This window comes from Mesorhizobium sp. LNHC232B00 (genome assembly GCF_000502435.1).
Classification (GTDB): domain Bacteria; phylum Pseudomonadota; class Alphaproteobacteria; order Rhizobiales; family Rhizobiaceae; genus Mesorhizobium; species Mesorhizobium opportunistum.
Window position 1 is genome coordinate 274,373 of the sequence record NZ_AYWP01000003.1, and the last position, 368,814, is coordinate 643,186.

Annotated in this window: 332 protein-coding genes, 3 tRNA genes, 13 pseudogenes and 1 riboswitch; of the genes and pseudogenes, 167 read left to right on the plus strand and 181 right to left on the minus strand. The window is 63.1% G+C overall.

The annotated features are described in order from the left end of the window. Positions 1-27 precede the first annotated feature (27 nt). The 3 genes from X743_RS162900 (at position 28) to X743_RS162890 (ending at position 2,775) form a co-directional block, all read left to right on the plus strand. Positions 28-642 carry a TetR/AcrR family transcriptional regulator gene (locus X743_RS162900; protein ID WP_023764327.1) on the plus strand — a complete coding sequence of 205 codons (615 nt, stop codon included), beginning with the start codon at positions 28-30 and terminating at the stop codon, positions 640-642. A 115-nt stretch (positions 643-757) separates the two neighbouring features. Continuing rightward, positions 758-1,327, plus strand: a complete 570-nt coding sequence (locus X743_RS162895) for a DUF2569 family protein (protein WP_023764328.1) — start codon at positions 758-760, stop codon at positions 1,325-1,327. A 284-nt stretch (positions 1,328-1,611) separates the two neighbouring features. Beyond that, positions 1,612-2,775: an IS481 family transposase gene (locus X743_RS162890; RefSeq protein ID WP_031257489.1), complete on the plus strand. Its 1,164-nt coding sequence runs from the start codon at positions 1,612-1,614 to the stop codon at positions 2,773-2,775. 114 nt (positions 2,776-2,889) lie between these two features. On the opposite strand, the gene X743_RS162885 is transcribed toward X743_RS162890, so the two are convergent. Further along, positions 2,890-2,980, minus strand: a tRNA-Ser gene (locus tag X743_RS162885). 261 nt (positions 2,981-3,241) lie between these two features. On the opposite strand from X743_RS162885, the pseudogene X743_RS1000000170380 reads away from it, so the two are divergent. Next, a pseudogene (locus X743_RS1000000170380) lies at positions 3,242-3,445 on the plus strand (porin); the annotation flags it as partial. Between the two features lie 329 nt (positions 3,446-3,774). Beyond that, positions 3,775-4,887 carry a pyridoxal phosphate-dependent aminotransferase gene (locus tag X743_RS162880; protein ID WP_023764332.1) on the plus strand — a complete coding sequence of 371 codons (1,113 nt, stop codon included), beginning with the start codon at positions 3,775-3,777 and terminating at the stop codon, positions 4,885-4,887. A gap of 4 nt (positions 4,888-4,891) precedes the next feature. Here X743_RS162880 and X743_RS162875 read toward each other — a convergent pair whose 3' ends face one another. Continuing rightward, positions 4,892-5,377: a MarR family winged helix-turn-helix transcriptional regulator gene (locus X743_RS162875; protein ID WP_245264164.1), complete on the minus strand. Its 486-nt coding sequence runs from the start codon at positions 5,375-5,377 to the stop codon at positions 4,892-4,894. A 253-nt stretch (positions 5,378-5,630) separates the two neighbouring features. Here X743_RS162875 and X743_RS162870 point away from each other — a divergent pair, with 253 nt between their 5' ends. The 6 genes from X743_RS162870 (at position 5,631) to X743_RS162845 (ending at position 11,901) form a co-directional block, all read left to right on the plus strand. Continuing rightward, the gene (locus X743_RS162870) at positions 5,631-5,915 is read left to right on the plus strand and encodes an acylphosphatase (RefSeq protein WP_023764334.1); all 285 of its coding nucleotides are present in this window, start codon (positions 5,631-5,633) and stop codon (positions 5,913-5,915) included. Between the two features lie 83 nt (positions 5,916-5,998). Then, positions 5,999-6,640 (plus strand): TetR/AcrR family transcriptional regulator, encoded by a 642-nt coding sequence (locus X743_RS162865; RefSeq protein ID WP_023764335.1) that lies wholly within the window; start codon positions 5,999-6,001, stop codon positions 6,638-6,640. Beyond that, a complete protein-coding gene (locus X743_RS162860; RefSeq protein ID WP_023764336.1) occupies positions 6,609-7,772 on the plus strand; it encodes an isovaleryl-CoA dehydrogenase in 1,164 nt (387 codons plus the stop codon). Before X743_RS162865 ends, X743_RS162860 begins: the two co-directional genes overlap by 32 nt. Position 7,773: 1 nt before the next feature. Then, complete coding sequence (locus tag X743_RS162855; RefSeq protein WP_023764337.1) at positions 7,774-9,381, plus strand: carboxyl transferase domain-containing protein; 1,608 nt, start codon at positions 7,774-7,776, stop codon at positions 9,379-9,381. 131 nt (positions 9,382-9,512) lie between these two features. Beyond that, positions 9,513-9,887 carry a hypothetical protein gene (locus X743_RS162850; RefSeq protein WP_023764338.1) on the plus strand — a complete coding sequence of 125 codons (375 nt, stop codon included), beginning with the start codon at positions 9,513-9,515 and terminating at the stop codon, positions 9,885-9,887. Between the two features lie 49 nt (positions 9,888-9,936). Then, positions 9,937-11,901: an acetyl/propionyl/methylcrotonyl-CoA carboxylase subunit alpha gene (locus tag X743_RS162845; protein WP_023764339.1), complete on the plus strand. Its 1,965-nt coding sequence runs from the start codon at positions 9,937-9,939 to the stop codon at positions 11,899-11,901. A gap of 118 nt (positions 11,902-12,019) precedes the next feature. Here X743_RS162845 and X743_RS162840 read toward each other — a convergent pair whose 3' ends face one another. Continuing rightward, on the minus strand, positions 12,020-13,141 hold the full coding sequence (locus tag X743_RS162840; protein ID WP_023764340.1) for a branched-chain amino acid ABC transporter substrate-binding protein: 1,122 nt from the start codon (positions 13,139-13,141) through the stop codon (positions 12,020-12,022). 435 nt (positions 13,142-13,576) lie between these two features. Then, positions 13,577-13,843: a sel1 repeat family protein gene (locus X743_RS162835; protein WP_010915070.1), complete on the minus strand. Its 267-nt coding sequence runs from the start codon at positions 13,841-13,843 to the stop codon at positions 13,577-13,579. 438 nt (positions 13,844-14,281) lie between these two features. Between X743_RS162835 and X743_RS162830 the strand changes: the two genes are divergently transcribed. From X743_RS162830 to X743_RS162815, 5 genes are all read left to right on the plus strand, one after another. Further along, a complete protein-coding gene (locus X743_RS162830) occupies positions 14,282-14,623 on the plus strand; it encodes a DUF2147 domain-containing protein (RefSeq protein ID WP_023764341.1) in 342 nt (113 codons plus the stop codon). Positions 14,624-14,839: 216 nt separating this feature from the next. After that, positions 14,840-14,995 (plus strand): hypothetical protein, encoded by a 156-nt coding sequence (locus X743_RS1000000172725; RefSeq protein WP_013896407.1) that lies wholly within the window; start codon positions 14,840-14,842, stop codon positions 14,993-14,995. A gap of 35 nt (positions 14,996-15,030) precedes the next feature. Continuing rightward, positions 15,031-15,225: a hypothetical protein gene (locus X743_RS162825; RefSeq protein WP_023764342.1), complete on the plus strand. Its 195-nt coding sequence runs from the start codon at positions 15,031-15,033 to the stop codon at positions 15,223-15,225. A 117-nt stretch (positions 15,226-15,342) separates the two neighbouring features. Further along, entirely contained in the window at positions 15,343-16,803 is a 1,461-nt protein-coding gene (locus X743_RS162820) for an AMP nucleosidase (RefSeq protein WP_245264165.1), read from the plus strand. A 135-nt stretch (positions 16,804-16,938) separates the two neighbouring features. After that, positions 16,939-17,949, plus strand: coding sequence for an endonuclease/exonuclease/phosphatase family protein (locus X743_RS162815; protein WP_023764344.1), 1,011 nt, complete (start codon positions 16,939-16,941; stop codon positions 17,947-17,949). Between the two features lie 29 nt (positions 17,950-17,978). Here X743_RS162815 and X743_RS162810 read toward each other — a convergent pair whose 3' ends face one another. Both X743_RS162810 and X743_RS162805 read right to left on the minus strand, forming a co-directional pair. Then, entirely contained in the window at positions 17,979-18,575 is a 597-nt protein-coding gene (locus tag X743_RS162810; RefSeq protein ID WP_023764345.1) for a DUF922 domain-containing protein, read from the minus strand. Between the two features lie 140 nt (positions 18,576-18,715). Further along, positions 18,716-20,395 (minus strand): electron transfer flavoprotein-ubiquinone oxidoreductase, encoded by a 1,680-nt coding sequence (locus tag X743_RS162805; protein WP_023764346.1) that lies wholly within the window; start codon positions 20,393-20,395, stop codon positions 18,716-18,718. Between the two features lie 242 nt (positions 20,396-20,637). Between X743_RS162805 and X743_RS162800 the strand changes: the two genes are divergently transcribed. From X743_RS162800 to X743_RS162790, 3 genes are all read left to right on the plus strand, one after another. Next, complete coding sequence (locus X743_RS162800; RefSeq protein WP_023764347.1) at positions 20,638-21,282, plus strand: hypothetical protein; 645 nt, start codon at positions 20,638-20,640, stop codon at positions 21,280-21,282. Positions 21,283-21,359: 77 nt separating this feature from the next. Next, the gene (locus X743_RS162795) at positions 21,360-22,241 is read left to right on the plus strand and encodes a uracil-DNA glycosylase family protein (protein ID WP_023764348.1); all 882 of its coding nucleotides are present in this window, start codon (positions 21,360-21,362) and stop codon (positions 22,239-22,241) included. Between the two features lie 214 nt (positions 22,242-22,455). Next, positions 22,456-23,268 carry a helix-turn-helix transcriptional regulator gene (locus tag X743_RS162790; protein WP_023764349.1) on the plus strand — a complete coding sequence of 271 codons (813 nt, stop codon included), beginning with the start codon at positions 22,456-22,458 and terminating at the stop codon, positions 23,266-23,268. On the opposite strand, the gene X743_RS162785 is transcribed toward X743_RS162790, so the two are convergent. Both X743_RS162785 and X743_RS162780 read right to left on the minus strand, forming a co-directional pair. After that, positions 23,269-24,234 (minus strand): DMT family transporter, encoded by a 966-nt coding sequence (locus X743_RS162785; RefSeq protein ID WP_023764350.1) that lies wholly within the window; start codon positions 24,232-24,234, stop codon positions 23,269-23,271. Then, positions 24,231-26,537, minus strand: a complete 2,307-nt coding sequence (locus X743_RS162780; RefSeq protein ID WP_023764351.1) for a xanthine dehydrogenase family protein molybdopterin-binding subunit — start codon at positions 26,535-26,537, stop codon at positions 24,231-24,233. The genes X743_RS162785 and X743_RS162780 overlap by 4 nt, the downstream gene beginning before the upstream one ends. A gap of 151 nt (positions 26,538-26,688) precedes the next feature. On the opposite strand from X743_RS162780, the gene pepN reads away from it, so the two are divergent. After that, a complete protein-coding gene (gene pepN / locus X743_RS162775) occupies positions 26,689-29,334 on the plus strand; it encodes an aminopeptidase N (protein WP_023764352.1) in 2,646 nt (881 codons plus the stop codon). A 46-nt stretch (positions 29,335-29,380) separates the two neighbouring features. Here pepN and X743_RS162770 read toward each other — a convergent pair whose 3' ends face one another. Together X743_RS162770 and X743_RS1000000170390 are read right to left on the minus strand one after the other, a co-directional pair. Continuing rightward, positions 29,381-29,680, minus strand: a complete 300-nt coding sequence (locus X743_RS162770) for an addiction module antidote protein (RefSeq protein WP_023764353.1) — start codon at positions 29,678-29,680, stop codon at positions 29,381-29,383. Between the two features lie 46 nt (positions 29,681-29,726). Next, positions 29,727-29,978 carry a type II toxin-antitoxin system RelE/ParE family toxin gene (locus X743_RS1000000170390; RefSeq protein ID WP_084555438.1) on the minus strand — a complete coding sequence of 84 codons (252 nt, stop codon included), beginning with the start codon at positions 29,976-29,978 and terminating at the stop codon, positions 29,727-29,729. 208 nt (positions 29,979-30,186) lie between these two features. Between X743_RS1000000170390 and X743_RS01000000168670 the strand changes: the two are divergent. Continuing rightward, positions 30,187-32,488: pseudogene (locus tag X743_RS01000000168670) on the plus strand (ATP-binding protein). 12 nt (positions 32,489-32,500) lie between these two features. On the opposite strand, the gene X743_RS162765 reads toward X743_RS01000000168670, so the two are convergent. From X743_RS162765 to X743_RS1000000171935, 14 genes are all read right to left on the minus strand, one after another. Continuing rightward, positions 32,501-35,461, minus strand: a complete 2,961-nt coding sequence (locus X743_RS162765) for a bifunctional [glutamine synthetase] adenylyltransferase/[glutamine synthetase]-adenylyl-L-tyrosine phosphorylase (RefSeq protein WP_023764354.1) — start codon at positions 35,459-35,461, stop codon at positions 32,501-32,503. Further along, positions 35,461-36,939: a HAMP domain-containing sensor histidine kinase gene (locus X743_RS162760; protein WP_023764355.1), complete on the minus strand. Its 1,479-nt coding sequence runs from the start codon at positions 36,937-36,939 to the stop codon at positions 35,461-35,463. The genes X743_RS162765 and X743_RS162760 overlap by 1 nt, the downstream gene beginning before the upstream one ends. 131 nt (positions 36,940-37,070) lie before the next feature. Then, positions 37,071-37,745 (minus strand): response regulator transcription factor, encoded by a 675-nt coding sequence (locus X743_RS162755; RefSeq protein ID WP_023764356.1) that lies wholly within the window; start codon positions 37,743-37,745, stop codon positions 37,071-37,073. Positions 37,746-38,100: 355 nt separating this feature from the next. Beyond that, complete coding sequence (locus X743_RS162750) at positions 38,101-39,651, minus strand: Do family serine endopeptidase (protein ID WP_023764357.1); 1,551 nt, start codon at positions 39,649-39,651, stop codon at positions 38,101-38,103. A 166-nt stretch (positions 39,652-39,817) separates the two neighbouring features. Continuing rightward, a complete protein-coding gene (locus X743_RS162745; protein ID WP_013896427.1) occupies positions 39,818-40,285 on the minus strand; it encodes a cytochrome c-type biogenesis protein in 468 nt (155 codons plus the stop codon). Further along, positions 40,282-42,267 (minus strand): heme lyase CcmF/NrfE family subunit, encoded by a 1,986-nt coding sequence (locus tag X743_RS162740; protein ID WP_023764358.1) that lies wholly within the window; start codon positions 42,265-42,267, stop codon positions 40,282-40,284. The genes X743_RS162745 and X743_RS162740 overlap by 4 nt, the downstream gene beginning before the upstream one ends. Before the next feature lie 38 nt (positions 42,268-42,305). Next, entirely contained in the window at positions 42,306-42,749 is a 444-nt protein-coding gene (gene ccmE / locus X743_RS162735; RefSeq protein WP_013896429.1) for a cytochrome c maturation protein CcmE, read from the minus strand. Positions 42,750-42,752: 3 nt separating this feature from the next. Further along, positions 42,753-43,892, minus strand: coding sequence for a c-type cytochrome biogenesis protein CcmI (gene ccmI / locus X743_RS162730; RefSeq protein ID WP_023764359.1), 1,140 nt, complete (start codon positions 43,890-43,892; stop codon positions 42,753-42,755). A 118-nt stretch (positions 43,893-44,010) separates the two neighbouring features. Continuing rightward, a complete protein-coding gene (locus X743_RS162725) occupies positions 44,011-44,448 on the minus strand; it encodes a hypothetical protein (protein ID WP_023764360.1) in 438 nt (145 codons plus the stop codon). Positions 44,449-44,635: 187 nt separating this feature from the next. Next, positions 44,636-46,063, minus strand: coding sequence for an ATP-binding protein (locus X743_RS162720; RefSeq protein ID WP_023764361.1), 1,428 nt, complete (start codon positions 46,061-46,063; stop codon positions 44,636-44,638). Continuing rightward, complete coding sequence (locus X743_RS162715) at positions 46,047-46,712, minus strand: response regulator transcription factor (RefSeq protein ID WP_013896433.1); 666 nt, start codon at positions 46,710-46,712, stop codon at positions 46,047-46,049. Before X743_RS162715 ends, X743_RS162720 begins: the two co-directional genes overlap by 17 nt. A gap of 135 nt (positions 46,713-46,847) precedes the next feature. After that, positions 46,848-47,147: a hypothetical protein gene (locus tag X743_RS162710; RefSeq protein ID WP_023764362.1), complete on the minus strand. Its 300-nt coding sequence runs from the start codon at positions 47,145-47,147 to the stop codon at positions 46,848-46,850. Between the two features lie 173 nt (positions 47,148-47,320). After that, a complete protein-coding gene (locus X743_RS162705) occupies positions 47,321-47,728 on the minus strand; it encodes a DUF3168 domain-containing protein (protein ID WP_023764363.1) in 408 nt (135 codons plus the stop codon). Between the two features lie 132 nt (positions 47,729-47,860). Beyond that, positions 47,861-48,196, minus strand: a complete 336-nt coding sequence (locus X743_RS1000000171935) for a hypothetical protein (protein WP_156934393.1) — start codon at positions 48,194-48,196, stop codon at positions 47,861-47,863. A gap of 45 nt (positions 48,197-48,241) precedes the next feature. Between X743_RS1000000171935 and X743_RS162700 the strand changes: the two genes are divergently transcribed. Further along, positions 48,242-49,309 carry a glycosyltransferase gene (locus tag X743_RS162700; protein ID WP_023764366.1) on the plus strand — a complete coding sequence of 356 codons (1,068 nt, stop codon included), beginning with the start codon at positions 48,242-48,244 and terminating at the stop codon, positions 49,307-49,309. Between the two features lie 33 nt (positions 49,310-49,342). Here the strand turns inward: X743_RS162700 and X743_RS162695 are convergent, their stop codons facing one another. The 5 genes and pseudogenes from X743_RS162695 to X743_RS01000000168675 form a co-directional block, all read right to left on the minus strand. Continuing rightward, positions 49,343-50,149, minus strand: coding sequence for an ABC transporter permease (locus X743_RS162695; RefSeq protein WP_023764367.1), 807 nt, complete (start codon positions 50,147-50,149; stop codon positions 49,343-49,345). Continuing rightward, positions 50,149-50,982 carry an ABC transporter permease gene (locus X743_RS162690; RefSeq protein WP_023764368.1) on the minus strand — a complete coding sequence of 278 codons (834 nt, stop codon included), beginning with the start codon at positions 50,980-50,982 and terminating at the stop codon, positions 50,149-50,151. Before X743_RS162690 ends, X743_RS162695 begins: the two co-directional genes overlap by 1 nt. A gap of 25 nt (positions 50,983-51,007) precedes the next feature. Further along, entirely contained in the window at positions 51,008-52,123 is a 1,116-nt protein-coding gene (locus X743_RS162685; RefSeq protein WP_023764369.1) for an ABC transporter substrate-binding protein, read from the minus strand. Between the two features lie 68 nt (positions 52,124-52,191). Beyond that, the gene (locus X743_RS162680; protein WP_023764370.1) at positions 52,192-53,286 is read right to left on the minus strand and encodes an ABC transporter ATP-binding protein; all 1,095 of its coding nucleotides are present in this window, start codon (positions 53,284-53,286) and stop codon (positions 52,192-52,194) included. 105 nt (positions 53,287-53,391) lie between these two features. Beyond that, positions 53,392-54,299: pseudogene (locus tag X743_RS01000000168675) on the minus strand (LysR substrate-binding domain-containing protein). A gap of 75 nt (positions 54,300-54,374) precedes the next feature. Between X743_RS01000000168675 and X743_RS162675 the strand changes: the two are divergent. The 14 genes from X743_RS162675 to X743_RS162610 all read left to right on the plus strand — a co-directional run bounded on the left by X743_RS162675 (position 54,375) and on the right by X743_RS162610 (position 69,316). After that, the gene (locus X743_RS162675; protein WP_031257494.1) at positions 54,375-55,976 is read left to right on the plus strand and encodes a peptidase M20; all 1,602 of its coding nucleotides are present in this window, start codon (positions 54,375-54,377) and stop codon (positions 55,974-55,976) included. A gap of 21 nt (positions 55,977-55,997) precedes the next feature. After that, entirely contained in the window at positions 55,998-56,930 is a 933-nt protein-coding gene (locus tag X743_RS162670) for a dimethylarginine dimethylaminohydrolase family protein (RefSeq protein ID WP_023764372.1), read from the plus strand. Positions 56,931-57,087: 157 nt separating this feature from the next. Continuing rightward, positions 57,088-57,705 (plus strand): cupin domain-containing protein, encoded by a 618-nt coding sequence (locus X743_RS162665; RefSeq protein WP_023764373.1) that lies wholly within the window; start codon positions 57,088-57,090, stop codon positions 57,703-57,705. Between the two features lie 133 nt (positions 57,706-57,838). Further along, positions 57,839-58,780 (plus strand): substrate-binding domain-containing protein, encoded by a 942-nt coding sequence (locus tag X743_RS162660; RefSeq protein WP_013896446.1) that lies wholly within the window; start codon positions 57,839-57,841, stop codon positions 58,778-58,780. 99 nt (positions 58,781-58,879) lie between these two features. Next, entirely contained in the window at positions 58,880-59,677 is a 798-nt protein-coding gene (locus X743_RS162655; RefSeq protein WP_023764374.1) for an ATP-binding cassette domain-containing protein, read from the plus strand. Next, entirely contained in the window at positions 59,674-60,693 is a 1,020-nt protein-coding gene (locus X743_RS162650; RefSeq protein WP_023764375.1) for an ABC transporter permease, read from the plus strand. Before X743_RS162655 ends, X743_RS162650 begins: the two co-directional genes overlap by 4 nt. A 1-nt stretch (position 60,694) precedes the next feature. After that, the gene (locus X743_RS162645; protein ID WP_023764376.1) at positions 60,695-61,783 is read left to right on the plus strand and encodes a phosphotriesterase; all 1,089 of its coding nucleotides are present in this window, start codon (positions 60,695-60,697) and stop codon (positions 61,781-61,783) included. 30 nt (positions 61,784-61,813) lie between these two features. Further along, the gene (locus X743_RS162640) at positions 61,814-62,584 is read left to right on the plus strand and encodes a glutamine amidotransferase (protein ID WP_023764377.1); all 771 of its coding nucleotides are present in this window, start codon (positions 61,814-61,816) and stop codon (positions 62,582-62,584) included. A gap of 13 nt (positions 62,585-62,597) precedes the next feature. Next, complete coding sequence (locus tag X743_RS162635) at positions 62,598-63,509, plus strand: ribokinase (protein ID WP_023764378.1); 912 nt, start codon at positions 62,598-62,600, stop codon at positions 63,507-63,509. After that, on the plus strand, positions 63,506-64,354 hold the full coding sequence (locus X743_RS162630) for a BtpA/SgcQ family protein (RefSeq protein WP_023764379.1): 849 nt from the start codon (positions 63,506-63,508) through the stop codon (positions 64,352-64,354). The genes X743_RS162635 and X743_RS162630 overlap by 4 nt, the downstream gene beginning before the upstream one ends. Then, complete coding sequence (locus tag X743_RS162625; protein ID WP_023764380.1) at positions 64,351-65,607, plus strand: Zn-dependent hydrolase; 1,257 nt, start codon at positions 64,351-64,353, stop codon at positions 65,605-65,607. Before X743_RS162630 ends, X743_RS162625 begins: the two co-directional genes overlap by 4 nt. A gap of 146 nt (positions 65,608-65,753) precedes the next feature. After that, complete coding sequence (locus X743_RS162620; RefSeq protein WP_023764381.1) at positions 65,754-67,907, plus strand: penicillin-binding protein 1A; 2,154 nt, start codon at positions 65,754-65,756, stop codon at positions 67,905-67,907. Between the two features lie 262 nt (positions 67,908-68,169). Beyond that, positions 68,170-68,754, plus strand: coding sequence for a DUF1214 domain-containing protein (locus X743_RS162615; RefSeq protein ID WP_023764382.1), 585 nt, complete (start codon positions 68,170-68,172; stop codon positions 68,752-68,754). Next, the gene (locus X743_RS162610; RefSeq protein ID WP_023764383.1) at positions 68,747-69,316 is read left to right on the plus strand and encodes a DUF1254 domain-containing protein; all 570 of its coding nucleotides are present in this window, start codon (positions 68,747-68,749) and stop codon (positions 69,314-69,316) included. The genes X743_RS162615 and X743_RS162610 overlap by 8 nt, the downstream gene beginning before the upstream one ends. A gap of 30 nt (positions 69,317-69,346) precedes the next feature. Here X743_RS162610 and X743_RS0135535 read toward each other — a convergent pair whose 3' ends face one another. Then, positions 69,347-69,529 (minus strand): hypothetical protein, encoded by a 183-nt coding sequence (locus X743_RS0135535; protein WP_245264166.1) that lies wholly within the window; start codon positions 69,527-69,529, stop codon positions 69,347-69,349. 211 nt (positions 69,530-69,740) lie between these two features. Here X743_RS0135535 and X743_RS162605 point away from each other — a divergent pair, with 211 nt between their 5' ends. Continuing rightward, complete coding sequence (locus tag X743_RS162605) at positions 69,741-70,787, plus strand: hypothetical protein (protein ID WP_023764385.1); 1,047 nt, start codon at positions 69,741-69,743, stop codon at positions 70,785-70,787. On the opposite strand, the gene X743_RS162600 is transcribed toward X743_RS162605, so the two are convergent. The 3 genes from X743_RS162600 to X743_RS162590 form a co-directional block, all read right to left on the minus strand. Continuing rightward, complete coding sequence (locus X743_RS162600) at positions 70,765-71,112, minus strand: DUF1491 family protein (RefSeq protein ID WP_023764386.1); 348 nt, start codon at positions 71,110-71,112, stop codon at positions 70,765-70,767. The genes X743_RS162605 and X743_RS162600 overlap by 23 nt on opposite strands. A gap of 68 nt (positions 71,113-71,180) precedes the next feature. After that, positions 71,181-71,987 (minus strand): peptidoglycan-binding protein, encoded by an 807-nt coding sequence (locus X743_RS162595; RefSeq protein ID WP_023764387.1) that lies wholly within the window; start codon positions 71,985-71,987, stop codon positions 71,181-71,183. Further along, positions 71,962-73,710 (minus strand): HAMP domain-containing sensor histidine kinase, encoded by a 1,749-nt coding sequence (locus X743_RS162590; protein WP_031257499.1) that lies wholly within the window; start codon positions 73,708-73,710, stop codon positions 71,962-71,964. The genes X743_RS162595 and X743_RS162590 overlap by 26 nt, the downstream gene beginning before the upstream one ends. Positions 73,711-74,242: 532 nt before the next feature. Here X743_RS162590 and X743_RS162585 point away from each other — a divergent pair. Together X743_RS162585 and X743_RS162580 are read left to right on the plus strand one after the other, a co-directional pair. Further along, positions 74,243-74,593 (plus strand): DUF5330 domain-containing protein, encoded by a 351-nt coding sequence (locus tag X743_RS162585; RefSeq protein ID WP_023764389.1) that lies wholly within the window; start codon positions 74,243-74,245, stop codon positions 74,591-74,593. A 156-nt stretch (positions 74,594-74,749) separates the two neighbouring features. Beyond that, a complete protein-coding gene (locus X743_RS162580; RefSeq protein ID WP_023764390.1) occupies positions 74,750-75,178 on the plus strand; it encodes a SufE family protein in 429 nt (142 codons plus the stop codon). A 98-nt stretch (positions 75,179-75,276) separates the two neighbouring features. Here X743_RS162580 and X743_RS162575 read toward each other — a convergent pair whose 3' ends face one another. After that, complete coding sequence (locus X743_RS162575; protein ID WP_013896464.1) at positions 75,277-75,702, minus strand: MucR family transcriptional regulator; 426 nt, start codon at positions 75,700-75,702, stop codon at positions 75,277-75,279. 156 nt (positions 75,703-75,858) lie between these two features. Next, positions 75,859-76,167 carry a hypothetical protein gene (locus X743_RS1000000171940; RefSeq protein ID WP_198028415.1) on the minus strand — a complete coding sequence of 103 codons (309 nt, stop codon included), beginning with the start codon at positions 76,165-76,167 and terminating at the stop codon, positions 75,859-75,861. A gap of 45 nt (positions 76,168-76,212) precedes the next feature. On the opposite strand from X743_RS1000000171940, the gene X743_RS162570 reads away from it, so the two are divergent. The 3 genes from X743_RS162570 (at position 76,213) to X743_RS162560 (ending at position 79,499) form a co-directional block, all read left to right on the plus strand. Continuing rightward, on the plus strand, positions 76,213-78,321 hold the full coding sequence (locus tag X743_RS162570; RefSeq protein ID WP_023764391.1) for a S9 family peptidase: 2,109 nt from the start codon (positions 76,213-76,215) through the stop codon (positions 78,319-78,321). Between the two features lie 11 nt (positions 78,322-78,332). Continuing rightward, complete coding sequence (locus tag X743_RS162565) at positions 78,333-78,959, plus strand: LysE family translocator (RefSeq protein ID WP_023764392.1); 627 nt, start codon at positions 78,333-78,335, stop codon at positions 78,957-78,959. A 150-nt stretch (positions 78,960-79,109) separates the two neighbouring features. Continuing rightward, the gene (locus X743_RS162560) at positions 79,110-79,499 is read left to right on the plus strand and encodes an SET domain-containing protein-lysine N-methyltransferase (protein ID WP_023764393.1); all 390 of its coding nucleotides are present in this window, start codon (positions 79,110-79,112) and stop codon (positions 79,497-79,499) included. Between the two features lie 7 nt (positions 79,500-79,506). On the opposite strand, the gene X743_RS162555 is transcribed toward X743_RS162560, so the two are convergent. The 4 genes and pseudogenes from X743_RS162555 to X743_RS01000000168680 all read right to left on the minus strand — a co-directional run bounded on the left by X743_RS162555 (position 79,507) and on the right by X743_RS01000000168680 (position 82,718). After that, a complete protein-coding gene (locus tag X743_RS162555; RefSeq protein WP_023764394.1) occupies positions 79,507-80,454 on the minus strand; it encodes a cytochrome c in 948 nt (315 codons plus the stop codon). 9 nt (positions 80,455-80,463) lie between these two features. Beyond that, positions 80,464-80,901, minus strand: coding sequence for a cytochrome c (locus X743_RS162550; protein WP_023764395.1), 438 nt, complete (start codon positions 80,899-80,901; stop codon positions 80,464-80,466). A gap of 163 nt (positions 80,902-81,064) precedes the next feature. Further along, positions 81,065-81,664 carry a superoxide dismutase gene (locus tag X743_RS162545; protein ID WP_013532667.1) on the minus strand — a complete coding sequence of 200 codons (600 nt, stop codon included), beginning with the start codon at positions 81,662-81,664 and terminating at the stop codon, positions 81,065-81,067. Between the two features lie 176 nt (positions 81,665-81,840). Then, positions 81,841-82,718, minus strand: a pseudogene (locus X743_RS01000000168680) (branched-chain amino acid aminotransferase). 154 nt (positions 82,719-82,872) lie between these two features. Here X743_RS01000000168680 and X743_RS162540 point away from each other — a divergent pair. Both X743_RS162540 and X743_RS162535 read left to right on the plus strand, forming a co-directional pair. After that, the gene (locus tag X743_RS162540) at positions 82,873-83,535 is read left to right on the plus strand and encodes a haloacid dehalogenase type II (protein WP_023764396.1); all 663 of its coding nucleotides are present in this window, start codon (positions 82,873-82,875) and stop codon (positions 83,533-83,535) included. Between the two features lie 191 nt (positions 83,536-83,726). Next, on the plus strand, positions 83,727-84,557 hold the full coding sequence (locus tag X743_RS162535) for a L,D-transpeptidase (RefSeq protein ID WP_023764397.1): 831 nt from the start codon (positions 83,727-83,729) through the stop codon (positions 84,555-84,557). A 96-nt stretch (positions 84,558-84,653) separates the two neighbouring features. Here X743_RS162535 and X743_RS162530 read toward each other — a convergent pair whose 3' ends face one another. After that, on the minus strand, positions 84,654-86,198 hold the full coding sequence (locus X743_RS162530; RefSeq protein ID WP_023764398.1) for a helicase HerA-like C-terminal domain-containing protein: 1,545 nt from the start codon (positions 86,196-86,198) through the stop codon (positions 84,654-84,656). 337 nt (positions 86,199-86,535) lie between these two features. Between X743_RS162530 and X743_RS162525 the strand changes: the two genes are divergently transcribed. Beyond that, positions 86,536-87,978, plus strand: coding sequence for a methylmalonyl-CoA mutase subunit beta (locus tag X743_RS162525; RefSeq protein WP_023764399.1), 1,443 nt, complete (start codon positions 86,536-86,538; stop codon positions 87,976-87,978). Next, positions 87,975-90,095, plus strand: coding sequence for a methylmalonyl-CoA mutase (gene scpA / locus X743_RS162520; protein ID WP_023764400.1), 2,121 nt, complete (start codon positions 87,975-87,977; stop codon positions 90,093-90,095). Before X743_RS162525 ends, scpA begins: the two co-directional genes overlap by 4 nt. A 36-nt stretch (positions 90,096-90,131) precedes the next feature. Here scpA and greA read toward each other — a convergent pair whose 3' ends face one another. After that, positions 90,132-90,605, minus strand: a complete 474-nt coding sequence (gene greA, locus X743_RS162515; protein ID WP_023764401.1) for a transcription elongation factor GreA — start codon at positions 90,603-90,605, stop codon at positions 90,132-90,134. A gap of 119 nt (positions 90,606-90,724) precedes the next feature. Between greA and X743_RS162510 the strand changes: the two genes are divergently transcribed. Next, positions 90,725-92,101 (plus strand): TIGR03808 family TAT-translocated repetitive protein, encoded by a 1,377-nt coding sequence (locus tag X743_RS162510; RefSeq protein ID WP_023764402.1) that lies wholly within the window; start codon positions 90,725-90,727, stop codon positions 92,099-92,101. Positions 92,102-92,110: 9 nt separating this feature from the next. On the opposite strand, the gene X743_RS162505 is transcribed toward X743_RS162510, so the two are convergent. Both X743_RS162505 and X743_RS162500 read right to left on the minus strand, forming a co-directional pair. Then, positions 92,111-93,115, minus strand: a complete 1,005-nt coding sequence (locus X743_RS162505; RefSeq protein ID WP_023764403.1) for an asparaginase — start codon at positions 93,113-93,115, stop codon at positions 92,111-92,113. A 25-nt stretch (positions 93,116-93,140) separates the two neighbouring features. Further along, entirely contained in the window at positions 93,141-94,307 is a 1,167-nt protein-coding gene (locus X743_RS162500; protein ID WP_023764404.1) for an acetyl-CoA acetyltransferase, read from the minus strand. Positions 94,308-94,505: 198 nt separating this feature from the next. On the opposite strand from X743_RS162500, the gene betI reads away from it, so the two are divergent. The 5 genes from betI to betB are packed head-to-tail and all read left to right on the plus strand — an operon-like array spanning position 94,506 to position 100,781. Then, a complete protein-coding gene (gene betI / locus X743_RS162495) occupies positions 94,506-95,096 on the plus strand; it encodes a transcriptional regulator BetI (protein WP_023764405.1) in 591 nt (196 codons plus the stop codon). Beyond that, on the plus strand, positions 95,093-96,622 hold the full coding sequence (gene betC, locus X743_RS162490; protein ID WP_023764406.1) for a choline-sulfatase: 1,530 nt from the start codon (positions 95,093-95,095) through the stop codon (positions 96,620-96,622). The genes betI and betC overlap by 4 nt, the downstream gene beginning before the upstream one ends. Then, a complete protein-coding gene (locus tag X743_RS162485; RefSeq protein WP_023764407.1) occupies positions 96,619-97,620 on the plus strand; it encodes a threonine/serine dehydratase in 1,002 nt (333 codons plus the stop codon). The genes betC and X743_RS162485 overlap by 4 nt, the downstream gene beginning before the upstream one ends. Continuing rightward, entirely contained in the window at positions 97,613-99,265 is a 1,653-nt protein-coding gene (gene betA / locus X743_RS162480) for a choline dehydrogenase (protein ID WP_023764408.1), read from the plus strand. Before X743_RS162485 ends, betA begins: the two co-directional genes overlap by 8 nt. Positions 99,266-99,317: 52 nt before the next feature. Further along, positions 99,318-100,781 (plus strand): betaine-aldehyde dehydrogenase, encoded by a 1,464-nt coding sequence (betB, locus tag X743_RS162475; protein ID WP_023764409.1) that lies wholly within the window; start codon positions 99,318-99,320, stop codon positions 100,779-100,781. A 140-nt stretch (positions 100,782-100,921) separates the two neighbouring features. On the opposite strand, the gene X743_RS162470 is transcribed toward betB, so the two are convergent. The 4 genes and pseudogenes from X743_RS162470 to X743_RS162465 all read right to left on the minus strand — a co-directional run bounded on the left by X743_RS162470 (position 100,922) and on the right by X743_RS162465 (position 105,397). Continuing rightward, a complete protein-coding gene (locus tag X743_RS162470) occupies positions 100,922-103,159 on the minus strand; it encodes a mannose-1-phosphate guanylyltransferase/mannose-6-phosphate isomerase (RefSeq protein ID WP_023764410.1) in 2,238 nt (745 codons plus the stop codon). 192 nt (positions 103,160-103,351) lie between these two features. Continuing rightward, a pseudogene (locus X743_RS01000000168685) lies at positions 103,352-104,430 on the minus strand (phosphomannomutase/phosphoglucomutase); the annotation flags it as partial. Between the two features lie 2 nt (positions 104,431-104,432). Beyond that, positions 104,433-105,146: pseudogene (locus X743_RS0135550) on the minus strand (phosphomannomutase/phosphoglucomutase); the annotation flags it as partial. Positions 105,147-105,320: 174 nt separating this feature from the next. Next, positions 105,321-105,397, minus strand: a tRNA-Pro gene (locus tag X743_RS162465). 271 nt (positions 105,398-105,668) lie between these two features. On the opposite strand from X743_RS162465, the gene X743_RS162460 reads away from it, so the two are divergent. From X743_RS162460 to X743_RS162445, 4 genes are all read left to right on the plus strand, one after another. Then, positions 105,669-105,956, plus strand: coding sequence for a hypothetical protein (locus tag X743_RS162460; protein WP_013896490.1), 288 nt, complete (start codon positions 105,669-105,671; stop codon positions 105,954-105,956). A 655-nt stretch (positions 105,957-106,611) separates the two neighbouring features. Beyond that, entirely contained in the window at positions 106,612-106,827 is a 216-nt protein-coding gene (locus X743_RS162455; RefSeq protein WP_023764411.1) for a hypothetical protein, read from the plus strand. Positions 106,828-106,962: 135 nt separating this feature from the next. Next, positions 106,963-107,274 carry a hypothetical protein gene (locus X743_RS162450; RefSeq protein WP_245264167.1) on the plus strand — a complete coding sequence of 104 codons (312 nt, stop codon included), beginning with the start codon at positions 106,963-106,965 and terminating at the stop codon, positions 107,272-107,274. A 101-nt stretch (positions 107,275-107,375) separates the two neighbouring features. Continuing rightward, a complete protein-coding gene (locus tag X743_RS162445; protein ID WP_023764413.1) occupies positions 107,376-107,735 on the plus strand; it encodes a hypothetical protein in 360 nt (119 codons plus the stop codon). A 40-nt stretch (positions 107,736-107,775) separates the two neighbouring features. On the opposite strand, the gene X743_RS162440 is transcribed toward X743_RS162445, so the two are convergent. The 4 genes from X743_RS162440 to X743_RS162425 form a co-directional block, all read right to left on the minus strand. Further along, positions 107,776-109,395, minus strand: coding sequence for an ABC transporter ATP-binding protein (locus X743_RS162440; protein WP_023764414.1), 1,620 nt, complete (start codon positions 109,393-109,395; stop codon positions 107,776-107,778). Between the two features lie 55 nt (positions 109,396-109,450). Beyond that, entirely contained in the window at positions 109,451-110,572 is a 1,122-nt protein-coding gene (locus tag X743_RS162435) for an ABC transporter permease subunit (protein WP_023764415.1), read from the minus strand. Next, complete coding sequence (locus tag X743_RS162430) at positions 110,565-111,488, minus strand: ABC transporter permease subunit (RefSeq protein ID WP_013896497.1); 924 nt, start codon at positions 111,486-111,488, stop codon at positions 110,565-110,567. The genes X743_RS162435 and X743_RS162430 overlap by 8 nt, the downstream gene beginning before the upstream one ends. Before the next feature lie 164 nt (positions 111,489-111,652). Beyond that, complete coding sequence (locus tag X743_RS162425; RefSeq protein WP_023764416.1) at positions 111,653-113,245, minus strand: peptide ABC transporter substrate-binding protein; 1,593 nt, start codon at positions 113,243-113,245, stop codon at positions 111,653-111,655. 283 nt (positions 113,246-113,528) lie between these two features. Here X743_RS162425 and X743_RS01000000168690 point away from each other — a divergent pair, with 283 nt between their 5' ends. After that, complete coding sequence (locus tag X743_RS01000000168690; RefSeq protein ID WP_023764417.1) at positions 113,529-113,975, plus strand: TadE/TadG family type IV pilus assembly protein; 447 nt, start codon at positions 113,529-113,531, stop codon at positions 113,973-113,975. Between the two features lie 2 nt (positions 113,976-113,977). Continuing rightward, positions 113,978-115,747: a TadG family pilus assembly protein gene (locus tag X743_RS162420; RefSeq protein WP_023764418.1), complete on the plus strand. Its 1,770-nt coding sequence runs from the start codon at positions 113,978-113,980 to the stop codon at positions 115,745-115,747. A 41-nt stretch (positions 115,748-115,788) separates the two neighbouring features. Here X743_RS162420 and X743_RS162415 read toward each other — a convergent pair whose 3' ends face one another. From X743_RS162415 to X743_RS162370, 10 genes are all read right to left on the minus strand, one after another. Then, the gene (locus tag X743_RS162415) at positions 115,789-117,423 is read right to left on the minus strand and encodes an alpha-glucosidase family protein (RefSeq protein ID WP_023764419.1); all 1,635 of its coding nucleotides are present in this window, start codon (positions 117,421-117,423) and stop codon (positions 115,789-115,791) included. Continuing rightward, positions 117,423-119,483, minus strand: coding sequence for a glycogen debranching protein GlgX (glgX, locus tag X743_RS162410; RefSeq protein WP_023764420.1), 2,061 nt, complete (start codon positions 119,481-119,483; stop codon positions 117,423-117,425). Before glgX ends, X743_RS162415 begins: the two co-directional genes overlap by 1 nt. Positions 119,484-119,535: 52 nt before the next feature. Continuing rightward, positions 119,536-121,164: an alpha-D-glucose phosphate-specific phosphoglucomutase gene (locus X743_RS162405; RefSeq protein WP_023764421.1), complete on the minus strand. Its 1,629-nt coding sequence runs from the start codon at positions 121,162-121,164 to the stop codon at positions 119,536-119,538. Positions 121,165-121,167: 3 nt separating this feature from the next. After that, positions 121,168-122,613: a glycogen synthase GlgA gene (glgA, locus tag X743_RS162400; protein WP_023764422.1), complete on the minus strand. Its 1,446-nt coding sequence runs from the start codon at positions 122,611-122,613 to the stop codon at positions 121,168-121,170. An 83-nt stretch (positions 122,614-122,696) separates the two neighbouring features. Next, entirely contained in the window at positions 122,697-123,962 is a 1,266-nt protein-coding gene (gene glgC, locus X743_RS162395; protein ID WP_013896505.1) for a glucose-1-phosphate adenylyltransferase, read from the minus strand. Between the two features lie 52 nt (positions 123,963-124,014). Next, positions 124,015-126,228 carry a 1,4-alpha-glucan branching protein GlgB gene (gene glgB, locus X743_RS162390; protein ID WP_023764423.1) on the minus strand — a complete coding sequence of 738 codons (2,214 nt, stop codon included), beginning with the start codon at positions 126,226-126,228 and terminating at the stop codon, positions 124,015-124,017. Positions 126,229-126,335: 107 nt separating this feature from the next. Next, the gene (locus tag X743_RS162385) at positions 126,336-128,804 is read right to left on the minus strand and encodes a glycogen/starch/alpha-glucan phosphorylase (protein WP_023764424.1); all 2,469 of its coding nucleotides are present in this window, start codon (positions 128,802-128,804) and stop codon (positions 126,336-126,338) included. Between the two features lie 131 nt (positions 128,805-128,935). After that, positions 128,936-129,718 (minus strand): ATP-binding cassette domain-containing protein, encoded by a 783-nt coding sequence (locus X743_RS162380; RefSeq protein ID WP_023764425.1) that lies wholly within the window; start codon positions 129,716-129,718, stop codon positions 128,936-128,938. A gap of 2 nt (positions 129,719-129,720) precedes the next feature. After that, a complete protein-coding gene (locus X743_RS162375) occupies positions 129,721-130,782 on the minus strand; it encodes an ABC transporter permease (RefSeq protein ID WP_023764426.1) in 1,062 nt (353 codons plus the stop codon). A 160-nt stretch (positions 130,783-130,942) separates the two neighbouring features. Then, positions 130,943-131,959, minus strand: coding sequence for a sugar ABC transporter substrate-binding protein (locus X743_RS162370; protein ID WP_031257501.1), 1,017 nt, complete (start codon positions 131,957-131,959; stop codon positions 130,943-130,945). Positions 131,960-132,188: 229 nt separating this feature from the next. Here X743_RS162370 and X743_RS162365 point away from each other — a divergent pair, with 229 nt between their 5' ends. From X743_RS162365 to X743_RS162350, 4 genes are all read left to right on the plus strand, one after another. Continuing rightward, a complete protein-coding gene (locus X743_RS162365; RefSeq protein WP_023764428.1) occupies positions 132,189-133,415 on the plus strand; it encodes an ROK family transcriptional regulator in 1,227 nt (408 codons plus the stop codon). Then, positions 133,416-133,862: an RbsD/FucU domain-containing protein gene (locus X743_RS162360; RefSeq protein WP_023764429.1), complete on the plus strand. Its 447-nt coding sequence runs from the start codon at positions 133,416-133,418 to the stop codon at positions 133,860-133,862. Beyond that, entirely contained in the window at positions 133,859-134,782 is a 924-nt protein-coding gene (locus tag X743_RS162355) for a carbohydrate kinase (protein WP_023764430.1), read from the plus strand. The genes X743_RS162360 and X743_RS162355 overlap by 4 nt, the downstream gene beginning before the upstream one ends. 255 nt (positions 134,783-135,037) lie before the next feature. After that, on the plus strand, positions 135,038-136,180 hold the full coding sequence (locus X743_RS162350; protein WP_023764431.1) for a DegT/DnrJ/EryC1/StrS aminotransferase family protein: 1,143 nt from the start codon (positions 135,038-135,040) through the stop codon (positions 136,178-136,180). A 28-nt stretch (positions 136,181-136,208) separates the two neighbouring features. Here the strand turns inward: X743_RS162350 and cysQ are convergent, their stop codons facing one another. Genes cysQ through cysD form a run of 3 tightly spaced genes read right to left on the minus strand, consistent with a single transcriptional unit; the run spans position 136,209 to position 139,856 of the window. Continuing rightward, positions 136,209-137,000: a 3'(2'),5'-bisphosphate nucleotidase CysQ gene (gene cysQ, locus X743_RS162345; RefSeq protein ID WP_023764432.1), complete on the minus strand. Its 792-nt coding sequence runs from the start codon at positions 136,998-137,000 to the stop codon at positions 136,209-136,211. 10 nt (positions 137,001-137,010) lie between these two features. Next, the gene (gene cysN / locus X743_RS162340; protein ID WP_023764433.1) at positions 137,011-138,948 is read right to left on the minus strand and encodes a sulfate adenylyltransferase subunit CysN; all 1,938 of its coding nucleotides are present in this window, start codon (positions 138,946-138,948) and stop codon (positions 137,011-137,013) included. A 2-nt stretch (positions 138,949-138,950) separates the two neighbouring features. After that, positions 138,951-139,856 (minus strand): sulfate adenylyltransferase subunit CysD, encoded by a 906-nt coding sequence (gene cysD, locus X743_RS162335; protein ID WP_023764434.1) that lies wholly within the window; start codon positions 139,854-139,856, stop codon positions 138,951-138,953. Between the two features lie 482 nt (positions 139,857-140,338). Between cysD and X743_RS162330 the strand changes: the two genes are divergently transcribed. Then, complete coding sequence (locus X743_RS162330) at positions 140,339-141,718, plus strand: O-antigen ligase (protein WP_023764435.1); 1,380 nt, start codon at positions 140,339-140,341, stop codon at positions 141,716-141,718. Between the two features lie 17 nt (positions 141,719-141,735). Further along, complete coding sequence (locus tag X743_RS0135555; protein WP_031257503.1) at positions 141,736-142,671, plus strand: NAD-dependent epimerase/dehydratase family protein; 936 nt, start codon at positions 141,736-141,738, stop codon at positions 142,669-142,671. Here X743_RS0135555 and X743_RS162325 read toward each other — a convergent pair. The 3 genes from X743_RS162325 to X743_RS162315 all read right to left on the minus strand — a co-directional run bounded on the left by X743_RS162325 (position 142,668) and on the right by X743_RS162315 (position 146,215). Then, entirely contained in the window at positions 142,668-143,216 is a 549-nt protein-coding gene (locus tag X743_RS162325) for a sugar transferase (RefSeq protein WP_023764436.1), read from the minus strand. The genes X743_RS0135555 and X743_RS162325 overlap by 4 nt on opposite strands. Before the next feature lie 120 nt (positions 143,217-143,336). After that, positions 143,337-144,269 carry a glycosyltransferase family 2 protein gene (locus X743_RS162320; protein WP_023764437.1) on the minus strand — a complete coding sequence of 311 codons (933 nt, stop codon included), beginning with the start codon at positions 144,267-144,269 and terminating at the stop codon, positions 143,337-143,339. After that, on the minus strand, positions 144,269-146,215 hold the full coding sequence (locus X743_RS162315) for a nucleoside-diphosphate sugar epimerase/dehydratase (protein WP_023764438.1): 1,947 nt from the start codon (positions 146,213-146,215) through the stop codon (positions 144,269-144,271). Before X743_RS162315 ends, X743_RS162320 begins: the two co-directional genes overlap by 1 nt. A gap of 358 nt (positions 146,216-146,573) precedes the next feature. Between X743_RS162315 and X743_RS162310 the strand changes: the two genes are divergently transcribed. Together X743_RS162310 and X743_RS162305 are read left to right on the plus strand one after the other, a co-directional pair. Further along, positions 146,574-147,461 (plus strand): ABC transporter permease, encoded by an 888-nt coding sequence (locus X743_RS162310; RefSeq protein WP_224687107.1) that lies wholly within the window; start codon positions 146,574-146,576, stop codon positions 147,459-147,461. Further along, positions 147,424-148,197: an ABC transporter ATP-binding protein gene (locus tag X743_RS162305; RefSeq protein WP_245264168.1), complete on the plus strand. Its 774-nt coding sequence runs from the start codon at positions 147,424-147,426 to the stop codon at positions 148,195-148,197. Before X743_RS162310 ends, X743_RS162305 begins: the two co-directional genes overlap by 38 nt. A 34-nt stretch (positions 148,198-148,231) precedes the next feature. Here X743_RS162305 and X743_RS162300 read toward each other — a convergent pair whose 3' ends face one another. The 13 genes from X743_RS162300 to X743_RS162250 all read right to left on the minus strand — a co-directional run bounded on the left by X743_RS162300 (position 148,232) and on the right by X743_RS162250 (position 162,692). Continuing rightward, entirely contained in the window at positions 148,232-149,146 is a 915-nt protein-coding gene (locus tag X743_RS162300; protein WP_023764441.1) for a YbhN family protein, read from the minus strand. Continuing rightward, entirely contained in the window at positions 149,133-150,122 is a 990-nt protein-coding gene (locus X743_RS162295) for a glycosyltransferase family 2 protein (protein ID WP_023764442.1), read from the minus strand. The genes X743_RS162300 and X743_RS162295 overlap by 14 nt, the downstream gene beginning before the upstream one ends. Position 150,123: 1 nt before the next feature. Then, positions 150,124-150,633, minus strand: a complete 510-nt coding sequence (locus X743_RS0135560) for a class I SAM-dependent methyltransferase (RefSeq protein ID WP_245264169.1) — start codon at positions 150,631-150,633, stop codon at positions 150,124-150,126. A gap of 185 nt (positions 150,634-150,818) precedes the next feature. Beyond that, the gene (locus X743_RS162290) at positions 150,819-152,555 is read right to left on the minus strand and encodes a hypothetical protein (RefSeq protein ID WP_023764444.1); all 1,737 of its coding nucleotides are present in this window, start codon (positions 152,553-152,555) and stop codon (positions 150,819-150,821) included. A 44-nt stretch (positions 152,556-152,599) separates the two neighbouring features. Beyond that, positions 152,600-153,385, minus strand: a complete 786-nt coding sequence (locus X743_RS162285; RefSeq protein WP_023764445.1) for a class I SAM-dependent methyltransferase — start codon at positions 153,383-153,385, stop codon at positions 152,600-152,602. Between the two features lie 4 nt (positions 153,386-153,389). Beyond that, complete coding sequence (locus X743_RS162280; RefSeq protein WP_023764446.1) at positions 153,390-154,073, minus strand: class I SAM-dependent methyltransferase; 684 nt, start codon at positions 154,071-154,073, stop codon at positions 153,390-153,392. 17 nt (positions 154,074-154,090) lie between these two features. Then, positions 154,091-157,354: a glycosyltransferase gene (locus X743_RS1000000169790; RefSeq protein ID WP_198028417.1), complete on the minus strand. Its 3,264-nt coding sequence runs from the start codon at positions 157,352-157,354 to the stop codon at positions 154,091-154,093. A gap of 98 nt (positions 157,355-157,452) precedes the next feature. Beyond that, the gene (gene rfbD / locus X743_RS162275; RefSeq protein ID WP_023764448.1) at positions 157,453-158,355 is read right to left on the minus strand and encodes a dTDP-4-dehydrorhamnose reductase; all 903 of its coding nucleotides are present in this window, start codon (positions 158,353-158,355) and stop codon (positions 157,453-157,455) included. Continuing rightward, on the minus strand, positions 158,352-159,422 hold the full coding sequence (rfbB, locus tag X743_RS162270; RefSeq protein ID WP_023764449.1) for a dTDP-glucose 4,6-dehydratase: 1,071 nt from the start codon (positions 159,420-159,422) through the stop codon (positions 158,352-158,354). The genes rfbD and rfbB overlap by 4 nt, the downstream gene beginning before the upstream one ends. Positions 159,423-159,451: 29 nt before the next feature. After that, positions 159,452-160,006, minus strand: a complete 555-nt coding sequence (gene rfbC / locus X743_RS162265) for a dTDP-4-dehydrorhamnose 3,5-epimerase (RefSeq protein ID WP_023764450.1) — start codon at positions 160,004-160,006, stop codon at positions 159,452-159,454. Continuing rightward, positions 160,007-160,888: a glucose-1-phosphate thymidylyltransferase RfbA gene (gene rfbA, locus X743_RS162260; RefSeq protein ID WP_023764451.1), complete on the minus strand. Its 882-nt coding sequence runs from the start codon at positions 160,886-160,888 to the stop codon at positions 160,007-160,009. A 123-nt stretch (positions 160,889-161,011) separates the two neighbouring features. Next, positions 161,012-162,037 (minus strand): NAD-dependent epimerase, encoded by a 1,026-nt coding sequence (locus X743_RS162255; RefSeq protein ID WP_023764452.1) that lies wholly within the window; start codon positions 162,035-162,037, stop codon positions 161,012-161,014. Between the two features lie 64 nt (positions 162,038-162,101). Beyond that, a complete protein-coding gene (locus tag X743_RS162250; RefSeq protein ID WP_023764453.1) occupies positions 162,102-162,692 on the minus strand; it encodes a biotin transporter BioY in 591 nt (196 codons plus the stop codon). Positions 162,693-162,863: 171 nt separating this feature from the next. On the opposite strand from X743_RS162250, the gene X743_RS162245 reads away from it, so the two are divergent. Then, the gene (locus X743_RS162245) at positions 162,864-163,769 is read left to right on the plus strand and encodes an MBL fold metallo-hydrolase (protein ID WP_023764454.1); all 906 of its coding nucleotides are present in this window, start codon (positions 162,864-162,866) and stop codon (positions 163,767-163,769) included. A 41-nt stretch (positions 163,770-163,810) separates the two neighbouring features. Here X743_RS162245 and X743_RS162240 read toward each other — a convergent pair whose 3' ends face one another. Together X743_RS162240 and X743_RS162235 are read right to left on the minus strand one after the other, a co-directional pair. Next, positions 163,811-164,596, minus strand: a complete 786-nt coding sequence (locus tag X743_RS162240) for a DUF1499 domain-containing protein (RefSeq protein ID WP_023764455.1) — start codon at positions 164,594-164,596, stop codon at positions 163,811-163,813. A gap of 81 nt (positions 164,597-164,677) precedes the next feature. Beyond that, the gene (locus X743_RS162235) at positions 164,678-166,306 is read right to left on the minus strand and encodes a fatty-acid--CoA ligase (protein ID WP_023764456.1); all 1,629 of its coding nucleotides are present in this window, start codon (positions 166,304-166,306) and stop codon (positions 164,678-164,680) included. A 322-nt stretch (positions 166,307-166,628) separates the two neighbouring features. On the opposite strand from X743_RS162235, the gene X743_RS162230 reads away from it, so the two are divergent. After that, on the plus strand, positions 166,629-166,985 hold the full coding sequence (locus X743_RS162230; RefSeq protein ID WP_013896531.1) for a hypothetical protein: 357 nt from the start codon (positions 166,629-166,631) through the stop codon (positions 166,983-166,985). Positions 166,986-167,116: 131 nt separating this feature from the next. Then, the gene (locus X743_RS162225) at positions 167,117-167,506 is read left to right on the plus strand and encodes a DUF427 domain-containing protein (RefSeq protein ID WP_023764457.1); all 390 of its coding nucleotides are present in this window, start codon (positions 167,117-167,119) and stop codon (positions 167,504-167,506) included. Between the two features lie 77 nt (positions 167,507-167,583). On the opposite strand, the gene X743_RS162220 is transcribed toward X743_RS162225, so the two are convergent. The 3 genes from X743_RS162220 to ppdK form a co-directional block, all read right to left on the minus strand. Further along, positions 167,584-168,324, minus strand: a complete 741-nt coding sequence (locus X743_RS162220) for a polysaccharide deacetylase family protein (protein WP_023764458.1) — start codon at positions 168,322-168,324, stop codon at positions 167,584-167,586. Between the two features lie 244 nt (positions 168,325-168,568). Continuing rightward, positions 168,569-169,669: a glycosyltransferase family 9 protein gene (locus tag X743_RS162215; RefSeq protein WP_023764460.1), complete on the minus strand. Its 1,101-nt coding sequence runs from the start codon at positions 169,667-169,669 to the stop codon at positions 168,569-168,571. Positions 169,670-169,800: 131 nt separating this feature from the next. Further along, entirely contained in the window at positions 169,801-172,479 is a 2,679-nt protein-coding gene (gene ppdK, locus X743_RS162210; protein ID WP_023764461.1) for a pyruvate, phosphate dikinase, read from the minus strand. Between the two features lie 225 nt (positions 172,480-172,704). Here ppdK and X743_RS162205 point away from each other — a divergent pair, with 225 nt between their 5' ends. Both X743_RS162205 and X743_RS162200 read left to right on the plus strand, forming a co-directional pair. Further along, positions 172,705-173,049, plus strand: coding sequence for a VOC family protein (locus tag X743_RS162205; protein ID WP_023764462.1), 345 nt, complete (start codon positions 172,705-172,707; stop codon positions 173,047-173,049). Between the two features lie 117 nt (positions 173,050-173,166). Next, positions 173,167-173,241, plus strand: a tRNA-Gln gene (locus X743_RS162200). Between the two features lie 84 nt (positions 173,242-173,325). Here the strand turns inward: X743_RS162200 and X743_RS162195 are convergent. The 7 genes and pseudogenes from X743_RS162195 to X743_RS162175 form a co-directional block, all read right to left on the minus strand. Then, complete coding sequence (locus tag X743_RS162195; protein WP_023764463.1) at positions 173,326-173,643, minus strand: hypothetical protein; 318 nt, start codon at positions 173,641-173,643, stop codon at positions 173,326-173,328. Positions 173,644-173,668: 25 nt separating this feature from the next. After that, a complete protein-coding gene (locus X743_RS162190) occupies positions 173,669-174,328 on the minus strand; it encodes a hypothetical protein (protein ID WP_023764464.1) in 660 nt (219 codons plus the stop codon). Continuing rightward, positions 174,318-174,452, minus strand: a complete 135-nt coding sequence (locus X743_RS1000000173890; protein ID WP_023764465.1) for a hypothetical protein — start codon at positions 174,450-174,452, stop codon at positions 174,318-174,320. Before X743_RS1000000173890 ends, X743_RS162190 begins: the two co-directional genes overlap by 11 nt. 14 nt (positions 174,453-174,466) lie before the next feature. Beyond that, positions 174,467-174,871 carry a DUF6650 family protein gene (locus X743_RS162185; RefSeq protein ID WP_156934395.1) on the minus strand — a complete coding sequence of 135 codons (405 nt, stop codon included), beginning with the start codon at positions 174,869-174,871 and terminating at the stop codon, positions 174,467-174,469. Between the two features lie 252 nt (positions 174,872-175,123). Beyond that, positions 175,124-178,607: pseudogene (smc, locus tag X743_RS01000000168700) on the minus strand (chromosome segregation protein SMC). 117 nt (positions 178,608-178,724) lie between these two features. After that, on the minus strand, positions 178,725-179,468 hold the full coding sequence (locus X743_RS162180; RefSeq protein WP_023764467.1) for a DsbA family protein: 744 nt from the start codon (positions 179,466-179,468) through the stop codon (positions 178,725-178,727). Between the two features lie 154 nt (positions 179,469-179,622). Further along, positions 179,623-180,132 (minus strand): DUF721 domain-containing protein, encoded by a 510-nt coding sequence (locus X743_RS162175; RefSeq protein ID WP_023764468.1) that lies wholly within the window; start codon positions 180,130-180,132, stop codon positions 179,623-179,625. A gap of 53 nt (positions 180,133-180,185) precedes the next feature. Here X743_RS162175 and mutY point away from each other — a divergent pair, with 53 nt between their 5' ends. Together mutY and X743_RS162165 are read left to right on the plus strand one after the other, a co-directional pair. Continuing rightward, positions 180,186-181,289, plus strand: coding sequence for an A/G-specific adenine glycosylase (gene mutY / locus X743_RS162170; RefSeq protein ID WP_023764469.1), 1,104 nt, complete (start codon positions 180,186-180,188; stop codon positions 181,287-181,289). 10 nt (positions 181,290-181,299) lie between these two features. Beyond that, entirely contained in the window at positions 181,300-181,911 is a 612-nt protein-coding gene (locus X743_RS162165; RefSeq protein ID WP_023764470.1) for an HAD family phosphatase, read from the plus strand. Positions 181,912-181,977: 66 nt separating this feature from the next. Here the strand turns inward: X743_RS162165 and X743_RS162160 are convergent, their stop codons facing one another. Continuing rightward, positions 181,978-183,111 (minus strand): site-specific DNA-methyltransferase, encoded by a 1,134-nt coding sequence (locus tag X743_RS162160; RefSeq protein ID WP_023764471.1) that lies wholly within the window; start codon positions 183,109-183,111, stop codon positions 181,978-181,980. A 177-nt stretch (positions 183,112-183,288) separates the two neighbouring features. Between X743_RS162160 and X743_RS162155 the strand changes: the two genes are divergently transcribed. Then, positions 183,289-183,978 (plus strand): HAD family phosphatase, encoded by a 690-nt coding sequence (locus X743_RS162155; RefSeq protein ID WP_023764472.1) that lies wholly within the window; start codon positions 183,289-183,291, stop codon positions 183,976-183,978. A gap of 163 nt (positions 183,979-184,141) precedes the next feature. Here the strand turns inward: X743_RS162155 and X743_RS162150 are convergent, their stop codons facing one another. Then, the gene (locus X743_RS162150; protein ID WP_023764473.1) at positions 184,142-184,870 is read right to left on the minus strand and encodes a hypothetical protein; all 729 of its coding nucleotides are present in this window, start codon (positions 184,868-184,870) and stop codon (positions 184,142-184,144) included. Between the two features lie 129 nt (positions 184,871-184,999). Between X743_RS162150 and thrC the strand changes: the two genes are divergently transcribed. Genes thrC through X743_RS162130 form a run of 4 tightly spaced genes read left to right on the plus strand, consistent with a single transcriptional unit; the run spans position 185,000 to position 191,206 of the window. Further along, the gene (gene thrC / locus X743_RS162145; protein ID WP_023764474.1) at positions 185,000-186,397 is read left to right on the plus strand and encodes a threonine synthase; all 1,398 of its coding nucleotides are present in this window, start codon (positions 185,000-185,002) and stop codon (positions 186,395-186,397) included. A gap of 14 nt (positions 186,398-186,411) precedes the next feature. Beyond that, entirely contained in the window at positions 186,412-187,704 is a 1,293-nt protein-coding gene (locus X743_RS162140) for a pitrilysin family protein (RefSeq protein ID WP_013896639.1), read from the plus strand. 14 nt (positions 187,705-187,718) lie between these two features. Further along, positions 187,719-188,315 (plus strand): GNAT family protein, encoded by a 597-nt coding sequence (locus X743_RS162135; protein WP_023764475.1) that lies wholly within the window; start codon positions 187,719-187,721, stop codon positions 188,313-188,315. Positions 188,316-188,317: 2 nt separating this feature from the next. Then, on the plus strand, positions 188,318-191,206 hold the full coding sequence (locus X743_RS162130) for an EAL domain-containing protein (protein ID WP_013896641.1): 2,889 nt from the start codon (positions 188,318-188,320) through the stop codon (positions 191,204-191,206). Positions 191,207-191,283: 77 nt separating this feature from the next. Here the strand turns inward: X743_RS162130 and X743_RS162125 are convergent, their stop codons facing one another. Next, on the minus strand, positions 191,284-191,892 hold the full coding sequence (locus X743_RS162125) for a YqgE/AlgH family protein (RefSeq protein ID WP_013896642.1): 609 nt from the start codon (positions 191,890-191,892) through the stop codon (positions 191,284-191,286). Positions 191,893-192,062: 170 nt separating this feature from the next. Between X743_RS162125 and X743_RS162120 the strand changes: the two genes are divergently transcribed. The 3 genes from X743_RS162120 to X743_RS162110 all read left to right on the plus strand — a co-directional run bounded on the left by X743_RS162120 (position 192,063) and on the right by X743_RS162110 (position 194,006). Next, positions 192,063-192,869, plus strand: coding sequence for a protein-disulfide reductase DsbD domain-containing protein (locus tag X743_RS162120; protein WP_023764476.1), 807 nt, complete (start codon positions 192,063-192,065; stop codon positions 192,867-192,869). Positions 192,870-192,948: 79 nt separating this feature from the next. Further along, a complete protein-coding gene (locus X743_RS162115; protein ID WP_023764477.1) occupies positions 192,949-193,431 on the plus strand; it encodes a peroxiredoxin in 483 nt (160 codons plus the stop codon). A gap of 98 nt (positions 193,432-193,529) precedes the next feature. Beyond that, on the plus strand, positions 193,530-194,006 hold the full coding sequence (locus tag X743_RS162110) for a DUF2938 domain-containing protein (RefSeq protein ID WP_023764478.1): 477 nt from the start codon (positions 193,530-193,532) through the stop codon (positions 194,004-194,006). 3 nt (positions 194,007-194,009) lie between these two features. On the opposite strand, the gene X743_RS162105 is transcribed toward X743_RS162110, so the two are convergent. The 13 genes from X743_RS162105 to coxB all read right to left on the minus strand — a co-directional run bounded on the left by X743_RS162105 (position 194,010) and on the right by coxB (position 204,430). After that, a complete protein-coding gene (locus tag X743_RS162105) occupies positions 194,010-194,594 on the minus strand; it encodes a histidine phosphatase family protein (RefSeq protein ID WP_023764479.1) in 585 nt (194 codons plus the stop codon). Between the two features lie 37 nt (positions 194,595-194,631). Next, positions 194,632-195,162 carry a ribonuclease HI gene (gene rnhA, locus X743_RS162100; protein ID WP_023764480.1) on the minus strand — a complete coding sequence of 177 codons (531 nt, stop codon included), beginning with the start codon at positions 195,160-195,162 and terminating at the stop codon, positions 194,632-194,634. Further along, entirely contained in the window at positions 195,159-196,121 is a 963-nt protein-coding gene (locus tag X743_RS162095; protein WP_023764481.1) for a homoserine kinase, read from the minus strand. The genes rnhA and X743_RS162095 overlap by 4 nt, the downstream gene beginning before the upstream one ends. A gap of 5 nt (positions 196,122-196,126) precedes the next feature. Beyond that, positions 196,127-197,137 (minus strand): 4-hydroxy-3-methylbut-2-enyl diphosphate reductase, encoded by a 1,011-nt coding sequence (gene ispH, locus X743_RS162090; RefSeq protein ID WP_023764482.1) that lies wholly within the window; start codon positions 197,135-197,137, stop codon positions 196,127-196,129. 120 nt (positions 197,138-197,257) lie between these two features. Then, positions 197,258-198,013, minus strand: a complete 756-nt coding sequence (locus X743_RS162085; protein ID WP_023764483.1) for an SURF1 family protein — start codon at positions 198,011-198,013, stop codon at positions 197,258-197,260. Further along, positions 198,010-198,396 (minus strand): DUF983 domain-containing protein, encoded by a 387-nt coding sequence (locus X743_RS162080; RefSeq protein ID WP_023764484.1) that lies wholly within the window; start codon positions 198,394-198,396, stop codon positions 198,010-198,012. Before X743_RS162080 ends, X743_RS162085 begins: the two co-directional genes overlap by 4 nt. Before the next feature lie 20 nt (positions 198,397-198,416). After that, entirely contained in the window at positions 198,417-198,929 is a 513-nt protein-coding gene (locus tag X743_RS162075) for a L,D-transpeptidase family protein (RefSeq protein WP_031257508.1), read from the minus strand. Positions 198,930-199,016: 87 nt separating this feature from the next. Beyond that, positions 199,017-199,895 (minus strand): cytochrome c oxidase subunit 3, encoded by an 879-nt coding sequence (locus X743_RS162070; RefSeq protein ID WP_023764486.1) that lies wholly within the window; start codon positions 199,893-199,895, stop codon positions 199,017-199,019. Position 199,896: 1 nt separating this feature from the next. Then, the gene (locus X743_RS162065) at positions 199,897-200,526 is read right to left on the minus strand and encodes a cytochrome c oxidase assembly protein (RefSeq protein ID WP_023764487.1); all 630 of its coding nucleotides are present in this window, start codon (positions 200,524-200,526) and stop codon (positions 199,897-199,899) included. Continuing rightward, complete coding sequence (locus X743_RS162060) at positions 200,526-200,690, minus strand: hypothetical protein (protein WP_013896657.1); 165 nt, start codon at positions 200,688-200,690, stop codon at positions 200,526-200,528. The genes X743_RS162065 and X743_RS162060 overlap by 1 nt, the downstream gene beginning before the upstream one ends. Continuing rightward, on the minus strand, positions 200,687-201,631 hold the full coding sequence (locus tag X743_RS162055) for a heme o synthase (protein ID WP_023764489.1): 945 nt from the start codon (positions 201,629-201,631) through the stop codon (positions 200,687-200,689). The genes X743_RS162060 and X743_RS162055 overlap by 4 nt, the downstream gene beginning before the upstream one ends. Before the next feature lie 76 nt (positions 201,632-201,707). After that, positions 201,708-203,360 (minus strand): cytochrome c oxidase subunit I, encoded by a 1,653-nt coding sequence (gene ctaD / locus X743_RS162050; protein ID WP_023764490.1) that lies wholly within the window; start codon positions 203,358-203,360, stop codon positions 201,708-201,710. Between the two features lie 38 nt (positions 203,361-203,398). After that, positions 203,399-204,430: a cytochrome c oxidase subunit II gene (gene coxB / locus X743_RS162045; RefSeq protein ID WP_031250203.1), complete on the minus strand. Its 1,032-nt coding sequence runs from the start codon at positions 204,428-204,430 to the stop codon at positions 203,399-203,401. A 259-nt stretch (positions 204,431-204,689) separates the two neighbouring features. Between coxB and X743_RS162040 the strand changes: the two genes are divergently transcribed. The 5 genes from X743_RS162040 (at position 204,690) to X743_RS162020 (ending at position 208,373) form a co-directional block, all read left to right on the plus strand. Further along, a complete protein-coding gene (locus X743_RS162040) occupies positions 204,690-205,250 on the plus strand; it encodes an invasion associated locus B family protein (protein WP_031257509.1) in 561 nt (186 codons plus the stop codon). 175 nt (positions 205,251-205,425) lie between these two features. Beyond that, on the plus strand, positions 205,426-206,838 hold the full coding sequence (gene tldD, locus X743_RS162035) for a metalloprotease TldD (RefSeq protein ID WP_023764493.1): 1,413 nt from the start codon (positions 205,426-205,428) through the stop codon (positions 206,836-206,838). Positions 206,839-206,933: 95 nt separating this feature from the next. Continuing rightward, positions 206,934-207,209 (plus strand): AbrB/MazE/SpoVT family DNA-binding domain-containing protein, encoded by a 276-nt coding sequence (locus X743_RS162030; protein WP_023764494.1) that lies wholly within the window; start codon positions 206,934-206,936, stop codon positions 207,207-207,209. Further along, positions 207,196-207,585, plus strand: a complete 390-nt coding sequence (locus tag X743_RS162025) for a type II toxin-antitoxin system VapC family toxin (protein WP_023764495.1) — start codon at positions 207,196-207,198, stop codon at positions 207,583-207,585. The genes X743_RS162030 and X743_RS162025 overlap by 14 nt, the downstream gene beginning before the upstream one ends. 107 nt (positions 207,586-207,692) lie before the next feature. Continuing rightward, the gene (locus X743_RS162020) at positions 207,693-208,373 is read left to right on the plus strand and encodes a transglutaminase-like cysteine peptidase (RefSeq protein WP_031257510.1); all 681 of its coding nucleotides are present in this window, start codon (positions 207,693-207,695) and stop codon (positions 208,371-208,373) included. 73 nt (positions 208,374-208,446) lie between these two features. Here X743_RS162020 and X743_RS162015 read toward each other — a convergent pair whose 3' ends face one another. The 3 genes from X743_RS162015 to X743_RS162005 form a co-directional block, all read right to left on the minus strand. Next, on the minus strand, positions 208,447-211,134 hold the full coding sequence (locus X743_RS162015) for a caspase domain-containing protein (protein ID WP_023764497.1): 2,688 nt from the start codon (positions 211,132-211,134) through the stop codon (positions 208,447-208,449). A gap of 162 nt (positions 211,135-211,296) precedes the next feature. Further along, positions 211,297-212,532, minus strand: coding sequence for a class I SAM-dependent RNA methyltransferase (locus X743_RS162010; RefSeq protein ID WP_023764498.1), 1,236 nt, complete (start codon positions 212,530-212,532; stop codon positions 211,297-211,299). Then, the gene (locus X743_RS162005) at positions 212,529-213,293 is read right to left on the minus strand and encodes a TlyA family RNA methyltransferase (protein WP_023764499.1); all 765 of its coding nucleotides are present in this window, start codon (positions 213,291-213,293) and stop codon (positions 212,529-212,531) included. Before X743_RS162005 ends, X743_RS162010 begins: the two co-directional genes overlap by 4 nt. Positions 213,294-213,455: 162 nt before the next feature. Here X743_RS162005 and X743_RS01000000168705 point away from each other — a divergent pair. Beyond that, positions 213,456-213,858, plus strand: a pseudogene (locus X743_RS01000000168705) (GFA family protein). Here the strand turns inward: X743_RS01000000168705 and X743_RS162000 are convergent. The 6 genes from X743_RS162000 to X743_RS161975 all read right to left on the minus strand — a co-directional run bounded on the left by X743_RS162000 (position 213,855) and on the right by X743_RS161975 (position 218,815). Next, on the minus strand, positions 213,855-214,142 hold the full coding sequence (locus tag X743_RS162000; protein WP_023764501.1) for a hypothetical protein: 288 nt from the start codon (positions 214,140-214,142) through the stop codon (positions 213,855-213,857). The pseudogene X743_RS01000000168705 and the gene X743_RS162000 overlap by 4 nt on opposite strands. Positions 214,143-214,290: 148 nt before the next feature. Further along, positions 214,291-216,204, minus strand: coding sequence for a 1-deoxy-D-xylulose-5-phosphate synthase (dxs, locus tag X743_RS161995; RefSeq protein WP_023764502.1), 1,914 nt, complete (start codon positions 216,202-216,204; stop codon positions 214,291-214,293). A 102-nt stretch (positions 216,205-216,306) separates the two neighbouring features. Next, positions 216,307-217,227, minus strand: a complete 921-nt coding sequence (locus X743_RS161990) for a pirin family protein (RefSeq protein WP_023764503.1) — start codon at positions 217,225-217,227, stop codon at positions 216,307-216,309. A gap of 40 nt (positions 217,228-217,267) precedes the next feature. Continuing rightward, positions 217,268-217,534: a DUF2277 domain-containing protein gene (locus X743_RS161985; RefSeq protein WP_023764504.1), complete on the minus strand. Its 267-nt coding sequence runs from the start codon at positions 217,532-217,534 to the stop codon at positions 217,268-217,270. Positions 217,535-217,633: 99 nt separating this feature from the next. Next, entirely contained in the window at positions 217,634-217,885 is a 252-nt protein-coding gene (locus X743_RS161980; protein ID WP_023764505.1) for an exodeoxyribonuclease VII small subunit, read from the minus strand. Between the two features lie 3 nt (positions 217,886-217,888). Further along, positions 217,889-218,815, minus strand: coding sequence for a histone deacetylase family protein (locus X743_RS161975; protein WP_023764506.1), 927 nt, complete (start codon positions 218,813-218,815; stop codon positions 217,889-217,891). Between the two features lie 121 nt (positions 218,816-218,936). Beyond that, positions 218,937-219,117, plus strand: a riboswitch (cobalamin riboswitch). A gap of 92 nt (positions 219,118-219,209) precedes the next feature. Between X743_RS161975 and bluB the strand changes: the two are divergent. After that, a pseudogene (bluB, locus tag X743_RS1000000173240) lies at positions 219,210-219,794 on the plus strand (5,6-dimethylbenzimidazole synthase); the annotation flags it as partial. A 116-nt stretch (positions 219,795-219,910) separates the two neighbouring features. On the opposite strand, the gene X743_RS1000000171945 reads toward bluB, so the two are convergent. Then, on the minus strand, positions 219,911-220,894 hold the full coding sequence (locus X743_RS1000000171945) for a hypothetical protein (RefSeq protein WP_023764508.1): 984 nt from the start codon (positions 220,892-220,894) through the stop codon (positions 219,911-219,913). Positions 220,895-220,986: 92 nt separating this feature from the next. Further along, positions 220,987-221,595, minus strand: coding sequence for a TetR/AcrR family transcriptional regulator (locus X743_RS161965; RefSeq protein ID WP_023764509.1), 609 nt, complete (start codon positions 221,593-221,595; stop codon positions 220,987-220,989). 121 nt (positions 221,596-221,716) lie between these two features. On the opposite strand from X743_RS161965, the gene X743_RS161960 reads away from it, so the two are divergent. Next, complete coding sequence (locus X743_RS161960; RefSeq protein WP_023764510.1) at positions 221,717-222,940, plus strand: MFS transporter; 1,224 nt, start codon at positions 221,717-221,719, stop codon at positions 222,938-222,940. A 50-nt stretch (positions 222,941-222,990) separates the two neighbouring features. Here X743_RS161960 and ribB read toward each other — a convergent pair whose 3' ends face one another. Together ribB and aroC are read right to left on the minus strand one after the other, a co-directional pair. Then, positions 222,991-224,091, minus strand: a complete 1,101-nt coding sequence (gene ribB, locus X743_RS161955) for a 3,4-dihydroxy-2-butanone-4-phosphate synthase (RefSeq protein ID WP_023764511.1) — start codon at positions 224,089-224,091, stop codon at positions 222,991-222,993. A gap of 74 nt (positions 224,092-224,165) precedes the next feature. Next, a complete protein-coding gene (gene aroC, locus X743_RS161950) occupies positions 224,166-225,263 on the minus strand; it encodes a chorismate synthase (RefSeq protein ID WP_023764512.1) in 1,098 nt (365 codons plus the stop codon). 183 nt (positions 225,264-225,446) lie between these two features. On the opposite strand from aroC, the gene X743_RS161945 reads away from it, so the two are divergent. Further along, positions 225,447-225,707: a DUF1344 domain-containing protein gene (locus X743_RS161945; RefSeq protein WP_013896681.1), complete on the plus strand. Its 261-nt coding sequence runs from the start codon at positions 225,447-225,449 to the stop codon at positions 225,705-225,707. A 30-nt stretch (positions 225,708-225,737) separates the two neighbouring features. On the opposite strand, the gene X743_RS161940 is transcribed toward X743_RS161945, so the two are convergent. From X743_RS161940 to X743_RS161925, 4 genes are all read right to left on the minus strand, one after another. Then, positions 225,738-226,325 (minus strand): histidine phosphatase family protein, encoded by a 588-nt coding sequence (locus X743_RS161940; RefSeq protein WP_023764513.1) that lies wholly within the window; start codon positions 226,323-226,325, stop codon positions 225,738-225,740. 41 nt (positions 226,326-226,366) lie between these two features. Continuing rightward, positions 226,367-227,188, minus strand: a complete 822-nt coding sequence (gene fabI / locus X743_RS161935; RefSeq protein ID WP_013896683.1) for an enoyl-ACP reductase FabI — start codon at positions 227,186-227,188, stop codon at positions 226,367-226,369. Between the two features lie 106 nt (positions 227,189-227,294). Then, positions 227,295-228,221: a J domain-containing protein gene (locus X743_RS161930; RefSeq protein WP_023764514.1), complete on the minus strand. Its 927-nt coding sequence runs from the start codon at positions 228,219-228,221 to the stop codon at positions 227,295-227,297. Positions 228,222-228,333: 112 nt separating this feature from the next. Continuing rightward, entirely contained in the window at positions 228,334-228,795 is a 462-nt protein-coding gene (locus X743_RS161925) for an RT0821/Lpp0805 family surface protein (RefSeq protein ID WP_023764515.1), read from the minus strand. A gap of 41 nt (positions 228,796-228,836) precedes the next feature. Here X743_RS161925 and pdxH point away from each other — a divergent pair, with 41 nt between their 5' ends. After that, complete coding sequence (pdxH, locus tag X743_RS161920) at positions 228,837-229,454, plus strand: pyridoxamine 5'-phosphate oxidase (protein ID WP_023764516.1); 618 nt, start codon at positions 228,837-228,839, stop codon at positions 229,452-229,454. Positions 229,455-229,529: 75 nt separating this feature from the next. Here pdxH and X743_RS161915 read toward each other — a convergent pair whose 3' ends face one another. Together X743_RS161915 and X743_RS01000000168710 are read right to left on the minus strand one after the other, a co-directional pair. Further along, positions 229,530-230,279 carry a crotonase/enoyl-CoA hydratase family protein gene (locus tag X743_RS161915; RefSeq protein ID WP_023764517.1) on the minus strand — a complete coding sequence of 250 codons (750 nt, stop codon included), beginning with the start codon at positions 230,277-230,279 and terminating at the stop codon, positions 229,530-229,532. Positions 230,280-230,307: 28 nt separating this feature from the next. Next, a pseudogene (locus X743_RS01000000168710) lies at positions 230,308-232,084 on the minus strand (acyl-CoA dehydrogenase). A 212-nt stretch (positions 232,085-232,296) separates the two neighbouring features. Here X743_RS01000000168710 and X743_RS161910 point away from each other — a divergent pair. From X743_RS161910 to X743_RS161905, 3 genes are all read left to right on the plus strand, one after another. After that, complete coding sequence (locus X743_RS161910; protein ID WP_023764518.1) at positions 232,297-232,533, plus strand: hypothetical protein; 237 nt, start codon at positions 232,297-232,299, stop codon at positions 232,531-232,533. A 14-nt stretch (positions 232,534-232,547) separates the two neighbouring features. Then, entirely contained in the window at positions 232,548-232,760 is a 213-nt protein-coding gene (locus tag X743_RS1000000170410) for a DUF1778 domain-containing protein (protein WP_084555455.1), read from the plus strand. A 116-nt stretch (positions 232,761-232,876) separates the two neighbouring features. Then, on the plus strand, positions 232,877-234,031 hold the full coding sequence (locus X743_RS161905) for a glycoside hydrolase family 25 protein (protein WP_245264170.1): 1,155 nt from the start codon (positions 232,877-232,879) through the stop codon (positions 234,029-234,031). Between the two features lie 19 nt (positions 234,032-234,050). On the opposite strand, the gene purD is transcribed toward X743_RS161905, so the two are convergent. Next, positions 234,051-235,328, minus strand: a complete 1,278-nt coding sequence (gene purD / locus X743_RS161900; protein ID WP_023764520.1) for a phosphoribosylamine--glycine ligase — start codon at positions 235,326-235,328, stop codon at positions 234,051-234,053. A 282-nt stretch (positions 235,329-235,610) separates the two neighbouring features. Continuing rightward, a complete protein-coding gene (locus X743_RS161895) occupies positions 235,611-236,432 on the minus strand; it encodes a phytanoyl-CoA dioxygenase family protein (RefSeq protein ID WP_023764521.1) in 822 nt (273 codons plus the stop codon). A gap of 89 nt (positions 236,433-236,521) precedes the next feature. Here X743_RS161895 and X743_RS161890 point away from each other — a divergent pair, with 89 nt between their 5' ends. Next, on the plus strand, positions 236,522-237,433 hold the full coding sequence (locus tag X743_RS161890; protein ID WP_023764522.1) for a LysR family transcriptional regulator: 912 nt from the start codon (positions 236,522-236,524) through the stop codon (positions 237,431-237,433). A gap of 68 nt (positions 237,434-237,501) precedes the next feature. Further along, positions 237,502-238,485 carry a 4-hydroxybenzoate octaprenyltransferase gene (gene ubiA, locus X743_RS161885; RefSeq protein WP_023764523.1) on the plus strand — a complete coding sequence of 328 codons (984 nt, stop codon included), beginning with the start codon at positions 237,502-237,504 and terminating at the stop codon, positions 238,483-238,485. Between the two features lie 205 nt (positions 238,486-238,690). Here ubiA and X743_RS161880 read toward each other — a convergent pair whose 3' ends face one another. From X743_RS161880 to X743_RS161870, 3 genes are all read right to left on the minus strand, one after another. Then, complete coding sequence (locus tag X743_RS161880) at positions 238,691-239,257, minus strand: DUF6101 family protein (RefSeq protein WP_013896695.1); 567 nt, start codon at positions 239,255-239,257, stop codon at positions 238,691-238,693. A gap of 184 nt (positions 239,258-239,441) precedes the next feature. Then, positions 239,442-240,872 carry an FAD-binding oxidoreductase gene (locus X743_RS161875; RefSeq protein ID WP_023764524.1) on the minus strand — a complete coding sequence of 477 codons (1,431 nt, stop codon included), beginning with the start codon at positions 240,870-240,872 and terminating at the stop codon, positions 239,442-239,444. 9 nt (positions 240,873-240,881) lie between these two features. After that, positions 240,882-241,856, minus strand: coding sequence for an L-threonylcarbamoyladenylate synthase (locus X743_RS161870; protein ID WP_023764525.1), 975 nt, complete (start codon positions 241,854-241,856; stop codon positions 240,882-240,884). 171 nt (positions 241,857-242,027) lie between these two features. Between X743_RS161870 and X743_RS161865 the strand changes: the two genes are divergently transcribed. After that, on the plus strand, positions 242,028-242,465 hold the full coding sequence (locus X743_RS161865) for a hypothetical protein (RefSeq protein WP_023764526.1): 438 nt from the start codon (positions 242,028-242,030) through the stop codon (positions 242,463-242,465). A 149-nt stretch (positions 242,466-242,614) separates the two neighbouring features. After that, positions 242,615-243,004 carry a hypothetical protein gene (locus X743_RS161860; RefSeq protein WP_013896699.1) on the plus strand — a complete coding sequence of 130 codons (390 nt, stop codon included), beginning with the start codon at positions 242,615-242,617 and terminating at the stop codon, positions 243,002-243,004. A 77-nt stretch (positions 243,005-243,081) separates the two neighbouring features. On the opposite strand, the gene X743_RS161855 is transcribed toward X743_RS161860, so the two are convergent. The 3 genes from X743_RS161855 to X743_RS0135585 form a co-directional block, all read right to left on the minus strand. Further along, positions 243,082-243,414, minus strand: a complete 333-nt coding sequence (locus X743_RS161855) for a hypothetical protein (RefSeq protein WP_023764527.1) — start codon at positions 243,412-243,414, stop codon at positions 243,082-243,084. Positions 243,415-243,524: 110 nt separating this feature from the next. Next, positions 243,525-245,903: a glycine--tRNA ligase subunit beta gene (gene glyS / locus X743_RS161850; RefSeq protein ID WP_023764528.1), complete on the minus strand. Its 2,379-nt coding sequence runs from the start codon at positions 245,901-245,903 to the stop codon at positions 243,525-243,527. Positions 245,904-246,151: 248 nt separating this feature from the next. Beyond that, on the minus strand, positions 246,152-246,607 hold the full coding sequence (locus tag X743_RS0135585; RefSeq protein WP_023764530.1) for a DUF559 domain-containing protein: 456 nt from the start codon (positions 246,605-246,607) through the stop codon (positions 246,152-246,154). Positions 246,608-246,859: 252 nt separating this feature from the next. On the opposite strand from X743_RS0135585, the gene X743_RS1000000172730 reads away from it, so the two are divergent. After that, positions 246,860-247,024 (plus strand): hypothetical protein, encoded by a 165-nt coding sequence (locus X743_RS1000000172730; RefSeq protein WP_023764531.1) that lies wholly within the window; start codon positions 246,860-246,862, stop codon positions 247,022-247,024. Between the two features lie 26 nt (positions 247,025-247,050). Here X743_RS1000000172730 and X743_RS161845 read toward each other — a convergent pair whose 3' ends face one another. Then, positions 247,051-247,983 (minus strand): glycine--tRNA ligase subunit alpha, encoded by a 933-nt coding sequence (locus X743_RS161845; RefSeq protein ID WP_031250199.1) that lies wholly within the window; start codon positions 247,981-247,983, stop codon positions 247,051-247,053. 209 nt (positions 247,984-248,192) lie between these two features. On the opposite strand from X743_RS161845, the gene X743_RS161840 reads away from it, so the two are divergent. Then, positions 248,193-248,654, plus strand: coding sequence for a GNAT family N-acetyltransferase (locus X743_RS161840; protein ID WP_023764533.1), 462 nt, complete (start codon positions 248,193-248,195; stop codon positions 248,652-248,654). 65 nt (positions 248,655-248,719) lie between these two features. Here the strand turns inward: X743_RS161840 and X743_RS161835 are convergent, their stop codons facing one another. The 5 genes from X743_RS161835 to X743_RS161815 form a co-directional block, all read right to left on the minus strand. Next, the gene (locus X743_RS161835; protein WP_023764534.1) at positions 248,720-250,495 is read right to left on the minus strand and encodes a tetratricopeptide repeat protein; all 1,776 of its coding nucleotides are present in this window, start codon (positions 250,493-250,495) and stop codon (positions 248,720-248,722) included. A gap of 143 nt (positions 250,496-250,638) precedes the next feature. Next, positions 250,639-251,088, minus strand: coding sequence for a DUF1284 domain-containing protein (locus tag X743_RS161830; RefSeq protein WP_023764535.1), 450 nt, complete (start codon positions 251,086-251,088; stop codon positions 250,639-250,641). A 32-nt stretch (positions 251,089-251,120) separates the two neighbouring features. Next, the gene (locus X743_RS161825) at positions 251,121-251,714 is read right to left on the minus strand and encodes a biotin transporter BioY (protein ID WP_023764536.1); all 594 of its coding nucleotides are present in this window, start codon (positions 251,712-251,714) and stop codon (positions 251,121-251,123) included. A gap of 162 nt (positions 251,715-251,876) precedes the next feature. After that, a complete protein-coding gene (locus X743_RS161820) occupies positions 251,877-252,545 on the minus strand; it encodes a GntR family transcriptional regulator (protein ID WP_023764537.1) in 669 nt (222 codons plus the stop codon). Between the two features lie 109 nt (positions 252,546-252,654). Then, entirely contained in the window at positions 252,655-253,671 is a 1,017-nt protein-coding gene (locus X743_RS161815; RefSeq protein WP_023764538.1) for a polyprenyl synthetase family protein, read from the minus strand. A gap of 231 nt (positions 253,672-253,902) precedes the next feature. Between X743_RS161815 and X743_RS161810 the strand changes: the two genes are divergently transcribed. The 7 genes from X743_RS161810 (at position 253,903) to X743_RS24325 (ending at position 258,256) form a co-directional block, all read left to right on the plus strand. Beyond that, positions 253,903-254,127, plus strand: coding sequence for a DUF2007 domain-containing protein (locus X743_RS161810; protein ID WP_013896710.1), 225 nt, complete (start codon positions 253,903-253,905; stop codon positions 254,125-254,127). Then, positions 254,127-254,942, plus strand: a complete 816-nt coding sequence (locus X743_RS161805; protein ID WP_023764539.1) for a methyltransferase — start codon at positions 254,127-254,129, stop codon at positions 254,940-254,942. Before X743_RS161810 ends, X743_RS161805 begins: the two co-directional genes overlap by 1 nt. Before the next feature lie 79 nt (positions 254,943-255,021). Further along, positions 255,022-255,885, plus strand: coding sequence for a S49 family peptidase (locus tag X743_RS161800; protein WP_013896712.1), 864 nt, complete (start codon positions 255,022-255,024; stop codon positions 255,883-255,885). A 141-nt stretch (positions 255,886-256,026) separates the two neighbouring features. Next, complete coding sequence (locus X743_RS161795) at positions 256,027-256,212, plus strand: membrane protein (protein ID WP_013896713.1); 186 nt, start codon at positions 256,027-256,029, stop codon at positions 256,210-256,212. 26 nt (positions 256,213-256,238) lie between these two features. Continuing rightward, complete coding sequence (locus tag X743_RS161790) at positions 256,239-257,138, plus strand: 4-(cytidine 5'-diphospho)-2-C-methyl-D-erythritol kinase (RefSeq protein WP_023764540.1); 900 nt, start codon at positions 256,239-256,241, stop codon at positions 257,136-257,138. Then, positions 257,125-257,679, plus strand: a complete 555-nt coding sequence (gene moaB / locus X743_RS161785; protein WP_023764541.1) for a molybdenum cofactor biosynthesis protein B — start codon at positions 257,125-257,127, stop codon at positions 257,677-257,679. The genes X743_RS161790 and moaB overlap by 14 nt, the downstream gene beginning before the upstream one ends. A gap of 103 nt (positions 257,680-257,782) precedes the next feature. Continuing rightward, complete coding sequence (locus X743_RS24325; RefSeq protein WP_156934396.1) at positions 257,783-258,256, plus strand: aldehyde-activating protein; 474 nt, start codon at positions 257,783-257,785, stop codon at positions 258,254-258,256. Here X743_RS24325 and X743_RS161780 read toward each other — a convergent pair. Continuing rightward, positions 258,246-258,515: pseudogene (locus X743_RS161780) on the minus strand (hypothetical protein); the annotation flags it as partial. The gene X743_RS24325 and the pseudogene X743_RS161780 sit on opposite strands and share 11 nt — an antisense overlap. Before the next feature lie 14 nt (positions 258,516-258,529). Further along, on the minus strand, positions 258,530-259,051 hold the full coding sequence (locus X743_RS161775; RefSeq protein ID WP_023764544.1) for a glycosyltransferase: 522 nt from the start codon (positions 259,049-259,051) through the stop codon (positions 258,530-258,532). Between the two features lie 150 nt (positions 259,052-259,201). Between X743_RS161775 and X743_RS161770 the strand changes: the two genes are divergently transcribed. Then, the gene (locus X743_RS161770) at positions 259,202-260,356 is read left to right on the plus strand and encodes a PA0069 family radical SAM protein (RefSeq protein WP_023764545.1); all 1,155 of its coding nucleotides are present in this window, start codon (positions 259,202-259,204) and stop codon (positions 260,354-260,356) included. Positions 260,357-260,486: 130 nt separating this feature from the next. Next, positions 260,487-261,182, plus strand: coding sequence for a ribonuclease HII (locus X743_RS161765; protein ID WP_023764546.1), 696 nt, complete (start codon positions 260,487-260,489; stop codon positions 261,180-261,182). Positions 261,183-261,468: 286 nt separating this feature from the next. On the opposite strand, the gene X743_RS161760 is transcribed toward X743_RS161765, so the two are convergent. The 7 genes from X743_RS161760 to X743_RS161730 all read right to left on the minus strand — a co-directional run bounded on the left by X743_RS161760 (position 261,469) and on the right by X743_RS161730 (position 267,052). Then, a complete protein-coding gene (locus tag X743_RS161760) occupies positions 261,469-261,960 on the minus strand; it encodes a F0F1 ATP synthase subunit B (RefSeq protein ID WP_023764547.1) in 492 nt (163 codons plus the stop codon). A 10-nt stretch (positions 261,961-261,970) separates the two neighbouring features. Continuing rightward, entirely contained in the window at positions 261,971-262,570 is a 600-nt protein-coding gene (locus tag X743_RS161755) for a F0F1 ATP synthase subunit B (protein ID WP_013896721.1), read from the minus strand. 62 nt (positions 262,571-262,632) lie between these two features. Beyond that, positions 262,633-262,857 (minus strand): F0F1 ATP synthase subunit C, encoded by a 225-nt coding sequence (locus X743_RS161750; RefSeq protein ID WP_013896722.1) that lies wholly within the window; start codon positions 262,855-262,857, stop codon positions 262,633-262,635. An 87-nt stretch (positions 262,858-262,944) separates the two neighbouring features. Beyond that, complete coding sequence (locus X743_RS161745; RefSeq protein WP_023764548.1) at positions 262,945-263,703, minus strand: F0F1 ATP synthase subunit A; 759 nt, start codon at positions 263,701-263,703, stop codon at positions 262,945-262,947. 56 nt (positions 263,704-263,759) lie between these two features. After that, positions 263,760-264,167, minus strand: coding sequence for an AtpZ/AtpI family protein (locus X743_RS161740; protein ID WP_023764549.1), 408 nt, complete (start codon positions 264,165-264,167; stop codon positions 263,760-263,762). Positions 264,168-264,423: 256 nt separating this feature from the next. Next, a complete protein-coding gene (locus tag X743_RS161735) occupies positions 264,424-265,608 on the minus strand; it encodes a cell wall hydrolase (RefSeq protein ID WP_023764550.1) in 1,185 nt (394 codons plus the stop codon). 145 nt (positions 265,609-265,753) lie between these two features. Then, positions 265,754-267,052, minus strand: a complete 1,299-nt coding sequence (locus X743_RS161730) for an MFS transporter (protein ID WP_023764551.1) — start codon at positions 267,050-267,052, stop codon at positions 265,754-265,756. Positions 267,053-267,168: 116 nt separating this feature from the next. Between X743_RS161730 and X743_RS161725 the strand changes: the two genes are divergently transcribed. Next, positions 267,169-268,092 (plus strand): LysR substrate-binding domain-containing protein, encoded by a 924-nt coding sequence (locus X743_RS161725; protein WP_023764552.1) that lies wholly within the window; start codon positions 267,169-267,171, stop codon positions 268,090-268,092. Positions 268,093-268,108: 16 nt separating this feature from the next. On the opposite strand, the gene der is transcribed toward X743_RS161725, so the two are convergent. Together der and X743_RS161715 are read right to left on the minus strand one after the other, a co-directional pair. Further along, entirely contained in the window at positions 268,109-269,539 is a 1,431-nt protein-coding gene (der, locus tag X743_RS161720) for a ribosome biogenesis GTPase Der (RefSeq protein ID WP_023764553.1), read from the minus strand. 63 nt (positions 269,540-269,602) lie between these two features. Next, positions 269,603-270,268, minus strand: a complete 666-nt coding sequence (locus tag X743_RS161715) for a tetratricopeptide repeat protein (RefSeq protein WP_013896729.1) — start codon at positions 270,266-270,268, stop codon at positions 269,603-269,605. Positions 270,269-270,543: 275 nt separating this feature from the next. On the opposite strand from X743_RS161715, the gene X743_RS161710 reads away from it, so the two are divergent. Continuing rightward, a complete protein-coding gene (locus X743_RS161710) occupies positions 270,544-271,551 on the plus strand; it encodes a polysaccharide deacetylase (protein WP_023764554.1) in 1,008 nt (335 codons plus the stop codon). A 24-nt stretch (positions 271,552-271,575) separates the two neighbouring features. Here X743_RS161710 and sbmA read toward each other — a convergent pair whose 3' ends face one another. From sbmA to X743_RS161695, 3 genes are all read right to left on the minus strand, one after another. After that, a complete protein-coding gene (sbmA, locus tag X743_RS161705; RefSeq protein ID WP_013896731.1) occupies positions 271,576-272,838 on the minus strand; it encodes a peptide antibiotic transporter SbmA in 1,263 nt (420 codons plus the stop codon). 114 nt (positions 272,839-272,952) lie between these two features. Beyond that, positions 272,953-274,113, minus strand: coding sequence for a YbfB/YjiJ family MFS transporter (locus X743_RS161700; protein WP_023764555.1), 1,161 nt, complete (start codon positions 274,111-274,113; stop codon positions 272,953-272,955). A gap of 120 nt (positions 274,114-274,233) precedes the next feature. After that, a complete protein-coding gene (locus tag X743_RS161695) occupies positions 274,234-274,437 on the minus strand; it encodes a hypothetical protein (RefSeq protein ID WP_245264172.1) in 204 nt (67 codons plus the stop codon). 118 nt (positions 274,438-274,555) lie between these two features. Between X743_RS161695 and X743_RS0135600 the strand changes: the two genes are divergently transcribed. From X743_RS0135600 to X743_RS161685, 3 genes are read left to right on the plus strand one after another with little or no spacing between them, the layout of a single operon-like run. After that, the gene (locus X743_RS0135600) at positions 274,556-275,518 is read left to right on the plus strand and encodes a LysR substrate-binding domain-containing protein (RefSeq protein ID WP_031257514.1); all 963 of its coding nucleotides are present in this window, start codon (positions 274,556-274,558) and stop codon (positions 275,516-275,518) included. A gap of 29 nt (positions 275,519-275,547) precedes the next feature. Beyond that, positions 275,548-276,804, plus strand: coding sequence for an aminopeptidase (locus X743_RS161690; RefSeq protein ID WP_023764557.1), 1,257 nt, complete (start codon positions 275,548-275,550; stop codon positions 276,802-276,804). 16 nt (positions 276,805-276,820) lie between these two features. Continuing rightward, complete coding sequence (locus tag X743_RS161685; RefSeq protein ID WP_023764558.1) at positions 276,821-277,174, plus strand: DUF488 domain-containing protein; 354 nt, start codon at positions 276,821-276,823, stop codon at positions 277,172-277,174. Positions 277,175-277,335: 161 nt separating this feature from the next. Here the strand turns inward: X743_RS161685 and X743_RS161680 are convergent, their stop codons facing one another. Together X743_RS161680 and X743_RS161675 are read right to left on the minus strand one after the other, a co-directional pair. After that, positions 277,336-277,683 carry an ArsC family reductase gene (locus X743_RS161680; protein WP_023764559.1) on the minus strand — a complete coding sequence of 116 codons (348 nt, stop codon included), beginning with the start codon at positions 277,681-277,683 and terminating at the stop codon, positions 277,336-277,338. Between the two features lie 208 nt (positions 277,684-277,891). After that, on the minus strand, positions 277,892-278,245 hold the full coding sequence (locus tag X743_RS161675; protein WP_023764560.1) for a SnoaL-like domain-containing protein: 354 nt from the start codon (positions 278,243-278,245) through the stop codon (positions 277,892-277,894). Positions 278,246-278,409: 164 nt separating this feature from the next. Between X743_RS161675 and X743_RS161670 the strand changes: the two genes are divergently transcribed. Together X743_RS161670 and X743_RS1000000172735 are read left to right on the plus strand one after the other, a co-directional pair. Then, positions 278,410-279,114 (plus strand): SOS response-associated peptidase, encoded by a 705-nt coding sequence (locus tag X743_RS161670; RefSeq protein ID WP_023764561.1) that lies wholly within the window; start codon positions 278,410-278,412, stop codon positions 279,112-279,114. 15 nt (positions 279,115-279,129) lie between these two features. Beyond that, on the plus strand, positions 279,130-279,345 hold the full coding sequence (locus X743_RS1000000172735) for a hypothetical protein (protein WP_023764562.1): 216 nt from the start codon (positions 279,130-279,132) through the stop codon (positions 279,343-279,345). Positions 279,346-279,579: 234 nt separating this feature from the next. Here X743_RS1000000172735 and X743_RS161660 read toward each other — a convergent pair whose 3' ends face one another. The 5 genes from X743_RS161660 to X743_RS161640 form a co-directional block, all read right to left on the minus strand. Next, positions 279,580-280,665 carry an ABC transporter ATP-binding protein gene (locus X743_RS161660; RefSeq protein WP_023764563.1) on the minus strand — a complete coding sequence of 362 codons (1,086 nt, stop codon included), beginning with the start codon at positions 280,663-280,665 and terminating at the stop codon, positions 279,580-279,582. Continuing rightward, positions 280,655-281,263, minus strand: coding sequence for a cupin domain-containing protein (locus X743_RS161655; protein ID WP_023764564.1), 609 nt, complete (start codon positions 281,261-281,263; stop codon positions 280,655-280,657). Before X743_RS161655 ends, X743_RS161660 begins: the two co-directional genes overlap by 11 nt. A gap of 220 nt (positions 281,264-281,483) precedes the next feature. Beyond that, positions 281,484-282,563 carry an ABC transporter substrate-binding protein gene (locus tag X743_RS161650; protein WP_023764565.1) on the minus strand — a complete coding sequence of 360 codons (1,080 nt, stop codon included), beginning with the start codon at positions 282,561-282,563 and terminating at the stop codon, positions 281,484-281,486. After that, positions 282,548-283,414: an ABC transporter permease gene (locus X743_RS161645; RefSeq protein ID WP_023764566.1), complete on the minus strand. Its 867-nt coding sequence runs from the start codon at positions 283,412-283,414 to the stop codon at positions 282,548-282,550. Before X743_RS161645 ends, X743_RS161650 begins: the two co-directional genes overlap by 16 nt. Next, on the minus strand, positions 283,411-284,295 hold the full coding sequence (locus tag X743_RS161640) for an ABC transporter permease (protein ID WP_023764567.1): 885 nt from the start codon (positions 284,293-284,295) through the stop codon (positions 283,411-283,413). The genes X743_RS161645 and X743_RS161640 overlap by 4 nt, the downstream gene beginning before the upstream one ends. Positions 284,296-284,595: 300 nt before the next feature. On the opposite strand from X743_RS161640, the gene X743_RS161635 reads away from it, so the two are divergent. The 5 genes from X743_RS161635 to X743_RS161615 all read left to right on the plus strand — a co-directional run bounded on the left by X743_RS161635 (position 284,596) and on the right by X743_RS161615 (position 290,063). Further along, positions 284,596-285,753, plus strand: a complete 1,158-nt coding sequence (locus X743_RS161635) for a fumarylacetoacetate hydrolase family protein (RefSeq protein ID WP_023764568.1) — start codon at positions 284,596-284,598, stop codon at positions 285,751-285,753. Between the two features lie 315 nt (positions 285,754-286,068). Further along, entirely contained in the window at positions 286,069-287,004 is a 936-nt protein-coding gene (locus X743_RS161630; protein ID WP_023764569.1) for a substrate-binding domain-containing protein, read from the plus strand. A 117-nt stretch (positions 287,005-287,121) separates the two neighbouring features. Further along, complete coding sequence (locus tag X743_RS161625) at positions 287,122-288,108, plus strand: ABC transporter permease (protein WP_023764570.1); 987 nt, start codon at positions 287,122-287,124, stop codon at positions 288,106-288,108. Between the two features lie 3 nt (positions 288,109-288,111). Then, the gene (locus X743_RS161620) at positions 288,112-288,903 is read left to right on the plus strand and encodes an ATP-binding cassette domain-containing protein (protein ID WP_023764571.1); all 792 of its coding nucleotides are present in this window, start codon (positions 288,112-288,114) and stop codon (positions 288,901-288,903) included. 137 nt (positions 288,904-289,040) lie between these two features. Next, on the plus strand, positions 289,041-290,063 hold the full coding sequence (locus tag X743_RS161615; protein WP_023764572.1) for a LacI family DNA-binding transcriptional regulator: 1,023 nt from the start codon (positions 289,041-289,043) through the stop codon (positions 290,061-290,063). A 350-nt stretch (positions 290,064-290,413) separates the two neighbouring features. Here X743_RS161615 and X743_RS161610 read toward each other — a convergent pair whose 3' ends face one another. After that, positions 290,414-291,004, minus strand: a complete 591-nt coding sequence (locus X743_RS161610) for a TetR/AcrR family transcriptional regulator (protein ID WP_023764573.1) — start codon at positions 291,002-291,004, stop codon at positions 290,414-290,416. A gap of 244 nt (positions 291,005-291,248) precedes the next feature. On the opposite strand from X743_RS161610, the gene X743_RS161605 reads away from it, so the two are divergent. The 10 genes from X743_RS161605 to X743_RS161560 all read left to right on the plus strand — a co-directional run bounded on the left by X743_RS161605 (position 291,249) and on the right by X743_RS161560 (position 305,039). After that, positions 291,249-291,503: a hypothetical protein gene (locus tag X743_RS161605; protein WP_013896751.1), complete on the plus strand. Its 255-nt coding sequence runs from the start codon at positions 291,249-291,251 to the stop codon at positions 291,501-291,503. Continuing rightward, positions 291,488-294,673: a multidrug efflux RND transporter permease subunit gene (locus tag X743_RS161600; RefSeq protein ID WP_031257515.1), complete on the plus strand. Its 3,186-nt coding sequence runs from the start codon at positions 291,488-291,490 to the stop codon at positions 294,671-294,673. Before X743_RS161605 ends, X743_RS161600 begins: the two co-directional genes overlap by 16 nt. 15 nt (positions 294,674-294,688) lie before the next feature. Further along, a complete protein-coding gene (locus tag X743_RS161595) occupies positions 294,689-295,840 on the plus strand; it encodes an efflux RND transporter periplasmic adaptor subunit (protein WP_023764576.1) in 1,152 nt (383 codons plus the stop codon). Between the two features lie 313 nt (positions 295,841-296,153). Next, positions 296,154-296,840: a GntR family transcriptional regulator gene (locus X743_RS161590; protein WP_023764577.1), complete on the plus strand. Its 687-nt coding sequence runs from the start codon at positions 296,154-296,156 to the stop codon at positions 296,838-296,840. A gap of 29 nt (positions 296,841-296,869) precedes the next feature. Then, positions 296,870-297,976 carry a mandelate racemase/muconate lactonizing enzyme family protein gene (locus X743_RS161585; protein ID WP_023764578.1) on the plus strand — a complete coding sequence of 369 codons (1,107 nt, stop codon included), beginning with the start codon at positions 296,870-296,872 and terminating at the stop codon, positions 297,974-297,976. Position 297,977: 1 nt separating this feature from the next. After that, positions 297,978-299,162, plus strand: a complete 1,185-nt coding sequence (locus X743_RS161580; RefSeq protein ID WP_023764579.1) for a mandelate racemase/muconate lactonizing enzyme family protein — start codon at positions 297,978-297,980, stop codon at positions 299,160-299,162. A gap of 262 nt (positions 299,163-299,424) precedes the next feature. After that, positions 299,425-301,089: an ABC transporter substrate-binding protein gene (locus tag X743_RS161575; protein WP_023764580.1), complete on the plus strand. Its 1,665-nt coding sequence runs from the start codon at positions 299,425-299,427 to the stop codon at positions 301,087-301,089. Positions 301,090-301,160: 71 nt separating this feature from the next. Next, the gene (locus tag X743_RS161570; RefSeq protein ID WP_023764581.1) at positions 301,161-302,114 is read left to right on the plus strand and encodes an ABC transporter permease; all 954 of its coding nucleotides are present in this window, start codon (positions 301,161-301,163) and stop codon (positions 302,112-302,114) included. Beyond that, the gene (locus X743_RS161565) at positions 302,111-302,989 is read left to right on the plus strand and encodes an ABC transporter permease (protein ID WP_023764582.1); all 879 of its coding nucleotides are present in this window, start codon (positions 302,111-302,113) and stop codon (positions 302,987-302,989) included. Before X743_RS161570 ends, X743_RS161565 begins: the two co-directional genes overlap by 4 nt. Then, positions 302,982-305,039, plus strand: coding sequence for an ABC transporter ATP-binding protein (locus X743_RS161560; RefSeq protein WP_023764583.1), 2,058 nt, complete (start codon positions 302,982-302,984; stop codon positions 305,037-305,039). Before X743_RS161565 ends, X743_RS161560 begins: the two co-directional genes overlap by 8 nt. Positions 305,040-305,076: 37 nt before the next feature. On the opposite strand, the gene X743_RS161555 is transcribed toward X743_RS161560, so the two are convergent. Then, entirely contained in the window at positions 305,077-305,979 is a 903-nt protein-coding gene (locus X743_RS161555; RefSeq protein ID WP_023764584.1) for a LysR family transcriptional regulator, read from the minus strand. A 116-nt stretch (positions 305,980-306,095) separates the two neighbouring features. Between X743_RS161555 and X743_RS161550 the strand changes: the two genes are divergently transcribed. The 7 genes and pseudogenes from X743_RS161550 to X743_RS01000000168715 all read left to right on the plus strand — a co-directional run bounded on the left by X743_RS161550 (position 306,096) and on the right by X743_RS01000000168715 (position 314,461). After that, a complete protein-coding gene (locus X743_RS161550; protein WP_023764585.1) occupies positions 306,096-307,751 on the plus strand; it encodes an ABC transporter substrate-binding protein in 1,656 nt (551 codons plus the stop codon). 92 nt (positions 307,752-307,843) lie between these two features. Beyond that, a complete protein-coding gene (locus tag X743_RS161545; RefSeq protein ID WP_245264173.1) occupies positions 307,844-308,641 on the plus strand; it encodes a DUF427 domain-containing protein in 798 nt (265 codons plus the stop codon). 90 nt (positions 308,642-308,731) lie between these two features. Next, the gene (locus tag X743_RS161540; RefSeq protein WP_023764587.1) at positions 308,732-309,496 is read left to right on the plus strand and encodes an SDR family oxidoreductase; all 765 of its coding nucleotides are present in this window, start codon (positions 308,732-308,734) and stop codon (positions 309,494-309,496) included. Between the two features lie 447 nt (positions 309,497-309,943). Next, positions 309,944-310,918 (plus strand): ABC transporter substrate-binding protein, encoded by a 975-nt coding sequence (locus tag X743_RS161535; RefSeq protein WP_023764588.1) that lies wholly within the window; start codon positions 309,944-309,946, stop codon positions 310,916-310,918. A gap of 75 nt (positions 310,919-310,993) precedes the next feature. Beyond that, entirely contained in the window at positions 310,994-312,073 is a 1,080-nt protein-coding gene (locus X743_RS161530; protein WP_023764589.1) for a glycine betaine/L-proline ABC transporter ATP-binding protein, read from the plus strand. Beyond that, positions 312,070-314,049, plus strand: a complete 1,980-nt coding sequence (locus tag X743_RS161525; protein WP_023764590.1) for an ABC transporter permease subunit — start codon at positions 312,070-312,072, stop codon at positions 314,047-314,049. Before X743_RS161530 ends, X743_RS161525 begins: the two co-directional genes overlap by 4 nt. A 38-nt stretch (positions 314,050-314,087) precedes the next feature. Then, positions 314,088-314,461: pseudogene (locus X743_RS01000000168715) on the plus strand (GFA family protein). 24 nt (positions 314,462-314,485) lie between these two features. Here the strand turns inward: X743_RS01000000168715 and X743_RS161520 are convergent. Together X743_RS161520 and X743_RS1000000171950 are read right to left on the minus strand one after the other, a co-directional pair. Then, complete coding sequence (locus tag X743_RS161520) at positions 314,486-315,844, minus strand: NAD(P)/FAD-dependent oxidoreductase (protein ID WP_023764591.1); 1,359 nt, start codon at positions 315,842-315,844, stop codon at positions 314,486-314,488. Continuing rightward, on the minus strand, positions 315,841-316,053 hold the full coding sequence (locus X743_RS1000000171950; RefSeq protein WP_156934397.1) for a hypothetical protein: 213 nt from the start codon (positions 316,051-316,053) through the stop codon (positions 315,841-315,843). The genes X743_RS161520 and X743_RS1000000171950 overlap by 4 nt, the downstream gene beginning before the upstream one ends. A gap of 49 nt (positions 316,054-316,102) precedes the next feature. Between X743_RS1000000171950 and X743_RS161515 the strand changes: the two genes are divergently transcribed. Further along, on the plus strand, positions 316,103-316,822 hold the full coding sequence (locus tag X743_RS161515; RefSeq protein WP_023764592.1) for an XRE family transcriptional regulator: 720 nt from the start codon (positions 316,103-316,105) through the stop codon (positions 316,820-316,822). 149 nt (positions 316,823-316,971) lie between these two features. Next, positions 316,972-317,343, plus strand: coding sequence for an endonuclease domain-containing protein (locus X743_RS161510; RefSeq protein WP_023764593.1), 372 nt, complete (start codon positions 316,972-316,974; stop codon positions 317,341-317,343). Between the two features lie 122 nt (positions 317,344-317,465). Here X743_RS161510 and X743_RS161505 read toward each other — a convergent pair whose 3' ends face one another. From X743_RS161505 to X743_RS161490, 4 genes are read right to left on the minus strand one after another with little or no spacing between them, the layout of a single operon-like run. Continuing rightward, positions 317,466-318,506, minus strand: coding sequence for a DUF3445 domain-containing protein (locus X743_RS161505; RefSeq protein WP_023764594.1), 1,041 nt, complete (start codon positions 318,504-318,506; stop codon positions 317,466-317,468). Positions 318,507-318,515: 9 nt separating this feature from the next. Continuing rightward, the gene (locus tag X743_RS161500; RefSeq protein WP_023764595.1) at positions 318,516-319,481 is read right to left on the minus strand and encodes a PDR/VanB family oxidoreductase; all 966 of its coding nucleotides are present in this window, start codon (positions 319,479-319,481) and stop codon (positions 318,516-318,518) included. After that, positions 319,478-320,074, minus strand: a complete 597-nt coding sequence (locus X743_RS161495; RefSeq protein WP_023764596.1) for a dimethylamine monooxygenase subunit DmmA family protein — start codon at positions 320,072-320,074, stop codon at positions 319,478-319,480. The genes X743_RS161500 and X743_RS161495 overlap by 4 nt, the downstream gene beginning before the upstream one ends. A gap of 40 nt (positions 320,075-320,114) precedes the next feature. After that, positions 320,115-321,248: an aminomethyltransferase family protein gene (locus tag X743_RS161490; protein WP_023764597.1), complete on the minus strand. Its 1,134-nt coding sequence runs from the start codon at positions 321,246-321,248 to the stop codon at positions 320,115-320,117. A 285-nt stretch (positions 321,249-321,533) separates the two neighbouring features. Between X743_RS161490 and X743_RS161485 the strand changes: the two genes are divergently transcribed. The 16 genes from X743_RS161485 to X743_RS161420 all read left to right on the plus strand — a co-directional run bounded on the left by X743_RS161485 (position 321,534) and on the right by X743_RS161420 (position 339,481). After that, positions 321,534-321,821, plus strand: coding sequence for a hypothetical protein (locus X743_RS161485; protein ID WP_023764598.1), 288 nt, complete (start codon positions 321,534-321,536; stop codon positions 321,819-321,821). An 11-nt stretch (positions 321,822-321,832) separates the two neighbouring features. After that, positions 321,833-322,210, plus strand: coding sequence for a hypothetical protein (locus X743_RS161480; RefSeq protein WP_023764599.1), 378 nt, complete (start codon positions 321,833-321,835; stop codon positions 322,208-322,210). Positions 322,211-322,243: 33 nt separating this feature from the next. Continuing rightward, positions 322,244-322,405, plus strand: coding sequence for a hypothetical protein (locus X743_RS1000000170420; protein WP_023764600.1), 162 nt, complete (start codon positions 322,244-322,246; stop codon positions 322,403-322,405). Between the two features lie 14 nt (positions 322,406-322,419). Continuing rightward, a complete protein-coding gene (locus X743_RS161470) occupies positions 322,420-323,826 on the plus strand; it encodes an APC family permease (protein ID WP_023764601.1) in 1,407 nt (468 codons plus the stop codon). A 45-nt stretch (positions 323,827-323,871) separates the two neighbouring features. Next, positions 323,872-324,561, plus strand: coding sequence for a hypothetical protein (locus tag X743_RS161465; RefSeq protein ID WP_023764602.1), 690 nt, complete (start codon positions 323,872-323,874; stop codon positions 324,559-324,561). Further along, the gene (locus X743_RS01000000168720) at positions 324,558-324,887 is read left to right on the plus strand and encodes a hypothetical protein (protein ID WP_023764603.1); all 330 of its coding nucleotides are present in this window, start codon (positions 324,558-324,560) and stop codon (positions 324,885-324,887) included. Before X743_RS161465 ends, X743_RS01000000168720 begins: the two co-directional genes overlap by 4 nt. Positions 324,888-324,972: 85 nt before the next feature. Further along, entirely contained in the window at positions 324,973-325,869 is an 897-nt protein-coding gene (locus X743_RS161460) for a glutamine amidotransferase family protein (RefSeq protein ID WP_013896781.1), read from the plus strand. A gap of 4 nt (positions 325,870-325,873) precedes the next feature. Continuing rightward, positions 325,874-326,605 carry a GXGXG domain-containing protein gene (locus X743_RS161455; RefSeq protein ID WP_023764604.1) on the plus strand — a complete coding sequence of 244 codons (732 nt, stop codon included), beginning with the start codon at positions 325,874-325,876 and terminating at the stop codon, positions 326,603-326,605. A gap of 6 nt (positions 326,606-326,611) precedes the next feature. After that, complete coding sequence (locus tag X743_RS161450; protein WP_023764605.1) at positions 326,612-327,940, plus strand: FMN-binding glutamate synthase family protein; 1,329 nt, start codon at positions 326,612-326,614, stop codon at positions 327,938-327,940. 61 nt (positions 327,941-328,001) lie between these two features. After that, positions 328,002-329,309: a type III glutamate--ammonia ligase gene (gene glnT / locus X743_RS161445; protein ID WP_023764606.1), complete on the plus strand. Its 1,308-nt coding sequence runs from the start codon at positions 328,002-328,004 to the stop codon at positions 329,307-329,309. A 94-nt stretch (positions 329,310-329,403) separates the two neighbouring features. Continuing rightward, complete coding sequence (locus X743_RS161440) at positions 329,404-330,657, plus strand: sarcosine oxidase subunit beta family protein (protein WP_023764607.1); 1,254 nt, start codon at positions 329,404-329,406, stop codon at positions 330,655-330,657. Positions 330,658-330,667: 10 nt separating this feature from the next. After that, positions 330,668-330,943 (plus strand): sarcosine oxidase subunit delta, encoded by a 276-nt coding sequence (locus X743_RS161435; RefSeq protein ID WP_023764608.1) that lies wholly within the window; start codon positions 330,668-330,670, stop codon positions 330,941-330,943. Between the two features lie 274 nt (positions 330,944-331,217). Then, the gene (locus X743_RS161430) at positions 331,218-334,199 is read left to right on the plus strand and encodes a sarcosine oxidase subunit alpha (RefSeq protein ID WP_023764609.1); all 2,982 of its coding nucleotides are present in this window, start codon (positions 331,218-331,220) and stop codon (positions 334,197-334,199) included. Between the two features lie 194 nt (positions 334,200-334,393). Beyond that, positions 334,394-334,903: a sarcosine oxidase subunit gamma family protein gene (locus tag X743_RS01000000168725; RefSeq protein ID WP_023764611.1), complete on the plus strand. Its 510-nt coding sequence runs from the start codon at positions 334,394-334,396 to the stop codon at positions 334,901-334,903. A gap of 262 nt (positions 334,904-335,165) precedes the next feature. Beyond that, complete coding sequence (locus X743_RS161425) at positions 335,166-337,529, plus strand: aminomethyltransferase family protein (RefSeq protein ID WP_023764612.1); 2,364 nt, start codon at positions 335,166-335,168, stop codon at positions 337,527-337,529. A 242-nt stretch (positions 337,530-337,771) separates the two neighbouring features. Further along, entirely contained in the window at positions 337,772-339,481 is a 1,710-nt protein-coding gene (locus X743_RS161420; RefSeq protein WP_023764613.1) for an APC family permease, read from the plus strand. A gap of 60 nt (positions 339,482-339,541) precedes the next feature. Here X743_RS161420 and X743_RS161415 read toward each other — a convergent pair whose 3' ends face one another. From X743_RS161415 to X743_RS161395, 5 genes are all read right to left on the minus strand, one after another. Further along, positions 339,542-340,897 carry an LLM class flavin-dependent oxidoreductase gene (locus X743_RS161415; protein ID WP_023764614.1) on the minus strand — a complete coding sequence of 452 codons (1,356 nt, stop codon included), beginning with the start codon at positions 340,895-340,897 and terminating at the stop codon, positions 339,542-339,544. A 195-nt stretch (positions 340,898-341,092) separates the two neighbouring features. Then, positions 341,093-344,233 carry an efflux RND transporter permease subunit gene (locus tag X743_RS161410; RefSeq protein ID WP_023764615.1) on the minus strand — a complete coding sequence of 1,047 codons (3,141 nt, stop codon included), beginning with the start codon at positions 344,231-344,233 and terminating at the stop codon, positions 341,093-341,095. A gap of 237 nt (positions 344,234-344,470) precedes the next feature. Beyond that, positions 344,471-345,613: an efflux RND transporter periplasmic adaptor subunit gene (locus X743_RS161405; protein WP_023764616.1), complete on the minus strand. Its 1,143-nt coding sequence runs from the start codon at positions 345,611-345,613 to the stop codon at positions 344,471-344,473. Positions 345,614-345,667: 54 nt separating this feature from the next. Continuing rightward, positions 345,668-346,276: a TetR family transcriptional regulator gene (locus tag X743_RS161400; protein WP_023764617.1), complete on the minus strand. Its 609-nt coding sequence runs from the start codon at positions 346,274-346,276 to the stop codon at positions 345,668-345,670. Positions 346,277-346,465: 189 nt separating this feature from the next. Then, the gene (locus X743_RS161395; protein ID WP_023764618.1) at positions 346,466-348,106 is read right to left on the minus strand and encodes an acyl-CoA synthetase; all 1,641 of its coding nucleotides are present in this window, start codon (positions 348,104-348,106) and stop codon (positions 346,466-346,468) included. A 186-nt stretch (positions 348,107-348,292) separates the two neighbouring features. On the opposite strand from X743_RS161395, the gene X743_RS161390 reads away from it, so the two are divergent. The 4 genes from X743_RS161390 to X743_RS161375 all read left to right on the plus strand — a co-directional run bounded on the left by X743_RS161390 (position 348,293) and on the right by X743_RS161375 (position 352,013). Continuing rightward, complete coding sequence (locus tag X743_RS161390; protein ID WP_023764619.1) at positions 348,293-349,258, plus strand: sugar-binding transcriptional regulator; 966 nt, start codon at positions 348,293-348,295, stop codon at positions 349,256-349,258. Positions 349,259-349,341: 83 nt separating this feature from the next. Then, entirely contained in the window at positions 349,342-351,396 is a 2,055-nt protein-coding gene (locus tag X743_RS161385; RefSeq protein WP_023764620.1) for a bifunctional aldolase/short-chain dehydrogenase, read from the plus strand. A gap of 85 nt (positions 351,397-351,481) precedes the next feature. After that, positions 351,482-351,739 carry a type II toxin-antitoxin system RelB/DinJ family antitoxin gene (locus X743_RS161380; RefSeq protein WP_023764621.1) on the plus strand — a complete coding sequence of 86 codons (258 nt, stop codon included), beginning with the start codon at positions 351,482-351,484 and terminating at the stop codon, positions 351,737-351,739. A gap of 1 nt (position 351,740) precedes the next feature. Further along, positions 351,741-352,013: a type II toxin-antitoxin system mRNA interferase toxin, RelE/StbE family gene (locus X743_RS161375; protein WP_023764622.1), complete on the plus strand. Its 273-nt coding sequence runs from the start codon at positions 351,741-351,743 to the stop codon at positions 352,011-352,013. An 83-nt stretch (positions 352,014-352,096) separates the two neighbouring features. Here the strand turns inward: X743_RS161375 and X743_RS161370 are convergent, their stop codons facing one another. From X743_RS161370 to X743_RS161365, 3 genes and pseudogenes are all read right to left on the minus strand, one after another. Beyond that, the gene (locus X743_RS161370; RefSeq protein ID WP_023764623.1) at positions 352,097-353,149 is read right to left on the minus strand and encodes a substrate-binding domain-containing protein; all 1,053 of its coding nucleotides are present in this window, start codon (positions 353,147-353,149) and stop codon (positions 352,097-352,099) included. Positions 353,150-353,197: 48 nt separating this feature from the next. Further along, positions 353,198-354,201 (minus strand): annotated as a pseudogene (locus X743_RS01000000168730) (ABC transporter permease). An 82-nt stretch (positions 354,202-354,283) separates the two neighbouring features. Then, complete coding sequence (locus tag X743_RS161365) at positions 354,284-355,795, minus strand: sugar ABC transporter ATP-binding protein (RefSeq protein ID WP_023764624.1); 1,512 nt, start codon at positions 355,793-355,795, stop codon at positions 354,284-354,286. A gap of 137 nt (positions 355,796-355,932) precedes the next feature. On the opposite strand from X743_RS161365, the gene mtnK reads away from it, so the two are divergent. Both mtnK and mtnA read left to right on the plus strand, forming a co-directional pair. Beyond that, positions 355,933-357,207, plus strand: a complete 1,275-nt coding sequence (gene mtnK / locus X743_RS161360; RefSeq protein ID WP_023764625.1) for an S-methyl-5-thioribose kinase — start codon at positions 355,933-355,935, stop codon at positions 357,205-357,207. Continuing rightward, positions 357,204-358,298 carry an S-methyl-5-thioribose-1-phosphate isomerase gene (mtnA, locus tag X743_RS161355; RefSeq protein ID WP_023764626.1) on the plus strand — a complete coding sequence of 365 codons (1,095 nt, stop codon included), beginning with the start codon at positions 357,204-357,206 and terminating at the stop codon, positions 358,296-358,298. Before mtnK ends, mtnA begins: the two co-directional genes overlap by 4 nt. A 28-nt stretch (positions 358,299-358,326) precedes the next feature. On the opposite strand, the gene X743_RS161350 is transcribed toward mtnA, so the two are convergent. The 3 genes from X743_RS161350 to nanR all read right to left on the minus strand — a co-directional run bounded on the left by X743_RS161350 (position 358,327) and on the right by nanR (position 361,067). Beyond that, complete coding sequence (locus X743_RS161350; protein ID WP_023764627.1) at positions 358,327-359,127, minus strand: TIM barrel protein; 801 nt, start codon at positions 359,125-359,127, stop codon at positions 358,327-358,329. A 60-nt stretch (positions 359,128-359,187) separates the two neighbouring features. Then, positions 359,188-360,108 carry a phosphogluconate dehydrogenase C-terminal domain-containing protein gene (locus tag X743_RS161345; RefSeq protein ID WP_023764628.1) on the minus strand — a complete coding sequence of 307 codons (921 nt, stop codon included), beginning with the start codon at positions 360,106-360,108 and terminating at the stop codon, positions 359,188-359,190. A 245-nt stretch (positions 360,109-360,353) separates the two neighbouring features. After that, complete coding sequence (nanR, locus tag X743_RS161340; protein WP_023764629.1) at positions 360,354-361,067, minus strand: transcriptional regulator NanR; 714 nt, start codon at positions 361,065-361,067, stop codon at positions 360,354-360,356. Between the two features lie 360 nt (positions 361,068-361,427). Here nanR and X743_RS161335 point away from each other — a divergent pair, with 360 nt between their 5' ends. From X743_RS161335 to X743_RS161315, 5 genes are all read left to right on the plus strand, one after another. Continuing rightward, positions 361,428-362,450, plus strand: a complete 1,023-nt coding sequence (locus X743_RS161335; RefSeq protein ID WP_023764630.1) for an ABC transporter substrate-binding protein — start codon at positions 361,428-361,430, stop codon at positions 362,448-362,450. A 68-nt stretch (positions 362,451-362,518) separates the two neighbouring features. Beyond that, positions 362,519-364,993, plus strand: coding sequence for an ATP-binding cassette domain-containing protein (locus X743_RS161330; protein ID WP_023764631.1), 2,475 nt, complete (start codon positions 362,519-362,521; stop codon positions 364,991-364,993). Then, complete coding sequence (locus tag X743_RS161325) at positions 364,990-366,021, plus strand: ABC transporter permease (protein WP_023764632.1); 1,032 nt, start codon at positions 364,990-364,992, stop codon at positions 366,019-366,021. Before X743_RS161330 ends, X743_RS161325 begins: the two co-directional genes overlap by 4 nt. A 110-nt stretch (positions 366,022-366,131) precedes the next feature. Beyond that, entirely contained in the window at positions 366,132-366,959 is an 828-nt protein-coding gene (locus X743_RS161320; RefSeq protein WP_023764633.1) for a phosphogluconate dehydrogenase C-terminal domain-containing protein, read from the plus strand. A gap of 425 nt (positions 366,960-367,384) precedes the next feature. Beyond that, positions 367,385-368,814 (plus strand): IS4 family transposase (locus tag X743_RS161315; protein WP_198028418.1); only part of this gene is annotated, 1,430 nt, incomplete at its 3' end.

Genomic DNA, 368,814 nt, shown 5'->3' on the forward strand with positions numbered 1-368,814 from the left:
ATTCTATTTTTGTGGCAAGAGGCTGATATGAGCGGATTGCGGGCAAGGCAAAAGGCGGATCGGCACAGGCGCATCATCGAGGCGGCGGCCGCACTTTTCCGCGACGCCGGCTATGAGGGCGCCAAGATCGAGGCGATCGCCATGCAGGCCGAGGTGTCGGTCGGCACCATCTACAATTACTATGAGAATAAGGGCGACATCCTCGGCGCCATCGTCTCGCTCGAGGTCAACGAGGTGCTCAACGCCGGCCGCGGCGTGGTCGCAAGGCCGCCGGCCAATGTCGGCGACGCGCTGGACACGCTGGTCGGCATCTATATCGAGCACTCGCTGCATTACCTCAGCAAGGAGATGTGGCGGCAGGCGATGGCGATCTCGACGCAACTGCCCGACAGTCCGTTCGGCCAGGCCTATACGGCGCTGGACCGCTCGCTGACGGAGCAGATCCGCGCCCTGATCACCCGGCTGCAGGAGATTGGGCTGGTACGGCAGGACATCGACGGGGCAGCGCTCGGCGAACTGATCTTCAACAACATGAACATGATGTTCATCGAGTTCGTGAAGCGCGACGAGGCCAGGATACCGGAGCTGCGCGCGGCCATACGTCGGCAGAACCGCATATTGGTGGCGGCGATTGGAGTGTGAGCGAGTCAGGAGCAGGCAGGAGAAACCGTCGCTTCGTCGTTCCGCATCAGTTTCACGTCTTGAGTTGAGGTTGAAATCTGATACAACTTAGGAGGGCATAAAAAGGGGGAGTGAAATGGGGACGTTTTCCATCTGGCATTGGGCGATTGTACTGCTGTTGATCGGCGTACCTGTTTTCTTCGCTGTTCGGTCAGCTGCGAAGCCGTCACAGAATCCTGAGCCACTTGTGGGATTCGGCGGCTGGCTGATGCTGCTGGCGATCGGTCAGGCGTTGTCACCACTGCGCACACTCGCCGATTTGGCCAACTCGGCCGACGGCTACCAGCAACTCATGACCCTCTCAAATGGGCCACTAGCGGTCTATGGCGAGGTTACACTCAATCTGGCCTTTCTGGCTCTTCAGTTGGTTGTGCTCGTTTCAATGCTGCGGAAAAGCCGCCGGTTCCCGCAATTGTTTCTGCTCCAGTGGCTTGCGATCCCTGTCGTTTTTGTCCTGGACACGATCTGGATTTCTTCATTGCTGGGCGTTCCGGTGAACCAGGTGCTCGCAGGAGATGCGCTGGCGGCACCGATAGCCTCGTTTGTCGCGGCTGGCATCTGGGTCGCCTATGTCTGCAGGTCCGTCAGGGTGAGGAACACGTTCACCAGGACGAATGCATCTGAGCAAGTCGCCAGCGCCTCATAGAATATCGGCGCTGCGATCGCCCTTGGAAGGCTTTCGGTTCTCGACGATCGTACAGATTGCCCTTCCCGAGAGATGGGTGACAGTTCATTCCGGATAGATGGGTTACACTTTCGGCCCTTTGCAAGGAGAGCNAGTCTCGTCTTCGCCGGCCAGACCGTCGGCATCAAACAGGTCGAGGACCATTGCCCTTCCCGAGAGATGGGTGACAGTTCATTCCGGATAGATGGGTTACACTTTCGGCCCTTTGCAAGGAGAGCAAGGTGCCTTGGAAGGAGTGTAACGTCATGGAAGAGCGGCTGAAGTTCGTCGCCCGGTTGCTGGACGGCGAGAAGATGGCGGTGCTTTGCCGGGAGTTCGATATCTCGCGCAAGACCGGCTACAAGATCCTCACGCGCTACAATGACAGCGGCCTTGAAGGGCTGACGGATCGATCGCGCCGGCCCTATCGCCACGCCAATCAGCTTCCGTTTCAAATCGAGAAGCTGATTGTGCGCCTGAAGCAAGATAAGCCGACATGGGGGGCGCCGAAGATACGCGAGCGGCTGGCCCGGCTGTATCCCGATGTGCACCGGCCCGCGATCTCGACAGTGCATGCGGTGCTCGACCGGCACGGCATGGTCGAGCACCGCAAGCGAAGGCGCAACAGGGCGACGGGGACACCGCTTTCAAACGGCTATCGACCCAACGATCTTTGGTGTGCCGACTACAAGGGCGAGTTCATGCTCGCCGACCGACGTTATTGCTATCCCCTGACCATCACCGACTTCGCCAGCCGCTATCTCATCGCCTGCGAGGCGCTGTCGACCACCAAGGAAGCCTTTGCCTTCACCGTGTTCGAAAGCGTTTTCAAAGAGTTCGGCCTGCCCAGCGCGATCAGGACCGACAATGGCGTTCCCTTCGCCAGCCCCAACGCGCTGTTCAACCTCAGCAAGCTGTCGGTCTGGTGGCTGCGCCTGGGCATCGACATCGAGCGCATCAAGCCGGGCTGCCCGCAGCAGAACGGGCGCCATGAACGCATGCACCTCACCCTGAAGAGGGAAGCCACCAAACCGGCAGGCGCCAATTTCCTTCAGCAGCAGGCCAGGTTCGATGACTTCATCGACGAGTTCAACTCAGAACGCCCGCATCAGGCACTCGGCATGGACTGTCCGGCAGAGCGCTACACGCCCTCAACGCGCCCCTACACCGGCCTGCCGGACCTCGACTATCCGTTTCACGACAAGGCTGTCACCGTCACCACCTGCGGCCGCATCTGCTACAATCGCAAGAAGATCAATCTCAGTCTCGTCTTCGCCGGCCAGACCGTCGGCATCAAACAGGTCGAGGACCATATCTGGCTGGCTACCTTCATGGACTATGATTTGGGATATTTCGACGATGAGACATGCAGGCTCGAACCACTCCAAAACCCTTTCGGGCCAAAAGTGTTACCCATGTCTCCGGTATAAACCGTAACCTATGTGTCCGGAACGGACCCGANAAAACCCTTTCGGGCCAAAAGTGTTACCCATGTCTCCGGTATAAACCGTAACCTATGTGTCCGGAACGGACCCGAAGCAGGATGGCGGAGAGGATGGGATTCGAACCCACGAGAAGCTTTTGACCTCTACTCCCTTAGCAGGGGAGCGCCTTCGACCACTCGGCCACCTCTCCGTTGCGCCGCAGATAAAGAAAAGCGCCGCCACAATCAACAAGCCCGCACCATTATATGGAAAAATAAGATGGCGCCGGAAATCGCGGTTTCCCCAACTGCGGCGGTTCTGCGGCAAATCCCAGGCCGGCGAGTCCAGGCTTTGCCATGATTCCGTCGGCCGATTGCCGGATTCGGCTGGAAACAAGCGGTTGCGGCGGGCCTGAAGGTTAACGAGAGCTTTCTGAGTGAGGTGACGGCTGGCAGGGGCACAACAAGGGCGTTCGCTGAACTTCGCCTGGACCCAGCTCGGTGGCCTGCGCGTCGGTAAAGACGAATCTGCTTTCGATACGTTCATCGGCTATGCCGGCAACGTCATGGAGGATACGATTGTCCCCTACGGCAATATCGACACCAACGTCGTGCAGTACTACTTCGATGCCGGCAATGGCTTCTCGGCCGTGGTCTCGCTCGAAGAAGGCTCGGGCGGGTTGTGGGCCAGGACGCGCTGACACAGGTGCCTCGGCCTCAAGCAACCGGTTTGCTTGATGAAGCTCTACCGCCTGCCGAGCAACGCGTCGTCGGCCTGTGCCCGCGATAGCTGGTTCGCCTTTGGCTGTGCGATTTTCGGGTGCGGGATTTTCGAGCCGGACGGAGCTTTCAGATGTTTGGACCAGGCAGGCGGCAGTCGGTTGTTCATTTGCCTCGCTAGCAAAAACAGTCGCAGGAATCCAGCACGACAAACCGAGGCCACCACAGCTTGCGCCAATCATGCGGTCAAGCTAGCAAGAAAGCCCCTTCCATGCGAGCTTCCGTCATGCGCCAGCGCCCTCCCCTCACACCGCTCATCGCAGCGCTTCCTTCGACTGTGCCGTTTGTCGGTCCCGAAGCGCAGGAGCGCGAGCGCGGGCGGGCTTTCCGTGCCCGCATCGGCGCCAACGAGAGCAGTTTTGGGCCGTCTCCGCGTGTCATAGCCCGCATGGCCGAAATCGCCCGCGACATGTGGATGTATTGCGACCCGGACAATCACGATCTCAAGGTTGCAGTAGCCGCGCATCACGACGTGGCGGTCGAGAATGTCGTCGTCGGCGAAGGCATAGACGGCCTGCTCAGCCTGGTGGCGCGCATGTATGTGGCGCCAGGCGATGCGGTGGTCACCTCGCTCGGCGCCTATCCGACCTTCAACTTCCATGTCGCCGGCGTTGGCGGACGGCTGGTGACCGTTCCTTACGAGAACGACCACGAAAGCCTGGACGGCCTGCTTTCGGCGGTCGTCAAGGAAAAGGCGCCGCTGGTCTATCTGTCCAACCCGGACAATCCGATGGGCACCTGGTGGGAGGCGGGCGAAATCATCCGCTTCATCGAGGCGTTGCCTGAAACAACCATGCTGGTGCTCGACGAGGCCTATGGCGAATTAGGGCCAGCCTCGGCCCTGCCGCCGATCGATATTTCCCGGCCGAACGTCATCCGCATGCGCACCTTTTCAAAGGCTTACGGGCTCGCCGGGATACGTTGCGGCTATGCGGTGGCGGAGACGCAAGTGATCCGTGACTTCGAAAAGATCCGCAACCACTACGGTGTCAGCCGCATGGCGCAAATCGCCGGTGTCGAGGCGCTTGCCGACCAGGCCTATCTCGAGACAGTGGTGGCGCTGGTGGCTGCCGGGCGCCGACGCATCACGGCGGTCGCCGAACAGAACGGGCTGAAGCCGCTGGGCTCGGCGACCAATTTCGTCACCATCGACTGTGGCCATGACGGTAATTTCGCGCTGAAAGTGCTGCAGGGGTTGTTGTCGCGCGACGTGTTCATCCGCAAGCCGATGGCGCCACGGCTGGACCGCTGCATCCGCGTCAGCGTCGGGCTCGACCACGAGCTCGACATTTTCGCCGAGGAGCTGCCCGGCGCATTGGCCGCGGCACGGGGAAACTAGACCACTAGGATGCCGGCGCTCCGCCTAGCATGTGGCTGACGCGCATCAGCATATCCGACAACTCGGCGGCTTCCTTATCGCCAAGCCTCTCGGTCAAGGGGGCGAGATCGCGATCGGCGGCCGCCTGAAGTCCGGCCAGCGCGGCCATGCCCCGTGCCGTGAGCGAGAGAAGACGCGGTACGTCGGGGTCCGTGCGCATTTCGACCAGGCCGGCAGCGGAGAATTTTCGAAGGATTCTCGTGACGTAGGCAGGATCCAAATGGAGTTCCCGGGCGATTTCGGATGCTGCTGGTCCGATATCGAGTCGAAGCGCCCGCGCAAGAAAGCCTGCCTTGCCGCCAAGATTTCCGACGATGTGGCCCGGTCGCTGAGCGAGTTCAAACAGGATGCGCGCCTCGGTCAGCGTATAGGCGCTTTGCGTCAGGGTTTCGTCGAGCAGCCCGATCAAGCCGGTGTAGAACCGGTTGAAGCGACGGATGTCGCCGATCAAGGTATTCCGCCCGGCTGGCATGTCGGCGCTTCCCCCTGAGATTTCCACGTCGTCCCATCATTACATGAAAGTTGACCAAGTCAACTATTCAGAGGATCAAGTCACCCATCTTCCGCCCTTTAAATGACATCAATCCCTTCGGGCCAATTGCCTTCGTCCAATCCTGCGCCAGACTCTATGTAAGGGAGCCTCTATGCAGAGACCCTCTGCAAGGGAGCGAGCCATGGATGACCGGAACATGGATGGCCGAAACATGGATGACCGGAAAAGGGCGGTGCAAGCGCGCGTGCATGGTACAGTGCAAGGCGTCGGCTACAGGATCTGGGCGCAAGGCCAGGCGACGGCGCTTGGCCTGGCAGGCTGGGTGCGCAACGAGAGAGACGGCTCGGTAACGGCATGGCTTGGCGGTCACGATGCCGCGGTTTCAACGATGGTCGAACGGCTTTGGCAAGGCCCGGCGGGTGCATCGGTTTCACGGATCGATGTCGACGAACTCGAGACATGGACCGCGCCTGGAGACTTCAGGATCGTCGCATAGGCGGATTTTGCCCACTTGATTTAGCCCGGCCACTTGAATTAATTGAACGTTCGTTTTATTAATTCCGCTTCGATGAGGCGACTATGGCGCGCACCACAGGATCCGATGGCGAAAAGACCGAGGCGGCTGTCCGCCAGGCAGCGGTCAGCCTGATTGCGCGCTACGGCTACGAGGCGATGTCGATGCGCCAGTTGGCGGCGGAAGTCGGCGTGCAGGCCGCCGCGCTCTACCGCTATTTCCCGACCAAGGAAGACCTGCTGTTCACGCTGATGCGCGAGCACATGGAAGGGCTTCGCGGGGCCTGGGAACAGGCCAGGCCAGTCGGCGCCGATCCAGCGGAGCAGCTTGCGGCCTATGTGCGCAACCACATCGCTTTCCATATCGAGCGACGGCACGCCACGCATGTATCGAACATGGAACTGCGCAGCCTTTCGCCCGACAGGCTGACGCAGATTCTGCGCATGCGCACGGCCTATGAAAAGGAACTGCGCTCGATCCTGCGCGATGGCGCGGAGGCAGGCGCCTTCAGCATCGATGACACCGGACTGACGGCGATGGCGCTGATCCAGATGATGACCGGCGTCATCGTCTGGTTTCGCCCGGGCGAGCGGCTGTCGATCGCTGAAGTGACGGCGACATATCTTTCGATGACAATGCGGCTGGTTGGCGCGACAACTACCGGGGAGGAACGGAATGTATACGAACACGCTCAGCTTCGGGCATGACGAAGACATCGAGGCGTTGCGCGACCTGGTGCGGCGCTTCGCCCAGGACAAGATCGCGCCGATCGCCAGAGACATCGATCGCCAGAACGAATTTCCGGCGCATCTGTGGCGCGAGTTCGGCGCGCTCGGCCTGCTCGGCATAACGGCCGATCCGGATTTCGGCGGCAGCGGCATGGGTTATCTGGCCCACGTCATCGCGGTGGAGGAGATTTCTCGCGCTTCGGCGTCGGTCGGCCTCTCCTACGGCGCTCATTCCAATCTTTGCGTCAACCAGATCAACCGCTGGGCAACACAGGCGCAGAAGGAAAGATTCCTGCCGCCGCTGTGCTCGGGCGAGCGTGTCGGCGCGCTCGCCATGTCGGAATCCGGCGCAGGCTCCGACGTCGTCTCGCTCAAGCTGCGCGCCGAAAAGCGCAACGACCGCTATGTGCTCAACGGCACCAAGATGTGGATCACCAACGGGCCGGATGCCGAAACGCTGGTCGTCTATGCCAAGACCGATCCGGAGCGGAAATCGCGCGGCATCACCGCCTTCATCGTCGAGAAGGCGATGGCCGGGTTCTCCGTGGCGCAAAAGCTCGACAAGCTCGGCATGCGCGGCTCCAACACCGGCGAGCTCGTGTTCGAGGATGTCGAAGTGCCCTTCGACAATGTGCTGCATGAGGAAGGACGCGGCGTCGAGGTGCTGATGTCGGGCCTCGACTATGAGCGCACCGTGCTTGCCGGCGGTCCGATAGGCCTGATGGCCGCATGCCTCGACGTGGCGATCCCCTACGTGCACGAGCGCAAGCAGTTCGGCCAGGCGATCGGCGAATTCCAGCTGGTGCAAGGCAAGTTGGCCGACATGTACACGACGATGAATGCCGCGCGCGCCTACGTCTATGCCGTCGCCGCCGCTTGCGATCGCGGCCAGACGACGCGCAAGGATGCCGCCGGCTGCGTGCTGTTCGCCGCCGAGAAGGCGACGCTGATGGCGCTCGATGCGCTGCAGCTGCTTGGCGGCAACGGCTATATCAACGACTATCCGACCGGGCGTCTCCTGCGCGATGCCAAGCTCTACGAGATCGGCGCCGGCACCAGCGAAATCCGCCGCTGGCTGATCGGCCGCGAGATCATGGCGGAGGGGGTGTAGAATGGCCGTGCTCCAGACCCAGATTTCGCCTTCTTCCGACACTTTCCGCGCCAATGCCGAGCGCATGCGGGCGCTGGTCGCCGACATCGCGGAGAAGGCGGCAGGCGTCGAGCGCGGCGGCTCCGAGGAGGCGCGTGAACGCCACGTCTCCCGTGGCAAGCTGTTGCCACGCGAGCGCCTCGCGCAATTGCTGGATTTTGGCTCGCCCTTCCTCGAGATCGGCCAGTTCGCGGCGTGGTCGATGTATGGCGAGGAGATTTCGGCGGCCGGCTTGATCGCCGGCGTCGGCCGCGTCGAAGGCACCGAGGTCATGGTCGTCGTCAACGATGCCACCGTGAAAGGCGGCACCTACTATCCGCTGACGGTGAAGAAGCATCTGCGCGCGCAGGAGATCGCGCTGCAGAACAATCTGCCTTGCGTCTATCTGGTCGACAGCGGCGGCGCCAACCTGCCCAACCAGGACGAGGTGTTTCCCGACCGTGAGCATTTCGGCCGCATCTTCTACAACCAGGCCAACATGTCGGCGGCCGGCATTCCGCAGATCGCCTGCGTCATGGGTTCCTGCACGGCCGGCGGCGCCTATGTGCCGGCGATGTCGGACGAGACGATCATGGTGCGCAACCAGGCGACCATCTTCCTCGGCGGCCCGCCGCTGGTGAAGGCGGCCACCGGCGAGGATGTCAGCGCCGAGGATCTGGGCGGCGCGGACGTGCACACGCGGCTTTCCGGCGTCGCCGACCATTATGCGATGGACGACGAGCATGCCTTGGCCATTTGCCGGCGCATCATCAAGAACCTGAATCGAAACAAGACCGTAAGCCTGACCTCCAGGAAAGCTCATCCGCCGCTTCATCCTGCGGATGAACTCTACGGCATCGTGCCGACCGATCTGCGCCAGCCATACGATGTGCGCGAGGTGATCGCGCGCATCGTCGACGGCTCCGAATTCGATGAGTTCAAGCAGAATTACGGCACCACGCTTGTCACCGGTTTCGCCCATCTCCACGGCATGCCGGTCGGCATCATCGCCAACAACGGCGTGCTGTTTTCCGAAAGCGCGCTGAAGGGCGCGCACTTCATCGAGTTGTGCTGCCAGCGCGGGATACCGCTGGTTTTCCTGCAGAACATCACCGGCTTCATGGTCGGGCGAAAATACGAGGCAGGCGGCATCGCCAAGGACGGCGCCAAGCTGGTGATGGCGGTGGCCACCGCCAAGGTGCCGAAGGTGACCATGATCATCGGCGGCTCGTTCGGCGCCGGCAATTACGGCATGTGCGGTCGAGCCTATTCGCCACGCTTCCTGTGGATGTGGCCGAATGCCCGCATCTCGGTGATGGGCGGCGAACAGGCGGCAACGGTGCTTGCCATGGTCAAGCGCGAAGGCATCGAGCGCAAGGGCGGCGAGTGGAGCGCGGAAGAAGAGGCGAAGTTCAAGAAGCCGATCCTGATGAAATACGAGCATGAGGGGCACCCGCTCTACTCGTCCGCGCGGCTCTGGGATGACGGCATCATCGACCCGGCAAAGACGCGCGAGGTGCTGGCGCTCAGCCTGTCGGCAGCACTCAATGCGGAGATCGAGGAAACCCGCTTCGGCGTGTTCAGGATGTGAGATGAACGACATCGGCGTGGCCATCCATCCCATCACGAAATTGCGAGCCCTCACCGCAGAGCTAGTGGTGGTTGGAAATATTCGCTATTGCTTGTGCTTGCACTGCACTACGCAATGGGGATGGGCTAAAAATGAAACCGAAATACCTACAGAATGCATCCGCCTCAATACTTTCAGTAATTCTTTTGCTCGCGGCATCCAGCGTGAGTATCGCCGTGTCGCTTGCGGGAAGCGAAGGAGACAAGCGTTTTCCGCCAACTCTGCCCTACACGCAGAAGGCACCGTGCACCAAGGCTTACAAGGCCTATATTGCGGCGGGCGGCCATTCGGCCTACGCCACGACGCCTTATACACGGGTGAGATCGCTGTATATCATCTGCGGTGCAAAGCTGAACGCTCCCTCTCAGAAGGTGGCCGAAGATCTGGCGATGAAATCCTGCGAGGGTACGGTCGCCCGCCACAGGGTGACGACGGGCGGCGCCTGCGAGATCGCTGCTTCGAAATAGCCGGGCATCTGCCGAACCAGCGCCGCCCGAGGCAAAACCGGGAGGCTCCATGTTCGCCAAGATCCTGATCGCCAATCGGGGCGAGATCGCCTGCCGCGTCATCCGCACGGCGCGCAAGCTTGGCGTGCACACTGTTGCCGTCTATTCGGACGTCGACGCGAAATCGCTGCATGTCGAAATGGCCGACGAGGCGGTGCATATCGGCTCCTCGCCGGTCGGCGAGAGCTATCTGCGCGGCGACCGGATCGTCGCGGCGGCCTTGGCCGCGGGGGCGCAAGCCATCCATCCCGGCTATGGTTTCCTGTCGGAAAACCCTGATTTCGTCGATCAAGTGGTGGCGGCAGGGCTTATCTTCATCGGCCCCTCGGCCGCCTCGATCCGTGCCATGGGGCTGAAGGACGCCGCCAAGCGGCTGATGGAGAAGGCCGGCGTTCCGGTCGTTCCGGGCTATCATGGCGAGGCACAGGAGATCGTGCTGCTCGCCTCCAAGGCACGCGAAATCGGCTATCCCGTGCTGATCAAGGCGCGGGCTGGCGGTGGCGGCAAGGGCATGCGGCGGGTCGAACATCCCGACGATTTCTCCGAGGCTCTATCCAGCGCCCGGCGCGAGGCAAAGGCCGCTTTCGGCGACGACCGCGTGCTGGTCGAGAAATATGTCGACAAGCCACGGCACATCGAAGTGCAGGTGTTCGGCGACAATTTTGGCAACGCCGTGCATCTTTACGAACGCGACTGCTCGGCGCAGCGCCGCCACCAGAAAGTGATCGAGGAAGCCCCTGCCCCCGGCATGACGCCGGCATTGCGCAAGGCCATGACCGACGCCGCTGTAAAAGCCGCCAAGGCGATCAGCTATTCCGGCGCCGGCACCATCGAATTCATCGTCGACGCCTCGCAAGGCCTGCAAGCCGACCGCTTCTGGTTCATGGAAATGAACACGCGCCTGCAGGTCGAGCATCCGGTCACCGAGATGGTCACCGGCACCGATCTGGTCGAGTGGCAGCTGCGCGTCGCCAGCGGCGAAAAGCTACCGAAGACGCAGAGCGAGATCGCGCTTGCCGGCCATGCTTTCGAAGCGCGCATCTATGCGGAGGATGCGGCCAAGGGATTCCTGCCGGCAACCGGCACGCTGCATCATCTGAAATTTCCTGAAGCAGCCGCCCAAGGGACTACGATGCGCATCGAGACCGGCGTGCGGGCCGGCGATGCCATCTCGCCCTATTACGATCCGATGATCGCCAAGCTTGTCGTCGGTGCGAAGGACAGGCAGGCAGCGCTGGAGGCGCTCCGCACGGCGTTGTCGCAAACCGAAATTGCCGGTTCCACCGTCAACACCGCTTTTCTTGCAGCTCTCGCGGCCGATCCGGATTTTTGCGCCGGAGACGTCGACACCGGCTTGATCGGCAGACATCAGGTCGTGCTGACCGAGGTCGCGCCGCCAAGCGGCGAAATCATCTCCGCAGCCGCCCTCGCCGCCTCCGGCGCGGAAGCATCGCCGCGTTCGGATGACCCATGGTCGTCGCTTGCCGGCTATGCGCATTTCCACGGCGTGGCGCGGCGTACGCGGCTGAAGTTCGCCGAGGACGACATTGTGGCAAAGGTTTCGGTGCGGCCGGACGGGCGCTTCCAGGTCGCGCTCGATGCACCCTATGACGGCACCAATGTGCATGATTTCCGCGCCGTTCCGCGCCTCGCCCGCTGGCCTGGCCACGTCACGGTGTTCGAAGGCGCCGTCGGCTATACATTCGCGGTGCCGGACCCCTTGGCCAGGAGCGATGACGCCGCTGCCGCCTCCGGCAGCCTGCGCGCGCCGATGCCGGGGCTGGTCAAGCTTGTGCGCGTGGCGAAGGGCGATGCGGTGATCAAGGGCCAGCCGCTGCTGATCCTCGAAGCGATGAAGATGGAGCACACCATCGCCGCGCCGCATGACGGGCTGATCGCCGAGATCGCCACCGAAGGATCGCAGGTCACCGACGGGACCGTGCTGGTGCGGTTCGTGGAGGATGGTCGGGGCTAAGGCCCGGTTGCTGGATGACCGAAATAGCTATGTCGGGACAGAGAGGGCGCCGTAGACTGCCGACCAAACGAAAATGGCCGGGCAAGCCCGGCCATTTCCAACAGCGAAATGATAGCGATTACTGCGCGATTGGCGCGTACTTGCCGTCATGCCACTGGTTGATGTCATAGCTGGCATTCTTGAGGTCGCCCTTCTCGTCGAAGGTGACATCGCCGACAACGGTGCTGATCGGCGTGCCGTTCTTCAGGGCTTCGGCAACCTTGGCCGGATCGTCGCTGCCGGCGCGCTTGATGCCTTCGGCGAACGCCTGGACCACGGCGTATGAGAACAGCGTGAAGCCCTCGGGCACGAAACCGCCGGCCTTGATCTTCTCGACCGCCGCCTTGGCTTCCGGCTTTGCCTGCGGATCCGACGGGAACACGAACATGGTGCCCTCGCCCGCCGGGCCGGCAACCTGCCAGAATTCCGGCGAGGCAATGGAGTCCGGCATGATCAGCTGGAACTTCAGGTTCTGTTCGGCCGACTGACGCAGGATCAGGCCGGCTTCAGGATGATAGCCGCCGAAATAGACGACGTCGGCCTTCAGATCCTTGAGCTTGGTGACAAGCGCCGAATAGTCCTTCTCGCCGGGATTGATGGCGTCATAGTAGACTTCCTTCAGGCCACCGGTGTTCATGGTTGCCCTGACCGCGTCGGCCACGCCCTGGCCATAGGCACTCTTGTCGTGCAGGATGACGACGTTCTTTCCCGCGAACTTCTTGGCGATCCACGGCCCGATGAAGGCGCCCTGCGCGTCGTCACGCGTATAGAGACGCATGATCGTCGGCCAGCCGGCCTTGGCCGCGGCGTCGGTCAGTACCGGGTTCGAGGACGCCGGGCTCATCATCAGCGCACCGGCTTCGGCATAGACGGCCGAGGCCGGAATGCTCGAGCCCGAACAGGCATGGCCATCGATGAACTTGACGCCATTGGCCACGATGCGGTTGGCGACCGACACGGCCTGCTTGGGATCGCATTGGTCGTCCTCGATGTCGAGCTTGATCATCGAGCCGTTGACACCGCCCGCGGCGTTGATGGCATCGGCGGCGGCCTGTGCGCCCTGCTTGAACTGATCGCCGATGGTGGCGAGCTGACCGGTCATCGGGCCGACCACCGAAACGGTGATGTCGTCGGCGAACGCGACCGGTGCGCTCATCATCAGGCCAAAAATGGCCGCGCTCAAAATACTCATTTTTTTCATGGTGATAGAACTCCTCCACTCACGCACGGCCGCCCGGCCGCGCTTCTTCCAGAGAGGCCGGACAATTTCATCCTTCATTGGGCCTGTCTAGGCGCATTGGCGCCGCTCGATTGGGCCTGGGATCCCTCATCCGCGCAAAAAAACCACGCCAGCCTTGTTTCGGCTGGTCGTGGCTTTTCGCTCGTCGAGCTGTTCCGCAAGTGCCCCCGCACCCCGAGCCCAACGCGCCTTCCCTGTCTTTCCAAGCCCATGATCTCGGTCTGAAAACCGGATTCCCCATTTCGGGATCATGGTCGTTCGCACGGCTTGGACCTGCCCGGCCTGCCGCATTCTTGTCGTTGATGGCCTGTTGCCTGGCTGTCTGCGCAGCCTTGTCCCTGTTTGTGGCCCGACCGTCTTCGCAGTCTTGGCCGGAGCGTCCCCGTCTGATGGAACTCAGTGCATGGTCATCCATTCGCGGGCTTCGCGCAGCGCCTTGGCGATCTCGACCTTCGACATCGCCGCCGACAGTTCCGAGCGCAATTCCGCGGCGCGGGCCGAGCCCTTGATGGCGGCGATGTTGAACCATTTGTGGGCGGCGACGACGTCGGTCTCGCAATCGCGACCGGTCGCATACATCATCCCCAGTTCGAAAAGAATGTCGGCCTGGGCAGTTGCCCCCATGGCGCCGAAACCTGCTTCAAGCATTTCAAAACGTGCCATTTTAGTCCCCTGTCTGGCTCCTGAGAGCTGCCTCCGTTTGTCTCGTCCGGGCCGCTCTTTCGATGCTTTCGAGAATGCCGCGCAGGCTTGAATCCGTCGTTAAATGGCGTGCTTAATTTGAGGAAAACAAAGCTAAAACAAGAGGTAAACACGAAAATTCGTTAAGGATACGAAGCCAGCAATTCGGCTGGTTTTCGCAAAATTTGACGAAAATTTTGAGAGTGGGAATCAACACTCCGCTAACCACGGCGGACAAAGCCAATTCCGTGATCGTTTCATTTCCTCACCGAGGAAGCACATTCAGACGCCTTTAAAATCCGAAACGCTTCCGCAACGGCACCGCTTTTGTTTTGATGGGAGCTGGATTAGCTTACGTTTGCGTAAGCGGCAGACCGGCGAGGCGGAACATCCGGCCGGCTATCCTAAGGGAGGAAGAACATGTTTCGAAAAGTGAGCCTGGCCCTTGCAGCCACATTGATCATGGCGGGCGCGGCGTGGGCCGATCCGATCGAGGGCAACTGGAAGACGCAGGCCGGCGACACCGCGGCCATTGGAGGCGGCGGCTCGTTCTCCATCACGCTCAAATCCGGCAAATACGCCGGCAAGACCATTGGCTCCCTCAAGGCGGCCGGCGACAACAAGTACACCGGCAACATCACCGATCCGGCGAACGACAAGACCTATTCTGGCAAGGCGACATTGTCGGGCACCTCGCTCAAGATGAGCGGCTGCGTGCTCGGCGGACTGATCTGCAAGAGCCAGACCTGGCATAAGCTCTGATCGGCTGCAGCCTTGCGACATGACCACGGGGCCTTGACGGGCCCCGTTTTCGTTTCATCGAGACGCCGGGCTTCGGCGCTCGATGCCTTGCCGCTGTTGGCCGTCCTCAGCCCAGTCAGATCCCGTCAATCAATTTGAACCGCAGATGAACGCCGGTCTCAGAGCCGGTTCACAGGCGTCAGGGCATTCTCCGGCGTGTTGAAGGAGACACCACCGATGCTTGCTCGCCGCTTCACCATCGTCTGCCTGCTGATGAGCCTGTTTGGAATGTTCTTCGCCATTCTCGTCGCCGAAGCAGGCCGTCCGGCCCGCTCCTGGGACGAAGCCACCAGACTTTGCGGTCTCGCCTGCCCGACCAACCTTCGCCACTGAAACCAGAAAACCTCGAAAAGAAAAGCACAGACATCATGAACCGCATCGCCGCCAACGCCCTCAAAACCCTCCGGCTTCTGCCGCGGGCGGCGCTTATCCTGGTGCTCCTGGCCGCCCCGGTCCTGGCCGTGCCGATGATGCGCGCCGATGCCGGCTCGACCATCGAGGCTCCGGCGCTGAGAAAGTCAGGTGTCGGCTTCGTGCTGCTGGTCAGCCTGCAGCGTGGGTGAAGAAAAAACGGCGCTTTGGGCGCCTTCGACAGCGACACCCCTCCCAACCGCCTATCCAAGTCTCTATATTGAGCTATGGAAAAGCGAATCTACCCCCAGGCCATAGAATCAGTCGTCATGCCGGAGCCTTTTGGCCGGCAAAGCTTTGACCGGGCCGAAAAAGCCGTCGCGACGCTGCAGGCGCTTTACGACCGCAACACCAAGTTCCTGCGCGACTCCTTCACGGCTCTGGCCGCCGGCGCCGACGGCAGCAAGCGCTACCGGGCCTTCTATCCCGAGATCGGCGTCACTACCAATTCGTTTACCCAGGTCGATTCGCGGCAGGCCTACGGTCATATGCCGACACCTGGCCATTTCGCCACGACGATTACCCAGCCGCAACTGTTCGAGAATTACCTCATCGAGCAGCTTCGCCTGATCATGCGTAACCATGGCGTGTCGGTGACGGTCTCGGAATCGACCACGCCGATCCCGCTGCATTTCGCCTTCCTGGAAGGCACCTATGTCGACGGCGCCGCCGCCGAACGCATCAAGCGGCCGATCCGCGACCTGTTCGACGTTCCGGACCTGGACGGCACCGACGACCAGATCGCCAACGGCACGTTCGAGGTCGCCTTCGGCGAACCGCGGCCGCTGGCACCGTTCACGGCGCAACGCATCGATTATTCGCTGCACCGTATGACCCATTATACGGCCACCAGCCCGCAGCATTTCCAGAACTTCGTGCTGTTCACCAACTACCAGTTCTACATCGACGAGTTCGTCGCCCGTGCGCGTGGCCTAATGGAGAATGGCGGTGGTGGTTATGTGGAATTCGTCGAGCCGGGCAATGTCGTGACCCGCGCCGGCGCCAGCGCGGCAAGCGAGGGCACCCCGCCGGCCCGCCTGCCGCAAATGCCGGCCTACCACCTGAAGAAACCGAACCATGGCGGCATCACCATGGTCAATATCGGGGTTGGGCCTTCCAACGCCAAGACGATCACCGACCATATCGCGGTGCTGAGGCCGCATGCCTGGGTAATGCTTGGCCACTGCGCCGGTCTGCGCAACACGCAGGCGCTGGGCGACTATGTGCTGGCGCACGCCTATGTGCGCGAGGACCACGTCCTCGACGACGATCTTCCGGTCTGGGTACCGATCCCGCCGCTGGCCGAGATCCAGGTCGCATTGCAGGAAGCGGTTGCCGAAGTCACGGGCCTGTCGGGCTACGATCTGAAGCGCATCATGCGCACCGGCACGGTCGCCACTATCGACAACCGCAACTGGGAACTGCGCGACCAGCGCGGACCGGTGCAGCGCCTGTCGCAATCGCGCGCCATCGCGCTCGACATGGAATCGGCGACCATCGCGGCCAATGGTTTCCGCTTCCGCGTGCCGTACGGCACGCTGCTATGCGTTTCCGACAAGCCGCTGCACGGCGAGTTGAAGCTGCCCGGCATGGCGACCGAGTTCTACAAGCGCCAGGTGGCGCAGCACCTGACCATCGGCATCAGGGCAATGGAAAAGCTGGCGGAAATGCCGATGGAGCGGCTGCATTCCCGCAAGCTCAGAAGTTTTTCGGAGACCGCGTTCCAGTAGGCGGTCTCGAAGTCCTGGCGAGGCAATTCGTCGTCTTGCTCAGGCCGCAATTTGATCGATAAGCAGATCGAACGGATCGTCAGGCGACACTCGACAGACACGGCCTCAATGACAACAGGCGGCGCGCGCTCGAATATGATAGCTGGGGTGGCATTCCTGGCGATGACGGCATTGTCGCTCGCCTTGTTGGCCGGATTCCTCGGCACGCTGCATCCGGCCTTCGATTCCTTCTCGCATTTTCGCCTTCACCTGTGCCTGCTGATCGCGCTTCTGGCGTTGCCGCTGCTTGCCAGTTCGTTTCGGCTGCAAGCGGCCGTGGCACTGCTCTTTGCGATCGCCAGCGTCGCCACGACGATGAGTACGCTGCCGCGCCTGTGGCCCGTGCAAGCGGTCGCCAAGCCCGTGGACCAGATCGTCTACCACCTGCTGCAGATGAATTTGCGCTACGACAATCCGACGCCGAAAAAGGTTCTTTCGCTGATTGGCCGGACCAACCCAGACGTGATCACCCTCGACGAGGTGTCGGCGATGTGGGAAACCGAGCTCGGTTACATCACCAGCGCCTACCCATACCGGATCCTCTGCCCCTACCCCAACGGCGTGTTCGGCGTGGCGCTGCTGTCGCGGCGGCCCTTTGCCGCCGACAGCGCGCCGCATTGCGAGCCGCGAGGCGCGATGGCGATCGCGGCGGTCGATTTCGGCGGCACCGCCGTCAACGTCGCTGCCATCCATCTCAGTTGGCCATGGCCGCGCGAGCAGAACTGGCAGATCGGCGAACTCTCGAATTCGATTTCCTCGCTCGGCGAAACCGCCATCATGGCCGGCGATTGCAACGCCGTGCCGTGGAGTGCGGCGGTGCGGCGGGTCGCCTCCCTCGGCGGGCTGACCGTCATGCCGTCAGCGGGACCGACGTGGCTCTACATCAAGCTGCCCGATGTGCTGCGGCGCTTTGCTGGACTGCCGATCGACCAGGTGTTCAGCAAGGGCGGTGTGACCGTTCATTCCGCGACCCGGCTGGAAGACACCGGTTCAGACCATCTGCCGGTGCTGGTCGAGTTCTCGGTTCGCTCCGATGAGAAGCAGCCTGAGGATGGGCACGCCACGGCGCTCGCGGCGAGCGCCTTGCCAGCCAAGCCGCAAGGCTGACGCATCAGTCGAGCCAAGCACTCGCTCGTTCATGGGTTTCGGATCAAGGCCGCGATCAGATGCTCGACGTGGCCGCCGCGGCTATGCTCGCGCCGATCGAAGGCGTTTTGTCTGGCCTCATATTCGGCATAGACGGCCTGGATGCGACGCCGGGCCTCGCGGCGCGTCTTGTAGCAAGACGGGTCGTTGGCGACCCGCAGGCCGGTGATCGACCTCTCAGTGGTGCGCATCATCTGCCTGGCGATGCGCCCATGCGTTTCCTCATGGCCGCGAACGCCGGCGAAAAACCGGCTCCAGCGCCGCTTCAGCGCCGGCGTCATGGGCGAGGCAATGCGAGGGAAGGTGTAGAACAGATTAAGCGTGCCGTTGACCCGCCGCAGCCGGCAGAAGCCGTTCTCCTGACCTCCGCCGAGATCCCAGTCGACGGTATAAGCAGTCGTGGCGATGGCATGCGTCATGAAACCGTGCCTGGGGCCTTTGCTGTCCATCGCGTCGATGAAGGCCGCGCCCGAGCTTCCGGTAACGTCGTAGGTCCGCGTCTGGATAACTGCCCTTGTGCCGGCAAAGGCTTCTGAAGCGCATAGCGTCCCGATAGCAATGAGGCATGTCAGAACGGTCCGGCGCATCGGCCTTTCTCCTTATCCCTGGAGAAAGAACCATAGACCGGTGGCCGTTTCAACGTCCCTGCTGGCCTGGACACCCCTTGCGGCCAGCCCCGACCCACGTTTTTTGCTGCCGCCGCTCCAAGCGATCCGGCGGCGCGAGGTCACATACCCTGGTAGACAGGGCCTTCGCCGCCCTGGGGCGGTACCCAGTTGATGTTCTGGTTCGGGTCCTTGATATCGCAGGTCTTGCAGTGGACGCAGTTCTGCGCGTTGATGACGAAGCGCACATCCTTCGCCGATGGGTCGGCCGCGGCATTGCCATCCTTGTCGACCCATTCGTAGACGCCCGCCGGACAGTAGCGTGTCGAGGGTCCGGCAAAGACATCGTGTTCGGAACGCTTCTGCAGGTCCATGTCGCCGACCAGCAGGTGGACCGGTTCGTTTTCCTCGTGATTTGTGTTGGACAGGAACACGGAGGACAGGCGGTCGAAGGTCAGCACGCCATCGGGCTTCGGATAGGTGATCTTCTTGTGCTGGGCGGCAGGCTCTAGCGTCGCATAGTCGGCCTTGCCATGCTTCAGCGTGCCGAAGGGCGAGATACCGAACAGCGTGTTCAGCCACATATCGAGGCCGCCGAGGCCGACGCCGACGATGGTGCCGAAGCGCGACCAGAGCGGCTTGACGTTACGCACCTTCTTCAAATCCTTGCCGATGTCGGTCGCGCGCCAGGCTTCCTCGTAGGAGGCGAGCTCGTCATTGGCGCGGCCAGCGGCAATTGCTTCACTGACATGCTCGGCCGCCAGCATGCCGGAGAGCACCGCATTGTGGGAGCCCTTGATGCGCGGCACGTTGACGAAGCCCGCGGCGCAGCCCATCAGCGCACCGCCGGGGAAGGACAGTTTCGGCACCGACTGCCAGCCGCCCTCGGTGATGGCGCGCGCGCCATAGCCCAGCCGCTTGCCGCCTTCGAACGTAGCCGCGATCGCCGGATGCGTCTTGAAGCGCTGGAATTCCTCGAAGGGCGACAAATAGGGGTTCTTGTAGTTGAGGTGGAGAACGAAGCCCACCGCCACCTGGTTGTCCTCCAGATGATAGAGGAACGAGCCGCCGCCGGTCTTCATGTCGAGTGGCCAGCCGAAGGAATGCTGGACGAGACCCGGCCGGTGGTTCTCCGGCTTGACCTGCCAGAGTTCCTTGAGGCCGATGCCATATTTGCCGGGCTCGCGGCCGTCGGAAAGCTTGTATCTGGCGATCAGCTGCTTGGCGAGCGAGCCGCGCGCGCCTTCGCCGATCAGCACATACTTGCCCATCAACGCCATGCCCGGCGCAAAGCCCGGACCGTGCGTGCCGTCTTTCTCGACGCCCATGTCGCCGGTGACGACGCCGGTGACGGCGCCTTCGTCATTGTAGATGAGGCCGGTGGCGGCAAAGCCCGGATAGATCTCGACGCCAAGCGCCTCGGCCTTGCCGGCCAGCCAGCGGCAGACATTGCCGAGCGAGACGATGTAGTTGCCGTGATTGTTCATCAGCGGCGGCATCAGGATGTTGGGCAGGCGGAAGGAGCCGGCGGGCCCGAGCACCAGGAAATGGTCCGCCGTGACCGGCGTCTTGAAAGGATGGCCGTCCTCCTCGCGCCAGCCCGGCAGCAGCCGGTCGATGCCGATCGGATCGACCACGGCGCCCGAAAGGATATGGGCGCCGACCTCGCCGCCCTTTTCCAGCACGACGACGGAAAGCTCGGGATTGACCTGCTTGAGGCGGATGGCCGCGGCAAGGCCGGCCGGTCCGGCACCGACGATGACCACGTCGAATTCCATGCTTTCTCGTTCGATATCGCTCATCAACCCCTCCGCACTGGCTTGCCGCAGTTGCCTATCTTGCTGGCTCTTGCGCTGCATAGCGCATCAATTGACGACAGGAAACCGGCGCATACGTGACAATGCGGATTTGGGCGGATTTGGGCGGATTCGGCCAAAAAGTCGCGCATCTTGCGGCCTGGCCGCCGTTGCTGGCCGATGAGATCCGCCGCGCCCCGCGTTTTTTTGTTTGTTCGACGGCTTGCTTATCGGCCATACTTCCCGGCATGCGCATTCCTGGCCCAGCCGGCTTTTCTTCAACGCGCTTTCTTTTCCCGCCCCGCCGGGCCTGCCGGGCGGTTCTTCTGGTACTTCTGATGTTGGCACCTGGTTACGCCGCCGCGGACGAGGTGAAGGTCTGGGCGACAGGCGCCTACTCCTTCTCTGACGAACTTGGCGGCTTCCGCATCACCGGGGCCTCCGGCATCGGAACCAAGGACGATCCGCTGGTCATCACCGAAGAGCTGAATTCGGCGACACCGGTGACATTGACCATTCGCACCACGAAGCCGATCCAGACATTCGGCAAGGCGGGCGAGTTCGCCAATGGCATCATGTATATGCGCATCGACGTGCTCAACAACAGCGGCCAGGCCTGGATCGAATTCCAGTTCGAGCTTCAGGAGACGCTGGACCAGCCGAGCGTGTTCGGCGACGGGCTTTCCTTCGACCAACGCAACAAGACGCCTGACAATATCTGGTCGAGCAATTTCGCCGATTTCGACCGCGACTTCGAACCCTATGACCGACTGCTGTTCAAGAACGGCAAGGTCGACCCGCTGAAGACCGCCAGTTTCGAATTCCTGGTGACCGACTACACGCCGCGATGGACCTTCTATCTGGTGCAAGATCCGCGCATACCGACGGGATAAGGTGCGCTGATACACCTTGGTGCGGAAAAGGATTGTCTTGCTTGCAAATTGGCGCTCTGCGGACGAATGTGCGCGCCATGACTGCCGCCCCCAATAGCCCGACCGAAATCGCCGACATCCTGGCTTTTTATGCCAGCGCCGGCGTCGATGAGGCGCTGGAAGACGCTCCGGTGAACCGCTTCGCCGAGGCGGCGCCGAGGCCTGTCGAGCGCGCGCCGGCGCCCTTGCCGTCGCCTCGCGAAGACAACACGCCGGAGCGGCCAGCAGCATCGCCCGGGTTGGATGCAAGCAGGGTGCCGGATGCGCCGGTGCGCACCGTGTCCGCCACCGCCGCCGTCCCTGACGAGGCGCAGGCCGCCCTCGCCCGGCAAATGGCGACAAGCGCCTCTACACTCGAAGAGCTTCGCCAGCACATGGCTGCCTTTGAGGGCTGCAATCTCAAGGCCACCGCCAAGAGCCTCGTCTTCGCCGATGGAAACCCTCAAGCCGCGGTCATGCTGGTCGGCGAGGCGCCCGGCCGCGACGAGGACATAGAGGGCCTGCCCTTCGTCGGCCGCTCCGGCCGGCTGCTCGACCGCATGCTGGCCGCAATCGGGCTTGACCGTTCTTCGGTCTACATCGCCAATGTCATTCCATGGCGGCCGCCGGGCAACCGCACGCCGACGCCGCACGAGACCGAGATCTGCCGGCCGTTCATCGAGCGGCAGATCGAACTGGTCAATCCCAAGGTGCTGGTCAATCTCGGCGGGCCTTCCGCCAAGACGCTGCTCAACACGACTGAGGGTATTCTGCGCCTGCGCGGCAACTGGCGCGTGCACACGACGGCGTCGGGCACCGCCATTCCAGCGATGCCGACGCTGCACCCGGCCTATCTCTTGCGGACGCCGGCGCACAAGAAACTGGCGTGGCGAGATTTTCTCGAAGTGAAGGCGAAACTGAAGGCGCTGAAAGTTGGCTGATCTCCCCCCTCGTGGGGGAGATGTCCGGCAGGACAGAGGGGGGCGCGAAGGAACGNTGTCGGCGGGACAGCGCCCCCCTCTGCCTTGCCAGGCATCTCCCCCACACGGGGGGAGATTGGCCGTCATCTCCGCTTTCGCCAATCTCGGAATAGATACTGTACCGATAACCTCCAAAGTAATTGAAGCCCCTCTCCCACTGACCTAGTCATCTCCCATGACAACAGCCCAAACCTCCGCCGGCAGCCTGATCCGCGAGTGGCGCACGCGGCGCCGCATGAGCCAGCTCGACCTCGCCATGGAAGCCGAGATCTCGCAGCGTCATCTCTCCTTTGTCGAAAGCGGGCGTGCCGCGCCCTCGCGCGACATGGTGCTGCATCTGGCCGAGCAGCTTTCGATCCCGCTCAGGCAGCGCAACCAGCTGCTGCTGGCCGCGGGCTTTGCGCCGAGCTTCGGCGAACGGCCGCTCACCGATGCCACGCTCGCGCCGGCGCTTGCCACCGTCGAGACCGTGCTCAAGGGGCATGAGCCGTTTCCGGCGCTGGCCGTCGACCGCCACTGGAACCTGGTTTCGGCGAACGCGGCGATTAGTCCGTTCCTCGCCGATGTCAGCGAGGCTTCCTTGCTGGCGGCGCCGGTCAACGTGCTTCGCCTCAGCCTGCACCCGGGCGGCATCGCGCCGCGCATCGTCAACCTCCAGGAATGGCGCACGCACCTGCTCGATCGCCTCAAGCACCAGAATGACGCCACCGGCGACCCCGTACTGATCGACCTGGAGCGCGAGCTGCGCGGCTACCCATCCGGCTTGAAGGGCAGCCGGCCGGCGCCTGTCGAGCCGAATGCCATCGTGCATCCGCTCAGGCTTGCGCATGGCGACCAGGTTCTGTCGTTCATCAGCACCATCACCGTATTCGGCACGCCGCTCGACGTAACGCTCTCTGAACTGGCGATCGAATCGTTCTTCCCGGCGGATGAGCAGACACGGACGGTGCTGGTGCGGCTGGCGAGGGAAGGGTCCGAACGGTCCTGACTACCCCTGTGGCAGTGCCGCCTTGCGGGTGCGGGTGCGCTCCAGCCCCAGCTGCCGCTCGCGCCAGATGATGAAGATGCCGGCGGCTACCACGATCACACCGCCGACCAGCGTGCTCAGCGACGTCACGTCGCCGAAGACAAAGTAGCCGACGACCACGCCGAGGATCATCGAGGTGTATTCGAACGGCGCCACCACCGAGGCTTCTGCATGGCGATAGGCCGAGGTCATCAGGATCTGGCCGAGGCCACCGCAAAAGCCAGCCATGATGAGCAGCGCGGCTTGCACCGGCGTCAGCGATTGCCAGCCGAAAGGCAGCGTCAGCAGCGAGAGCACACTCGCTGTCGACGAGAACCATAACACGATGGTCGCCGTCCTCTCCGTCTGCACGAGGTTGCGCACAAGCAGCATGGCGACGGCCGAGATCGCCGCCGCCACCAGCGCCGCCATGACGCCGAGGACCTCCTGGTCGTCGAGCGCTTCATCCGAATTGAGCAGAGTGAGTTCCGGCCAGGAAATAATGAGCACGCCGACCAGACCGACTGCCACCGCGCTCCAGCGGTAGACGCGGATCGTCTCGCCAAGGAAAACGGAGGAGAACACCACGACCAGCAGCGGCTGTGCATAGTTCAGGGTGATTGCCTCCGGCAGCGGCAGCCTGGTGAGCGCGAAGAAGCCAAGCCCCATGGCGCCGACGCCGACAATACCGCGCGCGATGTGGTTGAAGGGACGTTTGGTGACGAATGCCGTCGGCAACTGTCCCTTAAATGCCAGAAAGGCAATGATCGGGAAGATGGCAAAAAACGAGCGGAAGAACACGATCTGCCCGGCCGGCACCTCGCCGGCCGCCTTGATGCAGGTTTGCATTCCGACGAAAACGGCGACGGACACGATCTTCAGGGCAATGCCCCTCAGCGTGTCGTGACCGCCCGCCGTTTCTGGTGCTGCCCCCGCCCTTGATGTCACCTTGGCGCCGCTTCCTGGATGGTCGCCCAGATGCGCGCTGGTGTCGCCGGCATCTCGATATGCCTGACACCATAGGCGCGCCACAGCGCATCGGTGACCGCGTTGAGTGCCGCCGGTGTCGAGCCGATCGTGCCGGCCTCGCCCGCGCCCTTGATGCCCAGCGCATTGGTGGTCGACGGCACGTTGCGGGTTTCAAAATGGAAGAACGGGAAATTGTCTGCGCGCGGCATGGCGTAGTCCATGAAGCTCGCCGTCAGCAATTGCCCATCCTCGCCATGGACGGTGTTTTCGGTCAGCGCCTGGCCGACGCCTTGCACGACGCCGCCATGAACCTGGCCGGCGAGCAGGATCGGGTTCACCGTGACACCGAAATCGTCGACGATGGTGTAGCGCACGATCTCGGTGGTGCCGGTGTCGGGATCGATCTCGACCTCGCAGATGTGGGTGCCGTTCGGATAGGTGCATTCGTCCTGGACGAACTCGCCGAACCCCTTGAGATCATCGGGGTTTTTCGCGGCCTTGGCGATGGTGGAAAAATCGATCGTGCGGTCGGTGCCGACGATGCGGGCAACACCATCGGACAGCTCGATGTCGCCGGCGGAAGCCTCCAGCTCGTCAGCGGCGATGCGCTTGATCTTGTCGGCCAGATCCTCGCCCGCACGGGAAGCGGATACACCCCCGAGCGGAATCGAGCGCGAGCCGCCGGTGCCGCCGCCGGCCTTCAATTCGTCGGTATCGCCCTGGCGGACATGGATCTTGTCGATGTCGAGATTGAGCTTTTCCGACAGGAACTGCGCATAGGCGGTGGCATGACCTTGTCCGTTGGTCTGGGTGCCGATCTTGAGCGTCACCGTGCCGTCGCCATTGAGCTCGACGAATGCCGGCTCGGAGCCCGGAAAGGCGCAAGCCTCGATGTAAGTCGCCATGCCGATGCCGCGGATCTTGCCGTCGGCCTTCGACTGTTCGAGCCGTTGCGGAAACGCCTTCCACTCAGACCGTTCGATGGCACGCTCCATATGGCCCTCGAATTCGCCATTGTCGTAGAGACGACCGGTCTGCGTGCGATAGGGAAACTGCTCCGGCCGGATGAAATTGCGGCGGCGGATCTCTTCGACGGGCAGGCCGAGATCATGGGCGCAGGCATCGACCAGCTTTTCCAGCAGGAAGGCTGCCTCCGGCCGGCCGGCGCCACGATAGGCATCGACGGGACAGGTGTTGGTGTAAAGCCCGGTCACCGTGACATCGAGCGCCCTGATGTCATAGACGCCGGTCGACATGGTGACGCCGATATAGGGAATGAACGGACCGTATTGCGAGACATAGGCGCCCATATTGGCCAGCAGATCGACCCGCATGCCGAGGAAGCGGCCATCCTTGTCCAAAGCCATCTCGGCCGTCACGGCGTTGTCGCGGCCTTGCGCGTCGGTCAAAAAATGTTCCGTGCGGTCGCCGGCCCATTTCACCGGACGGCCAAGCCGCTTCGCTGCCTCCAGCACCAGCGGATATTCGCGATAGACGAAGCTCTTCGGCCCGAAACCGCCGCCGACATCCGGCGTGATGACACGCAGCTGGTTCTTCTTGATCTTGAACACGCTGGCCAGGATGTACTGCATGGAATGCACGCCTTGCGACCCGGTGGTCAGCACGAAACGGTTCTCGCCGGCGTTCCACTCGCCGATCGCCGAGCGCGGCTCCATGTAATTGCAGACCAGCCGGTTGTTGACGAACTCGATGCGGGTGACATGAGCCGCCCTGGCGAAAGCCGCCGCCGTCTTGGCCTTGTCGCCCATGTGGTAGGTGAAGGCGCGGTTGGAGCCGAGCTCGGGCCACACCAGCGGCGTGCCTTCGGCAAGCGCGGTCGCCGTGCCGGACGCAGCATCCTCGCTGTCATAATCGACATCGATCAGTTCGGCGGCATCCTGCGCCAGGGCACGGCTGTCGGCGACAACAAAGGCAACGGCATCGCCGACATAATTGACGCGATCACGGCACAGGACCGGAATGTCGCGGGTCGGCGCCTTGGTGCCGTCGGGTTGTTCCTGCATGACGCCGGATTTGAGATCGCCGAGATGGGCAATATCCTTGGCCGTCAGCACCAGATGGACGCCTGGAGCCGCCTTGGCTGCATCGGTCGAGCCGACGGTGAAGCTGGCCTTGGCCACCGGCGAGCGCAGGACATAGCCGTGCAGCACGCCGGCCGGCTGGATGTCATCGGTATAGCGGCCCTGCCCCTGGATGAAAGCGGCATCCTCGCGCCGCAACACGGAAGCGCCCATCCCGAACTTCGGTGTGACGATGGTCATGACTGCCTCGCGATGCTGGAAAGGAAGGCCTGAAATAGGCCCTGTCGCAGTTTTGTCGAGGGGCTGTTTCGTGTAAAGAGCGCGGACTTCAAATTTCTTGGATCAGCGGAAACAATCCGCCTCCAACGCAATCGACAGGAAAAAACCCGGAATGCGCACCGACACAGGCCAGGTCTTCAAACTCGAAGACTATCGCCCCAGCGACTACCTCATTCCGGAAACGAACCTTGAATTCCGTCTCTCGCCACAGGCAACGATCGTCACCGCAACAGTGACGATCGAGCGTCGCGACGGCGTTTCGGTGTCGGCTCCGCTGGTGCTCGATGGCGATGGGCTGGTGCTCAAGCGCATCGAGATCGACGGCAAGAAAGTGAAACCCGCCGACCTGCTGGCCAGCCCTGACCAACTCACCATTCTCAAGCCGCCGGCAGCGCGCCGTTTCCAGCTGCGCATCGAAACCGAGCTGGCACCGGCGGGCAATGAAGCGCTGATGGGTCTCTATCGCTCGAGCAATGTCTATTGCACGCAGTGCGAGGCCGAGGGCTTCCGCCGCATCACCTATTTCCTCGATCGCCCCGATATCCTGTCGGTCTACACCGTGCGGATCGAGGCCTTGCGTGACGAAGCGCCGCTGCTTCTGTCCAACGGAAATCCGGTCGGCAAGGGCGACCTCGGCGATGGCCGGCACTATGCCGTCTGGCACGATCCCTTCCCCAAGCCGTCCTATCTGTTCGCGCTGGTGGCTGGCAATCTCGGCCAGCTCGCCGACAGTTTCGTCACGATGTCGGGCCGCACGGTCGAGCTCGGCATCTATGTCGAGCCCGGCAAGGAGAAGCTCGCCGGCTACGCCATGGATGCGCTGAAGCGATCGATGCAATGGGACGAGGAGGCGTTTGGCCGGGAATACGACCTCGACGTCTTCAACATCGTCGCCGTGTCCGACTTCAACATGGGCGCTATGGAGAACAAGGGCCTCAACATCTTCAACGACAAATACGTGCTGGCCGACCAGGAGATCGCGACGGATGCCGATTTCGCCAATATCGAGGCGATCATCGCGCATGAATATTTCCACAATTGGACAGGCAACAGAATCACTTGCCGCGACTGGTTCCAGCTTTGCCTGAAGGAAGGGCTGACGGTCTTCCGCGATCACGAATTCTCCGCCGACCAGCGCTCGCGCGCGGTCAAGCGCATCGCCGAGGTGCGCACGCTGCGCGCTCACCAGTTCCCCGAGGACCAGGGTCCGCTGGCGCATCCGGTGCGGCCGCGCCGCTACCGCGAGATCAACAATTTCTACACGGCGACAGTTTACGAGAAGGGCTCCGAAGTGGTGCGCATGATCCGCACCATTCTCGGCCCGGATGTCTTTCGTGCCGGCATGGACCTCTATTTCGAGCGGCATGACGGTGAAGCGGCGACGATCGAGGATTTCATCAAGGTGTTCGAGGATGCATCCGGCCGCGACCTGTCGCAGTTCGCGCTCTGGTATCATCAGGCCGGCACGCCCAATCTGACGGTCAGTTCGACGCACAATCCGGCTTTGCAGGAATTCACGCTCGAGATCGAACAGTCGGTGCCGCCGACACCCTCCGAAAGCCGCAAGCGGCTGATGCACATCCCGCTCGCCTTCGGCCTGATCGGCGCCGGCGGCAAGCCGGTGTCGTACAGCGGCGTCGAGGGAGCCAGTGTCGACGATGGCGTCATCCATGTCCGCAAGCGCCGGCACATGGTGCGTTTCTCTGGCGTGGCGGAACGCCCGGCGGTGTCGCTCAACCGCGGCTTCTCGGCACCGGTGACGCTGTCGGTCGAGCAGAAGGCTGACGACCAGTTCTTCCTTGCCCGCCATGACAGCGACGCCTTCTCGCGCTGGCAGGCATTCAACACGCTGCTCACCGATACGCTGATTTCAGCCTTCCGCGAGATCCTCGGCGGCAAGCAACCGGTCTTCGCGAAACGGCTGACCGAGCTCGCTGGCAGCATTGCCGCCGACGAGACGCTGGAGCCGGCCTACCGGGCGCTGGCACTGGCGCTGCCCGGCGATGCCGACATCGCCCGCGACATCGGCAGGAACATCGATCCCGACGCCATCCACACGGCCCGGCAGGCTCTTGCGCTCGCCATCGGCACCGCCAATGGCGCGGCGTTTTCCGGCCTCTACGACAGCCTTGCAGACATGACCGCGTTCAGCCCCGACGCAGCGAGCGCTGGACGACGCGCCCTGCGCAACACTTTGCTGGATTATCTCTCGCTGCTGCCTGGCGGCGCGGCATTGGCCGCCGGGCATTTCCAGTCGGCGACCAACATGACCGACCGCGCGGCAGCCCTTGGCGTGCTTGCGCATCGACACCATGGTTCGCCGGAGGCAAAAAAGGCGCTGGCGGCATTCGAAACGAAGTATGCGTCCGACCCGCTGATCATGGACAAATGGTTCCAGATCCAGGCCAGCGTGCCGGGGCCGCAGGCGGTGGACACGGTCCGGGCGCTAACCGCTCATCCAGCCTTCTCGATGGGCAATCCAAACCGGGTGCGCTCGCTGATCGGCACATTCTCCAGCGCCAACCAGACCGGCTTCCATCGCCCCGACGGCGAAGGCTACCGGTTTTTCGCGCAGACGGTGCTCGAGGTCGAGAAGCGCAACCCGCAAGTGGCGGCAAGGCTGGCAACGGCGCTCAGGTCATGGCGTTCGCTCGAGCCGGGCCGCCAGGCCAAGGCCCGGGAAGCGCTGCTTTCGATCGCCAATGCCGAAAACCTGTCGGCGGACTTAAGGGACATTGTCGAGCGTACGCTGGCTTAGATGAGGGCTCTGCTTCCTATCGAAAGGCTTCCGTGCCCAGAGTCTGTCAAACCGACTGATGAGGCTGTGCCTTAGCGGTCAACTCGATTCCAAGGGCCTTCATCACAGCGATCGTCGTTTTCAGGGTCGGATTGCCGTTCTCACTGAACGAACGGTAAAGCTGTTCACGCGAAAGCCCTGTCTGGCTTGCTATTTGGGCCATGCCCTTGGCGCGGGCAACAACACCCAGAGCATGCGCGATATAGCCGGAATCTTCGGAAGCAAACGCTTCCGCCATGAATGCCGCAATCGCTTCATCGGAGGTCAGGCCTTCAGCCGTATCAAAGCTTGTCAGTTTTTCAGCCATCTCATTCGCTCCATTCTTGTGCCAGACGTTTCGCCGTCTTGACGTCCTATTTCTGGGTGCCTTTGTCGCCGCCGCACAGAAGGACAATGATCGTGTTGCCCCGCTTCTGGAAATAGACGCGGTAGCCGGGACCATGGTGGATACGCAACTCACTTATCCCCTCTCCCACGGGCTCAACGTCTCCCGGATGGCCATAGGCAAGACGGTCAAGCCGGGCAAAGATCGCGCCACGAGCGCGCTCATCCTTTAGTCGCGTCCACCATTTTCGGAACGTTTCGGTCTGCTTCAGATCGATCATACGGTGATGTAGTTTATAAACTACATTTTGTCAAGAAAGCCTGGGTCGAGCCGCTTCGGCATTATTTTAGTCGATTTTTAATCTTTTTTCGCCGGAGCACTGGACAAGGCGAATCACCTTTGATTCTTTAATGGCGATTCGGAAGTGCGGCGTTGCCGGATCGTCAAGCCTGTAGAGTCGGGCATACTGAAATCGGGGAGTGCCATTTATGGCGAAGGCGGACGCGTGGGGCGCGCCCGGAGGGATGGCTTTTGCGCGTCGCGAGACGCGAAGCGATGGCCTTGCCGGGAATACGCGGCTCATCGCCGAACCAGCCTACAAGCGGCTTCTGGCTGCCGAACCGTTGCTGCGTCGGTCGATACCGGCCCTCATCGTCATCTTCCTGATCGTCATCGCGGCGCTGCGCGTGCTGTCGCTGATGAACGAACGCGACGATGTGGAGCGCGACGCCAAGGCGATCCTCACACTGGCGGCCGGCCAACTGGCCAGTTCGCTCGCCACCGTCACCGATACGCCGCCAGGCGCCATCCAGGACCTGCTGGAGACCACCAGCCGCCAGGGCGCGATGGGCCGCAGCCATGTGCTCGTCATCACCGACGGCGCCTTCAAGATCACTGCGGTAACGCCACGCTCGACGCCCTGGCAGGGCCACTCGCTCGATGGCCTCGTCGAGGGCGGCCAGCCGCTGTTCATGTTCGGTGACCGCGCCGGGGTCATGGAGGTCAGCATCGGCGGGCAAGACTGGTACGCGGCGGTAAGCGTGGCCAAGGACGGGAAAGGAGCCGCGGCGGCATTGGTGCCGCAGGAAGCCGTCTTCGACACCTGGCGCAAGACCGTCNGTGCTGACCGCCGGCGTGCTGATCATCATCCTCTATGCCTATTTCGGGCAGGCGGCGCGCGCTCAGGCAGCTGACCGCATCTACCTCGAAGCGCATCAGCGCATCGACATGGCGCTGGTGCGCGGCCGCTGCGGCCTGTGGGACTGGGACATGGTGCGCGGCAAGATGTACTGGTCGCGTTCGATGTACGACATGCTCGGCTACGAGCCTTGCGAGACGATGCTGTCCTTCGGCGAGGTCGACGAGATCATTCATCCCGAGGACGGAGACCTGTTCGAGCTCGCCAACAGAATTGTCGCGCGCGAAATCGACCACATCGACCAGGTGTTCCGGATGCGGCACGCCGACGGCCAATGGGTGTGGATGCGCGCCCGCGCACAAGTCATGGATCCGGAGGCGCCGGAGATCCAGCTGATCGGTATCGCCGTCGACGTCACCGAGCAGCGCCATCTGGCGCTGCGTTCGGAGGCGGCCGATCTTCGCCTGAGGACCGCGATCGAGAACATCAATGAGTCCTTCGTGCTGTGGGATTCCGCGCAGCGCCTGATCATGTGCAACTCCAAATACCAGCAGGACAACGGGCTCTCGGATCGCGACGTGATGCCAGGTGTGACGCGGGTGTCGCTGGAAGAGCGGATGCTGGCCTTTGCTTCAGAGCGCCGGCTCGCCAACACCAATGGTCCGCAAGGCGGCGCCACTTTCGAGCGGCAGCTGTCCGACGGCCGCTGGCTGCAGGTCAACGAGCTGAAGACCAGGGATGGCGGCATCGTCTCGGTCGGCTCGGACATCACTCAGATCAAGCTGCACCAGGAGAAGCTGGTCGACAGCGAGCGCCGGCTGATGGCGACCATCCATGATTTGAGCCTCGCCCGCCGGGCCGAAGAGGAACGGTCGCGCGAACTGGTCGACCTCAACCGCAAATACATGAAGGAAACCGAGCGCGCCGAGGCGGCGAACCGGGCCAAATCCGAGTTCCTGGCCAACATGTCGCACGAACTGCGCACGCCGCTGAACGCCATCATCGGCTTCTCCGAACTGATGGAACAAGGACTGTTCGGCCCGCTGGGTTCGTCGCGCTATGAGGAATATGCCACCGACATCAACAGCAGCGGCAAATACCTGCTCGGCGTCATCAACGACATTCTCGACATGTCCAAGATCGAGGCCGGCCAGTTCTCGCTGGACCAGGAGCAGATCGACCTTGGCCCGCTGATCAGCGAGACGGTGCGCGTCGTCTCGCTGCAAGCCGCGCAAAAGGCGATCACCGTGGAAACGCGCATCGCCGACGCGCTGACACTGTTCGCCGATCGCCGGGCGATCAAGCAGATCGTCATCAACCTCCTGTCCAACGCGGTGAAATTCACCGGCCAGGGCGGTCACATATCGGTCAGGGCCCGCAACACATCGGGCGCGCTGGTGCTGACGATCGAGGACAATGGCTGCGGCATCCCGAAGGAGGCGCTCGGCAAGCTCGGGCGGCCCTTCGAACAGGTGCAGAACCAGTTCTCCAAGAACCATGCCGGATCCGGCCTCGGCCTCGCCATCTCGCGTTCGCTGGCCGAGCTCCAGGGCGGCGCGCTGAAAATCCGTTCGACCGAAGGTGTCGGCACGATCGTGTCGGTGCGCATACCGGTGAAGAAGGCGCCTGCGGTGGTCAAGGTGGCCGCCTGAGAACCAGGCCGGCTATGGTCGCCCGGCACGAAGCAAAAGGTCAAAGTCCTGCCTGACCTTCTGCGACGTCTCCTTGAGATGTGCTTCCAGCACACCGAAATCCGGCAGGTCGGTGACCGCCAGAAGCAGATCCGAAAGCCCCGGCGGAACATCGTCGCGCTCAAAGGCTCCGGTGAGGCACAGCCGCGTCATCTGGGTCAGCGCCAGATAGAGGCCGTAGGCTTCGCAAAGCTCCTGCCTCACCCCGGAATCGGCAAAGCGAGGGGCTAGGCGGGACAGTATCTCGGCCGTCCCAGTCACACGCGGTCCGGTCTCGACCTGCCTGGCGATGACGGCCACCTGGGCGATGAATTCGAGATCGATCAGTCCTCCGGGAACAAGCTTGATGTCCCACAGGTCGCGCGGCGGCTTTTCCTTCTCGATCATGGCCCGCATGTCCGAGGCCTCGGCCCTCACCTTTGCCGCATCGCGCGGCTGGCCCAGCACCGCCGCGACTTCCGCCTCGACCTCGGCGCAGAGCCCGATATCGCCGGCGATGGCACGGGCCCGTGCCAGTGCCATGTGCTCCCAGGTCCAGGCCTCCTGGCGCTGGTACTTCTTGAAGGCGTCGATATGGGTGGCCACCGGCCCCTTGTTGCCGGACGGGCGCAAGCGCAGGTCGAGTTCGTAGAGCACGCCTTCCGCCGTCGGCGCCGATACGGCCGAAATCAGCCGCTGCGTCATGCGGGTGTAGTAATGCGAGGGCGCAAGCGGCTTTTCCCCGTCGGAGTCCTCGGCGTCCGCATCGTGGTCGTAGAGCAGGATGAGGTCGACGTCCGACCCCGCGGTCAATTCGCGGCTGCCAAGCTTGCCCATGCCAAGCAGCGAAACCACGCCGCCGGCGATCGTGCCGTGACGCGCCGCGAATTCGGCCATCACCGCTCGTAACGCTGCCTCGATGGTCAGATCGGCCAGGTCGGAAAAGGCGCGGCCGGCGCGGGCCGGATCGATCGAGCCGGCGAGCAGGCGCACACCGATCAGGAATTTCTGCTCCGAGGCGAAGATGCGCAAGCGGTCGAGCACGTCCTCGTAGGCCCTGTCGCCTTCGATAAAGGCCGACAGCCGGCCTGAGAGATAGGCACGGTCCGGCAATTCGTTGAGAAGGGCTGGATCGAGCAGGCCGTCGAAGACATGGGGCCGACGCGTGATGATCGCGGCCAGCCGGGGTGCGGCGCCCATGATCGTCGCCATCAGCTTGAGCAGCGCCGGGTTCGAATGCAACAGCGAGAACAGCTGGATGCCAGCCGGCAGTCCGGCAAGGAATTCATCGAAACGGATCAAGGCTTCGTCCGCCCGCCGCGTCTGGCCGAACGCCTTGAGCAAGGCCGGCGTCAACTCCGTCAGTCGCTCGCGCGCCTCCGCCGACTGGGTGACGCGATAGCGGCCGAAATGCCAGCCACGAATGACGCGGCAGATGTCGCTCGGCCGCTGGAAGCCGAGACTGTGCAAGGTCTGCAATGTGTCGGGATCGTCGACGTCGCCGGTGAAGACCAGATTGCCGATGCCCGCCGAAAGCTCGGGTGCTGTTTCAAAGAGCGCCGCATAGTGGCGCTCGACCTGTTGCAGCGAGGCACGAAACGCCCCGGCGAAGATTGCCGCATCGGCAAGGCCCAGCATGCGGGCAATGCGCTCCAGCCCCTCATCGTCTTCCGGCAACGTGTGCGTCTGTTCGTCGGCCACCATCTGGATGGCATGTTCGACACGGCGCAGGAACCAATACTGGCGGGCAAGCGCGTCGCGCGCCTCGGTGGTGATCCAGCCGCGCGCCGCGAGCTGGCCGAGCATCGGCACGGTCTCGCGGCCGCGCAGCTCCGGGAAGCGGCCGCCTGCGATGAGCTGCTGTGTCTGGACGAAGAACTCGATCTCGCGGATGCCGCCGCGGCCGAGCTTGACGTTGTGGCCCTTCACGGCGATCTCGCCATGGCCCTTGTGGGCGTGGATCTGGCGCTTGATGGAATGGACATCGGCAATCGCGGCGTAGTCCATGTATTTGCGCCAGATATAGGGTTGGAGCTCCTTGAGGAAGGCGGCGCCCGCGGCCAGATCGCCGGCCACCGGACGCGCCTTGATCATGGCGGCACGCTCCCAGTTCTGGCCGCGCGCCTCGTAGTAGCGCAGTGCGGCTTCGACCGGGATCGCCAGCGGCGTCGAGCCGGGATCGGGACGCAACCTCAGATCGGTTCGGAAGACATAACCGTGCTCGGTGCGGTCCTGCAGGATGCGCACCAGCCGGCGCGTGAGACGCGAAAACAGCTCGGTGGCGTCGAGGGGATCGACGACGGCAGGGACTTCCGGATCGAAGAACACGACGAGGTCGATGTCGGAAGAGAAATTCAACTCGTGCGCGCCAAGCTTGCCCATGCCGAGCAGGATCCAGCCCGACTGCCGCGACGGGTTGTCAAGATCCGGCAACCTGAGCTTACCTTGGCCATGGGCGTCACGCAGCAGGAAGGCGACCGCCGCGCGGGTGCAGGCATCGGCAAGGTCGCTCAGCCGCCTCACCGTCAGCGACGTTTCGGCCTCGCCGGCGAGATCGGCGAGCGCGATCAGGAAATGCGCCTCGGCCTTGCATTGGCGCAACTCCATCATCAGGCCGGATTCCGAGACCGGCTCCGCCAGCGGCGCCTTGTCGATCGCTGCGGTAATCGCTTTCAGACGAGCCTCCACCGGCTGGTCGAAAAGACTGTCCAGGATCCGGGGCCGGCGCCGCGCCGTATCGCGCAGGAATGGTGAGAGGTCGAAGACGGCGGCCAGGAAATCCTGACCCCTCCCCTTGCCGGCCAGGAACTTGGCCAGCCGTGTCAGGCCTTCCTCGCGTGCCGCTGCCGCGATCTCGGCCAGTTCCTGCCGCGCCCGGCTTGCGTCAAGAGGAACAAGCGCGACCTCGGGCCTCAGCAGCCAGTCGGTCTTGCTGCGCTTGGCAACGGCCGCCATCAGTGATCCTCGCGAGTGGGGAAACTCATGACCACGGATAGTCCCGGATTGCCGGGCAACAGGTCAAGCCGACCGTAGTGGAAAGTCATGACCGCCTTGGCGAGGCTGAGGCCAAGGCCGGAACCCGGTTGTGAACGGCTCTTCTCCAGCCGCACGAAACGTTCGGTCGCCCGGGCACGATCGGCATCGTCTGGGATGCCCTGGCCGTTGTCGGCGACGGTGAGCCTGATCTCGCCATGCGTGCGCGCGAGCGTCACACGGACCGCCGGTTTGGACGTGGAATCCGTCGAATACTTGATCGCATTGTCGACGATGTTGGACAGCGCCTGGCCGATGAGCTCGCGGTTGCCGTCGACGATAAAAGCGCCGTTGACCTTGGCTTCCAGCGAGACGCCAGCCTCTTCCGCCACTGGCTCGTAGAGTTCGACCACGTCGCGCACGGCTGCCGCCAGATCGACCCGATTGGTATGCTCCGACGAATATCCGGCCTCCAGCCGCGAGATCATCAGTATGGCATTGAAGGTTTTTATGAGCTGGTCGGATTCGGCAATGGTGCCTTCGAGCGCCTGGCGGTAGTCGGCGGGCTTGTGCTTGCCGGAAAGTGTCGCCTCGGCTCGGTTGCGCAGCCGGGTCAGCGGCGTCTTCAGATCATGCGCGATGTTGTCGGAAACCTGCTTCAGGCCTTCGTTGAGCGTTGCGATCCTGGCCAGCATGGCGTTGAGGTTTTCCGAAAGCCGGTCGAACTCGTCACCGGCGCCGGTCACCGGCAGCCGGCCGGAAAGATCACCGCCCATGATGCGACGGCTCGCTTCCGAAACGCCGTCGATGCGCTTCAGTGCGGCGCGGCCGACAAAGAACCAGATCAGGATGCCGCCCAGACCCATCATGCCGAGCGCCAGCGTCAGGGCACGGCGGATGACGGCGCGAAAGCGCTCCGGCTCGCCAAGATCGCGGCCGACCAGCATGATCATCTGGTTCGGCAGCCGCAGCACCAGCGCGATGGCGTTGTGGCCCTTCTCGCCCTCGGCCTGCACCGCGTTCTCGCCGGTTGAAGGTGATGGCGTCTGGTCGGACGTTCCGCTGCGCAGGCGATCAAGCTCGCCTTCTCCGAAACGCTTGTAGGAGAACGGCTCGGTCGTCCAACCCTCGGCCTCGATCACGCCCGGCTCCAGGCTCTGCACATTGCCGGTCAGGATCTGGCCGTTGGCATCGGCGATCAAATAGAGGTTGGCGCCAGGCTGGCGCGAGCGCGCCTCGACCACACGGACCAGCACCGGCAGACCACCACGCTGATAGGCACGGGCGAGACCGAGCACTTCGTCGTTGATGGTTTCCTGCGTCTGCGCGGTCAGCATGCGTGCCGACAGCGAGGTCATGTAGAAGACGAGCGACACGGCGCAGATCGCGAACAAAAGAAGGTAGAGCGCCGAAAGCCGCGCTGCCGTCGTCTTCATGATGGCTGGCACGGATAAGGCCATGCCGTCGTCTAGATCAGCATGATGTTTGGTAGAGCCGTCATGCTGATCCAGCTCTTTGTTGGAGCATGATCTCTAGACAAACGGAAATCGTTTGTCCGAGAAAACCGGTACCCACTTTTCGGGATCATTCTCTAGCCGCTCTTCAGCATGTAGCCTGCGCCGCGAACCGTATGCAGGATGGGCTTGTCGAAGCCCTTCTCGATCTTGCCGCGCAGCCGCGAGACGTGGACGTCGATGACATTTGTCTGCGGATCGAAATGATAATCCCAGACGTTTTCGAGCAGCATGGTGCGCGTCACCACCTGGCCGGCATGGCGCATCAGATATTCGAGCAGCCGGAATTCGCGTGGCTGCAGCGTGATCTCGCGCGCCGCCCGGCGGACCGAATGCGACAGCCTGTCGAGCTCGAGGTCGCCTACCCGGTAGACGGTTTCGGCCTCCTTGGCGCTGGCCCGGCGGTTCAGCACCTCGACGCGGGCCAGAAGTTCGGAGAATGCATAGGGCTTGGTCAGATAATCGTCGCCGCCGGCGCGCAGACCGGTGACCCGGTCGTCGACCTCACCCAGCGCCGACAGGATCAGCACCGGCGTGGTGTTGCCCCTCGAGCGAAGGCCGGCAATCACCGACAGGCCGTCACGGCGCGGCATCATCCGGTCGATCACCATCACGTCATAGTCGCCGGCATCTGCAAGCGCGAAGCCGGTCTCGCCGTCACCAGCGACATGCGCGGTATGACCAGCCTCGTTGAAGGCTTTCTGCAGATAATCCGCAGCCTCGCGATCATCTTCTATGACGAGAATCTTCATAGGCCCATTATACGCGATTTCGCTGGAAGGTTGAGTAGCAGGCATCTGCATTCTAGCCTTTGCCAAAGCGCATCGCGATCAAGATGATCCCGAGCGTGCGCAATTAAATCTTGTTCTCTGGTGTCTTCATCGTGACATGCCTGTTTTAGCGCATGTCGCTATCCGCAATCGCGGCATCTCCTCGCACCAGGCCGGAGGGAGCGCTTCTGGACAGCCTATAAGATGTGCGGCAGCGGGCGATGGGAGGCCCGCTGCCGCCGGAGGAGAGCACGATGACTGACTAACGTACCCGGCTCCAAGCTTTCCCATGCGGCGGTTCGGGGGTGTTTGATACCGCCGCATCGGAAAAGTCGTTTCAGCCCTTGGCGACCGGCAAGGCGACGAAGCGGTTGTTGTCGTCATGCGTGATCTGCATCAGCACGGCCTTACGTCCGGACTTCACCGCTTCGGTCATCGCCTTGGTGACGTCCTCGGTGCCGTTGACTTCGGTCGAGTTGACCGCGGTGATGACGTCGCCCGGCTGGATGCCGCGATCGGCGGCATCGCTGTCGGGATCGACGTCGGTCACCACGAGACCCTTGCCGTTTTCGGACTTGGTGACGGTGAGGCCGAGATCGGCAAGCGTATCGGGCTTTGCCGGAGCGGCGGGCTGCTGTTGCTGGTCGTTCGAGGCCTGCTTGTCGCTGGCGGGCAGCTTGCCGAGATCGACCTTGACCGTCTGGCTCTTGCCGTCACGCCAGACGGTGACGTCGACCGGCTTGCCCGGCGAATAGGCGCCGATCAGGCGGGCAAGCTCTTTCGGCGAAGCGACGTCCTTGCCATCGACCTGGGTGATCACATCGCCAGCGGTGATGCCGGCCTTCTTGCCGGGGCCATCGTCCTGGGCGCTGGACACCAACGCGCCATTGTTGGACTTCAGGCCGAGCGATTCGGCGATGTCCGAGGTGACCGGCTGGATTTCGACACCGAGCCAGCCGCGCTGCACGGCACCGTTCTTCATCAGGTCGCCAACAACTTGCCTGGCGGTCGAGGCCGGGATGTCGAAGGCGATGCCGACGCTGCCGCCCGACGGCGAGAAGATCGCCGTGTTGATGCCGACCACCTGGCCGTTGAGGTTGAAGGTCGGGCCACCCGAGTTGCCGCGGTTGACGGAGGCATCGATCTGAAGGAAATCGTCATAGGGGCCAGCGCCGATGTCACGGCCGCGCGCCGACACGATGCCGGCGGTGACGGTGCCACCGAGACCGAACGGATTGCCGACAGCCACGACCCAGTCACCGACACGAACCTTCGAATCATCGGCGAAATCGACATAGGTGAACTTGCCGCCACCGTCGACCTTGAGCACGGCGAGATCGGTGCGCGGATCGGTGCCGACCAGCTTGGCGTCGAGCTCCTTGCCGTCATTGGTCACAACGGTGAAGGCGGTGCCCTCTTCGACGACGTGGTTGTTGGTGACGAGGTAGCCGTCCTCGGAAATGAAGAAGCCGGATCCCTGCGCCACCGGACGCGGCTGGCCGTTGTTGCGGTCGCGGTGACCGAAGCGGCGGTGACCTTCGTCGTTTTGACCGCCCTGGTCGCCAAAGCCTCGGAATTCCTTGAAGAAGCGGCGCAGCTGCGGATTGTTGGGAAGATTGTCGAGACCGTCCTGATCGTCGGAGCCGTCATCGGCGGTCGGCTGTATCTTGGCCTTGACCTTGACGCTGACCACGGCCGGGGAAACGCGCTCGACGACGTCGGCGAAGCTTGGAACCTGCGGCGCCTCGACACGCACCGCGTCGGCCAGGACGGGGCTGGTCCCGCTGGTCAGCGCGCCAACGCCGATCGCACCGGCAACCGCGACGGACGCGACGGCAGCCAGGAGACGCTTGCGGGTGCGGGAATATGAATTGGGGGCAATATTCATGGGTCTCTGATCCTCTTTTCGAAGGGACACGCCTTGATAGGCATCCTCAGGAAAGGAGAATTAGAATGGCGCACATTACAACGCCATTTCCGACGCATGAAACTTTGGTAATGTTGGCGGTCGACCCTGTCTGTCGGAAGACCTCACCCTTCACGCCATTTCGCAGTCAGTCCCGGCGCAGGATCGCGTCCAGCGCCGCCTGTTCATCGGCAGAGAGGGATTTTGTCGCCAGTTGCCGGCGAGAACGGGCGTTGAAGGCGATAAAGATGCCGCCTGCCAGAAGCAGAATGACGGGCGTGCCCCAAAGCAGCGCGTTGCGCAGGTCGAAGCGCGGCTTCAAAAGCACGAACTCGCCGTAGCGCGAAACCACATAGTCCATCACCTGCTGGTCGGTATCGCCGGCGACGAGGCGCTGGCGCACCAGGATGCGCAGGTCGCGGGCCAGATCGGCATCGGATTCGTCGATAGACTGGTTCTGGCAGACCATGCAGCGCAGGCCTTCCGACAGCGCCCGGGCTCGCGCCTCCAGCGCCGGATCGGCCAGCATCTCGTCAGGCTTCACCGCTTGCGCCGCACCGGCGAAGAGCAGCGCCAGCAGCAGGACAATCGACGTCAGCGAGAACCTTGTCTTCATGGCAGGCCCGCTGGCGCCACCGCCGTCTTGCGGCGCCGCGAGGGTGCGCCGACCCGCAAGCGCCTGTCCATCAGCGACATGGCCGCGCCCGCCATCATCATCAGGCCGCCGCCCCAGATCAGCGTCACCAGCGGCTTCCACCACAAGCGCACCACGACGGAGCCGTCCTTGCCTTCGTCACCGAGCGAAATGTAGAGCTGGGAAAGACCGAGGGTCTTGATGCCGGATTCCGTCGTCGTCGTCTGCCGCACCGGAAAGAAGCGCTTGGCCGAGCTGATTTCGCCGATGGGACTGCCGCTGACGCCGATCAGTTCGAAGCGGCCGCGATCCTCGCTGTAGTTGGGGCCCTGGGCCGGATAGAGCCCGACGAAACGCAGCGTGTTGCCGGACAATTCCACCGTCTCGCCGGCATGCATCGACAGGATCCTCTCGGTGCCGAAGCAAAGCGTGCCGACAATGCCCAGCGTGGTCAGGCCAAGGCCGAGATGGGCGAAAGCCGTGCCGAAGACCGAGCGCGGCAAGCCAAGCAGGCGCCGGACCATGTTCCCCGTCGTGACATTGCCGAACCCCGCCTTGACGGCGATGTCGGTGAACGCACCGAGGATCAGCCAGACGGCAAGTCCGACGCCAATGGCCGCCAATACGGAAGCGCCGTCGATGAACAGGGCGGTGACCAGTGCAGCCAGGAGGGCGCCGCCGAATGCCATCATCAGGCGCTGCGCGACCGCGAAGACATCGCCGCGTTTCCAGGCCAGCAGCGGCCCAAAGGGAACCATCACCAGCAGGGGCACCATCAGTGGCGCGAAGGTCAGGTTGAAGAATGGCGCTCCGACCGAAATCTTGTCCGAGGAAAGGGCCTCGACCACCAGCGGATAAAGCGTGCCGACGAGCACGGTGGCGGTCGCCGTCGTCAGGAACAGATTGTTGAGGACGAGCGCGCCTTCACGCGAAATCGGATGGAACAGGCCGCCGGCTGTCAGCTTCGAGGCGCGCAGCGCAAACAGCGACAGCGAGCCGCCGATGAACAGCGTCAATATGCACAGGATGAAAATGCCGCGTGTCGGATCGGTGGCGAAGGCATGGACGGAGGTCAGGACGCCCGAGCGCACCAGGAAGGTGCCGAGCAGCGACAGCGAGAAGGTGAGGATGGCAAGCAGCAGCGTCCAGATCTTCAAGGCCGAGCGCTTTTCCATGACGATGGCCGAATGGAGCAGCGCGGTGCCTGCCAGCCACGGCATGAAGGAGGCGTTCTCGACCGGATCCCAGAACCAGAAGCCGCCCCAGCCGAGTTCGTAATAGGCCCAGTACGATCCCATGGCGATGCCGCCGGTCAGGAACATCCAGGCGACCAGCGTCCATGGCCGCACCCAGCGCGCCCAGGAGGCATCGATGCGGCCTTCGATGAGGGCCGCGACCGAGAAGGAGAAGCAGATCGAGAAACCGACGTAGCCGAGATAGAGCAGCGGCGGGTGAATGGCGAGGCCGAGATCCTGCAGGACCGGGTTGAGATCGCGGCCCTCGATCGGCGCCGGATTGAGCCGGATGAACGGATTGGACGTCGCCAGGATGAACAGGAAGAAGGTAGCGCCGATGGCGCCCTGCACGGCCAGAACATTAGCCCGCAGCGTTGCCGGCAGGTTGGAGCCGAAAGCGGCGACAAGCGCGCCGAAAAAGGTCAGGATCAGCACCCAGAGCAGCATCGAGCCTTCGTGGTTGCCCCAGGTCCCGGTGATCTTGTAGATCAGCGGCTGCAACGAATGCGAGTTTTCCCAGACGCTCGCCACCGAGAAGTCGGAATTCGCATAAGCGCTGGCCAGCGCGACGAAAGACAGCGCCGTCAACGCAAAACCGGTCACCGCGACCGGGCCACCGACAGCCATCAGGCGCTGGTTGTTCAGGCGCGCGCCAAACAGCGGCACGATCGTCTGCACCAGCGAAAGCGCGAATGCCAGGACCAGGGCGAAATGTCCGGTTTCAACCATGACTGTACCTGTAATTCACCGTTGCTCTCCTGCCAGAGCTATTCACTCTTGCTCTCCTGCCAGACGCCCTTGGCCTTCAGGCCATCGGCCACTTCCTTGGGCATGTAGCGCTCGTCGTGCTTGGCCAGCACGCTGTCGGCGACAAAGACGCCGTCCGGGCCGAAGGTGCCCTCGGTGATGACGCCCTGTTCTTCGCGGAAAAGGTCCGGCAGGATGCCAGTGTAAGTGACCTTGACCGATTTATGTGTATCGGTGACCGAAAAGGCGACGGTCGCGCCCTGCCCGCGCTCGATGGTGCCCTTCTCGACCAGCCCTCCCAGCCTGATGCGCTGTCCCGGCTGGACGCTGGCTGTGGCGAGATCGGCCGGCATGTAGAAATAGGATGCCTTCTGGCCGAGCGCGTAGAAGGTCAGTCCGGTGGCGGCGCCCAGGAAAGCCAGTCCGCCCACGATGACCGACAATCGTTTCTGCTTGCGCGTCATGCTCTACTCCGTCGCCGCCAGGCCGAGCGAGGCGGCAAAGGTGGTGAATTTCTTCGCTTCGTCACTGTCGGCCCCAAAAACGGCAATGGCGCGATGGAGAGCATCGCGCGCCTCATCGGCCTTGCCCAGCACGACGTAGGAACGAACGAGCCGCATCCATCCTTCCGCGTCACGCGGATTTTGCCGCAGTTTGTCGTCGAGACCCGCGACCATGGTGTTGATCATGGCTTCGCGGTCCTGCGGCGACATGGAGGACGCGGCGTCGACATTGGCGGCATCGGGCCCTTTCGCGGCCGCGCCGGAAGCGACTTCGGGATTGCCGGATTTGGCCAATGCCTGCTCGATGGCGCCGCGCCACGGTGAATCCGGCGGCAGCGTGCCGAGCATCGCCTGCCAGGAGGCAACCGCTTCCTTGGTTCGCCCCTCCTGCGCCAAGGCCACCGTCAGATAGAAACTGGCTTTCGCATTGGCCGGATCGAGTTTCAGCGCCGCCTCGAAAGCATCCTGGGCATCGGCCGAAACAATGCCGCCCGCCGCACCGGCGATCGCTTCGCCAAGGCCGGCCTGACGGACAGCACTGTCGCCGTCGAGACGAATGGCGTTGCGGTAGGCGGCGGCCGCGTCGGAAAAGCGCTGCATGCGCAGATAGACCGGGGCCAGCACATCCCACCCCCGGCCGTCGGAAGGATTGGCGGCAAGGTGAGCCTCCGCCCGCGCGACCAACTCGTCGACCGAGCTGTCGGCCGGGTTCTTGGCCAACCGCTCGCTGAGCGGCTGTGACGGCAGGTCGGGCGAACCGAGCTGGCTGTAAAGACCCCAGCTGACCAACGGCACCGCCAGCACCGCGACGGTCGCGACAAGTCTTGACGTGGCCGACGCCGGCCTGGCCGATGCCTTGCCGGCTGGATCCGCATTGTCGAGGCGCAGGATGCGGCGGGCGATCTCGGCGCGTGCCTCGGCCGCTTCCGCCGACTGGATCAGGCCCCGCGCGGCGTCGCGGTCAAGCTCGGACAATTGATCGCGATAGACTTCCAGATCGTGGTCGCCGCTCGACGCGCCGCCTTTCGAGCCGGCAGCCAACGGCAACAGCACCGCCAGGCTCGCGCCCAGCGTCAGGATTGCGGCTATGACCCAAAACAGCATGGCTCTTCCAATAAAGGCAGAGACTTGCCCTGCCAACATGTCCATCCTGCGACGCTTTGACGGCGGACGCGCCTGACGTCCTTGATCGACGTCAAGCGACCAGCTCCCAACCGGGATATCAGGTCAGCGGCGTCCAGCTGCCGTCGGTGTTGCGGCAAGCGGTTCCGCGGGCGGTGACGCCGGCTCCGCCGGTGAACACCGTCTGCGTGTACTGGCGGCAGTCCTGTGAACCGACGCGATAGGGCTGGGCCGGCACCACCTCGCCATAGCGCGAGGCCTGGTCGCCTTTCCACGTCACCTTCTGGCCGCTTGTCGTATATTCGAGCGCCTTGTATTCGGCTTCGAGCGCGCTGCGCTTCTCCGTTGCGCTGAGGCTGCTGCCGATCGAACCGCCAATTAGGCCACCGCCCATCGCGGATATGATCGAAGTGGTGACCTTGCCGCCCGAAGGAGGCGTCGAGGCCGGTGTCGGGGTCAGGGTCGGGCCCTTGCCGCTCAAGGTGGTGCAGCCGGAGACGGCCAGCAATGCGGAAACAAGCGCGACGCGAATCTTCATGCCAACAACCGGTTTTCTTGAGTTGGAGCCTGCCATGGATGCGCCTGGGGCCGCGTCATCGGAGAAGTGGGCGTCGCCATAGTATTGATATTTGTCGGAAATTTGGCCATTGCCGGCCGCTCCGGGACCAATCGATATGCCGCCATAACATGTGCCGTCCATCGGTGTCGATTGGCCCTGGGAAACGTCACTGAAGGCTCCGCAACCGCACCACCGCCTTCAATCCACCCATGCCGGACCGTTCGAGCGCGAGAACGCCTCCATACTCGTTGACGAGGTCGGCGACAATGGCAAGCCCCAGACCTGTGCCCGGTTTCGTCTCGTCCAGGCGTCTTCCGCGCTTTAGCGCGTCGCGCGCTCTGTCCTCGGGAATGCCAGGGCCGTCATCGTCGATGCTGATCTCGAACAGATGGTCATCCTTGCCGACCAAGGGGACGACCGAGACCGACACCGCGCTCCTTGCCCATTTCATCGCATTTTCAAGAAGATTGCCGAGCAGTTCCTCAAGATCCTCGCGCTCGCCGGCAAAGACGATCTCGGATGCCGGCAGCGTCAGCGACAGGCTTGTCTGTGGATTGAGCTTCTGCAGGACTCGCACCATGCGCTGCACCAGCGGGGCCACCGGCGTACGGTAGACGACGCTGTCGCGCTGCGCCGCGACGCGGGCGCGCTGCAGGTAATGATCGACCTGCTTCTGCATGGAGGCGGCCTGTTCGGCGATCAACTGCCCCTTGGCGCCGCCGAGCGCGCGGCCCTCGTTGAGCAGCACCGCGAGCGGCGTCTTCAGCGAATGGGCGAGATTGCCGACCTGGGTTCGCGACCGCTCGACGATGCGTTTGTTGTTTTCGATCAATGCGTTGGTTTCGTTGGCTAACGGTTCGATCTCGGCTGGAAAGCGGCCGTCGAGCCGCTGCGCGGTGCCCTCGCGCACCATGGCGAGCGCGTTCCTGACCCGGCGCAGCGGCTGCAGACCGAGCAGGATGGCGATAGCGTTGATGGCGATCATGCCGATGCCGAACAGGCCGAGATAGGTCAGCAGGCGGCGCTGGAAGGTTCCGATTTCCTGTTCGAGTTCGCTCTGGTTGCCCATGACACGGAAACGCGCGGCACGGTTCTTGGCGTCGAGGACGAATTCGCTCTCGAACACTTCGAGTTGCTCGCCGTCGATACCCTCGGCCGAATAGCTGCGCTGGAAGCTGGCATTGAAAGGCACTTCGGCGACGCTTGGCGACGGGATGGCCCTGGTCATCGAAGAAGAATGGAGATCGCCATGCACGCCTTCCGAGGCCGGTTCCACCGACCAGTACCAGCCCGAATTGGGCTCGGAGAAGCGGAGGTCGCCGAGATCGGGGGCGCCGGTGAGCGCTCCGGTATCGGAAATGCCGATGGAGCCGATCAGATTGAACAGATGCGCCGAGAGCAGGCTGTCGAAACCGCGTTCGCTGGCCTGACGGTACAGCGTGGTGATCAGGGTGAAGATGACGACCAGGGTCAGGATCGCCCAGACCGTGGAGAAGGCGATGACGCGGAACGTCAGCGAGCGCGGCCACAAACGCAGCGAAAGCGGCGTCCTTGCGATTGGTTTGAGCGGTTCCGAGTTACGCCTCCGGCTCACGCATGCGGTAGCCCATGCCGCGCACGGTTTCGATCATGTCGATGCCCATCTTCTTGCGCAGCCGCCCGACAAAGACCTCGATGGTGTTGGAATCGCGGTCGAAATCCTGGTCGTAGAGATGCTCGACCAGTTCGGTCCGCGAGACCACATCGCCCATATGGTGCATCAGATAAGCGAGCAGGCGGAATTCGTGCGAGGTCAGCTTCAGCGGCACACCGTCGACATCGGCCTTCGACGCCTTGGTGTCGAGACGCAGCGGCCCGCAGGTGAGCTCGGACGAAGCGTGGCCGGCGGCCCGGCGGATAAGCGCCCTGACCCTGGCCAGCACTTCCTCGATATGGAACGGCTTGGTGACATAGTCGTCGGCGCCGGCATCGATGCCGGAAACCTTGTCGCTCCAGCGGTCGCGCGCCGTCAGGATCAGCACCGGCATCTTGCGGCCGCCGCGGCGCCAGCGCTCGACCACGCTGATGCCGTCCATCTGCGGCAAGCCGATGTCGAGCACGACTGCGTCGTAAGGCTCGGTGTCGCCGAGGAAATGGCCTTCCTCGCCGTCGAAGGCACGGTCGACGACATAGCCGGCATCGACCAGCGCGTCGGCTATCTGGCGGTTGAGATCCTTGTCATCCTCGACGACGAGTACGCGCATGCGGAGATCGATACCTGTTGAAGAGCTTTTTTGGACTGAAGACTTGGTCAGGTTGGGGTCGGATTGAAGATTGGGGTCAGATATAGGCCGATTCCGGCGTCCTGGGAAACGCGGCCTCTAAGGTGAAAGATCGGGTCAGTTCTGCGGCACGACGATCTCGGAACGGCGCGGACGCTGCCCGTCCTTGCCGGGCACCAGCACGACGATGACGCAGACCGGCTGGCCGCCGCGCGTCGACTGCGAGGCCTTGGCCAGCGTTCCGCCATTCTGCTGGGCAACCTGCTGGCCGATCGCATAGCAGTCGGACGCGGCCAGAACGATCGGGCTGGCCTGGTCGGGGGCAATGACCGGCATCGCCACCGCCTGCGACGCAAACAGCCCGGCAGCACATAGCGCCAGTGTCGCGGTTCGGAAATGGGAGCGGAGCGTTTTCATGACCAGCGTTGTAACGCATCGGTGCTGAACGTGAAATGAACGGTGATCGAAGCACAAAACATGTCCGCTACACCCCTGAAAACACAGATGACCAACCGTGATTTCGACGCCCCAACCCGACGAAATCCGGGAAATGGCAGTCTAGACTCTGTTTCGGTCATATTGAAAGCGCGTCAGGCATTTTCCTGCGTCAGGGCGCGAAACCGCAGCAGCCCGTGATGCACCAGGAGCTCCTCGTCGTAGCGGGCTTCGGTGAATTCGAGCGACAGCCGCGTCTGGCCGCGAGGACCGATGACCAGCACCGCGTCGTCAAGGCGTGCCTTGATGGCGTCCATGATGGTAAGCGTTTCGGCTTCGCCCTGGGCTTTCGACCAGACATGCAGCGTGATCAGCTGATCGTCGTTGTTTTCGACGCCGGTATCCCAGTCGAAGGCACTGGTCTGACCGCAGGTCACATAGGGAAAAGCGGCATTGTCGGCCGCCCGTTCCAGCAGCCCGGCACCGCCGAGCAATGCCGACAGGGACGCGTCGCCTTTCAGTCTCAGAAAAAGTGCCTGCTGCAAATCGCCGGGCGCGGTCATCGTCCTTTTCCTCAAGCCTTGCGCCACCGACATCGGCTTTCGCAAGCCTGTCCGTCTGCATGTTCCGCCAGATATAAACGTTCGCGACGCGAAGACGATGGCGATTCGTCTCAGAACCTGCCGATACCCCGTTCAGCCGATGTCGCGCAAACTAACGATGAAATCGCCAAGCGCAAACATCCACATGCCAGTTTTCAGACGGCGGGCTTGTTCCAGCCGCATTTGAAGGCCAGCATCGACCGTGCCTTCAAGGCGTCCGCTTCGGTCCCACTGTGATCGAACGCGACGCCATTTTCGTCGAGCTTGGTCTATGGCCGGAGCGTCGGCGCTTTGCTGGCCGGCCACACACTTGACCCAGTCGGCCACCGCGATCCTCGAAGGCGATGGCGGCTTTGCATGAAGTCGCAAAAGAGAGATGTGGTCCGTCTCCCGACGGATCGGCGCGAGCTTGAAGAGGAGCCAGCCCACGGGCGGGTTTTGCCAAAATCAACGTAAGACGCGAGGTCGAATGCGATGCAGTCCACCGCCCACAAAATCCCGGTATCCATCATTATCCCGAACTACAATTACGCGCGTTTCCTTGAACGCAGCATCGACAGCGCCTTGGAGCAGGACCACGACGACGTCGAAGTCATCGTCGTCGACGATGCATCGCAGGACAATTCCACGGCCATCATGGAATCCTACGGCGACAGGATCCTTGCTTGTCCGAGACGAAAGAATGGCGGGCATGCGGCTGCCTTCAATACCGGCTTTGCCGCCAGTTCGGGCAGAATCATCCTCTTCCTCGACGCCGATGATTATCTTTATCCGGGGGCCGTCTCCAGGATCGTCGACACCTGGGACGCGGCAACTGCCCAGGTGCAATCCAGACTGCACATTGTCGACGAGCGGCAACACATCAAGGACGTCTTTCCACCGCCGGAACTGCCCTTCGACAGCGGTGATGTCGTGCCGAAACTGCTGCACAAGGGGCGCTACCAGACGACCGTGACCAGCGGGCTTGCCTTCGACCGGACGACCCTGGAATCGATCATGCCGATTCCGGAACCGGATTTCCGTCAGGGCGCCGACGGCTACCTTGCGACGCTGGCTCCACTCCATGGCCACGTCCAGTCCATCGATGAATGTGTCGGGGCTTACCGTATCCACGGCGCCAACCATTCGGTTTTCGGTGAAAGGCTCGCCGAGCGGGCGCGCTGGCGGGTGGAGCACGATTTCCACCGCATGGAGGCGCTGTCGGGCCAGGCATCGCAGGTAGGCCTGACCGTCGTGCCGGCAGACGTTGTTCGCCATGATCCGGTCCACCTGGAAGAACGGCTGGCGTCGCTCTGCGCGGACAGGCACCGGCACCCCGTGGCCGATGATTCCCGGCTGGCGCTCGCCGCGGCGGGCGCTGTCGCCAGCCTCGAAATGTCGGCGTCCCTGCGCCGCCGCGCCGTGCTTGCCGGCTGGTTCCTGTCGGTCGGCATGCTGCCGCGGCAAATGGCCATGGCGGTGCTGTCGTGGAAGCTCGACGCATCGTCCCGGCCGAGATTCCTTGCCAGCCTGTCCAGCACGATCCGCCGCGCGATGGGGTAGCCGAAGCCCTTGGAGGATGATCACCGACCGTGGTCAGGGCCTGCCGCGCAACCGGACCACGAAGCTGCGCACCGCCAGCACCAGCACGGTGATGATGATCAGGATCACCGAGAGGGCGGCGATGGCTGGATCGATGTTGTCGCGCAGGCCCATCCACATCAGCCTTGGCAGGGTGATGGCGTTGACCGAGGTGATGAACAGCGTGACGCCGATCTCTTCCCAGGACAGCACGAAGGACAGCAGTGCCGCGGTGACGACGCCGAACTTGATGTTTGGCATGATGACGCGGGTGGCGCGCTCCCACACCGAGGCGCCGAGGCCGCGCGCGGCAAGATCGATGCGCCGGTCGAGCTGGCTGAGCGAGACCAGGATCAGCACCGTGGCGAAAGGCACCGTCATCACCGAATGCGCCATGGCGACGCCAAGCCAGGTGTCATATCCGAAGAAGGAGCTGACGCCGGAGATCGAGGTGAGCAGGAAATAGAGCGTCACCGCCGAGACCACCGGCGGCACCACCATCGGCAGCAGCACGAAGCCGACGAGGGCTGCGGTGAAACGCGGCTGGAACATCCACACGCCAAGGCTGAAGCAGAGCGCCAGCACGGTTGAGATGGCGCTGCTGACGATGCCGATCCTGATCGACAGCAGGATCGACTGAAGCCAGCGCGGATCCTCGATCAGCGAACGATAGTGGCGCAGCGACAGTTCGCCCGACGGCATCGCCAGCATGCGGCTCGGCGTCAGCGACACCGGGATGACGGCGAGCAGCGGCAAAAGCAGGAACAGCGCCACCAGCACGGCGAGGATCAGCGAGACGGGTCCGGGGCGATAGGTCGGCATCAGATCAGCTGCTTCGGTCTGACATAACGGAACAGAAGCGCCATCAGCGCACCGACGAACAGCACCAGTACGACGCTGATCGCCGCACCCAGCCCCCAATCCGGGCTCTGGAAGATGCGGAGATAGATCAGTTCGGCGATCATCACGCTGCGGCCGCCACCGAGGATCGCCGGCGTGACGAAGAAGCCAAGCGAGAAGACGAACACGATCATCGCCGAGCCGATGATGCCGGAGCGGGTCATCGGCACGAACACGGTCCAGAAAGTGCGCATGCGGCTGGAGCCGAGCCCGCGTGCCGCCAGCAGCACCCGGTCGTCGAGGCTGCGCATGGCCGATGCGAGCGGAAAGACGGCGAACGGAATGAGGAAATGCGTCATGCCGACGATGACGCCGAACTCGTTGCGCACCAGGGTCAGTGGTTCGGAGATGAAGCCGATCGCCTGCAGCCAGGTGTTGATCAGGCCGCGATTGGACAAAAGCGCCACCCAGCCGAAGGCGCGCGTCAAAACCGAGATCCAGAACGGCACCAGAATGCAGAATTCGGCGACAAGGCGCTGCGCCGGCGTGCCGCGCACCCAGACGACAGTTATCGCATAGGCGGCGGCAACCGAGACGACCGTGACGATGGCCGCGATGCGCAATGTGCGGATGAACACCGACTGCACCAGATCGTCGGTGAGCAGTGCCTCGTACTGGCCGAGCCCCGGCGTCGGCAGCGTGAAGCTCCACTTCACGACACCGAGGAACGGCCATGCATAGGCGAGGACAAGAAACAGGAGCAGCGGCGCCATCAACAGCGCCGCGCCCATCCTGTCGGAGAGATATGCTCTCATCTGGACCCGATGATCCCGGCCTTGGTCAGGCCGAGATGATCTTGGTGTATTCGTCGAGCGCCGGCCCGTAGTTCTTGGCGTACCAGTCCATGTCGAGCGCGATCTGCTTTTTCATATTCTCGGGATCGACCGGGTTGATGCGCTTCTTGTCGGCGGGGATCAGCGCGTCGGCGGCTGGATTGGCCGGGCCCTGCCCCAGCTTGTCGAACATGACGAGCTGCTTTTGCGGATCCTGCGCGCTGGCGATGAACTTCATCGCCGCGTCCTTGCCGCCGGGGTTGTTCTTGAGCACGGCAAGGGCACCGGGCGAGATCAGGCCCTGGTCCCAGATGAACTTGATCTTGCCGCCCGAGTCCTGCTCAATCAGCGAGGCGCGGGTCGACCAGACAATAGCCATCGACGCCTCGCCGTTAAGCAGCACGCTCTGGCTCTCGGCGCCGCCGCCCCAATAGGCGACGACGTTCTCCTTGAAGGCGGCGATCTTGTCATGCGCGCGCTTGAGGTCGAGCGGATAGAGCGAGGCCGGGGCGATGCCGTCCGCCAGCAGTGCGGCTTCCCAGCTCGAAACGCCCCATTTGTAGAGCGAGCGCTTGCCGGGGAATTTCTTCACATCGAAGAAATCGGCCATGCCGGTCGGTGCGTCCTTGCCGTATTTCTCGGAATCATAGGCGATGACGTAGGAGAAGAAATAGGTCGAGGCGGCATACTCCCAGCCGAAGCCCGGCCGCATCTTCGTCTTATCGACGATCTTGTAGTCGATCGGCTCCAGCGCGCCTTGGGCGCCGAGCGTGATGGCCGAGAATGGATCGACGTCGACGAGGTCCCAGGTCGGGGCGCCGCTCTTGGACTGCGCGGCGATCGCGCCTTCGGTCGGGCCGGAGCCGTCCATCTTGACGGTGATGCCGGTGTCCTTGGTGAAAGCCTGGCCGTAGGCGGCGTCGTAAGCCGTGATGGCGTCGCCACCCCAGTTCACCAGAACCAGTTCCTTGGCCTGTGCAAAGGCACCGGTCGAGCGCAAAAGCATCGGCGTGCCGGCGAGCACGAGTGCTGCCAGTTGCGTGAACTGGCGGCGCGAGATCTCGCCGCGACCGGCCCTGGCGGACAGCGTCTCGATGGCTTGTTTCTTGGTATCGTTTGTCATGTCAGTTCCCCTTTTTTGTCGTTGATCATTCCCGGAAGCCTGCGTGTCCCATCGGTCCACGCCGGCGGTCATTGTCCTCCTTCCGGAAGGAGGAAACCCTTTTCCGCCGGCCAGGTCAGCCAGACGGAATTGCCTTTGCTCAGCGCCGCGGCCGCGACCTCGTTGGGCACCGAGACGGTCACCCTGGCGCCCTGCCGCGTTGTAAGGTCGAGCTTGGTCGCCGCCCCCAGATAGGTCGAGGCGGTGGCGGTGGCGGCAATGCCGTTCTCGCCGGCGGCGGCCTCACCTGCGATCGACATATATTCGGGGCGGATTGCCAGGATTGCGTCGCCACGGACTTTCTCGGCCTTGCAATGCATGCTGACCGCGCGGTCCTCGCAGACGCCCGTCGAACCACTGCCGGTGGGCTTGACCCCTTTCAGCGGCAGCATGTTGATCTCGCCGAGGAACTCGGCGACGAAGCGGTTGTCGGGCCGGTCGTAGACCTCATCAGGCGCGCCGACCTGCAGCAATTTGCCGTGGTTGAAGATGGCGACGCGCGACGACAGCGCCAGCGCCTCGCTCTGGTCGTGGGTGACAAAGACGAAAGTGGTGCCGGTTTCCTGATGCAGGCGCTTCATCTCGGCCTGCATCTGTCCGCGCAGGCTCTTGTCCAGCGCCGAGAACGGCTCGTCGAGCAAAAGCACGCCCGGCTCGAACACCAGCGCGCGAGCCAGAGCCACGCGCTGCTGCTGGCCGCCGGAGAGCTGCGACGGCAATTTCTTCTCATGGCCAACCAGCCCGACGCGCTCGATCATCTCGCCGACGCGCTTCTTGATCTCGGAGGCCGATTTCTTGCGGACCTTAAGCGGGAAAGCGATGTTGGCCTCGACGCTCATATGCGGGAACAACGCATAGCCCTGGAACACCATGCCGGCGGCGCGCTGCTCGGCCGGACGGTTAGTAATGTCGGTGCCGTCGCTCAGGAGGCGGCCCTCGGTCGGCTGCACGAAGCCGGCGAGGATCATCAGGAAGGTGGTCTTGCCCGAACCGGAGGGGCCAAGCAGGGTCAGGAACTCGCCGCGGCCGATATTGAGCGTCAGATCGTCCAACGCACGGAACGAGCCGAAGCTCTTGCCGATCCCGATTGCCTTGATCTCTGCGGCCCGGCCGGGTTGCTGCATCCTGCCTTCTTCCTCAGTCCCAAGAGGAAATCGTAGGCAGGCCGGCGTCTCACCGCAACCGAATAGTTTTCGCCTGATCGGCAAATTTGATTCATCTATGGTCGGTCAATATGGCCTGACCGGGTTCTCCGAGAGCTTCGATCTCAGCCAGCCCCCGAACGCCTCCAGCACCGGATGGCTTGCTTTCGCGTGCTCGGAGACTAGGTAATAAGAACGCGGCGACTTGATCGCGATGTCGAACGGCCTGACCAGCCGGCCTTCGCTCAAGGCCCGTCGGCTGGTCAGTTCGTCGCCCATGGCAATTCCCTGGCCGGCGATCGCCGCCGAGAAGACGAGGTTCATGTCCGAAAAGAAGATGCCGCCCTCGGTGTCGGGGTTTTCCACCTTGGACAGCGCCAGCCAGCGCGCCCAATCCTCGGTGTCGTCGAGGTGAAGCAGATTGGCGCGCAGCACATCGGCCGGCCTGGAGAAGCCGCCGACCTTGTTTAGCAGCGTCGGACTGCAGAGCGGCGTGAACGAGATTTCACAGAGCGGCTCGACGGCGCGGTTCGGCCAGTTGCCGACACCGAAAGCGATGAAGGCATCGGCGTCGGCATTNCGTCGGCATTGCTGACATCGTCGAGCCGCCTGGGGGTCAGGATGCGCAGCGCCACGTCAGGGTACATCTGCCGGAACTCGCCGATATGGGTGCATAAAAACAACGAGGCGAAGCCCGGCGTGCAGGAGATGGCGAACGAGCCGCCGACGCCGGTGCCAGCATCGCGCGTCACCGCATCGCCAAGCACCGTCAGCGCCTTGCGCACGTCGCTGGCATAGCGCTGGCCGCGCGGCGTCAGTGCCACGCCCTTGCCGATGCGCTCAAGCAGGTCGAAGCCGAGGTCGCGTTCGAGCAGGCGCAGTTGATGGCTCACCGCGCTGCGGGTGAGGTGCAGCTCATCGGCGGCGCGCCAGACGCTGCCATGACGGGCGAAGCTGTCGAGGGCGCGCAGCGCCTGTGTGGAGGGAATTCTCAAGAGGTGAACCGAATTTGCACGAACCGGGAAAACATATCACTTTTTGGCGAGCCGCTTCACTGCTTTCTTTGCCGCATGGACAAACCGGTGACGACATCAGCGCAGGAGACCGCGCTTGCCTGCCTCGACGGCATCCAGCCGTCGCTGTCGCAGTGGACGCGCACCATCTTCGATTTCGGCGAGACCGCATGGCGCGAATACCAGTCGGCCGCCTGGTATGTCGCGCGGCTGAAGCATGAGGGCTTTTCCGTCGAGGAAGGCTCGGGCGGCATGCCGACCGCGTTCTGCGCCCACTGGACGAATGGCGCCGGGCCGACGATCGGCCTTTATGCCGAATATGACGCGGTGCCCGGCAACTGCCAGGACGCAGTGACCGTGAAGCAGCCGCGGCCCGGCCTTGGCTTGGAGGCCGGGGGCCACACCGATCCGCATTCAGGGCTCGGCATGGCGAGCCTCGGCGGCCTGCTTGCCGTCAAGGCTGCCATGCAGCGGCATGGCATTGCGGGCACGTTGCGCTTCACCGGCGAACCTGCAGAAAAGGTGCGCGGCTCGAAGCCGATCCACGCGGCCAAGGGCTATTATGACGGCCTTGCCGGCATGATTTCGTTCCATCCCTTCTACATGCTGCCGCTCTGCAACACGGCGCGCTGGGACACGCATTGCGGCGCGGCCTATTCGATGATCTACCGCTTCGTCTGCGACGAACCCGAAAATTGGGTTCGCACAGGCGATGGTGCACCGATCCCGCAGGCGCATTCGGCGGTGCGGGCGCCCGGCGCCAACGACGCGCTGATGACGATGTACATGACATCCAAGGCGCTGCGCGATTCCATGCTGCCGCACCAGGGCGGCTGGTCGATCAGCGAGGCGATCCTGACCGCCGGCCAGGCCACCGCCGACAATCTGCCGGCGGGGCTGGCCGAGATCCAATACATGATCCGCGCGCCGACCATTGCCATGGCCGAACAGGTCACTGCCGTGCTCGATCGCAATGCCACGGCCGCCGCCGCGATCAGCGGCTGTCGATTCGAGCGTCACTGGGTATCGAAGTCGCGGCCGGGGCTTGCCAACCATGCCATGGCCGAGATCGCCTATGCAGCGCTGTCGACGGTCGGGCCGCCGCGCTGGGACGAGGCCGCCAGGGCGGTCGGGCGCGAAATCCAGGTCAATGCCGGGGGTACCGCGACCGAGAACCCGTTCATAGACGAGCTGGAACGGCTGATTTCGCCACAGGAGGCCGAGGAAATCCTGCGCCGTGACCTGCCGCCGTCACAGTTGAATTCGACCTCCGACGACTACACCGACATGAGCTGGCATGCGCCCACGGCAAGGGTCTATGTCGCCCGTCCGGCGCTGCGTTCGGCAAGCGGCCAGCCCTACCCGGCCTGGGTGATGAACGCGCTTGGCGGCATTGCCGCGACGATTGATCCGATGGTCATCTGCGCGGCCAAGACGGTCGCGCTGGCGGCGCTGCGCCTGCTCGAGGACAAAACCGCACGCGATGCGGCGATGGACGAGTTCGTCACCCGTACCGGCGGCGGCATCGGCGGTACGAACTGGATCGCGCCGCTCTGCGACTACGAACCGCCGATCCATTTCCGCTGGCCCGAATATGTCACCACCGCGCGCGGCCGCGACTGGTGGATACCGAGCGGTCAACCCAATCAAACCGCATGATCAGAGCACGAGGAGAGCCCCATGACCGTCCATGATCGCATCGTCGCCGAACCGTTCTCGCTGCAACGCCGCAACCCGGCCGGCGGCACCAAGCCGCTGACCGTCTGGGGCTTCGCCAACGAAACCGACGTCTTGACCGACGTGCTGCTCGGCTCGCCCAATTTCCTGCGCCATCTGTCGACCAGTTCGCTGTCGCGAAAGCATCTGCGCGAGGCGCCCTGCAACGTCCAGATCGCGCAGGCGCAGCATAAGGACCTGGTCGCCGCCTATGAGCATTTCGGCGTCAACATCCATTGGCACGAGCCGACGCCGGAACTGCCGATGCAGGTTTACTCGCGCGATTCCAGCGTGATGACGCCTTATGGCGCCATCATCACCGCCATGGCCAACTGGTGGCGGCGCGGCGAGAACTACGCCGCCATCCGCACCTACGAGAAACTCGGCATCCCGATCTACGACATGGTCACGGCGGGCACCTTCGAGGGCGGCGACTTCAACGTCATCGAGGACGGCGTGGTGCTGATCGGCTGCGGTGGCGCCCGCACGCAGGAGGAAGGCGCCCGCCAGGTGCAAGCCTGGTTCGAAAAGGAAGGCTGGGAGACGCGCATCGCCTTCATCGACGAATATTACGTCCATATCGACCTGATGGTGGTGCCAATCGCCGAGAAGCTCACCGCCGTCTGCCTCGCCTGCACCGAGCCCGGCATCGTCGACTGGCTGAAGGGCAAGGGGCACGAGATCATCGACGTGCCGTTCCAGGACACGATGGCACTCGGCTGCAATTTCATGTCGCTCGGCAAGGATCGGGTCATCGCGCCGACCTCCAGCCAAACGCTGATCGGCCAGCTCAAGGCGCGCGGCTTCGAGGTCGCGGCGGTCGACATGAGCGAGATCTCCAAGACCGGCGGCGGCATCCACTGCATGGCGCAGGCGCTGAAACGCGAAGCGGCCTGAGACCGCGCGCTCGCCAGTATCGGGAAGGCGTGCGCGACGTTTGACCTGGACGGGTCCGTGATGCCGATCCGACGCGTTGTCCATGATCACAGGATGGACAACGCGTCGGATCAGTTTTACGAGTCGGCCCAACCAGCGGAGATGTTCGCCTCCCCCAATGAACAAGATCGATACCCACAACAGCAAGGGCAGTGACGAGCGCTCGACCGCCACCAGCCTCTTGCGGCTTGGCACGAGGCTGAAGCTCTCCCGGCAGACACGGGGCCTGACCCTGAAGGCGCTCGCCACCGCCGCCAACTGCTCCGAGAGCCTGCTTTCCAAGGTCGAGAACGGCAAGGTCTCGCCCTCGCTTCCCATGCTCCACCGGCTTGTCGAGGTGCTCGGCACGAACATTGGCTGGATGTTCGAGGAGTCCGATGGCGAGGAAGGCATCGTCTTTCGAGCCGGAGCGCGGCCGTTGATCGCGCTCGATCCGCTCCGGCGCGGCGAAGGCATTTCGCTCGAGCGTGTCATCCCCTATTCGCCGGGCCATCTCCTGCAGTGCAACATCCATCATATCGAGGCGGGCGGTGAAAGCGCCGGCCCGATCCAGCATGCCGGCGAGGAAGTCGGCTATCTCCTGGAAGGCGCCATCGAACTGATGGTCGGTGAGAAGACATTTCGCCTGTCCGCCGGCGATTCCTTCGTCTTCAATTCGGAACTGCCCCATTGGTACCGCAATGTCGGCGACGAACGCGCCAGCATTTTCTGGGTGAACACGCCCGCGACATTCTGACAGGCGGTCTCCCTTCGCCGACGCTAATTCAAGTCACTTGACAAGAAATCACGTATCTTGAATTATGCCCATGCGCTCAGGCGCCATGTGAGCCCGATCAAGGGCCTTTTTCGCAAAACCAAGGGGAACCGGAATGCGTCTTACAAAGATCCTTTCAGGCTGCGCCGCGGCCATCGCCATGACCTTCGCGCTTGGTTCTGGCTCCGCCATGGCCGAGACTTATGCACTCGTCACCATCAACCAGCAGGCTCTTTTCTTCAACCAGATCAATGACGGAGCAACAGCCGCTGCGAAGGCTGCCGGCGTCGACCTCGTCATCTTCAACGCCAATAACGTGCCGAGCGCGCAGAACGACGCGATCGAGAACTACATCACCCAGAAGGTCGACGGCATCATTCTCGTCGCCATCGATGTCAACGGTGTGAAACCGGCGATCACCGCGGCCAAGGCCGCCGGCATTCCGGTCATTGCCATCGACGCGCAGATCCCGAATGGCGACAATGTCGCCTTCGTCGGCGTCGACAACACCAAGGCGGGTGAGGATATCGGCAAATTCTACGCCGACTATGTCAAGACCAAGATGAATGGAACCGCGAAGATCGGCGTTGTCGGCGCGCTCAATTCCTTCATCCAGAACCAGCGCCTCGACGGTTTCAAGAAGGCCGTCGCCGACAGCGGCCAGAAGGTCACCTTCCTCGATACGGTCGACGGCCAGAACGTGCAGGACGTGGCCCTTTCCGCCTCGGAAAACCTGATGACCGCTAATGCCGACATGACGACGCTCTATGCGACCGGCGAGCCGGCGCTGCTCGGTGCGGTTTCCGCCGTCACCAGCCAGGGCCGCACCGGCGACGTCAAGGTGTTCGGATGGGATCTGACCAAATCGGCGGTGCAAGGTCTCGAGGAAGGCTGGGTGGTCGCCGTCGTCCAGCAGGATCCGGCTGGCGAAGGCAAGGCCGCCATCGAGGCCTTCGGCAAGCTCAAGAAGGGCGAGAAGATCGATCCGATCATCAATGTTCCGATCACCATCGTGACCAAGGAAAATGTCGGCCAGTTCAAGGACATGTTCAAGTAGTATCCTCCCCGGACCGCCGGGCCGCGCATCGACCTGATTGGTTGGCCGCGCGGCCCGACGACCGATTGAACATGTCGTCCTTCGAGAACTGGAACCGTGATGAGCGATGGCGAGACCTACCGCGTCAGGATGACCGGTATTTCCAAACGATACGGCCCCATCCAGACGCTGGATGATGTTTCGCTGACATTGAAGCCCGGCGAGGTGCTCGGCCTGGTCGGCGACAACGGCGCCGGCAAATCCACTCTGAGCAAAGTTTTGTCCGGCGCGGTCATTCCGGATGCCGGCAGCATCGAGATCGATGGCAAGGCCGTGTCCTTTTCCTCGCCGGCCGATGCCCGCGCCGCTCGGGTGGAGATGGTCTACCAAGACCTTTCGCTCTGCGACACGGTGGATGTGGCGGGCAATCTCTTTCTCGGCCGCGAACCGCGCCGCCACGTTCTTGGCGTCCCCTTTCTCGACAACAGGCGCATGCATGGCGAGACGCGCGAGATGCTCGACCGCCTCGGCATCGTCATCGCCGATACCAGGCTCAAGGTCGAAAACCTCTCCGGCGGCCAGCGGCAGTCGATCGCCATCGGCCGTGCCGCCTCCTTCGACCCGTCGGTGCTGATCATGGACGAACCGACGGCGGCCCTTGCAGTGGCGGAAGTCGAGGCGGTCCTGGAGCTCATCCGTGCCGTCAGCGCCCGTGGCGTCAGCGTCATCCTCATCACCCATCGGCTGCAGGATCTGTTCCTGGTCTGCGACCGCATCCAGGTCATGTACGAGGGCCGCAATGTCGCAGAACGCAAGATCGGCGACACCAGCATCGAGGAGGTCGTCAACCTGATCGTCGGCCGGAAATTCAATGCGCGGTCGGCGCGTGCCAGCCGCGATGAGGGGGTACAGCCATGAACGCCACCTCGCCGTCCGCCGAGATTGGCGTTTCGCCGCCCAAATGCGCCCACAAGGGAACGTGGAAGGATGTGGCGATAGCCAATGGCAGCGTCGTCTCCATCGCGCTGTTCTTCATCGTCGTCTGCGTGATCTTCTCGCTGGTCACCGGTTCCTTCCTGACGACGCCCAATCTGCTCAACATCGTGCGCCAGTCGGCACCGCTGCTGATCGTCGCGGCGGCGATGACCTTCGTCATAACCACCGGCGGCATCGATCTCTCGGTCGGTTCGGTGCTGGCGCTGACGGCGACGCTCTCGGCCGTTGCCCTCCAAGCTGGCCTGCCGTGGCCGCTGGTGGTCGTCGCCATGCTGGCGCTTGGAGCGGCGATCGGCGCCCTGCAGGGCTTCTTCATCGCCTATGAGCGCATACCGGCCTTCATCGTCACGCTTGCCGGGCTTTCCGTCATCCGTGGCGTTGCGCTGCTGATCACCGGTGGCTATTCGATCCCGGTCGAGCCGACCAGCTTCTTCGTCAACATCGGCAGGGCCTGGTTCCTCGGTGTGCCGGTGCCGGCACTGCTCGCTCTTCTCGTCCTGATCGTCGCCTATCTCGCCTTCAACCAGACGCCGTTCGGCCGCTATGTCACCGGCATCGGGGCCAATGCCGAAGCCGTGCGCCGCGCCGGTGTCGACACACGCTTCATGACGCTCTTCGTCTACATCCTGTCGGGCATGGCGGCGGCGGTCGCCGGTGTCATTCTGGCGGCCCGGCTCGGCTCCGGCTCATCGAATTCCGGCCAGGGTTTCGAGCTCGATGTCATCGCCGCCGTGGTGCTTGGCGGCACCAGCCTGTTCGGCGGGCGCGGCACGATCATCGGCACCATACTCGGCGCGCTGACCGTCGCGGTCATCGGCAACGGCCTGATCCTGGCACATATGTCGCCCTTCCTGACGCCGATCGTTACCGGCACAATCATTCTCGTTGCCATCTGGCTGAATTTCCGGCTGTTCAAGGGCGCAACGCGGAGCCGCTGACATGGATCATCTGTTCGACGATACGCCAAGGCAAAGGGCGCCGATCGGTGTTCGCTCCGGCACCGTGATGACGGTTGCCGGCCCGGTCGCGATCGCCGACATGGGCGTGACCCTGATGCATGAGCATATCTTGCTCGATGGTTCGACATCGTGGAAATGCCCCTGTCATCCCGACGAGAAGAAGATCGCCGAGCAGCCGGTCAGCATGGAGATCATCGGCGAGCTGCGGATGAACCCCTACATGAACCGCGACAACGTCTCGCTCGACGACAGCGACCTGGCGCTTTCGGAGCTGGCGAAGTACAGGGCGCTCGGCGGCCACACCGTCGTCGATGCGACCAATATCGGCATCGGCCGCGATCCGGTGAAGCTGGCGCGCATCGCCCGCAGTTCCGGATTGCGGATCGTCATGGGCACGGGCTTCTACCTGCAGCACACCCACCCCGACTGGCTGAAGGCGATGGACGTCGACGATGTCACCGAATTCCTCGTCAACGATGTCGGCGGCGGGGCGGTGCAGCCCGAGATCATGGCCGGCATCATCGGCGAGGTCGGTGTCAGCAAGGATTTCACCGACGAGGAACGCAAGTCGCTCCGAGCTTCGGCGCGCGCCTCCAGGATAACCGGCGTGCCGCTGACCATCCACCTGCCCGGCTGGGAACGGCTGGCGCATGACGTGCTCGACGTCGTCGAGGCGGAAGGCGCCGATCTCAGGCACACGGTGCTTTGCCATATGAACCCGAGCCACGACGATCTCGCCTACCAGAGAAGCCTTGCCGCGCGCGGCGCCTTCCTGGAATACGACATGATCGGCATGGATTTCTATTATGCGGACCAGGATGCGCAGTCGCCTTCGGATGAGCAGAATGCGCAGGCAATCCGCTCGCTGATCGACATGGGCCTGGTCGATCGGCTTCTTCTGTCGCAGGACGTGTTTTTGAAGATCATGCTGACGCGCTTTGGCGGCTTCGGCTACGGCTTCCTGCTCAAGCATTTCGTGCCGAGACTGAAACGCCATGGCGTCGAGCAGTCGGCCATCGACCGCATGCTCATCGACAATCCAAAGACCGTGTTCGCCGAAGGCCCCTGAGCCGCGGCCCAAAGCAATCAAGGAGTATATATGTCCAGGAAGAAAGTTCTTCTCGCAGGCGAGTCCTGGGTCTCGACCGCGACCCATATCAAGGGCTTCGACCAGTTTCCGACCGTGACCTATCACACCGGCGCCGATGAACTGCTGGCCGCGCTGAAGGACGGTCCGTTCGACGTCACCTTCATGCCGGCGCATGAGGCGCAGCGGAATTTCCCGCAGACCATGGACGCGCTTTCGGCCTATGACGCGGTCGTGCTTTCCGATCTCGGCGCCAACACGCTGTTGCTTCACCCCGACACCTGGATCCATTCCAAGCCGACGCCGAACCGGCTGCGCCTGCTGCGCGAGTATGTCGGCAATGGCGGCGGCCTGCTGATGTTCGGCGGCTATTACAGCTTCCAGGGCATCAACGGCGGCGCGCGCTATCACAAGACGCCGGTCGAGGATGTTCTGCCGGTGACGTGCCTGCCCATCGACGACCGTGTCGAGGTTCCGGAGGGCTATGCGCCGGCCGTCGTCGGTCCGCAGGATCATCCAATTCTCAGGGGCTTGGGCAAGGATTGGCCGATCCTGCTCGGCTTCAACGAGGTCACGGTCAAGGATGGTGCGGAGGTTCTGGCCACCGTATCTTCCGACTACCGTTCGCTGCCGCTGCTGGTAACCGGCAAATATGGCAAGGGCCGGACCGTCGCCTGGACCTCGGACGTCGGCCCGCACTGGCTGCCTCCGGGCTTCATCGCCTGGGGCGGCTACAAGACCCTGTTCGAACAGATGCTGGGCTGGGCAACGGCCAAGGACTAGCAAGGGATTAGCCATGCGCGTCCATGTCATCGGCAATGTCTGCGTCGATACGACGTTTCGGCTGGACCGGTTCCCGCGGCCCGGCGAGACGCTGAACGCATCGGAGCACGCCGACGGACTTGGCGGCAAGGGCGCGAACCAGGCGGTGGCCGCCGCGCGCACCGGAACCGAAGTCCGGTTCTGGACGGCGATCGGCAATGATGTCGCCGGGGCATGGATAAGGGAACAACTGCGCCGCGACCTCGACACCAGCCATCTGACGATGCTGCCCAAGGAGAGCGACCGCTCGACGATCATCGTCGATGCGCGGGGCGAGAACCTCATCGTCACCGGTGCCAGTTGCGCCACTGCCTTCGATCCCCTGGCAGAGAGTGGTTTCGCGGCCTCGATCGAACGCGGCGACATCGTCGTGATGCAGGGCAATCTCCATCCGGATGCAACGACAGCCTGTCTGAGGACGGCGCATGAAGCGGGTGCCGTGACCATCTTCAATCCAAGCCCGCTTGCAACTGGTGCGACGCCGCATTTGAGCGACGTCAGCCTCGTCATCGCCAATGCGGGCGAAGCGGCGCAACTGACCGGAACAGGCGATCCTGACGCGGCAGCCCGCGAGCTGATCCGTCGAGGCGCAGGCACCGCTGTCGTGACGCTTGGGGCGCTTGGCTGCCTCGTCGCCGACGGTGAAGGACGGATCGAGCGGATCATGGCGCCCAAGGTGGCTGTGACGGACACCAGCGGCGCGGGTGACGTGTTTTGCGGTTGCCTCGCCGGCTGCCTTGCCGCCGGCATGGATCTCGCTGCAGCGGCCAGGATTGCGGTTCGCGCCGCGGCCATCTCGGTCGGACGCGCCGGAACGCTCGGCTCCTGCCCCGACAGGCAGGAGATGAAAACGCTCATGGAAACGACGGAAGCGGAAACCGCATGACAAAACCCCCCAAATCCATCGGCTCCAAGCAGGGCGAGAACGACGCTCTGCGATCGATCTTCGGCAGAAGCAAGGTGGTGATCGGCGTCGTCCATCTCGCACCCCTGCCGGGCGCGCCGCGCTATGAGGGCGAGGCGGTCGAGGCGATCTACCAGCGCGGCCTCAACGATGCCAAGGCGTATCTCGATGGCGGTTGCGACGGCGTGATCGTCGAGAACCACGGCGACGTGCCGTTCGCCAAGCCGGATGACATCGGCCCAGAAACCTCCGCCTACATGTCGGTCGTCGCCGACCGTATCCGCCGCGAGCTTGGCCGGCCGGTCGGCATCAACGTGCTCGCCAATGCCGCCATTCCCGCGCTGTCGATCGCCAGTGCCTCCGGTTCTTCCTTCGTGCGCGTCAATCAATGGGCCAACGCCTACGTCGCCAATGAGGGCTTTATCGAAGGCGAAGCGGCGCGCGCCATGCGCTTCCGTGCCAGGCTTCGGGCCAACGGCATCCGCATCTTCGCCGACGCGCATGTCAAGCATGGCGCCCATGCGATCGTCGGCGACCGGCCGGTCGAGGAACAGGTCAAGGACCTGGTGTTCTTCGATGCCGATGCGGTCATCGCCACCGGACAGCGCACCGGCCATGCCGCCGACCTCGGCTATATCAGGATGATCAAGGACGCGGCCGGATTGCCGACGCTTGTCGGCAGCGGCGTGACGCCCGACAACGCCAACGACATCCTCGACATCGTCGACGGCGTCATTGTCGCGAGTTCCCTGAAGCATGACGGGGTCTGGTGGAACCAGGTCGACCCGCAACGGGTGAGCGCCTTCATCCGTGGCCTCAAGCGATGAGGCTTGCGCCGCAGATCGACGGCGAAAGACTGCTGCGACGGCTCGACGCGTTTGCCCGGATCGGCGCGACGCCGGCCGGGGGCGTCAACCGGCAGGCGTTCAGCGTCGAGGATCGAGGCGCCCGGCGCCTGCTGGCGGAATTGGCGCTGGACCGCGGATTCACCGTTTTCCAGGACGGGATCGCGAACCTCTTCATCCGTCGCGAGGGCGCGGACGCAGCACTGCCGCCGCTCCTGATCGGCAGCCATCTCGACAGCCAGCCAACGGGCGGCCGCTTCGATGGGGCGCTCGGCACGCTTTCCGCCTTCGAGGTTCTCGAAGCCCTCGAGGACGCGAGGGCTGAGACCCATATGCCGATCGAGGTCGTCGCCTGGGCCAATGAAGAGGGCAGCCGCTTCGCCCCGGGCGTGATGGGCTCCATGGCGTTCACCGGCGCCGACACCGCCGCATGGAAATCGATCGTCGGCAGCGACGGTGCCTCCCTCGCAAAGGAACTCGACGCGACGATCGCAGCCTTGCCGGAGGCTGCCCTGCGTCCGATCGGCGTGCCGATATCAGGTTACATCGAGCTGCATATCGAACAGGGGCCTTCCCTGGAAAAGGAGCAGTTGCCGATCGGTGTCGTGACCGCCGTCCAGGGCACGCGCTGGCTGGAGGTTTCCATCGAGGGCACCGCCGGTCACGCCGGCACCACCGGCCTTGCCTACCGCAGGGATCCGATGGTCGCCGCGATTGCCGCGATACACAGGCTGCAGACGACGATCATGCCGCTCGACAGCAGCGCGCGGCTGACCGTAGGCCGGATCGCCGCCCAACCAGGATCGATCAACGCCATACCGCAGTCGGTGACCTTCACCGTTGACCTCAGGCATCCGCGGCCTGAGCGGCTTGATGCCATCGAGGCCGAGGCGCGCCAGGCCTGCACGGCCGAGGCGGAGGCACAGGGCTGCATGGCAACGATCAAACGATCCTTCGACATGCCCGGCGCTGCTTTCTCCGCCGATATGATCAAGATCGTCGAAGACGCTGTCAGGTCGCTGGGGCTGTCGCACAAGCAAATGATATCAGGCGCATTCCACGACGCGCTGTTCATCGCCCGCGTGGCGCCCGCCGCGATGATTTTCGTGCCGTGCCGCGATGGGCTCAGCCACAACGAGGCGGAGTATGTGGAGCCCGCGGACGCGATCACCGGAACGCGGGTCCTGCTGCAGGCGGCCATCGCGGCGGCTTCGTCGCTTGGATTGCGGCGATAGTCATTCGAGACCAACAAACCTTGCGGCTGTGTCCTCGCCGCCCTTGTGAGCGCCGGCAAAATGGATGAATAGTCAGGACAGGGCGCGGCCCTGAAATTGCCTGCTTGCGGCTTTCAGGTTGCGTCACAGCCGAGCCGGGTTTTTGAATGGTCGATCCTGAGCCACGCAAGAGAAGAGGTCCGCTCGCCGCCCGGCTGCTGGCGCTGGACGCTTGGCTCGATTCCTCGCTCTACGAGATCGGGTTCAAGGCGCGCCAGTTCTGGGAAGCCGCGACGATCTTCTCACGGCGTTTCCGGCTCAAGGGCTGGCGCCGCGGCATCGTCGAACTTTTGAGCGAAGGCTTTACGCTTGGCGCCGGCGGCATCGTCGTCATGCTGGCGCTGGCCATTCCGGCCTTCCAGGACACCTCGGGCGACTGGCGGGCGCAGGGCGACTTCGCCGTCACCTTCCTCGACCGTTACGGCAACGAGATCGGCCAGCGCGGCATCATCCAGCGCGATTCCGTGCCGGTCGACGAGATGCCCGATCATGTCATCAAGGCGGTGCTCGCCACCGAGGATCGCCGCTTTTTCGACCATTACGGCATCGACGTGCTCGGCCTTTCCAGGGCCATCTTCGAGAATGTGCGGGCGAATTCGGTCGTCCAGGGCGGCTCCAGCATCACCCAGCAGTTGGCCAAGAACCTGTTCCTGACCAATGAGCGGACCTTCGAGCGCAAGATCAAGGAAGCCTTCCTGTCGCTGTGGCTCGAGGCCAACCTGTCGAAGAAGGAAATCCTGCAGCTCTATCTCGACCGCGCCTATATGGGCGGCGGCACGTTCGGCATCGAGGCGGCGGCGGATTTCTATTTCGGCAAGAGCGTCAAGGACCTGAACCTTGCCGAGGCCGCCATGCTGGCCGGCCTGTTCAAGGCGCCGACCAAATATGCACCGCACATCAACCTGCCGGCGGCGCGTGCGCGCGCCAATGTGGTGCTGTCCAACCTTGTCGATTCCGGCTTCATGACCGAGGGCCAGGTGCTGCAGGCCAGGCTGCATCCCGCCGACGTCGTCGATCGCGGCGAACAGAAGAGCCCGGATTACTATCTCGACTGGGCCTTCGATGAGGTCAAGAAGATCGCCAAGCCTGGCCAGCATTCGCTGGTTGCCCACACCACCTTCGACGCCAACATCCAGAAGGCGGCGGAGGAGTCCGTCGAGTTCCACCTGCGCCAGTTCGGCAAGGAGTACAACGTCACCGAGGGTGCCGTGGTGGTCATCGAGACCAACGGCGCGGTGCGGGCGATCGTCGGCGGCCGCGACTACGGCGCCAGCCAGTTCAACCGCGCCACCAAGGCGCTGCGCCAAACCGGCTCATCGTTCAAGCCCTATGTCTACGCCACGGCGATGGAACACGGTTTTACGCCGAACTCGATCATCTCGGGCGGGCCGATCAGCTGGGGCAACTGGTCGCCGCACAATTACAGCGGCGGGTCGGCTGGCAACGTCACGTTGCTGATGGCGATGGCGAAGTCGATCAACACGGTGCCGGTGCGACTGGCCAAGGACCATCTCGGCATCGCTCCCATCAAGGCGATGGCGGAAGCGTTTGGCGTGGAATCGCCTCTCGAGGGACACAAGACGATGGTGCTCGGCACTTCGGGCATGACCGTGATGGACCAGGCGACCGGCTACAGCGTGTTTGCCCAGAACGGCTTCGTCGGCTCCAGGCATGGCATCACGCAGCTCGTCACCCGTACTGGCGACGTGGTGTATGACTGGACCAAGGACGCGCCGCCGCCGCATCGTGTGCTCTCCGAGCAGGCGTTGAAATCCATGAACACCATGCTGACGGCCGTACCGGTGATAGGCACGGCACGGCGCGCCCAGATCCCCAACATCGTCGTCGCCGGTAAGACTGGCACGACGCAATCCTACCGCGATGCCTGGTTTGTCGGCTTCACCGGCAACTACACGGCGGCCGTGTGGCTAGGCAACGATGACTTCACCCCAACCAAGAACATGACCGGCGGCTCGCTGCCGGCGATGGTGTGGCAGCGGCTGATGGTCTACGCGCATCAGAACATCGACTTGAAGCCGATCCCCGGCATCGACAAGCCGTTCGTCGACGAGGAGATCGCGGCCAAGGCCGCGGAAGCCCAGAAGAAGAGCGAGGACCAGGCGGCAGCCGAAGCCGCCGCCGAACGCCCGCCGGTGCTGTCCAGCCGAACCACGCAGACGCTGAGGGACATGACCCAACTGTTCCAGACGGCCCCCAGGCTCGACACCTCCACCACGCCCGAAACGCTTTCGGCGTTGTGATTGCGTCTTCCCTCTCCCCCTGCGGGAGAAGGTGGATCGGCGCTCAGCGCCGAGACGGTTGAGGGGTGCGCGACGGAGTCATTGCCAAGCTGGAACACCCCTCATCCGACCGAGCTTCGCTCGGCCACCTTCTCCCACAGGGGGAGAAGGAAGAGGCGCCCCCTAAACACGCCTCTTACCTCCAAATCGGAAGCCTCCGCTTGCCACGAGGCCCCGCGCCGCGATATCCCCGAGCGGCAATCCTCTGTGAACCCGGCCCTTCATGCTCAAAAATGCCTTCCTGATGCTGCTTTCGCTTGCCATAGCCATCGGCGGCGGCAGCGCCAGCGTCTGGTATGCACTGAAGATCCAGGACGGTGTCGGCGCGATCAGGATCGGCCAATGGACCGCTTTTCCCGACATTGGCACGCCGGCCGCGGACCCCTATTCCAAGGCGCGCGTGGCACGCGAGGGTGTGCTAACGCTCGGCCGTGCGGAAGGCCTGTCCTTCGTCGCGGAAAATGACGCTGCCGGCGATCAACTCAAGCGGCAATGCACCTACACGATAGAGGGAGGGTTTCCGACCGCCCGCTTCTGGACGCTTTATGCCGCCGATCAATCGCTCGGCGTCATCGAAACCGGCAAACCGCGACTTGCGGCACTTCAGTCCTACGAGGTGGTTCGCCAGCCCGACAATTCGGTGATCATTTCCGCCGGCCACCACCCAATGTCCGGCAACTGGCTTCTGACCGACGGTTCTGGGCGGATGTATTTCGTCTTGACCTTCTACGACACGCCGATCGCCAGCAGCACCGGCCTGTCGGACGTTTCGTTGCCCAAGATCGTGAAGGTGGGCTGCGATGCGTAGCGTCCATGCCGCGATGCGGAGGCTCTTTCACGCCGTCCTGCTCGGCCTCGTCGGCGCCGGCATCGTCCACATCGTCGTCTTGCTTCTGGTGCCGGAATTCTCGGAACGTGACGCCTGGTCGCGTCTTTCCATGGCCTCGGATCTCTACAGGATGAACCGGCTCGATGCCGAGGCGGGCGGCGCGCCGGTGGTGAAATCGGTCGATCCGCTGTTTTATGCCACGGCCTGCCGCTTCGACCTTGACGAGGGAATTGTCCGGATCAGGGCGCCGGGAAACGTGCCCTTCTGGTCGGTGTCGGTCTATGACCGCAGCGGCCACAACATCTATTCCTTCAACGACCATACCGCGACAGGCGGCAAACTGGATGCCGTGGTGCTGACGCCGGCGCAGATGATCGACGTGCGCAAGGACCTTCCCGAGGATATGCAGGGAGCGATCTTCGTCGAGGCGCCGATCAACGAGGGCATTTTCGTCATCCGCAGCTTCGTGCCGGACGACAGCTGGAAGCCGATCGTGTCGCGCTTTCTCGATCAGAGTTCCTGCGAGCTGCAGGACTTCTAGCGCCGCCTAGATCCGTTTAAGCACCACGCTTCAATGGTGCGGAACAGGCTTCGTCCGCGATGATCCCGGCGTGTCCGGATCGACAGGCCGCACCTCGCCGGCCTGGGACCGCTCGTAGCGGATGCCAGGAAAGATGATCACCGCCGCCGGTATTTCGGTGGCTTGCTTTACTCGATTGGTCGGTGCCGTTCGCGGCACGAAAGACAGTACCATGCCCATGATCCGCGCATTCCTCTCGGTTTCCCCGGAGCACAACGCAACGCCTCCAAATGTTATTAAGGCCGGCAGAGGGTTAACGGAGCGCTAACGGATCATCGCTAACTTGATCTTTGTTCTAAGGTCAGCTCTGACCGAGGCAATCGCGAAACCGGCACAGCCTGGTTGAGCGTGGCAAAGTGTGTATCGAGTATCGGGCGTATCCTTCGTGTCATCTTCGGACTTCAGGCAAATCGCTGTTCGGACGGAATCGGGAAGGGCCGAAAGGCTTTTCCGCGCTGCGGTATCGGCATTCTGCTCGCTGACCCGCCCCTCACGCCGCGAGATCGGCCAGCTCGAGGACCTGACGCTGCCGCTGTTCGACGATGTGTCCCTTGAATCGCGACGCTACGTGGCAGCCGCCCTTTCCGAATGCGAATATGCGCCCGCCGCGCTGGTGCGCCGCCTGTGCGAGGAACCGGTCGACGTCGCCGCGCCGCTGCTCATCCGCTCGCGCGCGGTCAGTGACATCGACCTCATCGCGCTGATCGGCCGGCATGGGCTGCCGCACGCACGCGCCATCGCGCGGCGCAAGGATCTGAACCCGACCATCGCCGACCTGATCAGGGCGCTTGAAAGACCCACCCTGGTGCGCGTGCGCGATCCAGAGGCGCAAGCTCCAACGGTGCCGACGGCGCCGATCGTGGCCGCCGTCACCACGGACGTGGCGCAAGACAGTGCGGCAGCACAACAGGCCTCCGGCATTGCCGCCGAGAATGCACGGCGCAGGCTGCGCTCCATGATGCGCACCGGCGACGAGGCCCTGGCGGCGCAGGTCGATGCGTTCCCTGGCTCGGATACCTATGTCAAACTGCGCGAGACGGCGCTGACGGGAAACGCCGCGTTCTTCCAGACGGCGCTTGCGGATGCCCTCGACATCGATTTCTCGACCGCGCAATCACTGACCGCTAACCAGAATTATGCCCCGCTGCTTGCGGCGCTGCGCTCGCTCGATTTCAGCGAGGACCGGGCGTTCCTGATCACGGTCGCCGTCTATCCCGGCCTGTTCCCGCATCCGCAGGCGATCCGCACCTACCTCGACCGGTACCGGCTGCTGCATCGCGACGTGGCTCTGGAGAGGGTGCGGGGCTGGAAGGCCGAAACGCTGCATAAAGTGGTTCGCGAGGCCGCGCCTGCAAACGGCGACAGCCGCACGGCATCGAACAGCGACGATGCCGTGACGTCCTCCGGCCTCAGGGCATCTTCACGGAAATAAGCTCCTCGACGGGGACGGCGCCGGCCTCGATTTCGACCACCCAAATGTCGGGATCGAACTTCTTTTCCCTTTCGAGGCGCGCGTCGAGCGCGGCGGCATCGTTGCTGGCGGCAAGCAGGGTGAAGAAGCGGTCGTCGGGCCTGGCCGAATCGTAACTTGTCTGCGGCGCCGGTCCATAGAGGGCCATTTCACCCATCCTGTCCCGGGCCAGCACGAAAACAGCGCCTGCCTCGGTCGCGCCGCGCTTGACCACCGCGGCAAATCCGCCGGCGCTGAAAATCCGGCGCAACAGGGCCGAAACCCACAGATCCGATGTGACGCGCATGAAAACTCCGCAAAGCGTGCGGGCTATGTATCGCTGTTTCCGCGGCGAGGCGATCCGTCATTTTGCCGTTAGTTGGTAAGGCCGATCTCGCGCATCTTGACGTAGACGATCTCATCGGGTTCGCCGGTCTGCGGCAACCCGAACAGCGACTGGAATTCCTTGATCGCCGCCTTGGTGCGGGCACCGACGACCCCGTCCAGTTGCATGTCGTCATTGCCGAACGCCTTCAGTCCGGCCTGGATCTTGACGATGCGAGGATCAGGCCCCTGCAACGCTGCATTCGTCTCCAAGTCATTCTGCCCAGAACTTGTCTGCCCAGAACCTGTCTGCAAAGACACCGGAACGGCGGCCGGCGTGTCCGGACGCGGCTGCGGTTTCGGCACGGCGGCGGTCTTCGGCGTCGCGCCCAGTTGATCCAGCAGCAGCGCGTCGATCTCGCCGGAGGCGTTGAGCCCGACCTTCTGCTGGTAGGCTTCTATGGCCTTGCGCGTATTGGGGCCCGAAATGCCATCGACCGTGCCGGAATAGAAGTCGAGGTCCTTCAATATGCCCTGCACCTGCTCGACCACCGGATCGCCCTTGATCGGAGCGGGCGCCGCATTAGGCCGCACGATGTTGATCGTGGTCTCGGGCTCGTCGGTGGCCGTATGTGGAAATCCCTGAAAGCTGCGGGTGGCGAAAAACGCCCCGGCGTGCGGGAAAGGCTGATACCACAGCGCATTCGCCGAGACATAGAACAGCGTCACCAGGAATGCCGTCGATCCGCCCACCAGGACAGGATTTCGCGAAATCATGCCGCCGACGGCAATGGCGCCGTCCTGGAAGGCATTGCTGCGGCGTTTGACCGCCTTAGGCCGTCTTGCGGAGCGAGCCATCCCTGTCCCCTTTCGCCCTCATCACCGGCATCGTCAGCACTCCGGTCTGATTGACTGGGCGCCCCTTCGGCCCGTTGACCGGCAGGCTGATGGTCACCGTGGTGCCCTCGCCCGGCATGCTTTCGATCGACATCGTGCCTTCGTGCAGCGCCACCAGGCCCTTCACCAGGGAAAGACCAAGACCGGTGCCCTCGAAACGGCGGGTGTAGTCGTTCTGGATCTGCATGAAGGGCTTGCCGAGATTTGCGAAATCCTCCTCGGCGATGCCGATGCCGGTGTCCCTGACCCAGAAATGCAGACGCGAGCCGATCCGCTTGGCGCCGACGACGACATCGCCGCCGTCAGGCGTGAACTTGACCGCGTTGGAAACGAGATTGATGAGGATCTGCTGCACGGCCCGGCGATCGGCGTTGATGTCGCCGGCGTCCGGCGCGATCTGCGTCTGCAGGTCGATGTTCTTGGCTTGCGCCTGCAGCCGCATCATCGACTGGCACATTTCCACGGCTTCCATGAACCGGAACGGCTCCGGTTCCGTTGCGTAGGCGCCCGATTCGATCCTCGATACGTCGAGTATGGATGTCACGACGGCCAGCAGATGTTGGCCGGAATCGCGCACCAGGCCGACATATTCCTTCTGGCGCGGGTCCTTGAAGGCGCCGAACATCTCGTGCAGCAGCATGTCCGAGAAGCCGATGATGGCATTCAACGGCGTGCGCAGTTCATGGCTCACCACCGCCAGGAACCGGCCCTTGGCCACTTCGGCGGCGGCCGCCGCCTCATTGGCCCGCGCCAGTTCTTCGCGCAGCCGGGCGGTCTCGTCATTCTCGCGCAGGACCAGCGTGAAGACATCGCCCTGCTCTTCGCCGCGCACCAGTTCGAGCGCGAACGGCCGATAATTGTCAGCCATCAGGCGATTGTCACCTTGGCCATTGCCGTTCTGGGGCAACCTGATGCGCAGTTCGAGGCGGCGCGACAGGGCGCCATCGCGCATGTCGGCCAAGGCGCTGAGATAGGCGACACGGTCGGACAGATGGACGCGGTCGAAGAAGCCGGTTCCCGAAAGCAACTCCGGCGGCAATTTCAAAAGCGTCCGTGCTCTGGCCGAGGCGTCCAGGACTTCGCCATGGCGAGCGACGCGCAGGACCACCGCATCGATGATATCTTCCAGCCGATCCCCCGTATCGGCTCTATCGGCCGCACCGGCGGTGTCGCGAAACGCCGATATGCGCGGCACGACCGTGAGCGCCCAGGCCAGCGGCACCAGCCAATGCCAGGCGGCGATCTGCGCGCCCGCGAATGGAAGGAAGGCCGCGGACAGCGGCTGAAGGGCAATCGCGACGACGGCCGAGGCAGCCCCCCACAGCGCCGCACGGCGCGAGGCGCCGATCCACCAGGCTTCGAACGGCAGCGCCACGACGAGCATGGCGACAGGAGAGCTCAAGCCGCCGGCGGCACTGATAAGGCCACCAAGCGCGACGGCCGCCATCGCCAGTGCGATCCGTGCCGCCACGGCCATCCTGCCGGTCGCCGCCGCCAGCAGGGCGATGAACCAGCACAGACCGAAGGCCGCGAAGATGGCGGCCATGGTCACCGCGGCGCCCATGCCCGATGTAACCAGCGTGACCGCGGCACCGGCTGCGAAGAACGGCGCCGCCAGCATGACGCCGATGAAGCGGCGCTGGCGCTCGCGGTCGCCCTGACCGAGAATGGAGGGATGGACCATACGTTCGCAACCGGCGGCAATCGCGCCAGGCAATTCAGCGTATCTGGCCTTGATCGGCATCAACTCAACGCACTCGCACTCGTCGTGAACAGCTCTGCTTCCGCAGATTGTTTTGATTGGCTCTGAAACTCTCATCCAGCGTTTAAGGAATGGATAAGGGCAGGCCCGACCAAAGCCCGGCCCGTGTCAAATATCGGGATGCTTGCCCTCGAAAACCCGGTCAAATGCCGCCATAGTAAATGGAGGGTTATCCGGGAATGCCTGCCCACAGTGGACCAGGGGTGGGCACGAAAACGCTCGAGTTTTATAAAAGCGCAATGGAAACAGCCAGATAAATGGTTATTGGTCGGTAACGAAAATCGCCCCGATATGAGACAAATCAATCGCAAAATGCTTCGTTTCGAATTTGCCTAAAATTTGAGGAAAATTGTCGGATGACCCGCAAGCCGTCCTTCGTGCCTGTGTGCCAACATCCTGCCATAAAGAGGTCATGCCATGTGATGCATGATCCGGTCACGACGAGAGGCAAGGCATGTTCTTCCTGATAAGAATGGCTTTCTGGTTTTCCCTGGTGCTGCTGGCGCTGCCCCTGACTGCCGGTTCGGACGAACCAGGGCAGGAAAGCGTCGGGCCGATCCAGGCCTTGTTCGCGGCACGCGACGCAGTCGGTGACATTGCCGGCATTTGCGAGCGCAAGCCCGATGTCTGCGAAACCGGCAAGTCCGCCATGCACACCATCACGGCACGCGCCAAGGAGACCGCCAAGATCGCAGCGGCGATGCTGGACGACAAGTCCGCCGGCCCCGACACTTCGACAATGACCGGCAGCGTGGCCGAGAACATCGTGCTGCCTGAGACAGTCAACCTGCCGGTAAAGAATTAAGCCGTCTCGACGGCGCACCGCGGGCCGTCTGCCCTCTCGACGCCCGCGGTGTCCTTGTTTTTTCCGTGACGCGGCGCCGCTGGGGTTTTTTCCGTGACGCGGCGCCGCTGGGGTTTTTTCCGTGACGCGGCGCCGCCGGATCACTATATCCGGGTCATGACGGCCTCGATCCAGACGATCCGCGATGACTTCTCCTTCCTTGACGAATGGGAGGACCGCTATCGCTATGTCATCGAACTCGGCGAAGCATTGCCTCCATTTCCCGAGGAGGAACGCAACGCCGCCAACAAGGTGCCCGGCTGCGTCAGCCAGGTTTGGCTGACCACCGAACGGGGACCGGGCCCCGATCCGGTCATTGCGTTCAGGGGCGATTCCGATGCCCATATCGTGCGCGGACTGGTCGCGATCGTGCTGGCGCTGTTTTCGGGACGGACCGCCAGCGAAATCCAGAAGACCGATGCCGAAGCGACGCTGAAGGCGCTCGGCCTGGACGAACACCTGTCGCCCCAGCGCGCCAATGGCCTCCGCTCGATGGTCAAGCGCATCAAGCGCGATGCCGAGATGGCGCTCGAACAGACCGCCTGAGTTCCCTGTCCGTCTACATCCCTGCCCGTCTACCAAGCCGCAAAATCAAACGGCGCCCGAAGGCGCCGTTGATGTCGGTTAAGCCTGACGAGGAGCGATTACCGCGCCTTGCGCTTGCGGCCGAGGCCCATCTTCTTGGCGAGCTGTGAACGAGCCGCCGCGTAGTTCGGGGCAACCATCGGATAGCTCGGGTCGAGGTTCCACTTTTCGCGATACTGCTCCGGCGTCAGGTCATAATGGGTCATCAGGTGACGCTTGAGCGACTTGAACTTCTTGCCGTCCTCGAGACAGACGATGTAGTCGTCATGGACGGAGCGCTTCGGGTTTACAGCCGGCTTCTGCTTGTCGGCAGGGGGCTGCTCGGCGGTTCCGCCCACACGCCCGAGGGCAGCGTGGACATCGGATATCAGGTTCGGCAGTTCGCCGACCGGCACCGGATTGTTGCTGACATAGGCAGCCACCACATCGGCGGTGAGCTCGATCAGCGCTTCATTGTTTCGGGAAGGTGATTCGACAATATCCATGGTCTTCAGGCCCCAACAAGAGTGACGTCGATTGTGCCCATTTTTGCAGGCAGGGCATTGCACGAATTTTGTGCAGGTAGAGCTTCTGCGATTCGTGTCGCGGGCACATCAATGCGGCCATCGATCAAGTAAGTCAATTCACTCACTGCATTATATTTACGAATGTTGATCAACTATTCGTCGTTCAGCTTCAATCTTTCGTGCATCATGTAATTTTTCGATATTTTTCGGCCAAACGGGCAAAGGCTGACGTGGCGTCAGCTCGCCGTTACATTCGAGATAACTCACGAAACGGGTTTGAATGCTCGGATTTGCTTGGCCATCGCGCTTGCAACCTTGGTTGTTCACATCTGTCCACAAAACCACAGGTTGCTGATCGTCTTTTTCGCGCAAGGCAACCAGGCGAGATGTCCGCCGGCCGGCCGCCTCGATTGGCCACTTGCCAAGCCGCGAATACGGTCGCATGAGACGGGCCGGCAAAGACCAAAGAAACGGGCACAGCGAGACGCAATGACCAAGACTTCCGCATTTCCATCCGTCAGCCCGCCGGTGCCCGAGAAGCGGCCGGTTACCGACACGCATCACGGCATCACGCGAACAGATGAGTATGCCTGGCTGCGTGCCGACAATTGGCAGGAGATGTTCCGGGATCCTTCCCTGCTCGATGCGGGGATACGCGCCGAACTCGAAGCCGAGAACGCCTACCAGTCGAAGCTGATGGCCGATACTTCAGACCTGCGGAAGCAGCTTTTCAAAGAAATGAAGGGCCGCATCAAGGAGGATGATTCTTCGGTTCCCATGAAGGACGGGCCATATGCCTATGGTTCCTCCTTCAAGCTTGGCGGCGAGCAGCCGCGCTATTTCCGCACGCCGCGCGACGGCGGCACCGAGCGGATCCTGCTCGACGGCGACGCAGAGGCGGAGGGCAAGGCCTATTTCCGGCTCGGCGGTGTCGATCATTCGTCCGACCACGCCAAGCTGCTGTGGGCCTTCGACGACAAGGGCTCCGAATTCTACACGCTGCGCGTGCGCGACCTTGCCGACGGCAAGGATCTGGCGGACCAGATACAGGCCACGGGCGGGTCGGGCGTGTGGGACGCCGGCAATGACGGATTCTTCTACACCCGTCTCGACCCCAACCACCGGCCATCAAAGGTGCTGTTCCATGCATTGGGACAGAACCCTGAGGACGACCACCTGATCTATGAGGAGACCGACCCCGGTTTCTTCATGAATGTCGACGGCACCCGCAACAGCGAATGGATCATGATCGGCATCAACGATCACGAGACCTCGGAATACCGGCTGTTGAGCGCAAGCGATCCGTTTGCCGAACCCAAGCTCGTTTCGGCGCGCGAGACTGGCCTTCAATATGAGCTGGAGGAAGGCGGCGACATCTTCTTCATCCTGACCAACGCGGACGGGGCGAAGGACTTCAAGATCATGACGGCGCCGGCAAGCGATCCGGTGCGTGCCAACTGGCAGGAGCTGGTGCCGCACGAGCCGGGCCGGCTGATCCTGTCGGTGATCGGCTTCAAGGACCATATGGTCCGACTCGAGCGCAAGGAGGGCCTGCCGCGCATCGTCGTGCGCGACCGTACGAATGGCGAAGAACACCTGATTTCTTTCGATGAGGAGGCGTTCTCGCTCGGTCTTTCGGGCTCGTATGAATACGACACCGAAACCATGCGCTTTTCCTATTCGTCGATGACGACGCCGTCGCAGGTGTTCGACTACAACATGCGCACGCGCGAGCGGGTACTGCTCAAGACCCAGGAAGTGCCGTCCGGCCACGACCCGGACCACTATGTCACGAGGCGCTTGATGGCGCCCGCCGCCGATGGCGAACTGGTGCCGATCTCGCTTCTGCACCACCGCGACACGCCGCTGGACGGATCCGCACCTTGTCTGCTCTATGGCTACGGTTCCTACGGCATCACCGTGCCGGCCGCCTTCAACACCAACTGGTTCTCGCTGGTCGACCGCGGCATTGTCTTTGCCATCGCTCATGTCCGTGGCGGCAAGGACAAGGGCTATGGCTGGTACGATGACGGCAAGCGTGAGCACAAGATGAACACGTTCACCGACTTCATCGCCTGTGCGCGTCACCTCGTTGCCGAGCGCTATACGGCGCATGACCGCATCGTCGCGCAAGGTGGCTCGGCCGGCGGCATGCTGATGGGCGCCATAGCCAACATGGCGCCGGACTGTTTCGGCGGCATCGTCGCAGAGGTTCCGTTCGTCGACGTGCTCACCACCATGCTCGACGCGACCCTGCCGCTGACCCCGCCTGAATGGCCGGAATGGGGCAATCCGATCGCGTCAGCCGACGACTACCGCACGATCGCCGCCTACTCGCCCTACGACAACGTCGCGGCGCTCGACTACCCGCCGATCCTGGCGCTCGCCGGCCTCACCGATCCGCGCGTCACCTATTGGGAGCCGGCCAAATGGGTGGCGCGGCTGCGCGACCGCAAGAGCGGCGACAATCCGGTGCTGTTCAAGATCAATATGGATTCCGGCCACGCCGGTGCTTCGGGCCGGTTTTCACGCCTGGAAGAGATAGCCTATACCTATGCCTTCACACTGAAGGTGACGGGCAAGGCCCAGCTTGCCTAGGAGACCCGTCGATGATCGATCTGTCCACATTGATCGCCTACGTCGCCGTTGTGTTCGGCTTTGTCTTTGTTCCGGGTCCGGCCACCCTGCTGACGATCGCCCGCGCAACGAGTTCGGGCACGAAGGTCGGGATCGCAACGGGTGCAGGGATCGCGGCCGGCGACATGTTTCACACAGCCATGGCGATGGTAGGCATCTCGGCCGTCATCGCCACCTCCGCGACGCTGTTCAGCGTCGTGAAGTATATCGGCGCGGCCTACCTCGTTTATCTCGGCATCCGCGCGATCATCGAAAAGACGCCCGCCGATCCGACTGCCGGCAAGCTTGCGATCTCCGCCGGCAAGGCATTCGGGCAAGCTGTCCTTACCGAAGTGCTCAATCCCAAGACCGCGCTTTTCTTTCTCGCCTTCCTGCCTCAGTTCGTGCGGCCTGAAAACGGGTTGGTGATGCTCCAGTTGATGACGCTCGGGGTGATCTTCGTTCTGCTGGGCCTTTTCAGCACGGTCGTTTTTGCGGTGAGCGCCGGGCGGCTCGGTACCTTCCTGCGCCGAAACCCGACGGTGCTGAAATGGCAGGGCAAGGTTGTCGGCGGCATCTACTGCGCCTTGGGTGTTCGCCTGGCTTTGCAACAGCGCTGACGGCGGGCGGGTCGCATCTTCCGCCAGGCACGACGATCATGATTTTTTGAATTCCGAGCTGCTGATTTCCGCTCGCAATTGCGACGGTCGCGCGCTACCCAAAGCACGATTTTCCCGGGCGATGAGCCCATACTCGCATAAGGGTCCACTATGCTGCTCGTCGACGTCTATCTCGACAAATCGCCGATCCAGGGCATCGGCGTCTTTGCCAAGAACCACATCCCCAAGGGCACGCTGGTCTGGAAGCTCGACCCCAGGTTCGACCGGATCATCGACGTGGAAACCTATGAGGGCGAGACGGGGCCGGTGAAGAACTATCTCGACCGCTATTCCTACCCCGACAGGCGCGACCCGGCCTATATCGTCTTCGAAGCGGACGATGCCCGCTACATGAACCATGACGACGAGCCGAATTGCGACGTCTCCTCGCCTGAGGAAACCTATGCCTTGCGCGACATCGCAGCGGGCGAGGAGTTGACCTGCAACTACAATCTTTTCTTCGAAACGGGTTTCGATTTCCTCGGCGACCGGCACCTGTAGTCGATAGTCAGCTCGCCGGCTTGCGCGCCGGATAGCCGTTTGGATGTGGCGGTACAGCCTTGAGGTAAGCGGCGATGGCCGCCCGATCCTGCGGCGTCAGCTCGGCCATATTGCGCTGCACGTCGACCATGGCGCCGCCGACAGAATCGAAATCCGGCGTGAAGCCGGTCTCGAGATAGTTGGCGATGTCGGATTCCGACCAGTTGCCGATGCCGCCCTCGCCCGACGTGATGTTCGGCACGACGCCCTTGCCTTCGGCGGCGACGGCGCCGGCCAGCCATTCACTTTTCCTGCTGCCTCCGGCAAGGTCACGCGGCGTATGGCATTCGCCGCAATGGCCGGGTCCCTCGACCAGATAGCGGCCAGCCATCACCGGTTCAGGCGTGCCACCGGGTAGAGGAATGACCGGCTGATCGCTGAGATAGAGGCGCTTCCACAGGCCGATGCCACGTCGGATGTTGAATGGGAATGCCAGCGAGTTGTCCGGCGCCTTGCCAGCGACCGCGGGCAGGGTCTTCAGGAAAGCATAGAGGTCGGCAATGTCGGCCGGATTCATGCGCGCGTAGGAAGCGTAGGGGAATGCCGGATAAAAATGCTGACCCGAGGGCGACACGCCCTTCAGCATGGCGTTGGCGAGATCATCGAGCGACCATGCGCCGATGCCGTCCTTGGGATCTTGCGAAATGTTGGGGGGAACGAAGGTGCCGAACGGCGTCTTGAGTTCGAGGCCGCCCACCAACTGAAGCCGGGCATCGCCTTGCGAGCCCGGTTTTGCATGGCAGGAGGTGCAGCCGCCCGCGTAGAAAATGCGCTTGCCCTTGGCTGCGTCACCTGGCCCAAGCTTGGCCAGGGCCTGCGTGTCCAGCGTCGCCGGCGCCGACAGGACCCAGCCTGCAACCGCGCCGACGCCACCCAGGATGATGAGGGCGCCGACGAGTTTTTTCAGCCGGGACATTGCCCGCTATCAGCCCTTCTTCACGCGATAGGTCTGGTGGCAGGTGCCGCAATCCGAGCCGATGGCGCCGACTTGCGCTTTCAGCGCGTCGACGTTGGCGGGAGCCGCCGCGACCGCCGCCTTGACGTCGGCAAGATACTTGTCTTCGGTGGCCTTGAAGCCGGCCATGTCTTCCCAGATTTTTGGCGCCGCCGTCGTGTCGCCGGTATCGCTGCCTTTCGGGAACAAGGCGTCGGCGTCGAACGTCTCGGCATTCGCCTGCAGCGCCTGCAGTTGCGTCAGCACGGCCGCGGCATCGAAGGGCTCCTCGCCCTTGGCCACTTTCGCCAAGCCGCCGACGATCTTTCCGCGCTCCTTCATCAGAGCCTGCCTATCGAGGATCGGATCGGCAGAGGCGGCCGAACCGGCGAAGGCGAGCATTGAGATGGCGATGACAAGCTTTCTCATTCATTTGGCTCCATGATGAAGGCATTTCGGGACGGAACGTTAACGGATGCGACGGGTGGAATATTCCCCTTCGCCTGAATGATTTCTGCCGGACCTTTGCTATTGCGTGACTTCGACGCGGAAAAGAAAAGCCCCGGAGTGCCGGGGCTTTTCTGACGATCGATCACTTCGCCTTTTCGTATAGTTCCAGGACGTGGTCCCAGTTGATGAGGCTGTCGACGAACGCCTCGAGATATTTCGGCCGGGCGTTGCGATAGTCGATGTAATAGGAATGTTCCCAGACGTCGACGCCGAGGATCGGCGATGCGCCGTGGACGAGCGGATTTTCACCGTTCGGCGTCTTCGAGATCGCCAGCTTGCCGTCCTTGACCGAGACCCAGGCCCAGCCAGAACCGAACTGCGTCGTGCCGGCGGCGATGAAGTCGGCCTTGAACTTGTCGTAACCGCCGAGGTCGCTGTCGACCGCCTTCTGCAGTGCGCCGGGGAGCTTGTTGCCGCCGCCGCCCTTCTTCATCCACTTCCAGAAATGGATGTGGTTGTAGTGCTGCGCGGCATTGTTGAAGAGACCGGCGTTCTTGCCGAACGACTGCTTGACCACCTCTTCGACCGACAGATCCCCAAGACCGGCTTCGGCGGCCAGCTTGTTGCCGTTGTCGACATAGGCCTTGTGGTGCTTGTCGTGGTGATACTCCAGCGTCTCTTTCGACATATAGGGCTGTAGGGCCTCGTAGTCGTAGGGCAGAGCGGGCAATTCGAAAGCCATGGATGGTACTCCCTCGTGGAAAAATCCGGTGTTGATACCGGATTAACATAGGTCTGGATTGAGCTGGAACAACTCCGGAAATGAAACGCCGGTCCCTTTCTAGGCGGGTTGCGGAAAACTGTCACACGGTTTTGCGGCAACAAACCGGGCAGCGACAAAACGACCGGGCCGGCGCCTCAGCCGGTTGTCGTCGAATGCGCCCAGTCCAATAGAGCTCGCGCGCCTTCTTGGCCACCGGCCCGGGTTGCAGGTCGCGGTCCTCGATGCGGGTGATCGGCACCACCTTGGAATGGTTTCCGGTGGAGAATATCTCGTCCGCCTCAAGGAACTCGCGCACGGACAACGTCTTTTCGGTGGTTTTGAAGCCATATTCGCCAAGCAAATTTATCGTGCGCGAGCGGGTTATACCGGACAGGAAGGTGCCGTTCGGCGCCGGCGTAAAGACATGACCGTCCTTGACCAGGAAGACGTTCGAGGTGCCCGTCTCGGCGACGTTGCCAAGCATGTCGAGCACCATCGCGTTGTCGAAGCCGCGCATCTTGGCCTCGAGAATGGCACGGCCGTTGTTGGGATAAAGGCAACCGGCCTTGGCGTTGGTAGGCATGGTTTCGATGGTCGGGCGCCGGAACGGCGACACCGTCACCGAAAAGCCGGACGGCGGGATCATCGGCGATTCGTAGAGGCAAAGGCAGAAACGGGTCGAGGCAGGATCGGCCGGCACGCCCATGTAGCCGCCATGCTCGGCCCAGTACATCGGCCTGATGTAGACAGCCGTCTTGCCGTCGAACTTCTTCAATCCGTCCCAGGTCAGCCCGACGATCTGCTCCGGCGTCATGTTCGGCTTGAGGCCGAGCGCGATCGCCGAGGCGTTCACTCTCTTGGCATGAAGATCGAGGTCGGGCGCCACGCCTTCGAACCAGCGGCCGCCGTCGAACACGCTGGTGCCAAGCCACATGGCGTGGCTGCGCGGCCCCAGGATGGCGACGTTGCCCTCGTACCAGTCGCCATCGACGAAAGTCCATGTCGCGGATTGCGCTGCGGCCGCCAGTGTCATCGCGTTTTTCCCGTTCCGATCAATCGTATGGCAGCATTGGATGACGCTTTGGCCGGCGCCGTCAACCGGCATAGGGGAGTTTTGTTGAGGCCAGAGGCAGGCGCGATGCAATCGGGGCTTGCACCTTGCCCCGCCTCGCCCCAAAACTGTCGCTATGCAATACGCGGCCTATGTTTTCGACGCCTACGGCACGCTGTTCGACGTGCATGCCGCAGTGCGTCGCCATGCCGACCAGATCGGGCCGGACGGCCAGTTGCTGTCCGAAATCTGGCGCGCCAAGCAGCTCGAATATTCCTGGGTGCGAACGTTGATGGGCGGCTATGCCGATTTCTGGCAGTTAACCGAGCAAGCGCTCGATTTCGCCCTGCGCAAGGTGCCCTCGGCCGATCCAGGGCTCAAGGCGAACCTGCTGGAAGCCTACTGGCGGCTGGATTGCTATCCCGAAGTACCGGCGGTGCTGAAAGCGCTCAAGGCTTCGGGCGCCCGGCTGGCGATCCTCTCCAACGGCTCGCCCGAAATGCTGCAGGCCGCGGTCAAGTCCGCCGCGCTCGAGCAGGTTCTGGACGACGTCTATTCCGTCGATGCGGTGCGGCGCTTCAAGACCGATCCAGCGGTCTACGACATGGTCGCCACCGGCTGGCGCCTCTATCCCGGCGCGGTTTCCTTCCAGTCCTCCAATCGCTGGGACATCGCAGGCGCCACCAAATTCGGCTTCCGCACGGTGTGGATCAACCGTTCCAACCAGCCAGAGGAATACCGGGACTTTCCGCCGGCCTTGATCTTGCCGAGCCTCGAAGCCCTGGTATCCGGCGGCTAGGCCACAGGCTGTGGCCGGTCACAGGCTGTGGCCATGGCGCCACAGTGGCGGGACGGTCACAGCTTCGCCTTTGTTTGTCCACGTTCGGGCCAGAATCGGAACCGCCTATCGCGCCAGGTGTTGTCAGGCACCCGCAACAGCGGTCGGTGTATTCACGCTTTGTTGGAATTTGAGTCCTAAAGAAGGCAACTATGTCCATAACCGAAATCGAATCCTTTCGCCTCAGCCGTCGCGGCTTCCTCAACGCCGCCGCGCTGGGCGCCGCCTCGATCGCGGTTTCCGCATGCGCCACCACCGGGCCAGGCCCGGTGGAACCGCCGCCGCCAACCTATGTCGAGCCGCCGCTTGCCGACTATGCCACGATGTACGCGGCCGTCAGCGATGGCGGCTTCGATCTGCCGGCCATCCCGGTCGACAGGATCGATCCGCAGTTCCTGCGCCAGATCGTTCCCGACCCGACCGGACAGAAGCCGGGAACCATCGTCGTCGATACGACAGGCCATTTCCTCTATCTGGTCCGCCCGGGCGGCCAGGCCATCCGCTATGGCGTCGGTCTCGGCCGTGCCGGCTTCGAATGGTCGGGCGACGCCGTCGTCCAGTGGAAGCAGAAATGGCCGAAATGGACACCGCCGGATGAAATGATCGCCCGGCAGCCGGAGTTGAAGCAATACAGCGCAGACAATGGCGGCATGCCCGGCGGGCTGAAAAACCCGCTCGGCGCGCGCGCGCTCTATCTCTTCCAAGGCAACGTCGACACGCTCTACCGCTTGCACGGCTCGCCGGAGTGGCGCTCGATCGGCAAATCGGTTTCGTCGGGCTGCGTGCGCCTGATGAACCAGGACATCATTGATCTCTACGACCGCGTGCCATCGAAATCACCGGTCATCGTGACCAGCGATGCCAGGCAGCCGATGGTTGCGGCGGCGACGGCAAACCACAAGGCCATTCCGATCGACGCCGGCGTGCCGGACGGATCGGTACTGCTCGGGCCGGTCAAGGCGATCACGGATTCGATTTTCTGAGCCGACAACATCTATGGACGGGCTCCGGCGCCATGTGTCCAGCGGACGCGCGGCGCTGTAGGGAGTGGGGCCTTGGCTCCCTCCCCGGCCGGAAGTTCAGCGTCCCCTCGACAGGCTCCCCAAGATCCCGCGCACGATCGCGCGTCCGACAGATGAGCCGACCGAACGCACCACCGACTTGATCGCGGCCTCGGCCACGGTCTGGCGATTGGAGGGGCGCGGCGCGGGTGCCCGCCTGCCGCCGGATTGCGGCGGATCGTCATTGCCGAAGCCCGGGATGGTCCAGCGCGAGCCGCCTGTGCCGGCCTGCTGCGCCTGCTGTTCGGCGTCCTGCGCCTCCTTGGCTTTCTTCTGCAGCATCTCGAAAGCCGATTCGCGATCGATGACCTCATCATACTGGCCGATGACCGGACTTTCAGCGATCAGCTTTTGCCGCTCGGCGGGGGTTATGGGTCCAAGCCGCGACGAGGGTGGGCGAATCAAAGTGCGTTGCACCATGGACGGCACGCCCTTGGCCTCCAGTGTCGAGACCAGCGCCTCGCCGGTGGCGAGTTGGGTGATGGTTGTGGCGCAGTCGAAATCGGGGTTCGGCCGGAACGTCTCGGCCGCCGTCCTCACCGCCTGCTGCTCACGCGGCGTATAGGCGCGCAGCGCGTGCTGGACGCGATTGCCGAGCTGGGCCAGGACCTTTTCGGGAATATCCAGGGGATTCTGCGTGACGAAATAGACGCCTACCCCTTTCGAACGGATCAGGCGGACAACCTGTTCGACGCGGTCGATCAGCACCTTCGGCGCTTCGTCGAACAGCAGATGCGCCTCGTCGAAGAAGAACACCAGCTTCGGCTTGTCGGGGTCGCCGACTTCGGGCAGCACCTCGAACAGTTCCGACATCAGCCACAACAGGAAGGTGGCGTAGAGCCGCGGGTTCATCATCAGCTTATCGGCGGCAAGCACGCTGATGGCGCCGCGCCCGTCGCGGGTGGTGCGCATGATGTCGGAGATCCGCAAGGCCGGCTCGCCGAAGAAGTTTGCCGCGCCTTGCTGCTCCAGGACCAGCAGCGTGCGCTGGATGGCCCCCACGGAAGGCTTCGTCACATTGCCATAGCGCGATCCGATCTCGTCGGCGCGCTCGGCGATGTTGGCGAGCAGCGCCTGCAGGTCCTTCATGTCGAGCAGCAGCAGGCCTTCCTCGTCGGCCAGGCGGAAAGCGATGTTCATAATGCCTTCCTGTGCCTCGGTGAGGTTCATCAGGCGCGACAGAAGCAGCGGCCCCATTTCCGAGACGGTGGCGCGGATCGGATGACCCTGCTCGCCGAACAGGTCCCAGAAAATGACCGGAAATTCCTGGAAGTCATAGGGGTCGAGCTTGACCTGTTCGGCCCGCTTGACCAGGAAATCCTGGGCCGTGCCGATCATGGCGATGCCGGACAGGTCGCCCTTGATGTCGGCGCAGAACACCGGCACGCCGGCATTGGAAAAACCTTCGGCCAATATCTGCAAGGTGACGGTCTTGCCGGTGCCGGTGGCGCCGGTGACCAGGCCATGGCGGTTTCCATATTGCAGCAGCAATTGCTCGGGACGCTGATAGCTGTCGTCCGGCTTGCGGCTGGCGCCGATGAAAATACTGGTGTCGTCAGCCATGTATCCGGTCTCCGCAAACGGGTGTGTCTAAAGCCAATGGCCAAGCCGCAGGTATAGTCAGGCTGCTGCGCAGCGACAATGCCAAATGTCCGGGCCAAATGTCCGGGCCAAACGTCCGGGCCAATCGTCCAAATCGGACCAATCGACAAAATCGGATTTTTGGAACTTGCGGATTTTGCTGGTGTTTGGCAATCGTTCATGGTCCGTCCACGCAGGCGAACCTATATCTGAAGGGATCGTATTCGGGACCTCGAAGCACATTGCATTGCGATAACCGACCGGGGACCGTAGACTGATGTGACCGGGCTGGTGCGGCCACGTAAAGCGAGGAAAATGGATGGGCGCCGGAGCCTTGACCAGGAATGCAGAACCAGCGGATGCCGAGCGCCAGCGATGGTTGACCTTGGCGGAAAAGGCGCTGGCCGGTGCGTCCTTCGAGGAAAAGCTGGTCTCGCACACCGACGACAACATCCGCATCGAGCCGCTCTACGACCGCGCGACCGGAACCGAGCCGATCGTGCGTACCAATCCCCGATCGCCCTGGATCGTCAGCCAGCGCGTCGACGACCCCGATATCGATCGCGCCAAGGCCCAGGCCCTGGAAGACATCGCACAGGGCGCGACCGGACTGTCGCTGGTCTTCGAAGGGGCTCCGAACGCGTTCGGCTATGGCCTGCCGAGGACGGCGCAGGCGCTGGAGACGGTGCTGGACGGCGTGCCCCTGAACCGCGTCCAGATCCGCATCGACACCCATCCCTGGAGCCGCCCGATGGCCGACTGGCTGGTGGCGTTCCTAAGCAAGCGCCGCTCCGATCCGGCAAAGCTCAATTTGTCGTTCGGCATCGACCCGGCGGCAATCCTTGCCGGAACCGGCCGGCTGCGCATGTCGATCGAGGCGCTGCAGGAATCGATGCCGCAATCGCTGGCGCATTTCTTCTCGATGGGTGTTCCCGGCGTGCTGCTCGAGGCGGATGGACGCGTCTTCCACAATGCCGGCGCAACGGAAGCGCAGGAGCTCGGCATCATGCTGGCTTCGGCGGTCTCGTATCTGAGAATGTTCGAGAAGGCGCGGCAGCCGCTCGTCTATGCCGCACCCCATATCGGCTTCGCGCTCAGCGTCGACCAGGACCAGTTTCTCTCGATGGCCAAGGTCCGGGCGCTGCGCAGGCTGTGGGCACGGGTGCAGGAGGCCTGCTCGATCCCCAATTCCACGGCCAACATCCATGCCGAGACATCGTTTCGCATGATGACTGCGCTGGACCCGGAAACCAACATACTGCGCACGACGATCGGCTGCTTCGCCGCGGCCGCGGGCGGCGCCGATTCGATCTCCATCCTGCCACATACGATCGCGCACGGCCTGCCGGCACCTTTTGCCCGCCGCGTCGCGCGCAACACGCAGCTGATCATGGCCAATGAAAGCCATGTCGATCATGTCGCCGATCCTGCCTTTGGTTCCGGCGCGGTCGAAGCCTTGACCACCGATCTCTGCGAGGCAGCGTGGGCGGAGTTGCAGGCAATCGAGGCTGAAGGAGGTGTGCTGTCCAGCCTTCAGGGCGGGCACATCCAGCAGCGCGTCCGTGCTGCCGCCGCACGGCGCGACGCCGCCTTCAAGACAGGCGAGCGGGCCCTGATCGGCACCACGCTCTATCCGCAGCAGGGCGAACGTCCGGTCGAGACGCTGGACGCGCAGCATCGGCCAGCCTTCACCGAAGGCATCGTCCTGTGCGAACCGCTGTTTCCCGTGCGCATCGACCAATCCATCGGGGCCGCTTCTTGATTCCGGATTTCAGTCAGATCGGCTGGACGCCGCCACGGCGGACACCCGTCGAGGTCAAGGGGCAGCGGACGACGCCGGAAGGTCTTGCCGTCAAGCATCTGTACAGTCAGGCCGATCTCAAGGGCCTGCCATTTCTCGATACCTATCCGGGCCTGCCGCCATTCGTGCGGGGCCCTTACCCGACCATGTATGTCCAGCAGCCGTGGACGATCCGGCAATATGCCGGCTTCTCGACGGCTGAGGAGTCCAACGCCTTCTACCGGCGCAATCTTGCCGCTGGCCAGAAAGGCCTGTCGGTCGCTTTCGATCTCGCCACCCATCGCGGCTATGACAGCGACCATCCGCGCGTCGCCGGCGATGTCGGCATGGCGGGCGTCGCCATCGATTCCATGCTCGACATGCGGCAACTCTTCGACGGGATTCCGCTCGGCGAGATGACGGTGTCGATGACGATGAACGGCGCGGTGCTGCCTATCATGGCGCTTTACATCGTCGCGGCGGAAGAACAGGGCGTCGCGCAGAAGGATCTGGCGGGCACCATTCAGAACGACATCCTGAAGGAGTTCATGGTCCGCAACACCTACATCTACCCGCCAAAACCATCGATGCGGATCGTTTCGGACATCTTCTCCTACACGTCGAAGAACATGCCGAAGTTCAATTCGATATCGATCTCCGGCTACCACATGCAGGAAGCGGGTGCGACGGCCGACCTGGAGCTTGCCTATACGATCGCCGACGGCATCGAATATGCCCGTGCCGGTGTCACGGCGGGCCTCGATATCGACCGCTTCGCGCCGCGCCTGTCCTTCTTCTGGGCGATCGGCATGAACTTCTTCATGGAAGTCGCCAAGCTCAGAGCCGCGCGCCTGCTGTGGGCGACCTTGATGAAGAAGAATTTTGCGCCAAAGGACGAGCGCTCGCTGTCGCTGCGCACCCATTGCCAGACGTCCGGCTGGTCGCTGACGGCGCAGGACCCCTACAACAACATCATCCGCACCATGATCGAGGCGATGGCGGCCACGCAGGGCCACACCCAGTCGCTGCACACCAACTCCTTCGACGAGGCGATGGCGCTGCCGACCGACCATTCGGCGCGCATCGCCCGCAACACGCAGTTGATCCTGCAAAAGGAATCCGGCACCACGCGCATCATAGATCCGTGGGGCGGGTCGGCCTACCTCGAACGGCTGACGCATGATCTGGCGGCACGCGCGCTGAGCCATATCGAGGAGGTCGAGGCGCTTGGCGGCATGGCCGCCGCGACCGAACAGGGCATTCCGAAGCTGCGCATCGAGGAAGCGGCGGCGCGCACGCAGGCACGCATCGATTCCGGCGAGCAGATGCTGGTCGGGGTCAATGCGCATCGGCCGGAGAACGACATCGCGGTCGACGTGCTCAAGATCGACAATGCCGAGGTCAGGGCCCGGCAATTGTCGAAGCTGCAGCGGCTGAAAGGCACGCGCGACGTCGCCGCCGTCGAAAGCGCGCTCGACGCGCTGACCCATGCCGCGCAGGGCAATGAAAACCTGCTGGAATTCGCCATCCGCGCCGCGCGCGCCAATGCCACGGTCGGCGAAATCTCGTTTGCCCTGGAGAAAGTCTTCGGCCGGCACATTGCTACGGTGCAGACCATTTCCGGCGTCTATCGCAAGGCGCTTGGCGACAGCCCGGTGGTCGACGGGCTGCAGGACAAGCTCGATGCTTTCGGGAAGAAATTTGGCGGCAAGCCGCGCATCCTGGTGGCCAAGATGGGACAGGACGGGCACGACCGCGGGCAGAAGGTGATCGCCACGGCCTTCGCCGATCTCGGCTTCGACGTCACGGTCGGCCCGATGTTCCAGACACCGGAAGAGATCGCGAAACTGGCGGTCGAGCATGACATCCATATTATCGGCGCCTCATCGCTGGCGGCGGGGCACCTGACGCTGATCCCCGAGTTGCGCGACGCGCTGAAAAAGCTCGGCCGAGGCGACATGCTAATCGTGGCAGGCGGCGTCATCCCGCCCCAGGACTATGACGCGGTGCTGCGGGCTGGCGCTGCCGAGATCTTCCCGCCGGGTACGGTTATTCCGGAAGCGGCGGATCGTCTGATGGATCGGCTGCTGGCGGGGTGAGCGAAACATTGGCCAAGTAGACAAAGCCGACTGGCGTCAGCCATCCGAGAGCTTAGCGATCTCCCATTCCTTGCCGTTGACCACGGCCAAGTCGCCGACCTTCTTGCCGAACAGAGCGACGGCCATCGGCGACACATGGGAAATTGAGCCCTTGGTCGGATCGGCTTCATCCTCGCCGACGATCTTCCAGTGCACCTTCCTGCCGTCATCGCCCTCGAGCGTGACGCCCATGCCGAAGCGAACGAGGTCGCTGCCCGGCTCGGGCACGGACAGTTCAGCGCTCTCGCGCCGGGCGGTCCAGTAGCGCAGGTCGCGCGATACCACCGCTATGCGCTCGCGGTCGCCTTTCCGTTCGGCTTTCGCCAGAATGTCGCGCAAATCGCCCAGATTGTCCTCGATCTGCGCCAAGCCACGCTGCGTCACCAGATTGCGGTGCGTGCTGATCGGTCGCTCTCCGACGCCGGCGATGGCGTTTTCGCTGTCTTCCTCGCGAGTAAAAGCTCTGCTCATCAATTGAATTTAGGCTCCGAGTGGCTGTTCGACAAGCCATTGCCGGCCCCGCGAAAGACAGCCCAGTCGTCTGGCACGATTCCTGCGATGCCGGGGTTGAACACCAGGACCCTGTGCCGATGTTGAACAGACGAACGCTGCTGATGCAGACCGCCGGCTTTGCCGTCATCGGCCTCTCGCTTGGCAAGGCGGCGGCTGCCACCCTTGCCGGCATCGAGAAAGCCTCGATGCGCGGCTCGATCAACGCCACCGAACTCGGCGTGCAGCCCGGCACTTTCGACGACCAGAGCAAAGCCTTTGCCAAGCTGCTGCGCGACGCAAACAGCCGCGATTTGCCGGTTTTCCTGCCAGCCGGCACCTATGTGGTGTCCAATCTTTCGCTGCCCAGCCGCGTGCGTCTTTCGGGCGTGCCTGGGGCAACGCGGATCGTCTACGGCGGCGACGGCCATCTGTTCATGGCCGAACAGGCCGACCACATCGAACTGAGCGGGCTGGTTTTCGATGGTTCGAACCGGTCGATGGGCGATTATGCGCAAGGACTGCTCGATCTGCGCCGGGTCGCGCATCTGGTCGTCGACAATTGCCAGGTAACCGGCAGCGGCAAGAACGGACTTGCGCTGGAACACGCCGCGGGCCGCATCGAACGCTCGGACATATCGGGCGCCGCCGATGCCGGCATCTATTCGGTCGAAGCCGCCGGCCTGTCGATAACTGATAACACCGTCTCCGACTGTGCCAATGGCGGCATCCTCGTACACCGCTGGCAGGCGGCGGAAGACGGCACCATGGTCACCGGCAACCGCGTCGAACGCATCGGCGCGCGCAGCGGCGGAACCGGCCAGAACGGCAACGGCATCAACGCCTTCCGGGCCGGAAATGTCATCATCTCGGGAAATGTCGTCTCCGACTGCGCTTTTTCGGCGATCCGCGCCAACAGTTCCAGCAACCTGCAGGTGTCAGGCAACACCTGCTCGCGCTCGGGCGAAACGGCTGTCTATTCCGAATTCTCCTTCGAGGGCGCCGACATCAGCAACAACATCGTCGACAGCGCGGCCAACGGCATCTCGATCGTCAACTTCAACGAAGGCGGCCGCATGGGTGTCTGCTCGGGCAACATCGTGCGCAATCTGTCGACCAGCGGCCCCTACCCCGCCGACGCGCCCGGGTTCGGCGTCGGCATCGGCGTCGAGGCCGACACCACCGTTTCCAACAACGTCATCGAGAACGCACCGCTCTACGGCATGCAGATCGGCTGGGGGCCGTACCTGCGCAATGTCGTTGCCACCGGCAACATCATCCGCAAGGCTGGAACTGGCATCGTCGTCAGCGTGGTCGAGGGCGCCGGTACGGCCGTCATCTCCGATAACGTCATCGACGGCGCGCTGAAGGGCGCCATCGTTGGCCAGCGTTGGGCCGATCCCGCGACAGGCGACCTGACGTCATCCGACAATACCGGCTATGCCCATCTGACGGTCGAGCGCAATCACGTCAGCTGAAGACCGTCCTCAATCGAGGGCTGCGGTCGGCCTCAGCGCTCCGACTTTGGCGCCGATCCGGCTTTCGATCGGGGCGTTTGCCATTGCGGCCAGCTTCGCCGACAGGGCCTCGTCCGCATGCAGCAGCTTGGCAAGGACGGCAGCAGCCATGGCCTCGCCGGCGCGGCCGGCGCCATCGTCGCATTTGATCGCTATGCCGAGGCCAAGCTCGGGTATCGCGCTACAGTGGACACCTTCGGCGCCGCCTTTTGCAAAAATCCGTCCGGGCGCGGCTTCCATCAAAGCGACATCGGCACGGCCGGTGCCGGCGACAAAGAACGGTTCCGCCATGCAGGCCGAGAGCAGGCGTTTCGCGGCCTTGGCTCGCTCAGGGCCAAAGCCATTCGTCGTGGCCATGCGGGCAAAGCCGAGCGCGAAACTCTTGAGCGGCACGGCATAGGTCGGGATCGAACAGCCATCGGTCGCCCGCTCGTCCGCGCCGTGCACAGCGCCGGTCACTGCCTGCATGGCGTCGCGCACCATCTCCTGCAGAGCGTGTCCCGCCTTGACGTAGCCGCCATGCTCGATGCCGGAGTGCACGCAGGTGCAGAGAAAGCCGGAGTGCTTGCCGGAGCAGTTGTTGTGCAGCGCGTTGGGCGAGCCGCCGGCCCGGGCGAGCGCAATCTCCGCGTCGTGGTTCGAGGGCCAATGCGCACCGCATTCGAGCGCTGAGCCATCCAGCCCGGCCCTGGCCAACATCGAACGTGCCAACTCGACATGAGCCGGCTCGCCCGAATGGGACGCACAGGCGAGTGCCAGCTCGCGGTCACCGAAGCCGTAGGCATCGGCAGCACCCGTTTCGACCAGCGGCAAGGCCTGGATCGCCTTGACCGCCGAGCGTGGAAACACCGGTTTCGAGGTGTCGCCCATCTCCAGCAACGGCTTGCCGTCGGCATCGAAGACCGCGACGGCCCCGCGATGCACGCTCTCGACGATGGCGCCGCGCAAGACTTCGATCAGAACCGGATTTGTCATGCCACCTCCCGTAGATGCGGGCGGTTTACCTGATCCGGTCGAGAATAGAAACGTAGTTGGCGACCGCCGCACCGCCCATGTTGAAGATGCCGCCGAGCTTTGCGCCGGGCACCTGGATGCCGCCGGCCTCACCGACAAGCTGCATGGCGGTCAGCACGTGCATGGAGACACCGGTGGCGCCGATCGGGTGGCCCTTGGCCTTCAATCCACCGGAGGGGTTGACCGGCAGGCGGCCGTCCTTGGCCGTGGTGCCGTCCAGCGCCAGCTTCGCGCCCTCGCCCGGCCTGGCGAGGCCCATCGCTTCATACTCGATCAGTTCGGCAATGGTGAAGCAGTCATGCGTCTCGACGAAAGAGAGATCGTCGAGCGTCACGCCGGCACTCTTCAGTGCCCGGGTCCAGGCCTGCTCGCAGCCCTCGAAGGTCAGGATGTCGCGCTTCGACATCGGCAGGAAATCCTGGACATGCTCATTGGCGCGGAAGACAACCGCCCGGCGCATTTTCAGAGCCGTCGCCGTGTCGGCAAGGATCAGGGCGGCGGCGCCGTCCGAAACCAGCGAACAGTCGGTACGCTTGAGCGGACCGGCGACAAAGGGGTTCTTCTCACTTTCCTGCCGGCAGAACTCGTAACCGAAATCCTTGCGCATCTGCGCATAGGGATTGTCGACGCCGTTCTTGTGGTTCTTGGCGGCGATCATCGCCAGCGCATCCGACTGGTCACCATAGCGCTGGAAATAGGCTTGCGCGATCTTGCCGAAGACGCCGGCGAAGCCGGCCGGCGTCTCGCCGTCCTCCGGCAGATAGGAAGCCTTCAACAGCTTCTTGCCGATTTCGGGACCGGGCGTCGTCGTCATCTGTTCGGCGCCGACCACCAGCACGATACGGGCGGCATTGGCATCGATGGCGCGGATGCCTTGCCTCACCGCCGCCGACCCGGTGGCGCAGGCATTCTCGACACGTGTCGCCGGCTTGAAGCGCAGCCGGTCATCAGCCTGAAGCACCAGGCTGGCGGTGAAATCCTGCGCGGAAAAGCCGGCATTGAAGTGGCCGAGAACAATCTCGTCGACTTCGTCCGGGCCGATACCGGCATGGTCGAGTGCGTCGGTCGCCACCTTGACGATCAGGTTCTCGAGCGTCTCACCTTCGAGCTTGCCAAAGCGCGAATGCGCCCATCCGACGATGCATGCGGTCATGGCGGTCTCCATCGTTAGCGCCAGCCTGGCACTGGCTTACGGCTCATGTCGCCTTTATTGTTCAAATATAAACATTCCTGCCTCGGCAGTGAAGGCCCGGAAGCAGACAATCGCTTGGTACAGGTTGCGCAAGCGTCGATTTTTTGTTGATTGACGCGTCAATAAAAAATAATCTGCCCCGCAAAAGCCGGGAACAGCATGCCGAAAATCGGAATGGAGCCACTGCGCCGCAAGGCGCTCATCGACGCGACGATCTCTGCGATCGGCGAGCGCGGTTCGCTCGACGTGACCATGTCCGAGATCGCCGGGCGGGCTGGCGTATCCTCGGCGCTTGCCCATCACTATTTCGGCGCCAAGGACGAATTGCTGCTGGCGACGATGCGGCACATACTGGCCGAACTGACCATCGACATGCGGCGTGCGCTTCAATCCGCCGCTTCCCCGCGTCAACGCGTTTCGGCGGTGGTGGCCGTCAACTTCTCCGACATCCAGTTCCAGCCGCAAACCATCGCCGCATGGCTCGCCTTCTACGTCGAGGCACAGAAGTCGTCCGCGCTGCGCCGCCTGCTCAGGGTCTATGCGCGGCGGCTGCACTCGAACCTGATGAGCGGGCTCATCGGCATCCTGCCCAGGGCCGAGGCCGACCGCGCCGCCGAGGCGACCGCGGCGATGATCGACGGGCTCTATATCAGGCGGGCGTTGAAGGACGGCGTGCCCGACGCGGCGACCGCGATCGCGCTCGTCGAAGACTATCTCGAAACCAAACTCGGCGAGCGGCGGAAGCAGTGACGGCGAAGCGACCCAATTTCCTGATCGTCATGGTCGATCAGCTCAATGGAACCTTGTTCCCGGACGGGCCGGCGGACTTCCTGCATGTGCCGCATCTCAGGGCGCTCGCTGCCCGCTCGGCACGCTTTGCCAACAACTACACCGCCTCGCCGCTCTGCGCGCCGGGCCGTGCCTCGTTCATGAGCGGTCAGTTGCCGTCGCGCACCGGGGTCTATGACAATGCGGCCGAATTCGCCTCGTCGATCCCGACCTTCGCCCACCATCTGCGCGCCGCCGGCTATTACACTTGCCTCTCTGGCAAGATGCATTTCGTCGGGCCGGACCAGATGCATGGGTTCGAGGAGCGCTTGACCACCGACATCTATCCGGCCGACTTCGGCTGGACGCCGGACTACCGCAAACCCGGCGAACGCATCGAATGGTGGTACCACAATCTGGGTTCGGTCACCGGCGCCGGCGTCGCCGAGACCACCAACCAGATGGAATATGACGATGAGGTCGTGTTCCTGGCCACGCAGAAGCTCTATCAGCTTTCGCGCGAACAGGACGATGCGAACCATCGGCCCTGGTGCCTCACCGTTTCGCTGTCGCACCCTCACGACCCCTATGTCGCGCGCAAGCAGTATTGGGATCTCTACGAGCACTGCCAGGCGCTCGACCCGGAAACGGGTTTTATCGCGCAGGACGAACAGGACACGCATTCACAGCGGCTATACCTCGCCAGCGATTATCCGTCGTTCGAGATCACGCCCGAGCAGGTAGGTCGCTCGCGGCGCGGTTATTTCGCCAACATCTCCTATGTCGACGACAAGCTCGGAGAGGTTCTGGACGTCCTCAAGCGCACGCGTATGCTCGACGACACCATCATCCTGTTCTGCTCGGACCATGGCGACATGCTTGGCGAGCGCGGCCTGTGGTTCAAGATGAGCTTCTTCGAGGGCTCGGCGCGGGTGCCGCTGATGATCGCCGGCAAGGGCGTGCCGGCCGGGCTGATCGAGGCGCCGGTCTCCAATCTCGACGTGACGCCGACGCTCTGTGACCTCGCCGGCATCGACATCGATGCAATCGCGCCGTGGACCGACGGCCAGTCGCTGCTGCCGCTCACCAAAGGTGGGCAACGCAGCGCCCCTGTGTTGATCGAATATGCCGCCGAAGGCTCCTACGCACCGCTGGTGGCGATCCGCGACGGCAGATACAAGTTCATCCACTGCGAGCTCGACCCGCCGCAGCTGTTCGATCTCGAAGCCGATCCGCTGGAGCGGGTCAATCTGGCCAACGATCCGGCCAAGGCGGCGTTGGTGTCGGTCTTCATGGACAAGGTCCGGGCGCGCTGGGACATGGCCAAATTCGATGCCGCCGTGCGCGAGAGCCAGGCGCGGCGTTGGGTGGTCTATCCGGCGCTGCGCAACGGCGCCTATTACCCCTGGGATTTCCAGCCGCTGCAGAAGGCATCCGAGCGCTACATGCGCAACCACATGAACCTCGACAATCTCGAGGAAAGCAAAAGGTATCCGCGAGGCGAATGATGACAAGTCCTGTCCCCTCCCTCGACCATCTCAAGCAGGCCTATGCGGTCACATCCAGGGCGACGCAGATCACGCCGCTGCTGGAATCGGCAGCCCTTGCCCGCGAGACCGGTGCGGCCCGTGTCTTCATCAAACCGGAATCGCTGCAATGGGCGGGCTCGTTCAAGATACGCGGCGCTTATTGGCGGCTGAAGCGGCTTTCCGCCGAGGAGGCGAAGAAGGGCGTCGTTGCCTATTCCTCCGGCAATTTCGCGCAAGGGCTGGCGGCCGCCGGCCAGGCGCTCGGCATTCCGGTCACCATCGTCATGCCGATCGATGCGCCGGCCGCCAAGCGCGATGCTACGGCCGGCTACGGCGCACGCGTCGTGCTGACCGATCATGGCGAGCGCGCGCGTGAAGAGGTTGCCGCCGCCAAGGCGCGCGAGATCGCCGAGACGGAAGGCCTGGCACTGCTGCATCCGTTCGACGATCCGGAGATCGTCGCCGGCCAGGCGGGCGCCGGCCTCGAGGCGCTCGACCAGCTCTCGGCCAAGGACGCCAGCGCCGACCTGTTGTTCTGCTCGGTCGGCGGCGGCGGACTGATCGGCGGCGTGTCGCTCGCATTCCATTATCTGTCGCCGGCAACCGAGATCATTGGCGTCGAGCCCGAAGGTTTCAATGGCATGGGTTCATCGCTGGCGCATGGCAGCATCGAGACCATGCCGATCGCCCCGAAGTCGATCTGCGACGGATTGATGTCGCGGCGGCCGGGCGACGCGCCCTTCGCGGCGGTCAAGACCGCCGGCGTGCGAGGTATCACGGTCGACGATCAATCGGTGCGGCGCGCCATGCGAATCGCCTTCGAGCGGATGAAGCTGGTGCTCGAACCGTCGGGCGCTGCGTCGCTGGCGGCGTTGCTCGGCGGCAAGGTGGATGTGCGGGGCAAGACCGTGCTCGTGGTGGCAACTGGCGGCAACGTCTCGCTCGCCGATTTTATGGCGCATATGAACCATGCTTGAAGCGGATTTCGTCATCATCGGCTCCGGCTCGGCCGGCTCGGCCATGGCCTACAGGCTGTCGGAGGACGGCAAGCATTCTGTGATCGTCATCGAGTTCGGCGGCTCGGATATCGGCCCGCTGATCCAGATGCCGTCGGCGCTGTCGATCCCGCTCAACATGAGCCTCTACGACTGGGGCTTTGCCAGCGAGCCGGAGCCGCATCTGGGTGGCCGCGTGCTGGCGACGCCGCGCGGCAAGGTGATCGGCGGTTCATCCTCGATCAACGGCATGGTCTATGTGCGCGGCCACGCCCGTGACTTCGACCATTGGGCCGAACAGGGGGCGGCCGGCTGGGGCTTCGCCGACGTCCTTCCCTACTTCAAGCGCATGGAGGATTCGGACGGCGGCGAGGATGGCTGGCGCGGCCGCGGCGGGCCGCTGCACGTGCAGCGCGGCTCACGGCGCAATCCACTTTATGGCGCCTTCGTCGACGCGGGCCGCCAGGCCGGGTTCGAACTGACCGACGATTACAACGGATCGAAGCAGGAAGGCTTCGGACCGATGGAGCAGACCATCCAGGGCGGCCGCCGCTGGTCGGCGGCATCAGCCTATCTGAGGCCGGCGCTCAGGCGCAAAAACGTGAGTGTGGTCAAGGGCTTTGCCCGCCGGGTGATCATCGAGAATCAACGCGCCATCGGCGTCGAGATCGAAGCTCACAAACAGATTCAGGTCGTTAAGGCGCGACGCGAGGTGATCGTCGCCGCCTCGTCGATCAATTCGCCCAAGATCCTGATGCTGTCCGGCATCGGCCCGGCCGAGCATTTGCGCGAAAACGGCATTGCCGTGCTCGCCGACAGGCCCGGCGTCGGCCGCAATCTGCAGGATCACATGGAGCTCTACATCCAGCAGGAATCGACCAAGCCGATCACGCTCAATTCGGTGCTGAACCCGTTCTCGAAGGCGCTCATCGGCGCGCAATGGCTGTTCTTCAAGTCGGGCCTCGGCGCCACCAACCATTTCGAGGCAGCCGCCTTCGTACGCTCGCGCGCCGGCATCGACTATCCCGATATCCAGTACCACTTCATCCCGGCGGCGGTTCGCTATGACGGCAAGGCGGCGGCCAAGTCGCATGGTTTCCAGGCGCATGTCGGGCCGATGCGCTCGAAGTCGCGCGGCTCGGTGACGCTGCGGTCGCCGGATCCGAAATCGAAGCCGGTGATCCGCTTCAACTACATGTCGCATCCGGACGACTGGGTGGAGTTCCGCCACTGCATCCGGCTGACCCGCGAAATCTTCGGCCAGACGGCATTCGATGCCTATCGCGGCCAGGAAATCTCGCCGGGCAGCCATGTGCAGTCGGACGACGATCTCGATGTCTTCATCAGGGATCACGCCGAAAGCGCCTACCATCCCTGCGGCACCTGCAAGATGGGGCGCGCCGACGATGCGATGAGCGTCGTCGATCCGGAGTGCCGGGTGATCGGCGTCGAAGGATTGCGGGTCGCGGACTCCTCGATCTTCCCGCGCGTCACCAACGGCAATCTCAATGCACCGTCGATCATGACCGGCGAAAAGGCTTCCGACCACATACTGGGCCGCACGCCACTGGCGCCGTCCAACCAGGAACCATGGATCAATCCGCGCTGGCAGGCGTCGGACAGATAGAGCATGATCCGGCGAACGTCCGGCCCAGGCGAATAGAATTTGGAGACTTCCCATGCGCGCCCAGCCCACGGCATCGCACTATGTCAACGGACGCTACGTTGACGACGAGCAAGGCGCGCCGCTGCCGGTCATCTATCCGGCCACCGGCGAGACCATCGCCATGCTGCGCGCGGCGACGCCGAACGTGCTGGAGCTGGCCATCGAGGCCGCACGGGCAGCACAACCCGCCTGGGCGCGGCTGAAGCCGGTCGAGCGCGGCCGCATCCTGCGCCGCGCCGCCGACATTTTGCGCGCCCGCAACGCCGACCTTGCCCGCATCGAGACGCTCGATACCGGCAAGGCGATGCAGGAAACGCTGGTGGCGGACGCGCCTTCAGCAGCCGATTGCCTTGAATATTTCGGCAGCGCGGTCGCCGCCTACAATGGCGAATCCGTCGACCTCGGCGGCCCCTTCGCCTATACGCGGCGCGAGGCCCTCGGCGTCTGCGTCGGCATCGGCGCCTGGAACTATCCGATCCAGATCGCCGGCTGGAAGTCCGCGCCCGCGCTCGCCATGGGCAACGCCATGGTGTTTAAGCCATCGGAAAACACACCGCTGTCGGCGCTGGCGCTGGCCGAGATCTACAGCGAGGCCGGCCTGCCCGACGGACTATTCAATGTCGTGCAGGGCTATGGCGATGTCGGCGCCGGGCTCGTCGGCCACGATGTCGTCGCCAAGGTTTCGGTGACCGGCTCGGTGCCGACCGGCCGCAAGGTGCTGGCGCTTGCAGGCTCAAAGATGAAGCACGCGACGATGGAGCTCGGCGGCAAGTCGCCGCTGATCGTCTTCGACGATGCCGACATCGAAAACGCCATTGGCGGCGCCATGCTCGGCAATTTCTATTCGACCGGCCAGATCTGCTCCAACGGCACGCGCGTCTTCGTGCAGAGCGGCATTCACGACCGCTTTGTCGAAAGGCTGGTCGAGCGAACCAAGAAAATCCGTATCGGCGATCCGCTCGATCCCGCGACCCAGATGGGGCCGCTGGTCTCGAAAGCGCAGCATGAGAAGGTCGTCGGCTATATCGGCATCGGCAAGCAGGATGGCGCCACGCTCGCTTGCGGCGGCAACGTGCCTTCGCTGCAAGGTTTCGATGGCGGCTTCTTCGTCGAGCCGACCGTGTTCACCGGCGTCACCGACACCATGCGCATTGCCCGCGAGGAGATTTTCGGACCTGTCATGAGCGTGCTGAAGTTCGATGGCGAAGACGAGGTGATCGACCGGGCCAACGACACCGAATTCGGTCTGGCAGCGGGCGTGTTCACACGCGACCTGCCGCGCGCCCACCGCGTCATCGCCGAGCTGCAGGCGGGTACTTGCTGGATCAATGCCTACAATCTGACGCCAGTCGAAATCCCGTTCGGCGGCTTCAAGCAGTCCGGCATAGGGCGGGAAAATTCGCTGGCGGCGCTGGCACTCTACTCGCAGCTGAAATCGGTCTACGTCGAGACGGGGGACGTGGCGGCGCCATATTGAGCCGATGATTGGCGAAGCCGAGATACAGTCGATCTTCCCCCTTGCGGGGGAGATGTCCGGCAGGACAGAGGGGGGTGTGAAGGATCGCNATCTCCCCCGCAAGGGGGGAGATTGGCAGCTTCGGCGTCGCCGCGAGCGCCTCACCCCTTCTCCGCCGTCCCGTCCAGATACTGCGTCAGCGCGCAGACCAGGTGATAGAAAATACTGGCTGGAACGTCGGATGCCAAGGAGCGGCCGCGCTCGTCGATGCGGTCGATCCACAGGCCGAGCGGCGCCGGATCGATGTGCCACCGGAACAGCCGGCCGACGCGCGCCTCTATCTCCGGCTTGAGATCGGGGCCGCCTGAGCCATTCAGCGCAATTGCCGCTTTGACCGCTTCAGCCTGCGGCCAACTGCGTGACGCCAGGTCGAGCGGCAGGCCTTGCCGCGAGACCGCGCCATAGGCAAGGCCCGTGGCGCGGTTGAGACCGCTGGCGATTGCCGAGGCGTAGAGTTTCCTGGCGAAGCCGCGCAATTCGGCCTGACCGCTGCGCTCGGCAAAATCGACCAGCAGCGAAGCCCACTCGAAGTGATGGCCAGGCTCGGTCCAGAGTCCCTTGTCACCAGCGGCCGGCTTCCATTCGGCGTCGAAATATTCGCCGAGCGTCCAGCTTTCAGGATCGAAGAAATGGCTGCGGAAAAGGTCGATGATGCGTGCGGCACGGCGCAGATGGGCACGCTCTCCGGTGGCCTGATGCCAGGCCAGGAACGCCTCGAGCAGATGCATGTGCGGGTTGGAGCGCCGCTCGCCCTCCCCGTCCGATGTTTCGAGGAACCCGGTCATGCGGCTGTCCTCGAGATGGGCATCGAGAAAAGCGAAGGTTTCCTCGCCGAGCCGAAGAGCATCCGGATTGCCCGACATATGTGCATGCGCCAGCGCCAGCAGAACGCAGGAATGGTCGTAGGTATCCTCCGTGGCATCGGCAACGGAGCCGTCGACATTCAGCGTGCGCACCCAACCGCCGCGGTCGGTGCGCCCCTTCCCTGCCATGAAGTCGATGCCATGTGCGATCAGCCGGTCGGCCGGACCGTCCCAACCGCGCGCGCTGGCGACGGCGAAGGCATAGACCTGGCGAGCTTGCGTGCGCATGCGTTTGGGCTTCATCAGCGGGGAGCCGTCAAAGCCAAGCGCTTCGTGGAAGCCGCCGTGGCGCTCGTCGACACCTGATGTCGACCACAATGGCAAGGTTTCCTGAAACAGCCAGTGATGCACGCGCCGCCGCCAGGCGCCACTTTCAATGACGCGATCATGGGCAGGCGTGAACCGTGTTTCGAGCCGGCCCGACCTCTCCAACTGCTCGACGACTTTTTTGACGTGCTGGCTGTGGCTGACAGGAGCGACGAAAGTGGCGTCAGCGGTCGAAACGATGGCAACATCCTTCATGCCGATGGCGGATAACAGGCGACCGTCGCCGCGGATGTACGAATTTTCGCAATCAATGGCGACGACATCGCCGACAATGACATTGCCCCTGCTGTCGGACGGGCCGACATCGAGCAGTGATTGCCAGGAACCAAGATCGTTCCACCGGAAACCGGCCGGCACCATCGCGATGTCCTTCGCCCGCTCCATAATGGCGTAGTCGATCGAGTTGGACGGAATGGCCGCGTAGAGTTCGAGCGGCATATAGAGGCCTGACAGATCCGATGTCGCCGCCCTGTAGGCTGCTTCGGTGGCCTGCCAGATGTCCGGCTGGAAGGCGGCAAATGCATCTCGCATGGCGCTGGCGCGAAACAGGAAGATGCCGGTGTTCCAGTAGAAATTTCCGGCTTTGAGATAGCCTTGCGCAGTCGCAAGGTCCGGCTTTTCGACGAAGCGTGAGACGTCGAAGATGCCGCCACTTTCGGCCGCGACCTCGATATAGCCATAGCCGGTTTCGGGTTGCGCCGGCTTTATGCCGAACACCACAAGTCGGCCTGCGCGTGCCGCCTCGGCACCCGCCTCTATGCTCTGCCAGAATTGCCTTGCCGTCGATATTTCGTGGTCCGACGGCACCACCAGGACCAGGCTGTCGCCGAACTCGGACAAAGTGCGCAGCGTCGCCAGCGCGACGGCGGCAGCGGTGTTTCGCCCCGTGGGCTCGAACAGCGGACCGCCGCCGGCGAGATCGAGGCCGGCAAGATCGGCATGCACACGTTCGGCATGGCGCTCCGACGCGATCAGGAAGATCGGCGTTTCGCCGCCGGATCTTGCCGCCAGCCGACGCAAGGTCTTGGCCAGCATCGAGCCATCGCCCGACAGGTCATGGAACTGCTTGGGATTGTCCTCGCGTGACAGCGGCCAGAGCCGCGAGCCAACGCCGCCGCTCATGACAAAACTGACAATTCGATCGGTCATTCGGGTCTCGTATTCAAAAAAGCGGCGGTTGGCGCCCGACACAAGCCTTTAGCCCGTGTTCGTCCAGTTGGAAATGCGGCAACTCCTATCGGTTCGAGATGTCGACAGGGATCGGTTCTGCGACATTTCCACTGGTGATGGTGGCTTCGGCCTCATGCGTCGAGATCGAGGTCAGGCTGGCCGAATCACAGCTCAGAAAGTCTGATTGTAGGCGCCGACTTCGGGGCTGCGGCGCAGCACGGCGTCGACGGCCTCGAACATCTGCCGGCGGCGCTGCGCCGACACCGGGCTTTCGACGACCACGACGAGCTCAGGCTTGTTCGAAGACGCCCGCACCAGCCCCCAGGTGCCGTCCTCGGCGACGACACGCACGCCGTTGACGGTGATCAGGTCCGATATCTTCTGGCCGCCGAAAGCGGCGCCGTCGCGCATCATCGCCTGAAAGTCGGAGACCACCCGCTCGACCACGCCATACTTCACGTCGTCGGCGCAGTGCGGCGACATGGTCGGCGTGCCGAAGGTCAGCGGCAGCGCACGGTAGAGGTCGGCCATCGAGCTGTCCGGGTTGCGGTCGAGCATCTGGCAGATGGCGATGGCCGTGACCAGCCCATCGTCGTAGCCGCGCCCGATCGGCGGGTTGAAGAAGAAATGCCCTGATTTCTCGAACCCGGCGACGGCGCCGAGTTCGGCGACACGCCGCTTGATGTAGGAGTGGCCGGTCTTCCAGTAGTCGGTGACGGCGCCATTGGCCTTGAGCACGCTGTCGGTGTTGAACAGCCCGGTCGACTTGACGTCGACCACGAAGGTCGAACCCGGGTGCTGGCCGGAGATGTCGCGCGCGAGCATCACGCCGACCTTGTCGGCAAAAATCTCGTTGCCTTCATTGTCGACNGCTGGCCGGAGATGTCGCGCGCGAGCATCACGCCGACCTTGTCGGCAAAAATCTCGTTGCCTTCATTGTCGACCACGCCGCAGCGGTCGCCGTCGCCGTCAAAACCCAGCCCAACATCGGCGCCGGTCTCCAGAACCTTGTCCCTTATGGCATGCAGCATCTGCATGTCTTCGGGGTTGGGGTTGTAGCGTGGAAAGGTGTGGTCGAGTTCGGTATCGAGCGGGATCACCTCGCAGCCGATGCGCTGCAACGCTTGCGGGGCAAAGGCGCCGGCGGTGCCGTTGCCGCAGGCGGCGACCACTTTCAGCTTTCGCGCGATACGCTTGTCCCTGGTCAGGTCGTCGAGATAGGTGGCGCGAAAATCGCGGATGAAATCATAGNGTTGTAGCGTGGAAAGGTGTGGTCGAGTTCGGTATCGAGCGGGATCACCTCGCAGCCGATGCGCTGCAACGCTTCCGGGGCAAAGGCGCCGGCGGTGCCGTTGCCGCAGGCGGCGACCACTTTCAGCTTTCGCGCGATACGCTTGTCCCTGGTCAGGTCGTCGAGATAGGTGGCGCGAAAATCGCGGATGAAATCATAGCAACCACCGCCGACAAGGTCGAAATCTCCGGCCTGCACGATCGCCTTCAGCGCGCTCATCTCCTCGGGTCCGAAGGTCAGCGGCCGCGCCGCTCCCATCTTGACGCCGGTCCAGCCATTTTCGTTGTGCGAGGCGGTGACCATGGCCACCGACTGGGTTTCCAGCGCAAACTGGGCGAAATAGGCCATTGGCGACAGCGCCAGGCCGATGTCCCTCACCCGTGCGCCCGCGGCCATCAATCCGGACACCAGCGCCAGCTTGATCGACAATGAATAGGAACGGAAATCATGCCCGGTGACGATGTCGGGGCCGGCGCCGAGACGGCGGATCAGCGTGCCAAGCCCCATGCCGAGCGCCTGGACACCGATCAGGTTGAGCTCCGGCGGCACAGCCGAACCGGGGTGGCCGAACCACCAGCGGGCGTCATATTCGCGGAAGCCGGTCGGCTTTATCAGCGCCTCGGTTTCGAATTCGAAGCTGTTGGGCAAGGCCTCGCCGACGATCCTGGGGGTCAAGACTGGAAACTCCAAATGGCTGGAACACAAATTGTCGAGGGTCGTGGCTACCATAGGCTTCAAGCCGTGTTTACCCCCAAAACGCGTGGCGTTTGAGGTGAAACGTCTTGCCTTGATTCAGGTGGGTATCAGGTGGAGCGCCGAAGTCGGGATGCGCCAATGCGTTGTTTTTTCTGGTCGGAGTGGCAGGATTTGAACCTGCGACCCCCTCGTCCCGAACGAGGTGCGCTACCAGGCTGCGCTACACTCCGTGACCAGACCGCGGGCTTATAGCCGCCACACCTCGTTCCTGCAAGCGGCAATGGCAGCACTTCTGTCGCATTTCGTCTGCTTTCGCCGCAGATGGTGCGGACACCAGGGTTTCCCAACTGTCGTGGCCGAGACGCAGCCTCGTCCAGGCCATTGACGATGTGATCGCCCGTCCATCAACCCAGCCGTCCTCATCCAGCCCTGAACCGGAACCAAAGCGGACCAGCAGCGGTTATCCAAGGAAGGGCTAATCAAGGCAATGGAGAAATTACAATGAAAACAATGGCCATGTGCGCTTTGGCGCTTTGCATCGGATTGCCGGCAGTGGCTTCGGCAGCCGAGGCCGATGTCGTTATCAGGACCCACCATCGACACCACAACAACGTCAAGATCATCAACGAGTACGGCCAGCGCCTGCATCATCGCCGCCACGGTACAGTTGCATTCTACGACCATGGCCGCCGGCATCATCGTCGGGACACCGTGATTGTCACGGGCTCCGTCTCGACCTACCGTCACCATCACCGTCACCCCGTAGTGATCGACAACGGCGGATACTGATCGCCGCCCGTCTGGCCCGGCTCGCCGATCGAGCCGGGCCAGCCAGACGCCCTACAGCGGCGTCCCGCGCACAAGCTCGACTGACGGCTCTCATGCGGCGCCACGCCGCAAAAGCCGTCATTCAACTTTGAAACCTGCAGGAATCCGACTTGCTGCCCCCAAAAGGGCCGCGGGTTGCGGCGCCCACCAGAAATCGAGGGTTCGCTCGCCACATCACTCATCACATGAGAGCGGCGAGCGAACCCTATCGGCGCAGGAAGGGACGTGGCTGCGCCAATTGCAAACCTTGGGCGGTTCTCACCCTTGGCCGATTCTCCTCCTTGGCCGGTTCTCCTCCTTGGCCGGTTCTCCTGGGTGCTCAGCCGAGGGCTATTCCGATAGCCATCAAGGTGATGGCCGCGGCGAAGACCGGTGCGAGCAACCAACGCGCCTGGCCAACACTCTTTTCCATCAGCTTCCTCCCACGATCGTGCAGCGGACAACGGCGGCAAACAGCTGCTGTTCCGCGCGGCGTCCCCGGCAAGACCATTGCCCTTTGCGATCAGACCTAGGTCTGGCAGCCCATCCGACCGAAGCCCAACTTGGAACGGCTGTACACGATCCTAATTTGGTTGATTGGGCGGGAAGACAGTCGAATAAAGCGGAAATGAAGAGCATGTCGAATCGTGAGACCGCAAGATCCCATGCCTTAAGCACACGCGTGCACGACCTCAGGACCAAGATGCAGGAGGCTCGGATCACCGAGGGCGAAATGAAGACCTTCCAAAGGGTCGCGGCCGCGATGGAGGACGGCCAGGGCCAAATCGATGGCGATGATCTGATCGCCGCATCCTTCGTTGCCGACACGGTGCTGGACAAAAACGCGCCCTGAATGACCATGCCGACAATTAGCAGGCTTTTTGATTCCCATGCCGAAGCAGCCAGGGTCACAGGCGCCTTGGTGGCGGCCGGAGTTCCCCGCGTACAGATTGCCGTCATCGGGCCCTACCATGACGAAGTCGGAGTCTTGAAGACACCTTCTGTCCTGCTTGGCGCGGTCGCCGGGGCGTCGGCCTGCCTGGGCGCTGTCGCAGTCCTAGGCATCAATCCTCTGCCTGCCGGACTGCCGGCAGCGGCGCTGATCGGCGCGATCTGCGGCGGCGGCGCCGGCGCGCTGCTCGGGACATTCGTTACGACCACCATCGAGCCGGATGATCGGAGCGTCGCCGAGGGGATCGTTTTGGTGACGGCCCATGTCGATGAAAACGAGGCCGACATCGCCCAGGCAGTGCTCGGCGGTGGAGCTTCCGGGACCGGATGCGTCGCCAAGGCAGCGTGAGCACGGAGTGCGTGCTCGACAGCAGGCGCAAACTTTGACGAAATGGGCATCGAACCTAACTATGGTATGAGGGGCCGGTAGACGGCGAGCCGGATGCGGACATGGATTTGATTTCAAAGGCAAAGCCGGCACCGGTTGTTTTGGTTGCACTGCTTCTCGTGGCCGGCTTTCTCTTGGCCGGTTGCTCATCGATCGGCAGGACGGTGAACGCGGCGAAATACGACAAAATGAGCTGCCCCGAACTCAACAGCGCACTGGGCGAAAACGCCGGCGAAATCTCGCAGGTGGCGATCACGCGCGGCAAGGTCGCCAACACCAGCGTGCCGCGCTGGCTGCTGGGTGGTTCGCGGGTGAAGACGGCGGTCGCAAACCGCGAGACGGCGAGGATCGACCAATTGAAGCAACGGCACGATGCCATTGTCGCCGCACGGGCGCGCAGGTGCCAGAGGTCGGCGAGCTGAGCAAACAGACGCCGCCACGATGATTGTCTGAAGCGACGTTTCAGGCGCTCAACCGGAACCGCGTGACATCGATTGCCGCATTCATCAGCGTCTGGGTGTAGGCAGCCTTCGGATTGCTGAAGATCGCCTCGGTCGGTCCCTCCTCGACGATCTTGCCCTGCTTCATGACGATGATGTAGTCGGCCATGGCGCGCACCACGGCAAGGTCGTGGCTGATGAACAGGTAGGACAGTTCGTGGTCGGCCTGCAGCTTGCGCAGCAGCTCGACGATCTGTTTTTGAACCGAGCGGTCGAGCGCCGAGGTCGGTTCGTCAAGCACGACCATTTTGGGTTTCAGGATCATGGCACGGGCAATGGCGATGCGCTGCCTTTGTCCGCCCGAGAATTCATGCGGGTAGCGATTGCGCGCGTTTGGATCGAGGCCGACTTCGCGCAGGGCTTCGACCGCGCGCTGGTCGCGCTGCTTGCCCGAAAGATCGGGCTCATGCACCAGCAGCCCTTCGGTGATGACCTGGCCGACGGTCATGCGCGGCGACAGCGAGCCGAACGGATCCTGGAAGACCAGTTGCATCTGGCGCCGCAGCGGCCGCATCGCCTGCCGGTCGGCGGTGGAAATGTCGCGATCGCCGAAACGAATGAGCCCGTCGCTCGGCAACAGCCGCAGCAAAGCGCGGCCGAGCGTGGATTTTCCCGAGCCGGATTCGCCGACAATGCCGATCGTCTGGTTGCGCTGCAGCCGGATCGAAATGTCGTCGACGGCGCGCAGCATCAACGGTTCGCCGGCGAGGAAGCCGCCGCCGATCCTGAACGTGACTTCGACATTCCTGCCTTCGAGCACCACGGGCGCATTGGCGGGCGGTGGCGCCTTTGTTCCGGTCGGCTCGGCCGCCAGCAGCATCTTGGTATAGGCGTGCTGCGGGTCGACGAAGATCGCTTCGGCTTCGCCTTCCTCGACGACCTCGCCCTGGCGCATGACATAGACCCGGTCGGCGAAGCGCCGGACGATGCCAAGATCGTGGGTGATGAAGACGATCGCCATGCCAAGCTTGCGCTGCAATTCGGCCAGAAGCATCAGGATCTGCGCCTGGATGGTCACGTCGAGCGCCGTCGTCGGCTCGTCGGCGATCAGGATGTCGGGGTCGTTGGCGAGCGCCATGGCGATCATCACGCGCTGGCGCTGGCCGCCGGACATTTCGTGCGGATAGGATTTCATCCGCCGCTCCGGATCGGGAATATGCACCAGCCGCAGCAGCTTGAGCGCCTCCTCATGCGCCTCGGCGGCATTCAATCCGCGATGCCGGCGGATCGGTTCGATCAGCTGGTTGCCGATCGAATAAAGCGGATCGAGCGAGGTCATCGGCTCCTGGAAGATCATGCTGATCTTGCGGCCGCGGACCTTGTTCAGCTCGGACTTGCTCAGTGCCAGGAGGTTGCGGCCGCGATAGTCGACACTGCCCGATGCTTCGCCGTTGGAGGCCAGCAGGCTCATCGCCGCCATCATCGTCTGGCTCTTGCCGGAGCCGGATTCGCCGACCACGGCAACGGTCTCGCCCGCATTGACGTGGATGTTGATGCCCTTCACCGCTTCGACCGCGCCGTCGAGTGTGCGGAAGCGGACGCGCAGGTCCTTGACGCTGAGGATGGTTTCGGCAGCAGCCATGTCAACGGTCCCCATCTCTATCGATCTCTATCATCTCTATCGATCGCTATCATCTCTATCGATCTCTTGGGTCGAGCGCGTCGCGCAGGCCGTCGCCGACGAAATTCAGGGCAAACAGCGTCGAGACGAGGAAGAAGGCGGGAAACAAGAGCAGCCAGTTGGCCGTGCCGATGTTCTTGGCGCCGACCGAGATCAGGACGCCCCAGCTGGTCATCGGTTCCTGGATGCCAAGCCCCAGGAACGACAGGAAGCTCTCCAGGATGATGACCTGCGGCACCAGCAGCGTCATATAGATCACAACGGGACCAAGCAGGTTGGGGATGACATGGCGCAGCAGGATGCCGCGCTGGCCGACGCCCATGGCTTCGGCCGCCTGGACATATTCCTGGCGGCGGATCGACAGCGCCTGGCCACGCACGATGCGCGCCATGTCGAGCCATAGTACCGCGCCGACCGCCAGGAACATCAGCACGAAGTTGCGGCCGAAGAACACCACCAGCATGATGACGAAGAAGATGAACGGCAAGGAATAGAGAACGTCGACGATGCGCATCATCACTTCGTCGACCTTGCCGCCGGCGAAGCCGGCCGTGGCTCCGTAGATCACCCCGATCACCACCGCCACGACACCCGCAAGAAGGCCGATGGCCAGCGATATCCGCCCGGCCATCAGTGTGCGCGAGAGAAGATCGCGGCCGGTGTTGTCGGTGCCGAACAGGAAATACTGCTGCTTGACCGACGTGCTCATCGTCACTTCGAGGCCGTCGGGCGACTTGCTCTCGATCTTGGTGTTGTCGAAGGCGTCGGACCGGTCGAGGTAGCGGATGTTGCGATCGTCGATCGGCTTCGTCGAGGTGACGGTGACCGTGACGCGCTCGCCATCCTGCTTCCATTCCTTGATGTCGACCCGCATGCGCCTGATCGCGTCATCGAGGGCCGTCTCGATCATATCTGCCTTGGGATAGGCCGTGAAGCTCGGCGGCGTGCGCACATAGTCGGCATAGATGGTCGTGTACTGATGCGGCACGAACCAGGGGCCGAACACGCTGATGATCGCGACAAAGGCCAGGTAATAAAGACTGAACATGGCGGCGCGATTGGCCTTGAGACGTGCCCAGGCGTCGCCCCAGAGCGAGCGGCCGACGATGACGGGGGCCGTGGCTGCGATATCAGTCATAGCGCACCCTCGGATCGACGACCGCGTACATGACGTCGACGATCAGGTTGAAGACGATGGTGAAGATGGCGATCACCACCACCGTTCCCATCACCAGCGTGTAGTCGCGGTTGAGGGCGGCATCGACGAAATAGCGGCCGACGCCTGGAATGGAAAAGATCGTCTCGACGATGACCGAACCGGTCAACAGCGCCGCCGCCGCCGGGCCGGTGAACGAGACGATCGGCAAGATGGCGCCGCGCAGCGCGTGCTTGACCACCACCGACCAGTCGGAAAGGCCGAGGGCGCGGGCCGTGCGGATATGGTGGGAGCGCAGCGATTCGATCATCGAGCCGCGCATCAGGCGGGCAACGATGGCGATCTGTGGCAAGGCAAGGGTGAGCACCGGGCCAATCTTGTTGATGAAGGCGCCATCGCCCCACCCGCCGATCGGCAACAGCTTCCAGGTCAGCCCGAACAGAAGCTGGATCACCGGCGCGATGACGAAGGTCGGGATAGTGCTGCCGGCGGTCGCCAGCGCGATCACCGCGTAGTCGCCTAGCTTGTTCTGGTTGAGTGCGGCGACGGTGCCGAGCACACTGCCGAGCAGCAGCGCCAGGATCAGCGCCGAGGCGCCGAGCTGGATGGATATGGGCAGGCCCTTGGCAAACAGTTCGGTGACGGTGAAATCCGGCATGTTGTAACTCGGGCCGAAATTGCCGCGCAGGAGATTGCCGAGATAGTGGACGTATTGCAGCCAGAGCGGGTCGTTGAGGCCGAATTGGGCTTCAAGGTTGGCCTTGATCTCGGGGCTCAGCCCGCGCTCCTGGTTGAATGGGCCGCCCGGCGCGACGCGCATCAGGAAGAACGCCATCGTCACGATGACGAACAGCGTCGGGATGGCGGTCAAAAGCCGCCGGAATACGTATCGCAGCATCGGTGCCCCGCTTGATCCGGAACTCGCGCGTCCAGTCGGACGATTGCGCTCCAGCCTTCAATCTTCGCACCGGATTCCCGAAAATCGATTCCGCTTTCCGGACCGATGCGATGGCAAACCAGCACCGCCGCGCACTCGAAGCGCGCGGCGGGCCTGGCCAGGGATCAGTCCTTGCTGACGAAGCGCGACGGATGCACATCCATCACGTTGTCGACGAAGCCATGCAGCTTCGAGGAAACGATGTCGTGGTAGCTGTAGTAGAGAAGCGGAATCTGGCCGACATCGTCGACCAGGATGCGCTCGGCCTCGGAGAGCTCCTTCATGCGCTCTTCGGGCTTGCCGCCGGCGGCCGCGGCCTTGTCCATGGCCGCCTCATAGGCCGGGCTGTCGTAGTTCGAGTAGTTGTTGCCGCTCGCCTTGCGCGAGATGCCGAGGAAGGTTTCGGGATCCTTGTAGTCGGCGATCCAGGCGGCACGGGCCACGTCATAGTCGCCCTTCTGCTCGAGGAAGGAATAGTGGGTCTTGGTGTCGGTGTTGAGCAGGGTGACGTCGACGCCGAGCGGCTTCAGCTGTTCCTGGATGGCGACCGCGGTGTTCTTGTGGTTCTCCGAGGTGTTGTAGCGGATTTCCATCTTCAGCGGATGTTCCGGCGTGTAGCCGAGCTTCTCGAGGATTTTCTTGGCTGCGTCCTCGCGGTCGATCTGCGGCATGTCGGCATATTTGGCCACTGCCGGCGTATAGCCCTCGATGCCCGGAGGCACCATCGAATAGCCAGGCAGCATCGAGTTCTGCCAGACTTTTTCGGCCAGGAAGTCGCGGTCGATCGCCATCGAGATGGCGTTGCGCAGTTCGGGATTGTTCCAAGGCGCCTTGTCGGTCTTGATCGCGTAATAGTAGGTGCCGAGATATGGACCGACGTGGATCTGGTCGCCGAACTTGGTCTTGAGATCGGCGAGCTGTTCGGTCGGCAGATCGTCATAGCTGTCGAGTTCGCCGGCCTCGAAGCGCTTCATCGCCGATGAGCGGTCTTCGGTCGGGATGTAGTTGACCACGTCGAACTTGACGGTCGCGGCGTCCCAGAATTTCGGATTCTTGACCAGTTTCATGTGGTCGTTGGGAACCCATTCGGCCAGCGTATAGGCGCCGTTCGAGACCAGATGGCCGGGCTTGATCCAATCGGCGCCGAGCTTTTCGATGGAGGCCTTGCTGACCGGATAGGTCGCCTGGTGGGTCAGCATCTCCAGGAAGTAAGGCGTCGGCGCCTTCAGCGTCACCTCCAGGGTGTTGGCGTCGATCGCCTTGACGCCCATGTCATCAGGCTTGCCCTTCTTGGTGTTGACGTCCTCCGCACCCTTTACCGGATAAAGCATCGAGGCGTATTCGGCGCCCGTCGCCGGGTCTTCCAGCCGGTGGAACGCGTAGACGAAGTCGTCCGCCGTCACCGGGCTGCCGTCCGACCACATGCCGTCCTTGCGCAGCTTGAAGGTGTAGACGGTGCCGTCGTCCGATACCGTCCAGCTCTCGGCGGCGCCAGGAATGAGGTTCGCCTTCTCGTCCTGCATGACGAGACCCTGGAACAGGTCGCGCAGGACATTGGCTTCGTAAACCGTCGAGGTCTTGTGGGGGTCGACGGATTCTGATTCTGCAGCGGTGCCTCGGTTGTAGACAATTTCGGCGAAAGCCGGCGTGTAGAAAGTGCCGGCGGTCACTGCCATGGTCGTGGCGAAAACCGTCGCCCTCAGCATGTTTTTCAGCATGAAGTTCTCCCTGTCGGCGCTGCCGTCGGCGCGCCTCTAAGTGTTGACGCCCCGAAGCCGATGGCTGGCCCCTTCGAGCGCGCCGCCGGTTCCCCCCGGCAGCTGGTGGCAGGAGACTAGACAGGAGGTAAGCTCTTTTCAACCGAGTACTGATTGACCCTAAGTCAATCGGTATAGCTGAAGAAGCAACGCCTAATTTAGAGCGGCTTTTTCAATCGCATGCACCCCCTGATTGCACCCAAGGTTTTCGCTTTCTGCATGCGAACTTTGGCATGCTGGTATCATGGTTCAGATCCTCATTTCCAAGGTCCGAAGGCGTGCGTTCCGAATGGACGCTTCGGGAACTTCAGCGGTCGAGTTCGCTCTGTTGTCACCGCTGTTCATCCTTCTCTTGCTCGGAATGGTTGCATACGGCATCTATTTCGGAGCCGCCAGCTCTATTCAGCAGATTGCGGCCGACGCCGCCCGGACGGCGATCGCCGGGTTGAACCAGACCGAGCGCCAGACGCTGGTGGCCGCATTCCTCACCAACAACGCCGCCGGCTATCCCTTCGTGGACGCCAGCAAACTGTCCTACCAGGCCAATGACAGCGTGGCCGATGGCAGCCAGTTCGTGGTGTCCGTCTCGTACGATGCGCGCAACCTGCCGATCTGGAATCTCTTCCCGGGCATAGCGATGCCCGGGACCACGATCAAACGCCAGTCGACGATCAGGGTCGGGGGGATCTGAAAATGCCGATGCGGGCGGGCAAGGGCATCGGCCGGCTTGCGCGGTCGATGGTGGGAGACAGCAAGGCGAATTTCGCCGTGATGACGGCACTGATCGCTCCGGTCGCATTGGCGCTGGCGGCGGTGGCGATCGACGAGGCCTCGATCTACACCGAGCGCCGGGAAGCCCAGGCGATGGTCGACCTGGCGGCGATCACCGCGGCCTCGAACATTAACAATGTCAACACGGCAGTCGTCACCACGCTCACCGATAACGGCATGCCAGGCGTCGTCGTTCAAGCTTCCGGCCAGACCATTGCCCCGGCGGTCGGCAAGACGGTGGTGACGGTCACGCAAGGCCGATATGCCTCATCGACCGCCACTGTCACCCAGCGCTTCCAGGCGGGGGTGACCCCCTACAATGCAGTGCGTGTCACGCTGGCGAAAATCCCCGCCCGCTATTTCGCCAGTTCGCTCATCCCCACACCGGTGATCGGCACCCAAGCCACGGCCAGCACGACGCCGCAGGCGACATTCTCGGTCGGGTCGAGGCTGCTCGGCGTCAATGGCGGCATCCTCAATGCGCTTTTGAGCGGACTTCTCGGCGGCAACATCTCGCTCAGCGTCATGGACTATAACGGGCTGATCTCGGCCGATGTCAGCGTGCTTTCCTTCATCAGTGCGCTCGCCACACAATTGAACGTGACCGGCGGTACCTATTCGAACGTCCTGGCCTCGAAGGCGACGGTGGGCCAGATCGCCACCGCAATGGCCAGCGTCCCCGGCCTCGGCAACACGGCAAAGATCGCCCTGCAGAGCATTGCGTCCAAGTCGACGAGCACGGTCAAGATCCCGCTCAGCAGTCTTGTCGACCTTGGTTCCGTTGGGAGCCTGGGGCTCGGGCAACAGCCGTCCGGCCTTGGCGTGGACGCAAGCGCGATGGGAATGCTGACCGCCGCCGCAGTGCTCGCGAACGGCACCAACCAGGCCGACATCGATCTCGGCGCCACCATCCCGGGATTGCTCTCCACCAAGCTCAGCATCGCCATTGGCGAGCCGGCGCAATCCTCGCCATGGCTCGCGGTCGGCGGCATCGGCACTGTCGTTCGAACGGCCCAGACGCGCATCAAACTGACGGCGTCCGTCGGTGTCGGCACGCCAGGTCTCGGCGGCGGCATCAGCCTGCTAGCCGTCAACCTGCCGCTCAATGTCGAAGTGGCCTATGCCGAAGCCAAGCTGACCGACATCACTTGTCCGGCAGGACCGTCCAGCATCAGTGTTTCCATTGCCGCGCATCCCGGTATTGCCCGGCTCAACCTGGCCAACAGCAACAGTCCCTCCGGCTTCGCGGATTTCAGCCAGCCACAGACCTTCACCGACGCCGAGATCGCGAATGTGAGCTTCAAGCTCCTGCTGATCAACATCCCGCTGATCAAGGTGATGGGTTCGGCCGCGACCGCGATCACCAACAACAGCCCGCAAACCTTGACGTTCAACGCGACCGACATCGCCAACAAGACGATCAAGACCGTTTCGACACGAAATATCTCGCAGTCGCTGACCACGTCGCTGGTCAACAACCTGTCGCTTTCGGTCAATGCGCTTGGTCTCGGCATCGATCTGACCGCGCTGCTTGGAACGGTGAAGCCGGCGGTGGTGACCCTGCTTAACACTGTCACGGCGCCGGTCGACGACCTGCTTTACAATGTGCTGTCAGCGCTGGGTGTCGGCGTCGGCCAGGCCGACGTGCGTGTCACCGGCGCGATCTGCGGACGCGCGGTGCTCGTTCAGTAAGCATTTGCGCCAAGCGGATCGCTTGGCCCAAAGACCGCCAATCAGTCGAACCGACCGAGGAAGCGACCGAGAGCCGGCAGCGAAAGCGCTTCTCCCTCGACTGCAGCAGTGCCCTCCAAGACAACGGCGACCGCACCAATGTCCGGCGGCAGCGGCCAATTTGTCGCCTCCCCGGCGAAATTGAAGACACAGAGCAGCCTCTCCCCGCCTGCTTCGCGGATGAAGGCGAGCACGTCACCCTCGGCGTCAAGGAAGCGGATCGAACCGTTGACCAGCGCCGGATGCCGTTTGCGCAAGGCGAGTGCCGAGCGATAGGCGGACAGCACCGATTGCTCGTCGCTGTTCTGCACATCGACCGCGCGGGCGCGATGGCTCGCCGGCACCGGCAGCCAGGGCCTGCCGGTGGAGAAGCCGGCATTGTCGGCCCCAGCCTCCCAGACCATCGGCGTGCGGCAGCCATCCCGGCCCTTCACACCGGGCCAGAAGCGGATGCCGACGGGATCGCGCAAATCCTCATAGGCAAGCTCGGCCTCCTCCAGGCCGAGTTCCTCGCCCTGGTAGAGGCAGATCGAGCCGCGCAGGCAGGCGAGCAGCATGATCGAGAATCTGGCCACCGCGTCGGGGTCGCCGTCCGGCGGCGTCCAGCGGCTGACGTGGCGCACCACGTCATGGTTGGAGAACGCCCAGCAGACCCAGCCATCGGCCACCGCATTTTCAAAGGCCGCGACGCAGCCGCGCACATGCGCCGCTGAAAACTGCGGACCGAGCAAATCGAACGTGTAGCACATCTGCAGCATGTCGCCGCCGGAGGTGTAGGCGGCGAGCGTCTGCAGGGAACGGCCTTCATCGCCGATCTCGCCGACCGCGGCGCGGTCCTCATACTCGTCCAGCAGCGCCCGGAAACGCCTGAGGAAGGCAAGGTTCTCCGGTTGCGTCTTGTCGAACAGATGCTCCTGGTAAAGATAGGTGTTGGTCTCGCCGTTGGTGCCGGCGACGCTCGACGCCAAAGGCGGATTGCTGCGCAGCCAGCGGTCGTGGACATAGTAATTGACCGTGTCGAGCCGGAAACCGTCGACGCCACGCTCCAGCCAGAACCGCACCGTGTCCAGAAGCGCGTCCTGGACCTCCGGGTTATGGAAATTCAGGTCCGGCTGCGAGGCGAGGAAATTGTGCATGTAATATTGCCGGCGGGTCGAGTCCCATTCCCAGGCCGGGCCACCGAAGACGGACAGCCAGTTGTTGGGTGCATTGCCATCGGGTTTCGTATCGGCCCAGACGTACCAGTCGGCCTTGGGATTGTCGCGGCTTGAACGGCTTTCGATGAACCATTCATGCTTGTCGGACGAGTGCGACAGCACCTGGTCGATGATGATCTTCAGACCCAGCCGATGCGCCTCGGCGACCAGCCCGTCAAAATCCTCCAGTGTGCCGAACGTCGGATCGACGGCGCGATAATCCGAAACGTCGTAGCCCATATCGGCCATCGGCGACTTGAAGAAGGGCGACAGCCAGACGGCATCGACGCCAAGCGAGGCGATGTGGGCCAGCCTTGCCGTGATGCCCCTGAGATCGCCGCTGCCGTCACCTGTCGTGTCCTGGAAGGAGCGCGGATAGACTTGATAGATGACGCAGCCGCGCCACCATTCCGCGCCCTGCCCGGAATTGTCGTCAGCCATCACGAACCCTTCCTGTCGCGGCTCTTGCCGGGCCGGCGCGGACCAATTTTTTCCGCATCGGATTGCCCGAAAACCGGTTGCCACTTTTCGATCCGATGCTCTGTCATAAAACTCACACTGCGGCCCGGCAGCGGGCGTGCAAGGTCGATCGCCTGCGTTTCGATCGCCGGCTGCCATCGGAACCCTTCCCGTACTGGCAGAGTGAAGACGCATTGGCGGCGATCGCCGTTGACCATGATGGCAAGGCGGCCGCCCCCGGCATCGCCCAGCAGCATGACGAGGCGATGCCGGGCGGGATCATTCCAGTCCGCCTCGGCAAGCGGCGCGCCGGTTTCCGCCAGCCAGGCGACGTCGGGGCTGCCTGAAGACTCGGCCACCTCACCCGTCAGCAAATGCGTGTCCGACAAGGCAGGAACGGCGCGGCGAAGTGCCGCGAGCGCCGAGGTGTATCGCTCCAGCGCCTGGTCGCGGCCTGCCCAGTCGAGCCAGGTGATCGCGTTGTCCTGCGCGTAGGCGTTGTTGTTGCCCTTCTGTGTGCGGCCGAATTCGTCGCCAGCGGTCAGCATGATCGTTCCGCGCGAGGCGAAAAGCGTCGCAAGCAGCGCGCACCGATCGTCGAAGCGCGCCTTGGCGATCGCCGTGTCGTCCGTCTCGCCCTCGGCGCCATTGTTCCAGGACAAATTGTCGTTGTGACCGTCGCGGTTCTGCTCGCCATTGGCCGCGTTGTGCTTGCGCTCATAGGCAACGATGTCGGCCAGCGTCATGCCGTCATGCGCGGCGATGAAATTGACGCTGCGGCTGGCCGGCTGGCCGCCCTTGCCGAAAATATCGGACGAGCCGGCAAGCCGCGTCGCCAGCCCACCGATCATGCCGGCATCGCCGCGCCAGAAGCGTCTGGCGTCGTCGCGGTAGCGATCGTTCCATTCAAGGAAAGGCGGCCGGAAATTGCCGAGCTGATAGCCGTCGGGACCGATGTCCCACGGTTCGGCGATCAACACGCGATCGGCAAGGACGGGATCGCCGGCGATCGCCCCGAGCAACGGCGCGGCGGGATCGAACGCGCCGTCGACGCGGCCCAGCACCGGCGCCAGATCGAAGCGGAAACCGTCGACGCCGGCATGGCGGACGAAATGGCGAAGCGTGTCGAGCACCATTTTCCGCACCACCGGGTGGTCGCAGGCGACCGTGTTTCCGGTGCCGGTGTCGTTGATCAGCCTGCCATCCGGCTGGTGCCGGTAGTAGGCTTGATCGTCGAAGCCGCGCAGCGACAGGGTCGGCCCCAGCCGATCGCTTTCCCCCGTGTGGTTGAAGACCAAGTCGAGGATGGTGCCGATACCGGCCTCACGCAGTGCAGCGACCGCATCGCGCAATTCCGCCAGGCCGCCGGGCGCCAGGCGCGGGTCGAGCGCCATGAAGGTGACGGGATTGTAGCCCCAGGCGTTGCTCAACCCGAGCGGCGGCAGATGCCGTTCGTCGATCGATGCCGTCACTGGCATCAGTTCGACAGCCGAGACGCCGAGCTTTTTGAGATGCTCGATGATGACAGGATGAGCAAGTGCCGCGATCGTACCGCGCTGCTCTTCCGGAATGTCCGGATGCAGCTTGGTGAACGAGCGAACGTTCAGTTCATAGATCAGCCCACCCGGCGAAAAGACAGGCGCCCGGGCCGGCATCGGCTTGGACAGCGCGAGCGCCACGGTCTTCGGCATCAATGACGCCGTGTCGGCACCTTCGTTGCGCCGCGCGGCAAGCCGCCAGTGAAAGGCATAGGGCCGGTCGATCTCCACCGCATAGGGATCGGTCAACAGCTTGTCGGGATCGAACCACAGACCTTGCTCGGGCGCATAATCGCCGTCGGCGCGAAGGCCGTAGCGCGTACCGGCGGCGAGACCGGAGACGAAGAGTGCATGGACGCCCTGGCCTTCCGGCTGGAGTTCAAGCCGGTCGGTCTCGTGGTAGCCCGCATGATCGAAGATCGACACCCAGAGGCGCCTCGCCGACGAGGACCAGACGGCGAAGCGGATGCCGTCGCGGGTGACGGTGGCGCCGAGTTGGGTCATGCAGGCTCCCCCTTCTCCCACAGGGGAAGAAGGAAAACACGCAGCACCGCCCTCAAGTAATCACGCTCGGCTTGTTGCGGCCGGTGTGGCTCTTGATCCCGGCAATGTCGTCGGCCGCCGCGATCAGGTCGGCGAGCGCTTCCTGCGTGTCGAGATCGTGCCTCGCCTTGTCCGGCTCGTAGCGCTCGATGTAGACGCGCAAGGTCGCGCCCGAGGTGCCGGTGCCGGAGAGCCTGAAGACGACGCGCGAGCCGCCTTCGAACAGCACCCTGATGCCCTGGTGCTCGCTGGTCGAGCCGTCGACGGGATCGTGATAGGCGAAGTCGTCGGCATTGGCGATCTTCAGGCCACGCACGCTGGTGCCGGGCAGCGAACCGAGCTTGGCGCGCAATTCGTCGACCAACGCGTTGGCACGGTCGCTCTCGACTTCCTCATAGTCGTGGCGCGAATAGTAGTTGCGCCCATAGGCCGCCCAGTGCTCGGTGACCACCTGCTTGCAGCTTTCGCCGCGCGCGGCGAGTATGTTGAGCCACAACAGCACCGCCCACAGGCCGTCTTTTTCGCGGACGTGGTTGGAGCCGGTGCCGGCGCTCTCCTCGCCGCAGATCGTCGCCATGCCGGCATCCAGCAGATTGCCGAAGAACTTCCAGCCGGTCGGCGTCTCGTAGATGCCGATGCCGAGTTTTTCGGCGACGCGGTCGGCAGCACCGCTGGTCGGCATCGAGCGGGCGATGCCCTTCAGCCCGTCCTTGTAGCCCGGCGCCAGGCGGGCGTTGGCGGCGAGCATCGCCACCGAATCCGACGGGGTGACGAAAATGCCCTTGCCGATGATCAAATTGCGATCGCCGTCACCGTCGGAAGCAGCACCGAAATCGGGTGCGTCGGCGCCCATCATCTCGTCATAGAGGTGCTTGGCATGGACCAGATTGGGGTCCGGATGATGGCCGCCGAAATCCGGCAGCGGCTTGAAATTGCGGCAGGTGCCGTTCGGAGCGCCGAGCCGGTTTTCGAGGATTTCCTTGGCGTAAGGGCCGGTCACCGCGTGCATGGCGTCGAAGCGCATACGGAAACCAGACTTGAACAGCTTGCGCAGCGCATCGAAGTCGAACAGGCTTTCCATGAGTTCGGCGTAGTCGGCGACCGGATCGATGATCTCGACCGTCATGCCGGCGGCCTTGCCCGTGCCTATCGTGTCAATGTCGATCGGATCGATATCGGCGGTCTTGAAGCTCGAAATCGCCTTGGTCTTGGCGAAGATCGCATCGGTCAGCTTTTCCGGCGCCGGGCCGCCATTGCCGGCATTGTACTTGATGCCGAAATCCTCGTGCGGACCGCCGGGATTGTGGCTGGCCGACAGAATGATGCCGCCGAAAGTCTTGTATTTGCGAATGACGTGCGAGGCGGCGGGCGTCGACAGGATGCCGCCCTGCCCGACCATCACCTTGCCGAAGCCGTTGGCGGCTGCCATGGCGATGGCCTTCTGGATGACCTCGCGGTTGTAGAAGCGGCCGTCGCCGCCAATCACCAGGGTCTTGCCCTTGAACCCGTCGAGCGCATCGAAGATCGACTGGATGAAATTCTCGGCATAGTGCTCCTGCTGGAACACTGGCACCTTCTTGCGCAGGCCCGACGTGCCTGGCTTCTGGTCTAAATAGGGTTTGGTGGGGACGGTACGGATCATGCTTCAGGCAACCCTTTTCGAAAGCAGCGAGCGATAGAGTTCAATGTATTTTTCCGCGCTCTTGTCCCATGACACATCGGCCTTCATGCCCTGGCGCTGCAGCGATTTCCAGATCGCCGGATCGGCATGTGCATCGACGAGACGACGCATGGCGTGCAGCAAGGCGCCGCCATTGTTGGGAGCGAACTGGAAGCCGGTGGCGACGCCGGCCGACACGGCGGCCTCGTTGGCATCGATGACCGTATCCGCCAGGCCGCCGGTGCGGGCGACCACCGGCACGCAGCCATAGCGCAGGCCATAAAGCTGCGTCAGCCCGCAGGGTTCGAAGCGCGAGGGAATGACGATGGCGTCGCAGCCGCCCTGCATGATGTGGGACAGCGCCTCGTCATAGCCGACGACGACGCCGATACGGCCACGGTGGCGTGCGGCGGCGGCGAGCAGCGCACCTTCGAGGCCGGCATCGCCCGAGCCCAGTATGGCCAGGCGCGCCCCGGTCGCAACGATGCCGTCGACCGCCGTTGCCAGGATATCCATGCCCTTTTGCCAGGTCAGGCGGCTGACGACGCAGACAATCGGGCTGCCGTCGGGCTCCAGACTGAAACGCGCCTCAACCGCTGCCCGATTAGGCGTGCGCGCATCGAGTGTTTCGGCGGTGTAGTTCGACACCAGATGCTTGTCGGTTTCCGGATCCCAGATGCCGATGTCGATGCCGTTGACGATGCCATAGAGATCGCTGGAGCGCATGTTGATGAGCCCGTCGAGGCCCATGCCGAATTCGGGCGAGCGGATTTCCTGCGCATAGGTCGGGCTGACCGTGGTGATCGCCCAGGCGGCCTGCAGGCCGGCCTTGAGAAAGCCGACGCCGCCATAATATTCGACGCCATCGAGCGCCATAGCCGCCGCCGGCAAGCCAAGCTCGCCGAAGATGCCGGCGCCGAACTGGCCCTGGAAGGCGAGGTTGTGGACGGTCATCATCGAGGGCACGCCGACCGCCTTGCCGTAGCGCATATAGGCCAGCGTCATCGCCGACTGCCAGTCATGGGCGTGGACGATGTCGGGCTGGTAACCGGAGATGGCGCCGCCGGCGATGTCGCCGCCGACCTGGCTCAATGCCGCGAAGCGCCGCCAATTGTCCGGCCAGTCGCCACCGCTGGCATCGCCATAGGGGCCGCCGGGGCGATCGAACAAATGTGGCGCGTCGAGCACGAACAGTTCGAGGCCGGCAAGCTGGACGGAATGGACGGAGGCCTTGCCGCCTTGCAGCAAGGGGTATTGCAGGACAGCCTTTTTTTTCTTGAAGGCGGCCATCACGCTCGGAAAGCCCGGCATGAGCGTGCGCATGCTCACGCCCTTGGCCGCCAGCGCGATGGGAAGCGCACCAGTCACATCGGCAAGTCCGCCGGTCTTGATCAGCGGGAAGATCTCTGGCGTGACCGACAGAACCTGCATGCGTTTATGGTCCGATCCTGTCTATTCTTTGTTTCAAAGCAATTCCGGACGGAAACCGTCTTACACTTTTCCCGGAATTGCCCCTAAAGCTTCAGCTTGTCGATCATGTCCTGCGTGACCAGGCAGATGCCTTTTTCCGAAACGCGAAAACGCTTGGCGTCGAGAGCTGGGTCTTCGCCCACCACCAGCCCTTCCGGTATCCTAACACCATGGTCGATGACCACGCGCTTCAACTTTGCGTTCCGGCCGACATGAACGTCGGGCAGCATGACGACTTCCTCCAGCGTCGAATAGGAATTGATGCGCGCGCCGGTGAAGATCAGGCTTCTTTTCAGCGAGGCGCCGGAGACGATGCAGTCGCCCGAGACCAGCGAGGACACGGCTGAGCCACGGCGGCCGTCCTCGTCATGGACGAACTTTGCCGGCGGCTTCAACTCGGCATAGGTCCAGATCGGCCAGTCGCGATCATAGAGGTCGAGCTCCGGCGTCACGTCGGTCAGATCGATATTGGCTTCCCAATAGGCATCGACCGTGCCGACATCGCGCCAGTAGGCCTCGTTCTCGGCGGTCGAGCGCACGCAGGACTTGGCGAAGCGGTGGGCGATCGCCTTACCGTGCTGGACGATATAGGGGATGATGTCCTTGCCGAAATCGCGGCTCGAGCCGGGCTCGGCGGCATCGCGGCGCAGCTGTTCCATCAGGAACTTGGTCTTGAACACGTAGATGCCCATCGAGGCCAGGGCAAACTCGGGCTTGTCGGGAATGCCGGGCGGGTCGGCGGGCTTTTCGACGAAGGCGATGATGTTGTCCTTGGCATCGACATGCATGACGCCGAACCCGGTCGCTTCCATGCGCGGCACTTCAAGACAGCCGACGGTGACATCGGCGCCGGCATCGACATGCTGGCGCAGCATCAGCTCATAGTCCATCTTGTAGATGTGGTCGCCGGCGAGGATGACCATGTATTCGGGGCCGTAGGCCTCGATGATGTCGATGTTCTGGTAGACGGCGTCGGCCGTGCCTTCATACCACTGCGTTTCCGACACGCGCTGGCTGGCGGGCAGGATATCGAAGCTTTCGTTTCGTTCGGGCCGCAGGAAGTTCCAGCCGCGCTGCAAATGGCGGATCAGCGAATGCGCCTTGTATTGGGTGGCGACGCCAAGGCGGCGGATGCCGGAATTGAGCGCATTGGAGAGCGCGAAATCGATGATGCGCGTCTTGCCGCCGAAATAGACAGCCGGCTTGGCGCGCCGGTCGGTCAGTTCCTTGAGGCGGCTGCCGCGGCCGCCTGCCAATACGTAGGCCATGGCATCGCGCGCCAGCGGCTGGGTCCGTTTCAAGTCTGCCATTTCTACCCTCCCAAGTTACTCAGTCTCGCCCTGTTGCCCCGCCTTGACGGCCTCAGCCGGCTACGAGTTCAAGCATGATCGTCGACAGCGGCGGCAAGAGCATCGTTGCCGAGATGCTTTTGCCCTCCGCCCTTGCCTCGACCAAGCCGCCATTGCCCATGCCGGAGCCGCCATATTCGGACGCGTCGGTGTTGATGATCTCGCGCCACTTGCCGGCCTTCGGCAACGGCACGCGATAATTGTCGCGCGGCACCGGCGTGAAATTGGAGATGACGGCCACCGGGCTGCCGCCCGGCGCGTTGCGTACCCAGGCAAAAACCGAATTCTGGCTGTCGTCGACGATCAGCCAGGAAAAGCCTTCCGGCTCGCAGTCGCGGCCGTGCAGCGCCGGGCGCGAACGGTAGAGATAGTTGAGATCGCGCACCGTCTGCCAGACGCCGCGATGCGGGCGGAAATCGAGCAGGTTCCAGTCCAGCGCGCGCGCCTCGCTCCATTCACGGCGCTGCGCGAATTCCTGCCCCATGAACAAGAGCTTCTTGCCGGGATAGCCCCACATGAAGCCGTAATAGGCACGCAAGGTCGCGAATTTCTGCCAGTCGTCGCCGGCCATTTTGCCGAGCAGCGTGCCTTTGCCGTGCACGACCTCATCATGCGAGAGCGGCAGCACGAAATTCTCCGAGAAAGCATAAGTCAGGCCGAAGGTCAGGTCGTTGTGGTGGTGCTTGCGGAAGATCGGCTCCTTGGCGAAATACTCCAGCGTGTCGTGCATGAAGCCCATGTTCCACTTGAAGCCGAAGCCAAGCCCGCCTTCATGCACGGGCGCCGAGACCTTCGGCCATGAGGTCGATTCTTCGGCGATGGTCATGACGCCTGGATGGTGGCCGTAGACCTCCTTGTTCATTTTCTGCAGGAAGGAGACCGCTTCCAGGTTCTCGCGGCCGCCCTTCTCGTTGGGGATCCACTCGCCCTGCTTACGCGAATAGTCGAGGTAGAGCATCGAGGCGACAGCATCGACGCGCAGCCCGTCGACATGGTATTTTTCGGCCCAGAACAGCGCGTTGTTGACCAGGAACGACACCACCTCGCGGCGGCCGAAATTGTAGATCGCGGTGTTCCAGTCGGGGTGAAAGCCCTTGCGCGGATCGGCATGCTCATAGAGTGCGGTGCCGTCGAAATGGACCAGCCCGTGCTCGTCGACCGGGAAATGCGCCGGCACCCAGTCGAGGATGACACCGATGCCGGCACGGTGGGCGCCGTCGACAAAGCGGGCAAAGCCGTCAGGATCGCCAAAGCGGGCCGATGGCGCGTAGAGGCCAGTCGTCTGGTAGCCCCAGGACGGATCATAGGGATGTTCGGAGATCGGCAGGAACTCGATGTGGGTGAAGCCGGTCTCGACGGCATAGGGGATCAGCCGATCGGCCAGTTCGTCCCATGACAGGAACGTGCCATCGTCGCGAAGCTGCCAGGAGCCGGCGTGGACCTCGTAGATCGAGATGGCCTCGCGCCGGGGATCGGCGTTGCGCCAGAACGTGCGATGCGCCTCGTCGCCCCACTGATGGGCGGGCGGCACGACGACGACCGAAGCGGTGGCCGGGCGCAGTTCGGACTTGAAGGCGAAAGGATCGGCCTTCAGCGGCAGCCTGACGCCGTCGGGGCCGATGATCTCGTATTTGTAGGGCCGGCCGGCGCCGATATCGGGAATGAACACCTCCCAGATGCCGGTATCGCGGCGATCGCGCATCGAGTGGCGGCGGCCGTCCCAATCGTTGAAATCGCCGACCACCGAGACGCGCCGGGCATTTGGAGCCCAGACGGCAAAATGCACGCCGGTGGCGCCCTCGTGCTCGATGACATGGGCGCCGAGCTTGTCGAACAGCCTGAGATGCGAGCCTTGAGCGATATAGTAGTCGTCCATCGGGCCGAGCACCGGGCCGAACGAATAGGGGTCGGTCAGCCACCAGTCGCCGCCGGCATTGCGCGCGTGGTAGCGCAGCGGCTGGCGCTTCTTGATCGACAGCTTGCCTTCGAAGAAACCGGCATCGTCCCGCCTGGTCAGCTCGCCGGCCTCGATGCCGGTCAGCGTATAGGCGGTGACGAATTCAGCATTCGGAACGAAGCAACGGGCAAACAGGCCCTTGCCGACCTCATGGACACCGAGGACAGCGAACGGATCTCCGTGCGTGCCGGCAACAATCGCCGCAACATCGCTGGCTGGCGCCAGTCCGTCCGGCCCGCTTGTCGCAGCGGTCGCGCGCGGCTTCCTCATCAGGCAGTGTCCCTCCCAGGGCACCAGGTGTTTTGTTTCTGGTGATGCGAACTGATTTTCGACCCGCATCACCGGGACCACATTGCTCGTGGCCTCATGCAATCACATCAGGCAGGCACGTTCCAGATTTCTTTCGCGTATTGACGGATCGTGCGATCGGACGAGAACCAGCCGACGCGCGCGACGTTGCGGATCGCCTTGGCATACCAGTCCGGGCTGTTGCGCCAGACGGCGTCGACCTCACGCTGGGCGGCGGCGTAGGCGTCGAAATCGGCGGCGACCATGAACCAGTCGCTGTCATAGAGGCCGTTGATGAGGTCGCGGTAGCGGTCGGGATCATCGGGCGAGAAGACGCCCGATGAGACAGCGGCCACGGCCTGCGCCAGTTCCGGCGACGCTTCGATGACGCCGCGTGGATTGTAGCCATTGTTGCGCCGCTCGGCGACTTCGGCGGTGGTGAGGCCGAAGATGAAGATGTTGTCGTCGCCGACGCACTCCTTGATCTCGACATTGGCGCCATCGAGCGTGCCGATGGTCAATGCGCCGTTCAGCGCGAACTTCATGTTGCCGGTGCCGGACGCTTCCATGCCGGCGGTCGAGATCTGCTCGGACAGGTCGGCGGCGGGCATCATGATTTCGGCCAGGCTGACATTGTAGTTCGGCACGAACACCACTTTCAGCAGGCCGCGAACGGCCGGATCGCGGTTGATGACCCTGGCGACGTCGTTGGCGAGTTTGATGATCAGCTTGGCGTTGTGATAGCTGGGCGCCGCCTTGCCGCCGAAGAATTTCACGCGCGGCATCCAGTCCCGCTCCGGATGCGAGCGGATCTGGTCGTAAAGCGCCACCGCCTCGAGGATGTTCAGGAGCTGGCGCTTGTATTCGTGGATGCGCTTGATCTGGATGTCGAACAGCGCCGAAGGGTCGACCTTGATGCCGAGCCGGTCGGCGACGAGATTGGCCAGCCGCACCTTATTCTGCCGCTTGACGGCGGCGAACTTGTCGCGAAAGACGGCATCGTCGGCGAAGGCATCGAGCCCCTTGATGGCGTCGATGTCATCGAGAAAACGGTCACCGATCGCCTCGCGGGCAAGCGACGTCAGCCCGGGATTGCACTGGATCAGCCACCGCCGCGGCGTGATGCCGTTGGTCTTGTTGTTGATACGATCGGGATAGAGCCTGTGCAGGTCGGCGAACACCGTTTCCTTCATCAACTCGGTATGCAGCGCCGAGACGCCGTTGATCGAGTGCGAGCCGACAAAGGCAAGGTTGCCCATGCGCACGCGGCGGTCGCCATTTTCCTGGATCAGCGAGATACGGCTGATCTGCTCGTTCGAGAACTGGTCGGTCGCGCGTGCTTCGAGCAGAACCTGCGCGTTGATGGCGTAGACGATCTGCATATGGCGCGGCAACAGCCGCTCGAACAGCGGCACCGACCAGCTTTCCAGCGCCTCGGGCAGAAGCGTGTGGTTGGTGTAGCCGAAGGTGCGCTTGGTGATGTCCCAGGCGAGGTCGAAGTCCATGCCGTGGACATCCATCAACAGCCGCATCAGCTCGGGAACGGCGATCGCCGGATGGGTGTCGTTCAGGTGGATCGCCGCCTTGTCGGGAAGCGACCTGAGGTCGCCATACTGGCTGAGATGGCGCTGGACGATGTCCTGCAGCGAGGCGGTGGAGAAGAAATATTCCTGGCGCAGCCTGAGTTCCTGCCCGGCCATGTGGGAATCGGCCGGATAGAGCACGCGAGACAGCGCGTCCGCCTTGTTGCTTTCGGCCAGCGCGCCGATGTGGTCGCCGGCATTGAACTTGTTGAGCAGGATCGGGTCGATCGGCATGCCCGACCAGAGCCGCAGCGTGTTGACACGGTTTGCCCGCCAGCCGACGACCGGCGTGTCGTAGGCGACCGCCAGGACATGCTCGGTCGGCTTCCAGACATGGCGCTCGAGCCGTCCGTCCTTCGAGGTGATCGATTCCACCGCGCCGCCGAAGCCGACCTCGAAGGCGCGTTCGCGGCGCTCGAACTCCCAGGGGTTGCCGTGATCGAGCCAGGTCTCGGGCAGTTCTACCTGCCAGCCGTCGTGAATCTCCTGGCGGAACATGCCGTTGGCGTAGCGGATGCCGTAGCCATGCGCCGGAATGTCGACCGTCGCCATGCTTTCCATGAAGCAGGCGGCGAGCCGGCCAAGGCCGCCATTGCCGAGCGCGGCATCGGGTTCGAGCGCCGCGATCAGATCAAGGTCGACGCCGAGCGACGACAGCGCTTCGCGCATATTGTCCATCAGGCCGAGATTGGAAAAGGCGTCGCGCATCAGGCGGCCGATGAGGAACTCCAGCGACAGATAATAGACGCGCTTTTCCTGCTGGTCGTAGGCCTCTCTGGTTGCCTGCATCCAGCGATCGACGATGCGGTCGCGCACGACCTTGATCGAGGCGGTGAGCCAGTCGTACTGGGTCGCGACGGTGGTGTCCTTGCCGACCCTGTATTTGAGGGCCATCAAGACTTCCCTTGCGAGCGTCTTCGGATCAGGATTTTCGAGCAGTGGCGGAAGGGGTTCGGATGTCATCGCGCGCGTCATGCTGCCTCTCGTGCGGTTGCCACGATCATACCGGCTTTCACCATTCATCCCAGCCCATGTTACCGCATTGCAGCATACATTCAATCGATTTAGATGCGCCGCCGCCGGCTTACCCTGCGGCAATTTGACAGTCAGGCCGCCAGCGCGGCCTCCGGGGGTGCCTTCGCGCCGGTCATGAAGGCGACGGCATCGGACATCGTATATTGCTTGGGATCGATGACGGCGAGGCGACGGCCGAGGCGATGGATGTGGATGCGGTCCGCCACCTCGAAGACATGCGGCATGTTGTGCGAGATCAGCACGATCGGCAGGCCGCGCTTCTTGACGTCGAGGATCAGTTCGAGCACGCGGCGGCTTTCCTTGACGCCAAGAGCTGCCGTCGGTTCGTCCATGATGACCATCTTCGAGCCGAAGGCGGCGGCGCGCGCCACCGCCACGCCCTGGCGCTGGCCGCCCGACAGCGTTTCCACCGCCTGGCTGATGTTCTGGATGGTCATCAGGCCGAGCTCGGTGAGCTTGTCGCGGGCGCGCTTTTCCATTGCCGGGCGGTCGAGCATGCGCAGCCACTGGCCGAGGAAGCCGGGTTTGCGGATCTCACGGCCGAGAAACATGTTGTCGGCGATCGACAGGGCCGGTGACAGCGCCAGGTTCTGGTAGACGGTTTCGATACCGGCTTCGCGGGCCTCCATCGGCGACTTGAAGGCGACGGGTTTGCCTTCGAGCCGGATCTCGCCTTCGTCCGGCACGGCCGCGCCGGAAATCGCCTTGATCAGCGACGACTTGCCGGCGCCATTGTCGCCGATGACGGCGAGAATTTCGCCGGGGTAGAGGTCGAAATCGGCATTGTCGAGCGCGGTGACGCGCCCGTAGCGTTTGATCAGACCGCGCGCGGTAAGGATGGGTTCCTGGGTCATGACTATGCCGAAACCTTTCTGATCCATTGGTCGATCGCCACGGCGCCGATGATCAGCACACCGGTAAGCAGCACTTTCCATTGCGGATCGGCGCCGAGCATGTTGAGGCCCATGGAGACGACGCCGACGATCATCGCGCCGAACAGTGTGCCCAGGATCGAGCCGCGCCCACCGAACAGGGAAATACCGCCGATCACCGTGGCGGTGATGGCCTGCAGATTGTAGTCGGTGACCGCTGACGAAGGCGAGATCGAGCCGTTACGGCCGATGGAGACCCAGGCAGCGAAAGCGGCGATCAATCCGGCAAGGGTATAAACCGTCATCAGCACCTTCTTGGTCTGGATGCCCGAGAGTTTCGCCGCCTCCTGGTCATCGCCGACGGCGTAGACATGGCGACCCCATGCCGTGTGATTGAGCACGTACCAGAGGATCATTACGAGCACGACTGTGGCTATGACGCCAAGCGTCAGCACCGCCGTGCCGATCTTGAAGCTCATGGCGAACAGATGCAGCAGCGGTGCCTGGGTGTCGACGTCGGTGTCGCGGATCGTCTCATTGGCCGAATAGATGAAGTTCGTGGCCATGACGATGTTCCAGGTGCCAAGCGTCACGATGAAGGGCGGCAGTTTCATGTAGGCGACCAGCATTCCGTTGAGCAGCCCGCAGGCAGCGCCCGCGGCGAGCCCGATCGTTACGGCGAGAATGGCCGGCATACCGTAGCTGACCGCACAATTGCCCATGATCACGGCTGAAATCACCATGATCACGCCGATCGACAGGTCGATGCCGGCAGTCAGGATGACCAGCGTCTGCGCGGCGCCCAGGATGCCGACGATAGCAATCTGCTGCAGGATCAATGTCAGCGTGTAGGACGAGAAGAAGCGCCCGCCGATGGTGATGCCGAAGATAATGATCGATAGGACCAGCACGATCAGCGGCACAGCGGCCGGCGTCGAATGCAGGAAATGCTGGATGCGCTTGACGGCCGATTTGTGCTCGTCAAAGGCGGCGACGCTTGTGTCACTGCCCGAGAGAACCTTCTCGAATTCCTGAGCTTGAGCCATGTTTCCTCCCCGTGAGGGATCAGCCAAACGCTGACGCCCGTCCACGCCTTTCCGGTCTGCTGCCGGGATTGTTCGCGGTCACGCGACCCATCGTCCACCCGAAGCGGCCGGGGATCAAGCCCCGACCGCTCAGGTTCGGTAATTGCCGGTCAGACCGGCATCAGCCCCAGCACTTGGCGAGGCCTTCCTTGGTGTCAATGGACTTGACGCCAGTGGCCGGCTTGTCGGTCACCAGGTTGACGCCGGTGTCGAAGAAATTCTTGCCTTCGGTCGGCTTCGGCTTGGTTCCGTCCTTGGCGAAGGCTGCGATCGCCTCGATGCCGAGCGCCGCCATCTGCAGCGGATACTGCTGAGATGTCGCGCCGATCACGCCTTCTGTAACCGACTTCACGCCGGGACAGCCACCGTCGACCGAGACGATCAGCACCTGCTTTTCAAGGCCGACGGCTTTGAGCGCCTGGTAAGCACCGACAGCGGCCGGCTCGTTGATGGTGTGGATGACGGTGATGCCGGAGTCCTTCTGAAGCAGGTTCTCCATCGCCTTGCGGCCGCCTTCCTCATTGCCGTTGGTGACGTCGTGGCCGACAATACGCGGATCGGTTTCGTCGCCGATCTTGTTGGGGTCCTTCACGTCGATGCCGTAGCCCATCATGAAGCCCTGGTCGCGCAGCACGTCCACGGTAGGCTGCGACGGCGTCAGGTCGAGGAAGCCGATCTTGGCGTCCTTGGCCTTGTCGCCGAGCGTCGCGGCGGCCCAGGCGCCGATCAGCTTGCCGGCCTCGAGATTGTCGGTGGCGAAGGTGGCATCCGCCGCGTCGATCGGATCGAGCGGCGTGTCGAGCGCGATCACAAGCACGCCGGCGTCACGCGCCTTCTTCACCGTTGGTACGATGCCCTTGGTGTCGGATGCGGTGATCAGGATGCCCTTGGCGCCGTCGGCAATGCAGCTTTCGATCGCCGCCACCTGGCTCTCGCTGTCGCCGTCGATCTTGCCGGCGTAGGTCTTGAGGTCGACACCAAGTTCCTTGGCCTTTGCGGTCGCGCCTTCCTTCATTTTGACAAAGAAGGGGTTGGTGTCGGTTTTGGTGATCAGGCAAGCGCCGACGCCAGCTGCGGACGCAGACGAGGCAAACGCCATCAGACCGAGGGCCGTTGCGGCAAACACGGTCGATTTCAACAGTTTTGTATTGTTCACGATCTTCCTCCCAGTGGAACCATCCGGGTGCCGGCCAACCGGCACCAACAGCGCATCCAACGAATTTCTCCCAGCGTGGACGCTGTCCCAAACAGACACCAGACCGAGGCCCCTGTCAATAATTAAATCACTCTTATTTATTATTGACAGGGTTGCGCCGCTCGCTCATTCTAGCCCAAAAGCATTGTGGGGAAACGACGGGAGGAACAGGGTGGAGACCGCCACTGCGAGGCATGGTTCGCCCGATGCGAATGACAGCCTTATTCACCGCGGCACCAACCAGAGCGGCATGCGCGACCACAACGAGCGGCTGGTGCTCTCGTTGGTGCGGCAGCATGGCAGCCTGGCGAAGTCCGACATCGCCCGCATGACCGGACTTTCGGCGCAGACGGTTTCGGTCATCATGCGCGAACTCGAGGAAGAAGGCCTGCTCGTCCGCCAGGCACCGTTGCGCGGCAAGATCGGCCAGCCCTCCATCCCGATGGCGCTCAATCCCGAAGGTGCCTTCTTCATCGGCCTTAAGATCGGCCGCCGCAGCGCGGAACTCGTGCTGATCGATTTTCTTGGGCATGTGCGCTCGATGCTGCAGCACTCCTATCGCTATCCGGCACCGCGCGAGACGGTCGAGTTCGTCACATCAGGCATGAAGAAGATGCGCGGCGAATTGAAGCCCGAGCAAGACAAGCGCATTGCCGGGCTCGGCATCGCCATGCCGTTCGAGTTGTGGAACTGGGCCGACACCGCCGGCGCGCCGCGCGATGTCATGGACGAATGGCGCCATCGCGACATCAAGGCCGACATCCAGGCGCAGTGCGATTTTCCGGTCTATCTGCAGAACGACGCCACCTCGGCCTGCGGCGCCGAACTCGTTTTCGGCCAGGCGGGGGGAGCGCGTGATTTCGTCTATTTCTACATCGGCGCCTTCGCCGGCGGCGGCATCGTCCTCAACGGCCGGCTGTTCGGCGGTCCGACCGGCAACGCCGGCGCGCTCGGCTCCATGCCTGTGCCAGGCCCGGACGGAAAGCCGACCCAGTTGATCGACGTGGCCTCGATCGCCATGCTGGAAAAGGCGCTCAATGATCGTGGCGTCGAGGCCTCGCATCTGTGGACCTCGCCCGAGGACTGGGGCGAGATCGGCGGCGAGCTCGACGACTGGATCGCCAGCGCCGCGCGGGCGCTTGCCTACGCCATCGTGGCTGCATCCTCTGTCATCGATTTCGAGGCGGCGGTGATCGATGGCTGGATGCCGAAGGCGGTGCGCCGCCGGCTGGTCGATGCCGTCGTCGACGCCATTGCGGCAATCGATGGCGAAGGCCTGAAACTTCCCGCCGTTCGCGAGGGAACCGTCGGCATCCATGCCCGCGCGCTCGGCGGCGCCAGCCTGCCGCTTTCCGAACGCTTCCTGATCGGCTCGACGACGATTTCCAGGAGCGCCTGAATGCTGATCGGTATCCCGGCGCTGCTCGGTCCGGACCTTTTGTCGACATTGCGCGCCATGGGCCATGGCGACGAGATCGCCCTTGTCGACGGAAATTATCCGGCCGAGGAGCATGCGAGACGCCTCATCCGGGCCGATGGTCATCCCCTCATCCCGGTGCTCGATGCCATCCTCAGTATCCTGCCGGTCGACGACGCAGTAGCTGAGGCGCTGTTTCGCGCCTCCGTGAAGGGCGATCCGTCGCTTGCCGACCCTGTCCATCACGAGATGGAGGCGATCTGTGCCAGACGCGCGCCGGGCCGCAAGGTGGTTGCGCTGGCCGGCGCCGACTTCTATGCACGGGTCAAATCGGCGCATGCCATCGTCGCGACAAGCGAGCCGCGGCTTTACGCCAACATCATCATCCGCAAGGGCGTGATCTATCCGCCGGAGACCAGGAAGCCATGATCCTCTGCTGCGGCGAAGCCCTGATCGACATGCTGCCGCGCACCACGACGCAGGGTGAACCGGCCTTTGCGCCCTATGTCGGCGGCGCGGTGTTCAATTCGGCGATCGCGCTTGGCCGCCTTGGCGCGCCGGCAGGCTTCTTTTCGGGCCTGTCGTCGGATCTTTTCGGCGGCCAATTCCGCGACGCGCTGGGGGCGAGCAAAGTCAGTTCCACCTATGCGCACACCTCCCCTCGCCCGACCACCCTTGCCTTCGTGCGGCTGGACAACGGCCAGGCGACCTACACATTCTACGACGAGAACACCGCGGGGCGCATGCTGACCATCGACGACCTGCCGACGCTGGGCAGCGAGATCGAGGCCATGCTGTTCGGCGCCATCAGCCTGATTTCGGAGCCGGCCGGTAGCGCCTATGAGGCGTTCATGAAACGCGAGCATGAGGGCCGCGTCATGATGCTCGATCCCAACATCCGGCCGAACTTCATTCCGGACAAGGCAAAGCATCTCCGGCGCATCCGCGCCATGATGGCGATGGCCGACATCGTGAAACTCTCGGATGAGGACTTGAACTGGTTTGGCGAAGCGGGTTCGCACGAGGATGTCGTGCGCAACTGGCTCGACCGCGGCCCGAAGCTGATCGTCGTGACCCATGGCAGCGAAGGCGCCGTCGGCTACACCAAGGATCATGCCGTCACCGTGGTGCCGGAGAAGGTCGAGGTGGTCGACACGGTCGGTGCGGGCGACACGTTCAACGCCGGCCTCCTCGCCTCCCTGCAAGAACAAGGCCTGCTGACGAAGGCGGCAATCGCTGGACTGTCGCAGGACGCCATCCGCAAGGCGCTGGCGCTCGGCGCCAAGGCGGCGGCGGTGACGGTGTCGCGGGCAGGCGCCAACCCGCCCTGGCGGCATGAGATCGCCTGAGCACCCCTCGGATTGAACCGGTCGATCACTTTATGTTTCGCAGGACCGATCCATGGGGCTATAAAGGCGCCATAGCGCCCGACAAAGCCCGGATTTCCGGCATCTGGCTGACATAGACCGGGAATACAGGTAACGGACTGCGACAACTCCGCAATTTGTCGCTCCGCCTGCCCGGCTTTCTCGGCAGGCGCAACTCTGGTACCAGCGGGCCGTTATCTGGCTAAATCGCCTGGTTAAACCGTTTTTGAGGCCGACATGCAGTTCATCGATCTTGGCGCGCAGCGCGAACGAATCCGCGACCGGCTGAGGGTCGCCATCGACCGTGTCGTCGACGAGGGCCGCTATATACTGGGGCCGCAGGTCACCGAATTCGAAAACAAGCTTGCCGCCTATGTCGGCACCAAGCATGTCGTGGCCTGCGCCAACGGCACCGACGCGCTGCTGCTGCCGCTGTTTGCCGCCGGCATCGGCCCGGGTGACGCGGTGTTCGTGCCGAGCTTCACTTTCGCCGCCACCGCCGAGGTGGTGGCGCTGGCCAAGGCGGAGCCCGTCTTCGTCGATGTCGATCCGGCAACCTACAATATCGATATCGCCAGTCTCGAGGCGGCCATCGCCATGATCAAGAAGGAAGGCAGGCTGCAGCCGAAGGCGATCATCCCTGTCGACCTGTTCGGCCTTGCCGCCGATTACGATGCCATCATGGCCATCGCCAACCGCAAAGGGCTGTTGGTGATCGAGGATGCGGCGCAGTCGATGGGCGGATCGCTTGGCGACAAGATGTGCGGTGCCTTCGGCCATGTCGGCTCGACCAGCTTCTATCCGGCCAAGCCGCTCGGCTGCTACGGCGACGGCGGCGCGATGTTCACCAACGACGACGCGCTGGCCGACAAGCTGCGTTCCTTCGCCTTCCACGGCAAGGGCGAGACGCAATATGACAACATCCGCGTCGGCATCAATTCGCGGCTCGACACACTGCAGGCGGCGATCCTGATCGAAAAGCTCGCCATCCTGGAAGACGAGATGGTTGCCCGCCAGGCGGTGGCAAAGCGCTACGCCGAAGGGCTTGGCGATATCGTCACCGCCGCCCGCAACCTGGACGGCAGCCGTTCGGCTTGGGCGCAATACGCGATCGAGACGCCCAAGCGCGACGGCCTGAGGGCGCATCTGAGCGAAAAGGGGATTCCGTCGGTCATCTACTACGTCAAGCCGCTGCACGACCAGATCGCCTATCGCGACTACCCGCGCACGCCAACCGGTCTTGCCGTCTCGGAGGACCTGCCAAAGCGAATCCTGTGCCTGCCGATGCACCCCTATCTCAGCGAAGCCGACCAGGACCGGATCATTGAGACGATCCGCAACTATATCGGCTCCAACTCGGCGCAGGCCGCAGCCGAGTAAGCTGCAAGTCTCGGCTAATCGGCAGTTCTCAGGCGGGGCTCGCCCCTGCCCTGCCGCTGGCGATGAAATGCGGATTGGCGAAATCCGCGTCCTCGGCTTGATTGCGCTTGCCATAGGCCAAGGGCTTTCCGTCCAGCGTGCGCGTCGTGCCGCCGGCGGCCCGCAGCACCGCATCGCCGGCCGCGGTGTCCCATTCCATGGTGCGGCCGAAACGCGGATAGACATCCGCCTCGGCGCTGGCGAGAAGGCAGAATTTCAGGGACGATCCGACCGAGACGATCTCGGCGGCGCCGAGGTCGCGAATATAGGCCTCGGTTTCCGGCGTGTTGTGGGAGCGGCTGGCCACCACGGCCAGCGGTATCGCCGCCGTCCTCACCGAGATCGGCCGGCGTGCGACGATCTGGTAATCACCGTCGACTTCGAGGGCTTCCGCCCTGCCCGGCAAGCCGGAAAAGAAGCGGCCGGTGCAAGGCGCGAAGACGACGCCGACTTCCGGCACGCCATGGCGCACAAGCGCGATGTTGACGGTGAAATCGGTGCGGCGGTTGACGAATTCCTTGGTGCCGTCGAGCGGATCGATGAGGAAGAAGGCATCGCCAAGTTCGGCCGGCATGACGCCAGCCGCTGCTTCCTCCTCGGCCACACAGGGAATGTCGGGAAATGCGCTGCGCAGCCCGGTGAGAATGATCTTCTCGCTCTCGCGGTCCGCCTCGGTCACCGGCGAGGCGTCGGATTTCTGGTCGACTGCACAGCCGGCGTGGAACACGCGCATGACCTCGCGCCCGGCCGCCAGGGCCAGCCGTTCGAAGGTCTCGAGCATCAGCATGTCGTCAGATGCCGCCGCCGCTGTCATATTGGTCTTCGGCAATGTCACGCTCGTTCAGCCAGTGTTCCAGTGTATCTACCATCGCTTCAGCCGATTTGCCGAGCGTCTTCAGATGGATTTCCGGTTTCTCCGGCGCTTCATAAGGCGAATCGACACCGGTGAAATTCTTGATCTCGCCATTCAGCGCGCGGGCGTAGAGGCCCTTCGGATCGCGCCGGGCGCATTCCTCGAAAGGTGTATCGACAAACACTTCGATGAATTCACCGTCGGCCATCAACTCCCTGGCCATGCGCCGCTCGGCGCTGAACGGCGAAATGAAGGACACGATGACGATCAAACCGGCGTCAGCCATGAGCTTGGCCACCTCGGCGACGCGCCGGATGTTCTCGACGCGATCGGCATCGGTGAAACCGAGATCGCGGTTGAGACCGTGACGGACATTGTCGCCGTCCAGGATGTAGGTATGGCGGCCGGTGGCGAACAGCTTCTTCTCGAACAGGTTGGCGATGGTCGACTTGCCGGAGCCCGAAAGCCCGGTGAACCAGAACACGGCCGGCCGCTGGTTCTTCATGTCGGCGCGCACGCGCTTGCCGACATCGAGCGACTGCCAATGGATGTTTTCGGCCCGGCGCAGCGAGTGCACGATCATGCCTGCCCCAACCGTCGCATTGCTGATCCGGTCGATCAGGATGAAGGCGCCGGTAGTGCGGTTCTCGGCAAAAGGGTCGAAGGCGATCGGCGCCCGCGTCGAGATGTTGCAGATACCGACTTCGTTCATTTCAAGCGACTTGGCAGCCTCATGGGCGAAGTCATTGACGTTGATGCGGTATTTGAGATCGGTAACGGTGGCGCTGGTCTGGTCGGTTTCGGTGCGCAGGATATAGGAGCGGCCCGGCAGCAGGGCATGCTCGTCGAACCAGACGATGTTGGCGGCGAACTGATCGGCGACCTGCGGCCGGGTGGCCGGTGAAACCAACATGTTGCCCCTGGAGACCTCGACCTCGTCGTCGAGGACGAGCGTGACGGCCTGGCCGGCCACCGCCTGTTGGAGATCGCCGCCGTAAGCGACGATGCGTTTGACATGCGAGGACTTGCCGGATTTGGCGACGACGACTTCGTCGCCCTGCGCAATGGCGCCGGACGCGATCGTGCCGGCAAAGCCGCGAAAGTCGAGATTGGGGCGATTGACGTACTGCACCGGAAAACGGAACGGCAATTCGACGGCCGCCTCTTCGACCGAGACGGTCTCAAGATGCTCGATCAGCGTCGGACCGGAATACCATTGCATGTTCTCGGAGCGGCGGCTGACGTTGTCGCCATAGCGAGCCGACATCGGGATCGGCTCGATGGTCTGAAAGCCGAGAGCGCGCGAGAATTGCCGGTAGTCTTCGACAATCCGGTCGAAGACCGCCTGGTCGAAATCGACGAGATCGATCTTGTTGACGGCCAGCACGATGTGGCGGATGCCGAGCAGCGAGGCGATGATCGAATGGCGCCTGGTCTGGCGCAGCACACCCTGCCGGGCATCGATCAGCACGATCGCCAGGTCGGCGGTCGAGGCTCCGGTCGCCATGTTGCGGGTATATTGTTCGTGGCCGGGCGTGTCGGCGACGATGAATTTGCGCTTCGGCGTGGCAAAGAAGCGATAGGCGACATCGATGGTGATGCCTTGCTCGCGCTCGGCCTCCAGCCCATCGACCAGCAGCGCGAAATCGATGTCGTCACCGGTCGTGCCATGCTTGCGCGAATCGCGTTCGAGCGCGGCGAGCTGGTCCTCGAAGATCTGCTTGGTGTCGGACAGCAGGCGGCCGATCAGCGTCGACTTGCCGTCATCGACCGAACCGCAGGTCAGGAAGCGCAGCAGCGACTTCTTCTCCTGCGCGGCCAGATAGTCGCGGACGCCGTCGGTGGGGGCGAGGCTCTTTGCCATGATGTGGCGCATGGTCAGAAATACCCCTCGCGCTTCTTCTTTTCCATCGACCCGGCTTCATCACGGTCGATCAGGCGACCTTGCCGTTCGGAGGTGCGTGCCGTCAGCATCTCGCCGACGATGGCCTCGAGCGTGTTGGCATCCGACTCGATGGCGCCGGTCAGCGGATAGCAGCCCAGCGTGCGGAAGCGCACCAGCCGGTCCTCCACGACCTCGCCGGGGCGCAGTTTCATGCGCTCGTCGTCCTTGAGGATCAGCATGCCGTCGCGTTCCACGACCGGCCGCTGCTTGGCGAAATAGAGCGGCACGATGGGGATATTCTCCTGCAGGATGTACTGCCAGATGTCGAGCTCGGTCCAGTTCGACAACGGAAAGACGCGGATCGATTCCCCCGAAGCGATGCGGGTGTTGAATATCTTCCACATTTCGGGCCGCTGGTTCTTCGGGTCCCACACATGCTGGGCATTGCGGAACGAGAATATGCGCTCCTTGGCGCGTGACTTCTCCTCGTCGCGACGGGCGCCGCCAAAAGCGGCATCGAAGCCGTATTTGTCGAGCGCCTGGCGCAGCGCCACGGTCTTCATCACATGGGTATGGGTGTTGGACCCATGATCGAACGGATTGATGTTGTCGCGCACGCCGTCTTCGTTGACATGGACCAGGAGATCGAAGCCGAGCTTCTGCGCCATCTGATCGCGAAAGGCGATCATCTCGCGGAACTTCCAGGTGGTGTCGACATGGAGGAACGGGAATGGCGGCTTGGCCGGATAAAACGCCTTCATCGCCAGGTGCATCAGCACGGATGAATCCTTGCCGACCGAATAGAGCATGACCGGCTTGGTGAAGGCGGCCGCAACCTCGCGGAATATGTGAATGGACTCGGCTTCAAGCCGCTGCAGATGCGTAAGCGCTATTGTCATGGACTGTGAGCGTTCTCTCGTGCTTTCCGACAGAAGACCTTGCGTCAAATCATCGGGTTTCTGCGCCCGGTTCAAGCTTCGCTTCTGGACAAAGTGTTTCGTGCGGGCGTTCTAGCAGATCGGCGCGGCGCAGAACAATGCAAGACGAGCCGGGCAGCGGTCTGTTCGAGAATGAATTTTCCATGGTTCCGCCAAAACTCGGAAGTTTCTCCTTGCCGTATCTCCGGCTGAGGAAACGCAGGAAAAATATTGCCTGGAGAAAGCTGGCGGGTCGACGCTCCGAGAGCCCTCCACCGATCGTCGCGGTTGCCGACTTTCAGTGGCAATCGACCGGGGCATACTATCGAAAAAGGCGCTCAGCCGCTATACCACCACCGGAAGCGGCAAGATGCGTCTTGAAGCATGGGCAATTTCGAGGCGCGCACATTCGGTTCCACCAGACAAAATGTGCCGCATAAGCTTCTCGAAACAGCGAGCCCAAATTGAACGCGCTTTCGTCCATAAAAAGGCAATTCACGCCTTCGCAGATCAATATCTACTTCTCCATTCTTTGTTTCTTTTTTCCACCGGTCCTGGGATCGGTGGTCAGCTTCGTGTTCAATGGCGGCGGCCTGTGGTCCGTCCTGTTGATCGCCTCCAGGAGAAGACGCTTCAATATCGACCCGGCTATGATGGCGCTGACGGTTGCGTTCTATGCCTATTGCGCGGCCAATCTCGCGGCTTCCATCGTCAACAATGCGATCGTCAGGGATGCCTCGCATCTGATCCCGCTCATCACCTTCCTGTTTTTCCCCATTTCCTACTCGACCTGGAGCATCACGCAGAAAACAACGCTCGCCCGCATCATCGTGCTCTGCAGCATGGCGGCCTGTTTTACCGCGCTGCTGCTGGCGGTCTTCCAGCAATATTGGTTTGGCATGCGCGCCGAGGGCGGGGCCGGGAATGCAATCGTGTTTGCAGAGGTTCTCTGCCTCGCGGTTATGGTCTGTGTGGCCGGCGCCCTGTCGGGGGTCGAGAGGCACAGGATCGCCCTCATCTGCGCGGCGCTTGGCGGAACGATCGCCATCATCTACTCCGGCACCCGCATCATCTGGCTGGCGCTGCTGATCGCCGGCATCGCCGTTCTGCTGATCAACCAGCATAGGGTGAGAGGGCGCAATGTCGTTCGCCTGCTGCTGCCGGTGGTGGCGGTCGGCATCGTCATCGCCGCTTTCGGCTTCCAGACGATATCCGGGCGCCTCGACTTCCTCCGCTCCGACTTGAGTGCGCTTGGCAGCCACGGCGACTACAACACTTCGGTCGGAATACGCGTCGCCCTTTGGCGGATCGGCCTCAAGGCATTCCGCGAGACGCCCTTGTTCGGGCATGGGGTCGGTGCGACGCAGCTCTTGATAAGCCAGGGCTTCCAGAACCAGTTCGCGTTGTCGCTGGGCTTCAATCATTTCCACAACGGCTTCCTGACCGCCCTGGTGCAGGCAGGCATCCTGGGCGCCGTGGCGCTGGCGGCGATCTTTGTGGTTGCCGCCAGGAATGCCGCCCTGGTGCTGCGGAACAGCAGCGATCCGATCGAGCGGTTCGGCGCCACCATGATTGTCGTCGCGGTGATCACCTATCTCTGTGCCGGAATGACCGGCATCCTGATCGGCCATGACATTCTGGATTCGGTGCTGATGGTCTTCCTGGTGTCGGGAACATATCTCGCCTCAGGCCGCCAGGCTCCATTGCCGCAAGACCAGGCATTCGCGCCCTTAGTGGAGAACCAAGGGCTTCCACCCGCGGCGGAAAAAACGCTTCAGCCCCTGGCGAAAGAAGTGCTTTCGCCAGGGATGGGAGATCCGACGCTTCCATCCGCCAATCATTAATCGTCCGGGCAAAGGCAATGAAAGTCCTGGTCACAGGCGCGACAGGCTTCATCGGCCGTCAGGTGGTCCGCCAGCTTCGCGAGGCCGGCGTCGAGCTTCGCCTCGCCTCCCGCCACCCGGAGAGCCTTGATCCAGGTTCCGAAACCGTGCCGATGCCCGGTTTCGATGCGCCGGCCGCGGCTTTTCTGGCGCTGACCAGGGATGTCACGGACGTCGTTCATTGCGCGGGCCTGAACAACGATCAGGGCAACGCCAGCGAGGCCGATTTCCTGGCGGGCAATGCGGAATTGAGCGCACGGCTGGCGCAAGCCAGCGCCGAGCAGGCAAGCGGACGCTTCATCCACCTCTCCTCGATCCGGGCCGTGATCGGCGCCCGTGTCAGCGCAACGATCGACGAGGACACCATCCCCGACCCGCAATGCGCCTATGGACGTTCGAAGCGCGAAGCCGAGACCAGGGTGCGCGACGCCTATGCGTTGCACGGCCGTTCCGACGCCGCCGCGTTGCGGCTGCCTCCGGTCTACGGCCCCGGCATGAAAGGAAACCTGGCGACACTGATGCGGCAGGCCGATACCGCCCTGCCGCTGCCGACAGGCGCCCTGACAGGAAACCGCTCGCTGCTGTCATTGTCATCAGCGGCGGGAGCGGTGTGGCACCTGCTGAGCCATTCTGAACCGCTTCGCCCGATCTATGGTGCGAGCGATATGGCGCCGGTTTCGGTCGCGGCCATCGTCGGCGCCTTTCGCAGGGGGTTCGGAAGACCGGCGCGCCTGGTGGCCGTGCCGGCCGGGCCGATGCGGGCGGGCGCGATCCTGCTGGGCAAGCGCATGTTCTGGGACAGCATGACCGCGACGCAGATATGCGATCCTTCCTTGCTCGCATCCGAAGGCTGGCTGCCGGAAACCGGCACGCTGGAGCGGTTGGCCGCGATAGCGCGGCTTGGAAACACTTAATCGCCTGCGTTGCGATAGAGTGTTCCAAACAGAATCCGAAGGTCGAGCCAGAGCGACGCGGTCCTGAGATAGGCAGCGTCGGTTTCGGCCAGGAGGTGCGGGTTGGACATGTCGATGCCCCGGATCTGGGCAAGGCCGGTAATGCCTGGAAGCGCCTCCAAAACGCCCAGCCGCCTGCGGCACTCGATCAATTCGGTCTGGGTCGGCAGACAGGGACGCGGCCCGACCAGGCTCATCTCCCCCTGCAGAACGTTCCAGAACTGCGGCAGCTCATCGAGCTTGAATTTCCGCAAGACCTTGCCGACCGATGTCACGGCGCCTACGGGCGCCTCGTGCGAGGGCAAGGACGGCGTTCCCTGGTACATCGTCCTCAATTTGTGGCAGCGGAACGGGACGCCGCCGCGACCGACGCGCGTCTGCGAGAAAATCGCCGGGCCGGGCGACGATAGCCGGACGGCAAGGACAGCGAGCAACAGCACAGGAAGGCTGACAATCGACAGCAAAGCCGCACCGGCGAGATCGAGGATTTTCTTGGCTGCCTTCATGAACGGCCGATCATACTCTCTGTCAAAGCTCTCCTGGGCGTGACCAAGCGCAGCCCGTCATCCGGCCGACGTAGCATGAGGTCGCCTCTCGACCAAGCGCGCCACGCAGCCATTCGACGTTCAGATACGACCCAGGACGAACGCGAGATAGAGCCCGAGTGTCCCGGCCAAAGTCTGTCGATAGACACCGCTTTTGCGCAGAGCGCGCAGGCGATGGAAAAGGCTGCCCCGGCGACCATTTGCGAACAGGTCGAGGCACGCCGCCGCATCGGGGGTCAGGAGGTCGCGGTTGGCGGCGAGGCCGGCAAGGTTGAGATCGGTCCAGCCGGCAAACTCGCCCTTGAACAGGCGGCCAAGCCGCGAGACCCGTGCCTGCCACGATACGTTGGCGCCAACCAGGTTTGCCGCATGCTGCCGGTAGCGCACCAGGGGCCGCGGATCATAGTGGACGACACCGCCGGCGCCGGTGACAATCAGATAGGCCCACCAGTCGTGGCTGACGAAGCCGGTCCGCGCGCAAGCCCTTGCCAGCAGATCGCGCGCCGCGCGATTGAGCAGGATGGTGTTGCCGCCAGCGATGCTCTGGACGAGTGCGTTGCGGAAGGACGGCAGCCGGCTGAACAGCGGCGAACGGCCGACCAGGCTTCCCGTTTCGGTCATGGTCGCGGTTCGCGAGCAGAACATCAGTGGGCTTCCCGCGTCGAACCCCTGCATCCAGCGGACGGCGCTTTCCAGCCTGTCCGGTTCCCAGATATCGTCCTGGTCGCTGAAGGCATAGCAATCCGCGTCGATGCGCCGGTCGAGAATCATCGATCGGAAATTGGCGGCGAAGCCTTGCCGTGGCCCATCAAGCAATGTCATTCGACCCTTTGCCCAGCGGGGTTTCCAAGCCTCGATGATGGCGATCGTGCCATCGACCGAGCCGTCGTCGGATATCCACAAATCGACCAAAGGGTGCGACTGCATAGCCAAGGACTGCAATTGCTCGTCGATGAAAGCAGCGCCGTCCTTCGTGCCCATCAGGACCGCGATGCGCGGATCTGCCTTACCCACTAACTCGCCTGCCCGGCCGTCTTCGGGATCATGTCCTGAGATACGTTCGTCCTTGCCTTCGTCGCACGGTCGAGATCCGCAAGCACGGCGAGCGAGGCTGCCTTGTCCTGGCTCTTCATCGATTGCTGCAGCGCGGCAAGCGCGGCGTGGACATCCGACCATTGCACCACATCGGTGCTAAGACCAAAAATCTTCGAAATGCTGAGTTCGACCAATTCCTCGTCTTCACCGTGCAGCGTTTCGTGGAGCTTTTCCCCCGGCCTGATGCCGGTGAAGCGGATTGGAATGTCGGTGTAGGGGCTCTTTCCGGACATGCGGATCATCGTTTCGGCCACTTCGAGGATGGGCACGGGTTTGCCCATGTCGAGCATGTAGACGGCGTAATCCTGGCCGGCCGGCCGCGACGCGGCATCGGCCGCCGACATGATGACGAGATCGACGGCTTCGGCGACAGTCATGAAATAGCGCGTCATCCGCCGGTCCGTAATGGTGACCGGCCCGCCAGCCTCGATCTGCGCCTGGAATATGGTCGCCACCGAACCATTGCTGCCAAAGACGTTGCCGAACCGGACGGCTATGAACTTGGTGGCGGCGCGGCGCCCGCCCGCTTCGCCGGCCGGCATTCCATGCAAGCCGCTGACGATCTGTTCGGCGGCCCGCTTGGTCATGCCAAGCACGGAAGTCGGATCGACGGCCTTGTCGCTCGACACCAGGACAAATTGCGCGACACCGCATTTGGCGGCGACCTCGGCGCAGACAAGCGTCCCGAAGACGTTGGTCTGGATGGCCGATTCCCAGTTTTCCTCGAGCAGCGGAACGTGCTTCAGGGCCGCGGCATGGAAGATGATGTCCGGCTTGAATTCGGTAACGACGCGCGTCATCTGGCGCCGGTCCGCGACGTCGACGATGCGGACCTTGAGGCGATCATGGTCCTTCTCGTTGACGTACTGGCTCAACTGGAAGATGCCGAACTCGGAATTGTCGGCGACCAGAACCGCCTCGGCCCCCAGTTCCAGCGACCGTTTGACCAGCGTGCGGCCGATGGAGCCGGCGCCTCCGGTAACCAGGACGCGCTTGCCGCCGACGAAAGCGCCGATGCGTTCGATATCGGACGGCACCGTGGGGCGGCGCAGGATCGTTTCCATCTCGACGGCATCGAGAACGAGCTTGCCTTCCTGGCCCAGCTGCGAAAGCCCCGAGAACTGGACGACCGCTATGTCACCCTGCCGGGCGACGCGAACAAGCTCGGAATACTCCTCGATCTCGTGCTCGGCGCCGCTGCCGAAGATCAGCAGATCGAGGCTCTGGGTGCCGCTCGTGTAATCCTCCAGGACATCAATGAGGCGCGGCCGGGTCGCCACCACGGGCACACCTTGAATGCGCGTGCCCAAGGGCGCGTCACGCTCGGTCGCCATGATGCCGGCGATGGAATGGTCGGCGGGCTCGGCCGTGCGCGTGAAGCGAATGATCAGGTCGGCTTCCCCAAGCCGGCCGACGAACAACGCCTGCTTGGTCCGCGCCCTGTCGGTCTTGCGGTTCAAGATCCCCCAGCTCGCGCCATCGCGCAGGAAGCGGTAGAACAGCCGGGGCGCCGAGATGATGGTGAAGGAGACGAGGAAGAAGACGATGAATTGGCGCTCGTTGAGGCCCGCCACCGGCTCGAAGAAACGAACCACGAGCGAAACGGCATAAAGCGCGCACGTCAGAATCGCGCAGCTCTTCAGGATGTTGAAGAAGTCAGGCGTCGAGGCGAAGCGCCACACCGTGGTGTAGAGGCCGCAGGACCTGAACAGCAGGTGGCTAATGAGAACGATGCTCGCCCAGGTGACAAGGCCCTCGAGCGACAGCGCCTCGAACGAAAGATTCGACCGCGAAAGAACGAGGCTGAGCGCCACCGCGACCAGGACCATGACCACGTCCTGGACCATGATGAAGCCACGCCGCATTTCGGGCCTGAGTCCGAATACAAGGGGAGAATTCATTGGGCGGCACTAGACTCCAGGCTCTCGAACATGAGCACCGACAGAGTGCGAACACGAAATTATTCGTGACCGATCACTCCCTCAAAGTGCCATCCCCGGCCCCCGCCGTGTTGTATCGCATACTGCGGGCCGGGAGGTATAGCCAGATGTTTTTTCGGTAGAGCGTGTGAATAAGAGTAAGATTTACGCCCTGTTGCCGAATGGTTGTTGCCGAGCCTGTGGCCAGCCTTGCGATTTGCACACTGCCGCAACGTGAGCGTGTATCCAATTTTGCCGCGGTTGACTCTGCTCTCGACCTCGTTACGACGCAATGCGTTGCCATATGCTCTTCGAAATGGCTATTAGAGAGGGGCTTGGTGGTTCGCTATGGCCAGCGAAGAGTAATGCGCCGGAACGACAGATTGCGATACCCCAGACGATGATTGCGGCACTAAACGGCGCTTTTGACGACATCTCCAGGGCCATGCGGCTGCACAGGGTCTGGGTTGCGCTGGCCCAGGAGGACATCGGCGACCAGCACAGACGCACGACTCTCGGACCGCTTTGGCTGCTGGTCAACTACGTTGCGTTCGTGGGCACGTTCGTTTTCGTGTTCCAACCTGCCGGCAAGGATGCCGCGGGCTATGCTGCCTATGTCGCGATCGGCCTTCTGGTATGGTTCTACCTGATGGAGGTCATGTCCCTGAGCGTGTCGCTGTTCCAGCGCGAAGAGAGCTTCATCGAAGGCACGACGCTGCCTTTGTTTGTATATGTGATGCGGCTGGCATTGCAGTCTGCCATCCGGGCAGGCTATGCGATCGCTGGTTGCCTTGTCATTCTGCTCTTGAGCGGCTCTCCGGTCGCTACTCCATGGCTCTGGTCGTTGGCAGGATTGTTCCTGATCTTGTTCGCCACACCGGCCCTTATCACCGTCTTCGCTTTTCTTGGGGCCTTCTTTCCTGACAGTCAGTTCATTGTTGGCAATTTGTTGCGGGTTGGCATGTTCTTCACGCCCGTTTTCTGGGTGTATAATGGGCAAGATCCCATACAAAAATACGCCTACGAATGGAATCCGTTTACATATTTCCTCGAGATCGTCCGTTTGCCGATCATGACTGGAGAATTTCCAGCTCATGCTTTCACCGTAACGATCATCGTGTCATTGGCTATATGGATGATTGCATTGCTGCTGCTTGGCCGGTACCGCAAGCAAGTCATCTTCATCATCTGAGTCTTCGATGGTTTCTATCAAACTGGACAACGTTAGCCTTGTTTACAAGCTGCACGAGAAGCTGACGCTTTCCGCGCCGGACCGGCGCGTGGGTGGGCCAGGCGGCAGGATCGAGAGCTCGGGCAGAAAGCAGTTTGTGCAGGCGCTCGACGGCATAAGCTTCGAGTTGAAGGCCGGCGACCGGCTGGGCCTGGTTGGCCCGAACGGAGCCGGCAAGACCACCCTACTCAAGGTGCTCTACGGGATCTACGAACCATCGGGCGGAAGCGTCGCGATAGAAGGCAAGGTCGACGCTCTTTTCAATATCAACATAGGCTTTCGCCGCGAGGCCACCGGGCGCAGGAATATCGTGTTGCGTGGGTTGATCAGCGGATGGACGGAAGCCGAGATCGAAGAGAAGATGGAGGATATCATCGCCTTCAGCGAGCTCGGGGACTTCATCGACCTGCCATTCAAGGCCTACAGCCAGGGCATGGCCGCGCGATTGGCCTTTTCGGCGGCAACCGCGCTTGATCCCGAGATTCTGTTGATGGACGAGTGGATCGGCGCCGGCGACGCCTCTTTTCAGGACAAGGCCAAAAGGCGCATGGATGAACTGGCGGAAAAGGCCGGCATCATCGTGCTGGCCAGCCACAATGAGAGTCTTATTGAAAGCGTGTGCACAAGGAAAATGACGCTCAAGAGCGGTCGAGTGGAATCGCTGACGGCGAGGCCGATCGAATCGGCCAGTGCCTAGACATAGCGCGCCAAGTCACGTGCAACGCGATGCGCTAATCTGGTTCTGCTGTCCATTTTCTATAGCCAAGCTCCACAGCTGACAGAAGGACATCACCCAGAAGGGTGACAACCCGATGCGCAATTGCAACGGCCGTGGAAGCGGCTGCAGGCACGCCGATCGACGAAAGCCCAGCGATGAAAACGGCCTCCCTGACACCCAGACCGCCCGGAGCCCCCGGCACAACAAAACCAAGCAACCAGCCGGCGGCCGACACCCCGATTATCATCTTCCATTCAACCGTGGATCCGTACAGCACATGGACTAGCAAGATGACGATCAAGCCATTGGCAAGGAAAAAAAGGCCATAGCAGGCGACACTGAGCGCAGCCATTGAAAACGCGAGATGCTTTCGGCTTTGCTTGAAATATCGGCCAGCAACAATGGGAACAAGCATAAGTGCCGTCAGGCCAGTCGCGACATAGATTACAGAGGCGATATAGCGGTCTATTCCGTATTCCTCACAGATTTGAAGCAGAAAGGAGAAGGAGAAAAGGAGTGCCACGCTTCCGGAAGCGAGGACCATCAAAATGATCTCCATCACCTGCGCATAGGAAAGTGCATCCTTTGCGGCGCCATATCGAGCCGCCAGGACAAAGCGGCCGACAAGGTGAATTACGTTGGTTGGCAGATATTTGTAGACTTGGGTGCGCGCGAAGACGCGGAGAGCACGGACTGGAGAGATTGCCCTTTCTCCAACCGAGACCAGAAGGCTGAACCAGGCCAGCCCCACAAGCTGTAGAGCGAGTGCATAGGAAAGCGCACTAGCCACGACCAAGACAATGATTTGAGGCCGCTGCAGGATCTCGGCGAGCTGATCCGCGTATCCGTAGACGGAGCGTATGACAAAGTACATTGCCGCCACGGCAATGAGAGCACCGCCGGCACGAATGATCTTAGCGTTCGACACGAGCGTCGATCGGCTTTACGGCCAGCCCACCTTCCGAACTCGCAATCTCGGCGATAATGCCCGCGTCGCGATCATCACTGCGGGTCGCAACGATCAACTCGGCAACCATGCCGAAAAGCGTGAATTGTACACCGACGATCATCAACAGCGTCGAAACAAGCAGTAACGGACGGCCGCCAATTGCTTCACCACCAAACCAACGTGCACAGAGATATAAGAAAATTGCAAAACCAACAGCGATGACTGCCACACCCAGACCGCCAAACAGGTGGCCTGGGCGCGAATTAAACTTCGTGATGGTTACGACCGTAAGTAGGTCCAAGAACCCCTTCAGAAGGCGACCAATTCCGTATTTGGATTTTCCGAATCGGCGCGGGCGATGCTGAACGATGATCTCACTGACCTTGAAACCGGTCGCATGGGCCAAGGCTGGAATGAAGCGATGCAGTTCACCATAGAGGCTAATGTTGTTGAAGACCTCCCGGCGATACGCTTTGAAGCCGCAGTTGAAATCGTGCAGGGCGACGCCGGAGACTTTCGCCGTCGCTCGGTTGAAAAGCTTCGACGGCAGCGTCTTGCCGAGCGGATCATGACGCACCTGCTTCCATCCCGAAACGACATCCGAACCGGCGTGTATTTCGTCCAAAAAACGCGAGATTTCCTTCGGATCGTCTTGAAGGTCTCCGTCCATCGTGACGATGATATTGCCCACCGAACTTGAAATGCCCGCCTGGAGCGCGGCTGCCTTGCCAAAATTCCTTCGAAGGCGGATGCCCTTCGCGCAGGGATGGGTCAAAGTAGCGCTCAGAATCTCCTTCCAGGTGTTGTCCTGACTCCCATCGTCTACAAAGATGATCTCTTTGAGCGAAGCCTGCGCACCATCGATCTGCTGAAAGGCCGCCTCAATCTGGACAATCAGCTCCCGAACAGTGTCCTGCTCGTCCTTTACGGGGACCACTATCGATACGATCTGCACGTCAGGCCCCCAATGTCAAAATGGAGGTCTGGCTGGGGAATGGCAAGGCAGGTGCAAGGCCACGTGTCACTCGTTCTTGCAGACCACAGGAGTTGATGGCCTCGCGATACTCGGCCCGGTTACTATTGTCGAACAGAACCATACCATTTGGTGACAGGCGGCTGACCGACTTCGCCAGACAGGAAACCCTTGCCCGACCGTCGATCACGATAAGGTCGAATGTGCCCTCCACCCTATCAATCGATGACACGTACTGATCGAACGAGCTTTCCCGATACCCTTTTCGATTGGATCTGGCCTTGCTGGAAACGGAAGCGACTGTTGGCTCGACGACCCGCACGGTGATGTTTGGATAAGCCTCAAACATGTGGCTCATGGTTTGCGCAAACGGAGCGTCATGCTCGACAGAATCCACCGAGCCACTCCGTTTCGCCAGCCAGATGGTACTCGCACCAGCACCGAATTCATAAACCCTGGCCTTGTGACCGCGCGATGCCAGAAAAATGTCCACGACATCGATTGCGGAGAATGTCCACCACGGCATGTCGAGTCGAACAAGATCAGCACTGTCATATATGCCAAATAGGCTTCGGGCCCAACGGACAGATCGAACGTTAGACTTTTCTAATAATTCCAGCAGTCCAATTCGATCAGCTATCTTTCTCGCAAATCTCGCAGCACTTACGTAGGTAGTTTTCAAAACTGAGGTCCAACTTCAACTGGCTTCTGTAGCTTCGCCCATCCGGACGGAATACCCAAAACTGCATATATCGATCGCAGGGTAGGCTCGCGAGGCAGAAGCTGAAGAGCGATGTAGCCACTCCAGCCGTAGTCGTCGCGCACCTGCCCAAGAGCTTTCGCGACGTCCGGCCGATGCAATCCTCCCAGTCCCAATCCTACAACCGTTCCGTTGCCATCAACGAAGGCAACACAGCGATAGGTGGTCAGGAGGTCGTTGTCCAATAGAGGAGGGCGATTGTCCGATTTGTCTGATACCCAGCCCGACACCCGCGCCCACTGCGGATCCTGTGTGCTGGACACAACATCGATGTTACCTGTCAAATTGCCCGGCTGGTCTGAGACATTTATTCGCGCTCCGAGTGATGGACAGCCAAAATCTCTGCCATCGAATGGTACGTGGTTGAATTTCTTCAGATAGTCTTCAAGAGCATAGTATTGATCCGGCACTGGCGTAACGTACTGCATAAGGTCAGAGTCTTTGATGCCGAGGGACAACGCCAAAGTAGCGAGATCTTTTCCTTCAGCTCTGGCAAGAGCGTACGCGAGCCGCGGCGTGCCGTTCACCAGAATAGACATGGCTGCTGCAGCAAAGATTAGAATCCAGAAACGACGATAAAAATCAGCGCCCCGAAAGAGATAAAAACCCGCTCCAAACAGCCCTACCCAGAAAAGCGCTGGAATAGTCGCATATCTGCTCGCCAAGGCCGCCTGGTCTCCCCCCATGTTTGATCTACCAATTGCGGCTAACCCGCTCGTCATGACGGCATACGCCATAATCGCGATCCAAAAAGCGGTCTGAAACCTGCGCTCGTTAGAGCGAAGAAAGTGCAGCCCGACAATCAGGAAAGCCAATGCGATTCCTATCGTGCCAAGCGCAATCGCAGCAGTTTCCGAAGTTACGATGCCGCCACCGATGAACGTAAGGCAGAATAGACCAATCTGGATCGGATTGAAGTTGCGCTCGGCATGTTGGGCCGGAACGTGCTGAAGCACAGAGATCAAAATCACGTAAGCTATGCCAATCACGAAAATTGCAATACCAAGCCTCTTCGTTTTGCCTGAGCAGAACCCCTGAATGCCGATTGCGCACAGCGCGGTGAGGCCGGTGCTGTAGAACTGCGCAGCAACTGCGGCAAGAACTATCGCAACCAGATAGCCAGACGGGTTGTCACGCTCAGCCGACTGCCAAAAAATCATAGCGGATAGCACAGTGAAAAGATTTGCCCCGATCCAGGCTACCCCGCTCATACCAAGAAAGAAGTTGTGTGCGGCGAGCGGACTGAAGACAAAGATTGATCCGGCCATGCCTATAACAAATACTTCAAACCTCGAACTCGCAGAGAGCGCAAGTGCGAATGAAAAAACGAGAGCTAAGATCAGGGAGAAGGTAGCGGCGATGACCGAAAGGCCGAAATTGTCCCCGCCGAAAAGGTGGAAATTCAACAGGTAGAAGAGCTTCGCGCCAGCGACAATATGCTCGTTCGATCTTGTATAGAGATCCGACAGAGCCGGGAGCCCGTCCAGCGACCTAATCATTGGAGAGAAAATGTCCCAATAGTCGTTGTCAGGAACCCCCCTCGCCTGCGCTGTCAGGATGAGCGCGACCAGGAAAAGCGCGAGCGGTCCGAAGGATGCGGCCACGAAAGCGGGATTTAAACGGATGGTAGAGATGGCGCGAACCTCAGTCGACATCAACGAAACACCTCTGACCCAGTCGCCATTCAGATCCGAGTTTTTTACAGCTTTTCAATTGTAACGTAGAACTCTAGCGTGTTCGGCTGTGTCGGGTAGAAAGACATAATTTCAAAAATACCTTTCATTATACCCCTTATCGAATTCATGCGATCCATAAACTCAAAATCAGCAAAAACCCAGCAATGCGAATCAATATATTCATCTCTTTTTCGCATATCCTCAAGTATTTCTATTATACTGTCCCTATCCATCATATACTCTGCATTTTCCGCAGTGATATTCCCATTCCAACAATCTACCGGATTAGCTTTGCTAACATTCCAGAAATGATCACAGACCTGTTGAAAGCTTGGCTTCGTCCGCTTCTCGAGATAGGCTGCCACGAGATCAGAAATCATGCTGCTTTTTCGTTTCAGATCGAAGCAATAACGTTTATCCGGAAACGCGACGGCGATCCGGCCACCGGGCTTGAGCACATAGAGATTTGACTCTAGCCAACCCAGCAGGTCGGGCACGTGCTCCATGACATGCGACGCCACGATGTAGTCGATCGACTCCTTTGGGAGAAATTCAGAAACCAGCTTGCCGCCGGTGACGATGTCAATCTCGGGTATCAGGCTGACGTCGACGCTGGGATCGTTGGCATAATGTTGCGCCAAGGAGGCGCGGTCAGCATGGTCTACATAGGAAACGTCGTAATTCGGCTTCCGCAAAAGTGCCGCGTGCAAGGGGCCGTATTCGATACCCTTTCCAGCAAGGTTCAGTGCCGAAGTAATTCTCTTTGTGCGAAGCTCTAGCGCTGGGGGAGACTTCCGGAAGAATCGCATCTTTTTATTTCACCATCACGCACATAGACTGGCCGAGAGCGTGCCCATCGAGAACCGGCGCGTCGGCGTCGATGAATTCCTCCACATTGAAGCCGATCCTGGTCGCGAAGACCTCAATGGCCTCGCGCTCAAGGAACATGTTGAGAGTCGGGCGGGCTGCGGCCTCATATTGGATCACAGTCGCCTCGAAAATCTGCCAGTGAGGCGGCATGTGGAATTCCAGGAACGAAAACAGCAGCTTACCGCCCTTCTTCAGCACACGGTGACAATCGCGCATATAAATGAAGGTCTCTTCGTGCAGAAGGTGGGTAAAGAGGCTGAAGGCACATACATAGTCGAATGTGGCGTCCGAGGCCGGGAGTTTCACCGCTCGGTTCATGTGGAACCTATACTTTTCGGGTGTCTTGCTCCTGGCATAGTCGAGCAAAGCCTGAACGATATCGTAACCGTCATAGTCGATGCGCAAGCGTCTTGCGAGCGCAACCGCCGTGCGCCCGGAACCGCAGCCGACATCGGCAAGGCGCATCCCGTCGCGCAAGCCGTTCTTGACGAGGGCTTCGGCTTCAATGCGGCCGATAATGTCATAGGCGCCACCGACGGCGAGCGACATCGCCTCGTCGATCGGATGATCGCGCATGAGTCTCGCGACGTGCTTTTCGTAGTCTTCGACGAAATGGAATTCGGCCATTGCTATTCTTTCCGGTATCAGCCTAGCGAGAAGTCTTCGCGCGCTTTTGTCAAGTTCGGCGAATAGAAGGGATCACGCTCGATGATCTTTTTCCACCGCCTTTGCATATACGCAATTTCACTGTTGAAACGCGCCATTTTTTCCGGAGCATCCTCAACGCCGCGAGAGACGCTTTCAAGGTGGTAAAGCTCGGCATAGGGCGTCCAGACGTTTGAGTAGCCGGCTTCCTGTACTTTCAGACAAAGGTCCACATCGTTGAAGGCGACCGTCAGGTCGACCTCGTTGAGACCACCGACTTCTTTGAACAAGCTTTTGCGGATCAGGAGACAGGCTGCCGTAACAGCGGAGAGATTCTGCAGGACCTTCAGCCTGCAAAAATACCCTGGATGATGGCGTGGGAAATGCTTGTGCGAATGATTTGCGACACCGCCCAAGCCAATAATCACGCCGCCATGCTGAATCGTATCATTACCATAATAGAGCTTTGCGCCGACGCAGCCCACATCCGGCTGAACGGCCCAGGAGACCATTTCTGTAAGCCAGTCCGGCGAGATCACCTCGATGTCGTTGTTGACAAGACCGATGATCGATCCCTTCGCTTTCCCCACGGCGAAGTTGTTGATCGCAGAATAGTTGAACGGTTTGTCGTAACGGAGCACACGAACATTCTTCGCTTCCTTCAACTCGCTGAAATAGGCAAGGGTTTCCTCTTCCACCGAGCCGTTGTCGACCACCAAAATCTCGTAGTTCCTGTAAGTTGTCTTTTCGCGGATGGACTCCACGCAGCGGCGCAGGAGTTCGACCTTGTCACGCGTTGGGACGATAAGGCTCACAAGCGGCTGTGGCTCGGGCACGAAAAATCGAAGACGGTAACAGGGTATGCCTGGAGCTTCCTCGGCTCTCGCCGGAATGCCCATGCGCTCGACGTATTCGTCCAGCGCCCGCAACCCCGCCATGTAGGCGTAGTTCTTTTGAGAACCGTCAAGCGCCGTCGAGCCTTCCACCGCCCGCCAATGGTAGAGCACTTTCGGAATGTGCCGAATTCTCTCAGGGGCAATGCGCTCGATGACGCGCAGATTGAGGTCATAATCCTGGCTGCCCTCGAAGCCGGGTCGCCAGCCGCCGACGGCGCGGATATTTTCCGCCCGGTGTACGGTGAGATGGTTCAGATAGTTCTGGGATCGGAAAAGCTCCCGCGAGAAATCCGGCTTGAAGCATGGATCATAACGCCTGCCCTCCAAATCGATCTTGTCTTCATCGCTATAGATCAGTTCGGCGTCAGGATGGCGATCGACTTCCAGAACGATCTCGGCCAGCGCGTGCGGGCGGAGAATATCGTCGTGGTCGAGCATCGCAACCCACTCGCCGGTGACGATCTCCAGGGCGGAATTGGATGCCCGCGAGATATGGCCGTTCTTGTCACGCAAGACGACCTTGATACGAGGATCGCGTTTCGCATATTCGTTCAAAACGCGCCGCACATGCGGCTCCGTCGAGCAATCGTCCGCAATGCACAGTTCCCAGTTCTCGTAGATTTGGGCGCGGACGCTCTCGATCGCTTCCCGCAGGAGTCTCTCCGGCGTATTGTAGACTGGCATGAGTACCGAAATGAGCGGCTTCTTCTCAAGCTGAGCCAACCGCTGGCTCAAATCCGCAACGTCTTGTTCAGTCGGCGTGTCATTGAGTGCAATCCACCCTTCATAAGTAACGCTGCCCAGAGCGCCTCGTGCCTCCGCTGATCGCAGGGTGGCCGCAAACCCCCGGAGGCCGCTTTGCTTCAAGAGTTTTACGGCACGCGCGGCAGACCGCCCTAGGGAACCAGGGCTTTTCACGTGGCGGGCGAGGATTCTCGCGATGAGGCAAGCATAATATTCAACCCGTGCCAGCCGACGCAAACGGACGCGGCCGATCGTGATCTGGGTGGAACGGTCGCTTGGATCGAAACGCAGTTTCGAGGCTGCTACGCTAAGCGGGAAGGTCGACGCGGCCAGACCTTTGCCGTTCGAACGAAACCGCAGATCGATCCGTTCGATTTCGTTGTACCCCCTACCGCTGTCGACATAAAGGCGCGCGTCAGTCAACGCCTCCGCTTCGGCCGGCACATACGCGCTGAGCCGGTAGTGCCCGGGAACCAAGGGCCCGAAGCCCGGCCAAAGGAGTTCGAACTGCGGATCGTCGCCGGTTACCTTCCACTCCGTGGCCCGCTTGCTCGATGGCACGCCTTCCAAATGGTGGAGCGCGCGCAACGCGACGTTCCGCCCGGCATAAAAAGTTGCCTTATTCGGAAATGACACAAGTCTCCGCAGGAACGATCCATAACGCCAAGTCCGGCTAGTCCGAACAAGTTCGATTTCGCGTTTTAACAGTGCCATCTGCTGATCGCGCTCCTGCACCTTATGTTCAAGTGCCGCTATGTCCTCGTCCCTTGCAACGAGATTTGTGTTGGCCTTCTCCAGCGCTTGCATACCGGTTCGGATTTGCTTGCGAGCCGCCGCTAATTCCGCGTTAAGTGCGCTGACATCGGTCGGCAGTGTGCGAGAGAGACGTTGAATTTCCAACGTCTTCGCCGCTTCGACGCGCCAGCGATCGCCGAAGAGCTCCATTCGGCGCTGGACAATCGCCGCGTCGGCACTGTCGAGCTGGCACAATTGGGCAATGGCTTCCGCTGGGTTCTTTCCCACCAGCAGGACGCCGAGGCCGTGACTGTGGGGAAACTCGAACGAGGGGTATTTGCCCCGCAATTCTTCCCATAACTTCCAGACCCCAAAGTCTGCCTGTCGTTCATTTGTGTCGTGGAACAGGACGATCGCCCGGTCCGAGAGCTTTGAGAACCACTGTTCGAAATCGTGCCGAACGGCCTCGTAGGTGTGGAGGCCGTCGATATGCAGCAGATCTATGCTGGAGTCCGCAAACTGGGTCGACGCCTCGTCGAACGTGCATCGTAGCAGCTCCGAAAATTCAGCATAGCGCTCGTCATGAAAGCGCTTGAAGTCCTCAAATATCGCCTCGGAGTAGATCCCTGCCTGCTTATCGCCCCTCCACGTGTCCACCGCAAAGCAGCGCGTCCCGGTCTTTCCCTTCAGGACAGCGGAGCAGAAAGCAGAGTAGGAGACGCCTGCATGAGTGCCTAACTCGACAAGAACGCGTGGATGTTGGGCGCCGATCAACCAGTGGGCGAACGGGGTGTGACCGAGCCATGCAATTGTTGGCTGATCCATCCGCTCCGGTCGCCAGAACAGCGGCGCCAGATCGTCGTTCAGCAGAGCCTCGGGAAGGTCCAAGACTGTACGCTCACCTGGCGCGCTAGAGTCCATTGGTTCGGCGTACAACCCGGACTGTGTTTTACGAGCCTGGTTCTTCCGCCCCTTCGTAGCTGCGGTCATACCGCGCCCTCCGCGCCACCGCCGGCAAGATACTTCACCACCGCTTCCGTCGATTGCCGCCAGTCCGGCGCGTTCCAGCCGAAGGCGGAAGCGAACTTCGCGCTCGATAGCCTGGAATTGGCGGGGCGGCGCGCCTTGGTCGGATAGTCCATCGTGGCAATGTCCCGTACCCGCGCCCAAGGACCACCAAACGCCAGGCTTGTGTCCAGTATATGACGGGCAAAGCCGCTCCAGTTGGTCTCGCCCGTGCCGGCCAGATGATAGGTGCCGAACGCGACGAGATCCTTGTCGCGGTGCAGCATGGCCGCCGCATGCAGGATCGCGTCGGCGATATCAAGTGCCGAGGTCGGGTTTCCCCATTGATCGGCCACCACCGAGACCTCGTCGCGGTCGGCAGCCAGCCGCAGCATGGTCTTCACGAAATTCCGGCCGAACGGGCTGTAGACCCAGGCGGTGCGCAAGATCAGGTGGCGTGGGTTGGCGGCGGCCACCGCCTGTTCGCCGGCGAGCTTGGACGCGCCGTAGACGCCGAGCGGCGCCGTGGCATCGGTCTCGACATAGGCGCCGGGAGCGCTGCCGTCGAAGACATAGTCGGTCGAAAGATGGATGACGGGAATGCCTAGCCGTGCCGCCGCTTCGGCCACCTTGCCGGCGCCGGTCGCGTTGACGGCAAAGGCCAGATCGGGCTCGTCCTCGGCCTGATCCACGGCGGTGTAGGCGGCGGCCGATACGACGATATCCGGCTTGGCCGCCGAGATGGCGTCAAAGACGATATCGGGTCTTGCCAGGTCGAACTCCGGCCGGCCGATGGCGACGACTTCCACATCGGCGCGGCTCTGGCCAACCTCCAGCAGGCTTGCCGCGACCTGGCCGTCGCGTCCGGTGACAACGAGCCTCACACGACCTCCTTGCGCGCCTCGCCCAGCCTTTCGCCGGCATAGCGCTGCTCGCGGATCGGCCCCCACCACCATTTGTTGTCCAGGAACCAGTCCACCGTCCGCGCCAGGCCGCTGTCGAAATTCTCGCTTGGCGCCCAGCCGAGCTCGCGGCCGATCTTGGAGGCGTCGATGGCATAGCGGCGGTCGTGCCCGGGCCGGTCGGTGACGAAGGCGATCAGGTCGCGATATCGCTTGCCATCGGCGCGGGGACGCCTGATGTCGAGCAGGTCGCAGATCGTCTCGACGACGGCGAGGTTCGTGCGTTCCGAATTGCCGCCGACATTGTAGCTCTCGCCCGGCGTGCCCTTGGTGGCAATGAGCTCCAGGGCCCGGGCGTGATCCTCGACGAACAGCCAGTCGCGCACATTGGCGCCGGCGCCGTAGACAGGCAGCGGCTTTTCATCGAGCGCGTTGAGGATGACGAGCGGGATCAGCTTCTCGGGGAAATGATAGGGGCCGTAATTGTTCGAACAGTTGGAAAGCACCACCGGCAGGCCATAGGTCTCGTGCCAGGCACGCACGAGATGGTCCGAGGCCGCCTTCGAGGCCGAATAGGGCGACGACGGCGCGTAAGGGGTCTCCTCGACGAACATGCCGCCGTCGAAAGGCAAGTCGCCGAACACCTCGTCGGTCGAGACGTGATGGAAGCGGAAGCGGCTTTTCCTCTCGTCGGAAAGGCCACGCCAGTATTCCAGCGCGGCATTGAGCATTTTGTAGGTGCCGACGATGTTGGTCTCGATGAAGGCGCCAGGTCCGTCGATCGAGCGGTCGACATGGCTCTCGGCGGCGAGGTTCATGACGATGTCGATATCGTTGCGGCGCAATATGTCCAGTACCGCCCGCTCGTCGCAGATGTCGGCATGGGCGAAGCTGTAATTGTGGGCATTCTCGATCGGCCGCAGCGAGGCCAGGTTGCCCGCGTAGGTCAGCTTGTCGAGATTGGTCACCCGGTAGGCCGGATTAGCGCACAGGTGCCGGCACACCGCCGAACCGATGAAGCCGGCTCCGCCCGTCACCAGAAAATTCATGCTGCTGTCCTCACGCACCTTTGGCAACATCAGGCAAACACCTCGGCGGCGGCGAGCAGCGGCGCCTTGAGATCCTTGTCCGAAAGCTGGAACCCGCTCGCCAGCGACGGCCATTCTATGCCGATGACCGGATCATCGAAACGGATCGAGCGGTCATGCTCGGGCGAATAAGTGTCGGTCACCTTATACAGGACCTCGGTGTCGGGCACGAGCGTCACGAAGCCATGCGCAAAGCCCTTCGGCACCAGGATCTGGTTGCCCTTTTCAGCCGATACTTCGAGAGCGAGCCATTTTCCAAAGGTTTTCGAGCCCCGGCGAATATCGACCGCTACGTCTAGGACGCTGCCACGGATGACGCGCAGCAGCTTGTCCTGGGCGCGCGGCGCAAGCTGGTAGTGCAACCCGCGCAGCACGCCCGCCGCGGCGGAATAGGAATGGTTGTCCTGCACGAAAACGAGGTCGATGCCGGCCTGCGCAAAGCGCTCGGCATTGTAGGTTTCCATGAAGAAGCCGCGCGCATCGCCATGCCGCTTCGGAACGATTTCCAGCACCCCGTCGATGCCAAGCGATCTCACCTCCAGCATCTACCCCTCCGAAAGATCGGCGACACGCCGGCGCAGATAGGCCGCGTATTCGTTCTTTCCCAGGCGGCTCGCGCGCTCCAGCACCTTGTCCGCCGTCAGCCAGCCCTGTTCGAAGGCGATTTCCTCCGGACAGGCGACCTTGATGCCCTGGCGGTGCTCGATGGTGCGCACGAAGGAAGAGGCTTCATGCAGGCTGTCATGCGTGCCGGTGTCGAGCCACGCGTAGCCACGCCCCAACCGGTGAACATGGAGCAGGCCACGCTCGAGATAGACGTTGTTGACCGCCGTGATCTCGAGTTCGCCGCGTGCCGAGGGCCGGATGTTCGGGGCGATGTCGACGACCTGATTGTCGTAGAAATAGAGACCCGTGACGGCCCAGTTGGACTTCGGCTTCTGTGGCTTTTCCTCGATCGTCAGCGCGGTTCCGGTGGCCTTGTCGAAGGACACCACGCCATAGCGTTCGGGATCCTCGACATGGTAGGCGAACACCGAAGCACCCATCTCACGCGATGCCGCGGTGCGGCAAAGCTGCGACAGCCCGTCGCCAAAATAGATGTTGTCGCCCAGGATCATCGAGACGCTGTCCTTGCCGATGAAATCCCGGCCAATGATGAAGGCTTCCGCGAGGCCATTGGGCTGAGGCTGCTCGGCGTAGGACAGCGCCAGACCGAACTCCGATCCGTCGCCCAGCAACTCACGGAAAGCCGGCAGATCACGCGGCGTCGAAATAATCAAAATTTCGCGGATCCCCGCGAGCATCAGCACGCTCAGCGGATAATAGATCATCGGCTTGTCGTAGATCGGGAGGATCTGCTTAGAGACTGCTAACGTTAGTGGATAAAGACGCGTTCCACTGCCTCCAGCAAGGATAATTCCTTTCAAGAAGCTCTCCTCGACATGCCAAAGCCCCCCGGCCTTGAGTGCCTGTGCTTAGGTTTCATGCAATGGCTTGTCAATGCGGCGTCCCGCAAACGGGCGGACTATTTCGTGCAAAGAGCGACCCCGCTATTCCCGTCCAAAATACGCCAGATACCATTCCACGAACCGCCCTACCCCCTCGGAAACGGACGTGCCGGGGCGGTAGCCGACGGCCTGTTGAAGTGCGGAGGTGTCGGCGAAGGTGTCGGGCACGTCGCCTGCCTGCAGCGGCAAGAGTTCGACGACGGCCTTGCGGCCAAGCGCGTTTTCCAGCGCCTCGACATAGGCGGCCAGCTTCACCGGGTTGTTGTTGCCGATGTTGAAGATGCGCCAGGGCGCGCTGCTCGTCGCCGGGTCCGGATGGCCGGAATCCCAGGCAAGGTTGGGCGCGGCGGGGCTGTCGCTGGCGCGGACCACGCCTTCGGCAATGTCCTCGACATAGGTGAAGTCGCGCGTGTGATTGCCGTTGTTGAACAGCTTGACCGGCTCGCCGGCCAAGATGCTCCTGGTGAACAGGAACAGCGCCATGTCGGGACGGCCCCAGGGACCGTATACGGTGAAAAAGCGCAGACCAGTGGTCGGCAGCCCGAACAGGTGGCTGTAGCTGTGCGCCATCAGCTCGTTGGCGCGCTTGGTCGCGGCGTAGAACTGCAGCGGGTGGTCGGCCGGGCGATGTTCGGAAAACGGCATGTCGGTGTTGGCGCCGTAAACGCTCGAGGTGCTGGCATAGGTCAGGTGCCCGACACGGCTGTGGCGGCAGGCCTCGAGCATGTTGGTGAAAGCGACGATGTTGCTTTCGACATAGGCGCGCGGATTTTCCAGGCTGTAGCGCACCCCGGCCTGGGCGGCGAGATGGATTACCCGGTCGAAGGTGTGGTCGGCAAAGCAGCCGTCAACCACGGTCCTGTCGGCGAGATTGCCTTGGATGAAATGATAGCCGGCATTGGTGCTTCGGCTCGCCTCGGCCAGAAGCCGCAGCCGCGCCCGCTTGAGGCGCGGATCATAATAGTCGTTGATGCTGTCGACGCCGACGACCTCGTCGCCGCGCTCCAGGAGCCGCCTGGCGACATGATAGCCTATGAAGCCGGCGACGCCGGTGACCAGAACCTTCATCAGAAACGACCGTCTCCGGGAGTGGACCCCTGACGTCTACGGTATACCGGCTTGCTGAGGGAACTCAGGAGCGCTTCAGCAGCGACCAGACGGCCGGCACCAGACTCGCCGCGAGCGCAACCTTGATCAGGTCGCCGACGATGAACGGCACGACGCCGAACTGCCAGGACTTCTCCGGACCGATGAGCACGGCCAGCCAGGCGAAGCCCATTGCCATCATCACGACTTCGGCAACCAGCATCGCATTGACAAGCTTGATCGGATGGCGATCCCAGCCGCGATCGGCGGCCCAGCCGACAATAGCGGCCATGACGACGAAGCCAGCGAGATAGCCGCCGGTCGGCCCGACCATATAGGCAATGCCGATACCCTTCTCCGGCGTGCCCTGGAAGACCGGGAAGCCCATCGCGCCCTCCGCCATATAAAGCAGCAGGGTGGCAACGCCGAGACGCATGCCGAAGGCGGCGGCGATCAGGAATACGGCGAGCGTCTGCATCGAGATATCGACCGGACCCAGCACCACCCTGGTCTTGGCGGACAGCGTCAGCAGCAGCGTTCCGGCAATCGCCAGGAGAAACTGCGTTGCCAGTCGCGCCGCGCCTTCTTGCGGCAGAGCCAGAGAAACAAGCGGGCGCATCGTCGTTGCAGTTGCCATGGTCTTCCCCAATCCGATTTGTCGCGATCCAACAATCGCGGTCTCAGCGTTTTCCTATATTGGCTTGCGTGCTATGCGGCAATCGGTTTTGCCGTTCCTGGAACAAAGTGCCTACATTGTTCCAGGGAATAATGTGCCCGACATGGTTCGAAAGACGTCGTTCGAAAAGACATGGCTCTCAAATTCGATACCAGTTTCGATCCCGGCTATGGTTACGGGATAGACGTGGCAGCCGACGTGCGGCGCGTCACGGCCCGAAATCCGAGCCCGTTTACCTTTCACGGCACAAACTCCTACATCATCGGGCGCGACACGCTTGCGGTCATCGACCCCGGGCCGGATGACGAGGCGCATCTGCGGACCTTGCTCGACGTGATCGCCGGCAGGCCGGTCAGCCATATCTTCGTCAGCCATACGCATCGTGACCATTCGCCGCTGGCGACGCGGCTGAAAGAGCGCACCGGCGCCGCCGTGCTGGCGGAGGGCCCGCATCGGCCGGCAAGGCCGCTGCACACCGGCGAAACCAATGCGCTAGATGCCAGCGCCGACACCGCTTTCGTTCCGGATATCGCGCTGCCGGACGGGGCGTTGGTCGCCGGCGACGGCTGGGCGATCCGGACGGTTCTGACCCCCGGCCACACCGCCAATCACGCGGCATTCGCGCTCGAAGGAACCGGCATCCTGTTCTCGGCCGATCATGTCATGGCATGGGCGACGTCCATCGTCGCGCCGCCGGACGGGGCAATGGCCGATTACATGGCGTCGCTGGACCGGCTGATCGAGCGCGGCGATCGCCTGCTGCTGCCTGGCCATGGCGGACCAGTGACGGAGCCGCGCAACTTCATGCGCGGGCTGAAGACGCATCGCAAGATGCGCGAACGAGCCATACTGGAGCGGGTCAGGACCGGTGACCGGACGATCCCCGACATGGTCAAGGCGATCTACAGTGATACCGATCCGCGGCTGCACGGCGCTGCCGGGCTATCGGTGCTTGCCCATCTCGAGGACCTGGTGGCGCGCGGCATGGTGTCGACAGACGCCGCCCCCGCCATCGACGGCATTTTCGCGCCTGCCTGATCGGCTTCCCCGGACGCAAACGCATATCCGGAGGAAACCGACTATTCGGCTGGAGCCGCACCGACCTGGCCGGCGACTTCCTGATCGAGTTCCGCCAGGAAATCGGTGACACGCGCGGCATTGTCGCCAAGGTCGTAGCGGCCGTAACGCGACGCCGACCGCATGTCGACGATGATCGTGTCCCCGTCATCCGTCACGCGGATCGCCACGTCGGCCGGAAGGCCGAGCACGAAGCTCGAGGCAACTGCGGTGATGGTCACGTCGCTCTGCCCGGCGAGGTCGGGGTATGGCTGGGAAAGGTCCCAGCCGCGCCGGTCGAGCACGGTTTCAACGGCGTTGACGATGGTCTCGAAGGGCAGGTCGTAGCTGCGCGCGGTGACAAGCGGATAGCTGTCGGTCTGCAGCCGCTGTTCGCCCGGCGTCGGCGGGGAGAGCACGTTCATGTCCTTCGTCCGGTCGCTGATGTCGAGCGCCGGCGGTTCCTCGAGGTCGGTCGAGATGTCCCTGAGCGGCGGATAGATCGTCGCCCAGTAGGCGGCAACGCCGAAGGGGATCAGCACCAACAGGGCCAGCACGACGCCGACGGTCAGGTCGCGGCCGCCGCGATCACCGAAATTCCACAGCCTCGAAAAGGCAAAGGCGGCGAACAACAGCGCCAGCGCCGCCAGCAGCGCGACAATGCCCAGCACCCACAGGAACACTGGCGTTTCGACAAGACCGAAGCGATGGCCGACATAGTCGGTCAGCAACAGCACCGCCGAAAATGCGGCCGTGCGCCGCGACCAGCCGGCCGCCTTCGACGTTTGCCGTTCGGGAATGCTAACCATTGTCTTCTGCGATGCCCCAACCCGGACCGAGGTCTAGTGCCTTTTCGCGGCGGCTTGAAGCCGAAACATGCAACATCCCCGTCAATCCGTCGGCAAGCGGTAGTCCTTGAACTGCTGGCGCAAGGTGATCTTCTGGATCTTGCCGGTGGCGGTATGCGGTATCTCGCCGACGAAAGCGACATCGTCGGGCATCCACCACTTGGCCACCTTGCCGTCCATGAAGTCGAGAATACCAGCCTTGGTCGGCTCCTTGCCGGGCTTGGCGACGACGACCAGCAACGGCCGCTCGCCCCATTTCGAATGGTGGACGCCGATGGCCGCCGCTTCCGCCACATCCGGGTGACCGACAGCCAGATTCTCGAGGTCGATGGTCGAAATCCACTCGCCGCCGGACTTGATGACGTCCTTGGCGCGATCGGTGATCTGCATGTAGCCACCGGCATCGATGTGGGCGACGTCTCCGGTATCGAACCAGCCGTCCTCGTCGAACTGCTCGGCGCCCACACCGCCATAGTAAGCGCGGGCAACCGCCGGGCCGCGCACCTTCAGCCGGCCAAATGTCCTGCCGTCCCACGGTTGCTCCTTGTTGTCGTCATCGGTCACCTTCATCTCGACGCCGAAGGGCGGGTAGCCCTGTTTGCCCTGGACGTCGAGCCGGGCCTCCCCCTCGAGGCCGGCATATTCGGGCTTCAGGGTGCATAGCGTTCCTAGCGGCGACATTTCGGTCATGCCCCAGGCATGGATGACCTGGACCCCATAATTGTCCTGGAATTTCGTCATGATCGCACGCGGGCAGGACGAGCCGCCGATGACGACCTTGTTCAGATGGGGAAGCGTCTTGCCGGTCTCCTCCAGATATTGCAGCAGCATCATCCAGACGGTCGGCACTGCGGCGCTGAAGGTCACCTTCTCGGTGTCGAGCAACTCGTAGATCGAGGCGCCGTCCATCTTGCAGCCGGGCATGACCAGCTTGGCGCCGATCATCGGTGCGCTCTGGCCAAGGCCCCAGGCATTGGCGTGAAACATCGGCACCACCGGCAGGATCGTGTCGCGCGCCGATAGGCCCATCGCGTCGGGCATGGCGGCAATCATGGCGTGCAGCACGTTCGAGCGGTGGCTGTAGACGACGCCTTTGGGATCGCCTGTCGTGCCCGATGTATAGCACATACCGGCGGCAGTGCCTTCGTCGAAGGTCTTCCAGGCGAAATCGCCATCGACCCCGTCAAGCCAGTCCTCGTAGGCGACGGCATTGGGCAAGGTGGTTTGCGGCATGTGCGCCTTGTCGGTCAGCACGATCACCTGTTTCAACGATTTGACGGCACTGGCGATCTTTTCGAGCAACGGCACGAAGGTGAGATCGACGAAGACGGCCTTGTCCTCGGCGTGGTTCATGATCCAGACGATCTGCTCGGGAAACAGGCGCGGATTGAGCGTATGATAGATCGCGCCAATGCCCATGATGCCGTACCAGGCCTCGATGTGGCGCGCGGTGTTCCAGGCCAGCGTGGCGATGCGGTCGCCCATCCCGTACCCGTCGCGTTCCAGCCGCTGGGCAACCTTGAGGGAACGACGGTGGATGTCGGCATAGGTGGTGCGCACGATCGGTCCCTCGATCGAGCGCGACACGATCTCGCGCACCCCATGTTGCCGTTCGGCGTTGTCGATCAGCTTGTGGCACAGCAGCGGCCATTCCTGCATCAGCCCCAGCATCCCGTTCCTCCTCCCTCGCGCATTTTGCGTCGTAGCTTTGGCGCATTGTGAAGCGAACCGGCGGATTGTCCAGTCACCCGCTTGCGCGGCCAACGAATTTCGGAGTCCGTGCCGTAACGGCAAACGGTTGAATTCCGACATGTTTTGGATTTCGACCTGCTGATCCCTCGTGCCACGGGGATGGCAGGAGGGTCCAAATCACCGCCGTGACGGCAGTCTCCTCCCCCCAAATCACCGGGAAATCCGCCACAATCCGGCCATCGTCGGCGTTAAGTTTCGTTAACGGGCAAAGGGGTGCGATTGGCGACTGAAAGAGGTTCGCATGGACGCGCAACTCGAGGACAAGGCTCTGGAGAGCACACTTGCCGAAAGCCTGGCCGATTTGGTGCCGGACGAAAAGACTGTTTCCGAGGACGAATTTGTTGAAGTTGTCGGCGGCGCGCTCGAAGCGGTCGGCGGCACGCTGCTGTTCAAGATGTGTGTCGAGAGCGGAGGCGAAGGCCAGCATGTCGCGGCGGCATCCGTCGGCGACGGCGGCAATCGCCAGTTCCTGCTGCTCACCCTGCCGACCGGCGGCGGCTCGCTGAAGGTCGAGACCGTTTCGAGAAGCAGCAACCCGGTGGCGGGCATTGCAGCCGCCTATGCCGGACTGATGGACGCATTCAGAACCGCCGCCTGAAGCCTCGGCTGACACTCGAAAGCGCTATAGCGCCACGCCTCGGCGATTGGCGCCGGTTTTCGTGATGCGAACGGACCTTGCGCAATGGCTGTGCCCGCCACATTTTAGGGAGCCAGGTAAGGAGAACCAGCATGGACAAGATCGCCAACCCTGCCCCCGGCTTCCAGCGCAATCCCGACAAGATCATCACCATCGAGCCCTATGCAGGCACCGTTACCGTCCGCGCCGGCGATACGGTCATCGCATCGTCCACGAGGGCCAAGGTGCTGACCGAGGCCCCCTACCCCGCAGCCTTCTATATTCCGTTCGCCGACATCGATTTCGACAAGCTCACCGGCACGGAGCACTCCACCCATTGTCCCTATAAGGGCGATGCCAGTTATTGGAGCGTGCTGCCGGCCGGCGAGGCGGGCAAGGACGCGATGTGGGCCTATCGGCATCCGTTCGACGAAATGACCGATATCCGCGATCACGGGGCGTTCTACGCCAGCAAGGTCGCCATCGAAACCAGGCCTGGCTGAGTTCTTCGACTTGAAGGCACTCAGAGTGCGTTGAGATTTGAGGGCGGGCCGATCACCACCCCAATATCGACGCACCCTCAGTCGGTGGTGCCGTTGTTGCCCATGCCATCGGCATCGTCGAGACGCACGAAGGTCATGCCCTTGTCCTTGAGCGCCAACAGGCCCTGCACCACGCCTTCGCCGGCGGCATGGGTCGGCTGATTGATGTGCGAGATAATGACGTCGCCGTCCTTGGCCGCGGCGATGCGCCGGGCGGTTTCCTTGGCACCCAGCAATGAGCCGCCATCGCCATTGATCGAGAAGCCGGCGATCTTGAAGCCAAGCTTGCGGATCATCGCGATGGCCGAGGGACTGTACTCGGCCGTTGCGCCCCGAAACCATTTCGGAGCCGGCTCACCCGTCTTGGCCAATGCGGCGGCACCCGATTCGACTTCGGCCAGCACCGCTTCGGGACTGCCGGCGCTGCGGATGCCATAAATCTTCTGCGGCGTGTCGACCGCCGGAATATGGTGGCCGCCGTGATTCTCGAGTTCGAACAGGTCGGGATGCGCGCGCATGATCGCGACGGCCGCGGCATTGCGCTTCAGCCAGATGCCGGTGACGAAAATGGTGGCGGGGATCTTGTTTTCCACCAGCGCCGAAAGGATCCGTGTATCGGTTTGTCCGCCGCAGGCATCGAGCGTCAGCGCGACCCGGCCGGCCCCGCTTTCGGCAGGCTTTATATGCAGCGTGGGCTCGACCAGCGGCACGGCATGAGCGCTGGACACAACCGCCAGCGACATTGCGATCATGCAGAGATGTTTTTGCGGCAGATGCATCAAACCAATTCCTGATAGGCGATTTCAAGCCGCTATCCCAAGGCCCGCATCAAGGCGGAAATCAGGACGATGAAAGATGCCTGACGCGGCAATTTGACCGACGGTTGGTGAACGAACCCTTCGACGGCGGCCTTGCCGCCGTTAAAGCGCGTCTGCCCGAAACGGATCGGGCAACGCGCTGTAAGCTTTCTTTTCATGCATGCCGTTCTCCCCAAAAAACCGGAGCCATTTTGGACGACATGCATCAGACGGCGCGCTCGCGCTTCATCTCGGTGCGCGCGAGCACCTCGCGCACCGCATCGACGACCGGCTTCACCTCCAGACGCCAAACGCAGCAAACCCTGCTGGGATCGGGCCAGCGGCACAGATCCTTGGCCACGCAGTCACATGGCGTCGACGGCCGAAGCGCGATGCTGGGCACGCCGACCGGTCCCCAGCGCGACGGATTCGTCAGACCAAAAAGCCCGACGACCGGCGTGCCCACGGCGGCAGCCATATGCATAGGGCCGCTCTCGTTGCCAAGAAACAGCCGCGCTTGTTTCAGAACGGCCAACAGGCTCTCGAGCGACAGCGTCCCGACAAGGTCGACCATCGGCGTCGCCGTCCTGGCGAGGATCCGTCCGGCGATCTCGCTTTCGTCCGGCCCTCCCACCAGGACGACACCCAGCCCGGTACCGGCTGCAATTTCGTTGATCGCCTCGGCAAATCGCTCCGGCTGCCATTGCCGGCCCTTGAAGCTCGCGCCGGCATGCACGGCGACAAAGGCATTCGGCCGCAGATGATGCATGCCCAGAAGCGCCAATGCTTTCGCCGTCTCTAACGGCGATGGCTGAAGGCTTGGCACGGTGACGCGCAGATCGACGCCAAGCGCTTCAAGCGGCGAGAGATAGCGAAAGACGAAATGATGGCCGCCAAACCCATACGGCTTGGCAAACAGATTGGCGGGCTGACGCTCCAGCAGCTTCAGAGGCCTCTCGGGAGGATTATAGCCGACGCGGGTCTTTGCGTTGACCAGCCCACTGACAATGCGCGAGGTCTTTGAATCGGTCACGTCGATCGTCAGGTCGAAACGGAAGCGGCGCAGCGCCCGCACCACGGCATAGAGTTCTTTTGCGCGCTCCAGCGGGGTGCCGCGGATCCGGGAGCGCCGGAACGTAACCACCTCGGAAGCCATGCCATGCGCGATCACGAAGCTTTTGAAGTGCGCTTCGCAGAGAAACACGATCCTGGCATCGGGGAATTCGAGTTGCAGGTTCCTGGCGAGCGTCGAGGCGAGAACGATATCGCCGATGAACTTCGTCTGAATGATCAGGATCGAGCGGAATGGCGCGGGAGATATCTGCAACGTGTGATTCCGGAAACAATTGACGGTCCATGCGCAGATTAGGCAGTGACGATGTCGAGATTACGCAACGCCTTCGGCACGTTCGCGTGAGTTTTCATACAAAACCGTAAGTTTCGATCCGGGCTCGCTTCCTATCCGCGCCCGGTCTTTGCCACCTGCACCGCTGCCTGCGCGGCCGCCAGCCTGGCAATCGGCACACGATAGGGCGAGCACGATACATAGTCGAGTCCGACCTCCTCGCAAAAACGGATCGATGCCGGGTCGCCGCCATGTTCGCCGCAGATGCCGAGCTTGATGTCGGGCCGCGTCGCCCTGCCCTTTTGCGCAGCCATGCGCACCAGTTCGCCGACGCCGTCGATGTCGAGCGAGACGAAGGGATCCTGCTCGATGATGCCTTTCTGGCGGTAAGTCTCCAGGAAAGAGGCAGCATCGTCGCGCGAAATGCCGAATGTGGTCTGGGTAAGGTCGTTGGTGCCGAAGGAGAAGAACTCGGCTGTAGCTGCGATGACATGAGCCCGGATCGCCGCACGTGGCAATTCGATCATGGTTCCAGTCAGGTAGTCGATCTTGACGCCGCTCTCGTCCATCACGCTCTTGGCGACCGCATCGATGCGCGCCTTCACGTAGTCGAGTTCCTTCACCAGGCCGACCAGCGGCACCATGATCTCGGGAACCACCAGCGCGCCGGCCTTCTTGCCGGCCTCGACGGCGGCCTCGAAGATGGCCCGCGCCTGCATCTCGGCGATCTCGGGATAGGAGACGGCCAGCCGGCAGCCGCGATGGCCGAGCATCGGGTTGAATTCGTGCAGGGCGTCGGTGCGTTGCCGGAGCTTGTCCGGCGACACGTTCATGGCGGCGGCGACTTCGGCCACCTCCTCCTCGGTCTTGGGCAGAAATTCGTGCAGCGGCGGATCGAGCAGGCGGATCGTCACCGGCAGGCCGGCCATGATCTCGAAGAGTTCCAGGAAATCCGAGCGCTGCATGGGCAGAAGCTTGGCAAGGGCGGTGCGGCGGTCCTTCTCGGTGTCGGCCAGGATCATCTCGCGCATGGCTACGATGCGGGCGCCGTCGAAGAACATGTGCTCGGTGCGGCAAAGCCCAATGCCCTCGGCGCCGAAGGAGCGCGCCATGCGGGCGTCGAGCGGCGTTTCGGCATTGGTGCGCACCTTCATGCGGCGCACCGCGTCCGCCCATTCCATGATGGCGGCGAAATCGCCCGAGAGTTCGGGCTGCAGCATGGCCACGGCGCCCTTCAGCACCTGCCCGTTGCCGCCATCGATGGTGATGATGTCGCCCTTGCGGAAGGTCTGCCCCATCGAGAGCAGCGTGCCGGCCTTGTAGTCGACGCGCAGCGAGCCGGCGCCGGAGACGCAGGGCTTGCCCATGCCGCGCGCGACGACGGCGGCATGGCTGGTCATGCCGCCGCGCGTGGTCAGGATGCCTTCCGCCGCATGCATGCCATGGATGTCCTCCGGGCTGGTCTCGATGCGCACCAGGATCGCCTTGCGGCCTTGCGCCTTCATATCCTCGGCATCGCCGGAGGAAAAGACGATCTCGCCGGTGGCCGCGCCCGGAGATGCCGGCAGGCCGACGCCGATGACGTCTCGCGCGGCTTTCGGGTCGATGGTCGGGTGCAGCAACTGGTCGAGCGAGGCCGGATCGATGCGGGCGACGGCTTCCTCTTTCGTAATCAGGCCGTCCCTGGCCATTTCGACCGCGATCTTCAGCGCCGCCTTGGCGGTGCGCTTGCCGGACCGGGTCTGCAGCATCCACAACTTGCCGCGCTCGATGGTGAATTCGAGATCCTGCATGTCGCGATAGTGCTTTTCCAGGCTGTCGGAGATCGTCACGAAGGACTGGAAGGCGTCGGGCATCAGCTTCTGCAAGGACGGCTTGTCGGAGCCGGCGGCGATGCGCGCCGCCTCGGTGATGTTCTGCGGCGTGCGGATGCCGGCGACGACATCCTCGCCCTGCGCGTTGACTAGGAACTCGCCATAGAGCTGCTTTTCGCCGGTCGACGGATTGCGGGTGAAGGCGACGCCGGTGGCCGAGGTCTCGCCCATGTTGCCGAACACCATGGCCTGGACATTGACCGCCGTGCCCCAGCTTTCGGGGATGTCGTGCAGGCGCCGGTAGGTGATGGCGCGGTTGTTCATCCAACTCGAAAACACGGCGCCGATGGCCCCCCAGAGCTGCTCATGCGGATCCTGCGGGAAGGGTCTGCCGAGTTCCTCCTCGACCTTGGCCTTGTAGAGTGCGATCACGCCTTGCCATTCGATGGCCGTCAGCTCGGTGTCGAGTTCGTGGCCGAGGCTGGCCTTCTGGTCTTCAAGGATTTCCTCGAACACTTCGTGATCGAGACCCATGACCACATCGGAATACATCTGGATGAAGCGGCGATAGCTGTCATAGGCAAAGCGCGCATCGCCGGAATCGCTGGCCAGCGCCTCGACGGTCTCGTCGTTCAAGCCGAGATTGAGCACGGTATCCATCATGCCAGGCATCGAGGCGCGAGCCCCGGAACGCACCGACACCAGCAGCAGCTTCGACGGATCGCCGAACCGGCGGCCGGTCAGCTGGCCAATGTGGTCGAGCGCGACCGCGACATCGGCTTCCAATCCCGCCGGATAGGCGCGGGCGTTCGCATAGTAGGCATTGCAGACCTCGGTGGTGATGGTGAAGCCCGGCGGCACCGGCAAGCCAAGGCTGCACATCTCGGCCAGATTGGCGCCCTTGCCACCCAGCAGATTCCTGTCGCTGGCACGGCCTTCCGCCGCCCCATCGCCAAAGGTGAAAACCCATTTGGTCATGCTTGCTCTCCGGTTGCGGGAGATTGGAAAGATTGACGAAACCAATGGTTCCGCCGCGTCCGACCCTGGAGCGATATGATGGTGCAGTGCGAAAGGCAAGGTGCCGGCAAAGTCGTCCGGCCCCTACAATCGATTAAGAAAAAGCGATGTCCAAGGGTGCAGCAAAAAAGACTTGCCACCTCACTATACCCTCACTAGAACATAAAGGGAACAAAGAGGTATCCCATGAAACAAGATGGAAAACTCGACTATCTGGAAATGCCGGCAACCGGCGGCACGCTGGACCGGTTGAAGGCTTTCTACAGTTCAGCCTTCGCCTGGTCGTTCACCGACTACGGGCCGACCTATTCGGCCTTTGCGGAAGGTTTGGACGGAGGTTTTCAGGCCGAGGCCGAGGAGGCACCGGCCAAGCCCCTGCCCGTGCTCTACAGCAGGGATTTGGAGAAAACCCTGCGCGCAGTGGAAAGTGCGGGCGGCGCGATCGTCAAGCCGATCTTCTCATTCCCCGGCGGCCGGCGCTTCCACTTTGTCGATCCGGCCGGCAACGAGCTGGCCGTGTGGAGCGAATAGCGCTTCACATGGTCGGCAGCTCCGTGCCGTTCAGGGCGTTCTCGCTCTCGCTCATAAGCATTGTGCTTTTCGGCTGCTCTGCTAATAACGCGCCGCACAAGCGACTCTGACGGCTATTGGGGCGTCGCCAAGTGGTAAGGCATCGGTTTTTGGTACCGACATTCCCAGGTTCGAATCCTGGCGCCCCAGCCAACTGCCTTTTCTGCAATGAAAACAATCGCTTAGATAAAATTAGAGATTGCTAAGTGTTACAGCTTTGTGGATGGTCCACATGGGTCATTTCGGATAGCGGGGCGTCTTAAGCCATTCGTAGATTATCATGATCGCGAATCCGGCAAGGAAAGCGATGCCCGCCACTGCCCAAAGTTCATACTGCTTGCCCGCTATCGGAACTTTGATGGTCCCGAGTGCGGGAACAAAGACGCCCCAAAAGAACAATAGTCCGCACCCGCACCACGAAAAGACGAAGGTTGTCTCAACGGGCGATTTAGCGAATTCGGCGAGGAGACTTTGCCTAAAATCCCGCTTCGTAAAGAACTTATGGGCACCGACAATAGCGAGGCCCGTGAGCATAATGGCAGCGATCGCACCCATCTCTTTATCCCCCCCCCCGATGGTTTCAGAGTTCGTAACGCTCAATTGCTTTTGAAGCACCCTTCAATTCTCGCCGCGACACATTGATCAGTTCTTCCCATAACTCCACGAGCTTCGACGCCTTGTGATCCAACATTGCAATTTCATGCTGTATCTCCTTGTATACTTCGTCGCTGACGTATCGATCACCTGATGGACGCCAAGTCGATCTCCCGTGTCCGTCGTATGTGTATAGACTATAAAATCTCATGTAAAATTCGAGCACCTCCTTTGAAAATTTCTCGTATATCGTCTGAATTTTGACGCTGTGGAAATGAAATATGTCGTTCTCCCGGTAATATATTAGACTCTGCAACCCCCTATAATCATCTTCATCCATATAGGTTTGTATGGCCTTTTGCTTCAACGTGTAGAATTGCCTTCTGTCAATGATCTTTATAATCGAATTCAATTTGTCGACATCGTCCGACATCACATTATCATTGAATCGTTCACTCTCCCGATAGTCGGCCAGTTCGGTGCTTATCCACGTGATGAATGCCGCAATAAGTAGGATGACCGCCGCAATGTTGAAGCTTGAGAAATTGATCGGCCATTGAACCCAAACCAGCGAACCCACCAGCGCAAGGACCGAACCGATGCGGGCGATTCTGTTCGGGTGTTCAGGCACCATTTTAAGGTTCATGGCTGTTGCGCCCGGCGGCTACAGGAAAGATCGACGCAAGGTCTTCTTCAACGTCGATCTCGAATTCGGCCGCGAGTGCGGAAAGCTGCAATCCGAAGGTCGCGCGCAACTCGCCGAGCGCCACGAAATATCCGGGTGTTAGTGCGCGCTCACTGTATCGTGCCAGCGGGCGGGCGGTCCACGGTCGAAGTCGTCGCGAAGGCGGTAGGCGATGTTCCGATAGTCGGGCGGCGCGTCTTCAAGAAAGTGCCGGCAGGCGGTGCGCAGATGCCGGACGCGGCGAGCCGCCCGCGAGTTCTCCGGTAAGTCGTTCAATATCTGCGTAAGCTCATGGCGGATTTCGATGATGGACCTATCCACATCGCCGGGGACTTCGAAGTTCGTCGGCACATAGAGCACGCGCCGGTTCTCCAAGAAATTGAACAGCCGCAAGATCACTGTCCGTTGTGCGACTGGCGGATTCCAGCTTGCGCTTATGCTCAAGAACCCGATGCCGGTGAGCCTGCTTCGAATGGCGTCGAAGCCGCGTCGAACAATTGCCATCTGTTGTTCCCCTCTGCCCACACTCGCATCATTGGCGCGGCAGGTCGCAAAAGGAAAGCCCGGCGCTAGGCTGGGGTTTAAGTCGCCACAACCATCTCATGGGATTGGTTACTTCATCGGCGAGGTCGCGGCATCGGCATGACCGGCGGTCTCGTGGTCGCGATGTGTGCAAACTGGGTGCTGCACCGCAAGGGCTGACCGCCAATCCAGCCTGTGGTGCGAGCTGTCCGGAGCGCTATTGGCCCGGTCGCGTCAGCTCGCCTCGCGCATCGCCTCGGCGGCCTGCAGATCGACCGACACCAGTTGGCTGACACCCTGCTCGGCCATGGTCACGCCGAACAGCCGGTCCATGCGCGCCATGGTGATCGGGTTGTGGGTGATGATGACGAAGCGCGTCTCGGTGGTCTTGGCCATCTCGTCCATGAGATTGCAGAAGCGTTCGACATTGTGATCGTCGAGCGGAGCGTCGACTTCGTCGAGCACGCAGATCGGCGCGGGGTTGGTCAGGAACACGGCGAAGATCAGCGACATCGCCGTCAGCGCCTGCTCGCCGCCCGACAAAAGCGTCATGGTCTGCGGCTTCTTGCCGGGCGGGCGCGCCAGGATTTCGAGCCCCGCCTCGAGCGGATCCTCGGATTCGATCAGCTGCAATTCCGCCGTGCCGCCACCGAACAGATGCGAGAACAGCCGCTGGAAGTGGCTGTTGACCACATCGAAAGCGGCCAGCAGCCGCTCGCGGCCTTCGCGGTTGAGGCTCTGGATCGCTTGCCTGAGCTTGCGGATCGCCTCGATGATGTCCTCGCGCTCGGACACGATTGCCTCCAGCCGGTCGGACAGCTCCTTCTGCTCTTCCTCGGCGCGCAAATTGACGGCGCCGAGCCGTTCGCGTTCGATCTTCAGCCGGTCGAGCTGACGTTCGATCTCGCCCATTTCAGGCATCGGATCGTCGGCTTCCAGGCCGGTATGGCGGATCACCAGATGCGGCGGCGTGTTCAGCGTTTCCTGAATGCGCGCCTCGACCTCCAGCCGGCGCTCGTCGGCCGCGGTCAGCCGTTCCTCGGCGCGGACGCGGGTCTCGCGGGCCTCGGCCAGCGACTGGATGGCGCCGGTGGCCGCCTTGTCCAATTCGGCCTGCCTGTTTTCCGCTTCCTGCAGGCGGTCGGCGGCGGCCTTGCGCAAGGTTTCGGCCTCGGTGAGCTGCGACAGCAGCGCGCGCCGTTTGGCATCGATTTCGTCGGGGGCGTCGGCCAGCCGCTCGCGCTCCGCCTCGGCCTCGGCCTTGCGTTCGCTGAGCGACGCGATCTGCGTCGAGGCATTTTCTGCGCGCACCAGCCAATTGCTGCGTTCGGCGCCGATGGCATCGAGCCGGCGTGCGCGCGCCTCGGCTTCGCGCCGCAACCCCTCATGGACGGCGCGGGCGTCGGCAAGGGTGGCGCGGTCGCGGGCGACATTGGCCGAGGACTGTTCTACCTGCAATTGCAGGTCGCCGAGATCAGGCGCGTCCTGCAGCAGCATCTCGGCCTCGACGAAGGCAGCCGAGGTTTCCTCATGGCTGTCGACGATGCGGGCGCGCGCCTCGTCGAGCGCGGCGCGCCGGCTCGACAATTCGCCACCGGCCTTCTCGGCTTCGGCCAGCGCATTGCGGGCGGCATCCAGGCGATGCTGGGCGTCGCGTCCGGCCTGGCGCGTGTTGCGCTCGGCCTCGCTGGCCAGGCGAAGCGCCTGTTCGGCCTCAGCCAACTTCTCCTCGGCGTGACGCAGGACAAGTGTCGCCTGCACCGCCTCGGCNAAGTGTCGCCTGCACCGCCTCGGCATCAAGTTCGGCAAGCCGGTTCTTCTGCGCCAGGCGTTGCGCCGCGGCGGTCGGCGCGTCGGCGCTGGCGGCAAGTCCGTCCCACCGCCAGAGCGCGCCCTCGCGGCTGACCAGCCTCTGGCCGGGCGCAAGCAGCGCCTGCAGCCGGCGGCCGTCCGCCGCTTCGACAATGCCGATCTGCGCCAGACGGCGGGCAAGCTGCGCCGGAGCGCGAACCACGCTGGCAAGGCTCTTGATGCCTTCGGGCAGGGGCGCGTCGCCGGGCTGGATCGCGCTTTCACCCCAGTGCACCGGCGCGCTGCGGTCGAGCGGGACGTCGAGGTCTTCGCCAAGGGCGGCCCCCAGCGCCGTCTCGAAGCCGCGTTCGACGCTGATCTGTTCCAGCACGGAAGGGAAAAGATCGCCGCTGGCGGCGTTCAGGATCTTGGCCAGCGTGCGCGCTTCGGTCTCGATCCGCGCCAGTTCGGCCCTGGCGTCCTGAAGCGGCGGCCGGGCAGTGCTTTCCGCGGCGCGGGCATCGATGACCGACTGCTCGGCTTGCGCCACGGCGGCTTCGGCCTCCTCCAGCAGCGCCATGGCCTGTTCGACCAGCACGCGCTTTTCGGCCGGATCCGGCAGGCCGGCCACCTTGGAGAGGATGTCCGACAATTCGCGGTCGACTTCGGCGAGCTGGCGGGCAAAGCGGTCGCGGCGCTCGGCGGTCTCGCGCAAAGTCCGTTCGATCTGGTGGCGCGAGGCGGCGGCCTCCGCCCGTTCGGCGGTCAGCGTGGCCAATTTGGCTTCGCTGGCGGCAAGCATCGATGCAGCCTGCTCGAATGCCGCGCGGGTGGTGGCCTCGCGCTCGGCGGCGCCGGCATTCTCGGAATTCAGCGTCGCTTCCTCGGTGCGCAGGCGCTCGAGAACATCGGCATTGTCGCGCACCATTCGCTCCTCGCGGGCGATGTCGCCGTCGAGCTGCTGCAAACGCCGCTCGAGTTCGGCCTGGCGGGCACGGATGCGGCCCGCCTCCTCCTCGATCTGCGACCTGGCGATCGACAAGCGCTGGAAAGCAGCAGCGGCGGCGGCTTCCGCGTCGCGCAGGTCGGGCAAGCGGTGGGCGGCGATGCCCTGCTCCTTGGCCGCGTTCATCTGCGCGGCGGCGCGGTCGCCGACCAGTGCGGTGGCGACAGCCAGCGCCGAGCGTGCCTCGCCTTCCTGCGTCTTGGCCAGCGACCAGCGCAGGTGCAGCAAAGTCGCCTCGGCCTTGCGGATGTCGGCCGACAGGTTCTTGAAACGGGATGCCTGGCGCGCCTGGCGTTTCAGGCTTTCGATCTGGCTTTCGAGCTCGCCGACGACATCGTCCAGGCGTTCGAGGTTTTGTTCGGCCGCCTTCAGCCGCAGTTCGGCTTCGTGGCGGCGGGTGTGCAGCCCGGAAATGCCGGCTGCCTCTTCGAGCAGCGCGCGGCGCGCCTGCGGCTTGGCCTGGATCAGTTCGCCGATGCGGCCTTGGCCTACCATCGACGGCGAGCGCGCGCCGGTCGACTGGTCGGCGAACAGAAGCTGCACGTCCTTGGCGCGCGCTTCCTTGCCGTTGATGCGGTAGAGCGAACCGGCCTCGCGCTCGATGCGGCGCGATACCTGCAATTCGTCGGCATCGTTGAAGGCGGCGGGCGCGGAACGGTCGCTGTTGTCGAGGAAAAGCGTGACCTCGGCGGTGTTGCGCGCGGGCCGGGTGCCCGAACCGGAAAAGATCACGTCGTCCATGCCGGACGCGCGCATGTTCTTGTAGGAGCTTTCGCCCATCACCCAGCGCAGCGCCTCGACCAGATTCGACTTGCCGCAGCCGTTCGGCCCGACAATGCCCGTCAGGCCGCGTTCGATGACGAACTCGCCGGGCTCGACGAACGACTTGAAACCGAGGAGGCGGAGGCGCGAAAACTTCATTCACGCGCCTCAAAGGCGGGTTCCGCGAAAGTGTTCCGCGGTTTTGCGGCAAGAAACCGCGTCAAAACGCAAAAGCGGGCAGCGCCGGAACGCTGCCGCTTCAGCGCTGAGCCGATGTCAGAGCAGAGGGTCGATGATGGCCGATATTTCCTCAATCGACATCGCCCCTTTGTAGGTCTTACCGTTGATGAAGAAGGTCGGTGTCGAGTCGACCTTGAATTCATTGGCGCCGCGCTTCTGGACCGATCTCACATCGTCCAGAAGTTTCTGGTCCGTCAAGCAGGCCTCGAAGGACTCCTGTGTAAAACCGGCGAGCTTCGAGATTTGCAGCAGCGCATCCTTGGTGTTCTGGACGCCAACCCAGTTCGCCTGCTGCCTGAACAGCACATCGACCATCGGGAAATAGTTATCCTTGGAGCAGCGCGCCAGCATGAAACCGGCTTCCGCGCTCGGATCGAACGGAAATTCGCGCAGGATGTAGCGAGCCTTGCCGGTGTCGATGTACTTCGTCTTCAGTTCCGGGAAGGTGGTCTCGGCGAAATGCGCGCAATGCGGGCAGGTCATCGAGGCGTATTCGACGATGGTGACCTTGGCGTCGTCCTTGCCGAGCTGCTTGTCGGGCAGTGCGCCCGGCTTCAGCAGTTCCGCCATGTCGACGGTTCCCTGCGCTTCCGGCACCTGGGCCGCCGCCGGCGTGGCCGGCTTTGCGGGAGTGGCCGGGTCAGCAGGCTTCACATTCGCAGCCTTGGCCTGTTCGCCGGAGTCACTGCAGCCGGCGAGCAGGGCGACCGCGGGAATGGCGGCCAGCGAAGACAGGACGTTTCTGCGAGACAGACTTTTGCCGAACGAGGGACGGTTCATACGAATCACCTGACAAGGGTTGAATTTTGCAATGCAAAGGCACGAAAAGGCGAGAGTTGGCGCGAATTAAGGCATCTCCGTCCCCAATCCAATCGCGAAACCTGACAAGGGCGATCACGAATGCGAGATGTTGACGACAAATCCATGACTGTCTTCAAGGGGTTTTCGACTTTTTTTCACCAAGAATCGTCGCACCCAGCCTTTCCAGAGAGGCGCGCAGCCCTTCATCCTCGATCAATTCGACTGTGCCGGACAATTTCGTCTTCTCCGCCGCCGTCAAGGGCCTGAAGGTCGGCTTGGGCCGTCCTTTATCCGTTGTCACCGGCTTTTGCACGATCCTGATGCGGCCAATGGCGTTGAAGCCGAGGAAGGCGTTCACCCTGTTGATGATCTCGCCGGTCTCGTGCTGCAGATGAAGCGCGGCCATGCCTTCGCAGGCGATGACCAGCACCGCCGGCTCGAATGGATCGTCCTCATGCAAGCGGCGCGGCCACTGGATCTTTTCAGGCCGCGAGCGGCTGGCGAGGCGCGGGCCCGCGATCTCTTCCCAGGACTGGACGAGGCCAATCGAGATGCCGGCCCGCTTGCGCAGCACCGGATCGAGGATTTTGGTCGCAAGATCGCTCACCGGGACGGGATTGCCGTAGGGCGTTCTCCCTGCCATGTACGTTCTCCAGCCATCACCCCAGCAGATACCGGCCAGGCCCATACAGATCAATGGCACCAGCAGACCAGACCCGCAAGTCCATCTCAGGCGATACCGCGTCGCGCCTGCTCGCCTGGTACGACGTGCACCACCGCGAATTGCCATGGCGCGTGACCCCGCGCGAACATGCACGCGGCGCGCGGCCCGACCCCTACCGCATCTGGTTGTCCGAAGTCATGCTGCAGCAGACAACCGTTGAGTCGGTGAAATCCTATTTCCGCGCCTTTGTCGAGAAATGGCCCGATGTCGAGGCGCTGGCCGCTGCGCCGACCGAGGACGTGATGAAGGCCTGGGCGGGGCTCGGCTACTATTCCCGCGCCCGCAATCTCAAGGCCTGCGCCGATCTGGTCGCCGCCCGCGGCGGCCGGTTTCCAGACACGGAGGTTGCCTTGCGAGACCTGCCCGGCATCGGCGCCTATACGTCGGCGGCCATAACGGCGATCGCCTTCGATAGCCCCGCCGCCGTTGTCGACGGCAATGTCGAACGCGTCATCTCCCGGCTGTTTTCGATCACGACGCCAATGAGCGAAGCCAAGGCCGAAATCCGTGCCCATGTCGAACGCATGGTGCCGTCGACGAGGCCGGGCGACTTCGCCCAGGCGATGATGGATCTCGGCGCCACGATCTGCACCCCGCGCCGGCCGCGCTGCATGCTGTGTCCGCTGCGCGAAGACTGCAGCGCCCTCGTTTCAGGCGACCCCGAGCATTTCCCGGTGCGCCTGCCGAAGGCCGACAAGCCGCAGCGGCGCGGCGCCGCCTTCGTGGCTGTGCGCGGTGACGGCGCCATTCTTTTGCGCAAGCGGCCGGACAAAGGCCTGCTCGGCGGCATGACCGAGGTGCCGACGACCGCCTGGACCGCGCGGATCGACGGCGCAACCACCGAGGCGGCGGCGCCTTTCCCCGCCAACTGGCGGCGTGAGGGCCAGATCGCGCATGTCTTCACCCATTTCGCGCTCGAACTCGACGTCTTTCGTGCCGAGGTGGACAGCGCCGCGCCAGCGGGGCATTTCTGGTCGCTGGCCCATGAAATTTCCGGGGAGGCGCTGCCCACTGTCATGAAAAAGGCAATCGAAGCGGCGATACCCGGCGCGACGAAAAAGCCACGCCCGCATTGAAAGAGGCTCCATGACTGAAATCCGCCACATCGTTTTCGACATCGGCAAGGTGCTGATCCACTACGACCCAAATATCCCGTTCAGCCGCCTCATTCCCGATACCGAAGAGAGAAAGTGGTTCTTCGACAATATCTGCACGCATGACTGGAACCTCGAGCAGGACCGCGGCCGGAGCTGGGAAGAGGCCGAGGCGCTGCTGATCGCGGATCATCCCGAGCACGCGGAAAACATCCGCGGCTTCCGCCGCCACTGGCACGAGATGGTGCCGCACGCCTATGACGACAGCGTCGCCATCATGCTCGGGCTGATCGAGAGCGGCCACGATGTGACCATGCTGACCAACTTCGCCGCCGACACGCTTGCCGAGGCCCGCAAACGCTTCGATTTCCTCGAGCGGCCGCGCGGCGTCACCATTTCCGGCGAGATCGGCAAGATCAAGCCGGACCGCGACATCTACGACCATCACGTGGCCGCGTTCGGCCTCGAGCCATCGGAGACGCTGTTCATCGACGACAGCCAGAAGAATGTCGATGGCGCCAGGGCGGCAGGCTGGCAATCGGTGCTGTTCACCGACGCCAGGACGCTTCAAGCAGACCTTGAGCGCTTCGGAATCAAGGCGTGATCTGAATCGCTTCCGGCAATCCGCTGAGATTTTGAATCTACGAGGAATTGCGCCGGTGGCAGGGGTTCAGCCCCCTGCCCGTTCCATGCCGAGGCGGGCGATGCGGCGAAGTTCGTCGATCGGGGTCAAGCCGCCGCTGCGTTCATAATGCCAGAAGGTCCAGCCGTTGCAGGCGTCCAGTCCCTGCACTTCGGCGCCGATCTTGTGGATCGAGCCGGCACTGTCGCCGATCGCCACCGTGCCGTCGGCACGCACCTTGGCCGCCCAACGCTTCTTGGCGTCGTAGAGCGTGGCGCCCGGAACCATCAGCCCGGTGTCGATCAGGCTGACGAAGGCGACGCGCGGCTCGGCACGCTTGCCGGTCAACACCGTCAGGTCGGCATCTTCCAGCGGCCGCACGGCGTCGATGCGCTCGTTGGCGGCATCGATATAGGCCTGCTCGCGCTCGATGCCGACGAAGTGCCGGCCGAGACGTTTGGCCACGGCGCCGGTCGTGCCGGAGCCGAAGAAGGGGTCGAGCACGATGTCGCCCGGCTTGGTCGAGGCCATCATGATGCGGGCCAGCAGCGCCTCCGGCTTCTGCGTCGGATGCAATTTGTCGCCATTGTCGTTCTTCAGCCGCTCGCCACCGGTGCAGATCGGGAACAGCCAGTCGGAACGCATCTGGATGTCGTCATTCGACGCCTTGAGCGCCTCGTAATTGAAGGTGTAGCCCTTGCCCTTCTGGTCGCGAGAGGCCCAGATCATGGTCTCATGCGCGTTCTGGAAGCGGCGCCCGCGAAAATTCGGCATCGGATTGGTCTTGCGCCAGACGACGTCGTTGAGAATCCAGAAGCCCAAATCCTGCATCTTGGCGCCGACCCGGAAGATGTTGTGATAGGAGCCGATGACCCAGATCGTGCCATTCGGCTTCAGCACGCGGCGCGCCGCCAGCAGCCAGGCGCGGGTGAAGGCGTCGTAGGCCTCGAAGCTCTCGAACTGGTCCCAGTCGTCGTCGACCGCGTCGACCTTGGACTGGTCGGGGCGGTGCAGGTCGCCGTCGAGCTGCAGATTGTAAGGCGGATCGGCGAAGATGACGTCGATCGACTTCTCGGGCAGGCGGTCGAGGGCCGCGACGCAGTCGCCCTTGAGGATCGTGTCCAGCCATTCGGATTGCTGGGGAGCAAGGGAAAGCTCGTCGAGAAGACGCACTGCAGACATTTTTACACCCCAGGCACGCGTTACTGTTTTTACCGTCTGTTATGGTTACCGATCAGCGTAAATATTCGGTGAAGGCCGGCGCAACGACCTGCCGGGTTTGCGAAGGCGGTGCCATTGGTGTATGCCGCGCCGCCTGAGCCCGTAGCGGCCACTCCATCCTCCTTGTCCCGGATCGTCATGCCCCAGCCAGATCTTGTCATCTTCGATTGCGACGGCGTGCTCGTCGATTCCGAAATCATCGCCGCGCGGGTCGAGGCCGAGCTGATAACCCTGGCCGGATACGAGGTCTCGGCCGAGGAAATCGCCGAGACCTATGCCGGCCTGACCTTCAAGGACATTTTGATGCGGATCGAGGAGAAGTCCAAAATCCCGTTCCAGGTGTCGCTGATCGATCGCGCCGAAGAACTGGTCGACCGGAAGCTGCGCAGCGACGTGCGTGCCATCGAAGGCGTGCGCGAGGCGGTTGCATCGGTCACGACACAACGCTGCATCTGCTCCAATTCACGCTCGGAGCGGATAGAATTCATGCTGGAGAAGGTGCACCTGCTGCCGTTTTTCGCCGGCCGCATCTTCTCGGCGCTGGAAACGCCCACCGGCAAAACGAAGCCGGCTCCGGACGTTTTCCTGTTGGCGGCGGAGAAACTCAACGCCAACCCGGCGAACACTTTCGTCATCGAGGATTCCGTGCACGGCGTCCATGGCGCCAGGGCCGCCGGCATGCGCGTGATCGGCTTTACCGGCGCCAGCCACAGCTACCCCGGCCATGCCGATGCGCTGACGGAAGCCGGCGCCGAGACGGTGATCCGCCGCTGGGCTGAACTGAAAAGCGTGATCGCCGCACTGTCGGAGTGGTCGGCGGACGCCTGACAAGCGTCCAGCCCGATGCACGCGGGTCTTGAGCAATTCCAGGAAAAGTGTGACACGGTTTTCCCGGGAAAAGCGCGTAGCGCTTTCCCTTGGGAATTGCGTAAAAACAAAGAGATGGAGCGGTTCGCCCTTTCCGTGAAACGGTGAAATGCTCTGAGGCCGCTCAGTTTGTCGCGGCCGCCCGCTTCCTGTGGGTCTTCTTCGGCTTGTCGGTCGTCGTCTTGGGCGCGGTTTCGTCATAACCGGCGTAGGCCTGATAGTCCGGCGCCGTCGGAGCCGGGACGACGACATTGGAATCGGTGAACACGAACTGTGTGGCGACCGAAGGATCGGTGACCTGGACCTGATACTGGTGAATCTGCGAATAGAGCACGTCGGTGCCGTGCATCACCGCGGTGCGGATCGGCATGGTGATGGTTCCGGGCGAGAACTTCGGCCCCGGCACGATCTTGCCGGCGACCGCGATCTTCATCGTCAGCTGCCCGTCGGCACGGCTGCAATCGCGCGTCACGTCGGCGATCGACGCCTGATAGATGATCCTCGCCGAATCGTCCGGCGGCGTGGCCGCGGCGGCGTCGGCCGCAGCCTGGGCGGCAGCGTCGGCCTCGGCGTCGCCGGTCTTCTTGAGCTTGGGCTTGGGCTTCCGGGCTTCGTTGGCATAGGTGTTGAAGAAGGCGGTGCCATCGCGCACCGTCACTCTCGGACAATAGGCGTTCAACTGGCTGGCCAGAATCTTGGGATCCTGCGGCGGTGGCGGGGCGGTCGGATCTTTCTTGCCTAAACCGAGGTTGAGGATGCCATTGTCGCCCGATTGGCAACCGGCGGCGGCGAGCATAAAGCCGGTAAGCGCCAGACCCGCCACAAAGCGACCGCTAAATGTATGAAACGCCATGAAACTCCCACTTCCCTCTCGCAGAGCTGGTGACCTATATCAACGGCGCGGCAAAAATGCGACTGAGCCAGCGCAGAAATTAACCACCTTGTGGTGAACGGAAAGCCACACGGCAAACGGATCTGTGACATGCAATATGTGAGTACCCGTGGGGAGGCGCCCGCGCTTGGATTTTCCGACGCCGTGCTGGCGGGCCTGGCGCGTGATGGCGGGCTCTATGTGCCGCGCGAGTGGCCGCAGTTTTCGCCGTCCGAGATCCGCGCCATGCGCGGCCTTGCCTATCCCGACCTTGCGATCCGCGTGCTGTCGCCCTTCCTTGGCGGCGAAATCCCGGCGCCGCTCTTCGAGCGCCTGGTGCGTGAAGCCTATGCCACCTTCCGCCACGAAGCCGTCTGCCCGCTGGTGCAGATCGCTCCCAACACCTTCGTCCTCGAACTTTTCCATGGCCCGACGCTGGCTTTCAAGGACGTGGCGATGCAGTTGCTCGCCCGGCTGATGGACCATGTGCTCGCCGAGCGCGACCAGCATGCCACCATCGTCGGCGCCACGTCGGGCGATACCGGCGGGGCGGCCATCGACGCTTTTGCCGGGCGCAGCCGCACCGACATCTTCATCCTCTTCCCGCATGGCCGCGTCTCGCCCGTGCAGCAGCGGCAGATGACGACATCGACCGCGCAGAACGTTCACGCGCTGGCGATCGAAGGCAATTTCGACGATTGCCAGGGCCTGCTCAAGGACATGTTCAACGATCACGGCTTTCGCGACCGGGTGGCGCTTTCAGGGGTCAACTCGATCAACTGGGCCCGCATCATGGCTCAGATCGTCTATTATTTCTCCTCGGCCTTGTCGCTCGGCGCACCGGACAGGCCCGTATCCTTCACCGTGCCGACCGGCAATTTCGGCGATATCTTCGCCGGCTACGCGGCCAAGAAGATGGGCCTGCCGATCGAAAGGCTGGTCATCGCCACCAACGACAACGACATCTTGGCGCGCACCTTCGAGACCGGCGAATACCGCACAAAGGGCGTCTTCGCGACCACCTCGCCGTCGATGGACATCCAGGTGTCGTCGAATTTCGAGCGCCTGCTGTTCGAGGCCTCCGGCCGCAATGCCTCGACCGTGCGGCGTTACATGGCGGGGCTCAAGCAGTCGGGTGCTTTCAGCATAGAAACCCAGGAAATCACTGGGATGCGGACCGAATTCGACGCCGGCCGTGCCGATATGGACCAGGTCGCTGCCACCATCCGCTCGACGCTTGCGGCCAGCAATTACCTGCTCGATCCGCATACGGCGGCAGCGGTCCACGTCGCCGCAGGCAGGCCCGCCGGTGCCGTGCCGATGGTGGTGCTGGGCACGGCTCATCCGGCAAAGTTTCCAGCCGCGGTCGAAGCCGCCAGCGGTATCCACCCCGCCCTGCCCGCATGGCTAGGCGGGTTGATGAAAGCGGAGGAAAAATACACGGTACTTCCATCCGACCTGAAAATGGTGGAAGATTACGTCAGCCGCCGCGCGCGAGCGGCGCGTTAGGGAGTAAGAGCCATATGGGTGTTGAGGTAAGCCGTCTGTCGAACGGCCTGACAGTCGCCACCGAAACCCTTCCAAGTATCGAATCGGTTGCCCTTGGTGCCTGGGTCAAGTCCGGTGCGCGCAACGAGCGTGACGACGAGCATGGCATGGCCCATCTGCTCGAGCACATGGCGTTCAAGGGTACAAAGCGGCGAAGCGCTTTCGAAATAGCCTCGGAAATCGAGGATGTCGGCGGCGAGATCAACGCCGCCACCAGTGTCGAGACGACGTCCTACTATGCGAGGGTGCTGTCCGACGACGTGCCGCTGGCCGTCGATATCCTGTCCGACATCCTGCAGGAGTCCGAATTCGACCCGCAGGAACTCGAGCGCGAGCAGCACGTCATCCTGCAGGAGATCGGCGCCGCGCACGACACGCCCGACGATATCGTCTTCGACCGTTTCACCGAGACGGCCTTTCGCCACCAGACCATCGGCCGCTCGATCCTGGGCACGCCGGAGACCGTCAAATCCTTCACGTCCAAGCAGTTGCACGATTTCATCGAGCGCCAGTATGGCGCCGAGCGGATGGTGATCGTGGCTGCCGGCGACATCAAGCATGACAATTTCGTGCGCGAGGTCGAAAAGCAGCTCGGCGGCTTCCGCAGCAAGGCCGACAGCACCATTCCACAATACGCGCAATATGTCGGTGGCGATTTCCGCGAGGATCGCGACCTGATGGACGCGCAGATCGTGTTGGGTTTCGAAGGCCGTGCCTACCATGTGCGCGACTTCTACGCCTCGCAGGTGCTGTCGATGATCCTTGGCGGCGGCATGTCATCGCGCCTGTTCCAGGAAGTCCGCGAGAAGCGCGGCCTGTGCTATTCGGTCTATGCCTTCCACTGGGGCTTTTCCGACACAGGCATATTCGGCGTCCATGCCGCGACCGGGCAGAGCGACATCGCGGAGCTCGTGCCGGTCATCATCGACGAGCTGCAGAAGGCCGGCGAGAGCATCCTGCAGGAAGAACTCGACCGGGCGCGCGCCCAGTATCGGGCCGGGCTGATCATGTCCGCCGAAAGCCCGGCCAGCCGTGCCTCGCAGATCGCGCGGCAACTGCTTCTGTTCGGCCGCCCGATCGCCAAGGAAGAGCTGATGGAGCGCCTGTCGGCGCTGACCATCGAACGGCTGACCGACCTGTCGTCGCGGATGTTCTCGACCAAGCCGACGCTTACCGCTGTCGGGCCTGTGGGTACGCTGGCACCATATGAGGCGATCCTCGATTCGCTTCCGGGTACGCAGACCACGGCCCGCAGGCTCGCCGTCTAAGCCCCCAAAGCGTCGTGTTCGCGCTCCCTTTCTTTCGCCGTGACCTGCCGGCACTGAAGGGCGAACGCGTGACGTTGCGCGTGCCGCTGACCAACGACTATCGCGAGTGGTCGGCGGTGCGCGGCGAAAGCCGCGCCTTCCTGGAACCGTGGGAACCGCGCTGGACGCCCGATGAGCTCGATCGCACGGCATGGCGGCTGCGCATCAGCCGTTACCGCGAGGACTATGCACAAGGAACAGCGATCGCCTTCTTCATCTTCGAGAAGTCGAGTGGCAAGCTGGCGGGCGGAATCACGCTCGGCAACATTCGCCACGGTGTCTCGCAAAGCGGCCATATCGGCTACTGGATCGGCGAGCGCTTCGGCGGCCGTGGCCTGATGACCGACGCGGTCAAGCTGGTGGCCCGCTTCGCCTTCGATACGCTGAGGTTGCACCGGATCGAAGCGGCTTGTATCCCCGACAATATCCGGTCGATCCGCGTGCTTGAAAAAGCCGGATTCCAGCGCGAAGGACTTCTTCGATCCTATCTCAGGATCAATGGCATCTGGCAGGACCACTACCTCTACGCCCGGATCGCGGACGATCCGCCGGGCGCTGGAACGAAGGACTGATTTTGACGAATTTCCTGCGAAACGGGCCGCTGTTCGCCTTTATCATTGCGACGATCCTGACGCTGTGCGCGGCTTCGTCGGCCTTCGCCGTCGAGCCGATCAAGATTGCCCGCGACGACGTCGCGCTCGACCTTTCGGGCGCCGTCGAGATCTACCGCAACCAGGGCGAGAATTTCCAGGTGTCGACCGCACCCGGGCCGGACGGCATCGTGCGGCGCATCGAGGTCGAGGCCAACGATGCACGCTCGACCGGCGACTGGGCGGTGTTCGCGCTCGCCAACACCACCGACCAGCAGCTCGACCGGCTGATCGTCGCGCCGCATTTCAGGCTGGTGAATTCCGGCATCTTCTGGCCCGACCTCGGCTCGACCCGCATCGCCGCAATCACGCCCAGCGAAGGCTTCGCGCTCGACCGCCAGACCAGCCCGGATGCCGACGTGTTCCGGGTGACGCTTAACCCCGGCACGGTGATCACCTTCATCGCCGAGCTCGCCTCGCCGAAGCTGCCGCAGGTCTATCTGTGGGATCCCGAATCCTACAAGGACTCGGTCAATTCCTACACGCTGTTTCGCGGCATCGTCATCGGCATTGCCGGCCTTCTGGCGCTGTTCCTGACCATCCTTTTCGTGGTCAAAGGAACCTCGATGTTCCCGGCGACCGCGGCACTCGCCTGGGCGGTGCTCGCCTATATCTGCGTCGATTTCGGTTTCCTCAACAAGATCATCGAGATATCGCCCGGCAACGAGCAGATGTGGCGAGCGGGAACGGAGGTGGCGCTCGCGGCGACCTTCGTGGTCTTCCTGTTCGCCTATCTCAACCTCAACCGATGGCACGGCCATTTCAGCTATGGCGCGCTGGTCTGGATCCTCGGGCTTGTGCTGATCGCCGGTGTCGCCATCGTCGATCCGGCGGTTGCCGCCGGCATCGCCAGGATATCCTTCGCCGCCACGGCGCTGACCGGGCTCGGCCTGATCATCTTCCTCGGGATTCGCGGCTATGACCGCGCCATCATGCTGGTGCCCAGTTGGGTCATGGTGCTGCTGTGGCTCTGTGGATCGTGGATGGCGATCACTGGCATGCTCGACAACGACATCGCCCAGCCGGCGCTCGGCGGCGGCTTGATCCTGATCATCCTGTTGATCGGCTTCACCGTCATGCAGCACGCCTTTGCCGGCGGTGCGTTGCACCAGGGGCTGTTCTCCGACCTCGAGCGCCAGGCGCTGGCAGTGGCCGGATCGGGCGATACGGTGTGGGACTGGGACGTGCTGCGCGACCGCGTGGTGACCAAGCCCGATGTCAGCATCCAGCTCGGCCTGGCCCCCAACAGCCTGGGGGGTGCGGCGCGCAACTGGCTGCCAGTGCTGCATGCCGACGACCGCGACACGTTCCGCACGACGCTCGACGTGGTGCTTGAGCACCGCCGCGGACGGGTGTCGCAGAACTTCCGCCTGCGCGGCGCCGACGGGCATTATCACTGGTTCGCCTTGCGCGCCCGCCCGGTCATCGGATCGGACGGCGAGGTCATCCGGTGCGTCGGCACCATGGTCGATGTCACCGAGCAAAAAAAATCCGAGGAACGGCTGCTGCACGATGCCGTGCACGACAACTTGACCGGCCTGCCGAACCGCGAACTGTTCATGAACCGGCTGGAGGCGATCATCTCGATCGCCCGCACCGAGGAAAAGGTGCGGCCGACCGTATTCGTCATCGACATCGACCGCTTCAAGCAGGTCAATGACGGGCTTGGCATCTCGGCCGGCGACACCATCCTGCTCACCATCGCGCGCCGGCTGCATCGGCTCTTGAAGCCGAAGGATTCGCTGTCACGCTTCGCCGGCGATCAATTCGCCCTGATGCTGCTTTCCGAACAAGACCCTGCCCGCATCGCCGGCGTGGCCGATGCCATCAAGCATGCGATCAACAATCCGATCACCTTCGCCAAGCGCGAGATCGTGCTGACCGCCTCGATCGGCCTGATCACCTGGACCTCGGCCCAGACCTCGGCCGAGGACATGGTCAAGGACGCCGAGCTTGCCATGCATCAGGCCAAGCGTTTCGGCGGCGACAGGATCGAGCCGTTCCGCCCGGCTTTCCGCACCGTCGGCACCGACCGGCTGCAGTTCGAATCCGACCTGCGGCGCGCCATCGAGCGGCGCGAATTCACGCTTGCCTACCAGCCGATCGTGCGGTTGGAGGACGGCAGCGTCGCCGGCTTCGAGGCTCTGCTGCGCTGGGACCATCCGCGCCGCGGCATGATCCCGCCTGCCGATTTCATCCCGGTCGCCGAAAGCTGCGGGCTGATCGTCCAGCTTGGGCTGTTCGCCATGCAGCAGGCCGCCGAGGATCTCGCCGGGTGGCAAAAGCAGATCGGCGACGCGCCGCTGTCGGTCTCGGTCAACCTGTCCAGCCGCCAGCTCATCCGCCGCGACCTGGTCAGCGACGTCCGCTCCGTCATCGCACGAGCCAACCTGAAGCCGCGCTGCTTCCGGCTCGAACTCACCGAATCCCTGGTGATGGACAATCCGGAACAGACCGCCCACGTGCTGACGAAGCTGAAGCAGCTCGGCATCGGCCTGTCGCTGGACGATTTCGGCACCGGCTATTCCTCGCTCGCCTATCTGACGCGTTTCCCCTTCGACACCATCAAGATCGACAAGAGTTTTGTCGACGACAGCACACCCAAGCGCGCCGTGCTGCTCAAATCCATGGTCAACATGGCCCATGAGCTTGGGCTTTCTGTAGTGGCCGAAGGCATTTCGGACGAACGCGATGCGCTGGAACTGCGCCAGATGGGCTGCGAATATGTGCAGAGCTTCATGTTCGGCGCGCCTATGCCAGGCGACCAGGTGCTAAAGACGCTGAAGGAGCAATATCCGCTGACGCAGGCGTGATGGGGTTCAGACGCGTCGCGGCCGTCCCTTCGTCGCGCAGGATGACGAAGGTGGAGCGCGTCGGTCGGCCTGATGGGTCAGGCGTGTCCGGCGGCGAGGCTGAGATGCGCCAGATCGATGCCGATCGAGGCGAGGATACGATCGTATTTGCGCTCGATGTCGGCGTCGAACAGAAGTTCGGGGCTGGCCGGGCAGGTCAGCCAGCCATTCTCGGCGATCTCGGTTTCCAGTTGGCCGGCGCCCCAGCCGGAATAACCCAGCGCCATCAGCGCGCGGCGAGGCCCGCGACCCGACGAAATGGCGCGCAATATGTCGACGGTCGCGGTCAGGCAGATGTCATCGGAAACGGACAGCGACGATTCCACGCGGTAGTCGCCCGAATGCAGGACGAAACCCCGGCTGCGATCGACAGGCCCGCCATTGCGCACGACGAAATCGCGCGCCTGCGCGGGCAAGCGGATCGCCTCCTGCTCGTTCATGATGCCGAGCTGCACCAACAGGTCCGGAAACAGCATCTGCTGGGTCTGGTTGATGATCAGGCCCATCGCGCCTTCATCGCTGTGCGCGCAGACATAGATGACCGAGCGCGTGAAACGGTCGTCCTTCATGCCGGGCATGGCAATCAGGAACTGATCGTCGAGAAAGCCGCGTCCAGCGGCTGTCTTCTTGTGGCGCAACAAATCCATGGCAGCGAGGGTAACGCGTTTCCCCGGCGCCGAAAAGATGCGCAGCGGTGGATTCGACCAAAGCCCTGCCGCCAGGCCCGCATAGTTTGTCCGCAAGGGTCACGCAAATATGATATCGGCAAGGCCATGAAATCATTGCACCGCCACGAACGGACGATCAAATCACCGCCATGCAAAGCTTGAAAATCCTGTTGCTCTGCGCCGTCATCGCTTCGGCAAGCATCGTTCCCGCCATAGCGTCCTCGTCGGCATGGTACAGCAGCGAAGGCGGCAAGGTGCGGCTGGTGACGTCAGGCAAGCCGGACAATGCCGGCCGCATCCAGGGCGTTCTCGACATTGCGCTCAAGCCGGGCTGGAAGACCTACTGGCGTGATCCGGGCGATGCCGGCGTGCCGCCGCAACTCGATGTTTCCGCCAGCACCAACATCACGGATGCCAAGCTGTCCTTTCCGGCGCCGCAGCGTCATGACGACGGTTATGGCAAATGGGCAGGTTACGATTATCCGGTGTCGCTGCCGGTGGTGTTCACGCTGTCGGCGGCCAAGGATCAGGCCGTCATCGACGCCAACGTCTTTCTCGGCATCTGCGAAACGATCTGCATCCCCGTGCAGACGCGGCTGACCGTCGACCCCGCTTCCGACCCGGACAATGCCGAGGATGCGGCACTGGTGAAGGCGAGCTTCGCGGCGTTGCCCGCACCGGCAAGGTCCGATTTCGGCATCAATGTCCTGCCCGGCGATCATGAGACGCTGGTTGTCGAGGCGAGTTTTCCAGGCGATCCCGAGGCGGCCGATTTCTTCGTCGCCGGCGAGCGGGACTACATGTTCGGCCCGCCTTCGCGCAGCGAAAAGGACGGCAAGCTGATCTTCACCGTGCCGATCCTCGACCGCCCTTCGACGACACCAACCGATGGCGGGCTTCACTATACGCTGACGAGTTCGGCGGGCGCGGTCGAAGGGCTTCTGCCTTTCCCGTGATCCTACCTCGAGAGTTGCAGGACGCCGCCGAGTTCGCTACGCAGGCACGCATCCTTCCCATTCCCCAAGCGAGGAACTCATGACCATTTCCGTTGGCGACAAGCTGCCTGAAGCGACCTTCAAGACGATGACCGCCGACGGCGCCAAGGCGATCACGTCAGCCGAGATTTTCTCCGGCAAGAAGGTCGTGCTGTTCGGCGTTCCCGGCGCCTTCACGCCGACCTGCAGCAACAACCACCTGCCCGGCTATATCGAGAACCACGACGCGATCCTGGCGCGCGGCGTCGACACCATCGCCGTCGTCTCGGTCAACGACGTCCACGTCATGGGAGCCTGGGCGCGCTTCACCGGCGGCGAGGGCAAGATCCTGTTCCTTGCCGATGGCAATGGCGATTTCGCCAAGGCGGCAGGCCTCGATAACGACCTTTCCGCGGGCGGCATGGGCCTGCGCTCGAAGCGGTTTTCGATGATCCTCGACGACGGCAAGGTCACCGCGGTCAATGTCGAGACCAAGCCCGGTGTCGACGAGTCCGGTGCGGCTCATATTCTCGGACAGCTCTGAGCTCAACGACGGCGTCGGGCGGGCGAGGCCACCGCGGCCGCTCTCGCCCGACGATCGAGGTTGTAGTCCAGAAGTGACAATTTGGGGGGATTCCAAAGATGTTTGACGTCTTCTGGCGCGCGGTCGCGATCGGCATCGGCGCCACGGTGCTGATGGATATCTGGGCCTTCTTCCTCCACTACGCATTCGGCCAGCCGCGGCCGAATTGGGGGCCTGTCGGCCGCTGGGTCTGGCACTTGCGCGACAAGGTCTTCCACGACGATATCGGCGTGGCCGCGCCCTACGCGAATGAGGTGGCGCTGGGCTGGGCGTTTCATTATTTCGTCGGCATCGTCTACGGCATCATCCTGGTCGTGGTGGCAGGAGCCGCCTGGCTTGCGGCGCCGACTTTCCTGCCAGCTTTCATCCTGGGCATCGTCACCGTCGGCGCCGGCTGGTTCCTGCTGGCGCCTGGGATGGGTGCCGGATGGGCGGCGTCGAAGCGGCCCAACCCGATGCAGATCCGGGCACTCAACCTGGTCTCGCACACCGTGTTCGCGATTGGGCTTTGGGGCACTGCGCTGCTGATCCGTTAAGGGTTAAGGCTGCTCCAGCCTGTCGATTGGCCGCCATCCATGAATAATGCGGCGCGCGCCGATATCGAAAGCGAAATAGTTGCCACCGCCCGGTGGCTGATCCGCTTCGCGGCTGATCTCCCGTCCGCTGAGAGACAGCAGCAGGAGCGTGCCGACGCCGCCGTGGCCGACGACGGCAATATCGCCGGCCTGCCTGGTGGCCAGCACGGTGTCGACCTCGCTCACGATGCGGTTCTGGGCATCGATCGCCCGCTCCCATCCGCGAATGCTGCTGTATGGGTTGGCGAAGAACTGGTCCGCGACCGCTTCGAACTCCGGCGGCGGCAGAAAGCCTGTCGCCGACCGGTCGTTCTCATGCATCCGCTGCCTCACCTCGACTGCAAGGCGCAGATGCCTTGCCAGGATCTCGGCGGTTTCCACCGCCTTGCGCTCAGCCGACGAGACGATACGCCGGATCGGCCCGACCCAGGGCTGATCGAGCATGGCAATGGCTCGGGCCCGCCCGATGTCGGACAGGCTCCATTCCGGCACCGGAACACTGGCATCGACCTGAACCTGGGGATGCGTGATGTAGACCAAGGTCGACACGGTAAAGGCTCCTGCCCGCGAGCGGATCGCCCGGCGTTCAGTAACTTTGGGTGGAGCGCCGCGCCTTGGTTGCCGCCGGCTGCTTTGCCTGTGCTGCGGGCTTCGGCTGCGCTGCAGGTTTGAACGGGCCTTTCTTGAACGGCGCCATGCCTTGCCGCGCCAATTCGTCGGCGCGTTCGTTCTCGACATGACCGTCATGGCCCTTGACCCAGTTCCAGGTGACCTTATGGCGACGGTTGGCCTCGTCGAGCGCCTGCCAGAGTTCACCGTTCTTGACCGGCTTCTTGTCGGCGGTCTTCCAGCCGTTCTTCTTCCAGCCGTGGATCCACTTGGAAATGCCGTCCATGACATATTTGCTGTCGGTATGAAGCTCGACCGTGCAGGGTTCCTTCAGCGCATTCAGCGCCGAGATGGCCGCCAGCAACTCCATGCGGTTGTTGGTCGTCTCCGCCTCGCCGCCGGAAAGCTCCTTGGTGGCGCCGTTGAAGCGCAGGATCGCGCCCCAGCCGCCGGGACCAGGATTGCCCGAACAGGCGCCGTCGGTGAAGATTTCAACTTTCTTGCTCATGCCAGCCCATATTCCGAAGCAGATTTGATCGCCCGATGGAACCGCATCCGTCTGATGTATTCGGTCGGGTCGCGTTTCATGACCAGGCCGCCATCGGGAACGGTGAGCCAGTCGTAGAGCCGGGTCAACATGAACCGCAGCGCAGAACCGCGCGCCAGCATCGGCAGCGCCGTCTTTTCCCCGTCGCTCAGGGGGCGCACGCTCTGATAGCCCTCGAGCAGTGCCTTGCCCTTGGTGAGGTTGAAGGAAAAGTCCTTTTCGAAGCACCAGGCGTTGAGGCAGGTGGCAACGTCGTAGGCGTAGAGGTCGTCGCAAGCGAAATAGAAGTCGATCAGGCCGGAGAGCTTCTCGCCGAGGAAGAAGACATTGTCCGGGAACAGATCGGCGTGGATGATGCCTTGGGGTAGGTCCTTCGGCCAGTTGCGCTCGAAATCGGCGAAGTCGGCGTCGACCTCGGCCGCTAGGCCCGGCTCGACCTCGTCGGCGCGGGCGCGGGACGCGTCCCACAGCTTGCGCCAACCGTCGATGGCGAGCGCGTTGGGGCGGGTCATCGAAAAATCGGCACCGGCCAAATGGAGGGCCGCCAGCGCCCTGCCGACCTCGGCGCAATGCGCTGCCGCCGGACGCCGCAGCGAAAGCCCTTCGAGGAAGGTGATGATGACCGCCGGCCGACCGGCCAGCGTACCGATGACGCTGCCGTCATGCGCGGTCACCGGCAGCGGGCAGGACACGCCCTTGTTGGCGAGATGCCTCATCAGGCCGAGGAAAAACGGCAGATCCGCCTTCTCGACGCGCTTTTCGTAAAGCGTCAGGATGTAGGAGCCGCTGGAGGTGTGCAGCAGGAAGTTCGAATTCTCGGTGCCTTCCGCGATGCCCTTGTAGGATAGGAGATCGCCGACCGGGTAGTGCTTCAGGAAAGCGCCGAGTTCGCCTTCCGCAACATCGGTATAGACAGCCATGGATCTTACGCAGCCCCGTTGACGAAGGCCATGTCGGCCGGCGTCAGTTCGACATCGCGCAATACCCGCATGACCGGGAAATCCTCCGTTTCGGTGGCCGTGATGGCCAGGTCGATGGTCACATCGAAGCGCTGGCGGAACGCGTCGATGATTTCGTCGACGATGATCTCCGGTGCCGACGCCCCCGCGGACAGGCCAAGCGTCGAGATGTTGCCGATGTCATTCCACGGAATCTCGGCGGCGCGCTGCACGAGAAGCGACATCGTGGCGCCGGCTCGCTCCGCCACTTCGACAAGGCGGCGCGAATTGGAGGAATTGGGGGCGCCGACGATCAAATAGAGGTCAGCACCCGGCGCGGTATCCTTGACGGCTTCCTGGCGGTTGGTGGTGGCATAGCAGATCGATTCCGCGGCCGGCGCCTGCAGGTCGGGAAAGCGCTCCTGCAGCGCCCGGATGATACCGGCGGTGTCCTCGACCGACAGCGTGGTCTGGGTGACGAAGCCGAGCGCCTTCGGGTCGGCGGGCACAAGCTTCGCGGCATCGGCCTCGGTTTCGACCAGCGTCACGGCACCTTCCGGCAGTTGCCCCATTGTGCCGATCACCTCGGGATGGCCGGCATGGCCGATCAAGAGGACATGGCGGCCGAGCCGCTGATGGCGCATCGCCTGCTTGTGGACCTTGGAGACCAGCGGGCATGTGGCGTCGAGATAGAACAGGTTGCGCGCCTGGGCATCCGCCGGCACCGACTTCGGCACGCCATGCGCGGAGAAGACGACCGGCGACTGCCGGTGTTCGGCCGGAATCTCGGAAAGCTCTTCGATAAAGACGGCGCCAAGGCTTTGCAGTCCCTCGACGACATAACGGTTGTGCACGATCTCGTGGCGGACATATACCGGCGCGCCATATTTCTTCAGCGCCAGCACGACGATCTGGATGGCACGGTCGACGCCGGCGCAAAAGCCGCGCGGCTGGCAGAGCCGGATCGTCAGCGGAGGCTTGGTGGTTGTCTGAAGCATTGAATCCTGGCCGGTTCGTCAGCGCCGAAATGAGGTGCCTACCCCTGCCCTGTCAAGGGTAATGGTAGCAAGGGGGTAATAGTAGAAAGGGGGTAATGGTAGAAAGGGGTTTGGTCACCTTCAATCCTCTTTCGCGGGACGGCGAAGCCGCAGGACGAGCACGGCGGCCAGTGCCGCGGCAAGCCCATACCAGGTGACAGCATATTGCAGATGGCTGTTCGGAAGGTCGATGATGGTGACGCCTCCGACCGGCAGACCGCCCGGATTCGGCGTCTTGTCGGCATCGATGAAGATCGGCACCAGGGTGTACCCCGCGGGCAGGCCCGCGCTCGCCGCCATCACGTCGCGATCCTTCCAGTAGAAGATGTTCTTCGCCACATCGTTGTCGGGAAGCATCATCGACGGCTTTGCCGGCAGCGGATTGCGGGCAAGCCCGGTGACCGTGACCTTGCCCGTCACCTGTCCCTCGGCGCGCTTGGCGGCATCCTTGAGGTCATAGGGGACGAAGCCGCGATTGACCAGGACAAAGCGGCCATCATCCAGCGCCAGCGGCGTGTAGACGTTGAAGCCGGCCTCGCCTTCCCAGGTTGCATAGAAATGCCGCTCGCCCGAGTGCAGGAAGGTCCCACTGACGGTGACCGGCGTGTAGTCGACATCCCCGGTCGAGGCGAATTCCTTTTCCACCTCGGCCAGCGGCCGTGGCGCCGCGTGGGTGCGCTGGTCGATGGTCTGCAGAAGGCCTTGCTTCCAGTGCAGGCGCTGGACCTGCCAGGTGCCGAGCGCCAGCAGGATCAACAGCAGCACAAGGCCAAGGCCGAGCAGCAATACCGATCGTGGCCGCGAGCGGCCGCTGCCCTTGACGGAGGCCTCGTTCATTCGCCGCGATCCAGCCGGCCCTCGGACGCCTTGTTGGCGTATTGCAGCGTCAGCAGCACGCCCTTGATCAGCCGCAGCGCGGTCAGGCAGAGGACCAGGGCCATCGGAATCCAGACCAGCAGGTGCAGCCAGAGCGGCGGGCTCAGCGTCACTTCGACCCAGAGCGCCAGGCCGACAATAATGAAGCCGATGATCAGGATGACGAAGACCGCCGGCCCGTCGCCGGCATCGGCGAAGGAATAATCGAGGCCGCAATTGACGCAGCGTTTGCCGACGGTGAGGAAGCCGGAAAACAGCCGCCCCTCGCCGCAGCGCGGGCAGCGGCCATGCAGGCCGGCCGAAATCGGCTCGATGGGAGGCCAGATCGCCTTGTCTTCAGTCATGGATGGCCCGTCACTCATGCTTATTGCCCGATCTCGATGGGTGTCCCATCGGCCACCACTGCCCAGATTTCGTCCATGTCCGAGTCCGTAACGGCAATGCAACCGTCGGTCCAGTCGACCAATTGAAGCAGCCAGCCCCACCAGCCGAAACCGTTTGGCTGGCCGTGGATCATGATCATGCCACCGGCGACGACATTGCGCGCCTTCGCCGCCGCCAGATCGTCGGCATCGGGATAGGAGACGTGGATCGACTTGTAGGCGATGCTGTTCGGGTTGCGCCAGTCGAGGATATAGCGCCCCTCGGGCGTGCGCTGATCGCCCTCCTGGTGCTTGTGGCCGACCGGATCGCCGCCGAGCGCGATGCCGTAGTTGCGCACCACCTTGCCGTCGCCGATCAGTTCAAGGCGCCGTTCCGCCTTGTGGACACGCACCAGATCGACCTTCTCGGCGGCAAAGGCCGGGAATGCCAGGAGGATGAATGCGCAAATCGCCCGGGAAACCGTCCGCCGCATCGGCAATCGATCGGCGATCATTGCGCCGAAAAGAAGAAGGCGCCGAAAAGAAAAAGGCGACCGCGTCGCCGCGGCCGCCTTCCCGAAATCGAAATGCTAAAGACTGGGTCAGTGCCCTTCGATGACCGCGCCGACCGATCCCCAGACATAGATCGAGGCGAACAGGAACAGCCAGACCACGTCGACGAAGTGCCAATACCAGGCGGCTGCCTCGAAGCCGAAATGCTGCTTGGGGGTGAAGTCGCCCTTCATCGCACGGATCACGCAGACCAGCAGGAAGATGGTGCCGATGATGACATGGAAGCCATGGAAGCCGGTCGCCATGAAGAAGGTGGCGCCGTAGATGGAATCCTTGAAGCCGAACGGAGCGTGCATGTACTCGTAGGCCTGGACCATGGTGAAGAGCATGCCGAGGCCGACGGTCAGCACCAGGCCGTTGATCAGCCCCTTGCGATCGCCATGGATGAGCGAATGGTGCGCCCAGGTGACCGTGGTGCCCGACAGAAGCAGGATGACGGTGTTGTAGAGCGGCAGGTGGAAGGGATCGAGAACCTCCATGCCCTTCGGCGGCCAAACGCCACCGGTAAATGCATGGCGCGCGTAGTTCTGTGCCTCGCCGGCAAAAAGGCTGGCGTCGAAATAAGCCCAGAACCAGGCAACGAAGAACATCACCTCCGAGGCGATGAACATGATCATGCCGTAGCGCAGGTGCAGCGACACGACCCGCGTGTGGTGGCCCTCATGCGCTTCCTTGATGGTGTCCGACCACCAGGCAAACATGGTGTAGAGGACGATCGCGATGCCGATGAAGAACAGCCACGGATTGGCGATGTTGAAGCCGAAGATCGGGAAGGAACCGCCCTTCAAATATTCCATGAGGCAAACACCGCCGAAAGCGGTGACGAGCGCCCCCACCGATCCCAAGAAGGGCCACGGGCTCGGATCGACGAGATGATAGTCGTGATGTTGTGCGTGCGCGTCTGCCATATCAACCCCCGAGATTTTCGGTATTTGAAATTGTCTTGCTACTGCCCTTTGCCGGCTCCGAGGAGGCGACCGGCTTGTTCTTCTCGACCGGGAACATCGTATAGGACAGAGTGATCGTCTTCATGTCCTTCAGTTCCGGTACGTTCACAATGTCGGGGTCCACATAGAAGACGACCGGCATGTCCAGCGTCTCGCCGGGCTTCAGCGTCGTATCGGTGAAGCAGAAACACTCGACCTTGTTGAAGTACGGGCCAGCCAGTTCCGGCTGCACGTTGAAGGTGGCGCGGCCGGTAACGGGGCGGTCGAACTTGTTGGTCGCCTGGTAATGCGCCTGCACCGTCTCGCCGATCTTCATCGTCATCGAGCGCTGGACCGGCTGGAACTCCCATGGCACGCCCGCGATGTTGGCGTCGAAGCGGACGGTAATTTCACGGTCGAGCACGCGGCCGGCATACTGTTTTTCGACCCGTTGCGTCGTGCCGCCATAGCCAGTCGCCTGGCAGAACATCTTGTAGAGCGGAACGGCGGCGTAGGCCATGCCGATCATGCCGGTGAAGAAGGCGAGGCAGACAGCCGCGACGATGCGGTTGCTGTTCCTGCCGGCCGGCTTCCTGGATGTCCCGGCACTCATTACATGGTGCCCAAATTGTGGCCGAACTTGATGATCGTCGCGATATAGAAGATGACGACCAGCACCGCCAGCGCCAGGCCAATGGCGACGGAACGGCTGCGCCGCGCCTTCTTCTGGCGCTCGGTCAAGGTGACCGTCTCGAGCTTTTCCTCGATCATGGTCATGCCCCACCCATGGCAAGCGCGCGTTCGACCACGCTATCGGCCAGATAGGCGGCGAAGATGGCGAAGAGATAGAGAAGCGAATAGGCGAACAAAGCCTTGGCCGGCTTCATGGCGCGGTCGTCGTCGGCCATGCCGAGCACCTTCCACGCATACCAGACAAAGCCAACCCCGAGCAGCACAGCGGCAACGCCATAGATCGGCGTGGTGTAGCCGAGCAGCCACGGCAGCACACCGACCGGCGCCAGCACCAGCGCGTAGGCGAAGATCTGACGGCGGGTCGAGGCGTGGCCGGCGACATTCGGCATCATCGGGATGCCGGCGCGTTCGTAGTCCTCGGACTTGAACAGCGCCAAGGCCCAGAAATGCGGTGGCGTCCACAGGAAGATGATCAGGAACAGGACGATGCTTTCGACGCTGACCGACCCGGTCACCGCGGCCCAGCCGATGACCGGCGGGATCGCACCGGCCGCGCCGCCGATGACGATGTTCTGCGGTGTCCAGCGCTTCAGCCACATCGTGTAGACGACGGCATAGAAGAAGATGGTGAAAGCCAGCAGCGTCGCCGCCAGCCAGTTGGCGAGCACGCCGAGCGTCATCACCGACAGCGCCGACAGCACCAGGCCGAAGGTCAGCGCCTCGTTAGGCTGGATGCGGCCGGACGGCACCGGACGGCTGGCCGTCCTGGTCATCACCGCATCGATGTCGGCGTCGTACCACATGTTGAGCGCGCCCGAGGCACCGGCGCCGATGGCAATAGCCAGGATGGCGATCACCGCCAGCAACGGGTTGATGGTCACAGGTGCCGCGACCAGGCCGACAAAGGCCGTGAACACCACCAGGGACATGACGCGCGGCTTCAGCAGGGCGAAGAAATCGCCCGCCGTCGCTTCCGACATGCGGAAGCCGGCTTCGTCAATGCTGGTTTCGTCGACTAGGGCCATGCGTACTCAGGTCCATTATTCCGTTGGCCGAAACCGCCGGCGGGCCGGCGGTTTCGTATTCGAGCGGGCAGCCGCCTTACTTGATCTTCGGCAGCTGTTCCCACTGATGGAAAGGCGGCGGCGAAGGCAGCTGCCATTCAAGCGTCGTTGCACCCTCGCCCCACGGATTGGCGCCGGCGATCCGCTTCTTCTGGAAGGCTTCGAACACGCCGTAGAGGAAGATCACCACGCCCACGGCCGAGATATAGGACCCGATCGAAGACACATAGTTCCAGCCGGCAAACGCATCGGGATAGTCGATGGTGCGGCGCGGCATACCGGCGAGGCCGAGGAAGTGCTGCGGGAAGAAGATCAGGTTGACGCCGACGAAAGTGACCCAGAAGTGGGTATTGGCGATCACCGGCGAGTACATGTAGCCGGTCATCTTCGGGAACCAGTAGTACCAGCCGGCGAAGATGGCGAACACCGCGCCTAACGACAGGACGTAGTGGAAGTGGGCGATCACGAAATAGGTGTCATGCAGCGAGCGGTCGAGGCCGGCATTGGCCAGCTGGACGCCGGTGACGCCACCGATGGTGAACAGGAAGATGAAGCCCAGCGCCCACAGCATCGGAGTCTTGAACGAGATCGAACCGCCCCACATCGTGGCGATCCAGGAGAAGATCTTCACGCCGGTTGGCACCGCGATGACCATGGTGGCGAAGACGAAATAGCGCTGCGTGTCGAGCGACAGGCCGGTCGTATACATATGGTGCGCCCAGACGATGAAGCCGACGGCGCCGATCGCCACCATGGCATAAGCCATGCCGAGATAGCCGAACACCGGCTTCTTCGAGAAGGTCGAGACGATATGGCTGATGATGCCGAAGCCCGGCAGGATCAGAATGTAGACTTCCGGGTGACCGAAGAACCAGAACAGGTGCTGGAACAGCAGCGGATCGCCGCCGCTGTCCGGCGCGAAGAAGGCCGTGCCGAAATTGCGGTCGGTGAGCAGCATGGTGATGCCGCCGGCCAGGACCGGCAGGGACAACAGCAGCAGGAATGCGGTGACAAGCACCGACCACGCAAACAGCGGCATCTTGTGCAACGTCATGCCGGGAGCGCGCATGTTGAAGATGGTGGTGATGAAGTTGATGGCACCGAGGATCGACGAGGCACCGGCGATGTGGATCGACAGGATCGCCAGATCCATGGCCGGCCCCGGCTGGCCCGAGGTCGACAGCGGCGGATAAAGCGTCCAGCCGCCGCCGACGCCATAGGCACCCGGTGCGCTCGGCACGAACATCGAGGTGAGCAGCAGGATGAAGGCCGGCGGCAGCAGCCAGAAGGAGATGTTGTTCATGCGCGGGAACGCCATGTCGGGAGCGCCGATCATGATCGGCACCATCCAGTTGGCGAAACCACCGATGAGGGCGGGCATGACCATGAAGAAGATCATGATCAGGGCGTGCGCGGTGGCAAAGGCGTTGTACATGCTCTTGCCGCCGTCGACCGCGGCGTCACCGTTCATGCCGTAGACCATCTGCGCCAGACCGCTGAATATCTGGATGCCAGGCTCCTGCAGCTCCATGCGGATCGCAACCGACAGCGCGCCGCCGATGATGCCGGCCATGATCGCGAAGATCAGGTAGAGCGTACCGATATCCTTGTGGTTGGTCGAATAAACCCAGCGCACCCAGCCGTGATAAGGCTTGTGGTCGTGCCCGTCGTGAGCTGCAGCGTCTGCCATGTTCGGCTCCGTTCCCTAAATCTTGCTAACCCGCGGCATCAATTGCCGGCGGCCGCTACCTTGTTCTGGCCGTCGACCTCGGCCATCAGCGTCTTGTTGGCGCCGGGCAGATCGGTCTTGGCTGAAGCCAGCCAGGTCTTGAACTGCGCGTCCGAGACGACACGGATGGCGATCGGCATGAAGGCATGGTCCTTGCCGCAAAGCTGCGAGCACTGGCCATAATAAAGGCCTTCCTTCTCCGCCTTGAACCAGGTCTCGTTGGTGCGTCCCGGAATGGCGTCGATCTTGATGCCGAACGACGGCATGGCGAAGGAGTGGATCACGTCGGTCGCGGTGACAAGCACGCGGGTCATCGTGTTGACCGGCACCACCAGTTCGTTGTCGACGGCGAGCAGACGCGGATAGACCTTGCGATCCTCCTTGCCCGCCTTGGCGCGATCGCCATCCTGGAGGATGGCCGAATTGAAGGAGAGCGTGTTGTCGGTCTGGTACTCGTAATCCCAGTTCCACTGGTTGCCAGTGGCCTTGACGGTCAGCTTGGCGTCTTCCGGCGGCGTGTACTGCGCGGTCAGGAGCTGGAACGAGGGAATGGCGAGGCAAAGCAGGACCACGACGGGGCCGACGGTCCAGACCACCTCGATCAGCGTGTTGTGGCTGGTCTTGGAGGGAACCGGGTTCACACTCGCGCGGAATTTCACGATGCAATAGGCGAGGAGGAGCAGCACCAGAATGGTGATCGGGGCGATGAACCACATCGTGTAGTTTCCGAACCATTCGATCTGCCGCATCATGTCGGTCGCCGGCGCCTGGAAGGTCGTCTCCCATTCCACCGGCTGATCGGCCCGGGCGGATGTGCCGGCAAAAATCGTGGCAGCGGCACAAGTGCTCAGAAACCTGGCACTCAGAAACCTGGCACTTGCTGGAAACCTGGCGCTAGCTAGAAAATTTCTCATCGCCCTCTTCGTCTCCCAGTTCCTCGCGGCGATGCCAACGAGAATAACGAACAATGCCGGGACGGGAATCCCGACAGTCTCAAGCTGGTTCAAACCATACTCTTTTTCCCTCCGCAAGAAAGGAGCGGCCGAAACCGTGCGGCATTTTTGCGCGCAGGCTGGCATGGCCCCTCCGGGGCAGCGGCCGCGACGACGAAACGCGTATGTTCGGCAGGCCACCCGCTTCATGTCGGCAGGACGCGGGGAGCGTCGTAATTCAGGCGAAATTGGCAGGGAAAAGCGCTGCATCGCCTGTTTCGGGACAGTTCGCGTGCGGTCTCGTCCTTTACTTGGCATTGGCGCGGCTTAAAGTGCCGTGATTCGCAATGGAGCCGTCATGAACTATTGGCTTTCAGGACTGGGGCATACGAGACCGGGGCTTTCGAGCACATTGGTCAAGGCCATGCTTGTCGCTGCCCTGTCGACGGCCGGTCTGTTCGTCACCGGTCAGGCCAACGCCGCCCAGCCGAGCGGCACGGTGCGCTCGACGCATGGCGCCTGGTCGATCATCTGCGACACGCCGGCCGGCGCCACCTCGGAACAATGCGTGATGATGCAGAACGTCGTCGCCGAGGACCGTCCGGAAATGGGCCTGTCGGTCGTCGTGCTGCGCACCGCTGACAACAAGGCCGAGATCCTGCGCGTGCTGGCGCCGCTTGGCGTGCTTTTGCCGAACGGGCTCGGCCTCAATGTCGACGGCAAGGATATCGGCCGCGCCTATTTCGTGCGCTGTTTCCAGGACGGATGCTATGCCGAGGTCATCCTCGAAAAGCCGCTGCTCGACACGCTGAAGACCGGCACATCGGCGACGTTCATCGTCTTCCAGACACCTGAGGAAGGCATCGGCATCCCGGTAGACCTCAAGGGTTTCGCCGATGGTTTTGCCGCGCTGCCCTGATCCCGGCCCCTTGCACAGAACCGCGAGTATGACGCGTTTTTCATGACCAGAAAGCGGCGCCCGCATCGAGCGGACGCTGTCATTCGGCGACATGGATCTCCATTGCCGATTGTCTCGGCGCGGCTTCACGCCTACATCGGGGGAAAGCAGCAATCTTCCCACGAATGGACGCGCCATGAACAGCCTGATCGGCCAATTCGACATTTCAGACGATCGCATCAAGCAGATCGTCGCCGAGACCATCAACGGCGCCGATGACGGCGAACTGTTCCTCGAATACAGCGAGAGCGAAGCGCTGATGTTCGACAATGGCCGGCTCAAAACCGCCAATTTCAACACCGACCAGGGCTTTGGCCTGCGCGCGGTCGCGGGTGAAGCCAGCGGCTATGCCCATTCGAGCGACTTGTCCGAGGCCTCGCTGCTGCGTGCGGCGGATGCCGTCTCGACCGTCAAGGGCGGCTATTCCGGCACGCTTGCCGCCGCACCCGCCCGCACCAACCGCCATCTTTATGGCGAGGAGAACCCGATCCCCTCGCCTTCCTTCGAGGCCAAGGCAAAGCTGCTGCAGGAAATCGACGCCTGGCTGCGGGCCGAGGATCCGCGCGTGCGCCAGGTAACCGCCTCGCTCGCCGCCTCCTGGCAGCATGTCGAGATCGTGCGCGCCGACGGCCAGATGGTGCGCGACATCCGGCCGCTGGTCCGCATCAACGTCTCGGTCGTGGTCGGCGATGGCGACCGCCAGGAGAGCGGCTCCTACGGCATGGGCGGGCGCAAGGCGTTCGGCGAATTCCTGATCGAGGACAGCTGGAAACACGCCGCAAAAGAGGCGCTCAGGCAGGCGCTGGTCAACCTCGAGGCGATCCCCGCCCCGGCCGGCACCTTCGACATCGTGCTCTCCAGCGGCTGGCCGGGCGTCATGCTGCACGAAGCCGTCGGCCACGGCCTGGAAGGCGACTTCAACCGCAAGAAGACATCGGCCTTCGCCGGCCTGTTGGGCCAGCAGGTCGCCGCCAAGGGCGTCACCGTCGTCGATGACGGCACGATCCCCGAGCGGCGCGGCTCGCTCACCGTCGACGACGAAGGCACGCCTTCGGCCCGCAACGTGCTGATCGAGGACGGCAGACTGGTCGGCTACATGCAGGATCGCCAGAACGCCCGGCTGATGGGCATGAAGGCAACCGGCAACGGCCGGCGCGAAGGCTACGCGCACCAGCCGATGCCGCGCATGACCAACACCTACATGACCGCGGGCGACATGGAGCCCGACGAGATCATCGCCTCCGTCAAGAACGGCATCTACGCCGTCTCCTTCGGCGGCGGCCAGGTCGATATCACGTCCGGGAAATTCGTGTTCGGCTGCACCGAGGCCTACCTGATCGAGAACGGCAAGGTAACGCAGCCGATCAAGGGGGCGATGCTGATCGGCAACGGGCCCGACGCCATGCACCGCGTCTCGATGGTGGGCAACGACATGAAGCTCGACAATGGCATCGGCATGTGCGGCAAGGCCGGACAAGGCGTGCCGGTCGGCGTCGGCCAACCACATCTCAGGATGAACCAGATGACGGTCGGCGGCACCCGGGTTTGAGGGCGGGCGCCGTTTCACGATCCCGATCGGCTTTCAGGGCTTGAATTCGGTTCGGCTGCGACGTATCTTACCTTCGTCTTACGAGGTAAGCCACAATGGCCGCTTCCGAAAAACTCACAACGACTGTCTCGACCAAGGGACAAGTCATCCTGCCCAGTGCAATCCGGAAGCGGAGGGATTGGGGTGCCGGAACGCGCCTGCAGGTCGAGGACACACCGGAGGGCGTCCTTTTGAAGCCTGCGCCGGCTTTTGCCGAGACGCGCCCGGAAGAGGTGTTTGGTTCCCTGCCCCACAGCGGCAAACCGAAGACGCTGGAAGAAATGGACGAGGGCGTGCTTGCCGAGGCGCGGCGACGCCATGCTCGCGATTGATACCAATGTCATCGTTCGTTACCTGACGAGCGACCATCCGCAGCAATCGCCGCGCGCCCGAGAGCTGATCGACGGTCGGTCGGTCTTTGTCACCATCACGGTGATCCTGGAAGTCGAATGGGTGCTGCGCAGTGCCTATGGTTACGGACAGGCCGAAGTAGCGCGGGCTCTGCGGGCGTTCGGCGGGCTCCCAACTGTCGAGATGGAGGATGCCACCACCGTCTCATCCGCCCTCGATCTGGCCGAGACGGGGATGGATTTCGCGGATGCACTGCATCTCGGCAAGTCCGCGCATTGCTCGGGATTTGCCACCTTCGACCGCAAACTCGTCAAGTCTGCTCGGGCTGCAGGGCATGGCGGCGTGCAAGAGGCCTAGCAGGCTCCGAACACGATCGTGTTAGCAAATTATTAATTGTTCAATTGCCTTGGCCGACGTTTCCGCATTAACTCGTCGCCAGTCTTCTCGTTGCGGTGGTGTTTGCAGTGCTGCGTTCCCCTGGCGTCCTGACCTCTTCCTTCCTTCTGGGCCTTGTTTCGTTGATCGGTGCGACATCGCTATCTGTCGACCCCTCCGCAGCGCAGTCGACATTGTTCAAGCGACCGTCGGTTCCGGCCACGAAGGCGCAGCCGATCGCGATCGACCTGCGCTCCGCCGCCGTTGGAGGACGCACCAGCGTTCCCTATGGCTGGGTCGATTTCTGCCGTCGCAGGCCGAAAGAGTGCAAGGTGTCCGCCCTGCCGGCCACGAGCGTCAAGCTGACCGCGCAGAACCTGCGGACCCTTAAGCGGATAAACCAAAAGGCGAACCGCGCCATCAAGCCGGTCAGCAACTACGAACACTGGGGCACGATGATGGACCACTGGGATTATCCGGTGGACGGCAAGGGCGACTGCAAGATCTACGCGCTCTACAAGCGCAAGCTTCTCATGGAAGCGGGATTTCCCCGGCAAGCGCTGCTGATGACGGTGGTGCGCGACCTGCACAATGAAGGCCACACCATCCTGACGGTGAAGACCGACAGGGGCGATCTCGTCCTGGACAACCTGGCCGATGAAATCCGGCCCTGGAACGCGACCGGCTATTATTTCCTGAAACGCCAGTCGCAGCAGAACCCGAACATCTGGATGTCGATCAACCAGCGCGGCGGCACTCCGAAAACCTGACGTGTCGCCAGGCTCTCAGACCGAGCAGCCGAACTATGAGCCTTTTCCTGGAAATGCTTCCGCTGCGACCAGCCTAGTGGTTGCAGGACGGCTGGCCCTCTTGCCCGCAAGATGGCTTCTTCCTGGACTCCTGCGGCTGCGGCAAGCGCCGTTCCTGCATCTGAGGTTTCGGCTGCTCTCGGAATTCCGGCTTCGGTTCCTGTCTTTGCGGCCGCAGCACCTGCTCGTTCGGCCTTTCCTGGCTGAACCGGCGCTGCGCGTTCTCGTCCGGCCTGTTGACCTTGAAGTTGCGCGGGACGTCGACCTCGCCACCGGCGGACCCTTCTTCGTTCTGCAGCCTGCGGAACTTCCTGCCCCTGTCGCTCGTGTTGTCGAACCCTTGATCGCCCGGTTCGACGATGGACTGGCCGGGAGACAAATCCCTGCGCATCAGCTTCCTCGGCCTGCCGTTGTTCCGCTCGGAAAACACGTCCGGATTGTTGTTCCTGAACCGCTCCTCAACGCGCGGCCGGTTCTCGGCCGGCATACCGTTGACGGTCGGCAGCTTGCGGAATTTCCTGCCCTTTTTGGCTGCGGTCGAGCCCTGATCACCCGATTCGAAAACAGAGCGGCCGGCGGACAGGTCCTTGCGCCTCAGCTTCTTCGGCCTGCCGCTGCTCTCATCGGTGAAGGCGTTCGGATTGTTCTTCCGGAACCTCTCCCGCGCGCTCGGCTGGTTCTCGTCCGGCATGCCATTGGCGGCCGGCAGCTTGCGGAGCTTGCGATTCTTGCCCTGGGCATTGCCGGCTCTGGTCTGCTCATTGCTTTTGCCGGTAGCGGCGGCGCCGGCGTTTCCAGTGGCCTGCTGGTTGTTGCCACCCGCCGCGCCCCGCTCGCTCAAACGCTTCCTTGACTTGTCGCCAGGCAGGTTCTGGTCGCCAGGCAGGTTCTGGTCGCTAGGTAAGTTCCGACCTTTGAGCGCCGGCTTGCCGTTGACGAGCGGCAGCCTCTTGCCGTTCGCTCCAGGCAGGGCATGGTCGCGCGAAAGCTTGCCCGTCGCGGACCGGGTCTCGGACTGCGGAATAGCAGTGCCGGACTGCTGGCCCTCGATGACGCGCTGTTTCTCGCCGCCCTGTTTCTGGCCGCCCTGTTTCCGGTCGCCCTGTTGCTGATTGGTGATCTGACGGGACATGGCCGCCTTCTTCTGCAGCGGCGGCGGCAGCGCGACCCTGGCCGCCAGCGCATCCGCGCGGGCGCCAACGGCGCCTCCGGTCGTCTGCCGGCCCGTGGTGCGGCCACCCTGAACACCGGCACTTGGCTGCGCGGCCTGATCCGTCTCGTTTTTGATCGTCGTGTTGATGTTGTTGATGACGGTCGTGTTGTGGATGTTGTTGAAGATGATGTCGTTCGGCGGCGGCACGATGTGGCGCGGGGGGTTGAAGAACACGGGTATCGGCACGAATACGGGCGTCGGCAGGACGAAGACATCGACCGGCGGCGGCGGCGGCTCAAGCACGACGAAATCCGGCGGCGGCGGCGGCAGGAAGATCACAGTGATCGGCGGTGGCGGCGCGAAATCGAAATCGTCGAAAAAGATTACTGGACGGTCGACATAGATAATTTCCTCGGGCGGCGGTGGCGCCACGTCGTAGACGATGACGGTGAAGCTCTCCGGTGGCTCCAGTTCGGCGTCGAAATGCTCCAGCCGGCGGCGCGCGTCCCAGGCATGCGGGCCGTGCGAGTAGCGCTCCAGATAGGACCAGTAGGCTTCAGGCGTGTCCGTCATCCAGGTCTCGCGCCAGGTGATCGCCTCACGCCGGGCCGCAATGATGGCGCGTACGCGCTTGGCCATCGGATCGTGCGGATAGGCATCGAGGAAATCGTCGTAACCGCGCATCGTGTCGCGCTCGAGGGCGGCAACATAGGCGTCACGCGGGTCGAAATCGCGGATCGGCCTGGTTCGCGCCGCCCGGGTCTCCGCGTCCGAAACCTTGGGCGGAGGAGCATCCGCGCTGCGTTCGAAGAAAACGAAAGGCGCCGTGATCTTCGAAGCGCTCCATGGCAGTTCCCTGCCTTGCGTGACCTCGCTGACGCGCAGGCGCGTGCGGTCGAACACGTCCCGTAGCGACAGGCCGCCTTCGCGCATCATCTCGGCAAGCGCCTTGGCATAGGCTCCATAGGGTCCTTTGCCCTCCGGCGCGACGGTTCCCGGAGCGGCGTTGAAGGCGATCAGGATGTTCGGATCGGGATCGACCAAGGCAAGGCCACCGGCCAGCGGCTCCTTCCACTTTGGGAAGGGATTTGGCCGCGCCGCATCGAGCACGACGATATTGACCTTGGTCGGCAACCCGGACAGCGGCCTGGTGATATCGGAAACCCGCATCGCCTGAAGCGGGATATCGTTTGGATTGGCGATCTGAGCATCGATCGGCAGGAAGTAGTTCTCGCCCTCGAACTGCACGCCATGGCCTGCGAGATAAACGAAAACGACGGCGTCCGGACCGGCGGCCGACACTTTGCCCATGAAATCGCGGAACGCGCCGCGCAGCGAGTCCTGGTCCACGTCACGCGCGCCGACCACGTCGAACCCGGAGGCCTGCAATGTCTGCGCGATCAGGCCGGCGTCATTGGCGGCCGTCGCGAGTTCTCCGGTCTTGTAGGCGCCATTGCCGATGACGAAAGCCAGACGCTTTTCACCTTGCGCCAGCGCCCCGGTCGCAGCGGTGACCGCGAAAAAGATGAGAAAGACGACGAGACCAACGAATTTATGAAGCGTCCGCATTGCAATCCGCCATCCGCCGTCCCTTCAGCCTGACAACGCCGGAGGGGCCGCAATGTTTCCCGAACCGGGCAAAAATAAAGAGACGCAACGCGGCGGCTTTGGGGCGCAATTTCGTCGAAAGAGCACAGGCTTCACAAATTTCCGCGAGCCAGCGGCATCGGACTACCGGCGTCGCCTCGGTTTCTCCAGCAAAGCGACGGCCTCGACATGGGGCGACCACAGGAACTGGTCGATCGGCGTCACGCTTTTCAAGGCGTAGCCCCCGTCGATCAGGATGCGCAGGTCGCGCGCCAGCGTCCCCGGGTTGCAGGACACCGCGGCGATGTACGGGACATCCGAGCGGGCGATCTGCTTCGACTGGTCCTCGGCGCCCGCGCGAGGCGGGTCGAAGACGAGGCCGTCGAAGGCGTTCAACTCCTTGAATGTCAGCGGCCGCCGGAACAGGTCGCGGCGCTCGCCCGTCACCCGCTTCAGGCCGGTCGCGAAACGCGATCCGCGGTCGAGCGCAGAAAGGGCCGCCGCATCGCCTTCCACCGCGTGCACTTCCGACTTTGCGGCCAATCGCAAGGCAAAACTGCCGCAGCCGGCGAAAAGATCGGCGACTTTCTTGGCATGCTTCAGATGGGCGCCGACAATATCGGCCATGGTCTGTTCGGCTGCCTCGGTAGCCTGCAGGAAGGCGCCGGGCGGCACGGCAACCGCGACGCTGCCGAACATGACCACGGGCTTCCGCGGTTCGATGATGATCTCGTCATCGATGGACAGTCTGGCAAAGCCCTGCGCCATGACGAAATTGGAGGCGATGCGGCGCTGGTTCTCGCCGAGCTTGCCGGATTCATGCGCGGCGACGTCGATGCCGGAACCGGTCACGGTCACCGCCATCCGGAACGATTTCGTGGTGGCGCAGATCAAGTCCGCGAGCGCCTTAAGCCGGTCGAGCGCGGCGACGATCTCGGGCAGCGAGATCGGACATTCGGATATGGAAATGATTTCCGGCGACAGGTGGCGATTGAAGCCGAGCAGCATGCCTGTCTCGGTGCGCCGGGCGGCAAGCACCACACGGCGGCGCGTGTGCGGCGCGCAGGCGACCAGTTCGCCAACGTCGCAATCGATGCCCTTCAGGGCGTGGACCACCTTGTCGCGTTTCCATTGGCGATAGGCTTCGGCCTCGAAATGCTGAAGGGCGCAGCCGCCGCATTCGGTAAAATGGCGGCAGGCGGGATCGATGCGCAGCGGCGAGGCCTCCAGCACCGCCATCAGCATGGCGCGATCCCTTTCGCGCGCGGCGGTGACGGTTTCGCCGGGCAGCGTGAAGGGAATGAACAGATCGCCGCTTTCGGTTTCGGCGATGCCGTCGCCCTGGGCGCCAAGCTTTTTGATGGTGAAGCGTGCGCTCATCGATCCTTGACCCCGCCGAGCAGGAATTCGCGGTTGCCGTCGCCACCTTCGATCGGCGACAGATGCAGGCCGAGCGAACGCCAGCCTGGAACGGCGTCGAGCCAATCCTGCAGCAGGCCGGCGACACGGGCAGCGTCGAAGGGATCTTTCAACAGACCGCCCTTGCCGATCGCCTCGCGACCCGCCTCGAATTGCGGCTTGACCAGAAAGATCGCCCTGGCACCGGGTTTTGCAATGGCAAGTGCCGGCGGCAGCGCCAGCTTCAGCGAGATGAAACTGACATCGGAAACGATGAAATCCGGGATGCGTCCGTGAAGATCGGCAGCGGTGAGATCGCGGGCGTTCAGCCCCTCGACGACCGTGACGCGCGAATCCCCGGCAATATCGGGATGCATCTGGCCGTGACCGACGTCGATCGCCGTGACATGGGATGCGCCGCGTTCGAGCAGCACCTGGGTGAAGCCGCCGGTCGAGGCGCCGACGTCCAGCGCCTCGCTTCCAGCGGGGTCGAGGCCGAAATGGTCGAGCCCGCCGAGCAACTTCAGCGCCGCGCGCGACACATAGCCTTGCGCCGGATCATCGATGGTCACAAGACATTGCGGCGAGACGTTCTGACCGGGCTTGCGTGCGATAGCACCGTCAACCGTCACCGTGCCGCGCTCGACCGCATCGCGGGCCCGCGAACGGCTGGCAAACAGCCCGCGCTGGACGAGCAGGTCGTCGAGCCGCTGGCGGGCGCTGGCTGGCAGAGGCGAATTCATTGGCCTTCATGGCGAAAGCCGGCAGCGAAGGCAAGGACATTGGACGAGACAGGGAAGTGCAGCGAACGCATCGAGCCGCGTCGCGGCTTGCATGCATCGCATCAGGTCCGGCAAAATGGTGGTCGAGGAGAGCTGTCGTCGAAACATCCCGGGGGAGAACGAATGCTGACAGGAACTTGCCACTGTGGCGCAACTCACTGGACCCTGGAAGGCGATCCCGGGCCGATCACGGCCTGCAACTGCACGCTTTGCCGTCGCTACGGCGTGCTTTGGGCCTATGACTATGTCGACGAACGTATCCGCGTATCGGGACCGGCGGGCAGCTATACGCGCGCCGGAAAGAACACGCCATCGCTCGAAATCCTGTTCTGCCCGACCTGCGCCTGCGTGCTGGCCTGGCGCGGATTGCGCGACGATGCCCCCCGGGCGAACACGCATCGCGGTCAATGTGCGGCTGGCGCCTCCCGAGGCCGTCGCCGACTTGCCGATCGACCATTTCGACGGCTTCGACACTTTTGAGGATCTGCCGCGAGACGGCCGCTGCGCACGCGATATGTGGTTCTAGAATATGGTGCGGGGCACTTGCCGGTCGACGGCTGGAGACAGCCCGTCACCCCGCCCACCTGAGGCCTGTTCACGTGGATGCTCAGCCGGGGGCGCAGCTCCGGGGTCCGGCACAACCACCAATTGCGGCACCTGCTTGTAGGAAAAGCCGCCCCTGATGTCGCCCATCTTGCCGGCGACAATGCCCACCGCCGCCTTTTCGAGGTTGCGGTCATAGCTGGTCTCGGCCGCCGCGGGTGCCGCGATGACGGCCAGAAACGCCGCGCCACACAAAAGCGTCTTCATTCCCATTGTCTCCCTGCCTGGCTCCGACCTAGCAGGGCGCCGTTGAAAAACGGCCAAGAGATACGGTAAGCAAAACGCCAAACGACAGTGTTAACAATGGGTTATGAAATCAGGCCGGCAAACTGATTCAAGCGCTTGAGGTTTTGATTCAGGCGCGCTGGGCGTGGGCCGTATGGCCGAGCGCAGTGAACACGGTGCGCACGATGCCGTCGGCGTCGAGACCGGCGTCGGCATACATCTTTTCCGGCTTGGCGTGGTCGGTGAATATGTCGGGCAACACCAACGGGCGCACTTTGAGGCCGCTTTCCAGCAGTCCTTCATGGGCGAGGAACTGCAGCACGTGGCTGGCGAAGCCGCCCACTGCTCCCTCCTCCACCGTCACCAGAACCTCGTGCGAGCGGGCGAGCCGCCGGATCAGATCCTGGTCGAGCGGCTTGGCGAAACGGGCATCGGCAACGGTGGTGGAAAGCCCCGCCGCCCCGAGTTCCTCGGCGGCGATCAGGCAATCCTGCAAACGCGTGCCGAAGGACAGCAGGGCGACCTTGGTGCCTTCCCTGATAATGCGGCCCTTGCCAAGTTCGAGAACCGAGCCACGCTCCGGCATGTCGACGCCGACGCCGTTGCCGCGCGGATAGCGGAAGGCGATCGGGCCGTCATCATAGCTCGCCGCGGTGCGCACCATGTGGCGCAGCTCCGCCTCGTCGGCAGCCGCCATCACGACAAAGCCCGGCAGGCTTGCCAGGAAGGTGGTGTCGAACGCACCGCAATGGGTGGCGCCGTCGGCGCCGACGAAGCCGGCGCGGTCGATCGGGAAGCGCACCGGCAGTTTCTGGATGGCGACGTCGTGGACGACCTGGTCGTAGGCGCGCTGCAGGAAGGTCGAATAGATCGCCACGAACGGCTTGTAGCCTTCGGTCGCGAGACCAGCGGCAAAGGTGACCGCGTGCTGCTCTGCAATGCCGACATCGAAGGTCCTGGCCGGGAACACCTCGCCGAACTGGTCGAGGCCGGTGCCGCTCGGCATGGCGGCGGTGACGGCGACGATGCGCTCATCCTCGCGAGCCTCCTGGATCAGGCTTTCGGCGAACACTTTGGTATAGGCCGGCGCGTTGGCCGGCGCCTTGGCCTGAGTGCCGGTAATGACATCGAACTTGTTGACGCCATGATATTTGTCGGCTGCGGCTTCGGCCGGCGCATAGCCCTTGCCCTTCTGGGTGACGACATGGATCAGCACCGGGCCTTCGCCATTGTCGCGGACGTTCTTCAGGACCGGGATCAGATGCTCTAGATTGTGACCGTCGATCGGGCCGATATGGTAGAACCCGAGTTCCTCGAACAATGTGCCGCCGGTGACGTAGCCGCGTGCATGCTCGACCGCCCTTGTGATCGCGCGATCGGCGCGCTTGCCAAGGTAGGAGGTCAGCTTCTTGCCGAAGTCGCGCAGGCCGGCATAGGCCTTGCCGGAGGCAAGCCGCGCCAGATACGCGCTCATCGCGCCCGTCGGCGGGGCGATCGACATGTCGTTGTCGTTGAGGATGACGATGAGACGGGCATCGAGCGCGCCGGCATTGTTCATCGCCTCGTAGGCCATGCCGGCCGACATGGCGCCATCGCCGATGACGGCGATGACGTTGTTGCGGCCACCGGAGAGGTCGCGCGCGGCGGCCATGCCGAGGCCAGCCGATATCGATGTCGAGGAATGGGCGGCGCCAAAGGGATCGTATTCGCTCTCGGCGCGGCGGGTGAAGCCGGACAGACCGCCTTCCTGGCGCAGCGTGCGGATGCGGTCGCGGCGGCCGGTCAGGATCTTGTGCGGATAGGCCTGGTGGCCGACATCCCAGATCAGCCGGTCATCCGGCGTGTCGAAGACATAATGCAGCGCCACCGTCAGTTCGACCACGCCGAGGCCGGCACCCAGGTGACCGCCGGTGCGAGACACGGCATCGATCAGTTCGAGGCGAAGTTCGGACGCCAGTTGCGGCAGCTCGCTTTCGGCAAGCGCGCGCAGATCCGCCGGAATACGGACCTTGTCGAGAAGCGGCGTATGCGGCGTTGCGTTCACGGGTGCTCGGGCTTTCTGTTCAACGGCGGGATAGGCCGCCGGCCGGCGAAAGTAAATGCTTGTCAGTGACGCGGATCGATCAGGTTCCCTCGCCGACCTTCTTCAGCTTTCGGGCAGCGGAATAAACTCTTCCTCATCTCCTGGAACGATATCGAAGCGGCCCGTCTTCCACTCCTGCTTGGCCTGTTCGATGCGCTCCTTGGACGACGAGACGAAATTCCACCAGATATACCGCTTCGAACCGAGCGAAGCGCCGCCGAACAGCATGAAATGCGCACCGGTTTGCGACGATACGATGATGTCGTCACCGGGCCGGAACACCAGCAGTCGTTCGGCCGGGAAGACATCGCCCGAAATCGCGACCTCGCCTTCCAGCGTATAGATGGCGCGTTCTTCCGCATCGGCCGGGATTTTCACGCTGGCGCCCGGCGCTAGCCTGAGATCGGCGTAGAGCGTCTCGGAGTCGGTACGCACCGGGGAGCGCAGACCCTGGAAATCGCCGATGACGACACGACCGCTGACGCCTTCGGCGTCGATGTCGGGAAGCCGCAGGACAGCGGTGTTCTCGAACACCGGCGCCACCTCTTCCTTGTCGTCCGGCAGCGCCAGCCATGTCTGCAGGCCGGAGATCGACATCGGCGCGCCGCGCAGTTCTTCCGGCGTGCGCTCGGAGTGCACGATGCCGCGGCCGGCGGTCATCAGGTTCACGTCGCCGGGCTGGATCACCATTTCGGTGCCGAGGGAATCACGATGGCGGATCTTGCCGTCGAACAGATAGGTCACCGTCGACAGGCCGATATGCGGATGCGGGCGGACATCGAGCGCCTGGCCGGCGCGCAGGATGGCCGGGCCCATCCGATCGAAGAAGATGAACGGACCGACCAGCCGTCTCTTGGCGGTCGGCAAGGCGCGGCGGACTTCAAAGCCGCCAATGTCCTTGGCATTCGGGATGACCATCAGCTCGATCTGGTCGCTTGCGAAGGCGTCGCCGGCTTCGGGATCCTCCCCGGGGAAGAAGCTCATGAACTCTCCTTGTCAGCGGCCAAGGACCGCCCTGGCCACATCAGGCAAAGCGGATTGCCGCCTTTGCCCGCAGTTTGGCCGCAACCTCTTCGCGATTGCGCGGATGCTGGTTGGTTTCAAGCGAATCGAGAAGCTCGCGCGCCGATGCCGCGATGACTTCGACCGCATGGTCGAACGCGTGCTGGTTCTGCTTCGAGGGCCGCGTCGTTCCGCTCAGCTTGCGGACGAACTGAAGTGCAGCGTCGCGGACTTCGTCGTTGGTTGCCGGCGGATCAAAATTGAACAGGGTCTTGATGTTTCTGCACATCGCTTCCGTATCTCCTCTTGTCCTGGAGCCATTTCAATCGAGACGAACTCTATACTCAATCACGATCGTGTCCAAAAACCGGTGAGACGGCTGCGCGCCTCAGTCCGGGTCGAGCGGCTCCGTCCCGACCGGCTTGCCGTCGCGCGACAGCCTGATCTTCTCGACCTTGTCCTCGGCAGCCTTCAGCAGCCGGTCGCAATGCACCTTCAATGCCTCGCCGCGCTCATAGATCTTGATCGACTGGTCGAGCGGCACGTCGCCACGTTCCAGATCATCGACGATCTTCTCCAGCGCGTCGAGTGCCTGTTCGAAGCTCATCGCCTTGACGTCTTCGTTGGTCTCACCAGCCATCATTCATCCTTTCATCAGTCGCCCGACATGGGCGGCGACCGAAAATGCCAATCCCTGCAGATCGTAGCCGCCCTCGAGCAGGCTGACGAGCCGGTTGCTGCTGTGGCGCGCGGCACGCTGCATCAGCTGGCCGGTCGCCCAGTCGAAATCGTCTTCGGTCAGGTTGATCTCGGCCAACGGGTCGCGGTGGTGCGCATCGAAGCCTGCGGAAATGATGATCAAATCCGGCGCGAAATTGTCGAGCGCCGGCAGCACGCGCGATAGGAAGGCATCGCGAAACACCTCGCTGCCGGTCTGCGGCGCCAGCGGCGCGTTGACGATGTTGCCGGCGCCGGTCTCGTCCTTCGCGCCAGTGCCGGGATAGAGCGGCATCTGATGCGTCGAGCAGTAGAGCACCGAGGGATCATCCCAGAAAATGTCCTGCGTGCCGTTGCCATGATGCACGTCCCAATCGACGACCGCGACGCGCTCGACGCCATGCTTCTTCTGCGCATAACGCGCGGCGATGGCCGCCGTGTTGAAGAGGCAGAAGCCCATGGCCGTGGTTTTTTCGGCATGGTGTCCGGGGGGCCGCGCTGCGACGAACACATTGTCGGCGCGGCCCTCAAAGACATCGTCGACGGCGGCATTGGCGGCGCCGATCGCCGCGATCGCCGCTTGCCAGCTCTTCGGGCTGGCGGTGGTGTCGGCATCGATGCGGGCGATGCCTTGGTCAGGGATGGCGGCGCGCACGCGGGCGACGAAATCGGCGGGATGCGCATAGAGGATGGTGGCCTCGTCACCTTCCGGCGCCGTGACACGATCGAGCGCGGCAAAGGCCTCGTCGTCGAGCACGCGCTCGATGGCGCGCAAACGGTCCGGCCGCTCGGGGTGGCCAGGCGGCGTGATGTGTTCGAGGAAGATCGGATGCGTGTAGAGACGAGTGGCCATGCTCCCTATCTAGTGCCCCGGCGCCGCGATGGCCATGCATCGCGGCTCGATCGCTGGGGAAAATCACGCCTGCGTCCATTGGCGTCGCTGCGGGGATTGGCGCCCCGGGCGGTTCGGCGTAAGGTCGCCGGCACTGCCTGGTGCCCGCCGCAAGCGGGAGAATCGGGAACACGGTTGAATTCCGTGGCGTGCCCAACGCTGTGAGGGGAACCGCGCCGGTAAATGCCACTGTCGATGACGGGAAGGCACCGCACGCGGGTTGATCCCAAGCCAGAAGACCGGCCTGGCAGACATCGTCATCCGCATGGTCAGGCGGCTGGCATCGATAGCAATCGCAAGGGGACAAGCGATGCCGGAACACATGACCGCTCCTGGTAGCGACGGATTTGACCAGATGGCACGCGACGCGGTCTACCGCGCCATGTTCACGCGGCGTGACGTGCGCAGCCATTTCCTGCCCGACGCGCTCGACGACGAGGTGCTGGCGCGGCTGCTGCTTGCGGCCCACCACGCTCCGTCGGTCGGCTTCATGCAGCCGTGGAACTTCATCGTCATCCGCGATGCCGCACGGCGCGCGGAGGTGCGCGACCTGTTCCTCGCTGCGCGCGAGCAGGAATTGCCGGCCATCGAACAGGAAAGGCAGGCGCTCTACCGCAAGCTCAAGCTGGAAGGCATCTGCGAGAGCGCGCTCAACATCTGCATCACCTGCGACCGGCAACGCTCGCAGGGTTCGCCGCTGGGACGCTGGCACAATCCGGAGATGGACCTCTACAGCACGGTCTGCGCGGTGCAGAATTTCTGGCTGGCCGCGCGCGCCGAGGGCGTCGGCGTCGGCTGGGTCAGCATCATCGAGGCCGGGGCGCTGAAAAGCCTGCTGTCCATTCCCGATCACGTGACGCCGGTCGCCTATCTCTGCGTCGGCCGGGTCTCCGAATTCGCGCCCAAACCGGACCTCGAAACGCATGGCTGGGGCCGACGCCTGCCGCTGCCCGAATTGATCATGAGCGAGACTTTTTGCGGTCAGGGCGAGGTGCGGCTCAAATCGGCGGTGGCACGCCTCAACGCCGTCGATGCCGCGCCGGCAAGCCTGGCCAATCAGCGTGTCGCGCCCGCCGTGTCCCAGCGCGAGCCGCCGAAGGAGGCCAGCGCCTTGTCCTTGAGTTCCCTGAACTTCGACGAGGCCTCGGCGAGCCGGGCGTCCCAGGCGGGATCGGGCACCTGGCCGGCGATGGTCTTGAAATAGACCTGCATCAGGCAGGCGATGGCGAAAGGCTCGATGAAAGCCGCCTTGAACGCCCAGGCAAAGACGATGGCGAGCACGAAGGCCCAACCAGCCAGTTGCCCCGGCATGATGAAGAGAATTGCGGCGGCAGGAGCCAGCATCAACAGGAAGATGACGAAGGACATGCCCCACATGATCACCGCCAGCCAGACGGCGTTCTTGACCATGGTCTTGCCGTTCTGGGCATAGAGCACCACGCCCTGGCGCGCGGTCTCGAAGGGCGAGGACGAATTGATGCGGATATTGTAGCCGAGGATGATCTCGTCGACATAGGTCAGCGACAGGCGGATCACCGTGTTGATGAAGGAGACAAGACCGCTCAAGCCCGGAATCGGCAGGAAGGCGGCGATGCCGCCGAGCAGGCCGGTGACAGCTCGAATGGCGCCCTTGACCAGTTGGTCGACGACGAAAAGGATGTTGGCCTCGGCGAAACGCTCGGTCACGACTTGCCTGGCATAGGCGATCTGGTCCTGGCCGCCGGGGACGTCCTGGCCGTCGATCAGATGGACCATGACGGCGATATGGCCGGCCTTTACGACGTAGAGGATGTATTCGCGGATCCAGTAGACGGCGATCGAGACGACGCCGAAGCCGACCACGCCGCCCCATAGGGCAAAGGACATTGGCCCGTCGGGATCGGTGGAGATATGGCCGACGCCATAGCCGACCGAGGCACCGGTTCCGGTCGCCATGATGTAGGCCAGCGTGATGCCGAAATAGACGATCATGCGAAAGACAATGAAGGGCCAGGTCCGCATCATGATGGACACCGACCTGCCGATATCGAAATCCCACATGCCCCGAATCCCCCTCAGAGATGGCTGGGGAGGATGCGCTCAACCCGAAGATTGTCAATCGTGGGTGGGTGGGCCGGACCGCAGACGGGATTTCAGACCGGCTGCGAACCCGGCTTCCTGAGCAGGCCTTCGAGCAGTTGCTTGAACGCCGCCACCACCTTCCTCGATGTCGCTTCGGGATCGTTCGAATTGGCGATCCGCTGCGCCGCCTGGCTGCTGGCGCCGTTGATAAGCCGTGCGGCAGTCTCGGGGTCGACGCTCGGGACGACCACTCCCTCCCCCTGCAGCGCGGTAAGATGATCGGTCATTGAGCCGACGCAGGCATTGGCATTCGACCATTGTGCCGGATCACCCAGCACGGCCGGACCGTCGCGGAACATGATACGCTGGATCTCCGGCTCCAGCGCCATTTCGATATAGGTCGTGCACTCGTCGACGAAGTGTTGCCAGCGGTTCGGCGCTCTCGATGCGACCTCATTCACCCGTGCCGCCATCTCGGCGTCGATTTCGGCGATAACCGCCTCCAGCAGTCCCTTCTTGTCGCCGAAGTGGTGATAGAGGGCGCCGCGCGTCAGCCCGGCCGACGCGGTGAAATCATCCATGGAGGCCTCGGCGTAACCAATGGTGCCGAAAGCCTGGCGGGCCGCGGCGATCAGCTTGGCGCGCGTTTGCGCGATCATCTCCTTGCGTGGTTTGTGCATTCCGTCTGGCCCTATTCACATACGTCTCGTATGCCAATTGACATACGCGGCGTATGGTCTACCTAACACTCATACGCTTCGTATGTAATTGTCGAATTGTCCTTTGTCGAGGAACAGGATCATGCAGAATCCCTATTCGGAAATCTTTCGCGCCCCTGGCGCCAAGGGCTTTGCAACTGCCGGCTTCATGGCGCGCCTGCCGATTGCCATGGCTCCGATCGGCATCGTGGCAATGCTGTCGCAGACACGCGGCGAGTACTGGCTGGCGGGCGCCGTCTCGGCGACATTCGCGCTGGCCAACGCTTTCCTGGCGCCGCAAATATCAAGGCTGGTGGACCGTCTTGGCCAGACCCCAATTGTCGTGCCCACCACCATCATCTCCGTGCTCGCTTTCATCATACTGATTGCGTCCGCCAATCAGGACTGGCCGATATGGACGCTGTTCGTGTCGGCGTTGCTGGCGGCAGCCATGCCCAGCATGCCGGCAATGGTACGGGCGCGCTGGACCGAGATTTTCCGGGGCCGGCCTCAGATGAACACCGCGTTCGCCTTCGAATCGGCGGCGGACGAACTGGTCTATATCGCCGGAGCATCGCTGTCGGTGGGTCTCAGTGCCGGCCTGTTCCCGGAGGCGGGCATGCTGGCGAGCACCTTGTTCCTCGCCGTCGGATCGATGGCCTTCATCCTGCAGCGCTCGACCGAGCCGAAAGTGCGACCGGTAGCCAATGGCTCCAGCGGTTCGGCGATCCGCCTGCGGCCGGTGCAGATCATCACCTTCGCCCTGATCTTCATCGGCGCGACGTTCGCCACGACAGAAGTGAGCACCGTGGCGATCACAAAGGAACTCGGCCAGCCGGGTGCCGCGAGCCTGGTCATCGGCGTCTATGCGCTGGGATCGTTCGCGCTGGGCATCGTCGTCGGCGCGTTCAACCTCAAGGCGCCGCTGCAACGCCAACTTGCCATTGCGGTCGCCCTGGTCGCGCTCGGCACGCTGCTGCCGCTCACCGCCGACAGCGTGCCGCTGCTGGCGCTGACCGTCTTCATCAGCGGCGTCGCGATCTCGCCGACCTTCATCACCGCCTTCGGCCTGATCGAACGGCATGTGCCGGAAGCGATGCTGACCGAGGGGATCACCTGGGTGATGACAGGCATCGGCATCGGCATGGCGCTGGGGTCGTTCGCCGCCGGCGCGGTGGTGGATGCGTTCGGCGCCCAGAACGGGTTCTGGGTTTCGGTGGCATCAGGCGCCATTGCACTGGTCACGGTGCTGCTCGGCCAGCGCAGCTTGGCCACCCACAATTGCGAACTGGATGGATGCGAAGCGGCGGTCGTTCCTGCTGAATGATCCACGAAGCGCCCGGTTTGAACGGACCGGGCGCTATCATCACCGGCAGTTCAGATGATTTCGGTCTTGGCGATATGGATGCCAAAACCTTCGAGGCCGACATAGTGGCGCTCGCGCGAAGCGATCAAATTGATCGAGGAAATGCCGAGATCCTTGAGGATCTGTGCGCCAAGGCCAATTTCGCGCCATTCATTCTCGCGGCGGCGGGCCTCCTCATGGTCCTCGCGCTCGCCGCTCGCCGGGCGCTTGCGCTCCTGGTGCGCGACACCGACAGAGCCCTCACGCAGATAGACGATCACGCCGCGCTTGCGCTCGCCCATCGTCTTCATGATGGCGTCCAGCCGGTGGCTGGTGCCGAAGACGTCGGTCACCACATCCTCGGAATGCAGCCGCACCGGCACCTCTTCCCCATCGCGAATGTCGCCGAAGACCACGGCGACATGATGCATGGAATCCCAGGGCAGTGTGTAGGTGAAGACCTGCGCCTTGCCGCCGAGTGTGTCGATCTCCGAGCAGGCCACGCGTTCGACCAGCGTTTCCTTGCGTTGCCGATATGCGATGAGATCGGCGACCGACACCTGCTTGAGACCATGCTCCTCGGCAAAGGCCGCGACCTGCGGGCCGCGCTTGACGGTGCCGTCGTCATTGACCAGTTCCGAGATCACACCGATCGGCGGCAGGCCGGCGAGTTTGCAAAGATCGACAGCGGCTTCGGTATGGCCGGAGCGCATCAGCACGCCGCCTTCGCGCGCGATGAGCGGAAAGATATGGCCGGGGCGGACGAAATCGGAAGCGCCGACATTGCCGTTAGCAAGGTTGCGCACGGTCAGCGTGCGGTCGTCGGCCGAAATGCCTGTCGTGGTGCCGTGCTTGAAATCGACGCTGACGGTGAAGGCGGTGGTATGGGCCGAATCATTGTCGGCGACCATCGGCTGCAGGTTGAGCCGCTTGGCTTCCTCGCGCGGCATCGGCGTGCAGACGATGCCGGAGGTGTTGCGCACGATGAAGGCCATCTTCTCCGGCGTGCAATGAACGGCGGCGACGATCAGGTCGCCCTCGTTCTCGCGCCCGTCATCGTCCATGACGACGACGATCTCGCCGCGTTCGAAGGCACGCAGGGCTTCGACGATCTTCTTCTGGTCGTAAGGCATGGAGTGCTCGCTTCGCTCGCGGGAATAGGGAGTAGGCAATAGGGCAGTAGGGGAAAGAAAAAAAGGCCTACTGCCTATTCCCTACTGCCTACTCCCTGCCCCGTCTGTCCCCGATGGCGCAGATAATGGTCGGCGATNTCGCCGATCGGCACGGCGCGGATGCCGACGCAGGGGTCGTGGCGGCCCTTGGTCATCACCTCGACATCGTTGCCGTCCTTGTCGATCGACTTTCGCGGCGTCAGGATCGACGAAGTCGGCTTGACGGCGAAGCGGGCAATGATCGCCTGGCCCGTCGAGATGCCGCCAAGGATACCGCCGGCATTGTTGGACAGGAACACCGGCTTGCCGTCATTGCCCATGCGCATCTCGTCGGCATTCTTTTCGCCGGTGATGCGGGCGGCCTCGAAGCCGTTGCCGATCTCGACGCCCTTGACGGCGTTGATCGACATCAGGCCCGACGCGATGTCCTGGTCGAGCTTGGCATAGATCGGCGCCCCGAGCCCTGGCGGAACGCCGTCCGCAACGATCTCGATCACCGCGCCGACCGAGGAACCGGCCTTGCGGATGCCGTCGAGATACTGAGTGAAGACGGGAACGGAAGCCGGATCGGGCGTGAAGAACGGATTTTCCGCGTCGCCGATGAAGTTCCAGTTCCAGTTGGCGCGATCAATGGACTTTTCACCCATCGACACCAGCGCGCCGCGCACCACCATGCCGGGCACCACCTTGCGGGCGAGCGCACCGGCCGCCACGCGCGCGGCCGTCTCGCGGGCCGAGGAGCGGCCGCCGCCACGGTAATCGCGTATGCCGTATTTGACGTCATAAGTGTAGTCGGCATGACCCGGCCGGTACTGGCGGGCGATTTCGCCATAGTCCTTCGAACGCTGGTCGACATTTTCGATCAACATCGAGACCGGCGTGCCGGTGGTGATCATGGTCTGGCCGTCCTCGTCGAGGACGAAGCCCGACAGCACCTTCACCTCGTCGGGTTCGCGGCGCTGGGTGACGAAGCGCGACTGGCCCGGCCGGCGCTTGTCGAGTTCGGCCTGGATCTCCAGCCGGGTGAAGCGGATGCCGGGCGGACAGCCGTCCACCACACAGCCTAGTGCGGCGCCATGGCTTTCACCCCAGGTGGTGACACGGAAAAGATGGCCGAACGTGTTGTGAGACATGGAAAAGTGCCCTGATCGGCAGCCGAGCCGGTTGAAGCCTGCGTTCTATTGGCGTTTTCCACAGGGGTCAAACTGTGATCCGGCGGATTTAGTTTTGACACATTCGGTTGGTTTCTGCTCTGCTCCATTCGCCGTTGAGGATCCGCCGCCACCGTGCCGGCGCAATGACCAAAGAGGACGATGATGCGTACCCTGATTGGCGCTGTTGCCGCCACGCTGCTGCTTTCCACCGCCGCTTTCGCCGGCCAGACCGAAGGCCTGATCAAGAAGATCGACAAGGATGCGCTGACGCTGACGCTGGACGACGGCAAATCCTACAAGCTGAACGCCGAGACCGATCTCGACGCGCTGAAGCCGGGCATGGACATCGTCATCGCCTACGACGTGACCAATGGCGAAAACGTCGTAACCGATATGCAGCTGCCGGACAGCGACACGAACTAAGCGCGTCGCGTTTGAACGGGTTCAGGTGACCTAAAGCCACTCCAGGCTCTTGCCTTCGAGCTTGAGCACGCGATCCTGCGGTATCTCCAGGTTCGCTGCCTCGTCCTCCGCCATATCAAGCACGAAACGGAACAAGGTGCGCATGACGCCGCCATGCGTCACGCAGACAGTTTGCCGGTTCAGCGCATCGAACCAGGGTTTGACCCGCTCGAGCAGCATCCGGTAACTCTCGGCGCCTTCGCCCGGCGGCTGAAAGTTCCATTTGTCCAAAGCGCGCGTCCTGCTCGCGCCGGGATATCGGGTCTCGAGTTCGGCGAAGGTGGATCCTTGCCAATCGCCGAAATTGACTTCGACGAGGCGGGGATCGGTCCGATAGGCATCCGGATCGAGTTGCATCGCGGCGCGGATACGCTCCATCGTTTCGCGCGTCCGCTTCATCGGACTGGCGACGAAATCGAAATTCTCCGAATCATGGACAAGTTCGGCCAGCCGACGGCCGTTTCCGGTCGCCTGTTCGCGGCCAAGGGCATTGAGGTCGGTGTCGGCCTGCCCTTGCAGCCGGAACTCGGCGTTCCACGCGGTCTGGCCGTGGCGCACGATATAAACCAGCGGGTACATCAGGTCTTCCGGTGGTCGGGCCTGGGCCTGGGCGGAGGGGATTAGTCCTTGACCGTCGAAATATCAGGCGCGTCGACCGCCTTCATGCCGACAACGTGATAGCCGGAATCGACGTGGTGCACTTCGCCGGTGACGCCACGCGACAGGTCTGACAGGAAATAGACGCCGGAATCGCCGACCTCTTCCTGCGTGACCGTCTGCTTCAGCGGCGAATTGTATTCGTTCCACTTCAGGATGTAGCGGAAGTCGCCGATGCCGGAAGCGGCCAGCGTCTTGATCGGGCCGGCGGAGATCGCGTTGACGCGGATCTTCTTGGAGCCGAGATCGACCGCCAGGTAGCGCACGCTGGCTTCGAGCGCGGCCTTGGCTACGCCCATGACGTTGTAGTGCGGCATCACCTTCTCGGCGCCGTAATAGGTCAGCGTCAGCAGCGATCCACCATCGGTCATCAGCGCCTCGGCGCGCTTGGCGATGGTGGTGAAGGAATAGACCGAAATGTCCATGGTGCGCAGGAAATTGTCGCGCGTCGTCTCGACATAGCGCCCGGTCAGCTCGTCCTTGTCGGAAAAAGCGATGGCATGGACGAGGAAATCGAGCTTGCCCCCCCAATGCTTGGCGACATTGGCGAAAACCTCGTCGAGGCTCGCCGGATCGGTGACGTCGCAATGGCCGGCGACAAAAGCGCCCAGTTCCGTGGCCAAAGGCTCGACACGCTTCTTGAAGGCCTCGCCCTGATAGGTCAGCGCGATTTCCGCGCCGTGATCGACGCACGCCTTGGCGATGCCATAGGCGATCGACCTGTTGTTCGCGACGCCGAGAATAAGGCCGCGTTTGCCGGCCATCAGGCCCTGTCCACCCGCCATGTGCGTGCTCTCCGCAAGATCTTCTGCTTTGTGGAGTGCCTATCGCACAGGCACAAAGCCCCTTCAAGCGTTCAAACCGGACAGTTCGGGGGACAAAAGCCGTCGATCAGCCTTTTTGGCCGCGCAGCAGCGCTTCGAGCGCGCTGTCGCCGCTCTCCGGCAGCATGATACGCACATGGACATAGAGATCGCCATGGCCGCCGGCCTTTTCCGGCAGGCCCCTGCCCTTGAGGCGCAGAACCTTGTCCGAGCTCGACCAGGCAGGAACGTTGACCGCGAGCCTGCCGGTCGGCGTCTCGACCGGCACCTTGGCGCCCAGTGCCGCGTCCGCCAGCGACACCGGCAGGTCGGCGTGCAGGTCGCGGCCCTCGATACGGTAACGCGGATGCCGGCGGATGTGGATCTTGACCAGCGCGTCACCGGGCTGACCCGGTCCCTGCTCGCCCTGCCCCTTCAGCCGGATGGTCTGGCCGTCCTCGACATAGGCCGGCAGCTTGACCGCCACCTTGCGGCCATCCGGGAACATCGCCGTCACTTTTTCGGCATTCGCGGCTTCCTCGATGGTGATGTCGAGCGTCACGTTCAGATCGGCAGCGGTCGCGGGCTGGCGGCGGTCGCCCATGCCGGGACCGCGCGCGCCCGAAAAGGCGTCGCCGAAAATCTGGCTGAAAATATCGCTGTTGCCGTCGAACGGATCGCCGCCCGGACGACCCGAGCGGAATTCGAATCGCGAACCACCCGCCCCTTGCTGTCGACGAAATCCGCCGAAGGGATCGCCACCGGCGGCGCCCTCGAAACCTTGGAAACGTGGCTTGCCGTCGGCGTCAATCTCGCCGCGATCGAAGGCGGCACGGTTTTTCTCGTCGCCGACGATCTCATAGGCTTGGTTGGCCGCGGCAAAACGATCCTTCGCCTTGGGATCATTCGGATTCTGGTCCGGATGATGTTTCTTGGCGAGCTTCCGGTATGCCGATTTTATGTCCTTGGCCGATGCGTTCTTTGCAACGCCCAGCACCTCATACGGGTCGCGCATGCGTCCTGCCCTGGAAATGAGTTGAGTCCATACTTGCCTCCTATATGCGCTCGCATAGGAAGAAATTCCAGTGCCGGACCGTCATATCAAGGGCGGAAATCGAGGGCGGAAGTTAGAGTGGCTTGAAGCCCTGCATGCGCCAGCCACCGGCGCTGGCGAGGCACAGCTCACCCTCGAACATTGCAACGCCATCAAAGCTTTCGCGCGACGCCTTGAAGCGGCGGCAGGTCTGGCCGCTGTCCTTCAATTCAGCGAGCTCGGTGATGGAGCCGCGCGACCCGGTCCCGGCATTCGCCCATGGCACGGCCTGCCCGCCGAGCTGCTCGATGTCGGCGGAAGATACCGCATTGCCGATCGTCGTCTGGTCGGAGTTTCGATCCGAATCGGCCGGCGCCGCGGAAGCAGACGTGCTGCTGGTCAGGATCGAACGGTCGACCTCCGCCTTTTCCAGGCTGAAGCCACCCGCTCCACAGGCAGCCAGTGGCAGGCTGACGACCACGATCGCGGCTTTCGCGCTGGCCGAAGCGATAACGCTCCATTGCCTGCTGTCAAAAGCTTGCGCGATACGCGACAATCGGCAACCTCCCCCTGATCCGTGGCAATTTGAGAAAAACTATGAGTGACACTGAGTTAACAAGCGGTGACTTTACCGAGGCCGGCGAGCCGTTTCGCCTCTTTGCCGCATGGCTGGATGACGCCACGAAGAGCGAAATCAACGATGCCAACGGCGTGGCGCTGGCGACCGTCGATGCCGAAGGCATGCCGGATGTGCGGATGGTGCTGCTGAAGGGGTTCGATGAGGGCGGCTTTGTGTTCTACACGAATTTCGAGAGCGCCAAGGGCCAGGAGATTCTGGGCAGCATGAAGGCGGCGATGTGCTTTCACTGGAAATCGCTGCGCCGCCAGGTACGCATTCGCGGTCCGGTGGAGATCGTGAGCGATGCCGAAGCCGACGCCTATTATGCGACGCGGCCGCGCGGCAGCCGCATCGGCGCCTGGGCCTCGAAACAGTCGCGGCCGCTCGAAAGCCGGTTCGCGCTGGAGAAAGCTGTCGCCGAATACACGGCCCGTTACGCAATCGGCGAGATTCCGCGACCCAAACACTGGTCGGGGTTCCGCATCGTGCCGAATACGATCGAGTTCTGGCACGACCGGCCGTTCCGGCTGCATGATCGTGTGGTCTTTTCCCGCAACGCCATGGGCGGTTGGGACAAGACCCGGCTTTATCCCTGAACGCGGTAAGTCGGCGCTTCACCCCAGCCGGCCCCGCGGGCCTACCTCCCCATCGAGGGGAGGTAGAAGGTCGAGCTATTTCTTCCTGGTCATGAACGCCGTCAGCGCGGCGCGCGCCTCGTCCGACTTCAGCCGCTCGCGGAAGTGCTCGCTTTCCTCGCCGATGCGAGCAATGAGGTCTTCGCGCGAGCCGCGCATCAGGTCGCGCGCGATCTTCAGCGCCTGCGGCGGCTTGGCGGCGATCTGGCCCGCCGCCGCCAGCACCGAGGCCTCCAGCGCTCCTTCCTCGACCATTTCGTAGATCAGGCCGGTGGCTTTGGCGCGCTCGGCCGAAAAGCCCTCGCCAAGGGCAAGCAACGCGAAAGCGGCCTGCTGCCCCAGCACGCGCGGCGCCAAGAGGCTCGATCCCGCCTCCGGCACCAGGCCGAGGTCGACGAAGGGCGTCCGGAACACGGTGCGCGGGGTTGCGAAGGTCAGGTCGCAATGCAGGTTGAGCGTGGTGCCGATGCCGACGGCGATGCCGTCGACGCCGGAGACCATGGGTTTTTCGACCCTGGCCAGCGCCATCAGGAAATCCCAGACTTCAGTGCCGCCGTCGCCGCCGGTGGCCACCACCATGAAATCGGCAAGGTCGTTGCCGGAGGAGAAGGCGCCGGGCACCCCCAGGAACACATGGACGCGGATGGCCGGATCGGCATCGCCTTCGGCCAATGTTTGCGACATCTTGGCATACATGGCGCGCGTCAGTGCGTTCTTCTTGTCCGGGCGGTTCATGCGGATGATCTGGATGGCGCCCTGGCGCTCGACGAGGATGTGGTCTGTCACGGTTCTTCCTTGTTAGGCCCTGTGAACGTCAGGCAGAAATCAGCGCTTTGCCGGCTATGGCGAGACTTTCGGCACCGTCGATAACGCGCTCTTTCAGCGTGCGCGCCTCGCCAAGCAGATTTTCGGCGAAGAAGCGGCAAAGCGCGATGCGCCCGTGATCGGCCAGAGCGCCCCGCGCCAGACAGGCGCCGCCGGCTGCCAACGAGATCAGCCGCAGATAAGGTGTGGCACCCGCCAGCGCCTCTTCCGACCGGCCCTCCGCCGACATTTTTTGCAGGAAGCGGGTCGCTTGCGTCAGGTCGTCGAGTGCCGCGTCGAGAGCATCGGCGGTGCGACCGAACCCCTGCAGGTTGGAGGTGCGCACGGCACTGGCGACCGCGGCCAGTTCGCCGATGAAGCCATGGACATGCTCGCCGCCACCGAGCGGCAGCTTACGGGTGACCAGATCGATCGCTTGGATGCCGTTGGTGCCCTCATAAATCGGCGCGATGCGGGCATCGCGATAAAGGGGAGCCGCGCCGGTCTCCTCGATGAAACCCATGCCGCCGTGGACCTGGAGGCCAAGCGAGGCCACTTCCACCCCGACATCGGTCGAAAACGCCTTGGCCAGCGGTGTCAAAAGATTGGCGCGGTCGCGCCAATGCGCCGCCTCGTCGCCGGACGATACACGCGCCATGTCGATGGCGTGCGCGCAGGAATAGCTGATGGCGCGAGCGATCTGCGTCAGCGCCTTCATGGTCAGGAGATTGCGCTGCACATCGGGATGATGAACGATCGGCGCCATGCCGGTGCCGGCATAATCCGCCGCCTTGCCCTGGCGGCGCTCATTGGCATAGGCGATCGCCTTCTGGGTCGCGGCTTCGGCGACCGCCACGCCCTGCATCCCGACGCAAAGCCGCGCATTGTTCATCATGGTGAACATGCAGGCGAGGCCCTTGTTCTCCTCACCGACCAGCCAGCCGATGGCGCCCGGCTTGGCGCCCTGGAAACCGTCGCCATAGATCATGGTGCAGGTCGGCGAGGCATGGATNATGGATGCCGAGCTTGTGTTCGAGGCCGGAACAGAAGACGTCGTTGCGCGCGCCGAGCGAGCCGTCGTCGCCGACCAGGAATTTCGGCACCAGGAACAGCGAGATGCCGCGCGTTCCGGCAGGCGCATCCGGCAGGCGGGCCAGCACCAGATGAACGATGTTGTCGGTGAAATCGTGCTCACCATAGGTGATGAAGATCTTCTGGCCGAAGATGCGGTATGTGCCGTCACCGGCCGGCTCGGCGCGGGCGCGCAAGGCGGCGAGGTCCGAGCCGGCCTGCGGCTCGGTCAGGTTCATCGTACCCGTCCATTCGCCGGAGACGAGTTTTTCCAGATATTTCGCCTTGAGGTCTTCGGAGGCGTGCTTGTCGAGCGCTTCGACCGCGCCCATGGTCAGCGTCGGGCCGATGCCGAAAGCCATGGCGGCGGAGTTCCACATTTCGAGCGCGGCGACGCCGAGCATGGTCGGTAGGGCCTGGCCGCCATACGCTTCCGGACCGGAAAGCGCATTCCAGCCGCCATCGATCCAGCGGCGATAAAGTTCCTTCCAGCCGGGCGGGGTGGTGACGGCGGCATCCTTGAGCACGGCACCGTGTTGGTCACCGATCTTGTAAAGCGGAGCGACTTCCTCGGTGGCGAAACGGCCTGCCTCGCCGAGAACGGCGTCGACCAGATCCTCGCCGAGATCGCCGAACGAGCCGGCTTCGAGAGCGGATTTCATGCCGGCCACGTGCTTCAGCGTGAACGCGATATCCTCGACGGGTGCCCGATACATGCCGCTTTCCTCCTCACCTTCCGCCAACGGACCCTATGGCTCGCGAAGCCGCAAAACCATCCGCCTTTGGGCGATCTTCCGCTTTCCTTTTTACGTAAACGTCAAATTTTGTCACGCGGATTTTGCAATCGTCCCGACACGTATTAGATTCGATCGATGCCGGATCAATTCGACCGGCGACAGACCAGAACCAGCCGACTGGAACCAATCCCATGCTCGCCAGACCCGACGCCTACCGTTGTATCGAATGCGGCCTGCCCTACCGGGCGGCGGGGTTCTCTTACTATCATGGCGACTTGGAAAACGGCGCCGCCTATTGGTCGGATCGCGGCATTTTGTGCTCGCCGAAATGCTCGCTCGCCCACCACCGCAAACGCGCAGCCGAAGGCACGCTGCAGCAGGCGCCGGCGCCGGATCCGTTTGAATTCCAGCCGTTTGGCCGGCGTTGAACGCAGGACCAAAGATGACCATGGCGCCAAACGAACCAACTGACATTGCCCGCGCCGAAACAGCGGAGGAGACAGCATGGCCCTCTTTTGAAGAGGGCGATGTCATCCGCCTTTCTATCGAAGATCAAATAGCGTTGGCGGAAGCGATCCTAAACCCTTCGGAGCCGAATGAGGCGCTACGCAAAGCCGCCCAGGCCTATAAACGGCTTGTCGTTGTATCACGCTAGATCTCGCGCTGACGTTGATCCTCTGAACGCCGGCTTCCCGGTAGAAGCACTTCCTTAACCATGGCGGTTCAGCATCTGCCTTTGATCAACGGGGATTCCCTGTTTTGAAAAGGACGATGCGCCTCCTTCGCCGTACAGCGCTTCTCGCTCTTGCGGCGACGATGACGCTGTCGGCGGCGGCAAGGGCCTCGGATTTTTCCGAGCCGTGGAAGAATGCCGACCGCGCTTTGGTGGTCGATGCCTATGAATACAATTCCATCGACTGGGCGCAGCTTGCCACCGACAAACGCGTCGTCGCCTTCATCAACAAGGCGTCGGACGGCATGCCGCCGCCCTATTTCTGCTTTGGCAGCGACACCGAGGTGAAGCTCTGCAAGGCGTTGTGGAAGCGCCATGCGGTGACACGCGAGCTGTTCCAGACGCGCAGGATCGTGGCCAAGGCGCTCGGCATGAAATGGGGCGCCTATCATCTCGCCCGCCCCGGCAATCCGGTCGAGCAGGCCAACAATTTCCTCGACTTCGCCGAACCGGCACCCGACGATCTCATGGCTCTCGACATCGAGGGCAACGATCCCTCGCAATGGATGTCGCTCGACGATGCCGAGGAGTTCGTGCGCCAGGTGCACAGGCGCGTCGGCCGTTTCCCGGTGCTCTACACCAATGGCAAGACCGCACAGTTCATCGCCGACAACCGCTACAAATACCGGCTCTTGTCGCGGCTGCCGCTCTGGTACGCGCGCTACAAGCCTGACATCGACGTGCATTTTCCAATGGGCAACTGGCAGGGCTATGCACTCTGGCAATTCTCGGCGCAGGCCAATTGCGGCCATTTCCGTTGCCCCTACAGGGTCGCCGGCACGCCTGACGATATCGATGTCAACGTCGCGCCAACAGACGCCGCCACGCTGCACCAGCAATGGCCTTTTGGCGGGCTGATCGACGTGCCGTCAGACTATCTCGCCAGCGTACCGGTACCGCTGTCGCGCGAAGCAGCGTTGGCCGGCAAGACCACCCTCATCTATGCCGATGTCGCGACGCCGCCGACGTTCGAGGAACTGGTCGCGGTGCTCGGTACGCGCTGGTCAAGATTCCGCAGTGGTTTTCGCATGCCTGTCGTGAAGACCGTGCCGCGACGGCCGAGCTTCGGCATCGTCGAATATGTTGCCTGGAAGCAGACCGAGCAGCGTTCACCCGCGCAACTCGATGCCGCCTTCGCCGCGGCCGACCCGGTCAGCACCGCTTCGACCAAAAGCGATCGCGGCCAGCGGTAGCTGCCGTCACAATCGAGCTTCAGTGCGCCTGCTCGCGCGCCACGGCCTGCCAACCGATGTCGCGGCGGCAGAATCCGTCGGGCCAGTCGATGCGGTCGAGCGCGGCATAGGCCCGCGCCTGCGCCTCGCCGACGGTCGCGCCCGTCGCCGTGACATTGAGCACGCGGCCGCCATTGGCGACCAGTGCGCCGCCGTTGATGGCGGTGCCGGCATGAAATATCTGGACGCCGTCAGCCGCCGCGTCTTCGACGCCGCGGATGACCGAACCTTTTTCCGGCGTGCCGGGATAGCCCCGTGCCGCCATCACCACGGTGAGCGCCGCCTCGTCGCGCCAGCGCACGGAGGTGTGTGCGAGCTGGCCGTCGGTTGCGGCGTTGAGCAGCACCAGGAGATCGTCCTTCAGCCGCATCATCAGCACCTGGCATTCCGGGTCGCCGAAGCGGGTGTTGTATTCGATCAGCTTCGGCCCCTTGTCCGTGATCATCAGCCCGGCGAAGAGGATGCCGGCGAAGGGCGCGCCGAGATCGGCCATGCCGCGCATGGTCGGCTGGATGATCTCGCGCATGGTGCGCTCGACCATTTCCGGCGTCATCACCGGGGCCGGCGAATAGGCCCCCATGCCGCCCGTATTTGGGCCGACGTCGCCGTCACCGACGCGCTTGTGGTCCTGCGCGGTGCCGAAGGGCAGTGCCGTGGTGCCATCGCAGAGGCAGAAGAAGCTCGCCTCCTCGCCGGTCATGAATTCCTCGATCACCACTTCCGCGCCGGCGGCGCCGAAAGAACCGTCGAAGCAGGAATCGAGTGCCGCCCGTGCCTCGTCCAGCGTCATCGCAACGGTGACGCCCTTGCCGGCGGCAAGCCCATCGGCCTTGATGACAATCGGCGCGCCCGTTTTCTCGACATAGGCTTTCGCGGAGGCCAGATCGCCGAAGCGGCCGTAGGCTGCGGTTGGGATGTTGTACCTGGCGCAGAGATCCTTGGTGAAACCCTTGGAGCCTTCCAGCCGCGCGGCAGCCTTGGAAGGCCCGAAGACGCGGATGCTTTCGGCGCGCAGATCGTCCGCGATGCCGGCGACGAGCGGTCCTTCCGGGCCAACCACGACGAGGTCGATTTTTTTCTCCCGACAGAAGACGGCGATGGCGGCATGATCGGTGATATCGAGCTTCACCAACTCGGCCTCGCTGCCGATGCCCGGATTGCCGGGAGCCGCGTAGAGCTTGGTCAGTAGCGGCGAAGCGGCAATCTTCCAGGCAAGCGCATGTTCGCGGCCGCCGGAGCCCAGAAGAAGAACGTTCATGGCCACCTCTTGATGCCGAAATTCTGCTCTGGCGGCCATCTGGAGGCGTTTTCTGCGCTTCCGTTGCTCACGGACCAAATGTCCGCTCCGCTACGGTTCTCGAAACCACCACCATATATGACTCGCCAGAGCGAATTTCGAAATAGTCTCTTGGAGCACCCGCTATTGCTCTCTGGGCGACGGGTCAAGGCATCAAGATGTTTTGACCGGAATTGCGCACGGGAACGTTATCCCCTGCCGAAAATCGGTGGCGGGTGTCGCCGCCGATTTTCTGGCACCCGCTCAGCCCGGGAAAACGACCGGAAACCAGTCTTCGCGCAATTTCTGGCCTGGCTGCATGCCATGGCCGTGATAGGGCGGCGAGGTGCGGCCCGGCCGCTCGACATAATGGGCATCGTCACCGACCCAGCGCAGGGAGAGCGCCCGGCGCCGTGCCGCGGTCAGGTTGCCGCGCGCGCCATGCGCGGTCCGGAAGTCGAACAGGATGGCATCGCCCGGCTCCATCTCCCATTCGAGCACCTTCATCGACGGATCCTTGTCGGGATCGGGCACCGGCAGGTAGTCGCCCTCGCCGGCGTAGAAATTGCTGTCGTCGAGCCAGCGCACCGGCAGGATCATCTTGTCCCATTTGTGCGAGCCGGCGATCAGGCGCAGCGTCGCCTCCTTCACCGGGTCGATGGGGATCCAGAAGCTGACCGTCTGCTGGCCATCGACGAAGTAGTAGGGGATGTCCTGATGCCAGGGCGTCGGCTTCTGCGTGCCGGGTTCCTTGACCAGAACATGGTCATGGAAGAATTGCGCGGTGCGCGATTGCATGACCGCCGCCGCCAGTTGGGCGGCCGGCGATTCCCGCACCACCTCGACGAATTCGGGGATGCGTTCCCAGTTGCAATAATCGTCGAAGAAACTGCCGCGACCATTGGCGATATCAGACGCGGTGGCGCTGCGGTTCCGCATGTTGCGCTCGATGCCGGCGGCGATCGTATCGACCCAGCCCTTGAAGGCGCCGCGGATGCAAACCGCGCCATCGCGCTGATAATCGGCAATCGTCTCCGCATCGATCAGATCGGTGTCGATTGGGCGGGCGGCAGTCTGGGAAGCCATGGGTCCTCCTTTCAGGATCGAGACGACTATCGCAGCCCTCCTTCATTCAGTAAAATAATAACTTCTCATTTGACACATAGGCCTGAACTATGAGCCTTACCCTGACGCAATTGCGCTATCTGGTCGCCGTCGCCCGCCACGGCAGTGTCACCGCCGCAGCCAAAGCGCTGAACATTTCGCAGCCGTCGATTTCGGTGGCGATCGACGCCGTCGAAAAGGATTTCGGGCAGAAACTGTTCGTGCGCCAGCGCGGAAGCGGCGTTTCGCTGACTTCCTTCGGCCGCACCGTGGCGGTGAAGGCAAAACAGGTCCTTGCCGAGACGGACGAACTTATGAGCCTGGGTGCCGACAACTCGGCCGTCGGCGGAGAGTTGGTGCTTGGATGTTTCGAGGATCTGGCGCCGTTCTTCGCACCTGCGCTGATCCGTGCTTTTTCCGAACGCCATCCGGCGGTGAAAATCGTCGTTCGCGACGAGACCTTCGAGACGCTGGGGCGGCGGCTCGGCGACGCTGCCATCGATCTCGGTCTCACCTATGATCTGAGCCTGCCGACCCATTTCGCCCGCATCCTGCTGCACGAACTTCGCCCGCACGCGCTGTTGCCGTCGGGCCATGCCCTGGCGGACCAACCATCGGTCAGCCTGGCGGACCTCGCCGCCTACCCGCTGATCACGACGGATCAGCCGCACAGCTGGCAGCACATGCTCGATCTGTTCCGCGGCCGGAGTCTCTCGCCGGTGGCCGACAGGGCGACAAGTTCGTTCGAACTCCAGCGCAGCATGGTGGCGAACGGCTTCGGGGTCGCGGTCAGCTACACCCGCCCGCATGGCGACCGCAGCTATGACGGGCTGCCTCTCGTCTGCAGGCCATTGTCGGATCCGCTGCCCATGCAGCGCATCATTCTCACCTATGACACGCAGCAGCGGGTATCGAACGCAGCGCTGGCATTCGTCGATGTGGCGAAGGCATGGTTCTCCACGCGCGACATCTTCGCCGCCTGACGGATTGGCGGTCGCCGACCGACTGCTTGCCGCTTGACGGTTTCCGCGGCTGCTGCCACTCCATGCGCATGGAACCTATCCAGTCGAAAGTGGCCCAGGGCCGTGTCGCGGATGCGCCGAACGGCCATTGGGTCTACCGCGTGCTGCCGCGCTCGATTTGGCCCTATGCGCAGCTTGCGAGATGGGACAGGCCGATCGGCTGGCAATTGCTTTTATGGCCATGCTGGTGGTCGGCGGCGCTTGCGGCGAGCGCCTATCCGCGCCCCGGCGACCCGCTGCTCTCGCTGCTGCCGGCACCCTTGTATCTCATGTTGTTCCTCATCGGCGCCGTCGCCATGCGCGGCGCGGGCTGCACCTACAACGACCTTGTCGACGAGGGCATCGACAACCAGGTCGAACGCACGCGCTCGCGTCCGCTGCCCTCGGGCCAGACGACGCGTCGGCGCGCCTGGCTGTTTCTCGTCCTGCAAGCCCTGGCCGGCCTCGCGGTGCTCGTACAGTTCAACAGCTTCGCCATTCTGCTCGGCGTCTGTTCGCTGGCGATCGTTGCCGTCTATCCATTCATGAAGCGGATAACCAATTGGCCGCAACTGTTTCTCGGCCTTGCCTTTTCCTGGGGCGCGCTGATGGGATGGGCGGTCGAGTTCGGCGATCTCGATGGCCCCGCCATCATGCTTTATATCGGCTCGATCCTGTGGGTGATCGGCTACGACACGATCTATGCGCATCAGGACAAGGAAGACGACGCCATTGTCGGCGTGCGCTCGACGGCACGGCTGTTCGGCGACAACACCAAGGCGTGGTTGGCAGGACTTTATGGCGGCACGCTGATCTGCTTCGCCATCGCCTTCGCGTCGGCGCAGGCTCCGGTGGTGGCGTTGGCCGGATTGATCGCCGCCGGCGCGCACATGGCCCGGCAGATCACGGTTCTGGACATCGACAATCCCGACCAATGCCTGCGGCTGTTCCGCTCGAACAACCAGGTCGGCTGGCTGATCTTCCTCGGCTTGATCGGCGGCGCGCTATGGGTGGCGCTGAAGCCGCTGGTGTAGTCTTCCTTCTCCCCGTCACTATACGGGGAGAAGGTGGCGGCAGCCGGATGAGGGGCAGCGCCAACCTTGAAGGCGAGGCGAGAGGTTCAGCGCGACACAACGCACACTCAACCAAGTCTTGAGGTGGTAGCCAAACACTTTGGTCAGCGCTGCCCCTCATCGCCCTGCCGGGCACTTCTCCCCGTATAGTGACGGGGAGAAGAAGCTAATCCCTTGAAATGATCTCCTGGCCGTCGATGACCAGCCTGAGACCGAGGTCGCCGGCCCGGCGGCGGGCGAGGAAGCGCGGACGGCGCATGGTCGAAACGCGGCCCTTGCGGCGATCCTGCGGCGGCAGCGTCTTGATGGCGGCGCCGAGCGATTCTTCCAAGGTGCGGGCGATGCCGTCCGATTCGATCAACAGCATCGGCAGGCGGTAGGCGTCGGCCCAGGCGCGCCAGTCGGCGGCGACATCTTCAAGATCGTCGGCCACCAGCAGCGGCACCGAGAGCATCGGATCGTTGTGCAGGAGTTCCAGGGTCACCGTGACATTGCCGTCCGGATCCTCCATTGCGCGGGCGGCAACGCCGCGGAACGCATTGGCGGGGAGAGCGATGATCGCCGGCACGCCGCTCATCTCGAGCAGGCGGCGGATCACGGCGCCGCGATGGTCGATGGTGAACGTCACGTCGCCATAATCGTCGCGCGTGGCGTAGCTAACCATCTGGGGCAGTCGGAATGGGTCGAGGCGCATGTTGCGTCCCGCCCAGACTGGCTTAAGTCCGGTGTTCATAGAGTGCCTTCCTGTCTGTCTCCTGAGAGCCGGTGTCCGGTTCTCTCCGGGCCAGTTTTCCCGGCCTCGTTATGGGGAAACATTAGCGCTGGCTCCTTACCGCCGCGCTTAAGAAAGTCGGTTAAATTTTGCTGATCTCAGGGATGGTTATCGGAATGCCACCAGCCGGAAGATGTAGAAAGGATCAGATAACCTTACCCGGATTCATGATGCCGGCCGGATCGAAGGCAGCCTTCACCCGGCGCATCAGATCGATCGCCATCGGCGGCGCGGTGGCGATCAGTTCGTCGCGCTTCAACTGGCCGATGCCGTGCTCGGCCGAGATCGAGCCATGGAAGGAGCGGACGACATCGTGCACGGCCTTGTTCATGGCGTGGTAGAGGCCGAGGAAGGCCTCGTCGTCGGCGCTCTCCGGCCGCGAGATGTTGTAGTGCAAATTGCCGTCGCCCATGTGGCCGAAACAGACCACCCGCGCGGCGGGGCTGACTGAAGCGACAGCACCGGCGGCTTTGCCGATGAATTCGGGGATCGAAGATATCGGCACGGAAATGTCGTGCTTGATCGAGGCTCCTTCGGGCTTCTGGCTCTCGGGCAGTACCTCGCGGAAATTCCAGAAGGCATCGGCCTGGGCGAGGCTTGCCGCGATCACCGCGTCGCCGACGATGCCCTGTTCCAGAGCGGCCGACAGCACCTCCTCGACAAGCTCCTTGCCGTCCTCTTCCGAACGGCCCGAGGACACCTGCATCAGCACATACCAGGGCCAGTCCTCGGCCAGCGGCCGGGTCACGCCTTGTGCATGCTTCAAAGTGAAGTCGTACGGCCGTTTGCCGATCAGTTCGAAGGCGGTGAGCGAAGCGCCGGCGCGGTCCATGGCCAAGCCGAACAGGGAGAGCGCGGCCTCTGGCGACGACAGGCCGGCAAAGGCCACTTCGCGCCCCTTCGGCTTCGGGAACAGCTTGAGCACGGCGGCGGTAATGACACCGAGCGTGCCTTCGGCGCCGACGAACAGGTCCTTCAAATCGTAGCCGGTGTTGTCCTTCTTCAGCTTGCGCAGATCGTCGAACACCTCGCCGGTCGGCAGCACCACTTCGACGCCGAGACAGAGTTCGCGCGCATTGCCGTAGGCAAGCACCCCGGTGCCGCCGGCATTGGACGAGAGATTGCCGCCGAGCTGGCAGGAGCCTTGCGCGGCCAGCGACAGCGGAAACAGCCGGCCGGCGGCATCGGCCGCTTCCTGCAGCGTCTGAAGGATGACGCCGGCCTCGACCGTCACCGTATTGGACAGGAGGTCGATCTCGCGAATGCGGTTCAGCCGCGACAGCGACAGGATGATCTCGCGGCCGGACCTGTCCGGGACCTGGGCGCCGACAAGCCCGGTGTTGCCGCTCTGCGGCACGACCGGCGTTCCCGTCTCTGTCGCCAGCCGCATGATCCGGCAGACTTCGTCGACGCTGCCCGGCCGCAGCACCAGTGACGTCGCGCCATGCCAGAGCCCGCGCCGTTCGACGAGGAAAGGCGCGATGTCCTGCGGGTCGCGCAGCGCATATTTATCGCCGACGATCGCCACGAAGCGATCGATGAGAGCGGGATCGAGTGTCTGTGAAATTTCGGTCATGTGGGAAAACTATGTCGTGGGCTGAGTGTTGTCACGAGGGGCGGCGGCGCGTGAAAGCCGATCGTTGATGGCTTCGCCCAGCCCATCGAAGGGTATCGGCTCGACGGCGATGGTCCGCGCGCCGCTGCGGTCGAGATCCTGCATGTAGGCGAAGAGATTGCTCGCCGCTTCGCGCAGGTCGCCCGTTTCGGACAAATTGAGGAAGGCGGTGGCGCGTTGCCAGCCTTGGGCCCGCCGGTTGGCGAAGGCGAGCAGGGCTTCGCCCTCGGCGACGGTGCCGGCATTGAGCCGCACCGCGGCCCCTGGCGCATAGTGCGAGGCTAGCATGCCGGGCGCTTCGACGCCGGCGCCGCCACCGCGCAACAGTTCCATGCCGACGGCCGCCTCGATGTCCTCGGCGGCAATGCCGCCGGGCCGGAGCAGCCGCAATCGTCCCGCCTCGGCCTTGACGATGGTCGATTCCAGCCCGACCGGCGTCGCGCCGCCGTCGACCACCAGCCTGATGCGTGCGCCGAGATCGGCCGCCACCGCTTGCGCCGTCGTCGCGCTGATCTTGCCGGACGAGTTGGCGCTGGGTGCGGCAAGCGGCCGGCCGAGACGGGCGATGAGATCTCCGCCAAAGCCCCTAGGCATGCGCAGGGCGATCGTATCGAGCCCGGCCGTCACCAGCGGATGAATGCCGTTGCCGGGCCGCTGCGGCAACACCAGGGTCAGCGGGCCCGGCCAGAACGCAATCGCCAGTTTCTTCGACAGCGGATCGAACAGGGCGGTGCGTTCGGCCATCGCCATGTCGGCGACATGGGCGATCAGCGGATTGAAACGCGGCCGCCCCTTGGCCTCGAAGATGCGCGCCACGCCGATGCCGTTGGTGGCATCGCCGGCAAGCCCGTAGACCGTTTCCGTGGGGATGGCGACGACATCGCCGCCCTGGAGCAGTGCCAGCGCCCGCTCCAACGCCTCGCCGGCGCCAATTATCTCAGCCACTCTCGTCACCTCGCAGATGCCGGCTGCGTAGTACGATGGCGGCTGTTGAGCAAGCCGGGCCGAGAACGGCCTTGGCAATTTATCAATCCCTAAAATGCTATGTTTCCGCGAAAGCCGGTATCAATTCCGGTCCGCTATCATCGCGGCGAGGGCAAAAGGGGAGCGATATCAGTGTCTGTGCGTATCGTACTGGGGATCACCCTGGCGGCTTTGACATGCGGGGCTCAGGCCTCTTCGCTGGTTTTTCCCGGCGCGCCGGCCTCGACGCCCTCCGTCATCATGATGGCAGCCGATGCCAAGGCGAGCGACATGGTGTCCGTGGTTGCGCTCGGCGAGCCAGACGTCACCTATGAAAAGGTGGCCGCGATCCCGAACGCGCCTGAAGCCCGGCATGGTTTCATGCGGAACCCGATGATCATTCGTGGCGGCGTCGTCGGCGACGCCTTCTCGGCACCGGTGCAAGCAACGACGCCGGCCGCGGCCACCGCACCTGCTGCTGCGCCTGCAAGCGCGACCGCCTCTGCCGCGCCCGCGCCGGACACGCAAAAGAAACCCGCCGCGCCTGCAGCCGCATCGATGCCCGCCCCCGGGGTAGGCAAGGTCAAGTAGCGGCCGCCCGCCAGTCAACCGGCAGCTTGACGGCGCGCCGGCGCCCTGCGCACCATCGCCGCGCGAATTCGTCCTGGCATATTTCGCCGGTCGACGCTGCCGCATGAATTTAGTCAAGCGGCGCGGGATTCATTCAAAGGGGGTTGATCATGAGAAAATCCAAAACCGTCACCATGGCCGGGCTTCTGCTGGCGTCGCTGCTCGGCGCCAATGCAGCGCAAGCCGATGACATGCTGGGGTCCTATGTCGCGCGTATCTCCGACCGCGACCACCAGGCGAGCGATGGCTATGCGCTGGACGGCGCGGCACAGATGGTGCGGCAGGATCGCGCCAACTGGCACAAGTTCCATCGCCGCGACCGCGACGACGAGGCTGATGGCTGGTTCAGGACCAACGACCAGCGCGCCGATCTGCAGCGCATGCTGGAGCGCCCCGGCGCAATGAGTTCCTCGACCAGGCGGGCCATCGTCAATGGCGAGCCGCTGATCCAGGTCGACGTCTACGAAAACAGCGTACGCGTCAGCATCCTGGAAGACTGACTGCATCAGCATCCCGGAAAAAGAAAGGGCGACGCTAATGCGCCGCCCTTTCTTCTCGATAGGACCGGATTGAAATCTCAGGCCGCTTCTTCCTTGCCGTCGTCTTCTTCGGACTCGCCGTCTTCGGATTCTGATTCGTCCTCGGCGTCGTCGCCTTTGGCCTTCACGCTGTCATCGGCGTCGTCTTCGTCCTCATCTTCCTCTTCGTCTTCATCGTCGCCCGAGAGCTTGGCGGCTTCAGCGTCATCAGCCGCTTCGCCTTCGTCGTCGCCGTCCTCATCGTCAGAGTGATCGGCGGCTTCGACCGTGGCGGCGGCGGCATGGTCGAGGGCGGTTTCGAAAGCGGAATCAATCGCCTCGGCGGCGGCCGGGGTTTCTTCTGCCACTTCGATTTCGTGATCGGAATTCATGGAAGCCTCCGTGGGGTTGGGGAACACGTCCCGTTTGCCACGGAGAGATCATCGCCATATGACTATAAGCCGGCTCGAACGGCGGGTTGGAAGATATTTTTCGGAGCCGATCAACCAGCGATTTTCGCGAAATCCGCGACCTGACCGGTGGCCGCACGGATGCGAGCCAGCAGCGCCAGGCGATTGGCGCGCACGGCCAGATCCTCATCATTCACGAGAACATGCTCGAAGAATGAATCAACCGGTTCACGCAACGCGCTAAGCGCCAGCATGGCGGCGGAAAAGTCTTCGTTTTGAATCGCTTCGCCGGCTTGCTTCTCGGCCTGATTCACCGCCGCAAACAGCGATTTCTCGGCATCCTGCCGGAACAAGGCCGGCTCAACGGTTTGCGCGATCGCGGTTTTCTTCTTCTCCTCGGCAGCCAGGATGTTGGCCGCACGCTTGGTGCCGGCGAGCAGATTTCTGCCGTCCTCGGTATCGAGGAAGGAGCCCAGCGCCTCGACCCTGCGTACGATCTGCAGGAGGTCGTCGGACCGCCGCGTGATGACGGCGTCGATCAGATCGTGGCGTGCACCCTGGTCGCGGAGGTAGACCTTGAGGCGGTCGTGGAAGAAGGACAAAAGATCGGCGATCAATGGCGACAGCGAGGCTTCAAGCTCCATCAGACGCTGGCCGTCAAAGAACTCCCGCTCCTGATCGGCGGAGCCAAAAGTTTCCGAACTTGCCTTGGCCAGTCCACCTTTCAACAGGTTGGAAATCAAGCCTGCTTCCGACAACAGCTGGCTTGCGCCCTTGTAGTCGCGAATGCTGGAATCGAGCATCGCGACGACGCCACGGCTCTCCGTTCCCTCGCCTTTTTGTTCATATACGGCGAGGGCCGAAGAGACTGCGGCCGCGATGGCGATGCCCAGCGAAAGCTTGAGCTTGTTTTCCAGTATGACCCTCACCATGCCCAGCGCCGCTCGACGCAGCGCATACGGATCCTTCGATCCTGTCGGCTTTTCGTCGATGGCCCAGAAGCCGACGAGCGTATCCAGCTTGTCGGCAAGTGCCACAGCGACCGACACCGGATCGCTCGGCACATAATCGGACGGGCCCTGCGGCTTGTAATGTTCCTCGATGGCCGCTGCCACGGACGGATGTTCGCCCTGGAGCAGCGCATATTTGCGGCCCATGGCGCCCTGGAGTTCGGGGAACTCGCCGACGACTTCGGTGGTCAGATCTGCCTTTGCGAGAATGGCGGCGCGGCTCGCCAGCGCGGGGTCAGCGCCGACGATCGGCGCCAATTCCCTGGCCAATCCCTTGATCCGCTCCACGCGCTCGCCCTGCGTGCCGAGCTTGGCGTGGAACGTCACATCGAGATGGTCGAGGCGGGCCATGCGCTGGTCAAGCGGCTTTTTCAGATCGAGCCCGAATTTTTCCGCCGATGTCTCGAGCTGGCCAAGATCAGGCAGATCGCCCTGGTCGGTCGTCCAGAAATAGAGGGCGTCGGAGAGGCGCGCGCGCACCACCTTGCCGTTGCCGTGGGCGATCTCCTTGCCGCCGTCCGTGGCCTCGATGTTGGAGGTGAGGATGAAGCGGTTGGAAAGTGTTTCGCCCTCGCCTTGCGGGCGCGTGACGAAGCACTTCTGGTTGGCGCGGATGGTCAGCCGGATGACTTCGGCCGGGATGGCGAGGAACGCCTCTTCGAACTCGCCCATCAGCACGACCGGCCATTCGACCAGCCCCGACACCTCCTCCAGCAAGCCCTCGTCTTCGACCAGGTCGAGCCCGTTGGCGAAAGCGAGGTTGCGGGCATCGGCGAGAATGATCTCCTTGCGGCGATCGGCGTCGAGCACGACCTTCGCCGCCTCCAGCTTGCTCACATAGTCGTCGAAGCGACGCACGGTGATTTCGCCGGGTGCGAGAAAACGGTGACCGTAGGTGCCGTTGCCGGAGCGGATGCCGTCGATCTCGAAATCGACCACCACCGGCTCCTCGGTTTCCGGTCCGAAGGTGCACAGGATCGATTGCAGCGGCCGCACCCAACGCAATGAGCCCGGTTTCGCGGAGGCCGGCCCCCAGCGCATCGATTTCGGCCAGGGAAAATTGCGGATGATACCGGGCACCAGGTCGGCGATGATCTGTTCGGCCGCCCTGCCTGGCTTTGAGATATGGGCGACATAGAAGTCGCCCTTCTTCGGGTCGGAATGGACATGCGCCTCGGCGATCGAAGACAGCCCGGCCTTGCGCAGGAAACCCTGGACCGCCTGCTCCGGCGCCGTCGTGGACGGACCCTTGATCTCTTCGCTTATATCCTTCGAACGCGCCGTCAGCCCTCTGATATCGAGCGTCAGCCGCCGCGGCGTCCAGTACTCGCGCGCCGCCTCGTAGGTCAGACCCGCTTCGACCAGACCGTCGGTCAGCATTTTCCTCAGATCACCCGCCGCCTTGCGCTGCATGCGCGCGGGGATTTCCTCGGAGCGAAGTTCGAGCAAAAGATCCGGCATCAGAGTTTCTCCGCCCGCATGCCATTTTCCTGTTTGCGCGTCCTCGCGCCTCCGGCGCTGCGGGCGCGCGGCTGGGCGGGGATTTCCTCGGAACGAAGTTCGAGCAAAAGATCCGGCATCAGAGTTTCTCCGCCCGCATGCCATTTTCTTCTTTGCGCGTCCTCGCGCCTCCGGCGCTGCGGGCGCACGGCTGGGCGGGGATTTCCTCGGAGCGAAGTTCTAGAAGCGGGTCGGGCATTGGTGGCTCCTCACCCTCCCCTCGATGGGGAGGGTCGGCGCGTCAGCGCCGGGGTGGGGTGGCGGCATCTCAGGATCGAGCGCCTTCGGCGTCTCGCGGGCCAAGGTGATTTTCGTTCTTCCACCGCCGCATAGATCGTATCGAGCACGGAATCCAGTTCGTTTTTGATTTCATGGTTCCAGAAGCGGACGACGCGATAACCCTGGCTCTCGAACCATTTTGTTCGACGTTCGTCGTGGCGCTGTTGGCCGTCGAAACTGTGGTGAGCACCATCCACCTCGATGATCAGTTTCAGCCGGTGTGAGATGAAGTCGGGGAAGTAAATCCCGACCGACGCCTGCCTGCGGAAATGAGTGCCTTCAACTGGAATGCGCCAGAGATGCCGCCACAAGATGCGCTCCTCGTCGGTCATTGCCGCGCGAAGCCGTTGAGCGGACTGCAGCTTGAACCGATCGAGCTTCGGCATGAGAAATCGCGCTATCNCCCGCCGCTTCGCGGCGACCTCCCCCATCAAGGGGAGGTGGAAGGGCATAGCAACTCGGCTGCCTGCTGTCACCCTTTCAACACGGCTATCGCTGACTTCGGCTGATTTCCGGAAATTTTAGCAGTCCTGTCGGGACGAGGCGGCCCCACTCGTCCTTGGGTCAAAGATTTCCATGAACCGAACGCAGCGCTGAAGCGACCTACGCTCAGGCAGGAAACTATTGGCTGAACGACCATGAAAACGGCATCCAGACTTCTGCAGATCCTCGCGCTCAGCGCCTGCTTCACCGCGCAGGCCCACGGCGCCTTCTCGATGCCAGGTGTGCGGCAGGCGCTGCGGACTATGGCTGGCGCCAGCAGCCAGATCCTGTCGCCGATCGAAATGATGACAGGCGTCTGAAACCAGAGCGGTTCCCGGAATTTTCTTTAAGCCGCCAATCCACCCGCCTGCGTCTTCAAAAACGCCTCGCCGCAGGCCTTGGCCAGATTGCGCACGCGCAGGATATAGCTCTGCCGCTCGGTGACGGAGATTACGCCGCGCGCGTCGAGCAGGTTGAAGACATGGCTGGCCTTGATGCACTGGTCGTAGGCGGGGAAGACCATCCTGTGCATCGGCAAATTGTCGTTCGATGCCGGCGCACCGGCGTCGAGCAGGGCCTTGCACTCGGCCTCGGCGTCCTCGAAATGCCTGAGCAGCATCGCCGTGTTGGCGTATTCGAAATTGTAACGCGAATATTCCTGCTCGGCCTGCAGGAAGACGTCGCCATAGGTTACCTTTTCGGCGCCTTCACGGCCGTTGAAATTGAGGTCATAGATGTTGTCGACGCCCTGCACATACATGGCCAGCCGTTCCAGCCCGTAGGTCAGTTCGCCCGCCACCGGCGCGCATTCGATGCCGCAGACCTGCTGGAAATAGGTGAACTGCGAGACCTCCATGCCATCGCACCAGCATTCCCAGCCAAGCCCCCAGGCACCCAGCGTCGGGCTTTCCCAGTCGTCCTCGACGAAGCGGATGTCATGCAGCAACGGGTCGACGCCGATCGCGGCGAGCGAGCCGAGGTAGAGTTCCTGCAGGTTCGGCGGGTTCGGCTTCAGGATCACCTGGTACTGGTAATAATGCTGCAGCCGGTTCGGGTTCTCGCCGTAGCGGCCATCCTTGGGGCGGCGCGAGGGCTGGACATAGGCGGCATTCCAGCCCCGGGGGCCGAGCGCGCGCAGCGTCGTTGCCGGGTGAAACGTACCGGCGCCAACCTCCATGTCGTATGGCTGGAGGATGACGCAGCCATAGGCCGCCCAGTAATTGTGCAAGGTCAGGATCAGCCCCTGGAAAGAGCGGCTGGGATGCATATGGGCAGGCATTTCAATCGTCACGGGTGGCCTCGACAGCAAAGGCTAGCTTAGCGCCACGTCCTAGAGACACGGCGGCGAAGCGTCAAGCAAGGCGCATCGAGGCTGGGCAGCCTTGGACGTACCGCGCGATGTTGAAAGCTTTGCCGGGTGCTGGCCCATTGTCGGCCTCAAGAACCTGCGATCTGTTCGCCCCCTTACATGAACGACAGGTGCCAGCCATGCCCAGTTCCATCATAGTCCGCCCGATCACGCGACAGGACTACGAACAATGGCTGCCGCTTTGGGACGGCTACAACGCATTCTATGGCCGCGCGGGTGAGACAGCGCTGTCAGGCGAAATCACAGCTATGACGTGGTCGCGCTTCTTCGATGCCTATGAGCCCGTCCATGCGCTGGTTGCCGAAAGTGACGGGCAGCTTCTCGGCCTCGTGCATTATCTGTTCCACCGCAGCACCACCGCGATCGCACCGAACTGCTATCTGCAGGATCTTTTCACCACGGAGGCCTCGCGGGGAAAAGGCATCGGCCGGGCCCTGATCGAAGGCGTTTATGAGCGCGCCCAGGCCGCCGGCTCGGGTCGGGTATACTGGCTGACGCATGAGACCAACCACACGGCGATGAAGCTCTACGACAAGGTTGGCGAGCGCTCCGGCTTCGTCGTCTACCGGAAGCTGTTCTAAAACGCGTCGCTGCAAACGAAAAAGGGCTCCAAATCGGAGCCCTCTCGCAATCAAGATGGTCGACGTCACCCTTTCGGGGCGGGAACCGGCTCTGGCTTCACCTTCGGGGTTTCCTGCGCCGTGTTGGATTCGATCGGCGGCAGGCCCTTCATCAGCTTCTGCTGCAAGGTGGCCAGCACATCCGGGTCCGGCTTCAGGTCGCGGGCCTGGTTCCACTGGAAGGTGGCTTCCAGCTTGCGGCCGACGCGCCAGTAGGCGTCGCCCAAATGGTCGTTGAGAACTGGATCTTCCGGCTTCAGCGACACGGCGCGTTCCATTTCGCGCACCGCGTCATCGAACCTGCCGAGGCGGAAATAGGCCCAGCCCAGCGAATCGACGATGTAACCGTCACTCGGCCTCAGATCGACGGCCTTCTGGATCATCGCCAGGCCTTCCTTGAGGTTGGTGTTCATGTCGACCCAGGAATAGCCGAGATAGTTCAGAACCTGCGGCTGGTCCGGCTGCAACTCCAGCGCCTTGCGGAAGTTAGGCTCGGCTTTCGGCCATTCCTTCAGGCGCTCATAGGCAATGCCGCGCTGGTAGAAGATGTTCCAGTTGGCCGCGGTCGGCGTCTTCAGCGCGTCGACGGCCTTGTCGTAGATGTTGGCGGCCGAGCGGAAATCCTCCTTCGAGGAATAGACCCCGCCGAGTGCCAGATAGGCGCGCATGTCGTTTGGATGGGCATCGACGAAGGCCTTGAGATGCGTGATCGCCTCGTCATGACGGTCGAGATCGGCAAGGTTGAGGCCAAGCTGCAGGTCCGAAAGCTGCTTCAGCGGCGAAGAGTCGGGGATGCGCCGATAGAGCGCGATGGCGCCCTCGCCGTCCTTCAACTGCTCGGCGACGGCGGCGAGCTGCACCAGAGCCGCGTCGCTGTCAGGTCTCAAGGCCAGGGCATATTGCAAATAGAGGCGCACGAACGGCTCGCCGCCGCCACGGTTGAGTGCGGTGGCGAGATCGAGCAGAATTTCGGAAGCACCGTCGGCCGGGCCGGAAACGAAGGGCGCAATCTTGTCACCCTTGGCGATCCTTTCGCGCAGGGTGACGATTTCCAGCTTGCCGGGCGAGAACGCCTCGGCCTGATCGAGTACCGATATCGCCTTGTCCTTGTCGCCCTTGCGGGCCAGGAATGAGGCATAGGCCTGTGCGTTGCGCATCCAGGTTTCGGGAGCCGCGCCGCCGGCTGCCGTATCCTGCATCGTCGCGGCGTAGATCGCCTCGGCCTTCTCGGGCATGTTGGAGGCATCGGCGATCAGCGCGCGGTGGAAGGACTTGAACAGGCCGAACCAGTCCGGCCCCTGCAATTTGTCGATCGCGGCCATTGCGTCGGCGGGCTGGCCGGCACCTTGTTCGGCCCAGCCGGACATGACGCCCGAGATCAGCCGATCAAGATCGGATTCCAGCGACAGCTTGAGCCAGTACTGCGCCTTGGTGAAATCCTTCTTGTGGAAGGAATCGACCGCCAGCGCCAGGCGCGAGAAACGCTCGACGTCGGGCACTTCCTTGAGCTTGTCGGCATAGACCAGCGATTCATCGAAGCGCCCTTGCGCGATCAGCGACAGCATCAGGCTCTGCTGCAGCGCCGTGTCGCTTGGATTGAAGGCCAGGGCCTGCTTGTAGTAGGCGATGGCGCTGTCGAGGTCGTTGTCGCCTTCGGCGATCCGGGCCGCCAGATAGGCGCCAGAGAATGACGAGATCTTGACCGGCTCGGTGGATTGCTTGGCATAGGCCGGCAAAGCCGAGAGCGCCATGCCCGTCACAATTGCCAGCCTTGTCAGCCAGCGCGCACGTCCTTGCTGCATCGTATCCCTTTCAGCCACGCGCCGTCACCGCGTCAGCGGAATCGGCGTAGACTCGATCTTTCCAGGCAAAGCATGTCCTTTTTGGGGTCGCGCTTCAATCCGCCTGAAATTCACAATCGGGTCACCCGATTAACAAACCATGGCTAGAAAGGACAGTTTTCCGTCTCGGCAGACCGCTGCAGCCGCGTATCGCGATAATTGCCGGCCGCAACGGTGCTGCACAGCGCGCTCCATTCGCAGCCTTCGCACGCCTTGCGCACGAGGCCGGTCGAAAATGCCTGCCGCATCCGTACCAGCGTGGCAGCGTCGAGATCGAGACGGGCGCCGGCGTGGATCGGCCGGGCCAGCAGATCCTCAAGGTCCCGCGCGGCCAGTTGGTCGCGTGCGGACGCGCTGTCGCGCAGGCAGTGCGGCTCGGGTTCGTCGAGCAACGGGGCGCAGATGTCGTCCGGCCCGGACTCGAGGAGGATGTCCTCGCCCCGGCTCAGGCGCTCCGCGATCCCGTCATAGTTGGCGGTGAAGGCAGAGCTGTATCCTTTGCCCACATAGGTGAGCAGGCAAAGGAGATGGTGGGCGCGCAGTCTGATCGTCACGGATTGGCTGATCGTCACGGATTGGACGATCGTCACGAATTGGCAGACTTGGCCTTGCCGCCGCGAAGCGCCATGAGCGTCGCGGCACCGAGCGCCGATTTGAGCAAGCCACCAACGATGAACGGCAGGAAGCCGAATGTGATGGCCTGTTCGGTGCCGATCATGACAGCGAGCCATGCCGTTCCGAGCACCAGACATGCAAGGTTGCCGAGCAGCATGGCGGCGAAGGCGAGCACCACCCTGTTGCCGTTCCAGCCGCGTTCGGCCAGCCAGCCGACAAGCGCGCCGGTGACCGGAAAAGCAAAGAGATAGCCGCCAGTCGGCCCAACGAAATGCTGCAGCCCGGCAGCGCCTCCGGCCAGGACCGGGAAGCCGGCAGCGCCTTCGACCAGCCAGGCGGCAATGGTGACCGTGCCAAGCCGCCAACCGTAGAGCGCACCGATCAGGGTCACGGCGAAGGTCTGCATGGTCACCGGCACGGGCACCATGGGCACTTCGATGTAGGAGGACAGCGCTAGGAACAGCGTGCCGAGCACGACGGCTCCAACCTGCCATGCGAGCGAGCGATCCTGGAGCCGGAGCGGGCTGAAGGACGGCTTGCGGGACGCGAATGCGATGTCTGTCATGAGAATTCCTTCGACCGATTGAAATTATAGATAATTTCCGTTTTCGATCTATTATCGAATCCACATTTCCTCGGGGATAGCAAGCCTTCGCTGTGCAAAGACCGTTCAGTGCTTTTGGTTTTGCGTGATTTCCGGACGGAAGGCCGTTTGACCGGAATGGCCCTAGCCGACGATGGCAAAAGCTTCGCGCGTCGCGCCGGAGGCCGTCCTGACCGGCTTGCGGCCAATCCATTGGACATGCCGCCCAAGCGTCGCGGCGGCGGATTCGGTGTTTCCCTGCCGCAAGGCGGCCAATATCGCCCTGTGGTCCTGATCGGTCCGCGTCTCCCACTCCGAGCGCCATGCCGCGAACAGAAAACGGGCGCTGGCGGCGTGCAGGTCGTCGACGGTGGCGAGCAGGCGCGGCATGCCGCATGGCGCCAGGATCAGCCGGTGAAAGGCACGGTTGGCTTCTTCCCACGACCTTACGTCGCGGGATTTGTCGCCTGCCTTTGTCGCTTCCTCGGCGAGATCGAGAATGGCCGACGTCAGATGCGGCGCGGCATGGCGCAGCGCCAGCACTTCGAGGGCGGCCCGCATTTCGGCGACTTCCTTGACCTCGCCGAGATCGAAAGCCGCCACGCGCACCCCTCGGCGCGGCTCGCTGACGGCTAGCCCTTGCGCCTCCAGGCGGCGGAAAGCCTCGCGCACGGGAACATGGCTGGTGTTGAATTCCTCGGCGATATGATCCTGCCGAAGCCTTGCCCCCGGCTCGATCGCGCCGGAGATGATGCGGTCCGCCAACGCCTTGCCGATGCGCACCGCGATGGTGTCGTCCGTGCCCTTTGCCATGTTTTATAGATAATTTGCGACGGGGCGGTTTGTCGAGACGGAGGGAACGGCTTTCACAGATTCTCCGCCTCCGGCACGAGCCAGAGGGAATTCCGTGAAAGACTGACGCTCAGTTCACCCGGCTGATGCAGAAATCGATGACGTCGATCAGCGCCGACTTCTGCGGCGTCTCTTCCAGCGGCGCCAACGCATCACGGGCGATCTCGCCGAAATGGCGGGCGCGTCCGATCGTGTCGGCAATGGCGCCGTGGCGGGTCATCAGGCCGATCGCCTTTTCGAGGCCGGCGTCATCGACGACATTGTCCTCGATGGCGCGCTTCCAGAAGGTGCGTTCGGCCTTGCTGCCGCGCCGGTAGGCGAGGATGACCGGCAGGGTCACCTTGCCCTCGCGAAAATCGTCGCCGACATTCTTGCCGAGATCCTTGCTGGTGCCGCCATAATCGAGCGCATCGTCGATCAGCTGGAAGGCAAGACCGAGATTCATGCCATAGGAGCGCAGGGCCGCACGGTCGTTGCGGGTCGCCTGGGCGATGACGGGACCGACCTCGGCAGCGGCCGAAAACAGGGCCGCGGTCTTGGCCTTGATGACGGCGAAATGCTCATCCTCGGTGGTTTCGAGGTTCTTGGCGGCGGCAAGCTGCATGACCTCGCCCTCGGCGATGATCGAGGCCGCGCTGGACAGGATGTCGAGGGCTTCCAGCGAGCCGACATCGACCATCATGCGGAAGGCCTGGCCGAGCAGGAAATCGCCGACCAGCACGCTCGCCTGGTTGCCCCAGATCATGCGGGCCGTCTTCTTGCCGCGGCGCATGCCGCTCTCGTCGACGACGTCGTCGTGCAGAAGCGTCGCCGTATGCATGAACTCGACCGCGGTGGCGAGCTTGACGTGGCCCTCGCCGGCATAGCCGAACATCTGGGCGGCGGCGAGCGTCAGCATCGGCCTCAGCCGCTTGCCGCCGGACGAAATCAAATGGTTGGCGACCTCCGGGATCATCTCGACGTCGGAGCCGGCCTTGGACAGGATCAATTCGTTGACGCGGCCCATGTCGGCTGCCGTCAGGTCGATGAGATCCTTGATGGACGCGGGTTCCCGCTTCCCATTTTCGATGTTGAGAACGACACCCACGACAATCACTCCCGTCTTGGTATAACGCGTGCGACGGCACCCTTAGTCCCGTATGGACTCTAGGGCGGCGGATACGGCCACGGCAAGTGGCGAATTGGCGCGGCGTCGATGACAGGCTGTCAACCGATACCGATCGCGGCCAACACCAGGTCGGGCCGTGACCGAGCCGGAGTGTGCCATGGGATCCGCATGGCCGTTTACATCGGCGCCGCAAACTGAGAGTTTCGCCCGATGATAGAGCTGATCCGCACCAACGACGCCGTCATCATCTCCTTTGTCGAATCGCTGATGCGCGATGCCGGCATCGGCTGTTTCGTCGCCGACCAGAATATGAGCGTGCTCGACGGCTCGCTCGGCATCCTGCCACGGCGCGTCATGGTCGACGCCGAAAAGGCCGACGCGGCGCGGCGTATCCTGACCGATGCCGGCATCGCCAACGAGATACGCGGAAAATAATGTTGGCAGCCCCAGCCGCCCCTGCCCTTGACACCTTTGGCCCGGACACACCGGCCCACACGGTCGACGCCTTCCATCGCGGCCGGTTCTGGCTCGTGCAGCCAAAGCATGGCGGCCATCGCGCCGGCATGGATGCAATGATGCTGGCGGCATCCGTGCCATCCTCCTTTGGCGGACGCCTCGCCGATTTCGGTGCCGGAGCGGGAGCTGCGGGCCTCGCCGTGCTGTCGCGCTGCCCGGGTGCGGCGGCCGTGCTCGTCGAGCGCGCGCCGGAAATGGCGGCCTTCGCGGCGGCCACCCTTGCCCATCCCGGCAATGCGCATCTCAGCGATCGCGCATCGGTGCTTGTCGCCGATGTCACGATGTCGGGCCGGGTACGGGCAGCGTCCGGCCTCGCCGACAATGATTTCGACTTCGTCATCATGAACCCGCCTTTCAATGCCCCCCGGGACCGGGCAACCCCCGCCCCCCTGAGGAAGGAAGCCCATGTCATGGAGGACGGGCTGTTCGAGAGCTGGATCAGAAGCGCGGCGGCGGTGGTCAGGCCGCGTGGCGGGCTTGCGGTCATTGCGCGGCCCGAGCAGCTCGGTGCCATCCTCGATGCGATATCAGGCCGTTTCGGCGATGCCGAGATGCTCGCTGTCCATCCTCGCCCCGACGCGGCGGCGATCCGCATCGTCGTGCGGGCGACGCTCGGGGCGCGGGGAAAGCTTGCCATCCGCCCGCCGCTGATGCTTCACGTGCTATCGGGCAATGGTCCCGACGAGCGCAGCGAAATGATCACCAACGGTCTCGCCTCGCTGTTCGGAGATTGAGCTATTCCTGGCCACCACATTGCCGTTGGCCGGGGAATCCCTACATGCCTGCAACCCATCGACCGGAGAGCCCACTCACGTGAAACGTCTTTTCAACCGCCTGCTGCCGAAATCCTGGCGCTCCACCGTCGTCACCATTCCGGTCATCCGGCTGCACGGCACCATCATGGCCGGCGGCGGTCCGTTCCGGCCGAGCCTGTCGCTTGCCTCCACTGCCGGCCTGATCGAGAAGGCGTTCTCCTTCGAAGCGCCCGCTGTCGCCATCTCGATCAATTCGCCTGGCGGCTCACCGGTCCAGTCGCGGCTGATCTTCAAGCGCATCCGCGACCTGGCGACCGAAAAGAACAAAAAAGTGCTGGTCTTCGTCGAGGATGTCGCGGCTTCGGGCGGTTACATGATCGCGGTCGCCGGTGACGAAATCTTCGCCGATCCGTCCTCGATCGTCGGTTCCATCGGCGTGGTCTCGGCCTCGTTCGGCTTTCCGGAGCTGATGAAGAAGATCGGCGTCGAGCGCCGTGTCCACACCGCCGGCCAGAACAAGGCGGTGCTCGATCCGTTCAAGCCGGAAAAGAAGGAGGACGTCGAACGGCTGAAGGCATTGCAGCTCGAGGTGCACGAGACCTTCATCGATCTGGTCAAGGAGCGGCGAGGCACCAAGCTGAAGGACGATCCGGACCTGTTCACCGGCCTGTTCTGGACCGGCAAGAAGGGCCTGGAGCTTGGCCTCGTCGATGCGCTCAGCGACATGCGCACGGTGCTCAAGACCCGCTTCGGGGCGAAGACGCAGCTCAGGCTGATCACCGCGCCGCGCGGCTTCCTCGGCCGCTTCGGCCTGTTCGGCTCGAGCCAGGGCTTTTCCGCGCCCGATATCGCCGCTGCCGCTGCCAGCGGGGTGATCGATGCGGCGGAAGAGCGCGCGTTGTGGGCTCGGTTCGGGCTTTGAAAACCGCATAAAACCGTCTAGCATAGGTGCCTTGAAGTCTCATGCCTGTCGTCTTGCCAAAACCGAACACATTTTTGGGCGACATGCATTAACCGACCCGACCGGCCGCCTTCGCCGGCCCAGCGTGGGAGGAGTTTTGACATGCCGCAGATCATTTTCTTCACCGTCGTTGGCGTCGCCGCCTATTTCGGCTACCGCACATTCGTGCGCGAAGCCGAGCGCGTGACGGCCAAGGTACGGCGCACCGAAAAGCAGGCGGCCAACGGCGCGATGGGAACGCTGGTCAAGGATCCCAAGACCGGCGAATACCGGCTGGCCAAGGACTGAGCATCATCTCGCAAACGACTGACGCCGTGGACACCGAGATCGGTTCGCGTACGTGGCATGCGCCCGCCAAGATCAACCTGGCGCTGCATGTCACGGGAACGCGCGCCGACGGCTATCACCTGATCGAAAGCCTGGCGGTGTTCACGCGTTTTGGCGACCGGGTCGAGGTCGCGCTCGCCGACAGCGACGATTTCACCGTGTCCGGGCGCTATGCGCCGGAGGTTCCCCTCGACGCCGGCAATCTGGTGCTGAAGGCGCGCGATGCGCTGCGAGGAGAGGCCGGACCGCACAAGACCCCGCCTGTCGCCATCAAGCTTCAAAAGAACCTGCCTGTCGCCTCCGGTGTCGGCGGCGGATCCAGCGACGCGGCGGCGGTATTGCGCGGCCTGGCGCAGGCATGGGGTCTGGACATCGATGGCGCCGGGCTGGCGCGGATCGGTCTTTCGCTTGGCGCCGATGTGCCGATGTGCCTGGCGGCCAGGCCGCTGGTCGCGCGCGGCATTGGTGACGAGCTGTCGATGGTGCCGGACGTCTCGGCGCTGGGGCTGGTGCTGGTCAACCCGGGCATGCCGGTCTCGACGGCCGAGGTGTTTTCGGCACTTTCCCGCCGCGACAACGAGCCATTGCCGCCGTTGCCGCGCGGCATCGATTTTCACAGCCTGCGCAACTGGCTGGAACTCACCCGCAACGATCTCCAGCCGGCGGCGCTGGCGATACAGCCCGCCATAGGCCGGGCGCTTTCATGGCTCGACAAGGCTGGATCGGGTTTTTCACGCATGTCCGGATCGGGCGCGACGTGCTTCGGCCTGTTCGAGACCGGCAATGTCGCCAAGCGCGCGGCGGCCGAGATCCGCGGCCGCCAGCCCGACTGGTTCGTCGCGGCGACGCGCAGCATCGCATCGGAGGGCGCTGATGGCCAGAACTGACGAGAGCCGTTCCTTCGTTCCGGTGCGTATCGCGGTGCTGACCGTTTCCGACACACGCAGCCTCGCCGACGACAAATCCGGACAGACGCTGGCCGACCGCATCACCGAGGCCGGCCACATCCTGGCCGCCCGCGACATCGTCACCGACGACCGCGACAAGATCCGCGACAAGGTGCTTGGCTGGTCGAAGGACGCGGCGATCGACGTCGTCATCACCACCGGCGGGACGGGCTTCACCGGGCGTGACGTGACGCCGGAGGCGCTGGAACCGATCTTCGAAAAGCGCATGGATGGCTTTTCGGAAGTGTTCCACCGCATCTCCTACGACAAGATCGGCACCTCGACGATCCAGAGCCGGGCGACCGGCGGCGTCGTCAACGCCACCTTCATCTTCGTGCTGCCGGGCTCGCCCGGCGCCTGCAAGGATGCCTGGGACGGCATCTTGAAGGCGCAGCTCGACTACCGGCACATGCCCTGCAATTTCGTCGAGATCATGCCGCGCCTGGACGAGCACCTGCGGCGCGGCAAATCGGCTCCGTAAAAGCCGAGGCAAGGCGCCGGTTTCGCGCCGCGTTTGCCAGGCAAAAGGCTGCCCTCGCCTTCGAAAGACCATTCCAAACCCGATGCCGGAGGAAGTACCCTTCGTGGCGGCGGCCCTTGCCGTTGACGACGAGGCGGAAGCGATGACTGTGCACGCCGGCGGATGCCATTGCGGCAACATACGCCTTCAATTTTCAACCGACCTCGACCCCTCGCAAATCGAAGTCCGCGCCTGCCAATGCGCGTTTTGCATCAAACATGGCTCGCGCGCCGTTGCCGATCCGAATGGCCAATTGATCGTCTCGGTCGATGACGACGCCCGGTTGCACAGATACCGGTTCGGATTGCGCACCGCCGACTACTTGATCTGCCGGGACTGCGGCGTCTATGTCGCGGCGGTCACCACCGACGGCGGGGATGCAAGGGCGATCGTCATCGTCAATGCCCTGGACGACCGGCTGCGGTTCAGCCGCGAGCCAGCGGCCATGGACTATGATGCCGAGAGCAGGCAAGGCCGCATTGCCCGGCGACAGGCACGCTGGATGCCTGTGGATATCCTGTCCGCTTTCAGCGGATGACCGGTTCGCCGTGAAACCGCCGACGCGAAGGCGCGGATACGCCGAAGCCGACTTCCATCATCAGCCGCGGCGTGTGCGCCGGCACGGTGCCCATGTGCAAGCCGAACGGGTCCTCGACGAAGCCGAGCCCAGCTTCGCCGGTCAGCGTCACCGGGCTTTGCTCGCCATAGACGTCCAGGACCTCCTTGGCGGCATGGCCGACCAGCAGGGCCAGCTGATGCTTGAGGGCGCGGCGATTGTGGCTGCCCCCGACGTAGAGCAGCTGCAAAAGAATCACTTGCGCGATTCCCGCTTCGCCGGCGCTACCCAGATCTCGGCGTCGAGCTTCTTTGTCGCCAGGCCGCGTGCAAGCGCCTCGGCACTGCCGGCGTGCTTCGACAAGGACGCTGCCTGCCGCTTGCTGATCACCAGTCCGTCGGCCAGGGCGCGATTTCCCGAAAACACCCGCGCCAGGAACGGCACACGGCTGCCGCGTGAGCGCGAGAACCGCGCCGCCATCGTTTGCCGGGCCGTGTGGGCGACGACCGCTTCGGTCCAGCCATCCACCAGCCTTGCGCCCGGCTCCAGCAGCAACAGCCAGTCGCCCTTGGCTTGCCTGATGCCGGCGGCAACACCGCCGCTCGCCACATAATGGCAGCCGGCATGTTCAGCGACATGATGCGTCTGGTCGGTGGAGCCGGTATCGCAGACGACGACCTCGCGCACCACGCCCTCGACGGCGCCGCCAATCAGCGAGCCGAGCGTGCGGGCGAGAGCCTCCTCGTCATTGCGGGTTTCGATGAGAACACTGAGCATCGTCAGCCGAATAGCGGAAAGGCGGCCGCGATGCCAGTTCTTGCAACGCACCACAGAAAGTTCTTGCTTTGTTCTCCTCAAGGAAATAGGAATAATTTCATGAGCAGAGCGATTCGACACAACATGGACAGTCCCTGGGAGCGGGCGAAGATGGAGCCGATCATGCGCGCCGACATTGCAGCCTTCGGAGCAGGACGGGCCGAGATGGCCAATGCGATGATCGAGCAGAGCGGCATGCGCATCCGTCCGGATCGCAACCGTGGCCGCTCGGCGGGCATCAATCCGTCCGGCAGGTTCGAGCCGGTCACCCGTCATGTCTTCGACGATGGCTGGAGTTCGCTGGAGGAATTGCCGCCATTCAAGACCGAGGTGCAGGTGGAAAAGCCGCGCACCATCATCACCCGCAACGAATCGCCCGACATTTCCTTCGACCGTTCGATCAACCCCTATCGCGGCTGCGAACATGGCTGCGTCTATTGCTTCGCGCGGCCGACCCATTCGTTCATGGGCCTGTCGCCGGGCCTGGATTTCGAATCCAAGCTGTTCGCCAAGCCGGACGCGGCGCGGCTACTCGACAAGGAGCTGTCGAAGGACGGCTACCAGCCGCGCACCATCGCCATCGGCACCAACACCGATCCCTACCAGCCGATCGAGAAGCAGTACCGGATCATGCGCGAGATCCTCGAAGTACTGGAGGCGCGCGGCCATCCGGTCGGCATCGTCACCAAATCCGCTTTGGTGACCCGCGACATCGACATCCTGTCGCGCATGGCCGAGCGGGGGCTCGCCAAGGTGGCCCTGTCGGTAACGACGCTCGACCGCATGCTGGCGCGCACGATGGAGCCGCGCGCATCGACGCCGACCAAGCGGCTGGAAGCGATCAGGCAGCTTTCCGATGCCGGCATTCCGGCTTCGGTCATGGTGGCGCCGATCATCCCCGGCCTCACCGACCAGGAGATGGAACGGATCCTCGATTCGGCGAGCGCCGCCGGCGCGCGCGAGGCGGGTTATGTCGTGCTGCGCCTGCCGCTGGAGGTCAGCCCGATCTTCAAGGACTGGCTGCTGCGCCACTATCCCGACCGCTATCGCCACGTGATGTCGCTGATCCGCTCGATGCGCGACGGCAAGGACTACGATTCGGAATGGGGCAAGCGCATGAAGGGCGCCGGGCCCTATGCGTGGCAGATAGGCCGGCGCTTCGAGATCACCGCCAAGCGGCTCGGCCTCAATGCCGATCGGCGCACGCTGCGAACCGACCAGTTCGTTGCAGCCGGAAAGGACCAGGAGCAGCTGATGCTGCTTTGATCTGCCCTTTTCGCTTGTGAAATCCCGTCCGGCCTGCCCCGGCCAGCAGACGGTGCCCTCCCGGTCCGGCGCCCCACCCGACCCGGAGGGACTTGCGGAGAATCGGAACCGATGCGAACCTCGCCGCAACATGGCTCGCGCGCGTTCTGATTCTCCGCTTCTCTTCGAAATTGTCGAGAAACCCGATTTCTCCTTCGAGACGAAGGCTATGGCCGACGGTCTGTGGCCAGTGGCGGGGATGGACGAGGCTGGCCGTGGCCCGCTGGCCGGGCCGGTGGTCGCTGCGGCGGTGGTGCTCGACCCAGCCAACATTCCCGAAGGCCTCGATGATTCCAAACGGCTCAGCCATTTGCAGCGCGAGGCATTGTTCCTGCGCATTCTGGGCTCCGCGCAGGCGATCTCGATGGCCTCGATCAGTGCCGAGGGCATCGACGGCAGCAATATCCTCAAGGCGAGCCTTGAGGCGATGCGACGCGCGCTGGTCGGGCTGTCGGTTCGGCCTAAGCTCGCGCTTGCCGACGGACGCGACGTGCCGCCGGGGTTGCCGTGCGAGGGCCGCGCATTGATCAAGGGTGACCAACGCTCGCAATCGATCGCCGCTGCCTCCATCGTCGCCAAGGTCATGCGCGACCGCATGATGTGCGGTTGCGGCAGCCATAACGGCCGCTATGGATTCGAGGTGCACATGGGTTACGCCACGGCCCGGCACCGCACGGCGATCGAGGCGCACGGCCCGGTCGCGCGCCTGCATCGCGTGTCGTTTTCGCCGTTCAGGCTTGGCGGCGCCGAGGTGGTTGAAGAAGAGAGCTTCGACGGGTTGGATTGAGCGCCGGCGACGGTAGCTGATCTCCCCCCTTGAGGGGGAGATGTCCGGCAGGACAGAGGGGGGCGCTGTCCCGCCAGCCTATCAGCCAGTTGCGCCCAGGTTCCACGGATAATTCGCACCCGACGCAACCGATGAAAATCGAACTGCTGGCGTTCCTTCACGCCCCCCTCTGCCCTGCCGGGCATCTCCCCCACGAGGGGGGAGATCGGCAGCGTTGGCATCGACGCACAACAAAAAAGCCGCCAGGTTTCCCAAGCGGCTTTGATTGGACTGCGTTCGCTAAAGTCTAGTTGAGCTTTGCCTTCACGTCCGCCAGCGAAGCTTTGAACAGATCGGCTCCGGCCTTGACGTCGACCTTGGCGGCGAGCAGCGCGCGGGCGGCCTCGACGGCAATGTCGACGGCGCTGGCGCGGACTTCACTGATGGCGTCACGCTCGGCCTGGCCGATCTTCTGCTCGGCCAGCGCGGTGCGCCTGGTAACATAGTCTTCGGTCTTCTTGTGCGCTTCGGCGGCGAGCAGATCGGCCTCGCGCTTGGCGGCCGCGACAATGTCGGCTGCCTCCTGCTCGGCTTCCTTGCGCTTGCGCTGATACTGGCTGAGCAGTTGCTGGGCCTCCTCACGCAGCTTGCGTGCCTCGTCGAGTTCGCTGCTGATGCGCATGGCGCGGGCATCGAGCGCCTTGGCGATCAGGCGGGGCACCTTGATGTAGACGGCGATGGCCAGGAAGATGACAAGGGCTATCGTTGCCCAGAGCGTCGCGAGAGATGTAGCGTCCATGATGCGCTCCTCACCGGGCCACGGATTTGACCGCGGCCGCGATCTCGGCCTTGCTGGCCTTGCCGCCGACCAATGCTTCGACGATCGCCGAAGCGGTGTCCTCGGCGATGCTGCCGACTTCCTTCATGGCGTTGGCCTTGATGGAAGAAATGCGCGCCTCGGCCTCGCCGAGCTTCTCGTCGAGCGCGGCCTCGATCTTCTTGCGCGCGGTGTCGGCTTCCGCCTTGGCCGCATCGGCGGCCTGCTGGCCGATCGAGTTGGCGTTCTTCTTGGCTTCCGCCAGTTCCTGCTCGTAAGCGGCAACCGCGGCGTCGGCCTCGCCTTTCAGCTTGGCTGCCTGGTCGAGATCCTGGCTGATCCGGTCGTTGCGGACATCGATGATGCCGCCGACGCGCGGCACCACGACCCGCTTCAGGAAGAGGTAGAACAGCCCAAAAGTGATCGCCAGCCACAGAAGCTGCGACGGGAAAGTCGCAGGATCGAACGGCGGAAATGTGCCGTGCGCCTCAGCAGGCACGCTGGTGCCGGAATGCGTGTCGCCTTCCGTCGCAGCGTGGCTGGTATCGGCTGATGGCGCGGACTCTTGCGCAAAGGCAGATGTCACGAACATGGACTATCCCCAGATATCAGGCCCGCCGCTTGCGCGGCCGGCCTGTCCAATCTTCCCAGTGCTCAGCCGAACAGGGCCAGAAGCGCGATGAGAAGCGAGAAGATGCCCAGAGCTTCGGTCACGGCGAAGCCGAAGATCAGGCGGCCGAACTGGCCATCGGCAGCCGACGGGTTGCGCAGTGCGCCCGAGAGGTAGCTGCCGAAGATGTTGCCCAGGCCAATGCCCGCGCCACCCATGCCCAGGCAAGCGATGCCGGCGCCGATGTACTTTGCTGCTTCTGCGTCCATTTGTTCAACTCCTTTGGATCTGAAATTCCGTTGCGATTTCCATCCGGCGCCAATGTTGGAAACCTTGGGCCGGAAACTCTTGGGGCCTTAGTGCCCGGGATGCAGGGCGTCGTTGAGATACATGCAGGTCAACACCGCGAAGACGTAGGCCTGCAGGAAGGCGACCAGTAATTCAAGCGCCGTCAGCGCCACCGCCATGGCCAGCGGCAGGACCGAGCCCGCGACACCGACCGCGCCGAGCGCGGAGAGGCTGACAACGAAGCCGGAGAACACCTTGAGCGTGATGTGGCCCGCCAACATGTTGGCGAACAGACGAACCGAGAGGCTGACCGGGCGCGATACGAAGGAAATGACTTCGATCAACACCACCAGCGGCAGCAGGAACACCGGCACGCCATGCGGCACGAACAGTTTCAGGAAACCGAAGCCATGCTTCATGAAGCCGTAGACCACCACGGTTCCGATTACCAATGCGGCGAGGCCGAAGGTGACGATGATGTGGCTGGTGACGGTGAAGAAATAGGGGAACAGGCCGAGCAGGTTGGCGACCAGAACGAACATGAACAGCGAGAACACGAAGGGGAAGAACTTCATGCCTTGCGTGCCGGCGGCGTCGCGCAACATGTTGCCGACGAACTCATAGGCCATTTCGGAGATCGACTGCAGCCGGCCTGGAACCAGGCTGCGGCTCGACGTCGTCAGCAGCAGGAAGGCCGCGGCAACGACCACGGTCGCGACCATGAACAGTGCCGAATTCGTGAAAGACAGGTCGTAGCCGCCGATGTTAATCGGAACCAGCTTGATGATATGGAACTGGTGGATCGGATCGACCTTGTCAGCTGCCACGTTCTAACCCCGTCAATGCCGCGTACGGCCAAATTACCATTGCCGCGCGAGCGCGGCTATTTGCTGTCGTCTCGGCCAGGGCGCGATTTATTGCCCTGTCCGAATTCCGCCACAACGCCCGCGGATCGCATGACATTGAGCACGCCGGCGCCAAACCCAAGCAGCAGGAAAACGATCAGACCCCACGGCGATGTCCCCGCCATACGGTCGATGATCCAGCCGATGCCGGCGCCCACCACCACGCCAGCGATGAATTCACTGGAGAGTTTGACCGCCTGGCCGTATCCGGCCGCACTGCCCGCTTTCGCGTCGTCTTTCCCCTCGAGCCGGTTCGGCAGCCTTGTCGCAAGCGATGCTTCAAGTTCACGCCGACGTCGCTCAAGATCGTCGTCACGGATGTCAGGTTCATGCTGCTTGCCGCGGCCGGTTTCTCCGGTTCCGTCTGGCCTATTTTTATTGGCCATCGTAACCCCCCTGCCCGGTCAGACCGTCACCGTCCGTCCGCTTGTAAAGTCGCCGGCAACATAGTTAGAGGGTTTGCGCCCGTCAAGCCACGGGCGGAAGTTCATTGCCATGTATTTTAGACAATGAAATCAAGCAATTAGCGAGGTGCGACATCGTGCCCGCCGCAAGGATGGGGATGCATTGCGCGAATCCCCCCGGCAATGGCCCCCTGATCGATCGCATGGCCGCCCGAAAAAGACCGGCGACCGACGCCACTCAGCTCCAGCCGCCACTATAGGTGCGGTAGAAGATATGCAGGCCGATCTTGGTCATCTTCTGCATCGTGCGGGCCCAGCCGGGATGGACGTACTGGGCGTAGTAGTGGGTCGACGATCCGACCTCCGGGATGAATATCTTGCCGGCGGTGACGGCCATGGCGATATCCTGGGCGGTCTTGTAGGCGGCAGGACTGTCTATGCGCTTCTTCCTGCCGTCACACGCGAATGAGAACTGGCAACGGTTGAACCAGCTGTCGTTCTGGTAGACGACCCCGCAGATCGAATTCGGATAGGCCGGGTTGCGGACGCGGTTGAGGATGACCTGGGCGACGGCAGCCTGACCGCGCACGGATTCGCTCCTCGCCTCGAAGTAGATGCCGTTGGCCAGGCATTTCTGCTCCGGCTTGGAAAAGACGCTCTCAGGCAGCGGGTTCTGGATCCATGAGTGGTCACCCTTGACCATCGGTGGGATGAAGCGGCCGCTGTTGGGCTGCTCGTCCTGCAGCAGGGCTTCGAAGGGCGAGGCCTTGGCATAGTCCGGCTCGGATTGCGCATAGGCCGTCGCCAGCACATCCGGATGATCGTTGTTGACCAGGGCGGCAAGCATGGTCGGCACGCCGGGATCGGGCTTCTTGTCCTCACGCGCATGGAAGGCGGCCGCGATCTGGATCTCCTTGCCTTTGATCTGCGGCTTGGCGAAAGCCATCTTCAGGTCGCTGTCCATGCTGGGCCGCATCAAGGACGAGGTCCGCTGGAAGATCGACCCGGCGTTGAAGTTCTTCGGCGGGGCAACGGGAGAGACCTGGACGATACGGCCCTTCTTGTCGCCACGCACGACGCGAGCTTCGTCGGGCGTGGCGCCGACCTTGCCGCCCTTGCCGCGAAACGACACGTTGCCGACGCCGGCCAGATGGATACCGGATCCGGAGATCGAACCGGTGACGTCGGAATCGATGAACGGCATCTCGGCAGCGTGAACCGAGCCGGCGACGGATTTTTCGACGTAGGAATTCCAGCGCGCGGTCGGCGCTTCGAGGCCGGACACAAGGCTTGTCATGTCCTGGTAGGCGGCGACGGTCGGGAAGCCGATCCAGATGCCGAGACCGATGATGCACGGAGACACGAGGCTGCGTTTTTTCTCACCGGCGACGGCTGCCAGCCGCTTCAACAGACGTCGATGCACGGAACTCTCTCCAGGAACGCTACTGACCCCACTGGAGAGCAAAATGATGCATTAACCTTGATGGGACGTTAACGGGATCGATCGGGTTGTCCCAGTCGGCCCAGGTCGTGGCGCCGAAGTCGGGCGGTTTTGCGGCGGGCGTTCCTCAAGTTTGCCGCAGGAAGATCGGCCAGGCGATCAGCGCGCAGATGGCGGCCGACAGCCAGACGCCGGACCATGACCAGAGATGCAGCAGCCCGGGAATGGCCACCGGCACCAGGAAGAAGCCGACGAAGACAAAGGTGTTGGCTAGGCTGAGTGCTGTTCCGACATGGCCGGCGCCGGCCAGCGTGGCAAGCTCGGTGTAGGCGACGCCATGCCAGGCCGAAACCGAGATGCCCGCGACAATCAGCACCAGGGGAAGGACAGCGATCCGGAAGGACTGGCCATCTGGCACGGCGGGGCTGACCAGGACCAGCACCCAGAGGATCACGAAGGCGAGCGCGCTGAGCGCACTGCATGAGCGCAGAAACCGGCGGCGGTTGCCATGGCGGTCGGTGAAGCGGCCGCTCCAGACGCGCATGACCATGGCACCGGTCTGCACCGCGGCAAGGCTGGCGCTGATCGCTGCCGTTCGTAGCCCTGCGAAGTCGTGCAGGAACACCGAGGCGAAGGTGAGCACCGCCACTTGCGGGAAGCACAGCAGCCCAATGGCGGTGGCGATGCGCCAGACTTCGATGTTGCGCAATGGTGCCAGTCCGGCCACAGCCGTCGAAGCGACATTTCCGTGGTCCTGCGCCGGCGGCTCGTGCAGCCAGCGCCAGGCGAACAGGGCGGAGAGAGCGGATGCCGCCGCCAGCAGCCCGAACACCGCGGCAAAGCCGAACGCCAGGGCAAGCGAGGGCAGCACCAGTGCGCCGAGGCCGCCGCCAAGCGGCACCGCCGTCTGCCTTATGCTCATGGCAAAGCCGCGTTCGCTTTCCCGGAACCAGGCCATGATGGCGCGGCCGCTCGAACCGTTGACGCTGCCGCCGAGCAATCCCGCGAAGAGCAGGCTCGCCGACAGGAGCGTGACATCGGGGACGCCGGTTCTGGTCGGCACGACGAGCATCGCCATGGCAAACAGCCATGCAGCCGTCGCGCCGAGCCCGATCAGAAGCACGCGGCGGTCGCCCCAGCGATCGGTGAGCAGGCCCCATGGCAGCTCGCTGAGCGCAACGCCCAGCCCGAGAAGGCCGAGCGCCACGCCCAGTTGCGCATTGCTCAAATGGTAGCCCTGGCGGAGCACGACGGCCGTTGCCGGTATGCCGGAGAAGGTCGCCGAGAAACTGGCATTCGCGGCGACGCCGATGCCGAGAACCTTCCAGCGATGACCAGGACCGAATACTCTCCCCGCGGGACCGGCGGCCCTGTCTTTCAGGATTTGTGCTGGCTGTTGATCGGCGCAGTCGACGATGGCGGACATGGTTCTATTCCCGTGGCCCAGCGATGCCGGCCTTGACGGGTTCTATCTATCGCCATAAGTCAGTCCTTAAAATCAGGAAGTTTTTGACATACGATTCGCAAATTCGGGACAATGGCATGCGACGCGTAACATTCGACCTCGATGTTCTCCGCAGTTTCGTCACCGGCATGGAACTGGGCAGCTTCGCCAAAGCGGCCGACCGGCTTGGCCGCTCGACCTCGGCAGTCAGCGCCCAGTTGAAAAAACTGGAAGAGCAGGCGGCGACGCCGATCTTCCGCAAGTCGGGGCGCGGCCTCGCCTTGACGGAGGCCGGCGAGACCATGCTCGGCTATGCGCGCCGACTGCTCGAATTGAATGACGAAGCGGCTGCGGCCATCCACGACGTCGAGCTGGAAGGCTGGGTGCGGCTCGGCCTGCAGGAGGATTTCGGCGAGGCGGTGCTGCCCGAGGTGCTCGGCCGCTTCGCCCGCGCCCACCCCAAGGTGAAGATCGAAGCCAGGATCGCGCGCAGCCACGAGCTTGCCGAAAGGATCCAGTCCGGCAGTCTCGACATCGCGCTGGCCTGGCACAGTGGGGAGACGCTGCCTTACAGCCAGCACGTCGCCGATGTTCAAATGCGCTGGATCGGTCCGGCAAAGCGCATCGAGACCAGCCTGCGCGACGGCGAGCCGCTGCCGCTGGTAGCGCTCGAAGCGCCCTGCCTGTTGCGCACGGTGGCGACCGAAACGCTCGACCGTGCCGGCCTGCCCTGGCGCATGGCCTTCTCCAGCCCGAGCCTTGGCGGCATCTGGGCGGCGGTCGCCGCGGGGCTGGGGCTGACGATCCGCACCGATATCGGCCTGCCGGCCAGCGTCAGCGCGATGACGCCGGAGATCGCCGGGCTGCCGGCGCTGCCCAGGATGGCGCTGTTGCTGCATCGCAGGGATGCCGAGCCCGAGCCGGTGGCGGCCCGTCTCGGCGATATCCTGCTGGAGGCGGCGCGGCAGGCGCTGCCGGAAACGACGCGGACAAAGGATGCGGGCTTGCGTGCCGTGGCCTGATCAGGCGAGCCGAGGCTCAGCCGCGTTTCTTGGCCCGGCCGGCGAACGGATTGTCCGAGGTGCGCAGCGCGATGCGGATCGGCACGCCCGGCATGTCGAAGGCTTCGCGCAGGCTGTTGGAGAGATAACGGACATAGGATTGCGGCATCGCATCCGGCCGCGAGCACTGGACGACGAAGCCCGGCGGCCGCGTCTTGGCCTGGGTGACATATTTGACCTTCAGCCGGCGCCCTGCAACGGCAGGCGGCGGATGATGCGCCAGTATGGCTTCAAGCCAACGGTTGAGCTTGCCGGTCGAAACACGGCTGTTCCACACCTTGTGCGTCTTCAGTACCGCATCCATCAGCTTGTCGAGGCCGCGACCGGTCTCGGCCGAGACCGGCACGGCCTGGATGCCGCGCGCCTGCGGCAACAGCCGTTCGGTTTTCTCGCGCAGTTCCGCCAGGAGCTCCTGCGGATGATCGATCAAGTCCCATTTGTTGAAGGCGATCACCGGCGCCCGGCCCTCGCGGATGATCAGGTCGGCGATCTGCAGATCCTGCTTCTCGAAGGGAATGGTGGCGTCGAGTACGATGATGACGATCTCGGCGAAACGGATGGCGCGCAAGCCGTCCTGCACCGACATCACTTCCAGCTTCTCGTGAATCCTCGCCTTGCGGCGCATGCCGGCCGTGTCGAACAGCTTTATCCGGCGGCCGCGCCAATCCCAGTCGACCGAGATCGAATCACGGGTGATGCCGGCCTCCGGTCCGGTCAAAAGCCGCTCCTCGCCGATCAGCGCGTTGATCAGCGTCGACTTGCCGGCGTTCGGGCGGCCGACGACGGCGATGCGCATCGGCTTGGTGTCGTCATAGGCAGGCTCGGCGTCCGGATCGGCGATGTCCTCGCCGATCAGCACCTCGCCGGTAGCGATCTCCTGGTCGTCTTCCTCGTCCTCGCCGAAGGCGCGCGCCTCGCCGAGTGCCGCGATCACCGCATCGCGCAGATCGGGCATGCCCTGGCCGTGTTCGGCCGAAACCGGAATCGGCTCGCCCAGCCCGAGCTCCCATGCCTCCAGCATGCCGCCCTGCGCGCCCTTGGCCTCGGCCTTGTTGGCGACCAGCACGACCGGCTTGCCGGATTTTCGCACGATCTCGGCAAAAGTCCTGTCGTCGGGCAGCAGGCCGGATTTGGCATCGATGGTGAAGAAGATCAGGTCCGCCTCGCGAATGGCGATCTCGGTCTGCGCGCGCATGCGGCCCGGCAAGGTCGAGGCAGCCGCGTCCTCGAAGCCCGCGGTATCGATGACGTCGAAATGCAGGTCGTAGAGCTTGGCGGCATGGACGCGACGGTCACGGGTGACGCCCGGCGTGTCGTCGACAAGCGCCAGCTTCCTTCCCACCAGCCGATTGAAAAGGGTCGATTTGCCGACGTTAGGTCTGCCGATGATGGCGACTTTGAAGGTCATACGGTCCTACAATGATGCATGTCGTTGTCCCAAAACCGCTGCACAATTTTGGGCGACATGCATTTACGACGCATTGCCCGAACCACGGATCAGCTCGGACATCAGCGTTGCCCGCTCGCGGGTGTTGCGCGGGGCGCCGTCATCGGAGGCGATCTGATCGAACAGCTTCAGAGCGTCCTGTGTCTTGCCTTCCTTCCAGGCGGCAAGGCCGAGCGCCTCGCGCGCCGTGTGGCGCAACGTGTTGGTGTCCGAGGTCAGCGCCTCGACGCGGCTGGACACGTCGGCGAAGGAGCCGTGGTCGACGAGCAGGAGCGCCGCCCTGAGCCGCGCCATGTCGCGAATGCCCTGGGGAATGGCGGTGTCGGCGGCGACCTCGTCGAAGTCCTTGACGGCGGCATCGACGTCGCCCTTGCTTGCCTTGACTGTCGCGGCGCGCATGCGGGCGAGCAGCGGATAGGCGCCGTAGCCGTCCTTCTCCAATTGATCGAGCGCGGCCAGCGCCTCGTCGTTCTTGCCGTCATTGGCAAGCTTGAGCGCCTGCGAGAAAGCGTCGCCGGAGCGGTTGGCGCGCGTCTCGTCCCAGTAGCGATAGCCGACGAAGGCGGCGGTGCCGAGCACCACGAGGATCGCAGCGACAAGCAACGCCGGGCCGAAACGGTCCCACAGCTTCTGCGCCTGGTCGCGGCGCATCTCGTCGTTGACTTCACGGATAAAACTGTCGTCGGACATCAATCAAAACCATTCCTGCCCCGGGCCGGGGCGGTTCATGAGCCCGCGTTTTAGCGAAATTTTGTCGGCATGGAAGGGGTTCGGCCGGAAAATCGCCTATTCCCCCCGGAGCAAACCGATGTTTGCCTGGGGCAAACGGATGTTTGCGTAGGGCAAACCGATGTTTGCCCGGGCAAAGCGACGTTTGCCCTGGGGGCAAATCGGCGAAAAGCCCAATCGCATCCGCGCCACATTTAGGCGATAGCCGGCTTGCTGACCCGCCCGGATCCCTGCCCATGTATCGCTCATCCCGCATTGTTGCGTTCTCGCTTGCCTTGCTCGCGCCTGCCGGCGTGGCTTTGGCCGATCCGCCCGCGCCGCCGACGCCGGCAAAGCCGAAGCAGGTCGTCATCGTCTCCTTCGACAGCGCCCGCGACATCTCGCAGTGGAAGCGCAGCCGGGCACTGGCACAGCGCACCGGCGCGCATTTCACCTATTTTGTCTCCTGCGTTTTCCTGCTGTCGCCCGAGACACGCGAGGAATACACCGCGCCGGGCAAGACAGCGGGCAAATCCAACATCGGCTTTGCCGCTTCAAAACAGGAAGTGGCCGAGCGGCTCGAACAGATCGGCCTCGCCGCGCATGAGGGCCACGACATCGCCAGCCACGCCTGCGGCCATTTCGACGGCAAGGATTGGAGCAAGGCCGACTGGCTGAAGGAGTTCGGCTCGTTCGAGCACATTCTCGAGAACGCCTATGCGATCAACGGCATCGTACCCGAACCCAAGGGCTGGCGCAATTTCGCGCGGCATGCGGTTGCCGGTTTCCGCGCGCCGTATCTGTCGACGAGCAAGGCGCTCTACGAGGCACTTCCCGCCGCCGGCTACCAGTTCGACGCCAGCGGCGTCTCGCAAGGCCCTGCCCTGCCGACGGCCAGCAACGGCATCATGCATTTTTCACTGCCGCAGATTCCGGAGGGACCGAAATCACGGCCGGTGATCGCCATGGATTACAACCTCTATGTCAGGCATTCCGGCGGCTTCGAACGGCCAAGCAAGGCGGACGAGTTCGCCAACCGGACCTACGAAGCCTTTCGCGCCGCCTTCGATGCGCAATACCAGGGCAAGCGCATTCCGCTCGAACTCGGCTTCCACTTCACGCTGATGAATGACGGCGCCTACTGGAACGCGCTGGAGCGCTTTGCCGGTGAGGTCTGCGTCAAAGCGGATGTCGAGTGCATCAGCTTTCGCGACTATGTTTCGCGGCAGCGCGACGGCGAGAGACAGGCGTCGGTAGGCGGCTGAGCCGCCAACCCGTTCGCCGAAATATCAGGCTGGATCACCTCCGTAGCCTTGACGCTCCATGAAGCGTCTGTCGATGGCCGGCAGCGGCTCACCGTGAATCCTCGCCTCAAAGGCGCGTAGACGCTTGTAGATTGAAAGTAGCTCAACGATCGTTGGCCAGGAATTTACCAGATACTGAAACGACGATCGAACTTGTTCAAAAGAATTTAGAATCTGATTCAGAGCACCGAGCTTGATCTTTCCGGCAACCATCGTCGGAACAAGAACGATATATGGAAAAATGTTATCGATCTGGAGGTAAAATATCCTCGCTACGTTGAAATAGACGTAGTGAAAATATAAGCGGAAATAATTTTTCCGGACATTACTAAATAGCTCCGCTACGGTAGGAGGCTGCGCGCGATTAGTGTCATCCTCACCATAGACTAGTTCCTTGCGGTAGGCGGCTTCGACCCGCTGATTACGAAACTCCAACCCGGGAAGCTTGATACCAACAAGCGCCAAGAACGTCGTTCCGAAGAGCGACCATAGAATTGCTACAACGACTAGTGAGTATGGCACGGCACCGACGATGGGCAACTCTGTTACGTCTCGAGAGAGATGCAGCAGCACAGGCAGAAACGCTATCAGTGTCATGACCGACCCGACCAAGCTTACGCCGAGATCTTCCATCGTGGTGGAGAAACGCATGGTATCTTCCTGCACGCGTTGCGACGCACCTTCGATCGGTCTCAATTTCTCCCAATTATCCATGTAATAATCGTTCATCGCAGTGCGCCAACGAAATATCCAATGGCTAACGAAAAACCTGTTAAGCACCCCGATAAAAACTGCCAGAAGTGCAATCCACATTATTGTCAATAACTGTCCGTAAAAATCCCACGGCGTTGTCGAAAATGGAGTGCCCAGTGCCTTCTGAATAAGATCATAGAATGGACCGTACCAATCGTTGAAAGCCACGCTTACCTGAACTTGATAGTATATGACAAAAAGTATTAATGACGACCCGAGAATTGACCAATTCTGCCAAGGATGCGGCCGATACAAGGCCCAAAATATATAAAAAGTAAAAACAACAGCAGAAAAATACACATAGAACCACAGAAATGGCTTTGACCAAAAAAGTGCAACACCAACAATCTTATCGGTGCCATCACCCAACGGCGGCAATCCAAAAACGGCACCTAACTGTTCGCCCCCAAAAAACCAGAATAGAACGGCCGCAAGGCTCCAGACGGCGGCCGAAGTGAAGAACAGCTTCGGCTGCGGGAAGAAAGATACGAACACTGTGGCGAATTCCTCGATCTATGCGCAAATCAGCGGGGTTTGGCGGGCATAAAGTCACACATTAGGGGGAAAGAAAATGCCTGCCCGATGCCCGGCGCAGAGCAAGACCACAAATCATGGCGATTTTGGCGCAGCCGACCATGTGACGGCGCCGGAGACCAGCAGCATGGCCGCGGCAACGATCGAAGCGAGGAAGAAATTGCCCGACGCCTGCGCCAAAAGCCCGGCGGCGATCGGGCCGATGATCTGGCCAAAACCGAAGGATGCCGTCATCAAGGCAAAGACACGCCGGGGCGCCCTCGGCGCCTGCTGGCGCGCGGCCTGCAGACCAAACGCCGTGATGGCGATGAAGGTGCCACCGAGCAGCAGACCGCCAAGCAGCGGTCCGGAATATCCGCCAAGTGCCACGCTGGCGATGACCCCGATCACTTCGATGAAGCAGGCCAGCGCATAGGCGGCGTGTAGCCCGATCCAGTCCGCGATCTTCTGCCAGAACCAGATCGAGGGAAAGCCGGCAAGGCCAGCGACCATCCACACCATGGCCTCGAAAACACGGCTGCCTCCGCCTTGCCGGACGATGGCGACCAGGAATGTCGCGGTCACCACATAGCCAAAGCCGAACAGGCCGTAGGCGACGATGATCTTCATCAGCGACCGGTCTTTCGGCAGCGCCGGCTCGCGGGCGGCCTCGGCATCGGCGAGCGGGCCTTCATTCACCAACAGCGCGACGACCCCGAAACCGCATGCCGAAATTGCCGCCGACCACAACCAGCCAGCCGCCCACCCGGCATGTTCGGCGACCAGCACCGCCATCATCGCCGCCGAGATCGCGATGCCGAGGCCAACGCCGCCAAAATGCCACGCCTGCAGGTCGCTGCGTCCGGCCGCCGCGATATGGCTGAAAACGATGCTGGCCATGAAGACCATGACGAAGGCGCTGGCCAGGCCGGCCAAAAAGCGGATGGCGAGAAAGGCGTCCATGGCGTCGGTCAGCCCCATCAGCGCGGCCAGGATGGTGCTGGCGCCGAGGCCGACCAGCATCAGCTGACGCTCGCGCCCATGCGCCCAACCGCCCGCCGCGGCAAGCGCGCCGAGGAGATAACCGAGATAGTTGGCCGAGGCGATCCAGCCGGCATTGGCCGGCGACAGATGCAGTTCTTCCATCATGCCGGGCAGGATCGGCGTGTAGACGAAACGGCCGATGCCCATGGCGACGGCCATGGCGATCATGCCGGCGAAGGCGTAGCGCAGCGCTGTCGAATTGGCTGATGTCATTGCAGCGCACAATAAATGCAGGGATCGCTGAAACAATCCGCCATCCGTTGGGCCAGTGCGGCCGCGGAATGCCAGGTCGTGGTCGACCTGTCCTGAAACCGGAAAGCACGGCGCTTACGCTCAGCAGCGCCCGCCGAAACTGGCGTGCAACGAAGCGGTTTCATGCACGGTTCGCCGCGCCGTCAGCCTGAACGGCACATCGCCGAGTTCGCGCTCCGACATGGTGTTCAGCACGGGATGCGAAAGCGGATCGGTCAGCCACCTCTGCGTGTCGCCCTCGCGGCCTGGTTCGTATGGCGAGGCCGCGGCGAACAAGACCTTCATCGATGACAATATCCCAGGCATTTTTCGGCTCCGCCGGTCTGTCTCCCATCCATAAAATCCGCCGTTTCGATGTGTCTTTCAATTGAGATTTCAGCCGGATCGGTTTAGAAAATCTCAAATGAGCGTGCTCAACCGCATCCACCTCAACGGCCTTCGCGCCGTTGAAACCGTAGCCCGTCTCGGATCGCTCGCAGCGGCGGCGAGCGAACTCAATGTTTCCGTAAGCGCCGTCAGCCAGCAGATAAGCCGCACCGAAAAGCAGCTCGGCCAGGCGCTGTTCGAGCGCACGACGAGCGGCCTTGTGCTGACCGAATTCGGCACCGTGTTCGCGACCCGGCTCGGCGCGGGGTTCCGCGAACTGGCCCAGGCAGTGGCGCTGGCCGATGAGGCGACACAATGCACATTGGTGGTTTCGGTGGCGCCGGCCTTCGCGTCGAAATGGCTGCTGCCCAGGCTATCACGTCACTTCGATCGGCATCCAACCGTGCTGCTGCGCATCGATGCGTCGGTGCGGCTGGCCAATCTCGATCATTCCGACATCGATATCGCCATTCGGCTCGGCGACGGCAAATGGCCGGGCGGGCGGGCAGAACTGCTTTTGGCGCAGGAGGTCTTCCCGGTCTGCGCACCCGACATCGCCCGGAAATTGAGATCGATCGAGGACCTTGCCCAGACATGCGCCATCACCGACGAGCGGGCGATGATCAATTGGGAAAGCTGGTTTGCCGCGGCCGGCGTCCAACCCGTCACCTTCCAGAAGGGCGCGCGCTTCACCGATCCGATGCTGTGCCTGGAATCGGCCATCGCCGGCCACGGCGTAATGCTCGGCTGGCAATTGCTGGCGGCCGATGCGCTGGCCGACGGGCGGCTGGTGGCCCCATTCGGAATCCGCGCCCAGAGCGGGCTCGGCTACTGGCTGGTGACTTCGGCGGAGAAGACCGAGAGCCGCAAGGTCCGGGACTTCAAGGCCTGGATCAAGGAGGAGATCGCGGCGACGATGGCGCAGTTCGGATCGGCGACCACACGCCCGACCGGCGCGATCGCGGTGGAAAGCGCAGTGTCGTCGGTCTATGTAGATTGAGAAATCCAACAACGACGGCAGGCAGGATCATGACCACACATTCGCGCGGCGTTTCCGCATCGATCGACCCGGTGAAGCTCGACAGGCTGGCGGAAGTCGCCATCAAGGTCGGACTGCAACTGCAGCCCGGTCAGGATCTGGTGCTGACCTCATCGATCGCGGCCCTGCCGCTGACCAGGCGCATCGTCGAGCACGCCTACAAGGCCGGCGCCGGACTGGTGACGCCAATCTTCAACGACGACGAGATGACGCTGGCGCGCTACCGCTTCGGCGCCGATGCGGGTTTCGACCGCGCCGCCGGCTGGCTCTATGAAGGCATGGCGAAAGCCTTTTCGAACAATGCGGCGCGGCTGGCCGTGCGCGGCGAGGATCCGTCGCTGTTGTCGGCGCAAGACCCGACAAAAGTGGCGCGCGCCAACAAAGCAAACTCGATGGCCTACCAGCCGGCGCTGGAAAAGATCACCGGCTTCGACATCAACTGGAACATCGTCGCCTATCCGGACCTCGCCTGGGCCAAGCAGGTCTTCCCGGACGACGCCGACGATGTCGCGGTGGCCAAGCTCGCCGATGCCATCTTCGCCGCCTCGCGGGTCGACGTGGAGGACCCGATCGGCAACTGGAAGGCGCACAATGCGGCGCTGCGCGGCCGCACCGAATGGCTCAACGGCCACAATTTCCACGCGCTGCATTTCACTGGACCGGGCACCGATCTGACTGTCGGGCTGGCGGACGGCCACGAATGGATGGGCGGCGCCTCGACCGCCAAGAATGGCATCACCTGCAACCCCAACATCCCGACCGAGGAGGTCTTCACCACGCCGCATGCAAGGCGCGTCGAGGGTCATGTCTCGTCGACCAAGCCGCTCTCCTACCAGGGCACGCTGATCGACGAGATCTCGGTGCGGTTCGAGGAAGGCCGGATCGTCGAGGCAAAGGCATCGAAGAGCGAGGACGTGCTGAAGAAGGTGCTCGACACCGACGAAGGCGCGCGGCGCCTCGGCGAAGTGGCGCTTGTGCCGCATTCATCGCCGATCTCGGCCAGCGGCCTGTTGTTCTTCAACACGCTGTTCGACGAGAACGCCGCCTGCCACATCGCGCTCGGCCAGTGCTATTCCAAGTGCTTCGTCGACGGCGCATCGCTCAGCCAGGGCGAGATCGCCTCGCGTGGCGGCAACAAGAGCTTCATCCACATCGACTGGATGATCGGCTCGGACAAGATCGACATCGACGGCGTCCACAAGGACGGTGCCCGCGTGCCGGTGATGCGCAAGGGCGAGTGGGCCTGACGGCACGGAGGGTCGGATGGCTTTCGACCTGGAGGTCAAGAGGATCTATGAACCACCCGCTTCCGATGACGGGCAGCGGGTTCTCGTCGACCGGGTATGGCCGCGCGGCGTCAGCAAGAAGGACGCCGCGCTGACGCTGTGGCTGAAGGACATCGCGCCGAGCGACGAGTTGCGCAAATGGTTCGGCCACGAGCCGGCGCGCTGGGCCGAGTTTCAGAAGCGATATCGCGCCGAGCTGGACGGCAATGGCGAGGCGGTGGCGCAACTGCGTGGACTGCTCCGCCAGGGTAAGGTAACGCTGCTCTACGGCGCGCATGATGAGGCGCATAACAATGCGGTGGCACTGGCGGGGTATTTGCGCGCGGGTTGAGGCTTCGTTTTGCAGCGTTGGCGATTGGCGAAAGCCGAGGCGACATCTGATCTCCCTCCTTGCGGGGGAGATGCCCGGCAGGGCAGAGGGGGGNCCCCCCTCTGGCCTGCCGGCCATCTCCCCCGCAAGGGGGGAGATTGGCAGCGTTGCCGTCTCGCTGCTTACTTCACCGCCTGCTCATAAACATCAGCCTTGAATCCGACCAGAATCCGATTCCCCACCTCAAGCACCGGCCGCTTGATCATCGTTGGCTTGGCCAGCATCAGCGCCTTGGCCTTCTTCTCGTCAAGATCTTGCTTGTCCTTATCCGGCAGTTCGCGAAACGTCGTGCTGCCCTTGTTGAGCAGCTTTTCCCAGCCGACCTTGCCGACCCAGCCGTTCAGCTTGCCGGCCTCGATTCCTTCGGCCCGGTAGTCGTGGAACCGGTATGGCACGTCATGGCCCTCCAGCCAGACGCGCGCCTTCTTGATCGTGTCGCAGCTGGTGATGCCGTACATGGTGATCGTCACAGCGCGCTTCCCTTGGGCTGACCGTCGAATCCGTTCCGCGGCGCATGCAGTCATCCGACGGCAAAGAAGTCAACGACCGCCATTCCTGCTATCTCGACGAACGCCTGGTGTGGACGGATGCACATGGCGGCCAGGGCGTCGTCCAGGCCGCCATATTTATCTTAACCCTGCCGCGAAGAGATCGGGCTCCCGGAAGCCGTTTCCGGCGTCAATAGTAGAAACGCTCTTCGGTGATCTTGCCGTTCTTGACCGTGTACAGACCAACCTCATCCATGGTGACACGCTCGCCAGTGGCCTTGGGCGTTATGTCGAACTTGAAGCGCACTGCGAACTGGTCGCCGTTGACATAGGGGCCCTCGACCAAACCGCCATGCACTTCGTTGTTCTCCTGCCACCACTGGCTCTTCTGCCTGAGAGCCTCCTTGCCGTGGCTGACGGCCATCGGGCCCTCCATGGCTTCATAACTGGCGATGTCGTCGGCATTGTACTTTTCGGCAGCACCCTCATTGTCACCCTGCTTGAGGCGTTCGGTGAAGTCCTTGGCAATTTCCGCGATAGTCATTTGTGTTCCTCCTGTTCCGACGCATAGCAAATAGGGGACAGCCTGGTGACCTGCCACTGCCGGCCCAGTCGTAGCTGACAATCCGTGTCAGGACGGTGATGCCGGGCAGAGTGGCTCTCGCACATCTGGTTGCGGACAGAAGCCAATTCCGTAATTCTAGTTGGATGTGCAACCTCTACAACATCACCACAACGCAAGAGGCGGTCCGCCAATGGACACGCACATTGCGCGACGTCATCGGCAACCTTGAACCTTCGGTCGACATCTATCCAAATCAGGCCGGCCCGGTCGTTCGCAACACGCCAGATGGGAAGCGTGAGTTAGCTAAGCTGCTTTGGGGTTTGCCAACGCCGCCTGAGCGCATGAAAGGCAAGGCAGACTATGGCACCACGAACGTTCGCAATCCGCAATACTCGCACTGGCAACAGTTTGTGAGCGTCGAGAATCGATGCGTCGTGCCGGTGACCAGCTTTGCCGAACCCAGCCCTACCCCGAGCGACAAGGACCCGGAAACAGGGATCCAGCGCAATTTTTGGTTTGCCCGTGACGAAAGCCGACCCTTATTCTTCTTCGCTGGTTTCTGGACCCCTTGGCAGGGCGTTCGGAAGGTCAAGGATGGTCCTGGTGACTTCGAGTTGTACGCATTCATGACCACCAAGCCCAATGCAATCGTCGCGCCAATTCACGAGAAGGCTATGCCCGTGATCCTTACGACGTCGGAAGAGACGGAGGCTTGGCTGACAGCGCCGTGGTCAGAAGCACGGTATTTGCAGCGGACCGCGCCAGACGATGCGTTGATGATCGTCGAGAAGCCAGCCACACAAATCAAGTTTCCGCAACAGGCTCCGGTCCAAGGGTCTCTGTTCTAGGCTACAGGATCGGGCTTGGCAGCAGCCTCTTCAATCGTCGTCTCGCCAGATCACTCGGCGAACCATGCGAATTTCGACAAGACGTCTAACACGAATTTTCAGGCGCTCAGCTGCGCTCGGCAAGACTATGTCGGCATCAAGCTCGCGGAGCTTGCAGCGCTCGCACCGCATATGCCGTTCGACTTCCCAAAAGGGAATGTCACCGACAAGCTTTGCAAGGTCGCCGGGTAGATAGTGCCGGGTGATGTTGCAGTGCCGGCATCGGACACGAATGAGTTGCCCCACTTCGTGCGCGAGGCATAGCGTTTGCACATTCCGGCGCGGTCGGCTACTCAATTCCGGCATCAACCAAATTAGGAGTATCTTCCTATTTTAGTCGATTGCCGCTTAGTTCCATGGCCATTTATTCACATGTCGTTCGACCGCCCCGCGCACCGTGCAGCGACCTTGCGAAGGTGGAAGAGGCTAGCTCGAGAGCATAGGGCAGCTGGCGCCACGGCGCAGGCTGATGTGAGCCATGTCGCCGACCTTGAATTGAAAACCCTCTGCCTGGCGTGGCGCATCGATGACAACAGGAGCGCCCTGCCCGAGTTCGGCGTGCAGGCGCAGCGTGCGGCCGTGAAAGACGATGCTGTTGACGCGCGCCGGCGCCGTGCCCGGCGCGGCCTCGGCCATCGCCAGCAAATCCTCGGGACGCACGCCAATGGTGCGCACATCGCCTTCGCCGGGTGCCTGGCCGGTTTCAGAAATGGCCTCCAGCGCCAGCGTTCCGGCGGTGAAACGCAGGCGATCGCCGTCGCGGCCGACAAACCGCGACTGCAGGAGGTTCATGGTGCCGATGAAGCTCGCCACGAACTTCGTGGCCGGCCGGTCATAGAGTGTCGCCGGCGGCGCGATCTGCTCGATGCGGCCCTTGTTCATGACGACGATGCGGTCGGAGATCGACAGCGCCTCGGTCTGGTCGTGAGTGACCATGACGAAGGTGGTGCCGAGCCGCGACTGAAGCCGCTTCAGTTCCACCTGCATCTGTTCGCGCAGATGCGCATCGAGCGCCGACAGCGGCTCGTCGAGCAGCAGCACGCGCGGTTCGCAGACGATGGCACGGGCAAGTGCCACGCGCTGGCGCTGGCCGCCCGACAATTCCAAGACCCGGGCGCGAAGCTTGTCGGCGAGACCGACCATGTCCAAGGCTTCGCAGACGCGTTTTGCCTGCTCGCTACCGGAGAGCTTGCGCAGCGACAGGCCGAAGCCGACATTCTCGGCAACGTTCATGTGCGGAAACAGCGCATAGTCCTGGAACACGGTGTTGACCGGCCGGTCGAAAGGCCGAAGCGCCGTGATGTCGCGCCCTTCAAGCAGCACCTTGCCGCTCGACGGGCTTTCGAAGCCGGCGATGACGCGCAGGCTGGTGGTCTTGCCGCAACCCGATGGCCCGAGCAGCGTAATGAACTCGCCGCTGACGATGTCGAGATCGACGGCGTCGAGCCCGACGATGCCGCCGGGAAAGATCTTCGAGATCGCCTGCAGCCGCACAAGACGATCAGGCGCCATCGCGAACCTCGGACGGTTTCGTGGTGTTGACCCAGAGGATCTGGCACTGCTCGGCGCCGGGATTGCGGAAGGCATGCAAGAGCGTGCTCTTGAAGGCAAAGCTGTCGCCGCGCTTCAGCACGTATTTTGTCGAATCCACCACCAGTTCGACCTCGCCCGCCAGCACATAGCCGAATTCATGGCCGGCATGCGCATAGGCTTCCGCCGTGCCGCCATTGGCCTCCACGGTCACCAGCATGCCGGTCAGCGTCGCGCCCGGCGGCGACAGCAGCGCCTTGGCGATGCCTTCGGATTTGACGGGAATCGCGCGGCGGCTGTTGGCGCGCACGCAGTAGAGATCGTTGACTGCGTCGTTGCCGTCGGCGATCAGCGCCGACGGCTCGATGTCGAGTGCTGCTGCAAGCGGCCAGATCACCTTGACGCGCAGCGATGACATGCCGCGCTCGATCTGGCTCAGCGCACCGATCGACACTCCGGCCTTTGCCGCCAGTTCGGCCAGCGAAAGGCCGCGCTCCAGCCGCAACGCCCGCACCCGCCGGCCGACGCGCACGTCGGCATCGTCCTTGGGCTTTTCGGTTGCTTCGTCCAGCATGTCCATGTGTGGGTCCTCGTAGTCTTCTCAATCGACGTGGCGCAGCGCCGCTAGGCTCCCCCTTCTCCCCTTGTGGGAGAAGGGGTCGCCGAAGGCGACGGATGAGGGGTGTTCCAGCGGAGTGAGACGTTGGCGTTCCCTGGAACACCCCTCATCCGTCTTGCCNCCGTCTCGGCGCTGCGCGCCGATCCACCTTCTCCCACAAGGGGAGAAGGAAGAACCAGCCTCAGCCGCCAGCCTTCACCTTTTCGAACATCTTGGCCATATCGTCATTCTGTTTCATCGGGCCGGTGAAGATCGTGCTTTTCAGCATCACTTCCGGATCGGACGGCAGTTGCAGCTTGTCCAGCTCATCCTTCGGCACGCCGGCGAAGGCGGTGCTGAGCGAGCTGCCATAGCCGTAGGCCTGGATCAGATACTTACCCGAGTCGGCGTCCAGCCGGCTGTTCATGAAATCGTAGGCGAGGTCGACATTCTTGGCGTCCTTGAGCATGACGAAGCCGCAGGCCCAGGTCAGCATGCCTTCCTTCGGCTTCATGAACTCGACCGGCACGCCCTGTTTCTTCAGCGAGGTGGCCGACGCATTCCAGGTCATGGCGGCGACCAACTGGCCGCTGGCAAGCGCCTGTTCGACCGAGGTCATGTCGGTTGTATAATTGGAGAGCAGCGGACGCTGCTCGCGCAGTTTCGCCGCCACCTTGTCCATTTGCTCGGGCGTCATGTCGAACGGATTGACGCCGGCCAGAAGCGCGGCAACGATCGGCGTGTCATGCACGGCGTCGATGGTCGCCATGCGGCCGGCATACTGCTTGTCCCACAGCAGGTTCCAGCTCGCTTCCGGGTTCTTCACCAGGTCGGTGCGGTAGAGGATCGAGGTGTTGCCCCAGTCCCACGGCACCATCCAGACCTTGCCGTCGCCGGCCTGCAGATCGGGCAGGTTCTTGAACACCGGGAAGATCGAATCCCAATTCTTGATGCGCTTGGTGTCGATCGGCTGCAGCAGGCCTTCCTTGTTCCAGCGCGCCACCTTGTCATAGCAGGGATGCGCGATATCGGGACGGAATCCGGCCTTGACCTTGGTGAAGGCGTCATCGTCGTCACCGAATATGGAAGCCTCGACGCCATCGGGGTGCGCGGCGAGGAAGCTCTTGTTGAAGTCCGGCAGTTCATAGCCCGACCAGGTGAAATATTGCAGCTTGTCGCCGGCGAAAGCGACGGTCGACGACAGCGCCAATGCCAGGGCGGCGAGGCCGGCCCGGGCCGTCTTTCCGGATATCAGGTCGCCGGATATCAGGTCGAATGCCATTGCAGTTCTCCTCTCTTGGTTTGTTTTGGTTGTGATGGATTCGCGGGTCGTGGCGCGGTCGCGGACAGGCCGCGATGGCGCAGGATTTCGGCGAAGCCGGCGATGACGAAGGACACCGCGAGGATCGATGTGCCCAGTGCCATGACCGTCGGCAGCGATTTCGGAAACCGCAGCTGGCTCCAGATGTAGAGCGGCAGCGTCGGCTCGGTGCCGGCAAGGAAGAAGACGACGATGAATTCGTCGAACGAGATCAGGAAGGCCAGCATGAAGGCCGAAACGATGGCCGGCAGGCTGAGCGGCAGCATGACTCGCCGGAAGGTCGTCCAGTCGGACGCGCCGAGGTCGAGGGCGGCCTCGCGAATGGTTTTCGGGATGGCGGCGAAGCGGCTGCGCATGATCACCACAGTCGTCGGCAGCGCCACCAGTATGTGGCCGAGCACGATGGCGATACGCGACGGTCCGAGGCCGATGAGGTTGATCAGGATCAGCAGCGATATGCCGATGATGACGCCCGGTATCAGGATCGGCAACCGGGCGATGGCGCTGATGGTGGCGGCCAGCGGCGAGCGGCCATAGAGGTCCATGTAGGACACGGTGATGCCGCACAGCGTGGCGCCCGTGGCGGCGATGATGCCGATGACGAGGCTGTTCAAGAGCGCATTGGTCAGTGCCGAATTGCCGAGCAGCGTCGCGTACCATTGCAAGGTGAAGCCTTGCAGCGGAAACGCCGCCTGGATCGAGTCGTTGAAGGAAAACAGCGGGATCAGCAGCACAGGCAGATAGAGAAACACCAGATAGGCGACGACGTAGACGCCAAGCCAGCGGCCGCCACCTTGCGTGCGCGCGCTCATGTGCGGCTGCCAAATCTGCGGTCGGTGAAGCGCGCGACCAGCACCACGGCCAGGATCACCAGCATGACGGCTACGGAGAGTGCAGCGCCAAACGGCCAGTCATTGGCCTTGCCGAACTCAGCCTGGATCAGTGTGCCGATCATCGTGGAGGCCGGGCCGCCGACGAGCGCCGGCGTGACATAGTCGCCGACGGTCGGCACGAAGACGACGAGGGCAGCGGCCAGCACGCCCGGCATAGAATTGGGCAGAACCACCCGGCGGAAAGAGGTGAACGGCCGCGCGCCGAGATCGGAAGCAGCCTCGATCAGTGATTTCGGGATGGTGTCCAGCGCCACATAGATCGGCAGGATGGCGAAGGGCGCATAGGCGTGGGCCAGCGTGACGACGACAGCGGCCGGCGTGTTGAGAAAGGCCAGCGTCGGCTCGGACCAGATGCCGCTTTCGATCAGCGCCGAGTTCAACACGCCATTGTAGGCGAGCACGATCTTCCAGGCGAAGACGCGCAGGAGATAGCTGGTCCAGAATGGCAGCGTCACCAGAAACAGCAGGAGACCGCGCCGCCGCCCGGCGTGGAAGGCGAGATAGTAGGCGACGGGGTAGGCAGTGACGACCGTGGCCAGCGTGACCAGCGCGGCAATCACCAGCGAGCGCAGCGTCACCGTCCAGTAGAGCGGATCGGAGATGACGGTGGCGAAATTGGATAGGCTGAAGCCGGCGCCCAGAAGAGAGCCATCATTGTTGCGGAAGGCCAAGAAAAGCACGAGGCCAAGCGCAAAGAGGATCAGCAGGAAGGTGACGGCCGCGCCCGGCAGCAGCATGGCGAACCTGAAGCCCGATGAAGACCGGGCCTTTGGCATCTGGTTTGCAACAAGGGTCGACATCGACCTGCCTGGTTTTTGAAATTAACTGAGACTTTTTCATATTCATGAAACTGTCAAGCGAAATCCCCCGGCGGGAGCTTTGGCAGGGCTTCCGTTCTTCATGGCCGCGTGCATTTCACACTCTTGAACAAGCGCTTCAGTTTTCACGGCATAAGACGCGGCCTTGGAGAGTTGAAACTCACAACCGAACGCGGCACCTTTGGATTGCCAATGACGGGATAGACCTTTGAGAGGAATCCGGTGAAAGTGCCGCGCCGATCCGGCCAAGCGCATTTTCGACCATTCGGAGGACCCAACGCCATGACCAACCTGACACATCTGCCGGCCGAAGGCCTGTTTGTCGGGCGCGCCGGCAGCCGCGATGCCTCGCATCCCATGGTGGTCACGGTGCGTGACGGCACCGTCTTCGACATCACGTCGAGCACGGCGCCGACCGTGCGCGATGTCTGCGAAATGGCCGATCCGGCAAAGCACGTGCGCTCGGCCAAGGGCAAGCCGATCGGCTCGCTCGACGACATCGCCGCCAATAGTTTCGAGGCCGCGCGCGACCCGGCCAAGCCGTATCTGCTGTCTCCCGCCGACCTGCAGGCGGTGAAGGCGTCGGGCGTGACCTTCGTCGTCAGCCTGCTCGAACGGGTGATCGAGGAACAGGCGCGCGGCTCGGCGGAAAAGGCCGACGCCATCCGCGCCGACATTGCCGGGCTGATCGGCCACGACCTTTCGAAGCTCAAGCCCGGTTCGCCGGAGGCCATGGAGATCAAAGCCAAGCTCATCGCGCGCGGCGCCTGGTCGCAATATCTGGAAGTGGGCATCGGCCCCGATGCCGAGATCTTCACCAAATGCCAGCCGATGGCTTCGGTCGGCTTCGGCGCCGATGTCGGCCTGCACCCGGTATCGACCTGGAACAATCCGGAGCCGGAGATCGCCATGATCGCCGCCTCAAGCGGCAGGATCGTCGGCGCCACTATCGGCAACGACGTCAATCTGCGCGACGTCGAAGGGCGTTCGGCGCTGCTGCTCGGCAAGGCCAAGGACAACAACGCCTCCGCGTCGCTCGGCCCCTTCATCCGCCTGTTCGACGACACGTTCACGATCGCCGACGTGAAGAACGCGGTCGTGCGCCTGAAGGTCGAAGGCGAGGACGGGTTCTCGCTGGAGGGCGCGAGCTCGATGGCCGAGATCAGCCGCTCGCCGGAAGAACTGGTCGCCGCCGCCATGGGCCCGCACCACCAGTATCCGGACGGGCTGGCGCTTTATCTCGGCACCATGTTCGTGCCCTCGAAGGACCGCGGCGAAAAGGGCAAGGGTTTTACCCACAAGGTCGGCGACATCGTCACCATCTCGTCGGAGAAATTCGGCGCGCTGGTCAACCGGGTGCGGCTGTCGCCGGATTGCCCGCACTGGACCTACGGCGCCAGCCATTTGATGCGCGATCTCGCGAAGGCCGGCCTGATCTAGCGGTCTCTTCAAGCGGCCTGGTCCTGAAAGGCAGCTATCGCTTGTGGGCTTGCAGCGCCGATTGCGCCCGGGACAACCCGCTCGGCTGAGCCTCGACGCCAATCATCCGGCTGCCCGGGAAAAACCGTCCCATCTGATGCAATCTGATGGGACCGCTGATGGTGCCGCGTCAGCCGACAACTACATCTGCAGATGGAGGCTTGCCATCCGTCGAAAAAGGGAATGCTCTGAGGCATCCGAGCGGCGCTGGCAAAAGACGCAATCCGGCTGACGCCGGAACAAGGGACGGATCATCTTCAACCGGGAGGAAATCAAATGCTGACAAGACTGAGACTTGTGCTCTACGGCCTGCTGGTCGCGCTGACGCTCATTCCGGCGGCGGCGCAGGCCAAGACGTTCTACTGGATTTCACATGGCGGTCCGGCCGATCCGGTCTGGACCTACTTCCTGGCCGGCGCCAAGCAATGGGCCAAGGACACCGGCAACACCGTCAACACCTCGTTCCACAATGGCGACGTCGCCTCGCAGCAGGAAGCGGTTCGCGCCGCCCTCTCCGCCAAGGCCGACGGCATCGTCACCACCAGCCCCGACCCGGGCAGCCTTGTCGAGATCGTCAAGGAGGCCCGCGCGGCCAACGTCCCGATCATCAACTTCAACACGCCCGATCCCAAGGCCAACTTCAACGCCTATGTCGGCGGCGACAACGTCACCTTCGGCAAGCATTGGGCGCAGTATCTGGTCGACAAGGGCCTGGTGAAAAAGGGCGACTTCGTCTGGATGCCGGTCGAGATTCCCGGCGCCACCTATGGCGTCCAGGAAGAGGAAGGCATCAAGAGCGTCTTCGGACCGCTCGGCATCACCTATGAAGTGACCGAAGCGACGCTCGACCAGGCCGAGGTGATCAACCGCATGGTCGACTACCTCACCGCCCATAAGGGCAAGGTGAAGGCGATCATCGGCCTTGGCGACCTCGTCACCGGATCGATCAAGCGGGTGTTCGACCAGGTCGGCGTCAAGCCCGGCGAAATCCCGGTCGTCGGCTGGGGCAATTCGCTCGACACCACGCAGGAGGTGCTGAACGGCTATGTCAATGCCGGCCAGTGGCAGGACCCCCAGGCGACCAGCTATGTCGCGCTCTCGCTTGCCAACATGGCCGCGTCGGGCATTCCTCCGGGCTTCAACGTCATCACCGGCGCGCTCTATGAAAAGGACACCGCCGAGGTCTACGACAAGATCCTGTCGGGCAAATAATATCCGAGACCGAGACAGTCGCGATCGCACCCGCGGTCGCGACTGCCTGTCCATTCGCCGAGCCTGGCTGGACTCCGGTGCAGCGCTCCGCCTTTCCAATCATGTCGCGGGTTATCAGTGGAAAATCATTCGCTCGTCCAACGCCTGATCGCGCGGCCGGAATTCGGTCCCTTCGTGCTCCTGGTCGTCGAAATCGGCGTTTTCTGGAGCTTCAACCACGACTTCCTGTCGCCGCAGAACATCTCCAACACGCTGGCCTTCACGGTCGAGCTCGGCCTGATCGCGCTGGCGATGACATTGCTGATGACGTCGGGCGAATTCGACCTCTCCGTCGGTTCCCTGTTCGGTTTCTCGCCGGTGCTGATGTGGACGCTGTTCAATGCCGGCGTCACGTCGCTGGAGATGGGCTTCGTCGTCGCGCTGGTGGTCGCAGCCTTGATCGGACTGGTCAATGGCTGGTTCGTCACGAAGCTCAAGATCCCCTCCTTCCTGGTCACGCTCGGCATGCTTCTGGTGGTGCGCGGCAGCGCCCTTTTCATCACCGACGGCTTTCCGCAGCGCACCTGGAGCGCCGAGGGCAGCTGGCTTGCGGAAGCGCTGGTCGGCGACTTCTTCATCGGACCGTTCCGCATTTACATGTCACTGTTCTGGTTCATCGCCGCGGCGATCGCGCTCGGCTACGTGCTGACGCAAAGCCGAACCGGCAACTGGATCCAGGCGGCGGGCGGCAATCCCAACGCGGCGCGCGCCCGCGGCGTCAACGTCAACCGCGTCAAGATCGGCCTGTTCGTGCTGTCATCGGTCATGGCCTCGCTTGCCGGCGTCATCTCCTCGCTGCGCACGTCCGCGGCCAACCCCAACAGCGGCACCGGCTATGAGCTCGAGGTCATCGCCATGGTGGTGATCGGCGGCACGGCGCTGACCGGCGGGCGCGGCACCATCATCGGCACCGTGCTCGGCATCCTGATCCTGCGCGTGATGCGCAACGGCATCGTGCTGATCGGCGTGCCCGGCCTGGCCTACAACATCTTCATCGGTGCGATCATCCTTGGCATGATGGCGCTTCATTCATGGCTGGAACGCCGGCACCAGGCAGGAACTTGAACCATGGCCGAGCCACTGATCCGCATGCAGAACATCCGCAAGTCCTATGGCCGCGTGCAGGCGCTCGAGGACGCCAACTTCCATGTCAACGAACGCGAGATCGTCGGCCTGCTCGGCGACAACGGCGCCGGCAAGTCGACGCTGATCAAGGTTCTCTCGGGCGCCGTGCCGCTGACCAGCGGCGACATCTTCATCCGCGGCAAGAAGGTCGCCCTGCGCAGCACAAGCGACGCCATCGCCCACGGCATCGAGACCATCTACCAGGACTCGGCGCTGGTCACGCAGCTGTCGATTGCCCGCAATCTGTTTCTCGGGCGCGAGCCGATCAAGCCGCCGCGCTTCCTCAACCGCATGGACCAGGAGGCGATGAACACCGTTGCCCGCGACCTGCTCAAGCAAGTCGGCATTTCGAAGAACATCCCGCCGACGACGCCGATCGGCTCGCTCTCCGGCGGCGAGCGCCAGGCGGTGGCGATCGCGCGCGCCATGCATTTCGACAGCGACCTCATCATCCTCGACGAGCCGACCAACAATCTCGGCGTCGCCGAAACGCAGGGCGTGCTGAGCTTCGTGCGCAGCGCGCGCGATTCCGGCCATTCCTGCATCTTCATCGCGCACAACATCCATCATGTCTTCCAGGTGGTCGACCGCATCGTCGTCATGCGCAGGGGCAAGGTGGTTGCCGACGACATCGACCCGAAGACGACAACCGTGACGGAAGTCGAACGGATCATCACCGGCATGTCGGACAAGGAAATCCGCGACGCCGTCGCCGACGGCAAGCCGCCGCACTGAGGACGGGCGGAAGCCGTCATGCCGAAGCAGCCGAGCGGACATAGCGGTGATGGGAGGCGATCACCCGCCACTCAGACCGCATCGCCCGCCACGTCACCTGTCTGGCGCGCCATGGCATCGGCGCATAGGATTGCGGCATGAAGGCCACCGTCTCCGATATCGCCAGAACCTGCGGGCTTTCGACGGCAACGGTCGACCGGGTGCTCAACAATCGGCCGGGCGCCAGCGCCGCCAACCGGCAGCGCGTCATGGAGGCTGCCAAGCAGCTTGGCTATTTGCCGGTCGCCGACCAGGTGACGCTTCCCTCCAAGCCCGCAAACCTCGAATTCTTCCTGCCGATCGGCAGGAACGCCTTCATGCAGGATCTGGCAAGATACATCGAAGACTATGCTTCGCGCCTGCCGCTCGTCGCTTCCTGCCGGATCCACAACCTTGCCGGCATATCGCCGAACGCGCTGCAGACAGCCGTCGAGAACCTGTCGCTGCGGGCCAATGGCGTCGGTGTCATCGCCATCGACCATCCACGAACCCGCAACATCCTGCGTGACATCGTCGACACCGGCATCCGCCTGGTGACGCTGGTGTCCGATATTCCGGCCGCTCCCCGCTCGGCCTATGTTGGCATCGACAACCGCGTGGCGGGACGGACGGCGGCACTTTTGATGGGGCGCTTCCTCGGCGGCCGCGAGGGCCGCCTGGCGATGGTCGTCGGCTCGCGCTCCTATCGCGGCCATGAGGAACGCGAAATGGGCTTCCGCTCCGTGCTCGGCGAGGAGTTTCCCAACCTGATCATCAGCAGCGCCGTCGAGATCAATGACGAGCCCGATGTCAGCTATGCCGAGACGATGAAGGCGCTGCGCAACGAGCCGGAACTGCTCGGCATCTATTGTGTCGGGGCCGGACGCTCCGGCGTTGCGAAAGCCATCCGGGAGGCCAGGCCAAATCGCAAGCCGGTGTTCATCTGCCACGATTTGACCAAGGAAACACGCGGGTATCTCGTCGATGACCTCGCCGACGTCGTCATCGATCAGAACGCCAGGCTGATCGCCGAACAATCGGTCATCCGCCTGCTTGGCTCGATCGCGTCATCGGCGCCTTATCTCACCCGGAAATTCATCGAACCGCGCCTGATCTTCAGAGAAAACGTGCCGGTTCAATAGGTTAGCGCGCCTGCGCAAGGCTGCTTTGTTCGGATTTGTAGGAGGATTGATGGGTGCTGCGGCAATTCTGCACACCTGCTATGCAACTTTTATGGTTGCCGAATCATTGGGCAACTCGTAGGTTCTGGTTGTCGGCCATCTACTCCTCCCAGATGCGATGCCGACGCTGAGTGGGGTGCACCTCCTCCCGCACCACATTCGAAATCGAGCCCGCTGCCACCTCCTCCCGGCAGCGGGCTTTTTTCGTTCCGCCGGCAGGAATTGGGAATTGCAGTGCTGCCCGGCGCCAAAGGGCACCAGGCATCGCCTAGATCGCACGACAATTTGAATGGAACGCGCGGCCGGTCACTTCAGCCGGCGGCATTGCCCCGGAAAGAAACAATCAGCCCCTCGGCCATGCGCACGAACTGTGCGCTTGGCCCTTCGGCGCCCACGGTCTGCACGCTGACACGCGCGCCCTCGAACAGCAGCGACAGCGTATCGGCGAGCAGTTCGGCCTGGCCGATGCCGGCATCTCGGCACAGCGCCACAAGACGTTCGCGCTGGGCTTCCTTGAGTTCCTTGATCACGCGCCGGGCGGGATGGTCGGGCTCGGTCAGCTCGGCCGCGGCATTGGCCATGTCGCAGCCGCGACCATCGGCATTGAGCATGGCGGCCGCCTTGCGAACCCAGGCGTGAAGCTGCGCGAGCTTGTCGCCCGGAAATTCGGCCTCGAAGGTTTCCCACATCGCGCCGGCCTTGGACGCATTGGCGCGCAGGCATTCGACGATCAGATCGTCCTTGGATTCGAAGTGACGATAGAGCGTCATCTTGTTCGTGCCGGCAGCTTCGGTGATGGCGTCGACGCCAACGCCTTTGATGCCGTGCTTGTGGAACATGTCACGCGCCGTCTCCAGGATCCGATCCCGGGGACGAGGGCGCTCCACGACGCCGTCTGTCATCATGATCTCCTTTCGTTTCCTAAAAACCCTCGGCCACCTCTTGACTAGGGTGTTACCGGTCTGTAACTATGCAAATGTTACTTACTGGTAACACCTATGTCGCCCGTCGTCAATAACAAGACCGTGAACTGGTCCTGCCAGATCGAGGGGTGAAAAAACTGCCAATCATGGGCCTCGGCCGGTGAAGAGATGAAAAAACGGTTCGCGAGCATGGGCTGCGAATCGACAGACAAGGAGCCGGCCAATGCCACAGCGCCGCGATCTTACCATAGATGAGGCCGTCCGGGATCCGATGATCCGGCTGGTCATGAAAGCAGATGGGGTCGATCCCCGCGCCTTCGAGACAATGCTTCGCTCGCTTGCCAATGGGCAGCGTCGCAAGGTGCCGCTGCTGCGTTCGCTGGAAGCGTCCAGCGACGAGCGCGGCCAAAAATTGTCCAGGCTTGCCAGTGCCTTCGGCAGGGCAAGAGCAGCCGGCGAGGCATGTGTGTCGTGGTAAACTTTTTCATCCATCGTCCGATCTTCGCCTCGGCGATCGCCATCATCATGGTGCTCGCCGGGACGATTTGTTATTTCCTGCTGCCGGTCTCGCAGTTCCCCGACATCACGCCGCCGCAGGTCGTGGTCAGCGCCCATTATCCGGGCGCCAGCGCGCAGGTCGTCGCCGACACGGTGACGACGCCGCTGGAACAGCAGATCAACGGCGTGCAAGGCATGACCTACATGTCGTCGACGAGTTCCAATGACGGCTCCTCGACCATCACCATCACCTTCGATGTCGGCTATTCCTTGAGCACGGCCGCCGTCGACGTCCAGAACCGCGTCTCGCAGGCGGCCTCGTCGCTGCCGGCGATCGTCAACCAGGGCGGCGTGACGATCAAGAAGCAGAACCCGAATTTCGTTCTGATCGTCAACCTCACCTCGCCCGATAGTTCCGTCGATCCGGTGGCGCTCTCGAACCTTGCCTATCTGCAGGTCGTCGATCCGCTGAAGCGGCTGCAAGGCGTCGGCGACGTGCAGATCTTCGGCGAGCGGCGCTATTCGATGCGCGTCTGGCTCGACCCGGACAAGCTCGCCAATCTCGGCATCACCGCCGTCGACGTCCAGAATGCCATCGCCGAACAGAACGTCCAGGTGGCGGCCGGCAAGATCGGCCAGTCGCCGGCCCCGGCCGGCACCGCCTTCGAGATGCAGGTCAACGCCGTCGGCCGCTTGAGCGACCCGAAGGAATTCGGCGACATCGTCGTGCGCGCCAACACCGACAGCGGCTCGCTGGTGCGGCTGCGCGACGTTGCCCGCATCGAGCTCGGCGCGCTGCAATATTCATCGTCGGCCTTCTTCGGCAAAGACCCGACCGTGGTGCTCGCCGTCTACCAGATGCCGGGCTCCAACGCGCTCGATCTGCAGCAGCGCGTCAAGGACAAGATGCAGGAGCTGTCCGGCCGTTTCCCCAAGGGCGTTTCCTACGCCATGCACTACGACACGACGCGCTTCGTCTCGGCGTCGATGCATGACGTGCTGATCACGCTCGGCGAAGCCCTGGTGCTGGTCGTCGCCGTGGTGTTCGTCTTCCTGCAGAGCTGGCGCACGACCATCATTCCGACCATCGCCATCCCGGTTTCGCTGGTGGCGACGCTCGTGGTCATGGAGATGCTCGGCTTCTCGCTCAACATGCTCTCGCTGCTCGGCATGGTGCTGGCGATCGGACTTGTCGTCGACGACGCCATCGTGGTGGTCGAGAACGTCGAACGACAGCTCGAGGCTGGGCTGAAACCGCTGGCGGCGACCAAGGCCGCCATGGCCGAAGTCACCGGCCCGATCATCGCCACCACCGCCGTTTTGATGGCGGTGTTCGTGCCGGTCGCCTTCATCCCCGGCGTCTCGGGCCGGCTTTACAACCAATTCGCGCTGACGGTGGCGATTTCCGTCGGCATCTCCGCCTTCAATTCGCTGACGCTCAGCCCGGCGCTCAGTGCCGCTTTCCTGCGCCATCGCCAGGGCACGCAGTTCGTGCTCTTCCGCTGGTTCAACAGCGGCTTCGACAGGTTGTCGCATGCCTATGCCCATGGCGTGCGCTTCCTCATCCGCCTGCGCTGGATCATGCTCGGCCTGTTCGCGGCCGGACTGGTCGCCACCTACTTCGTCTGGCAGAAGCTGCCCTCGACCTTCCTTCCGGTCGAGGACCAGGGTTACTTCTTCGTCGTCATCCAGCTGCCCGACGGCGCCTCGCTGGAACGCACCGACGCGGTGGCGCAGAAGGCGCGCGACATCCTGCAGGCGACGCCCGGCGTCGACATCGTCGGCTCGATCAGCGGCCTGAACTTCCTGACCAGTGCTGCGCAGTCGAACTCGGCGGTCGAATTCGCCATCCTGAAACCCTGGGAGGAACGCGGTCCCGACCAGAGCGCCTCCAAGCTCGTCGCCGACGTGCGCGGCAAGCTGATGCAGATTCCGGAGGCCTTCGCGCTGAGCTTCGATCCGCCTTCCATCCCTGGTATCGGCACCACGGGCGGCTTCGAATTTGTCATCGAGGATCTCACCGGCCGTGGCAGCACGGCCCTCAACGACGCGACGCAAGCCGTGATCGCCGAGGCGCGCAAGCAGCCGGAAATCAATCCGCAGCAGCTGTTCTCGCCGTTCTCGACGTCGACGCCGCAGTTCAACTACGACCTCGACCGCTCCAAGGCGAAGCTGCTCGGCCTCAACCTGCCTGACGTGTTCAACACGCTGCAGATCTATCTCGGCTCGCTCTACGTGAACGACTTCAACCTGTTCGGCCGCACCTTCCGGGTGACCATCCAGGCCGACAAGGACGCACGCGCGGGTGCCGCCGACATTTCGCGGCTCTATGTGCGCAATGCTTCCGGCGGCATGGTGCCGCTCTCGACGCTGGGCAAGCTGGTGCCGTTCGTCGGGCCGGAAACCGTGCCGCACTACAACAACAATGCGTCGGCCTCGATCAATGGCGGTGCTGCACCGGGCTTCTCCTCGGGCCAGGCGGTCGCCGCCATGGAACGGGCCGCCGCAACGGCCCTGCCGAGGGATTTCGGTTTCGAATGGACCGGCATCACCTTCCAGGAACTCAAGGCAGGATCGATCGCATCGGTCGTCTTCGGCCTCGCCATCGTCTTCGTCTTCCTGATCCTGGCGGCGCAGTACGAGAGCTGGGCGATGCCGTTCATGGTGCTGCTGGCAGTGCCGCTGGCCTTGTTCGGCGCCTTCGCGGCGCTCTCGGTGCGCGGCATGCAGATCGACGTCTATTCGCAGATCGGCTTCGTCATGCTGATCGGACTGGCGGCGAAGAATGCCATCCTGATCGTCGAGTTCGCCAGACGGCGGCGCGAGGAGGGCTTGAGCATCGTCGAGGCGGCGATGGAAGCCGCGCGTCTGCGGCTGCGGCCGATCCTGATGACGGCCTTCGCCTTCATCCTCGGCGTGCTGCCGCTGATGTTCGCGACAGGCGCCGGTGCCTCGAGCCGCCAGTCGATCGGCACCACGGTGTTTGGGGGCATGGTCGCCGCGACCATCCTGTCGCTGGTGTTCGTGCCGGTCTTCTACGCGGTCATCGAACAGCTGCGCGAGCGCCGCGAAGGCGGCGAGCCGGCCTCACAACATTCTGAACCAACTGCCGAAACCGCCTTCCCTCCCCTGGCGGAAGCGGCCGAATAAGATTGGAGACTGATCATGCGTAAATGGAAAATCGCTTTGGGAACGGCTGTCGCGCTGGGCGCGATCTCGGTGGCGAGCGTTCACCTGCTCGACATGGGCAATTTGAGCCTCAATGCCGGCACGGCCGGAGCGGCGCCAGCCCCGGCGGCGTTCGTCATGCCGGTGCCGGTGGCGAGCGTCGTCAAGAAGACGATCCCGATCTACCTCGACTATGCCGCGCGGATCGAACCGATCCGCAGCATCACGCTGCAGGCGCGTGTGCCTGGCTACCTGCAGGAACAGACGGCGCAAGACGGCGCCGATGTCCGGCAGGGCGACCTTCTCTACAAGATCTCGCCCGACGACTTCCAGGCCGCTCTCGACCAGGCGCAAGCCCAGGTCCAGCGCGACACGGCGACGCTCGACTATGCACGATCCAATCTCGGACGTGGTAGCGAACTTGCCAAGAGTGGCTATCTGGCCAAGGACAGCTTCGACCAGCGCACCAGCACCTTGCGCGAGGCACAAGCGTCGCTAGCGCTCAATCAGGCGGCGGTGCGCACGGCGCAACTCAACCTCAGCTACTCGCAAATCCACGCGCCGTTCAACGGGCGCCTGGGCCGCAACCAGGCCTCGGTCGGGACGCTGGTCAGCGTCGCCGGCACGGTGCTCAACACGCTGGTGCAGCTCGACCCGATCTACGTCACCTTCAATCCGAGCGAGACGGACCTGACCGAGATCGAACAGGCCCGCGCGGCCGGCCCGATCGAAGTCGAGGTGCTGCTTCCGGGCGAGACCGAGACCAGCCAGAAGGGCGAACTCACCTTCATCGACAACACGGTCGACCACTCGACCGGCACCATCACCGCGCGCGCCACGATCGGCAACGCCAAGTTCACGCTCAAGCCTGGCCAATATGTCCGCGTGCGACTGCATATCAAGCAGCAGCCCGACGCGCTGATGGTGCCGCAGACGGCGCTGGGTTCGAGCCAGCTCGGCAAATATCTCTACGTCGTCGGCAAGGGCAACACGGTCGACCAGCGGCTGGTCTCGCTCGGGCCGACCAGCGGCGACCTGGTGGCCATCCTGAGCGGCGTCTCCGAAGGCGACCAGGTGATAACAGGCAATCTGCAGAAGATCGGACCTGGAATGCCGATCTCGCCACTGCCACAGAAACCGGCTACCTGACACCCCCGCAGGCCCGGTTTCCGCGCGGCGCCCTCGACCTTTTCTCAGGTCGCGGGCGCCGTTTTCACGAGCAGGCCGACAAGAGCGGCCACGTCGGCGCGATCGGCCTTGGCCGAGGGCATGAAAGCGCAATAGGAGTGACCGAGGCGCGCCGAGACCGGCGACAGTGCGATCAGGCGGCCTGCGTCCAGATCGGCCTGCGCCCCGCATCACGGACCGGTTGCCTGGCGAAAATGAAAAATCCGAAAATGGCGTCTTGTTAGATTGTCGACAATCTGATTGTCTTGCCTTCTGTTCTCGCTGGAGGGGCCGGATGGGGAAGACGGATTTCAGTCCGATTGCCGACACGACGCGCCGCGCCGAAATCGTGGCGCTGCTCAGGCGCGCGATCCTGACCGGCCAGTTGGAGCCCGGCCAGAAGCTCAACGAGCTCAGGATCTCCGAACAGATGCGGGTCAGCCGCGCGCCATTGCGCGAGGCGATGCGCGAGTTGGTGCAGGAAGGCATCCTGACCAGCATTCCCTATGCCGGCACCTTCGTCATCGACGTCACCGCCAAGGACATCGACGACGCCTATTCACTCAACAAGGTGCTGGACGAGTTCGCGATCGAACAGACATGGCCACAGCGCGACCAGCGTTTCTTCGACGAGCTCGACCGCCGCCATGAAGCGGTGAAGCAGGCGACACGCGACCTAGACACCACAAGGCAGATCGAAACGGCGCTGCAACTGCATGGCCTGATCTACGAGTGGGCCGACAATTCGGTGCTGCTGGAAACCTGGCAGCGGCTGATCAGCCGGTTGCAGATGTATTTCGCGCTGCACCAGCAGGCCCGCAAGGAGCCGGTGCCGGCCGAAGACGTCCATGAGACCTACGTGCAACTGATGAAGGGCACCGACATGCGCGCTGCCCAGCGTCATGCCCGCGAACATATCGACCTCGACTTCGAAGAGCTGCTCTCCTACGCGCGCGGCCTCGAAAAGCGCCCGGGCGCCTGATCCAGACATTCCAGCCAGCGGACAGATACGTGCAGATCCAAACCGTCAAAGCCTATCACGTCATACAGCCCTTCGTGGACGGGCCCTACCGCATGTCCAAGGGGCGTGAGGCCGACGCCTTCGACGCGGTGATTGTCGCCATCACCGCCGACAACGGCTTGACCGGCTGGGGCGAGATGGCGCCGCTCGGCAATTTTTACTCGCCCGCGTTTCCGATGGGAGCGCGCGCGGGCGTGCCTGAAATCGCGCCGCACCTCATCGGCCACGACCCGCGTGGGCTGGCCAGCATCGGCCGGCTGATGGACACGGTGTTCAAGGGCCATCCCTACATCAAGTCGGCGCTCGACATGGCCTGCTGGGATCTCGCCGGGCGCGCCGCCGACGTGCCGTTGGTCACGCTGCTGGGCGGCAAGGAGAGCGACACGGCGGAACTCTACAAAGTCGTCACCCATGGCAGCGTCGACGCCATGGCGGCACTGGCCAAGCGGATCGTCAAGGGTGGCTTCCACCGGCTGCAGGTCAAGGTCGGCGGCAATGTCCATGACGACATCGAGCGCGTCACCGCGGTCGCCGCCTCAGTGCCAAAAGGCACGGTCATCTTCTGTGACGCCAATGCCGGCTGGACGCCCTACCAGGCGCGCCAGTTCGCCGATGCCACGCGCGCCATCGACTATACGTTCGAGCAGCCCTGCACGACGATCGACGAGAACATGTCGGTGCGCCGCATGCTCGACAAGCCGATGGTGCTCGACGAATCCGTCACCTCGCTCGAGGAAATGCTGGAGATCCATCACCGGGGCGCGGCCGATGGGCTGACGTTGAAGATCTCGCGGCTCGGCGGCGTGACGAAGACGCGCCTGATCCGCGACGTCGCCGTCGACCTCGGCTTCATGATCACGGTCGAGGACACCGGCGGTGCCGAGATCGACACAGCCGCCATGGCGCACCTGTCTTTGTCGACGCCGGAAGAGCGCCGTCTGCACGCTATCGCCTTCCATGAGTGGGTGACGGTGCGCACGGCTTCGAACATGCCGCCGGTCACGGGCAGCCGCATGGGCATTCCGGACGGACCGGGCCTCGGCATCGATGTCGTCCCCGACCTGCTTGGCGCACCGTTCTTCGAAGTCGGCCGCTAAGATGAAAATCCGCGGCATCAGGGCCACGCCGATCAATCTGCGCCTCGAAGCCCCCTACGGCTGGGTGTTCGGCGAGCTCGACGGGTTTTCGCAGACCATCGTCGAGGTCGAAACCGAGGACGGGCTGATCGGCCTCGGCGAGGCGCCGACGCCGGCGGCCGCCGCAATCATCAATGATGTCCTGGCACAACGCCTGGTCGGCCGCGACGCCTTCGACATCGCCGGCGCCGAGCATGTCTGCCTTCCCTTCTGGACCGGGGTGCAGTCGATCAACGACCGCACCCGCATCATGGCGTTCGGCGCCATCGAGATGGCGTTCTGGGATCTGCGCGGCAAGGCGTGGAACCAGCCGCTCTACCAGTTGCTTGGCGGCGCCGTGCGCAAGGACATCCCGTTCACCGACTATTTTTCGCTGCGCGGCGACGGGCCGGAGGTGAAAGGCGAAACGACGCCGGAGGAAGTCGCCGACTATTGCGTCGAGTTGCACGAGACCTATGGAACGACCTTCTTCGAAGGCAAATTCTCGACGCAAGACCCAAAGGTCTCGCTGAGAATGGTCGAGCTGATCCGCAGGAAGCTTGGCGACGACGCGATGATCCGCATCGATTCCAACCAGGCCTATTCGCTCAGCACCGCGCGGCGCCTGGCGCGGCCGCTGGAGGATCTCGGCGTGCGCAACTGGGAAGATCCGGTGGCCACGATCGAGGAGATGCGGGAGCTGCGGCGCCATTGCTCGATCCCGTTCTCGACCCACAACATCGACATCGCGCGCGCCATGGACCTCAAGGTGCCTGACGCCTTCGTCGGCAACCCGACCGCCCATGGCGGCATCGGCCGCATGCTGCGCTTCGTCGGCGCCTGCGAGCACGCCGGCATCGATTTCTGGTGCTACAGCGGCGACAGCGGCATCGGCAGCGCCGCCTACCTGCATCTGTGCGCAGCGCTGGGCTGGATCCGGGAGCCGAACCAGTCGCTGTTTCGCATGCAGCCGACCGATATCACCGAGGAAGGGCCGTTTTCGCCGAAGAACAATGTCGTGCGCGTGCCGGAAGGCCCCGGTCTCGGCGTCACCTTGTCGCGGGAAAACCTCGCGGCCTGCCAACGCGATTTCACCGAGAACGGCCCCTGCAACAAATATCACGACCCGGCTGCGCCCGGGACATACCGCCGTTTGCCGCTGAACTAGGAGAACGAGGACGAAAGGAGGCGTGTTCAAGAACAACGGTTCGTCGCCGCGATCGTGTCAAGACGGCAAGACCGGACGGTGGAAGCATCGCCTCAAGAAAATCTGACCCCTCCGCCGCGAGGATCGGATGGACCAAGGAAAACCGCGTGCTACAGTTCCGTCGACTGACATCATTGACGACCTGGACAGGAGAACTCCACGGAATTTCGTCAACTGGAAATGCATTCTTCAGCCATAAGAAACAGGGGAAAGGGTTAAACCCATGAGCAAGAACTACCGCATTCTCGACCTGATCCGGCGCAACCGCTCGCCGCTTGAAAATCACCTGATCGATGGTCTTGTCGACGGCCGCGTCAGCCGCCGCGACTTCATCCGCCATGGCAGCCTGCTCGGCCTGTCGCTGCCGCTTCTGGGCGGCATCACCACGGCCGCCGGCCTCAGTGGCATGCCGTCGCTCGCCCGCGCCCAGGGCGCTCCCGGCGCCACCATCCGCGTCGCCAGCAGCGTGCCGGCAGCGGCCATCGACCCGGTCACCATCGCCGACGCCGGCGGCCTGCTAATCATGCAGCAGGTTGCCGAATTCCTCTGCGTGGACGGCCCCGACCTCGTGCTCAAGCCGGCACTGGCCGAAAGCTGGAAGCCGAACGACAACGGCTCGGTGTGGACGTTCAAGCTGCGCAAGGGCGTAAAATTCCACTCAGGCGGCGAGATGAAGGCCGAGGACGTGGTGGCGAGCATCGACCGACTCGCCGATCCGGCCAATTCGTCCAACGCGCTGTCGGTGTTCACCGGCATCCTGTCGAAGGGCGCCAGCAAGAAGGTCGACGACTACACGGTGGAATTCCACCTCGACGCGCCGAACGGCAACTTCCCCTACATGCTGTCGTCCGACAATTACAACGCCGTCATCATTCCGGCTGACTACAAGGGCGACTACGAGAAGAGCTTCGACGGCACCGGCCCGTTCAAGGTCGAGAAATACACGCCGAAGGTCGGCGCGTCCTTTGTCCGCAATGACAATTACTGGGGCGAGAAGGCGCTGCCGGAGCGCACCGAGTTCACCTTCTTCACCGACGTGCAGCCGATGATCCTGGCGCTGCAAGGCGGCCAGGTCGACATCATCAACCAGATGCCGGTGCTTGCCGGCGTCGCCCTGCTCAACGATCCGAGCGTCGACATCATCAGCCTGAAGTCTTCAGCCCATCAGCAACTGCATCTGCGCTGCGACGACGGCCCGCTGAAGGATGCCCGCGTGCGCCGCGCCATTGCGCTCAGCATGGACCGCGACAAGCTGGTCGCGGGTCTCATGAAGGGTCGCGCCGTCGCTGGCAATGACAGCCCGTTCGCATCGGTCTATCCGTCAACCGATACGAGCGTGCCGCAGCGCAAGCAAGACATCGCGCAGGCCAAGCAGCTGATGGAAGCCGCCGGTGCCGGCAAGGGCTTCAAGATCACGCTGACCACCGAGCGCTATCTCGAAATCCCCGAATATGCCCAGCTCATCCAGAACTGGGTCAAGGAGATCGGCATCGAGCTCGAGCTCAACATCCTCGACCAGAGCGGCTATTATGGCGACGCGGTGTTCGGCAAATCGAACTGGCTGGATTCGGTCATGGGCATCACCGATTACGGTCATCGCGGCGTGCCCAATGTCTATCTCGCCGCACCGCTGAAGAGCGACGGCACCTGGAACGCAGCGCATTTCAAGAACAAGGACTACGACGCGCTGGCGACCAGCTATATCGCCGCGCTCGATCTGGAAGCGCAGAAGGCCGATGCCGGCAAGATCCAGAAGCTGCTGCTCGAGGAAACGCCGGTCATCTTCGGCTATTTCTACGACTACCTGACGGCGACGGCGAAGGGTGTGGCCGGCGTGCAGCCGACCGCCATGTCGCAGCTGTTCCTCGAGAAGGCATCGAAGGCCTGACCGGCAAGGGAAAGCCAATCGTCTGACAGCCAGCTCCTGCAAGGGGGCTGGCGCCACAAGGAGTCATAGCCATTCTCTCCTTCTTTGCCCGGCGTGTCTCGCTGTCGCTGGTGACGCTGTTCCTGCTCAGCATCATGGTGTTCCTGGGTGGCCAGGTTCTGCCCGGCAATGTCGGACGCGCCATATTGGGGCCATTCGCCGACCAGCGCGCGGTCGACGCGCTTAATCACACGCTTGGCGTCGATCGCCCGCTGCTCACCCAATATGCGACCTGGATCTGGAACTTTATCCGAGGCGACATGGGCACGTCCTACATCTTCCGCTCGCCAGTGGCGCCGTTCGTCATCGATGCGCTGGGCAATTCGATGAAGCTGGCGGCGGTCGCCTTCGTGCTGGTGGTGCCGATCGGCATTCTGGGCGGGGTGGTGGCCGCGCTCAACCTCAACCGCCCGCTCGACCGGATCATCAGCCTAGGCGGCCTCTCGGTGACGGTGCTGCCGGAGTTCGTCACCGGCATCATCCTGATCCTGATCTTCGGCGTCTGGCTGCGCTGGCTGCCGATCTCGGCGGCATGGCCGAAGGATGCCGGCTTCTTCACCCAGCTCTACTACCTGATCCTACCGTCATTGCCGCTGTTCCTGGTGCTGTTCGGTTATATCGCCCGCATGGCGCGCTCCGGCATGATCGAGGCGCTGGATTCCGACTATACGCGAACGGCGGTGCTCAAGGGCCTGCCTTGGCGCACGGTGATCTGGCGCCATGTGCTGCGCAATGCGCTGCTGCCGACCATTACCGTCATTGCAACGCAAACCGGCTATCTCATCGGCGGCCTGGTGGTGATCGAGACGCTGTTTCGCTACCAGGGCATCGGCTCGCTGATCTTCACCGCCGCGCGCGGCAAGGATTTCCCGATGCTGGAATCCGGCATCCTCACCATCGGCATCGTCTATGCGGTGGCCACATTGATCGCCGACTTCCTCTATTCCGTGCTCAATCCACGCATCCGGCTGGGGTCAGATCAATGAGCGTCGTCCCGACCACCTCTTCCGCACAAGACGATACGCGCCGGCGCGGCCCGGTGGCGGAGGTCTTTTTCTCCCTGCTGCGCTCGCGGACGTTCCTCGTTGGGTTCGCCATCGTCATGTTCTGGGTCGCCTGCGCGCTGTTTGGCGAACATTTCGCACCCTACGATCCGCTTGCCGACGACATCATCAACGCGCTGGCGCCGCCTTCATCCGAACATTGGTTCGGCACCGACCAGATCGGCCGCGATGTCTTTTCGCGCGTCATCGTCGGCTCGCGCGACATCCTGACCGTCGCCCCGCTGGCCACCTTGCTGGCGACGATAGCCGGCACCGCGCTCGGTCTGCTCACCGGCTATTTCCGCGGCATTGTCGACGATGTGGTCAGCCGCATCCTCGAAGCCTTCATGGCCATTCCCGTGGTCATCGTGGCGCTGCTCGCCATTGTCGCGCTCGGCACCTCCAAGACCACCGTCATCGTCGTCATCGGGCTGAGCTTCGCGCCGATCATCGCGCGCACCGTGCGCTCGGCGGTGCTGGCGGAGCGCGAACTCGACTATGTCGCGGCCGCCCAGCTCAGGCACGAGAGTGCGCTGCATACAATGTTCGTCGAGATCCTGCCCAACGTCATCCCGCCGATCCTGGTCGAGACCACCGTGCGGCTCGGCTATGCCATCTTCGCGGTCGCCACGCTCTCCTTCATGGGTTTCGGCATCCAGCCGCCATCTCCCGACTGGGGGCTCTCGATCTCCAGCAATTACGGCATGATCGGCGGCGGCTTCTGGTGGACGGTGCTGTTCGATGCACTGGCCATCGCCTCGCTGGTGATCGGCGTCAACCTGGCCGCCGACGGCGTTCATGGAGCCTTCAATGACTGACCCCGCCAAGGTCCAATACACAAAGGCGGAGAACGCCCTCGAACTGCACGACCTGTCGGTCGCCTACCGGGTCGCCGGCCGCAACCGCGCGGTGCTGCGCAATCTCAGCCTCAACATCGGCCAGGGCGAGGCCTATGGGCTGGTCGGCGAATCCGGCTGCGGCAAATCCACCGTGGCGCTCACCGTCGTGCGCTATTTGCCAAGGAATGGTTCGATCACCGGCGGCGCGATTTCGCTCGACGGCCGGAACGTGATGAAGCTCGACGGCGAGGCCCTGCGGCGCGCTCGCGCCGAAAGCGTCTCGATGGTCTATCAGGACCCCGGCAAGGCGCTGAACCCGTCGATCCGCATCGGCCGCCAGCTGACCGAGATCTTCGAGCTTGGCGGCATCACCGGCCAGGCAGCCACCGATCGCGCCGTCGCCATGCTCAACCGGGTGCGCATCTCCGATCCGACGAGCGTCATGCAGCGTTACCCACACCAGCTGTCCGGCGGAATGCAGCAGCGCGTGGCGATCGCCATGGCGCTGGCCAACGACCCCTCGATGCTGATCCTCGATGAGCCGACCACCGGCCTCGATGCGACGGTCGAGGCCGAGGTGCTCGACCTGATCGCGCAGCTCCGGCAGGAGCTGTCGGCGTCGATCCTGTTCATCAGCCACAACCTCGCCGTCGTCTCCAACATGTGCGACCGTGTCGGCGTTCTCTACGCCGGCATGCTGGTGGAGGAAGGACCGACCGAAATTGTGTTCAACGATCCACGCCACCCCTATACGGTGGCGCTCTTGCGCTGCCTGCCGCGCGGCGGGCAGCGCAAGGACCAGGGCCGGCTCGACACCATTCCAGGCTTCCTGCCGGGCATTGGCGCCGAGATCAAGGGCTGTGCCTTCGCCGACCGCTGCGCGCTCGCCGACGACCGCTGCCGCACCGAATTGCCGCCGCTCTATGATCTGAGCGACGAACGAGGCAAGCGCCTGTCGCGTTGCTTCCATCATGACAAGGCACAATCCCTGCCGCGCGCCACGCCGAGCGATGTTGCGAGCGCGCCAAAGCCGGCGGCAGCCCCCGTGCTGCGCGTCACTGGGCTGAACAAGACCTATGCCAGCCATGGCCATGCCTTGCGCGCCGTCAAGGACGTCTCGCTCGATCTTCGTCCAGGCGAAACGCTCGGGCTGGTCGGCGAATCCGGCAGCGGCAAGACCACCTTCGCCAGGCTGCTGCTTGGCCTTGTGCCACCCGACGACGGCGGCACCATCGAGCTCGAGGGCAAGGTGCTGGCGCCACGGCTGGAGAACCGCGGCGATGACGAGGTCAAGGCGATGCAGATCGTCTTCCAGAACCCGGATTCGGCACTCAATCGCTCGCATTCGATCCGCCACCTGATCGGCCGGGCGCTGAAGCGGCTGGCGGGCTTGAGCGGCAAGGCGCTGGAGGCGCGTCTCAACGAGCTCGTCCGTTCGGTGCGGCTGACCGAGCGGCATCTGGCGGTCAAGCCGCGCCAGCTTTCGGGCGGCCTGAAGCAGCGCGTCGCCATCGCGCGCGCCTTCGCCGGCGATCCACGCATCGTGGTGTGCGACGAGCCGACCTCGGCGCTCGATGTGTCGGTGCAGGCGGCCATCCTCAACCTGCTCGCCGACCTGCAATCGAAGGAAGACGTCAGCTACATCTTCATCTCGCACGACCTTGGCGTGGTGCGTTACCTCTCCGACAAGATCGCCGTGCTCTATCTCGGCCGCATCATGGAGCTCGGGCCATCGGAAGAAGTGTTCTCCGGGCCGCATCATCCCTATACCGAGGCGCTGCTGTCGGCGGTTCCAAAACTGGACCAGACGGAGCCGGCTCGCATTCGCCTCGACGGCGAAATCCCCAGCGCCACCAATCCGCCCTCGGGCTGCGTCTTCCACACGCGCTGCCCGCGCAAGATCGGCCCGATCTGCGAGGAGCAGGAGCCGCCGCTCGCCGAAGCACAGCCCGGGCATTCCATCCGATGCCACATTCCCTTTGCGGAGCTGACGAGGCTGCAGAAGGCGCCGGTGACCGAGCCGGCATAGCAAGGCGTCACGTGGGGGATCGCATTTGCCTAGCCGGTCACATCCGGCCGGCCATGCTGAAGGAGCGGTCGCCTTCCGAGAAACCCTGATCGCTGGTCCAGTCCTTGGCCAGCGAGCGCAGCCCGGTCAACGCGACATCCAGGACATCCGAGGAGACCGGGTTGGAGGGATAAGCAAGGTAAATCGGCCGCTGGAACACCGGCGTGTTGTCGATGCGCCGCATCTCGCCGCGTTCGATATGACCGCTGACAGCACTGAGCGGCAGATAGGCCGCCGCTCGCCGCGACAGCACATGCTGCAGGCCGATGAAGACCAGCCCGGCCGAAATGGCGGGCTTGACCATGCCTGCGAAGGCGTGGTCGTGCTCGATGCGGAATTCCAAGCCCCAGTCCATCAGGATGTAGTTCTCGGTCCACGGCTTCGTCTGCGCGGCATGCTGGACCAGCACGACCTGATCGACGGCCAGTGTCTCATAGATGATGCCGGGATGCGGCCGGGGCAAATAGAGGATGCAGATGTCGAGCAGTCCTTCCGCCAGCTGGTCGATCGCCAGATCCGGAAAACTGCCCTCGAGCCGCAGCGCCACATTGGGCTGCCTGGCGCGCATCCACTCGACCCATGGCGAGGTGATCAAATCCCACAGATAGGCGGGGGCGGTCAGCCGCAGCAATGTCTCGTAACCATCGGGAACGGCAATGTCCTGCCTCGATTGCTCCCAGGTTCGGGTGATGGAGGAGGCATGCGGCAGGAACTGCCGGCCGGCCGGCGTCAGCGTGACACCATCGCGATCACGCACGAAAAGCCGCCGCCCCAACTGCTCCTCCAGCCCCCTGATCCGCGCGCTGACGGTCGACTGGGCGAGGTTCAGCCGATTGGCGGCGACGGTGAAGCTGCCATGTTCGGCAACCTCCAGGAAACTGCGCAGGTTTTCGGTATCCATGGCTTTGCTCCTGCATCGAAAATTTCGATGGACCCCATCAAAAAATATCGCTTTCCGGCTGCGGTCAACAATGACCTAAATGGCCGATCCCCCAAGGGCAAGCGAGGAATGCAGCCATGCCGAAGCATTTCATGACGATCGACGCCGCTCGCAAAAACCTGACAGCAATCGAAAATTCCGCTGTTGACGAATTGCTGGCGGGCAGGCTCGACCGACGCGATTTCCTGCGCCATGGCAGCGTTCTCGGCCTTTCCCTGCCGTTCCTGGGCAGCCTTGTCGCCGCTGTCGGCCTCGGCACGCAGAAAGCCCGCGCCGAGGGCAAGCCGGGCGGCACGGTGCGCGCCGGCGTCGCCACGCCCGGCGGCGCCATCGATCCCGTCACCTACTATGACAGCGGCAGCTACCAACTGGTTTTCCAGACCGCCGAATTTCTCTGCATCACGCAGCCGGATCTCACCTTGAAGCCGGTGCTGGCGGAAAGCTGGTCGCCGAACGAAGACGGCAGCGTGTGGACCTTCAAGCTGCGCAAGGGCGTGAAATTCCACAATGGCGAGGACTTCAAGGCCGACGACGTCGTGGCGACCTTCGACCGGCTGGCCGATCCCAATGGTGCCTCGAACGCGCTTTCGGTGTTCAAGGGCCTGCTGTCGAAGGGCGGCACGCGGAAGGTCGACGACCACACCGTCGCCTTCCATCTCGACGCGCCGAACGGCAGCTTTCCTTATTCGGTGTCGATCGACAATTACAACGCCGTCATCTTGCCGGCGAGCTACAAGGGCGACTACGAGAAGACCTTTGAAGGCACCGGACCGTTCCGGCTGGAGAGCTACACGCCGAAGGTCGGCGCGACATTCGTGCGCAACCCCGATTATTGGGGCGAGAAGGCGCTGCCCGACCGGCTCGAGTTCAAATTCTACGGCGACGTACAGCCGCGCATCCTGGCGCTTCAGGCCGGCGAGGTCGACATCCTCGATGCGGTGCCGCTCGATGTCAGCCAGGTCGTGCTGAACAGTCCCGACATCACCGTGCTGCGTGTCGCCTCGACCGCGCATCGCCAGCTCCACATGCGCTGCGACACCGGCCCGTTCACCGACAAGCGCGTGCGCCAGGCGCTGGCGCTCAGCATCGACCGTTCCAAGCTGGTCGACGGCCTATGCCGCGGCATGGCGGCGACCGGCAATGACAGCCCGTTCGCGCCGGCCTTCCCCGCGACAGACAAATCTGTGCCGCAGCGTGTCCAGGACATCGCCAAGGCCAAGCAGCTCATGGAGGCGGCGGGGCTCGCTGGCGGTTTCGACGTCACGCTGACGACGCTGCGCTATTCCGACATTCCGGGCTACGCGCAGCTGTTCCAGAACTTCGCCAAGGAGATCGGCGCCCGCATCGCGCTCAACATCGAGGACCAGGACAAATATTACGGCAAGGCGGTGTTCGGCCAATCGGACTGGCTGGACAGCCCGCTGGGGATCACCGACTACGCGCATCGCAGCGTGCCGAATGTGTTCCTGAAGAGCCCGCTGGTCAGCGACGGCCCGTGGAACGCGGCGCATTTCAAGAGCCCGGCCTATGACGGCATGGTCACCAGTTACCTGAAGGCGCTCGACATCGGCGCACAGCGCGCGGCGGCATCCGACATCCAGAAGCTGCTGCTCGACGAGACGCCGGTGATCTTCAGCTACTTCCCCGACCTGCTGGTGCCGGTGCGCAAGAATGTCAGCGGCCTGCCGCCGATTGCCGCCGGGCTGCTGCTCGATCGAGTATCCATAGGCTGAGCCCCGTGTCCAACCGCGCGGCCGCCAAGACAAGAAGACGGGAGACTACCATTCGCAAGCCTCATTTGCGCGGTCGCGGACCGCATTTCCCCTTGCTCGACACCATCGTGCAGTATGAGTTCGAGCCGGGCTACGTCGCCTTCACCATGCCGATGCAGAAGCGACTGCGGGTGCAGGTCGGATCAATGATCGTCGCCGACACGACCAAGGCGCTGGTGCTTTACGAGAGCGACCATTTGCCGGTCTACTACTTCCCGATGAGCGACGTGCGCGAGGAGTTCCTGCTGCCGAGCGCGACGACAACCGAGAGCCCGTTCAAGGGTGTCGCCACGCATTATTCCCTCAATACCGGGATCACCCTGGTCGAGGATGCCGCCTGGCGCTACCTCGACCCGGTCAAGGGATCGCCGCTGCTCTCGGATTACATGTCCTTCTACTGGCCCAAGATGACGCATTGGTATGAGGAAGACGAGGAGATCTTCGTGCACGCCCGCGATCCGTTCCGCCGCGTCGACTGCCTGCCCTCCTCGCGGCGGGTGCAGGTCATCCTCGACGGCGAACAGGTCGCCGATTCACGCCGTGGCGTGTTCCTGTTCGAGACCGGCCATCCGGTGCGCCACTACCTGCCGATCTCCGACACGCGGCTCGATATGTTCGCGCCCAGCCGCTACATCTCGCGCTGCCCTTACAAGGGCCTCTCCAACTATTATCACGTGACGACACCAAAGAAGCGGCACGAGAACATGGTCTGGTATTATCCGGAGCCGGTGCACGAGGCCGAACGCATCAAGGGGCTGGTCTGCTTTCACCACGAACTGGTCGACAAGATCCTGGTCGACGGCGTCGAAATCCCGAAGGAGGCCACGGCCGCTTCGGACGGATATTTCTGAGCCTCGCGAACTGGCAATCCGCTTGGGCCCACAGGACGCTTGATCGAAGCATGGTGCAACGCATACCTTCCCTGAGACAGGGAGGGTATGATGGATCTTTTCAAGCTGGACGGCGATGTCGCGCTGGTTACGGGCGCGGGCAGCGGCATTGGCCAGGCAATCGCGATCGGATTGGCCGAGGCAGGCGCCGACGTCGCCTGCTTCGGTCATGCGTCGAAGGGCGGGCTGGACGAAACAGCGCAGCGGATCACCGCACTTGGCCGCAGGGCGCTGGTATTGACCGGCACAGTGACATCGGAGAGCGACCTCGCGGTGGCGATCGATCGTGCCGAGGCCGAACTCGGTGCGCTGACGGTCGCGGTCAACAATGCCGGCATTGCCGGTTCTGAACCTGCCGAAACATTGTCGCTGGAGACGTGGCGGAAGGTGCACGAGGTCAATGTCGCCGGCGTGTTCCTGTCCTGCCAGGCCGAGGCGCGCAAGATGCTGACGCGGCGCAAGGGGTCGATCATCAACATCGCCTCGATGTCGGGCACCATCATCAATCGCGGGCTGACGCAGGCACACTACAATTCCTCGAAAGCCGCCGTCATCCACATGTCGAAGAGCCTCGCCATGGAGTGGGCTGATCGCGGCCTGCGCGTCAATGCCGTCAGCCCGGGCTACACGCTGACGCCCATGAACAAACGGCCGGAGGTCGCTGAAGAGATCAAGATCTTCAAGCGGGACACGCCCATGGGTCGAATGGCGACACCAGAGGAAATGGTCGGGCCGACAGTGTTCCTGGCCAGTCGCGCGTCGAGCTTCGTCACCGGCCTCGACCTGATCGTCGATGGCGGCTACGTCTGCTGGTAGGAAATGCCCGGCGGTCAGGTCGGTCTTCGCCTGCAGTCTGAATTTATGCATCTCGCTAAGCCTTAGTCGTTGCGCGCGATGAACGTTGGTATATATAATTTCATCCTATGAAACGGCCGTGGCGAGAAGGGGCTTGCCGCGCCGACAGCCGAGATCATGGGACCTTGATGGCTTGCACCGTGCAGGGCGCCGCAGGAGTGGCAATTGATCCGCGGGTGATCGCTCCCGCAGCGATCCGTCGGCAGCCATGACGCTGACCCTCCCGGCATATTTCATCACCCCCAATTCAGCACAATCTCGCCTGCGCCGGCTTTGGCCGCGTCAGAGCGGCAACGGCCTTGCGCAACGACAGGTCTTTCCAACACAATCAGGGAAAGACCCAGAACGGCAGAAAAAGACGCAAGAAGGGAACGAACGATAACCGTCACAGCTTGAAGGAGAACGAGCATGTCATCTCGCAGTAGAATTTCGAAACTATCGCTGGGCGCCGTGGCGCTGGCGACGCTGAGCCTGCTGACGCCTTCCGCCAAAGCCGCGGCACCGGAATCCAACGACCCGATCAAGATCGCGCTGTTCGACTGGACCAGCGTCAACCTCAACGCCAAGATCCTTGGCGGCATTCTCGAAAAGCTCGGCTACACCGTCGAATATCCGACCGCCGACTACCTCTCCAGCCTCACCACCGGCCTCACCAATGGCGACCTCGATGTCGGCCTGGAGTTCTGGGACACGACCGCCGGCGAAGCCATGAAGGCCTCCGATGCGACCGGCCAGACCGAACGGCTCGGCAAGCTCGGTCCGAAGGCCAAGGAAGAGTGGTGGTTCCCCGAATACATGAAGGAGAAATGCCCCGGCCTGCCCAACTGGGAAGCGCTGAAGGACCCGAAATGCGCCGAAGCCTTCTCGACGGCAGAGACCGCGCCGAAGGGCCGTTATGTCGGCGGCCCGGTGACCTGGGAAGGCTTTGACGACGAACGCGTCGAGGCGTTGAAGCTGCCCTTCACCGTCATCCATGCCGGCACCGATGCGGCGATGTTCGCGGAACTGGATTCAGCCTATCAGCGCAAGGCGCCGATCATGCTGTGGATCTATTCGCCACATTGGGCACCGGCCAAGTACAAGGGCGAGTGGGTGCAATTCCCCGAATACACGCCCGAATGCTACAACGACCCGAAATGGGGCGTGAACCCGGACGCCAAATATGATTGCGGCAAGCCGCATGGCGAAATCTGGAAATACTCCTGGTCCGGCATGAAGGACAAATGGCCGGTCGCCTACAAGGTGGCCAAGGCCTACACGGTCGACACCGACGAGCTCAACAAGATGAGCGGCGAGATCGACCTCGGCGGCAAGACGCCCGAAGATGTCGCCGCCGCCTGGATCGCGGCCCATGAGGCAGATTGGAAAGCCTGGGCGCAGTGACCGTTCCGACTGGAAGAAGACCCGGCCGTCCGATCGGCCGGGTCTTCATGGTCGATGTTCCAGAAGGACGATTGGATGACGGACGGGACTGAACAGCAGGCGGTTCAACCGGGTACGGATGGCCGCCCGGTCAAACTTGCCTGCCGCAATGTCTGGAAACTGTTCGGGGCGAACGCGGCCAATTTCATCCGCGAGCGCGACGGCAAAGCCAGCATGGCCGACGTCACTGCCGCCGGATTGGTCGGCGCCGTGCGCGCCGTCGATCTCGAAATCCGCCAGGGCGAGATCTTCATCATCATGGGCTTGTCGGGCTCCGGCAAATCGACGCTGGTGCGCTGCATGTCGAGGCTGGTCGAGCCGACCCATGGCAAGGTCGAATTCGAGGGCAAGGACCTGCTCAAGATTTCCGACGCGGCCCTCATCGAGCTCAGGCGCCATCGCATGGGCATGGTGTTCCAGAATTTCGCGCTGCTGCCGCATCTCAACGTGCTCGACAACATCGCCTTTCCCTTGAGCATCCAGGGGCAGGACCGGGCAACGCGCGAGGTGCGGGCGCGCGAGGTGATCGAGCTCGTCGGCCTGCGCGGCCGCGAGCATTTCTATCCGCGCGAGCTTTCCGGCGGCCAGCAGCAGCGTGTGGGCATCGCCCGGAGTCTCTCGACAAAACCGGAAATCTGGTTCCTCGACGAGCCGTTCTCCGCACTCGATCCGCTGATCCGCCGCGAGATGCAGGATGAGCTGATGCGGCTGCAGACCATGCTGCACAAGACCATCGTCTTCATCACCCATGATTTCGACGAAGCGATCCGGCTGGCCGACCGCATCGCCATCATGAAGGACGGCGAGGTCATCCAGATCGGCACGCCGGAGGAGCTGGTGGTCAATCCGGCCACCGACTATGTCGCCGAGTTCACGCGCGACGTCGACCGTGCCAAGGTGATTTCGGCCCGCGGCCTGATGCGCGCCTGCGATGGTTCGGAGCACGGGGGCTCGGTTGCGCCGGAGGCCAAGATCGCCAGCTTCTCGGCCGACATCGTGTCCTCCGGCAAGCCGTTCGCGGTGGTCAACGGCACCGGCAAGCCGATCGGCGAAGTGACGCCGCAAGCGGTGATCGAGCTGCTGGCCGGCATCGAGCGTTCCGGGGTCGGCGGATGACCGTCACGACAAGCGCCAGCGAGGCAAGGCCGCCGGTTCAGCTGTGGCTGGCGATCTGGGCGCTCGCGCTGGCCGCCGTGCTGGTGCTGTTCCTGCTGCAGGATAGCCTGCCCTGGGCGGTGAATTACCCGGCCAGCGCCATCGTACCGGCCGCCGACTGGGTCAGCGCTCTGATGCGCTGGATCAAGTCGAACCTGTCGTGGCTGACCCGCTCGATCACCGCCGTGCTCGGCGTGCCGCTCGACTTCGCGCTCAATCTCCTCGCCAAGAGTTTCAAGATCGGCCATGGCGCGGACGCCTACGTCCTGCCGCGGCTATCCTGGATTGGCGTGTGTGCTGCCGCCTTCATCGCCGGGCATGCCGCCGGCGGCAGAAAACTCGGCCTGCTGGTCGGCGGCTGCTTTCTCTACATCGCGCTGTTCGGCCAATGGACCAGCGCCATGCTGACGCTGGCGCTGATTTCCATCGCCGTGCCGTTCTGCATCGTCACCGGCCTGTTCGCAGGCATCTGGGCGTGGCGCAAGCCGTGGGCCGAGAGGCTTGTGGTCTCCCCTGCCCTCGACCTGATGCAGACGATCCCGACCTTCGCCTATCTCATCCCGATGTTGCTTTTGTTCGGCAACAGCCCTGTATCGGCGATGATCGCCACCGCTATCTTCGCCACGCCGCCGATGGTGCGGGCGACGATGCTGGGCCTGTCGCGGGTGCCGTCCGAGATCGACGATTTCAGCGAGATGGCCGGTTGCACGGCGCGGCAGAAACTGTGGCGCGTGCTGTTGCCCTCGGCGCGGCCGACGCTGATGGTCGGCGTCAACCAGGTGATCATGCTGGCCCTCAACATGGTGATCATCGCCTCGATGATCGGCGCCGGCGGCCTTGGCTACGACGTGCTCCTGGCGTTGCGCGCGCTGAAGGTCGGCGAGGCGATGGAAGCCGGTCTGGCCATTGTCGCGCTGGCCATCGCGCTCGACCGGCTGAGCCAGGCCATCGCCCACAAGCAAGCGAAGGGCAATGTCCACCAAGAGGCGATACCGAGCTTCTGGCGGCGCTACCCCAATCTGACGCTGGCGATCGCCATCCTTGCCGTCACCACGCTGATCGGCCTGTTCGTGCCGGCCTTCGCGGTGGTGCCGAAGGCGATCACCTTCACCACCGCGCCGTTGTGGAAAGCGGCGGTGAACTGGGTCACCATCAATTTCTTCGACACGATCGAAGCGTTCCGCGTGGCGCTGATCCTCAATGTGCTGAACCCGGTGCGCGCCTTCTGCGAAGGCTTTCCATGGCTGGGCGCGGTGTTGCTGCTCGGCCTTGCCGGCTATCAGCTCTCAGGCTTGCGCCTGGCTGCCCTGGTCGCCGGACTGACCGCTTTCTGCGCCGTCACCGGCCTGTGGGAGAAGACCATGGCAACGGTCTATCTTTGCGGTATCTCAGCCTTCATCGCCTGCCTGATCGGCATTCCGATCGGTCTGATGGCCGCGCGCAGCGACCGCTTCGAGAAGATCGTCACACCCATCATCGACACGCTGCAGGTGCTGCCGTCCTTCTGCTTCATCATTCCGGTGGTGATGCTGTTCCGCGTCGGCGACGTCACCGCGATGATTGCAACGATCGCCTTCGCCGTGGTGCCGGCCATCCGCTACACCAATCACGGCATCAGGCAGGTACCGCCGGCGCTGATCGAGGCGGCCAAGGTTTCGGGCTGCACGCCGCGCCAGACTTTTTTCCGTGTGCAATTGCCGCTGGCGCTTCCCGAAATCATGCTCGGCGTCAACCAGACGATCCTGATGGCGCTGGCGATGATCATCATCTGCGCCATGGTCGGCACCCGCGACCTCGGCCAGGAGGTGTTCATCGCGCTGTCGAAGGCCGATTCCGGCCGCGGCATCGTCGCCGGCCTCGCCATCGCCTTCATCGGCATCGTCGCCGACCGGCTGTTCAATGCGTGGACGGCGAAGGCGCGCGCAAGGCTGGGGTAAAACTCAACCGCCGATACCACCAAAAAGGAGAGAAGAGAATGACCAGCAGGGTAGCCAGCTGCACCTGCGGACAATTGCAGATACATTGCCCGCAAGAGCCGACCATGGTGTCGCTTTGCCATTGCCTCGACTGTCAGCGGCGGACCGGCAGCCCGGCATCGCGGCCTTCTTCGACGCCGCCGCGACCGAGATCCGGGGCCCATCGAAGACATTCCAACGCGATTCCGACAGCGGCTTTGCGATCAGCTTTCATTTCTGCGGAACGTGCGGGTCCACCGTGTTCTGGTATCCGTCACGAAAACCGGAGGCGGTCGCCGTGGCCGTCGGCTGTTTCGCCGATCCGTCCTTCCCGGCGCCGACAAAGTCAGTCTACGACAAGCGCCGCCACGGCTGGGTCGTGGTGCCAGACTGACGCCAAAGCCCGCCTCCTGGGCCACTACTCGGCCGCGACGCCTTTCACCTCGAGATAGCTCTCCATCGAATCGTCCAGCGCCTGCAGCCAAGGCGTATGGTGCAGCGGCGCCATGGTGCCGGTCATCAGCGAGCGGTAGGCGTGGTCGCGGAAGCCCATGATATTCTCCGCCTTGTGGTGCTCCCATTCCATGAAGGTCTGGTTGACCGCCTCGACGTCAAAGCCCGGATAATCGGTCTGGTCCATCAGCTCCCTGGTGTAGTCGCCCTGGAACCAGATCATCTGCTCGGCGTCTTCGAGCGTCTCCTCTCGCGCCCGCCATTTGGCGCCGTGTTCGGCCATCGCCTCGGCCGACGGCAGCTTGATGCGGCCCATGATGACATCGCGGGCGAACCAGGCCTGCGCGTCGAACATGTTGAAGGTGTAGAACTGGTCCTGCATGCCGATGTAGGAGAGTTGCGGGTTCTTCTCCCAGACGACGCCTTCATAGAGGTCGAGCGGCCACATGCGGTTGGCGGTCTTGAGCTTCAGATCGTCGGTCAGGAAGGGGAAGGAATGCAGGTAGCCGGTGCACAGGATGATGGCGTCGACATCCTTGGTCGAGCCGTCCTTGAAATGTGCGGTCTTGCCGACGACCTTCTGTAAGAGCGGCACCTCCTTCCAGTTCTCCGGCCATTTGAAGCCCATCGGCTTGGAGCGGTAGCTGGAGGTGATCGATTTGGCCCCATATTTGTAGCATTGCGAACCGATGTCCTCGGCCGAATAGGAACGGCCGATGATCAGGATGTCCTTGCCCTTGAACTCCATCGCGTCGCGGAAATCGTGGCTATGCAGGATGCGGCCGTTGAAGGTCGAGAAGCCTTCGAAATACGGCACGTTGGGCACCGAGAAATGCCCGGAGGCGACGACGACATTGTCGAACTCCTCCGAATAGGTGACGTCGTTGGTGCGGTCATGCGCGGTGACGGTGAATTTCTTCGTCTCTTCCGAAAAAGTCACCATGCGCACCGGGCTGTTGAAGCGCACCCATTTGCGCAGGCCCGACTTCTCGACGCGGCCCTTGATGTAGTCCCACAGCACTGCACGCGGCGGGTAGGAGCCGATCGGCCGGCCGAAATGCTCCTCGAAAGTGTAGTCGGCAAACTCCAGGCACTCCTTCGGTCCGTTCGACCAGAGGTAGCGGTACATCGAGCCGTGTACCGGGTCGCCATGCTCGTCGAGGCCGGTGCGCCAAGTGTAGTTCCACAGGCCGCCCCAGTCGGACTGCTTTTCGAAGCAGACGATTTCGGGAATATCGGCGCCTTTGTCTTCAGCCGATTTGAAGGCCCTGAGCTGGGCCAGACCGGACGGGCCGGCTCCGATGACGGCAACGCGAGTGTTCATTCCGGGCCTCCTCTTCTTGATTTCCCCAGCGAAACAAATTTCACTGACAGGACAGTAATTGGCTCTTTGGTGCTGTCAACAGACATCTGCGGGAACTGCATTTGCGCACAATGGATTCCTGGCGAAAAACCTGCGGCGGCCGCGATCGCCGGACTGGCGCGTGCGACATAAGATGGCTTGCCGTCGCGGTTGCGCTCCTGTATCGGCACCTGACATGTTCACCTTGAGTGAAATAAATCTTCTGGTTCGGGGGGCGAGATGGCGAAGACAATTTCCGATTCCAAGGCCGGTCCAGGACCCGCAAAAGCAAAGCCGTCGCCCAAGGTTTCGGCGGACGGCAAGGCCATCCGGGCGCCGCTGACGCAAAACCCGCATGCCATTCGCGACACCCGCGAGAAAGTGCTTGAGGTGGCGATCGGCCGCGAGGTGCGGGCGTTCCGCAAGAAGCTCGGCATCACGGTTGCCGATCTGGCGGTCGCCACCGACATTTCACTTGGCATGCTGTCGAAGATCGAGAACGGCATCACCTCGCCGTCATTGACCACCTTGCAGGCGCTGTCACGCGCGCTCGGCGTTCCGGTGACTGCCTTCTTCCGCCGCTTCGAGGAAGAGCGCAGTGCGGTCTTCGTCAAGGCCGGCCAGGGGTTGGATGTCGAGCGCCGCGGCACCCGCGCCGGCCATCAGTACAATCTGCTCGGCCATATCGGCTCGAACACCAGCGGCGTCGTCGTCGAGCCCTATCTGATCACGCTGACCGAGGATTCCGATGTGTTCCCGACCTTCCAGCACGAGGGCATGGAGTTCCTCTACATGCTGGAGGGCGAGGTCGTTTACCGCCATGGCAGCAACCTCTACCCGATGAAGCCCGGCGACAGCCTGTTCTTCGATGCCGACGCGCCGCATGGGCCGGAGCAGCTGACGAAGCTGCCGATGCGGTATTTGTCGATTATTTGTTATCCACAGAACAGCGCGGGTTGAGCGGAGCTCGATCTTCCCATGGTCCCGGGAGGATCGGCGGCTCGCGACGGTCTCTTTTGCAGCATTGGCGGTTGGCGAAGGCCGAAGTGGCATTCGATCTCCCCCCTTGAGGGGGAGATGTCCGGCAGGACAGAGGGGGGCGAACCGCGATGACGCATAATCTGGTGTCCGCCAACAATCGCCGCAATGCACGCAGGATGCGCAAGGTGATGACCGATGCCGAACTCAAGCTTTGGAATGCGATCAGGGCACACAGGCTGATGGGACTGGGGTTTCGGCGCCAGATGCCTATCGCTGGCCATATCGCCGATTTTGCATGCCCGGATAAAAAGCTGATCATCGAGCTTGATGGGTCCCAGCATGGCCAGGCGGAAACGTCGGAATCGGACGCTGCAAGAACCGCCAAGTTTGAAGCGCTTGGCTGGACGGTCCTGCGCTTCTGGAACGACGATGTCATTCGCGATATCGACAATGTCTGCCAGCACGTCGTGATTGTGGCTGGGCTAAGCGACGCGTCGTGAGCATCGCGGAAGCGGGACATTGGGCAGGGCCGGCGCTCTACGGCGCCCCCCTCTGCCCTGCCGGGCATCTCCCCCTCTTGGGGGGAGATTGGCTGCTTTGGGGCAGCGCCGACATCAGTAATTCATTCCGGGCCAAACCCCGGGCTCGTCGTACGGCCATCATCAAGCTTCGACAGCCACTCCACCAGTGTCGGCCTATACCGCGTCAGGCCTTTGTAGTTGGCAAGCTCATCGGGCAGGTCGCGGATGACGCGGTGCAGGCGGCGTGCCCATTTCGGCTGTGTCACCAACTCGTCCATCTTGATCAGATAGCAGCGGATCGGGAAAACGATGCCGTTCGAGCGTGGCAGGCGCCAGAAGCTCTGCAGTTCGACGCGCAGATGCACCTTGTCGCCGACATTTTCCGGCGTCACCGTCGCCCGGTCCGGGCCCCATTTGTGGTAATTCTCCGGGCTGGTGTCGAGGCGCGGATTGATGGTCATCGTCCAGTTCAGCCGCCTTGCCGGCTTGCCTTGCTGGATGTTGGTGAGGAACTTCAGCGCCCTGACGAATATCCCTTTCTCGTGCGCCAGCGGCACCGGCGCGTGCCACTCGAAGAAATTCATGCCGATGTCGAAGTCGAGCGACCAGTCGGCTTGGGTGGTAACCATGCCGGCATCCATCCACAGATTGCCGTCGCGCTGGTCGAGGATACAGAAATCGCCCTGGCTCTGGCGGGTGATGTATTCCATCGGTCCGTAAGGCAAGGTCGAGGTGTCGCCGAAGGTGAAGGTGTCGTCGATGCCGAGCGGCCGGTTGATCCAGCGCCAGCGGTCGCCATCGCGGGTCAGCGTGAAATGTTCGGGATAGCCCAGCGCCTGCTGCTCCATCAGGAGTTCCAGCAGGTCCCAGCCGGCCAGCGTCATGTGCGGCAGCGATTGGCAGCGCAGCGGATCCTCGGCCAGCACCAAGGCGCGGTCCTGCATCTCGGCGACATAGTGCTCGTCGACGTCGATCAGGTTCTCCAGCACGCTGCCCTTCGGACCCACGACATGCGGCTCGATGTTGACTGCGTACATATAGCTGTCTTCGTGGAACGGAAACGGGAACCGCCTGATGTGCTCAGGGCTGTTCTTGAAGGTGAAGTCGTCGCGGAACGTTTCCTTGCGAAAGGTGATGCCCATCTTCGCCTCCTATCTTTCCAAGACCAGCGACCGGCCCTCGAAGCGAGACACGCACGGCATGATCTTGCAGCCGGAGCGGTGGTCTTCCTCGCTCAGCCAGTGGTCGTTGTGGATGAACTTGCCATCGGATGAGATGACATTGGTTTCGCATTGGCCGCAGACACCACCGCGGCAGAGATAGGGCGGATCGACACCGGCCGCCTCGATCGCCTCGAGCAGGCTCTGCTGTTCGCCGACCCGGATCGCCTTGCCGCTGACGGCCAGAGTCACGTCGAAAGGCAGCCCGGGCTGCGGTGCAGCGAAATGCTCGAAATGCACGGTCTCCGACGGCCAGCCCAGGCTTGCCGCGCGGTCGCGCACCCAGTTTATCATGCCGGCCGGGCCACAGACGTAGAGATGCGTACCGAGCGGCTGCGAGGACAAGAGCCGGTCGAGATCGATGCGCTCCTCGCGGTCGTCATGATAGAGCTGGACCCTGCGACCGTAGCGCTGCCGCAGCACATCGGCATAGGTGCCGAGCGAGGCCGTGCGGCAGGTGTAGTGCAGTTCGAAATTGCCGCCCTGCCCCGCCAGCTGCGCGGTCTGCGCCATGAAGGGCGTGATGCCGATGCCGCCGGCCAGCATCAGATGTTTCTTCGCCCTGAGGTCGAGCGAGAACAAGTTGACGGGATAGCTGATCACCATCTCCAGGCCGGGCCTGACATTGCGGTGCATGAACAGCGAGCCGCCACGGCCGACATCGTCGCGGCGCACCGAGATCGTGTATTCGCTTGTGTCGAGCGGCGAGCCCATCAGCGAATAGGGATTGAGCCTTGTGCGCTCGCCATCGCGCATCTCGACCACGACATGGGCGCCGCCGGAGAAGGTCGGCAGCAATTCACCGTCGCGCCGCCGGAAATGGAAACGGGTGACGAGGTCGTTGATCGGGACGACATCGCTGACGACGACATCGAGCTTGGTGGTGCCGGTGCTCATGGGAAGGCCTCCTCGATCGGAGGAATTTCACTGCGGTCCTCGGCATTGATGCAGACGCCCTGGAAGGCGGCGAGGCGCCGGGAATAATGATCGCGCACCAGAAGCAGCAGGCCGCAATGCGCGCAGGTGGCCGGCTGCGTCGTCACGTTCTCGGTGATGCCCTTGCAATGGACGCACTGCATGCGCCGTGCCAGCGAGCCGCGATGTTCTGTTTGCATCGAGGTGTGATCGATGCCGGCTTCCAGCGCCACCTGCATCGCCTGGCCGATCAGGCCTTCGGTGCCGGCGAGGTAGAGGCGCAGGCCCATATGGGCGTTGGCCAAGGTATGCCTGAGCCTCGGCAGCAGGCTGGCGAAGGACGGCGCCTGGTGAAACTGCGCGGGCCTCAGCGTCTCAAGGGCGCTGACATGCTTGCCATCGGGACCGGGAATGAAGACGATCTCGGCATCGTCGAAAAACCCGGCCGGGGCTCTTGCGGCCATGTCTGAAATAGCGAGCGCACCTTCGGCATCGGCGATGAAAAGATGGTGTTTGCCGGGCTGCGGAGAAAGCGTTCCGTAGACCGGCCGGCTGATGATGCTTTTGGCTGCCATTACGTCTTCGTGCCTCGAACCCCTCGCTGTTGATTGTGCCTCAGCCTTTCGCCGTGCGCTTGGTTTTCTTCGGATCATCGAACGGCAATGGCTGCGCCGTCGCCTTGATCGATCCGCTCTTGTTGCGGATCTCGAGCCTGGTGTCCTTGACGGCGCAGTCGACGTCAAGGCGGGCGATGCCCATCGATTTCTCGACCAGCGGCGAATACATGGCGCAGGTCACCACGCCGACCTTTTTGCCGTCGCGGTAGACCGGCGCGCCTTCGTCCGCCGGCTCCTTGCCGTCGAGCAGCACGCCATAGATCTTGAAGCGCTCCTTGCCCTTCAGGCGATAGTGCTCCTCGGCGCCGCGGAAACCAGTCTTGCCGGGGCTGACAGTGAAGTCGAGGCCGAGTTCCCACAGCGTGTCGCCGGGACCTTCGTTCTCGAACGGGTATTTTTGCGAATTGTCGTAGGGGTAGAAGAGCAGATAACTTTCGACGCGCAGCATATCGAGCGTGGTGAAGCGGCAGGGAATGATGCCGGCGCTCTTGCCCTCGTCGAGGATCCTGTCCCAGATCGTGCCCGCATCCTGGCCGCGGCAGAAGATCTCGTAGCCGCGCTCGCCGGTGTAGCCGGTGCGCGAAATCATCACCGGAAAACCGAACAGCTGCGTCTGCATGTGATGGAAGTAGTTGAGATCGCGGATGCCCGGAACATGCTTGGCGAGATAGTCGACCGCGGCCGGCCCCTGCAGCGACAGATCATGCAGATTGTCGTCGAAGCGCAACGACACGTCCCTGCCCATCGCCGCGCGCTGCAACTCCTCATGGCCGGTGCCCGAGCCGTGCACCACCATCCAGGCGTTCGGCCCGGTGCGGTAGAGGATGCAGTCGTCGGTGAATTTTCCCGCCTCGTTCAGCATGCAGGCATAGGCCGATTTGCCGGGATAGATCTTTTCGACATCGCGCGTGGTGGCGAGATCGATGAGATGCGAAGCGTGCGGCCCGGTGATGTGGACCTTCTTGAGGCCCGACACATCCATCAGCCCGGCCTTGGTGCGGATGGCGATGTATTCCTCGTCGGCGTCCTTGTCGTAGGTCCAGGCGGTCCCCATGCCGCTCCAGTCTTCGAGCTTCGAACCCAGCGCGCGATGGCGATCCGCCAGGGTCGAAAATCTCCAGGATGCCGTCATCCGCTCGTCCTCCGTTCAAAAATCCATTGTTCCCTGCTCCTTGGCGCGGAGGCCGGAGCTTTGGGTTGAATATTGACCGCAAACGCGAGAGAGCCGCAATCCCCTGAATGCAAATAATTTCATTGTCAGGCAAAATCGATCGCCTCAACCAAACGGTTAACTCTGCGTAAATTCGTCTTGACAATTGCGGAAATCGGCCTGAATTTATGAAAAAAATTTCACTCTCTTGAAAGAGAGCGGCGCGCGGAGGATTCAAGACCGTTCGCCGGAAAAAGGGGAAAACCGATGTCAGACCTGCAAGAGCGCATCGAGGCGCTGTATCGTTCCGACTTGCGCGGCTCCGCGCTGCTGATCATCTGCCTGTGGGCGACGATCCTCTTCGTCCTCTTCATGACATGGCCATACATTCCGCATGGCGGCATCAAGGCCGTCGTCGCGATTGCCGCCGCCGCCGTGCTGATCTTCAACACGGCCGCCATCCTGGCGATGGTCAAACACTACAAGGAAGACAAGGAATTCATCTACGGCCTCGACATCAAGAATGCCGACGCGGCCCGCAACAGCAACTCCTGAGGATCAAGAACATGCCGCGCTACACGCCGCCGGAGCAGAGCAAGGCCGGGCAAGTCTTCGATATCGCCGTCGTTGTCGTCGCCATCTTCGTGGCCCTGTGGCTGCCGCTGAAGCTCGGCCTTGCCGGTGCCGCGAAATCCATCGACGCGCTCGACGCCAAGACATGGGAAGCGCTCGGCCAGAATCCGACCATGGCGTCGATCTGGGAAAAGCTCGGCTATACGCCGGAGACGGCGCACGACATCATCCAGAACCGCTTCCACTACATCATCGACTGGCCGACGCTGATCGTCATGGCAGCGGTCCTGATCGGCTATTTCGTGTTCTTGTTCCGGGCATCCGACCGTGAATATCGCGATGTCATCAACGAGAAGTTCGAAGACAAATAAAAGTTTCGACGACGCGCAATCGGGGGCAAGATCATGTGGGTGGCACTCTCTTACGCATGCTGGGGCATCTCGATCGTGCTCGCGCTGTGGATGCTTTACGACTGGTTCAAGGTCGATACGACCTACTCCGAGGACGTTCTGACCTCGTCGCGCGAAGGCGAGCTTGAAGCCGCCTCCGAAAAACACCGGATCTGAGTGGGGACTGATCGATGACCGCCGCGGTTGAGAATACCATCACCACCACCATTCACGGCGACCGGGTATCGCTGCTGAGGGTACTCGGCCCGGCCCATGTCTGGGCGCTCGGGGTCGGCATCGTTCTGGTCGGCGAGTTCACCGGCTGGAACTTCTCGGCCGACAAGGGCGGCGCGCTGGCAGCCCTGATCGTCTGCTGGGTGGTCGGCCTGCTCTACACCTCGGTCGCCATGATCGATTCCGAGGTGACGTCGACAGTCGCCGCCGCCGGCGGCCAGTACGCGCAGGCCAAGCACATCGTCGGACCGCTGATGGCCTTCAACGTCGCGCTGTTCCTGGTCTTTGCCTATACGATGCTGGAAGTGTCCGATGCCATCCTGCTCGGCGACACCATCGTCGCCAAGGCCGGCGTCGAAGGGCTCACCCACAATTCCTTCATCGCCGCCACCATCGTGGTGCTGGCATGGCTCAACTACCGCGGCGTGCTGATGACGCTCAACGTCAATTTCGTCATCACGGCAATCGCCTATGTCTCGATCGTCATCCTGTTCTTCTCGGTCAGCCCTTGGACGCAAGGGGCGGTGCTGAAGCTCAACGAGCTGGTCACGCCCGGTAATGCGCTGCCCTATGGCTGGATCGGCGTCATCGCCGCCTTCCAGTTCGGCATCTGGTATTATCTCGGCATCGAGGGCACCACGCAGGCCGCCGAGGAAGTGCGCTCGCCGGCCCGCTCGCTGCCCTACGGAACCATGGCCGGCATGATCACGCTTCTGATCGCAGCCGCCATGACCTGGTATGTCTGCGCCTCGCTGATGCCCTGGGAATATCTCGGCATCACCTATTACCCGCTGTGGGACGCGGGCAAGCTGACCGGCAGCCCGCTGCTGGAAAACCTGTTGTTCGTCGCAACGCTGCTTGCGGCTCTGGCATCGGCCAATGGCTGCATCAATGACGCAGCGCGCGCGTGGTTCTCGCTTGGCCGTGACCGCTATCTGCCGAGCTGGTTCTCGGCCGTGCATCCGAAATATCGCACGCCCTACCGTTCGATCCTGTTCCTGCTGCCGATCGCGCTGGCCTTCGCCTTCATCGCCGACCTCAACCAGGCGATCACCTTCTCGATTCTGTCAGGCGTGCTGCAATACACTTTCATGAGCATCAACATCATGATGTTCCGCAAGAAGTGGCCGCTGGGTTCGATCCGCCGCGGTTACACCCACCCCTTCCATCCGCTGCCGGCGATCGTGCTGTTCTGCCTGTGCGTGGTGACCTTCTTCGCCATCTTCCTCGGCTTCGGCTCGCAGCTGATCGCCATGGTCGCCTTCTACTTCCTGATCTCGCTGTGGTTCCATTTCTACCGCTACAAATTCGTGCGGCGCGGCGAACAGTTCACCATGCCGTGGCCAAAACCGCAGGGCTATTGATGGGAGACGGTCCGTCCGGATCCCGGGCAGACCTGGCATGACAACATGTCCGAGGTGACGTCAGCACTGCTCGCCGGGGTAATTGTCCTGGCTCTAGTCCTTCACCTTGCGTGGCTGGCGCACCGCAGCCGCAAGAGAGATTTAGCGGCGCTCGCCGGCGAAGAAGCCCGCGTTCGCGGCGTCATTGCCGACGCGGCCAATGTCTCGGACGGCACCGTCGGCGTGATCACCTGGGAAGGCTCGTGGAACGGCCAGCGCGTTCAGTTGCGCACCATTGTCGATACGCTGGCGACAAGAAAGCTGCCGGCGCGCTGGCTCAGCGTCTCGCTCACCGAAAAGGTCACGGTCCCAGCCATTTTCGACATGATGATGCGGCCAGGCTCGCCGACGACGTTCTCCAATTTCGATCACCTCGAGCATACGCTGCCCAAGGCTCCTGGATTTCCAGCCGAGGCAATCCTGCGCACCGACAAAAGAGGCGCGCGATTTCCGCAGAGCCTCATCGCCAGCCATATCGAGATCTTCGCCGAAGGACGCGCCAAGGAATTGCTGATCACGCCGAACGGGGTGCGCATCGTCTGGCTGCTGGCCGAGGCCGAGCGGGCCCGTTACGGTGTTTTCCGGCAAGCCGAATTTGGCGGCACGGCACTCGATCCGGCGCTGATCGAAAGGCTGCTGGTGTCGATGTCGGCGCTTCGCGATGCCATCAACAGACATGAACGGCAGGCCGCATGACCGACTCCGCCACCATTTCCGCCCCGACCAATCCCTACCTTGTTCTCGGAGCCGCAATCCTGTTGCCGGCAAGTGGACATGTCATTCTCGGCGTGCCGGTGCGTGGCCTGCAGTTTCTCTTCTTCATGGTGATCCTGGCGTGGGTGACCGCCAAGATTGCGCCGTCCGACGCCAGCTTCATCGGCCGCCATGCCGGCGGCGTCCTGATCTACGCGCTGTCCATCCTCGACGCTTACAAACTCGCCCGGGTCCGCCATGCGCTTTGGGTTCACAAGACCCGCGACAGAGGCGATGACCCACAAGGCGGCATTGCGCCGCATATGTAACTAGAGGAAAATTTTTTTCATACGATTGAATTTAGGACATTCATTCGATACATCATTTCGGAGCCACAAACGTCGGGAGGCTGACATGTGCGGAATCGTCGGACTTTTCTTGAAGGACAAGGCGCTGGAGCCGAAGCTCGGCGCCATGCTGTCGGAAATGCTGGTCTCGCTCAGCGATCGCGGCCCCGACAGCGCAGGCATTGCAATCTATGGCGCGCCGTCAGGCAACGAGGCCAAGATCACCATCCAGTCAGCCAAGCCGGAACACGATTTCCGCGGCCTTGAAGCCGACCTTGCCAAGGCTATCGGCGCGCCGGTGAAGATCGCGGTGAAATCGACGCACGCCGTCGTCAGGACCGAGCCCGCCAAGATCGACCAAGCACGCGAGGCCATCCAGGCCCTGCGTCCCGATATTCGCATCATGGGCGCCGGCGACGTCGTCGAGATCTACAAGGAAGTCGGCCTGCCGGAAGCGGTCGTCGACCGCTTCGACGTCCGCAAGATGACCGGCACGCATGGTATCGGCCACACCCGCATGGCGACGGAATCGGCGGTGACGACGATGGGCGCGCACCCATTCTCGACCGGCGCCGATCAGTGCCTGGTGCACAATGGCTCGCTGTCCAACCACAACAATGTCCGCCGCGAGCTGATCCGCGAAGGCATGAAATTCGAGACCGAGAACGATACCGAGGTGGCGGCCGCCTATCTCTCATCGCAGATGGCGCATGGCAAGAACCTGGGCGAGGCGCTGGAGGGCACGCTCTCCGACCTCGACGGCTTCTTCACCTTCGTCGTCGGCACCAAGAACGGCTTTGGCGTGGTACGCGATCCGATCGCCTGCAAGCCCGCAGTGATGGCCGAGACCGACCAGTATGTCGCCTTCGGTTCGGAATATCGCGCGCTGACCAAACTGCCCGGCATAGACAATGCGAGGGTCTGGGAACCGGAACCCGCAACCGTCTATTTCTGGGAGCATTGAATTCATGCCGGCAATTAACCTTTCAAAGACGGCGGCGAGCGACCACGCCTCTCGGGTGTTCGACCTCGACCAGATGTCGCTGCGCGAGCTCAACCAGGCGCTGCACAACCTGGCTCCCGGCTCGAACGAGACCGCTTGGGAAGTGTTGAACCCGAAAGGCAGCCATTCCGTCGCCGTCGGCGTCGATCAGCCTGTCACCATCGATGTGCGCGGCAGCGTCGGCTACTATTGCGGCGGTATGAACTCCGGCAGCGCCATCACCGTGCATGGCTCGGCCGGCCCAGGCGTCGGCGAGAACATGATGTCGGGCTCGATCACCATCAAGGGCGATGCCAGCCAGTATGCCGGCGCCACCGGCAAGGGTGGCCTGCTGGTCATCGAGGGCAACGCTTCGTCGCGCTGCGGCATCTCGATGAAGGGCATCGACATCGTCGTGCACGGCAATATCGGCCATATGTCGGCCTTCATGGCACAATCCGGCAATCTGGTGGTGTTGGGCGATGCCGGCGACGCGCTGGGCGATTCCATCTACGAGGCGCGCCTGTTCGTGCGCGGCAACGTCGGCAGCCTGGGCGCCGACTGCATCCCCAAGGAGATGCGGCCCGAACATCTGCAATTGCTGCAGGGGCTGCTCGACCGCGCCGGCGTCACCGGCGTCAAGCCGTCTGAGTTCAAGCGCTATGGCTCGGCGCGCACGCTCTACAATTTCAATATCGACAACGCCGACGCGTATTGAGGCAGCATGACCTATCGCAACCCGCCGACGACGCCGCGCAAATCCGCGACCTTCGACGACTACACGCTTTCCGAAATCCGCCGCGCCGCGGCGACCGGCATCTATGACATCCGTGGCGCCGGCGCCAAGCGCAAGCTGCCGCATTTCGACGACCTCCTGTTCCTGGGCGCCTCGATCTCGCGCTATCCGCTCGAAGGCTATCGCGAGCGCTGCGACACCAGCGTGGTGCTGGGTTCGCGTCATGCCAAGAAGCCGATCGAGCTGAAAATCCCGATCACCATCGCCGGCATGAGCTTCGGCTCGCTGTCGGGTCCGGCCAAAGAGGCGCTCGGGCGCGGCGCAACACTGTCCGGCACCTCGACCACGACCGGTGATGGCGGCATGACCGAGGAAGAGCGCGGCCATTCCAAGCAGCTGGTCTATCAATATCTGCCGTCGCGCTACGGCATGAACCTGCGCGACCTGCGCCGCGCCGACGCGATCGAAGTCGTCGTAGGCCAGGGCGCCAAGCCGGGCGGCGGCGGCATGCTGCTTGGCCAGAAGATTTCCGACCGCGTCGCCGAAATGCGCACGCTGCCGAAAGGCATCGACCAGCGCTCGGCCTCGCGTCACCCCGACTGGACCGGCCCCGACGATCTCGAGATCAAGATCCTGGAATTGCGCGAAATCACCGACTGGGAAAAGCCGATCTACGTCAAGGTCGGCGGCGCCCGGCCCTATTACGACACAGCGCTTGCGGTGAAGGCCGGCGCCGATGTCGTCGTGGTCGACGGCATGCAGGGCGGCACTGCCGCGACGCAGGAAGTGTTCATCGAGAATGTCGGCCAGCCGACGCTTGCCTGCATCAGGCCCGCGGTACAGGCGCTGCAGGATCTGGGCATGCACCGCAAGGTGCAGCTGATCGTCTCGGGCGGCATCCGCAACGGTGCCGATGTCGCCAAGGCGCTGGCGCTTGGCGTCGACGCAGTCTCGATCGGAACCGCCGCGCTCGTCGCGCTCGGCGACAATGATCCGCACTGGGAGGCGGAGTACAACGAGCTCGGCACGACGGCCGGCGCCTATGACGACTGGCATGAGGGCCGCGACCCCGCCGGCATCACCACGCAGGACCCGGAACTGATGAAGCGGGTCGATCCGGTGGCCGCCGGCCGCCGGCTGGCGAATTACCTCAAGGTGATGACGCTGGAGGCTCAGACCATCGCCCGCGCCTGCGGCAAGAACAGCCTGCACAATCTCGAACCCGAGGACCTCGTTGCGTTGACGATCGAGGCAGCCGCCATGGCCGGCGTGCCGCTGGCCGGCACCAACTGGATACCGGGGAAGAACGGCTTCTAATCAACGAAGGGCCGAAGGCCCTATGCTCTAGGGCCAACAATCGACAAAATGGGGAACTTCCGTGACAGCTGATCTTGCAGAATTCGCAAGGGCGAAAAACGTCAAATATTTCATGATTTCCTACACTGACCTGTTCAGTGGGCAGCGCGCCAAGCTGGTGCCGGCGCAGGCAATCGCCGACATGCAGAAGGATGGCGCCGGCTTTGCCGGGTTCGCCACCTGGCTCGACCTGACGCCGGCGCATCCCGACATGCTGGCGGTTCCGGATCCCACCTCGGTGATCCAGTTGCCGTGGAAGCCCGAAGTCGCCTGGGTCGCCGCCAACTGCATCATGGACGACAAGGAGGTCGACCAGGCGCCGCGCAACACACTGAAGCGATTGATCACGGAGGCCGCCAGCGACGGCATGCATGTGAAGACCGGCGTCGAGGCCGAGTTCTTCCTGATCTCACCCGACGGCAAGACGATTTCCGACGAATACGACACGGCCTCGAAACCCTGCTACGACCAGCAAGCGGTGATGCGGCGCTACGATGTCATCGCCGAGATTTGCGATCACATGCTGGCGCTCGGCTGGGGCGCCTATCAAAACGACCACGAGGATGCCAACGGCCAGTTCGAGATGAATTGGGCCTTCGACGATGCGCTGGCGACCGCCGACAAGCACTCCTTCTTCAAGTTCATGGTCAAGTCGATCGCGGAAAAGCACGGCCTGCGCGCGACCTTCATGCCAAAGCCCTTCCAGGGGCTGACCGGCAATGGCTGCCATGCCCATATCTCGGTGTGGGACGAGACTGGCAAGACCAATGTGTTCGCCGATAACTCGATGGAACTCGGCCTGTCGGCCAAGGGCAAAAACTTCCTCGGCGGCATCATGAAGCACGCCTCGGCGCTTGCCGCGATCACCAATCCGACGGTCAATTCCTATAAGCGCATCAACGCGCCGCGCACCATCTCGGGCGCGACCTGGGCGCCGAACACGGTGACCTGGACCGGCAACAACCGCACCCACATGGTGCGCGTGCCGGGACCCGGCCGCTTCGAACTGCGCCTGCCCGACGGCGCGGCCAACCCCTATTTGCTGCAAGCCGTCATCATCGCCGCCGGTCTCGACGGCATCCGCTCCAAGGCCGATCCTGGCAAGCGCTACGACATCGACATGTACCAGCTCGGCCATACCGTCACCGACGCACCGAAGCTGCCGCTCAACCTGCTCGACGCGCTGCGCGAGTTCGACAACGACAAATCGCTCAAGGCGGCGCTGGGTGAGGAATTTTCGTCGGCATACCTAAAGCTGAAGCACCAGGAATGGAATTCCTATGCTTCGCACTTCACGCAATGGGAGCGCGACCACACGCTGGATATCTAAAAGCATCGGACCGAAAAGTGTGAAGCGGTTTTCGGGCAAATCCGATGCGTCAAAAAAGAATCCGGTGTAGGGCGAGCGGCCTTGGAATGACGCAATGAAATACTCGATCTTCTCGCTCGCCCGCGCCGCCCTCTCCGGCCACAAGAACTGGCAGCGCACCTGGCGCGATGCCACGCCGAAGGATCGCTACGACGTGGTGATCATCGGCGGCGGCGGCCATGGCCTTGCGACCGCATGGTTCCTCGCCAGCGAATACGGCATCAGGAATGTCGCCGTGCTCGAAAAGGGCTGGATCGGCTCCGGCAATGCCGGCCGCAACACCACCATCATCCGCTCCAATTACGGCCTGCCCGGGAATACCGGCTTCTACGAATTGTCGATGAAGCTGTGGGAGCGGATGGAGCAGGACCTCAACTACAACACGATGGTCAGCCAGCGCGGCGTCATCAATCTCTATCATTCCGACGCACAGCGCGACGCCTATGCGCGGCGCGGCAACACCATGCGCATCAACGGCATCGATGCCGAACTGCTCGACCTCGCCGCGGTCAAGAAGATGATCCCGTTCCTGAACTACGACAATGCGCGTTTTCCCGTGCAGGGCGGATTGCTGCAGCGGCGCGGCGGCACGGCACGGCACGATGCCGTGGTCTGGGGCTATGCCCATGCGGCAAGCGCGCTCGGCGTCGATATCATCCAGAACTGCGAGGTGACGGGCTTCGTCCGTGACTCCAACGGCAAGGTGACCGGCGTCGAGACCTCGCGCGGCAAGATCGGCGCCGGCAAGGTCGGCATGGCGGTGGCTGGTTCCTCCTCGCGCGTCGCGGCGATGGCCGGCTTGCGCCTGCCGATCGAAAGCCATGTGCTGCAGGCCTTCGTCTCCGAGGCGATCAAGCCGCTCATCCCGGGTGTCATGACCTTCGGCGCCGGCCATTTCTATGTCAGCCAGTCGGACAAGGGCGGGTTGGTCTTCGGCGGCGACATCGATGGCTATAATTCCTATGCCCAGCGCGGCAACCTGCCGGTGATGGAGGATGTCTGCGAGGGCGGCATGGCGCTGATGCCGATGATCGGCCGTGTGCGCCTGCTGCGCCAGTGGGGCGGTATCATGGACATGTCGATGGACGGCTCGCCGATCATCGACAAGACGCCGGTGGACGGGCTCTATCTCAATGCCGGCTGGTGTTATGGCGGCTTCAAGGCGACGCCGGGCTCGGGCTTCGTCTTTGCACACCTCCTGGCTCGCGAAGAATCCCACAAGGAGGCGGCACGGTTCCGCCTCGACCGGTTCCGGACTGGTGCCGTGATCGACGAGAAGGGCCAGGGCGCCCAACCGAACCTTCACTGAGGACGGTCACATGCGTATTGTCTGTCCCTTCTGCGGTGAACGCGAACTCGGCGAGTTCACTTATCTCGGCGATGCCAAGCCAGTGCGCCCAGTGGCCGGCGCTTCGGAAGACGAGGTCTTCGATTATGTCTATTTGCGCGACAACATCGCCGGTGACACCAGCGAGTACTGGTACCACGGCGGTGGCTGCCGGGCCTGGCTGAAGATCACCCGCAACACGCTGACGCACGAGATTTCGGCCGTGGAGTCGGCGGCGGGTGTTGGTGCGAGGCTGGCTGCGAAATGAATTTTTCTGTCGAGACACCAGCCGTCGCGAGAATCGCCAGCCCCCTACCTCCCCCTGGTGGGGAGGTCGGACCGCAGGTCCGGGTGGGGGTCAGCGCCGCACCCCCACCCCGCTGCTGCGCAGCGACCCTCCCCACAGGGGGGAGGGTAAGGGAAGGCGCAGCCCTGTCGNGACCCCCACCCCGCTGCTGCGCAGCGACCCTCCCCACAGGGGGGAGGGTAAGGGAAGGCGCAGCCCTGTCGCATTTCATCGAACTCACGGAAGTCCGGCAATCGTGAGCTCCAGCCAATCCCATCGCCTCTCATCCGGCGGCCTCATCGACCGCTCGGCGTCGCTGAATTTCCGCTTCGACGGCAAGAGCTTTTCCGGCTTCCAGGGCGACACGCTGGCCTCGGCGCTGGTCGCCAACGGCGTCAAGCTGGTCGGCCGCTCTTTCAAATATCATCGTCCGCGCGGCATACTCACTGCAGGCTCGGAAGAGCCCAATGCGCTGGTCGAACTGCGCACGGGCGCACGCCGCGAGCCGAACACCAAGGCAACGACAGCCGAACTCTATGAAGGGCTCGAGGCCGCCAGCCAGAACCGCTGGCCGTCGCTGCGCCACGATGTGATGTCGGTGAACCAATTGTTCGCGCCGATCTTCGTCGCCGGCTTCTACTACAAGACCTTCATGTGGCCGGCCAAGTTCTGGGAAGCGATCTACGAGCCAGCGATCCGCCGCGCCGCCGGCCTCGGGCGCGCAGCCGGCATTGCCGATCCCGACCACTACGACAAGACCTGGGCGCATTGCGACGTGCTGATCGCCGGTTCCGGCCCGACCGGCCTGGCGGCGGCACTGGCTGCCGGCCGCGCTGGTGCCCGCGTCATCCTGTGCGAAGAGGATTTTGTCCCCGGCGGCCGCCTGCTGTCGGATGGCGGCACGATCGATGGCGTACCGGCGGCCGAGTGGCTGTCGCGCACCTTGGCCGAACTGACCGACATGCCCGACGTCCGCATCATGACCCGCACGACACTGTTCGGCGTCTATGATGGCGGCACCTATGGCGCGATCGAGCGGGTCAACGATCATCTGCCCTCGCCGCCGGAGCATGAGGTGCGCCAGCGCTTGTGGCGGATCGTCGCCAAACGCTGCGTTGTCGCGGCGGGCGCCATCGAGCGGCCGATCGTCTTTGCCGGCAACGACACGCCTGGCGTGATAATGGCTTCCGCGATGCGGACCTATGTCACGCACTACGCCGCAGCACCGGCAAAGCGCATCGCGCTGTTCACCAACAATGAGGATGGCTGGCGCACGGTCGAGACGGCTCTCGGCGCCGGACTGCAGATCGCGGCGGTGATCGACGCGCGGGCCGACGTCTCTGCGGCCCGCCGTTCGTTGGCGTCCAAGGGCGGCTTCCCGGTGCTGCATGGCGCCGTCAGCGGCGTCGATGGCGGCAAGGATGGCGTGAGGAAAATCGCGGTATCGCTGACCGGCGGCGCGCGCGCCGAGGTGGAGGCGGACGGGCTCGCCGTTTCTGGTGGCTGGAACCCGGCGGTCGGGCTGACCTCCTATCATCGCGGCCGGCCGAAATGGCGCGACGACATTGCTGCCTTCGTACCCGATGGCGCGCCTCCCGGCATGGTCGCCGCCGGGGCGGCTGCCGGCGCCTTCGGGCTGGGGGCCTGCCTGACCGAAGGGTTCGCTGCTGGTGCAACAGCCGCGCTCGACGCCGGGCGCAGCGGCAAGCCAGGCTCGGCGCCGATCGCCGACGACGAGGCTTTCTCGCTGACACCGCTCTGGCACGTCAGCGGCAAGGGCAAGGCGTTCGTCGACCAGCAGCACGATGTCACGGCCTCCGATATCGAACTCGCCCAGCGCGAGGGTTTCGAATCGGTCGAGCATCTGAAGCGCTACACCACGCTGGGCATGGCGACCGACCAGGGCAAGACCTCGAATGTCGCCGGCCTCGCCATCATGGCGGCGGTGAGCGGCCGCTCCATTCCGGAGACCGGCACGACGATCTACAGGCCGCCTTACGTGCCCGTCGCCATCGGCGCCTTCGCCGGCCATCACCGCGACGAGACGTTCCACGCGACGCGGCTGACGCCGTCGCATCACTGGGCCGCCGAACAGGGCGCCATCTTCGTCGACACCGGCCTCTGGAAGCGGGCGCAATGGTACCCTCGCGCCGGCGAGAAGGACTGGCTGGAATCGGTGACCCGCGAGGTCAAGGCAGTGCGCTCGGGCGTCGGCTTCTGCGATGTCTCGACGCTCGGCAAGATCGACGTGCATGGCCCGGATGCCGGCGCCTTCCTCGACCGCGTCTACATCAACACTTTCTCCAACCTCGCCGTCGGCAAGGCGCGTTACGGGCTGATGCTGCGCGAGGACGGCATCGTCTATGACGACGGCACAACCTCGCGGCTGGCCGAGGATCATTATTTCCTGACCACCACCACCGCCAAGGCCGGGCTGGTGATGCAGCATCTCGAATTCTGCCGGCAGGTGCTGTTTCCCGAACTCGACGTTCAGTTGACGTCGGTGTCCGACCAATGGGCGCAGTTCTCGATTGCCGGACCGAAGACACGGGACCTGCTCAGGGAAATCGTCGACCCCGCCGAAGACCTTTCCAACGAAGGTTTTCCGTTCATGGGCGCACGCGAAGTCCGCTTGCGCCGCGGCATCAAGGCGCGGCTGTTCCGCATTTCGTTCTCGGGCGAGATGGCATTCGAGATCTCGGTGCCGGCGCGTTTTGGCGAGGCCATGGCGCGCAATCTGATGCTGGCCGGAAAGCCGTTTGGCGTGACGCCCTATGGCACCGAAGCGCTTGGCGTGATGCGTGTCGAAAAGGGCCATGTCGCCGGTCCGGAGCTGAGCGGCACGACGACCGCGGCCGATCTTGGCCTGGGCAAGATGATGTCGACCAAGAAGGATTTCGTCGGTCGGGTGATGGCCGGCCGCGAGGCGCTGGTGGCGCCGGACCGGCAGGTCGTGGTCGGCATCAAGCCGGCCGACAAGGCACGCCGGCTGCGCTCCGGCGCGCATATCATCCCGAAGGGGCAGACACCGGGCCCCGGCAACGACCAAGGCTATGTCACCTCGGTCTGCTTCTCGCCGACGCTGGACCAGTGGATCGGGCTCGGCCTGGTCGAACGCGGCCGTGAGCGGATCGGCGAGATCGTCCATGCGCACGATCCGCTGCGCGGCGAGGACTATGATGTCGAACTCTGCAATCCCGTCTTCTACGATCCGGATGGAGGGCGCCAGCGTGGTTGAGTTTTCCTGGGAAGTTCGCAGTCCGCTGGAGCATGCGCTCGTGTCAGGTGCGCATGGTGCGCAAGGCGATGCCGGTGTTTCGCTGAGAGAGATCCGCAATTTCGACCTGGTCCAGGTGATGGCACGGCGCGGCAAGGCGGCGGAGCTGGCGAAGNTCGCTGAGAGAGATCCGCAATTTCGACCTGGTCCAGGTGATGGCACGGCGCGGCAAGGCGGCGGAGCTGGCGAAGGATGCGAAGGCCCATTTTGGCGTCGCGGCCCCGAATTCGCCAACGGTTGTCCAGGCCTCGGACGCCACGCTGATCTGGTCGGGACCGGATCAGTTTTTCGTGCTGTCGACGGGTGGCAAGCACACGACGCAGATGCTGGCGCCGGCATTCTCCGGCTCCGCCTCGCTGTCGGACCAATCGCATGCACGGGTCTTGATCAACATTTCCGGGGACAAGGTGCGCACTATGCTGGCGAAACTGTCATCGATCGATTTGCACCCAACCGCGTTCCCGGTTGGCGCGGCAGCCGCGACCTCGATGGACCACACCAGCGTCACGCTCTGGCGCGGCGCAGACCGGGCGGACGGGCTGGCAGAGTTCAACGTTCTGGTGTTCGCGACGTTTGCCGAGAGCCTTTGGCACACGATGCTGGATTCGGCTGCGGAATATGGTGTGGCGATCGCGCATTCAGAGGAACTAGCGCAGCGTTTGTGAGCGGCTCTTCCTTCTCCCCCTGTGGGAGAAGGTGGATCGGCGCGATAGCGCCGAGACGGATGATGGGTGCTCCAGGGAACGCCAACGTCTCACTCCGCTGGAACACCCCTCATCCGTCGCCTTCGGCGACACCTTCTCCCGCAAGGGGGAGAAGGGGGAGCTTACGCCACCATTGCCTTGCCAAACGTGACGCCCCTGCTATTCTTACCGCTAAAATAATTTCACACACAGGCAAACTTGTTTCTCGAACCGCAAGGCTGAGATGAGCCAGTCGCCCTACCCTGCCATTGCCGCCGGACCGCCCAGGCCCAGCCTTATCTTGAGGCCGGGGCAGATCGCGCTGCCGCCGGGCATGGAGCGCTATACGATCCAGGGCAGCGGCGCGGTGCTCATCGAGATCGAGGCCGGTGACACGATCAGCGTGCGCAACGTCGAAGGCGGCCAGGCTTGCGAACTGCTGGCGTGGGACAGCACCGGCGCGACCGATCCGGGCATCCTCGGTGAGAAATCCAACAGCAATGCCGCCGGCATCAAGGCACTGCTCGCCGAGGGCGATGACAGCCTCGCTTCAGTGCGTCGCGGACTCGAGCGACGCCATGTGCAGCTTGATCAGGCAAGGGCGGTTCGCGTGTTCAGCGGCGCGACACCCGCAGGCACGGAGCAGGGTTTTAGCGTCGCCCGCGATGGTGCGGTGCTGATTGCCGCACCCGGGGGACCGATGCTGGTCGATCGCCATGACACGGCAACACCTCTCACCGTCATCGCGCGGCGCGCCACCATCCGCCCCGCAGCCCGATCACAACTTGCCGATCCGCTCGCCGATCCGGTGCTCGATCTGCGCGTCCATTCGGCGACGGCGGAATCCTACTTCGTCAAGGCCGGCGACTATCTGCAGATCATCGATGTCGACGGGCGCCAGTGCACCGACTTCCAGTGCTTTTCGGCGCGCAAGCTGGACAAGGGCCTCGACCATCCGCTCGACGTGACGACGACCCGCACGCTGATGGGCGCGAGCTATCCGATGCCCGGTCTGCATTCGAAATACTACGACCAGGACATGGAACCGCTTGTCGAGGTGGTCCAGGACACCTGTGGCCGGCACGACGCCTTCGCGCTCGCCTGCGCGGCCAAATATTACGACGATATCGGCTACCCCGGGCACACCAATTGCTCCGAGAATTTCAACCGCGCGCTGGCCGACAAGGGCGTCAATCCCCGCGCGGGCTGGATGGCTATCAACTTCTTCTTCAACACGGCGATCGACGCGCATGGCGTCATGGTGTCCGACGAGCCATGGTCGCGGCCCGGCGATTATGTCCTGCTCAGGGCGTTGACCGACATCGTCTGCGTCTCCTCCGCCTGCCCTGACGATACGACGCCGGCCAATGGCTGGGACCCGACCGACATCCACGTGCGGACCTATTCCGGCCAGCACAAATTCTCGCGAGCGATCGCCAGACGCATGACGCCCGATTCGGAACCCAAAATGACCCGCGAGACCGCCTTTCATTCGAGCTTCGCCAAGCACACCCGCGACTTCTCAGAATACAGGGGCTATTGGCTGGCCAATTCCTTCGCCAAGGAAGGGCCGATCGCCGAATACTGGGCCTGCCGCCAGGACGCGGTGATCATGGACCTGTCGCCGTTGCGCAAGTTCGAGGTCACCGGCCCGGACTCCGAAGCGCTGCTGCAATACACGCTGACCCGCGACGTCAAGAAACTCGGCGTCGGCCAGGTCGTCTATTCGGCGATGTGCTACGAGCATGGCGGCATGATCGACGACGGCACGCTGCTCAGGCTCGGCAAGGACAATTTCCGCTGGGTCGGGGGCGATGATCTGTCCGGCGAATGGCTGCGCGAGACGGCGAAAAAACTCGGCCTCAACGTGCTGGTGCGCTCGTCGACAGACCAGATGCACAATGTCGCCGTGCAAGGGCCGAAGAGCCGCGACATCCTTCGCGAGGTGATCTGGACCTCGCCGCTGCAACCGTCGATCGACGAACTGGAATGGTTCCGCTTCGCCGTCGCCCGCATCGGCGGCGGCATTCCGGTCGTCGTCTCGCGCACCGGCTACACCGGCGAACTCGGCTACGAGATCTGGTGCCATCCGCGCGACGCCGAGAAAGTGTTCGACGCCATCTGGGAAGCCGGCCAGCCGCATGGGCTGAAACCGATGGGGCTGCAGGCGCTTGACATGGTGCGCATCGAGGCCGGGCTGATCTTCGCCGGCTACGAATTCTCGGACCAGACAGACCCGTTCGAGGCGGGCATCGGCTTTACCGTGCCGCTGAAGACCAAGACCGACGACTTCATCGGCCGCGAGGCGCTGATCCGGCGCAAGGAAAACCCGCAGAACAAACTGGTCGGGCTCGAAATCGACAGCAATGTCGCGGTCGGCCATGGCGACTGCGTCCATGTCGGACGCGCCCAGATCGGCGTCGTCACGTCAGGCATGCGCTCGCCAGTGCTGAACAAGAACATCGCGCTGGCGCGGCTCGACGTCACCCACGCCGCTGTTGGCACCGAGGTCGAAATCGGCAAGCTCGATGGTCATGCCAAGAGGCTGCCGGCACATGTCGTTGCCTTCGCCCATTACGATCCGCAGAAGACCAGACCACGCTCCTGAGCATTGCAACCCTTGCCTTCTCACCCTTGTGGGAGAAGGCAAGAGCCTGTTTCGCAAGCGTGATGTGCATGGCTTCACAAAACGCTTGACCTGAAAGCGCGCCGGATCAATCTTCACTCTTAAGAAAAAAATACGACTGAGTGGAAACACCGGAATCGTGCAAACATTGTGCCGGGGAGCAAGCTTCGCAAAGCCGAGGCACCGCCGGCGGGGAACACTTACAAAAAGGGGAAGTCACTGACATGAGCACCATAAGCACGGTCCTGGACCAGCCTGCCGAAAGCAAGCTGCTCAGGCATATCGACTGGCGCGGCGCCTTCTGGGTGGCGAGCGGCGTTCCGGCGCTGGTCCTGTTTTCGATCGGCGGCATCGCCGGCACGACCGGGACGCTGGCCTTCCTGATCTGGACGGTGTCCATGATCATGGGCTTCCTGCAGTCCTTCACCTATGCCGAGATCGCCGGCCTGTTCCCGAACAAGTCGGGCGGCGCCTCGATCTACGGCGCCACGGCCTGGCTGCGCTATTCCAAGTTCATCGCGCCGCTGTCTGTATGGTGCAACTGGTTCGCCTGGTCGCCGGTGCTGTCGCTCGGCTGTTCGATCGCCGCCGCCTACATCCTCAACGCGCTGGCGCCGGTGCCGCTGTTCACCGAGGCCTCGGCGGAAGTCGTCGCCTATATCGCGGCGCATGCCGGAACGGCACCCGCCGACGCCATCACCGCAGTGACCGCGGCCGCGACACCGGCTATCCGCAATTGGACGCTGTACAGCCACACGCTGGGTCCGGTCTCCTTCACCTTCAATGCGACCTTCTTCATCGGCGCGGTGCTGATGCTGATCATCTTCTCGATCCAGCATCGCGGCATCCTGGGTACCGCCAACGTGCAGAAATATATCGGCCTGCTGGTCATCATCCCGATGCTGATCGTCGGCGTCGTGCCGATCGTCACCGGGCAGATCAACTGGGCCAACTTCTCGCCGCTGGTGCCGCTGGCCGCCGCCTACGCGCCCGAGCCCGGCGCCTGGAATATCGCCGGCTGGACGCTGGTGCTGGGCGGCATGTTCATCGCCGCCTGGTCGACCTACGGCTTCGAGACCGCCGTCTGCTACACCTCCGAGTTCAAGAACCCGGGCACCGACACGTTCAAGGCGATCTTCTATTCCGGCCTGCTCTGCATGCTCTTGTTCATCCTCGTGCCCTTCACCTTCCAGGGCGTACTCGGCCTGAACGGCATGCTGGCAACGCCGATCGTCGACGGCTCCGGCGTGGCCGACGCGCTGGCCGGCATGGTCGGTGGGGGCGCGCTGATCCACAGCCTGCTGGTGATGCTGATGATCCTGGCGCTGGTGCTGTGCATCATGACGGCGATGGCTGGCTCCTCGCGCACGCTCTACCAGGGCTCGGTCGATGGCTGGCTGCCGCGCTACCTCAGCCACGTCAACGAGCACGGCGCGCCGACGCGAGCCATGTGGACCGATCTCGTCTTCAACCTGATCGTGCTGGCGATTGCCTCCGCCGACGCGACGAGCTTCTTCTTTATCCTCGCCGTGTCGAACTGCGGCTACATCATCTTCAACTTCCTCAACCTCAATGCCGGCTGGATCCACCGCATCGACAACGGTCATATCGCCCGGCCCTGGAAGGCGCCGAGCTGGCTGCTGGGGATCGGAGCCATCTTCGCCTACGTCAACGCGATCTTCATGGGCGCCGGCGCCAAGGTGTGGAACCCGATGGCATTGTGGGCCGGCCTGATCACCGCGGCACTGATCATCCCGGTTTTCTGCTTCCGCCATTACATCCAGGACGGCGGCAAGTTCCCCGACCATATGCTGGCCGACCTCGGCATGACGGGCGCCGACCTTTCGGTGAAGAAGGCAGGCATGCTGCCCTATCTGACGCTGGTCGCCGGCGTGGCGGTGATGCTGATCGCCAACTGGTACTTTGTTATCTGACATCACCAACGATAAAAACGGGCGCGCTTCGGCGCGTCCGTTTTTCCTTGCGCCGAGACATCAGCCGGCCTTGCGAATGGCCGCTTCGGAGCCTCCGAAAAACTGGTTTGGCGGCCGCTTCAGGCCGAGATTCTCGCGCAGCGTCGAACCCTCATACTGGCGCCTGAAAATGCCGCGCCGCTGCAACTCGGGCACCACCTTCTCGACGAAATCGTCGAGCCCGGCGGGCAGATAGGGGAACATGATGTTGAAGCCGTCCGATCCCTCGGCGACCAGCCATTCCTCCATCTCGTCGGCGATGGTCTGCGGCGTGCCGACGAAGGCAAGGCCGGAATAGCCACCCAGTCTTTGGGCAAGCTGGCGCACGGTCAAGTTTTCCGTGCGTGCCAGTTCAATGACACGCTCGCGACCGCTTCTGCTCGCGTTGGTTTCGGGAATTTCGGGCAAGGCGGCGTCGGGATCGAAGGCCGATGCATCGTGGCCGAGGGCGATCGACAGCGAGGCGATGCCGCTCTCGTAGTAGACCAGACTGTCAAGTTTGGCGCGCTTGTCCCGCGCTTCCTCGACGCTGTCGCCAACGGCGACGAAGGCGCCGGGCAGGATCTTGATGTCGTCGCGCGAGCGGCCGAGTTTTTCCGCCCGGCTTTTGACATCGGCAAAGAAGCGCTGCCCCGAGGGGAGATCACCATGCGCGGCGAAGATCATCTCGGCCGTCTCGGCGGCCAGCTGCCGCCCCGCTTCCGACGCGCCGGCCTGCACGATGACCGGCCAGCCTTGCACCGGGCGGGCTATGTTGAGCGGACCCCGCACCGAAAGATGTTCACCCTTGTGATCCAGCACATGCAGCCGCGCCGGATCGAAATAGAGCCCGCTTTCGGCGTCGCGGATGAAGGCATCGTCGGCAAAACTGTCCCACAGGCCGGTCACGACATCGTAGAATTCCCGCGCCCGATGATAGCGCTCGTCATGCTCGACATGGTCGTCCAGCCCGAAATTCAGCGCCGCATCGGGGTTGGACGTGGTGACGATGTTCCAGCCGGCGCGCCCACCGCTGATGTGGTCCAGCGACGCGAAGCGGCGGGCGATGTGATAGGGCGCGTCGAAGGTCGTCGACGCGGTGGCGATGAGACCGATGTGATCTGTGACGGCGGCCAGTGCCGACAGCAGCGTGAACGGTTCGAACGAGGTCACCGTGTGGCTGCGCCGCAGCGCTTCTATCGGCATGTTGAGCACGGCCAGATGATCGGCCATGAAGAAGGCGTCGAACTTCGCCGCCTCCAGCGTCTGTGCGAAGCGCTTCAGATGCGCGAAGTTGAAATTGGCGTCGGGGTAGGCGCCCGGATAGCGCCAGGCGCCGGTGTGCAGACTGACAGGGCGCATGAAGGCGCCGAGCCGCAATTGCCGTTTTTCCGTCATGGGAAGACATCCTGATGATGAGGAGCGTTGCCGCTCCGGTGTCGCTCAGGATGGGACCGCTTCAAGGCCCTGGGAAGGAATTCTGTTTTGCGAAACTCTCGCCGGAGAGCATTTTTGATCGGCCCGGCGGACCCATTCGCCACGTCGGGGTCACCCGCCATCGACCGGTGGCGAGACGGATGACCCGGAGCCGCTCTATTCGGCCGCCAGCGCGAGTTGCGGCCTCTCCGGCTGTTCCGTCACGGCTGCTTCGGCGGCGTCGACGTCACGCTTCTTGGGCTCGCGGCCGAAGAACAGAGCGTAGCCCGCGGGCAGCACCAGGATGGTTAGCACGGTGGCAACAAGGATGCCGCCCATCATGGCGTAGGCGAGCGGGCCCCAGAACACGCCACGCGAGATCGGGATCAGCGCCAGCACCGCCGTCATCGCCGTCAGCACGATCGGCCGGAAGCGGCGCACGGCCGAGCCGATGATCGCCTCCGAGCGTTCCATGCCTCTGGCGATGTCCTGGTCGATCTGGTCGACCAGGATGATCGAGTTGCGCATGATGATGCCGAGCAGCGCGATGACGCCCAGGATGGCGACGAAGCCGAACGGCGCGCCACTGATCAGCAATGCCGCTGCAGCGCCGATGATGCCGAGCGGGCCAGTGGCCAGCACCAGCATCGCCTTGCCGAAGTTCTGCAGCTGGATCATCAGCAGCACGACGATAACGGCCAGCATGATCGGCGCCTTGGCGGCGATGGAAGCCTGGCTTTCCGCCGAATCCTCCGCACCGCCCTGGATTTCGATCTTGTAGCCGGGCGCCAGACCCGCACGCAGGTTCTTCATGTCATTGTACATCTTGGTGACGACGTCGTTTGACTGCACGCCGTCGGGCAACGTGGCGCGCACGCTGATGGTCGGCAGGCGGTCGCGGCGCCATTCGATGCCTTGCTCCAGCACCGGCACCACCTTGGCCACCTGCGACAGCGGCACGAAGCCGCCGAAGTCGGTCGGGATGTAGACCGAATCGACCGAGGACAGCAGGCTGCGGCTGGCATCCGGCTCGCGGGCGACGATGGACACCGTCTCCTCGCCATCACGGAAGTCGTCGAGCGGCGCGCCGGACATCGATGCCTGCAGCATCTGACGGATGCGCTGCGAGGTGACGCCGAGCGCGCGGGCGCGATCCTGGTCTATGACCAGCTTCATGGCCGGCACGGGTTCGAGCCAATCGTCATGAACGGCGCCGAGCAGCGGGTTCTCCTGGAATTTCGCCTTCACCTGGTCGGCGATGCGGCGCACCTCCTGCCGATCCGGACCCATGACGCGCATCTGCACCGGCCAACCGGTCGGCGGCCCGAGGAACAGGCGGTCGACCTTGGCGCGGACCGAGGGGAAGTCCTGAGCCAGGATCGTGCGGAGCTTGGCGATCAGCCGCTCGCGCGCCGGTTCGTCATTGGCCATCACCAGCATCTGGGCGAAGTTCGGATTGCTGAGCTGCTGGTCGAGCGGCAGGAAGAAGCGCGGGGCGCCCTCGCCGATATAGGTGGCGATGAAGCGCTTGTCCTTGTCGTCCATCATCTTGGCTTCCAGCGCCTTGGCCTGCGTCTCGACCTCCTTGATGCTGGTGCCTTCCGGCAACCACAGGTCGACAAGGATTTCCGGCCGCGACGATTGCGGGAAGAAATTCTGCGGAATGAACTGGAATGCCCATAGGCTGGTGCCGAAAGTCACCAGCGTCATGACAAGCACGATGATGCGATGGCGCACCGCCCAGCCGACGGTCGAGCGAAGCCGGCGGTAGAAGCGCGTGTCGAAGGCATCGTGATGGCTGCCGGCATGCTGGCGCTGCTTGAGGATCATATAGCCGAGCCACGGCGTGAAATAGACCGCGACGAACCACGACACGACCAGCGCGATGCCGACAACGTAGAACAGGGTGCGCACATATTCGCCGGCAGTGGAGGCGGCGAAACCGACCGGGATGAAGCCGGCGGTGGTGATCAGCGTGCCGGTCAGCATCGGGAATGCGGTCGATGAATAGGCGAAGCTCGCCGCCTCGATCTTGACCAGCCCCTCCTCCAGCTTGCGCTCCATCATCTCGACGACGATCATGGCGTCGTCGACCAGCAGACCGAGTGCAATGATCAGGGCGCCGAGCGAGATGCGCTGCAGGTCGATGCCGAGCTCGTACATGATGGCGAAGGTGGCGGCCAGAACCAGCGGAATGGCAATCGCGATGACCAGCCCCGAGCGCCAGCCGATCGACAGGAACGAGACGACAAGCACGATCAGCAGCGCTTCGCCAAGCGCATGCATGAACTCGCTGACCGCATCCGTGACGACGCCCGGCTGGTCGGAAATCTGGTCGACCGAGACGCCATAGGGCAGCGCTTCCTCGAAGCGCTTGTAGGTTGCCTCGACGTCCTTGCCGACATCGGTGACCTTGAAGCCCCTGGCCATGACGACGCCAAGCTGCACGCTGTCGTGACCGTTGAAGCGGTACTTGCGCTGGTACGGATCCTGGAGCCCCGAGGTGACGCTGGCGATGTCGCCGAGCCGGGTGACCTGACCACCGGCCCGCAGGCGCAATTCGCGGATGTCGGCGGCCTTGGTGACGTCGCCTTCGACCGAGATGCGCACCGAATTGACGCCGGTGTCGACGGAACCGGCCGGATCGACGTTGTTCTGGCCCTTGATGGCGTTCTGCAGGTCGGTCAGCGTCAGGCCGCGTTCGGCCAGCGCCTTGGACGAGACGTCGATGTAGAGCTTTTCGGGCTGATCGCCGATGATGACGGCCTTCTCGACGCCGGGCGTCGTCAAAAGCATGTCACGGGCCTGGATGGCGAATTTCTTCAGCTCGGGATAGGAGAAGCCGTCGCCGCTGATCGAATGCAGCGTGATGAAGGTGTCACCGAACTCGTCGTTGAAATAGGGGCCAAGCAGTCCCTGCGGAAGGTCGCCCGATATGTCGCCGACCTTCTTGCGCACCTGATAAAAGGCGTCCGTCACCTCGGCGGTATTGGTGTCGCCCTTGATCTGCACGGTGATGATGGCACTGCCGGCGCGGGTGAAGGAGCGGACGAAATCGAGATGCGGCGTTTCCTGCAGCTTACGCTCGATCTTGTTGACGACCTGGTCTTCCATCTCCTGGATGGAGGAGCCCGGCCAGATCGCCTGCACGACCATGACACGGAAGGTGAAGTCGGGATCTTCCTTCTGGCCCATGCGCATCAGGCCGAGCCCGCCGGCGATGATGATCAGGCCGAACAGGAACCGCGCGATCGAGGGATGGCCGATGGCCCAGCGCGAAAGGTTGAAGGGCCGCTTTTCTTCAGTGGAGGTCGTCATCGGTGCTGGTCCACTTTGCTTGGTTGGCGCCTGGTGCCGCGAAAGCGCGGCACACGGAACGAAATCGTCTGCGTTCGATACTGGCTTCCGGGCGGCGAGGCTTTCCGAGCGGAGAGACACTCATCGCGGTGGGACGCGAAGGTCGACGCGGGGGTACATCGGCCTAGACGTCTCGACCTTCGGGCGCACGCCGCCCGGAAACCTGTGGCCGCGGCACGCGCGGCGATCTGTCTGTCGTCAGCGCAGCCGGCTGGCGTCATCACCGTCGGCGGAGGCGGACTGCTGCGCCACCCCGCCGGCAAGTTTCACCTTCAGGTTCTCGGTCATGAACTGCGTGCCGGCGGCAACGACGACGTCGCCAGGCTTCAGTCCCTCCGCCACACGCACGCCATCGGCGGCGAACTCGGCAACCTTGATCGAGCGGGCATGCACGGTGTCGGCGCCACGATCGACGGTCCAGACGATCGACTGGCTGTCCTTCTGCGCCAGCGCGCTCAGCGGGATAGAGACGAGCTGCTTTTCGTTGGCCGCTGACGCCTCGATGTTGGCAGTCATGCCGAGAAGCACGCGCGGGTCGTTGGGCAGGCTGACGCGGACGGCAAAGGTACGCGACTGCGGGTCGGCGCTGCCGGCGACTTCGCGAACCTTGCCCTCTAGCGCCAGCGTATTGTCGGACCAGAAACCGGCCTTGACTGGTTTGCCCGGCTTGAATTCGGCGATTTCCATTTCCGGCACCGCAATCAGCACTTCCTTCTCGCCGTCGACGGCGACGGTGACGACAGGCGTGCCGGAACCAACCACCTGGCCGACATCGGCGTTGACCGATGTGACGATGCCCTCCCTGTCGGCCTTGAGGTCGGTATAGCCGACCTGGTTCTTGGCCTGGTCAAGTGTCGAGCGGGCGGAGTCACGCGTGGCGACCGCCTGGTCATAGGTCAGTGTCGCCTGTTCGAGCTGCGACTTCGGCGCGAAGTTCTTGGTAAAAAGCTGTTGGGCACGCTTGCGGGCGAGGTCGACGGTCTCGACCTGCCGCTCGGCGGCATCGAGCGCGGCCTGAGCGCTCTTGACCGAAAGGTCGTAATCGGAAGGATCGATGCGGGCGAGCACATCGCCCGGCGCCACATGCTGGCCGATGTCGACGAGGCGCTCGGTGATCTTGCCGTTGATCCGGAAAGCCAGGGCGCTCTCGGTGCGGGCCCGCACCGAGCCGGAATAGGAGAGCATGCGGGTGTCATGCGCCTGCGCGATCTCGACGACCTTGACCGGGCGGATGATATCCTTGACTTCGGCTTTCTCCTGCGAGCAGCCGGCGAGCCCGAGAGTGGCGGCGATCAGGCCGGCAACTGGCAGCTTGCGAAGGATGGAACTGGACAACGACATCTTGGAACTCCGACTGGAGATGAGTGGTCGACACCGGCGCCTGGCTGGCGGCGGCTATTTTTTCAAGGCTTTGATCGCGTAATCGATAAGGTCGTCGGGCATCGCGCGGTTGGTCTTAGCAAGGCACTGCGCCACCATCTGCGGATGGCACAGGATGACCGTGGCGGCGCCGAAGCAGCGCGACGCGATCACCGGATCCTGCTTAGCGAACTCGCCGGCTTCGATGCCCTCTCGGATCACCTCCGCGAACAGGTCGTGGATGCTGTCGACATGCTTGTCGATGACACCCCAGTCGCGCTCGAGGGCGACGATGACCATCTCGTGCACCTTCTGGTCGTCGAGCATGACTTCCATCGTCATCTTGTACTGCGCGTGCACATAACGCCGCAGCCGTTCCTCGGCGCTGATCGGCAAATGGCATATCTCGTAAGCCATCTTGTAGCTGGCGCCGAGCATGCGGCCGCAGACGGCCTGGTGGATTTCAACCTTGGAGGCGAAGAAACGATAGATGTTGGCCGGCGACATGCCGAGTTCGCGAGCAATGTCGGCGACGTTGGTCTTGCCGTAGCCATAGTGCCGGAACAGGCGTTCGGCGCAGTCGAGAATGCGCGTCACATTCTCCTGTCTGGCGGCATCGGCCGTGATGTTGGCAGCTTCGGACATGGCTCTCTGTCGATTTACGAGTGATGAATTTCAATTTTCGTCACTCGTAAATTGAAAAGAAGGAGGTGTCAACACGAAATCGACGTACACGTACAAAATAGTGACAGATGGTGACATCCAACAGACGCGACGAGGCGGCCAAAGGATGCGGGCACCCGAAATAATTTTTGGAGGAGGCCGGCCTGGACGTCAGGCGATCTTAGTCATTTCCCGCAGTCGGAATTTCTGGATCTTGCCGGTCGAGGTCTTGGGGATTTCCGCGAAGATCACCGCCTTCGGCACCTTGAAGCGGGCAAGCAGCCCGCGGCAATGCTCGATGATCTCGGCCTCTGTCGCCGACTTGCCCGGTTTCAGTTCGACATAGGCGATGGGCACCTCGCCCCATTTGTCGTCTGCCTTGGCCACCACGCCGCACGAGGCAACGGATGCATGCTTGTAGAGCGCATCCTCGACCTCGATCGAGGAAATGTTCTCGCCGCCCGAGATGATGATGTCCTTGGAGCGGTCTTTGAGCTGGATATAGCCGTCAGGGTGCATGACGCCGAGATCGCCGGAGTGAAACCAGCCGCCGGCGAAGGCTTCGTCGCTCGCCTTGCGGTTCTTCAAATAGCCCTTCATGACGATGTTGCCGCGGAACATGACCTCGCCAATGGTTTCGCCGTCGGCCGGCGTCATCCGCATCGTCTCGGGATCCATGACGGTCAGGCCCTCAAGTGCTGCATAGCGCACGCCCTGCCGTGCCTTCTTGGCGCTGCGCTCGCCCTTTGCCAGACCGTCCCATTCGCCGTGCCATTCATTGACGACCGCCGGGCCGTAGGTCTCGGTCAGGCCGTAGAGATGGGTGACGGCAAAGCCGGCATCGGCCATGCCCGACAGCACGGCTTCGGGCGGCGGTGCGGCCGCGGTGTTGAAGGTGACGGTCTGCGCGAAGGTGCGCTTGTCCTCGTCGCGGGCATTGATCAGTACCGACATGACCACCGGCGCGCCGCAGAGATGCGTGACGCCATGATCGGCGATGGCGTCGAAGATCGGCTTCGGCCGCACCCAGCGCAGGCAGACATGGGTGCCGGCCTGCACGGCCAGCGTCCAGGGGAAGCACCAGCCGTTGCAGTGGAACATCGGCAGCGTCCAGAGATAGACGGCGTGCTTGGCCATGCCGGCATGGATGGTGTTGGTGTAGGCCATCAGGGCGGCACCGCGATGATGATAGACGACACCCTTGGGATTGCCCGTCGTTCCGGACGTGTAATTGAGCGAGATGGCATCCCATTCATCATCGGGCATCGACCAGGCGAAATCTTCGTCACCACCAGCAACAAGATCCTCGTAGTCGAGCGCGCCGATGCGTTCGCCCTTCCGATAGGGTGCGTCGGCGGCGTAGTCGGGATCGTCGTAGTCGATGACCAGCGGCTTGACCTTGGCCAGTTCCAGGGCCTGTCCGACGACACCGGAGAATTCGCGGTCGACGATGAGCACCTTTGTCTCGGCATGGTCGAGCTGGAAGGCGATCACAGCGGCATCGAGGCGCGTGTTCAGCGAATGCAGCACCGCCTTGGTCATCGGCACGCCGAAGTGCGCCTCCAGCATCGGCGGCGTGTTCGACAGCATGACGGTGACGGTATCGTCCTTGCCGATGCCGCGCTTTTGCAGCGCCGAGGCGAGCTTCAGCGAGCGGCGCCAGAAATCGCGATAGCTGATGCGCTGGCTGCCATGGATGATGGCGATGTGGTCGGGATAGGTTTTCGCCGCGCGCTCCAGATAGGTGAGCGGCGTCAGCGGCTGATGGTTGGCCGCGTTCTTGTCGAGATCCTGTTCGTAAGGATTGCCCATCCCGTTCTCCCCTTTTATCGAAGACTTCTAACCACAGGCTAGGCCCGCGTCACCACCAAGGATGCCACGTTAGAGCCCATTTGGCACAATGATCATCCAGATTCAGGGGCCGAGCAGGTATCCTGTACCTTCGCTCTGGTTTGACTTTTGTCGAGAGCCGTGACTAATGTCAGCCGAGGAGACGGCATGGCAATCCGACCGGCAGAACAGCTCATTCACAAGGCCGCCTGGCTTTACTATGCGCACGGCCTGCGGCAGGACCAGGTTGCGAGCCAGCTTAACATTTCCCGTGCGTCGGTGGCCATGTACCTGCGCAAGGCGCGCGAGACCGGTATCGTCAACATCTCGACCTCGACGCAGTTGTTCACCGACGATGTGATGGCGCGCAAGCTCGAGGATGCGCTGGGTCTCGACGCCGTCTGGATCGCGCCGGAGAACGGCCATATCCCGGACCCATCGACCGACATCGCCGTGCTGGCGGCGAGCGTCTTTCTCGAACTGGTCAAGAAGGGCGACCGCATCGGTGTCGCCTGGGGCCGCACCGTTTACACGATCGCCGACATCATGTCCTATGCCGACCTGCAGGACGTCACCGTGGTGCAGCTCTGCGGCAATCTCGGCGCCCCCTATTCCTACCGGCCCGACCAGTGCACGATGGAAATCGCGCGGCGGCTCAACGCCAAGGGCCTCAATTTCTACGCGCCGCTGGTGCTGTCGACGGAAGAGCTGGCGCGCGCGCTGCGGGCTGAACCGGTGATCCGTGAGCAACTGTCGGGAATCGGGGACTGCGATCTGGCGCTCTACTCGGTCGGCGCGGTCGATGCCGACAGCCATCTGGTCAAATGCGGCGCGCTGACATCGGTCGAGATGGCGGAGCTGCGCGACCAAGGTGCCGCCGGGGTCATTGCCGGGCAGATCATCGACGCCGGTGGCAAGGTGCTCGACTGCAGCTATAACCGCCGGGTGATCTCGGCCGAACTTGCCTCGCTGCGCGCCATCGCCAGACGGCTGATGGTGGTGCAGGAGGACAGCAAGTTCGAACCGCTGCTCGCGGCGATCGCTGGGGGACTTTGCACGCATCTGGTGGTCGGCGCCCATATGGCGCAGCGGCTGCTCGATCATGCCGGAGCGGCGCTACAAAAAGCATCCTGAGAAAACAACCTTTCGCCGGCGCATTGTCATCAAGGCGTCGCGGCATTCCTGTTTCACCACCAAAGCAACTGGACGAACCGAACATGAAGAATTTGTGGAACGACGACACGGCCGAGAAACTCGTTGCCGACTATGCCAAGAAGCGTGTCGGCCGCGACCTCGCCTTGCGTGTCTATACGACGCGGCTTTTGGGCGGCGTGCCGCAGTTGGTCCTGCATGGCGGCGGCAACACCTCCTGCAAGATCAAGGCGACCGACCTGGTCGGCGATGAATGGGATGTGCTGTGCGTCAAGGGCAGCGGCTGGGACATGGCCATCATCGAGCCGCAAGGCCTGCCGGCGGTCAAGATGGGCGCCCTGCTCAAGGCCCGCGCACTGGAAAAGCTCTCCGACGAGGACATGGTCGCGCTGCAGCGGGCGAACCTGATCGACCCCGCCTCGCCCAACCCATCGGTCGAGACGCTGCTGCATGCCTTCCTGCCGCACAAATTCGTCGACCACACCCATTCGACCGCCATCCTTGCCATCGTCGACCAGGAAGACTCGAAGCCGTTGGTGAAGAGGGTGTTCGGGAGCAAGATGGGTTATGTGCCCTACATCATGCCCGGCTTCGATCTCGCCAAGGCGGCGGCCGACGTCTTCGATGCCGACCCGACGGTCGAGGGCCTGATCCTCGACAAGCATGGCATCTTCACCTTCGGCGACGATGCCAAGCAAGCCTATGACCGAATGATCCACTACGTGAATGTCGCAGAGGATTATGTGGCCAAGCACGCCAAGCCGAAGGCGGCAAAGGCCGCGCTGCCGGCAAGGCTCGCGACGCCGGCTTCCATCGCACCGATGCTGCGTGGTGCTGTAGCGTTTGCGCGCGGCGAAGGCCGCTTCGACCGCATGATCTCCGATTTCCGCACCTCAGACGCCATTGTCGATTTCATCAATTCGGCGGAGATCGCCGACTATGCGGGACGCGGCGTGTCGACGCCGGATCTGTCGATCCGCATCAAGACCGGTCCGATGGCGGTGCCGGCGCCCGATGCCGACAAGGCCGGCGACTACAAGGCCGTCATCAAGAGCCATGTCGACGCCTTCGCCAAGGATTACCGCGCCTATTTCGAGACCAATGACGCGCTCGACGACGTCAAGCGCACCATGCTCGACCCGATGCCACGGCTGACGCTGGTGCCGGGGCTCGGCATGTTCGGCCACGGCCGCACGCTGAAGGATGCCAGGATCGCCTCCGATGTCGGCGAGATGTGGATCGAGGCGGTGCGTGGCGCCGAAGCTGTCGGCCGTTTCCATCCGCTGTCCAAGGCCGACCTGTTCCCGCTCGAATACTGGTCGCTCGAACAGGCCAAGCTCGCCTCCAACAAGCCGAAGCCGCTGACCGGCCAAGTGGTGCTGATCACCGGGGGTGCCGGCGCGATTGGCGCGGCGACGGCAAAACTGTTCGCCGATAATGGCGCCCATGCAGTCGTTGTCGATCTCGATGGCGACAAGGCCACCGATGCGGCGAAGAAGGCCGGCAACAATTCGATCGGTGTGGCCGCCGATATCACCGACCCAAGCCAAGTGCGTGCCGCCTTTGACAAGGCGGTCGCTGTCTTCGGCGGCGTCGACATTCTCGTCTCCAATGCGGGCGCGGCGTGGGAAGGCCGGATCGGCGAGCTTGACGACGCGCTGTTGCGCAAAAGCTTCGAGCTGAACTTCTTCGCTCACCAGTCGGTGGCGCAGAACGCCGTGCGCATCATGCTCGAACAGGGCACTGGCGGTGTGCTTCTGTTCAATACTTCCAAGCAGGCGGTCAACCCGGGCCCGAAATTCGGCGCCTATGGCGTGCCGAAGGCAGCGACGCTGTTCCTGTCCAGGCAGTACGCGCTCGACTATGGCGCCCACGGCATCCGCTCGAACGCCGTCAACGCCGACCGCATCCGCTCGGGGCTTTTGACCGATGCCATGATCGCCAGCCGCTCGGGCGCGCGCGGCCTGTCGGAGAAGGAATACATGTCCGGCAATTTGCTCGGCCAGGAAGTCACGGCGCAGGACGTGGCGCAAGCCTTCCTGCACCACGCGCTGGCCGAACGCACCACCGCCGACGTGACGACTGTCGATGGCGGCAACATCGCGGCGGCCATGAGGTAGGGCAATCACGTACAGCGCACGACAGTCGCTTGCATGAACACCATTTTGTAGCTACATTGTGGCTCAGATATCAAGGAGTCACAATATGGCAACGGATACGGTGGTGCGCGCTCGGATCGATACGGCGACAAAGGATCAAGCTACGGAAGCCTTGGCGGCCATGGGACTATCGGTTTCCGACGCCATTCGTCTACTGCTGGTCCGCGTCGCTGCCGACAAGGAATTTCCCTTTCCGGTGAAGGTGCCGAACGCGACCACTCGGAAGGCAATGGCCGAATTGGAAAAAGGCAAGGGCGAGCGTTTCGCCTCGGCCAATGAGTTGTTCAAGGATTTGGGCATCTGACATGCTGACGCCCGTTCGCTCCGGGCAATTCCGCAGGGATGTGAAGCGTATGGAGAAACGCGGCAAAGACCTTGCTAAGTTGCGCGAGCTGCTGGCCCTACTGGTCGCCGGGCAGGAACTGCCGGCGATTTACAAGGATCACCCTCTGAAAGGTGATTGGAAGGGCTATCGTGACGCGCACGTGGAACCGGATTGGCTCTTGATCTACCGCATTGCCGACGATGAACTGCGGCTTGCCCGCACCGGCTCCCACTCCGATTTATTCAACGAGTGAAACCAACAAAAAGCCGCCTGCAACAGGCGCTGCAAGCGGCTTTCGGTTTCTAATTGTGAGCGAATCCAGGTATCGGATTTGGCCTACTTCGCGTTCGGGTTCGGCATCCATGCCGGCATGGCGACATCGGCATGGGCGAACTGCGGGAGCTTGGCCGACAGGTCTTCCATGTTCTTGATGTCCTTGTCGATCAGCTCCTTCTGCGTGATCAGCGTCGGTGGCACAATGACGTTGTGGCCGGGATCCTCACCGGCCAGCAATTGCGCCAGCGCACGCACCGAGACCTGGCCGACGACGGCCGGGTTGGTGGCCGCGGTTGCGGCCCAGGCGCTGTCGGACTCGCGCATGGCAGCAATGTCGGAGGTCGAGATATCGGCCGAATAGATCTTGATGCCCTTGTTCAGGCCGGCTTCGTCGACAGCGATTTTCACGCCCTTGGCGAATTCGTCATAGGGGGCGAACATCACCTTGATGTCGGGGTGAGCCGACAGCACCGAGCGCGCCTGGTTGGCGACCGAGTTGGCGATCGGATTGTCCAGCGTGCCGAACATCGCGACTTCCTTGATGCCGGCATATTTCTTCTTCACGTCGACCCAGGTCTCGTTGCGGCGGTCGAGCGGCGCGATGCCGGCGACATAGACGTAACCGGCATTCCAGCTCTCGCCATTGTCCTTGACCGCCTGTTCAAGTGCCAGGCGCGCCAGATCCTTGTCGGACTGTTCGATCTGCGGGATCTTGGGATTTTCGACATTGACGTCGAAGGCCACCACCTTGATGCCGGCGTCGACCGCGCGCTGCGCGGCGTCCTTCATCGATTCCGTCAGGCCGTGCTGGATGATGATCCCCTGAACGCCAAGTGCGATGGCCTGGTCGACCATGTCAGATTGAAGCGCTGCATCCTGGCGGCTGTCGAGGACGCGCAGGTCGATGCCCAGCGCCTTCGACTGTGCCTCGACGCCCGAAAGATAGGCCTGGAAGAAGTCGCCGGTCGAGAGGTAGCGCACCAGCGCGATCTTGACGCCGGGCTTGTCGAACGGCGCCGGCTTGTCGGCGGCCAGCGCGGGGACCTGCATCAGCATGGTTGCGCCGGCGAGCCCGAGCGCCACCTTCCCCAGAAGTCTTCTTGTGATGTTCACCTTGTTTTCCTCCACTCTTGTTGAACCCAAAATCCTGTCCGGTCTAAATTACCCCCTGCCCCTGCCCGACAGGGCAAAGGTGAAGACAAGGGCGACGACCAGAACCACGCCCTTGACGAAATCCTGCGTGTAGTAAGGCGCGTTCATCATCGTCAGGCCTTGCAGCAAGATGCCGACGAACAGCGCGCCGACAGCGGTGCCGAAGGCGTTCGGCTTGGCGGCGCCCAGCACCGCGTAGCCGATCAGCGCCGCGGCAACCGCATCGAGCAGCAGATTATTACCCGAGGCGATGTCACCGCGTCCAAGCCGGGCGGCGAGCAAAATGCCGCCGATCGAGGCAAAAACTCCTGAAATAACGTAGGCCCAGATCTTGTATGCCTTGACAGGCGCGCCGGCGAGTTCGGCGGCGCGCTGGTTGGAGCCGACCGCATACATCATGCGGCCGAAACGGGTGTATTCGAGGAAGAACCAGATCAGCACGGCGAGCACCAGCAGCACCACGACCGACACCGGAATGAGGTTCGGAATGAAGAAGTCGAAGCGGTGGCGGCCGAGCGCCAGGAAGGCGTCGGAGAATTTGCCGTTGGCGACCGAGCCATCGGGCATGGTCATGCCGGTGGCGATCGAGCGGCCCTCCGTCGGGATGCGCTGCAGGCCGACGAGCAGGAACATCATGCCAAGCGTCGCCAACAAATCCGGCACGCGCATATAGACGATCAGCCAGCCATTGATCAGGCCGACAATGGCGCCGATGAGCAGGCAGACGACGACCGCGACGACCACGTTCTGCTCCAGCACCACCATGACATAGGCGGCAGCCATCATGGCCGACGTGGCGACCGAACCGATCGAGAGATCAAAGCCGCCGACGACCAGCGTGGCGGTGACGCCCAGCGCCAGCACGCCGGTGATGGCGACCGACTGGAAGATGAAGACGGCACTTTGCGGCGAGACGAACNGACGAACCCGTCGGCCGCGATCGCGAAATAGGCGACCAGCCCGAACAGAAGGACGATGAATCCGTAACGGATGGCGTAGTCGCGAAGCGTCATTCAGCGCTTCCCCGCGCGGTTGCCATCTTCACCCAACTCCAACTCATGATCTCGCCATTCCAATTTCCATTCGCCGCCACATTCAAGCCGCGCTGTGAAGCGGTCCGCCGGCGACCTCGGCCAGCAGGCGATCAAGATCGACATCGGCATTGCGGTGTTCGCCGACGATTGTGTGCTCCGACATCACCAGGATGCGATCGGCCGTCTCCAGCGCCTCGTCGATTTCGGTGACGAACAAAAGCGTCGCGCGGCCATTGGCGCTGGCTCTCAGCTTGGCGGCGATATCGCGCCTGGCCGAAATGTCGACCCCTTGGAATGGCTCGTCGAGAATGAACAGCGCCGCATCCTGCGCCATCCAGCGGGCGACCATCACCTTCTGCTGGTTGCCGCCGGACAGTGCCGACATCTCGTCCTTCTCGGAGCGGCAGACAATGCCCAACTCCTCGATCTGCCGGCGCGCGGTGGCGCGTTCGCGGCGGCGCCTGAGCACGCTGAAGTTCGACATCCGCTTCAGGAACGGCAGGCTGATATTGCGCTCGATGTTGAAGCCGCCGACGATGCCGCTGGTGGCGCGGTCCTTGGCGACGAGGAACACGCCGGCGGCAATCGCATCGCCGGCCGAGCGCGGCATATAGGGCTTGCCGTTCATCGTCATGGTGCCCGCGAACGGCTTGCGCACACCGAACAGCGTTTCGGCAAGCGCCGTCTTGCCGACACCGACGAGACCGGTGATGGCAACGACCTCGCCATCGCCAAGCGTCAGCGAGATTGGCTTGGCGCCGTTCGCGATGCGAAGGTTTTCGACCGTCAGAACCGGCTTAGCTGAACTCCTGGCAACGATCTGGTCGAGGCGGATCTTGCGGCCGAGCATGGCGTTGACGGCGCCCTCATAGTCGAGCGGCTTGGTGTCGAAGGCGCCCGAGACGACGCCATCGCGCATCGAGACGATGCGATCGGCCAGCCGCCGGATGTCCGACATGCGGTGCGAGATATAGAGGATCGCCACGCCTTGCTCGCGCAGCCTGTCGACCAGCGCGAACAGCCGGTCGGCCTCGGCGCTGGAGAGCGACGAGGTCGGCTCGTCGAGGATCAGCACTTTCGGCTGGTGCGCCAGGGCACGCGCAATCGCCACCATCTGGCGATCGGCCAGCGAAAGATCGTTGACCCGCGCCTTCAGATCGATGGCCAATCCCATGCGGTCGGCAACCGCCTTGGCTTCGCGGCGCACGCGCACCGGATTGAACAGGGTCGGCACGCCCCGGCCGCTCAGCCTGTCGAGCGTCAGGTTGGTGGCGACATCGAGGTCGGCGACAACGCCATCGTTGATGTTCTGGTGCACGGTGACGACGCCGGAGCGGATCGCTTCGGCGGGTGTGTTCGGCGCAAAATCCTGGTCGGCCAGCGTCATGGTGCCGCCGCCATTTTCGTAGACGCCGCTGACGATCTTGACGAGGGTGGATTTGCCGGCGCCGTTGGCGCCCATCAGCACCGTCACTTCACCGGCGTGCAGCTCCAGCGAGACGCCGCCAAGCACCTCGTTGCGGCCAAAGGATTTCCTCAGTCCCTCTACGCGGAACACGGCACTGCCGACCATGCGTTCCTCCCTGACCGTGACGCTAGGGTCTATGCCGGCAATTGTCAACACGATTGACAATTGCCAGATAGCTTCCTAGCTTGGCCCAGCCGCTAAGGCTCCCCTATGATCGGAGCGCACAGGCGGGAGGGAGAAGAATGACCGGAAAATTGCCGTTCGAAGCACTGTCCGTGGAGACGCTTGCGATGCGCCTCGGCACGAACGAGGCGTTGTGCGCGAGGATCGGCAAGGACGCCAACGCATGGAAGGTGCGCGAGGTTGGCGATGGCAATCTCAACCTAGTGTTCATCGTCGAGGGCGCCTTGGGCGCTGCCGTCGTCAAGCAGGCCCTGCCCTATGTCCGCCTCGTGGGCGACAGCTGGCCGCTGCCCTTGAAACGTTCGTTCTTCGAATACCACGCGCTGACGAGGCAAGAGGCGCGCGCGCCTGGCTCCGTTCCGGCGATCTACTATTTCGATGAAGGCCAGGCGCTGATCATCATGGAGTATCTGGCGCCGCCGCACATCATCCTACGCCGCGCCCTGATCGACGGACGGCAGTTGCCGAACATCGCCAGGGACATCGGCCTGTTCATGGCCCGCACGCTGTTTCGCGGCTCCGACCTGTCGATGGTGACCAAGGACCGCAAGGCCGACCTGGCGCTGTTCGCCGACAATGTCGAGCTTTGCGACATCACCGAGAACCTGGTGTTCTCCGATCCCTATTTCGACGCCAAACTGAACCGGCATACCTCGCCGCAGCTCGACGCCCTCGTCGCCGAACTGCGCGCCGACCGGGACCTGAAGGTCGAGGCGCAGCGGCTGAAGCACATCTTCGCCGCCAATGCCGAAACGCTGCTGCATGGCGACCTGCATTCCGGCTCGATCATGGTCACCGACCAAGAAACACGGATGATCGATCCGGAGTTCGCCTTCTATGGTCCGATGGCGTTCGACGTCGGCATGCTGCTCGCCAATTTCTGGATGTCGTTCTTTTCGCAGCGCGGACAGGAGCAGAACGGCAAGCGCGATGCCATGCGCGCCTATCTGCTTGAGGTCACGACGGAGACCTGGGCCGTGTTCCGCGCCGAATTCTCGCATCTGTGGCGCACCGAGCGCACCGGCATGCTCTATCAAAAAAGTCTGTTCGAGGACCAGGGCGACATACTCGCCGCCGAGCAGGCGCTCGACCATGTGCTGCACCAGATCTGGACCGATCTGCTCGGTTTTGCCGGCATCGAGGTGCACCGGCGCATCCTCGGCCTCGCCCACAATGCCGATTTCGAGACCATTGCCGATGAAGATTTGCGCGCCAGTTGTGAGGCGAAGGCACTGAAATTTGGCCGCCACATCGCCGTCAGCCGGCGGCAGATCCACAGCATCGACGAGGTCAACAAGCTGGCCGTGCTGATCGAACAGGAGAACGGAATTTGAACGTCGGCGATCGCCACTATCGGACCATCTGGCTGAGCGACGACGGGCGTTCGGTCGAAATCATCGACCAGCGCTGGCTGCCGCATGATTTCCGCATCGAGACAGTCGACACCGTCGCCGGCATCGCCACCGCCATCCGCGACATGTGGGTGCGCGGCGCGCCGCTGATCGGTGTCACCGCTGCCTATGGCGTCGCCATGCAGATGGCTGACGATGCGTCCGACCAGGCGCTCGATGCGGTATGGGAGACCTTGCACGAGACGCGCCCGACGGCGATCAACCTGCGCTGGGCGCTCGATGAGATGCGGCGCTTCCTCAAACCGCTGCCAACAGAACAACGTGCCGAAGCCGCCTATCGGCGCGCCGGTGAAATCGCCGACGAGGATGTTGGGCTGAACCGCGCCATCGGCGAGAACGGACTTGCCATCATCAAAGCGATCGCCGCGCGCAAACAGCCTGGCGAGCCGGTCAACATCCTCACCCACTGCAATGCCGGCTGGCTGGCCACCGTCGACTATGGCACCGCCACCGCGCCGATCTACCTGGCTGTCGAGGCCGCCATTCCGGTCCATGTCTATGTCGACGAGACGCGGCCGCGTAACCAGGGCGCCCAGCTCACCGCGTGGGAGATGGCCGGCCATGGCGTGCCGCACACGCTGATCGTCGACAATGCGGGCGGCCATCTGATGCAGCGCGGCGCAATCGACATGGTCATCGTCGGCACCGACCGCACCACCGCCGACGGCGATGTCTGCAACAAGATCGGCACATATCTCAAGGCGCTGGCCGCCGCCGACAATGACGTGCCGTTCTATGTCGCCCTGCCCTCGCCGACCATCGACTGGACGGTGCATGACGGGCTGGCCGAGATCCCGATCGAGCAGCGCTCGGCCGACGAAGTCTCCCTGGTATGGGGCAAGAACGCCGCCGGCGAGATCGCGCAGGTGCGCATCTCGCCCGAGGCGACGCCGGCGGCCAACCCGGCCTTCGACGTGACGCCGGCACGACTGGTGACCGGGCTGATCACCGAACGCGGTGTCGCCAAGGCATCGCGCGACGGCCTGAAGGCGATGTTCCCCGAACGGGGATAGCGCAAGCGCGGAATCCAAACTTCCCGGTTCAGGAAGCGCTGTTGCCCGCGATCTCCAGCGCGTTCACGAAATGCAGCGAGCGCTGCAGGGCGCGACGAATGATTGCCATGTCGACAGGTTCATTTCGTCGCTGGGGATCGCGGCGCTGCGGGCGCTCCAGGCGCAAGGGCAGTTCGATGCTGACCGGCAGCGTCGGGGGAAGCATCGCCCAGTACGGCTCGTAATCGATCGAGCCGTCGCCGACGGCACAGAATGCCCACCCCGAACCGGCACTGACAATGTCCTTCAAATGGGCATGGCCAACGGCTTGGAGAGCCGTCGCGATGTCTTCCGCAGGCTGCGTGGCCTCATCGCTGTAGGTGAAGACGTTGCCGGCGTCATGGTTCAGGCGGACATGCCGCGATCCGATTTCGCGGATGAAGCTCGCCCCCGATCGGGCGTTGCCAAGCAAATCGCCCTTGCCATGCCCGGGGTTCTCGAGTGCCAGGACGATGTCGGCCTGTTCCAGCCCCGGCAGAACGGCATCGATCGTCCGGCGGATACTCGCCCGGTTCGTCATTGGGCCGGCATTGGTGATCAGGAACGATGCGCCGAGACCGGAGACAAAGGCGACACGCCGCAACAGCGCGTCCACCGCATCAGGTCCCGACAGGTCGAGATGAGCCGAGACGGCATTGATGCCCAGCCCGGCACTGCCAGCCGTCTGGCGAAGCTTCGAGCCCTTGGTGTCGGTAAACATGCCTTCATCGAAATCGACATAGCCGCGAATGAAGGCCGGTTCGATATGGCTGGCACCAGCAGCCGCGATCTCCTCGATGGCCAATTCCATGGGATAGCCATCGAAGAGCGCGGTCGATACCGAGATTATCCGTGGCGTCGGAGGCAGCGCTCAGGCTCCCTTGCCGTAGACGATCAGCTCGGAGGCTTCCTTCACCTTGGCCGGGGACAAGGCCTCGCGCCAGTCGTCGCGGACCACGACACCCTTGGCGAAACGCATCAGGCGCAGCGCCGCATCGGACGGCACCTTTGGAGAGAAGCCGAACCACATGGCGATCTCGACATTGAGGTGGCCAATCAGAAAGTCGAGCGCGGCCTTTCTGGGAATGCCGTATTTGCGTTCGCATTCCTCGACGGCCTCGACCATGGTGTCGACGAAGGGCATGGCGATCATTTCGGAAAGGCCTGGCTCGAGGATTGCCAGTTGCTCGACGGTGACGCGGTGGCTGTCGATGATCGGCGACCACATCGCCTTGCACACCTCTTCACCAAGCGCATAGTCCTCCTCTGGGCCCTGCATCAGGGCGCAGNTCGGCGACCACATCGCCTTGCACACCTCTTCACCAAGCGCATAGTCCTCCTCTGGGCCCTGCATCAGGGCGCAGACGATCGACTGCCTGGCAATGCCGCCGTGATAGTCGCGGCGGGCGGCCCATTCCGTCTCCTCGTTGAACAGGGGCGGATGGCAGGGATGGCCGACAAAATAGGTCAGATCGGGCCGATCCTTCGGCAAGTCGCCGGCGTAAGGTGCGGCGGCGTCGAGAATGAGAAGCATCGCGCCGCTGGCGAGCATCGGCGATATCTGCCGTGCGACCTGGCCGATGATATTGTCCGGCAGGGCCATGACCACGACCTTGGCGCCGGGAACGCCCTCTTCCATCGAGACGGCGCTGATGCCGGCCTCCGACAGCCGCTTGCGGCCGGCCTCGCCGACTTCCACGGCACGGACATCGTAGCCCGCTTCGATCAGCTTGCGCGCGACACGGAAGCCCATCTTGCCTCCAGCTCCAAGCAACGCCACGGATATCGTCATTCGCTTCTCTCCCAATTGCCTTGACGGTGCGCCCGTGGCGCGCCGATTCAGCCGAACCCTTGCGGCGCGGCCTGATCTCCGGATGTGCGGCACCTGCCGCAGCCATCTTGCAGGCTGTGGAGATACGACCGGTCCATGCCGCGCCCGCGCTGGACGGACATCCATGGAGGTGATCGTTAGCATCAAAAAGATATCATGTCATCACATGAGTTTGGCGCTCAAAAATTTTTGCCCAATCCGGAGAGTCAGCCAGTCTCGCCGCCGGTCAGTTTCGAATACAGCTCATTGGCGCGGCCGATATGCTCGGCCATGGCGACGCTCGCGCCTTCCGGATCCCCGCTGGCGACCGCCTTGTAGATGCGTTCGTGCTCCTCGACGGTCAGGCGTTCGGCACCTTTGACCGCCACCAGGTCGCGCTTGAACCGGGATAGCCATTCGAGCATTCCCTTCGCCACGGCGGCGATCATGGAATTGCCGCTCATCTCGGCAATCACGGCGTGGAATTCCATGTCGGCGGCGACAAATCGCGCCTGGTCGCCCTTCGCGTCACGCAGGTGGCGCAGGGTCTCGGCAAGTCGTTCCAGGCTCTTGGCCGTGGCGCGCCGCGTGGCTATCCGCACCAGGCCGGTTTCCAGCAAGAGCCTGACTTCCTTGAGTTCTTCGAGGCCACGGGAGTTGGTCGCCAGCATCATGACCATCGCCGCGGAAACCTGATCGACGATCACCTCGGGCGTCGGATTGATGACGCGGGCACGTTCGCCGTGGGAAATCTTGATGAGGCCCATCTGCTGCAGCGTCAGCATGGCTTCGCGGATCGACGGACGCCCCACGCCGATCATCGTCATCAATTCCTTTTCCGACGGCAATTGAGATCCGGGCGGAAATTCAGACGTCGAGATCGCCGCCATCAACCGGTCGAGCACCTCCACGTACAATTTCTTCTTCTGGACCGGTTGCATGAATCCCTCCGCGATCATTCCCCGGCATATCGATCCCGAGTCGCACCGGCAGGCAAGGCCTCGCAATCAATTGACATTACATATATGATGACCTAACGTCCACTCGTGACCGGCGCCAGTATGCCAAGCGACCGGCCAAAAGAGTTGCCGGAGCGAGCCGTCCCAATTGGCCAAAGGCAAGAAACCCGACAGGCCACTCTCGCTCTCGTCAGCGCAAACAAATGAGTCCCGCTACCGGCTTGCCTATTTGGTATGCTGGTATAACATGTAGATGGTATGGTGTCTTTCCGAGGGTGGGACGCCGTTACGGAATGGCATGCAAGCCGACCATGCTGGCCGGTGTTTTTGGGAGGAAGTATCATGAAGTTTGCAATCGTAGCGGCGCTTGCCAGCGCCGCGCTGGGGAGCGTGTTCGCACTGCCGGCAATGGCGTCTCCGGACGCACCGGTGATCGCACTGACCAACGCCTATTACGGCAACACCTGGCGGCACCAGATGGTGGAGGCTTTCGAGGCCTCGGCCAAGGAAGCAAAGGCCGCTGGACAGATTTCCGACTACATCGTCATGAATGGCGACGGCTCGGTGGCGCAGCAGAACAGCCAGATCGCCGAACTGATCCTGAAGAAGGTCGACGTGCTTGCGGTCGATGCCGCCTCGGAAACCGCGGTCAACGGCATCATCGAGAAAGCCTGCAAGGCGGGCATCATCGTCGTGTCCTTCGATTCCGTCGCTTCGGCGCCTTGCAACTACCAGCTCAACTTCGACTTCAAGGGCTACAAGGCAACCCAGGCCGAGGCCGTCTTCAAGATGCTCGGCGGCAAGGGCAACGTCATCCAGGTGCGCGGCGTCAAGGGCTCGGCCCCCGACAACGACATGTTCAACGCCCAGCAGTCGGTGCTGGCGAAATATCCCGATATCAAGGTTGTCGCCACAGTCTATGGCCAGGCGACCGCCTCGGTCGCGCAGGCAGCCATCGCCAATGTCCTGCCCTCGCTGCCGCATGTTGATGCGGTGCTCGGCCAAGGCGGCAGCGACGATGTCGGCATCGCCCAGGCCTTCGTCCAATATGGTGGCGACTATGCTGGCAAGATGCCGATCATCGAAGGCGGCGGCGGCACCGATTTCGTCAAATGGTGGGCCGACGAGAATACCAAGAACGGCTACCAGACGGTCTCGATGAACACCACGCCCGGCATTGGCGGCGCCGCGTTCTGGCTCGGACTGTCGCTGCTCAAGGGCGCCAAGGCACCCAAGATGATGATCATGCCGGTGGCGACGGTCGACGCCAGCAATCTCAAGGAGTATGCCAAGCTGCCGGGCGGCCAGATCATCAGCCCCAGCTATTCGCTCGACTGGGTCAAGCAGAACCTCTTGAGCAAGTAACGCGACCAGCACAATGGATCGGGCGCCGAAGGTCGCCCGGTCCATGGCCGTGAAGAAACGGAGGACGAATGTCCCATCTTGCCGTTGCCGATCAGAAGGGTGCCGCCATGGCGCCCGCCGCCTCGATCCGGCAGGAAATCGTCTCGCTTTCACAGATCACCAAGAGTTTCGGGCCGACGCTGGCGAATGCCGAGATCGACCTCGCCATTTCGGCCGGCGAGATCATCGGCCTCGTCGGCGGCAACGGCGCCGGCAAGTCGACGCTGATGCGCATTCTTTGCGGCACGATGTGGCCGACGCTGGGCTCGATCTCGTTCGCCGGCCAGGCGCTGAGCTTCGCCGGCTACGACACCGCGGAAGCGCAGCGGCGCGGCATCCGCATGGTGCACCAGGAACTGTCGCTGTGCGCCAACCTCTCCGTGGCCGAGAACTTCTTCCTGGAAACACCCGCGGACGCGGCGAGCCGGCCAGGCTGGCGGACGCTTTACAGGGCCCGCGCGCGCTCGGCGCTGGATGCGGTGTTTCCCGGCAACGGCATCGATGTGGATGCCGAAATCGGCCAGCTCTCCATCGCCGAGCGGCAGATGGTCGAGATCGCCCGCGCCGCCGCCACTCCCGGCGTCAGGCTCATCGTTCTCGATGAGCCGACCTCCTCGCTCGATCTCGATCGCTCCAAGCAGTTGCGGGCTTTCATCCGCGCGCGGGCCAAGGCGGGGCTGGCCTTCATCTTCATCAGCCACAAGCTGAAGGAAATCATCGACATCGCCACACAGGTGGTGGTGCTGCGCAACGGGCGCACCGCCTGGCGCGGCGATGTGGCGGATACCTCGATCGACCGCCTGGTGCAGCTCATGGGCGGCGACGCCAATCCGGTCCACCAGCACGGCGCTGCCGCCGTCGGCAGCGGGGGCGCGCTGGTGTGCCTGTCCGGAGACCTGACATTCGAGCTCGGCCGCGACATCGAGATCGCGCGCGGTGAAATCGTCGGACTGGCGGGGCTCGAGGGCAGCGGCCAGAAGGAGCTGCTGCATGCCATCTTCAGGCCCGGAAAGGATGGCGCCGTCACCAGGACAGGCGAAGCCGGCTTCATTGCCGGCGACCGCCAGAAGGAAGGCGTATTTCCCCTCTGGAGCGTGCTGGGCAACATTTCCATCGGCAGCCTCGCGCGGCGCCCGGCGCTGGGCCTGGTCTCGGATCGGCTCAACCGCGAAACCGCGGCCGACGCCGCCGGCCGGCTACGGCTCGACGAAAGCCGCTTCGGGTCCAACATACTGGAGCTGAGCGGCGGCAATCAGCAGAAGGCGCTGGTGGCCCGCGCTCTCGTCGCCGACACGCCGATCATCCTGCTCGACGATCCTACGCGCGGCGTCGACATCGCCACCAAGCAGGATTTCTACCGGCTCTGCAACGACATCGCGCGCAGCGGACGGACCCTCGTCTGGCACACGACCGAGGACGCCGAGCTGTTGGCCTGCGACCGCGTGCTGGTCTTTGCCGGCGGCCGCATCGTCAAGGAACTGACCGGCGCGGCGATCACGGAGGCCGCGATCGTCGGGGCATCCTTCGCCCAGCAAGCCGACAAGCGCACCGACGCCGCGCAGAGCAATACCGGCGCGGCCGGGCTTGCCCGCAGGCTGGTGAACGCGGCTCCCTTCATCGGCCTCGCCGCCGTGCTGGCGGTGATGATCTCGGCCAACCCGGCGGTCGCCTCGATCTTCGGGCTCGACCTGCTTCTCATGCCGGCGCTGTCTCTGGTGCTGGTGACGGCAGCGCAGATGTTCATCGTCGGTGGCAGCGAAATCGATCTCGGCGTCGGCGCCTTCGCCGGCCTGGTCAGCGTGCTCAGCGCCACGCTGCTCTACGATCAGCCATGGCTCGGCGCACTGGCGCTTTTGGCGGCGGTCGCCGCCTATGCCGGTCTCGGCGGGCTGATCCAGGCGCGCAAGATCCCGGCCATCGTCGTCACGCTCGGCGCGTCCTTCATCTGGGTGGGGCTGGGCTATGCGCTGCAGCCCACGCCTGGCGGCGCCAGCCCTGAATGGCTGACCGCTCTGTTCGGCTGGTCTCTCGACTTCCTGCCAACGTCCATCATCCTCATCGCCGCGGTCGCCCTGGTGGTCTTGGTGATCGACCGGCTGCCGCTCGGCGTGGTGCTGCGCGGCTTCGGCAACAATCCCACGGCGATGATCCGCTCTGGCTGGTCGCCGACACGCTACGCGCTGGTGCGCTATCTCATCGCCGGGTTGTTCGCCGCCGCCGCGGGGCTTTCGCTGACGGCGATCAACACGGCGAGCGATATCAATTCCGGCAATTCCTTCACACTGCTCAGCGTCGCCGCCGTAGTGATGGGCGGCTGCTCGCTGCTCGGCGGCATCGTCTCTCCGGTCGGCGCCATCGCCGGCGCGGTGACGCTGTCGCTGATCGGCGCGCTGCTCGGCACGCTCAATGTCAGCAGCGACTACAACGCCGCGACGCAAGGGCTGATCCTCATCGCGCTCCTGACGCTGCGCGGCCTGACCGCGGACCGCCGGAGCGAACAATGAACGCGCTGTCCACCTTCACGTTCTGGGCGCAGAGGAACCGCTGGATCTGGGCGGCGATCGGGGTGTTGCTGCTCTGGCTGGTGCTCTCCGTGGTCACCAACCGGTTCAGCCTCTCCAGCCTGTCGGGCATCATTCTGTCGGCATCGTTCCTGACGGTCGTCGGCATCGGCCAGATGTTCGTCGTCACCACCGGACGCGGCAACATCGACCTTTCCGTCGCTTCGGTGATCACGCTCAGCGCCTTCGTCGCGCTGCTCACCATCAAGGGCCAGGATGCCAACCTTGCCATTGGCGTCGCCGCCGCCGTCCTGCTCGGCCTCGCGGTCGGGCTGCTCAATTCGCTGCTCGTCGTCGGCCTCGGCATTCCGGCCATCATCGCCACGCTGGCGACCGGCTATGTGCTGGCGACCGCGACGCTCTTGTCGAACAAGGCAATCCCCGGCTTTGCCGTCAGCCCAGCGCTGAAGAGCCTGGCGACCGGCCGCATTTCGGGTATTCCGATCATGGCCGTCATTGCCATCTTAGGGGTGATGGCCACCTCCTTCGTGCTGCGCTACACGGTGTTCGGCCAGGTTTTGTCGGCGGTCGGCCAGAACCGGACCGCCGCCCGGCTCGCCGCCATCAAGAACGGCCGGGTGATCGCGGCGGCCTTCATCATCTCGTCGGTGCTGGCCTCGCTCGATGGACTGCTGCTCGGCGCCTATATCGGCGGCGCTTTCCTTGAAATGGGCCAACCCTATCTGCTGCAGTCGATTGCTGCTGTCGTGCTCGGCGGCACGCTGATCTTCGGCGGGTCGGCGACAGCCCTCGGCACCCTGTTCGCCAGCATCCTGCTGATCCTGATCGTCACCACCATGCAGATCATCGGGCTGCCTCCGGGCGCCCAGGACATCGTCCAGGGCATCGTCGTCATCTTCGTGCTGGCGCTGGCTGGCCGACAGGCCCTGGCGCGGCGCGCTTCCGTCGATGTCACGGACGGGGCGGCTGCAAAGACAGCACCAGGCGCGGCCACACCTCGGCCAAAGTGACCAACAGCAACCGATGATTCCGCTTGCCAAATTGTGGTAGAGTGATCATACCAGTATGTGAGATGACGATCGCGCGACGGTCGCCTGTTTGATCAAGGAGCAAGGGCCAGATGACAACGATTGCACTGTTCGGTGCGGGCGGGAAAATGGGCTACCGCCTGACAACCAATTTTCGCGGCTCGGACTACAAGATCCGCCATGTCGAGATCAGCGAGGCCGGCAAGGAGCGCCTGAAGACCGGGCTGGGCATCGACACGGTCAGCGTCGACGAGGCGCTCAAGGGTGCCGAGGTCGTGATTCTGGCGGTGCCGGACACGCATATCGGCAAAGTCGCCACCGGCATCGAAAGCAAGCTTGCCCCAGGCACGATGGTGATCGTGCTGGATGCGGCAGCCCCCTTCGCCGGGCATCTGCCTGATCGTGCCGATCTTACCTATTTCGTCACCCATCCCTGCCATCCGCCGATCTTCAATGACGAGACCGACATGGCTGCCAAGAAGGACTTTTTCGGCGGCGTCAAGGCCAAGCAGCATTTCGTCAGCGCCCTGATGCAAGGGCCGGAGGACGACTACGCCAAGGGCGAGAAGATCGCCCAGATCATCTGGGCACCAGTGATGCGCTCGCACCGCGTGACGGTCGAACAGATGGCGCTGCTGGAGCCGGGCCTTTCAGAGACGGTATGCGCCTCGCTGCTCGTCGTCATGAAGGAAGCCCTCGACGAGGTCGTGGCGCGCGGCGTCGACCGGCAGGCGGCGCTCGATTTCCTGCTCGGCCACATGAATGTGCTCGGTGCCGTCATCTTCGGCGAGACCAAGGGCGTGTTCTCCGATGCCTGCAACAAGGCGATCGAATTCGGCAAGCCGGTGCTGATGCGCGACGACTGGAAGCGGGTCTTCGAACCGCAGGAGATCGCCGCCAGCATCCAGCGCATCACCTGAGAGGGCGCTGTCTTCCCTTCTCCCCTTGCGGGAGAAGGTGGCCTCGCTAAGCGAGGTCGGATGAGGGGTGCTCCAAGGAACGCTACGTCTCACTTCGCTGGAACACCCCTCAACCGTCTCGCCGCTGCGCGGCGATCCACCTTCTCCCACAAGGGGCTAGTGTGCGCACACATTTGCTTCGTGCTTTGATCAAGCGTGAAGAAGCGACGCCGGAAAATGGCTTGAAGCGTTTGANGTGCGCACACATTTGCTTCGTGCTTTGATCAAGCGTGAAGAAGCGACGCCGGAAAATGGCTTGAAGCGTTTGAATCGTATGTGATTCTGTAGCTGCCATTGTTGATTCTGGAGGCTTCGACGATGGCTTTGCTGCTTGGATACTTCGGCGACCTGCGCTTGCAAAAAAGGGGAGCATGGTTCTGGAGCGCATGTTTGCGCGTGTCAGCGCGGGCATGCGCCGGCTGGCCGACACGCGCGCGGAGAAGGTCGCGTTCACGCGCCTGTTTCGCAATCGCCACGTGAGCAAGCAAGAGATCATCCGCACGGCGGCGGCGCGCACCGCCGAAATGGCCGCCGGCCGCCACGTGCTGATCATCGAGGACAGCAGCGAGATCAACTATGAAGCCAAGGCTTCACGCAAGCGTGGCCTCGGCCGTGTCGGCAATGGCAAGGATATCGGGCTGTTCGTGCATCCGGCGCTGGCCGTGNAGGGGAGCATGGTTCTGGAGCGCATGTTTGCGCGTGTCAGCGCGGGCATGCGCCGGCTGGCCGACACGCGCGCCGAGAAGGTCGCGTTCACGCGCCTGTTTCGCAATCGCCACGTGAGCAAGCAAGAGATCATCCGCACGGCGGCGGCGCGAACCGCCGAAATGGCCGCCGGCCGCCACGTGCTGATCATCGAGGACAGCAGCGAGATCAACTATGAAGCCAAGGCTTCACGCAAGCGTGGCCTCGGTCGTGTCGGCAATGGCAAGGATATCGGGCTGTTCGTGCATCCGGCGCTGGCCGTGGATGCCGGGGACGGCTCGGTCCTGGGCCTTGCAGGCGCCACGATCTGGCGGCGCGAGGCAAAGAAGGCGCATGACTACCAGGCGCTGCCGATCGAAGCCAAGGAAAGCCACAAATGGATCGGCACCGCCAAGGCGGCATGCCAGGCGCTGACCGACACGCCGCAGATGACGGTGGTCGGCGACCGCGAAGCCGACATCTACGAAGTGTTTGCAAGGCTTCCCGGCGAGCGCACCCATGTGCTCATCCGCGCTGTACGGGATCGGGCTTTGGGCACGCGGGGCGAGCGCCTGTTCAGCGCGATCGCCAAGACGGCGGAAGCCGGCCGCATTGCCTTCGAGCTGCAGGCACGCCCTGGCCGGCCGGGTCGCACCGTCGAACCGGCCGTTCGCTTCACCGCGGTGAGCTTGCGCCAGCCCCGCCTTGGCGCCGACAGCCGCGATCCGCGCGAACTCACGCTCAACATGGTGGAAGTGCGCGAGATCGATCCACCTTCGGCCAAGGACGCGGTGATCTGGCGGCTGTTGACCACCCACAGCGTCGAAACACTCGCCGATGCCTGCCGCATCGTCGAGATGTATCGCTCGCGTTGGATCGTCGAGCAGTTGTTCCGGACCGTGAAGTCGCAGGCCATCGATCTGGAGGAAAGTCTCATCGCCGATGGCGATGCACTCGAACGCCTGGCCGCCGCCGCTCTGGTCGTCGCCACCAGGGTCATGCAACTCGTGCACGGGCGTGGTTCGCCGGGCCAGGGCTTCCAGGCCGCGCGCCTCTTTGATCCCACCGAGATCACCGTCCTGGACGTGCTCATCGCCAAGCTCGAAGGCAAGACCCAAAAGCAGAAGAACCC

Coding starts and splice junctions, on each gene's coding strand:
- X743_RS162900 (WP_023764327.1), top strand. CDS start 28: ATGAGCGGATTGCGGGCAAGGCAAAAGGCGGATCGGCACAGGCGCATC.
- X743_RS162895 (WP_023764328.1), top strand. CDS start 758: ATGGGGACGTTTTCCATCTGGCATTGGGCGATTGTACTGCTGTTGATC.
- X743_RS162890 (WP_031257489.1), top strand. CDS start 1,612: ATGGAAGAGCGGCTGAAGTTCGTCGCCCGGTTGCTGGACGGCGAGAAG.
- X743_RS162880 (WP_023764332.1), top strand. CDS start 3,775: ATGCGCCAGCGCCCTCCCCTCACACCGCTCATCGCAGCGCTTCCTTCG.
- X743_RS162870 (WP_023764334.1), top strand. CDS start 5,631: ATGGATGACCGGAAAAGGGCGGTGCAAGCGCGCGTGCATGGTACAGTG.
- X743_RS162865 (WP_023764335.1), top strand. CDS start 5,999: ATGGCGCGCACCACAGGATCCGATGGCGAAAAGACCGAGGCGGCTGTC.
- X743_RS162860 (WP_023764336.1), top strand. CDS start 6,609: ATGTATACGAACACGCTCAGCTTCGGGCATGACGAAGACATCGAGGCG.
- X743_RS162855 (WP_023764337.1), top strand. CDS start 7,774: ATGGCCGTGCTCCAGACCCAGATTTCGCCTTCTTCCGACACTTTCCGC.
- X743_RS162850 (WP_023764338.1), top strand. CDS start 9,513: ATGAAACCGAAATACCTACAGAATGCATCCGCCTCAATACTTTCAGTA.
- X743_RS162845 (WP_023764339.1), top strand. CDS start 9,937: ATGTTCGCCAAGATCCTGATCGCCAATCGGGGCGAGATCGCCTGCCGC.
- X743_RS162840 (WP_023764340.1), bottom strand. CDS start 13,141: ATGAAAAAAATGAGTATTTTGAGCGCGGCCATTTTTGGCCTGATGATG.
- X743_RS162835 (WP_010915070.1), bottom strand. CDS start 13,843: ATGGCACGTTTTGAAATGCTTGAAGCAGGTTTCGGCGCCATGGGGGCA.
- X743_RS162830 (WP_023764341.1), top strand. CDS start 14,282: ATGTTTCGAAAAGTGAGCCTGGCCCTTGCAGCCACATTGATCATGGCG.
- X743_RS1000000172725 (WP_013896407.1), top strand. CDS start 14,840: ATGCTTGCTCGCCGCTTCACCATCGTCTGCCTGCTGATGAGCCTGTTT.
- X743_RS162825 (WP_023764342.1), top strand. CDS start 15,031: ATGAACCGCATCGCCGCCAACGCCCTCAAAACCCTCCGGCTTCTGCCG.
- X743_RS162820 (WP_245264165.1), top strand. CDS start 15,343: ATGCCGGAGCCTTTTGGCCGGCAAAGCTTTGACCGGGCCGAAAAAGCC.
- X743_RS162815 (WP_023764344.1), top strand. CDS start 16,939: ATGATAGCTGGGGTGGCATTCCTGGCGATGACGGCATTGTCGCTCGCC.
- X743_RS162810 (WP_023764345.1), bottom strand. CDS start 18,575: ATGCGCCGGACCGTTCTGACATGCCTCATTGCTATCGGGACGCTATGC.
- X743_RS162805 (WP_023764346.1), bottom strand. CDS start 20,395: ATGAGCGATATCGAACGAGAAAGCATGGAATTCGACGTGGTCATCGTC.
- X743_RS162800 (WP_023764347.1), top strand. CDS start 20,638: ATGCGCATTCCTGGCCCAGCCGGCTTTTCTTCAACGCGCTTTCTTTTC.
- X743_RS162795 (WP_023764348.1), top strand. CDS start 21,360: ATGACTGCCGCCCCCAATAGCCCGACCGAAATCGCCGACATCCTGGCT.
- X743_RS162790 (WP_023764349.1), top strand. CDS start 22,456: ATGACAACAGCCCAAACCTCCGCCGGCAGCCTGATCCGCGAGTGGCGC.
- X743_RS162780 (WP_023764351.1), bottom strand. CDS start 26,537: ATGACCATCGTCACACCGAAGTTCGGGATGGGCGCTTCCGTGTTGCGG.
- pepN (WP_023764352.1), top strand. CDS start 26,689: ATGCGCACCGACACAGGCCAGGTCTTCAAACTCGAAGACTATCGCCCC.
- X743_RS162770 (WP_023764353.1), bottom strand. CDS start 29,680: ATGGCTGAAAAACTGACAAGCTTTGATACGGCTGAAGGCCTGACCTCC.
- X743_RS1000000170390 (WP_084555438.1), bottom strand. CDS start 29,978: ATGATCGATCTGAAGCAGACCGAAACGTTCCGAAAATGGTGGACGCGA.
- X743_RS162765 (WP_023764354.1), bottom strand. CDS start 35,461: ATGGCGGCCGTTGCCAAGCGCAGCAAGACCGACTGGCTGCTGAGGCCC.
- X743_RS162760 (WP_023764355.1), bottom strand. CDS start 36,939: ATGGCCTTATCCGTGCCAGCCATCATGAAGACGACGGCAGCGCGGCTT.
- X743_RS162755 (WP_023764356.1), bottom strand. CDS start 37,745: ATGAAGATTCTCGTCATAGAAGATGATCGCGAGGCTGCGGATTATCTG.
- X743_RS162750 (WP_023764357.1), bottom strand. CDS start 39,651: ATGAATATTGCCCCCAATTCATATTCCCGCACCCGCAAGCGTCTCCTG.
- X743_RS162745 (WP_013896427.1), bottom strand. CDS start 40,285: ATGAAGACAAGGTTCTCGCTGACGTCGATTGTCCTGCTGCTGGCGCTG.
- X743_RS162740 (WP_023764358.1), bottom strand. CDS start 42,267: ATGGTTGAAACCGGACATTTCGCCCTGGTCCTGGCATTCGCGCTTTCG.
- ccmE (WP_013896429.1), bottom strand. CDS start 42,749: ATGACGCGCAAGCAGAAACGATTGTCGGTCATCGTGGGCGGACTGGCT.
- ccmI (WP_023764359.1), bottom strand. CDS start 43,892: ATGCTGTTTTGGGTCATAGCCGCAATCCTGACGCTGGGCGCGAGCCTG.
- X743_RS162725 (WP_023764360.1), bottom strand. CDS start 44,448: ATGAAGATTCGCGTCGCGCTTGTTTCCGCATTGCTGGCCGTCTCCGGC.
- X743_RS162715 (WP_013896433.1), bottom strand. CDS start 46,712: ATGCGCGTACTCGTCGTCGAGGATGACAAGGATCTCAACCGCCAGATA.
- X743_RS162710 (WP_023764362.1), bottom strand. CDS start 47,147: ATGAAAACGCTCCGCTCCCATTTCCGAACCGCGACACTGGCGCTATGT.
- X743_RS162705 (WP_023764363.1), bottom strand. CDS start 47,728: ATGACCGCGCCCGGCGATTTGCAGCAGGCACTTTTTCTGAGACTGAAA.
- X743_RS162700 (WP_023764366.1), top strand. CDS start 48,242: ATGCAGTCCACCGCCCACAAAATCCCGGTATCCATCATTATCCCGAAC.
- X743_RS162695 (WP_023764367.1), bottom strand. CDS start 50,149: ATGCCGACCTATCGCCCCGGACCCGTCTCGCTGATCCTCGCCGTGCTG.
- X743_RS162690 (WP_023764368.1), bottom strand. CDS start 50,982: ATGAGAGCATATCTCTCCGACAGGATGGGCGCGGCGCTGTTGATGGCG.
- X743_RS162685 (WP_023764369.1), bottom strand. CDS start 52,123: ATGACAAACGATACCAAGAAACAAGCCATCGAGACGCTGTCCGCCAGG.
- X743_RS162680 (WP_023764370.1), bottom strand. CDS start 53,286: ATGCAGCAACCCGGCCGGGCCGCAGAGATCAAGGCAATCGGGATCGGC.
- X743_RS162675 (WP_031257494.1), top strand. CDS start 54,375: ATGGACAAACCGGTGACGACATCAGCGCAGGAGACCGCGCTTGCCTGC.
- X743_RS162670 (WP_023764372.1), top strand. CDS start 55,998: ATGACCGTCCATGATCGCATCGTCGCCGAACCGTTCTCGCTGCAACGC.
- X743_RS162665 (WP_023764373.1), top strand. CDS start 57,088: ATGAACAAGATCGATACCCACAACAGCAAGGGCAGTGACGAGCGCTCG.
- X743_RS162660 (WP_013896446.1), top strand. CDS start 57,839: ATGCGTCTTACAAAGATCCTTTCAGGCTGCGCCGCGGCCATCGCCATG.
- X743_RS162655 (WP_023764374.1), top strand. CDS start 58,880: ATGAGCGATGGCGAGACCTACCGCGTCAGGATGACCGGTATTTCCAAA.
- X743_RS162650 (WP_023764375.1), top strand. CDS start 59,674: ATGAACGCCACCTCGCCGTCCGCCGAGATTGGCGTTTCGCCGCCCAAA.
- X743_RS162645 (WP_023764376.1), top strand. CDS start 60,695: ATGGATCATCTGTTCGACGATACGCCAAGGCAAAGGGCGCCGATCGGT.
- X743_RS162640 (WP_023764377.1), top strand. CDS start 61,814: ATGTCCAGGAAGAAAGTTCTTCTCGCAGGCGAGTCCTGGGTCTCGACC.
- X743_RS162635 (WP_023764378.1), top strand. CDS start 62,598: ATGCGCGTCCATGTCATCGGCAATGTCTGCGTCGATACGACGTTTCGG.
- X743_RS162630 (WP_023764379.1), top strand. CDS start 63,506: ATGACAAAACCCCCCAAATCCATCGGCTCCAAGCAGGGCGAGAACGAC.
- X743_RS162625 (WP_023764380.1), top strand. CDS start 64,351: ATGAGGCTTGCGCCGCAGATCGACGGCGAAAGACTGCTGCGACGGCTC.
- X743_RS162620 (WP_023764381.1), top strand. CDS start 65,754: ATGGTCGATCCTGAGCCACGCAAGAGAAGAGGTCCGCTCGCCGCCCGG.
- X743_RS162615 (WP_023764382.1), top strand. CDS start 68,170: ATGCTCAAAAATGCCTTCCTGATGCTGCTTTCGCTTGCCATAGCCATC.
- X743_RS162610 (WP_023764383.1), top strand. CDS start 68,747: ATGCGTAGCGTCCATGCCGCGATGCGGAGGCTCTTTCACGCCGTCCTG.
- X743_RS0135535 (WP_245264166.1), bottom strand. CDS start 69,529: ATGGTACTGTCTTTCGTGCCGCGAACGGCACCGACCAATCGAGTAAAG.
- X743_RS162600 (WP_023764386.1), bottom strand. CDS start 71,112: ATGCGCGTCACATCGGATCTGTGGGTTTCGGCCCTGTTGCGCCGGATT.
- X743_RS162595 (WP_023764387.1), bottom strand. CDS start 71,987: ATGGCTCGCTCCGCAAGACGGCCTAAGGCGGTCAAACGCCGCAGCAAT.
- X743_RS162590 (WP_031257499.1), bottom strand. CDS start 73,710: ATGGTCCATCCCTCCATTCTCGGTCAGGGCGACCGCGAGCGCCAGCGC.
- X743_RS162585 (WP_023764389.1), top strand. CDS start 74,243: ATGTTCTTCCTGATAAGAATGGCTTTCTGGTTTTCCCTGGTGCTGCTG.
- X743_RS162580 (WP_023764390.1), top strand. CDS start 74,750: ATGACGGCCTCGATCCAGACGATCCGCGATGACTTCTCCTTCCTTGAC.
- X743_RS162575 (WP_013896464.1), bottom strand. CDS start 75,702: ATGGATATTGTCGAATCACCTTCCCGAAACAATGAAGCGCTGATCGAG.
- X743_RS1000000171940 (WP_198028415.1), bottom strand. CDS start 76,167: ATGCGACCGTATTCGCGGCTTGGCAAGTGGCCAATCGAGGCGGCCGGC.
- X743_RS162570 (WP_023764391.1), top strand. CDS start 76,213: ATGACCAAGACTTCCGCATTTCCATCCGTCAGCCCGCCGGTGCCCGAG.
- X743_RS162565 (WP_023764392.1), top strand. CDS start 78,333: ATGATCGATCTGTCCACATTGATCGCCTACGTCGCCGTTGTGTTCGGC.
- X743_RS162560 (WP_023764393.1), top strand. CDS start 79,110: ATGCTGCTCGTCGACGTCTATCTCGACAAATCGCCGATCCAGGGCATC.
- X743_RS162555 (WP_023764394.1), bottom strand. CDS start 80,454: ATGTCCCGGCTGAAAAAACTCGTCGGCGCCCTCATCATCCTGGGTGGC.
- X743_RS162550 (WP_023764395.1), bottom strand. CDS start 80,901: ATGAGAAAGCTTGTCATCGCCATCTCAATGCTCGCCTTCGCCGGTTCG.
- X743_RS162545 (WP_013532667.1), bottom strand. CDS start 81,664: ATGGCTTTCGAATTGCCCGCTCTGCCCTACGACTACGAGGCCCTACAG.
- X743_RS162540 (WP_023764396.1), top strand. CDS start 82,873: ATGCAATACGCGGCCTATGTTTTCGACGCCTACGGCACGCTGTTCGAC.
- X743_RS162535 (WP_023764397.1), top strand. CDS start 83,727: ATGTCCATAACCGAAATCGAATCCTTTCGCCTCAGCCGTCGCGGCTTC.
- X743_RS162530 (WP_023764398.1), bottom strand. CDS start 86,198: ATGGCTGACGACACCAGTATTTTCATCGGCGCCAGCCGCAAGCCGGAC.
- X743_RS162525 (WP_023764399.1), top strand. CDS start 86,536: ATGGGCGCCGGAGCCTTGACCAGGAATGCAGAACCAGCGGATGCCGAG.
- greA (WP_023764401.1), bottom strand. CDS start 90,605: ATGAGCAGAGCTTTTACTCGCGAGGAAGACAGCGAAAACGCCATCGCC.
- X743_RS162510 (WP_023764402.1), top strand. CDS start 90,725: ATGTTGAACAGACGAACGCTGCTGATGCAGACCGCCGGCTTTGCCGTC.
- X743_RS162505 (WP_023764403.1), bottom strand. CDS start 93,115: ATGACAAATCCGGTTCTGATCGAAGTCTTGCGCGGCGCCATCGTCGAG.
- X743_RS162500 (WP_023764404.1), bottom strand. CDS start 94,307: ATGACCGCATGCATCGTCGGATGGGCGCATTCGCGCTTTGGCAAGCTC.
- betI (WP_023764405.1), top strand. CDS start 94,506: ATGCCGAAAATCGGAATGGAGCCACTGCGCCGCAAGGCGCTCATCGAC.
- X743_RS162485 (WP_023764407.1), top strand. CDS start 96,619: ATGATGACAAGTCCTGTCCCCTCCCTCGACCATCTCAAGCAGGCCTAT.
- betA (WP_023764408.1), top strand. CDS start 97,613: ATGCTTGAAGCGGATTTCGTCATCATCGGCTCCGGCTCGGCCGGCTCG.
- betB (WP_023764409.1), top strand. CDS start 99,318: ATGCGCGCCCAGCCCACGGCATCGCACTATGTCAACGGACGCTACGTT.
- X743_RS162470 (WP_023764410.1), bottom strand. CDS start 103,159: ATGACCGATCGAATTGTCAGTTTTGTCATGAGCGGCGGCGTTGGCTCG.
- X743_RS162460 (WP_013896490.1), top strand. CDS start 105,669: ATGAAAACAATGGCCATGTGCGCTTTGGCGCTTTGCATCGGATTGCCG.
- X743_RS162455 (WP_023764411.1), top strand. CDS start 106,612: ATGTCGAATCGTGAGACCGCAAGATCCCATGCCTTAAGCACACGCGTG.
- X743_RS162445 (WP_023764413.1), top strand. CDS start 107,376: ATGGATTTGATTTCAAAGGCAAAGCCGGCACCGGTTGTTTTGGTTGCA.
- X743_RS162440 (WP_023764414.1), bottom strand. CDS start 109,395: ATGGCTGCTGCCGAAACCATCCTCAGCGTCAAGGACCTGCGCGTCCGC.
- X743_RS162435 (WP_023764415.1), bottom strand. CDS start 110,572: ATGACTGATATCGCAGCCACGGCCCCCGTCATCGTCGGCCGCTCGCTC.
- X743_RS162430 (WP_013896497.1), bottom strand. CDS start 111,488: ATGCTGCGATACGTATTCCGGCGGCTTTTGACCGCCATCCCGACGCTG.
- X743_RS162425 (WP_023764416.1), bottom strand. CDS start 113,245: ATGCTGAAAAACATGCTGAGGGCGACGGTTTTCGCCACGACCATGGCA.
- X743_RS01000000168690 (WP_023764417.1), top strand. CDS start 113,529: ATGGTTCAGATCCTCATTTCCAAGGTCCGAAGGCGTGCGTTCCGAATG.
- X743_RS162420 (WP_023764418.1), top strand. CDS start 113,978: ATGCCGATGCGGGCGGGCAAGGGCATCGGCCGGCTTGCGCGGTCGATG.
- X743_RS162415 (WP_023764419.1), bottom strand. CDS start 117,423: ATGGCTGACGACAATTCCGGGCAGGGCGCGGAATGGTGGCGCGGCTGC.
- glgX (WP_023764420.1), bottom strand. CDS start 119,483: ATGACCCAACTCGGCGCCACCGTCACCCGCGACGGCATCCGCTTCGCC.
- X743_RS162405 (WP_023764421.1), bottom strand. CDS start 121,164: ATGATCCGTACCGTCCCCACCAAACCCTATTTAGACCAGAAGCCAGGC.
- glgA (WP_023764422.1), bottom strand. CDS start 122,613: ATGCAGGTTCTGTCGGTCACGCCAGAGATCTTCCCGCTGATCAAGACC.
- glgC (WP_013896505.1), bottom strand. CDS start 123,962: ATGGCAGACTTGAAACGGACCCAGCCGCTGGCGCGCGATGCCATGGCC.
- glgB (WP_023764423.1), bottom strand. CDS start 126,228: ATGAGGAAGCCGCGCGCGACCGCTGCGACAAGCGGGCCGGACGGACTG.
- X743_RS162385 (WP_023764424.1), bottom strand. CDS start 128,804: ATGACGCGCGCGATGACATCCGAACCCCTTCCGCCACTGCTCGAAAAT.
- X743_RS162380 (WP_023764425.1), bottom strand. CDS start 129,718: ATGACCCAGGAACCCATCCTTACCGCGCGCGGTCTGATCAAACGCTAC.
- X743_RS162375 (WP_023764426.1), bottom strand. CDS start 130,782: ATGGCTCAAGCTCAGGAATTCGAGAAGGTTCTCTCGGGCAGTGACACA.
- X743_RS162360 (WP_023764429.1), top strand. CDS start 133,416: ATGCTGATCGGTATCCCGGCGCTGCTCGGTCCGGACCTTTTGTCGACA.
- X743_RS162355 (WP_023764430.1), top strand. CDS start 133,859: ATGATCCTCTGCTGCGGCGAAGCCCTGATCGACATGCTGCCGCGCACC.
- X743_RS162350 (WP_023764431.1), top strand. CDS start 135,038: ATGCAGTTCATCGATCTTGGCGCGCAGCGCGAACGAATCCGCGACCGG.
- cysQ (WP_023764432.1), bottom strand. CDS start 137,000: ATGCTCGAGACCTTCGAACGGCTGGCCCTGGCGGCCGGGCGCGAGGTC.
- cysN (WP_023764433.1), bottom strand. CDS start 138,948: ATGCGCCACATCATGGCAAAGAGCCTCGCCCCCACCGACGGCGTCCGC.
- cysD (WP_023764434.1), bottom strand. CDS start 139,856: ATGACAATAGCGCTTACGCATCTGCAGCGGCTTGAAGCCGAGTCCATT.
- X743_RS0135555 (WP_031257503.1), top strand. CDS start 141,736: ATGAAAGTCCTGGTCACAGGCGCGACAGGCTTCATCGGCCGTCAGGTG.
- X743_RS162325 (WP_023764436.1), bottom strand. CDS start 143,216: ATGAAGGCAGCCAAGAAAATCCTCGATCTCGCCGGTGCGGCTTTGCTG.
- X743_RS162315 (WP_023764438.1), bottom strand. CDS start 146,215: ATGCGGCGTGGCTTCATCATGGTCCAGGACGTGGTCATGGTCCTGGTC.
- X743_RS162310 (WP_224687107.1), top strand. CDS start 146,574: ATGCTCTTCGAAATGGCTATTAGAGAGGGGCTTGGTGGTTCGCTATGG.
- X743_RS162290 (WP_023764444.1), bottom strand. CDS start 152,555: ATGTCGACTGAGGTTCGCGCCATCTCTACCATCCGTTTAAATCCCGCT.
- X743_RS162285 (WP_023764445.1), bottom strand. CDS start 153,385: ATGCGATTCTTCCGGAAGTCTCCCCCAGCGCTAGAGCTTCGCACAAAG.
- X743_RS162280 (WP_023764446.1), bottom strand. CDS start 154,073: ATGGCCGAATTCCATTTCGTCGAAGACTACGAAAAGCACGTCGCGAGA.
- rfbB (WP_023764449.1), bottom strand. CDS start 159,422: ATGAATTTTCTGGTGACGGGCGGAGCCGGCTTCATCGGTTCGGCGGTG.
- rfbC (WP_023764450.1), bottom strand. CDS start 160,006: ATGCTGGAGGTGAGATCGCTTGGCATCGACGGGGTGCTGGAAATCGTT.
- X743_RS162255 (WP_023764452.1), bottom strand. CDS start 162,037: ATGAAGGTTCTGGTCACCGGCGTCGCCGGCTTCATAGGCTATCATGTC.
- X743_RS162250 (WP_023764453.1), bottom strand. CDS start 162,692: ATGGCAACTGCAACGACGATGCGCCCGCTTGTTTCTCTGGCTCTGCCG.
- X743_RS162245 (WP_023764454.1), top strand. CDS start 162,864: ATGGCTCTCAAATTCGATACCAGTTTCGATCCCGGCTATGGTTACGGG.
- X743_RS162240 (WP_023764455.1), bottom strand. CDS start 164,596: ATGGTTAGCATTCCCGAACGGCAAACGTCGAAGGCGGCCGGCTGGTCG.
- X743_RS162235 (WP_023764456.1), bottom strand. CDS start 166,306: ATGCTGGGGCTGATGCAGGAATGGCCGCTGCTGTGCCACAAGCTGATC.
- X743_RS162230 (WP_013896531.1), top strand. CDS start 166,629: ATGGACGCGCAACTCGAGGACAAGGCTCTGGAGAGCACACTTGCCGAA.
- X743_RS162225 (WP_023764457.1), top strand. CDS start 167,117: ATGGACAAGATCGCCAACCCTGCCCCCGGCTTCCAGCGCAATCCCGAC.
- X743_RS162220 (WP_023764458.1), bottom strand. CDS start 168,324: ATGCATCTGCCGCAAAAACATCTCTGCATGATCGCAATGTCGCTGGCG.
- ppdK (WP_023764461.1), bottom strand. CDS start 172,479: ATGACCAAATGGGTTTTCACCTTTGGCGATGGGGCGGCGGAAGGCCGT.
- X743_RS162205 (WP_023764462.1), top strand. CDS start 172,705: ATGAAACAAGATGGAAAACTCGACTATCTGGAAATGCCGGCAACCGGC.
- X743_RS162195 (WP_023764463.1), bottom strand. CDS start 173,643: ATGGGTGCGATCGCTGCCATTATGCTCACGGGCCTCGCTATTGTCGGT.
- X743_RS162190 (WP_023764464.1), bottom strand. CDS start 174,328: ATGAACCTTAAAATGGTGCCTGAACACCCGAACAGAATCGCCCGCATC.
- X743_RS162185 (WP_156934395.1), bottom strand. CDS start 174,871: ATGGCAATTGTTCGACGCGGCTTCGACGCCATTCGAAGCAGGCTCACC.
- X743_RS162180 (WP_023764467.1), bottom strand. CDS start 179,468: ATGAACCGTCCCTCGTTCGGCAAAAGTCTGTCTCGCAGAAACGTCCTG.
- X743_RS162175 (WP_023764468.1), bottom strand. CDS start 180,132: ATGGCAGGGAGAACGCCCTACGGCAATCCCGTCCCGGTGAGCGATCTT.
- mutY (WP_023764469.1), top strand. CDS start 180,186: ATGGCACCAGCAGACCAGACCCGCAAGTCCATCTCAGGCGATACCGCG.
- X743_RS162165 (WP_023764470.1), top strand. CDS start 181,300: ATGACTGAAATCCGCCACATCGTTTTCGACATCGGCAAGGTGCTGATC.
- X743_RS162160 (WP_023764471.1), bottom strand. CDS start 183,111: ATGTCTGCAGTGCGTCTTCTCGACGAGCTTTCCCTTGCTCCCCAGCAA.
- X743_RS162155 (WP_023764472.1), top strand. CDS start 183,289: ATGCCCCAGCCAGATCTTGTCATCTTCGATTGCGACGGCGTGCTCGTC.
- X743_RS162150 (WP_023764473.1), bottom strand. CDS start 184,870: ATGGCGTTTCATACATTTAGCGGTCGCTTTGTGGCGGGTCTGGCGCTT.
- thrC (WP_023764474.1), top strand. CDS start 185,000: ATGCAATATGTGAGTACCCGTGGGGAGGCGCCCGCGCTTGGATTTTCC.
- X743_RS162140 (WP_013896639.1), top strand. CDS start 186,412: ATGGGTGTTGAGGTAAGCCGTCTGTCGAACGGCCTGACAGTCGCCACC.
- X743_RS162125 (WP_013896642.1), bottom strand. CDS start 191,892: ATGGATTTGTTGCGCCACAAGAAGACAGCCGCTGGACGCGGCTTTCTC.
- X743_RS162120 (WP_023764476.1), top strand. CDS start 192,063: ATGCAAAGCTTGAAAATCCTGTTGCTCTGCGCCGTCATCGCTTCGGCA.
- X743_RS162115 (WP_023764477.1), top strand. CDS start 192,949: ATGACCATTTCCGTTGGCGACAAGCTGCCTGAAGCGACCTTCAAGACG.
- X743_RS162110 (WP_023764478.1), top strand. CDS start 193,530: ATGTTTGACGTCTTCTGGCGCGCGGTCGCGATCGGCATCGGCGCCACG.
- rnhA (WP_023764480.1), bottom strand. CDS start 195,162: ATGAGCAAGAAAGTTGAAATCTTCACCGACGGCGCCTGTTCGGGCAAT.
- X743_RS162095 (WP_023764481.1), bottom strand. CDS start 196,121: ATGGCTGTCTATACCGATGTTGCGGAAGGCGAACTCGGCGCTTTCCTG.
- ispH (WP_023764482.1), bottom strand. CDS start 197,137: ATGCTTCAGACAACCACCAAGCCTCCGCTGACGATCCGGCTCTGCCAG.
- X743_RS162085 (WP_023764483.1), bottom strand. CDS start 198,013: ATGAACGAGGCCTCCGTCAAGGGCAGCGGCCGCTCGCGGCCACGATCG.
- X743_RS162080 (WP_023764484.1), bottom strand. CDS start 198,396: ATGACTGAAGACAAGGCGATCTGGCCTCCCATCGAGCCGATTTCGGCC.
- X743_RS162075 (WP_031257508.1), bottom strand. CDS start 198,929: ATGATCGCCGATCGATTGCCGATGCGGCGGACGGTTTCCCGGGCGATT.
- X743_RS162070 (WP_023764486.1), bottom strand. CDS start 199,895: ATGGCAGACGCGCACGCACAACATCACGACTATCATCTCGTCGATCCG.
- X743_RS162065 (WP_023764487.1), bottom strand. CDS start 200,526: ATGAGTGCCGGGACATCCAGGAAGCCGGCCGGCAGGAACAGCAACCGC.
- X743_RS162060 (WP_013896657.1), bottom strand. CDS start 200,690: ATGACCATGATCGAGGAAAAGCTCGAGACGGTCACCTTGACCGAGCGC.
- X743_RS162055 (WP_023764489.1), bottom strand. CDS start 201,631: ATGGCCCTAGTCGACGAAACCAGCATTGACGAAGCCGGCTTCCGCATG.
- ctaD (WP_023764490.1), bottom strand. CDS start 203,360: ATGGCAGACGCTGCAGCTCACGACGGGCACGACCACAAGCCTTATCAC.
- X743_RS162040 (WP_031257509.1), top strand. CDS start 204,690: ATGAACTATTGGCTTTCAGGACTGGGGCATACGAGACCGGGGCTTTCG.
- tldD (WP_023764493.1), top strand. CDS start 205,426: ATGAACAGCCTGATCGGCCAATTCGACATTTCAGACGATCGCATCAAG.
- X743_RS162030 (WP_023764494.1), top strand. CDS start 206,934: ATGGCCGCTTCCGAAAAACTCACAACGACTGTCTCGACCAAGGGACAA.
- X743_RS162025 (WP_023764495.1), top strand. CDS start 207,196: ATGCTCGCGATTGATACCAATGTCATCGTTCGTTACCTGACGAGCGAC.
- X743_RS162015 (WP_023764497.1), bottom strand. CDS start 211,134: ATGCGGACGCTTCATAAATTCGTTGGTCTCGTCGTCTTTCTCATCTTT.
- X743_RS162010 (WP_023764498.1), bottom strand. CDS start 212,532: ATGAGCGCACGCTTCACCATCAAAAAGCTTGGCGCCCAGGGCGACGGC.
- X743_RS162005 (WP_023764499.1), bottom strand. CDS start 213,293: ATGAATTCGCCTCTGCCAGCCAGCGCCCGCCAGCGGCTCGACGACCTG.
- X743_RS162000 (WP_023764501.1), bottom strand. CDS start 214,142: ATGAAGACGCTTTTGTGTGGCGCGGCGTTTCTGGCCGTCATCGCGGCA.
- X743_RS161990 (WP_023764503.1), bottom strand. CDS start 217,227: ATGAGCTTCTTCCCCGGGGAGGATCCCGAAGCCGGCGACGCCTTCGCA.
- X743_RS161985 (WP_023764504.1), bottom strand. CDS start 217,534: ATGTGCAGAAACATCAAGACCCTGTTCAATTTTGATCCGCCGGCAACC.
- X743_RS161980 (WP_023764505.1), bottom strand. CDS start 217,885: ATGGCTGGTGAGACCAACGAAGACGTCAAGGCGATGAGCTTCGAACAG.
- X743_RS161975 (WP_023764506.1), bottom strand. CDS start 218,815: ATGGCCACTCGTCTCTACACGCATCCGATCTTCCTCGAACACATCACG.
- X743_RS1000000171945 (WP_023764508.1), bottom strand. CDS start 220,894: ATGTGGGATTTCGATATCGGCAGGTCGGTGTCCATCATGATGCGGACC.
- X743_RS161965 (WP_023764509.1), bottom strand. CDS start 221,595: ATGCACAAACCACGCAAGGAGATGATCGCGCAAACGCGCGCCAAGCTG.
- X743_RS161960 (WP_023764510.1), top strand. CDS start 221,717: ATGCAGAATCCCTATTCGGAAATCTTTCGCGCCCCTGGCGCCAAGGGC.
- ribB (WP_023764511.1), bottom strand. CDS start 224,091: ATGCCTTACGACCAGAAGAAGATCGTCGAAGCCCTGCGTGCCTTCGAA.
- X743_RS161945 (WP_013896681.1), top strand. CDS start 225,447: ATGCGTACCCTGATTGGCGCTGTTGCCGCCACGCTGCTGCTTTCCACC.
- X743_RS161940 (WP_023764513.1), bottom strand. CDS start 226,325: ATGTACCCGCTGGTTTATATCGTGCGCCACGGCCAGACCGCGTGGAAC.
- fabI (WP_013896683.1), bottom strand. CDS start 227,188: ATGGCGGGTGGACAGGGCCTGATGGCCGGCAAACGCGGCCTTATTCTC.
- X743_RS161930 (WP_023764514.1), bottom strand. CDS start 228,221: ATGCGCGACCCGTATGAGGTGCTGGGCGTTGCAAAGAACGCATCGGCC.
- pdxH (WP_023764516.1), top strand. CDS start 228,837: ATGAGTGACACTGAGTTAACAAGCGGTGACTTTACCGAGGCCGGCGAG.
- X743_RS161910 (WP_023764518.1), top strand. CDS start 232,297: ATGCTCGCCAGACCCGACGCCTACCGTTGTATCGAATGCGGCCTGCCC.
- X743_RS1000000170410 (WP_084555455.1), top strand. CDS start 232,548: ATGACCATGGCGCCAAACGAACCAACTGACATTGCCCGCGCCGAAACA.
- X743_RS161905 (WP_245264170.1), top strand. CDS start 232,877: ATGCGCCTCCTTCGCCGTACAGCGCTTCTCGCTCTTGCGGCGACGATG.
- purD (WP_023764520.1), bottom strand. CDS start 235,328: ATGAACGTTCTTCTTCTGGGCTCCGGCGGCCGCGAACATGCGCTTGCC.
- X743_RS161895 (WP_023764521.1), bottom strand. CDS start 236,432: ATGGCTTCCCAGACTGCCGCCCGCCCAATCGACACCGATCTGATCGAT.
- X743_RS161890 (WP_023764522.1), top strand. CDS start 236,522: ATGAGCCTTACCCTGACGCAATTGCGCTATCTGGTCGCCGTCGCCCGC.
- ubiA (WP_023764523.1), top strand. CDS start 237,502: ATGGAACCTATCCAGTCGAAAGTGGCCCAGGGCCGTGTCGCGGATGCG.
- X743_RS161880 (WP_013896695.1), bottom strand. CDS start 239,257: ATGAACACCGGACTTAAGCCAGTCTGGGCGGGACGCAACATGCGCCTC.
- X743_RS161875 (WP_023764524.1), bottom strand. CDS start 240,872: ATGACCGAAATTTCACAGACACTCGATCCCGCTCTCATCGATCGCTTC.
- X743_RS161860 (WP_013896699.1), top strand. CDS start 242,615: ATGAGAAAATCCAAAACCGTCACCATGGCCGGGCTTCTGCTGGCGTCG.
- X743_RS161855 (WP_023764527.1), bottom strand. CDS start 243,414: ATGAATTCCGATCACGAAATCGAAGTGGCAGAAGAAACCCCGGCCGCC.
- glyS (WP_023764528.1), bottom strand. CDS start 245,903: ATGCCGGATCTTTTGCTCGAACTTCGCTCCGAGGAAATCCCCGCGCGC.
- X743_RS0135585 (WP_023764530.1), bottom strand. CDS start 246,607: ATGCCGAAGCTCGATCGGTTCAAGCTGCAGTCCGCTCAACGGCTTCGC.
- X743_RS1000000172730 (WP_023764531.1), top strand. CDS start 246,860: ATGAAAACGGCATCCAGACTTCTGCAGATCCTCGCGCTCAGCGCCTGC.
- X743_RS161845 (WP_031250199.1), bottom strand. CDS start 247,983: ATGCCTGCCCATATGCATCCCAGCCGCTCTTTCCAGGGGCTGATCCTG.
- X743_RS161840 (WP_023764533.1), top strand. CDS start 248,193: ATGCCCAGTTCCATCATAGTCCGCCCGATCACGCGACAGGACTACGAA.
- X743_RS161835 (WP_023764534.1), bottom strand. CDS start 250,495: ATGCAGCAAGGACGTGCGCGCTGGCTGACAAGGCTGGCAATTGTGACG.
- X743_RS161825 (WP_023764536.1), bottom strand. CDS start 251,714: ATGACAGACATCGCATTCGCGTCCCGCAAGCCGTCCTTCAGCCCGCTC.
- X743_RS161820 (WP_023764537.1), bottom strand. CDS start 252,545: ATGGCAAAGGGCACGGACGACACCATCGCGGTGCGCATCGGCAAGGCG.
- X743_RS161810 (WP_013896710.1), top strand. CDS start 253,903: ATGATAGAGCTGATCCGCACCAACGACGCCGTCATCATCTCCTTTGTC.
- X743_RS161805 (WP_023764539.1), top strand. CDS start 254,127: ATGTTGGCAGCCCCAGCCGCCCCTGCCCTTGACACCTTTGGCCCGGAC.
- X743_RS161795 (WP_013896713.1), top strand. CDS start 256,027: ATGCCGCAGATCATTTTCTTCACCGTCGTTGGCGTCGCCGCCTATTTC.
- moaB (WP_023764541.1), top strand. CDS start 257,125: ATGGCCAGAACTGACGAGAGCCGTTCCTTCGTTCCGGTGCGTATCGCG.
- X743_RS161775 (WP_023764544.1), bottom strand. CDS start 259,051: ATGCTCAGTGTTCTCATCGAAACCCGCAATGACGAGGAGGCTCTCGCC.
- X743_RS161770 (WP_023764545.1), top strand. CDS start 259,202: ATGGAGCCGATCATGCGCGCCGACATTGCAGCCTTCGGAGCAGGACGG.
- X743_RS161765 (WP_023764546.1), top strand. CDS start 260,487: ATGGCTCGCGCGCGTTCTGATTCTCCGCTTCTCTTCGAAATTGTCGAG.
- X743_RS161760 (WP_023764547.1), bottom strand. CDS start 261,960: ATGGACGCTACATCTCTCGCGACGCTCTGGGCAACGATAGCCCTTGTC.
- X743_RS161755 (WP_013896721.1), bottom strand. CDS start 262,570: ATGTTCGTGACATCTGCCTTTGCGCAAGAGTCCGCGCCATCAGCCGAT.
- X743_RS161750 (WP_013896722.1), bottom strand. CDS start 262,857: ATGGACGCAGAAGCAGCAAAGTACATCGGCGCCGGCATCGCTTGCCTG.
- X743_RS161740 (WP_023764549.1), bottom strand. CDS start 264,167: ATGGCCAATAAAAATAGGCCAGACGGAACCGGAGAAACCGGCCGCGGC.
- X743_RS161730 (WP_023764551.1), bottom strand. CDS start 267,052: ATGTCCGCCATCGTCGACTGCGCCGATCAACAGCCAGCACAAATCCTG.
- X743_RS161725 (WP_023764552.1), top strand. CDS start 267,169: ATGCGACGCGTAACATTCGACCTCGATGTTCTCCGCAGTTTCGTCACC.
- der (WP_023764553.1), bottom strand. CDS start 269,539: ATGACCTTCAAAGTCGCCATCATCGGCAGACCTAACGTCGGCAAATCG.
- X743_RS161715 (WP_013896729.1), bottom strand. CDS start 270,268: ATGTCCGACGACAGTTTTATCCGTGAAGTCAACGACGAGATGCGCCGC.
- X743_RS161710 (WP_023764554.1), top strand. CDS start 270,544: ATGTATCGCTCATCCCGCATTGTTGCGTTCTCGCTTGCCTTGCTCGCG.
- X743_RS161700 (WP_023764555.1), bottom strand. CDS start 274,113: ATGACATCAGCCAATTCGACAGCGCTGCGCTACGCCTTCGCCGGCATG.
- X743_RS161695 (WP_245264172.1), bottom strand. CDS start 274,437: ATGAAGGTCTTGTTCGCCGCGGCCTCGCCATACGAACCAGGCCGCGAG.
- X743_RS0135600 (WP_031257514.1), top strand. CDS start 274,556: ATGAGCGTGCTCAACCGCATCCACCTCAACGGCCTTCGCGCCGTTGAA.
- X743_RS161690 (WP_023764557.1), top strand. CDS start 275,548: ATGACCACACATTCGCGCGGCGTTTCCGCATCGATCGACCCGGTGAAG.
- X743_RS161685 (WP_023764558.1), top strand. CDS start 276,821: ATGGCTTTCGACCTGGAGGTCAAGAGGATCTATGAACCACCCGCTTCC.
- X743_RS161675 (WP_023764560.1), bottom strand. CDS start 278,245: ATGACTATCGCGGAAATTGCCAAGGACTTCACCGAACGCCTCAAGCAG.
- X743_RS161670 (WP_023764561.1), top strand. CDS start 278,410: ATGTGCAACCTCTACAACATCACCACAACGCAAGAGGCGGTCCGCCAA.
- X743_RS161660 (WP_023764563.1), bottom strand. CDS start 280,665: ATGGCGCCTGATCGTCTTGTGCGGCTGCAGGCGATCTCGAAGATCTTT.
- X743_RS161655 (WP_023764564.1), bottom strand. CDS start 281,263: ATGGACATGCTGGACGAAGCAACCGAAAAGCCCAAGGACGATGCCGAC.
- X743_RS161650 (WP_023764565.1), bottom strand. CDS start 282,563: ATGGCATTCGACCTGATATCCGGCGACCTGATATCCGGAAAGACGGCC.
- X743_RS161645 (WP_023764566.1), bottom strand. CDS start 283,414: ATGAGCGCGCGCACGCAAGGTGGCGGCCGCTGGCTTGGCGTCTACGTC.
- X743_RS161640 (WP_023764567.1), bottom strand. CDS start 284,295: ATGTCGACCCTTGTTGCAAACCAGATGCCAAAGGCCCGGTCTTCATCG.
- X743_RS161635 (WP_023764568.1), top strand. CDS start 284,596: ATGACCAACCTGACACATCTGCCGGCCGAAGGCCTGTTTGTCGGGCGC.
- X743_RS161630 (WP_023764569.1), top strand. CDS start 286,069: ATGCTGACAAGACTGAGACTTGTGCTCTACGGCCTGCTGGTCGCGCTG.
- X743_RS161620 (WP_023764571.1), top strand. CDS start 288,112: ATGGCCGAGCCACTGATCCGCATGCAGAACATCCGCAAGTCCTATGGC.
- X743_RS161615 (WP_023764572.1), top strand. CDS start 289,041: ATGAAGGCCACCGTCTCCGATATCGCCAGAACCTGCGGGCTTTCGACG.
- X743_RS161610 (WP_023764573.1), bottom strand. CDS start 291,004: ATGACAGACGGCGTCGTGGAGCGCCCTCGTCCCCGGGATCGGATCCTG.
- X743_RS161605 (WP_013896751.1), top strand. CDS start 291,249: ATGCCACAGCGCCGCGATCTTACCATAGATGAGGCCGTCCGGGATCCG.
- X743_RS161600 (WP_031257515.1), top strand. CDS start 291,488: ATGTGTGTCGTGGTAAACTTTTTCATCCATCGTCCGATCTTCGCCTCG.
- X743_RS161595 (WP_023764576.1), top strand. CDS start 294,689: ATGCGTAAATGGAAAATCGCTTTGGGAACGGCTGTCGCGCTGGGCGCG.
- X743_RS161590 (WP_023764577.1), top strand. CDS start 296,154: ATGGGGAAGACGGATTTCAGTCCGATTGCCGACACGACGCGCCGCGCC.
- X743_RS161580 (WP_023764579.1), top strand. CDS start 297,978: ATGAAAATCCGCGGCATCAGGGCCACGCCGATCAATCTGCGCCTCGAA.
- X743_RS161575 (WP_023764580.1), top strand. CDS start 299,425: ATGAGCAAGAACTACCGCATTCTCGACCTGATCCGGCGCAACCGCTCG.
- X743_RS161565 (WP_023764582.1), top strand. CDS start 302,111: ATGAGCGTCGTCCCGACCACCTCTTCCGCACAAGACGATACGCGCCGG.
- X743_RS161560 (WP_023764583.1), top strand. CDS start 302,982: ATGACTGACCCCGCCAAGGTCCAATACACAAAGGCGGAGAACGCCCTC.
- X743_RS161555 (WP_023764584.1), bottom strand. CDS start 305,979: ATGGATACCGAAAACCTGCGCAGTTTCCTGGAGGTTGCCGAACATGGC.
- X743_RS161550 (WP_023764585.1), top strand. CDS start 306,096: ATGCCGAAGCATTTCATGACGATCGACGCCGCTCGCAAAAACCTGACA.
- X743_RS161540 (WP_023764587.1), top strand. CDS start 308,732: ATGGATCTTTTCAAGCTGGACGGCGATGTCGCGCTGGTTACGGGCGCG.
- X743_RS161535 (WP_023764588.1), top strand. CDS start 309,944: ATGTCATCTCGCAGTAGAATTTCGAAACTATCGCTGGGCGCCGTGGCG.
- X743_RS161530 (WP_023764589.1), top strand. CDS start 310,994: ATGACGGACGGGACTGAACAGCAGGCGGTTCAACCGGGTACGGATGGC.
- X743_RS161525 (WP_023764590.1), top strand. CDS start 312,070: ATGACCGTCACGACAAGCGCCAGCGAGGCAAGGCCGCCGGTTCAGCTG.
- X743_RS161520 (WP_023764591.1), bottom strand. CDS start 315,844: ATGAACACTCGCGTTGCCGTCATCGGAGCCGGCCCGTCCGGTCTGGCC.
- X743_RS161515 (WP_023764592.1), top strand. CDS start 316,103: ATGGCGAAGACAATTTCCGATTCCAAGGCCGGTCCAGGACCCGCAAAA.
- X743_RS161510 (WP_023764593.1), top strand. CDS start 316,972: ATGACGCATAATCTGGTGTCCGCCAACAATCGCCGCAATGCACGCAGG.
- X743_RS161505 (WP_023764594.1), bottom strand. CDS start 318,506: ATGGGCATCACCTTTCGCAAGGAAACGTTCCGCGACGACTTCACCTTC.
- X743_RS161500 (WP_023764595.1), bottom strand. CDS start 319,481: ATGAGCACCGGCACCACCAAGCTCGATGTCGTCGTCAGCGATGTCGTC.
- X743_RS161495 (WP_023764596.1), bottom strand. CDS start 320,074: ATGGCAGCCAAAAGCATCATCAGCCGGCCGGTCTACGGAACGCTTTCT.
- X743_RS161490 (WP_023764597.1), bottom strand. CDS start 321,248: ATGACGGCATCCTGGAGATTTTCGACCCTGGCGGATCGCCATCGCGCG.
- X743_RS161485 (WP_023764598.1), top strand. CDS start 321,534: ATGTCAGACCTGCAAGAGCGCATCGAGGCGCTGTATCGTTCCGACTTG.
- X743_RS161480 (WP_023764599.1), top strand. CDS start 321,833: ATGCCGCGCTACACGCCGCCGGAGCAGAGCAAGGCCGGGCAAGTCTTC.
- X743_RS1000000170420 (WP_023764600.1), top strand. CDS start 322,244: ATGTGGGTGGCACTCTCTTACGCATGCTGGGGCATCTCGATCGTGCTC.
- X743_RS161470 (WP_023764601.1), top strand. CDS start 322,420: ATGACCGCCGCGGTTGAGAATACCATCACCACCACCATTCACGGCGAC.
- X743_RS161465 (WP_023764602.1), top strand. CDS start 323,872: ATGTCCGAGGTGACGTCAGCACTGCTCGCCGGGGTAATTGTCCTGGCT.
- X743_RS01000000168720 (WP_023764603.1), top strand. CDS start 324,558: ATGACCGACTCCGCCACCATTTCCGCCCCGACCAATCCCTACCTTGTT.
- X743_RS161460 (WP_013896781.1), top strand. CDS start 324,973: ATGTGCGGAATCGTCGGACTTTTCTTGAAGGACAAGGCGCTGGAGCCG.
- X743_RS161455 (WP_023764604.1), top strand. CDS start 325,874: ATGCCGGCAATTAACCTTTCAAAGACGGCGGCGAGCGACCACGCCTCT.
- X743_RS161450 (WP_023764605.1), top strand. CDS start 326,612: ATGACCTATCGCAACCCGCCGACGACGCCGCGCAAATCCGCGACCTTC.
- X743_RS161440 (WP_023764607.1), top strand. CDS start 329,404: ATGAAATACTCGATCTTCTCGCTCGCCCGCGCCGCCCTCTCCGGCCAC.
- X743_RS161435 (WP_023764608.1), top strand. CDS start 330,668: ATGCGTATTGTCTGTCCCTTCTGCGGTGAACGCGAACTCGGCGAGTTC.
- X743_RS01000000168725 (WP_023764611.1), top strand. CDS start 334,394: ATGGCACGGCGCGGCAAGGCGGCGGAGCTGGCGAAGGATGCGAAGGCC.
- X743_RS161425 (WP_023764612.1), top strand. CDS start 335,166: ATGAGCCAGTCGCCCTACCCTGCCATTGCCGCCGGACCGCCCAGGCCC.
- X743_RS161420 (WP_023764613.1), top strand. CDS start 337,772: ATGAGCACCATAAGCACGGTCCTGGACCAGCCTGCCGAAAGCAAGCTG.
- X743_RS161415 (WP_023764614.1), bottom strand. CDS start 340,897: ATGACGGAAAAACGGCAATTGCGGCTCGGCGCCTTCATGCGCCCTGTC.
- X743_RS161410 (WP_023764615.1), bottom strand. CDS start 344,233: ATGACGACCTCCACTGAAGAAAAGCGGCCCTTCAACCTTTCGCGCTGG.
- X743_RS161405 (WP_023764616.1), bottom strand. CDS start 345,613: ATGTCGTTGTCCAGTTCCATCCTTCGCAAGCTGCCAGTTGCCGGCCTG.
- X743_RS161400 (WP_023764617.1), bottom strand. CDS start 346,276: ATGTCCGAAGCTGCCAACATCACGGCCGATGCCGCCAGACAGGAGAAT.
- X743_RS161395 (WP_023764618.1), bottom strand. CDS start 348,106: ATGGGCAATCCTTACGAACAGGATCTCGACAAGAACGCGGCCAACCAT.
- X743_RS161390 (WP_023764619.1), top strand. CDS start 348,293: ATGGCAATCCGACCGGCAGAACAGCTCATTCACAAGGCCGCCTGGCTT.
- X743_RS161385 (WP_023764620.1), top strand. CDS start 349,342: ATGAAGAATTTGTGGAACGACGACACGGCCGAGAAACTCGTTGCCGAC.
- X743_RS161380 (WP_023764621.1), top strand. CDS start 351,482: ATGGCAACGGATACGGTGGTGCGCGCTCGGATCGATACGGCGACAAAG.
- X743_RS161375 (WP_023764622.1), top strand. CDS start 351,741: ATGCTGACGCCCGTTCGCTCCGGGCAATTCCGCAGGGATGTGAAGCGT.
- X743_RS161365 (WP_023764624.1), bottom strand. CDS start 355,795: ATGGTCGGCAGTGCCGTGTTCCGCGTAGAGGGACTGAGGAAATCCTTT.
- mtnK (WP_023764625.1), top strand. CDS start 355,933: ATGACCGGAAAATTGCCGTTCGAAGCACTGTCCGTGGAGACGCTTGCG.
- X743_RS161350 (WP_023764627.1), bottom strand. CDS start 359,127: ATGGAATTGGCCATCGAGGAGATCGCGGCTGCTGGTGCCAGCCATATC.
- nanR (WP_023764629.1), bottom strand. CDS start 361,067: ATGCAACCGGTCCAGAAGAAGAAATTGTACGTGGAGGTGCTCGACCGG.
- X743_RS161335 (WP_023764630.1), top strand. CDS start 361,428: ATGAAGTTTGCAATCGTAGCGGCGCTTGCCAGCGCCGCGCTGGGGAGC.
- X743_RS161330 (WP_023764631.1), top strand. CDS start 362,519: ATGTCCCATCTTGCCGTTGCCGATCAGAAGGGTGCCGCCATGGCGCCC.
- X743_RS161325 (WP_023764632.1), top strand. CDS start 364,990: ATGAACGCGCTGTCCACCTTCACGTTCTGGGCGCAGAGGAACCGCTGG.
- X743_RS161320 (WP_023764633.1), top strand. CDS start 366,132: ATGACAACGATTGCACTGTTCGGTGCGGGCGGGAAAATGGGCTACCGC.